At 69.7% G+C, this 459,375-nt stretch carries 399 protein-coding genes, 1 tRNA gene, 17 pseudogenes, 1 CRISPR repeat array and 1 riboswitch (2 of these 419 cut by a window edge); of the genes and pseudogenes, 237 read left to right on the forward strand and 180 right to left on the reverse strand.

Annotated elements, in window-relative coordinates; translation table 11 throughout:
- A protein-coding gene (locus OHA73_RS35565) for an aromatic-ring-hydroxylating dioxygenase subunit beta (RefSeq protein ID WP_327657165.1) crosses the window boundary here: on the reverse strand, window positions 1–37 show its beginning. Its footprint begins 488 nt before the window's first position; only the first 37 of its 525 coding nucleotides appear in the window; its start codon is at window positions 35–37; the stop codon falls past the left edge of the window.
- A 4-nt stretch (window positions 38–41) separates the two neighbouring features.
- Complete coding sequence (locus OHA73_RS35570) at window positions 42–1,364, reverse strand: aromatic ring-hydroxylating oxygenase subunit alpha (RefSeq protein ID WP_327657166.1); 1,323 nt, start codon at window positions 1,362–1,364, stop codon at window positions 42–44.
- Window positions 1,365–1,623: 259 nt separating this feature from the next.
- Here OHA73_RS35570 and OHA73_RS35575 point away from each other — a divergent pair, with 259 nt between their 5' ends.
- The gene (locus OHA73_RS35575) at window positions 1,624–1,905 is read left to right on the forward strand and encodes a hypothetical protein (protein WP_327657167.1); all 282 of its coding nucleotides are present in this window, start codon (window positions 1,624–1,626) and stop codon (window positions 1,903–1,905) included.
- A complete protein-coding gene (locus tag OHA73_RS35580; protein WP_327657168.1) occupies window positions 1,902–2,966 on the forward strand; it encodes an extradiol ring-cleavage dioxygenase in 1,065 nt (354 codons plus the stop codon). The genes OHA73_RS35575 and OHA73_RS35580 overlap by 4 nt, the downstream gene beginning before the upstream one ends.
- Before the next feature lie 47 nt (window positions 2,967–3,013).
- Here OHA73_RS35580 and OHA73_RS35585 read toward each other — a convergent pair whose 3' ends face one another.
- Window positions 3,014–3,823, reverse strand: coding sequence for an IclR family transcriptional regulator (locus OHA73_RS35585; RefSeq protein ID WP_327657169.1), 810 nt, complete (start codon window positions 3,821–3,823; stop codon window positions 3,014–3,016).
- 223 nt (window positions 3,824–4,046) lie between these two features.
- Between OHA73_RS35585 and OHA73_RS35590 the strand changes: the two genes are divergently transcribed.
- Both OHA73_RS35590 and OHA73_RS35595 read left to right on the forward strand, forming a co-directional pair.
- Window positions 4,047–5,057: an amidohydrolase family protein gene (locus tag OHA73_RS35590; protein WP_327657170.1), complete on the forward strand. Its 1,011-nt coding sequence runs from the start codon at window positions 4,047–4,049 to the stop codon at window positions 5,055–5,057.
- A 41-nt stretch (window positions 5,058–5,098) separates the two neighbouring features.
- A complete protein-coding gene (locus tag OHA73_RS35595; protein WP_327657171.1) occupies window positions 5,099–6,070 on the forward strand; it encodes an alpha/beta fold hydrolase in 972 nt (323 codons plus the stop codon).
- On the opposite strand, the gene OHA73_RS35600 is transcribed toward OHA73_RS35595, so the two are convergent.
- From OHA73_RS35600 to OHA73_RS35695, 20 genes are all read right to left on the reverse strand, one after another.
- Window positions 6,057–6,575 (reverse strand): type II toxin-antitoxin system RelE family toxin, encoded by a 519-nt coding sequence (locus tag OHA73_RS35600; protein WP_327657172.1) that lies wholly within the window; start codon window positions 6,573–6,575, stop codon window positions 6,057–6,059. The genes OHA73_RS35595 and OHA73_RS35600 overlap by 14 nt on opposite strands.
- A complete protein-coding gene (locus OHA73_RS35605; protein ID WP_327657173.1) occupies window positions 6,572–7,384 on the reverse strand; it encodes a hypothetical protein in 813 nt (270 codons plus the stop codon). The genes OHA73_RS35600 and OHA73_RS35605 overlap by 4 nt, the downstream gene beginning before the upstream one ends.
- 1 nt (window position 7,385) lies before the next feature.
- Window positions 7,386–7,994, reverse strand: a complete 609-nt coding sequence (locus OHA73_RS35610) for a DUF4913 domain-containing protein (protein WP_327657174.1) — start codon at window positions 7,992–7,994, stop codon at window positions 7,386–7,388.
- A 94-nt stretch (window positions 7,995–8,088) separates the two neighbouring features.
- A complete protein-coding gene (locus tag OHA73_RS45835) occupies window positions 8,089–8,973 on the reverse strand; it encodes a DNA cytosine methyltransferase (RefSeq protein ID WP_443063164.1) in 885 nt (294 codons plus the stop codon).
- 16 nt (window positions 8,974–8,989) lie between these two features.
- Window positions 8,990–9,277 (reverse strand): DNA cytosine methyltransferase, encoded by a 288-nt coding sequence (locus tag OHA73_RS35620; protein ID WP_327657176.1) that lies wholly within the window; start codon window positions 9,275–9,277, stop codon window positions 8,990–8,992.
- Entirely contained in the window at window positions 9,274–10,452 is a 1,179-nt protein-coding gene (locus OHA73_RS35625; RefSeq protein ID WP_327657177.1) for a DnaB-like helicase N-terminal domain-containing protein, read from the reverse strand. The genes OHA73_RS35620 and OHA73_RS35625 overlap by 4 nt, the downstream gene beginning before the upstream one ends.
- 318 nt (window positions 10,453–10,770) lie before the next feature.
- Window positions 10,771–12,567 (reverse strand): type IV secretory system conjugative DNA transfer family protein, encoded by a 1,797-nt coding sequence (locus OHA73_RS35630; RefSeq protein ID WP_327657178.1) that lies wholly within the window; start codon window positions 12,565–12,567, stop codon window positions 10,771–10,773.
- A gap of 113 nt (window positions 12,568–12,680) precedes the next feature.
- On the reverse strand, window positions 12,681–13,385 hold the full coding sequence (locus OHA73_RS35635; RefSeq protein WP_327657179.1) for a hypothetical protein: 705 nt from the start codon (window positions 13,383–13,385) through the stop codon (window positions 12,681–12,683).
- A gap of 23 nt (window positions 13,386–13,408) precedes the next feature.
- On the reverse strand, window positions 13,409–13,906 hold the full coding sequence (locus OHA73_RS35640; protein WP_327657180.1) for a hypothetical protein: 498 nt from the start codon (window positions 13,904–13,906) through the stop codon (window positions 13,409–13,411).
- A gap of 35 nt (window positions 13,907–13,941) precedes the next feature.
- Window positions 13,942–14,706, reverse strand: a complete 765-nt coding sequence (locus OHA73_RS35645; protein WP_327657181.1) for a hypothetical protein — start codon at window positions 14,704–14,706, stop codon at window positions 13,942–13,944.
- A 27-nt stretch (window positions 14,707–14,733) separates the two neighbouring features.
- Entirely contained in the window at window positions 14,734–15,204 is a 471-nt protein-coding gene (locus OHA73_RS35650; protein WP_327657182.1) for a hypothetical protein, read from the reverse strand.
- A gap of 82 nt (window positions 15,205–15,286) precedes the next feature.
- Window positions 15,287–15,865, reverse strand: a complete 579-nt coding sequence (locus tag OHA73_RS35655; protein ID WP_327657183.1) for a hypothetical protein — start codon at window positions 15,863–15,865, stop codon at window positions 15,287–15,289.
- A gap of 460 nt (window positions 15,866–16,325) precedes the next feature.
- Window positions 16,326–18,260 carry a pentapeptide repeat-containing protein gene (locus OHA73_RS35660; protein ID WP_327657184.1) on the reverse strand — a complete coding sequence of 645 codons (1,935 nt, stop codon included), beginning with the start codon at window positions 18,258–18,260 and terminating at the stop codon, window positions 16,326–16,328.
- A 357-nt stretch (window positions 18,261–18,617) separates the two neighbouring features.
- Complete coding sequence (locus OHA73_RS35665) at window positions 18,618–20,123, reverse strand: ATP-binding protein (RefSeq protein WP_327657185.1); 1,506 nt, start codon at window positions 20,121–20,123, stop codon at window positions 18,618–18,620.
- 19 nt (window positions 20,124–20,142) lie between these two features.
- A complete protein-coding gene (locus OHA73_RS35670) occupies window positions 20,143–20,598 on the reverse strand; it encodes a DUF6238 family protein (protein ID WP_327657186.1) in 456 nt (151 codons plus the stop codon).
- A gap of 48 nt (window positions 20,599–20,646) precedes the next feature.
- Window positions 20,647–22,116: an SCO6880 family protein gene (locus tag OHA73_RS35675; RefSeq protein WP_327657187.1), complete on the reverse strand. Its 1,470-nt coding sequence runs from the start codon at window positions 22,114–22,116 to the stop codon at window positions 20,647–20,649.
- 136 nt (window positions 22,117–22,252) lie between these two features.
- Window positions 22,253–23,578, reverse strand: coding sequence for an SCO6881 family protein (locus tag OHA73_RS35680; protein ID WP_443063165.1), 1,326 nt, complete (start codon window positions 23,576–23,578; stop codon window positions 22,253–22,255).
- 34 nt (window positions 23,579–23,612) lie between these two features.
- Entirely contained in the window at window positions 23,613–24,302 is a 690-nt protein-coding gene (locus tag OHA73_RS35685) for a hypothetical protein (RefSeq protein WP_327657189.1), read from the reverse strand.
- Window positions 24,302–24,601 carry a DUF6112 family protein gene (locus OHA73_RS35690; protein ID WP_267072966.1) on the reverse strand — a complete coding sequence of 100 codons (300 nt, stop codon included), beginning with the start codon at window positions 24,599–24,601 and terminating at the stop codon, window positions 24,302–24,304. Before OHA73_RS35690 ends, OHA73_RS35685 begins: the two co-directional genes overlap by 1 nt.
- Before the next feature lie 82 nt (window positions 24,602–24,683).
- Window positions 24,684–25,832 carry a C40 family peptidase gene (locus OHA73_RS35695; protein ID WP_327657190.1) on the reverse strand — a complete coding sequence of 383 codons (1,149 nt, stop codon included), beginning with the start codon at window positions 25,830–25,832 and terminating at the stop codon, window positions 24,684–24,686.
- Between the two features lie 626 nt (window positions 25,833–26,458).
- Here OHA73_RS35695 and OHA73_RS35700 point away from each other — a divergent pair.
- Window positions 26,459–27,208 (forward strand): annotated as a pseudogene (locus OHA73_RS35700) (DNA-methyltransferase).
- An 89-nt stretch (window positions 27,209–27,297) separates the two neighbouring features.
- On the opposite strand, the gene OHA73_RS35705 reads toward OHA73_RS35700, so the two are convergent.
- The 3 genes from OHA73_RS35705 to OHA73_RS35715 form a co-directional block, all read right to left on the reverse strand.
- The gene (locus OHA73_RS35705) at window positions 27,298–28,215 is read right to left on the reverse strand and encodes a DUF5655 domain-containing protein (RefSeq protein ID WP_327657191.1); all 918 of its coding nucleotides are present in this window, start codon (window positions 28,213–28,215) and stop codon (window positions 27,298–27,300) included.
- 756 nt (window positions 28,216–28,971) lie between these two features.
- Window positions 28,972–29,175, reverse strand: a complete 204-nt coding sequence (locus tag OHA73_RS35710; protein ID WP_327658591.1) for a type I-E CRISPR-associated endoribonuclease Cas2 — start codon at window positions 29,173–29,175, stop codon at window positions 28,972–28,974.
- 158 nt (window positions 29,176–29,333) lie between these two features.
- A complete protein-coding gene (locus OHA73_RS35715; protein WP_327657192.1) occupies window positions 29,334–30,149 on the reverse strand; it encodes a hypothetical protein in 816 nt (271 codons plus the stop codon).
- 888 nt (window positions 30,150–31,037) lie between these two features.
- On the opposite strand from OHA73_RS35715, the gene OHA73_RS35720 reads away from it, so the two are divergent.
- Genes OHA73_RS35720 through OHA73_RS35750 form a run of 7 tightly spaced genes read left to right on the forward strand, consistent with a single transcriptional unit; the run spans window position 31,038 to window position 38,460 of the window.
- A complete protein-coding gene (locus tag OHA73_RS35720) occupies window positions 31,038–32,702 on the forward strand; it encodes a type I-E CRISPR-associated protein Cse1/CasA (protein WP_327657193.1) in 1,665 nt (554 codons plus the stop codon).
- Window positions 32,699–33,265, forward strand: coding sequence for a type I-E CRISPR-associated protein Cse2/CasB (casB, locus tag OHA73_RS35725; protein ID WP_327657194.1), 567 nt, complete (start codon window positions 32,699–32,701; stop codon window positions 33,263–33,265). The genes OHA73_RS35720 and casB overlap by 4 nt, the downstream gene beginning before the upstream one ends.
- A complete protein-coding gene (locus OHA73_RS35730) occupies window positions 33,262–34,581 on the forward strand; it encodes a type I-E CRISPR-associated protein Cas7/Cse4/CasC (RefSeq protein ID WP_327657195.1) in 1,320 nt (439 codons plus the stop codon). Before casB ends, OHA73_RS35730 begins: the two co-directional genes overlap by 4 nt.
- Window positions 34,578–35,450 carry a type I-E CRISPR-associated protein Cas5/CasD gene (gene cas5e / locus OHA73_RS35735; protein WP_327657196.1) on the forward strand — a complete coding sequence of 291 codons (873 nt, stop codon included), beginning with the start codon at window positions 34,578–34,580 and terminating at the stop codon, window positions 35,448–35,450. The genes OHA73_RS35730 and cas5e overlap by 4 nt, the downstream gene beginning before the upstream one ends.
- Complete coding sequence (locus OHA73_RS35740; RefSeq protein WP_327657197.1) at window positions 35,447–36,184, forward strand: type I-E CRISPR-associated protein Cas6/Cse3/CasE; 738 nt, start codon at window positions 35,447–35,449, stop codon at window positions 36,182–36,184. Before cas5e ends, OHA73_RS35740 begins: the two co-directional genes overlap by 4 nt.
- 15 nt (window positions 36,185–36,199) lie before the next feature.
- Window positions 36,200–38,044 carry a caspase family protein gene (locus tag OHA73_RS35745; RefSeq protein ID WP_327657198.1) on the forward strand — a complete coding sequence of 615 codons (1,845 nt, stop codon included), beginning with the start codon at window positions 36,200–36,202 and terminating at the stop codon, window positions 38,042–38,044.
- Window positions 38,041–38,460 carry an effector-associated constant component EACC1 gene (locus OHA73_RS35750; RefSeq protein WP_327657199.1) on the forward strand — a complete coding sequence of 140 codons (420 nt, stop codon included), beginning with the start codon at window positions 38,041–38,043 and terminating at the stop codon, window positions 38,458–38,460. Before OHA73_RS35745 ends, OHA73_RS35750 begins: the two co-directional genes overlap by 4 nt.
- A 221-nt stretch (window positions 38,461–38,681) precedes the next feature.
- Here OHA73_RS35750 and OHA73_RS35755 read toward each other — a convergent pair whose 3' ends face one another.
- Both OHA73_RS35755 and OHA73_RS35760 read right to left on the reverse strand, forming a co-directional pair.
- Window positions 38,682–40,148: a CRISPR-associated endonuclease Cas3'' gene (locus OHA73_RS35755; protein ID WP_443063166.1), complete on the reverse strand. Its 1,467-nt coding sequence runs from the start codon at window positions 40,146–40,148 to the stop codon at window positions 38,682–38,684.
- A gap of 271 nt (window positions 40,149–40,419) precedes the next feature.
- A CRISPR array of direct repeats spans window positions 40,420–40,753; the repeat unit is 28 nt; unit sequence CTGCTCCCCGCGCACGCGGGGATGACCC.
- 714 nt (window positions 40,754–41,467) lie between these two features.
- Window positions 41,468–41,608: a hypothetical protein gene (locus OHA73_RS35760; protein ID WP_327657200.1), complete on the reverse strand. Its 141-nt coding sequence runs from the start codon at window positions 41,606–41,608 to the stop codon at window positions 41,468–41,470.
- Window positions 41,609–41,784: 176 nt separating this feature from the next.
- Between OHA73_RS35760 and OHA73_RS35765 the strand changes: the two genes are divergently transcribed.
- On the forward strand, window positions 41,785–42,111 hold the full coding sequence (locus tag OHA73_RS35765; RefSeq protein ID WP_327657201.1) for a hypothetical protein: 327 nt from the start codon (window positions 41,785–41,787) through the stop codon (window positions 42,109–42,111).
- A gap of 202 nt (window positions 42,112–42,313) precedes the next feature.
- On the opposite strand, the gene OHA73_RS35770 is transcribed toward OHA73_RS35765, so the two are convergent.
- From OHA73_RS35770 to OHA73_RS35780, 3 genes are all read right to left on the reverse strand, one after another.
- Window positions 42,314–43,006 (reverse strand): rhomboid family intramembrane serine protease, encoded by a 693-nt coding sequence (locus tag OHA73_RS35770; protein ID WP_327657202.1) that lies wholly within the window; start codon window positions 43,004–43,006, stop codon window positions 42,314–42,316.
- A 215-nt stretch (window positions 43,007–43,221) separates the two neighbouring features.
- On the reverse strand, window positions 43,222–43,794 hold the full coding sequence (locus tag OHA73_RS35775; RefSeq protein WP_327657203.1) for a DUF1648 domain-containing protein: 573 nt from the start codon (window positions 43,792–43,794) through the stop codon (window positions 43,222–43,224).
- 118 nt (window positions 43,795–43,912) lie between these two features.
- Entirely contained in the window at window positions 43,913–44,752 is an 840-nt protein-coding gene (locus OHA73_RS35780; RefSeq protein WP_327657204.1) for a hypothetical protein, read from the reverse strand.
- A gap of 308 nt (window positions 44,753–45,060) precedes the next feature.
- Between OHA73_RS35780 and tgmA the strand changes: the two genes are divergently transcribed.
- The 4 genes from tgmA (at window position 45,061) to OHA73_RS35800 (ending at window position 48,715) form a co-directional block, all read left to right on the forward strand.
- Window positions 45,061–45,252: a putative ATP-grasp-modified RiPP gene (gene tgmA / locus OHA73_RS35785; protein ID WP_266715696.1), complete on the forward strand. Its 192-nt coding sequence runs from the start codon at window positions 45,061–45,063 to the stop codon at window positions 45,250–45,252.
- A gap of 14 nt (window positions 45,253–45,266) precedes the next feature.
- Window positions 45,267–46,289, forward strand: coding sequence for an ATP-grasp ribosomal peptide maturase (gene tgmB / locus OHA73_RS35790; protein WP_266715698.1), 1,023 nt, complete (start codon window positions 45,267–45,269; stop codon window positions 46,287–46,289).
- Window positions 46,290–46,385: 96 nt separating this feature from the next.
- Entirely contained in the window at window positions 46,386–47,834 is a 1,449-nt protein-coding gene (locus OHA73_RS35795) for a carboxylesterase/lipase family protein (RefSeq protein ID WP_327657205.1), read from the forward strand.
- A 41-nt stretch (window positions 47,835–47,875) separates the two neighbouring features.
- Window positions 47,876–48,715: a phospholipid scramblase-related protein gene (locus OHA73_RS35800; protein ID WP_327657206.1), complete on the forward strand. Its 840-nt coding sequence runs from the start codon at window positions 47,876–47,878 to the stop codon at window positions 48,713–48,715.
- 96 nt (window positions 48,716–48,811) lie between these two features.
- Here the strand turns inward: OHA73_RS35800 and OHA73_RS35805 are convergent, their stop codons facing one another.
- Window positions 48,812–49,693: a hypothetical protein gene (locus OHA73_RS35805; RefSeq protein WP_267068471.1), complete on the reverse strand. Its 882-nt coding sequence runs from the start codon at window positions 49,691–49,693 to the stop codon at window positions 48,812–48,814.
- A 314-nt stretch (window positions 49,694–50,007) separates the two neighbouring features.
- Window positions 50,008–50,721: pseudogene (locus OHA73_RS35810) on the reverse strand (phosphatase PAP2 family protein); the annotation flags it as partial.
- 105 nt (window positions 50,722–50,826) lie between these two features.
- Here OHA73_RS35810 and OHA73_RS35815 point away from each other — a divergent pair.
- On the forward strand, window positions 50,827–51,480 hold the full coding sequence (locus OHA73_RS35815; protein WP_327657207.1) for a TetR/AcrR family transcriptional regulator: 654 nt from the start codon (window positions 50,827–50,829) through the stop codon (window positions 51,478–51,480).
- A gap of 185 nt (window positions 51,481–51,665) precedes the next feature.
- Here OHA73_RS35815 and OHA73_RS35820 read toward each other — a convergent pair whose 3' ends face one another.
- Window positions 51,666–52,724: a DUF2510 domain-containing protein gene (locus tag OHA73_RS35820; protein WP_327657208.1), complete on the reverse strand. Its 1,059-nt coding sequence runs from the start codon at window positions 52,722–52,724 to the stop codon at window positions 51,666–51,668.
- Between the two features lie 311 nt (window positions 52,725–53,035).
- Here OHA73_RS35820 and OHA73_RS35825 point away from each other — a divergent pair, with 311 nt between their 5' ends.
- Window positions 53,036–55,744, forward strand: a complete 2,709-nt coding sequence (locus tag OHA73_RS35825) for an ATP-binding protein (RefSeq protein ID WP_327657209.1) — start codon at window positions 53,036–53,038, stop codon at window positions 55,742–55,744.
- Between the two features lie 44 nt (window positions 55,745–55,788).
- Here OHA73_RS35825 and OHA73_RS35830 read toward each other — a convergent pair whose 3' ends face one another.
- The 8 genes from OHA73_RS35830 to OHA73_RS35865 form a co-directional block, all read right to left on the reverse strand.
- The gene (locus OHA73_RS35830) at window positions 55,789–56,601 is read right to left on the reverse strand and encodes an SDR family NAD(P)-dependent oxidoreductase (RefSeq protein ID WP_327657210.1); all 813 of its coding nucleotides are present in this window, start codon (window positions 56,599–56,601) and stop codon (window positions 55,789–55,791) included.
- A gap of 76 nt (window positions 56,602–56,677) precedes the next feature.
- A complete protein-coding gene (pcaDC, locus tag OHA73_RS35835; protein WP_327657211.1) occupies window positions 56,678–57,799 on the reverse strand; it encodes a bifunctional 3-oxoadipate enol-lactonase/4-carboxymuconolactone decarboxylase PcaDC in 1,122 nt (373 codons plus the stop codon).
- 260 nt (window positions 57,800–58,059) lie between these two features.
- Window positions 58,060–59,385: a 3-carboxy-cis,cis-muconate cycloisomerase gene (gene pcaB / locus OHA73_RS35840; RefSeq protein WP_327657212.1), complete on the reverse strand. Its 1,326-nt coding sequence runs from the start codon at window positions 59,383–59,385 to the stop codon at window positions 58,060–58,062.
- The gene (pcaG, locus tag OHA73_RS35845; protein ID WP_266715716.1) at window positions 59,382–59,984 is read right to left on the reverse strand and encodes a protocatechuate 3,4-dioxygenase subunit alpha; all 603 of its coding nucleotides are present in this window, start codon (window positions 59,982–59,984) and stop codon (window positions 59,382–59,384) included. The genes pcaB and pcaG overlap by 4 nt, the downstream gene beginning before the upstream one ends.
- Window positions 59,985–59,990: 6 nt before the next feature.
- The gene (gene pcaH, locus OHA73_RS35850; protein WP_266715718.1) at window positions 59,991–60,764 is read right to left on the reverse strand and encodes a protocatechuate 3,4-dioxygenase subunit beta; all 774 of its coding nucleotides are present in this window, start codon (window positions 60,762–60,764) and stop codon (window positions 59,991–59,993) included.
- A 20-nt stretch (window positions 60,765–60,784) separates the two neighbouring features.
- Window positions 60,785–61,999 carry a thiolase family protein gene (locus tag OHA73_RS35855; protein ID WP_327657213.1) on the reverse strand — a complete coding sequence of 405 codons (1,215 nt, stop codon included), beginning with the start codon at window positions 61,997–61,999 and terminating at the stop codon, window positions 60,785–60,787.
- Complete coding sequence (locus tag OHA73_RS35860) at window positions 61,996–62,646, reverse strand: CoA transferase subunit B (RefSeq protein WP_327657214.1); 651 nt, start codon at window positions 62,644–62,646, stop codon at window positions 61,996–61,998. Before OHA73_RS35860 ends, OHA73_RS35855 begins: the two co-directional genes overlap by 4 nt.
- Window positions 62,646–63,401, reverse strand: coding sequence for a CoA transferase subunit A (locus OHA73_RS35865; protein ID WP_327657215.1), 756 nt, complete (start codon window positions 63,399–63,401; stop codon window positions 62,646–62,648). Before OHA73_RS35865 ends, OHA73_RS35860 begins: the two co-directional genes overlap by 1 nt.
- A 202-nt stretch (window positions 63,402–63,603) precedes the next feature.
- On the opposite strand from OHA73_RS35865, the gene OHA73_RS35870 reads away from it, so the two are divergent.
- Entirely contained in the window at window positions 63,604–64,071 is a 468-nt protein-coding gene (locus tag OHA73_RS35870; RefSeq protein WP_327657216.1) for a MarR family winged helix-turn-helix transcriptional regulator, read from the forward strand.
- A gap of 11 nt (window positions 64,072–64,082) precedes the next feature.
- Here the strand turns inward: OHA73_RS35870 and OHA73_RS35875 are convergent, their stop codons facing one another.
- Entirely contained in the window at window positions 64,083–65,000 is a 918-nt protein-coding gene (locus tag OHA73_RS35875; RefSeq protein WP_327658592.1) for a DUF3048 domain-containing protein, read from the reverse strand.
- A gap of 120 nt (window positions 65,001–65,120) precedes the next feature.
- Window positions 65,121–66,182: an ATP-dependent DNA ligase gene (locus tag OHA73_RS35880; protein ID WP_266715728.1), complete on the reverse strand. Its 1,062-nt coding sequence runs from the start codon at window positions 66,180–66,182 to the stop codon at window positions 65,121–65,123.
- Between the two features lie 73 nt (window positions 66,183–66,255).
- Here OHA73_RS35880 and ligD point away from each other — a divergent pair, with 73 nt between their 5' ends.
- Window positions 66,256–67,305, forward strand: coding sequence for a non-homologous end-joining DNA ligase (gene ligD, locus OHA73_RS35885; protein ID WP_327657217.1), 1,050 nt, complete (start codon window positions 66,256–66,258; stop codon window positions 67,303–67,305).
- Between the two features lie 13 nt (window positions 67,306–67,318).
- Here ligD and OHA73_RS35890 read toward each other — a convergent pair whose 3' ends face one another.
- Both OHA73_RS35890 and OHA73_RS35895 read right to left on the reverse strand, forming a co-directional pair.
- Entirely contained in the window at window positions 67,319–69,541 is a 2,223-nt protein-coding gene (locus OHA73_RS35890) for an OmpL47-type beta-barrel domain-containing protein (RefSeq protein ID WP_267068460.1), read from the reverse strand.
- Window positions 69,542–69,545: 4 nt separating this feature from the next.
- Window positions 69,546–72,059 (reverse strand): ThuA domain-containing protein, encoded by a 2,514-nt coding sequence (locus tag OHA73_RS35895; RefSeq protein ID WP_327657218.1) that lies wholly within the window; start codon window positions 72,057–72,059, stop codon window positions 69,546–69,548.
- A gap of 257 nt (window positions 72,060–72,316) precedes the next feature.
- On the opposite strand from OHA73_RS35895, the gene OHA73_RS35900 reads away from it, so the two are divergent.
- Entirely contained in the window at window positions 72,317–73,261 is a 945-nt protein-coding gene (locus tag OHA73_RS35900) for a multicopper oxidase domain-containing protein (protein WP_327658593.1), read from the forward strand.
- 271 nt (window positions 73,262–73,532) lie between these two features.
- The gene (locus OHA73_RS35905; RefSeq protein ID WP_327657219.1) at window positions 73,533–75,146 is read left to right on the forward strand and encodes a GMC family oxidoreductase; all 1,614 of its coding nucleotides are present in this window, start codon (window positions 73,533–73,535) and stop codon (window positions 75,144–75,146) included.
- Window positions 75,147–75,186: 40 nt separating this feature from the next.
- Here OHA73_RS35905 and OHA73_RS35910 read toward each other — a convergent pair whose 3' ends face one another.
- On the reverse strand, window positions 75,187–76,407 hold the full coding sequence (locus OHA73_RS35910) for a glycoside hydrolase family 64 protein (RefSeq protein WP_267072723.1): 1,221 nt from the start codon (window positions 76,405–76,407) through the stop codon (window positions 75,187–75,189).
- A gap of 246 nt (window positions 76,408–76,653) precedes the next feature.
- On the opposite strand from OHA73_RS35910, the gene OHA73_RS35915 reads away from it, so the two are divergent.
- Window positions 76,654–77,445, forward strand: coding sequence for a VOC family protein (locus OHA73_RS35915; protein WP_266715738.1), 792 nt, complete (start codon window positions 76,654–76,656; stop codon window positions 77,443–77,445).
- A 94-nt stretch (window positions 77,446–77,539) separates the two neighbouring features.
- A complete protein-coding gene (locus tag OHA73_RS35920) occupies window positions 77,540–77,782 on the forward strand; it encodes a WhiB family transcriptional regulator (RefSeq protein ID WP_266715740.1) in 243 nt (80 codons plus the stop codon).
- A gap of 54 nt (window positions 77,783–77,836) precedes the next feature.
- Here OHA73_RS35920 and OHA73_RS35925 read toward each other — a convergent pair whose 3' ends face one another.
- From OHA73_RS35925 to OHA73_RS35945, 5 genes are all read right to left on the reverse strand, one after another.
- Window positions 77,837–78,814, reverse strand: coding sequence for an acyl-ACP desaturase (locus tag OHA73_RS35925; RefSeq protein WP_266715742.1), 978 nt, complete (start codon window positions 78,812–78,814; stop codon window positions 77,837–77,839).
- A gap of 94 nt (window positions 78,815–78,908) precedes the next feature.
- Window positions 78,909–79,685, reverse strand: a complete 777-nt coding sequence (ddaH, locus tag OHA73_RS35930) for a dimethylargininase (RefSeq protein WP_266715744.1) — start codon at window positions 79,683–79,685, stop codon at window positions 78,909–78,911.
- Window positions 79,686–79,762: 77 nt separating this feature from the next.
- Window positions 79,763–82,063, reverse strand: coding sequence for an excinuclease ABC subunit UvrA (locus tag OHA73_RS35935; protein WP_267068456.1), 2,301 nt, complete (start codon window positions 82,061–82,063; stop codon window positions 79,763–79,765).
- 59 nt (window positions 82,064–82,122) lie between these two features.
- Window positions 82,123–83,772, reverse strand: coding sequence for an ABC-F family ATP-binding cassette domain-containing protein (locus tag OHA73_RS35940; RefSeq protein ID WP_327657220.1), 1,650 nt, complete (start codon window positions 83,770–83,772; stop codon window positions 82,123–82,125).
- Window positions 83,773–84,035: 263 nt separating this feature from the next.
- Window positions 84,036–84,395: an SsgA family sporulation/cell division regulator gene (locus tag OHA73_RS35945; protein WP_266719036.1), complete on the reverse strand. Its 360-nt coding sequence runs from the start codon at window positions 84,393–84,395 to the stop codon at window positions 84,036–84,038.
- A gap of 296 nt (window positions 84,396–84,691) precedes the next feature.
- Between OHA73_RS35945 and OHA73_RS35950 the strand changes: the two genes are divergently transcribed.
- From OHA73_RS35950 to mgtA, 7 genes are all read left to right on the forward strand, one after another.
- On the forward strand, window positions 84,692–85,756 hold the full coding sequence (locus tag OHA73_RS35950) for an ABC transporter ATP-binding protein (RefSeq protein WP_267068454.1): 1,065 nt from the start codon (window positions 84,692–84,694) through the stop codon (window positions 85,754–85,756).
- Window positions 85,757–85,784: 28 nt separating this feature from the next.
- Entirely contained in the window at window positions 85,785–86,996 is a 1,212-nt protein-coding gene (locus OHA73_RS35955) for an ABC transporter substrate-binding protein (protein ID WP_327657221.1), read from the forward strand.
- A gap of 1 nt (window position 86,997) precedes the next feature.
- Window positions 86,998–87,864, forward strand: a complete 867-nt coding sequence (locus tag OHA73_RS35960) for an ABC transporter permease (protein WP_443063167.1) — start codon at window positions 86,998–87,000, stop codon at window positions 87,862–87,864.
- Between the two features lie 12 nt (window positions 87,865–87,876).
- Window positions 87,877–88,692: an ABC transporter permease gene (locus OHA73_RS35965; RefSeq protein WP_327657222.1), complete on the forward strand. Its 816-nt coding sequence runs from the start codon at window positions 87,877–87,879 to the stop codon at window positions 88,690–88,692.
- Window positions 88,693–88,782: 90 nt separating this feature from the next.
- On the forward strand, window positions 88,783–89,322 hold the full coding sequence (locus tag OHA73_RS35970; RefSeq protein WP_327657223.1) for an MSMEG_1061 family FMN-dependent PPOX-type flavoprotein: 540 nt from the start codon (window positions 88,783–88,785) through the stop codon (window positions 89,320–89,322).
- A gap of 87 nt (window positions 89,323–89,409) precedes the next feature.
- Window positions 89,410–89,772, forward strand: a complete 363-nt coding sequence (locus tag OHA73_RS35975; RefSeq protein WP_266715755.1) for an ArsR/SmtB family transcription factor — start codon at window positions 89,410–89,412, stop codon at window positions 89,770–89,772.
- A 10-nt stretch (window positions 89,773–89,782) separates the two neighbouring features.
- Window positions 89,783–92,359 (forward strand): magnesium-translocating P-type ATPase, encoded by a 2,577-nt coding sequence (gene mgtA, locus OHA73_RS35980; RefSeq protein WP_327657224.1) that lies wholly within the window; start codon window positions 89,783–89,785, stop codon window positions 92,357–92,359.
- 52 nt (window positions 92,360–92,411) lie between these two features.
- Here the strand turns inward: mgtA and OHA73_RS35985 are convergent, their stop codons facing one another.
- Complete coding sequence (locus tag OHA73_RS35985) at window positions 92,412–93,905, reverse strand: LCP family protein (RefSeq protein WP_443063168.1); 1,494 nt, start codon at window positions 93,903–93,905, stop codon at window positions 92,412–92,414.
- A 114-nt stretch (window positions 93,906–94,019) separates the two neighbouring features.
- Between OHA73_RS35985 and tatA the strand changes: the two are divergent.
- From tatA to OHA73_RS36005, 4 genes and pseudogenes are all read left to right on the forward strand, one after another.
- Window positions 94,020–94,181, forward strand: a pseudogene (tatA, locus tag OHA73_RS35990) (Sec-independent protein translocase subunit TatA); the annotation flags it as partial.
- Window positions 94,182–94,250: 69 nt separating this feature from the next.
- Complete coding sequence (locus OHA73_RS35995) at window positions 94,251–94,826, forward strand: TerD family protein (protein WP_267068449.1); 576 nt, start codon at window positions 94,251–94,253, stop codon at window positions 94,824–94,826.
- 91 nt (window positions 94,827–94,917) lie between these two features.
- Entirely contained in the window at window positions 94,918–95,499 is a 582-nt protein-coding gene (locus OHA73_RS36000; RefSeq protein WP_327657226.1) for a TerD family protein, read from the forward strand.
- Window positions 95,496–96,560, forward strand: a complete 1,065-nt coding sequence (locus OHA73_RS36005) for an acyltransferase family protein (RefSeq protein ID WP_327657227.1) — start codon at window positions 95,496–95,498, stop codon at window positions 96,558–96,560. The genes OHA73_RS36000 and OHA73_RS36005 overlap by 4 nt, the downstream gene beginning before the upstream one ends.
- A gap of 43 nt (window positions 96,561–96,603) precedes the next feature.
- Here OHA73_RS36005 and OHA73_RS36010 read toward each other — a convergent pair whose 3' ends face one another.
- Entirely contained in the window at window positions 96,604–97,629 is a 1,026-nt protein-coding gene (locus OHA73_RS36010) for an AraC family transcriptional regulator (RefSeq protein ID WP_266715768.1), read from the reverse strand.
- 107 nt (window positions 97,630–97,736) lie between these two features.
- Between OHA73_RS36010 and OHA73_RS36015 the strand changes: the two genes are divergently transcribed.
- The 4 genes from OHA73_RS36015 to OHA73_RS36030 are packed head-to-tail and all read left to right on the forward strand — an operon-like array spanning window position 97,737 to window position 101,576.
- A complete protein-coding gene (locus tag OHA73_RS36015) occupies window positions 97,737–98,453 on the forward strand; it encodes an SDR family NAD(P)-dependent oxidoreductase (RefSeq protein WP_266715770.1) in 717 nt (238 codons plus the stop codon).
- Window positions 98,454–98,505: 52 nt separating this feature from the next.
- Window positions 98,506–99,594, forward strand: coding sequence for a zinc-binding dehydrogenase (locus tag OHA73_RS36020; protein WP_267068445.1), 1,089 nt, complete (start codon window positions 98,506–98,508; stop codon window positions 99,592–99,594).
- Between the two features lie 60 nt (window positions 99,595–99,654).
- The gene (locus tag OHA73_RS36025) at window positions 99,655–100,191 is read left to right on the forward strand and encodes a 2,4'-dihydroxyacetophenone dioxygenase family protein (RefSeq protein WP_266715774.1); all 537 of its coding nucleotides are present in this window, start codon (window positions 99,655–99,657) and stop codon (window positions 100,189–100,191) included.
- 5 nt (window positions 100,192–100,196) lie between these two features.
- Window positions 100,197–101,576: a DUF1254 domain-containing protein gene (locus OHA73_RS36030; protein WP_327657228.1), complete on the forward strand. Its 1,380-nt coding sequence runs from the start codon at window positions 100,197–100,199 to the stop codon at window positions 101,574–101,576.
- A 57-nt stretch (window positions 101,577–101,633) separates the two neighbouring features.
- Here the strand turns inward: OHA73_RS36030 and OHA73_RS36035 are convergent, their stop codons facing one another.
- Together OHA73_RS36035 and OHA73_RS36040 are read right to left on the reverse strand one after the other, a co-directional pair.
- Window positions 101,634–103,967, reverse strand: coding sequence for an arylsulfatase (locus OHA73_RS36035; protein ID WP_327657229.1), 2,334 nt, complete (start codon window positions 103,965–103,967; stop codon window positions 101,634–101,636).
- A 57-nt stretch (window positions 103,968–104,024) separates the two neighbouring features.
- A complete protein-coding gene (locus tag OHA73_RS36040; RefSeq protein WP_327657230.1) occupies window positions 104,025–105,365 on the reverse strand; it encodes an MFS transporter in 1,341 nt (446 codons plus the stop codon).
- 243 nt (window positions 105,366–105,608) lie between these two features.
- Between OHA73_RS36040 and OHA73_RS36045 the strand changes: the two genes are divergently transcribed.
- Both OHA73_RS36045 and OHA73_RS36050 read left to right on the forward strand, forming a co-directional pair.
- Window positions 105,609–107,099 carry a long-chain-fatty-acid--CoA ligase gene (locus tag OHA73_RS36045; RefSeq protein WP_327657231.1) on the forward strand — a complete coding sequence of 497 codons (1,491 nt, stop codon included), beginning with the start codon at window positions 105,609–105,611 and terminating at the stop codon, window positions 107,097–107,099.
- Between the two features lie 51 nt (window positions 107,100–107,150).
- Window positions 107,151–107,861, forward strand: a complete 711-nt coding sequence (locus OHA73_RS36050) for an endonuclease V (protein WP_327657232.1) — start codon at window positions 107,151–107,153, stop codon at window positions 107,859–107,861.
- Here OHA73_RS36050 and OHA73_RS36055 read toward each other — a convergent pair.
- Together OHA73_RS36055 and OHA73_RS36060 are read right to left on the reverse strand one after the other, a co-directional pair.
- Window positions 107,833–109,023 (reverse strand): saccharopine dehydrogenase family protein, encoded by a 1,191-nt coding sequence (locus OHA73_RS36055; RefSeq protein WP_327657233.1) that lies wholly within the window; start codon window positions 109,021–109,023, stop codon window positions 107,833–107,835. The two genes, OHA73_RS36050 and OHA73_RS36055, sit on opposite strands and share 29 nt — an antisense overlap.
- Window positions 109,024–109,119: 96 nt before the next feature.
- Window positions 109,120–109,869, reverse strand: coding sequence for a hypothetical protein (locus OHA73_RS36060; RefSeq protein WP_266715786.1), 750 nt, complete (start codon window positions 109,867–109,869; stop codon window positions 109,120–109,122).
- Between the two features lie 246 nt (window positions 109,870–110,115).
- On the opposite strand from OHA73_RS36060, the gene OHA73_RS36065 reads away from it, so the two are divergent.
- The 4 genes from OHA73_RS36065 to OHA73_RS36080 all read left to right on the forward strand — a co-directional run bounded on the left by OHA73_RS36065 (window position 110,116) and on the right by OHA73_RS36080 (window position 115,977).
- Window positions 110,116–111,273 carry a CaiB/BaiF CoA transferase family protein gene (locus tag OHA73_RS36065; RefSeq protein WP_327657234.1) on the forward strand — a complete coding sequence of 386 codons (1,158 nt, stop codon included), beginning with the start codon at window positions 110,116–110,118 and terminating at the stop codon, window positions 111,271–111,273.
- An 8-nt stretch (window positions 111,274–111,281) separates the two neighbouring features.
- Window positions 111,282–112,424, forward strand: coding sequence for an acyl-CoA dehydrogenase family protein (locus OHA73_RS36070; protein WP_327658595.1), 1,143 nt, complete (start codon window positions 111,282–111,284; stop codon window positions 112,422–112,424).
- A gap of 82 nt (window positions 112,425–112,506) precedes the next feature.
- Window positions 112,507–113,727: an acetyl-CoA C-acetyltransferase gene (locus OHA73_RS36075; protein WP_267068436.1), complete on the forward strand. Its 1,221-nt coding sequence runs from the start codon at window positions 112,507–112,509 to the stop codon at window positions 113,725–113,727.
- 66 nt (window positions 113,728–113,793) lie between these two features.
- Window positions 113,794–115,977: a 3-hydroxyacyl-CoA dehydrogenase NAD-binding domain-containing protein gene (locus OHA73_RS36080; protein ID WP_327657235.1), complete on the forward strand. Its 2,184-nt coding sequence runs from the start codon at window positions 113,794–113,796 to the stop codon at window positions 115,975–115,977.
- Between the two features lie 16 nt (window positions 115,978–115,993).
- On the opposite strand, the gene OHA73_RS36085 is transcribed toward OHA73_RS36080, so the two are convergent.
- Window positions 115,994–116,704 carry a MerR family transcriptional regulator gene (locus OHA73_RS36085; RefSeq protein WP_327657236.1) on the reverse strand — a complete coding sequence of 237 codons (711 nt, stop codon included), beginning with the start codon at window positions 116,702–116,704 and terminating at the stop codon, window positions 115,994–115,996.
- Window positions 116,705–117,001: 297 nt separating this feature from the next.
- Between OHA73_RS36085 and OHA73_RS36090 the strand changes: the two genes are divergently transcribed.
- The 3 genes from OHA73_RS36090 to OHA73_RS36100 all read left to right on the forward strand — a co-directional run bounded on the left by OHA73_RS36090 (window position 117,002) and on the right by OHA73_RS36100 (window position 119,754).
- The gene (locus tag OHA73_RS36090) at window positions 117,002–118,474 is read left to right on the forward strand and encodes an amino acid permease (RefSeq protein WP_327657237.1); all 1,473 of its coding nucleotides are present in this window, start codon (window positions 117,002–117,004) and stop codon (window positions 118,472–118,474) included.
- Between the two features lie 77 nt (window positions 118,475–118,551).
- A complete protein-coding gene (locus OHA73_RS36095) occupies window positions 118,552–118,857 on the forward strand; it encodes a hypothetical protein (RefSeq protein ID WP_266715800.1) in 306 nt (101 codons plus the stop codon).
- A gap of 51 nt (window positions 118,858–118,908) precedes the next feature.
- Window positions 118,909–119,754, forward strand: coding sequence for an oxygenase MpaB family protein (locus OHA73_RS36100; RefSeq protein WP_327657238.1), 846 nt, complete (start codon window positions 118,909–118,911; stop codon window positions 119,752–119,754).
- Between the two features lie 134 nt (window positions 119,755–119,888).
- On the opposite strand, the gene OHA73_RS36105 is transcribed toward OHA73_RS36100, so the two are convergent.
- Window positions 119,889–121,364 carry a M1 family metallopeptidase gene (locus OHA73_RS36105; RefSeq protein ID WP_266715804.1) on the reverse strand — a complete coding sequence of 492 codons (1,476 nt, stop codon included), beginning with the start codon at window positions 121,362–121,364 and terminating at the stop codon, window positions 119,889–119,891.
- 227 nt (window positions 121,365–121,591) lie between these two features.
- Here OHA73_RS36105 and OHA73_RS36110 point away from each other — a divergent pair, with 227 nt between their 5' ends.
- From OHA73_RS36110 to OHA73_RS36120, 3 genes are all read left to right on the forward strand, one after another.
- Window positions 121,592–123,577 carry a Xaa-Pro dipeptidyl-peptidase gene (locus tag OHA73_RS36110; protein ID WP_327657239.1) on the forward strand — a complete coding sequence of 662 codons (1,986 nt, stop codon included), beginning with the start codon at window positions 121,592–121,594 and terminating at the stop codon, window positions 123,575–123,577.
- Window positions 123,574–124,863, forward strand: a complete 1,290-nt coding sequence (locus OHA73_RS36115; protein ID WP_327657240.1) for a M14 family metallopeptidase — start codon at window positions 123,574–123,576, stop codon at window positions 124,861–124,863. Before OHA73_RS36110 ends, OHA73_RS36115 begins: the two co-directional genes overlap by 4 nt.
- Window positions 124,864–124,989: 126 nt before the next feature.
- Window positions 124,990–126,618 carry a BCCT family transporter gene (locus tag OHA73_RS36120; protein ID WP_266719042.1) on the forward strand — a complete coding sequence of 543 codons (1,629 nt, stop codon included), beginning with the start codon at window positions 124,990–124,992 and terminating at the stop codon, window positions 126,616–126,618.
- Between the two features lie 91 nt (window positions 126,619–126,709).
- Here OHA73_RS36120 and OHA73_RS36125 read toward each other — a convergent pair whose 3' ends face one another.
- Complete coding sequence (locus tag OHA73_RS36125) at window positions 126,710–127,654, reverse strand: NAD(P)/FAD-dependent oxidoreductase (RefSeq protein ID WP_327657241.1); 945 nt, start codon at window positions 127,652–127,654, stop codon at window positions 126,710–126,712.
- An 86-nt stretch (window positions 127,655–127,740) separates the two neighbouring features.
- On the opposite strand from OHA73_RS36125, the gene OHA73_RS36130 reads away from it, so the two are divergent.
- Together OHA73_RS36130 and OHA73_RS36135 are read left to right on the forward strand one after the other, a co-directional pair.
- Entirely contained in the window at window positions 127,741–128,784 is a 1,044-nt protein-coding gene (locus tag OHA73_RS36130) for an oxidoreductase (RefSeq protein ID WP_327657242.1), read from the forward strand.
- Window positions 128,785–129,111: 327 nt separating this feature from the next.
- Complete coding sequence (locus tag OHA73_RS36135; RefSeq protein ID WP_327657243.1) at window positions 129,112–130,749, forward strand: ABC-F family ATP-binding cassette domain-containing protein; 1,638 nt, start codon at window positions 129,112–129,114, stop codon at window positions 130,747–130,749.
- A gap of 276 nt (window positions 130,750–131,025) precedes the next feature.
- Here OHA73_RS36135 and OHA73_RS36140 read toward each other — a convergent pair whose 3' ends face one another.
- The 3 genes from OHA73_RS36140 to OHA73_RS36150 all read right to left on the reverse strand — a co-directional run bounded on the left by OHA73_RS36140 (window position 131,026) and on the right by OHA73_RS36150 (window position 134,647).
- On the reverse strand, window positions 131,026–133,485 hold the full coding sequence (locus OHA73_RS36140; protein WP_327657244.1) for a Tex family protein: 2,460 nt from the start codon (window positions 133,483–133,485) through the stop codon (window positions 131,026–131,028).
- 77 nt (window positions 133,486–133,562) lie between these two features.
- Window positions 133,563–133,694 carry an LPFR motif small protein gene (locus tag OHA73_RS36145; RefSeq protein ID WP_267068424.1) on the reverse strand — a complete coding sequence of 44 codons (132 nt, stop codon included), beginning with the start codon at window positions 133,692–133,694 and terminating at the stop codon, window positions 133,563–133,565.
- Window positions 133,695–133,771: 77 nt separating this feature from the next.
- Window positions 133,772–134,647 carry an SCO6745 family protein gene (locus OHA73_RS36150; protein ID WP_327657245.1) on the reverse strand — a complete coding sequence of 292 codons (876 nt, stop codon included), beginning with the start codon at window positions 134,645–134,647 and terminating at the stop codon, window positions 133,772–133,774.
- Window positions 134,648–134,762: 115 nt separating this feature from the next.
- Here OHA73_RS36150 and OHA73_RS36155 point away from each other — a divergent pair, with 115 nt between their 5' ends.
- Entirely contained in the window at window positions 134,763–135,710 is a 948-nt protein-coding gene (locus tag OHA73_RS36155; RefSeq protein WP_327657246.1) for a GlxA family transcriptional regulator, read from the forward strand.
- Between the two features lie 39 nt (window positions 135,711–135,749).
- A complete protein-coding gene (locus tag OHA73_RS36160) occupies window positions 135,750–136,370 on the forward strand; it encodes a DJ-1/PfpI family protein (protein WP_327657247.1) in 621 nt (206 codons plus the stop codon).
- Window positions 136,371–136,433: 63 nt separating this feature from the next.
- On the opposite strand, the gene OHA73_RS36165 is transcribed toward OHA73_RS36160, so the two are convergent.
- Complete coding sequence (locus OHA73_RS36165) at window positions 136,434–137,189, reverse strand: enoyl-CoA hydratase/isomerase family protein (RefSeq protein ID WP_327657248.1); 756 nt, start codon at window positions 137,187–137,189, stop codon at window positions 136,434–136,436.
- A 242-nt stretch (window positions 137,190–137,431) separates the two neighbouring features.
- Here OHA73_RS36165 and OHA73_RS36170 point away from each other — a divergent pair, with 242 nt between their 5' ends.
- A complete protein-coding gene (locus tag OHA73_RS36170; RefSeq protein WP_266719046.1) occupies window positions 137,432–137,968 on the forward strand; it encodes an ATP-binding protein in 537 nt (178 codons plus the stop codon).
- Here the strand turns inward: OHA73_RS36170 and idi are convergent.
- From idi to galE, 4 genes are all read right to left on the reverse strand, one after another.
- A complete protein-coding gene (gene idi / locus OHA73_RS36175; protein ID WP_266715826.1) occupies window positions 137,934–138,527 on the reverse strand; it encodes an isopentenyl-diphosphate Delta-isomerase in 594 nt (197 codons plus the stop codon). The two genes, OHA73_RS36170 and idi, sit on opposite strands and share 35 nt — an antisense overlap.
- A 122-nt stretch (window positions 138,528–138,649) precedes the next feature.
- Window positions 138,650–139,183: a GNAT family N-acetyltransferase gene (locus OHA73_RS36180; protein ID WP_267068420.1), complete on the reverse strand. Its 534-nt coding sequence runs from the start codon at window positions 139,181–139,183 to the stop codon at window positions 138,650–138,652.
- Window positions 139,184–139,213: 30 nt separating this feature from the next.
- Entirely contained in the window at window positions 139,214–140,155 is a 942-nt protein-coding gene (locus tag OHA73_RS36185) for a cation diffusion facilitator family transporter (RefSeq protein ID WP_266715830.1), read from the reverse strand.
- A 168-nt stretch (window positions 140,156–140,323) separates the two neighbouring features.
- Window positions 140,324–141,307, reverse strand: coding sequence for a UDP-glucose 4-epimerase GalE (galE, locus tag OHA73_RS36190; RefSeq protein WP_327657249.1), 984 nt, complete (start codon window positions 141,305–141,307; stop codon window positions 140,324–140,326).
- Window positions 141,308–141,610: 303 nt separating this feature from the next.
- Here galE and OHA73_RS36195 point away from each other — a divergent pair, with 303 nt between their 5' ends.
- The 21 genes from OHA73_RS36195 to OHA73_RS36295 all read left to right on the forward strand — a co-directional run bounded on the left by OHA73_RS36195 (window position 141,611) and on the right by OHA73_RS36295 (window position 166,514).
- Window positions 141,611–143,392, forward strand: coding sequence for a DUF5941 domain-containing protein (locus OHA73_RS36195; RefSeq protein ID WP_266719048.1), 1,782 nt, complete (start codon window positions 141,611–141,613; stop codon window positions 143,390–143,392).
- Complete coding sequence (locus tag OHA73_RS36200) at window positions 143,389–144,141, forward strand: phosphocholine cytidylyltransferase family protein (RefSeq protein WP_266715834.1); 753 nt, start codon at window positions 143,389–143,391, stop codon at window positions 144,139–144,141. Before OHA73_RS36195 ends, OHA73_RS36200 begins: the two co-directional genes overlap by 4 nt.
- Window positions 144,129–145,196: an iron-containing alcohol dehydrogenase family protein gene (locus OHA73_RS36205; RefSeq protein WP_266715835.1), complete on the forward strand. Its 1,068-nt coding sequence runs from the start codon at window positions 144,129–144,131 to the stop codon at window positions 145,194–145,196. Before OHA73_RS36200 ends, OHA73_RS36205 begins: the two co-directional genes overlap by 13 nt.
- Window positions 145,174–145,953 (forward strand): CDP-alcohol phosphatidyltransferase family protein, encoded by a 780-nt coding sequence (locus tag OHA73_RS36210; RefSeq protein WP_266715836.1) that lies wholly within the window; start codon window positions 145,174–145,176, stop codon window positions 145,951–145,953. The genes OHA73_RS36205 and OHA73_RS36210 overlap by 23 nt, the downstream gene beginning before the upstream one ends.
- A 17-nt stretch (window positions 145,954–145,970) precedes the next feature.
- The gene (locus OHA73_RS36215) at window positions 145,971–146,843 is read left to right on the forward strand and encodes a glycosyltransferase family 2 protein (protein WP_327658596.1); all 873 of its coding nucleotides are present in this window, start codon (window positions 145,971–145,973) and stop codon (window positions 146,841–146,843) included.
- 51 nt (window positions 146,844–146,894) lie between these two features.
- The gene (locus OHA73_RS36220; RefSeq protein WP_266715837.1) at window positions 146,895–147,830 is read left to right on the forward strand and encodes an ABC transporter permease; all 936 of its coding nucleotides are present in this window, start codon (window positions 146,895–146,897) and stop codon (window positions 147,828–147,830) included.
- On the forward strand, window positions 147,823–148,608 hold the full coding sequence (locus OHA73_RS36225) for an ABC transporter ATP-binding protein (RefSeq protein WP_266715838.1): 786 nt from the start codon (window positions 147,823–147,825) through the stop codon (window positions 148,606–148,608). Before OHA73_RS36220 ends, OHA73_RS36225 begins: the two co-directional genes overlap by 8 nt.
- Window positions 148,609–149,042: 434 nt before the next feature.
- A complete protein-coding gene (gene hpnC, locus OHA73_RS36230) occupies window positions 149,043–149,954 on the forward strand; it encodes a squalene synthase HpnC (RefSeq protein WP_443063235.1) in 912 nt (303 codons plus the stop codon).
- On the forward strand, window positions 149,951–150,913 hold the full coding sequence (gene hpnD, locus OHA73_RS36235) for a presqualene diphosphate synthase HpnD (RefSeq protein WP_266715841.1): 963 nt from the start codon (window positions 149,951–149,953) through the stop codon (window positions 150,911–150,913). Before hpnC ends, hpnD begins: the two co-directional genes overlap by 4 nt.
- 169 nt (window positions 150,914–151,082) lie before the next feature.
- Window positions 151,083–152,528 (forward strand): hydroxysqualene dehydroxylase HpnE, encoded by a 1,446-nt coding sequence (gene hpnE, locus OHA73_RS36240; RefSeq protein WP_327657251.1) that lies wholly within the window; start codon window positions 151,083–151,085, stop codon window positions 152,526–152,528.
- A gap of 125 nt (window positions 152,529–152,653) precedes the next feature.
- On the forward strand, window positions 152,654–153,712 hold the full coding sequence (locus OHA73_RS36245) for a polyprenyl synthetase family protein (protein WP_266719051.1): 1,059 nt from the start codon (window positions 152,654–152,656) through the stop codon (window positions 153,710–153,712).
- 103 nt (window positions 153,713–153,815) lie between these two features.
- Entirely contained in the window at window positions 153,816–155,822 is a 2,007-nt protein-coding gene (shc, locus tag OHA73_RS36250) for a squalene--hopene cyclase (protein WP_327657252.1), read from the forward strand.
- The gene (locus OHA73_RS36255) at window positions 155,822–156,478 is read left to right on the forward strand and encodes a phosphorylase family protein (RefSeq protein ID WP_266715847.1); all 657 of its coding nucleotides are present in this window, start codon (window positions 155,822–155,824) and stop codon (window positions 156,476–156,478) included. Before shc ends, OHA73_RS36255 begins: the two co-directional genes overlap by 1 nt.
- 6 nt (window positions 156,479–156,484) lie before the next feature.
- Window positions 156,485–157,507, forward strand: coding sequence for an adenosyl-hopene transferase HpnH (hpnH, locus tag OHA73_RS36260; RefSeq protein WP_266715849.1), 1,023 nt, complete (start codon window positions 156,485–156,487; stop codon window positions 157,505–157,507).
- A gap of 7 nt (window positions 157,508–157,514) precedes the next feature.
- Window positions 157,515–158,681 (forward strand): flavodoxin-dependent (E)-4-hydroxy-3-methylbut-2-enyl-diphosphate synthase, encoded by a 1,167-nt coding sequence (gene ispG / locus OHA73_RS36265; protein ID WP_266715851.1) that lies wholly within the window; start codon window positions 157,515–157,517, stop codon window positions 158,679–158,681.
- Window positions 158,682–158,729: 48 nt separating this feature from the next.
- Complete coding sequence (gene dxs, locus OHA73_RS36270) at window positions 158,730–160,679, forward strand: 1-deoxy-D-xylulose-5-phosphate synthase (RefSeq protein WP_327657253.1); 1,950 nt, start codon at window positions 158,730–158,732, stop codon at window positions 160,677–160,679.
- Window positions 160,676–162,061: an aspartate aminotransferase family protein gene (locus tag OHA73_RS36275; protein ID WP_327657254.1), complete on the forward strand. Its 1,386-nt coding sequence runs from the start codon at window positions 160,676–160,678 to the stop codon at window positions 162,059–162,061. The genes dxs and OHA73_RS36275 overlap by 4 nt, the downstream gene beginning before the upstream one ends.
- Window positions 162,062–162,169: 108 nt before the next feature.
- The gene (locus OHA73_RS36280; RefSeq protein WP_327657255.1) at window positions 162,170–162,841 is read left to right on the forward strand and encodes a helix-turn-helix domain-containing protein; all 672 of its coding nucleotides are present in this window, start codon (window positions 162,170–162,172) and stop codon (window positions 162,839–162,841) included.
- Window positions 162,834–163,019, forward strand: coding sequence for a DUF6126 family protein (locus OHA73_RS36285; protein WP_327657256.1), 186 nt, complete (start codon window positions 162,834–162,836; stop codon window positions 163,017–163,019). The genes OHA73_RS36280 and OHA73_RS36285 overlap by 8 nt, the downstream gene beginning before the upstream one ends.
- A 142-nt stretch (window positions 163,020–163,161) precedes the next feature.
- Window positions 163,162–163,992, forward strand: a complete 831-nt coding sequence (locus OHA73_RS36290; RefSeq protein WP_327657257.1) for an ABC transporter ATP-binding protein — start codon at window positions 163,162–163,164, stop codon at window positions 163,990–163,992.
- A complete protein-coding gene (locus OHA73_RS36295; protein WP_327657258.1) occupies window positions 163,989–166,514 on the forward strand; it encodes an ABC transporter permease in 2,526 nt (841 codons plus the stop codon). Before OHA73_RS36290 ends, OHA73_RS36295 begins: the two co-directional genes overlap by 4 nt.
- Before the next feature lie 100 nt (window positions 166,515–166,614).
- Here OHA73_RS36295 and OHA73_RS36300 read toward each other — a convergent pair whose 3' ends face one another.
- Window positions 166,615–167,412, reverse strand: a complete 798-nt coding sequence (locus OHA73_RS36300; protein WP_327657259.1) for a tyrosine-protein phosphatase — start codon at window positions 167,410–167,412, stop codon at window positions 166,615–166,617.
- Window positions 167,413–167,795: 383 nt separating this feature from the next.
- Window positions 167,796–167,966, forward strand: a riboswitch (cyclic di-AMP (ydaO/yuaA leader).
- Between the two features lie 3 nt (window positions 167,967–167,969).
- On the opposite strand from OHA73_RS36300, the gene OHA73_RS36305 reads away from it, so the two are divergent.
- Window positions 167,970–168,752, forward strand: coding sequence for a LysM peptidoglycan-binding domain-containing M23 family metallopeptidase (locus OHA73_RS36305; RefSeq protein ID WP_327657260.1), 783 nt, complete (start codon window positions 167,970–167,972; stop codon window positions 168,750–168,752).
- 173 nt (window positions 168,753–168,925) lie between these two features.
- The gene (locus OHA73_RS36310) at window positions 168,926–169,753 is read left to right on the forward strand and encodes an SGNH/GDSL hydrolase family protein (RefSeq protein ID WP_266715869.1); all 828 of its coding nucleotides are present in this window, start codon (window positions 168,926–168,928) and stop codon (window positions 169,751–169,753) included.
- 42 nt (window positions 169,754–169,795) lie between these two features.
- On the opposite strand, the gene OHA73_RS36315 is transcribed toward OHA73_RS36310, so the two are convergent.
- Window positions 169,796–170,434 (reverse strand): TetR/AcrR family transcriptional regulator, encoded by a 639-nt coding sequence (locus OHA73_RS36315; protein ID WP_323179628.1) that lies wholly within the window; start codon window positions 170,432–170,434, stop codon window positions 169,796–169,798.
- A gap of 214 nt (window positions 170,435–170,648) precedes the next feature.
- Between OHA73_RS36315 and OHA73_RS36320 the strand changes: the two genes are divergently transcribed.
- Window positions 170,649–172,223 (forward strand): APC family permease, encoded by a 1,575-nt coding sequence (locus tag OHA73_RS36320; RefSeq protein WP_266715871.1) that lies wholly within the window; start codon window positions 170,649–170,651, stop codon window positions 172,221–172,223.
- Between the two features lie 39 nt (window positions 172,224–172,262).
- Here the strand turns inward: OHA73_RS36320 and OHA73_RS36325 are convergent, their stop codons facing one another.
- From OHA73_RS36325 to OHA73_RS36340, 4 genes are read right to left on the reverse strand one after another with little or no spacing between them, the layout of a single operon-like run.
- On the reverse strand, window positions 172,263–174,395 hold the full coding sequence (locus OHA73_RS36325; RefSeq protein WP_266715873.1) for an acetate--CoA ligase family protein: 2,133 nt from the start codon (window positions 174,393–174,395) through the stop codon (window positions 172,263–172,265).
- Window positions 174,392–175,633, reverse strand: a complete 1,242-nt coding sequence (locus tag OHA73_RS36330; protein WP_266715875.1) for a Glu/Leu/Phe/Val dehydrogenase dimerization domain-containing protein — start codon at window positions 175,631–175,633, stop codon at window positions 174,392–174,394. Before OHA73_RS36330 ends, OHA73_RS36325 begins: the two co-directional genes overlap by 4 nt.
- Window positions 175,630–177,309: a 5-guanidino-2-oxopentanoate decarboxylase gene (locus OHA73_RS36335; protein ID WP_327657261.1), complete on the reverse strand. Its 1,680-nt coding sequence runs from the start codon at window positions 177,307–177,309 to the stop codon at window positions 175,630–175,632. Before OHA73_RS36335 ends, OHA73_RS36330 begins: the two co-directional genes overlap by 4 nt.
- Window positions 177,306–178,463, reverse strand: a complete 1,158-nt coding sequence (locus tag OHA73_RS36340; protein ID WP_266715879.1) for an acyl-CoA dehydrogenase family protein — start codon at window positions 178,461–178,463, stop codon at window positions 177,306–177,308. Before OHA73_RS36340 ends, OHA73_RS36335 begins: the two co-directional genes overlap by 4 nt.
- A gap of 275 nt (window positions 178,464–178,738) precedes the next feature.
- On the opposite strand from OHA73_RS36340, the gene OHA73_RS36345 reads away from it, so the two are divergent.
- Entirely contained in the window at window positions 178,739–179,926 is a 1,188-nt protein-coding gene (locus OHA73_RS36345) for an MBL fold metallo-hydrolase (protein ID WP_266715881.1), read from the forward strand.
- Window positions 179,927–180,013: 87 nt separating this feature from the next.
- Here OHA73_RS36345 and OHA73_RS36350 read toward each other — a convergent pair whose 3' ends face one another.
- Window positions 180,014–180,763, reverse strand: a complete 750-nt coding sequence (locus OHA73_RS36350) for a class I SAM-dependent methyltransferase (RefSeq protein ID WP_327657262.1) — start codon at window positions 180,761–180,763, stop codon at window positions 180,014–180,016.
- A gap of 119 nt (window positions 180,764–180,882) precedes the next feature.
- Here OHA73_RS36350 and OHA73_RS36355 point away from each other — a divergent pair.
- Window positions 180,883–181,242: pseudogene (locus OHA73_RS36355) on the forward strand (helix-turn-helix domain-containing protein); the annotation flags it as partial.
- Here OHA73_RS36355 and OHA73_RS36360 read toward each other — a convergent pair.
- Window positions 181,242–182,188 (reverse strand): IS5 family transposase gene (locus OHA73_RS36360; RefSeq protein WP_443063169.1). Its coding sequence is split into 2 segments (ribosomal slippage): window positions 181,242–181,789 and window positions 181,789–182,188, totalling 948 coding nucleotides; the frame shifts between segments, so codons are not numbered across the junction. The pseudogene OHA73_RS36355 and the gene OHA73_RS36360 sit on opposite strands and share 1 nt — an antisense overlap.
- Window positions 182,189–182,441: 253 nt before the next feature.
- On the opposite strand from OHA73_RS36360, the pseudogene OHA73_RS36365 reads away from it, so the two are divergent.
- From OHA73_RS36365 to OHA73_RS36390, 6 genes and pseudogenes are all read left to right on the forward strand, one after another.
- A pseudogene (locus OHA73_RS36365) lies at window positions 182,442–182,672 on the forward strand (cupin domain-containing protein); the annotation flags it as partial.
- A gap of 257 nt (window positions 182,673–182,929) precedes the next feature.
- Window positions 182,930–185,104, forward strand: a complete 2,175-nt coding sequence (locus OHA73_RS36370; protein WP_327657263.1) for an ATP-binding protein — start codon at window positions 182,930–182,932, stop codon at window positions 185,102–185,104.
- A gap of 165 nt (window positions 185,105–185,269) precedes the next feature.
- Window positions 185,270–185,704, forward strand: coding sequence for a roadblock/LC7 domain-containing protein (locus OHA73_RS36375; RefSeq protein ID WP_266722430.1), 435 nt, complete (start codon window positions 185,270–185,272; stop codon window positions 185,702–185,704).
- A gap of 2 nt (window positions 185,705–185,706) precedes the next feature.
- Window positions 185,707–186,078 carry a DUF742 domain-containing protein gene (locus OHA73_RS36380; RefSeq protein WP_266722432.1) on the forward strand — a complete coding sequence of 124 codons (372 nt, stop codon included), beginning with the start codon at window positions 185,707–185,709 and terminating at the stop codon, window positions 186,076–186,078.
- Window positions 186,056–186,655: a GTP-binding protein gene (locus OHA73_RS36385; protein ID WP_266722434.1), complete on the forward strand. Its 600-nt coding sequence runs from the start codon at window positions 186,056–186,058 to the stop codon at window positions 186,653–186,655. Before OHA73_RS36380 ends, OHA73_RS36385 begins: the two co-directional genes overlap by 23 nt.
- Entirely contained in the window at window positions 186,652–187,248 is a 597-nt protein-coding gene (locus OHA73_RS36390) for a GAF domain-containing protein (protein WP_266722435.1), read from the forward strand. The genes OHA73_RS36385 and OHA73_RS36390 overlap by 4 nt, the downstream gene beginning before the upstream one ends.
- Before the next feature lie 20 nt (window positions 187,249–187,268).
- Here the strand turns inward: OHA73_RS36390 and OHA73_RS36395 are convergent, their stop codons facing one another.
- On the reverse strand, window positions 187,269–188,705 hold the full coding sequence (locus tag OHA73_RS36395) for an amino acid permease (RefSeq protein WP_327657264.1): 1,437 nt from the start codon (window positions 188,703–188,705) through the stop codon (window positions 187,269–187,271).
- Window positions 188,706–188,889: 184 nt separating this feature from the next.
- Window positions 188,890–189,510: a hypothetical protein gene (locus tag OHA73_RS36400; RefSeq protein ID WP_327657265.1), complete on the reverse strand. Its 621-nt coding sequence runs from the start codon at window positions 189,508–189,510 to the stop codon at window positions 188,890–188,892.
- Between the two features lie 312 nt (window positions 189,511–189,822).
- Between OHA73_RS36400 and tdh the strand changes: the two genes are divergently transcribed.
- The 8 genes from tdh (at window position 189,823) to OHA73_RS36440 (ending at window position 197,394) form a co-directional block, all read left to right on the forward strand.
- A complete protein-coding gene (tdh, locus tag OHA73_RS36405; RefSeq protein ID WP_327657266.1) occupies window positions 189,823–190,851 on the forward strand; it encodes an L-threonine 3-dehydrogenase in 1,029 nt (342 codons plus the stop codon).
- A gap of 182 nt (window positions 190,852–191,033) precedes the next feature.
- Window positions 191,034–192,224, forward strand: a complete 1,191-nt coding sequence (locus OHA73_RS36410) for a glycine C-acetyltransferase (protein ID WP_267072716.1) — start codon at window positions 191,034–191,036, stop codon at window positions 192,222–192,224.
- Window positions 192,225–192,270: 46 nt separating this feature from the next.
- A complete protein-coding gene (locus OHA73_RS36415; protein WP_327657267.1) occupies window positions 192,271–193,173 on the forward strand; it encodes a LysR family transcriptional regulator in 903 nt (300 codons plus the stop codon).
- A gap of 81 nt (window positions 193,174–193,254) precedes the next feature.
- Entirely contained in the window at window positions 193,255–193,860 is a 606-nt protein-coding gene (locus tag OHA73_RS36420) for a helix-turn-helix domain-containing protein (RefSeq protein WP_327657268.1), read from the forward strand.
- Window positions 193,857–194,435 (forward strand): GNAT family N-acetyltransferase, encoded by a 579-nt coding sequence (locus OHA73_RS36425; RefSeq protein ID WP_327657269.1) that lies wholly within the window; start codon window positions 193,857–193,859, stop codon window positions 194,433–194,435. The genes OHA73_RS36420 and OHA73_RS36425 overlap by 4 nt, the downstream gene beginning before the upstream one ends.
- Before the next feature lie 114 nt (window positions 194,436–194,549).
- The gene (locus tag OHA73_RS36430; protein ID WP_267068396.1) at window positions 194,550–195,506 is read left to right on the forward strand and encodes an alpha/beta fold hydrolase; all 957 of its coding nucleotides are present in this window, start codon (window positions 194,550–194,552) and stop codon (window positions 195,504–195,506) included.
- 66 nt (window positions 195,507–195,572) lie between these two features.
- Window positions 195,573–195,932, forward strand: a complete 360-nt coding sequence (locus tag OHA73_RS36435; RefSeq protein WP_327657270.1) for an MmcQ/YjbR family DNA-binding protein — start codon at window positions 195,573–195,575, stop codon at window positions 195,930–195,932.
- Between the two features lie 100 nt (window positions 195,933–196,032).
- Complete coding sequence (locus OHA73_RS36440) at window positions 196,033–197,394, forward strand: MFS transporter (RefSeq protein WP_266722450.1); 1,362 nt, start codon at window positions 196,033–196,035, stop codon at window positions 197,392–197,394.
- On the opposite strand, the gene OHA73_RS36445 is transcribed toward OHA73_RS36440, so the two are convergent.
- Both OHA73_RS36445 and OHA73_RS36450 read right to left on the reverse strand, forming a co-directional pair.
- Complete coding sequence (locus OHA73_RS36445) at window positions 197,339–198,388, reverse strand: transketolase family protein (RefSeq protein WP_266722452.1); 1,050 nt, start codon at window positions 198,386–198,388, stop codon at window positions 197,339–197,341. The genes OHA73_RS36440 and OHA73_RS36445 overlap by 56 nt on opposite strands.
- Window positions 198,389–198,455: 67 nt before the next feature.
- On the reverse strand, window positions 198,456–199,106 hold the full coding sequence (locus OHA73_RS36450; RefSeq protein ID WP_266725638.1) for a transketolase: 651 nt from the start codon (window positions 199,104–199,106) through the stop codon (window positions 198,456–198,458).
- 275 nt (window positions 199,107–199,381) lie between these two features.
- Here OHA73_RS36450 and OHA73_RS36455 point away from each other — a divergent pair.
- Window positions 199,382–199,455 (forward strand) — tRNA-Pro (locus OHA73_RS36455).
- A 1,075-nt stretch (window positions 199,456–200,530) separates the two neighbouring features.
- Here the strand turns inward: OHA73_RS36455 and OHA73_RS36460 are convergent.
- From OHA73_RS36460 to OHA73_RS36470, 3 genes and pseudogenes are all read right to left on the reverse strand, one after another.
- Window positions 200,531–203,977 carry an nSTAND1 domain-containing NTPase gene (locus OHA73_RS36460; protein WP_266722454.1) on the reverse strand — a complete coding sequence of 1,149 codons (3,447 nt, stop codon included), beginning with the start codon at window positions 203,975–203,977 and terminating at the stop codon, window positions 200,531–200,533.
- A 71-nt stretch (window positions 203,978–204,048) separates the two neighbouring features.
- Window positions 204,049–204,497, reverse strand: a pseudogene (locus OHA73_RS36465) (integrase); the annotation flags it as partial.
- A gap of 174 nt (window positions 204,498–204,671) precedes the next feature.
- Window positions 204,672–204,957: pseudogene (locus OHA73_RS36470) on the reverse strand (transposase); the annotation flags it as partial.
- 97 nt (window positions 204,958–205,054) lie between these two features.
- Between OHA73_RS36470 and OHA73_RS36475 the strand changes: the two are divergent.
- Entirely contained in the window at window positions 205,055–208,066 is a 3,012-nt protein-coding gene (locus OHA73_RS36475; RefSeq protein ID WP_267068394.1) for an AfsR/SARP family transcriptional regulator, read from the forward strand.
- A gap of 191 nt (window positions 208,067–208,257) precedes the next feature.
- Window positions 208,258–208,863: a hypothetical protein gene (locus OHA73_RS36480; RefSeq protein WP_267072715.1), complete on the forward strand. Its 606-nt coding sequence runs from the start codon at window positions 208,258–208,260 to the stop codon at window positions 208,861–208,863.
- A 254-nt stretch (window positions 208,864–209,117) separates the two neighbouring features.
- Here the strand turns inward: OHA73_RS36480 and OHA73_RS36485 are convergent, their stop codons facing one another.
- The 3 genes from OHA73_RS36485 to OHA73_RS36495 form a co-directional block, all read right to left on the reverse strand.
- Window positions 209,118–210,263 (reverse strand): PP2C family protein-serine/threonine phosphatase, encoded by a 1,146-nt coding sequence (locus OHA73_RS36485; RefSeq protein ID WP_266722458.1) that lies wholly within the window; start codon window positions 210,261–210,263, stop codon window positions 209,118–209,120.
- A 195-nt stretch (window positions 210,264–210,458) separates the two neighbouring features.
- Entirely contained in the window at window positions 210,459–210,818 is a 360-nt protein-coding gene (locus OHA73_RS36490) for a hypothetical protein (protein WP_266722460.1), read from the reverse strand.
- Entirely contained in the window at window positions 210,815–211,324 is a 510-nt protein-coding gene (locus OHA73_RS36495) for a nitroreductase family deazaflavin-dependent oxidoreductase (protein WP_267068393.1), read from the reverse strand. Before OHA73_RS36495 ends, OHA73_RS36490 begins: the two co-directional genes overlap by 4 nt.
- Window positions 211,325–211,479: 155 nt before the next feature.
- On the opposite strand from OHA73_RS36495, the gene OHA73_RS36500 reads away from it, so the two are divergent.
- The 9 genes from OHA73_RS36500 to OHA73_RS36540 all read left to right on the forward strand — a co-directional run bounded on the left by OHA73_RS36500 (window position 211,480) and on the right by OHA73_RS36540 (window position 224,346).
- Entirely contained in the window at window positions 211,480–212,547 is a 1,068-nt protein-coding gene (locus tag OHA73_RS36500) for a PP2C family protein-serine/threonine phosphatase (RefSeq protein ID WP_327657272.1), read from the forward strand.
- 58 nt (window positions 212,548–212,605) lie between these two features.
- A complete protein-coding gene (locus OHA73_RS36505; RefSeq protein ID WP_371591080.1) occupies window positions 212,606–213,136 on the forward strand; it encodes a MarR family winged helix-turn-helix transcriptional regulator in 531 nt (176 codons plus the stop codon).
- A gap of 357 nt (window positions 213,137–213,493) precedes the next feature.
- Window positions 213,494–214,156, forward strand: coding sequence for a hypothetical protein (locus OHA73_RS36510; protein ID WP_266722465.1), 663 nt, complete (start codon window positions 213,494–213,496; stop codon window positions 214,154–214,156).
- Window positions 214,157–214,491: 335 nt separating this feature from the next.
- Window positions 214,492–214,641 carry a hypothetical protein gene (locus tag OHA73_RS36515; protein WP_266722467.1) on the forward strand — a complete coding sequence of 50 codons (150 nt, stop codon included), beginning with the start codon at window positions 214,492–214,494 and terminating at the stop codon, window positions 214,639–214,641.
- A 200-nt stretch (window positions 214,642–214,841) separates the two neighbouring features.
- Window positions 214,842–215,255, forward strand: coding sequence for a hypothetical protein (locus OHA73_RS36520; protein ID WP_266722469.1), 414 nt, complete (start codon window positions 214,842–214,844; stop codon window positions 215,253–215,255).
- An 86-nt stretch (window positions 215,256–215,341) separates the two neighbouring features.
- Window positions 215,342–217,390: a flotillin family protein gene (locus tag OHA73_RS36525; protein ID WP_266722470.1), complete on the forward strand. Its 2,049-nt coding sequence runs from the start codon at window positions 215,342–215,344 to the stop codon at window positions 217,388–217,390.
- A 95-nt stretch (window positions 217,391–217,485) separates the two neighbouring features.
- A complete protein-coding gene (locus OHA73_RS36530; RefSeq protein WP_266722471.1) occupies window positions 217,486–222,342 on the forward strand; it encodes a DNA repair ATPase in 4,857 nt (1,618 codons plus the stop codon).
- 110 nt (window positions 222,343–222,452) lie between these two features.
- A complete protein-coding gene (locus tag OHA73_RS36535; protein ID WP_266722473.1) occupies window positions 222,453–223,517 on the forward strand; it encodes a PucR family transcriptional regulator in 1,065 nt (354 codons plus the stop codon).
- A gap of 271 nt (window positions 223,518–223,788) precedes the next feature.
- A complete protein-coding gene (locus OHA73_RS36540) occupies window positions 223,789–224,346 on the forward strand; it encodes a GrpB family protein (protein ID WP_267068391.1) in 558 nt (185 codons plus the stop codon).
- Window positions 224,347–224,816: 470 nt separating this feature from the next.
- Here the strand turns inward: OHA73_RS36540 and OHA73_RS36545 are convergent, their stop codons facing one another.
- Both OHA73_RS36545 and OHA73_RS36550 read right to left on the reverse strand, forming a co-directional pair.
- The gene (locus tag OHA73_RS36545) at window positions 224,817–225,155 is read right to left on the reverse strand and encodes an ArsR/SmtB family transcription factor (protein WP_266722475.1); all 339 of its coding nucleotides are present in this window, start codon (window positions 225,153–225,155) and stop codon (window positions 224,817–224,819) included.
- Between the two features lie 613 nt (window positions 225,156–225,768).
- Window positions 225,769–227,220, reverse strand: coding sequence for an MFS transporter (locus OHA73_RS36550; RefSeq protein ID WP_266722477.1), 1,452 nt, complete (start codon window positions 227,218–227,220; stop codon window positions 225,769–225,771).
- 145 nt (window positions 227,221–227,365) lie between these two features.
- Between OHA73_RS36550 and OHA73_RS36555 the strand changes: the two genes are divergently transcribed.
- Window positions 227,366–228,337: a LysR family transcriptional regulator gene (locus tag OHA73_RS36555; RefSeq protein WP_327658597.1), complete on the forward strand. Its 972-nt coding sequence runs from the start codon at window positions 227,366–227,368 to the stop codon at window positions 228,335–228,337.
- A gap of 36 nt (window positions 228,338–228,373) precedes the next feature.
- On the opposite strand, the pseudogene OHA73_RS36560 reads toward OHA73_RS36555, so the two are convergent.
- The 3 genes and pseudogenes from OHA73_RS36560 to OHA73_RS36570 form a co-directional block, all read right to left on the reverse strand.
- Window positions 228,374–229,166 (reverse strand): annotated as a pseudogene (locus OHA73_RS36560) (ISL3 family transposase); the annotation flags it as partial.
- A gap of 87 nt (window positions 229,167–229,253) precedes the next feature.
- Window positions 229,254–230,249: a transporter gene (locus OHA73_RS36565; RefSeq protein ID WP_266722479.1), complete on the reverse strand. Its 996-nt coding sequence runs from the start codon at window positions 230,247–230,249 to the stop codon at window positions 229,254–229,256.
- Window positions 230,246–231,184 carry an ABC transporter ATP-binding protein gene (locus OHA73_RS36570; RefSeq protein WP_266722481.1) on the reverse strand — a complete coding sequence of 313 codons (939 nt, stop codon included), beginning with the start codon at window positions 231,182–231,184 and terminating at the stop codon, window positions 230,246–230,248. Before OHA73_RS36570 ends, OHA73_RS36565 begins: the two co-directional genes overlap by 4 nt.
- Before the next feature lie 222 nt (window positions 231,185–231,406).
- Here OHA73_RS36570 and OHA73_RS36575 point away from each other — a divergent pair, with 222 nt between their 5' ends.
- Window positions 231,407–232,696, forward strand: a complete 1,290-nt coding sequence (locus tag OHA73_RS36575) for a sensor histidine kinase (protein WP_266722483.1) — start codon at window positions 231,407–231,409, stop codon at window positions 232,694–232,696.
- Entirely contained in the window at window positions 232,693–233,403 is a 711-nt protein-coding gene (locus OHA73_RS36580; protein ID WP_266722485.1) for a response regulator, read from the forward strand. Before OHA73_RS36575 ends, OHA73_RS36580 begins: the two co-directional genes overlap by 4 nt.
- 13 nt (window positions 233,404–233,416) lie before the next feature.
- On the opposite strand, the gene OHA73_RS36585 is transcribed toward OHA73_RS36580, so the two are convergent.
- Both OHA73_RS36585 and OHA73_RS36590 read right to left on the reverse strand, forming a co-directional pair.
- Window positions 233,417–233,647, reverse strand: a complete 231-nt coding sequence (locus OHA73_RS36585) for a twin-arginine translocase TatA/TatE family subunit (protein WP_266722487.1) — start codon at window positions 233,645–233,647, stop codon at window positions 233,417–233,419.
- Between the two features lie 2 nt (window positions 233,648–233,649).
- Complete coding sequence (locus OHA73_RS36590; protein WP_266722489.1) at window positions 233,650–234,666, reverse strand: sporulation protein; 1,017 nt, start codon at window positions 234,664–234,666, stop codon at window positions 233,650–233,652.
- A gap of 389 nt (window positions 234,667–235,055) precedes the next feature.
- Between OHA73_RS36590 and OHA73_RS36595 the strand changes: the two genes are divergently transcribed.
- The 3 genes from OHA73_RS36595 to OHA73_RS36605 all read left to right on the forward strand — a co-directional run bounded on the left by OHA73_RS36595 (window position 235,056) and on the right by OHA73_RS36605 (window position 237,973).
- Complete coding sequence (locus OHA73_RS36595; protein WP_266722491.1) at window positions 235,056–236,396, forward strand: hemolysin family protein; 1,341 nt, start codon at window positions 235,056–235,058, stop codon at window positions 236,394–236,396.
- On the forward strand, window positions 236,393–237,421 hold the full coding sequence (locus tag OHA73_RS36600; RefSeq protein ID WP_266722493.1) for a hemolysin family protein: 1,029 nt from the start codon (window positions 236,393–236,395) through the stop codon (window positions 237,419–237,421). Before OHA73_RS36595 ends, OHA73_RS36600 begins: the two co-directional genes overlap by 4 nt.
- A 96-nt stretch (window positions 237,422–237,517) precedes the next feature.
- Entirely contained in the window at window positions 237,518–237,973 is a 456-nt protein-coding gene (locus OHA73_RS36605; RefSeq protein WP_266722495.1) for a tellurite resistance TerB family protein, read from the forward strand.
- A 52-nt stretch (window positions 237,974–238,025) separates the two neighbouring features.
- On the opposite strand, the gene OHA73_RS36610 is transcribed toward OHA73_RS36605, so the two are convergent.
- The 3 genes from OHA73_RS36610 to OHA73_RS36620 form a co-directional block, all read right to left on the reverse strand.
- Complete coding sequence (locus OHA73_RS36610; RefSeq protein WP_266722497.1) at window positions 238,026–238,964, reverse strand: M56 family metallopeptidase; 939 nt, start codon at window positions 238,962–238,964, stop codon at window positions 238,026–238,028.
- 4 nt (window positions 238,965–238,968) lie between these two features.
- Window positions 238,969–239,385: a BlaI/MecI/CopY family transcriptional regulator gene (locus OHA73_RS36615; RefSeq protein WP_266722499.1), complete on the reverse strand. Its 417-nt coding sequence runs from the start codon at window positions 239,383–239,385 to the stop codon at window positions 238,969–238,971.
- A 634-nt stretch (window positions 239,386–240,019) separates the two neighbouring features.
- Entirely contained in the window at window positions 240,020–240,286 is a 267-nt protein-coding gene (locus OHA73_RS36620; RefSeq protein WP_266725644.1) for a GlsB/YeaQ/YmgE family stress response membrane protein, read from the reverse strand.
- 119 nt (window positions 240,287–240,405) lie between these two features.
- Here OHA73_RS36620 and OHA73_RS36625 point away from each other — a divergent pair.
- From OHA73_RS36625 to OHA73_RS36660, 8 genes and pseudogenes are all read left to right on the forward strand, one after another.
- Window positions 240,406–240,603, forward strand: a pseudogene (locus OHA73_RS36625) (TerD family protein); the annotation flags it as partial.
- Between the two features lie 198 nt (window positions 240,604–240,801).
- On the forward strand, window positions 240,802–241,911 hold the full coding sequence (locus OHA73_RS36630; RefSeq protein WP_266722500.1) for an acyltransferase family protein: 1,110 nt from the start codon (window positions 240,802–240,804) through the stop codon (window positions 241,909–241,911).
- Between the two features lie 615 nt (window positions 241,912–242,526).
- Window positions 242,527–243,867 carry a hemolysin family protein gene (locus OHA73_RS36635; protein WP_266725646.1) on the forward strand — a complete coding sequence of 447 codons (1,341 nt, stop codon included), beginning with the start codon at window positions 242,527–242,529 and terminating at the stop codon, window positions 243,865–243,867.
- On the forward strand, window positions 243,864–244,883 hold the full coding sequence (locus OHA73_RS36640; protein ID WP_267068386.1) for a hemolysin family protein: 1,020 nt from the start codon (window positions 243,864–243,866) through the stop codon (window positions 244,881–244,883). The genes OHA73_RS36635 and OHA73_RS36640 overlap by 4 nt, the downstream gene beginning before the upstream one ends.
- A gap of 95 nt (window positions 244,884–244,978) precedes the next feature.
- On the forward strand, window positions 244,979–245,902 hold the full coding sequence (locus OHA73_RS36645; protein WP_266722502.1) for an ion transporter: 924 nt from the start codon (window positions 244,979–244,981) through the stop codon (window positions 245,900–245,902).
- 46 nt (window positions 245,903–245,948) lie between these two features.
- Window positions 245,949–246,212 carry a GlsB/YeaQ/YmgE family stress response membrane protein gene (locus OHA73_RS36650; protein ID WP_266722503.1) on the forward strand — a complete coding sequence of 88 codons (264 nt, stop codon included), beginning with the start codon at window positions 245,949–245,951 and terminating at the stop codon, window positions 246,210–246,212.
- Window positions 246,213–246,234: 22 nt separating this feature from the next.
- Window positions 246,235–246,408, forward strand: coding sequence for a TetR family transcriptional regulator (locus tag OHA73_RS36655; RefSeq protein ID WP_266722505.1), 174 nt, complete (start codon window positions 246,235–246,237; stop codon window positions 246,406–246,408).
- A gap of 124 nt (window positions 246,409–246,532) precedes the next feature.
- On the forward strand, window positions 246,533–247,138 hold the full coding sequence (locus OHA73_RS36660) for a response regulator transcription factor (RefSeq protein WP_266722506.1): 606 nt from the start codon (window positions 246,533–246,535) through the stop codon (window positions 247,136–247,138).
- Window positions 247,139–247,301: 163 nt separating this feature from the next.
- Here OHA73_RS36660 and OHA73_RS36665 read toward each other — a convergent pair whose 3' ends face one another.
- From OHA73_RS36665 to OHA73_RS36675, 3 genes are all read right to left on the reverse strand, one after another.
- Complete coding sequence (locus tag OHA73_RS36665; protein WP_266722507.1) at window positions 247,302–248,411, reverse strand: 3-dehydroquinate synthase II; 1,110 nt, start codon at window positions 248,409–248,411, stop codon at window positions 247,302–247,304.
- Window positions 248,383–249,192, reverse strand: coding sequence for a 2-amino-3,7-dideoxy-D-threo-hept-6-ulosonate synthase (locus tag OHA73_RS36670; RefSeq protein ID WP_403723057.1), 810 nt, complete (start codon window positions 249,190–249,192; stop codon window positions 248,383–248,385). The genes OHA73_RS36665 and OHA73_RS36670 overlap by 29 nt, the downstream gene beginning before the upstream one ends.
- A gap of 68 nt (window positions 249,193–249,260) precedes the next feature.
- Window positions 249,261–250,820, reverse strand: coding sequence for a class I adenylate-forming enzyme family protein (locus OHA73_RS36675; RefSeq protein ID WP_266722509.1), 1,560 nt, complete (start codon window positions 250,818–250,820; stop codon window positions 249,261–249,263).
- Between the two features lie 277 nt (window positions 250,821–251,097).
- On the opposite strand from OHA73_RS36675, the gene OHA73_RS36680 reads away from it, so the two are divergent.
- Both OHA73_RS36680 and OHA73_RS36685 read left to right on the forward strand, forming a co-directional pair.
- Entirely contained in the window at window positions 251,098–252,630 is a 1,533-nt protein-coding gene (locus OHA73_RS36680; RefSeq protein ID WP_266722510.1) for a SagB/ThcOx family dehydrogenase, read from the forward strand.
- 238 nt (window positions 252,631–252,868) lie between these two features.
- Window positions 252,869–253,042 (forward strand): thiazolylpeptide-type bacteriocin, encoded by a 174-nt coding sequence (locus OHA73_RS36685; RefSeq protein ID WP_266722512.1) that lies wholly within the window; start codon window positions 252,869–252,871, stop codon window positions 253,040–253,042.
- Between the two features lie 97 nt (window positions 253,043–253,139).
- Here the strand turns inward: OHA73_RS36685 and OHA73_RS36690 are convergent, their stop codons facing one another.
- Window positions 253,140–253,703 (reverse strand): hypothetical protein, encoded by a 564-nt coding sequence (locus OHA73_RS36690; RefSeq protein ID WP_266722513.1) that lies wholly within the window; start codon window positions 253,701–253,703, stop codon window positions 253,140–253,142.
- A gap of 163 nt (window positions 253,704–253,866) precedes the next feature.
- Between OHA73_RS36690 and OHA73_RS36695 the strand changes: the two genes are divergently transcribed.
- The 8 genes from OHA73_RS36695 to OHA73_RS36730 are packed head-to-tail and all read left to right on the forward strand — an operon-like array spanning window position 253,867 to window position 266,049.
- Window positions 253,867–254,988 (forward strand): hypothetical protein, encoded by a 1,122-nt coding sequence (locus OHA73_RS36695; RefSeq protein ID WP_266722515.1) that lies wholly within the window; start codon window positions 253,867–253,869, stop codon window positions 254,986–254,988.
- Entirely contained in the window at window positions 254,985–257,588 is a 2,604-nt protein-coding gene (locus OHA73_RS36700; protein WP_266722516.1) for a lantibiotic dehydratase, read from the forward strand. The genes OHA73_RS36695 and OHA73_RS36700 overlap by 4 nt, the downstream gene beginning before the upstream one ends.
- A gap of 2 nt (window positions 257,589–257,590) precedes the next feature.
- Complete coding sequence (locus OHA73_RS36705) at window positions 257,591–259,252, forward strand: hypothetical protein (protein ID WP_266722518.1); 1,662 nt, start codon at window positions 257,591–257,593, stop codon at window positions 259,250–259,252.
- The gene (locus OHA73_RS36710; RefSeq protein WP_266722519.1) at window positions 259,242–261,191 is read left to right on the forward strand and encodes a TOMM precursor leader peptide-binding protein; all 1,950 of its coding nucleotides are present in this window, start codon (window positions 259,242–259,244) and stop codon (window positions 261,189–261,191) included. The genes OHA73_RS36705 and OHA73_RS36710 overlap by 11 nt, the downstream gene beginning before the upstream one ends.
- Window positions 261,169–262,701 (forward strand): hypothetical protein, encoded by a 1,533-nt coding sequence (locus OHA73_RS36715; RefSeq protein WP_266722520.1) that lies wholly within the window; start codon window positions 261,169–261,171, stop codon window positions 262,699–262,701. Before OHA73_RS36710 ends, OHA73_RS36715 begins: the two co-directional genes overlap by 23 nt.
- Window positions 262,702–262,715: 14 nt before the next feature.
- Window positions 262,716–263,642: a thiopeptide-type bacteriocin biosynthesis protein gene (locus tag OHA73_RS36720; protein ID WP_266722522.1), complete on the forward strand. Its 927-nt coding sequence runs from the start codon at window positions 262,716–262,718 to the stop codon at window positions 263,640–263,642.
- Window positions 263,639–264,862: an FAD-dependent monooxygenase gene (locus OHA73_RS36725; protein WP_266722524.1), complete on the forward strand. Its 1,224-nt coding sequence runs from the start codon at window positions 263,639–263,641 to the stop codon at window positions 264,860–264,862. Before OHA73_RS36720 ends, OHA73_RS36725 begins: the two co-directional genes overlap by 4 nt.
- Window positions 264,859–266,049: an FAD-dependent monooxygenase gene (locus OHA73_RS36730; protein WP_266722525.1), complete on the forward strand. Its 1,191-nt coding sequence runs from the start codon at window positions 264,859–264,861 to the stop codon at window positions 266,047–266,049. Before OHA73_RS36725 ends, OHA73_RS36730 begins: the two co-directional genes overlap by 4 nt.
- Before the next feature lie 74 nt (window positions 266,050–266,123).
- Here the strand turns inward: OHA73_RS36730 and OHA73_RS36735 are convergent, their stop codons facing one another.
- Both OHA73_RS36735 and OHA73_RS36740 read right to left on the reverse strand, forming a co-directional pair.
- On the reverse strand, window positions 266,124–266,942 hold the full coding sequence (locus tag OHA73_RS36735; protein WP_443063170.1) for an ABC transporter permease: 819 nt from the start codon (window positions 266,940–266,942) through the stop codon (window positions 266,124–266,126).
- Window positions 266,939–267,928, reverse strand: a complete 990-nt coding sequence (locus OHA73_RS36740) for an ABC transporter ATP-binding protein (RefSeq protein WP_266722527.1) — start codon at window positions 267,926–267,928, stop codon at window positions 266,939–266,941. The genes OHA73_RS36735 and OHA73_RS36740 overlap by 4 nt, the downstream gene beginning before the upstream one ends.
- A 284-nt stretch (window positions 267,929–268,212) precedes the next feature.
- On the opposite strand from OHA73_RS36740, the pseudogene OHA73_RS36745 reads away from it, so the two are divergent.
- Window positions 268,213–268,409: pseudogene (locus tag OHA73_RS36745) on the forward strand (transposase family protein); the annotation flags it as partial.
- 29 nt (window positions 268,410–268,438) lie between these two features.
- Here OHA73_RS36745 and OHA73_RS36750 read toward each other — a convergent pair.
- From OHA73_RS36750 to OHA73_RS36780, 7 genes are all read right to left on the reverse strand, one after another.
- A complete protein-coding gene (locus OHA73_RS36750) occupies window positions 268,439–268,867 on the reverse strand; it encodes an NUDIX hydrolase (RefSeq protein WP_266722528.1) in 429 nt (142 codons plus the stop codon).
- An 18-nt stretch (window positions 268,868–268,885) separates the two neighbouring features.
- Window positions 268,886–269,683 carry an STM4013/SEN3800 family hydrolase gene (locus tag OHA73_RS36755; RefSeq protein ID WP_327657273.1) on the reverse strand — a complete coding sequence of 266 codons (798 nt, stop codon included), beginning with the start codon at window positions 269,681–269,683 and terminating at the stop codon, window positions 268,886–268,888.
- A gap of 5 nt (window positions 269,684–269,688) precedes the next feature.
- Window positions 269,689–270,168, reverse strand: a complete 480-nt coding sequence (locus OHA73_RS36760; RefSeq protein WP_267068383.1) for a hypothetical protein — start codon at window positions 270,166–270,168, stop codon at window positions 269,689–269,691.
- Complete coding sequence (locus OHA73_RS36765) at window positions 270,161–270,796, reverse strand: dTMP kinase (protein ID WP_267068382.1); 636 nt, start codon at window positions 270,794–270,796, stop codon at window positions 270,161–270,163. Before OHA73_RS36765 ends, OHA73_RS36760 begins: the two co-directional genes overlap by 8 nt.
- A complete protein-coding gene (locus OHA73_RS36770) occupies window positions 270,793–271,830 on the reverse strand; it encodes a radical SAM protein (RefSeq protein ID WP_267068381.1) in 1,038 nt (345 codons plus the stop codon). Before OHA73_RS36770 ends, OHA73_RS36765 begins: the two co-directional genes overlap by 4 nt.
- A 155-nt stretch (window positions 271,831–271,985) precedes the next feature.
- Window positions 271,986–272,468 carry an ATP-binding protein gene (locus OHA73_RS36775; RefSeq protein WP_267068380.1) on the reverse strand — a complete coding sequence of 161 codons (483 nt, stop codon included), beginning with the start codon at window positions 272,466–272,468 and terminating at the stop codon, window positions 271,986–271,988.
- A 64-nt stretch (window positions 272,469–272,532) separates the two neighbouring features.
- Window positions 272,533–272,961: an ATP-binding protein gene (locus OHA73_RS36780; RefSeq protein WP_266722539.1), complete on the reverse strand. Its 429-nt coding sequence runs from the start codon at window positions 272,959–272,961 to the stop codon at window positions 272,533–272,535.
- Between the two features lie 219 nt (window positions 272,962–273,180).
- Between OHA73_RS36780 and OHA73_RS36785 the strand changes: the two genes are divergently transcribed.
- Window positions 273,181–274,476, forward strand: coding sequence for a helix-turn-helix domain-containing protein (locus OHA73_RS36785; RefSeq protein WP_267068379.1), 1,296 nt, complete (start codon window positions 273,181–273,183; stop codon window positions 274,474–274,476).
- Here OHA73_RS36785 and cutA read toward each other — a convergent pair.
- Complete coding sequence (cutA, locus tag OHA73_RS36790) at window positions 274,473–274,790, reverse strand: divalent-cation tolerance protein CutA (RefSeq protein WP_267068378.1); 318 nt, start codon at window positions 274,788–274,790, stop codon at window positions 274,473–274,475. The two genes, OHA73_RS36785 and cutA, sit on opposite strands and share 4 nt — an antisense overlap.
- A gap of 332 nt (window positions 274,791–275,122) precedes the next feature.
- On the opposite strand from cutA, the gene OHA73_RS45840 reads away from it, so the two are divergent.
- From OHA73_RS45840 to OHA73_RS36800, 3 genes are all read left to right on the forward strand, one after another.
- Window positions 275,123–275,389, forward strand: a complete 267-nt coding sequence (locus OHA73_RS45840; RefSeq protein ID WP_403723415.1) for a transposase family protein — start codon at window positions 275,123–275,125, stop codon at window positions 275,387–275,389.
- Window positions 275,350–276,726 carry an ISL3 family transposase gene (locus OHA73_RS36795; protein WP_267072714.1) on the forward strand — a complete coding sequence of 459 codons (1,377 nt, stop codon included), beginning with the start codon at window positions 275,350–275,352 and terminating at the stop codon, window positions 276,724–276,726. Before OHA73_RS45840 ends, OHA73_RS36795 begins: the two co-directional genes overlap by 40 nt.
- Before the next feature lie 162 nt (window positions 276,727–276,888).
- Window positions 276,889–278,073 (forward strand): NucA/NucB deoxyribonuclease domain-containing protein, encoded by a 1,185-nt coding sequence (locus tag OHA73_RS36800; RefSeq protein ID WP_267068377.1) that lies wholly within the window; start codon window positions 276,889–276,891, stop codon window positions 278,071–278,073.
- Window positions 278,074–278,123: 50 nt separating this feature from the next.
- On the opposite strand, the gene OHA73_RS36805 is transcribed toward OHA73_RS36800, so the two are convergent.
- Window positions 278,124–278,537 carry a hypothetical protein gene (locus OHA73_RS36805; protein ID WP_266711651.1) on the reverse strand — a complete coding sequence of 138 codons (414 nt, stop codon included), beginning with the start codon at window positions 278,535–278,537 and terminating at the stop codon, window positions 278,124–278,126.
- 377 nt (window positions 278,538–278,914) lie between these two features.
- On the opposite strand from OHA73_RS36805, the gene OHA73_RS36810 reads away from it, so the two are divergent.
- From OHA73_RS36810 to OHA73_RS36875, 14 genes are all read left to right on the forward strand, one after another.
- Window positions 278,915–279,292, forward strand: coding sequence for a DUF6907 domain-containing protein (locus OHA73_RS36810; protein ID WP_327657274.1), 378 nt, complete (start codon window positions 278,915–278,917; stop codon window positions 279,290–279,292).
- Window positions 279,293–280,074: 782 nt separating this feature from the next.
- On the forward strand, window positions 280,075–280,584 hold the full coding sequence (locus tag OHA73_RS36815; RefSeq protein ID WP_266722547.1) for an ATP-binding protein: 510 nt from the start codon (window positions 280,075–280,077) through the stop codon (window positions 280,582–280,584).
- A gap of 1,345 nt (window positions 280,585–281,929) precedes the next feature.
- Entirely contained in the window at window positions 281,930–282,499 is a 570-nt protein-coding gene (locus OHA73_RS36820) for a hypothetical protein (RefSeq protein WP_266722549.1), read from the forward strand.
- Window positions 282,500–282,763: 264 nt separating this feature from the next.
- On the forward strand, window positions 282,764–283,351 hold the full coding sequence (locus OHA73_RS36825; RefSeq protein WP_266722551.1) for an SAF domain-containing protein: 588 nt from the start codon (window positions 282,764–282,766) through the stop codon (window positions 283,349–283,351).
- Window positions 283,351–284,166 carry a MinD/ParA family ATP-binding protein gene (locus OHA73_RS36830; RefSeq protein ID WP_266722553.1) on the forward strand — a complete coding sequence of 272 codons (816 nt, stop codon included), beginning with the start codon at window positions 283,351–283,353 and terminating at the stop codon, window positions 284,164–284,166. The genes OHA73_RS36825 and OHA73_RS36830 overlap by 1 nt, the downstream gene beginning before the upstream one ends.
- A gap of 50 nt (window positions 284,167–284,216) precedes the next feature.
- Entirely contained in the window at window positions 284,217–285,506 is a 1,290-nt protein-coding gene (locus OHA73_RS36835; protein WP_266725650.1) for a CpaF family protein, read from the forward strand.
- On the forward strand, window positions 285,503–286,381 hold the full coding sequence (locus OHA73_RS36840) for a type II secretion system F family protein (protein WP_267068372.1): 879 nt from the start codon (window positions 285,503–285,505) through the stop codon (window positions 286,379–286,381). The genes OHA73_RS36835 and OHA73_RS36840 overlap by 4 nt, the downstream gene beginning before the upstream one ends.
- The gene (locus tag OHA73_RS36845) at window positions 286,378–287,280 is read left to right on the forward strand and encodes a type II secretion system F family protein (protein WP_266722557.1); all 903 of its coding nucleotides are present in this window, start codon (window positions 286,378–286,380) and stop codon (window positions 287,278–287,280) included. Before OHA73_RS36840 ends, OHA73_RS36845 begins: the two co-directional genes overlap by 4 nt.
- A 66-nt stretch (window positions 287,281–287,346) precedes the next feature.
- A complete protein-coding gene (locus tag OHA73_RS36850) occupies window positions 287,347–287,544 on the forward strand; it encodes a hypothetical protein (RefSeq protein ID WP_266722559.1) in 198 nt (65 codons plus the stop codon).
- Window positions 287,545–287,644: 100 nt separating this feature from the next.
- The gene (locus OHA73_RS36855) at window positions 287,645–288,004 is read left to right on the forward strand and encodes a TadE/TadG family type IV pilus assembly protein (RefSeq protein ID WP_266722561.1); all 360 of its coding nucleotides are present in this window, start codon (window positions 287,645–287,647) and stop codon (window positions 288,002–288,004) included.
- 4 nt (window positions 288,005–288,008) lie between these two features.
- On the forward strand, window positions 288,009–288,443 hold the full coding sequence (locus OHA73_RS36860; RefSeq protein ID WP_266722563.1) for a TadE/TadG family type IV pilus assembly protein: 435 nt from the start codon (window positions 288,009–288,011) through the stop codon (window positions 288,441–288,443).
- Window positions 288,440–288,913: a TadE/TadG family type IV pilus assembly protein gene (locus tag OHA73_RS36865; protein ID WP_266722565.1), complete on the forward strand. Its 474-nt coding sequence runs from the start codon at window positions 288,440–288,442 to the stop codon at window positions 288,911–288,913. The genes OHA73_RS36860 and OHA73_RS36865 overlap by 4 nt, the downstream gene beginning before the upstream one ends.
- Window positions 288,910–291,651, forward strand: a complete 2,742-nt coding sequence (locus OHA73_RS36870) for a BTAD domain-containing putative transcriptional regulator (RefSeq protein ID WP_266722567.1) — start codon at window positions 288,910–288,912, stop codon at window positions 291,649–291,651. The genes OHA73_RS36865 and OHA73_RS36870 overlap by 4 nt, the downstream gene beginning before the upstream one ends.
- Window positions 291,652–292,087: 436 nt before the next feature.
- Window positions 292,088–293,077 carry an ArsR/SmtB family transcription factor gene (locus OHA73_RS36875; protein WP_266722569.1) on the forward strand — a complete coding sequence of 330 codons (990 nt, stop codon included), beginning with the start codon at window positions 292,088–292,090 and terminating at the stop codon, window positions 293,075–293,077.
- 35 nt (window positions 293,078–293,112) lie between these two features.
- On the opposite strand, the gene OHA73_RS36880 is transcribed toward OHA73_RS36875, so the two are convergent.
- Entirely contained in the window at window positions 293,113–293,565 is a 453-nt protein-coding gene (locus OHA73_RS36880; RefSeq protein WP_266722571.1) for a VOC family protein, read from the reverse strand.
- Between the two features lie 350 nt (window positions 293,566–293,915).
- On the opposite strand from OHA73_RS36880, the pseudogene OHA73_RS36885 reads away from it, so the two are divergent.
- The 4 genes and pseudogenes from OHA73_RS36885 to OHA73_RS36900 all read left to right on the forward strand — a co-directional run.
- A pseudogene (locus tag OHA73_RS36885) lies at window positions 293,916–294,185 on the forward strand (transposase); the annotation flags it as partial.
- Window positions 294,186–294,408: 223 nt separating this feature from the next.
- Window positions 294,409–294,585 (forward strand): hypothetical protein, encoded by a 177-nt coding sequence (locus OHA73_RS36890; protein WP_327657275.1) that lies wholly within the window; start codon window positions 294,409–294,411, stop codon window positions 294,583–294,585.
- Window positions 294,578–294,769, forward strand: coding sequence for a hypothetical protein (locus OHA73_RS36895; RefSeq protein ID WP_266722575.1), 192 nt, complete (start codon window positions 294,578–294,580; stop codon window positions 294,767–294,769). The genes OHA73_RS36890 and OHA73_RS36895 overlap by 8 nt, the downstream gene beginning before the upstream one ends.
- Window positions 294,766–295,116: a hypothetical protein gene (locus OHA73_RS36900; RefSeq protein ID WP_266722577.1), complete on the forward strand. Its 351-nt coding sequence runs from the start codon at window positions 294,766–294,768 to the stop codon at window positions 295,114–295,116. Before OHA73_RS36895 ends, OHA73_RS36900 begins: the two co-directional genes overlap by 4 nt.
- A gap of 100 nt (window positions 295,117–295,216) precedes the next feature.
- Here the strand turns inward: OHA73_RS36900 and OHA73_RS36905 are convergent, their stop codons facing one another.
- On the reverse strand, window positions 295,217–295,942 hold the full coding sequence (locus OHA73_RS36905; RefSeq protein ID WP_267068371.1) for a transporter substrate-binding domain-containing protein: 726 nt from the start codon (window positions 295,940–295,942) through the stop codon (window positions 295,217–295,219).
- Window positions 295,943–297,079: 1,137 nt separating this feature from the next.
- On the opposite strand from OHA73_RS36905, the gene OHA73_RS36910 reads away from it, so the two are divergent.
- From OHA73_RS36910 to OHA73_RS36935, 6 genes are all read left to right on the forward strand, one after another.
- The gene (locus OHA73_RS36910; RefSeq protein ID WP_327657276.1) at window positions 297,080–297,373 is read left to right on the forward strand and encodes a hypothetical protein; all 294 of its coding nucleotides are present in this window, start codon (window positions 297,080–297,082) and stop codon (window positions 297,371–297,373) included.
- 331 nt (window positions 297,374–297,704) lie between these two features.
- Entirely contained in the window at window positions 297,705–298,772 is a 1,068-nt protein-coding gene (locus OHA73_RS36915; protein WP_403723221.1) for an AAA family ATPase, read from the forward strand.
- An 86-nt stretch (window positions 298,773–298,858) separates the two neighbouring features.
- Complete coding sequence (locus OHA73_RS36920) at window positions 298,859–300,691, forward strand: hypothetical protein (RefSeq protein WP_327657277.1); 1,833 nt, start codon at window positions 298,859–298,861, stop codon at window positions 300,689–300,691.
- Window positions 300,692–301,008: 317 nt separating this feature from the next.
- Window positions 301,009–302,208 carry an IS110 family transposase gene (locus OHA73_RS36925; protein WP_443063055.1) on the forward strand — a complete coding sequence of 400 codons (1,200 nt, stop codon included), beginning with the start codon at window positions 301,009–301,011 and terminating at the stop codon, window positions 302,206–302,208.
- 62 nt (window positions 302,209–302,270) lie between these two features.
- Window positions 302,271–302,744, forward strand: a complete 474-nt coding sequence (locus tag OHA73_RS36930) for a hypothetical protein (RefSeq protein WP_327657278.1) — start codon at window positions 302,271–302,273, stop codon at window positions 302,742–302,744.
- Between the two features lie 121 nt (window positions 302,745–302,865).
- Complete coding sequence (locus tag OHA73_RS36935) at window positions 302,866–303,282, forward strand: hypothetical protein (RefSeq protein ID WP_266722587.1); 417 nt, start codon at window positions 302,866–302,868, stop codon at window positions 303,280–303,282.
- 542 nt (window positions 303,283–303,824) lie between these two features.
- Here OHA73_RS36935 and OHA73_RS36940 read toward each other — a convergent pair.
- A complete protein-coding gene (locus OHA73_RS36940) occupies window positions 303,825–303,974 on the reverse strand; it encodes a hypothetical protein (RefSeq protein WP_266722589.1) in 150 nt (49 codons plus the stop codon).
- On the opposite strand from OHA73_RS36940, the gene OHA73_RS36945 reads away from it, so the two are divergent.
- Entirely contained in the window at window positions 303,969–304,310 is a 342-nt protein-coding gene (locus tag OHA73_RS36945) for a hypothetical protein (RefSeq protein WP_266722591.1), read from the forward strand. The two genes, OHA73_RS36940 and OHA73_RS36945, sit on opposite strands and share 6 nt — an antisense overlap.
- A 57-nt stretch (window positions 304,311–304,367) precedes the next feature.
- Complete coding sequence (locus tag OHA73_RS36950; RefSeq protein ID WP_266722593.1) at window positions 304,368–305,018, forward strand: prepilin peptidase; 651 nt, start codon at window positions 304,368–304,370, stop codon at window positions 305,016–305,018.
- 60 nt (window positions 305,019–305,078) lie between these two features.
- On the opposite strand, the gene OHA73_RS36955 is transcribed toward OHA73_RS36950, so the two are convergent.
- Window positions 305,079–305,708 (reverse strand): SMI1/KNR4 family protein, encoded by a 630-nt coding sequence (locus tag OHA73_RS36955; RefSeq protein WP_327657279.1) that lies wholly within the window; start codon window positions 305,706–305,708, stop codon window positions 305,079–305,081.
- Between the two features lie 528 nt (window positions 305,709–306,236).
- Between OHA73_RS36955 and OHA73_RS36960 the strand changes: the two genes are divergently transcribed.
- From OHA73_RS36960 to OHA73_RS36985, 6 genes and pseudogenes are all read left to right on the forward strand, one after another.
- Window positions 306,237–307,004 carry a hypothetical protein gene (locus tag OHA73_RS36960; RefSeq protein WP_266722597.1) on the forward strand — a complete coding sequence of 256 codons (768 nt, stop codon included), beginning with the start codon at window positions 306,237–306,239 and terminating at the stop codon, window positions 307,002–307,004.
- 243 nt (window positions 307,005–307,247) lie between these two features.
- Window positions 307,248–307,745, forward strand: coding sequence for a MarR family winged helix-turn-helix transcriptional regulator (locus tag OHA73_RS36965; RefSeq protein ID WP_266722599.1), 498 nt, complete (start codon window positions 307,248–307,250; stop codon window positions 307,743–307,745).
- The gene (locus OHA73_RS36970) at window positions 307,742–308,200 is read left to right on the forward strand and encodes a MarR family transcriptional regulator (RefSeq protein ID WP_266722601.1); all 459 of its coding nucleotides are present in this window, start codon (window positions 307,742–307,744) and stop codon (window positions 308,198–308,200) included. Before OHA73_RS36965 ends, OHA73_RS36970 begins: the two co-directional genes overlap by 4 nt.
- Before the next feature lie 346 nt (window positions 308,201–308,546).
- Entirely contained in the window at window positions 308,547–308,987 is a 441-nt protein-coding gene (locus OHA73_RS36975; protein WP_267068364.1) for a hypothetical protein, read from the forward strand.
- A gap of 123 nt (window positions 308,988–309,110) precedes the next feature.
- Window positions 309,111–309,880, forward strand: a pseudogene (locus OHA73_RS36980) (transposase family protein).
- Window positions 309,881–310,106: 226 nt separating this feature from the next.
- Window positions 310,107–310,475, forward strand: coding sequence for a hypothetical protein (locus tag OHA73_RS36985; protein WP_266722605.1), 369 nt, complete (start codon window positions 310,107–310,109; stop codon window positions 310,473–310,475).
- Between the two features lie 175 nt (window positions 310,476–310,650).
- Here the strand turns inward: OHA73_RS36985 and OHA73_RS36990 are convergent, their stop codons facing one another.
- A complete protein-coding gene (locus OHA73_RS36990; RefSeq protein WP_266722607.1) occupies window positions 310,651–311,460 on the reverse strand; it encodes a hypothetical protein in 810 nt (269 codons plus the stop codon).
- Window positions 311,461–311,880: 420 nt separating this feature from the next.
- On the opposite strand from OHA73_RS36990, the gene OHA73_RS36995 reads away from it, so the two are divergent.
- Both OHA73_RS36995 and OHA73_RS37000 read left to right on the forward strand, forming a co-directional pair.
- Window positions 311,881–313,086 (forward strand): IS110 family transposase, encoded by a 1,206-nt coding sequence (locus tag OHA73_RS36995; RefSeq protein WP_266722609.1) that lies wholly within the window; start codon window positions 311,881–311,883, stop codon window positions 313,084–313,086.
- Window positions 313,087–313,327: 241 nt separating this feature from the next.
- Entirely contained in the window at window positions 313,328–313,795 is a 468-nt protein-coding gene (locus OHA73_RS37000) for a Pycsar system effector family protein (protein ID WP_266722611.1), read from the forward strand.
- A 211-nt stretch (window positions 313,796–314,006) separates the two neighbouring features.
- On the opposite strand, the gene OHA73_RS37005 is transcribed toward OHA73_RS37000, so the two are convergent.
- From OHA73_RS37005 to OHA73_RS37045, 9 genes are all read right to left on the reverse strand, one after another.
- Window positions 314,007–314,822 (reverse strand): extensin, encoded by an 816-nt coding sequence (locus tag OHA73_RS37005; protein WP_266722613.1) that lies wholly within the window; start codon window positions 314,820–314,822, stop codon window positions 314,007–314,009.
- Window positions 314,819–315,766: a C40 family peptidase gene (locus OHA73_RS37010; protein ID WP_266722615.1), complete on the reverse strand. Its 948-nt coding sequence runs from the start codon at window positions 315,764–315,766 to the stop codon at window positions 314,819–314,821. Before OHA73_RS37010 ends, OHA73_RS37005 begins: the two co-directional genes overlap by 4 nt.
- Window positions 315,763–316,761: a replication-relaxation family protein gene (locus OHA73_RS37015; protein ID WP_327657280.1), complete on the reverse strand. Its 999-nt coding sequence runs from the start codon at window positions 316,759–316,761 to the stop codon at window positions 315,763–315,765. The genes OHA73_RS37010 and OHA73_RS37015 overlap by 4 nt, the downstream gene beginning before the upstream one ends.
- 30 nt (window positions 316,762–316,791) lie before the next feature.
- Entirely contained in the window at window positions 316,792–319,194 is a 2,403-nt protein-coding gene (locus OHA73_RS37020; protein ID WP_327657281.1) for a type IV secretory system conjugative DNA transfer family protein, read from the reverse strand.
- A complete protein-coding gene (locus OHA73_RS37025) occupies window positions 319,191–321,056 on the reverse strand; it encodes a VirB4 family type IV secretion system protein (protein ID WP_327657282.1) in 1,866 nt (621 codons plus the stop codon). Before OHA73_RS37025 ends, OHA73_RS37020 begins: the two co-directional genes overlap by 4 nt.
- 1 nt (window position 321,057) lies before the next feature.
- Entirely contained in the window at window positions 321,058–321,960 is a 903-nt protein-coding gene (locus OHA73_RS37030; protein WP_327657283.1) for a PrgI family protein, read from the reverse strand.
- A 5-nt stretch (window positions 321,961–321,965) separates the two neighbouring features.
- Window positions 321,966–323,585 carry a hypothetical protein gene (locus OHA73_RS37035; protein ID WP_266725652.1) on the reverse strand — a complete coding sequence of 540 codons (1,620 nt, stop codon included), beginning with the start codon at window positions 323,583–323,585 and terminating at the stop codon, window positions 321,966–321,968.
- Window positions 323,586–323,983: 398 nt separating this feature from the next.
- A complete protein-coding gene (locus OHA73_RS37040; RefSeq protein ID WP_266725654.1) occupies window positions 323,984–324,289 on the reverse strand; it encodes a pilin in 306 nt (101 codons plus the stop codon).
- Between the two features lie 397 nt (window positions 324,290–324,686).
- Complete coding sequence (locus OHA73_RS37045) at window positions 324,687–325,424, reverse strand: hypothetical protein (protein ID WP_266722625.1); 738 nt, start codon at window positions 325,422–325,424, stop codon at window positions 324,687–324,689.
- Between the two features lie 761 nt (window positions 325,425–326,185).
- On the opposite strand from OHA73_RS37045, the gene OHA73_RS37050 reads away from it, so the two are divergent.
- Complete coding sequence (locus tag OHA73_RS37050; RefSeq protein ID WP_327657284.1) at window positions 326,186–326,911, forward strand: alpha/beta fold hydrolase; 726 nt, start codon at window positions 326,186–326,188, stop codon at window positions 326,909–326,911.
- A gap of 130 nt (window positions 326,912–327,041) precedes the next feature.
- Window positions 327,042–327,167, forward strand: a complete 126-nt coding sequence (locus OHA73_RS37055) for a hypothetical protein (RefSeq protein WP_266722629.1) — start codon at window positions 327,042–327,044, stop codon at window positions 327,165–327,167.
- A 315-nt stretch (window positions 327,168–327,482) separates the two neighbouring features.
- Here the strand turns inward: OHA73_RS37055 and OHA73_RS37060 are convergent, their stop codons facing one another.
- The gene (locus OHA73_RS37060) at window positions 327,483–328,142 is read right to left on the reverse strand and encodes a pentapeptide repeat-containing protein (RefSeq protein WP_327657285.1); all 660 of its coding nucleotides are present in this window, start codon (window positions 328,140–328,142) and stop codon (window positions 327,483–327,485) included.
- A gap of 589 nt (window positions 328,143–328,731) precedes the next feature.
- On the opposite strand from OHA73_RS37060, the gene OHA73_RS37065 reads away from it, so the two are divergent.
- The 7 genes from OHA73_RS37065 (at window position 328,732) to OHA73_RS37095 (ending at window position 335,961) form a co-directional block, all read left to right on the forward strand.
- A complete protein-coding gene (locus tag OHA73_RS37065) occupies window positions 328,732–329,850 on the forward strand; it encodes an IS630 family transposase (protein ID WP_266722635.1) in 1,119 nt (372 codons plus the stop codon).
- 46 nt (window positions 329,851–329,896) lie between these two features.
- Window positions 329,897–330,355: a GNAT family N-acetyltransferase gene (locus tag OHA73_RS37070; protein ID WP_266722637.1), complete on the forward strand. Its 459-nt coding sequence runs from the start codon at window positions 329,897–329,899 to the stop codon at window positions 330,353–330,355.
- A 167-nt stretch (window positions 330,356–330,522) separates the two neighbouring features.
- A protein-coding gene (locus OHA73_RS37075; RefSeq protein WP_327657286.1) for an IS5 family transposase occupies window positions 330,523–331,468 on the forward strand; the annotation gives its coding sequence in 2 pieces (ribosomal slippage) (window positions 330,523–330,896 and window positions 330,895–331,468; 948 coding nt in all).
- A 417-nt stretch (window positions 331,469–331,885) separates the two neighbouring features.
- Window positions 331,886–332,545 (forward strand): hypothetical protein, encoded by a 660-nt coding sequence (locus OHA73_RS37080; protein ID WP_327657287.1) that lies wholly within the window; start codon window positions 331,886–331,888, stop codon window positions 332,543–332,545.
- A complete protein-coding gene (locus OHA73_RS37085) occupies window positions 332,542–333,531 on the forward strand; it encodes a TRM11 family SAM-dependent methyltransferase (protein ID WP_266722641.1) in 990 nt (329 codons plus the stop codon). Before OHA73_RS37080 ends, OHA73_RS37085 begins: the two co-directional genes overlap by 4 nt.
- Before the next feature lie 97 nt (window positions 333,532–333,628).
- Window positions 333,629–334,096: a helix-turn-helix domain-containing protein gene (locus tag OHA73_RS37090; protein ID WP_266722643.1), complete on the forward strand. Its 468-nt coding sequence runs from the start codon at window positions 333,629–333,631 to the stop codon at window positions 334,094–334,096.
- Between the two features lie 191 nt (window positions 334,097–334,287).
- Window positions 334,288–335,961 (forward strand): tyrosine-type recombinase/integrase, encoded by a 1,674-nt coding sequence (locus OHA73_RS37095; protein WP_266722645.1) that lies wholly within the window; start codon window positions 334,288–334,290, stop codon window positions 335,959–335,961.
- A 167-nt stretch (window positions 335,962–336,128) separates the two neighbouring features.
- Here OHA73_RS37095 and OHA73_RS37100 read toward each other — a convergent pair whose 3' ends face one another.
- The 6 genes from OHA73_RS37100 to OHA73_RS37125 all read right to left on the reverse strand — a co-directional run bounded on the left by OHA73_RS37100 (window position 336,129) and on the right by OHA73_RS37125 (window position 343,735).
- Window positions 336,129–337,448 (reverse strand): metallophosphoesterase, encoded by a 1,320-nt coding sequence (locus OHA73_RS37100; RefSeq protein ID WP_266722647.1) that lies wholly within the window; start codon window positions 337,446–337,448, stop codon window positions 336,129–336,131.
- A gap of 94 nt (window positions 337,449–337,542) precedes the next feature.
- Window positions 337,543–338,691, reverse strand: a complete 1,149-nt coding sequence (locus OHA73_RS37105; RefSeq protein ID WP_266722649.1) for an XdhC family protein — start codon at window positions 338,689–338,691, stop codon at window positions 337,543–337,545.
- A gap of 82 nt (window positions 338,692–338,773) precedes the next feature.
- Window positions 338,774–340,969: a xanthine dehydrogenase family protein molybdopterin-binding subunit gene (locus OHA73_RS37110; protein ID WP_266722651.1), complete on the reverse strand. Its 2,196-nt coding sequence runs from the start codon at window positions 340,967–340,969 to the stop codon at window positions 338,774–338,776.
- Window positions 340,966–341,946 (reverse strand): FAD binding domain-containing protein, encoded by a 981-nt coding sequence (locus tag OHA73_RS37115; protein WP_266722653.1) that lies wholly within the window; start codon window positions 341,944–341,946, stop codon window positions 340,966–340,968. Before OHA73_RS37115 ends, OHA73_RS37110 begins: the two co-directional genes overlap by 4 nt.
- 12 nt (window positions 341,947–341,958) lie before the next feature.
- Entirely contained in the window at window positions 341,959–342,597 is a 639-nt protein-coding gene (locus tag OHA73_RS37120; protein WP_266722655.1) for a (2Fe-2S)-binding protein, read from the reverse strand.
- Between the two features lie 256 nt (window positions 342,598–342,853).
- Entirely contained in the window at window positions 342,854–343,735 is an 882-nt protein-coding gene (locus OHA73_RS37125; protein ID WP_266722657.1) for a helix-turn-helix domain-containing protein, read from the reverse strand.
- Between the two features lie 215 nt (window positions 343,736–343,950).
- Here OHA73_RS37125 and OHA73_RS37130 point away from each other — a divergent pair, with 215 nt between their 5' ends.
- Together OHA73_RS37130 and OHA73_RS37135 are read left to right on the forward strand one after the other, a co-directional pair.
- Window positions 343,951–345,231: a multidrug effflux MFS transporter gene (locus OHA73_RS37130; RefSeq protein WP_266722659.1), complete on the forward strand. Its 1,281-nt coding sequence runs from the start codon at window positions 343,951–343,953 to the stop codon at window positions 345,229–345,231.
- Window positions 345,232–345,264: 33 nt separating this feature from the next.
- Window positions 345,265–345,957 (forward strand): N-acetylmuramoyl-L-alanine amidase, encoded by a 693-nt coding sequence (locus OHA73_RS37135; RefSeq protein WP_327657288.1) that lies wholly within the window; start codon window positions 345,265–345,267, stop codon window positions 345,955–345,957.
- A 37-nt stretch (window positions 345,958–345,994) separates the two neighbouring features.
- On the opposite strand, the gene OHA73_RS37140 is transcribed toward OHA73_RS37135, so the two are convergent.
- From OHA73_RS37140 to OHA73_RS37155, 4 genes and pseudogenes are all read right to left on the reverse strand, one after another.
- Window positions 345,995–346,945, reverse strand: coding sequence for an aldo/keto reductase (locus OHA73_RS37140; RefSeq protein WP_266722661.1), 951 nt, complete (start codon window positions 346,943–346,945; stop codon window positions 345,995–345,997).
- Window positions 346,946–346,991: 46 nt separating this feature from the next.
- A pseudogene (locus OHA73_RS37145) lies at window positions 346,992–347,605 on the reverse strand (SDR family NAD(P)-dependent oxidoreductase).
- 2 nt (window positions 347,606–347,607) lie between these two features.
- Window positions 347,608–348,375, reverse strand: coding sequence for a glucose 1-dehydrogenase (locus OHA73_RS37150; protein WP_266722663.1), 768 nt, complete (start codon window positions 348,373–348,375; stop codon window positions 347,608–347,610).
- A gap of 73 nt (window positions 348,376–348,448) precedes the next feature.
- Window positions 348,449–349,465, reverse strand: coding sequence for a zinc-dependent alcohol dehydrogenase family protein (locus OHA73_RS37155; protein ID WP_266722665.1), 1,017 nt, complete (start codon window positions 349,463–349,465; stop codon window positions 348,449–348,451).
- A 287-nt stretch (window positions 349,466–349,752) separates the two neighbouring features.
- Here OHA73_RS37155 and OHA73_RS37160 point away from each other — a divergent pair, with 287 nt between their 5' ends.
- Window positions 349,753–350,637 carry a helix-turn-helix transcriptional regulator gene (locus OHA73_RS37160; protein WP_266722667.1) on the forward strand — a complete coding sequence of 295 codons (885 nt, stop codon included), beginning with the start codon at window positions 349,753–349,755 and terminating at the stop codon, window positions 350,635–350,637.
- A gap of 68 nt (window positions 350,638–350,705) precedes the next feature.
- Here the strand turns inward: OHA73_RS37160 and OHA73_RS37165 are convergent, their stop codons facing one another.
- Entirely contained in the window at window positions 350,706–351,911 is a 1,206-nt protein-coding gene (locus OHA73_RS37165; protein ID WP_266722669.1) for an MFS transporter, read from the reverse strand.
- Between the two features lie 239 nt (window positions 351,912–352,150).
- Between OHA73_RS37165 and OHA73_RS37170 the strand changes: the two genes are divergently transcribed.
- Window positions 352,151–352,816: an SDR family NAD(P)-dependent oxidoreductase gene (locus OHA73_RS37170; protein WP_266722671.1), complete on the forward strand. Its 666-nt coding sequence runs from the start codon at window positions 352,151–352,153 to the stop codon at window positions 352,814–352,816.
- Window positions 352,817–352,880: 64 nt separating this feature from the next.
- Complete coding sequence (locus tag OHA73_RS37175; protein WP_266722673.1) at window positions 352,881–353,348, forward strand: cyclophilin-like fold protein; 468 nt, start codon at window positions 352,881–352,883, stop codon at window positions 353,346–353,348.
- A gap of 57 nt (window positions 353,349–353,405) precedes the next feature.
- Here OHA73_RS37175 and OHA73_RS37180 read toward each other — a convergent pair whose 3' ends face one another.
- From OHA73_RS37180 to OHA73_RS37205, 6 genes are all read right to left on the reverse strand, one after another.
- A complete protein-coding gene (locus OHA73_RS37180; protein ID WP_266722675.1) occupies window positions 353,406–354,182 on the reverse strand; it encodes an IclR family transcriptional regulator in 777 nt (258 codons plus the stop codon).
- A 108-nt stretch (window positions 354,183–354,290) separates the two neighbouring features.
- Window positions 354,291–355,781, reverse strand: a complete 1,491-nt coding sequence (locus OHA73_RS37185) for an NAD-dependent succinate-semialdehyde dehydrogenase (RefSeq protein WP_266722677.1) — start codon at window positions 355,779–355,781, stop codon at window positions 354,291–354,293.
- A 160-nt stretch (window positions 355,782–355,941) separates the two neighbouring features.
- Window positions 355,942–356,625 carry an aspartate/glutamate racemase family protein gene (locus OHA73_RS37190; RefSeq protein ID WP_266722679.1) on the reverse strand — a complete coding sequence of 228 codons (684 nt, stop codon included), beginning with the start codon at window positions 356,623–356,625 and terminating at the stop codon, window positions 355,942–355,944.
- 95 nt (window positions 356,626–356,720) lie between these two features.
- Window positions 356,721–357,569 (reverse strand): class II fructose-bisphosphate aldolase, encoded by an 849-nt coding sequence (locus OHA73_RS37195; RefSeq protein WP_266722681.1) that lies wholly within the window; start codon window positions 357,567–357,569, stop codon window positions 356,721–356,723.
- Complete coding sequence (locus OHA73_RS37200) at window positions 357,569–359,017, reverse strand: four-carbon acid sugar kinase family protein (protein WP_266722683.1); 1,449 nt, start codon at window positions 359,015–359,017, stop codon at window positions 357,569–357,571. The genes OHA73_RS37195 and OHA73_RS37200 overlap by 1 nt, the downstream gene beginning before the upstream one ends.
- A gap of 156 nt (window positions 359,018–359,173) precedes the next feature.
- Window positions 359,174–360,013 (reverse strand): hypothetical protein, encoded by an 840-nt coding sequence (locus OHA73_RS37205; RefSeq protein WP_266722685.1) that lies wholly within the window; start codon window positions 360,011–360,013, stop codon window positions 359,174–359,176.
- A gap of 298 nt (window positions 360,014–360,311) precedes the next feature.
- Here OHA73_RS37205 and OHA73_RS37210 point away from each other — a divergent pair, with 298 nt between their 5' ends.
- The 10 genes from OHA73_RS37210 to OHA73_RS37255 all read left to right on the forward strand — a co-directional run bounded on the left by OHA73_RS37210 (window position 360,312) and on the right by OHA73_RS37255 (window position 371,798).
- On the forward strand, window positions 360,312–361,136 hold the full coding sequence (locus OHA73_RS37210) for an SDR family NAD(P)-dependent oxidoreductase (RefSeq protein ID WP_327657289.1): 825 nt from the start codon (window positions 360,312–360,314) through the stop codon (window positions 361,134–361,136).
- A 78-nt stretch (window positions 361,137–361,214) separates the two neighbouring features.
- Complete coding sequence (locus OHA73_RS37215; protein ID WP_266722689.1) at window positions 361,215–362,666, forward strand: aldehyde dehydrogenase family protein; 1,452 nt, start codon at window positions 361,215–361,217, stop codon at window positions 362,664–362,666.
- A 71-nt stretch (window positions 362,667–362,737) separates the two neighbouring features.
- The gene (locus tag OHA73_RS37220; protein ID WP_266722691.1) at window positions 362,738–363,529 is read left to right on the forward strand and encodes an HpcH/HpaI aldolase family protein; all 792 of its coding nucleotides are present in this window, start codon (window positions 362,738–362,740) and stop codon (window positions 363,527–363,529) included.
- A gap of 39 nt (window positions 363,530–363,568) precedes the next feature.
- Window positions 363,569–364,555, forward strand: coding sequence for a ketopantoate reductase family protein (locus OHA73_RS37225; protein ID WP_266722692.1), 987 nt, complete (start codon window positions 363,569–363,571; stop codon window positions 364,553–364,555).
- A 401-nt stretch (window positions 364,556–364,956) separates the two neighbouring features.
- A complete protein-coding gene (locus tag OHA73_RS37230; RefSeq protein WP_327657290.1) occupies window positions 364,957–366,381 on the forward strand; it encodes an MFS transporter in 1,425 nt (474 codons plus the stop codon).
- Between the two features lie 18 nt (window positions 366,382–366,399).
- Window positions 366,400–367,428: a zinc-dependent alcohol dehydrogenase family protein gene (locus tag OHA73_RS37235; RefSeq protein ID WP_266722696.1), complete on the forward strand. Its 1,029-nt coding sequence runs from the start codon at window positions 366,400–366,402 to the stop codon at window positions 367,426–367,428.
- A gap of 62 nt (window positions 367,429–367,490) precedes the next feature.
- Window positions 367,491–368,990 carry an aldehyde dehydrogenase family protein gene (locus OHA73_RS37240; RefSeq protein WP_266722698.1) on the forward strand — a complete coding sequence of 500 codons (1,500 nt, stop codon included), beginning with the start codon at window positions 367,491–367,493 and terminating at the stop codon, window positions 368,988–368,990.
- A 25-nt stretch (window positions 368,991–369,015) separates the two neighbouring features.
- Window positions 369,016–369,888, forward strand: coding sequence for a LysR family transcriptional regulator (locus tag OHA73_RS37245; protein WP_266722699.1), 873 nt, complete (start codon window positions 369,016–369,018; stop codon window positions 369,886–369,888).
- 61 nt (window positions 369,889–369,949) lie between these two features.
- A complete protein-coding gene (locus tag OHA73_RS37250) occupies window positions 369,950–370,744 on the forward strand; it encodes an MBL fold metallo-hydrolase (RefSeq protein WP_266722701.1) in 795 nt (264 codons plus the stop codon).
- A 175-nt stretch (window positions 370,745–370,919) separates the two neighbouring features.
- Window positions 370,920–371,798 (forward strand): hypothetical protein, encoded by an 879-nt coding sequence (locus tag OHA73_RS37255; RefSeq protein ID WP_266722703.1) that lies wholly within the window; start codon window positions 370,920–370,922, stop codon window positions 371,796–371,798.
- A 15-nt stretch (window positions 371,799–371,813) separates the two neighbouring features.
- On the opposite strand, the gene OHA73_RS37260 is transcribed toward OHA73_RS37255, so the two are convergent.
- The 4 genes from OHA73_RS37260 to OHA73_RS37275 all read right to left on the reverse strand — a co-directional run bounded on the left by OHA73_RS37260 (window position 371,814) and on the right by OHA73_RS37275 (window position 375,185).
- A complete protein-coding gene (locus OHA73_RS37260; RefSeq protein ID WP_266722705.1) occupies window positions 371,814–372,296 on the reverse strand; it encodes a hypothetical protein in 483 nt (160 codons plus the stop codon).
- Window positions 372,297–372,322: 26 nt separating this feature from the next.
- A complete protein-coding gene (locus OHA73_RS37265) occupies window positions 372,323–372,850 on the reverse strand; it encodes a cupin domain-containing protein (protein WP_266722707.1) in 528 nt (175 codons plus the stop codon).
- Between the two features lie 72 nt (window positions 372,851–372,922).
- The gene (locus OHA73_RS37270; protein WP_266722709.1) at window positions 372,923–373,690 is read right to left on the reverse strand and encodes a glucose 1-dehydrogenase; all 768 of its coding nucleotides are present in this window, start codon (window positions 373,688–373,690) and stop codon (window positions 372,923–372,925) included.
- Between the two features lie 49 nt (window positions 373,691–373,739).
- Window positions 373,740–375,185: a sugar porter family MFS transporter gene (locus OHA73_RS37275; protein ID WP_266722711.1), complete on the reverse strand. Its 1,446-nt coding sequence runs from the start codon at window positions 375,183–375,185 to the stop codon at window positions 373,740–373,742.
- A gap of 308 nt (window positions 375,186–375,493) precedes the next feature.
- Between OHA73_RS37275 and OHA73_RS37280 the strand changes: the two genes are divergently transcribed.
- The 8 genes from OHA73_RS37280 (at window position 375,494) to OHA73_RS37315 (ending at window position 384,883) form a co-directional block, all read left to right on the forward strand.
- On the forward strand, window positions 375,494–375,889 hold the full coding sequence (locus OHA73_RS37280; protein ID WP_266722712.1) for a nuclear transport factor 2 family protein: 396 nt from the start codon (window positions 375,494–375,496) through the stop codon (window positions 375,887–375,889).
- 169 nt (window positions 375,890–376,058) lie between these two features.
- Entirely contained in the window at window positions 376,059–377,141 is a 1,083-nt protein-coding gene (locus OHA73_RS37285; protein WP_266722713.1) for a tartrate dehydrogenase, read from the forward strand.
- Window positions 377,142–377,185: 44 nt separating this feature from the next.
- Window positions 377,186–378,592, forward strand: coding sequence for an MFS transporter (locus tag OHA73_RS37290; RefSeq protein WP_327657291.1), 1,407 nt, complete (start codon window positions 377,186–377,188; stop codon window positions 378,590–378,592).
- Between the two features lie 25 nt (window positions 378,593–378,617).
- Complete coding sequence (locus OHA73_RS37295) at window positions 378,618–380,099, forward strand: aldehyde dehydrogenase (protein ID WP_266722716.1); 1,482 nt, start codon at window positions 378,618–378,620, stop codon at window positions 380,097–380,099.
- 72 nt (window positions 380,100–380,171) lie between these two features.
- On the forward strand, window positions 380,172–380,924 hold the full coding sequence (locus OHA73_RS37300) for an SDR family NAD(P)-dependent oxidoreductase (protein WP_266722718.1): 753 nt from the start codon (window positions 380,172–380,174) through the stop codon (window positions 380,922–380,924).
- Window positions 380,925–381,179: 255 nt separating this feature from the next.
- Window positions 381,180–381,959 carry an SDR family NAD(P)-dependent oxidoreductase gene (locus tag OHA73_RS37305; protein WP_266722720.1) on the forward strand — a complete coding sequence of 260 codons (780 nt, stop codon included), beginning with the start codon at window positions 381,180–381,182 and terminating at the stop codon, window positions 381,957–381,959.
- An 85-nt stretch (window positions 381,960–382,044) separates the two neighbouring features.
- On the forward strand, window positions 382,045–383,466 hold the full coding sequence (locus tag OHA73_RS37310) for an MmgE/PrpD family protein (protein ID WP_327657292.1): 1,422 nt from the start codon (window positions 382,045–382,047) through the stop codon (window positions 383,464–383,466).
- A 127-nt stretch (window positions 383,467–383,593) separates the two neighbouring features.
- Window positions 383,594–384,883 (forward strand): MFS transporter, encoded by a 1,290-nt coding sequence (locus tag OHA73_RS37315; protein WP_266722723.1) that lies wholly within the window; start codon window positions 383,594–383,596, stop codon window positions 384,881–384,883.
- A gap of 17 nt (window positions 384,884–384,900) precedes the next feature.
- On the opposite strand, the gene OHA73_RS37320 is transcribed toward OHA73_RS37315, so the two are convergent.
- Window positions 384,901–385,718, reverse strand: a protein-coding gene (locus OHA73_RS37320) for an IS5 family transposase (RefSeq protein WP_443063197.1) whose coding sequence is annotated in 2 segments (ribosomal slippage) — window positions 384,901–385,386 and window positions 385,389–385,718 — 816 coding nt in all. Because the reading frame shifts where the segments join, the coding sequence is not laid out codon by codon here.
- 188 nt (window positions 385,719–385,906) lie between these two features.
- Here OHA73_RS37320 and OHA73_RS37325 point away from each other — a divergent pair.
- The 4 genes from OHA73_RS37325 (at window position 385,907) to OHA73_RS37340 (ending at window position 389,808) form a co-directional block, all read left to right on the forward strand.
- Window positions 385,907–386,206 (forward strand): YciI family protein, encoded by a 300-nt coding sequence (locus OHA73_RS37325; protein ID WP_266722725.1) that lies wholly within the window; start codon window positions 385,907–385,909, stop codon window positions 386,204–386,206.
- A 64-nt stretch (window positions 386,207–386,270) separates the two neighbouring features.
- A complete protein-coding gene (locus tag OHA73_RS37330) occupies window positions 386,271–387,311 on the forward strand; it encodes a zinc-dependent alcohol dehydrogenase family protein (RefSeq protein ID WP_266722726.1) in 1,041 nt (346 codons plus the stop codon).
- A 39-nt stretch (window positions 387,312–387,350) separates the two neighbouring features.
- A complete protein-coding gene (locus tag OHA73_RS37335) occupies window positions 387,351–388,685 on the forward strand; it encodes an MFS transporter (protein ID WP_266722728.1) in 1,335 nt (444 codons plus the stop codon).
- 61 nt (window positions 388,686–388,746) lie between these two features.
- Window positions 388,747–389,808: an aldehyde dehydrogenase family protein gene (locus OHA73_RS37340; RefSeq protein WP_327657293.1), complete on the forward strand. Its 1,062-nt coding sequence runs from the start codon at window positions 388,747–388,749 to the stop codon at window positions 389,806–389,808.
- On the opposite strand, the gene OHA73_RS37345 is transcribed toward OHA73_RS37340, so the two are convergent.
- Window positions 389,805–390,622, reverse strand: a protein-coding gene (locus tag OHA73_RS37345) for an IS5 family transposase (RefSeq protein ID WP_443063197.1) whose coding sequence is annotated in 2 segments (ribosomal slippage) — window positions 389,805–390,290 and window positions 390,293–390,622 — 816 coding nt in all. Because the reading frame shifts where the segments join, the coding sequence is not laid out codon by codon here. The genes OHA73_RS37340 and OHA73_RS37345 overlap by 4 nt on opposite strands.
- A gap of 68 nt (window positions 390,623–390,690) precedes the next feature.
- On the opposite strand from OHA73_RS37345, the gene OHA73_RS37350 reads away from it, so the two are divergent.
- Together OHA73_RS37350 and OHA73_RS37355 are read left to right on the forward strand one after the other, a co-directional pair.
- Complete coding sequence (locus OHA73_RS37350) at window positions 390,691–391,101, forward strand: aldehyde dehydrogenase family protein (protein ID WP_266722732.1); 411 nt, start codon at window positions 390,691–390,693, stop codon at window positions 391,099–391,101.
- A 64-nt stretch (window positions 391,102–391,165) separates the two neighbouring features.
- The gene (locus tag OHA73_RS37355) at window positions 391,166–392,557 is read left to right on the forward strand and encodes an MmgE/PrpD family protein (protein WP_266722734.1); all 1,392 of its coding nucleotides are present in this window, start codon (window positions 391,166–391,168) and stop codon (window positions 392,555–392,557) included.
- Between the two features lie 370 nt (window positions 392,558–392,927).
- On the opposite strand, the gene OHA73_RS37360 is transcribed toward OHA73_RS37355, so the two are convergent.
- The 3 genes from OHA73_RS37360 to OHA73_RS37370 all read right to left on the reverse strand — a co-directional run bounded on the left by OHA73_RS37360 (window position 392,928) and on the right by OHA73_RS37370 (window position 395,616).
- On the reverse strand, window positions 392,928–394,091 hold the full coding sequence (locus tag OHA73_RS37360) for a hypothetical protein (RefSeq protein ID WP_266722736.1): 1,164 nt from the start codon (window positions 394,089–394,091) through the stop codon (window positions 392,928–392,930).
- Between the two features lie 318 nt (window positions 394,092–394,409).
- A complete protein-coding gene (locus tag OHA73_RS37365; protein WP_266722738.1) occupies window positions 394,410–395,108 on the reverse strand; it encodes a hypothetical protein in 699 nt (232 codons plus the stop codon).
- A gap of 298 nt (window positions 395,109–395,406) precedes the next feature.
- A complete protein-coding gene (locus OHA73_RS37370; RefSeq protein WP_266722740.1) occupies window positions 395,407–395,616 on the reverse strand; it encodes a hypothetical protein in 210 nt (69 codons plus the stop codon).
- 166 nt (window positions 395,617–395,782) lie between these two features.
- Between OHA73_RS37370 and OHA73_RS37375 the strand changes: the two genes are divergently transcribed.
- The 3 genes from OHA73_RS37375 to OHA73_RS37385 all read left to right on the forward strand — a co-directional run bounded on the left by OHA73_RS37375 (window position 395,783) and on the right by OHA73_RS37385 (window position 401,589).
- Window positions 395,783–395,998 carry a KTSC domain-containing protein gene (locus tag OHA73_RS37375; RefSeq protein ID WP_266722741.1) on the forward strand — a complete coding sequence of 72 codons (216 nt, stop codon included), beginning with the start codon at window positions 395,783–395,785 and terminating at the stop codon, window positions 395,996–395,998.
- Window positions 395,999–396,051: 53 nt separating this feature from the next.
- Window positions 396,052–397,905, forward strand: a complete 1,854-nt coding sequence (locus OHA73_RS37380) for an AAA family ATPase (protein WP_266722742.1) — start codon at window positions 396,052–396,054, stop codon at window positions 397,903–397,905.
- 528 nt (window positions 397,906–398,433) lie between these two features.
- Entirely contained in the window at window positions 398,434–401,589 is a 3,156-nt protein-coding gene (locus OHA73_RS37385) for a HEAT repeat domain-containing protein (protein ID WP_266722744.1), read from the forward strand.
- 476 nt (window positions 401,590–402,065) lie between these two features.
- Here OHA73_RS37385 and OHA73_RS37390 read toward each other — a convergent pair whose 3' ends face one another.
- On the reverse strand, window positions 402,066–403,457 hold the full coding sequence (locus OHA73_RS37390; RefSeq protein WP_323187331.1) for an ISL3 family transposase: 1,392 nt from the start codon (window positions 403,455–403,457) through the stop codon (window positions 402,066–402,068).
- On the reverse strand, window positions 403,403–403,699 hold the full coding sequence (locus OHA73_RS45845; RefSeq protein ID WP_353962546.1) for a transposase family protein: 297 nt from the start codon (window positions 403,697–403,699) through the stop codon (window positions 403,403–403,405). The genes OHA73_RS37390 and OHA73_RS45845 overlap by 55 nt, the downstream gene beginning before the upstream one ends.
- A 241-nt stretch (window positions 403,700–403,940) precedes the next feature.
- On the opposite strand from OHA73_RS45845, the gene OHA73_RS37395 reads away from it, so the two are divergent.
- On the forward strand, window positions 403,941–404,402 hold the full coding sequence (locus OHA73_RS37395) for a hypothetical protein (RefSeq protein WP_266722746.1): 462 nt from the start codon (window positions 403,941–403,943) through the stop codon (window positions 404,400–404,402).
- Window positions 404,403–404,607: 205 nt separating this feature from the next.
- On the opposite strand, the gene OHA73_RS37400 is transcribed toward OHA73_RS37395, so the two are convergent.
- Together OHA73_RS37400 and OHA73_RS37405 are read right to left on the reverse strand one after the other, a co-directional pair.
- Window positions 404,608–405,708: an integrase core domain-containing protein gene (locus OHA73_RS37400; RefSeq protein ID WP_327657294.1), complete on the reverse strand. Its 1,101-nt coding sequence runs from the start codon at window positions 405,706–405,708 to the stop codon at window positions 404,608–404,610.
- 239 nt (window positions 405,709–405,947) lie between these two features.
- Window positions 405,948–408,101, reverse strand: a complete 2,154-nt coding sequence (locus tag OHA73_RS37405; RefSeq protein WP_327657295.1) for an ATP-binding protein — start codon at window positions 408,099–408,101, stop codon at window positions 405,948–405,950.
- Between the two features lie 209 nt (window positions 408,102–408,310).
- Between OHA73_RS37405 and OHA73_RS37410 the strand changes: the two genes are divergently transcribed.
- Together OHA73_RS37410 and OHA73_RS37415 are read left to right on the forward strand one after the other, a co-directional pair.
- On the forward strand, window positions 408,311–408,439 hold the full coding sequence (locus tag OHA73_RS37410) for a hypothetical protein (RefSeq protein ID WP_327657296.1): 129 nt from the start codon (window positions 408,311–408,313) through the stop codon (window positions 408,437–408,439).
- 170 nt (window positions 408,440–408,609) lie between these two features.
- A pseudogene (locus tag OHA73_RS37415) lies at window positions 408,610–408,699 on the forward strand (IS5/IS1182 family transposase); the annotation flags it as partial.
- Window positions 408,700–408,890: 191 nt separating this feature from the next.
- Here the strand turns inward: OHA73_RS37415 and OHA73_RS37420 are convergent.
- Window positions 408,891–409,337 (reverse strand): annotated as a pseudogene (locus OHA73_RS37420) (integrase); the annotation flags it as partial.
- A gap of 11 nt (window positions 409,338–409,348) precedes the next feature.
- On the opposite strand from OHA73_RS37420, the gene OHA73_RS37425 reads away from it, so the two are divergent.
- Together OHA73_RS37425 and OHA73_RS37430 are read left to right on the forward strand one after the other, a co-directional pair.
- Window positions 409,349–409,585: a hypothetical protein gene (locus OHA73_RS37425; protein ID WP_327657297.1), complete on the forward strand. Its 237-nt coding sequence runs from the start codon at window positions 409,349–409,351 to the stop codon at window positions 409,583–409,585.
- Between the two features lie 283 nt (window positions 409,586–409,868).
- Window positions 409,869–410,591 (forward strand): VWA domain-containing protein, encoded by a 723-nt coding sequence (locus OHA73_RS37430; RefSeq protein ID WP_327657298.1) that lies wholly within the window; start codon window positions 409,869–409,871, stop codon window positions 410,589–410,591.
- A 295-nt stretch (window positions 410,592–410,886) separates the two neighbouring features.
- On the opposite strand, the gene OHA73_RS37440 is transcribed toward OHA73_RS37430, so the two are convergent.
- From OHA73_RS37440 to OHA73_RS37470, 7 genes are all read right to left on the reverse strand, one after another.
- Window positions 410,887–411,738: a hypothetical protein gene (locus OHA73_RS37440; protein WP_327657299.1), complete on the reverse strand. Its 852-nt coding sequence runs from the start codon at window positions 411,736–411,738 to the stop codon at window positions 410,887–410,889.
- 95 nt (window positions 411,739–411,833) lie between these two features.
- Complete coding sequence (locus OHA73_RS37445) at window positions 411,834–413,447, reverse strand: extracellular solute-binding protein (RefSeq protein ID WP_327657300.1); 1,614 nt, start codon at window positions 413,445–413,447, stop codon at window positions 411,834–411,836.
- Window positions 413,444–414,391 carry a carbohydrate ABC transporter permease gene (locus OHA73_RS37450; protein ID WP_327657301.1) on the reverse strand — a complete coding sequence of 316 codons (948 nt, stop codon included), beginning with the start codon at window positions 414,389–414,391 and terminating at the stop codon, window positions 413,444–413,446. Before OHA73_RS37450 ends, OHA73_RS37445 begins: the two co-directional genes overlap by 4 nt.
- Window positions 414,388–415,305: an ABC transporter permease gene (locus OHA73_RS37455; protein WP_327658598.1), complete on the reverse strand. Its 918-nt coding sequence runs from the start codon at window positions 415,303–415,305 to the stop codon at window positions 414,388–414,390. Before OHA73_RS37455 ends, OHA73_RS37450 begins: the two co-directional genes overlap by 4 nt.
- A gap of 80 nt (window positions 415,306–415,385) precedes the next feature.
- On the reverse strand, window positions 415,386–416,330 hold the full coding sequence (locus OHA73_RS37460; protein WP_327657302.1) for a PmoA family protein: 945 nt from the start codon (window positions 416,328–416,330) through the stop codon (window positions 415,386–415,388).
- Window positions 416,327–417,469 carry a Gfo/Idh/MocA family protein gene (locus OHA73_RS37465; protein ID WP_327657303.1) on the reverse strand — a complete coding sequence of 381 codons (1,143 nt, stop codon included), beginning with the start codon at window positions 417,467–417,469 and terminating at the stop codon, window positions 416,327–416,329. Before OHA73_RS37465 ends, OHA73_RS37460 begins: the two co-directional genes overlap by 4 nt.
- Window positions 417,470–417,749: 280 nt before the next feature.
- A complete protein-coding gene (locus tag OHA73_RS37470; protein ID WP_327657304.1) occupies window positions 417,750–418,808 on the reverse strand; it encodes a LacI family DNA-binding transcriptional regulator in 1,059 nt (352 codons plus the stop codon).
- 627 nt (window positions 418,809–419,435) lie between these two features.
- Between OHA73_RS37470 and OHA73_RS37475 the strand changes: the two genes are divergently transcribed.
- The 3 genes from OHA73_RS37475 (at window position 419,436) to OHA73_RS37485 (ending at window position 423,301) form a co-directional block, all read left to right on the forward strand.
- Window positions 419,436–420,800, forward strand: a complete 1,365-nt coding sequence (locus OHA73_RS37475; RefSeq protein ID WP_327657305.1) for an MFS transporter — start codon at window positions 419,436–419,438, stop codon at window positions 420,798–420,800.
- Window positions 420,801–420,913: 113 nt separating this feature from the next.
- Window positions 420,914–422,287: an MFS transporter gene (locus OHA73_RS37480; protein WP_327657306.1), complete on the forward strand. Its 1,374-nt coding sequence runs from the start codon at window positions 420,914–420,916 to the stop codon at window positions 422,285–422,287.
- Between the two features lie 12 nt (window positions 422,288–422,299).
- Window positions 422,300–423,301, forward strand: a complete 1,002-nt coding sequence (locus tag OHA73_RS37485; RefSeq protein ID WP_327657307.1) for an ester cyclase — start codon at window positions 422,300–422,302, stop codon at window positions 423,299–423,301.
- Between the two features lie 395 nt (window positions 423,302–423,696).
- Here the strand turns inward: OHA73_RS37485 and OHA73_RS37490 are convergent, their stop codons facing one another.
- Window positions 423,697–424,722, reverse strand: coding sequence for a LacI family DNA-binding transcriptional regulator (locus OHA73_RS37490; RefSeq protein WP_327657308.1), 1,026 nt, complete (start codon window positions 424,720–424,722; stop codon window positions 423,697–423,699).
- Window positions 424,723–424,899: 177 nt separating this feature from the next.
- Here OHA73_RS37490 and OHA73_RS37495 point away from each other — a divergent pair, with 177 nt between their 5' ends.
- Genes OHA73_RS37495 through OHA73_RS37505 form a run of 3 tightly spaced genes read left to right on the forward strand, consistent with a single transcriptional unit; the run spans window position 424,900 to window position 429,935 of the window.
- Window positions 424,900–427,935, forward strand: a complete 3,036-nt coding sequence (locus OHA73_RS37495; RefSeq protein ID WP_327657309.1) for a glycoside hydrolase family 2 TIM barrel-domain containing protein — start codon at window positions 424,900–424,902, stop codon at window positions 427,933–427,935.
- Complete coding sequence (locus OHA73_RS37500; RefSeq protein ID WP_327657310.1) at window positions 427,932–428,381, forward strand: hypothetical protein; 450 nt, start codon at window positions 427,932–427,934, stop codon at window positions 428,379–428,381. The genes OHA73_RS37495 and OHA73_RS37500 overlap by 4 nt, the downstream gene beginning before the upstream one ends.
- A gap of 39 nt (window positions 428,382–428,420) precedes the next feature.
- Window positions 428,421–429,935, forward strand: coding sequence for an amino acid permease (locus OHA73_RS37505; protein WP_327657311.1), 1,515 nt, complete (start codon window positions 428,421–428,423; stop codon window positions 429,933–429,935).
- A 479-nt stretch (window positions 429,936–430,414) separates the two neighbouring features.
- Here the strand turns inward: OHA73_RS37505 and OHA73_RS37510 are convergent, their stop codons facing one another.
- Entirely contained in the window at window positions 430,415–430,573 is a 159-nt protein-coding gene (locus tag OHA73_RS37510) for a hypothetical protein (RefSeq protein WP_267068268.1), read from the reverse strand.
- Window positions 430,574–430,813: 240 nt separating this feature from the next.
- Between OHA73_RS37510 and OHA73_RS37515 the strand changes: the two genes are divergently transcribed.
- Window positions 430,814–431,629, forward strand: a complete 816-nt coding sequence (locus OHA73_RS37515; RefSeq protein WP_327657312.1) for an Ig-like domain-containing protein — start codon at window positions 430,814–430,816, stop codon at window positions 431,627–431,629.
- A 36-nt stretch (window positions 431,630–431,665) separates the two neighbouring features.
- On the opposite strand, the gene OHA73_RS37520 is transcribed toward OHA73_RS37515, so the two are convergent.
- The 5 genes from OHA73_RS37520 to OHA73_RS37540 form a co-directional block, all read right to left on the reverse strand.
- Entirely contained in the window at window positions 431,666–433,474 is a 1,809-nt protein-coding gene (locus OHA73_RS37520) for a TerD family protein (RefSeq protein ID WP_267068265.1), read from the reverse strand.
- 205 nt (window positions 433,475–433,679) lie between these two features.
- Window positions 433,680–435,032, reverse strand: coding sequence for an MFS transporter (locus OHA73_RS37525; RefSeq protein WP_327657313.1), 1,353 nt, complete (start codon window positions 435,030–435,032; stop codon window positions 433,680–433,682).
- A gap of 43 nt (window positions 435,033–435,075) precedes the next feature.
- The gene (locus OHA73_RS37530; RefSeq protein WP_327657314.1) at window positions 435,076–436,356 is read right to left on the reverse strand and encodes a M20 family metallo-hydrolase; all 1,281 of its coding nucleotides are present in this window, start codon (window positions 436,354–436,356) and stop codon (window positions 435,076–435,078) included.
- A gap of 164 nt (window positions 436,357–436,520) precedes the next feature.
- Entirely contained in the window at window positions 436,521–437,342 is an 822-nt protein-coding gene (locus tag OHA73_RS37535) for an IclR family transcriptional regulator (protein WP_327657315.1), read from the reverse strand.
- Between the two features lie 5 nt (window positions 437,343–437,347).
- A complete protein-coding gene (locus OHA73_RS37540) occupies window positions 437,348–438,748 on the reverse strand; it encodes a dihydroorotase (RefSeq protein ID WP_327657316.1) in 1,401 nt (466 codons plus the stop codon).
- Between the two features lie 452 nt (window positions 438,749–439,200).
- Here OHA73_RS37540 and OHA73_RS37545 point away from each other — a divergent pair.
- Window positions 439,201–439,644, forward strand: a pseudogene (locus OHA73_RS37545) (amidase family protein); the annotation flags it as partial.
- On the opposite strand, the gene OHA73_RS37550 reads toward OHA73_RS37545, so the two are convergent.
- The 4 genes from OHA73_RS37550 to OHA73_RS37565 form a co-directional block, all read right to left on the reverse strand.
- Complete coding sequence (locus OHA73_RS37550) at window positions 439,589–440,554, reverse strand: 3-keto-5-aminohexanoate cleavage protein (protein ID WP_327657317.1); 966 nt, start codon at window positions 440,552–440,554, stop codon at window positions 439,589–439,591. The pseudogene OHA73_RS37545 and the gene OHA73_RS37550 sit on opposite strands and share 56 nt — an antisense overlap.
- Before the next feature lie 148 nt (window positions 440,555–440,702).
- Window positions 440,703–443,648: an FAD-binding and (Fe-S)-binding domain-containing protein gene (locus OHA73_RS37555; protein WP_327657318.1), complete on the reverse strand. Its 2,946-nt coding sequence runs from the start codon at window positions 443,646–443,648 to the stop codon at window positions 440,703–440,705.
- Between the two features lie 116 nt (window positions 443,649–443,764).
- On the reverse strand, window positions 443,765–444,973 hold the full coding sequence (locus OHA73_RS37560) for an MBL fold metallo-hydrolase (RefSeq protein WP_327657319.1): 1,209 nt from the start codon (window positions 444,971–444,973) through the stop codon (window positions 443,765–443,767).
- Between the two features lie 93 nt (window positions 444,974–445,066).
- Window positions 445,067–445,969 carry an alpha/beta hydrolase family protein gene (locus OHA73_RS37565; protein ID WP_327657320.1) on the reverse strand — a complete coding sequence of 301 codons (903 nt, stop codon included), beginning with the start codon at window positions 445,967–445,969 and terminating at the stop codon, window positions 445,067–445,069.
- Window positions 445,970–446,323: 354 nt separating this feature from the next.
- Between OHA73_RS37565 and OHA73_RS37570 the strand changes: the two genes are divergently transcribed.
- The 9 genes and pseudogenes from OHA73_RS37570 to OHA73_RS37610 all read left to right on the forward strand — a co-directional run.
- On the forward strand, window positions 446,324–446,803 hold the full coding sequence (locus OHA73_RS37570; RefSeq protein WP_267068256.1) for a MarR family winged helix-turn-helix transcriptional regulator: 480 nt from the start codon (window positions 446,324–446,326) through the stop codon (window positions 446,801–446,803).
- A gap of 128 nt (window positions 446,804–446,931) precedes the next feature.
- Window positions 446,932–447,747, forward strand: a complete 816-nt coding sequence (locus OHA73_RS37575) for an IclR family transcriptional regulator (protein ID WP_327657321.1) — start codon at window positions 446,932–446,934, stop codon at window positions 447,745–447,747.
- 180 nt (window positions 447,748–447,927) lie between these two features.
- Window positions 447,928–449,430, forward strand: coding sequence for a 2-hydroxymuconic semialdehyde dehydrogenase (locus OHA73_RS37580; RefSeq protein ID WP_327657322.1), 1,503 nt, complete (start codon window positions 447,928–447,930; stop codon window positions 449,428–449,430).
- Window positions 449,431–449,479: 49 nt separating this feature from the next.
- Window positions 449,480–450,250, forward strand: a complete 771-nt coding sequence (locus OHA73_RS37585; protein ID WP_267068253.1) for a 2-keto-4-pentenoate hydratase — start codon at window positions 449,480–449,482, stop codon at window positions 450,248–450,250.
- Window positions 450,247–450,672 carry a RidA family protein gene (locus OHA73_RS37590; protein ID WP_267068252.1) on the forward strand — a complete coding sequence of 142 codons (426 nt, stop codon included), beginning with the start codon at window positions 450,247–450,249 and terminating at the stop codon, window positions 450,670–450,672. The genes OHA73_RS37585 and OHA73_RS37590 overlap by 4 nt, the downstream gene beginning before the upstream one ends.
- 36 nt (window positions 450,673–450,708) lie before the next feature.
- On the forward strand, window positions 450,709–451,626 hold the full coding sequence (locus OHA73_RS37595) for a hypothetical protein (protein WP_327657323.1): 918 nt from the start codon (window positions 450,709–450,711) through the stop codon (window positions 451,624–451,626).
- Window positions 451,623–452,441 (forward strand): hypothetical protein, encoded by an 819-nt coding sequence (locus OHA73_RS37600; protein ID WP_327657324.1) that lies wholly within the window; start codon window positions 451,623–451,625, stop codon window positions 452,439–452,441. Before OHA73_RS37595 ends, OHA73_RS37600 begins: the two co-directional genes overlap by 4 nt.
- A gap of 123 nt (window positions 452,442–452,564) precedes the next feature.
- On the forward strand, window positions 452,565–453,881 hold the full coding sequence (locus OHA73_RS37605; protein ID WP_327657325.1) for an MFS transporter: 1,317 nt from the start codon (window positions 452,565–452,567) through the stop codon (window positions 453,879–453,881).
- Between the two features lie 18 nt (window positions 453,882–453,899).
- Window positions 453,900–454,001 (forward strand): annotated as a pseudogene (locus OHA73_RS37610) (hypothetical protein); the annotation flags it as partial.
- A gap of 133 nt (window positions 454,002–454,134) precedes the next feature.
- Here the strand turns inward: OHA73_RS37610 and OHA73_RS37615 are convergent.
- The 3 genes from OHA73_RS37615 to OHA73_RS37625 all read right to left on the reverse strand — a co-directional run bounded on the left by OHA73_RS37615 (window position 454,135) and on the right by OHA73_RS37625 (window position 456,301).
- Entirely contained in the window at window positions 454,135–454,995 is an 861-nt protein-coding gene (locus tag OHA73_RS37615) for a hypothetical protein (protein ID WP_267068248.1), read from the reverse strand.
- Between the two features lie 239 nt (window positions 454,996–455,234).
- Window positions 455,235–455,714, reverse strand: a complete 480-nt coding sequence (locus OHA73_RS37620) for a hypothetical protein (protein ID WP_327657326.1) — start codon at window positions 455,712–455,714, stop codon at window positions 455,235–455,237.
- A complete protein-coding gene (locus OHA73_RS37625; protein WP_327657327.1) occupies window positions 455,708–456,301 on the reverse strand; it encodes a TIGR03086 family metal-binding protein in 594 nt (197 codons plus the stop codon). The genes OHA73_RS37620 and OHA73_RS37625 overlap by 7 nt, the downstream gene beginning before the upstream one ends.
- Window positions 456,302–456,417: 116 nt before the next feature.
- Between OHA73_RS37625 and pdxR the strand changes: the two genes are divergently transcribed.
- On the forward strand, window positions 456,418–457,869 hold the full coding sequence (gene pdxR, locus OHA73_RS37630) for a MocR-like pyridoxine biosynthesis transcription factor PdxR (protein WP_266722979.1): 1,452 nt from the start codon (window positions 456,418–456,420) through the stop codon (window positions 457,867–457,869).
- Window positions 457,870–457,969: 100 nt separating this feature from the next.
- Here pdxR and OHA73_RS37635 read toward each other — a convergent pair whose 3' ends face one another.
- Window positions 457,970–458,584, reverse strand: coding sequence for a TetR/AcrR family transcriptional regulator (locus OHA73_RS37635; RefSeq protein ID WP_327657328.1), 615 nt, complete (start codon window positions 458,582–458,584; stop codon window positions 457,970–457,972).
- Between the two features lie 166 nt (window positions 458,585–458,750).
- Between OHA73_RS37635 and OHA73_RS37640 the strand changes: the two genes are divergently transcribed.
- A protein-coding gene (locus tag OHA73_RS37640; RefSeq protein ID WP_327657329.1) for an SDR family NAD(P)-dependent oxidoreductase crosses the window boundary here: on the forward strand, window positions 458,751–459,375 show its 5' portion. The gene runs 149 nt beyond the window's last position; only the first 625 of its 774 coding nucleotides appear in the window; it begins with the start codon at window positions 458,751–458,753; its stop codon lies beyond the right edge, outside the window.

The raw sequence follows: 459,375 nt of genomic DNA on the forward strand, positions 1-459,375 counted from the left end.
GGGCGGCCGCCGGCGCCTGCGATTCTGTGGTACTCATCGGATCAGGCCTCCTGAGGCTTGCGGCTCGGTTCGCGGGTCGTGAACGGGGTGAACGCCTCGACCTCGGCCGGGAGTTGCTCGCCGGTCATGACGTAGTTCCACTGGCGCCACCAGGCGCGCATCTGCAGCTCGTCGTTGGCAGCGGGCCGTGGCTTGCCGATGCCCTTCGAGATGTCGGACAGCGGTACTTCACGGCGGGCACTGAAGCCGCGCTGGGCCTGCTCGAGCGCCTCGACGTCGTCGGGTGTGGCGAGGCCCGCCGGGCCCCAGAAGGTCAGCGCGTTGTCGATCCGGTACTGCAACGACTCCTGGGAGAGGCCGCGAGGTGCGACGTGCCAGCTGGTCGCCTGGGTGCGGTCCGGGCCGAGCGGCATGATCGTACGGATGATCATCCCGAAGTTCAGGTCGATGAGGAAGAAGTTCGGGAAGAAGACCGAGTTGCGGGCGAGGTTGAACACGGCGGAGGCGTACTCCTCACCGTGCCGTTCGACCGCCTTCCCCCGGAGCTCGGCCAGATTGTGCGCCACTTGCTCGGTGGCCAGCGGCAAGCCGTTCCCTGGATAGATCAGCGTCACGTTCCCGTTGCCGAACTCGGTGCCGAGCCCGACCGGCGGGACACCGTTGACGGTGCCTTCCCCGAGCATCGGCGGGGTCTGCCCGAGCTCCATCATCATCTCGAAGTAGGTGTGGTGCACCGACTTCGCGTGGTAGCCGTCGATGCTGTTCTCGACGAGCAGCTTCCAGTTCGCGTTGAGGGTGTAGTTGTGTGTGCCCTCCAGGACTTCGACGCCGTCCTCGGACTGGTCGGTCGCGAGGTCGAACAGGTACGCCGAGGGGCCCAGCCAGGTGCGCAGGTCGGGCGCGCTGTCGGAGAAGTTACAGAAGTAGAAGCCGCGGTAGTTCTCCACGCGCGGCGAGCGGAGCCCTCCGTAGACGTCGGCGGGAGCGTTCGCGTAGTCCTCACCGGCGGGCACGTTGACGAGCTCGCCGGAGTTCCGGTAGGCCCAGCCGTGGTAGAAGCATGTGAAGATCTTCTGATTGCCCTTGGGGTGTCTGCAGACGGAAGCGCCGCGGTGCAGACAGGTGTTGAGCAGCACGCGCACGTCGCCGTGGCGGTCCCGGTTGAAGATGATGGACCGGCCGCCGACGTCCCGGGTCCGGAAGTCGTTCTTCTTCGGCAGTTCCGACTCGTGGCCCACGTAGAGCCAGGCGTCGGCGAAGATCAGCTCGCGTTCCTTCTCGAAGATCTCCTGTGAGGTGAACACCTCGCGGTCGACCTGGAACAGGGATTCCTCGCGTTTGTCGATCACGTATGGCTGGGGCACGGATGGCTCCGTTCTCTGCGGTGGTGCCGGGAGTGCGTCGAACCTAGGCACGGCGGCGGCCACCGTGGGCCGCGGTTCCAGCCGCTGGAACCGCGGCAACTCGCAGGCACACAAGGGGTTCCAGGCACTGGAACCCGGCCGTCCCGCACCGCGCGGGAGCGTTAGCGTCGAGCCTCGTTTTCCTTACGACACCCAATTCCCCAGCATGCGAATCGGGTCGGTTCGGCCGGTCTCGACAACCCAACGCCCTGGAGTGCTGATGCGCATCGTCGACCATCTGACGCCCGACGGTCCGGACAAGATCCTGCATGTCCGCTCGGTCGGCTGCGACGTCAACATCATCGTCGGGACCCACGACCCCAACGGCGTCCCATTCACGACCGTCGAGGTCCTGCCGCACGTACCTGACGACGAGGGCACGCGCTGGATGCACCTCGGGACATCGAACGTGGTGGTCATGCCGGTCTCGCACGACGAGTTCCCGACCGCGCCGCCGGCCGACCCCGTATCCACACCCCTTCAAGGAGAGGCACAACGGTGAGCCGGTTCCTCGGTATCGGAATGACCCACTACCCGCTGCTCGCGGGCACGGACGAGCACATGGCCGGCCTGCTGCGCTGGACCCTGACCGACCCGGACATCCCGGAAAAGGAGAAGGACCCGGCGCATTGGCCGACAGCCATGCGTGAGGAGTGGGGGGACGACCAGGGGCGCACCTCAGCGGCCGGGCATCGCACCCGACTGGTCGACGGACTGCGACGCTGCCGCGCGGCGCTCGACGCGTTCGCACCCGACGTCGTCGTGGTGTGGGGGGACGACCAGTACGAGAACTTCCGCGAAGAGGTCGTCCCGCCCTTCTGCGTGCTGGCCTACGACGACCTGGAGGTCCCGGCCTTCGAGGTGATGAATGAGCGGGGGAGCCCCAACGCATGGGGCCTGCCCAACGACTTCGAGATCACGCTGCGCGGTGACGCCGCGCAGGCCCGCGCCCTCACAGACGGATTGATCAACGATGGCGTCGACATGGCCTACTCCTACCGCAAGCGGGCCGGGGCTCACTTCCCGCACGCCATCCTGAACACTCAGCTGTTCCTGGACTACGAGCACGCGGGCGCGGAGTTTCCGTACAGGCTGCTCCCGATCACGGTGAACTGCTATGGGCAGCACGCGATCGCCCGCAAGGGCGGCCTGGCCCGCTTCGCCGACATCGAGAAGGAGACCCTGGACCCGTCGGGCCCGAGCCCCGCCCGCTGCGTCGATGTCGGGCGGGCGATCGCCCGGTACTTCCGGGACACGGACCTCAAGGTCGCGTTCGTGGCGTCGTCGAGCTGGTCCCACGCGTTCCTGGCCGACTCGCTGTGGCACATCCGGCCCGACACCGACGCGGACAGGCGGCTCTACGAACTACTCGTGGACGAACGCTACGAGGAGCTGGCCGGCACGACGAGCCGTGCAGTGGTCGAGGCCGGTCAGCACGAGATCCTCAACTGGTTCTGCCTGGTCGGAGCGATCCAGGAGCTTGGGTTGACCCGGGAGTGGTCGACGCTGGTCACCACGGACGTGTTCAACTCCAACAAACCCTTCGCGATCTACAACGGCTGAGGAAATCCACCGGTCGGCGTCGCGACGCGGCGCCGACCGCTCGTGGGTCAGTCAATGCCCGGGAACCAGCTGTCGTTGCCCTCGGCAAGCACACGTTCGTTGTCCCGCGCGATGCGGTGGGCGGCCGTGCACACCGCTTCGACGAGCGCGCGGTCGATGGCGGTGTCCCTGGCCGTTGTGGACACGGAGATCGCGCTCACGGCGCGTCCTCTGACGATGATCGGGGCCGCCACGCACGTGACGTCGGGATGCGACTCGCCGCGGGCGAACGCCACCCGCCGCTGCCGTACCTGGCGCAGCTCGGCGAGGAGGTCCTCCGGATCGGTCACGGTGTTGGGCGCGAGCGCCTCCATCGGCTCGGCGAGCACGTCCGCCAGTTCCTCGGGGGTGAGGAACGCCAGCATCGCCTTGCCCAGCGCCGTGGCGTATGCGGCGATGTCCGTCCCGGGGCTCGCGGAAGGCAGCTCGCGCCCGGGGAGCAGAAATCTCTCGACGAACACCACGCGGCTCCCGCGCAGCCCACCGAGATGCACATGGCGCCCGGACCAGCGGTGCAGTTGCCCGAGGTGCGGGAGCGCCGACTGGCGCAGGCTCTCGATCGGCATGGCCGAGGACAGTCGGCGCATCGGCAGGCCGACCTTGAATCCGCTGCCGTGCGGCTCGATGACACCGAGCGGGATGAGCCGGTGGAGGAGTCGATGCACCGTGGACTTCGGCAGGCCGCTCGCGCGCGCGATCTCGGTCAAGGTGAGTACGCGCTGATCGGGGCCGAACGCCCCGAGGACATCGAACGCCTTCGACAGGATCGAGGCAGGCTGCCCTTCTGCCTCCGGGGAGCGCTTCTCCACAGTGGCCACCAGCACCTCCATTGCTGCTCGGTGGTGAACAGAGGCCCGCACGGGGCCACTTGAGTCACGATAACGCGTTCCGCAGGGCGGGACGAGGAGCCGGGCGGCCCGGTTCCGGCCACTAGAACGACACCCACGACAGTCCTTGTCGATCGCTAGCGTCCCTCAAGAACGGCGTACAGCCCACGCCCTTCGACACCTGCTTGGTTCGACACACCTAGAAGGAACACTCATGCCCGCAGCCACGGCCGTCGACGTCCACGCGCATTACCTGGGGACCGACCTCTCTGTGTCCGCCGGGCACGAAGTCGATTCCCCGCGCCTCGTGGTCGAAGGGGAGCGCAGGGGGCGGATCCTGTGTGGCCAGTCTACGTTCCGGGAGGTCACCGCGCCCCTGTGGGACGTGCCCCTTCGGCTGCGGGAGATGGACGAGTCCGGGGTGTCCCACCAGGTGATCTCCCCTGTTCCCGTGACGATGGAGTACGCATGGCGACCGGACGCCGACCCTGCGTACGCAGGGTCGATGAACGACTCCGTCGCGGAGGCCTGCACACGGTCCGGGGGACGACTGATCGGGCTCGGGTGTCTCCCGCTCGCGGACGTCGGCGCCTCGGTCCGCGAGCTCGGCAGGTGCATGGAGCTGGGGCTGCGGGGCATCGAGGTCGGGACCCGTATCGGTTCCCTGGACCTGGACGACCCGGTCCTCGATCCGCTCTGGGCGGCGTGCGAGCGGGCAGGCGCCGCGGTATTCGTGCACCCGGTCCTCGGCGGCCAGGGCGTGGTCCGACGAGCGGGGCAGCCGTTCGACCTCGGGCTCGGCATGCTCACGGACACCGCCATCGCGGCGTCCTCGCTGATCTTCGGCGGCGTCCTGGCGAAGTACCCGAACCTGCGGGTCGCCCTCGCGCACGGGTGCGGCGCCTTCCCTTGGGCGTACCCACGGCTCAAGGTGGCTGCCGGGCTCCGGAGCGGGCCTGAGCCGGAACTCTGGGACGCGCTGACCCGCAGGCTCTACGCCGACACGCTGGTGTTCGACGACGAGCACCTGCGCCTGCTGGTGCACCGGTTCGGCGTCGAGCGGCTGCTGCTCGGCACCGACACACCGTTCTTCCCGGACCAGCTGCGGCTGTCGATGCAGTCCATCGACGACGCGCACACCTCAGGGGTCCTGCCTGCCGAGGCAGGGCCCGAACTCCTCGCCCGCAATGCGCTCGAATTTCTCGGCCTCACAGGCGAACTCTGAACGACCGAACCACTGAACAACGCGACCGAAGGATGACACTCATGCCTCTCACGGACGAGAACCTGGTCGAGGTCCCCGGAATGGCGAGCCGCTGGGTGCGGCTGGCCGACGGGGCCAGGGCCCACTACATGACCGCCGGTGACAGCGGCCCGGCCGTTGTCCTGCTGCACGGTGGGCTGCCCGGTTCCTCGGGGCTTGCCGGATGGCGTTTCATGGCCCCCTACCTCGCGGAGCAGGGCTTCCGTGTCTACTGCCCGGACATGCCGGCCTTCGGCCTCTCGGACCCCCGCGAGGAGTACTGGCCGAAGGGCATGGAGAGCTTCGTCGACTTCATCGGGCAGTTCGCCGATGCACTGTGCCTGGACCGGTTCCACCTCGCGGGCAACTCCATGGGCTGCATGAACACGGTGAACTACCTGGTGTCCCGGCCGGACCGAGTGATCAGCTTCGCGCTCATCGCCGGTGACATCGGGGACGTGGTGCCCGAGGACGTGGCGCCGCCGAAGGGCCAGTTCCACATGACCGCCTACGACGGCACCCGCGAGGGCATGCGCACGATGATGACGGCCATCATCCACCGCAAGGAGGCCGTCAGCGACGACCTCGTGGAGATGCGCTACTTGTCCGCGAGCGAACGGCTCGACGCCCATGCTCAGTTCTGGCCGACCCTGCTGCAGTACCGGCACATCGTGCCGTGGACCGACCAGAACCGCGCCGCCCGCCTCGCCACCAAGGGGCGTCTGGGCCGGCTCGACGTTCCCGGCATCTACCTGTACGGGCGCCAGGACATCCTGACCCCGGTCGAGTGGGGACACGTACAGGAGGACCACCTCCCCAACGTCCAGTTCTTCTACCCGGACGACTGCGGCCACCAGGGCCAGACCGACCGCCCGGACCTGTTCAACCCGGTCTTCGCCGAATTCTTCGCCACCGGCACCGTCTCCGGTGAACTCGCTGACAAGGCGGGGGTGTCGGACCGGCGCCCCGAGCTGCCATTGGTCAAGCGGGGCTGAGCGGTTCCGGATGACGGAGAGTCCTGCCGGTCGGTGGGACTGGGACACCTGATAAACGGTCTGCGTCGGCCGAAGGCTGTGTGGGAGCGAAGGCCGTGATGGGTGGTGGCTTTACCGCTGTGCTGTGCGGAGATTGAGAGCGGGCTGCTTGCGCGCGACGCAGGTGTGTTGGAGCCGCTGAGTGTTCGCGCTCCAGACGGTGGGTGGCCAGGCGGTACGCGGCGTGGTCCTGGCGTTCACCGACGGCTACGAGGTAGATCTCGCGGCGGTGTTGGGAGGTGGCGGGGGCGTCTCGGAACTGGATGACCATCCGCCAGCGGGTTTCCGGGTAGACGTAGACCTTGTGGCAGCCCGCCAGTTCGCGGGTGAGGGGTGCGCCGCGCTCGTTGCCGTGGACGAGGTGCTGCAGTTCCAGCAGGGCCAGGTCGCGGATGTGGTCCGGGATGTTGCGCAGGTCGGCGAGCGCTTCGGGGTGCGCGGCGAATGCGTATCGAGCTGTCCTCACCGCATGCCTCCGCGCGGGTGCCGTGTGGGGGACGGCGGAGTTCGGGGCACTGTTCCGGCGGCTGGTGGCCCGGCCAGGTGATTGGCGCTCGTGCCGGCGGATCGAGCCCGAGCGGTCTGAGCTCGCGGTGTGGTGCTGCTGCTCGGCGCAGGAGCGAGGGGTAGCGGGGTGTCGCGAGTCATGACCCACTCGTCGGCAGCCTCTGCGGAGGGAAAGGCGCCTTCGCGGACTGTGTACGTCTGGAAGTTCTTGTCGGTCTCTTCCAGGAACAGCCGGTACGGGGCGGATGCCGAGTGGGGATGATGGTCGTAGACCAGTGTGTGCACTTCGGTGCCGAAGTCGAAGGTTCCCGGGTTGTCGGTGAAGTGGGCGAGGACCTCGTAGCGGTTCTCCGGGTTGGTTCGCAGCAGGTCTTCGAGTCGGGTGGTGAGTGGGTCGGCGGGCTGGGGGCCGTGGTTGCGCGTCGGCAGGGTGGCTTCGGTCGGGCAGCCGCGCTGGATGAGCCAGCTCTGGGCAAGTGGCACTACTGGAGCGCGCTGGATTGCGAAGTCGAACGTGGATTGCTCGGGGTCCCGGGTGATGTGTAGGGCGACGAACTCGGCCTGCCCGGGAACGTCCCAGATGGCCGCCCGGTCGTAGAACAGCAGGTAGCTGTTGCGGCCGTCGGCGCTGTGGTGGTCGGCTGCCGTCACGAACATGTCGTCCGAGAGCGTGGCCTGGATGAAGTCGTCCTCGACGCTCTTGGCGCGGGCCTGGAAGCCGGCCACCCGGTAGTCGTGCTCCAGGCCCGCGTAGAAGTCGTCGTCCATGTCAGGCCACCACGTCTACGTCGGGCGCGGCCAGCAGTCGGTGGTTGGGGCGGGCGGTGCTGGTGGTGCATGCGCCGAACGGGCCGTCCGGGGCGCGGAGTTGCATGAGTGTGGGGTCGAGGTGGTCGCGGTGCCACGTCTGCGGGCCGGTCAGGCTGGACTCGATGTCGGTGAGCTGCTGCCAGGCCAGCCACAGCGCGTGGAGGCGGGCGACGGCCTCGGGGTGCTCCTGCCACTGTCGACACCACGGGCGCGAGGTACTGATCTCTCGTCCGTACACGGGTATCAGCAGGTGATGCACCCAGCGGGTGAGGGCGGCGAGTTCTTCGTCGTAGGCCTTGCCTTCGAGGGCCAGGATGAAGATTGACGTCGGGCCTTCGTGCAGGGTGTCCGGTCCGGCAGACATGTTCGCGTCTGCCGGCCCGGACACACCACGTGAGTCGGCGTTCTCAGTTGCGCCGTGCTCGGAGGCGGCCTCGTTGGAGAGCCGGGCGAGTGTGTCACTCTGCTTGCGGCTCTCCGCGGCCAGCCGCGTCACCGTGGCGACCAGATCGTCCAGGTCGTGGTCGGGTACGCGTACCGGCTCGTGTTCCTGAGCTGGACCAGCCATCACTACCCCTCAGCAAGATCGAGTGTTCGGGGTCGTGATGGTCCGTGGAAAGCGGGGTTTGGTCCGGCCGGAATGATGGTGTACGAGCCGGACTTCACGAGGGCCGCTGGTGCCGACATGCGGTGGGTGCAGGTACCAAGTTGCGTAGGGCGTATGCGGCTTGCTGTGGCACCACTCCGTTACCGAGGGCGGCGAGTTGGGCCGGTCGTCCCAACCCTGGGGTGCCAGTCACCCAGCCAGCCTCAAGTCCTTGCATCCACTCCACGAACAGCGGGCTGAGCCGACCGGCTGTGTCGGTGGGGCGAGGCGCCGGCCGCGTGATGCGCTCCCAGCGGGCGATGGCTGGTGCGTACGAGCCCCAGCTCTGGGGCCCTCCGGCCCGAACAAGGTGGGTGTCCCTGCTGACGACCCGGAACTGCCCGTCGGGCGGCGCTTCGGCGCACGTGCGGAGAGGGTGGGAGGCGTGGTGGCTCGCAAGGAGGCTGCCGCCGACGGCAAGGTCAAGTCCCCATTTCCGTGCCGCTGGTTCGGCGAGCCCTTCGATCCGTCGGATGCCTTCGGCGTGGGCAGCAGCCACTCCACCTCGTCCGCCAGATTCGGTCCGTGGCCACCCTGCTTGCGTACCGTCGGGTGTTGGCTGCCGCCGATCGTCGACAGGTTGCTCGTCGGTGTCTTCAGCAGCGGAGTCTCGTTCGGCGGGCCAGGCGGTGAGGAAGACCCGTTCGCGGCGGTGCGGGGCGCCGACGTCGGAGGCGCGAAGCACGCACCAGCGCGCATCGAACCCGATGTCGGCCAGGGAGCCGAGTACGGCACCGAGTGCGCGCACAGCAGGCTGACTTGTGGTGTCTCCCAGACACCACGGGCAGGGTTCCACGTCGCCAGGGGAACCGGCGGGGGAGGTGAGGAGTCCCCGGACATTCTCGATGACCACCAGACAGGGTTTGAGGGCTTCGATGGCGCGGACAACGTGCAGCCACAAACCGGACCGGGTGCCGTCAACCAGTCCGGCGCGACGGCCGGCGACCGAGACATCTTTGACACGGGAAGCCGGCCGTCAAGACACACACCTCCGGGACTTCCGCCCAGTTCACTGCCGTGATGTCACCGAGGTTCGGGACAGTGGGCCAGTGTCGCGACAGGATTCGGGCCGGCCCCGGTTCGATCTCGGCATGCCAGGCGAGCGCACCGCCGAGGACGGCCTGGACGCCGAGGTCCAGGCCGCCATAGCCGGAGCACAGGCTGCCGATCAGCGGGCCCGAACGGCCAACGGGGCACCCGATCATGAGGGACTCCGATGGCTGGGGCGGGCGACGTGCTGCGATCCGGCGGGTGTGGGGGAGGCAGACTCTTTGGGGCCGGGATGGTGAGAGCGGCTGCGGGCGCGGGCGGCTTTGCTCCGAGCCGGTGGTGGAGGGATCTGCGGACTGGAGCGGGGCGGGCCCGGATCGATGCCGTTCGCGATGCGCTGACGGCGGCGTACGTCATCGAGAGGGCTGAGGGCGTACAGCGCGTAGTTGATCAACTGGCCGGGTGCCAGGGCATCTTGGTCGGCGAGTGCACGTACCTGTTGGGCCGCGGTCGTGGCGGTGCGGGCGAGCGAGGCCGTGAGTACCTGTTCACCGTAGTGCTCGGCGGCGCCGCCACCGGCGAGAGGCCCGCAGATGCGTCGAATCCGTTCGGTGGTGAGCGTGCCGTTGGTCAGCGATCCACGACGTTGGGTCTCCCATAGGACGGTCAGTTGGTCGATGGGCTCGCCACGATGGTGCAGCGCGCCGAGCGCGCGGTAGATCTGCTGATGTCCTTGATCGGCGAAGTCGTCGGGGTGAAGCCAGTGCACGAGGCCGAGGAGCTGTTCGGGACGGGTGGCGAGACACCCCAGGAGGTGCTCCTCTTCCACAAGGATCTGATTGGCCACCGGTGGCGGGGGACAGCCTCGGGGCACCTGGGCGGTGGGCGGTTGGAGTGGACGGGGCTCGGTCCCCCAGGCGTGGGCCAGGTCGGCGAGGACGTCGGAGAGGATCTCGGCGTGGTGCACGGTCTCGTCGGCGGTGCCGGTGCGCAGGTCGGCGAGCGCGGCCTGATGCAGTTGGTCCGCGTGCCGGGTGACGCTGCGGTGGATGGCGCCCTCCAGCACCATTCGGCCGTACATCGGGGCGTGTTCGGAGCGCGGGCATGCAGATACCAGCAGGTGCGGATAGACCGCGGTCAGTCCTCGGGTGTGGTGGCTCGCCTCCTGAAGGGTGTCCGTGATCCAGGACAGTGGCACGGGCCCGGTGGCGTCCTCGGTGGTCGCGGGGTGCCTAGCTGTGTGGAGCTTGAGCATCGCGGCGTACAGCGCGGTGTGTGCAGGGCGGTCGAAATGCTCAGGGCGGAGCCAGCCACGGAGCCGGTCAAGTTGTCCGGGGGCCAAGAACAGCGCACCCAGGACGGCCTGTTCGGCGTGCTCGAGCGGGGTCACGGCCGTGCCTTACGCGCGGTCTTCCGCTCGGTGGCAAGCGCTGCGACAGCCTGGTCCGCTGCTGCCAAGTCAGCGGCGAGGCAGTCGAGTTCGCCGGTGAAGTTCGGATCCGAGGCGTGGATGGCGCCGGACGATCCGACCAGCCACCAGTGGGTGCCGTGCCGAACGGCAGGCGTTCCGGCGAGACCTGCGGAGCGACGGTGTGACTCGCCGGACGGTGTGGGGTGAGACATGCGGTACCTACAAACGAAGTGGGGCCGGAGGGGGCGGGCGACGGAACACTGGGTCTGGCTCGCCCAGATCGAAGGACCAGCGCCGTCATGCGGCCGGGCCGAAGGCGTCGCGGTGCAGCGACTTGGCCAGTGCGCGCTCGGTGATGGCCGCGGTCTCCATGGCGGATGCGGCGCCGAGCCGGTCGGCCTCCGGTTCGCGGTACCAGGGCTTGAGGTCAAGGAGCGCAGGGCGGATGCCGGTGGCCATCAGGAGAGCGGAGCCCTTTGGCAGGGCGCGGATCGCATCGGCCGGCAGCACGCGCTCCTGGCGCATGGACACCGATGTCGACTTGCCCGACTCATTGGTGGACACCGACACAGTGCGTACGTCGTGGTCGCCGACCAGGCGGGAGAGCTTGTCGGCGAAGTCGGCGTCGTCGATGCCGGACCCGACGAGCTTGATGGTGGCGGCGGACCAGAGGGCGTCCATGCCGGCCTCGCCCCACACCCGTACGCCCTGGCGGTAGGACTGAAGGATCGTGATGGGGATGACCCCGCGGCTGCCGAGGTGCGAGTACAGGTCCGGGAGGTCGGAGATCTTGCAGACGTTGGCGGCCTCGTCGAGGATCGCCAGCATCGGGGCATCGAGCCGTCCGCCGTCGCGCTCGGCCTGGATGACCGCGGTGCGCATCACCGCGTCGGCGGCAGCGGCGATGATCGCCGAGGCAGATCCGCCGCCGTCCTTGGACAGCAGGAACAGCGTGTCCTTGCTGGTGGCGAAGGCATCCGGCTTGAACTCCCGAACCTTCGCCAGGTTGTTGGGTGGGGTGACCCACGCGGCGATAGATGGGTTGAGGAGGCAACTGGCGAACTGGCGGGCGGTTTCGAAGATGCCGTCGCGGGTCTCGACCGCGCCGGCGACGGTGCCATGGAGCTGTGCGGCGACCGCGTCGAGACCGGCGTCCTGCAACAGGTCGATCGGAGTGCGGTCGGCGGGGGAGGCGAGCCAGGCCAGGACGTCGGTGATGGGGCGATGGCCGCGGGCGGCGGCGAGGAAGAGTGCGGTAAGGGTGTTCGCGGCGGCGGCTGACCAGAAGTCGCCGGCGCTGGATTCGTTCACGGATGCGGTGACGAAGTGCCCGGCCAGGCGCCGGGCTCCGGTCAGATCGTGGGCGGCGGCGAGGATGTCCCACCACACTTCTTGCGGTGCGTGGGCGATCTGTTGTGGGTCGAACGTCCACACCATGCCGACCTCGGCGCGGGCGGTGGCCGTCGCGGTGAACGCGTCGCGGGCGGCTTTGTTGCTGGTCAGCAGGACCGGGCCGGGCGCACGCAGGATGGCGGGGATGGCCAGACCCGAGGTCTTCCCGGACCGGGGTGCCATGATCGCGACGATCACGTCCTCCCAGGAGGAGCGGACCTCCTGTGCGCCTGCGGGGAGAGTCCCGAGCAGGACACCACGGTCGTCCGGCGCGACGTTCTTCGGCTTGGTGCCGTTCAGGCTCGGGCGGAGGCCTATCGCCTTGTCGGCGATCTTCTTGGGCAGCAGATCGGCGAGAGCTCGCTGGTCGGCCAGGCCGTTCGGGCGGCCGTGCAGTCGCAGCCACGCCTTCGCGCCGAGCAGGGCGGCAGCCAGGAGCATCAGTGTGGGCAGGACGTAGCAGCCGACGATCATGGCGGGGTGGGGGAGGTGCGGCCAGACCTGATCGGGGTGAAGCAGCGATTCGGCGGGGGCGTAGGAGGCCCAAGGATCGGTGCCGATCGCGACGTTGGTGGCGTTGCCGAAGAACCAGGCCAGGCTTCCTCCGCCGAAGCCGAGCGCCGCGACAGCGATCAGCAGGTACAGAAGAGCGTCGGTGCCGGTGGTGGTCGAGGGCGTGCTGGGGGTGCGTGAAGGAGGCAATGCGCGGTCCCATGACGTGGTGCGAAGCGGAGCGGGAGTTGGGGCCGGCGGAGACTTCTAGCGGTCACGAGAGCTACCTCCTGGGGTCGTGGCGGGTGATCAGAGCTGGGTCGTCACCGTGTCCGACCCGGCTTGGGCGCGGAGGGCGGAGCGGCTACGGGCGCTTCACTCGGCGACGCCACGTTGGGATGGTGCGTGGCAGGGGCGGAGGCGTAGTAGTCCACGACTCGGGCCTGCCAACTGGGTCGAGGCGGAAGGTCGAGAGCCCTGAACCGGTCGGTCGCGACGTGCAGGTCCTCGCCGAGCGAGGTGAGCGTGGCTGCCGCCTCGGTGAAGTCGTCCGTAAGGTCCCAGCCCTCTTCGTTCCCGGTCTCCTTTGCCTTCTCGGCGGCGGCCTCGAAGAATTCGCCGAGGCGCACGAGGACTCCGTCGTGCGGATCCAGGACGTGCTCCGTGATTCCGGCTGCCGCTGCGGAGGAGTTGGCGCCGTTGAGTTGGTCGGTCAGAGCGAGGATCTGGTGGCCGTATACGCGATTGCCTTGTGGGTCGGGCGGCGTAGTCACCGCGCCGATGACAAGGTCGGGGCTGATCTCGACGTCGTAGCCGACGGCGGTGAGCATCCGGGCGGCGTGGCTGGCCCTCTGGTTCTCGCTCTGCTTGCCCGTATCCCAGTGCAGGCGGTACCAGAAGGTGCGGATGGACTTCTCGTAGATGAAGCCGGCGCGGGTGAGCAGGGTGTTGGCGAGGGTGTCTCCACCCTTGGCGATGACATTGCCGTCGTCTTCGCGGGTGATCGTGACGGTCGAGCTGGTTGGCATGGGAGGCCTCCGGGGGACGGGCGTCAGAAGTGCGGGTTCTCGGTCGGCCGGTCGGCGCCGGAGGCTGCCTCCAGCAGTTCGGGCAGGTCGGCGGGGTCGGCGTCACGCTGGTCGAGCCACCAACCGGCGTTTGACACTTGCCGTATGAGGTCCTCGACCGCCTCCCACTCCGCTTCGCTGGCCGTGCCCTCGACGACGAGCGCGGTGTAAGCGGCGGTCACGAGTTGGTGGCGACAGCGGACGGCCCACTCGGCGGCCCGCTCGGTGCCCTCCAGCGGTGCCATCCGGTACTGCTCGGACCACTCCTCGGAGGCGAGCTGCTCCTCCGCCCGCTTCTGCGCGAGCCAGCCGGCCCGGGGGACACCGTCTCGGTTGCGGGATCCGCGCCAGCAATCGGTGCAGTCACGTCCGGCGAGCCAGCGGGCGTAGCCGGCCCTGCGGTCCGCGGGACGGTCCGAGAGGTCGGCCTCGCTGGTGTGGCCACAGGTGTGATCGATGGTCCACAGCTTCTTGACGGTCATGAGCAGGACTCCTTGCAGGCAGAGAGACGGGTGGTTCAGCGGGTGCGGCGCGGCGTGGTGGGGTGGATGGCGGAGGGTGTCGCTGAGGTATCGGTGGCCGGGACGTCCTGGGCGCGGTGTGGTGAGGGCACGATGGCGGCTTGCGCGCGCGTGGACGGCGAGGGTGCCGGGCCTTCGCGGCGTTCCCACACGGGGTCTTCCTTCAAGGTGGGGACGCCTTCAGGGAAGCCGTCCGGCATCGCCGCCAAATCGGCTTGGATGTCGGCGAGTTGCTGGCCGATGAAGGCCACGTTGTTCCGCATGGAGCGAAGATGCACGCTCAGTTCGTGGCCGCTCGAATTGCCGAGCCGCTCGCACCAGACGCTCGCGGCCTGGAACAACTCATCCAGCCGAACGAAGGTGCCACGCCGGCCGTCGAGGACCTCGCCCAGGACGTCGGCGACGTCCATCGCCTGCCGTGCATCGTGAAGTTGGCTGGTCAGGACATGAACGGAAGGCTCAGGAACCCTCGACCGGAGCGCTTCTGTGGCTGTCGGGGAAAGCGACAGCAGGATTTTGGGGTCAGCGGCGACGGAGAACCCGTTGTCCTGGAACTCCTGGGTCGCGCTGGCCACCGTGCGTACGGCGGTGGTGTGCGGTGTGTCGCCCGGCAACAGATAGACGTCGTCGGGCGGTGAATAGCGGAAGTGGTGTTTGCGCAGCGCCTCGTCGAGGGCCGGGCGATCGTCCGCGACGGCAGCAGCTACGCCGAGCTCCGGGATCAGACCGAAAGCGACATCGGGCTCCGGATGCGGGTTCATGACGAGACTCCTCGATGAAGTGGGGGATCAGCGCGCATGAATTCGCTGCGCGGAAGCTGAGATAGGGCGGTGCTCGACAGGGCGTGCAGGTCGATGGGGCGTGGCGGAACCTCGAGCCGGAGATACGGCAGTGGCCACTTGTGCCCGCCGCCGCTGGGTAACCCAGCTCGGGTCGAGGTGACCGTGGTCGGCGACTTGGGAGAAGGCTTCGAAGGACTCGTTCGAAGCCGACGGCAGGCGGGTCACGGGCTGAAGGTCGTAGGCCACATCAGAGGCGACGCTGTAGTGCGCCGCCCGCAGCGACTGCACCGCTTGTCCGCCTCGCCGGACCGGATCCCGGCGGGGGTCGGCCAGGGCGTACATGCCGCTGCCAGGCAGGCGCTCGAAGTCGACGCGCCCCAGCATGTGCTCGACAACGTGGTTGTCGTGGGAGGTTGCGGCGACGACGCCATACCGGACGTGATGGCCGATGGTGATGTGTGGGTGGGTGTCCGCCACGAAGGTGCACCTCGCGAAGGTCGGCGTGTGGGGAGAAGAGGGTGCGACTTCCGGGCGGATTTGGTGGTACCGGTGATCTGCGCTATCGGCGGCTCGGGTTCGGAGCGGGCTGCGGAGGCTCTGGGCTCTGCCGCCACGCAGGTTTGGGGAAGGGCCGGTTGCGGTGGACGTTGAGAGGGTCTTCGAGTTCCTTGGCCGCGTCACGGAGGGACTCCGACGCCCTTCGCAGAAAGGCGCGAGCAGAGGAATGGTCCACGAGCATGCGGGTCTCCAGGTAGCGGCGAACGGCGGGGTTCGAGGGACGGGGCAGGCTGAGGGCGTGCTCGGCGGACTCCGCGAAGTGCGCTGCGGCCAGGCTCGACATGCTGGTCGCCGTCGCGAGGTGGGTAAGGACGGTGGGTCCGGCGTGGGTAGTGCTGTGCGGGCTTCCGGTGAAGTCGGCGGTCAGCTGGATGACGCCGTGTGCGAGGTGCTGTGCGTCCGCGGCATGTTGGAGCAGGTCGGAGTAGGCGGGCGCACCTCCCTGCAGCTGGGCACTCCTGTCGAGCAGTTGACACGTCTGGGCGGTATCGAGCAGTTGGGATTTCAGCGCAGTGAGCGCGTTGACCAGGCTGTGGGATTCGTCGCGGGGTATCGGTTCGCGCTGGATGTCGGGGGTCATGGGCCTCGCTGATCCGATGTATGCGGGAGCTGGTGTCGAAGGGCTCTCGCGCGTGCGGGTGTTGCACACGCGGGACCGTCAGAGTGTGGCCCCATGGCCGTTTTGGTGTTGCCGGCGTTCTGCGATATCCCGCGCGAGCGGGGTGGTGGTTGGCGAGGGGCTGCTGAATGGCGGAGGGGATTGGCCTCTCGCTCGACCCTCGATTCAAGGGCGATGGCATCCATCACGTCGTGCTCAACCTCGCCCGTATACGCAAGTTCCCCCTCGCGGCATACGCGCCATCTCGCCGACCAGCAGACTGCGGCCCTCGACTCGAAGAGCAGTCGTTACTGAACTCGTTTTAGTTCAGGAGGAGTTGCCGCATGTTGTTTCGACTGCGTTCGCCATCTGGCAACCCCGTCAGCGGAATATGACTTAGGTGCGTTGGCCGCTGATCAACACCTAGCATCCAAAGGGGAGTTCAACGCCTCACGCGGTTACGGACCGCGAGAATCGCGAGACCGAGAAGGATCGTGCCCAGGGCTCGCGAGGTGAAGGCGATGACTTTCCCCAGGCCGGTCAGCTCCGTCTCATCGGCGTTGAACAGCGAGACAGCCGAGACGACTTCCAGGGACTTTCCTGCTCGTTCGCCCGTGAATCGATCAGGCAGTGGGCCGGTCGGAACAGTGGGATCGACTGGCTCAGTCGCCGTCACCACGAACCGGCAGACCGGTTCGCCCCTGCCTCGCCTGCCAGCCTCGTCGCCCCTACAAGAATCTGGTAGCTCCATATCGGCCTTCCGTGGAGCTGGTGCTTCGACACTGACGTAGCCGACGGTGGAAGTCCCGGGCTCCTTCCCGGGGATGCCGAACATGATAAGTAGGGCGAATGCGGCGACCATGACGAGTGCCAAGGCGCTCATCGCGCGCGAGGCACGCAGGCCGTATCCGGATATCGCCCAGTAAAGCGTGAGCAGCACCCTTTCAGCCCACGGCCGAGTGGCGTCATGGCGGCGCATTTCCATTTCGCCGTAGTAGAAGTCTGCCGCGCCCGGCTCGTCTTTGGTGTCCTCAAGTGACTTGCGTAGATACCGGTATACAGGGCTCAGAGACTCAGGACGGGTTATGGGCCCGTGCCCCGGACCAAGGGCTCCGGACCGAGAGCGACGCCAGATGTCTTCGGCTTCAATGATGCTGCGTGGTGTATGGCGCAGGAACCGAGACCGTCGCCCCCAATCCGGGCACGGAGTACGTAGGTAACGGCACCGGCCTTCCAGCCGGATCAAGTCGAGATTCATGGCATCGACGAAACGGGTTCGCGACACGTCAACGTTCGTGAGCACCATGCGGGTTGTGTCCGTTCCTGAAAGCTCCTCCACCGCGACAGCTCGCCCCTCGGATCCAGCCTCTGGCGAACCGAAGAACTCATCGGGCGCCAACACGAGAAACGGGTAGTCAACGTTGCGAACCATGTTCCCGAGCTTGAGCCGAGTCGCACCACGGCGACCAGCCACGAGCTCCGCCAAGTTGACTACGTACTCGCCGTTCAGGCGCAGTGTGACGCTGTGTTCCCAGCGCGCGCCTGAGCAGTCGACACGGCCCGCTTCGACATGTACATCCACCGGACCATCGAACCGGGCACCCTTCAGCGACAGGAGACGGTGACAGCTGAACTTCGACGTGTGCCACCTTTCCTGGAAGTTGGCCCTGTCGAACGAGGCCACCCCCGAGAACGTCGCTCCCTCGAACTCGGCATCCCCCAAGAACCTCGCACCGCCGAACCAGGCCCCTTTCGGGAACGTCGCTCCCTCGAACCAGGCACCCCCTGAGAACGTGGCCTTGCTGAACCAGGGAGTCTCCGGGAACGTCGCCCCTTCGAACCAGGCATCCGCCGAGAACATCGCCTTGCTGAACCAGGGAGTCCCCGAGAACGTCGCCTCCTTGAACCAGGCATCCCCCGAGAACGTCGCCCCGCCGAACCCTGCCTCCCCTGAGAACGTCGCCCCCTCGAACCAGGCATCCCCCGAGAACGTCGCCCCGTTGAACCCCGCATCCCCTGAGAACGTCGCCTCCTCGAACCCGACTGACCCGTAGCGGCCTTCAAGGCATTCCGATATAGCTTCCAGAACTTCTGTACCAAGAATGGTGCGACGCAGGTCAAGCGGTACACCCGGGGCGAGGCTACCTAGGTACGACGCCCGCTCCTCGGGCCCAGCATGCTGAAGGCACGCCGTGACATCGGCTCCACCAACTCGAACGGATTGCCAGGTTCTTGAGGCAGCATCCCAGACCACCAACGAGCGACCCGAACATCCCTCAACAACGCCGCACGCTAGCTCGTCGCGCCAAGGGATGACGTCGACCACGCCGAGATACGGGTCGTGTCCTCCCGCGGGAGGCGGAACAGGCTGTGTCATGCCTCCCATCCAAGAACAGCCGCCGAGGGAAGATCCAGAGAACCTCAGAACTTCACGGCACACCCGTGACACCGGTACGAGCTGCTCCCTCCTCCAGGCAGATTTCAGCGATGGAACTCTCTACTCCCGGTGAATGCGCGGTGACATGACTCCCCGGCAGCTCCTTCGCCCGCAAAACCTGCAGCTCAGAGCAGCCATGACCTCACAGTCCCCCAAGATCTTCTAGGCGCTTGGCCGCAGGTTCGAGTCCTGCCTGGAGCGTTGACGATGACCTTCCCGGTTTCCGCCCCGCAGGGCAGCGGTGCCGCTTTCGCTACGCCGCAATAGTTCCGTGATGATTGCAAGGCGTGAGCGTGGTCAGTGAGCCATGTGGTAGTCGGTGTCGAAGAGTTCCCGCTCGCGGAGATGAAGTAGGTGCTGAGTGATGAACGATCGGCCCGCCACCTTCCATAGCCCGCGCCCTTTGGTGAGTGCGGAAACGGCCTGGGTCTCGATACCGGTCAGCCCCAGGAGAGCCGCTGAGGCGGCCAGTTGGTCAGCTTCTTGGCGGTAGATGATGCGGGTGGAGCAGTCGGTTAGCAGGCCCTCAGCGAGTGCACGGCCGCGGGACCCGGCGTCGCCTGCGGTCAGGAGGTCGGACAGCCGGTGGATGATCATCATGTTGGCGATGCCCAGGCCGCGGGAGAGTTTCCACTGGCTCTGCATGCGTTCCAGTAGCGCGACGTGTCGCATGACTCGCCATGCCTCGTCGTAGATGACCCAGCGGCGCCCTGCGGTGGGGTCGGCGAGTGCGGATTCCATCCAGGCGGAGGCGCAGGTCATTGCGAGGACGAGGGCGGTGTCGTCGCCTGCGCCGCCGAGCCGGGACAGGTCGATGGAGAGCATCGCTGCGCTTGGGTCGAAGACCACGGAGGACGGGGCGTCGAACATGCCGGCCAAGTCGCCGTGGACGAGGCGGCGCAGTGCGTGGGCGAGGTCTTCGGCGGCTTGGCCGAGGCGGCCGGAGAGTTCGCCGAGCGCGCCGTCGAGGCGTTCGGGAGAGCCGAGGACGTGGGCGATTTGGCCGAGCAGGGGAGTGGTGCCGGTGGCTTGGGCGCGGGTGACGACCTGGTCGAGGGCGACGTCGAGGGCGGTGTGTTCCATCGGGTGCAGGTCGCGGCGCAGGACAGTTTTCGCGAGCGAGCCGAGCAAAAGGAGGCGGCGCTTGCGAACCTCGCTTGCCCAGTCCTCTTCGTTGACGCCGGAGGGCTTGGCCGGTGCGTCGAGCGGGTTGAGGCGGCCGGGAAGGCCGGGGCCGAGTGCGATGGTCTGACCGCTCAACTCGCGAGCCACGGCCGTCCATTCGCCCTTGGGATCGCAGGGCACGTAGATGCGGTAGCCGAAGGCGACGGCGCGCAGGGCAAGGGACTTGGCGAGGGCGGACTTGCCCATGCCGATGACGCCGGCGAGCAGGATGTTGGGATTGGTGAAGCCGTCGAGCTTGCCGTAGAGGGCGAATGGGTCGTAGGTGAATGCGGCCTCGGCGTGTACGTCGCGGCCGACGTAGATGCCCTGGGCGCCCAAGCCGCCTTCGGCGAGAAAGGGATAGGCGCCGGCGGCGACTGCGGTGGTCATCCGGTGGGCGGGCAATTTGAGTTTGCCGCCGCGTGTGGAGGCGGGGCCGGGGCGACCGGCGGGTGGGTAGGTGGCGCGCAGGTCGGGGTCGAGGCCGGGCGCGGTGGCGAGGGAGGTGGGCCGGGTGGCGTGGCGGGCCTTGTCGCGGGCGGCGGCGAACTGCTCCCGGGCGGCTCGGGCGGTACGCCGGTCGGGCTTGCGGGGGACGAACAGCGGGCTGGCGCTGGCGCGACTGGTGCGAGAAGGCATGGCGGCAGAGCTCCGGTAATCAGTGGCGGGTGAGGCCGGTGAAGGGGTCGCGCAGGTCTGCCGGAGTGTGGTCCCGGCGGACGCGGGCGGAAGTTGCCAGGTGGCGCTGGCAGACGGTCAGTTCGGGTGCGCCTTCGGGAAGCCGGGCCCGGCAGGCCTCCCGGGAGGGGAGGGCGCCGGTGCCGGGGCGCGGCGCCGCGTGGAAGGCGGCGTGCAGGTGGTCGGCTGCCTGCCACAGCCGGATCCGGCAGGCCCGCAAGTGGTCGCCCTCGGCGCCGGCGACCGGCGCGGTGCGTACTGCGTGTGCGTCGAGCAGGTCGTACAGGGCGATCAGGTGGGCATGCAGCGCGTCCAGTTCGGTACGTGTGGCGGCGACTTGGGTGACGGGCATGTTGATGGCCCGGTGGAAGTCGAGTGCGGCGGTGGCGAACGGCACGAAGTCCGGAGCCAGTTCGGGCAGGGGCTCGGTCGGCATGACGGGGGTGCCCTTCGGTAGAGCGCGGGAAACGATGGTGCGGGTGAGCTACGGGCGGGCGAGCGGCAGAGCGGCGCTGGTGAAGGCTTCGGCCTGCTGCCAGGTCAGCGGGCGCAGGTCGATCAACGCGGTTACGGCAGCGGTCTCGATGGCTGCGCAGGCGGCGTTGAGCTGCTCGTCGCTGTCCGCGCTGACGGTGAGCAGGCCGGTCAGGGCGACATCGGCGTGCCCGGCGATCAGCTGGCGTTCGCGCTGCTTGATGTCGGCGTACTCGACCGAGTCCTCCTCGGAGTCGACCTGGCCCTTGCGGGCCCGCTCGGCCGCGTCCGCGATGACGGTGGCCTTCTTGCGCTGCACGTCCTTGAGCGCGGCATCCAGGCCCTGGGGCGCGTAGGTGAGGGAGAGGCTGCGCCGGACGCCGGTGGTGAACAGGAGCTGGTGCAGGAAGCCCGGGTTGGTCTCGATGCGCGGCCAGTTCTCGATCCAGAAGGTGGCGTGGTGGGCCGAGTCGGTCTGGATTCGGTCGGCCTTCTCGACCAGGACGACCGGGCCCGTAGCGGCAGGGTCAGCCTGCGGGCGGCCCGAGGAGGACCAGCGGTCGAGGGCGGCCGAAGCCTTCGGGTCGTACGCGGTGCGGATCACGGCGGCGATTTCGGTCGCGGGAAGCCAACCCGATAGTGCGAGGCCGGAGTTGCGGGTGGCCTGGTCGAAGGTGGCGGTGAGCTGGGCGAGGACGGCGAAGGCGCCGGTCAGTCCGCCACCGGCCTGATTGATCAGGCGGCGAGCCGCCTTGAGGTCCAGAGCGAGGGCGACGTACGCCTCGTGCGGGGCGGCGGCGGGTCCCGCGGCGGCCAGCAGCTCGGAGTAGATCGGCCCGGCCAGCGGGGTCGCCGCGTCGCCGTGCTCACTCCAGTACCGGTTGAGCGCGTCGCCGGAGTCGGGGACGGTGCGCTCCAGGACCTGGACGCGGGCGATGTGGCCGGTGCGGGCGAGCGCGGCCAGGGTGCGGCCCCAGCCGGAGACGTTGCTCGACTGGGTGGCCGGGTCGAGGAGGGCGTACGCACGGGAGGAGACCTTGACCACGGCGGTCAGCGTGCCCTCGTGCGGGTCGTGCACGGCGCCGAGGCGTCCGCCCGGGGCGGTCACCACGCGCAACGAGGCGGCGGTGCCTGGCAGATGCAGCAGGCCCTCGCGCTGGGGCCGGGTGGAGGGACGGGCGAGCCAGACGAGCTGGCCCCGCAGGCGGCGGCGTACGTAACGGATCACGATCGGCGCCCAGTCGGCGAGCGCGCGTCCGCGGTGCCGGACGAAGACCCCGGCCAGTGCCAGTGCCCACAGCGGGAGCAGCTTGAGTGCGCCGGTCACGCTGGCGGAGAGCAGCACTGTGAGCAGGAGCAGGCCGGTGGCCGCGACCACGGTCAACTGGGGAGCGGTGAGGCCGAGGAGTACGCCACGGCGGGAGCGGTGTGGGAACTTCACGGTGGTCGGACCGTCGGGGTGGGAAGCGTCAGAGAGCATGGCGAAGCCGTTCTTGGAACATGAACAGGAGAAGGGGAAAGGGGGAGACGGGGCGGCCGGGCCGGGTTGGCCGCCCCGCCCTAGGCAGGCTCCGAGCCCGATCCGCCCACAGGGGGCGGGGGAGACGGGCTCAGCGCTACGGGGTGTCACCACCCTGCGGCGGAGGCCCGCTGCGCCGCGGCGCCGGCGGATCCTCGTGCAGGACCTGCGGCGGCGCGACGGACGCGCCCTGCGGGGTCGGGCCGGTGGCCACAGGGGCCGCGTCCTCTCCGCCCTGGCCGGGACGCCGGATGAGCGGGACGCCGCGGTCGCCGTCAGTGGGAGGTCGACGGATCAGGGCCCGGCCCTTGTCCCCGCTGCTGTTCGGGTCCTCGCCGAAGCGGAAGTGGGTCTGCTTCGGCGCGCTGTCGCCACCCGAGCCGCCGGTCGGGTCGATCCCGGAGGCCACCCCGCCCGAGCCCTGGCCCGGCACCTTGGACGGTCCCTGGGGCGCAGGCGTGCCGGTGCCGGCCTGCATGGCGAGTTGGCCCGCGGTCTTCGCCGCACCCGCCGCGACTCCGATGCCCGCGACGCCGGTGCGGTGCAGGTCGTCGTGGCCGCCACCGTCGGCCGCCCAGTGCACGAACTTGTACGTCGCGTACGGGCACAGCAGCACGAGCACCATGACGACCATGCCGGCGAGCGCATCGGACAGCGCACCGAGCCCGCCGTTGGCATCCGTCTTTCCCATGGCGGACACACCGAGCAGGAAAACGATGGTCATCAGCAGCTTCGACACGATCAGGGTGCCGGTTGCCTCGATCCAGCCGCGCCGCCAGCGCCGCGCGACCTCCCAACCGCCGCCCGCCCCGGCGAACACCGCGAGCGAGACGAGGATCAAGATGCCGACCTTGCGGGCGACCATCACCGCCCAGTACAAGAACGCCCCGATAGCGCAGCCGAGCGCGATGAGCGCGGGGGTTCCCCAGCCCAGCCCGTACATCGCCCCCAGCTCGTTGACCTTGATAATGCGGCGCACCGCATCGTCCGCCGAAGTGTTGGCCGCCTGGAACAGGCCCGCGCTGAGCGCGTCGACCACAGTGATCGCCACCGTGGAGCAGGCGATGGCAGCGAACGCGAACAGGACGCCGGCCACCGTGCCGCAGACGGCCTGGGCGAGCGCACGCTCGTCGCGGCGCCATGCGGCCCGGGTGAGCTGCAGGCAGAACGTGCCCACGGTCAGCACGAGCCCGATGGGCAACAGCAACTCGTAGTTGTGCCGAAACCAGTCGGCATTCAGATCAATGGCCGTGGTCTTGTCGACGGCCTTGGTCGCCAGGTCCGCCGCGGCCTGGGCCATTTCGCCCATCGACTTGGCGATCCAGGCGCCGATGCCGTCGGTGACAGCTTCACCAGTCGTGCTGGCGACACCGCCGACGGCGTCGCACACGGTGTTCATCAGAGGAAGGTCACACGCCCCCATGAGGGCACCTCCTTACGGGAGTTGAGGGCCGTGCTCACGGCGAGACGTTCGGCAGCACACCGACCAGCGCACAGTTGTGGTGCGGGCGGCACTGGACGGCGAGGGTCGTGGAGCGGGACTCGGCTCCGGCGCCGGAGCCCTTCCAGGCGATGGACTGCTTGCCGGAGACCGTGACGGCGTAGACGTACGTCTCGGTGATCGCGCCGGGGTCCTTGGACAGGGCGCTCTTGAACGCCTGCGGGAAATGGCCCTCGCCGACCGTGGCGCTGGCGTGCTGATGGTTGTCGTGCATCCGCGACCACAGCACCGGACTGGGTACCTGCTCGGTGACCGACTTCCAGTCGGCGACCTTCGACTCGTCGGTCATCCACCGCTTCAGCCCGGCGAGTTGCTCGGGCTGCGAGGAGAAGCGGGTGTCGTAGCTCCACAGGGCCTTGGTGGCGGCCTTGGCGAAGGTGACCGGATCGCGCGTCTTCGGTGGCACGGCCACCGCCGAACCGGCCTTCGGCGCGGGGGACGGGGAGGTGTCCGGTGCGGGTGAGGACGACGGCCGCGGCGTCGGCCTCGACGTGGATGGTGATTCCGTGCGCGTCAGGTAGGCGGTCAGGCCGGCGACGGCCAGCAGCACCGCGAGCACGAGACCACCGATGGCCGCGCGGCGAGCCACCGACGACGAGCCTCGATGAAGGCGCTCACCGGAGGACGGACGAAGCTTCTTCGTCATCAGTGAACCTGCGTCCCCATCGCCGAGAAGAACGCCACGATGCCGTTCGCGGCCCCCAGCAGCAGGGCGCACCCGGCAGCCACGACCGTGCCCTTCTTGCCGGTGGCCTCGGCCTGATGGCCGCCACTGTGGTGTCCCCAGGCCCACACGATCGCGGAGATTGCGAGCGCGCCGACTACGGCGATGATGCCGAACAGATTGATGCTGCCGATGACCTTCTTCAGGACATCGAGACCGGGAAGACCGCCCTCGCTCGGCGTGACGCCGGGGTTGTACGCCAGGATCTGGGCGTGCTGCATGAGCTTCACTGGGACTCCAGGTTGGATCGTGGGCGCGCAACGGCCCGGAAAGTAGAGAGAAGAGGAAGAGTCGGGGGACCGGTCAGACGATCCGGCGAGCGGCCAGCACGTTCGGCCGCCAGTCGGCGAGGGGCGAAATCTTGACCACGTCGCCGGTGTGCGGGGCCTGCAGGATCAGACCGTTGCCGATGAACATCCCGACGTGCTCTGGGACTTCGGCCGTGCCCTCGGTGAAGAGGAGGTCACCCGGCTCCAGGGCATCGACACTGACCGCCTTGCCCTCCTTGACCTGCGTGTACGTGGTCCGGGAGAGGGAGAGGCCACCCGTCTTGTACGACGCCTGCATCAAGGACGAGCAGTCGCAGCGGCCCATCGGATCCTGGCCGCGCGGATCGCTGCACTCGCCGCCCCACTGATACGGGGTACCGAGCTGGCCAAGCCCCCAACGGATCGCGGTACGTACCGGCTTCGGGGAGCCGGCCGGGATCTTGTAGCCCTTGGGGAGGGCACCGGCTGGGATGGTGCCGAAGCCGGTGCCGTCCTCCTCGTTGCCACATTCGGGGAACGTAGTGTCCGTGGCATCGCTCGCAGCATCCGGGTCGGAGTTCCCTCCGGAACCGGAGTCCGACTGCGCCGGCAGAGACGAGGCGATGCCCTTTTGCAAGGCCGCTGCGAGCGGCTCCCACTTGGCGTACGCATCAGGGAAGCCACTCTTCTGCACCGTCTGCGCAGCCTGTGCGACGGTCATGGACTGCCACCCGGGAACCCTGAGCAGCGCCTCGTAGAACTTCGTCGATGCGTGCACCGGATCACGGACTTGCGCCGTCGTCCCCCAGCCCTTGCTGGGCCGCTGCTGGAACAGCCCGAGCGAATCCCGGTCGCCGTAGTCGAGATTGCGAAGCCCCGACTCCTGGAGGGAAGTAGCCAGGGCGACCACCTGGCCACGAGCCGGAACCTTCATCACACGCCCCGCGGCCACGATGTCCCTGGCGTTCGGGATCTGCTCGGCAGGGGCTTCGAGCCCCGAGACCGAGACTGAGCTTTCGCCGTGTCCGTTGAGGGCTGAAGCCACCTGCTTGGCCACAGCCGCAGAGTCCACCGCCTGTGTGCCACCGGGTGCACAAGAACCTGCCTGGGCTGAGTCCGCGCCGGAAAGCGCGATCCCCAGCGGGGCGATCAGGAGGAATGGTGCGAGTGCCACGGTACCGATGACGGCCAAGGCCACCTTCATGCCCAGTGCCCCGCCGTCGGGCAGCGGGCCGAAACAGAGAACGTGGGAGGCGCCTGCGCCAGGGCATGCCGCATGAGCAGCTCCTTACAAGTAGGCGGCGCAGCGCGGGCGTTCTCGTCGAAAAGGCCACCCGGACCGGGCCGGTTCAAAATACGCAATCGAGAGATTCGGGAGGGTGAATGAGGGCGGCCGGGGTCGGATACATCCCGGCCGGCCCCACTGCTATTCATGAAGAGCGGCAGCCAGCCGCCCTCGTAATCTCAGACGCCACACGGAAGTCAACTCCCGACCGATTCACAGACACATCCCGAGGTGCTGCAGCGGTGCCCACTCAGCGGGCAGCACACATCAGCACAGTTCAACCGGGGAGCAACGGAGCACCTTCCGTCGAACATGGCGAGACTGTATGAACGCAATCCGGCCACACCAAACGAGCCTCAGCTGCATTAGCCGGGTTCCGTAGCTGCTGTCAGGAGGAAGTTAGGGTCGGCCGGAACGGACGGTTAACCTTCCGCTCATTCCCCACCGGGCACCCGCATTCGTACTTCCTGATGCGAGATGAATCAGCCCGCGCAGCACTCGACGAATAGTCGGCTGCGCACGGCCCAGCGAAAGAGAACCGCGCAATGCCATACACCCTCCACCGAGGCGACGCCCTCACCGCCCTGGCAGACATCCCCGACAACAGCGTCGACGCTGTCATCACCGACCCGCCCTACAACAGCGGTGGACGTACCAGCGGGGAACGCACCGGCCGAAGCGCCCGCGCAAAGTACACCTCCGGCGATGCCGAACACGACCTCGCCAACTTCCCCGGCGAGAACCGCGACCAGCGCTCGTACGGCTTCTGGCTGACCCTCCTGCTCACCGAGTCCTACCGGGCCACCGCCGAATCCGGCTCCGCCCTCGTCTTCACCGACTGGCGGCAACTGCCCACCACCACCGACGCGTTGTAGGCCGCAGGCTGGACCTGGCGCGGCATCGCCGCGTGGCACAAGCCCGTGTCCCGCCCGCAGAAGGGACGCCTCAAGCAGTCCTGCGAATACATCATCTGGGGCACCAAGGGCCCGGTCGACGCCAACCGCAACCCCGTCTACCTGCCGGGCCTCTACACCGCGAGCCAGCCCCGCAAGGACCGCGTCCACATCACCCAGAAGCCAGTCGAGGTCATGCAGGAACTGGTGAAGATCTGCCCGCCCGGAGGCACCGTCCTCGACCCGTTTGCCGGCTCCGGAACCACTGGCGTCGCCGCCTTGCTCGAGGGCCGACAGTTCATCGGCGTCGAACTGTCCGACCACTACGCCGACATCGCCGAGCAGCGACTGCGCGGCGCGCTCACTCAGGAGGACTTTGATCTGGTCGGGCCCGAGAAGTGAGAGTGAGAGCAGGGCCGCAGGTCCGAAACGTAAAGAGGGGCTGTTGCTCCACCATCAGGGTGGAGCAATAGCCCTTTTTTGTAACCCAGTTACCCGGCCTCGACGCTGCGCCGGATCAGGTCGGCCGCACGGTCGAGATCCTCGCGGGAGGCGATGCGCACCTCGACAACGTCGCCCTGCAGGCCCAGACTGCCAAGTCCCCGCATGTCCCGGGTGAACCCGTCGCACATGTTCACGGCGTCAGGGTCGAGGCGCAGATTCACAACGAGCAGCTTGTTCCTGGGCTGGACGCGCACCGTGGCGACATTCTTGATTCGCCGGTACGCGAAGTAGTGCACCTGCGGCTCCCGCTGCACATCACTGTGCGACAGCAGAAGCTCGTCGAGATCGGCGTACAGCTCGCGCAGCTCCTTGGGCGACGCGTCGAGATACTGCTGGACCGACTTCGGCGCCGCGGTACCCGAGCGGGCCGGCGACAAGGTCTTGCCGCGCGCAGTGGTCCGGGTACCGCCTGTTGCGCTGACGAGCTGCAACGTGACGGAGTCGTCGAAGACGCGGTATGCCATGAGGTCGATCCGGTGCGGGATCATCTCCACTGCCACCGTCTCGTGATACGTGAAGGCGCCGGCGATGCACACGATCCGTGGGGCACTCCAGTCGACCGATCCGGCCGCTGCCTCGCCGAGTTTGTCCCGGGCCAGGTTCTCGAACTCATGGTGATGGTCCTGGAGCCAGCACATGTACGAGAGCCCCTGGACGACGACTGCCTCGTCCCGGGTCCGCTTGTACTCGACGATGACCGGCGTGCCGTCCTCATCGAGGCCCAGCGAATCGATCCTGCCCCCGTGCCGCCCAGTGCGGTACTCCGTCGCCAGGAACCGGATGCCCAACATCGTCTCCATGTTGGCCTCGATCAACCTCTGCAGGTTGACCTCGACACTGACGGCCTGGCCGGGGACCTCCGCGACGTCCCTGCCTCTGACCTTGAAGACCTTCAGGTTGCTCATGGAGCCTCCCCCGCACTGCGATTGTTGCGAAGGAACAATCTCGACGTGGAGCTGCTTATTCCGCAGCACGTGATTAGGCCGTGCCGTGGGTAGCAAGGACTGTGCCGACCGAAGGTCTTCCGTGGCCGTGGCCATCCCAGGGAACCTCGGCGAGCAGGGCGCATTGCGGCTCGTTTGTCTGTTACGGGTGGGAGCATCCCCGCGTGCACGGGGAGCAGAACTTCGGCACCAACTTCATGGGATGCATCCTGGGACCATCCCCGCGTATACGGGGAGCAGCAGGAGATCGAGACGCCCGACATGGCGTCCACGGGGCCATCCCCGCGTACACGGGGAGCAGAGCACGAACTTCTGGAAGCGGACGTGACGCCCGGGACCATCCCCGCGTGCACGGGGAGCAGTTGAAGTGAACGCAGACCTTGTCCCCGCCGTAAGGGCCATCCCCGCGTGCACGGGGAGCAGAGCGTCGGCCTCACCACGGAGGACAGCCTCAAGGGAGCATCCCCGCGTGCACGAGGAGTAGAGAGCGGTGAAGCCGTAGGCGACGATGACGTCGGGGCCATCCCCGCGTACACGGGGAGCAGTTGAGGACATCGAGGTTGACGAGTCCTGCGTGGGGACCATCCCCGCGGGCGCGGGGAGCAGCTCACCTACGGATTCAACGAGGACTCCAAGGAGGGGTCGCCCCCGCCTGCACGGGGAGCAGAGTTCTTGAACTGGGCTTTTTGCGGTGGGCGCGCTTGTTTTCTGACACCATCAGCGGAACCGATATGAGTGACCAAGGGCCCAAACGGCTCTTCGTTGTTGGTGGTGTGGGCGCGGAAGTGCGCCCTGGTCTGCGCACTGCCGGACTTTGTCCCAGAGGGAGTGGCGGGTGCGGCTGCTGGGATTGCTGATGAAGACACCTGGTGAAATCTCGAGGAGGCACCGGGGGAGAAAACCCGGAGGACTGGTGGGCAGTTGGTGAGCATAGGAAGGTCACCAGGTGGCTCCGTAGGGGGCGTGGTTGTGGTCGGAGGGGAAGTGGACGCCGCCGTCGGACTGGACGGTGACCGCGTCGTAAGGCGGATGGTGGTGGGGTTGCCAGGCGGAGGTGCTTGGTTTCGGTGGCGCGCCCGTCATGCCAGCCTGGCCTGGTGGGTAATCGCCGTCCGAGCGATGTTGCGCGCGCGATGGGACATCTTCTCCAGAGGGTCGTCGGGTAGTGCATAGCCGTACGCTGGACCGTCGATTGGGAAGCGGGCGATTCTGCTGGAAAAGCACCGAAGTCCTACAAGGGGCCCTCCCTCTTCACTAGGCTGGATCAGGTCCGGCACCCGCTCCGGCTTCAGTCCAACGTGACGGGCGACCTCGCCCACCAGAGATCTCCTGATGGCTGGCCACGGTCCGCGCCCGCCGGCCCGCGCGGCCACCGCGACCGTATCGGTGGGCAGGTCATTCCCGTCCTCCAGGAATATCGAGTACACCATGAGAAAGAGCCCGTCATGTGCTGGCTTCGTGCACCGCTCGCCATCCTCTAATTCCGGGCAATCGCAGCCGAGCAGACGGGGCAGCACCGCAGCCCCGATCCTTTCCACCGGCTCAGGAGGGAAACGCGACCGCAGCACGGAGGCGGTGAGGCCTACCTGCTCCGCACCCCGTTGCCAGGACGGCCGGGTGATCTCCAGGGCGGGGGAATGGACGGTGGTGCCGAGCCCGTTCATCCATGCAGGGCTCGCCTCACCCACACGCCTCGCCCCGGCAAGCAGCGCGAGAACCTGCCGCGCGACATCCTCCCTGCCGCAGCCCAACTCGCTGGCCAGCTCGGAACGCTGGGCGGGCGACAGCACCCTGTCCCACACCTCCTGCGCCACCGAGGCATGGCACAGCATGTCAGCGACGAGCGGATTCCAGGCCGGCCCGCCCTGCCTGAGTAGAACTCCGTCGAAATCCACAGAACCCCAGCACCATCGGTGAGTCATGTGCCCGGAGCGGTCCATCGGTTCCCCCACGCGTCCTTTACCTCTTCCTGTGCCGTGATGTCCCGTGATCCTGTCACCTGTCAATCAGGGAATGGGTAGGCGATTATGTAACGCGAGTCGAAAATGCCGGTTTCTGGCAAAGTGGAGAGAAGCGGCAGCCCGGTGTGGCAACATCCCTGCTCAGCAAGCCTGCTTCCCGTGCGCATAGGGATGGACCCATCGCGTCGTCGTACTTCTGCCGTTCGGGCAGCTGCTTCCCGCGCACGTGGGGATGGACCCCCCAGCTCAGGCGCCTAGGGCATTCCCCAAGCCTGCTTCCCGCACACGTGGGGATGGATCCTTCACGAACGCGTCGACGTCACCCATGACGAACTGCTGCCCGTGCATGCGGGGATGGACCCACCAACTCCCTTCGCTGACATGCGGGGGACTGCTGCTTCCCGCGCGCGGGGATGGCCCCGGGGACCTGATGGCCTGGTACCCGGACTACTACTGCGTCCCGCGCACGCGGGGATGGGCCCCACAACGAGTACAAGGTCGAGGTGCACGAGGCCTGCTTCCCGCGCACGCGGGGATGGACCCGCCATGGCGACCTGTGCCGTCTGGCGCTGCATCTGCTGCCCGTGCACGCGGGGCTGGGCTCTACGCCGCGGAACTTCCGGGCGAGCTGCTCCCCGCAGGTACGAGGGCGGCCTCCCGGTCGCATGGCACCCAGATGATGCCCGTCTCAACGTTCCGCCTGCGCACCGTAGTTGCCGCATTCCTCCCTGAACCGTCCCCGCCCCGTGCTAGGTTCCTGCTCCGGTGCGGGGCCGACTGCTCGTGGTATCGGGTGTCAGTGTGGAGTATGGGGGAAGCGCCGTGGAATCGGGTGCCGGAAAGAGTGAGGGGCCGTTACGCACCCTCCCTGCCTCTCGGATCAGTTGGGACCCGCGGAAGCGCGAGTGCATACCCATCGTCCGGATAGACGGTTCGTACGGGAAGGTCACGCTCGTTGCGGCGTTCCGCGAGGCGGACGATCTGATCGAGGTCGCTGGCAGTACGCCCGGTGAGACAGTTGCTCTGCTGGAGTACCTTCTGGCGATCTGTTATGCCTTCAAGGCTCAGCCGGAGAGTTCCAGTCGGTGGGCTGAGGAAATGGATTCGGGACGTTCCTTCGCTGAGCTCGCGGACGGGCTGGAGCAGTGCTGCGAGACGGAGGGCGGTGGCGACTGCGAGCACTGGGACCTCTTCCACCCCACCGCCCCCCTCGGTCAGAACGCTCTCCTGGCCCCTTACCTCGACGAATACGGTGCCGGCCCGGCGCAGCTCGTGATCGAGCAAGTCGGTGACTACCACCAGTTCTTCGATCACCACCATCTGGAACATAGCACTCCGCTGCCCGCTGATGCCGCGTTCCGCGCGATGCTCACCCAGCACGCCTATGGGCCCGGCGGGCGGGCCCGTATCGCCGGCGAGGCCACCCTCGGCCCCACGCTGAACAACCTCGCCCGCGGCCGACTCGCCGGACGTATCCGCGTCATCGCTCTCGGCCAAACGCTCAGCGACACGCTGCGACTCAATCTGATCCCGTACGCCAAGGATGGACTCGACGGCGACCACTTCAATCGGACCTGGACCGTGGCTCCGCAGCCTCGCCGGACCTTCAAGGCCAAGCCGCCCGGCCGTGCCCCCGCGGGGCCTGCCGACCTGCACTCCGTGCTGGGCCGGTCCGTCCTGCTGCGCCCCGCGGTGACCGAGGGTGGGGACATCGTGGTGGACAGGGTGCTACTTGCCGCGGGAGAGCTGCTCGAAGAGCTGGACCCGCATCAGATTCCCGATGCGGTGTACACCTCGGCCGGCAAGAGCGGAGCGGCCCGCCCATTGCAGCCCGCGGAGTCCAAGGCGTTCTGGCGGGAGGCGCATGCCCTGTACGCGGCCGTCGCGGACCGCCAGGTGAGGCCCGGTGGCGGGTCGGGCGGTGTGGCGGGTCTCTACGACCGGATCGCACGGCTGCCCCGGCGTCGTCTGGAGCTGATGGCGGTGGGGCTGATCGCCCGCCAGACCACCGTGGTCAGCTGGGTCTGCGACACCTTCCCCTTCGTACCCGGCCGTGAGCAGGATCTGCGCTATGCCGCCGAGCGAGGCTCCGCGCTCGCCGAATATGTGGCCGACGCGTTGTCCAAGGCCGCGTCCACCGCCTGGACGATGGCCTACCCCAACCCGAAGCCGGCCGACAAGAAGGACCAGATCGCCCGGTTCGACGCAGGCCCGGAACACTGGGCCCACACCGCTGAGCACTTCCACACGCTCCTTGAAGAGACGATCGCCGCCGCAGACGACGAGGCGCGACTTGACGCGGCACTCATCACGTACGCCGCGGAACTGGCCACCGCAGCACGCCGCTTCCTGCTCCACCGCCTCGACTCCTTGCCCTCAAACACCCAGGGCCACCGCGCCAGAGCTCGCGCACTGCACCGGCTCAAGCAACTCCTCTACGAGGACAAGAAGACCCCGACGGAACTGACGAAAGGGGAGGGATCATGACCGCTTCACCGGACACGACGCTCGCCACGACCACTCCGGGCGAGCAGCTCACCGCCTGGCTTGCCTCCCTGGTCCGTTCACGCGAATACGGGAAGCTGGCCGATCTGCGCCGCCCGGGCGCGGAGACCGAGGCAAGGATCATGGCCGGCTGGATGGATCCCGAGCACCGGGAGGTGCTGGAGCTCGTCGCGTTCCTTTTTGCCGTCTACCACCGCGGCAGCTCCCGGCCCTCGTACGGCAGCGGCAGCTTCGGCACCGCGCTGCGCAGGATCGGCAGCGGGGGTCACAGGGGGCCCACCGACCCCGGGGCCGCCCGGCTGATGGAGCGCATCACCGCCAGCCGTCGGCCTCCGGCCCGTCATCTCCAGCACGCCGTGGCCCGGCTGCGCTCCGGTGAGCAGCACCCGCCGGCCTGGGCGCAGCTCACCGACGACCTGATCCGCTGGAACGACCGCCGCAGCAGGGTCCGTTACGGCTGGGCTGTCGACTTCTACGAGCCGCCCCGTCGGCCTTCCCGCCGCGGCTCCACCGCACCGACCCAACCGGAGGACGACGCGCAGTGACCAGCCCCCTCACCCTGCCCGGGCCGCAGTACCTCTCCCTGCATCTGCTGGAGACGCTCGCCGCCGTCCTGCCGGTCCGCGACGAGAACGGGATGCCGAAGACGATCGTCTACGGCGGCGTCGAACGCCACATGATCACCAGTCAGGCCCGGCGCCGCGCTGAACGCGTCCACTCCCGCAACCGTGCCAACCGGGGCGAGGGCGCCCTGGCCGGCCGCACCATGGGCGTACGCACCCGGGAATGGGCCTTGTTCACCGCCAGGGCCTTGCAGGCCACGCACGGTTGGGAGTACGACGAGGCAGTGGTCATGGCTCGGGCCGTCCTGGAAGGAGTCGGGCTGAAGTTCGGTGACCGGGCCAAGAAGACCGTCGCCCACCTGACCAAGGTCCTGGTCTTCGCCCCGCGTGATGCGGGCGACCGGATCGCCGCGCACGTCCATTCCGTACGCGGTGAACTCGAGGTCTGGCTGGGTAAGTTCCTGGCCGCGCAGGAAGCCGCAGCGCAGAAGGCCAAGTCCAAGCGCTCGAAAGCCGCAGTCGACGACACGGCAGAGGAGGGCGGGAGCAAGTTGCTGGCCCTGCCGCGTACCAGTCGCGCCACCGTCCTGGCCGCGCTCGCGCCCCGCGACGCCATCGACATCGCGCTGTACGGCCGTTTCCTCGCCGAGATCCCCGACTCGCCCAACGTCGACGGGGCGATCCAGTCCGCCCACGCCTTTACGGTCCACGAGGCGGAGCAGACCGACGACTTCTACGCGGCGGCCGACGACGCCAAGCTCGACCGCAAGGCGAACGCCCTGGACTTTCTGGACGCCGCCGAGACTGCCGAGCACGGCGGCGCCGGCATGACCGGTTACCAGTCGCTGATCTCCGGCACGTTCTACCGCCATGCCGTCCTCGACCGGCTGCGGCTGCGCACCAACCTCGTGGCCGGAGGATTCGCCGAGGACGAGGTGGAGGTTGTCGCTGCCGCAGCCGAGGGCGAGTTCGTCACCGCCTTCGTCGACGCGTTTCCCGAGGCGAAGAGGAACTCCACCGCGTCCACCGGCTCGCTGCCGGTCCTCGTCCTCGCCTTCGACGGCGATCGCGCCTTCAACTATGCCTCCGCTTTCCAGAAGCCCATCGATGAAGCGGCCGAGAAGGCACCGGCAGGCGAGGTCGCGGCCCGCCGCCTGCTCGCCCACCACGACTTCGTCCGGGCCCGCCGCACGGACCTTTCCGCCGTACGTGCGCTCACCTACGATCTGGCCGTCCACGGCGTGCTCCAGGAACTGGGCATCAAGGACGTAACCTCCGTTGAAGGACTCACTGCGTGAGCACCTCGCATGTGCTGCTCATACGGCTCGCAGGCCCCCTGCAGTCCTGGGGGACGAGTTCCCACTTCGGGCCCCGCCGGGACACCCACAGCCGCCCGACCAAGTCCGGTGTGATCGGGCTGTGTGCCGCAGCCCTTGGCCGCGACCGCAGCGAAGAACTCGGCGAACTGGCCCGCATCTGCTTCGGCGTACGAGCCGACCACCCCGGTACACCCGTCCGCGACTACCACACCGTCGGCCACGGTACCTACCCGCTGCGCCCCCGCGACCTCATCACCGACCACCGCCGGGCCAAGGCACTCGCCGCCTCCCTCGAAACGGCCATCGGACCGGCCTTCGGCCATCACGACCTGCCCGATTGGTACGGCGCACCCAAGTACATCGAGAGCGACCCCGCCTCCGGTGCCCTGGTCTCCAAACAACTCGCCCGCAAGGCCATGGTCACCGAACGCTGGTACTTGGCCGACGCCGCCTTCGTCGCCGCCCTCCAACACCCCGACCCGGACTGGCTCACCGAGATCGCCACCGCGCTCGAGGCCCCGCGACAACTCCTCTGGCTCGGACGCAAGTCCTGCCCACCCACCGGCACCCTGGCTGGCCCCCTGCTGGAGGGCACCATCGAAGAAGCCTTCGCCCGCACTGCGCTGCTGCCTACCGAGGGAATGGACACGCAGGAGCCCGCCCCTGATGGCGTCCCGCGCCCCTGGGCCTGGATCGAGGCACCGCCTGGTACACCGGGTGCCACGCGCGTGAACGACCAACCCGTCAGCTTCGACAGCGAAGCCCGCACCCACGCGCCACGCTACGAGAAGCGCACCCGCATCAACCTCGCCGAGGCCGACACCCCATGGGAAGGAGTCCTTCCGTGAGCTCCGCACCCGCCGCCGTGACCAGCGCCCGCTTCGTCGCCACCCATAGCATCCTCACCCTGAACGCGGCTCACCCCTATGTCGCCAAATCCCTCGCCGACGCCCACGAGATGCACCGCACCGTGATGAGCGGCTTCCGCGGCTGGGTCCCCGACGGCGAGCGCGACGCCCGATCCCAGGCGGGTGTCCTGTCCACCTGGACCGTCGACCTCAAGAACGCCCGTCTCGTCCTGGTCGTCCAATCCCGCGTCCCCGCAGACTGGTCCCATATACCGAGTGCCGCACTCGCGGACAAACCCCACACCCTCACCGTCGACCGCACCCTGCGAACCGGCGATACCGTCGGCTTCAGAACCGTGATCAACCCCGTCTACACCCGGCCCCGGCGCGACCCCGAAACGGGTCGGACACTCGAACGGGGACGCCGCATCGCCCACACCCGCCCCGAGCACGTCAAAGGGTGGTTCACCCGCCGCCTCCAAGCTCCGGGCGACCCCCGCAATGCACCCGACGGCCTGCCCCGCATCGGTGCCACCGCCGACCCCACCACCCTCGGCATTCGCATGCTGCCCACCGTGACAAGCGCCACGGCCCGCAAGGGACTTCGCGTGGTGCGGGCGGAGATCCGCGGCAGCCTGACGGTCACGGATCCGTCGGCGCTGGTCGAGGTACTGACCCAGGGGCTGGGGCATGCGCGTGCGTACAGCTGCGGGCTGCTGCTGACACGGGAGTAAGAAGGAGTGGCAGGGATGCTGGAACGGCGGGCGCTGAATCAACTCGCGCAGAAGGCAACTGTCGCGGTAACCGCAGGAACGGGCCGGGACCGCAGATTCCTGGGCACGGGCTTCTACGTGGCTCCGCGTACGGTACTGACGGCCGCTCAAGTGGTACGCGGGCAGCCGCGCGACGTTGCCGTGAGCAGCGCAGCGCGCGAGGAGACCGGCCCCTGGATGGCGCGGGTGCGCAACATGCGCCACACCGAACAACAGCCGGGCGGAAACACGTCCGTGGAACAGGATCTAGCTCTGCTCGAACTCCTCGACGACCCCGGCGACCACGAATGCGTCTGGCTGACCGACCGGGCTGCCTGGAATGGTCGCCAACTGGCCGGATACGCGCACCGGCACGACTCCGCCACCGGGCAACCCATGGCGTGGAGCGCAGTGCTGGAGATGCACGCCCGCACCGGCCCGTACGGCCTGCGCCTGGCTCCCTCCGTCGAGATCCCCGCGGGCAGTAGCGGCGGACTCCTCGTGGAGTCCAGGACCGGCGACGCCGTCGGCATTCTCACCGCCGGCCGCCATGACGGCGGAGGGCTAGGAGTACTCCTGTCCGCCCTCCGCGGCCTCGGCCTCGAGTACCAGCGCGTGATCACCGAGCACGACCGCTGGCACGGCTCCCGCCCGCTGCAGGTCCGCACGACAACCTGGACCCGCGAACAGCAGCTCATGCTCCCCAGCGCCGACGGCCGATTCAGCGCCGACCGGTGGACCCCGCAGGACCGGCGGACCGCACTGCACCTGCTGGCCTCGCTCCCGCACCCCGAAAGCCCTGCCACCGTCGGCGAATTGGCCCTCAGAGCCCTGGAGGGACATCCACTCCTCCCCGGCCCCGCGGGCAACGCCCCTGCGCTGCTGACATGGCGCGACGGCCACGGACTGCTTCGCGAGAGCACCGTGCCCCGACCTGCCGCGCTCCACCTGCGCTACCTCTGGCTCGTCGCCCAGCACCTGAGCCCCCACAACGGTGCCGAAGCCCTGCTCGACTGGGTCGACCAGCGTGCCCAGTCCCTCGACGACCTCGGACTCCTGCGCCGCCTGCAGAACCGCACCGCCCGGCCCCGCCTCGCTCCCGCCCCGCAACCGTGCTGGACCTCCGGCGCCGCGCTGCTCGTCGGCGTCTCCTCGTACACCCACCTCCCCGGAGTCCCCTCCATCGGCAACAACCTCGACGATCTCCATGCGCTTCTCACCTCCCCCGAGTTCGGCATCCCCGAGGACCGGGTGGAGGTGATCCGCAACCCCGACAACGAGAAGAAGATCCACAAGGTCATCGACGACCTCATCGAGAAGGTCGACCCGTCTCAGGGCGCCTTCATGCTCTACTACGCCGGCCACGGCCGCTCTGATCCCGAGGACGGCAAGCTCCAGCTCTCCCTGGTCGACTCCCGCCAGGACAGGTCCCACTCCTACTGGGACTTCGACGCGATCCGCAGACACATCGCCGAGTGCGGACTGCCCATCCGCCTGGTCCTGCTCGACAGTTGCTACAGCGGCGCCGCCCTCGACACACTCACCGGCAACAGCTCCCCCTCTGTCGCTATCCGTGGCACCTACGTGATGACCTCTTCCAGCGCTACCGAGGAATCGCTCGTGACCGCCGGCCGGAACACCGCCTTCACCGCAGGCCTCCTCGCCGTCCTGCGTGAGGGAGTCCCCGCAATGGGGCCGGTCCTGGACGCCGCGACCGTGTACGAAGCGGTCCGCAAGTACTGCGCGGACCGGGAACTACCCGAACCTGACCACCAAGGCACCCACCACGGATCCAGCATTCCCCTCATGCCCAACACAGCCCACTTCCAGGAGTCACGGTGACCAATCGCCCGGCCCTCACCCTCACCACCGCCGACGGCGCCCCAGCCCCCGACGGGCTGCGCCGCTTCCTCACCCGCGACCCGGGCCTCCAACGCGTCGCCCGTGCCGCCTGGCAGCCCGCCGCTCCACCTGATCCCGGACACCTCGGCACTGGCCTCGACATACTCACCCTTGTGATCACCGGCGCCTTGGCGCTGCCCTCCGCCATCGACACCGTCCGCCGCTGGTGCGCGGCGACGGGGGGTGACGGCAATGCGATCTCCGTCAGCGGAGGGGGCGTCTCGGTCACTGTCAGCGGGGCCACAACGCCGGAACAAGCTGCTGCCCTGGCCGCAACGTTGACCGCGGCTCTGCAGCCGGTGCCGGATGCGGCCGAGGTAGCAGCGCCGGAACCCGGCGGTTCCTCAGGAGCGTGACGTGCCGCTGTTCGCCCGTCGGAAGATGGAGACGCCGTGTCTGGCCGCATCGGAAGGCGCACTGTTCCAAGCGCCCGACGCAAATGGGACCAGCTATGGCCCAACTCCGGGGTAGGCAGCCGCTGATGCTTCGACACGGGAACGTTTCCTACTGGGTGTGATGTCATCCAGGTCTCGGTCAATGAAACTGTCGCGGAACTGCGTTGGGCAGTTAGGAATGTTCAGATCGTGAGTGCTCCCCGCACCCGCAGGGATGGCCCCGGGCCCGACTGCATCGCCTTCACGCCCCGCTCGTGCTCCCCGGACCCGCGGGGATGGTCCCTCCGCTCGGGGTGGGTGGCCATCCACAGCCAGTGCTCCCCGCATCCGCGGGGACGGTCCCGGTTGCCCTGCTTCCGGCCGCTGAGCCACTGATGAGCGACGAGCTCGGCGAGTGCGAACGGATCCTGACCACCGCGCGGCGCGACCGTTCCCTCGCCGTCCAGGTCCACCGCAGAGACCGGCTTCGAGACGGCCATCAGCCCGGCGAAGTGCTCGTTCAGCGCGGCTTTGGAGTGGGCCAGCCGCACCGACCACGACGTACCGTCCTCGCCCGGAGGCAACCGCCGCAGCCAGTCCAGCAGGCGCGGGAACATCGCGTTGCTCGTCGCCATCGTCGGAAGAGCGAAGAAGTATCCTCCTGCCCCGCTGCGGGCAGCGAAGATTTCGGCAACCGCCAGCGCGGCCTCAGTCTTTCCCTCGCCCATCGGCGCCTCAATCAACATCAGCCCAGGGCAAGGCAGTTCGCGGGCGAGCCGCACCGCCGCCTCTTGCACCGGTCGGGGCTTCGCCCCCAACGGGAGATCGAAGCGCGCGGCGAACAACTCGACCGCTGTCCCCTTGGGTTCCTTCGGCCGCCATGGCTCGGGCAGATCGAGCCTCTGCCATGCCGACGTAACCCGCTCCTCGCCACTACGCGGAGCGTCCTCGGGAAAGTACGGAAACAGATCCGCATTGCTGGCGATCCAGTCAGCAACAATCACCAGCGCGGACAGTGCAGCCTGCACGGTCTGTGGCATCTTCACCCGCTGCCACGCACCCAACCGTTCCGCTACTCCGAACTCCGCCGCGCAGGCATCCAGTAACTCTCGCTGCACCCGCTGCCACAGCACCTCGGAAGCCCCCGGCGTACGCAGCAGTTCAGGATGATCGTCCAGATCCTTCACCTGGACCGCCTCCGGCGGCGACCCATGATGACCGCCGATCACCACCGCGAACTGCCTACAGCTACGCGGCGACCACCCGTACCGCTCCTCCAGCCACTCGGTGAGCAACACCTGTCCTGCCAACCCATGCGGAGCCATCCGCCGATCGGCCATATACCGCTGCCCCGCCATCGCCAGCCCGGCACTGCGCATCCCGTCCGCCAGCGAGTCCACCTGGCAGGCAAAAGCCGGCGTTGCCTTCCCGATGTGGTGCACCCCTGCCAACCACACCGCCAGTAACCGCGCATCTGATTCCCCGCCAGGCAGCGCCTGCGCCACCAATTCCCGCACGGCCCGAGGTATCCACTGGTCCCACAAGAGCCCTGCCGCCGCCCCGCTATCGGCAAGATGCCGCCACAACGGCAGCCACCCGCCCCCGGCGAAGTCGTACTTCGCCCATACCGTCCGCGCCGCTGGCGACAGCCCTCCACCAAGACCACCCATGGCCGTCCACTCCTCCAGCCCGCCGCATACATGCTTGGCTAGCAAACACACGGTTGCCAGCTTCTCCGCACCCACGGAGACCCGGAATGAAAGCAGACACCACTGACAACTGACTCGGGGTCACAACTTCACCGCTGGCCTCGTGAGTCAAACACAGAGTGCTTGTTTAACGGCTTAGTCGCCCTTGATATTGGATAAGTCCGTAATGGGGGATTCTGGTGAAGTTGGTAAAACGCCCTCCGTTCTCTGAAGAACCACCAGGTCGGAGAGCCTGCTCCCCGCGCACGCGGGGATGACCCCCGGTCAACGGTCGGCAGCAACCCGCACCTGATCTGCTCCCCGCGCACGCGGGGATGACCCCTGCGTCGACCTCGAGCCCAGCGACGACTTGATCTGCTCCCCGCGCACGCGGGGATGACCCAGAGACTGCCACGCAACACCTACTCGACACAGACTGCTCCCCGCGCACGCGGGGATGACCCCGACGCTCAGACGGCCACACAGCCAACCGCCGGCTGCTCCCCGCGCATGCGGGGATGACCCCCAGCTGACGCCAGGGATCACGGCCAGCACGGTCTGCTCCCCGCGCATGCGGGGATGACCCCACGTCAGCGACGACAGCGAAGAGGCTCCAGTTCTGCTCCCCCGCGCATGCGGGGATGCTCCCCCCACGCTTTTCGGGGTTGCACCCCGTGGGCCCTGCTCCCCGTGCACGCGGGGATGACCCCACGTCGAGCGGCGAGACAACCCCTGTCCCCAACTGCTCCCCGTGCACGCAGGGATGACCCCACCGTGACGGCGGCCTGCCGCCTGTGCAGCTACTGCTCCCCGCGCATGCGGGGATGACCCCCAGGGGTACAGCGGAGTGTAGATGGAGTGGCCTGCTCCCCGTGTGCGCGGGGATGATCCCGAGCAGTACAAGCTGACCGGGCGCGGCGGGTTCTGCTCCCCGCGCAGGCATGATGGTCCAGAAGCTGCCTCGCCTCTCGGGTGGCTTCTGGCGGGTGCTCTGCTTACTACTCCTGTTCTCGGGAACGCCTCGCCGGCTGGGGCCACTTGGCTTCCTCGCTGAGCGCACGCTGAACCCACTCCACCGTGACTCTCCTGGGGCTTTTCAGGGACCTTCACGGTCTGTCCAAGGGACTTCCGAGGGACTTTTCTTCGCGTAAGAAGAGAAGGCCACGCCCAACGCATGGGCTGACGCCCCGTCATAAAGGTCAGCAATTACTCAGCATCGAGACTGCCAGAGCTGATCAAACCCTGCGACACCTGCAACTGAGAAGCGGCACGAGAATGTGTCCTCACCTGCAAAGTTGCTGCTACAGGGCGCCGTCGTATGGTGTCCGTGCGCCCGTATAAGAGAACCAGTCGTACCACTCGACGGCGTTGCCGACGGAGGCGGCGAGCAGTTGCCTGACCGGGTGGGTCGGCGGGGCGGCGGTCTTGATCGTCTCTGTCATGATCCCGACGCTAACCGCGAGAAGTGCCTGTTCACGATCGGTTTGACGGAGTCGACACATCGCCGTCACCCGGGACGTTCCGCCGCCGGACCGATGACAACCGACCATGCGGTGCCCATCATTGGCCGAGCGCATCGAGAAGTGTCGAGAAATGAGGGGACATCATGAGCACAACCGTGACCGACGAACAGATTCAGGCTCTGGCCGCGACCGCGAAGCCCTACAGCCTGGCGATCCTTCAGTGGGGCCCGGAGCGGACCATGGACGGCGCGGGCGCGATCGAGCTCGAACACCAGCGGCGCATGGTGTCGCTGCGTGCTGAAGGGGTGATCGCGATCCTGTGTCCGGTCGGCTCGGACACCGTGGCCGGCGTCGCGATCATGACCGTGTCGGCCGAGGAGGCCGAGAAGATCATGGCCGGGGACCCCTGCGTGCAGGCCGGGATGATGCGCTGCGAGGTTCACCCGTGCCACGGCTTTCCCGGAGACGTGCTCCCCGGGTGAACGGTCGAGGCCAGGGGTGTCGGTATCCCGACGAGGAACCACCACGGGACCTCGGACGTGGTGGTGGTGCGCCACATCACGCCGGGCCGCAGCAGTCCCGCAGGCTCCCCGCTGCCTGCCGGGCCGTGATCGACGAACGCGATCAGCGGTTGGTGTCCACGATGACCTGCCCGCCGTTGTTCGAGGCTGAACGCCCCGTGGGTCAGGAGACGGCGGTTTCGGGGCGGGCGGGCAGGCGGATGCGGCGTCCGGCGGGGTCGAGGGCCGTCATGGCGGCGCCCAGGGCGGCTCCGACGAGCAGGCCCACGCCGTGGTTGTTGGCCATCACGCAGAGCACGAGTCCCGCGGCCGGCACGAGCAGCGCAAGGCGGCGGAGTCCGGGATTCGGGCCGCGCAGGGCGCAGACGGTGGCGAGCGCGCCGACCAGGCCGCAGATGGCGACCGAGTTGCCACCGCCGTGCGGGTTCCAGGCCTCCATGCTCACCGCCTGCGCCGCCACGCCGGGGAGCAGGTAGAGCGTGAGGGTGCTGACGGAGCCGAAGACGCGCTGGGCGACGGGGGCGACCGCGATCAGCGCCGCCAGATTGAACAGGAGTTGCAGCCGGCCGCTGGACTGGATCAGCAGCGCCGTACCGGCGCGCCACCACGCACCGTCGGGCCGTCTTTCCAGGTGGCCGGTCAAGCTTGGCCAGATGGTCTGCGCGACGTTGAAGGCCGCCATCACCCCGACCATGGCGGCCGCGGTCACGGGTATCGGCGGGCGCCAGGCGCGCAGGACGGACGGCACCCGGCTCCGCGGCCCGGCCGGTGCGGCGAGGGAGGAGTCGAGCACCTTGAGGCCCGGGCCGACCACGGCGGCGGCGCAGGCGTACAGGGTCAGGTCGTGCACGTTCATCCCGGCTCTGCTCTCTCGTGGGACCGCGGCCGCGGGAGGTCGTGGTCGGCGGGTCGTGCGGTGTCGTGAGAGCCACCGTAGCCACAAGCGGGGTCCCTGGGGCCGTTCTGCTGTCAGGGCCGCTTCAGCCGTGTACGTGCGGATGCCATGGCTTCCCCGGAGACGCCCTCCCCGCGTGAACGGCTCCGGCCCGGGGTGGCCGTTGTTGGACGGCCTTAGCGGTTGCCGCGCTCGGAACCGGCGGCGGCGTGGAGTTTGTTGCCCTGTCGGCGGTCCTGTAGGCCCACGGCGAGTGTGAGGGCCGCGCCGATCGCGATCGGTGTCAGGATCCCGACGAGGAACCACCACGGGACCTCGGGCGTGGTGGTGGTGCGCCACATCACGATGTTGGCGATGACAAAGGACAGCCCGATTCCGATGTTGGTGACGAGCAGTGCCACGGCCATCCGGCGGGCTCCGGTGCGTGTCGCGGGGCGTTGGCTGCCGCCGATCGCGAACCGGGGTTCGCCGTCGGGCAGTTCGGCGGCCGGCGTGGCCCGGAGCAGGAGCGCGGCGGTGACGGGCAGCAGCACGGTCACACCCGCGTAGACGAGGACGAGGGTGAACGCGGCGCCCACGCTCTTGTCCGTCCAGGCGTCCACGCCACCGCCGCCGATGTGCTGCGGGATGCGGTCGGGAAGGTGCGGATACACGGCGACGCCCCAGGCGACCATCCCGGCCAGCAGCAACACGCCGGCCGCCAGCCAGGCCCAGGGGAAGCGCGGCGGGGTGTACGTGGCTTCCGGCATGTTCCCATTGTGTGGGATCTCGGGCCGCATGAACCTTTCCCGGGACCGGCAGTGATCCACGGCCGCCGGTTGCCGGGAACAGTCCGTCCGGCCCCGTCCCCTGCGCCCGGCAGCGCGGCTACCCCCGCTTGTAGGCGATCACGGCCGTCGTCACCAGGCACGGAGCCGGTGGCACCATCTCGACGCGCAGGGTGCCCCGCGTCGCGTCGTAGTCGATGCCCTCGGACTCGAACGTTCCCTTGCAGACGCTGCGTTGGGGGATCGCGAAGGCGGACGTCACGTGGCCGGTGACCGGTTGGCCGTCGAGGGGGCGGTCCAGGGTGATGTCGAGGACCTCCTTGGTCGCGGCGTCGGACGAGCAGAGGAGATGGGTGGCGTCGGTGAAGTCGCAGCCCTGGATGTTCGTGACCGGCTTGTCGAGGGATATCTGGCCGGCCTGCGGGAGGTTGGTGCCCGGCTGGGGCGCGGAGGGGTTGAGGACGGGGGCCGGGAAGACCTGGAGGCGGTCGCGCGTGCCCCACTCGCCGGACACCAGCCACTGGTCATCGGGTGACACGGATGCGAACGAGTTGTTGAGCATCTCGCCCGGGTCCAGGGCGTGTTCGTACGTGGTGCGCTTCCCGTCCGCCGTGGTCACCGCGAACATCTTCTTCGTCGCGCTGTCGCCTCCCTGATACGCGTCGAAGGTGAGGCCGCGCGCCACGTCCGGGTCGCCCACGTGGCTCCAGCCCGCGACGCGCAGGGGCAGCGGCACCGAGCCGAGGCCGCGGTACACGAGCGTCCCGTCCGCGCGGGAGGCCAGGCCCTGGCTGCCCGTCAGCGAATTCACGTGCGAGGTGCCGGTCTCGGTCCAGGTGGGCGCGGCGGACGCCGTGGTCGCGCCGAGCGTCAGGGCGCCCAGGGCGGTGGCCAGGGTCAGCGCGGAGCGTCTTTTGTGCCACTTCTTGTGCCGGGTCATGAAAGTCACCCTGCCCCATGATCGGTGCGCGCAGGGGACGTTCGGGCAGGGTGGCGGATTGCCGCCGTACGCCTGCGCCCAGAGATGTAAAGGGTTGTAAAGGCGCCGTATAGGGGGAGTGACCGCAAAGCCCCCAGCTATGGCCTGGCATTGCCTGGCTGACGTTGTGTCATCACGCAGCGTGGCGGAATGAACTCCTCCCGGGTGTGACGCGTCTTACTCAAAACGAGACCGAGAAATCCGCTCGAGGTGTGACGCCGGAGAGTCACCATGCGCTTGACTTGGCGAACCCCCAACTAGGAGAGCTCATGCGACCGTTCGCACTGAACTATGCCCGCCCCACGCGAGAGGCAGAGGTCAGGGCGCCGTATATGTACGACGCAACACTGCAGTTGAACGTGCTCGCCGACGGCGCAGTGGCGGCGCGCGACTACGCAGTGTTGCGGGAGTTCGCGGCCACCACCTCCACCGCGGGTTCGAAAACCCATTTCGACGACTGAACGGCCCTGCGCAAATGACCGTGCTGATCCTGACGAGTGAACAGGATGTGACGGCAGACATGGCTGTCGTCGAAATGAATGCCAATGGAATCCCTGTCCTACGGCTCGACCCCGCCGAACTGCCGGGCGGCGTAGGCCTCTCGGGCGAGTTCGCGCACGGGACGTTCCACGGCCACCTGTCGGTCGGTGGCCGGGTCGTCAGCATGAGCGGCCTGCGCTCCATCTGGGTGCGCCGCCCCGGCGTGCCCGCCGCCCACGCGGAAGCCGCTTCGCCCTGGCTCACCGAGGAGGCCTCGCAGTCCCTGTACGGGATGCTGCGGTGCACCGAGGCGCGCTGGATGAACCACCCCGACTCCGCCCGCCAGGCCCGCCACAAGCCCTGGCAGTTATGGCTGGCACGCGCCTGCGGACTGCCCGTGCCCCCCACGCTGATCACCACATTCCCGCGCGCCGCCCGTGAGTTCGCCGCGCGCTACCCCGACCTGATCGTGAAGCCGGTCTCCGGCAAGCACCCGGACGACGTCGGGCTCGCCGTGCCGACCACACGCGTGCGCCCGGGCGAGGACTACCAGGACGTCGCGAACGGACCGACGTTGCTGCAGCGACGGGTGCGCAGGGCCGCGGACATCCGTCTGACCTGTGTGGGCGACCAACTGTTCGCGGCGCGCGCGGCGGGTTCGCCGGACGCCGAGGACGCGCGGCAGAGCGACGAGGCAACCGTGGACGACGTGCGGTTCGACGCTGCCGCGGGCCCTTGGCGCCCGATACCCGTGCCCCGCCGCGTCGCCGACGCGGCGCGCGCCTATCTGACCCGCGCCCAACTGGCGTACGGGGCGTTCGACTTCGCCGAGGACGCCGACGGCATCTGGTGGTTCCTGGAGTGCAACCAGTCCGGCCAGTTCGGCTTCATCGAGATCGAGACGGGGCAGCCCATCGGCCGCGCCGTCGCCCAGTGGCTGGCGGGCGAGCCATTCGGGCCCGTATCGGCCGCGGGCGAGGGCGGCGAGCGCGCCCTCGGCGGCGCGGGGTGTGGCTGACACGACTCGCCGGTGATCTTTACGGACGGTGGACGGCGGGGTACGAGAGGAGTGGCCGACCGGCCGCCCGCCCCGTCGCTGAGGGAGCACCACCGTATGACCGACGCCACCGCAGTCACCAGGCAGGGAACCCTGCGCGGCCGCACCGAGGACGGGATCGCCGCCTTCCTCGGAGTGCCGTACGCCGCCGCCCCGTTCGGCCCCCGCCGCTTCGCCGCGCCCGGGCCCGCCGAGCCGTGGACCGGGGAGCGCGACGCCACGGAGTACGGGCAGAGCGCGCCCAAGGCCCCGTACGCCCCGCCGTTCGACGCGCTGATCCCGGAGACCAGTCAGGACGGGCCCGACTGCCTCAACCTGAACGTCTGGACGCCGGAGCCGGGCCCCGGCGCCCGCCTTCCCGTCATGGTGTGGCTGCACGGCGGGTCCTTCTCCAACGGCTCCGCGAACTCCTCCGGTTACCGCGGCGACACCTTCGCCCGCGACGGCGTCGTCTTCGTCGGCGTCAACTACCGCCTGGGCGTGGACGGATTCCTGCACCTGCCGGGGGCGCCCGACAACCGGGGCCTGCTCGACATGATCGCCGCGCTTGAGTGGGTGCGCGACAACATCGAGGCGTTCGGCGGGGACCCGGACCGGGTGACCGTGTTCGGTGAGTCGGCGGGCGGGGTGGCGATCGGCCGGCTGCTCGTCGAGCCGCGCGCCCGCGGCCTGTTCCGGCGTGCCGTCCTGCAGAGCGGGGCCTGCCACCACTTCGTGCGGCCCGACACCGCGCGCCGCATCGGGGAGCGGATGGCCGAGCGGCTCGGCGTGCCGCACACCGCGGAGGCGTTCGCGGAGGTGCCGCTGCCGGAACTGATCGCGGCACAGGGCGCGTTGACGGACGAGTTCAAGCGGCGGCCCGACCCGGCGGTGTGGGGCGACGCGGCGCTGAACGGGATGGTCTTCGAGCCGGTCGCCGACGAGCGCACGCTGCCGGGGCCGGACGCGGGCGTGGACATCCTCGTCGGCAGCAACCGCGAGGAGAACCGGCTCTACATGGTGCCGACCGGGCGCTTCGCCACCATCAGCGAGGGGCGGGTGAAGCGCGGCGCCGAGGCCTTCGGCGCCGACCTGGACGGGTACCGGGCGAGCCGGCCGGACGCGAGTCCCGGCGAACTCCTCGACGCCATCGTCACCGACTGGTTCTGGCGGATCCCCGCGCTGCGCCTCGCCGAGTCCGTGCCGGGCTCGTACGTCTACGAGTTCGCCTGGCGGTCCCCGCAGTTCGGCGGGGAGCTCGGCGCCTGCCACGCCCTGGAGCTCGGCTTCGTCTTCGACCGCGTCGACGACCCGGACTACGCGGCGCTCGCCGGCAAGGACGCCCCGGCGGACCTCGCCCGCGCGATGCACGGCGCGTGGGTCGCGTTCGCCACGTCCGGGGACCCCGGCTGGGCGGCGTACGACCCGGCGGGGGAGCGGTCGACCATGGTGTTCGACGCGGGCGCCTGCCGGGTCGAGGCGGACCCGCGGGCGGCCGAGAGGGAGCTGTGGGAGGGCGCCCGCTGAGGGCTGGATCCATGTCCGGTATGGCGCGATAGTGTGCCCCGGTGACGACGCATTCGAACACTCCTGCAGGTTGGTATCCGGACCCCCAGGGGGCGCCCCAGGCGCTGCGGTGGTGGGACGGCGCCCAGTGGACCGGGCACACGCACGCCGGTCAGGCGCAGGCCGTGGCCCCCGCCCAGGCTGCGGGCCAGGTGCCGCAGCAGCAGGCGCAGGCGCAGGCCGCCGGGGTGCAGCGTCAGGTGCAGCAGCAGGCGGGCGTCGCGGGGGCCGGGCAGGGCGGCGGCACGCTGTTCACCGAGCCGGTCCTCGTGGTGAACCAGAAGGCCAAGCTGATCGAGCTGACGAACGAGTACAGCGTCATGGATCAGCACGGCAACCAGCTGGGCTCCGTCGTCCAGGTCGGCCAGAGCGCCATGAAGAAGGCGCTGCGCTTCGTCGCCAGCGTCGACCAGTTCATGACGCACAGGCTGGAGATCCGGGACGCGTACGGGCAGCCGCACTTGGTGCTCACGCGGCCCGCGAAGTTCATCAAGTCGCGGGTCGTCGTCGAGCGCCCGGACGGGGCGCCGGTCGGCGAGATCGTTCAGCAGAACGCCATTGGGAAGATCAACTTCGCGATGATGGCGAACGGTCAGCAGATCGGCGCGATCAAGGCGGAGAACTGGCGGGCCTGGAACTTCGCGATCGTCGACCATGCGGACAACGAGGTCGCGCGGATCACGAAGACGTGGGAGGGGCTCGCCAAGACGATGTTCACGACTGCGGACAACTATGTGTTGCAGGTGCGCTATCAGTTGCCGGAGCCGTTGTTGAGCCTGGTCGTTGCGACTGCGCTCACGGTGGATACGGCGTTGAAGCAGGACTCCCGCGGGTTCGGGTGACCTTGGCATGTTGCGCTTCTACGGGGTTGCGGTCACGGGGCTCTGCCCCGGACCCCGCTGCTCAATCGCCGCAGGGGCTCAAATGGCCGGAGCCGTTCAACTGGCCAGAGCTGCTTGGTCGGCCACAGTGGCTTGCTCGGGGAGCGTGGCTTGGTCGGTCTGGGCGTGATGCGTGTGTGTCAGTAGGACCACGCCGCCAGTCGCGAGGATCGCTCCCGCTGCTGCGAGGGCCAGGCCCCCAGCTCCGCCCTGGAGGTGCTCGCCCAGGAGGGCCAGGCCGATGATCGATGCGGCCAGCGGGTTGGCGAGGGTCACCATCGCGAGCGGAGCGCCGAGGCCGCCGCGGTAGGCGGTCTGGGAGAGCAGGAGGCCGCCTGCCGCGAAGGCTGCCACCAGTAGCGCGACCGCGATCACTCGTACGTCGAGCAGCGGGCCCGTGCGGTCGGTGACCGCCACCGTCACGGTCTGCGTGAGGGCGGAGGCCACGCCGGACGCGACGCCGGACGCGGTGGCGTGGCGCAGGCCCGGCTTCGCGCCGCGGCGGGAGAGTGCGCCGATGAGCGCCGCCGTCACCGCGGCCACGCCGAGCGCCTCGGGCAGTGAGAGCGTGTCGTCGGGGGCGGGTCCTGACGCCGTCACGAGCAGCGCGCCGAGGCCCACGAGCGTGAGCGCCGTGCCCCGCCACTCGCCGGGCGTGACGTGCCGCCCCGCGACCCGCGCCCCCAGCGGCACCGCCGCGACGAGGGTGAGCGCGCCGAGCGGCTGGACGAGGGTGAGCGGCCCGTACTTGAGCGCGGCGACGTGCAGCAGCGCGGCCAGGGCGTTGAGCCCGACCGACCACCACCAGGCACCCGTCCCGAGCAGCCGCAGCACGCCCGCCCCGGACTTGGCGGCGAGCCGCTCCTGGGCCACGGCCGCGGCGGCGTAGGCGACGGCGGAGACGAGGGAGAGGGCGACGGCGAGCAGTGTGGCGGTCATCGTGCCGCTCCGGTCGCGAGGCTCGCGGTCGGCTGGGACGCGTTAGAGGCAGAGGCAGAGGCAGAGGCAGAGGCAGAGGCAGAGGCGGAGGCAGAGGCGGAGCCCGGCGCGGTGATCACCTGGACCGGTATGTGCGTCGGAGTCGCCGCGGCGAGCACATCGGCGGCCGTGAGCGCGTCGGGCGGCGTACGGAACGCGGCCGGAGCCGGCGTCCACGGCGTCGGCGTGTGTCGGACCTCCATGATGTGCGGCGTGGCCGCGGTCGTGGGGGCCGGCACCGGGAACAGGTGGCGCCAGAAGCCGGTCGCTTCGACCGCGCGCGGCAGCCGGATCACCGCGAGCGCGGCGCCGAGCAGCAGCGTCGCCACGATCGTGTCGAGCCAGTAGTGGTTGGCGGTACCCACGATCACGAGCAGCGTGAACAGCGGGTGCAGCAGCCACAGCCAGCGCCACCGCGAGCGGGTCGCGGCGACCAGGCCGATCGCGACCATCAGGGCCCAGCCGAAGTGCAGTGAGGGCATCGCGGCGAACTGGTTGGCCATGGTGTCCGTGGCGGGCTTCGCGGCGTACACCGAGGGGCCGTAGACCTGCGCCGTGTCGACGAGGTGCGCGGCGCCCAGCATCCGCGGCGGGGCCAGCGGGAACGTCAGGTGCAGCACGAGCGCCGCCGCGGTCAGTACCGCGAGCACGCGCCGCGTCCACAGGTAGTGGCGCGGGCGGCGCAGGTAGAGGAAGACGAGCAGCGCGATCGTGGCCGGGAAGTGCACGGACGCGTAATAGATGTTCGCGGCGTGCACGAGGGTGTCGCTGCTCAGCAGCGCGTCCTGCACCGCGCCCTCGCCGGGCAGGTGCACGGCACGCTCGAAGCTCCACACGTGGTCGGCGTTGTGGAACGCCTCGGCGGTGTGGCCGTTGGCCAGCTGCCGCCCGAGCTTGTAGACGAGGAAAAGTCCCACGACCAGCAAGAGCTCACGTATCAGGGGTGGCCGGACGGCGTGCTGCTCCGGTTCCCTCATGTTCCCGTTCATCGATACGCCAGTGTACCGATACGGTGGCGTACCGGTACACTGGCGTATCGATAGTCCGGTGTGATCTCATCGACACTGCCGCCGACCGAGGAGTGAGTGAGGGCCATGACGACGCGAGACCAGGCCACCGAAGCCGCGCCCGCCGCCTCGCGCCGCTCCAAGATCACCCCTGAGCGGGCGCAGGAGTTCTACGACGTCGTCCTCGACCAGCTGCGGGAGTCCGGGTACGGGTCGCTCACCATGGAGGGCGTCGCCGCGCAGGCCTGTTGCAGCAAGTCCACGCTGTACCGGCAGTGGAAGACGAAGCCGCAGCTCGTGGCCGCCGCGCTGCGGGCCGGACGCTGTGGCAAGTTCTTCACAGCCGACACGGGTACGCTCGCGGGGGACCTCTGCGCAGCCGCGCGCAACGCGGCGTCGCAGGCCAAGCCGGACACCGTACTGTTGCAGGCCCTCGGCCACGCCGCCCTCCAGGACGACGAGCTGAAGGGCGCGCTGCGCGAGGCGCTGATCGAGCCGGAACTCGCGTCGATCGACTCGATGGTGAAGCGGGCGGTGGCGCGCGGCGAGATCGCCGCGGACCATCCCGCGCTGCCTTACGTGGCCGCGCAGCTCTTCGGAGTCATGCGCAGCCGACCGATCCTGGAAGGGCGCGACGCCGACGGGGACTATCTGGTCCGCTTCGTCGAGAGCGCGCTGGTTCCGGGGCTGGGGCTTGCGAGCAAGCCCTCGGGTCCGACCCTGGAGGGTCGGGCCACCTGAACGGGAGGCCGCCGGTCGCAGGGATGACCGACCGGCGGTCTGCCCGCGCCGCACCGTGGGGACGGGGGCGGCGCGCACCCCCGGCCGGGCGGGTTCCTCCTTGAGCGGAGGGGGACCCGCCCGGCCGAATTCGTGCGGGGGTCGGAGCGGTGCCGGCGGCGCTCATACCGTTTTCGCCGCGGTACTCAGACGTTTTCGCCGGCGTCGCCGTTGCCGGTGACCGTGGCCTTCTTGATGCCCTTGAGGATCTTGTCGATCGACTCGGCCTTCGGCCCTGTCGACTTGTCGGCGGCGGTGTGCGGCATGTCCACGCCGACGCGCAGCACGACGAGCTTGTCGGGGTTGGCGGGCGAGGGGAAGGCGGCCGACTCCACCCACGCGTCGACGCCCGACTTCGTCTCGACGCTCCAGCGGACCCGGTAGCCCTTCTGCCCGGCGACCGTGACCGCCTTCGCGAACACCTGCTTGTGGCCCGTGATCCCCTGGTAGGTCTTGCCGCCGTAGGACGACTTCGCGTTCTTGGCGATGTCCTCCTTCGCGGCCGCCTTCGCCGACTTCGCGTCGAGCTTGAGGCGCTTCGCCGACGAGGTGGACGCGCCGCCCTTCACGCAGACGTCGTCCTTCGTGTTGGGGCAGGGGTACGGGCCGACCGTGATGCCGGCGACGCCCGCGCCGTCGGTGCCGGTCCAGTTCTTGATGACCGGGATCGCCACCCCGTTGCTGACGTCGGTGGCGAAGCCCTTGTCGAGCGGTGCCTGCGGCGAGGCCCCCGGAGCGTCGGGCGTCGGGCTCTCGCCGCCTCCGCCGCCCCCGCTGTCGCCGGGGGCGCCGGGCCCCTCGGGGTTCGCCTCCTTCGGGCTCTGCGACCGGGAGTCCGCCTTGTCGCTCTTGTTGTCGCCGTCATCGCCCGACGTGAGGGCGTAGACGCCGGTGCCGATCCCCGCGAGCACTACGACCGCGATCCCCGCGGCGATGGCTATTCGCCCCTTGCCGCGCGACTTCTGCGGCAACTGGCCCGGATATGCCGGGTAGTTGGGGTATGCCGGATTCGCTCCGGGTGGGGTCGGCTGCTGCGTGAACGGCGCCGGGGCCTGCTGCTGTGCCGGGGCCTGCTGCTGCGGCGGGGTGGTGGCGGGCCGGGTCTGGTCGGTCCAGCGGGCGCCGTCCCACCAGCGTTCGGTGCGCGGGCCGCCTGGAACCTGCCCCGGATCGGAGTACCAGCCTGCGGGAGTCTGCGACGTCATGGACGGAACAGTATGAGGCCCGCCTGAAAAGGGGATGAGAGGGTTCGCCGATGCGGTCGGGATCGTTATCGGGGGCGGCCGGGCCCCCGGGCTGGGCCTCCGGCCCGACTCCGGCTCGGCTCCCGGCCCGACCCCGGCCCGAGTTGGCGGACCGGGGTCCCATCTCGGGCCAAATGTCACCGGCTGCCGAGACGCCCCACGAAGTCAGGGCCTCGCGGACTAGTCTCGTGACCAGTACGTCGATCGCTCCATGTGATCGGCTGCGACCGGACACCGGGACGACACCGGGAACGACAACGGGAGGCTGCGGGATGACCCAGGGACGGCATGCCGACGCCGCGCCCTCCGGCTCTCCTTCGCGGGACGGCGCGCGTCTGTGGGAGCGGGAGTCCGAACTCGACGTCGCGGCGCGTGCCCTGGACGAGCTGTACGGCGACTCCGCGGCCTCGGGCAGCCTCGTCGTCTACAAGGGAGAGGCGGGCATCGGTAAGACCGCCCTGCTCTCCGGCGTGCGCGAGATGGCGGCGGGCCGGGCCACCGTGTGGTCGGCGCGGGGCGGCGAGACGGTCACCTCCGTCCCCTTCAACGTCGTACGCCAACTCCTGCAGCCCGCCCTCGCGGTGCTCTCCGAGGAAGAGGCCCGCGAATACTTCGGTGACTGGTACGACATCGCGGGCCCCGCCCTCGGAATCGCGGAGCCCACCGGGCGCCAGGCCGACCCGCAGGGCGTGCGCGACGGACTCGTCGCCGCCGCGTCCCGACTGGCCCGCCTGCACTGGCCGTTGGTGCTGCTCATCGACGACGCGCACTGGGCCGACGTGGAGACCCTGGAGTGGCTCGCCGCGTTCGCCGAGCGCCTCGACGACCTACCGGTGTTCGTCGTCGTGGCGCAGCGCGAGGCCGAGGACGGGCGCGCCGCCGCCTGCCTGGACGCGGTGGCCGCCGCCGCCCGCCCCGGCGTCTCCCGGCTGAGCGCCCTCACCCCGGACGCCACCGCGGGCCTGACCCGCGCCACGCTCGGCGCCCACGCCGACGACCCGTTCTGCCGCGAGGTGTGGGCCGTCACGGGCGGAAACCCGTACGAGACCGTCGAGTTGCTCGCCAAGGTCCAGGACAGTGAGCTCGAGCCCGACGAGCGGGCCGCCGTCGAACTGCGGGCGCTCAACCGGTCCGCCCGCGGCCGCGGCCTGGTCACCCGCCTCGAAGGGCTCGGCACCGACGCGACCCGGTTCGCCTGGGCCGCCGCCATCCTCGGCACCCACATCGAGCCGGGCCTCGCCGCGCTGCTCGCCGGCATGAACCCCGAGCAGGCCGGACGCTGCGCCGAGCAGCTGCGCACCGCCCGCATCCTGACCGACACCGGGTCCCCCGGATCGGGGTACGGCGCCACCGACACCCTGGAGTTCGTCCACCCGTTGATCGCGTCCGCCGTGTACGACGCGATCCCGCCGGCCACCCGTACCGCCATGCACGGCCAGGCCGCGTGGGCGGTCACCGCGTCCGGGCACGGCCCCGCCGCGGCCTCCCGGCACCTCCTCGAGGTGCATCCGGACGACGACCCCGAGCTCGTCGAGCAACTGCGTGCCGCCTCCCGCGAGCACCTCGCCGTCGGTGCGCCCACCGCGGCCCGGCGCTGCCTGGAGCGCGCCCTCCAGGAACCGCCGCTGCCCGAGGTCCGGCCGCACGTGCTGTACGAGCTGGGCTGCGCCACGCTGCTCACCTCGCCGTCCACCACCGTCGCGCACCTGCGCGCCGCCCTCGACTCCGCCCCCGGGCTCTTCGGCGAGGACCGCGTCGACGCGGTGTGCCGGCTCGCTCAGGCCCTCGTCCACACCAACCAGTTGGACGACGCGCTCACCGCCCTCGACGCCGAGACCGCTCAGCAGAAGGAGGGGAACCAGCGGCTGCGCCTGCGGGCCACCCGCCTCTTCTGGGAGTGCATCTACGCCGGCGAGCACGATCCGCAGGACCGCTCCCGCAGCCTTGCCGAACTCGCCGGGCGCGTCACCGGGCGCGACAACCCCGAGCGCGTCCTGCTGATCCTGCGCGCCTTCGACATGATGAACCGCGGGGAGAACGCCGAGGAGGTCGCGGAGTACTGCGACCGCTCCCTGGTCAACGGACGCCTCGCGCCGGGCCTCGGCTGGACCGACCCCGAGTGGGGCTTCGAGATCCTCATCGCGCTCGGCCTCTCCTACCTCTTCTCCGACCGACTCGACCGCGCCGAGAGCCTGTTCACGGAGAGCATGCGGGCCTACGAGACCGCCGGCTGGAGCGGCGGCCACCTCTCCCTCGCGCACGCCTTCGTCGGGTACGTCCACCGCAGGCGCGGCCGGCTCAACGATGCGGAAGCGTTCCTGCGTGAGGGGCTGCGCCTGGCCGACCGGGTGGGCCGCGGGCTGCCCATGCACTGGTCCGCGGCGGCCATGCTCATCGACACGCTGCTCGCCCGCGGCAAGCCCGACGAGGCGCTCCGGATCGCCGACCGGTACGGATTCGCCGCGCCCTACCCGTCGATGATCCTGCTGCCCGACGCCCACTCGGTGCGCGGCCGGCTGTTGCTCGCCGTCGGCCGCACCGAAGAGGGCATCAGCGAACTGGAGACCGGCGGCAAGGTCGCCCTGGCCCGCGGCGGCCACAACACCGTCGTCGCGTCGTGGGCCGGCGACCTGGCCCTCGCCCTCGCCGACACCGACCCGCGGCGCGCCGCCGAACTCGCCGCCCAGTCCCGCGTCCAGGCCGAGCGGTTCGGCACGGACACCGCGATCGGCGAGGCGTTGCGGGTCGCTGCCGCGCTGGCCACGGGACGGGAACAGCTCACCCTGTACGCGAAGGCGGTCACGTACCTCGAAGCGTCCCCCTGCGCGTACGAACACGCTCGGGCACGGGTCGAGTACGGGATCGCCGCGCGGTCACTGTCCGAGCTCAACCGCGGTCTGCAGCTGGCCCGTTCGTGCGGGGCGGACGCGTTGACGGCGCGGGCGCGGGAGGTTTTGGAGACGGGACGGGGGCTGCGCTAGCCGCGCCCCGTCTCCGGGCGACGACGGGAGTTTGACGACAGGACCTAGGGCTTGAACGGCCCCAGGATGCGGTCGAGTTCGATGTCGAGGCGGTCCTGGACCTCGCGGTCGTACGTCTCCGCCTGCGCGAGCGTCGGCTGCTCGCCGTCGAAGAAGCCCGCGGTGGCCTCGCCGCCCAACTCGCCGACGGCCAGGGCCAGTACGCCGGCCGCGCCGTCCTCGACAGTGTTCAGTGGGCCGACGCCGGCCTCGCGGACCATCGCCGTGTCCATGTACGTCGCCGGGTGGATGACGTTGACGTGAATGCCCGTGCCGGACAGTTCGCGGGCGAGGGCGAAGGTGTGCGCGGCGAGGGCGAACTTGGAGCGGCAGTACGCCTCGGTGCCGCTGTAGTTGTTGTCGAATTCCAGGTCGTCGAAGTCGAGCGGCGACTGCCCGAGCGAGCCGCAATTCACCACGCGGGAAGGCGAGTTGGCCTGGAGGGTGGGCAGCAGGGTGCGGGTGAGGGCGACCGGGGCGAGCACGTTGACGGCGAACCGCAGCTCGTGCCCGTCGGCGCTCGGCTCGCGGCCGGAGCCGGGGGCCCCGGTGCCGACGCCGGCGTTGTTGACGAGGACGTCGAGTTCCGGGTGGGCGGCGGCGACGCGGGCGCCGAGGTCGCGGACCTGCTCCAGGGAGGCGAGGTCCGCGACGAAGCCCTCGGCGCGCCCGCCGGTGGCGCGTAGCTCCTCGACGAGCGCGTCCGTACGTTTCTCGTCCCGGCCGTGGGCGAGCACGACATGCCCGCCGCGAACGAGCTCGAAGGCGAGGTACCGGCCGAGGCCGGAGGTGGCACCGGTGATCAGGAGTGTGGCCATGCGTCCAGGCTAGGGGGGAGGCCCCGGGTCGGGCATGACCCCCCTGTACGTACGCCTGTCGGGGTTATGCCACGCGTTACGCCAGGCCCTCCTCGGCGAGCACCCGCTGGGCGACGCCGAACGCGGAGTTGGCGGCGGGCACGCCCACGTACACGGCGCACTGCTGCACCACGGCGCCGATCTCGTCCGGGGTGAGGCCGTTGCGCAGGGCGGCGCGGACGTGCATGCCGAACTCGTCGAGGTGGCCGTGGGCGACGAGCGCGGTCATCGTGATCATGCTGCGCTCGCGGCGGCTGAGCGTCGGGTCGGTCCAGATCTCGCCCCACGCGTAGCGCGAGATGAAGTCCTGGAACCGGGCCGTGAACGGCGTCTGCCGCGACTGCGCCCGGTCGACGTGCGCGTCTCCGAGCACCTCGCGGCGCACCTCCATGCCGCGCTTCGCGGCCTGCCCGAGGTGGGTGCGCAGCAGCCCGACGACCGCCTCCGGCCGTTCGGCGGGGGCGAGGTGCGAGGCGCCCGCCAGCTCGACGAGTTCGCTGTCCGGTACGGCGTCGGCGATCTCGCGCAGGTGCGCCGGCGGTGTGGCGGGGTCCTCGCGGCCGGCGATGAGGAGGGTGGGAACGGTGATGTCGGGGAGCCGGTCCCGCAGGTCGAACGCGGCGAGGGCGTCGCAGCAGGCCGCGTAGCCCGCGGGGTCGGCGTCGCGGTTGTCCTGCACGAGGCGTTCCACGCGGAAGCCGGGGGTGAACCAGCGGGAGGGCGCGGTCTCGGCCACGCCTCCCGTGCCCTCCTTGCGGACGAGGGCGGCCCGCTCCTCCCAGTTCTTGGCGCCGCCGAAGTGGGAGGAGGAGCAGATGACGGCGAGGCTGGTGAGGCGTTCCGGGTGGTGCACGGCGAGGTGCAGGCCGACGGCGCCGCCGAGGGATACGCCGGCGTAGGCGAAGCGGTCGATGCCGAGGTCGTCGGCGAGGGCGAGGACGAGGTCGGCGAGGTCTCCGACGGTGGCGCCCGCCGTGACCAGGTCGGCGGGCGACCCGCCGTGGCCGGGGAGGTCCCACCGTACGACGCGGTGGGCGCTGGACAGTTCGGGTGCGACCCCGTCCCACAGGGCGAGGCTCGTCCCGAGGGAGGGGCCGAGGATCAGCGGCGGGGCGGTGGGCGAGCCCTCGATGTGGTGGTTCAGACGGGTTACGTTCATGGGTGGGCTCCCGGTGGGTCGGATTACGACTTGGGCGGTCGAAGTCTTCGGTCGTCGTCGGCTACGGGTCGTACGTGGCTGGGCTGCGCCCCGTGGCGGAGCCACTGACGGATACGGTCCCGCGCCCCTCTAAGGGGCGCGGGGAACTGCGCACGCCAACCCCGTCCCACCGGAAACCGGCGACGACCTGCGCCCGGCGCGGTCCGCACGCCCCGCACGCGCCCGCAGGGATTTCGGGAAGGGGCGGGGTGGGGGACATGTCACCGGCGCGCCAGCGCCCGATCCACCAACGCCCCCGCCGCCCCCGTGTACCGCGCCGGATCGGTCAGTTCGGCCACGTCCACGCCGGAGTCCTTGAGCGCGGGCTCGACAGAGAGTACGTCGGCGAGGGCGCGCCCCGACTCCCGAGCCCGCCGCGAGGCGGACGCCAGAAGTTCCTTCGCCGCACCACGCCCGAGCACCCCCGCCAACTCCGCAGAGAGCCGCTCCGACACGATCGCCCCGCCCGTCAGCGACAGGTGCGCGTGCATCACATCCACCCGCACCACCAACCCGCCGACCAACTCCGAGGCATCCCGTGCCGCGCCACCGACCACCCGCAACAACTCCCGCAACGTGGCCCATTCCGCGTGCCACGCACCCGCGGGCCGTTCATCCTCCGCGGCCACGGAGGCATAAAGCGTTGCAGCGAGCGCAGGAGCGCGGCGCGCCGTCGCCGCGATGAGCGTGGAACGCACCGGGTTCGCCTTGTGCGGCATCGCGGAGGACCCGCCCCCCGCCCCCTCGGCCAACTCGCCGATCTCCGTACGGGACAGGACCAGCACATCCGCCGCGATCTTGCCGAGCGCCCCCGCCGTGAAGGCCAGCGCCCCCGCCAGATCCGCCACCGGCGTCCGCAGCACATGCCACGGCAACTCCGGCTCGGAAAGCCCGAGTTCACGCGCGTACGCCGCCACGAGAGCGAGCGGGTCCTCAGCCCCGTACGCCCCGAACGCCGCCAACGTCCCCGCCGCACCGCCCAGTTGAACCGGCAACGCCCCCCGCACACTCCGCAGACGGTCGCGCGCGTCGAGCACCAGCGAGCGCCAGCCGGCCGCCTTGAGGCCGAACGTCGTCGGCACGGCGTGCTGCGTGAGCGTACGACCGGGCATCACGGTGTCCCGGTGCTCGCGCGCGAGGCCCGCCAACGCACCCTCCGTGTCGGAGAGCTCGTCGAGCAGCACGTCCAGCGTGCGCGCCGCGACCAGCATCAGCGCCGAGTCCAGGATGTCCTGGCTCGTCGCACCCCGATGCACGTACGCGGCGTGCTCCGCGGACACGTCCGACACCGCCGCCGTAAGGTCCGCGACCAGCGGGATCACCGGGTTGCCGCCACCGCGCGAACGGCGCGCGAGGTCCCGGGCGTCGAACCGCTCGGCGACGGCCGCCGCCGTGACGGCGTCACCCGCGGCGGCGGGCGCGAGATCGAGCGAGGACTGCGCCCGCGTGAGGCCCGCCTCCGCGTCCAACAGAGCCTGAAGGAAGGCCTCTTCGGACGTGGTGCGCTCGGTGGGCGCACCCTCGCTGCCGGGGTCGAACAACGTCACGTGAACTCCAGGAAGACCGTCTCGCCCTCTCCCTGAAGGCGGATGTCGAAACGGTACGTGCCATCCGCCTGCCGCTGCGCGATCAGCGTGTCGCGCCGCTCGGCGTCGACCTGCCGGAGCACGGGGTCCGTGGCGAGCGCCTCGTCACCGGCGAAGTAGATCCGCGTGTACAGGTGGTGGAGCAGACCGCGGGAGAAGATCACCACGGCGAGGTACGGCGCCGACTCGCCACGCGCCCCCGGGCGGAGGGTGCGGACGGCCCAGTGCCCGTTCGCGTCCGTCTCGATGCGGCCCCAGCCGGTGAACTCCACGCCGTTGCGGCCCAGGTACCCGCCCGTGAAGGGCTGGCGGCGCATGGAGCCGTCGATGGTGGAGGCGTTGCCCTCGGGGTCCGCGCCCCAGACCTCGACGAACGCGTCGGGGACGGGGGCACCGTTGCCGTCGTAGACGTAGCCGTGCACGGCGATCGTCTCCGGGTGGCCGACCGGGGCGATGTCACCACCGCCCTCGAAGGGCAGCGCGTAGCCGTACCAGGGCCCGACCGTGTGCGACGGGGTGGGCAGCACGGACTCGGGGTTGTTGATGTCGATCGTCGTCATGGCTGGTCAGCGCCCTTCTTCCATCCAGGTGGCGTTCGGGCCGTCGAGGACGATGTCCCACTGATAGCCCATCGAGAACTCCGGAACCGACTTCTCGTGCACGTACGTCGCGACGAGGCGCTGGCGCGCCGCGTCGTCGGTCACCGAATGGAGGATCGGGTCGTACGCGAACAGCGGGTCGCTCGGGAAGTACATCTGCGTCACCAGGCGCTGGGTGAACGCCGAGCCGAAGACGGAGAAGTGGATGTGCGCCGGGCGCCAGGCGTTGGTGTGCTGGGCCCACGGGTAAGGGCCCGGCTGGATGGTCGTGAACTTGTACCAGCCGTCGTCGTCGGTCAGCGCCCGGCCGACGCCCGTGAAGTTCGGGTCGAGCGGCGCGTCGTGCACCTCGATCTTGTGCGCGTAACGGCCTGCCGAGTTGGCCTGCCACAGCTCGATCAGCTGACCGCGCAGCGGCCGCCCGTCGCGGTCGACGAGGCGGCCCTCGACGGTGATGCGCTCACCGATCGGCTTGCCCGCGTGCTGGATCGTCAGATCGTTGTCGATCTTCGTGATGTCGCGCTCGCCGAAGGCGGGAGCGGTGAGCTCGATCAGCTCCGGGTCCTTGGAGACGTCGATGTTGATCGGCGGCTGCTTGGGGTGCCGGAAGGTGGAGGAGCGGTACGGGGCGTAGTCGCGCCGCGGGTGGTTCTCGACGGGTGCGCCGTCGGCGAGGCCCTTGTAGTAGGCGTCGCGCTTGGCGGTGATCTCACGGTCGATGTCGGCCTGGGTGAGTGACATGGGGGTGGGGACCTTCCTACCTAGCGTTCCAGGACGAGGGCGAGACCCTGGCCCACGCCGATACAGAGCGTGGCGACGCCGACGCCGGAGCCCTTGCGGGCGAGCTGGTGGGCGACCGTGCCGGCGAGCCGGGCGCCGGACGCGCCGAGCGGGTGGCCGAGCGCGATGGCGCCGCCCTGCGGATTCAGGATCGCGGGATCGAACTCGGGCCATTCGGCGACACAGCCGAGCACCTGCGCGGCGAACGCCTCGTTCAGCTCCAGTGTCGACAGATCGGCAAATCCCTTGCCTGCCTTGGCGAGCGCCCGGTTCGTCGCCTCGACGGGCGCGAGCCCGAAGTAGTGCGGGTCGATCGCGGAGACACCGGTGGTGGAGATCCGGGCGAGCGGCTCGCGCCCGGTGGCCTTCAGCCCTTCCTCGTCGACGAGGAGCAGCGCGGCGGCGCCGTCGTTGAGCGGCGAGGCGTTGCCCGCCGTGACCGTGCCGCCGTCCTTGCGGAAGGACGGCTTGAGCTTCGCCATCGCCTCCAGGGAGCTGTTCGCGCGCACGGACTCGTCGGCGGAGACGACGGTCGGGTCGCCCTTGCGCTGCGGGATGGTGACCGACGCGAGCTCGGCGTCGAACAGGCCGTTCTTCTGCGCGGCGGCGGCCTTCTGGTGGCTGGCGAGCGCGAACTCGTCCTGCTGCTCGCGCGTGATGTGGTGCTTGTCGGCGATGAGTTCGGCCGACTCGCCCAGCGGCACCGTCCACTGCGGCTCCATCTTCGGGTTGACCATGCGCCAGCCCAGCGTGGTGGAGAACAGTTCGGTGCTCGCGGCCGGGAACGGCTTGTCGTTCTTCGGCAGCACGTAGGGCGCGCGGGTCATCGACTCGACGCCACCGGCCACGGCGATGGACGCGTCGCCGACCGCGATGGCGCGGGCCGCCTGGATCACGGCCTCCAGGCCGGAGGCGCACAGCCGGTTCACGGTGACACCCGGCACGGAGGTGGGCAGCCCGGCGAGCAGCCCCGCCATGCGGGCCACGTTGCGGTTCTCCTCGCCCGCGCCGTTGGCGTTGCCGAAGTACACGTCCTCGATCCGGGACGGGTCCAACTCCGGCGTACGGGCGACCAGTTCACGGATCGCGTGCGCGGCGAGGTCGTCCGGGCGGACGGCCGCGAGGGCGCCGTTGTAGCGCCCGATGGGGCTGCGTACGGCATCGACGATGTAGACGTCCTTGACGTTCCTGCTCACTTGGCTGCCTCCTGCTGCGGGACGCGTACCTTCGCGGCGGTCTTCTCGACGACCTCCTCGGCGGTGACGCCGGGCGCCAACTCCACCAGTTCCAGGCCGTCTTCGGTCACATCGAGCACGGCGAGGTCGGTGATGATCCGGTCGACGCAGCCCTTGCCGGTCAGCGGCAGCGAGCACTCCTCGACGATCTTCGGGGAGCCGTCCTTCGCGGTGTGCGTCATGGTGACCAGGACGGTGCGGGCGCCGTGCACCAGGTCCATGGCGCCGCCGATGCCGGTGATCATCTTGCCGGGGACGGCCCAGTTGGCGAGGTCGCCGGTGGCCGACACCTGCATGGCGCCGAGCACGGCGACGTCGATGTGGCCGCCGCGGATCATCCCGAAGGAGAGCGCCGAGTCGAAGAACGAGGCGCCGGGCAGGACGGTGACCGTCTCCTTGCCCGCGTTGATCAGGTCCGGGTCGACCGCGTCGTCGGTGGGGTACGGGCCGGTGCCCAGGATCCCGTTCTCGGACTCCAGGATCACCTCCACGTCGCCGCCGAGGTAGTTGGGGATCAGCGTCGGCAGACCGATGCCGAGGTTCACGTACTGACCGTCGCGCAGCTCGTGTGCGGCGCGTGCGGCCATGTCCTCACGGGTCCAGGGCATCAGTTGCTCACCGTCCGCTTCTCGATTCCCTTGTCGGCGGCCTGCTCGGGGGTCAGGGCGATCACCCGCTGCACGAAGATGCCGGGCAGGTGCACGGCGTCGGGCTCGATCTCGCCCGGTTCCACCAGCTCCTCCACCTCGGCGATGGTGATCTTTCCGGCCTGCGCGGCGAGGGGGTTGAAGTTCTGCGTGGACTTGTTGAAGACCAGGTTGCCGTGCCGGTCGCCCTTGGCGGCCCGGACGAGCGCGAAGTCGGTGCGGATGCCGCGCTCCATCACGTACTCGACGCCGTCGAACTCCCGCACCTCCTTGGGCGGCGAGGCCTTCGCGACCCCGCCGTTGCCGTCGTAGCGCCAGGGGAGTCCGCCGTCCGCGACCTGGGTGCCGACGCCGGCCGGGGTGTAGAAGGCGGGGATGCCGGCGCCGCCCGAGCGGAGCCGCTCGGCGAGCGTGCCCTGCGGGATCATCTCGACCTCGATCTCACCGGCCAGGTACTGCCGGGCGAACTCCTTGTTCCCGCCGATGTACGAGCCCGTGACGCGGTCGATCCGACCGGCGCTCAGCAGGACGGCGAGGCCGGAGTCCATGGCGCCGCAGTTGTTCGACACCACCGACAGGTTCCCCGTGCCCTGCTCGTACAGCGCCTTGATCAACACGTTCGGTACGCCGCTCAAGCCGAACCCGCCGACCGCGAGGGACGAACCGTCCCCCACATCGGCGACGGCCTGAGCGGCCGTGGCGACAACCTTGTCCATCCCTGCCAGCCCTCATCTCCGCGAAGTGCTCAGCGCACTGAGTAGTTTATGGGTGCGGCTCACGTTGCCACTGGGTGTGTGAACCGTCAAGAGTTCCAAGGAAAAGGCATGGATGGACTCGACAAGCAGGCGTCGATTACCGGATCCTTGCTCAGTGCACGGCCGTGTTCAGCGGCGCAACGACTGCAGACGGAGGACCGCCATGGCCGCGGTGGATCTGACCACCCATCCCGGGCACCTCGCCCGGCGGCTCCAGCAGGCGCACTATCTGCTGTGGAACACGATGGTCTCCGAGGAGATCACGTCGCCGCAGTTCGCGGTCCTCAACGCGCTGGTGGCCGAGCCGGGTCTGGATCAGCGCACGGTGGGGGAGCGGGTCGGTCTTGACCGCTCCACGATCGCCGAGGTGATCACCCGGCTCACGCGGCGCGAGCTGGTCGACAAGGTCCGTGACCCGCAGGACGGCCGCCGCTGGTTGCTCCGCCTCACGCCCGGGGGGTTGCGCACGCACAAGAAGCTGGCGGTGCGCACGGCCCGGATGAACCAGATCTTCCTGGCGCCGCTCGACGCCGATGAGCGCGGGGCGTTCTTCGACCTGATCCAACGGGTGTGCGATGCGGCGGAGGGCCTTCGGTATCCGGGTGAGGTGGAGGCGGTGGCGAGTTCCTGACCCGGTGGGTGTCAGCGTTTCGTCAGGACCACCCACACCGCTCCCGGCGCAAACGGTAGGGCCGCGGCGCCGTCCGCCGCCGAGTACGTCGTGCCGCTCGTCGGAGACGGTCGCCGCCACTGCGCGTCGTAGGCCCGCCCGTCCCGCAGTACCACCGCGTCACCGCCGCCGACCGTGTGCGACAGCGGCGACGTGTTGCCGGAACGGTCGTGGAAGCGGGAGGGCGCCATGTCGACGTACTGGACGACCACCGTCGGCGCGCCGAGCCGCTTGCCGGTCGCCGTCGTCGCGGCGCGCCCGTCCATGCCCACCAGCCAACGCCCTTCCTCCGCCGACCAGTTGAAGGTGAACCGGGCGGCAGGGAAACGCACCGTGTGCTCCGTCTCGGCCCGCCCACCCTTCGGCGCCCGCTCGGCGAACTCGAACCCGGCCGCCTCCCCGGCGTGCACCCCCGCCGCGGGGTCGCCCAGCTTCGCGGGCCGCAGATACAAGTTGTGCGGCGCGGGCTTGTCGTTGCCACGGAAGTACGCGCTCCCGGCCTCACCCGGCGGCGCCGCCCGCAGCGGCGCCGACTCGATGGAGGGCCGCAGCGCGCTCTGCGCCCCCGAGTACGCGAGCGTCGGCCGGTCGAACTGGCGGAGCAGCTCAAGATCGGTCTCGCGGGCGCTGCGCACCGGCCCGACCACCTTGGGCAGCCGCGAGCCGAACACCGCCATCAGCCGGCTGAGCCCCGCCTCGACCTGCTCCACGTACACGAGGTCCGCCTCGTCGAGCCCGGTCTGCGGCCGCGCGGGCCCCACGTTGTCGATCTTCACGGCGAGCAGCGGCGCACGCGCCGACGCCGAACTCCCGCCCCCGGGGAGTCGACTCGCCGTACACGCCGAGGCGAACACCCCGAGAGCCCCGACCATGACCGCACGCCTGCGCATATCGTCCACGCCTCTTGGATACCCACGGGCACACCCCGCTCACTCCGGGGGAACGTGACCGGCGGACCGGCGGACCGGCGGACCGGAGCGAGCGGCGAGCTCGGCGTTCCCGTCACACGCTCAGCGCAGCACATCCGCCAGGTCGAACTTCACCGGCTCCTCCAGCTGCGCGTACGTACAGCTCTCGGGTGCCCGGTCCGGGCGCCAGCGGCGGAAGCGGGCCGTGTGCCGGAAGCGGGCGCCGTTCTCCATGTGCTCGTAGGCGACCTCGGCCACGAGTTCCGGGCGCAGCGGGATCCAGGAGAGGTCCTTCTTGCCGGTCCAGCGGCTGGTCGCGCCCGGCATCCGCCGGCCCTCGTGCGCCGCCTCGTCGGTCCACGCCGCCCACGGGTGGCCCTCGGCGTCCTCCATGCGCAGGGGCTCCAGCTCGGCGACCAGTTCGGTGCGGCGCTTCATCGTGAAGGCCGCGCACACCCCGACGTGCTGGAGGGCGCCCTCGTCGTCGTACAGGCCGAGGAGCAGGGAGCCGACGACCGGGCCGCTCTTGTGGAAGCGGTAGCCGGCGACCACGCAGTCCGCGGTCCGCTCGTGCTTGATCTTGAGCATGACGCGTTCGTCCTGCCGGTAGCGCAGGGTGAGCGGCTTGGCGACGACGCCGTCCAGGCCCGCGCCCTCGTACTGCTCGAACCAGGTCTGCGCGAGCTCCGCGTCGGTGGTGGCCGGTGCCAGGTGCAGCGGTGCGGAGGCGTCCGCGAGGGCCTGTTCCAGGAGCGGTCTGCGGTCGGAGAGAGGCAGCTCGACCGTGGACTCGGAGCCGAGCGCCAGGACGTCGAAGGCCACGAAGGAGGCGGGCGTGCGCTCGGCCAGGGTCTTCACCCGCGAGGCCGCCGGGTGGATCCGCTCGGTGAGCGCGTCGAAGTCGAGCCGCCCGTCCCGCGCGATCACGATCTCCCCGTCGAGCACACAGCGCTCCGGGAGCCGCTCGGCGAGCGCCGCGACGAGCTCGGGAAAGTACCTGGTCAACGACTTGGTCGTACGGCTCGTGAGCTCGATCTCCGGACCGTCACGGAACACGATCGCCCGGAAGCCGTCCCACTTCGCCTCGTAGTGCATCCCCTCGGGGATCCTGGCGGCGGACTTGGCGAGCATCGGCTTGACCGGCGGCATCACGGGGAGGTCCATGCCCCGATTCTGTCCTCTACGGTGCCGTATCGCCCGGTATGCGCATTACGTCCTTTCGGCCTAGCGTGAGCGCATGGGCGGCAAGGGTGCGGCAGTGGAACTGGAAGCGGGCGGTCGGACGGTGCGTCTGTCCAGCCCCGACAAGGTGTTCTTCCCCGACGGCGGGAAGGTGACCTACACCAAGCTCGACCTCGCGCACTACTTCCTCGCGGTCGGCGACGGCATCCTGCGCGCCCTGCGCGACCGGCCCACCACCCTGGAGCGCTACCCCGAGGGAGTGACCGGCGAGTCCTTCTACCAGAAGCGCGCGCCGAAGAACCTGCCCGACTGGATCCCCACCGCCACGATCACCTTCCCCTCGGGGCGGACGGCCGACGAGATGTGCCCGACGGAGGTCGCCGCGGTGATCTGGGCCGCCCAGTACGGCACCCTCACCTTCCACCCCTGGCCGGTGCGCAGGGACGACCCCGACCACCCGGACGAGCTGCGCATCGACCTCGACCCGCAGCCAGGCACCGACTACGCCGACGCCGTGCACGCGGCGAACGAACTCCGCTACGTGCTCCACGAGTTCGGCGGCCTGCGCGGCTGGCCCAAGACCTCCGGCGGCCGCGGACTGCACGTCTTCGTCCCCATCGAACCGCGCTGGACGTTCACCGAGGTGCGCCGCGCCGCGATCGCCTGCGGCCGCGAACTGGAGCGCCGCATGCCGGAGTTCGTCACCACGGCGTGGTGGAAGGAGGAGCGGGGCGAGCGCATCTTCGTCGACTACAACCAGACGGCCCGCGACCGCACCATCGCCTCCGCGTACTCGGTGCGCGCCCGCCCGCACGCCCCCGTCTCCGCCCCGCTCACCTGGGACGAGCTGGGCGACGCGCTGCCCCGCGACTTCGACATCGTCACCATGCCGAAGCGGTACGCCGAACTCGGCGACGTACACGCCGACATGGACAAGGAGAGGTTCTCCCTCGACGCCCTCCTGGAGCTGGCCGATCGCGACGAGAAGGACCGCGGCCTCGGCGACCTGCCGTACCCGCCCGAGTACCCGAAGATGCCGGGGGAGCCCAAGCGGGTGCAGCCGAGCCGGGCCCGGCACGAGGACGGACCCGGCTCGACTCACTGACGTGCAGGCAGGCTCAGAGCTCCTTCACGCGGATGTCCCGGTACGAGATGACGTCCGTGGTGCTGTGCACCTGGAGCCCGACGTACCCCTCGGAGTAACGTCGGCCGTCCGTGCCCGGGTCGTCGTCCCGCGGGGGTTCGAAGACCTGGCCACCGGTGTTGTCGAACTCGTTGATCAGCACACCGTTGCGGTAGATCGAGAAGCGCTGGTCCACCACCTTGATCTCGTAGTCGTTCCACGTGCCCTTCTGGGTGACGCCCGCGCCCGCGAGGCCGACCCGGTCGAAGCCGTAGATCGAACCGGTCTTGTACATGTCCCCATCGGGCTTGTCGAGCACCTGGATCTCGTGCCCGTACTTGATGGCGACCCACTCCGGGTTCGGCTCCTCCGGGTTGTCGTGCACCCACGGGAAGCGCACGAACACACCGCCGTTGGCGTTGCCCGTGCCCGGCGCGTCGTCACGCCACTGGAGCTTCAGCGAGAAGTTGCCGTACTTGCGCTGCGGGAACCACAACATGCCCATGCCGTCGACGGATGTGCTGCTGGTGATCGACCCGTCGGCGTTCAGCGCGAACTTGCCGCCGCCGACCTGCTCCCACTTCGCGAACTGCTCCTGCGTGCCGTCCAGGATCTTCTTGTAGCCGTCGGTCTGACCGGGCGTGCCGATCGGGGACTGCCGCGCCGCCTTGTTGATCTTGTTGTACTCGCGCTGATCGACGACGCCTTCCTTGAGAAGCTTGTCGGTGACCGTCTTCACGTGCTTGACGAACAGCGCGTGCGACGTCCACTCCTTCTCGTCCTCGATCAACTCGCCGATGCGGCACCGGTTGTTGGTGACCCGGTTCGGGATGCCGGTGTCCGTCGTGCCGACGAAGACGGTGGAACGCTCGTCCAGCTCCGGGCAGTTGGGTGCTGGAACGCCGCCGCCCGAGGCCACCGCGAACACGAACGCCTGTGCCGCGGCGGTGTTGCCCGCCTTGTCGCTCGCCCGGTACGCCACCGAGTGGGCGCCGACCCGGTCCACCACCACGGGGGCGGTGTACGCGAGATAGGGCCCGCCGTCGAGCGAGTACTCGACCTTGTCGACGCCCGACATGTCATCGGTCGCCGTCACCGTCAGCTTCGCGTTGTTGATGTACGCGCCGTCGGAGTTCTTGTCCCCGCCGACCGCCAGCGACACCGTCGGAGGCGTCGTGTCCTGGACGGGCGGCGCCACGACCGTGAAGTCGACGGACTTCTCGGCGGCGGCGTTGCCCGCCTTGTCCGAGGCTCGGTAGCGCACCTTGTACGTGCCCGGGTCGTGGAACATGACCGGCGCGGTGTACGGCTGCCAGGCGCCGTCGGCGCCGACCGCGTACTCGATGGTGTTGACCCCGGAGCCGGCGTCCGACGCGGAGACCGTCACCGTGGCCATGCCGACGTAACCACCGGCGTCGTCCTTGTCGCCGGTCACCGTCGCCGAGGTCTCCGGCGCCGTCGTGTCGTCCGTCGGCGGCGCGACCACGGTGAAGTCGAGCGACTTCTCCGCGGCGGCGTTGCCCGCCTTGTCGGTCGCCTTGTACTTCACGGTGTGCGCGCCGACCTGGTCGACGACCACCGGCGCCGTGTACGGCGTGTACGCGCCGCCGTCGAGGGCGTACTCGATCTTGTCGACGCCCGAACCCGCGTCGGTCGCGGTGACCGAGACGGACGCGGACCCGACGAACGCGCCGTCGGCGTTGGTCTGCCCCTCGGCCTTCGCCGAGGTCTCCGGAGCGGTCGTGTCGTCACCGCCGCCCCCGTCCGTCACCGTCAGGACCCCCGTCATGCTGGTGTGCCCGGGGATCGTGCAGTGATAGCGGTACTTGCCGGGGGAGAGGGTGACCTCGGCCGTGTGCTTGCCGCCCATGTCGTCGTTCGGGTTGGCAAGGATGTTCAGCGGTACGTCGTTGTTGTACTCGGGGTCCGACACGTCGAACGTCAACGTGTGCGGCATTCCCGTGGTGTTGCCGGTCGCCGTGCTGTTCTCGAAGACGATCGTCGCCTTGCCGGCGATGGCCGTCGTGGGCGCCGACGCGTACTTCGTGATGTCGTCGCCGGCCGTCCAGGTCAGCACCTGGTCGGCCGCCGCCTCGGGCGCGGGCGCCGCGGTCGCGGCCGGCAGCGAGCCGAGACCGAGACACATCAGCATCGCGGCGAGCAGAGCGGTCAGGAGTCTGTGTCTGCGCACGGGGCGCATCAGTCGCGTGGATCGCATGTGATCAGCCCTTCCTGGCCAGCTGATCGGCGGCCGGGGTCGCCTCGCCACCGGTGTAAGTGACCTTCCACAGCGCCGACTTGGAGTCGGAGGTGAAGAAGCCGCGCCCGTAGTCGAGGACGTACAGCGCACCGTCGGGACCGAACTTCCAGTCCATGAGGTTCTTGATGCCGTCGTTGCCGATCGGAATGATCTTCTTCAACGACTCCGAGTGGACCGGGATCGATCCGTCGCCGTGCGTCTTCGGGTCGGTGAGGACCGCGTTGCGCGGCTGGTCGGCATCGTAGAAGTCACCGACGAACCACTTGCCGTCCCAGTAGCTCGGCCACTTGCCCGCGTTCGGGATCGACGCGTCGTAACGGTAGACGGGCCCGTCCATCGCGGCCTGGCCGCCGCCCTTGAGCCACGGCAGCAGGTACTTGGCCTCCTCCTTCTTGTACGAAGGAACGCCGTTCGCGTCGCGCGGGTAGTCCGGCGCCCCGCCCTGCGGCGAGTACCAGATGTTGTTGCCGGTGACCGGTGGCAGGTTGACGAGGCCGTTGTTGTTCGGCGACTCGTTCTTCGGGTGGTCGCAGTCGTACCAGCCCAGCGGCTTCGTCGGGTCCGGCAGGTTGCGGTCGCGGTAGGGCTGCTTGTTGCCCATGCAGTAGGGCCAACCGCGGTTGCTCGCCTTGGTGATGACGGCGAACTGGTCGTACTTGGCCGGGCCCCACGTCGTGGACGGCTCGCCCGCGTCGGGTCCGACCCAGCCCGCGTACAGCGTGTCGGTCTTCGGGTCGATCGAGATGCGCGCCGGGTTCCTGACACCCATCACATAGATCTCGCCGCGCGTCTTGCCGCCGCCCTCGGCCGTCTCCTTGCCGGTGAAGAGGTTGCCCTCCGGCAGGGTGTACGTCCCGTCGGCCTCCGGGTGGATGCGCAGGATCTTGCCGTTGAGGTTGTTCGTGTTGCCCGCGGTGCGGCGCGCGTCGGCGAACGAGACGCCCTTGTAGTTCGGCTCCGGGTTGTTGCCCGAGTAACCGTCGCTGAACTGCGAGGAGTTGTTGTCACCGGTCGCGATGTACAGGTTCCCCTTGGAGTCCCAGGCCATCCCGCCACCCGCGTGGCAGCAACTGTGCACCTGCACCGGCCACTTGAGCAGCACCTTCTCGCTGCTCGGGTCCAGCTTGTTCGTGCTCAGGTCGAGCGTGAAGCGGGAGACCTGCCGCTCGGCCATCTGCTTGTCGCGGTCGAGCCCCGAGTGCGGCGTGTAGTGCAGGTACACGTACCCGTTCTGCTCGAACTTCGGGTCCAGCGCGATACCGAGCAGACCCTCCTCGACCTTGACCAGCTCGTCCCCGCCGCCCTTGTTGCCGAAGATGGTCAGCGCCCCCGCGAGGGTCACCTTCTTCGTCTTCGGGTCGTAGACGTGGATCTGGCCGATGCCCTTGCCGACGTCGGGGTTGTTCCAGTCGGTGATCACCGGCTGGGACGAGTCCGCGCCGCCGCGCCCGATGTAGAGCACGCGCCCGTCGGGAGCGGTGACGAGCCCGTGCGGCTCGCCGATCTGGTCGTTCTGACCCGCCTGATTGGCCTGGGTCAGGCGCTCCGCCTTGTAGTTGGCGTCGATCGCGGCCTTGCAGTCGGCGCGCGCGATGCGCGTCGTCCACAGCAGCGCCCCGCGCAGATGGTCGCGGAAGTCCACCTCGTCGTACGAGGAGACCGTGCCGCCCATCCCGGTGTAGAAGGACCGGCCGCCGTCGTAGTCACGGCACCAACTCATCGGGTGGTCGGCGCCGTTCGCGCCCTCGCCCGGCTTGTACGTGGTCCCGTTGACCCGCGCGACCGTGTGCACGTCGCCGGACGGGTTCGCCGACCAGTTCAGCCACTTGTCGGCGCGCTTCCACTGCACCGGCAGATCCTTCGTCGCCGGGTTCTGCCGGTCACCGACCTCAACCGTCGCGCGCTGCGCGGCAGTTGGTGACGACGCGGCGGGCCGGGCCCCGATCAGGCCGGTGAACCAGTCCGAGTACGGCTCGGCGCGGGCCGCGTCATGGACGCCGACGAAACCGCCGCCCGCCTCCATGTACGACTCCAGGCCGGCCTCCTGGTCGGGGTCGAGGACGTCGCCCCCGCCGGTCAGGAAGACGACCGAGTTGAAACGTCCCAGCTTCGTGGCGTTCGTGAACACGGAGGCGTCGTCCGTCGCCGTGATCGTGAACTGCTGGGCCTCGGGTCCCGACCGGCCGATCTTCTCGATCGCCTCGATGCCCGCGTTGACCGTGGGCGACTCGTCGCCGCCGGCCGCGGACCCGTAGAACACCAGGACCCGCACATTCGCGCCGCCGGGTGGCGACTTGACGGACATCGTTGTCGGGGACGGTTCCGGTGCCGGGCGCGCGCTGGCGGCCGGCCCGCCCAGCAGCCCGGCGGTCACGGTTCCCGCGGCGACCCCGACCGCCCAGACGCGTGCACGTCTGCTTCGGCTCGCTCTGAACTCTCGTACGGGCAACGGCTTTTGATGCGTCGACCGACGCATGTGTTCACCCACCCCTCGTCGGACACAGCAACGGCGCGGTGGAAGCTAGACCTCTTTTCGTGGTCCGCCAAGGGGTATGACCGATATGACGCAAACTTTGTCCTGGGTGTGGATAAACGAAGATCATGTGGTTACGGTGCCCTGCGCGACGTGAAAGTCCGTACGAGACTGGGGAGTTGGCCGTGACCGAGCACGACAGACCTCGCGACGCGTCGACGCAGGCGAGTGAACAGGACGGACGTGCACTGAGCCGGCGCATGATGATCGGCGGTGCCGTGGCCGCAACGGCCGGGGTGACATCGTTGTCCATCGGGGCGTCGGCCGGACCGGCGGCCGGGGCGGACACCCCGCCGCGCACTGCGCCCGCGGGCGGCGAGGTCAAGCGCCTGACGCTGTACGCGGAGAATCTCGCGGACGGCCGGCTCGGCTACGGCTTCGAGAAGGGGAAGGCGTCGATCCCCGGCCCGCTGATCGAGCTCAACGAGGGCGACGCGGCGCACATCGAGTTCCACAACCTCACGGACGTCGACGCGAGCCTGCACGTGCACGGCATGGACTACGAGATCTCCAGTGACGGTACGCGGATGAATCGCAGCCACGTCGAACCCGGCGGTACCCGCACCTACACCTGGCGCACACACGCCCCGGGGCGCAGGAAGGACGGCACCTGGCGGGCAGGGACCGCGGGCTACTGGCACTACCACGATCACGTCGTCGGCACGGACCACGGCACGGGCGGGATCAGAAAAGGCCTGTACGGCCCGGTGGTCGTGCGCCGCAAGGGTGACGTCCTGCCCGACCCGGGCAGGACTTTCACGATCGTCTTCAACGACATGACGATCAACAACAAGGCGGCCCACGAGGTGCCCGACTTCGAGGTCACGGTGGGCGATCGCGTCGAGATCGTGATGATCACGCACGGTGAGTACTATCACACGTTCCACCTGCACGGTCACCGCTGGGCGGACAACCGCACGGGCATGCTCACGGGGCCCGACGACCCGACTCAGGTCCTCGACAACAAGATCTGCGGCCCGGCGGACTCGTTCGGGTTCCAGATCGTCGCGGGGGAGGGGGTCGGGGCCGGGGCGTGGATGTACCACTGCCATGTCCAGAGTCACTCGGACATGGGGATGGCGGGCCTGTTCCTGGTGAAGAAGGCGGACGGAACGATCCCGCCGTACGAGGCGCCGCACCACTGAGCGAGCCGGGGCGGAGCGGGGCAGTGGTGCGACGCGCGGCCCACCCCCCCGTCGGTGTCGGACGCGTCGATGTCGAAGGTGACGGGGTGTCAGGCATCGATGGTGAAGCCCGCCCCGCCCGCCCCTCGCCGCTCTCCGTCGTCGACTGTTCACGGACTGCGAAGCGCGTGACTGCGGGACGTGACCGCCCCGTGACGCGATCCTCGCTCATCCCGCACAACGGGCTCTGGACAGCGCTTACCGGGGAGTAGAGCATCGGTGCCACCTGTACATGGCACTGATCATCGAGGGAGCCGCGTTGAGCAAGGACCGTACGTACGACTACGTGATCGTGGGGGCCGGGTCCGCCGGTTGTGTGCTGGCCGGGCGGCTCTCCGAGGACCCTTCCGTCAAGGTTGCCCTCGTCGAGTCGGGGCCGCGCGACCGCAAGACGGAGATCAGGATCCCGGCCGCGTTCCCGAAGCTGTTCAAGACGCCGTACGACTGGGACTACTCGACGACCAAGCAAGCGGCCCTGGACGACCGGGAGTTGTACTGGCCGCGCGGGCACACGCTCGGCGGCTCCTCCTCCATCAACGCCATGATGTGGGTGCGCGGCCACCGCGCCGACTACGACGCCTGGGGCGAGGCCGCCGGATCCCCGTGGTCGTACGACGAGTTCGCGCGCTACTTCCAGCGCGCCGAGCGCTGGCAGGGCGCTGCGCAGGAGGGCTCCGTGTACGGCACGGCGGGACCGCTGCACATCTCGCCGCCGCGCCACCCGAACCCGACCACGGCCGCGTTCCTCGACGCCTGCCGCGCCCAAGGACTGCGCGAGCTCGACGAGTTGAACCAGGCCGACCACTCCGGCTTCGCCCTGACCCCGCTCAACCAGCACAAGGGCCGCCGCTGGAGCGCCGCCGACGGCTACCTCAAGCCCGCCGCGCGCCGACCCAACCTCGACATCTACACCGACGCCCGCGTCACCCGCATCGACTTCGACGGCACCCGCGCCGCCGGCGTCGTCGCCTCCGGGGTCTCCGTCGGCACCCTGCGCGCCACCCGCGAGGTCATCCTCTCCGCGGGCGCCATCAACTCGCCGCAGCTGCTGCAACAGGCGGGCATCGGTGACCCGGAGACCCTCGCCGAGGCGGGCATCGACACCTTCGTCGCCTCGCCGGACGTCGGCCGCCACCTCCAGGACCACCTGATGTACGCGCTGAACGTCCGCGCCGCGAAGCCCATCTCGCTCACCGGCGCCGACTCGCCCGCCAACATCGCCCGGTTCCTGCTCGGCGGGCGCGGACCGCTCACCTCGAACGTCGGCGAGGCCGTCGCCTTCCTCGCCACCAGGCCCGAACTCACCGCGCCCGACATCGAGTTGGTCTACGCACCGGTGCCGTTCGTGAACCACGGCCTGGAGGAGCCCACCGAGCACGGCCTCACTCTCGGCGTGATCCTGCTCCAGCCCAAGAGCGAGGGCCGGATCACCCCGACGGGCCGTGACGCGCAGCCCCGCATCGACCCGGACTACCTGGCCCACGACGAGGACGTGCGCACGATCGTCGCCGGTGTGCGCCGAGCCGAGGAGCTGCTCGCCCAGAGCGCCCTGGCCGCGCACCACACCGGGCCGATGGGCGGCTACCCCGGCGTCGTCGACGACGAGGAGCTCACCCGCTCGGTCCGCGCCACCGCCGAGACCCTCTACCACCCGGTCGGCACCTGCCGGATGGGCTCCGACGAGGGCTCGGTCACCGACCCCCGCCTGCGTGTGCGCGGCACCGAGGGCCTGCGCGTCGTGGACGCCTCCGTGATGCCGCGCATCACCCGCGGACACACGCACGCGCCCACGGTCGCCCTCGCGGAACGGGCGGCGGACCTGATCCGCGAGGACGCCACGAAGTAGCGCTGTTCTTCAGGGGAGTTGCGAACTCACGCCAGGGGAGCTACGACCCCACACTCACCGTGAACCGGCGCGGATTGCCGTCGTGCGCCGCGCCGGACACGTCCGGCTGTCCCTCGGCCTGCACGTCGTCGTACGGGAAGGCGTAGCCGATGGGCGAGTTGGCATGCACGATGCGCGACCAGTGGTTGGTCGTGGCGTCCTGGTAGTAGTCCGCGGACGTGAGGCCGTTGGGCTGCTCGGCGTGCGTGAGCATGACGCTGCGGTTGAACCCGGCGGCGAGGCGGGACAGGATGCCCTTCTTGTCGTCGGAGTCGTCCGGGTTGTTGGCGAACGGCCCGTGGTTGCAGGTGAAGATGTCCTTCGAGGCGGGCTTGGTGAAGGTGTGGCCGCCGTTGAAGGTGAGGGTGTCGCCGCTGACCCGGCCCGTGAAGACGCCGCGCCCGCCCTGGAGGTCGATCTTCAGGTCGGTCGAGGCGTACTTCTCCCACACCTTGTCGATGTAGGCGCCCCACACGTCGCGGAACGGCATCTCGTCGGGCTTGTCGAAGTACGGCGCCATGAGGTTCTGCGGCGATATCACGCGCAGCACCTTGCCGTCCTCGCCCTTGATGGCGAGCTTGTCCCAGGGCTGCCCGTCCTTGGCGGCCTGCGCGGCGAGATCCGAGGCGATCTTGTCGATGGCGCCGTCGGGGAACGGGGCGACGGTGTGCGTGGCGTCGCCCTCCAGCTTGATCCCGATGGGCAGGGCCGTGATCAGGTCGACGTAGCTGATGTTGGAGTACAACTGCTCGGAGTTGAAGGTGAACTCGGCGAACGCCCAGGTCTTGCCGTAGTTCGCGTCCTCCTTCGTGGCAAAGGCAGGCTCGACCAGGGAGGGGCCCGGGTTGAGGAAGAACTCGAGCTTGTCGTCGCGGACGAAGTAGACGCGGGCGCCGTACATCTGAGGCAGCGTCACGACCTTCGGGGCGGACCCGGCGGCGCCGAGCGGGATGGCGCAGTCGACGGGCAGCGGGGTCTGCGGGGCGCTCGGCGACTCGGGGTGGTAGACGCTGCCGTCGGCGCGCAGCAGCACCCAGTTGCCGGTGCCGTTCTCGTGGCCGGTGACGTACGCGTGCACCGTTCCGCTCAACGACTTGTTCTCCAGGGCCAGTTCACAAGTGGCGGGTGCGGCGCCCGCGGTCCAGGAGGGAAGGGTGAGTGCTGCGGCCGTCGTGGCGAGACCCGCTCCGGCGCTGGCGAGAAATATTCTGCGCGAGATCACGATGGACACTCCTCGAATGTGGGGGGTGTGTGGGGGAGCCCTACTGTGGCGAGAGGGGACGGAGGCGTCAAGAGTTCGCGCAGGGAGCGCTCCCATGATTTGTTTGTGTTCAACCGTTGAAGGCGGAGCGTTCGGTTCCTCTGGTCTGAACCAGCCCAGGTCAGCGTGGTGCGAGGGCGGTTGTCAGTGCCCGGTGGAAGACTCGGCAGTCCGGAAAAGAAACCCTCGACGAGGAGGGCAAGACCCATGATCACTACCGAGTTCGTGGACGGCGCGCCGAACTGGCTGGACCTCAGTACCCCCGACATGGACGGCGCGATCTCCTTTTACGGCGGCCTCTTCGGCTGGACCTTCCTGTCGGCAGGCCCCGAGGCCGGCGGATACGGAATGTTCCAGCTCGAAGGCAGGACGGTGAGTGGCGCCATGACCGTCACCGCGGAGCAGGGCGAGCCCGGCTGGACCGTGTACTTCCAGAGTTCGGACGCGGACGCCACGGCGAAGGCGGTCGAGCAGGCCGGCGGCAGCGCCCTGCTCCAGCCGATGGACGTCTTCGACCTGGGCCGCATGGCCGTCTTCAACGACCCGGCGGGCGCCCCCTTCGGTATCTGGCAGCCGGGGAAGAACAAGGGTCTCGAGTACACCAGGGACGACGGTGGGCTGAACTGGGTGGAGTTGTACGCCCCCGATGTGGCCGCCGCGAAGCAGTTCTACGGCTCGGTCTTCAACTGGGGCGCGTTCGACGTCGAGTTCCCCGGCGGGAGCTACACGACGATCAACCCGCAGGGCACGGACGAGAACGCGATGTTCGGCGGCCTCGCCAAGCTGGACAGCGACCCCTCGGAGGCCGCGGCGGGCCCGCACTGGGCGACGTACATCCACGTCCCGGACGTGGACGCGACGGCGGACCGGACGCAGGAGCTGGGTGGCACGGTGCGCTCCGAGCCGGTCAGTATCGCCGGCGTCGGGCGGATCGCGAAGCTGACGGATCCGTTCGGCGCGACGTTCGCGGTGCTCAAGGGGGACCCCGAGCAGAAGTGACCGTCCGGGCATCCGAAGCGCCCACGGTGCCCGATTGCCGCCCGTTGAACGAGCGTTGATCAAACGTTTTTCGGCGGGCGGCAGACTGGCCGCCATGTACGCGAACACGACCCTTACGCCTGCCGGCCCCACCTGGCAGGACCAGGCGCTGTGCGCCCAGACCGGTGCCGAATTCTTCTTCCCCGAACCGGGCAGCTCCGTCCGCGAGGCCAAGACGATCTGCGGCCTGTGCCCGATCCGGCAGAGCTGCCTCGAGTACGCCCTCACCCACGACGAGCGGTTCGGGGTGTGGGGCGGACTCTCGGAGAAGGAGCGACAGCGGCTCAGGCGCGGCTGACGCTACCGGGCGCGATGCGGGCGCCCCGGACCGGGGCACCCGGGCGGGGAGCGGTCAGGCGCCGGCCGCCCGCGCCGCCATCCGTGCCTTGCGGGCCGCCAGCTTCTCGTCGAACTTCGAGGCCTCGGTGTCCAGACCGTTCATGAACAGGCCCAGCTCCTCCTGCGCCTTGATGCCCTCGGGGCCGAGACCGTCGATCTCCATGACCTTCAGGAAGCGCAGCACGGGCTGGATCACGTCGTCGTGGTGGATGCGCATGTTGTAGACCTCGCCGATGGCCATCTGCGCCGCCGCGCGCTCGAAGCCGGGGATGCCGTGGCCCGGCATCCGGAAGTTCACGACGACGTCGCGCACGGCCTGCATGGTGAGGTCGGGCGCGATCTCGAACGCGGCCTTGAGCAGGTTCCGGTAGAAGACCATGTGCAGGTTCTCGTCCGTGGCGATGCGGGCGAGCATGCGGTCGCAGACCGGGTCGCCGGACTGGTGGCCGGTGTTGCGGTGCGAGACGCGGGTGGCCAGCTCCTGGAAGGAGACGTACGCGACCGAGTGCAGCATCGAGTGGCTGTTGTCCGACTGGTAGCCCTCGCTCATGTGCGACATCCGGAAGGATTCCAGCTGGTCCGGGTCAACGGCGCGCGAGGCGAGCAGGTAGTCGCGCATCACGATGCCGTGCCGGCCCTCCTCGGCCGTCCAGCGGTGCACCCACGTGCCCCACGCGCCGTCGCGGCCGAACAGCGAGGCGATCTCGTGGTGGTAGCTGGGGAGGTTGTCCTCGGTGAGCAGATTGACGATGAGGGCGACGCGGCCGACCTCGGTGACCTTGGACTGGTCCTTGGACCAGGCCTCGCCGTCCTCGAAGAACTCGGGGAAGTTGCGGGCGTCGGACCACGGCACGTAGTCGTGCGGCATCCAGTCCTTGGCGACCTTGAGGTGCCGGTTGAGCTCCTGCTCGACGACTTCTTCCAGCGCGTGGAGCAGGCGGGCGTCGGTCCATGTGGTCGACGAGCCGAGGCGGGGGGAGATGACGGTCACGGAGGCTCCTGGGGGACGGAGGTAATACGAGCGGAGATACCTACGGTGTCGTAGGTTACGTTGCCGTAGGTTAAGTGGCCCATAAAGACAGTGGTTACGTGTGGAGCTCTCGAAGGCGAACTGAGAGGCAGGTCACACAGCCTTCCAGCTTTTCGAACTCGGAAATGTCCACCAGAACCGGCTCGTATCCGAGGTCGGCGAGCCGCTCCGCCGACTTCGGCGCGCTCTCCGCCATGAGCAGCCGGTCCTCGCCGAGCAGCACCACATGCGCCCCGGACTCCTCGGGCACCGGCAGGAAGCGCGGGAACAGCGAGGCGTGCTCGACCAGCGGCGGATGGCCGATGACGGTGCCGTCGGGCAGCGCGGTCACCGCGGTCTTCAGGTGCAGCACCTTGGAGAGGGGAACGGCGACCACGCGCGCGCCGAGCGGCTCGAAGACGGCGCGCAACTGCTGGACACCCGCTGCGTTGGTGCGCCCGCCGCGCCCTACGTAGATCGTGTCACCGACCTTCAGTACGTCGCCGCCGTCCAGGGTGCCCGGCTCCCACACCCAGTTCACGGAGCAGCCGAGGCGCGCCACGGCCTCCTCGACCCCCGGTGTCTCCGGGCGCCGCGACTCGGCGCCGGAGCGGGTGATCAGTGCCACGTTCCGGAAGACCACCACCGCGTCCTCCACGAACACCGCGTCCGGGCACAGGTCGACCGGCTCCACGAGGAACGTCTCCCAGCCGTGCGCCTCAAGCGCGGCCACGTACCCCTTCCACTGTTCCTGCGCCTTCGCGGCGTCGACAGGGGTCCGCTCGATGTGGGTGACGAGCCCGTCCGCGATGCGCGGTCCCGGGCGGCGGACGAGGGCCTTCTTGCTGGGCACGGCGGACTCCATGGCGACGGGCGAGGGTGACGGTGCCCACATCATGCACAGGGCGACACGTGTCGCGGAATCCCCTGTCACGCGGCCGTCACTTCCCCCTCACCGGGCCTGTCCGCGCCCGCGACGGCCCGCCGCAGGTGCTCCGCCGTGAACGAGCCCTCCGCGTCGAGCAGTTGGGCGGGTGTGCCCTCGAAAAGCAGCTCCCCGCCGTGCCGGCCGCCTTCCGGGCCCAGATCGATGATCCAGTCCGCCCGCCGGATCACATCGAGGTTGTGCTCGACGACGACCACGGTGTTGCCCGTGTCGACGAGCCGGTCGAGCAGCGCCACGAGCCCGTCGACGTCCGCCATGTGCAGCCCGGTGGTCGGCTCGTCCAGGACGTACGTCGCCGCGGTGCGGTGCAGTTGCGTCGCCAGCTTGATGCGCTGGCGCTCGCCGCCGGAGAGGGTGCTCAGCGGCTGGCCGAGCGTGAGATAGGTGAGGCCGACGTCGTGCAGGGCTTGCAGGCGGCGGCGTACGCCCTTCTCGTCGAGGTCGGCGAAGTAGTCGAGGGCCTGCGCGGCCGTCATGTCGAGTACGTCCGCGACACTGCGGCCGCGCACGGTGAGGCCGAGCACCTCGTCCTTGAAGCGCCGCCCGCCGCACGCCTCGCACACGGTGGTCACCGGGTCCATGAACGCCAGATCGCTGTGGATCACGCCGCGCCCCTCGCAGTGCTCGCAGGCGCCGCCGGAGTTGAAGCTGAACAGGCCCGGCTCCGTACCCGTCTCGCGCGCGAACACCTTCCGTACGGTGTCCATGATCCCGAGATACGTCGCCGGGGTGGAGCGCCCGGAGATCCCGATCGACGACTGGTCGACGACCACGGCCTCCGGGTGCGCGGCGCAGAACGCCCCCGACACGAGGGAGCTCTTTCCGGACCCGGCGACCCCGGTGACGGCGGTGAGCACGCCGGTCGGCACCCGCACGGTGACGTCCTTGAGGTTGTGGACCCGGGCGCCCTCGACCCGTACGTGGCCGGTCGCCGCGCGCGGGTCCTCCTTCACCCCGCCCGTGCGGCGCAGACACCGGCCGGTGAGCGTGTCCGCGCGCCGCAGCGCGCCCGGCGTGCCCTCGAACACCACGCGCCCGCCGTCGGCGCCGCCCGCCGGGCCCATGTCGACGACGTGATCGGCGACGGCGATGACATCGGGGTCGTGCTCGACGACGAGCACGGTGTTCCCCTTGTCGCGCAGTCGCAGCAGCAGATCGTTGAGCCGTCCCACGTCGCGCGGGTGCAGGCCCACGCTCGGCTCGTCGAAGATGTACGTCATCCCGGTCAGGCTGGAGCCCAGGTGCCGCACGGTCTTCAGGCGCTGGCCCTCGCCGCCGGACAGCGTCGACGTCTCCCGGTCCAGGCTGAGATAGCCGAGGCCGATCGCCTCGATGCGCTCCAGCGCGGTGACGGCCGCCCCGGCGATCGGCCCGGCCACCGCGCCCTTGATACGGCGCAGCACCGGGATCAGCTCGCCGACCTCCATGCGCGTGCACTCGGCGATGCCGAGGCCCTCGACGCGGGTGGCGAGCGCGGCGGCGTTCAGGCGCGCCCCGTCGCAGACCGGGCAGGTGCCCTCGGTCAGAAACCGGCCGACCAGGTCGCGCGTGCGCCGGCTCAGCGTCGACAGGTCCCGGTTGAGGTACAGCCGCTCGAAGCGGTCGGCGAGCCCCTCGAAGTCGATGTCGCGGCGGCCGCCGGTATTGGCGACGTTCACGGTCCGCCCGTGCCCGCGCATCAGGAACTCCCGCTCGGCGGCGGTGAATTCGCGTACGGGCCTGCTGGTGTCGAGGTCGGTGGTGTTCGTGTACGTCTGCCCCTGCCAGGTGCCGACGGCGAACGGCGGGAACAGCACGGCGCCGCCCGCGAGGGACTTCGACGGGTCGAGGATGCGCTCGTAGTCGGGGCGCACGGTGCGGCCGAGCCCGTCGCACTCCGGGCACATCCCGCTCGGGTCGTTGAACGAGTACGCGGTCGCGCCGCCCGCGCTCGGCGTCCCGTGCCGCGAGAACAGCACGCGGATCACCGAGTACACGTCGGTCATCGTGCCGACCGTGGACCGGGAGTGCCCGCCGATCGCCTTCTGGTCGACGACGATCGCGGGCGTCAGCTCCTCGAGCGCGTCCGCGTGCGGCTTCTCGTACTTGGGCAGCCGGTTGCGGACGAACCAGGTGTACGTCTCGTTCAGCTGCCGCTGCGACTCCACGGCGATGGTGTCGAAGACGACGGACGACTTGCCCGAGCCCGACACCCCGGTGAAGACGGTGAGCCGCTCCTTGGGGATGCGCAGGGTGACGTCCTGGAGGTTGTTCTCGCGGGCGCCGACGATGTGCAGGTAGTTCATGCCGACGACGCTAGGTGGGATACCCGACACCTTTTGTCGGGTATCCCACCGTTTCTGCGTTACGAGGCCCGCACCTCCTCCAGCGTCGTGTCCCGCAGCGTCCCGTCCATCAGCAGCCACCGCGTCACACCGATCGACTCCAGGAACGGCAGATCGTGGCTGGCCACGATGAGCGCTCCCTCGTACGACTCCAGGGCCGACGTCAGCTGGCGCACGGATCCGATGTCCAGGTTGTTCGTCGGCTCGTCCAGCATCAGCAGCTGCGGCGCGGGCTCGGCGAGCATCAGCGCGGCGAGCGCCGCACGGAAGCGTTCGCCGCCCGACAGGGTCGCCGCCGGCTGGTCGGCCTTGGCCCCTTTGAACAGGAAGCGGGCGAGCCGCGCCCGGACCCGGTTGTTGGTGGCGTCCGGCGCGAACCGGGCCACGTTCCCGGCGACGCTCAGCTCCTCGTCGAGCACATCGAGTCGCTGCGGCAGGAACCGCAGCGGCACGTGCGCGAGGGTCTCGCCCGCGACCGGTTCGAGCTCGCCCGCGATGGTGCGCAGGAGTGTCGTCTTGCCCGCGCCGTTGCGCCCGACGAGCGCGATGCGTTCGGGACCGCGCAGCTCCCACTCGCCGTCCACCCGTGCCCCGTAAGGGAGTTGGAGCTCGCGCAGGGTGAGTACGGAGCGGCCCGGTGGTACGGCCGTGTACGGCAGGTCGACGCGGATCTCGTCGTCGTCGCGCACCGCCTCCACGGCCTCGTCGAGCCGCTCCTTCGCCTCGGCGAGCTTCTCCTCGTGCAGGATGCGGTGCTTGCCCGCGGAGACCTGGGCCGACCGTTTGCGCAGCTTCATCACCGCCCTCGGTTCGCGCTTGATGTCGTACATCTTCTGGCCGTACCGCTTGCGCCGTGCCAGCTTGACGTGGGCCTCGGTCAGTTCGTGCTTCTGCTTCTTCAGGTCCGACTCGGCGACCCGCACCATCCGCTCCGCCGCCTCCTGCTCGGCCGCGAGCACCTCCTCGTACGCGGAGAAGTTCCCGCCGTACCAGGCGACCTCGCCGTCGCGCAGATCGGCGATCTGGTCGACGCGGTCGAGGAGTTCACGGTCGTGGCTGACCACGATCATGACCCCGGACCAGGCCTCCACGGTGGCGTAAAGACGCTGCCTGGCGCGCAGGTCGAGGTTGTTGGTGGGCTCGTCGAGCAGCAGCACGTCCGGGCGGCGCAGGAGCAGCGCGGCGAGCCGCAGCAGCACGGACTCGCCGCCGGAGACCTCGCCGATCGTGCGGTCCAGGTCGATGTGGCCGAGACCGAGCTCGCCGAGCATGGCCTGTGCCCGCTCCTCGACGTCCCAGTCGTCGCCGACCGCGGTGAAGTGCTCCTCCCGTACGTCGCCGGCCTCGATGGCGTGCAGGGCGGCGCGGGTGCCGGCGATGCCGAGCGCCTGGTCGACGCGGAGCGCCGTGTCGAGGGCGACGTTCTGCGGCAGGTAACCGACCTCGCCGGACACCCGCACGGTGCCTTCGACCGGGGTCAGCTCACCGGCGATCAGCTTCAACAGGGTTGATTTCCCCGACCCGTTGAGTCCGATGAGTCCGGTGCGGCCGGGGCCGAAGGCGACCTGGAGGTCGTCGAAGACGCCGGTGCCGTCGGGCCAGGCGAAGTCGAGGGCGGTGCAGGCGACGGAGGCGGGAGCGGCGCCCGAAAAGCTGTGGGGATGTGACATGAGGTGGCCTCGCGGTTGCTCGGTGTGAACGGTGGGATGCAACGCGTTCGAGACACCGCGGGGGCGAGGGCCACAAAAAAGGCCTGTTCCGGCGGGGAGGACGGCTCGGGATACCGAGGTCGCACACGCACGACGACATGACGCGACTGCGTCACTTGCGCGGTGTCTCAGGACCTCAGTGGAGCAACGTCCTTCTCCTATCGACGGCAACAGAACCGTCAACCACGATAGGAGCCCCTCCAGGGGACGTCAAAGGATTTGATTCAGCAGGCGTCCCGCAGCAGCTCCTCCAGGTCGGCGTCCACGTCCACGTGCGACGCCTCCTCGCCGACCGGCACCAGCTCCGTCGTCTCCGCCAGGAAGCGGCGCAGCTCTCCGGTGCGGATGTGCACGATCGCCGTCCCCTCCGTCGCGTGGAACTCCAGGACCGTGCGGTCGTACCCGTACGGCTTCACCCGCACGTCGCCCGCGCCCGCCGGGCTGCTCACCCCACTGGCGAGCAGCTCACGGGCGAAGGTCCAGCTCACGGCGACGCCTTCGAGTGTGGCCGGGGCCGGGAAGGACATGCGCACGGCGAACGGGTCGCGCACGTCGTAACGCAGAGTCGCCGGAATGTGCGCCATGCGCGGCGCGGCGGCGACGAGACGGGCCTCGACGGCTTGCTCGATGACGGACAACGCCTGCTCCCTTGTGACGGCTGGACGGTGGGACCACTGCACGGCCTCATATGAATAGACGGCGGAATGAGGGAATCCGTGCGCCTGAAGCCGGACGAAATTCGAGTGACCTCTGTCACCGGGTTCAACCGTGGTGCTGGTGTGACCATCGGCACCCTCTGGGGTGGGGGAGTGCTCGCCGAGCCGGGTGGCATGCGCCCGAACCCTTGTGGCTGTCATTGAAGTGTGCATGATCTACGACTATGGCCACCGCCAAGGAGGGCGCAGCGATCGGGCTGCGGGAGCTGCGCAAGTCGTTCGGCGAGGTGCGGGCCGTCGACGGCATCGAACTCGACGTCGCCGAGGGCGAGTTCTTCTCGCTGCTCGGGCCCTCCGGGTCCGGCAAGACGACCGTGCTGCGGCTCGTGGCCGGTTTCGAGGCCCCCTCCGGCGGCTCGATCCACCTCGCGGGCGAGGATGTGACCCGGCGCGCCCCCTTCGAGCGCGACGTCACCACCGTCTTCCAGGACTACGCCCTGTTCCCGCACATGAACGTCGAGCAGAACGTCGCCTACGGCCTGAAGGTGCGCGGCGTCCCGCGCCGGGAGCAGGCCGAGCGGGTCCGCGCCGCCCTCGCGTCCGTGCGGCTCGAGGACTTCGGCGGGCGCAGACCGGGACAGCTCTCCGGCGGCCAGCGTCAACGCGTCGCCCTGGCACGGGCGTTGGTGGTGCGCCCCCGCGTCCTGCTGCTCGACGAACCCCTCGGCGCGCTCGATCTCAAGCTGCGCGAACAGATGCAGATCGAGCTGAAGGAGCTCCAGCGCGAGGTCGGCATCACCTTCGTCCTCGTCACCCACGACCAGGCCGAGGCCCTCGCCCTCAGCGACCGCGTCGCCGTCATGAACGCGGGACGCGTCGAACAGGTCGGCACACCAAGGGAGTTGTACGAGGGCCCGGCCTCCGCCTTCGTCGCGTCCTTCGTCGGCACCTCCAACACGCTCACCGGATCCGCCGCCGAACTGCTCGTGGGGAAACCCGGGACGTTCGGCGTCAGACCCGAGAAGATCCGGGTCCTCGACGCCGGGGCCGAGCACGATCGCGCCGACCACAGCGAGGTGCGTGGCACCGTGACCGACGCCGTGTACCTGGGGGACAGCACCCGCGTCGTCGTCGACACCGACGCGGGCGTGCGCTTCGTCGTCGTACGCCAGAACACCGGAACCGCAGCCGACGCGGCCGACACGGCGGACGCTCCCGCGACGCCCGGCGCCCGCGTCCTGCTGCGCTGGCACCGGCGGCACAACGTCCCTCTGCACCAGCCAAGTTGAGTCACCCCGACGACCTGGGAGTGTTCACGTGCGCGCAACCCGGACCCTGATGGCCGCCACCGCGCTCGGCGGGCTGTTGCTCGCCACCGCCTGTGGCTCCTCCGACGACGGCGGCGGTGGCAAGAGCGCGCCCGGCGGGCAGGGCTTCACCCCGCCGAAGATGTCCGCCCCGAAGTCCCTCGGCAAGACCGAGGGCAAGGTCAACCTGATCGCCTGGGCCGGCTACGCCGAGGACGGCTCCAACGACCCCGAGGTCGACTGGGTGCACCCCTTCGAGAAGCAGACGGGCTGTCAGGTCTCCACGAAGGTCGCCGGGACCTCCGACGAGATGGTCAACCTGATGAAGACGGGCCAGTACGACGCCGTCTCCGCGTCCGGCGACGCCTCGCTGCGCCTGATCGCGTCCGGTGACGCGGCCCCGGTCAACACCGAGCTCGTGCCCAACTACCGGGATGTGTTCCCGGGGTTGAAGATGCAGCCCTGGAACTCGGTGAAGAAGGTCGCGTACGGCATCCCGCACGGCCGCGGCGCCAACCTCCTCATGTACCGCACGGACAAGGTGAAGCCCGCGCCGGACTCCTGGAAGGCCGTCTTCGACGACGCCGGGCAGCACAAGGGCCGCGTCACCGCGTACGACTCGCCGATCTACATCGCCGACGCCGCCCTGTACCTGATGAAGACCCGGCCGGACCTCGGCATCAAGGACCCGTATGCGCTCGACCAGAAGCAGTTCGACGCGGCGGTGGCCCTGCTGAAGAAGCAGAACGCGAACATCGGCGAGTACTGGAGCGACTACCTCAAGGAGGTCTCCGCGTTCAAGAGCGGCGACTCCGTCGTCGGCACCAGCTGGCAGGTCATCCTGAACACCGCGCAGGGCGAGAAGGCCCCCGTGAAGGCCGTCCTCCCGAAGGAGGGCTCCACCGGCTGGTCCGACACCTGGATGGTGTCCGCCAAGGCCGAACACCCCAACTGCGCCTACAAATGGCTCGACTGGATCGTCTCGCCGAAGGTGAACGCCCAGGTCGCCGAGTACTTCGGCGAGGCCCCCGCCAACGCGAAGGCCTGCGAGGAGACCAGCGACCCGAAGCACTGCGCGACCTATCACGCCGACGACGCCGCGTACTGGAAGAAGGTCCATTTCTGGACCACGCCCATCCCGCAGTGCCTCGACGGCCGCACCGACACCAAGTGCGTGCCGTACGCGAAGTGGGTGCAGGCGTGGACGGAGATCAAGGGGTGACGTGCCACTGACCACGAAGCGGGCCGCCGGGGCGCTGCACCGCAGCCCCCGGCTCCGCCTGTCCCTGCTGCTCGCCGCGCCCCTCACCTGGCTGGTCGTGGCCTACCTCGGCTCGCTCGCGGTCCTGTTCCTCTCCGCCCTGTGGACCACGGACCCGTTCACGTCGGACATCGTGCGGACGTGGACGCTGGACAACTTCAAGGCGCTGTTCACGACCGCCGTGTACCGCCAAGTGGCCCTGCGCAGCGTGGGTGTCGCGCTCGGCGTGACGGCGTTGTGCATCGTGATCGCGTTCCCCATCGCCTTCTACACGGCGCGCGTCGCGAAGCCCCGATGGCGCCCGCTGCTGGTGGTCGCGATCCTCACGCCGCTGTGGGCGAGCTATCTGGTCAAGGCGTACGCGTGGCGCGTCATGCTGGCCCAAGGCGGCCTGCTGGACTGGCTGTTGAAGCCGTTCGGCCTCAATGCCCCCGGCTACGGGCTTGTCGCGACGGTCCTCGTCCTGACCTACCTCTGGCTGCCGTACATGATCCTGCCGATCCACGCAGGACTCGAACGCGTCCCCGACAGCGTGCTCGACGCCTCCGCCGACCTAGGCGCCCGCGCCTGGCGCACCTTCCGTACGGTGCTGTTCCCGCTCGTCCTGCCGTCGGTCGCGGCGGGCTCCGTCTTCACGTTCTCGCTCAGCCTCGGCGACTACATCGCGGTCCAAATCGTGGGCGGGAAGACGCAGTTGATCGGCAACCTCGTCTACGCGAACATCACGCTCGACCTGCCGCTGGCGGCGGCGCTCGGCACCGTGCCGGTCGTGGTCATCGTCCTGTACCTGCTGGCGGTGCGCCGCACGGGCGCGCTCAGCAGCCTCTGAAGGGGGCCAGGCATGCATCTCTCCCGCCCCGCACGCATCGCGCTCCGCGTCGGCGCCGTCCTCGGCTTCGCCGTGATCTACGTCCCGCTGCTCCTGGTCGTCATCAACTCGCTCAACCCCGACCGGAGTTCGGGCTGGCCCCCGCCCGGCCTCACCTTCGACTGGTGGCGCGACGCCTGGCACAGCGCGGGCGCGCGGGACGCGCTGTGGACCTCGCTGAAGGCGGGCATCGGCGCGACCGCGATCGCCCTCGTCCTCGGCACGCTCGTCGCGTTCGCGGTGGCCCGCTACCGCTTCTTCGGCCGCGAGGCGATCTCCTTCGCGGTGGTCCTGCCGATCGCGCTGCCCGGCATCGTCACCGGTGTCGCCCTCAACACGGCCTTCCGCACGGTCCTCGAACCGATCGGCATCGGCCTCGGCCTGTTCACGGTGATCGTCGGCCACGCCACGTTCTGCGTCGTGGTCGTCTTCAACAACGTGGCGGCCCGACTGCGCCGCCTGGCCGGCTCGTACGAGGAGGCGGCGATGGACCTCGGCGCGGGCACCTTCCGTACGTTCCGCGACATCACGTTCCCGCTGATGCGCTCCGCGCTCGCGGCGGGCGGACTGCTCGCGTTCGCGCTGTCCTTCGACGAGATCGTGGTGACGACGTTCACGGCGGGCGCGGGCGTCCAGACCCTCCCCATCTGGATCTTCTCCAACATGTCCAGGCCCCAGCAGGCCCCCGTGGTCAACGTGGTGGCCGTCGTCCTCGTGCTGCTGTCGGTGATCCCCGTGTACGTGGCGCAGCGGCTGTCGTCGGACACGGCGGCGGGGAGCAGGGTGTGACCGGGGGCTGTGACGTGAGGCTTGTTAGGTGACCCTAACTTAACGTCGTATAAGGTGCGGGAATCAACCACCCCGGACCCAGGAGTCGGCTTGTCGCACGTCCCGCATGTCACGGACACCTACGAGGAGTTGCGCTCCCCGGAGCAGCTGCGCGAGATCCTCGGCGAGCCGTGGCCCGTCGTGATCGAGAAGGTGCACGGGAAACTCACCGAGAAGGACCGGGGGTTGCTGGCCCGCTCGCCGTTCTGTCTGGTCTCCACGTCCGACGCGGACGGCAACTGCGACACGTCACCGCGCGGCGACGGCCCCGGCTTCGCGCACGTCGTCGACGACCGCACGATCGCCCTGCCGGACCGCCCCGGCAACCGCAGGGGCGACAGCTTCCACAACATCCTCCAGAACCCGCACGCGGGCCTGCTCTTCCTGATACCCGGCGCCAAGGACGTCCTGCGCATCAACGGCAGGGCCCGCATCCTCACCGACGCCCCCTTCTTCACGGACATGGCGCTGAAGGGCGAGCCCCCGAGCCTGGCCCTCCTCCTGCACATCGACGAGATCTACCTCCACTGCCCGCAGTCCCTGAACCGCGCAGGGCTCTGGCGACCGGAGACGTGGGAGGGCGGGGCCTGAGCAGGGCCACCGCGAACCGGCGACGGTGCACGCACGCCTAGACTTGCCCCGTACGCATACACAGGAGCGCGGGACAGGAGTGGGCCAGTGACGGCAAGGGCAAGTCGGTTCGAGGATCCGTCCGCCGACGTGCTCGCCGAAGCGGCCGAGGCGTTCGCGCTGCTCGCGTCGCCGGTGCGGCTGCACATGGTGTGGGCGCTCGCGCAGGGCGAGAGCGACGTGAGCGGGCTCGCCGAGCGGGTGGGCGGCGCGCTGCCCGCCGTCAGCCAGCACCTGACCAAGCTGAAGCTCGCGGGCCTCGTACGGTCCCGGCGCGAGGGCCGGCGGCAGGTGTACTACGTCGACGATCCCGAGGTCGTGAGCGTGGTCCACCTCATGATCGGCCAGCTCGCCGAGCGCGCCGAGCAGGCGAAGGCGCCGGTGCGCCGCCTGCGTGGCGCGGGGGCCTGAAGGCCGGCCCGTGGCCGTTCCCGAACCGGCCGAGCGGACCGACGCCCTCGGATCGCTCCCGCAGCCGCGTACCGCCCCCGAAGGACCGACCGCGCTCCAGACGCTGCGCGCCCTGGACACCAGCCCGCGCGGGCTGACCACGGACGAGGCCGAACAGCGCCTGGCCCGGTACGGCGGCAACACCCTGCCCACCGCCCGGCAGCCCTCCTGGCCGCTGCGGCTGTGGCGCAGCCTGCGCGACCCCTTCACCACCGTGCTGTTCTGCCTCGGGCTCGTCTCCGCGCTCGTCGCCTCCTGGGGCACAGCCTGCGTCATCCTCGCCCTGGTGATCGTCAGCAGCGTGCTGCGCACCCACGGCGAGTACCGCGCCGACCGGGCCGGCGCCGGACTGCGCGAACTGGTCGCGGGCACCGCGAGCGTGCAGCGCAGGGAGGGCCCCGGCGACGAGCCGCGGGTGCGCGAGACACCGGTCGACGACCTCGTGCCCGGCGACGTGGTGCGCCTCGCGCCCGGCGCCCTGGTGCCCGCCGACGTACGCCTGTTGAAGGCCCGCGGCCTCACCGTGCACCAGGCCGCCCTGACCGGCGAGTCCGCGCCCGTGCCGAAGGAGCCGGCCGACCTGCCGGACGGGGACGGCGAGGGGCACCTGGTCTTCCAGGGCAGCAGCGTCGCCTCCGGCAGCGGCACCGCGGTCGTCGTCGCCACCGGCGCCGACACCCGGTTCGCCGCCGTGCACAATGCGCGGCGCGACCGGCCCGCGAGCGCCTTCGACCGCAGCGTGCACGGCATCTCCTGGGTCCTGATCCGCTTCATGCTGCTGACCCCGCCGCTGGTCCTGATGGCGAACGCGGCGGTACGCGGCCGGGGCCTGGAGACCCTGCCGTTCGCGGTGGCCGTCGCGGTCGGCCTCACCCCCGAGATGCTGCCGGTCATCGTCACCATCTGCCTGGCCCGCGGCGCCTCCCTCCTCGCCCGCTCGCACGGCGTCATCGTGCGCCGCCTCCCGGCCCTGCACGACCTCGGCGCCGTCGACGTGCTGTGCGTCGACAAGACCGGCACCCTCACCCGCGACCAGCCCGCCGTCGACCTCGAGCGCACCGACCCCGAGGCCCTGCACTGGGCGGGCGCCTCCGCCTGGTGGACCCTGCAGACCGCCGAACTCACCGACCCCGACCCGCTCGACGAGGCGCTGCTCGCGGCCACCGGGCCCGAGGACTGGGACGCGTACGACGGGGTCGACGCGCTGCCCTTCGACCCCGTACGTCGCCTGGCGACGGCCGTCGTCAAGGAACCCGGCACCCTTGGCGTGCACGTCCTCGCCGTGAAGGGCGCAGTGGCGGAGGTCCTGGAGCGCTGCGCCGTAGAGGAGGACGAGCGGGCCGTACTGCGGAAGCGGGCCGGGGAACTCGCGGCCGACGGCGTGCGCCTGCTGGCCGTGGCCACCGCACACCGCACCGCCCGCACCCGCGGCTACACCCCGGCCGACGAACGCGGACTGACCTTCCAAGGCTTCGTCGCCTTCCACGACGCCCCGGCCGACACCGCGCACGACGCCGTACGCGCCCTCGGCGAGCGCGGCGTCACCGTCAAGGTGCTCACCGGCGACCACCCGGCCACCGCCACGCGCGTCTGCCGCGACGTGGGCATCGAGCCCGGCGAGGTCGTCGTCGGAGCCGACATCGAGCACCTCGACGACGACCGGCTCGGGGAGCTCGCCGCCCGCACCACCGTGTTCGCCCGCTGCACCCCCGACCACAAGGCCCGCGTCATCGCCGCCCTGCGCGGCCGCGGCCACACCGCCGGATTCCTCGGCGACGGCGTCAACGACCTGCCCGCCCTGCGCGCCGCCGACGTCGGCGTCTGCCCCGCCGGAGGCGTCGACGTGGCCCGCGAGAGCGCGCACGTGGTGCTCGCCGACAAGGACCTCACCGCGCTCGAACACGCCGTCGTGGCGGGCCGGCACTCCAGCGCCAACATCGCCTCGTACCTGCGGATCACGCTCTCCTCCAACCTGGGCAACGTGATCGCGATGCTCGCGGCGGGCCTGCTGCTGCCGTTCCTGCCGATGCTTCCGCCGCAGGTCCTCGTCCAGAACCTGTGCTTCGACGCGGCCCAGCTCGCGCTCGCCTTCGACCGGCCCCGGACGGCCGCGCTGCGCCGCCCCACCGTGCTGCGGCCCCGGCCCTTCCTGCGCTTCATCACCGGATTCGGGGCGCTTGGCGCGCTCGCCGACCTCGCGACCTTCGGCGCGCTCGCCCTGTGCCTGCCCGGCTCCCTCGACCTCGGCGATCAACAGGGCTTCCACGCCGGGTGGTTCACCGAGAACCTGCTGACCCAGGCCCTCGTGATGCTGTTGCTGCGCACCGGCCGCCGCACCGCAGAGGGCCGGGCGCCGGGCCCCGTGCGCTGGGCGGCGACGGGGCTCGCGGCCGTCGGCATCCTGCTGCCGCTGACCCCGCTCGGCCCCTGGCTCGGCGTCTCGGGCCTGCCGCCGCTCTACTATCCGCTGCTCGCTGCGGTCCTCGTGGCGTACGCGCTCGCGCTGGTCCTGCTGCGGCGGCGGGGGAGCTGGGCGGACCTCCCGTAAAGGCGGGCCCCGGGCGGCCGGACCCGTCACCCGTAGGCCACAGCCAGGCCCGTCACCCGTACGACAGGTGGGAGCAGATGTCCTGGTCGGCCGAGCGCGCGGTGTCGGCCACGCCGGACGGCACCGTCGTCGGGGTCGGCGTCGGCGAGGCCGCGCTGCCCGGCCGGTAGTCCGCGCCGAGCACCACACCGATGCCCGGCGCCGTGCCCGCGGTCAGTTCGGCGTCGGGGAAGAGCCGGGCGACGGCGGAGGCGTGGGCCTTCTCGCCGGGGCCGTAGGTGATGGTCGTGGTGGACCGGGCCCGGTCCGCGGCGTTGCCCGTCGCCGGCACGGTGAAGCCGCGGCCGGTGAGCGCCGCGGCGGCGTCGGCGGCGAGGCCGGGGGTGGCGGTGCCGTTGTAGACGCTGACGGAGACGCCCTCGCCGGAGACCTCCCCGGAGGCGCCCTTGCCGGAGACCTCATCGGTGGCGCTCGCGCTGGGGGAGGCGCCGGCCTTGGCGCCGCCCTTCTTCCCGCTCGCGTCCTTGCCGTCGAGCGTGCGGTCCTCCTTGAGCGCCGCCCACAGCGCGTCGGCGTCCGGGTGCACGACGGCGACGCGATCACCCTCGTACTTCCAGGGGACGGTGACGAACTTGGTGTTGTGCAGGTCGACGTTCTTCAGGGACATCGCGAACGCGAGCAGCTTGTCCGCGGATCCGAGCCCGGGGTCGACGGTCATCGACTTCGTGGCGGCGTCGGCGAGCGGCAGCAGCCTGGTCGGGGTGAAGCCGTCGGACTTGATCTTCTTGATGAGGCTGGAGACGAAGGACTGCTGGCGCTGGATGCGGCCGATGTCGGAGCCGTCGCCGATGCCGTGCCGGATGCGGACGTAGTCGAGCGCCCGCTGCCCGGAGACGGTCTGCTCGCCCTTCTTGAAGAGGCGCTTGCCCTGCGTGGGCCGGTTCGGGTTGAGGTCGTTCTGGTAGACGTCGTTCGGCAGGCAGACCCTGACGCCGCCGACCACGTCGGTGAGCTGCGAGAAGCCCTTGAAGTCGACGACGACGGTGTGGTCCACGCGCAGCCCCGTGAGCTGCTCGACGGTGTTCTGGGTGCAGGCCGGATTTCCCTCGGCGGTCTGGCCCGTCGTATAGGCCGCGTTGAACATCACGTCGGTGCGTGTGCTGCTCCACGTACCGTCGGGCAGCTTGCACGGCGGGATCGTGACCAGGGTGTCGCGGGGGACGGAGACGCCGACGGCGTGCCGGTGGTCGGCGTAGACGTGCAGCAGGAACGCGGTGTCCGAGCGGCCGATGTCGTGTCTGTCGCCGCCGCCGAGATCGCTGTTCCCGCCGGTGCGCGCGTCGGTGCCGATCACCAGGACGTTCTCGCCCTTGGACGTGTCGGCGGGGCGGTTCCTGGACAGGCCGTCCGAGCCGAACGTGTCGATGTTGCCGTTCAGCTTCAGGTACAGCCACCCGGCCCCGCCGGTGATCAGGACGAGCATCGCAAGGCCCGTCACGAGTGTGATCCGCAGTCGGCTGCGCTTACGCCGTCGCCCCATACCCATGCCCTTGCTGTCGGTCCACTCATTGGTTGTACAGTTGCGCAATGTAGCAAGCGCGGCTGTGGGGGTGGCACGTCCACCCCGGCCGCGGTCCGACCACGACAAGAGGTGAACGCCATGTTCCGAAACGCACTGGAGCCCTGGCACCTGTTGGTCCTGGGCGTCGTGATCATCGTGCTCTTCGGGTCCAAGAAGCTGCCGGACACCGCACGCTCCCTGGGCAAGTCTTTGCGCATCCTCAAGAGCGAGACGAAGGCCATGAAGGAGAGCGACGAGACCGCGGCACCACTGTAAGCGGGCCACTTTAAGTATTGCGCAAGTGTTGGAAATGATGTGGAGGTAGCAGCTGTGGGAGTTTCCCTGGGCAAGGGCGGCAATGTCTCGCTCAGCAAGGAGGCGCCGGGCCTGACCGCGGTGACGGTCGGCCTGGGCTGGGACGTGCGCACGACGACGGGCACCGATTACGACCTCGACGCGAGCGCCCTGCTGTGCGACGCGTCCGGGAAGGTGCTCTCGGACAAGCACTTCGTCTTCTACAACAACCTCACCAGCCCGGACGGCTCCGTCGAGCACACCGGGGACAACCTCACCGGTGAGGGCGAGGGCGACGACGAGAGCATCAAGGTGAATCTCGCCGGGGTGCCCGCCGAGATCGACAAGGTCGTCTTTCCCGTGTCGATCCATGACGCCGAGCCGCGCGGCCAGAGCTTCGGCCAGGTCCGCAACGCGTTCATCCGCGTCGTGAACCAGGCGGGCGGCGCCGAGATCGCCCGCTACGACCTCTCCGAGGACGCCTCCACCGAGACCGCGATGGTCTTCGGCGAGCTGTACCGGCACGGGGCGGAGTGGAAGTTCCGCGCCGTGGGCCAGGGCTACGCCTCGGGCCTCGCCGGCATCGCGCAGGACTTCGGCGTCAACGTCTGAGGCACGCGCCGCTCCGGCGCCGCCCGCCCCATGAGCGGGGCGGGCGGCGCCTGGTACGACACCATCCGACCGCCCGACCAGAAGGCACCGCATGTCCGTGAACCTGGCCAAGGGCCAGCAGATCAGCCTCAGCAAGGACTCCGGCGACGCCCTGACCGTCGTACGGATGGGACTCGGCTGGCAGGCCGCGCCCCGCAAGGGCTTCCTCGCCAAGCTGACCGGCACCCGTGAGATCGACCTCGACGCCTCGGCCGTGCTCTTCGCCGGGCAGAGCTATGTCGACGTCGTCTTCTTCCGTCACCTCGTCAGCGAGGACGGCTCGGTGCGGCACAGCGGCGACAACCTCGTGGGCGGCACCGGGCAGGCCGACGACGAGTCCATCACCGTCGAACTCCCGCGCGTCCCGCGCGAGGTGGACCAGATCGTCTTCACCGTGAACTCGTTCACCGGCCAGACCTTCGCCGAGGTGGGCAGCGCGCACTGCCGCCTCGTCGACGAGACCACCGGGCAGGAACTCGCCCGCTACACCCTCGCGGGCGGCGGCGGCCACACCGCGCAGATCATGGCCAAGGTCCAGCGCGAGGGCGCCGGCTGGAAGCTGAGAGCGATCGGGGAGCCGGCGGCGGGCCGGACCTTCCAGGACCTGATGCCCGCGATCACCCGCCACCTGTGAGCCTGACGACCGCCCCGGCCCGTACGGAGGTGAGGGCGGCCAAGGGCCGGGACGCGTTCCACGACAACGCCAAGTACCTGGCGATCGTGCTCGTCGCGATGGGGCACGCGTGGGAGCCGCTGCGCGACGACAGCCGCGCGGCGGCCGCGCTCTACACCACGGTCTACGCCTTCCACATGCCGGCGTTCATCGTGATCTCCGGCTACTTCTCGCGCTCCTTCGACGCGAGCCCCGGCCGGCTCAGGCGGCTGATCACGGGCGTGGCCGTGCCGTACGTCGTCTTCGAGGTCGCCTACACCCTCTTCAAGCGGACGGCGGGCGACGACCCGGACTATCCGATCAGCCTGCTCGACCCCTGGTACCTGACCTGGTTCCTGATCGCGCTCTTCGTCTGGCGGCTGACCACTCCGCTGTGGAAGGTGATCCGGTGGCCGCTGCCGGTGGCGCTCTCCATCGCGGCGCTCGCCTCCGTCTCGCCCAGCATCGGCGACGACCTGGACCTGCAACGCGTCCTGCAGTTCCTGCCGTTCTTCGTCCTCGGACTGTGCCTGAAGCCGGAGCACTTCCAGCTGGTGCGCCGCAAGGAGACGCGGATCCTCGCGGTGCCGGTCTTCGCTGCGGCGCTGCTGTTCGCGTACTGGGCGGTGCCGCGGATGAACGCGGCCTGGTTCTACCGCCGCGACAGCGCCCAGGAGTTGGGCGCTCCCGGCTGGACCGGTGTGGCCATGACGCTGGCCATGTTCGGCTGCTCGGCGATCCTGGTCGCGTGCTTCTTCGCGTGGGTGCCGGGGCGCAGGCTCTGGTTCACGGCGCTCGGCGCGGGCACGCTCTACGGCTATCTCCTGCACGGCTTCCTCGCCAAGGGCTCCCGCTTCTGGGACTGGTACGAGGTCGACTGGGTGCACACCCCGTGGGGCGAGATCGTGGTGACACTCATCGCGGCGACCGTGATCACCGCGCTGTGCACACCACCGGTGCAGCGGACGTTCCGGTTCGTGATGGAGCCGAAGATGGAGTGGGCGTTCAAGCGGGACGCGGCCGAGGTGGCGCGCAGCGGCTGACAGCCCGTCAACTCATAGCCGCAGTGACTGACAGCCCGTCAACTCACAGCCCTGTCTGTCCCTTTGCGGCCGCTCGCTGTGCCTGCGGCGAGCAGCCGAACCAGCGGCGGCAGGAGCGGCTGAAGCTGCTCTGCTCGCTGTACCCGAGCACGTCGGCGAGTTGGGCGAGCGGCATCGCCGTCGTGCGCAGATACCGGTCGGCGAGTTCGTGGCGCACGTCGTCGACGATCTCCTGGAACGTCGTCCCGTGCGCCGCCAACTGCCGTTGCAGAGTGCGGGGGTGGAGGGCGAAGCTGTCCGCCACGTCCTCCAGGCTGAACCGCCGGGTGGGCAGCGCGCGCTTGACCGTGCTGCGCACCTCGGCGGGCAGTCCGTTGCCGAGGGCGCCGCCGACCATGCCGCTCAGATACTCCAGGGCGAGCCTGCGCACCGCCGGATCGCTGCCCTCGACCGGGCGGTTCAGCACGCCGGAGGAGAAGCGGAACCCCCAGTGGTCCTGCTCGACCGCCACCGGGCAGCCGAAGTAGTCCTCGTACGTGGCCGTGGGCGCCGCGGGCCGGTGCAGGAGGGACGCGGAGAACGGCGTGAACTCCGGCCCGATCAGGATGCGGAAGATCTGCAGGCTGGTGCCCAGGGACAGTTCGCCGATCTGTGCCACGTCGATCAGCGTGCGCAGCACGCGCGGGCGGATGCGGAAGTGGTACTCGGTCTCCGCCCCCGCCGTCTCCACGGCGATCTCGATCGCCGGACTGTACTGGTAGAGGAACCGGGCGATGCCGTCCAGCGCGTCGCCCACCGACGTGGCGTGCCGCGCGATGACGCCGACCGGGCCGAGGATGTCCAGGCCCTGGTGCGCGGAGAGCCGCAGCCCGAGGTCGGGGCAGTCGTGCCGCCTGGCCGCGAGGTCGAGGACCGTGACCAGCGCGCGGTACGAGATGTAGTCGTCCGGGTCGCTGATCGCCTCGGGCCGGATGCCGGCCTGCCGCAGCAGCGGTTCGGCCTGCCCGCCGAGCGAGCCCACCAGCGCGGGAAAGCCGGTGAGGGAACTGGAACGGATCAGCGAACTCATGTCGCCAAGTGTCAAATTCTTGTCGTCCGACGTCAAGACGTGACGGGCAATGAGTCGCAAGCTGGGGGCCATTCACTTTTCCGGATCCGGAGCAAGGGAGCCCTCGGATGCCCGTCGACTTCGACGTGTCAGGCAAGACTGTTCTCATCACCGGTGGCCGTGGGGGCATCGGCGGCGCGATCGCCGCGGCGTTCGTGGAGGCCGGCGCACAGGTGATCGCCACGGATGTCTCACCGGTTCCGGCCGAGCCCCGCAAGGGCATCGACGACCGCGTCCTCGACGTGCGCGACGCCGACGCCGTCACCGCTCTCGCCGAGGGCCTCGACCGGCTCGACGTGCTGGTGCAGTGCGCGGGCCGCGCCGTGCCCATGGAGGAGTACGAGCTGGCGACCTTCGAGGAGGTCATCGGCATCCACCTCACCGGTTCGTTCTCGATGGCGACCGCGCTGCGCCCGCTGCTCGCGGCCTCCGGCGGCAGCGTCCTCAACGTCGGCTCCATGTACAGCTACTTCGGCTCCCCGCTGGTGCCCGCCTACGGCGCCGCGAAGGCCGCCGTCGTGCAGCTGACGAAGACCCTCGCGCTCGCCTGGGCCGCCGACGGCATCCGCGTCAACGGCATCGCGCCGGGCTGGATCCGCACCGCCATGACGCAGTCGCTCGACGCCCTGCCCGAGGCGGCGCAGGCGATCGTCAGCCGCATCCCGAGCGGGCAGCTCAGCGAACCGGAGGAACTGGCCGGCACCGCCCTGTTCCTGGCCTCGCCCGCCGCCCGCCTGATCAACGGCGTGACCATCCCGGTCGACGGCGGATACAGCGCGAGCTGACCCGCGTCCCGCTGCGGTCCACGTCCTGCCGTCCCGTCGAATGAGGAACCCCATGACGATGCAAGCGGTCATCCTGAAGGACAACGCGCTCGAACTCGCCGAGGTGCCCGTCCCCGAACCCGGCCCCGGCGAAGTCCTGGTCAAGACGCTCGCCAACGGCATCTGCGGTTCGGACCTGCACTGCGTGACGCACAGCCACGCGCTCGCCGCCGGTGTGAAGGCCGTGACCGGCGCCGACCTGCTCGACCCGGCCAAGCCGGTCGTGATGGGCCACGAGTTCTGCGCCGAGGTCGTGCGGAACGGTCCGGGCACGCAGGGCACGCACCAGCCCGGCGCGCGGGTCGTGTCGCCGCCCATGCTCGCCCGCCCCGCCCCGGTCAACCTCGGCTTCGGCGGCGTCGAGGCGCCCGGCGGCTACGCCGAGTACATGGTGCTCACCGAGGCGCTGATGATGCCGGTGCCCGACCACCTGTCCAGCGAAGTGGCCTCGCTCACCGAGCCGTTGGCCGTCGCGCTGCACGCCGTGAACCGTGGCGCGCTCGGCGCGGACGACGTCCCCGTCGTCATCGGCTGCGGCCCGATCGGCCTCGCCGTCATCGCCGTACTGAAGATGCGCGGCGTAGGACCGATCATCGCCGCCGACTTCTCCCCTGCGCGGCGCGTGCTCGCCGCCGAGATGGGCGCCGACATCGTCGTCGACCCGCGCGAGACCTCGCCGTACGACTCGTGGCACGAGGTCGCGGCCGTCGACGACCAGGCCCGCTACGGGCGGCAGACCGCGCTCTTCCCCGAGCTGCCGTTCCGCCCGTCGGTGGTCTTCGAGTGCGTCGGCGTACCGGGCGTCATCCAGCAGGTGCTCGCCGGCGCCCCGGCCTGCTCGCGGGTCGTCGTCGCAGGCCTCTGCATGGCCGAGGACACGTTCCTGCCGACCTTCGGAGTGCTCAAGGAGATCGACCTGGTCTTCTCGCTCTACTACTCGGTCGAGGAGTTCGCGCAGACCCTCGGCCACCTCGCCGCCGGGGAGCTGCGCGCCGAGCCGCTCATCACCGGCCGGGTCGGTCTCGCCGGTGTCCCGGCCGCCTGCGCGGGCCTCGCCGACCCGGAGAAGGACGCCAAGGTCGTCATCGTCCCTGGACTCTGACCGACCCCAACCGACCAACCCCAACACCCGTACACACCACACGAATTGAGGAGACAGCAGATGGCCGACCAGCCTTCCGCCGCCAAGCTTCCCGTCATGTCGCTCCCGCAGGGCGAGCTGCTGACGCTGAACGTCAACGACATCCCCGTCATCAAGGACTCGCTCGGCCCGGGCATCCACTACCAGCCGCTCTTCCTCGACCCCGAGGTCGGCGTCTGGGTCGTGCTCGCCCACTTCGCCCCCGGCGCCGAGCTGCCGATCCACCTGCACACCGGCGCCGTGCACGCCTACACCCTCAAGGGCTCCTGGGCCTACCGCGAGTACCCGGACCAGCCGCAGACCGAGGGCTCGTACCTGTACGAGCCCGGCGCCTCGGTCCACAAGCTGTACGCGTCGGAGGACAACACCGAGGACACCGTCGTCCTGTACGTCGTCTACGGCGCCAACATCAACTTCACGGACGAGGGCCAGTTCCACTCCGTCCTGGACGCCGTGACCATCCAGGGCCTGACCCAGCAGCTCGCCGCCGCGCAGGGCCTCGACGTCAACTACCTGACGGGCGGCGCCGCCCGCTACGCCACCCCCAAGGAGGCCTGAGCCGCATGGGTGCCACCGGAGCCGCCCGCGAGGCGGGAGGGGTGCCGCCGGGCACGGTGATGACACCGGAGTTCGCGCGGCTGCTCGCGCGGGACATCTATGTGTGGGGCTGGCCGATCGTCAACGCCTTCCACCGCCGCGCCTCCTTCGCCGCGGCTCCGGAACCCGGCCTCGTGGACGGCGTCCTGCCGGCCGCCCCCATCGGCCATGTGGCGATGCTGACCGGGTACGTCGACCCGTCGCAGCGCTGGGTGGCCCACCCCAACCAGGACGTCGTCTACGGCTTCGGCTACGGCGCGGTGGACGACGACCCGGTCGTCATCCAGGTGCCGGACTTCGGCGACCGCTACTGGGTCTGCGCCCTCTACGACGCCCGCAGCGAGGAGTTCTCCCGGCTCGGCCTCCAGTACGGCACCGGGCCGGGCAACTACCTGGTCGTCGGCCCGCGTTGGGACGGCGAGGTGCCCGGCGGCATCACCGAAGTGCTGCGCTCTCCCACCGAGCTGGTGGCCATGGGCCCCCGGGTGTTCCTGGACGACACCCCCGAGGACCTGGAAGCCGTCCAGCCGCTCCTCAACCAGATGGTCATCCATCCGCTCAGCGCCCACGCCGGCAGCCCGCGGACCGTGGACTGGCGCAAGGTCCCGCACTTTCCCGGCGGGGACACCTCGGCGGGGGAGCGCCAGTGGGTCGACCCGGAGACGTTCTTCGACGAGCTGCCCGGCGTCCTCGACCGGGTGCCGCCGCTGCCGGGTGAGGAGTCCCGGTACGCGATGATGCGGGCGCTGCTCGCCGCGGCCGACTCCGACCCCGACGTCGCGGCGGCGGCGCGGGAGGCCGCCGTCGAGACGGAGGCCGCGGTCATCGCGCCGCTCTTCCACTTCCGTACCAACGGCACACGCCTGGACGGGGGTTGGAACACGCCGCTCAACGTGGCGCGCTGGGGCTTCGACTACCTGACGCGCACGGCGACGGCGAAATCCAACATGTACGTCAACCAGCCCGAGGAGACCCGCTACTTCTTCCTGGAGTACGACAGCCAGGACCGGCGCCTCGACGGCGACAAGCGCTACACGATCACGTTCCCGCCCGGGCAGGTGCCGCCGGTGGACGGCTTCTGGTCGCTGACGCTCTACAACCCGGAGCACTTCTTCGCCCCGAACGAGCTCGGCCGCTACTCGCTCGGAACGAAGAGCGGGTCCATGACGTACGGGGCCGACGGCTCGCTCACGCTCCACATCCAGCACGAGCCGCCCGCCGAGGGGCAGCGGGCCAACTGGCTGCCGGCTCCCCGCGGCGCGTTCGAGCTGACTCTGCGTGCCTATTGGCCCAAGTCCGTTATTGCCGACGGGAGTTGGACGCCGCCGCCGGTGCGTCAGGTGTGAGGCGGCAGAAGGCCCCGGGTGCGAATTCCGCGCCCGGGGCCTTCTGCCGTTGCCGCTCTACTGGAGCGAGGCCTTGGCCTTCGCCTCGCCCACCGGGTCCCGGTGCGCGTCGTCGCCGCTGTCCAGGACGGCCTTGTGGATGCGGCCGCCGGTGAACACGCCGCGGTCCGTGCCGTAGTCGCCGGTGACCGGGTTGCCGTTGTCCTCGCCGATGTCGAGGCCGTCCGTCATGTGGTAGATGAACGGCACCGTGTGCTCCAGGCGGGTCGAACCGGCCGGCTTGCCGTCGACGAACAGCTCACCGAGGCCGCCCTTGCCGACGCCCCCGCCGTCGTACGTGAAGCGGTAGCGCAGCTCGTGCCGGCCCGGGGCCAGCCGCTCCGGCGCGGCGATCTCGTACCGCTCGACGTCCACCCAGCTGTAGTGGAACACCGGCACGCCCTCGCGCAGATACAGCGCCCAGCCAGCGAACCGGCTGCCCTGCGCCACGATCACGCCGCGCGCCGGTTCCTCGGCCACCTCGATGTCCGCGGTCAGCGTCCAGGAGCGGTTGCGGGTGGAGGGCAGCACCGACTCGTGCAGGGCGCGCATGCCCGGGTAGAGGGAGACCGACGTCGTGCTGCCGACCGTGGGCCGGCCCACCTCCTCGCTGAAGACCCGGGTCGCCTTGCGGTCGTCGAGCGGGAAGACGTTGTACTTGCCGCCCTCGATGAGGAACAGCTCCTTGAGCCGCTCCAGCTTGTCCGGCATCTCGCCGGCGAGGTCGCGCGCCTGGGCGTGGTCGCCGGGCGCATACAGCTCCCAGGTGTCCTCGCTGAACGGCCGCTGCTCGCCAGCGAGTTCCCACGGCACCTCGTGCTTGGTGCAGGCGGACCAGCCGTCGTGGTAGATGCCGCGGTTGCCGAAGATCTCGAAGTACTGGGTGGTGTGCCGCTCGGGAGCGTCCGCGTCGTTCAGCGCGTACGCGAACGAGACGCCCTCCATGGGCTTCTGTGCCACGCCGTTGACCGACGTCGGCTCGGGGATGCCCGCCAGGTCGAGGAGGGTCGGCGCCATGTCGTTGACGTGCGTGAACTGCTCGCGGATACCGCCGGGTCGGGTGATCCCGGCCGGCCAGTGCACGATCGTGCCGACGCGCGTGCCGCCCCAGTGGGAGGCCATCTGCTTCGTCCACTGGTACGGGGTGTTCATGGCGTGCGCCCAGCCCACCGGGTAGTGGTTGTAGAGGCTCGGGCCGCCGAGCTCGTCGACGCGCTCCAGCATCGACTCCACGCTCGCGGGGACGACGTTGTACGTCGCGTACTCGTTGACGCAGCCGTCGGGACCCGCCTCGGCGCTGGCGCCGTTGTCGCCCATCACGTACAGGATCAGGGTGTCGTCGAGCAGGCCCATCTCCTCCAGGGCGTCCACGACCCGGCCGACCTGCGCGTCGGTGTGCGTCGCCATGCCGGCGTACGCCTCCATCATCCGCGTGTAGAGCCGCTTCGCGTCCTCGGACTGGTCGGCCCAGGCCTGGATCTCGTCGGGCCGCGCGCTCAGGTCGCAGTCCTCGGGGACGATGCCGAGGTCCTTCATCTTCGCGAGCGTCCGCTCGCGCTGCTCGTCCCAGCCGTGGTCGAAGGCGCCGCGGTAGGCGTCGATGTACTCCTGCGGCGCCTGGAGCGGTGAGTGGCAGGCGCCGAACGCGAGATAGCCGAAGAACGGCTGGTCGGGGGTGACGGCCTGCTGTTCGCGGATGTCGGCGATGGCCCGGTCGGCGAGGTCCTCGCTGAGGTGGTAGCCGGGCTCGGTGGGGGTGGCGATCGGGGTGGTGCCCTCGTACAGGTTCGGATACCACTGGTCGGTCTCTGCGCCCATGAAGCCGTAGAAGCGCTCGAAGCCCTCGCCGGTCGGCCAGCGGTCGTAAGGGCCCGAGCGGGAGGTCTCCCAGACCGGAGTCTGGTGCCACTTGCCGAACGCGAAGGTGTTGTAGCCGTTGCGGCGCAGGATCTCAGGGATCGGGGCGCAGGAGTCGGGCCGGGAGGACGTGTATCCGTCGTGGCTGGTGGCGAGTTCGGTGATGCCGGCGGCACCGACGGTGTGATGGTTGCGGCCGGTCAGCAGCGAGGCCCGGGTGGGCGAGCAGATCGCCGTGGTGTGGAACCGGTTGAGGCGCAGGCCACCCTCCGCGAGCCGCTCGGCGGTGGGCATGGAGCACGGGCCGCCGTACGAGGACGAGGCGCCGAAGCCCATGTCGTCGACGAGGATCATCAGCACGTTGGGGGCGCCCTTCGGCGGGCGGATCCGATCCAGCGGCGCGGGCTGCGCCGCGTCCCGCACGTCCATCGGTGTGGCGTGCGGACGCTTCGGCTGCTGGATCGGGAGGGTGGCACGGTAGGCCGGGTTCACCACGGGGGTGGTCCTTTCGGGATGTGCGGGTGGTGCGGGTGGTGCGGTGGGACTCGCGGGTCAGGCGTCGGCGGGGCGTACGTCTGGAGCCTTCGCCAGACCCGCGACGGCGCGGCGGTAACGCAGCACCAGCGGAACGGTGGTCAACAGGAGCAGGCCGGGCAGGACGGAGAAGCCGAGCCGCAGGCCTTCGAGGGCGGTCGCCGACTGGGTCACCGGATGGTCGAGGGTGGCGGACGCGTAGCCGGTCAACGAGAGGACGACCGTGTAGCAGAGCGGGCCGAGCGCGTGCCCGGCCGTGTCGACCGCGGTCCACACGCCGGACAGCACGCCCGCGCTGTCCTGTCCCGTGCGCTCGGCCTGGTAGCCCATGCAGTCGGTGAGCAGCGCGTACATCGCGACGAGGCCGGCGGACTGGCCGAGCGCGGGCAGCACGCTCGCCACGACGACGGCCGTCGTGCTCGCGCCCACGGCGACGTACAGGGCGAGGCCGCCGGCGATCCACAGCGTGAGACCGGCGAACAGCACCGGCACATTGCCCCAGCGGCGCGCGAGGGCACCCGCGACGGGCACGCCGAGCGTGGAGCTGAGCGCGAACACCAGGAAGACGGTGGCCTGTTGGTCTTTGCCGCCGAGGAAGTACGTGGCGACGTAGGGCAGGCCCGTCAGCATCATGACGGTGAACACGAAGTACAGGAACAGCACGCCGGCCAGGAGCACGAACGGCTTGTTGTCCCTGGCCGTACGGAAGGCCTCGCGCAGGGACCGTACGTCGACGGAGGGACGCGAGCGCACGTCACGCGTGGTGGCGACCGGCAGGAGCAGCACGATGAGCAGCACCACCCCGATGATCACGGCCATGGTCCGGTACGCGGCCGGGGTGCCGTCCTTCGTGAGCAGCGGTCCGGCGACCCCGCCCACCAGCATGCCGAGCGTGAAGAAGAACGTCCGCCAGGTCATCAGCCGGGTCCGTGCCTCACCGGACTCGGCCATCTCGGCGGGCAGCGCGGTGAACGGCACCTGGAAGCACAGGTAGGCGGCGGACGCGGCGAGGAACGCGGCGAACACCCACAGGGCGGCGGCATCGCCGCGTACCGGGGAGCTGAAGGTGGCGACGAACGCGAACGGCAGGATCACCGCACCCGAGGCCATCAGCCTGCGGCGGCGCCCGGTGCGGGCCGCCTCACGGTCGCTGACCGCGCCGAACCAGGGGCTCGCCACCAGGTCGAACAGCTTCGGCACGGCGACGACGAGCCCGGCGAGCGTCGGCGGAACCCCGAGCGCGTCCGTCATGTAGATGAGCAGCAGCAGGCCGGGCAGCGTGTTGAAGGCGTTCGACGCGAGGGCGCCGACGCCCCAGCCGGCCATCCGGCGGGCGGTCAGGGGCCGCGAGTTGACCATGTCGTGCACCGTTCTTCGCGGGGGCCGTGAGGCCCTGGGAGCAGGCGTGTGCCACACGATCGCTCCGATGACACCCCCGCGCCTTGTCACGTGACGTCAAGCACCTGTCGTCCTGGGACAAGTTGTCGGCGCCAGTGACGCGTCTCACCAGGACTTTGTCGCGCGTCGTCAAGACGCGGCAGGAAGTGCCCGGCAACGTACGCCCTGCCAAGTACGGAACACCCCGCAGGAAAGAGGCCGACGGTGACCAATCTCGCCCGCCACCTGGTGCGCACCGCCGAGGCACATCCCGAGCGTCCCGCGCTCCGCCTCGACGAGCAGGTGCTCGACTACCGCACGCTGGACGAGCGGAGCGCGCGGGTGGCCGCATGGCTCGCCGACCGGGGCGTCGGACCGGGCGACCGCGTCGCGGTCGTGCTGCCCAACGTCCCGCACTTCGCGGTGGCCTACTACGGGGCGCTGCGCGCGGGCGCCGTCGTCGTCCCGATGAACCCGCTGCTGAAGTCGGGGGAGATCGGCTACAGCGCCGGTGACTGCGCGGCCCGGACCATTCTCACCGGCGGCCCGTCGCTGCCCCAGGCGGCCGCCGCGGCGCAGGAGTTGGGCATCACGTGCACCGACGTGACCGGTGAGGACTTCGCGGCCGCCCTCGACGCCATGCACGGGGACTCCGCGGTCGTGGACCGGGCGGACGACGACGCCGCGGTGATCCTCTACACCTCGGGCACCACCGGCCGTCCCAAGGGCGCCGTCCTCACCCACGGCAATCTGCGCAGCAACACCGCGACCGTCGCCCGGCTGCTCGGCATCACCGGCGACGACACCGTCTTCGGCGGTCTGCCGTTCTTCCACGTCTTCGGCCAGACCTGCGGCCTGAACGCCGCCGTCCTGACCGGCGCCTGTGTGACGCTGCTGCCCCGCTTCGACGCAGCGAAGGCGCTGCGGATCCTGACCCGCGACCGGGTCACCGTCATGGAGGGCGTGCCGACCATGTTCGTGGCGCTGCTCGCGGCGGCGGACGCGGCCGGCGGGGCGTCCGTCGACACGGTCCGGGTCTCGGCGACGGGCGGCTCGGCGATGCCGGTCGAGGTGCTGCACCGCTTCGAAGCGGCGTTCGGCTGCCCGGTGGTCGAGGGGTACGGACTCTCCGAGACCTCGCCCGTCGTCACGCTCGGCGCGGTCGACGGCGTCCGCAAGCCCGGCTCGATCGGCGTCCCCGTCGACGGTGTCGAGGTCCGTCTGCTCGACGACGAGGGCAAGGAGGTCACCGAGGGCGAGGTCGGCGAGATCGCGGTCCTCGGCCCCAACGTCATGCGCGGTTACTGGAACCGGCCCGAGGCCGACGCCGCGGCCTTCACCGACGGCTGGTTCCGCACCGGCGACCTCGCCCGCCGCGACGAGGACGGCCACTACTTCATCGTCGACCGCAAGAAGGACCTGATCATCAGGGGCGGCTACAACGTCTACCCGCGCGAGATCGAAGAGGTCCTCTACACGCACCCGGCCGTCGCCGAGGCCGCCGTCATCGGCCTCCCGCACGAGCTGCACGGCGAGGAGATCTGCGCCGTCCTGACCCTCAAGCCGGGGACGGCGGCCACCGCGGAGGAACTGCGGGACTACGCCAAGGAGCGGGTGGCCGCGTACAAGTACCCGCGCACCGTGCGCCTCGTGGAGGCTCTGCCCAAGGGCCCCACCGGCAAGATCCTCAAGCGGGAGCTGCCCGCGGTGCTGTAGGGCGTCGACGGCCGTGAAGGTTCGGCCGGCGCCCTGTTCTAGGCTCGACGCATGGTGACGATCACGGGGGTCCCCGACGGCTGGCCGGCGGACGAGGTCGCGGCGCGCGGCATGCAGGACGCGCTGCGCGACCGCGTCGTACGGGACGAGGCCGGGCCGCCGCCCGGCGCCGGGACGGTCACCGGGATCGACGTCGCCTACGACGACGAGCGGGGCGTCGTCGCCGCGGCCGCCGTCGTCCTGGACGGGGCGACGCTCGCCGTGGTCGAGGAGGCGACGGCCGTCGGGGAGGTCGCCTTCCCTTACGTTCCGGGCCTGTTGGCGTTCCGCGAGATCCCGGCGGTCGTGGGCGCGCTGGAGGCGCTGACCACCGACCCCGGCCTCGTGGTCTGCGACGGCTACGGGCTCGCGCACCCGCGCCGCTTCGGCCTCGCGAGCCACCTCGGCGTGCTCACCGGGCTGCCCACCATGGGGGTCGCGAAGAACCCGTTCGTCTTCTCCCACGGCGAGTTGGGCGAGGAGCGGGGGAGCGCGGCGGCGCTGCTCGACGGCGACGAGGAGGTCGGCCGCGCGCTGCGCACCCAGGGCGGTGTGAAACCGGTGTACGTGTCCGTGGGTCACCGGGTCTCGCTCGACAACGCGTGTGCGCACGCGTTGTCGCTCACGCCGAAGTACCGCGTCCCGGAGACGACACGGCGGGCGGACCGTCTGTGCCGGGACGCGCTCGCCGAGGTCAGCGCTCGGCCGCGACCCGGAACGTGATCCCGGCCTTCGTCAGCCGCTCGATGAGGGCGTCGCCCATCGCCTCCACGGTGGTCACCTGCCCCGCGGTGTCCGGGAGTTCGTCGCGCACGAGGCAGATCGCGGACTCGGCGAGCATCTTCGCGGTCTCCGCGTAACCGGGGTCGCCGCCGGACACCTCCGTGTAGACGCGGCGCCCGCCGCCCTCGCCCACGAACCGCACCGAGAACCAGCTCTTGGCCCGGCGCGCCTCGTCGGGACCGTCACCCGGCTTCAGCCGCCCGCTCAACCACCGCCGCACCGGAGGCACTTGGGCCGCGGCGAACAGCGTGCTCATGCCGACCACGCCACCCACCGCGAACGGCAGCGTCTTCACGGCCGCGTAGTGCCGGTAGCGGAAGTCGGGGCCGTAGCGCGCGACGGCCCGCGCGGAGCGCTGCACCACCTGCGGGTCGATCGTCGGCAGCGGCAGGGCCCACGCGCCGATCTCCTTGGCGTAGTGCGGGGTGCCGGTCGGCGCGTATGCCGTGCGGTCGATCGGGCGGGGCTCGTGGCGGCGCCGCTCCGCTTGCGCGGAGAGCATCTGCCGGGCCCGCGAGAACTGGTTCAGGGCGGACGCGAACGTGCCGCCGGAGAGCGTCGCGTTCGACCGCACGAAGCCGTCGACGCGCAGCGGGACGCCCTCCGGCAGCTGCTTGACCGTGTAGTACGCGCCCAGGTCGTGCGGAATGGAATCGAACCCGCAGGCGTGCACGATGCGGGCGCCGGTGTCGCGTGCGAGGGCGTCGTGCCGGACGTACATGAGGTCCACGAACTCCGGCTCGCCAGTGAGGTCCACGTAGTCGGTGCCCGCGCTCGCGCACGCGGCGACGAGCCCCTCGCCGTACTCCAGGTACGGGCCCACGGTCGTCGCCACCACCCGTGTGTTGACGGCCAGTTCACGCACCGACGCCCGCTCGGCGACGTCCACGCGCATCAGCGGGAGCACCGCGCACTCCGGATTGATCTCGGTCAGCCGCTCGCGCAGCCGCTCCAGCTTCGTGGTGTCACGCCCGGCGATCGCCCACCGCAGTCCCTCGGGTGCGTTGGCCGCGAGGTACTCGGCAGTGAGCACCCCCACGAACCCCGTCGCCCCGAACAGCACCACGTCGTACGTCCTGCTTGACTCGTTCATGCCACCCATCACCTGCGTCGCGTGCCGTTGTCGGTGGCCGAGGCTAGCGTGGACGGTGGAGCGAGGTCGGTGGGGGCCCCATGTTGCCGGGGCGACGGAGCCGGGTCAGGCGCGCTGGGCCGCGCCGGCGAGCTGCTTGAGATCGACGGTCTCGTCGGACGAGGGCTCCTGCGGGCGCACCGCCTTGTCGTAGTCGCTGAAGGTGGCGCTGTTCGGGTTCTTGCCGCCGGTCGACGTGGTGCGCAGGATGTACGGCTTGCCCTCGGCGGCGACGTAGAGCGACAGGGTCTCGCCCCCGGAGGTCTTCTTCGTGAGCCGGACCGCCTTCGTGCCGTCGACGCTCGTGGTCCCGCTCTTCTTCATCCCCTGGCGCTCGGACTTGTCCTCGTCCATCGACGCGACAAGACCCTGCTTGTCGCACAGGCCCTGGGTCATCGCGTCGTCGGCCGGGGTCTTCACCCACTTGTCCTTGAGCTTCGGCACCATCTTCGTGGCCCCGGGCTGCTCCTTCAGCGTCGTCTGCCAGTACTTCTCGTCGCCCCGTAGGTAGAGCGTGCCGTCGAGATGGCGCACGTCGGCCGTCGTCCCGGACATCTTGACGGTGCCTTCGCAGTTCTTGCGCTGGTCCACGGTGAGGTCGACGGTGACCTGCCCGCCGGCCTTCTGCTGCGTGGTGCCCTTGATGTGCATCGATTCGGCCTGCCGTGTGGCCTTCACCGCGTCGGCCGCTATCCGGTCCGCGCTCTTGCCGGCGAAGGGTTCGTCCGACGACTCCTTGTCCCCTCCGCAGCCCAGGAGTCCCAGAGCCGTGATCCCGGTGACCAGTGTCAGTGCCATCATTCGCCTGCTGTGCACTGTTTTGTCTCCCTCCACAGATCGGACAACTTCCGTCAGAAATCACCGAATACCCCTGCCGTCCGGGTGGTCACCGGAAGGGACGTAGCCACTTGTGGCGCCCGGGGCGGAACGGCCGGTACCGGGTGCCCGCGCGTGGCGGAAATTGGCTAAGCGCTTGCTTGTCGGGGGCTTGTGCTGAGCGGAACGGGTTCATAGCATCAATGGTGTTACATCAGTTGTGTCACAAGCTGGGGGCGTTGCGGGATGGCAGTGGCAGGCACGGAAACCGGCGGTCGCAGCGGCGGCCCGCTCGCCGGGGTGCGCGTGGTGGAACTGGCCGGGATCGGTCCCGGACCCTTCGCCGCGATGCTCCTCGCCGACCTCGGGGCCGACGTCGTACGCGTCGACCGGCCCGGCGGGCAGGCGCTCGGGGTCCCCCCGGAGTACGACGTCACGAACCGCAACAAGCGCTCCGTGGTCGTCGACCTGAAGGCCGAGGACGGCGCCGAGCGGGTGTTGCAACTCGCCGCGCGCGCCGACGTGTTGATCGAGGGATACCGGCCGGGCGTCGCCGAGCGGCTCGGCGTCGGGCCCGAGGACTGCCGTGCCCGCAACCCGAAGCTGGTCTACGGCCGGATGACCGGCTGGGGCCAGGAAGGCCCCCTTGCTCAGCGCGCGGGCCACGACATCGGCTACATCGCGCTGACCGGCGCCCTCGGCCTGACCGGCGACCCCGACCGGCCGCCGGTGGCCCCCGCGAACCTGCTCGGCGACTACGCGGGCGGCTCGCTCTACCTGGTCGTCGGCGTCCTCGCCGCCCTGCACCACGCCCGCGACACCGGCACCGGCCAGGTCGTCGATGCCGCCATCGTCGACGGCACCGCGCACCTCAGCACGATGATCCACGGGATGCTCGCGGCCGGCGGCTGGCAGGACCGGCGCGCCGCCAACCTCCTCGACGGCGGCGCCCCGTTCTACGGCACGTACGAGACGGCCGACGGCAAATACATGGCGGTCGGCGCCCTTGAGCAGCAGTTCTACGCCGAGTTCGCCGAACTGCTCGGGCTCGGCGAGGTCGCCGCGGCCCGGGGCGACCTGGGGCGCTGGGACGAGCTGCGCGCGGCCGTCGCCGCCCGCTTCAAGGAACGTACGCGGGACGAATGGGCGGCCGTCTTCGAGGGCTCGGACGCCTGCGTCGCACCCGTGCTCTCCCTCGGCGAGGCCCCGCACCACCCGCACCTCGCCGCCCGCGGCACCTTCGTCGACCACGGCGGCCTCACCCAGCCGGCGCCCGCGCCCCGCTTCTCCGGCACCCCCACAAGCGTCCACTCGGGCCCCGCCCTGCCCGGCGCCGACACCACCGACGTCGCCCGCGACTGGGACGTACCGGCCCTGAACGATCCCACTACGAAAGGCAGTTGATCGCGAGCATGGAACGACGCCTGTTCAGCGCCGAGCACGAGGCGTTCCGCGAGACCGTGCGCACCTTCCTCGCCAAGGAGGTGACGCCGCACTACGAGCAGTGGGAGAAGGACGGCATCGTCTCCCGCGAGGCCTGGCTCGCCGCCGGGCGCCAGGGCCTGCTCGGGCTCGCCGTGCCCGAGGAGTTCGGGGGCGGCGGCAACGCCGACTTCCGCTACCCCGCCGTGCTCGCCGAGGAGTTCACGCGCGCGGGCGCCTCCGGTCTCGCCGTCGGCCTGCACAACGACATCATCGGCCCGTACCTGACCTCGCTCGGCACCGAGGAGCAGAAGCGGCGCTGGCTGCCCGGTTTCTGCGAGGGCTCGATCATCAGCGCCATCGCCATGACCGAACCCGGCGCCGGATCCGACCTCCAGGGCATCCGCACCACCGCCGAGGACAAGGGCGACCACTGGCTGCTCAACGGGTCGAAGACCTTCATCTCCAACGGGATACTCGCCGACCTGGTGATCGTCGTCGCCAAGACGACGCCCGAGGGCGGCGCGCACGGTCTTTCGCTGCTCGTCGTCGAGCGCGGCATGGAGGGCTTCGAGCGCGGCCGCAACCTCGACAAGATCGGCCAGAAGGCCCAGGACACCGCCGAGCTGTTCTTCAACGACGTCCGCGTCCCGAAGGAGAACCTGCTCGGCGAGCTCAACGGCGCTTTCATCCACCTGATGACGAACCTCGCGCAGGAGCGCATGGGCATCGCCGTCGCCGCGATCGCCGCCTCCGAGCACCTCCTGGAGATCACCACCCAGTACGTGAAGGAGCGCGAGGCCTTCGGGCGCCCGCTCGCCGCGAAGCAGCACATCCGCTTCGAGATCGCGGAGATGGCCACCGAGTGCGCCGTCACCCGCACGTTCCTGGACCGCTGCATCGAGGACCACTCGGACGGCACGCTCGATGCCGTGCACGCCTCGATGGCGAAGTGGTGGGCGACCGAGCTGCAGAAGCGGGTCGCCGACCGCTGCCTCCAACTGCACGGCGGGTACGGGTACATGACCGAGTACCGCGTCGCGAAGGCGTTCACCGACGGGCGCATCCAGACCATCTACGGCGGCACGACCGAGATCATGAAGGAGATCATCGGGCGCTCGCTGCTGACCTGACCGACCCCTCTTGCCCTGACGCAACCCCTCTCGTCCTGACGCAACCCTTCTCCGTACGGCCCCTCTTCGAAAGGCACCTCCCGTGACCACAGACGCGTACGTATACGACGCGATCCGCACCCCGCGCGGCCGCGGCAAGGCCAACGGCTCCCTGCACGGCACCAAGCCGATCGACCTCGTCGTCGGCCTGATCCACGAGCTGCGGACCCGCTTCCCCGACCTCGACCCGGCCGCCATCGACGACATCGTGCTCGGCGTCGTAGGACCGATCGGCGACCAGGGGTCCGACATCGCGCGCATCGCCGCCATCGCGGCCGGACTGCCCGACACGGTGGCCGGTGTGCAGGAGAACCGCTTCTGTGCCTCGGGCCTGGAAGCCGTCAACCTGGCGGCGATGAAGGTCCGTTCGGGCTGGGAGGACCTCGTCCTCGCCGGCGGCGTCGAGTCGATGTCGCGCGTGCCGATGGGCTCGGACGGCGGGGCCTGGGCGATGGACCCGATGACCTCCTACGAGACCGGGTTCGTGCCGCAGGGCATCGGCGCCGACCTCATCGCGACCATCGAGGGCTTCTCGCGGCGCGACGTCGACGAGTACGCCGCCATGTCGCAGGAGCGGGCGGCCGCCGCCGTGAAGGACGGCCGGTTCACGCGCTCGATCGTCCCGGTCAAGGACCGCAGCGGGCTCACCGTGCTCGACCACGACGAGCACCTGCGTCCGGGCACGACGGCCGATTCGCTCGGCAAGCTGAAGCCCTCGTTCAAGGACATCGGCGACCTGGGCGGCTTCGACGCGGTGGCGCTGCAGAAGTACCACTGGGTCGAGCAGATCGACCACGTGCACCACGCGGGCAACTCCTCCGGCATCGTCGACGGCGCGTCGCTCGTCGCCATCGGCTCCCGTGAGGTCGGCGAGCGCTACGACCTCACCCCGCGCGCCCGCATCGTCTCCGTCGCGGTCTCAGGCTCCGAGCCGACCATCATGCTCACCGGGCCCGCGCCCGCGTCGCGCAAGGCGCTCGCCAAGGCGGGCCTGACCATCGACGACATCGACCTCGTCGAGATCAACGAGGCGTTCGCGGCGGTCGTGCTGCGCTTCGTGAAGGACATGGGCCTGTCCCTGGACAAGGTCAACGTCAACGGCGGCGCCATCGCGCTCGGCCACCCGCTGGGGGCGACCGGCGCGATGATCCTCGGCACCCTCGTCGACGAACTGGAGCGCCAGGACAAGCGGTACGGCCTGGCCACGCTGTGCGTGGGCGGCGGCATGGGCATCGCCACCATCGTGGAGCGCGTCTCCGCGTAGTCGCCCAGCAGGGCGCCCCACCCAACAGCCAACCGCCGCACCAGACTTCACGGAGACGGAACAGCCATGACGCAGAGCACGACCATCCGCTGGGAACAGGACGACACCGGCGTCGTCACGCTCGTCCTGGACGACCCCAACCAGTCCGCGAACACCATGAACCAGGCGTTCAAGGACTCCATCGCCGCGATCGCCGACCGCGCCGAGGCCGAGCTGGCCGCGAACCCCGAGTCCATCCGCGGGTTCATCTACACCTCCGCCAAGAAGACCTTCTTCGCGGGCGGTGACCTCAAGGACATGATGAAGGCCGGGCCGGACGACGCCCGGTCCGTCTTCGAGACCGGCATCGGCATCAAGAACTCGCTGCGCCGCATCGAGACCCTCGGCAAGCCCGTCGTCGCCGCCATCAACGGCGCGGCCCTGGGCGGCGGTTACGAGATCGCGCTCGCCAGCCACCACCGCGTCGCCCTCGACGCGCCGGGCTCGAAGATCGGCCTCCCCGAGGTCACGCTCGGCCTGCTCCCCGCGGGCGGCGGCGTCACCCGCACCGTCCGCCTCATGGGCATCGCCGACGCGCTCCTCAAGGTGCTGCTCCAGGGCACCCAGTACGCCCCGCAGCGCGCCCTGGAGAACGGCCTGATCCACGAAGTGGCCGCCACCCGCGAGGAGATGATCGAGAAGGCCCGCGCCTTCATCGACGCCAACCCCGAGTCGCAGCAGCCCTGGGACAAGCCCGGCTACCGCATCCCCGGCGGCACCCCGGCCAGCCCCAAGCTCGCCGCGAACCTCCCCGCCTTCCCGGCCAACCTGAAGAAGCAGCTGAACGGCGCCCCGTACCCCGCGCCCCGCAACATCCTGGCGGCGGCCGTCGAGGGCTCTCAGGTCGACTTCGAGAACGCCCTCGCCATCGAGGCCCGCTACTTCACCGAGCTGGTCACCGGGCAGACCGCGAAGAACATGATCCAGGCGTTCTTCTTCGATCTCCAGGCCGTGAACTCGGGCGCCAACCGCCCCAAGGGCATCGAGCCCCGCAAGGTCCGGAAGGTCGCCGTCCTCGGCGCCGGCATGATGGGCGCCGGCATCGCCTACTCCTGCGCCCGCGCGGGCATCGAGGTGGTCCTGAAGGACGTGTCCGCCGAGTCCGCCGCCAAGGGCAAGGCCTACTCCGAGAAGCTGTGCGCCAAGGCCGTCAAGCGCGGCCGCACGACCCAGGAGAAGGCGGACGCGCTGCTCGCACGCATCACCCCGGCCTCCGACCCGCAGGCCGTGGCCGGCTGCGACGCCGTCATCGAGGCCGTCTTCGAGGACCCGTCGCTCAAGCACAAGGTGTTCCAGGAGATCCAGGACATCGTCGCCCCCGACGCCCTGCTCTGCTCCAACACCTCGACGCTGCCCATCACCGCCCTCGCCGAGGGCGTCGAGCGGCAGGCCGACTTCATCGGTCTGCACTTCTTCTCGCCCGTCGACAAGATGCCGCTCGTCGAGATCATCAAGGGCGGCGCCACCGGCGACGAGGCCCTCGCCCGCGCCTTCGACCTCGTACGGCAGATCAACAAGACGCCCATCGTGGTCAACGACTCGCGCGGCTTCTTCACCTCGCGCGTCATCGGGCACTTCATCAACGAGGGCGTGGCCATGGTCGGCGAGGGCGTCGAGCCCGCGTCGGTCGAGCAGGCGGCGGGCCAGGCCGGCTATCCGGCCAAGGTGCTCTCCCTCATGGACGAGCTGACCCTCACCCTGCCCCGCAAGATCCGCGAGGAGACGAAGGCGGCGATCGTCGAGGCCGGTGGCACCTGGGACGAGCACCCGGCCGAGGCGGTCATCGACCGGATGGTCGACGAGTTCGGGCGGCCGGGCCGCAGCGGGGGAGCGGGCTTCTACGAGTACGGCGAGGACGGCAAGCGCGCCGGTCTGTGGCCGGGTCTGCGCGAGCACTTCAGCAAGCCCGGCACCGAGATCCCCTTCGAAGACATGAAGGAGCGGATGCTCTTCTCGGAGTCCCTCGACACGGTCCGCCTGATCGAAGAGGGCGTCCTCACGTCCGTCGCCGACGCCAACATCGGCTCCATCTTCGGCATCGGCTTCCCCGGCTGGACCGGCGGCGTACTCCAGTACATCAACGGCTACGAGGGCGGCCTGCCCGGATTCGTCGCCCGCTCGCGCGAGCTGGCCGAGCGCTACGGCGACCGGTTCCTGCCGCCCGCGCTGCTCGTGGAGAAGGCCGAGAAGGGCGAGACGTTCAAGGACTGACGCCGGGTCCCGGTGGCTACGGGAGGCGCTCCGTCGTACGGAACGCCTCCCGGAGCTCCTCCTTCAGCGAGCGCTGGAACGCCGTCAACAGCGCCTGAACGACCAGCGGTTGCATATGGGCCGACAGCGACTTCACGTCCTGCTCGGCCCTTTGCGACACCTCGGAAGTGAAGAGCCGGGCCAGCTCCTGCGCCGCGCCCCGCGAGTGCTCCACCAGCACCTCGCGCGAGGCCAGGATCGCGTCCAACGACAGCGGTACGTCGAGGAGTTGGACGCCGAGCCGCAGCTGCCCCGTGTCGCAGCGGTAGGTGTCGTCGCCCTCCCGCGTCAGCACGTCCATCGCCGCAAGCCGCGCGAGGTTCTCCTCGGTCAGCTCCCGCCCTGCGCGCCGGTCGAGCTCGTCACGGGTCAGCGTCTCGACCGTGTCGGGAGCCCAACTCGCCACCACCGCACGGTGGATCGCCAGATCCTGTGCACTCAGGTCGGCCGGCAGCTGCTCCAGATAGCGTTCGATCGCGGCCAGCGTCATGCCCTGGTGCTGCAACTCCTCGATCAGTGCGAGCCGCGCGACGTGGTCGGGCCCGTAGTGCCCCACCCGGCGCGGCCCGATCACCGGCGGCGGCAGCAGGCCCCGCGTGCTGTAGAAGCGGATCGTGCGGACCGTGACGCCGGCGTGGGCCGCGAGCTCGTCGACGGTCAGCGTGGGGGCCTCGGTGTCCGTCGTCATCTTCGCCTCTCGCCGCGATCCGGGTACAACAGTATTGCTGACACACCGACGTTGTGAAACCCAAGGGGAGTGGAAAGAGGGGTGGTCGACGCCCCTTACGCCTCCTCCGGTTCCACGTCCAGAGGCGTCCCGGCATGTGAGAAGCGCCGCTATGTGATCTCCGTCACCGCATCGGGGGCGATCTTTGGGGGAAGGTGCCCCTCGGTCCGCACGCCGACAGGGGTGATGCGGACCGAAGCACGTTCCGGACCCCGGCGGCCCCCACGTCGCCGGGCACCACAGAGTGGACACCCCCTCGTGAGCAAGGACGCCCTCAACACGGCCACGGACGCATCCCGCACAGATGCCTCCCAGGCGCCCGCCGACGCGGGCGACGCCGGCTACAGCAAGGCCCTCAAGAGCCGCCACATCAACATGATCGCCATCGGCGGCGCGATCGGCACCGGACTCTTCCTCGGCGCCGGCGGCCGGCTCCACGACGCGGGCCCAGCCCTCGTCTTCGCCTATCTGATCTGCGGGATCTTCGCGTACTTGGTGGTGCGCGCCCTCGGCGAAATGGTCGTCTACCGGCCCTCGTCCGGTTCCTTCGTGTCGTACGCGCGCGAGTTCCTCGGCGAGAAGGGCGCCTACGTCGCCGGCTGGATGTACTTCCTGAACTGGTCGATGACGGGCATCGCCGACATCACCGCCGTCGCGCTGTACACGCAGTACTGGAGCGCCTTCACGAGCATCCCGCAGTGGGTGCTCGCACTGATCGCGCTCGCCGTGGTGCTCTCCGTGAACCTCGTCTCGGTGAAGTACTTCGGCGAGATGGAGTTCTGGTTCTCGATCGTCAAGGTGGCCACCCTGGTGGCGTTCCTGTTCGTGGGCATCTTCCTGGTGGCCACGCAGCACCCGGTCGACGGCCACACACCGGGCCTGCACATGGTCACGGACAACGGCGGCTGGATGCCCAGCGGCACCATGGCCGTGGTCCTCGTGATGCAAGGTGTCGTCTTCGCGTACGCGGCCCTCGAACTGGTCGGCGTCGCGGCGGGCGAGACCGCCGAGCCGCAGAAGGTCGTCCCGCGCGCGGTGAACTCGATCATGTGGCGCGTCGGCCTGTTCTACTGCGGCTCCGTGCTGCTGCTCGCTCTGCTGCTGCCGTCCACGTCGTACACCTCGGGCGAGAGCCCGTTCGTGACGCTGTTCTCCAAGCTGGGCGTCGGCGGCGTCGGCGACATCATGAACCTGGTCGTGCTCACCGCGGCCATGTCCTCGCTGAACTCGGGCCTCTACTCCACGGGCCGCATCCTGCGCTCCATGGCCATGTCGGGCTCCGCCCCGAAGTTCACCGCGAAGATGAACAAGAGCCAGGTCCCCTTCGGCGGCATCCTGCTCACCGCGGGCGTCGGCGTGCTGGGCGTCGGCCTGAACTACCTGCTGCCCGCCGAGGCGTTCGAGATCGTCATCGAGGTCTCCTCGATCGGCATCATCGGCACCTGGGTCATGATCATGGTCGCCCACCTGGCGTTCGTCCGCCGGGCCAAGCAGGGCCTGGTCGAGCGCCCGAAGTTCCGGCTGCCGTTCTCCCCGGTCACGGAGATCGTCACGATCGTCTTCCTGCTCTCCGTGCTCGGCCTCATGTGGAACGACGAGGAGACCGGCCGCAAGACGCTCATGCTGATCCCGATCGTCGCGGTGCTGCTCTTCATCGGCTGGTTCCGGGTGCGGCGCAACGTCGACCGCATCGCGTCGGAGGAGCTGACGAAGGTGGCCGACGGCAACTGAGCCCGCCTGCCTTCCTTCACGGGGCCCCGACGCACTCGATGCGTTGGGGCCCCGTGCCATGGGGGTAGGACACAGGCATGTCGCTGGTTCCGTGGGACGCGCACGTCAAGATCGGGCAGCTGGCCGCATTCTTCGCGGCCCTGGCGACGGCATGGATCACCTCCGCCCGCCGGCGCCGCCCCCGCGCCGCGCCGGACCCACCGGAGCCGCCCCCGCCACCGACCCCGGCCCCGCTCCCGGCCCACGTCGTCCCCTGCCGCCCGGCGCCCGCCACGGAGGCCGTCACGGACCTGTGCACCTGCGTCTCGGAGCTGGCCTCCGACCTGGCGAAGCGCTACGCGGACGACGGCCGCCGGCCACCGGACCCGGACGCGCATACTTGATCAGAGACGAGACCCGCAGGCTCCATACGCACCACAAGGAGCAGCACCCCCATGAAGCAGCACGACCCGGACCCGCCCCCGCCCCCGCCCGGCGGCATCCTCTGGGAGACGGCAGGGGACATCCGCGCCCTGCTCGCGCTGCCCGCCGCGTTCGTGCTCCAGGTCGCGCACCCGGCCGTCGGCGCGGGCGTCGACGACCACTCGGTGTTCCGCACCGACCCCTGGGGCCGCGGCGAACGCTCGCTGACCTCGGTGATGCTCTGGGTCTACGGGGGAGAGGCGGCAGCCGAAGAAGGTCGCAGGCTCCGCCGCCTCCACCGCACCATCCAGGGCACCGACCCCCACGGCCGCCGCTACCACGCCCTCACCCCGGCCTACTACGCCTGGGTGCACGCCACCGGCTTCCCCGTCTCCCGCTACGCGCGCCGCTACTTCGCCACGCCGTTCACGCCCGAGGAGGACGAGCGGTTCTACGCGGAGTGGCTGATGGTCGGCCGCATCCTCGGCATCCACGACCGGGACATGCCGCAGACGGTCGAGGAGTTCTGGCCGTACTACCGCAAGACGCTCGCGCAGGAGATCGAGCGAAACCCGGTGGTGGACGAACTGACGGCCCGCACCCGCCCCCTCCCACCCCCACCGGGCCACCACCCGCTCCTCAGGTTCCTGTGGCCGCTGCTGCGCCCTCTCCTGACCCGAGCAATGAGCTTCCTCGCGACGGGCTTGCTTCCCCCGGAGGCGAGGCAGGCGATCGGCCTGCCTTGGACTCCTAGGCAGGAACGCCGCCTGCGCCACTTCGCGGCGGTGGTGAGGTTGGTGGCACCCCGCCTCCCGGAACGCTTCCGCTACTTGCCGATGGCACGAAGGGCGCGCAATTCAGGCCTCGACGGAGATTGAGCAGCCATTCAAGCCCCTGCGGCGATTGAGCAGCGGGGCCCGGGGCAGAGCCCCGATCTTTTCAGCCCGCTCTTTGGACGAGAGCCCGCGGGGCCCGGGGCAGAGCCCCGCGACCGCAACCCCGCCGCAGCGAATCAACGCTCCGAGTGCACCCCATTCGTCGCAGCAATCCGCTTCCACGACTTGGGCTGCGCCGCCCGGGACCCGTCCGAAACCGCGGACGCGGCCGGCTTCGACGGCTGGTACAGCCACGTGTCGAACAACCCACCCAACCGCTCTCCGGAGACCCGCTCCGCATACCCGATGAAGTCGGAGACACTCGCGTTGCCGTACGCGTGCTGCTTCGGCCACCCCTTCAGAATCGCGAAGAAGTCCTTCTCGCCAACGGCATTCCGCAACGCCTGAATCGCAAGCGCCCCCCGGTCATAGACCGCCGCGTCGAACTGGTTCTCCGCCCCCGGATCCCCCGGCTTCACCGTCCAGAACGCATCGTCCGCCGGATGCTGCGCGTACGTGTAGTCGGCGAGCTCCTGGGCCGTGCCCTCGCCCTCCTTCTCCGACCACAGCCACTGCGCGTACCGGGCGAACCCCTCGTTGATCCAGATGTCCTTCCACCCACGTACGGAGACACTGTCGCCGTACCACTGGTGCGCCAACTCATGAACGACAACGGACACGTTGGACCCATTGGCGAACTGCTTCGGCGAATAGAACGGCCGCGTCTGCGTCTCGAGCGCAAAGCTCGACGGCACGTTGGGCACATACCCGCCCAGCGCCTCGAACGGATACTTCCCGTAGACCGACTCCAGCCACTCGGCGACCTCGGTCGTCCGCTCCACGCTCGCCTTCGCCGCGCCCTCGTTCGCGCCGAGGTCCTTGCTGTACGCGTTGACGACGGGCAGCCCGTCCGCGGTCTTGTCCGTCGTGATGTCGAACTTGCCGACCGCCAGGGTGGACAGATACGTGGCCTGCGGATGGGCCGACCGCCAGTTGAACCGCGTCCACCCGAGCTTCGAACTCTGCGACTGCAACGTCCCGTTGGAGATCGCCTGCGTACCGTCGGGAACCGCGACCGACACGTCGTACGTGGCCTTGTCGAGCGGATGGTCGTTGGAGGGGAACCACCAGGCCGCCGCCTCCGGCTCGTTGGCCGCGACGCCGCCGTCCGGGGTGCGCTGCCACGACGTGAAGCCCCAGAGCTTCACGTCGGACGGCTTGCCCGCGTACTTGACCACGACCGTGAAGGGCGTGCCCTTCGGCAGCCCGGCCGCCGGGGTCACCTCCAGCTCCTGCACGTCGGACTTCGCGAACTTCGCCTTCTTGCCGTTCACCCGGACCTCGCTCGCCGTGAGCCCGAAGTCGAGGTTGAAGCGCGACAGGTCCTGCGTGGAGGAGGCGAGAATCGTCGCCGTTCCCTCCAACTGGTCCGTCTTCGGCTGGTACTTGAGACGCAGGTCGTAGTGGGAGACGTCGTAGCCGCCGTTCCCGTACGTCGGGTAGTAGGGATCACCGATGCCCGACGCCCCCGGTTCGAAGTCCGCGGCCGATGCCGGGATCGCCAGCAGCAGAGAGGCCGCGAGTGCGCCGGGGGCGATGAGTCTGCGGTACACGGAAACTCCAAGTCGTCGGGGACGTCAGGCGGTTGCCGGCCCCGTACGGATCACGTCCGTGGCCGACACAGCGACCCTATTCAGCACCCCGTGCCCCGGTCATGTCCATGGCCGCACCAGCCACACGATCGTCATCTGGCCGACATGTGCCTTTGCACCCCACGGGCCTGTCTTCCACACCTACGGCCCTCTGTCGCAAGGCAGTTGACCCGTGTAACTTCCGCGCCATGCCGATACCTGCCAGACGCAGCCACCGCGGACCGCACCGCTGGAGAATCCTCGTGGTCGCGGTCGTCACCGCACTGCTGTCCGCACTCGTCGGGGCAGGCGCCACCGCGTCGGCCGCCCCCGCCAAGCCGACGGAGTCCAAGCCCGTCTACTCCTACGCCGACGCCGTCCGCGAGTCCGTCTGGGTCGACACCCGGCTCGACGGGGACGACAACGGGAAGACCGACCGGGTCGCCGTCGACATCGTCCGGCCCCGCGAACCCGCCGCCCAGGGCCGCAAGATCCCCGTGATCATGGACGCCAGCCCGTACTACTCCTGCTGCGGGCGCGGCAACGAGAGCCAGAAGAAGACGTACGACGCGGACGGCAACGTCGTACAGATGCCGCTCTTCTACGACAACTACTTCGTGCCCCGCGGCTACGCGTTCGTCGGCGTCGACCTGCTCGGCACCAACCGCTCCGACGGCTGCGCCGACGTCGGCGGGGCCTACGACATCGGCTCCGCGAAGGCCGTCGTCGACTGGCTGAACGGCCGCGCCAAGGGCTACACCACCCGCACCGGCGGCGAACGCGCCAAGGCGGACTGGACCAACGGCCGCACCGGCATGATCGGCAAGAGCTACGACGGCACCGTCGCCAACGGCGTCGCCGCGACCGGCGTCGAGGGCCTGGAGACCATCGTGCCGATCGGCGGGATCTCCTCCTGGTACGACTACTACTTCCAACAGGGCGCCCCGCTCTACGACTCGGGCCCCGAATGGCTGTCCGACTACGTCGAGAGCCCGGACGCGAAGGCGCGCTGCGCCGCCGTACAGAAACGGCTGGTCGACGAAGCGCCCCGGACCGGCGACTGGACCGGCCTCTGGCAGGACCGCGACTACGTCAAGGACGCCGACAACGTGCGCGCCAGCGTCTTCGTCGTGCACGGCATGCAGGACCTGAACGTGCGCGCCAAGCACTTCGGCCAGTGGTGGGACGCCCTCGCCAAGAACGGTGTCGACCGCAAGATCTGGCTCGCGCAGACCGGCCACGTCGACCCCTTCGACTCCCGCCGCGGCGCCTGGGTCGACACCCTGCACCGCTGGTTCGACCACGAACTCCTCGGCTATGCCAACGGAATCGACCGCGAGCCGATGGCCGACATCGAGCGCGCCCCCGACCACTGGAGCACCGACAAGGTGTGGCCGCCGCGCGCCACCGGAACCGCCGCGCTGCGTCCCGCCAAGGGCGACAAGGCCGGCGTCGGGACGCTGGGCCTGAAGGCCGGCTCCGGCACCGAGACCTTCACCGACAACCCGGCGCTCGGCGAACTCGACTGGGCCGAGAAGATCCAGCAACCGACCGCCGAGAAGGCCGGGTTCCTCAGCCGCCCGCTGGCCAAGGACCTGCGCCTGTCCGGCTCCTCGAAGGTGACGGTCACCGCGACCCCGACGACGTCCAGCGCCCACCTGAGCGCCGTCCTCGTCGACGTCGGGCCCGCCACGATCCGCGACTACGCGGGCGCCGGCGAGGGCATCACGACCGGCAGCGACCGCAGCTGCTGGGGGCCGAGCACCCCCGGCGACAGCTCCTGCTACCTGACCACCGCGACCGCGACCACCGACGTCAACTCGACGGTGTTCAGCAGAGGTTGGGCCGACCTCGGCACTTCCACGAACCCGAAGCACGGCACCGCGCTCACACCCGGCAAGCCCTATACCCTCACGATCGACCTCGCCGCGAGCGACCACGTCGTACCGAAGGGGCACCGGCTCGCCCTCGTCGTGGCCGGCACCGACAAGGACCTGATCGACCCTCCGTCCACCAAGCCGACCCTCTCCCTCGACCTCGCCCGCACCGCGGCCCGCGTCCCCGTCGTCGGCGGCGCCTCGGCCTTCGCGGCCGCCACGTCCGGCTCCACCACCGCCACCCCCCAAAAGTCCGCGGCCGACGGCGTGAGCCCGTACCGCCTCGACCGCCCCGTACCGGGAGGCAGCACCCGATGAGAGCACGTCCCCGCACCCTCGCCCTGGCCACCGCCGTCGTCGCGCTCACCGCGCCCCTCGTGGTGGCGGCCCCGGCCGGCGCGAGCGGCACCAACGCCCCGCCCCGCACCGGATTCGAGGAGACCGACGGCGCCCGCTGGACCACCCAGCCCGAGGAGAAGCAGCTCCTCGCCACCGTCGACAAGGCCTCCGACCGGGTCTCCGTCTCCCGGATCGGCGAGACGAAACAGGGCCGCCCGCTGAACCTCGTCCGCATCGGAGCCCACCGGGCGCCCAACACCGTGCTGCTGATCTGCTCCCAGCACGGCGACGAGCCGTCGGGCCGCGAGGCCTGCCTGACGAAGATCCGCGACCTCGCCTACACCAAGGACAGGGCGACCCAGCGCTTCCTGTCCCGTACGACCCTCCTCGTCGTGCCGACCGCCAACCCCGACGGCAACGCCGCCGACACCCGCGGCAATTCCGACGGCATCGACATCAACCGCGACCACATCGCCCTCAAGACGGCAGAGGCGCGGGCGATGGCCGCCGTCATCCGCGACCGGCAGCCCGACGTCATCTACGACCTGCACGAGTACGGGGCCACCCCCAAGTACTACGACAAGGACCTGTTCGACCTCTGGCCGCGCAACCTCAACACCGACCCCGCCGTGCACGATCAGGCCGAGTCGCTGTCCCTCGACCATGTGCGCCCCGCCGCGGGCGACGCCGGGTACTCCACGGGCACGTACGGCATCTGGACCGACCCGGAGACCGGCGAGCCGATCAAGCAGACCGCGGGGGACGGGCAGGAGCGGATCCTGCGCAACGTCTCCGGCGTCAAGCACTCCGTCGGGCTGCTCATCGAGAGCCGCGTAGACCCCGGAACCCCCGCGGAGGAGAACGACCCGGCGCTGGTCAACCAGCGGCGCCGCGACTCCCAACTCGCGGCGCTCGGCGGCCTGTTCACGTACACGTCGGAGAACCGGGGTGCGATCGAGGCCGCTACCACGGCCGCCCGCGCCAAGGGCTTCACCGACCGGGGGCCGATCTATCTCGGTGGTGCGGACAACGACCCCGCCGAAGCCGCGGAGGTCATCAAGGATCCGCCGTGCGGCTACCGGCTGAGCGGGACGCAATACGCCGAATTCAAAGACGAATTGGCGCTGCACGGCATCACCGTCAAGAAGTCGGGCAGCGGCGCCTTCGTCCCCCTGCGTCAGTCCGAACGGGCCCTGGTCGCACTGCTCCTCGATGCGCGCGCGGCCTACCACTTGACGGAAGGGGAGCCCGACACACACTGCTGATCGGGTTACCGGCGTGTCAGGTGTGGTAGGTCGTAGTGGGTGACAAGCCCTCAGAAACCCCCCAGCGATACGCCCGTCCCCGAGGAGGGAGCGACCGCCGCGCAGAGCCCCGCCACGGACCGGATCGTGTTCGGCGTCACCGCCGTGCTCACTCTGGCCTTCGTGGTCTGGGGCGCCGTGGCCACGGACAACCTCGAGAGCGTGTCCACCACGCTGCTCGGCGGCCTGATGCACAACGGCGGCTGGGCGTTCGTCCTTGCCGCGACCGGCTTCGTGGTCTTCGCCCTGTGGCTCGCCATGAGCCGCTACGGCAAGATCCCCCTCGGCAAGGAGGGCGAGGAGCCGGAGTTCCGCACGGTCTCCTGGATCGCGATGATGTTCAGCGCGGGCATGGGCATCGGGCTCATGTTCTACGGAGTGAGCGAACCGCTCGCGCACTTCACGACGCCGCCGCCGGGCACCGACCCGGCCGACGACGCCGAGGCCATGGAGACCGCCATGGCCACCACCCTGTTCCACTGGACGCTGCACCCGTGGGCGATCTACGCGGTCGTCGGACTCGCCATCGCCTACAGCACGTTCAGGCGCCGCAGGCGGCAGACCATCTCGTCCGTCTTCGTGCCCCTCATCGGCGAGAAGCACGCGCACGGCACGTGGGGCCGGGTCATCGACATCCTCGCGATCTTCGCGACGCTGTTCGGCTCGGCCGCCTCCCTCGGACTCGGCGCCCTGCAGATCGGGGCCGGGTTCAAGGCGGCCGACTGGATGGACGACGTCAGCACGGGGCTGCTCGTCTCGATCATCGCGGTGCTGACCGTCGCGTTCGTCTTCTCCGCCATTTCCGGTGTGGAGAAGGGCGTCCAGTGGCTGTCGAACATCAACATGGTGCTCGCCCTGGTCCTGGTGGTCTTCGTGTTCATCGCGGGCCCGACGATCATGAACCTGGACCTGCTGCCGACCTCGCTCGGCGCGTACCTCGACAACTTCCCGCAACTCATCGGGCGCACCGAGGCGTCCAGCGGTAAGGGCGTCGCCGACTGGCTCAGCAGCTGGACGGTCTTCTACTGGGCCTGGTGGATCTCCTGGTCGCCGTTCGTCGGCATGTTCATCGCGCGCATCAGCAAGGGCCGGACGATCCGTCAGTTCGTCGGCGGCGTCATCCTCGTGCCCTCGACCGTCAGCCTGATCTGGTTCGCGGTCTTCGGCGGTTCCGCGATCAACCTCAAGGAGCAGGGCGCCCTCAAGGGTGCCGACACCCCGGAGACCCAGCTCTTCGGCGTGCTTCAGGAGTACCCGATCGCTTCCGCGACGAGCCTGCTCGTGATGATCCTGGTCGGCATCTTCTTCGTGTCCGGCGCGGACGCCGCGTCGATCGTCATGGGCACCCTGTCGCAGAAGGGTGCGCTCGAACCCGGAAAGTTCGTCGTCGTCTTCTGGGGCGTCGTGACCGGTGCGGTCGGCGCGATCATGCTGATGATCGGCAACGGCTCCGGGGACGCGCTCACCGGCCTGCAGAACCTGACGATCCTCGTGGCGGCACCGTTCGTCCTCGTCATGATCGGCATGTGCTGGTCGCTCCTGAAGGACCTGCGCCAGGACCCGCTCATGGTCCGTGGCGAGATGGGCATCGAGGTCGTCGAGCAGGCGGTCGTCGCAGGCCACGAGAAGTACGGCGGCGAGTTCGAGATCCGCATCGGTCCCGGCAGCAGCCTGGAGACCGAGGGCGACCCGATCGGCAAACACCACGACGACTGAGGACGTAGGTACGGGTGGGGGCGTGGTCCGACACGGGCCACGCCCCCACCCGTTTGCCTGTTCGTCCGACCCGGCCATCCGACCTCGTCGGCTATCCGGCCTCGACCAGCTCGGCCGCCTCCTCGGCGCAGCCCCACGCCACGGTCACCCCGGCGCCGCCGTGCCCGTAGTTGTGCACCAGCACCCGCCCGGCGCCCCTGACCTCACGCTCGATGCGCACCGCAGGACGTGCCGGGCGCAGGCCCACGCGGTGGTCGAGGATCCGCGCGCCCGCGATCTCGGGGCGCACCTCGGCGCAGCGCTTCACGATCCCCTCGGCGGTGGCCGGGTCGGGATCGAGCGACCACGCGTCCTCCTCGGCGGTGCCGCCGAGCAGCAGGCGCCCCGGCTGCGGCAGGAAGTACGTCGTCCCGTCGGACGAGGGGTCGACGGTGGTGAACCACGTGTCGACGCCCGGGTTCTCCACGATCACCAGTTGCCCGCGGACCGGGCGCACGGAGTCGTCCGGCACCAGTTCGCGGGCCGTGAGCCCCGTGCAGTTCACGACGGTCGGCGCGGTGTCGAGCGCCTCGTCGAGCGAGGACACGGCGCGCGCCTCGACGATGACGCCGGCCCGGCCCAACTGCTCGCGCAGCCACGCCAGATGGGCCGGCATGTCGATCAGCGGGAGGCGTGCAGCGAGCCCCCGCGGGGTGTCGCGCAGGCCCGCCACCTCCGAGGCCCACGCGCCGAGCCCGTCCAGACGCGAGTCCCCGTGTACGCCGTCGACCAGGCGCACGCCGGTCTCCTCGGGGCGCGCGGCCCACTCCTCGTACCGCCTGAGCGAGCGCAGCGACCACGCGCCCACCTTCGCTATCGGGTCGATCCGGTACGGCCACCACAGCCCGCCCGCGACCGCCGAGGTCGTCCGCTCGGCGACGTCCCGCGACCACACGCGTACCGGGCGCCCGCGGCGCGCGAGTTCCAGGGCGGTGGTCATGCCGATGACCCCGCCGCCGACCACGATCACTTCACTGCCGCTGCTGTCACTGATCATCCATGGACGCTACATGGATGCCAACGGAAGCAGGCGGAATGTGGCATGCCGCGCTCACGGCGGGTGCGGACGGGAATACTCGCACCATGGCTGCTGCCGACGACTACGCGACCTTCGGCCTGGCACCGGCGATGCGCGCCGGGGGAGTCCTCGCGGACGGGGACTACCAAGTGCACCGGGACTTCGTCGACTTCATCGTCGACGGCCGCCCGCTGCTCTTCCAACTATCCGACCTGGACGCCGTTTCCCCGCTCGCCGCCGACATCCCGCCCGCGATCTTCGCGCACCACGTGAAGCGCCTGCTCCTGGAGGCGGAGGCGCCACTGCCCGGCGGACGCTGCGTGATCTACGGGTGCCCGGAGTGCGAGGGGATCGAGTGCGGGGCGGTGACGGCACTGATCGAGCGGAACGGGGAGGGGGTGGGGGCCTACGTGTGGCGGGACTTCGCCTGGCAGACCGACGAGCGGGTCGACCTGGAGCTGAACGGCTACCACGGCATCGGCCCGTTCCGCTTCCGCGCAACCGAGTACCGGACTGTGCTCGGCCAACTGCTTCACGGGGAGGGCCTGTTCATACCGCCGCGCCGCAAGGTGCTGCTGATCGGCGCCCGCGTCTCCGTGCTCGCCCGGCTCGCGGCGGCGCTGCGCACCATCGGCGTCGGCGCGGACATCACGCAGGACGCGTCCGGCGTACCGCCCGAGGAGCTGCGCACGTACGGGGTGGTGGCCTTCGGCCGCGCGGTGGAGGAGCCCCAACGGGCGGCGATACGCAGGGAGTTCGAACGAGCCGGAGTCGACGTCTCCTACGTCGACGGCTACGCGCCGATCATCCCGCTCCTCGTCGCCCAGATCGAGAGCGCCCTGGACCGCGTCCCGCCGGCGCAGCGCCGGCTGACGCGGCTCGTCGCCGCCGACGGCGAGGCGGGCGTGGAGGTCACCTCCACGTGCCGCGTCCACATCACGGCCTACCGCCTCGACCGCCTCTACCGCACCCACACCCACGACGTCTTCGACGCGGTCCTGCCCCCCGGCCGCCACCGCATCTCCCTCGACCCCAAGGCAACCAGGGCCCCATCCTTCCTGGTGGCCCGCACGACGGGGAGCGTGTTGGTGGCGCGTATGGAGCGGTAGGGGGTGCGGGCGCGGTCCCCGCGGCGTCGGACGGGGCGGGGCGGGGCGCGGCGCGGCGCGGCGGGTCGGGGCGGGCGTGGGCCGTGGCGGATCGGCGTGGTGCGGTGCGGCCCGTGGCGTGCCCGGGCCCACCGTCCCCGTGACGACACGTGTCGACCCCGGCCCAGCCGAGCGCCCCCGGTCCAGCCCACCCGTGACGACAGGCGTCGACCCCGGCCCAGCCAGGCACCCCGCCCCCCCGCCCCCGTCACGACACACGCCAACCCCGTCCCCCGCCACACCACCCGCCGCCGCGCAACCTCACCCCCGACTAGGATCACCCCCCTGATGACTGCAACGCTCGTAGCCAAGAACCTCGCCGCGGGGCACGGTGACCGCACCCTCTTCTCCGGTCTCGACCTCGTCGTCGCCCCCGGCGACGTAATCGGACTCGTCGGCGCCAACGGAGCCGGAAAGTCCACGCTCCTGCGCCTCCTCGCCGGCCTCGCCACCCCCGAGGAGGGAGACGCACGGCTCTCCCCGCCGACCGCCACCGTCGGCCACCTCCCGCAGGAGCCGGACCGCCGCCCCGGCGAGACGATCCGCGAGTTCCTGGCCCGCCGCACCGGCGTGAGCGAGGCGCAGCGCACCATGGACGAGGCCACGCAGGGCCTCGTCGACGGCGCGCCCGGCGCCGACGACGCGTACGCCACGAGCCTGGAGCGCTGGCTGAACCTGGGCGGCGCCGACCTGGACGAGCGCGCCGAGGAGGTCGCGGAACAACTCGGCCTGGACGTCGGCCTCGACCAGGCGATGACGTCCCTGTCCGGCGGCCAGGCGGCCCGCGCGGGACTCGCCTCCCTCCTCCTGTCCCGCTACGACGTCTTCCTCCTCGACGAGCCGACCAACGACCTCGACCTGGACGGCCTGGACCGCCTGGAGACGTTCGTGCGCGGCCTGCGCGCCGGCACCGTCGTCGTCAGCCACGACCGCGAGTTCCTCACCCGCACCGTCACCAAGGTCCTCGAACTCGACCTCGCCCAGCAGGAGATCAACCTCTACGGAGGCGGTTACGCCGCCTACTTGGAGGAGCGCGAGGTCGCGCGCCGCCACGCACGCGAGGAGTTCGAGGAGTACGCCGACAAGAAGTCGGCCCTGGAGGGCCGCGCCCAGATGCAGCGCACCTGGATGGACAAGGGCGTCAAGAACGCGCGGCGCAAGGCGACCGACAGCGACAAGCTGGGCCGCAAGTTCCGCAGTGAGGCGAGCGAGAAGCAGGCCGCGAAGGCCCGCCAGACGCAGAAGATGATCGAGCGCCTCGACGTCGTGGACGAGCCCCGCAAGGAGTGGGAGCTGCGCATGGAGATCGCGGCGGCACCCCGCTCGGGCGCGGTCGTGGCGTCACTGCGGGACGCTGAACTACAGCGCGGGGACTTCGACTTCGGGCCGGTGACGCTCCAGATCGACTGGGCGGACCGCGTCGCGATCACCGGCGCGAACGGCTCCGGCAAGTCCACTCTGCTCGCCGCGCTGCTCGGCCGCGTCCCCCTGAACTCCGGTCACGCGACGCTGGGTTCGGGCGTGGTCGTCGGCGAGGTGGACCAGGCCCGCGCCCTGTTCCACGGCCCCGAGAAGCTGCTCGAAGCCTTCGGCGCGGCCGTCCCCGACATGGAGCCGGCCGAAGTCCGTACGCTGCTCGCCAAGTTCGGCCTGAAGGCGGACCATGTGCTGCGCCCCGCGGCCACCCTCTCCCCGGGCGAACGCACCCGCGCGGCCCTCGCCCTCCTCCAGGGCAGAGGCGTCAACCTCCTGGTCCTGGACGAGCCGACGAACCACCTCGACCTCCCGGCGATCGAGCAACTGGAGTCCGCCCTGTCGACCTACGAGGGCACCCTCCTCCTGGTCACCCACGACCGCAGAATGCTGGAGGCGGTCCAGACGACCCGCCGCCTCGAGGTGGCGTCAGGCAAGGTGACCGAGCTTTAAGGGGCGCGGGGCTGTGTTGATTGTGCGGCTCCGCCGCACGGGCGCGCCCAGCTACGGTCGACCCGTTTGGGGGCGCGGGGCTGTGTTGATTGTGCGGCTCCGCCGCGCGGGCGCGCCCAGCTACGGTCGACCCGTTTGGGGGCGCGGGGCTGTGGTGTTTGTGCGGCTCCGCCGCGCGGGCGCGCCCAGCTACGGTCGACCCGTTTGGGGGCGCGGGGAACTGCGCGCCCAGCCACGAAGAGGCGCGCAGTTCCCGCTGACATCAACCCCGGGTGCCTACGCCAGCCCCGCCTTACGCAACGCGTCCGCCATCGCCGAGTTGGCCGGCGGCACCGCGGGACGGCCCTTGCCGCCCCCCTTGCCGCCACTCTTGCCACCGGTCTGGCCGCCGCCGGATCCACCCTGCCGGGTCTGCCGCGGCGGCTTGCGGTCACCACCACGGTTACCGCGATCGCCGCGCTCCCCACGCCCCCCATTCCCGCCGGAGGCCTTCGCCTTCTCGTCGTCAAGACGCAGCGTCAGCGAAATCCGCTTGCGCGGCACGTCGACGTCGAGGACCTTCACCTTGACGATGTCGCCGGGCTTGACCACATCGCGCGGGTCCTTGACGAACGTACGGGACAACGCCGAGACGTGCGCGAGCCCGTCCTGGTGCACACCGATGTCGATGAACGCCCCGAAGGCGGCGACATTCGTCACGACACCCTCGAGCACCATCCCCGACTCCAGGTCGCCGATCTTCTCGACGCCCTCCTTGAAGGTGGCCGTCTTGAAGGCGGGCCGCGGGTCGCGTCCCGGCTTCTCCAGCTCCTTCAGGATGTCCGTGACGGTCGGCAGACCGAACGTGTCGTCCACGTAGTCGGCCGGCTTGAGCGAGCGCAGCGACCCCGCGTCACCGACGAGGGAGGCGACCTCGCCGCCCGTCGACTTCGCCATCCGGCGCACCACCGGGTACGCCTCCGGGTGCACGGACGACGCGTCCAGCGGGTCGTCGCCGCCACGGATCCGCAGGAAGCCCGCGCACTGCTCGTACGCCTTCGGGCCGAGCCGTGCCACGTCCTTGAGGCCCTTGCGGTTGGTGAACGGGCCGTTGGAGTCGCGGTGCGTCACGATGTTCTCCGCGAGCCCCGCGCCGATGCCGGACACGCGCGCGAGGAGCGGCGCGGAGGCGGTGTTCACGTCCACCCCGACACCGTTCACACAGTCCTCGACGACCGCGTCGAGCGAACGGGACAGCTTCACTTCGCTCAGGTCGTGCTGGTACTGGCCGACACCGATCGACTTCGGGTCGATCTTGACGAGTTCGGCGAGCGGGTCCTGAAGGCGACGCGCGATGGAGACGGCCCCGCGCAGCGAGACGTCCATGTCGGGCAGCTCCTGCGAGGCGAACGCCGACGCCGAGTACACCGAGGCGCCCGCCTCGCTCACCATCACCTTGGTGAGGTTCAACTCCGGGTGCTTGGTGATGAGTTCACCGGCGAGCTTGTCGGTCTCGCGGGACGCCGTGCCGTTGCCGATCGCGATCAGGTCGACCGCGTGCTCCTTGGAGAGCTTCGCCAGCTTGGCGATCGCCTCGTCCCAGCGGTTGGCCGGGACGTGCGGGTGGATGACGTCGGTGGCGACGACCTTGCCCGTGTCGTCGACGACCGCGACCTTCACGCCCGTACGGAAACCGGGGTCGAGCCCCAGCGTCGAGCGCGTGCCCGCGGGGGCGGCGAGCAGCAGGTCGCGCAGGTTCGACGCGAACACCTTGACCGCCTCGTCCTCCGCGGCCGTACGCAGCCGGGTGCGCAGGTCGAGGCCGAGGTGCACCAGGATGCGCGTGCGCCAGGCCCAACGGACCGTGTCCTGAAGCCACTTGTCGCCCGGACGGCCCTGGTTCCTGACCCCGAACCGGTCGGCAATGATCGGCTCGTACGAGGACGGGGACGCAGTCGAGGACGTCGAAGCCCCGGCCTCGCCGTCCGCGCCCGGCTCCTCCGGCTCCAGGACGAGCTCCAGCACGTCCTCCTTCTCGCCGCGCAGCATCGCGAGGACGCGGTGCGAGGGCAGCTCGGTGAAGGGCTCCGCGAAGTCGAAGTAGTCGGCGAACTTGGCGCCCGCCTCCTCCTTGCCGGACTTCACCTTCGCCGCGAGTCGGCCGCGCCCCCACATGCGCTCGCGCAGCTCGCCGATCAGGTCGGCGTCCTCGGAGAAGCGCTCGGTGAGGATCGCGCGGGCCCCGTCGAGCGCGGCCTGCGCGTCGGCGACGCCCTTCTCGGCGTCCACGAACGCGGCAGCGGCGGCCTGGGGCTCCACCGACGGGTCGCCGACCAGCCCCTCCGCCAGCGGCTCGAGCCCCGCCTCGCGCGCGATCTGCGCCTTCGTACGGCGCTTGGGCTTGAAGGGCAGGTAGATGTCCTCCAGGCGCGCCTTGGTGTCGGCGGCGCGGATCTGCGCCTCCAACTCCGCGGTCAACTTGTCCTGCTCGCGGACCGAGTCGAGGACGGCGGTGCGCCGCTCCTCCAGCTCGCGCAGATACCGCAGCCGCTCTTCCAGGGTGCGCAGCTGGGCATCGTCGAGGGACTCCGTCGCCTCCTTGCGGTAGCGGGCGATGAAGGGCACGGTCGAGCCGCCGTCGAGCAGCTCGACCGCGGCCTTCACCTGCCGCTCCCGTACGCCTAGTTCCTCGGCAATCCTGCTCTCGATGGATCCGAACCCGGATCCAGCAGTGGTGCCAACTGTGGGTGTCGCCACGATCCCGTACCGCCTATGTCGACTGAGGTTGCGCGGCAATTGTGGCAGGTGGCACCGACACTCGGGGATCAGGGAGGTCAGACGCGGTGCGCACGGCCGGACCGGGAGGCGCCGCCGAACAGGCGCGCGAGCGCCCGGAAGGGCAAGGTCACGACGGTGGCGATGGCGCCCGCGATCTGACGCAGAATGTCGGCGATGGCACGGAACATGCAGGTTCTCCTCTCGTGTGTCCCGGCCACGTAAGCGGCCGGAACACACGAGTACCTCGCCTGCGCGGGATGAGTCCTCAGGCGGCCTTGCCGATCAGATCCGCCGGGAAGGCGCCGTTGCCGAGGGCCGCGCCGATGAAGGTTGTCGCCAGCTCGGTCAGCCGGGCGACGCCCGCCTCGCCGAGGTGCTCGTAGGGGGCGCGGTCGAGCGCGTCGGTACGGTGCTCGATCTCGGCGCGGAGCGTCACGCCCTGCTCGGTGAGCGTCAACTCCTCGTCGGCGGTGAGCAGTCCACGCGCGCGAAGCCGCTCGGCGGCCGCGTCGTACTCGGACCTGTCCCAGCCGCGGGTGGCGAGCAGCCACTTCGGGGCCATGCCCTTGCCGGTCGCGACGTGGCTCACGAGGGCTTCCACGGGGTCGAGTTCGGCGCCGAGCAGCGCCGCGATGTGCCCGTCGCCGCGGTGCTCGCGCAGCAGCGTCGTGGCGTGCCAGTACGCCATGTGCTGCTCCTCCGGCACGTCCAGGTCGGCGTGGGCGGCGTACAGCGGGCGGGCGTGCCGGGTGCACGCCTCAGCGGCGCGCAGGGCGAGCTCGGCGGCCTCGGCCATCTCCTGGGAGGCGAGCGTCTCCGCGCCGAGCAGGCGGCGCAGCGTCGAGTCGACGGCACGCGCGCGTGCGGCGAGCACCGCCTCCGGGGACGCGGTCTCCCACACGGCCGGCACGTGCCGGGCCACCAGGTCGTGCTTGAAGTTGTAGAACGTGGCGGTCACGGTCCCGGCGCCGACGGCCCCCATGGGCGCGGAACGCGCCGCGAGGTAGGCGGCACCGGAGTCGCTCACGCCGATGGCGGCCAGCTCCTTGCCGAGGTCGGGCGAGAAGTAGTGCGTCGAGTGGAACGGGTTGAGCACGTTGTGGCAGTGGCGGGCGGCGCGCAGGCAGGTGTCCGAAGTCATGCGTCTACGTTACCGACCGGTCGGTACGGGTGGCAGTACCGGGCGCCGGGCCATGGCAGGAAAGGTGGGGGATTCGTCATTGCGGCCATGCGGCGGGCGCCGAAGAATGAGCCGCATGCCGCCGCGTACCGTCCTGGTCCTCCTCTTCGACCACGTGCAGAGCCTCGACGTCACGGGCCCCGTGGAGGTCTTCTCCGGCGCGGGCGACGCCTACCGCGTGCGCACCGCCTCGGCCGACGGCGCCCCGGTCCGCACGTCGAGCGGACTGACCCTGACGCCGGACCACACCCTTGCCGACGCGCCGGCCGCGGACACGCTCCTGGTCCCCGGCGGCAACGGCACGCGCGAGCCGGACCCGCGCCTGATCGACTGGCTGCGCGAGCGCGCCCCACTCACCCGCCGCACCGTCTCGGTGTGCACCGGCGCGTTCCTCCTGGCGCGGGCGGGTCTCCTGGACGGCCGCCGGGCCACGACCCACTGGGCGTTCTGCGACACCCTCGCCCGCCGGTACCCCGAGGTGGCCGTGGACCCCGACCCCGTCTACGTACGCGACGGCCCTGTGTCGACGTCGGCGGGGGTGACCGCGGGCATCGACCTCGCGCTCGCCCTGGTCGAGGAGGACCACGGCAGGGACGCGGCGCTGCGGATCGCCCGTGCCCTGGTCGTGTTCCTCCGACGCCCGGGAAACCAGGCCCAGTTCAGCACGCAGCTCGCCGCCCAGACGGCCACCAGGGAACCGCTCGGCGAGGTGCAACGGTGGATCGCCGAGCACCCCGGAGCCGACCTCTGCGTCGAGGCTCTCGCCGCCCGCGCCCGGCTCTCCCCGCGCCACTTCGCCCGTGCCTTCCGTACGGAGACGGGCCTGACGCCCGGCCGATACGTCGAGCGCGTCCGCGTGGAGCACGCCCGCCGCCTCCTGGAGGACACCAAGGGCGGCGTCGAGGAGATCTCCCGGTCGAGCGGCTACGGCACCCCGGAGGCGATGCGCCGCGCCTTCCTCAAGACCCTCGGCACCTCACCGGCCGAGTACCGGCGCCGGTTCCACGCACCTGTGGGCCCCTGACCAGCCCAGCAGCACGGCACCCGACCCGAAAGGCATGCCATGCAGATCGCCATCGCTCTCTACGAGCGGTTCACCGCCCTCGACGCCATCGGCCCGTACCAGACGCTCGGCGGCATTCCGGGCGCCGACGTCGTCTTCGTGGCCGAACGGACCGGTCCCGTGCGGGACGACTCGGGACGGCTCGCGCTCGTCGCCGACAAGACCTTCGACGAGGTGGGCTCCCCGGACGTGGTCGTCGTGCCCGGCGGCCCCCAGCAGAGCGACCAGACGGAGAACGGGCCGCTCCTGGAGTGGCTGCGCTCCGTCGACGCCACCAGCACCTGGACGACGTCCGTGTGCACGGGCTCCCTCGCGCTCGCCGCCGCGGGCCTGCTCAAGGGGCGCGAGGCCACCTCGCACTGGCTCGCCCTCGAGGAGTTGAACCGGCTCGGCTCCCGGACGACCGGGCGGCGGGTGGTCTTCGACGGCAAGTACGTCACCGCGGCCGGCGTCTCGTCCGGCATCGACATGGGCCTCGCCCTCGCGGGCCGGATCGCGGGGGACGAGACCGCCCAGGCCATCCAGCTGATGACCGAGTACGACCCGCAGCCGCCCTACGACGCCGGCTCCCCGGACAAGGCCCCGGCACACATCGTGGCGAGGTTCCGCCCGGCCGGCTGAGCGACGGGGGTTCGACGACAGGCTCCAGAGACTGTCGTCGAACCCCCGTGTGCCCGGCGGCCCTCAGGCCTCCACCGTCCACCCGAACCGCGGCGCGCGCCGCTCCAGGAACGCGGCGACGCCCTCCGCGCTCTCGCCGCCGGCGCGCGCCTGCTCGGCCCAGTGCGCGTCCCGGTCCGTGCGGCCCGTCACGAACTCCTTCGCCGCGGCCTGCGTCAGCTGCGAGCGGGCGGCGAGGGTGCGGGTGAACTCGGCGACCCGCTTGTCCAGTGCGTCCCCGGGCAGCACCTCGTCCACGAGCCCGGTGCGCAGCGCCCGCTCGGCCTCGATCAACTCGCCCGAGAACAGCAGGTACTTGGCGGTCGCCGGGCCCACGAGCGCGGCGAGGCGGCGCGTGGAGGAGGCCGGGTAGACGATCCCGAGCTTGGCCGGGGTCACCCCGAACCGCGCGCCGTCGGCGGCGAAGCGCAGATCGCAGGCCGCCGCCAACTGGCTGCCGCCGCCCACGCAGAACCCGCGCACCACGGCGAGCGTCGGCTTAGGGAACGCGGCGAGCGAGTCCTCCGCCGCGACCGCGAGCCCCTGCGCCGACCCCTCGCCGAGAGTCGATATGTCGGCCCCGGCGCAGAACGTGTCGCCGGCCCCGGTGAGCACGAGAACCCGTACCTCCGGATCGGCCGCGAGCCGTTCGAGGAGCGGCGGCAGGGACGCCCACATGGCGTCGGTCATGGCGTTGCGCTTGGCCGGATGGTCGATCACGACGGTGGCGACACCCTCGGCGACGCTGTGCGTGAGCTGCGGCGGGGACACGGGAGACATGGGGCGGATGCTAACCGGGCGGTCGACACGGTCGGCGTGTCGGGCAGCTCGTAGAACAAGCTGAAGAAGGTGCAAGTCGGGCGTAATAAGGGCGGGATCGATCGCTTTTCTGGCTCGGTCGACCAGCAACGATCAAATGCCGTCGATACACGCTGACTTCTGGTCAGTCCCACGGCCTGGAGCAGGTGATTCCCAACACTCGAAGCGTGGTGACAATCGAGCGCAAGGGCGGCGACCTGACAATGAGCGACCACGGGTGGGGATCCCGCCCACGTCCTCAGGGCACCGGGGGAGCGCCCCCCGACCGCCCCGCGGACGGGCCGCTCCCGTACGAGGGAGTGTGGCGGTTCACGACGCAGGCGGTCGACGCCTCCGTGCCGCAGGCCCGGCGCGCGGTGCGGGAGTTGCTCACCCGGCAGGGCGTGCCCGCCCCTGACGACCTGGTGCACGGGCTGCTCGTGATCGTCTCCGAACTCGTCACGAACGCGGTGAAGCACGCCGCCGTGGTCTCACCCATGCTCGCCGTGGAGGTCGCCGTGGGGCCCGAGTGGGTGCGGGTGTCCGTAGAGGACGACCACCCCTACAAGCCCACGGCGCTCGAGGCCACCAGCGGTCAGACCGGCGGCCGCGGCCTGCTGCTCGTCCGCGAGATCACCGCGGAGGCGGGTGGCGTCTGCGACGTCGCCAACACCGCGAGCGGGGGCAAGGTGATCTGGGCCGCCCTGCCCCTCAAGCCCGAGACGGCTACCAGCCCGCCGACTGGCCTGTCAGCTCTCTGACCGCGGGCCGCGCCGCGTCGAGGACCGTCATGAACCACGCCGAGAACGGGTCCTTGGCGTGCCGCTCGGCCAGCTCGTCCGCCGTCACGAACGCCGTCGCCCCGACCTCTTCCGGGTCGGGGTTCAGCGATGCCTGCACGAGGCCCACGAACAGGTGGTTGAACTCCTGCTCCACCAGGCCCGATTCCGGGTCCGGGTGGTTGTAGCGCACCGTGCCGGCCTCGGCCATCAGGGACGGCGAGACGCCGAGCTCCTCGAAGGTGCGCCGCGCGGCCGCCGCGAACGGGGCCTCGCCGGGGTACGGGTGGCCGCAGCAGGTGTTCGACCAGACGCCGGGGGAGTGGTACTTGCCGAGCGCCCGCTGCTGCAGCAGCAGCCGGCCCTGCTCGTCGAAGAGGAACACGGAGAACGCTCTGTGCAGCTGCCCGGGCGGCTGGTGCGCCGCGAGCTTCTCCGCCGTGCCGATCGTCCTGCCGTCCTCGTCGACGAGTTCCAGCAAGATCGCTTCCGCGGTGCCGTTCGACGAGCTGTTCGTCGTGGGGGCAGGTGTGATCGGCATACCTATCCTTCGTTTCGTTCCTCGAACCAAGTCTGCCGTACGGGACGGACAGCCCCCGCGCAGTCGGCGTCCCGCAAGCCCCGTCCGGCCGGGAGGCCGGGCGGGACCACCGTAGGCGCCGGTCAGACGCCGAACGCGGCCGGGTAGGTGATCGTGCCCCGCGGGAGCTGCCCGGAATCGTCCCGTTCATCCAGAACGAGGGCCATCATCGCCTCGTCCGGCACGTCGAAACCGGGCCGGATGCCGTACCCGGAGGCGGGCGTGAAGCCGAACCTCGGGTAGTACTCCGGATGCCCGAGGACCAGCACAAGTCGCTCGCCACGCGCGCGTGCCGCCTCCAGCACCGCACGTACGACGGCCGAACCGGCCCCCGTGCGCTGGTACTCCGGAAGCACCGCACAGGGCGCGAGCGCCGCGGCGGGCGCGCCGTCCACGGTGCAGCGGGTGATCAGGGCGTGCGCGGCGACGGCGCCGTCCGGGGCCTCGGCCACGTACGACAGCCCCTCGAGCCACGCGTCCTTGTCGGCGCGCAGGGCGTCGACGAGGTCGGCCTCGGCCTCGGTGGGGAACGCGGCGGCGTTGACGGCGTGCACGGCCGCCCGGTCGTCCCCGGTCTCGGGGCGCGGACGCCATGCGGGCTTCGTGTTGTCGGTCAACCTAAGAACCTTTGAGTGAAGGGATGTCGTTCAGTGGCACAGCCGCGCCTCGTGCTCGGCGTGCCCGGTGGGCTCCAGCTGGAACGTGCAGTGCTCCACGTCGAAGTGGTCGCCGAGGCAGCCCTGCAGTTCGTGGAGCATCTTCTCGTGGCCGATCGAGCCGAGCATTTCCGTGCTGACGACCACGTGCGCCGAGAGCACCGGCATCCCCGAGGTGATCGTCCAGGCGTGCAGGTCGTGCACGTCCTCGACGCCGGGCAGCGCCAGTATGTGGGCCCTGACCTCCGCCATGTCGACGCCCTTGGGGGCCGATTCGAGCAGCACGTTCAGCGTCTCGCGCAGCAGCTTCACCGTGCGCGGGACGATCATGAGGCCGATGACGAGCGAGGCGATCGGGTCGGCGAGCTGCCAGCCCGTCGTCAGGATGATCACGGCGGAGATCAGTACCGCGAGGGAACCGAGCGCGTCGGCGGCCACCTCCAGGAAGGCACCGCGCACGTTCAGGCTCTCCTGCTGGCCCTTCACCAGGAGGGACAGCGAAATCATGTTCGCCACCAGGCCGATCAGACCGAAGACGATCGTCTGCCCGCCCGCCGTCTCGGCCGGCTCGATGAACCGCTGGATCGCCTCGTACAGGACGTAGCCGCCGACGCCGAGCAGCAGCAGACAGTTGGCGAGCGCGGCGAGGATCTCGGCGCGCGCATAGCCGAAGGTGCGCTGGTCGCTCGCGGGGCGGTTGGCGAAGTGGATCGCGATCAGGGCCATCGCGAGGCCGAGCGCGTCCGTCGCCATGTGGGCGGCGTCGGCGATCAGGGCGAGCGAGTCGGCGACGATGCCGCCGATGATCTCCACCACCATCACGGTCAGCGTGATCGACAGGGCGACGCGCAGCCGTCCGCGGTGTGCGGCGGCGGCCGTCCCGGTCGTCGGTCCGTGACTGTGCCCGTGGTCGTGATCGTGCCCGAGGCCCATCGAAAACCCCCTACGTATCGATCCGGCGCGTTGCCCTGGTCGGGGGCAACGATCACAGTGAACTACGGGTAGGGGGTATCCGCAAACATGGCGGTGAACACCGTTGTCATGTGCCCTGACCTGCGCAAACGATACGAGGCGTGTACGCAGGTCAGGGCGCCGACGTGATCACTTCCCGGTCGCCTCCGGGCGCCGCAGACACCAGCCGGCCCAGGCCGACTCGACCATCTCGCGCACCCCGCGCTGCGCCTTCCAGCCGAGCTCCTCCTCGGCGAGCGCCGAGGAGCCGACCGCGCGCGGGGCGTCGCCGGGACGGCGCGGCTCGACGATCGCGGGGGTGCCGTTCCCGGACACGTCCGCGATCAGATCGATCAGCTCGCGCACGGAGGCGCCCTGCCCGGTGCCGATGTTGAGCGTCAGGTCACCGCTCGCGTCGGGTCCGGACAGCCGGCGGGCCGCCGCCAGGTGCGCCTCGGCGAGGTCGGCGACGTGAATGTAGTCACGCACGCAGGTGCCGTCCGGGGTCGGGTAGTCGTCGCCGAAGATCCGCGGGGCCTCGCCGCGCGACAGCCGGTCGAAGACCATCGGGATCACGTTGTAGACGCCGATGTCCGCGAGCTCCGGGGCCGCGGCGCCCGCCACGTTGAAGTAGCGCAGACAGGCCGTCGCCATGCCGTGCGCGTGCCCGGCCGCCCGCACCAGCCACTCGCCCGCGAGCTTCGTCTCGCCGTACGGGTTCACGGGCACGGTGGCCGTGGACTCGGTGATGAGGCCCACATCCGGGTTGCCGTAGACGGCCGCCGACGAGGAGAACACGAAGCGGCGCACCCCGGCCGCCGCGACCGTCTCCAGGAGCACGGCGAGCCCGCCCACGTTGTCCCGGTAGTACAGCTCCGGCTTCTCCACGGACTCGCCGACCTGCTTGTGCGCGGCGAGATGGAGGACGCCGGTCACCTCGTGCTCCGCGCACACCCGGGCCACCAACTCGGTGTCCTGCGTCGAGCCGCGCACCAGCGTGATCGCCTCGGGCAGCCGCGAGGGCACCCCCGAGGTCACGTTGTCCAGGACGACGACCCGCTCGCCCGCTTCCGTCATAGCCCGCGCCACATGGGCCCCGATGTATCCGGCTCCGCCGGTGATCAGCCACGTCATGGCGCACCACCCTAAGACCGAACCGCGTCATCCCGGTCGCCCCGCGCGGCTACCGCCGGTTACGGACCCCGGTCACCCCTGGTTTGTGGCTCGAGTACTTGATCGTCAATGATGAGCGCGCGGTCGGCCCTGCGCGGACCGCATGAGACAGGGGCCAATCGGTCGGTAAACGGGCAGCGAACGCCCGGTAGCGCCATCCGATAGCCTCTGCCGACATGCCGCCCGGCCGCGTATCCGCGCCGGGTGCTCCACCATGCATGAGCCCGGCGCACTCTCGCGTCGGCACCCAAGGAGTGAGTTCGTCTGTCGACCGCCATCGTCACCGGTCAGCCGGTTCCCGGATCGTCCCTGGAGGGAGATCTGCGGGCGCTGGGCTTCGACGTGCGGCTCGCCCAGGACCCCGCGGACGCCGAAGAGGCGCTCGCGGCCGTCCCCGGCGAGCAGCGGGTCGCGGTCGTCGACGCGGGCTTCGTGGGCCATGTCCACGCCCTGCGCCTCGGCCTGACCGACCCGCGCTTTCCCGCGTCGGCGATCCCCGGCGCGGTCACCGCGCAGCCCGCCGCCCGCCAGGCGCTGACCCGCGCGGTCGCGCGGACCGGCGTCGACCCGGACGTCGTGGCCAAGAGCCTGGAGGCGGACGGCACCGACGTGCACCACCCCGAGCTCGGTGAGCTCGTCGCCGCGGTGCCCGCCGACCCGCAGGCCCGCAACGAGGCGCGGCAGGCCCTCGCCTCCGTCGACGACGAGGCGATCCGGCTGCGTACGGCGGTCAAGGCGCGCGACGGCTTCTTCACGACCTACTGCATCAGCCCGTACTCCCGCTACATCGCCCGCTGGTGCGCACGCCGGGGCCTGACCCCGAACCAGGTCACCACCGCGTCGCTGCTCGTCGCGGTGATCGCGGCGGGCTGCGCGGCCACCGGAACGCGCGGCGGGTTCGTCGCGGCGGGCGTCCTGCTGCTCGCCTCCTTCGTCCTGGACTGCACCGACGGGCAGCTCGCCCGCTACTCGCTGCAGTACTCGACGATGGGCGCCTGGCTGGACGCGACGTTCGACCGGGCCAAGGAGTACGCCTACTACGCGGGCCTCGCGCTCGGTGCCGCCAACGCGAGCGGCGACGACGTATGGGCGCTGGCGCTGGGCGCGATGGTGCTGCAGACCGGCCGGCACGTGATCGACTTCTCGTTCAACGAGGCGAACCACGACGCCGAGGCGCTGGGTAAATTGGCGGGGGCCAGCCCCACCGCGTCCCTTTCGGGCAAGCTCGACTCCGTCGGCTGGACCGTCTGGGCCCGCCGCATGGTCGTGCTGCCGATCGGTGAACGCTGGGCGCTGATCGCGCTGTTCACCGCGCTGACCACGCCGCGCATCACCTTCTACATGCTGCTCATCGGCTGTGCGCTCGCCGCCTGCTACACGACCGCGGGCCGCGTCCTGCGCTCGCTGACCCGCAGGGCGCGCCGTACGGACCGGGCCGCCGCGGCGCTCGGTGACCTCGCCGACTCCGGACCGATCGCCGAGGTGGTCGCGAAGGCCGTCAAGGCGAAGGCCGCTCCCGTGGTCGCCGCCGTCGGAGCCGTCGCGGTCGTCGCGGTGAGTGCGCTCACGGACTTCGGCAGCGTCTGGCCGATCGTGGCCGCGGCCGTGTACTGCGTCACGTCGGGCCTCGCCGTCTCCCGCCCCCTCAAGGGCTCCCTCGACTGGCTCGTGCCCCCGATATTCCGGGCCGGGGAGTACCTCACGATTCTCGTCCTCGCCGCCCGCGCGGACGTACAGGGCGCCCTGCCCGCGGCTTTCGGGCTCGTGGCGGCGGTCGCCTACCATCATTACGACACGGTGTACCGCATTCGCGGCAACGCCGGGGCACCCCCGCACTGGCTGGTGCGGACGATCGGCGGGCACGAAGGCCGGACCCTGGTGGTCACGGTCCTCGCCGCGCTGCTCACCCCCACAGATTTCGCCACTGCACTCACGGTGTTCGCCGTGGCCGTGGCACTCGTGGTGCTCGCAGAGAGCATCCGCTTCTGGGTCGCCTCCGCTCAGCGCGGAGAGCCCGCCGTACACGATGAAGGAGAACCCGCATGATCGGCCTCGTCCTGGCCGCCGGCGCCGGCAGCCGGCTCCGTCCCTACACCGAGACGCTTCCCAAGGCGCTCGTGCCCGTCGTGGGCGAGGGGACCGAGAACGAGCTCTCCGTACTCGACCTCACGCTGAAGAACTTCGCGGAGATCGGCCTCACCGAGGTCGGCATCATCGTCGGCTACCGCAAGGAGGTCGTCTACGAGCGCAAGGCCGCGCTCGAGGCGAAGTACGGCCTGAAGCTCACGCTGATCGAGAACGACGTGGCCGAGAAGTGGAACAACGCCTACTCCCTGTGGTGCGGCCGTGACGCCATGAAGCACACGGTGATCCTCGCCAACGGCGACACCGTGCACCCGGTCTCCGTCGAGAAGACGCTGCTCGCCGCCCGCGGCGAAGGCAAGAAGATCATCCTCGCGCTCGACACGGTCAAGGACCTGGGCGAAGAGGAGATGAAGGTCGTCGTGGACCCCGACAAGGGCGTCCAGAAGATCACGAAGCTGATGGACCCGTCCGAGGCCACCGGCGAGTACATCGGCGTCACCCTCATCGAGGGCGAGGCCGCCGACGAGCTGGCCGACGCCCTGAAGGCCACGTACGAGCGTGACCCGCAGCTGTACTACGAGGACGGCTACCAGGAGCTCGTGAACCGCGGCTTCAAGATCGATGTCGCGCCCATCGGCGACGTCCCGTGGGTCGAGATCGACAACCACGACGACCTGGCCAAGGGGCGGGAGATCGCGTGCCAGTACTGACGAGACTCATCCCCTCGCCGGTCGTCGTCGACATTCGGTCCGGGGCGCTCGACGACCTGGCCAAGGTCCTCGCCGACGGGAGGATCTCGTCGTCCACGGGGCGCCTGGCCATCGCGATCAGCGGTGGTTCGGGCGCCGCCCTGCGGGCCCGACTCGAGCCCTCGCTGCCCCGCGCCGAGTGGTTCGAGGTCGGCGGCGGCACCATCGACGACGCGATCAAGCTCGCCGACGACGTCAAGAAGGCCGGGCGCTACGACGCCCTGGTCGGGCTCGGCGGCGGCAAGATCATCGACTGTGCCAAGTTCGCGGCCGCGCGCGTCGGCGTGCCGCTGGTCGCCGTCGCGACGAACCTGTCGCACGACGGCCTGTGCTCGCCCGTCGCGACCCTCGACAACGACGCGGGCCGCGGCTCGTACGGTGTGCCGAACCCGATCGGCGTCGTCATCGACCTCGACATCATCCGCGAGGCCCCGGTGCGTTTCGTGCGCTCCGGCATCGGTGACGCCCTCTCCAACATCTCCGCGGTCGCGGACTGGGAGTTGGGCGCCCGTGAGCGCGGCGAGGACATCGACGGCCTGGCCGCCGCCATGGCCCGCCAGGCGGGCGAGGCGGTCCTGCGGCACCCCGGCGGCGTCGGCGACGACGACTTCCTTCAGGTGCTCGCGGAGGGCCTGGTCCTCACCGGTATCGCCATGTCGGTCTCCGGTGACTCGCGGCCCGCCTCCGGCGCCTGCCACGAGATCAACCACGCCTTCGATCTCCTGTACCCCAAGCGCGCCGCCAGCCACGGCGAGCAGTGCGGCCTGGGCGCGGCGTTCGCGATGCACCTGCGCGGTGCCCACGAGCAGTCCAAGTACATGGCCTCGGTGCTGCGCCGGCACGGCCTGCCGGTGCTGCCGGAGGAGATCGGCTTCAGCGTGGACGAGTTCGTGAAGGTCGTGGAGTTCGCTCCGCAGACCCGTCCGGGCCGCTACACGATCCTCGAGCACCTCGACCTCTCCACCGATCAGATCAGGGACGCCTACGCCGACTATGCAAAAGCCATCGGTAGCTGAACTCCGCCCGGTCGTTCACCCCGCCGGGGTGAAGGACCGCAGGAGCGGTGAGCACTGGATGGGCCGGCTCTACATGCGCGAGCTCTCGCTGCGTGTGGACCGCCACCTGGTGAACACCAAGGTCTCGCCCAACCAGCTGACCTACCTGATGACCGTCTGCGGTGTCCTCGCGGCCCCGGCGCTCCTGGTGCCGGGCATCTGGGGCGCGGTCCTCGGCGTCGTCGCGGTGCAGCTGTACCTGCTGCTCGACTGCGTCGACGGCGAGATCGCGCGCTGGCGCAAGCAGTACTCGCTGGCCGGCGTGTGGATGGACCGGGTCGGCGCGTACCTCACCGACGCCGCCGTCCTCGTCGGCTTCGGGCTGCGCGCCGCCGACCTGTTCGGCACGGGACGCATCGACTGGCTGTGGGCCTTCCTCGGCACGCTCGCCGCGCTCGGCGCCATCCTGATCAAGGCCGAGACGGACCTGGTCGGGCTCGCCCGCGCGGCGACCGGCAAGGAGCAGGTCAAGGAGTCCGCGTCCGAGATGCGCTCCTCCGGCATGGCCCTGGCCCGCAGGGCCGCGGCCATGCTGAAGTTCCACCGGCTCATCCTGGGCATCGAGGCGACGCTCCTCATCCTGGTCCTCGCGGTCGTGGACCAGATCCGGGGCGACCTGTTCTTCTCGCGCCTGGGTGTGGCCGTCCTGGCGGGCATCGCGCTCCTCCAGACCCTGCTCCACCTCGTGTCCATCCTCGCTTCGAGCAGGCTCAAGTGAGCGGCGGGACACAGCAGTTGAAGGTCGGCGCGGTTGTCATCACCATGGGCAACCGGCCGGCCGAGCTGCGCGCCCTCCTCGACTCGGTCGCCAAGCAGAACGGCGACCCGGTCGAGGTGGTCGTGGTCGGCAACGGCTCCCCGGTCCCGGACGTCCCCGAGGGCGTACGGACCATCGAGCTGCCCGAGAACCTCGGCATCCCCGGCGGCCGCAACGTCGGCATCGAGGCCTTCGGGCCGTCCGGCTCCGACGTCGACATCCTGATGTTCCTGGACGACGACGGGCTGCTTCCGCTGACGGACACGGCCGAGAAGTGCCGCGAGGCCTTCACCGGCGACCCGAAGCTCGGCATCGTCAGCTTCCGCATCGCGGACCCGGACACCGGCGAGACGCAGCGCCGGCACGTGCCGCGCCTTCGCGCCGCCGACCCGATGCGCTCCTCGCGCGTGACGACGTTCCTGGGCGGCGCCAACGCCGTGCGTACGCGGGTCATCGCCGAGGCAGGACCGCTGCCCGCCGAGTTCTTCTACGCCCACGAGGAGACCGACCTCGCCTGGCGTGCCCTCGACGCGGGCTGGATGATCGACTACCGCGCCGACATGGTGCTGCACCACCCCACCACGGCCCCGTCCCGGCACGCGGTCTACCACCGCATGGTGGCCCGCAACCGGGTCTGGCTGGCCCGCCGCAATCTGCCCGCGCTCCTGGTGCCCGTGTACCTCGGCGTCTGGCTGCTCCTCACCCTGGCCCGCCGGCCCTCGGGCCCGGCACTGAAGGCCTGGCTGGGCGGCTTCAAGGAAGGCTGGACGACCCCCTGCGGGCCCAGGCGTCCCATGAAGTGGCGTACCGTGTGGCGGCTGACCCGACTGGGCCGACCCCCTGTCATCTGACAAGCTCGTGCCTGACGGCAGGCCGTGCATTTGAAGACGAAAGTTCCTCTTGTGAGTGAGACAACGCATGACGCCGGTGTCGCGGTGAGCGCGACGCCGTCGCCGGACGACGGGCTCTCCCGGCGGGAGCTCGCCGCGAAGTACGGCTTGACCGTGAGCGGGGCCCGCCCCGGACTGTTCGAGTACGCACGGCAGCTGTGGGGCCGGCGCCACTTCATCCTCGCCTTCTCGCGGGCGAAGCTGACCGCCCAGTACAGCCAGGCCAAGCTCGGCCAGGTGTGGCAGGTGGCGACACCGCTGCTGAACGCGGCGGTCTACTACTTCATCTTCGGCAAGCTGCTCGGCACCGACCGGGGCATGGGGCAGGACGTCTTCATCCCGTTCCTGGTGACGGGCGTCTTCGTCTTCACGTTCACGCAGTCCTCGGTGATGTCGGGCGTGCGGGCGATCTCCGGGAACCTGGGCCTGGTGCGCGCGCTGCACTTCCCGCGCGCCTCGCTCCCCATCTCCTTCGCGCTGCAGCAGCTCCAGCAGCTGCTGTTCTCGATGATCGTGCTGGTCGTCATCACGTGCGCGTTCGGTAGCTACCCGTCGCTGTCCTGGCTGCTGATCGTGCCGATCCTGGCCCTGCAGTTCCTGTTCAACATGGGACTCGCGCTCATCATGGCCAGGGCGGGCTCGAAGACCCCGGACCTCGCCCAGCTGATGCCGTTCGTCATGCGTACGTGGATGTACGCGTCCGGCGTCATGTTCAGCATCCCCACGATGCTCGCGGACAAGAACGTCGCGCCCTGGGTCACGGACGTCCTGCAATGGAACCCGGCTGCGGTCTACATGGACCTGATGCGCTTCGCGCTCATCGACGGGTACGACCGGGGCAACCTGCCGCACCACGTGTGGTTCATCGCGCTCGGCTGGGCCCTGGTCGTCGCGGTCGGCGGCTTCATCTACTTCTGGAAGGCAGAGGAGCGGTACGGCCGTGGCTGATCTCGACAACCCCACCGACGCGCACGTCCCCACGGTCATCGCCGACGAGCTGCACATCGTGTACCGCGTCAACGGCGCCAAGACCGGCAAGGGCAGCGCCACCTCGGCACTGAGCCGGATCGTCAAGCGCGGCGACGAGCGCGGCGTGCGCAAGGTGCACGCCGTCAAGGGCGTCTCCTTCACCTCCTACCGCGGCGAGGCCATCGGCCTCATCGGGTCGAACGGCTCCGGCAAGTCGACCCTGCTGCGCGCCATCGCGGGCCTGCTGCCCGCCGAGAAGGGCAAGGTCTACACGAACGGCCAGCCCTCGCTGCTCGGCGTGAACGCGGCCCTGATGAACGACCTGACGGGCGAGCGCAACGTCATCCTCGGCGGTCTCGCCATGGGCATGTCCCGCGAGGAGATCAGGTCGCGCTACCAGGACATCGTCGACTTCTCCGGCATCAACGAGAAGGGCGACTTCATCACGCTGCCGATGCGGACGTACTCGTCCGGCATGGCCGCGCGTCTGCGCTTCTCCATCGCGGCCGCCAAGGACCACGACGTGCTGATGATCGACGAGGCGCTGGCCACCGGTGACCGCAAGTTCCAGAAGCGCTCCGAGGCCCGCATCCGTGAACTGCGCAAGGAGGCCGGAACGGTCTTCCTGGTGAGTCACAACAACAAGTCCATCCGCGACACCTGTGAACGCGTCCTTTGGCTGGAGCGCGGGGAACTGCGTATGGATGGTCCGACGGCCGAGGTACTCAAGGAGTACGAGAAGTTCACGGGCAAGTAACCGCCCGCCTCTGGACCACGTCATATGAGGCCCTACCGGCTTCCGTCCGGTGGGGCCTCTGATATGCCTGTAGGTACCAAGCAATTGACGATCACGGTCAAGGGCGGGTCAACTTCCTTGCCCTGAAGGAATCTTGGCGTCAATCGGTGTGTTGTTGTGATGTGCAGAACACCCCGACGCGAGGGCGGGCGTTGTACAACGTAAGCTGTACCGGCCTCAATCGCGGCATGTGGGGCGATAAGGCGCGACATCCCGACCCCTGCGGGGCCGGGTCGCCGCGCGGGCGACCGGGCGGCGTGTCCGAAATGAGATGCATTGGGTCCGCAGTGTAGAACGGGAGTTGTGACGGCAATGGCTATGGAAACTCTCCAGCTCCACGGGGCTTTCGCCGTCCTCGGGGAAGCGGGCCGCACCCGGTGAGCGCGCACCCCCGAGTGCGCCCCGAGAGCCCTGTCGACACAGCGAGCCCGGTGAGCGCCACCCTCGACAAGGCCGCCGAGGAGAACTTCCCGGTGGCCCCCTTCTTCCTGCCCCGCGCCTGGCGCGACGACCTGATGGCCGTATACGGGTTCGCTCGCCTCGTCGACGACATCGGTGACGGCGACCTCGCCCCCGGCGGCGCGGACGCCCGCTTCCTGGGCGTGTCACCCGATCAGGCGCACGACCGCCTCGCGATGCTGGACGCCTTCGAGGCCGACCTGTGCCGGGTCTTCGGCGACTCCGACGGCCCGCCCCGCCACCCGCTCCTGAAGGCGCTGCAGCCCACCGTCCGCCGCCGCTCGCTGACCCCCGAGCCGTTCCTCGGCCTCATCGCCGCGAACCGCCAGGACCAGCTGGTCACGCGCTACGAGACGTACGACGACCTGCTCGCCTACTGCGAGCTGTCCGCCAACCCCGTGGGCCGCCTCGTCCTTGCCATCACCGGCACCGCGACCCCCGAGCGCATCCGCCTCTCGGACGCGGTCTGCACCGGGCTCCAGATCGTCGAGCACCTCCAGGACGTGGCCGAGGACCTGGACCGCGACCGGATCTACCTGCCGGCCGAAGACCTGAAGAAGTTCCACGTCGACGAGACGGATCTCGCCGCCCCGAGCGCGGGCGCATCGGTGCGCGCGCTGGTCGCGTACGAGGCCGAACGCGCCCTGAAGCTGCTGAATGAAGGCACCCCGCTGGTGGGTAGCGTCCACGGCAGGCTGAAGCTGCTGCTGGCAGGGTTCGTCGCAGGAGGGAAAGCGGCGGTCCACGCGATCACCGCCGTTTCGTACGACGTGCTTCCGGGACCACCCAAACCCACCAAGGCGCGGTTGCTGCGCGAGGTGGGAGCGACTCTGCGAGGAGAGGGGTGAGCAACACCGTGGAGTCTGACCAGACCGTGTCGGCGCCGGTGCTCGCCGCATACAGCTACTGCGAGACCGTCACCGGGCAGCAGGCCCGCAACTTCGCCTACGGGATCCGGCTGCTGCCGACCTCGAAGCGGCGCGCCATGTCGGCGCTCTACGCGTTCTCGCGCCGCGTCGACGACATCGGCGACGGCGGCCTGGAGCCCGACATCAAGGCGCACCGGCTCGACGAGACCAGGGCGCTGCTCGGCCGCGTCCAGGACGGCAAGGTCGAGGAGGACGACACCGACCCGGTGGCCGTCGCCCTCGCCGATGCCGCGAGCCGCTTCCCGATCCCGCTGGACGCGCTCGACGAGCTGATCGACGGCGTCCTGATGGACCTGCGCGGCGAGACCTACGAGACCTGGGACGACCTGAAGGTCTACTGCCGGTGCGTCGCGGGCGCCATCGGGCGGGTCTCGCTGGGTGTGTTCGGTACGGAACCGGGGGCGCGCGGCGTCGAGCGCGCGCCGGAGCTCGCCGACACGCTCGGCCTCGCGCTCCAACTCACCAACATCCTCCGCGACGTGCGCGAGGACGCCGCCGACGGGCGCACCTATCTGCCCGCCGACGACCTCGCCAAGTTCGGCTGCTCGGCGGGGTTCCAGAGTTCCGTGCCGCCCGCCGGCTCGGACTTCGCCGGGCTCGTGCACTTCGAAGTGCGGCGCGCCCGCGCCCTGTTCGCCGAGGGCTACCGGCTGCTGCCCATGCTCGACCGGCGCTCCGGCGCCTGCGTCGCCGCCATGGCCGGCATCTACCGCCGGCTGCTCGACCGCATCGAGCGCGACCCCGAGGCCGTGCTGCGCGGCCGGGTCTCCCTGCCCGGGCACGAGAAGGCGTACGTCGCCGTGCGCGGCCTGTCAGGCCTGGACACCCGCACCGTCGTGCGCGGCGCCACCCGCGGCACCACCAGGAGGCGCGCCTGATGGCAAGCGCGGGGCAGAGCGGCGTAGCCGGGCCGAAGCGGCGGGCAACCCTCCGCAGCGGCGAGGCGTCCCTGCATGCAACGGTCGGTCGCGTGTTCGCCACATCCGTCGAACCCGGCCCCACAGGGGCCGTACGCACCACCGAGAGCACCACCCAGGGGGAGGGCGCATGAGCGAGGGGAGCACGTCCGGCGACGTGCGCCAGGCGGACGCCGCGGGGGACCGCGGGCGCCCCACCGCGGTGGTCGTCGGCGGTGGGCTCGCGGGGATCACGTCCGCGCTCGCGCTCGCCGACGGAGGCATGGACGTCACCCTCCTCGAAGGGCGCCCCCGGCTGGGCGGCCTCGCGTTCTCCTTCAAGCGCGGCGACCTCACCGTCGACAACGGCCAGCACGTGTACCTGCGCTGCTGCACCGCCTACCGCTGGTTCCTCGACCGCGTCGACGCCGCCGCGCTCGCGCCCCTGCAGGAACGACTCGACGTGCCCGTACTCGACGCCGAGAGGAACCGGCTCGGCCGGCTGCGGCGCACGGCGCTGCCCGTGCCGCTGCACCTGGCCAAGAGCCTCGCCACGTACCCGCACCTGTCGCTCGCCGAGCGGGCCAACGTCGGCCGCGCCGCGCTCGCCCTCAAGGGCCTCGACCCCACCGATCCGGCGCTCGACAAACGGGACTTCGGCTCCTGGCTGGCCGAACACGGTCAGACGCAGCGGGCCATCGACGCGCTGTGGGACCTCGTCGGCGTCGCGACCCTGAACGCGGTGGCGGGGGACTCCTCGCTGGGCCTGGCCGCCATGGTCTTCAAGACCGGGCTGCTGTCCGAGCCCGGCGCCGCCGACATCGGGTGGGCCAAGGTGCCCCTCGGTGAACTCCACGACACTCTCGCCCGCAAGGCGCTCGACTCCGCGGGCGTACGCACCGAACTCCGTACACGCGTCACCTCCATCTCCCGTACGGACAACGGGCGTTGGGCCGTCGAGGTTCCCGAAGGGCCGGACAGTTCCGGCCAGATCCTCGCCGCCGACACCGTCGTGCTCGCCGTGCCGCAGCGCGAGGCGCACGACCTGCTGCCCGCCGGAGCCCTCGACGACGCCGGCCGGCTGCTCGACATCGGCACCGCGCCGATCCTCAACCTGCACGTCGTCTACGGCCGCAAGGTCCTCAAGCAGCCCTTCTTCACCGCGCTCGGCTCGCCGGTCCAGTGGGTCTTCGACCGCACCGACGCCTCGGGACTCGCCCGTACGCTGCCGGAAGCCCAGTACCTCGCCGTCTCCCAGTCGGCCGCGCAGGACGAGATCGACGCGCCGGTCGCCGAGCTGCGCAAGCGGTACCTGCCGGAGCTGGAGCGGCTGCTGCCCGCCGCGCGCGGCGCCACGATCCACGACTTCTTCGTCACCCGGGAGCGGACGGCGACCTTCGCGCCGACCCCCGGCGTCGGCGCGCTGCGGCCCACGGCCCGCACCAATGCCCCCGGCCTGTACCTGGCCGGCGCGTGGACCGCCACCGGGTGGCCCGCGACCATGGAAAGCGCTGTCCGCAGCGGCACCAGTGCCGCCGACGCGGCGCTCGCCGCGCTCGGCCGCCCCCGCGGCCATCTGTACCGGGAGGCGGCGTGACCAGCGAACTTCCCACGGTGGACGTGACCAGCGACCTACCCCCGGTGGACGTGACCAACGCCCTGCCCCAGGTCGACAAGCCGACAACGCTGTATCCGGTTACACAAGGAGAGACTGTGCCACCTGTGCCCTCGGCCCCAGAGGCTGCCGACGCGGTGGACGTGACCGCGCTTTTGGAGCGCGGCCGAACCCTGGCCACCCCCGTGCTGAAGGCGGCGGTGGACCGCCTGGCGTCACCGATGGACACCGTCGCCGCGTACCACTTCGGCTGGATCGACGCCGAGGGCAACCCGGCCGACGGTGACGGCGGCAAGGCCGTGCGCCCCGCCCTGGCCGTGCTGTCCGCACAGGCCGCGGGCGCCGACCCGGAGGTCGGCGTGCCGGGCGCCGTCGCGGTCGAGCTCGTCCACAACTTCTCGCTGCTGCACGACGACCTGATGGACGGCGACGAGCAGCGCCGCCACCGCGACACGGTGTGGAAGGTGCACGGCCCCGCCCAGGCGATCCTCGTCGGCGACGCCCTCTTCGCGCTGGCCAACGAGGTCATCCTGGAGCTGGAGACCGTCGACGCGGGCCGCGCCACGCGCCGCCTGACCACCGCGACCCGCGCCCTCATCGACGGGCAGGCGCAGGACATCGGGTTCGAGCACCGCGAGCGCGTCAGCGTCGTGGAGTGCCTGGAGATGGAGGGCAACAAGACGGGCGCGCTGCTCGCCTGCGCCTCCTCCATCGGCGCGGTCCTCGGCGGCGCCGACGACGCGACCGCCGACGCCCTGGAGAAGTACGGCTACCACCTGGGCCTCGCCTTCCAGGCCGTCGACGACCTGCTCGGCATCTGGGGCGACCCCGAGTCGACCGGCAAGCAGACCTGGAGCGACCTGCGCCAGCGCAAGAAGTCCCTGCCGGTCGTCGCCGCGCTCGGCGCCGGCGGACCGGCCTCCGAGCAACTCGGCGAGCTCTTGGCCGCCGACGCCAAGGACGTCGACTTCGACACCTTCACCGAGGCGGACTTCGCCGCCCGCGCCGCCCTCATCGAGGAGGCCGGCGGGCGCGAGTGGACCGCCGAAGAAGCGCGGCGCCAGTACGCCGTCGCCCTCGAAGCCCTGGACTCCGTCCAGATGTCAGCCACGGTGCGCGCCCAGTTCGTGGCGCTCGCCGACTTCGTCGTCGTACGAAAGAGATGATCACTATCGGCCGTATATGACTCGCAGTCGCCGGCCGGTGTCCCGCCAGGGCTCCGGCCGACGGTTACCCAGCAGAGAAGAAGCACTGCATGAAGGGATAGCCATGACAGCGACGACCGACGGAAGCTCCGGCGCCACGGCGCCGCAGACGACCTCGGCCACCACTGCCCAACTGACCGACACGACCCCCGGGGCCAGCGGGCCCCAAACCGCCGCCGGCCGAGCCATACAGCGCGCCACGGACTTCCTGCTCGCGCGGCAGGACGACCGGGGCTGGTGGAAGGGCGACCTCGACACGAACGTGACGATGGACGCCGAAGACCTGCTGCTGCGCCAGTTCCTCGGCATCAGGGACAAGGCCACCACCGACGCCGCCGCGCTGTTCATCCGCGGCGAGCAGCGCGAGGACGGCACCTGGGCCACCTTCTACGGCGGCCCCGGCGAACTGTCCACCACCATCGAGGCGTACGTCGCGCTGCGCCTGGCCGGTGACTCCCCGGACGACGCGCACATGGCCAAGGCCTCCGCGTGGATCCGCGAGCGCGGCGGAATCGCCGCCAGCCGCGTGTTCACCCGGATCTGGCTGGCCCTGTTCGGCTGGTGGAAGTGGGACGACCTCCCCGAACTCCCGCCGGAGCTCATCTACTTCCCCAAGTGGATGCCGCTCAACATCTACGACTTCGGATGCTGGGCGCGGCAGACGATCGTGCCGCTCACCGTGGTCTCCGCGAAGCGCCCGGTGCGCCCCGCGCCGTTCCCGCTGGACGAGCTGCACACCGACGCCCGCGATCCGAACCCCGCCAAGCCCCTTGCCCCGGTGGCGAGTTGGGACGGCGCGTTCCAGCGGCTCGACAAGATCATGCACGGCTATCAAAAGGTGGCCCTCAAGCGGCTGCGCAAGTCGGCGATGAACTCCGCGGCCCGCTGGATCGTCGAGCGCCAGGAGAACGACGGCTGCTGGGGCGGCATCCAGCCGCCCGCCGTCTACTCCGTCATCGCGCTCCACCTGCTCGGCTACGACCTCGAACACCCGGTCCTCAAGGCCGGGTTGGCGTCCCTCGACCGGTTCGCCGTGTGGCGCGAGGACGGGGCCCGGATGATCGAGGCCTGCCAGTCGCCGGTGTGGGACACGTGCCTTGCGATCATCGCGCTCGCCGACGCGGGCCTGCCCGCCGACCACCCGGCGCTCGTCAAGGCCGCCGAGTGGATGATCACCGAGCAGATCGACCGGCCGGGCGACTGGTCCGTGCGCAGGCCCGCGCTCGAACCCGGGGGCTGGGCCTTCGAGTTCGACAACGACAACTACCCCGACATCGACGACACCGCCGAGGTCGTGCTCGCGCTGCGCCGCGTCGCCCACCCCGACAAGGCGCGCGTCGAGAGGGCCATCGAGCGCGGCGTGCGCTGGAACCTCGGGATGCAGTCGAAGAACGGCGCGTGGGGCGCCTTCGACGTCGACAACACCAGCCCGTTCCCCAACCGGCTGCCGTTCTGCGACTTCGGCGAGGTCATCGACCCGCCGTCCGCCGACGTCACCGGGCACGTCGTCGAGATGCTCGCCATCGAGGGCCACACGCGCGACCCGCGCACCCGGCGCGGCATCGAGTGGCTGCTCGCCGAACAGGAGGACAGCGGCGCCTGGTTCGGCCGCTGGGGCGTCAACTACGTCTACGGCACAGGGTCCGTGGTGCCCGCCCTGATCGCGGCCGGCCTGCCCGCCTCGCACCCCGCGATCAGACGGGCCGTCAGCTGGCTGGAGTCCGTCCAGAACGAGGACGGCGGCTGGGGTGAGGACCTGCGCTCGTACCGCTACGAGGACTGGAAGGGGCACGGCGCCTCGACCGCCTCGCAGACCGGGTGGGCGCTGCTCGCGCTGCTCGCGGCGGGGGAGCGGGAGACGAAGGCCGTCGAACGAGGTGTCACGTACCTCGCCGACACCCAGACCGAGGACGGCACCTGGGACGAGCCGTACTTCACCGGGACCGGCTTCCCCTGGGACTTCTCGATCAACTACCACCTGTACAGGCAGGTGTTCCCGCTGACCGCACTCGGTCGGTATGTCAACGGCGAGCCCTTCAGTGACAAGGGCGCCGCCCCCAAGGGGAGCTGATGACCGCATCGCCGGTGGCCCGCCCACCGGAGACCGCGCCGCTGCTGGTCGCCTGCGCGCTCGGCATCGAGCACCTCGCGCTGCGCAGCGGCAGCCGGGCCGGGGCCACGAGCCCCGTGACCGTGCTGCGTACGGGCATGGGGCCGAAGGCCGCCGAGCAAGCGGTGACCCGCGCCCTCGGTGACGCCGTGCTGCGCGACGCCGCCGTCGTGGCCACCGGGTTCTGCGCCGGGCTCGCGCCCGGCATGCACCCCGGCGACCTGGTGGTGGCCGAAGAGACCCGTGACACGTACGGCGCCACGCCGTGCGCGGGCACGGAGCTCCTGGTCAAGGAGCTGGTCAAGGCCGTGCCGGGCAGGACCGTGCACACCGGGCCGCTGACCGGCTCGGACCACGTGGTGCGCGGTCACGAGCGTGCCGACCTGCTCGCGACCGGCGCGATCGCCGTCGACATGGAGTCGGCCGCGACCCTGCGGGCGGCCGGTGGCACCGGGAAGCGTCCGGTTGCCGCCGTCCGGGTGGTCGTGGACGCTCCAGAACATGAACTCGTCAGGATCGGCACGGTTCGCGGTGGACTATCGGCTTTCCGTGTCCTTCGTGCCGTCCTTCCCGCTTTTTTTGAATGGCACCGTTCTTTGCTGCTCCCTCGGAGGTGAGCCCAGATGGCCATGCCGCTTCGTCAATCCATCAAGGTCGCGACCTATCTCGTTGAACAGAAGATCCGCCGGCGGGACAAGTTTCCGCTCATCGTCGAATTGGAGCCGCTCTTCGCCTGCAACCTGGCGTGCGAGGGCTGCGGAAAGATCCAGCACCCGGCCGGGGTGCTCAAGCAGCGCATGCCGGTCGCCCAGGCCGTCGGCGCCGTCCTCGAGTCGGGCGCGCCGATGGTGTCCATCGCCGGCGGTGAGCCGCTGATGCACCCTCAGATCCACGAGATCGTGCGGCAGTTGGTGGCCAAGAAGAAGTACGTCTTCCTGTGCACCAATGCGATGCTGCTGCGCAAGAAGATGGAGAAGTTCACGCCCTCGCCGTACTTCGCCTTCACGGTGCACATCGACGGCATGCGCGAGCGGCACGACGAGTCCGTCGCCAAGGAAGGTGTCTTCGACGAGGCGGTCGAGGCGATCAAGGAGGCCAAGAAGCGCGGCTTCCGGGTCACCACGAACTCGACCTTCTTCAACACGGACACCCCGCAGAACATCATCGAGGTGCTCAACTACCTCAACGACGACCTCCAGGTCGACGAGATGATGATCTCGCCCGCGTACGCCTACGAGAAGGCGCCCGACCAGGACCACTTCCTGGGCGTCACGCAGACCCGTGAACTGTTCAAGAAGGCGTTCACGGGTGGCAACAGGCGGCGCTGGCGGCTCAATCACTCGCCCCTGTTCCTCGACTTCCTCGAGGGCAAGGTCGACTTCCCGTGCACCGCGTGGGCCATCCCCAACTACTCGCTCTTCGGCTGGCAGAAGCCCTGCTATCTGATGGCGGACGGGTACGTGCCCACGTACAAGGAGCTCATCGAGAAGACCGACTGGGACGCCTACGGCCGCGGCAAGGACCCGCGCTGCGACAACTGCATGGCGCACTGCGGCTACGAGCCGACGGCCGTGCTCGCCACCATGGGGTCGCTGAAGGAGTCCATCCGCGCCGTGTCCGAGACCGTCGCCGGGAATCGTGGGTGACGACGCCATGAATCCCGGAGAGCCCGTCCCACTGGGCCTCCCCGAGGTACCGGTCCGACCTATCGCTGAACGGCGGGTCAGCCGTCAGATCCAGGTCGGACCGGTGGCCGTGGGAGGCGGGGCACCCGTTTCCGTACAGTCGATGACCACGACGCGCACGTCCGACATCGGGGCGACGCTGCAGCAGATCGCCGAACTGACCGCCTCCGGCTGCCAGATCGTGCGAGTGGCGTGCCCCACGCAGGACGACGCGGACGCGCTCGCGACCATCGCGCGCAAGTCGCAGATCCCCGTGATCGCGGACATTCACTTCCAGCCGAAGTACGTGTTCGCCGCCATCGACGCGGGGTGCGCGGCGGTGCGCGTGAACCCGGGCAACATCAAGCAGTTCGACGACAAGGTGAAGCAGATCGCGCGGGCGGCATCGGACGCCGGCACACCGATCCGCATCGGGGTCAACGCCGGCTCGCTGGACAAGCGCCTGCTCCAGAAGTACGGGAAGGCGACCCCGGAGGCCCTCGTCGAGTCGGCGCTGTGGGAGGCCTCGCTCTTCGAGGAGCACGGCTTCCGGGACATCAAGATCTCGGTGAAGCACAACGACCCCGTGGTGATGGTCAACGCGTACCGGCAGCTCGCCGCCGCGTGCGACTACCCGCTGCACCTCGGGGTCACCGAGGCAGGACCCGCCTTCCAGGGCACCATCAAGTCCGCCGTGGCCTTCGGAGCGCTGCTCTCCGAGGGCATCGGTGACACCATCCGGGTCTCGCTGTCCGCGCCGCCCGCCGAGGAGTGCAAGGTCGGCATCCAGATCCTGGAGTCGCTGGGCCTGCGGCAGCGGCGCCTGGAGATCGTGTCGTGCCCGTCGTGCGGGCGCGCGCAGGTCGACGTCTACAAGCTCGCCGACGAGGTGACCGCCGGGCTCGAAGGCATGGAGGTGCCGCTGCGCGTGGCCGTCATGGGGTGCGTGGTCAACGGTCCGGGGGAGGCCCGCGAGGCGGACCTCGGTGTCGCGTCCGGCAACGGCAAGGGCCAGATCTTCGTCAAGGGCGAGGTCGTCAAGACCGTCCCCGAGTCGAAGATCGTCGAGACGCTCATTGAAGAGGCGATGCGGATCGCCGAACAGATGGAGAAGGACGGCGTCGCGTCGGGAGCTCCCGACGTCACCGTGAGCTGAGTTCTGAAGTGCTGAGTTCTTAAGTACGGATGGGAAGGGGGCTCGAGCGTGACGATTCTGGAGAGCATCCGGGGGCCGCGCGACCTGAAGGCGCTGAGCGAGGAGGAGATCGGTGAACTGGCCCATGAGGTCAGAGAGTTCCTGATTCACGCGGTCGCGAGGACGGGGGGACACCTCGGGCCGAACCTGGGCGTGGTGGAACTGTCCATCGCGCTGCACCGGGTCTTCGAATCGCCGGTCGACCGCCTCGTGTGGGACACCGGCCACCAGAGCTATGTGCACAAGCTTCTGACGGGCAGCCAGGACTTCTCCAAGCTGCGCGGCAAGGGCGGCCTGTCCGGCTACCCCTCGCGCGAGGAGTCCGAGCACGACATCGTGGAGAACTCGCACGCCTCCACGGCCCTCGGCTGGGCCGACGGCCTCGCCAAGGCACGCCAGGTGCAGGGCGAGCGCGGGCACGTCGTCGCCGTCATCGGGGACGGCGCGCTGACCGGGGGCATGGCCTGGGAGGCCCTGAACAACATCGCGGCCGCCAAGGACCGGCCGCTGATCATCGTCGTCAACGACAACGAGCGCTCGTACGCGCCCACGATCGGCGGCCTCGCCAACCATCTGGCGACGCTGCGCACCACGGACTCGTACGAGAAGGTGCTGGCCTGGGGCAAGGACGTGCTGCTGAAGACCCCCGTGGTCGGGCACACGGTCTACGAGTCGCTGCACGGCGCGAAGAAGGGCTTCAAGGACGCGTTCGCGCCGCAGGGCATGTTCGAGGACCTCGGCCTGAAGTACGTCGGTCCCATCGACGGCCATGACGTGGGCGCCGTCGAATCCGCCCTGCGACGTGCAAAACGCTTCCATGGCCCGGTACTTGTGCACTGCCTGACCGAGAAGGGGCGCGGCTACGAGCCCGCGCTCGCCGACGAGGCCGACCGCTTCCACACCGTCGGCGTGATGGACCCGCTCACCTGCGAGCCGCTCGCGCCGTCCAACGGGCCCTCCTGGACCTCGGTGTTCGGCGACGAGATCGCGGCGATCGGGCGCGAGCGCGAGGACGTCGTCGCGATCACCGCGGCGATGCTGCACCCGGTGGGGCTCACCAAGTTCGCGGAGGAGTTCCCCGAGCGGGTGTGGGACGTCGGGATCGCCGAACAGCACGCCGCCGTGTCGGCCGCCGGACTTGCAACGGGCGGACTGCACCCGGTCGTTGCCGTGTACGCGACCTTCCTCAACCGGGCCTTCGACCAGCTCCTCATGGACGTCGCTCTGCACAAATGCGGAGTCACCTTCGTACTCGACCGGGCCGGCGTCACCGGCGCCGACGGGGCATCCCACAACGGCATGTGGGACATGTCCGTGCTCCAGGTCGTGCCCGGCCTGCGGATCGCCGCGCCACGCGACGCCGACCAACTCCGCTCGCAGCTACGGGAAGCGGTCGCCGTCGACGACGCACCGACCATGCTGCGGTTCCCCAAGGAGTCGGTGGGTGAGCCGATCGCGGCCGTCGACCGGGTCGGTGGCGTCGACGTGCTGCACCGGGCCGGGGAGCCGCGGGTGCTGCTCGTCTCGGTCGGCGTGATGGCGCCGGTGTGCCTCCAGACCGCGGATCTGCTGGAGGCGCGCGGCATCAACTGCACTGTGGTGGACCCGCGTTGGGTCAAGCCCGTCGACCCCGACCTCGCGCCGCTCGCCGCCGCGCACGAGCTGGTCGCCGTCGTCGAGGACAACAGCAAGGCGGCGGGTGTCGGCTCGGCCGTCGCGCTCGCCCTCGGCGAGGCCGAAGTCGACGTCCCCGTACGGCGGTTCGGCATCCCGGAGCAGTTTCTGGCGCACGGCAAGCGGGGCGAGGTGCTCGCCGACATCGGTCTGACGCCTGTGGAGATCGCGGGGCGGATCAGCGCCAGCATGAGCCGCACAGCGGATAGTCGATCTGCGGGTAGTCGAACAGCGGGCAGTTCCACAACGGGCAGTCCCACAGCGGGCAAGGAGATCAACGCATGAGCAAGGAGTTCGACCTCGGCACGCTGCTCGCCGAGCGCGGCGCCGAACGGTACGAGCTGCACACCAAGTACCTCAACCACCAGCTGCCGAAAATGCTCCACACCATCGGCTTCGACAAGGTCTACGAGCGGGCCGAGGGCGCGCACTTCTGGGACGCGGACGGCAACGACTACCTGGACATGCTCGCCGGGTTCGGTGTCATGGGCCTCGGCCGGCACCACCCCGTCGTACGCAAGGCGCTGCACGACGTCCTCGACGCCTCTCTCGCCGACCTGACCCGCTTCGACTGCCAGCCGCTGCCGGGCCTGCTCGCCGAGAAACTGGTGGCGCACAGCCCGCACCTGGACCGGGTGTTCTTCGGCAACAGCGGTACGGAGGCGGTGGAGACGGCGCTGAAGTTCGCGCGGTACGCGACCGGCAAGCCGCGGATCCTGTACTGCGCGCACGCCTTCCACGGCCTGACGACCGGTGCGTTGTCGGTGAACGGGGAGGACGGCTTCCGCGACGGCTTCGCCCCGCTGCTGCCCGACACCCCGATCCCGCTCGGCGATCTCGACGCGCTGGCAAGGGAATTGAAGAAGGGCGACGTCGCCGGGCTCATCGTCGAACCGATCCAGGGCAAGGGCGTGTACGAGTCGCCGCCCGGCTATCTGAGGGCCGCGCAGGAGCTGCTGCGGGGGCACAAGGCGCTGCTGATCGCGGACGAGGTGCAGACGGGTCTCGGTCGCACCGGCGACTTCTACGCCTACCAGCACGAGGAGGGCGTAGAACCGGACCTGGTGTGCGTCGCCAAGGCGCTGTCGGGCGGGTATGTGCCGGTCGGCGCGACGCTCGGCAAGGACTGGATCTTCAAGAAGGTCTACTCGTCCATGGACCGGGTCCTCGTCCACTCGGCGAGCTTCGGCTCCAACGCGCAGGCGATGGCGGCGGGCCTCGCGGTCCTGTCCGTCATGGAGGACGAGGAGACGGTCGCGAACGCGCGGGCGATGGGCGAGCTGCTGAAGTCCCGGCTCGCCGAACTCATCGACCGCTACGAGCTGTTGAGTGACGTGCGCGGGCGCGGGCTCATGATCGGCATCGAGTTCGGGCGGCCCAAGTCCCTGAAACTGCGCAGCCGTTGGACGATGCTGCAGGCCGCGCGCAAGGGCCTGTTCGCGCAGATGGTCGTGGTGCCGCTGCTCCAGAAGCACCGGATCCTGACCCAGGTCTCCGGCGACCACCTCGAAGTCATCAAACTGATCCCGCCGCTCGTGGTGAACGAGGCCGACGTCGAGCGCTTCGTCGAGGCGTTCACGGCGGTCATGGACGACGCGCACAGTGGGGGCGGGCTGATGTGGGACTTCAGCAAGACGCTGATCAAACAGGCGGTGGCGAACCGCTGAGGGTGTCCCTCCCGGCTTCGGGCGGTGGCGCTTCGGGCGGTGGCTTCGGCTTTTGCCTCTGAGGCAAGAAAGTTGCCGGAGGGGCACGGCTCTGGCTGAATCGACAGCATGAGCCCTGCCCTCTCGCCGGACCAGCCGGATCAGCCGGACGAGGTCGACGGTGCGGAGGTCCCGGAACCCCCGGAACTTCCCGCCGTCGCACCCCAGCTCCGCGAACTGCGCCGCCGCGCGGCCCTCACCCTGGAGGCCGCCGCCGGAACCGCCGGCCTGTCCCCGGCGCACCTCTCCCGCCTGGAGACCGGACAGCGTCAGCCTTCGCTCCCGATGCTGCTCTCACTCGCCCGTATCTACGGTACGACCGTATCCGAACTGCTCGGCGAGACCCCCGCCGACCGGGACGCGGTCGTGCGCGGCGGCACGATGGAGCCCACCGAGGCCGGGGGCTGGACGTACCGGCAGGCCGGGTCGCCCGGCCGCGGCATGCAGGCGTTGCAGGTCCACGCGCCGTACGGGTCCCAGGGCGATGTCGTACGAGTGCATCCGGGGGAGGAGTGGCTGTACGTCCTGTCGGGGCGCCTGCGGCTGCGGCTCGGGGACACGTCCTACCTGCTCGACCCGGGCGACAGTTCCCACTTCGACTCGCTCACCCCGCACCGCATCGCCGCCGTCGACGAGGGCGGCGTCGACTTCCTCTTCGTCCACACCCTGCTGCAGAGCCCGACGGCCGCGCTGTGCCTCGGCCCGTCGGCGGGACCGGTAAAGGAGACCCGTCATGGCTGACACGTCCGATGCGGCTCACACGGCTGACACGACCGGGTCGACCCCGGGGCCGGCCCGCCGCGACATAGAGGACAAGCTCCCGCGCGGCATTCTCGTTCGGGTCCTCGTGTACGTCTTCGCGGGGCATGCGCTGGCCGGGTTCATCTATTTGCTGTTCACGCTGGGCGGGAATCAGTGAGGCGGTACTCGGCGTGAGGCGGGACCCCCTACTGCAGTAGCACCTCCATATTGGCTCCTGGGTATGACGCCAGGCGCCCGACCGTTCTCGCACACTCCTCTCCGTCAGAGCGAGGAAGAGTACGAGAGGGCGGGACAGGGCCATGAGGCTACGCAGGGGCAAGCAGCGGACGATCGAGGACAACCGGCCGGAGGCGCGGGCCGGCACGCCGGGTCTCGCTGTCGAACTGCGCGGTGTGCGGCGGCAGTACGGGCGCGGTGCCGGTGCGGTGCACGCCCTTGCGGGCGTCGATCTCGCTCTGCCGCGCGGCACGTTCACGGCCGTGATGGGGCCGTCCGGTTCCGGCAAGTCCACCTTCCTGCAGTGCGCCGCCGGGCTCGACCGGCCGTCGGCGGGATCCGTGCATCTTGGTGGCACGGAGATCACCGGCATGAGCGAGAACCGGCTCACCGAGCTGCGCCGCAGCCGCCTCGGCTTCGTTTTCCAGGCGTTCAACCTGCTGCCGTCGCTGACCGTGGAGCAGAACGTGCTGCTGCCCTTGCGTCTCGCCGGGCGCCGCCAGGACCGCCGCCGGGCGGCCGCGATGCTCGCGCAGGTCGGACTCGCGGACAAGGCGCGGCGCCGGCCCGGCGAACTCTCCGGTGGCCAGCAGCAGCGGGTGGCCATCGCCCGCGCCCTGGTCACGAACCCCGACGTGGTGTTCGCCGACGAGCCCACCGGCGCCCTCGACACAGGCACCGCCGCCGAGGTCCTGGGCCTGCTCCGCAACGCCGTCGACCACCTCGGTGCCACCGTCGTCATGGTCACGCACGACCCGGCCGCGGCCGCCTGGGCCGACCGCGTGCTGTTCCTCGCCGACGGCGCCTTCGCCGACAGCCTGGAGCGCGGTTCGGCGGAGCAGATCGCGGCGCGGATGGCGACGCTCGCCGCCCGCACCTCCCGCGCGGGCGCGATGGCGGGGGCGGCGGCATGAGGAGCCTTGGCCCCAACGGCCTCGCGCGGGCGGCCGTACGCTTCAAACCCGCCTCGTTCGCAGGCACATTCGTCGCGCTGCTGATGTCGGCTCTGATCGTCGCGGCCTGCGGCACCCTGCTGGAGACGGGTGTACGTGCTTCGGTTCCGGCGGAGCGGTACGCGAGGGCGCAGGTCGTGGCGGCGGCCGACCAGTCCGCGCGGGTCGTCGCCGACACCGTCGACGGTCCCGAGGAATCCGCGTACCCGCTGCCGGACACCGCGCGCGTGGACGCGGGGCTCGCGGCGAAGGCGGCCCGGGCGCCGGGTGCCGAGGCGGCGGTGGCGGACTTCACCTTCCCGGTGCGGCAGGGCTCCTCCTCGCCCAGCACGCTCACCGGCCACGGCTGGGGCTCGCACGCCTTCACCGGGACCGCGCTGTCGGCGGGCGCCGCGCCGCGCACGGGAGAGGTGGCGCTCGACGCCGCCGCGGCCCGAAGCGCGAAGGTCGGCGTCGGCGACACTGTGACGCTCGAAACGGCGGCGGGACGCGCGGAGTTCAGGGTGTCCGGTCTTGCCGAGGCCGGGGCCGGGGACACCACGGCGGCAGGCACGGCGGCCAGCGGCGGAGCCACGGCCTGGTTCGCCGATGCGGAGGCCCCGGCGCTGTCCGGGCACCCCGGCAAGGCCGACGCCATCGCCGTACTGGCCAAGGACGGCGCGGACACCGGCGCCCTCGCCACCGCCGTCGAGAAGGCCCTGACCGGCTCCGGCGCACAGGTGCTCACCGGTGACGACCGCGGCGAGGTCGAGGACCACGGCCTCGCGTACGCCAAGGAGACGCTCACCGCACTTGGCGGTTCCTTCGGCGGGATCGCCACGCTGGTCGCCGTCTTCACCGCGGCCGGCACGGTCGCCCTCTCCGTCGGCCAGCGCACCCGCGAGTTCGCGCTGCTGCGTGCTGTCGGCGCCACCCCACGGCAGATCCGCCGGGCGGTCGCCTCCGAGGCGCTGCTCGTCGCGCCGCTCGCCGGGGTGCTCGGGTGCCTGCCGGGCATCGGGCTCGCGCACTGGTGGTTCGGGCAGCTGAAGGACCGCGGGGCCGTCCCGCAGGCGGTCGAGCTGCACGTCTCGTGGATCCCGCTGGTCGCGGCCGTCGGGACCGGGCTGCTCACGGCGCTCGGTGCCGGGTGGATCGCCGGGCGCAGGCCCGCGAAGATCAAGCCGGGTCAGGCGCTCGCCGAGGCCTCGGTGGAGCGGCTGCGCCCGGGCGTCATCCGTACGGTGCTCGGGGTCGCGGCCCTCGGCGGCGGATCGGCGCTCGCCGGCGTCGCGGCCTCCACCGCCGGAGCCGACGCGGCGAACGCCTCGCTCGGCGTCGTCATGCTCTTCATGCTCGCCGTCTCGCTGCTCGGCCCGCTGGTGGCCCGGCTGTGCGCGGCGCTCTTCGGCCTACTGCTGCGCGGGGGAGGGGCCTCGGCCTCGCTGGCGGCCGCCAATTCCCGGTCGAATTCCCGGCGGTTGGCCTCCGCGATCACGCCGATCGTGCTGGCGATGGCCTTCGCCTCGACGCTGGTCTTCATGCACACGAGCGAGAGCAAGGTCTCCGCGGACCAGTTGCGCGAGGGCATCACGGCGGACCACGTCGTCACCAACCCGGCGGGCCTGCCCGCGGGCGCCGCCGACCGGGCCGCCCACGCTCCCGGCGTGGACGCGGCCGTGAGCCTGCTCGACACGCAGGTGCTCGTACCGGTCGACTCGGGCGGCGAGACGTCGTTGCAGGCAACGGCGACCCAGGGCATCTCGGGCTCCGGCGCCGAGCTGGCCAAGGTGCAGGACCTGGATGTGCGCGGCGGCAGCCTGGACCGCGTGGGCGCGGGCCGCATCGCCATCGACAAGACCCTTGCCACGGCGGCGAAGGTGAAGGTCGGCGACAAGCTGCCGCTCTACCTCCCCGACGGCACGAAGGCCCGCCCGGAAGTCGCCGCGGTCTACGGCCGGGGCCTCGGCCTGGCGGCGGTGACCATGGACCGCGCGTCCCTGGCCGGCCACGTCACCTCGGGCTTCGACGGCACGCTACTGGTGCGCGGCGGCGATGCCGAGCCGCTCACCGCACTGGGCAGGGTCACCGATGCCTCGGGCTATGCCGTCGCGCAGAGCGTGGACAGCGAACTGGGGGCCTGGTCCAACTACATGATGGCCGCGGTCCTGGGCGGCTTCGCCGCCGTCGCGGCGGTCAACACCCTGGTGATGACGGTCCTGGACCGCCGTCGCGAACTCACCGTGCTCCGCCTTGTCGGCTCCACGCGCCGCCAGGTGCTGCGGATGCTCCACTGGGAGAGCCTGCTGGTGTCGGCGGCGGGGGTGGCGCTCGGCACCACCATCGCGCTGATCACGCTGACCCCGATGATGCGCGGCATGACGGGGGAGTCCCCGTACATACCACCGCTGCTGTACGGCACGTTCGCCGCGAGCGCGGTGTGCCTCGGTCTGCTCGCCGTAACCCTCCCTGCCCGCGCGGCACTTCGCGACAGGGAGGGGTGACGTCGGGTCCGCGGCTCGGGCCCGGGGCCACGGCTCAGGCCCGGGCTTCGGTCGAGAGGGCGGTGGCGGGCCTCAGGTGCCGGGCCTCAGGTGCCGGGCCTCAGTCGAGAAGGCGCTCGCGCAGCCGCTCGCGCGTCGCCGAGGTGAGCTTCAGGCCCTCTTCGAGGTAGCGGTCCGTGCTGCCCCACAGTTCGTCGATCGTTTCGAGGCCCGCGTTGAGGTATTCGATGCGGGCGTCGAAGAGCGGGCTGAGCAGCTCCATGATCTCGGCGGAGTAGGCGTCCTTCGCGGTGGCGCTGCGGCGCACGTCGTAGCGGCGGTGCTTCTCGTTGGACTTGAGGTAGTCCGCCTCGATGGCGTCGCGCTCCACGCCCACCGCGAGCAGCGTCACCGCGATCGACAGGCCCGCGCGGTCCTTGCCCGCCGCGCAGTGCATCAGCGCGGGGAGGCCGTCCTCGGCGAGGGAGTGCAGCACGCGGCTGTGCTCGGCGGTGCGCTCCTTGATCATGGTGCGGTAGGAGTCCACGAGCCGGTTCGCCGCGCGGCCCTCGGAGAGGATCTGGCGGAGCTGGTCGATGTTGCCGTCGCGGACCATGGTCCAGAATTCGGCGCCGTCGGCCGGGTCGTTGAGCGGCAGGTTCAGATTGCGCACGCCGGGCAGTTCGACATCCGCGCCTTCCAGCTTCTGGTCCGCTGCGTTGCGGAAGTCGAAGACCGTGTGCAGACCGAGGGAGGAGAGGAAGGTCGAGTCCTCGGCCGTGGCGTGGGCGAGGTGACCGCTGCGGAACAGTACGCCCTGGCGCACGCGCCGGCCGTCCACGGTGGGCAGGCCGCCCACATCTCGGAAGTTGCGCACTCCGGTCAGCTCGGGCTCGGTGGACGGTGCGTGCTGCGTCACAGGGGCTCCTCCCAATCGGTGCACCGGCGTTGGGTCGCCGGCGGGCGCGCTCATGACGATACGACATCGGTTCCACAGGCAACCATCTGTCCGATTCGCCCCGTTCTGTATCAACTGTGCATGGATCGAAGGGGCTTGTGGGCGTGTGCGTGACCGGCTTCATGTTCGTGACGCTGCGTGCCGGGCGGCCCGGATTGCCTCCCCAGTGATCCCCGAAGGTATGGCGTTGGTAAAGCGAGAAATGTCGACGCAGGGTTACACAGGGAAGCCTCAGAAACCCAAGGAATTGCCGTCGCAGGTGAATTCGGGGTTTGTCGTCGCCATTGCCGTTCGCCTACGGTCACCAATCAATCCGGTCGGAACGCCTAGTCCTGCCGCCGCCCGGATTCCTTTCGACTACCCGTCACGGCAGGAGCGGGGGACCCACACGCACGACGCCGCGTAGGGATTTCCCGAAGCGGCTTGGGGTGAAGCCGTGCCCGTACCCCGGGCGCGGCCGGGCATCTCCAGCCCGAACCCGACAGCTCACCTCGTAGGCGACGGAGAGGAAATTCAGCATGCCCGCAAAGGGAAAGCACCGCCTTTCGACCTCCCAGCGCATCGCCCGTGTCGCCGCCGTCGCCTCCGCCGGTGGAGCCGCGCTCGCCCTGCCGCTGATGGGCGCCACCGGCGCGCAGGCCGCGACGTCCGGCGGTACCGCCGACGCCACGACGTACACCGTCAAGGCCGGTGACACGCTCTCGAAGATCGCCAAGGCGCAGGACGTCGACGGCGGCTGGAAGAAGCTCTACGAGGACAACAAGGACGCCGTCGGCTCCGACGCGGACCACCTCAAGATCGGCGTCAAGCTCGCCGTCGGCGGCGCGGCCGACAGCGACTCCGGCTCCGAGGGTGCGGCCACCGCCACGCAGGCGAGTGCCAAGACCACCGCCTCCGGCGACTACGCGGCGCCGGTCGACGGTGCCAAGGGCACGGGCTACGGCAGCTCCGGCTCCATGTGGTCCAGCGGCAGCCACACCGGCGCCGACTTCTCGGTGCCGACCGGCACCTCCGTGAAGGCGATCGCCGACGGCACCGTCGTCTCGACCGGCTCGGGCGGCGCGTACGGCAACGAGGTCGTCGTCGAGCACGCCGACGGCCACTTCTCCCAGTACGGCCACCTGTCCTCGATCGGCGTCGCCCAGGGCGACACCGTGACGGCCGGCCAGGAGATCGCCAAGTCCGGCGCGACGGGCAACGTCACGGGACCGCACCTGCACTTCGAGGTCCGCACCACCGCGGACTACGGCTCGGACATCGACCCGATCGCGTACCTGAGCGAGCACGGCGTGAACGCCTGAGGCATCTCGTAGCGGTCGCGACCGCTCGCTCACTTCGGCGCCCGGGGCTGTCCCCCGGGCGCCGAAGTGCGTTCCCGCGCTTATTCCCCAGGTGGCGAGTGGGTTATCTCACCACGCGTCAACCCCTGGCTACGGTCGCGTAGGTCACAGTCGAGGGTGAAAGATGTGTGGTCGTGGCAAACGAATCGAGAGCACTCACGGAGACACTCAACGGCACGATCCGGTCCTACGCGGCCGTGGGCGACAGCTTCACCGAAGGAGTCGGTGACCCCGGGCCCGACGGGAAGTTCGCGGGCTGGGCCGACCGGCTCGCCGTCCTCCTGGACGACCGCGTCCCCGAGGACACCTTCAAGTACGCGAACCTGGCCGTGCGCGGCAAGCTCCTCGACCAGGTCGTCGCGGACCAGGTCCCGAAGGCGGTCGAGCTCGCCCCCGACCTGGTGACCCTGGTCGCCGGCGGCAACGACATCATCCGCCCCGGCACCGACCCGGACGACGTGGCCGAACGCTTCGAGAAGGCCGTCGCCCGGCTCTCCGACGCCGTGGGCACCGTCATGGTGGCCACCGGCTTCGACACCCGTGACGTGGCCGTGCTCAAGCACCTGCGCGGCAAGATCGCCACGTACAACATGCATGTGCGGGCGATCGCCGACCGGCACGGCTGTCTGATGCTCGACCTGTGGTCCCTGAAGTCCATCCAGGACCGCAGGGCCTGGGACGACGACCGCCTCCACCTGTCGCCCGAGGGGCACACGCGGGTGGCGCTGCGCGCCGGTCAGGCGCTGGGCATCGACGTGCCGGCCGACCCCGAGCAGGCGTGGCCGCTGCTCCCGCCCCGCGGCACGTTCGAGGTGCGGCGCGACGACATGCACTGGGCGCGCGAGTTCCTGGTGCCGTGGATCGGGCGCCGGCTGCGAGGCGAGTCCTCCGGCGACCGGGTACAGGCGAAGGGCTTCGTGGACCCGCACGCGGTGAAGGCGCACCTGGAGGCGGCGTCCTGACGCGTTGAACCTCGGCGGTGCGGTGGCGCTGACGGCCTCCCGTCAGCGCCCCGCCCCGGTCAACTCCGCGCGCTCGAGCCCCAGTTCGCGGGCGAGCGCCTCATCCACCCACTCCTGCATACGGGCCCGCGAAACCGCGGCCGGCCTGGCGCGCCCGTCGTCGTATGCCGTCAGCTGCACGGCGAGCCCGTCGAGCAGCGCCGTGAGCCGCAGCGCCGCCGCCATCGGGTCGGGGCAGACGAACTCGCCCGCCACCACGCCCTCGGCGACCACCTCGGCGAGCGCCGCCTTCCACTGCCGGTCGAGGTCCCGCGTGACCTCCCGCAGCGCGGGCTCGCGCAGCGCCGCCGCCCAGCCCTCGATCCACAGCCGCCACCCCTTGGCCTGACCCGTCGGCGCGTACCAGCGCACCGCGGCGCGCAGCCGCTTCAGGGCCGTCGTGCGGCGACCGAGCAGCTTGCGCAGATGGGCCAGGTCGCTCTCGGCGGCGTGCGCGAACGCGGCCGCGACGAGCTTCTCCTTCGTCGAGAAGTGGTACAGCACCAGCGCGTTGCTCACGCCGAGCGCCGATGCCACGTCGGCGATGCGCACGGCGGCCACCCCGCGCACCTCGATCTGCTCGATGGCGGCCTTCAACAGCTCTTCGCGCCGCTCGGCCACGCTCAACCGGACTCTGGTCACGCCGCAAGCCTAGTTGTTCTCGGGTGTCGACTCGTTCACGTGCAGGACTCTTGACGCCTCGCAGTCGTACAGGTCACAGTCGCATCACGTTCCACTACTGACTGTCCGTTCAGTCAATAAGTCGGTCGGTCGGGGGTAAGCGCGGCCTGAGCAAAACCCGAAGTGCTGTCAGTGCCGTCCTCGTTCGTTCTCGCTGTTCTCGCCAGGAGCAATCGTGACCCAAGCGCCATCCCTCTCGCCGACCCCGCCCGCCGGGGACGAGCCCGACCTCTCCGAAGGCTGGGGCGAGCAGCGCTCACGGCTGCGCAAGGATCTGCGCCGGCTGGACGTGCTGTTCTTCCTCATCTGCACGCTCGTCGGCCTGGACACCATCGGATCCGTCGCCGCACAGGGCCCGCAGGGCCTGACCTGGATGGTCATCCTGGCGGTCCTCTTCTTCCTCCCCTACGGGCTACTCGTCGCCGAACTCGGCTCGGCCTTCCCCGTGCAGGGCGGCCCGTACGTGTGGACGCGCCTGGCCTTCGGCCGGCTCGTCGCGGGCGTCAACCAGCTCCTCTACTGGATCTCCAACCCGGTCTGGGTGGGCGGCAGCCTGTGCATCATCGCGCTGACCACCTGGGAGGAGTTCTTCACGCCGCTGCCGGGCTTCTGGAAGTACGTCGCCGGGTTCGTGTTCATCTGGGGCGGTGCGCTCGCCGTGGTGCAGTCCGTACGCATCGGCAAGTGGGTGCCCATCGCGGGCGCCGTCGCGCGCGTCGTGCTGCTCGGCTTCTTCCTCGTGTCCGTCGTCGTCTACGCCGCCGAACATGGCGTGCACGCCCTACCCGCGGGCGAATTCACGCCTACGTATGCGGGCTTCGTGGCGCTCGTCCCGGTGCTCATCTTCAACTACGTAGGCTTCGAACTGCCCAGCTCGGCCGCCGAGGAGATGAAGAACCCGCGCCGTGACATCCCCCTGTCGATCCTGCGCTCCGGGCTCGCCGCCGTGCTCCTCTACGGAGGCCCCATCCTCGGCATCCTGTTCGTCCTGCCCAGCCAGGAGATCGGCAGCCTGGGCGGCTTCATCGACGCCTGCAAGGCCGTCTTCACCGTCTACGGCGGCTCCATCGCGGCCGACGGCACGGTGACGCTGACCGGGCTCGGCGCCGTATTCGGCGGCGTCGCCGCGGCGGGCCTCATCATCGGCCTGCTCACCTCCGGTGTCACCTGGGCCATGGGCGCCCACCGCGCGCAGGCCGTGGCGTGCGCGGACGGCGCGGGTCCGGCCTGGCTGGGCCGCATCTCCGAGAAGCACGGCACCCCGGTACGGGTCAACATCCTGTCCGCCGTGCTCGGTTCGATCCTGTTCGTCGTCGCCCTCAACCTCACCGGCGGCGACGGAGAGAAGTACTTCGCGGCGGGCCTCGGCCTGACCATCAGCACGACGTTCATCTCCTACGTCATCACGTTCCCGAGCCTCGCCGTGCTGCGCCGCAAGTACCCCGACCAGGAGCGCCCCTACGCCGTGCCCGGCGGCCGGGTGGGCGCCTGGATCGTGACCGCGCTCGCCACCGGCTTCGTGGCGTTCACCGTGGTCGTGCTCGTCTGGCCCGGTTTCGGGGTCGGTTGGTTCGGCACCTCGGGCAACCCGGCGGACTCGCTGCCCGAGTCGTTCGCGGGCCAGCGGCTGCCGTACACGCTCAGCCAGGTGCTGCCGCTGCTGCTGTTCGTCGTGATCGGGTTGGTGTTCTACGCGGCCGGAACCAGGGCCCGGCGGAAGGCCTCTGGCGGTTCCGGCCACAGTGGTTGAGGTCGCGGGGCGCTGCCCCGGACCCCGCTGGCTCTCGTCCTAGAGTGGGCTTCCAGCGGCCACCACCGCATGTGCGTCCAGGGCGATGGCGCCGCCGGGATGCACAAGCAGCGGGTTGACCTCCAGATCGGTCAGTTCCGGGTGGTCCGCCGCGGCCTGGGCCACCGCGCACACCGCCGCCGCGGCCGCCTCCAGGTGGACGGCCGGTGCGCCGCGCCACCCGGTCAACAGCGGTGCGTGCCGCAGTTCCAGCAGCAGGGCACGCGCGCGTGCCGGGGTGAGCGGGGCCAGAGCCAGCGCCGTGTCGGCGTGCAGCTCGGCGGTGACGCCCCCGGCGCCGACCATGACGACCGGACCGAACGCCGCGTCCTTCCGTACGCCGACGATGAGTTCGCGCGCGTACGGAGGTGTGGCCATCGCCTCGACCGCGTACCGAACCGCACCCGTGGCCTCCCGCATCCGCGCGAACGCGGTCCGCAGGGCGGCCTCGTCCGCGATGTACAGCGCCACACCACCGGCCTCGGTCTTGTGCGCGAGCCCCATCGCCTTGAGCACCAAGGGGTAGCCCGTGCGGTAGGCGGCCTCGACCGCCGCGTCCGCGTCCGTCACGAACTCGGCCGTGGGGAACGCGACTCCGTAGGACGCCAGCAGCTCGCGCACCCGCTCGTAGCCGCCGTCCTCGACCTCGTACGCCGCCGGGGGAGTGGTTCGCTCCTGCGGCAGGTGCGGCGTTGTGGCGGCCAGACGCACGGCGCCCGCGAGTGCCGTCGCCGCCTGCTCGACCCGCTCGTGCACCGGCACACCGCGCTCCCTGAGGACGGCGAGGGCCGGTGTGTCGCGGGCCATCGTGTGCACGATAAGGGCCCGCCCCGCGGCGCCGGCGGCGTCGGCGAGGGCGTGTGCGATCTCGCACTCGCGCCCCGCCTGGGCGGGGTTCGCGGTCGCGTAGTCCCCGAAGTAGCCGGTGAGTACGACCGTTTCCGCGTCGCCGCTGTGCAGCAAGGTGGCCGCCACGCGCGCGTAGGCGGCCAGATCCTGCTCGCCCGCCCCAGCAAGGTCGACCGGATTGGCCCGCCCCGCGCCCGGCGGCAGCTGCGCACCCAGGGCGTCGACGGTGGCCGGGGAGAGCGCGGGCACATCGAAGCCGCACGCGGCGAACGAGTCGGCGGCCAGCGCGCCCTGTCCGCCGCTGTCCCCGATCACGGCGATCCGGTGCGGTGGGGGTGGATCGGCGCCGGGTTGGGCGGGGGTGGGGGTCGGGGTCGTGTCGTGGCGTGAGGGCTGGGGGCGGGAACGTATGAGAGGGAGGGTGGGGGACATCAAGTGGAGGGCGGTGTCGACGAGTTCGCCCGCGGAGTTCAGGAGGAGGGCGCCGGCGTCGCGGCAGACCGCCGCGACCGTGGCGTGCGGGCTGACGAGGGCGCCCGTGTGGGAGGCGGCCGCGCGGCCCGATGCCGAGCTGCGGCCCACCGTGAGGAGCAGGACCGGCTTTCCCCCGGCGTGAGCGGCCGCCAGGACGTCCGCGAGGCGGCGGCCGTCCCGGAAGTCCTCCACGTACGCCGCGATCGCTCTCGTTGGCTCGTGGGCGATCAGGGATTCCAGGGCGTCGGCGGCGTCGATGTCGCGCTGGTTGCCGAGCGAGACGAAGCGCGAGAAGCCCGCGCCCGCGCGTTCCAGGTGGCGGCCGATCTCCAGGGCCAGGTTGCCGCTCTGCGAAACGAGACCGAGGCCGCCGGTCGGGAAGTCGCCCCAGCTGAGCCGGAGTTGGCTCGTCGTGTCGACGATGCCCATGCAGTTGGGGCCGAGCAGGCGGGCGCCGTGCGAGGTGACCAGGTCCGCGAGGGAGTCCTCCTCGGTGGTGCCCGACGTGATCACCGTGAAGCAGCGGGCGCCCGTGTCGAGGCCCTCCTGCACCACCGGGCGCACCTGGTGGGGCGGGACCGCGACCACCACGTGCTCGGGCGGCGCGTCCAGGGTGGACAGGGCGGGGCGGAACGGCTCGCCCTGGAGATGGCCGCCCCTGCGGTTGACCAGGTGGACGGCCCGGCGGGCGCGGCCGGTCAGGGCACCCGCCGCGAGCCAGTAGCCCCACTTCTCCGGGTTGTCGGACGCGCCGACGACCGCGACGGACGCCGGGTCGTACAGCGCGTCCAGGCCTGTTGTCGTCGTCACCTGTACCACCCGAACCTCTCCGCGAGGATCGGCAGGCGGTCGGCGACGATGGCGTGCGCCGCGGCCCTCGGGGTCGTTCCGTCGCCCTCCGCGCGCGCGAGCATCTGGTCGATCAGGGAGCGCATGGAGCGCCGCGTGTAGGCGAAGGCCTCGTCCGCGTCCGCGCCGATGTCGCCGAACAGGGTCCACCACCACCAGGCGTTCGTCCCGGAGTTGACGACCACGTCCGGCAGGACCGTGATGCCGCGCCCGGTCAGCAGCTCCTCGGCGTCCGCGAGGACCGGCATGTTCGCCGCCTCGACGACCCAGCAGGCCGTGATCCGCTCCTGGTTCGCCGCGTCGATCGCGTACGAGACCGCGGCCGGGATCAGTACGTCCGCGTCCGCCGAAAGCCAGGCGTCGCCCGGCAGTTCACGATCCTCCGGCCGCAGCCGCTCGCGGTTCACCGTGCCGTAGGCGTCGCGCGCCGCGAGCAGCGCGTCCACATCGAGGCCCGCGTCGTTGGCGATGGTGCCCTCCAGGTCGGCCACCGCCACGATCGTGAGCCCCGCGCGCGCGAGGAAGCGGGCCGTGGCGCCGCCCATGGTGCCCAGGCCCTGGAGGGAGACACGGGTGCCTTCGTAGGAGCGGCCGGCGCGGTCGAGCGCCACCAGGACCGCCTCGGCGACGCCGCAGCCGCCCACCAGCTCGTCGAGACCGATGCCGTCGACGTCCACCGCGAACGCGTCCGCCAGCCGCTGACGGGCCGTCTCCTCGTCGTCCAGGAGCGGGTACACGGCCTGGATGGACGACACGAGACCCGCCTCGGCCGCCGCCTTGTCGACCAGGTCCTGCGTGAGACCCAGGTCCTCGCCCGTTGTCCAGAAGGACTCGATGTACGGACGCATCGCCTTCAGGTAGCGCACCAGAATGCCGTACGCCTCCGGGTCCTGCGGGTCGCAGTCGATGCCGCCCTTGGCGCCGCCCAGCGGGATGTAGCGGCCCTCCGGGTTGTAGTGCAGCGCCTCCTTCATCGACATGCCGCGCGCGAGCCCCGCGACCTCCTCCAGGGTGCAGCCCTTGCGCATCCGCAGGCCGCCGCTGGAGACGCCGCGCACCAGGCGGTCGATCACCAAGTAGCCGTTGCGGCCGGTGACATGGTCGGTCCAGGTGAGCTCGGTGAGGGGAGCCGTCGGCTGCGTCGGGGGCGTGGCGGTGCCTGCGGGCGCGGGCGCGGCGGGCGTGGGGGCGGTGGTCATGCGGACTCCTCAGGAACGACGATCAGGGTGGGGGCGGGAGTGGTCAGGGCGGTGCTCAGCAGCTTCGCGAGCTCCTCGGGGGAGTGGGCCGTCGCGCCGTGTCCTCCGTAGGCGCGGGCGAGGGCGGGCAGGTCCACGCGCGCGTGGTCGACCGCGAGCGGTGCGTCGCCGCGGGCGTTCATCTCGTCGCGGATCTCGCCGTAGCCGGAGTTGTCGAACACCACGACGGCGAGCGGTTGTTGGAGCGCGGCGGCCGTGGCCAGTTCCTGGATCGAGAACTGCAGGCCCCCGTCGCCGCTGAGCGCCACCACCTGGCGGTCCGGGCAGGCGGCCTTCGCACCGACCGCCGCGGGCAGGGCGTAGCCGAGCGTGCCGAACCCGGTGGGGTGCAGATAGCGGGCGCGCGGCCCCAGGGTGAGGTGCGGCAGGGCCCCGTAATAGCAGCACTGGGCGCTGTCCGAGGTGACGACGGCGTCCGGGGCGAGGACGCCGCGGATCGCCTCCAGGTAGGGCAGCCAGTGGGCGTCGCGGGGGCGGGATTCGCTGTCGCGGGCCGCCTTGAGGGTGGCGGTTTCGGTGTGGGCGGCGGTTTCGGTTGGGGTGCCGGTGGTGCGCGGTGTGGTGGCCGCGGTTCCTGTGACGAGCGCATCCAGCGTGGCGGCCGCGTCGCCGACCAGGGGGACGTCCGCCGGGACACCCGCGTACATCTGCGCCGGGTCGAAATCCACACGGATCAACTGCCCCTGGAAGGGCAGGGGTTCGGCGGTCCAGATGTCGGACTCGGCCAGCTCCGTGCCGACGGCCAGGACCACGTCACGGGTCGTGAGCCACTCCTGGACCGCCGTGCTGTGCAGGGACACGCCGAGGGAGAGCGGATGCTCCTCGTCGACGATCGCCTTGCCGTTCGCCGTGGTGGCCACCGGCGCCGCCAACTGCTCGGCCAGGGCAAGGCATTGGGTCGCCGCGCCGCGGGCTCCGCCCCCGAGGACGAGGGCCGGGCGCTCCGCGTGGGCAAGGAGCGCGGCGGCCTCCTCGACGCGTGCGGCGTCGGGGACGCGCGGCGCGGCCGGGGGAGCGGTGCGGGCCGGGCCCGCGGGCTCCGTCGCCTCCAGGAGGTCGAGCGGGATCTCGATGTGCGCCGGGCGCGGCCGCTCCGAGCGGAACAGCGTGAACGCCCGCGCCACCGCCGCACCGATCTCCGCCACCGACGAGACCCGGTGGCTGAAGGCGGCCACATTCCGCAACGCCTCGCTCTGGCTGCGCATTTCGTGCAGCAGGCCCGTCGACTGGCGCGGGTGGCGCAGCGGCATGCCCGGCGAGATCACCAGCAGCGGCACACTGTCCGAGTAGGCCTGACCGACGGCCGCCGCGATGTTCAGGAGCGCGGGCCCCGTGGTGGTGATCGCCACACCGGGCGTGCCCGTCACGCGCGCGTATGCGTCCGCCGCGTATCCCGCGCCCTGTTCGTGGCGCGGCGCGACGTGTGCGACACCGTAGGCCGTCAAGTGGCGGTAGATCTCCAGGTTGTGGGTGCCCGGGATGCCGAAGGCCTGGGTGACGCCGTGGGTGGCCAGGGCGCGGACGAGCGCTTCGCCGCCGGTGAGGTGGGTGCGGTCTGGGGGCGGCGGCTCGGGACTGTGACGCGTAACTGCGGCGGATTCGTGGACAGACGTCACAGTGACCTCGCAATGATCAGGCGCATGATGTCGGAGGTGCCCTCTTCGATCTCCTCCAACTTGGCGTCGCGCATCCACTGTTCGACCGGGAACTCGCGCGAGTAGCCCCAGCCGCCCAGCGTCTGCACGGCCGCCCAGGTGCAGTACGCGGCCGTCTCCGACGCGGTGAGCTTGGCCATGGCCGCCTCCGTGGTGGCGGACAGGCCCGCGTCCAGGCGGCGGGCCGCGCGCCACGTCATCAGGCGCGATTGCTCGATGCGGGTGCGCATGTCGGCGAGGCGGAACGCGACCGCCTGGTGCTCGATGACGGGCTTGCCGAACTGTTCGCGCGTGCGCGCGTAGTCGCGTGCGTACTCGTAGGCGGCGCGGGCGACACCGGTGGCGGCGGCGCCCAGGACGGCGCGTGAGATGTCGAAGGTGCGCATCAGGCCGATGAAGCCCTGGCCCTCGTCGCCGAGCCGGTTCTCCTCGGGGACGAACGCGTCGGAGAGGAAGATCTCCCTGCAGACGATGGCGCGTTGACCCATCTTGCGCATCGGCTCGCCGAAGGTGACACCTTCGGTGTCCTTGTGCAGCAGGAAGGCGGTCACGCCGCGCGAGCGCTGCATCGGGTCCGTCTTGGCGAACACCACGTAGCGGTCGGCCTCGCCCGCGTTCGAGATCCAGGCCTTCTGGCCGTTGAGCAGGTAGCCGCCCTCGGTGCGGCGGGCTGTTGTGGTGATCGACGCGGCGTCCGAGCCTGCGCCCGGTTCGGTGGTCGCCAGCGACGTCATCGGGGTGTCGGGTCCTGCGAGCGGCGTGAGCCAGGTGCGCTGCTGCTCCTCGGTGCCGAGGGCGAGCACAGGATCGGCGAAGAAGCCGTTGGAGCAGAGCAGGTTGCCGATGCCCAGGTCGCCGACGCACAGCTCCTCCTGTACGAGGACCTGTGTGAACACGTCGGTGAAGCCGCCTCCGCCGAACTCCTCGGGGAGCATGAACCCGGTGATGCCGACCTTGGCCGCCTTGCGCCACAGGTCCCAGGGCGTCTCGACGTCGGCCTCGTCGACGGCACGCGCGCGTGGCCGGATCTCCTCGGCCGCGAACGTCCGGGCGAGCTCGACGACGGCGTGCTGTTCGGGGGTGAGCGGGACCAGTTCGGTGGGGAGTTCCGACACGGTGCCTCCAGACGGTCCATGTGGCTTACTGAGCGGCTTTACTGAACGGCTTCACTGAACAGATTTACTGAATCGTCGGTCAGTATCTGGAGTCTACGAGAGTGCTGTCAATCGAACTGGTACTGAATGAAGGATCAGTTTGTGGGAGGGCAGGTGGGGACGGTGGGCGAGGGGCGTCGGTCACATGTCCCGGGGGCGGGCACACAGGAGGCGCTCAGCGCGTTGTCAGTGGTGCCGCACATAATGGGAAACCTGATCGATCAATGGGAGGCGCCGTGTCACGTTCGCTGACGTCACGTTCTCTGACTTCCGGGCTGCGCTCGCTCCAGCCCGATGCCTTTGGCGCCGAACCCACAGGGGCGCGGCTGGACCGGATCCGCCGGTCCCCGAACTTCGCGGACGGGTCCTTCCAGAACCCGGAGGGCGCGCGCATCCGGCCCGACGGCTCGATGCTCGAGTTCGCGAAGAATTACTTCCGTAAGGAGGAGCGCGCCCGCCGGGCCCCCACGGGCACCGTGCCGGTGCACGCCACCACCGTCGCCGACCTGGCGAAGCCGCCGGTGAGCGGGCTGCGGATCACATGGATGGGCCACTCCAGCGTCCTCGCCGAGATAGATGGGGTGCGGGTGCTGTTCGACCCGGTGTGGGGCGAGCGCTGTTCACCGTTCGCCTTCGCGGGGCCCAAGCGGCTGCACCCGGCGCCGCTGCCGCTCGCCGCGCTGGGGCCGGTCGACGTGGTGGTGATCTCCCACGATCACTACGACCACCTGGACATGTCCACCATCAAGGCGCTCGCCCACACGGACACCGTGTTCGCGGTGCCGCTCGGCGTCGGCGCGCACCTGGAGCACTGGGGCGTGCCCGCGGACCGGCTGCGCGAGCTGGACTGGCACGAGTCGACGAAGGTCGCCGGGGTGACGCTGACCGCCACCCCCGCCCGCCACTTCTGCGGCCGCGGCCTGCGCAACACGCAGCACACCCTGTGGGCGTCCTGGGTGGTCGCCGGGTCCGAGCACAGCGTCTTCCACAGTGGCGACACCGGTTATTTCGCGGGCTTCAAGGACATCGGTGCCGAGCACGGACCGTTCGACGTGACGATGATCCAGATCGGCGCGTACTCGGAGTACTGGCCCGACATCCACATGACCCCGGAGGAGGGCATGCGCGCCCACCTCGACCTGCAGGGCGGGCCCGCGGCCGGGCCGATGCTGCCGATCCACTGGGGGACGTTCAACCTCGCGCCGCACGCCTGGACCGAGCCCGGTGAGGGGACCGTCACCGCGGCTCGCCGGTCCGCCGCCCGTATCGTGCTGCCGCGCCCCGGCGAGCCCTTCGAGCCGGGCGCCGAGGCGCTGCCCACGGAGCAGTGGTGGCGTCCGGTCGCGGCGGTGCCGCAGGGCGGGTGGCCGGTGGCCGGGCCCGTGGCGGGGGCGGACGACACGGAGATCGTGGTCGCCGGGTAGGCGGTAGGTAGTAGGCGGTGGGCGGCTGGGGTCGGTCGGGCGCCGGGTGAGTCGGCTGCGGGTTGCGATTCCGCGCGCCGTTGCGGCTTACGCCGTGCGCCGGGCCCGCAGGACCGTGTCCCGGTGGTGGTGTGTGCCGGGCGGGGCCGGGGCGGTGCGCGGGCGGGTCTCGTTGACCTGGATCTTCCAGGTGCGGTCGCCCTCGGCGTCGAGGAGTACGGCGATGTCGTCGGCCCAGTAGTAGTCGGCGGGGTCGAATTCGGCGGTCGCCTCAGTGTGCTCCGTCAGGTCCGCCAGGGCGTGCGTGGTGAAGAGCAGCGTTCCGCCGGGTGCGACGGCGTCGACGAGCCCGCGCAGCGCCGGCAGCCCCGCGCTGCGCAACAGCGGGAAGTACTGGAGGGTCACCAGGTCGAAGGCGCCCGCGGGCGGCGGCGTGACGGCCAGATCGGCCTGCGCCCAGGAGACCCGGCCCGCCACGTCGGCGCCGGCCGCGGCCGCGCGGCGCAGGGCGACCTCGGAGACGTCGACCGCCGTGACCTGCCAGCCGCGCCGGGCCAGCCAGAGCGCGTCGCCGCCCTCGCCGCAGCCGACGTCGAGCGCCTGGCCGGGCGGCAGATCGGCGGCCTCGTCCACGAGCACACCGTTCGGGTTGCCGCTGAAGAGCTGGCCGCGGCTGCGGTACCGCTCGTCCCACTCCTGAGCGGTGTCCGACTGGAGGGTGTCCGATTGAGCGGTGTCGAACTGGGCGGTGTCCGACTGGGGGATGTCCGGCTGAGGGGTGTCGGCCTGGGCGGTGTTCGACTGAGGTGTGTCGTACTGGGCGATGTCGTTGTCCATGGCGTCCGGTCCTGTCTCTCGTCCGTTCGACGGTGACCCCGTCGACGCCAAGGTCGCGCCACGCGTGCGTACGGGCAAACTTCTTTGCGGAAAACGCAAAACGCGGGCACGGTGGACGGATGAGCGACGACGTCGACGGGGTGCTGGCCGGGGTCGGCCCGAGGCTGCGTGAGCTGCGCAAGCGCCGCGGCGCCACCCTGACAGCCCTGTCGGAGGCCACCGGAATCCCGATCAGCACCCTGTCCCGCCTCGAATCCGGGCACCGCAAGCCGGGGCTCGAACTGCTGCTGCCGCTGGCCAGGGCCCACCAGGTGTCGATCGACGAACTGGTCGGCGCCCCGGCCGACCTCGACCCGCGCGTGCACCCGCAGCCGATCACGCGTAATGGCGTGACGATCGTGCCGCTGACCCGCAAGCCCGGCGGCCTTCAGGCGTTCAAGCAGATCCTGCCCGCGGGCCTCACCGACGGCCGGGAGCCCTAGGGCGTTTCTGATGGCTCTTGGACGGTGTCGCGGAGCCAGATGACGACTGCTGCGACGGCCAGGGTGCCGTTGAAGATGTAGTCGCGCTTGTCGTAACGGCTGGCGACCGCACGGAACTGCTTCCACTTGCTGACGCACCGTTCGGCGGCACTGCGGCGGCGGTACTGGCCTGTGTCGAAGGCCGGAGGCCGGCCGCCGGCCCGGCCCCGCCGCAGACGGTTGCTGCGTTGGTCCTCGGGTTGGGCGATGGTCACCTTGATGTGCCGTCCGCGCAGGTAGGCGCGGGTGTCGCGGCTGGAGTAGGCCTTGTCTCCGCGGAGCCGGTCCGGGCGGGTGCGGGGCCGCCCCGGCCCGCGCCGGGCGATCCGCAGGCACTCCAGTACCGGGACGAGCATGGGGTTGTCGCCCCGCTGGCCGGGCGAGGTCTGCCAGACCAGCGGGCGGGCCCGGTCATCGGCCAGGAAATGGACCTTGCTGGTCAGTCCGCCCCGGGAACGTCCCAGTGCCTCGCGTCCATCGGCCTCCACACGCGCCCCGCCCCCTTTTGCGGGAAGTCACCCGGCGGCCGGTGCCGGGCCCCGGCCGCATGCTGATGAGCCCGGCAGGACGTGGAGTCGATGTTCACCGCCCACTCGGCCTCCTTCGCCGCCGTGCGGGCCAGGGCACCGTCCGGGTCGCTCGCGGCGGCCTCGATCTGCAGCTCTGTCAGGATCCGCTGCCAGGTTCCGTCGGCCGACCAGCGGCGATGGCGCTCATAGACGGTCTGCCACGGCCCGTACCGCTCGGGCAGATCCGGCCACGGCACCCCGGTACGGGCCCGGAACAGTACGCCGTTGATGACTCGGCGGTGATCCGCCCACTGCCCACCCGGGGCACCGTTTCCCGGCAACAGCGACTCGATCTTCTGCCACTGCGCGTCCGTCAGTTCATGGCGTCGCACCATACGACCCGCATGCCCAGCACCCGCACTGATCCACCCACCCAGCAAGAGCCATCAGAAACGACCTAGGGCCCTTCTGACGGATCTTGCTGGAGTCGCGGGGTCTGGCACGCGCATCTGCGGCGTTGTCGTCGGTTGCCAACGCTCCGCGTTGTCGCCCTCCTCCGCCTTGCAGCTGCACGCACCAGACCCCGCTCGCGGAGCCGGATGATATGCGGCCGCCCGCATCCAGCCTGATCCGTCAGAAGGACCCTAGCCGCGTTCGCACGAGGGCTATCACTGGCTGTACGTCCTCAAGGGCCGGCTGCGTCTCCTGCTCGGTGACCAGGACGTCGTCCTCACGGAGGGCGAGGCCGCCGAGTTCGACACCCACCTCCCGCACTGGTTCGGCAACGCCGACGAACGCGCCGTGGAATTCCTCAGCATCCTGGGCCCCCAGGGCGAGCGCATGCACATCAAGGCCCGCTTCCGGCCGGACGAGAGTTAGGTCCGACCGAAACGGCCCATCAAATGGCGCCGGCGAACGGGTGTGCGGGCGCAGCGCGCTCAGGTATTCGGTCGCAGGTACGAACGCTCATACCAGAGCGGGACCTCGGCCGTCGGAGTTTGTCAACTGCCCCGCGCGTATATGCCGTTGGCGACTACCGTGTGTGCTCGCCGTGCGACGCCCGGTCGCACTGCCTGCTGTCTCTCCAGCTGCCGAGCCACCCCCTGAACTCACAGAACCGAGGACGAGGTCGCCGTATGTCCCAGCTCCGCCAGCCGGCCGCCCGCGCAGACCGCCGCGAAGGCGGTCGGCACGGCAGGCCGGCCGGGCGGGCCGCGCCACAGCCGACCGAGACCCACATACGTTCCCAACTCCTGCGCATCGCCATCCTTCCGCCGCTCGCGGTGGCCCTCGGCGCGAGCGCGGCCGTGTTGTTCGTCCTCCAGCACACGGGGGTGCGGCCCAGCGCGACGCTGTGGGCGGTGCTCGGCGGGGCCTGCCTGGTGACGGTCGCGGGCATCGTGATCGCCGCCATCGCCGCGCGGCGCACCGCGGCCGTCGTACGCGACCGGGTGCTCGCACTGCGTCAGGGCACCGCGCACCGGCAGTCCGAACTGCGCGCTCTGGTCGAGCAGTTGCGCAAGGGCGAGGCCCCGCCGCCGCGCCGCGCACCCGCCGTCGGCGCGCCCGGAGGCGACGACTTCGACCGGCTCGGCGTCGACCTCGCGCGCGGCCACGACATCGCGGTGACCGCCGTCGTCCAGGCCACCCAGCTGTCCAGCCAGGCGGGCAGCCGGCAGAAGGTCGAGGTGTTCGTGAACCTCGCCAGGCGCCTGCAGTCGCTCGTGCACCGGGAGATCAGCCTGCTCGACGAGCTGGAGAACCAGGTCGAGGACCCCGACCTGCTCAAGGGCCTCTTCCACGTCGACCACATGGCCACGCGCACCCGTCGGCACGCCGAGAACCTCGCCGTGCTCGGCGGCGCCGTCTCGCGCCGCCAGTGGAGCCACCCCGTGTCCATGACCGAGGTGATGCGCTCCGCGATCGCCGAGGTCGAGCAGTACTCGCGGGTCAAACTCGTGCCGCCGATCGACGGCACGCTGCGCGGGCACGCCGTCGCCGACTGCATCCACCTGCTGGCCGAACTCGTCGAGAACGCCACGGTGTTCTCCGCCCCGCACACCCAGGTCCTGCTCCGCGCCAACCAGGTGACGTCCGGACTCGCCATCGAGGTGGAGGACCGCGGCCTCGGCATGCCGGTCACCGAGCAGAACAAGATGAACACGCTGCTCACCGACCCCGACCAGGTCAACGTGGCCAGCCTCCTCGCGGACGGCCGCATCGGCCTGTTCGTGGTCTCGCAGCTCGCGCGGCGGCACGGCATCACGGTGCGGCTCCAGACCAATATCTACGGGGGAGTCCAGGCGGTCCTCGTGCTGCCCCAGGACCTGCTCGGCGGCGACGGCGACACGGACGGCGCGGGCGTGCGCATCCCGCACGTGCGCAAGGCCGCCGCGGCGGCGACCGCGAACAGCGTCCTCGGCGCCGAGCCGACGCCGTCGGCGAACGGCCACCGGGCGGGGCCGCCGCCGCAGTCCGCCCCGGACACCAACGGCACCCGGCCCGCACCCGCCAACGCGCCCGCCCCGGCGCCCCCTTCACCCGCACCGCTCCACGGAGCCGTCTCCGTGGTCCCGCGACAGCCGCCCACGGGAACGTCCCCTGCAGGCGCGCCGACGGGAACGCCCCTTGCGGGCGCGCCGACGGGAACTCCTCCTGCGGGCGCGCCGACGGGAACGCCCCCTACGGGCACGCCCACAGGAACGCCCCCTGCGGGAACGCCGATTGGCGCGCCTCCCTCCGCCCCGCCCACCGACACCCCCGCCACGGGCACGCCTCCCGCCGGCACCCCAACGGGCCTGCCGACCAGGGGCGCACCCCTCAACGGCACCGGCATCGGCACCGGCACCGGCACGCCCACAGGAACGCCTCCCAACGGCACACCACCCGCAACACCACCCGCCCCCTCCCGCCCCGGAACCCACGCCGCTCCCCTCCCACAGCGCATCGCCGGCGACTCCCGCCCCACCCCCGCCGACGCCGTCCCCGGCATCCGCCCCGAGACCCGCGAGGCCGCGGCCCACGCCGAGCCCCCGGTCGCCCGTCCTGAAGGAGCCGTGCGAGGCGCCATGGGCCGGCCCCAACTGCCGCGCCGCAGGGCCCAGGAGCACATCGCCCCGCAACTGCGCGGCGGCCCCGCACCGCGCCACGAGGACGCGACCCCGTCCGTGCACGACCCCGGCCTCATGGCCGCCTTCCAGCGCGGCATCACGCTCGCCGAGTCGGCCGAACCACGCGCCCCCGGCGACGAGGGGCCGGACGCTCAGCGGTGGGAGCCGGGCCCCGACGACCGAGGCGGCGCCCCTGCATGACGACCGTGACGCCGCACATGCGCCCGCCCCCGCCCTCGTACACGTACGCGCACGCCACCACGCACGCGTGCCCACCCGAAAGCCCGTACCGCACCCGCACCCGCCCCAGCCGATCCCCCACCTTTTTGCACCACACCCAGCAGTCCACCAAGGAGTCGATCCCCCATGGCGAGCGATGTGCCGACGGGTCATGTGTCCGATCTCGACTGGCTGATGAGCGGCCTCGTCCAGCGCGTTCCCCACACCAACAGCGCCGTGCTGCTGTCCTCCGACGGGCTCGTCAAGTCCGTGCACGGGCTCGACGCCGACAGCGCCGACCATATGGCGGCCCTCGCTTCGGGCCTCTACTCGCTCGGCCGCAGCGCGGGCATCCGGTTCGCCGACGGAGGCGACGTACGGCAGGTGGTGGTGGAGCTCGACTCGGCGCTGCTGTTCGTGTCGACCGCGGGCTCCGGCACCTGCCTCGCGGTCCTCGCCGGGCGCGACGCGGACGCGGCCGTGCTCGGCTATGAGATGGCCATGCTCGTCAAGAGCGTGCGCCCCTACCTGGTGACCGCACCCCGGCAGCCCTCCGCCGAGCCCACGGCGATGAGGAATTGACGGTGGCGGCCCCGCAGGACGGGCCATGGCTGGACGGCGCCGCGGGCCGGCTCGTGCGTCCGTACGCGATCAGCAACGGACGTACTCGGCCGAGTACGTCGATGGATCTGCTCACCCATGTGATGGCCACAGGGGCGACCCCCCTCGGCTATCTGGGTCCGGAACACAGCCAGGCGCTCGACCTGTGTGCGCAGCCCACATCGGTCGCGGAGATCGCCGGTCATCTGAAGCTCCCCGCAGGCGTGACCAAGGTGCTCCTCTCCGACCTCGTCGACTGCCAAGCCATCACCACCAAGCCCCCCACGTTCCACGACAACCCCACTGACCGGTCCCTACTGGAGGCAGTGCTCGATGGACTACGACGCCAGCTCTGACCCTTTCCCCACCGCACTGAAGATCTTGGTCGCGGGCGGGTTCGGGGTCGGCAAGACGACCTTCGTAGGGGCCGTCAGCGAGATCGCTCCGCTCAGCACGGAAGAACTGCTCACCACGGTCAGCGCGGATACCGACAACCTCGACGGCATCGAGAACAAGGTCGAGACGACCGTCGCGATGGACTTCGGGCGGATCACCCTGGACCCCGAGCATGTCCTCTATCTGTTCGGCACGCCGGGCCAGGAGCGCTTCTGGTTCATGTGGGACGAGCTGTCCGAGGGCGCCCTCGGAGCGGTCATCCTCGCGGACACACGCCGCCTGGAGGACTGCTTCGCCGCCGTCGACTTCTTCGAGGAGCGCGGCATGGGCTTCATCGTGGCGGTCAACGAGTTCGACGGCGGCTACCGCTACGAGGCCGAGGAGGTCCGCGCCGCCATCGACCTGGACCCGGCGGTGCCCGTCGTGCGCTGCGACGCGCGCATCTCGAGCTCCGGCATCCAGACGCTGCTCACCCTCGTACGACACCTGCTGGCGCACGCACCCGCGACCGCCACGGGGTTCGGAGCCCACACGTGACGTACGACGCGACCAGGAGGCTGCTGCTGACCCCGCAGGATCAGGAGGGCGTCGAGCGGGCCCGCCGGTTGCGAAGGCTCGACCTGGGGCAGCGCGCCGAGCCGGTGTTCGACCGCTTCGCGGACCGGCTCGCCGAGGTGACGGGCGCGCCGTACGCCATGGTCAACTTCATTGACGAGAACCGGCAGTTCTTCGCCGGGCTGCACACCCCCGACGGGGACCACCGCGGCGGCGAACTCGGCGCGGTGGCCGCCGCGGCTGCCAAATCGACGTCTACGGAAGGTGAAGTGGCGCGCTACATGGCGCGCGATCACGGTTACTGCCCACATGTAGTCGTGCGGCGCAAAGCACTCGTCCTTGAAGACGTGTGCGACTATCCGCGCTTCGCGGGCAACCCTGTAGTCGACGAAATCGGCATCCGCTCCTACTTGGGCGCGCCTTTGATCGACGAGCGCACGGGGCTCGCGCTCGGCACCGTGTGCGCGGTCGCGACCGAGCCCCGCCCGTGGGGACAGGCGGGGCTCGCGACCATCAAGTCGATGGCGGGTGAACTGATGCAACTGGTGCGGGGGCGGGGCGACCTGCTCGGTTAGGTTCTGTCGTTCGGATCAGGTCAGGCCCGCACCGCACGGGCGTCCCGGCGCTGCTTGACGTAACCGCCCGCGGCCAGCGCGACCACCAGGATCGCCGAGACGAACAGCTGGTTGCGGCCGTCGGCGGTGCTGGCCATGACCACGAAGACGCCCGCGATCGCCGCCAGGGCGAGCCACGTCAGATACGGGAAGCCCCACATCTTCACGGTGAGCAGCTCGGGCGACTCGCGCTCCAGGCGGCGGCGCATCTTCAGCTGCGCGAGGCAGATGAAGACCCAGCCGACGAGGATGGCGACACCGGTCGTGTTCATCAGCCAGGTGAACACGGTGTCGGGCCACCAGACGCCGGCGAACACCGCGAAGAAGCCGAACAGGCAGGACGCGAGCACCGCGGCCACCGGCACGCGGCGGTGCACCCGGCCCAGGAAGCGCGGGCCGAGGCCGCGCGAGACGAGCGAGTAGGCCATGCGGGACGAGCCGTAGATGTTGGCGTTCATCGCCGACAGCAGGGCGACGAGGATGACGACCTGCATGATGGTGCCGGCGGCCGGGATACCGAACTCGTTGAGGACCGTGACGTACGGGCCGTCGGTGGCGACGTTCGGGTCGTTCCACGGCACCAGGGCGACGACGAGCGCCATGGACCCTACGTAGAAGAGCGCGATGCGCCACACGGCGGTGCGCACGGCGCGTGCCACGTTCTCGCGCGGCTTGTCGGACTCGGCGGCGGCGATGGACACCGTCTCCAGGCCGCCGTACGCGAAGACGGCGGTGAGCAGTCCGGCGATCAGGCCGGAGCTGCCGGTGGGGAAGAAGCCGCCCCGGCCGGTGAGGTTCGAGGCGCCGGGGGCGTCACCGAAGACGCCGAAGATGCCCAGGATGCCGAGGACCAGGAACGCGCAGATCGCGGTGACCTTCAGGGCCGAGAAGAAGAACTCGAACTCGCCGAAGTTGCGCACGGCGGCCAGGTTGCTCAGGCAGAAGAACACCATGAAGACGGCGACCCACCCGTAGGCGGGCAGGAACGGCACCCAGCCGTGCATGATCTGCCCGGCCGCCGTCGCCTCCGCGGCCACACCGCAGGTCAGCATGACCCAGTACATCCAGCCGGAGGTCGCCCCCGCCCAGGCGCCGAGTTCGCGTTCGGCGTGCACGGAGAACGAGCCGGTGGCCGGCCGTGCGGCGGACATCTCGCCGAGCATCCGCATCAGCAGCATGACCACGAACCCGGCGCCTGCGAAGAGCAGTACGACCGCGGGCCCCGCGGCGGCGATCCCGGCACCCGACCCTACGAAGAGGCCCGCGCCGATGACACCGCCGAGGGCGATCATCGAAAGGTGCCGCTGCTTGAGGCCGTGGCCGAGTTCTGTGCCGGTGGAGGCGTCCCCGACGTCGCCCGGCGTGGCGCCGACGTCGGATCCGGCTCCTGGCCGGTCCGTGACGGAGGTCCGTGTCATGGTCGTGCCTGTTCGCTATCTGAGACGGGTTGAAGTGCGGCGACAGTATGCGACCAAGTGGGATGCGATGCGTCGAGCGTCCGTTATTCGGACACTCCGTTCGTTGAGCGGATCAACCGGCCTTCAGTACGTCTTCGGTGTGCCCTCTGAAATGCCCTCAACAGGCCTTTGAACAGGGGGTTCTTCAGCGCGGCCGCTTGAACCACTGGCGCGCCGACGCCTGCGACAGCAGCACGATCAGGGTGATGGTCCCCGCGAGCGGCAGGAGGCCGCTCACGCTTTGACTCCTGCCCATGGCGGCGAGGAACAGCAGGATCTGCATGCTCGCCAGAACGACCACTGTGACGCGCACGCCGTTGCCCGCCGACCGGAAGCTCAGGGCGAAGCCGCCGATCACCAGGACCAGCACGCTGCTGCCCAGCACCTGCCCGGCGGCCTCCGCGCCCAGCAGCGCACCCATGGCGATCGAACCGATGATGCTCAGCCCCACAAGGACGAAGGCGAACACGCGCGCGACGCGCACGCTGGACGGCATCTCCGGTATCGGCGGCATTCCGAGGCCCGGCCCGTAGCCGTATCCGTGCCCGTATCCGGGTGCCTGTGCGTACCCCGGGCCTTGCCCGTAGCCGGGCGCCTGGCCGTAGGCCTGTGGCTGACCGTGAGCCTGCGGCTGTCCTGGCGGGCCGAACTGCCCGTACTGGCCTTGCTGCTGGCCCTGCTGTCCGTACGGGGGCTGCTGGCCCTGTTGTCCGTACGGGCCCTGTTGTCCGTACGGGTCGGGGTTCTGGGGCGGCGGTGCGGTCATCGAAACTCCGTGGATGTCCGTGGATGGTGGATGTGTGGGCGCCGTGAAGCTGCAGAGCATAGCGAAAGCGTGTGCGAGGGCAGGGCGTTGGCCGCCTCCTGCGGGGCGGCAGGCAGGCCTGTAGGAAACCTGGGGCGCCGCTTAAGAAAACCTCGATGGACCGAACGCGCCGCGTACGGAAGAGTCTGCGGTGTCGGCGGACCGCATACGGGACGTATCCGGATGACTGCCGCAGCACACCCCACCACCCACTCTCCCTCGCACGGGGGCCGGTTCGCCCTGCCCGCGTGCGCGACGACAGGAGTCGAACCCTTGAAGGCACTGGTCAAGGAGAAGGCCGAACCGGGTCTGTGGCTGACGGACGTCCCCGAGCCCGGCGTCGGCCCCGGGGACGTACTGATCAAGGTCCTGCGCACCGGAATCTGCGGCACCGATCTGCACATCCGCAGCTGGGACGGCTGGGCGCAGTCGACCATCAGCGCGCCGCTGGTCGTGGGCCACGAGTTCGTCGGCGAGGTCGTCGGGACCGGTCGCGACGTGAGCGACATCGCCGTGGGCGACACGGTCAGCGGCGAGGGCCACCTGGTGTGCGGAAAGTGCCGCAACTGCCTTGCCGGGCGCCGCCACTTGTGCCGGGCGACGGTCGGCCTCGGCGTCGGCCGCGACGGCGCGTTCGCCGAGTACGTGGCGCTGCCCGCGTCGAACGTGTGGGTGCACCGCGTCCCCGTGGACCTCGATGTCGCCGCGATCTTCGACCCGTTCGGCAACGCCGTGCACACCGCGCTGTCCTTCCCGCTCGTCGGCGAGGACGTACTGATCACGGGAGCGGGACCCATCGGCCTGATGGCGGCGGCCGTCGCCAAGCACGCCGGTGCCCGCAACGTCGTCGTGACCGACGTCAGCGAGGAGCGTCTGGCCCTTGCGCGGAAGGTGGGCGTGAGCCTCGCCCTGAACGTGGCGTCCTCGACCATCGCCGAAGGACAGCGCCAACTCGGCCTGCGCGAGGGCTTCGACGTGGGCCTGGAGATGTCCGGCAACCCCGTCGCCATGCGCGACATGCTCGCGAACATGACCCACGGCGGCAGGATCGCCATGCTCGGCCTGCCGTCCGAGGAGTTCGCCGTCGACTGGGCGCGGATCGTCACCTCGATGATCACCATCAAGGGCATCTACGGCCGCGAGATGTTCGAGACCTGGTACGCGATGTCGGTGCTCCTGGAGGGCGGCCTCGACCTGTCCCCGGTGATCACGGGCCGCTACGCGTACACCGACTTCGACGCGGCGTTCGAGGACGCGGCGAGCGGCAAGGGCGGCAAGGTCATCCTGGACTGGGCTGCCTGATTTCCGGGCTCGCTCGCCTCCGGGGCGGCAAAGCCGGTGTCGAGACGCCGGCCGTGCTCGACCCTCCTTCGTCGGGCCTCCGCGCGCCCGGCGTCTCGACACCGGCGCGCCCCTTCGGCTCGCTCGCCGTCGCCGCACCGTGCAACGTCGCCACCGCCACCCGCATCCGTAAGGAAGACCCCATGTTCGACAACGTACGCGCCGACATCCAGGCCACCCTCGACGAGATCGCCGCCGCGGGACTGCACAAGCCCGAGCGGGTCATCGGCACCCCGCAGTCCGCCACCGTCGACGTCACGGCGGGCGGCCGCCCCGGCGAGGTGCTCAACTTCTGCGCGAACAACTACCTGGGCCTCGCCGACCACCCCGACGTGATCGCGGCGGGCCACGAGGCCCTCGACCGCTGGGGCTACGGCATGGCGTCCGTTCGCTTCATCTGCGGCACGCAGGAGGTCCACAAGGAGCTGGAGGCCCGCCTCTCGGCCTTCCTCGGCCAGGAGGACACGATCCTGTACTCCTCCTGCTTCGACGCCAACGGCGGCGTCTTCGAGACCGTGCTCGGCCCGGAGGACGCGGTCATCTCCGACGCCCTCAACCACGCGTCGATCATCGACGGCATCCGCCTGTCCAAGGCGAAGCGCTTCCGCTACGCCAACCGCGACATGGCCGACCTGGAAGCCCAGTTGAAGGCGGCGTCCGGGTCCCGCAGGAAGCTGATCGTCACGGACGGCGTCTTCTCCATGGACGGCTACGTGGCGCCGCTCGCCGACATCTGCGACCTCGCCGAGCGCTACGACGCCATGGTCATGGTCGACGACTCGCACGCGGTCGGCTTCGTCGGCCCCGGCGGCCGCGGCACCCCCGAGCTGCACGGCGTCATGGACCGCGTCGACATCATCACCGGCACTCTCGGCAAGGCCCTGGGCGGGGCGTCCGGCGGCTACGTCGCGGCGCGCGCGGAGATCGTCGCCTTGCTGCGCCAGCGCTCGCGCCCGTACCTGTTCTCCAACAGCCTCGCCCCGGTCATCGCGGCCGCCTCCCTGAAGGTCCTCGACCTCCTCGAATCGGCCGGTGACCTGCGCGAGCGCCTCGCGGCGAACACCAAGCTGTTCCGTACGCGGATGGCCGAGGAGGGCTTCGACATCCTCCCCGGCGACCACGCGATCGCCCCGGTGATGATCGGCGACGCCTCCGTCGCGGGGCGCATGGCCGAGCTCCTCCTGGAGCGCGGCGTCTACGTGATCGGCTTCTCGTACCCGGTGGTGCCGCAGGGCCAGGCGCGCATCCGCGTCCAGCTTTCGGCGGCGCACTCCACGGAGGACGTGAACCGGGCGGTGGACGCGTTCGTGGCGGCGCGCGCCGAGCTGGGCTGACGCCGCCCGTGCGGGGCGTGTCAGTCCTGTTTGGGAGAATCACCGCATGATCGAAGCGCGGCGGCTGCACATCCTCCGTGCGGTGGCCGACCACCGCACCGTCACGGCTGCGGCCGCCGCGCTGTACCTGACGCCCTCGGCGGTCTCGCAGCAGCTCACGGCCCTTGAGCAGGAGACGGGCCACAAGCTGGTCGAGCGCGGCGCGCGCGGGGTCCGGCTGACGTCGGTGGGCGAGATCCTCCTCACCCACGCCAACGCGGTCCTCGCCCAGCTGGAGAAGGCCGAGGCCGAGCTGGCCGCGTACAGCAACGGCGAGGCGGGCACGGTGACGCTCGCCTCCTTCGCGACGGGCATCGGCCTCGTCGTGGGTCCCGCGCTCGCCCTTCTGGCGAAGACCGCGCCCGGCATCCGCGTCCGCGTCCAGGACGCCGAGGGCGACGCCAGCCTGCCGATGCTGCTCGACCGGCAGATCGATGTGGCGGTCGCCGTCGACTACCGGGGCGCGCCGGGCGCCGACGACGACCGGATCACGCGCGTGCCGCTGTACGCGGAGCCGTTCGACGCGGTCCTGCCGGTCACGCACCGCCTCGCGGCCGCGGAGTGGGTGCCGGTCGCCGACCTCGCCAAGGACACGTGGATCGGCCCGTACCCCGGCAACCCCTGCCACGACGTGGTGGTCCTCGCCTGCGAACACGCCGGTTTCTCCCCGCAGTTCGAGCACTCCTCGGACGACTTCCGCGCCGTCGTCGCCCTCGCCTCCGCGGGCGCGGGCGTGGCGCTGGTCCCGCGCTCGGCCCTGCACGGCGTGGACCTGACCCAGGTGGTGGTCCGGCCGATCGACGGTGCGGCGCCGGCCCGAAAGGTCTTCGCGGCGGTACGGCACGGGGCGGAGACGCATCCGCTGATCAGGCCGGTGCTTGAGGCGCTGGGGGAGGCGGCGGAGGGCTGAGGCGGGGAGGTCGAGTTGGGGGAGCTGGGGGAGTCCGCTCGCGTAACACCGCTGTTTCATATCTGGGATACCGTGCCGAATATGAGATGCGATAGTGGCGCGCCCCCGAGCGGCGCCGGCGACCCGACGCCGGACCCCGTGGACGCCCGACTCGGCGCCCGGCTCGCCGAGCTGCGGGCCGAACACGGCTGGTCCCTGGGCGAGTTGGCGGACCGCAGCGGCGTGAGCCGGTCCACCCTGTCGCGGGCCGAGCGTGCCGAGATCAGCCCGACCGCCGCCCTCCTCAACCGCCTCTGCGCGGTCTACGGGCGGACCATGTCGCAGCTCCTGAGTGAGGTCGAGTCGGCCCCCGCCCAGGTCGTGCGCGCCGCGGACCAGCCCGTCTGGCGCGACGGCTCGACCGGCTTCGCGCGCCGCTCCGTCTCCCCGCCACAGGCCGGACTGCGCGGCGAGGTGGTGGAGGGCACCCTCGAGCCGTACGCCGACATCGCCTACGACCGTCCGCCCGTCCCCGGCCTCGAACAGCACATCTGGGTGCTCGACGGCCTCCTCGACCTGACCGTCCAGGGCACGACACACCACCTGGAGGCGGGCGACTGCCTGCGCTTCCGCCTCTGGGGCCCGACCCACTTCCACTGCCCGGGCCCCGAACCCGTGCGCTACGCACTGGTGGTGGTGCTCCCATGACACTCACCTGCACCCGCCTCGCACCTTCGGAATTCCCTTCCTACGTAGATGAGTTGGGGGACCTCCTTGCCGACGTCGTACATGGAGGCAGCTCACTCGGCTTCCTCCACGGACTCACGCCCTACGAAGCGGCGACCTGGTGGCGCGACTACGTAGGGCCGTCCGTGCAGCGCGGGAGTACGGCCGTCTGGGTGGCGACCGACACGGAGGGAGCGGCCCCGGACCGCTGCGTCGGAACGATCTCGCTCGCCTTCACCGAGAAGCCCAACGGCCGCCACCGCGCCGAAGTGGTCAAGCTGATGGTGCACGGCAGCACCCGCGGAACCGGCCTCGGCCGCACCCTGCTGGCGACCGCGGAGCGCGCCGCGGCGGAGGCGGGCGTGACACTCCTGGTCCTCGACACGGAGACCGGCAGCCCGGCCGAGAACTTCTACCGCAAGGCCGGCTGGGACGAGGTCGGCGTCATCCCGGACTACGCGGCCGACCCGGCGGGGGTACTGCGGCCCACCACCCTGTTCTGCAAGCGCCTCGAACCGCTCGTGCCGCTCGTGCCGGTCGGTGATTGCCAGGAATGAGGGCCTACGGTGCGGGGGAGGTGCAGGCCAGCACACACCCCCGTCCGCACTTGCACCCGCATCGCCCCGCCCCGTCCACAGGGCCGTACGGACTGTCCGAGAGGAAGCCGCCAGATGACCGCCACAGACCCGACGTACACGACGAGCGCGCTCAGCACCGGCGACGGCGCCGCCGTGGCCACGTACACCTGGCTGCCCGAGGGCGGCAGGCCCCGCGCCTTCGTGCAGATCGCCCACGGCGCGGCCGAACACGGCCAGCGCTACGACCGCTTCGCCCGCCACCTGACCTCCCACGGCTACGGGGTCATCGCCTCAGACCACCGCGGCCACGGCGCCACCGCCCAGTCCACGGGCGGCTACGGAGTCACCGACGACGCCGATCCCGAGGCCGTTGACGCGTGGGTGTCGATCGTCGAGGACCTCAAGGCGATCGGCGACCAGGCGCGGGCCCTCTACCCGAACGTCCCGTTCGTACTGCTGGGCCACAGCCTCGGCTCGCTGCTCGCGCGCGACTACGCGCAGCGGTACGCGGACGACCTGGTGGCCCTGATCCTCTCCGGCACCTTCCGTTCGCTTCCGGGCGCGGACAACGAGGGCGACATCGCGGCCCTGGAGGCCGAGGTCGCGGCGGGCGGCCGAGCCGCCATCTCGCCCTATGTGGGCAACCTCTTCTCCTCCTTCAACGACCCGTACGAGCACCGCACCGGCTTCGAATGGCTCTCGCGGGACGAGGCGGAGGTCGACAAGTACGTCGCTGACGAACGCTGCGGCTTCGACTTCTCGGCGGGCCTGTCCCTGGACTGGGTCCGCGCGGTGCGCCGCATCAACGACCCCGCGAACCTCGCCCGCATCCCGGCCGACCTGCCGATCCATGTCGCGGTCGGCACGGAGGACCCGTGCAACCAGCGCATGACGCTGGTCCACGAACTCCTGGAGGACTTCCGCTACGTGGGCGTCACCGACCTCACCTGGAAGGGCTACGAGGGCGCCCGCCACGAGATCCTCAACGAGACGAACCGGGACGAGGTGCAGGAGGACCTGGTGGCGTGGCTGGACAAGCGGGTGCCGTAACGGGCTGTCGCGCACGGAACCGGCTGTTTCGGGCGATTGTCAGTGGCGTTGGCTACGGTTCGTTGCATGCTGGACGCCGAGGATGTACGCACCGTAGCCCTGTCCCTGCCGGACACGACCGAGAAGGTCGCCTGGAGCATGCCCACGTTCCGGGTCGCTGGGAAGATGTTCGCCACTGTGCCCGAGGACGAGACATCGATAGCGGTGCGCTGCCCGAAGGAGGAGCGCGACGAGCTCGTCCTGGCCGAGCCGGACAAGTTCTGGATCGCGGACCACGAGGCGTCCTTCGCATGGGTCCGGGTCCGCCTCGCGGTCCTGGAGGACACGGCCGAGCTGCGCGACATCCTCGCCGACTCCTGGCGCCAGGCGGCCCCGCCCCGACTCCTGGACGCACACCCGGAGTTGGGCCTTCCGCGCGCGGGATAAAACCACGTGAGGCGCCGGCCATCCGCATGGCATGATCCGCTCGCGAGGGGCGGGCCGTGCGCGTGCGGTGTGCCACGGGGACGGCGGACGGGGGATGCGGATGGCCGGCCGGGCGGTCGATGACGAGGACGCCGAGGTCGCCGAGGTCGACGGGGGCGCATCCCGGCGCGGCATCTGGACCCGCGACTTCGGCCTCTTCTTCACCGCGAGGGGCGTCGCCAAGCTCGGCGACAGCATGCTTCCGGTGGCGCTCGCGGCGGGCCTCCTGCAGTACGGCTACGGTGCGGGCGCGGTGGGCCTCGCCATGGCCTCCTCGGTGGCCTGCTTCGCCGGCCTGGTCATCTTCGGCGGGGTACTGGCGGACCGTTTCAACACGCGCCTGCTGATGACGGGCGCCGACCTCGCACGCCTGGTCACGCAGTCCCTGGCCGCCGTCATGTTCTTCACCGGCCACGTCGTGCTCTGGCAGATCTGCGCCATCGGCGCGATCAACGGTTTGGCCGCGGCGGTCTTCCAACCCGGCGTCGCCGGCACGGTGCCCCGCCTGGCATCCGACGTGCAGGCGGCGAACGGCGCGATACGCGTGGCGGAGTCCGGCGCACAACTGGCGGGCCCGGCGGTGGCGGGCATGCTGGTCGCGCTGGCCTCACCGGGCCTGGTCTTCGCGGCCCACGCGGGGACGTACGGGGTGAGCGCCCTGTGCCTGCTCCTGCTCCGCCTGCCACCGGTGCCACGGGACAGAGCAAAGACACACACCCGAGGCGCCCTTCGATCCCTCCACTCCTTCCGCTCCGAACTGGTGGAGGGCTGGCGGGAGTTCAGGTCACGAAGATGGCTCTGGGGAGTGATCCTGGTCTGGTGCGTGCTGATGATCGGAGCGTCGGGCCCGGCCGTCCCCCTGGTCGCCGTACAGGTCACCCAGGAGCACGGCTCGACCGCGTACGGCCTGGTGAACTCGGCGCTCGGCGCGGGCACGGTCATCGGCGGCGTACTGGCCCTGCGCGTACGCCCACGCCGGATGCTGCGCGCGGGCGGCCTGGCCCTGTTCGGCTTCGCCCTGTTCCCCGCGACGGTGGGCGCGGGCCTGGGGGTGCCGTGGATGATGGCGGGCTGCGCGGTGGCCGGGGCCGGCAGTTCGTTCTGGGGCGTGATGTGGGCGACGAGCGTCCAGACCCAGGTCCCGCGCGAGATCCTCAACCGCATCCACGCCTACGAGGTGGCCGGCTCCATCGCCATGCAGCCGGTCGGCCAGGCCCTGGCGGGCCCGGCGGCGGCTGCGTTCGGTACGCAACAGGTCCTGTTGGCGGGCGGAGTGGTCACGCTGATGGTGGCGGCGACGCTGATCTCGGTCCCGGCGATCAGCGGCCTGGTGAGAGCGGACGCGCAGCCCTCTCGCCTCTCCTTCCCTACGCCGGAGCAGCGGCAGAGGAGAGAGGGGCAGCGGCAGAGGAGCCAGGAGTAGCGACGGAGGGGCCAGGAACAGTGGCAGAAGAACCAGGAGTAGCGGCAGAAGAGCCAGGTGCAGCGGCAGAGGAGTCACGGGAGAGAAGAAACCCACTGATCCGCTCCCGCAGCGCCCCCGCGTCGAGCCCGTGCCCGGCGACATGCTCCTCTACGCTCCCGTACCGCCGCAGCTCCCGCCGCCCGACACCGAGCCCGAGCACTCGGTGCGGCACATCGGCGAGCGCGTCATTGGCGGCGCGGGTGGAGGTCCCGGCGAGGTAGGGCTCGACGATCACGACATCAGCGCTGCCACTCGCATCCACCGCCCGCCGCAGCCCAGCGTCATCAAAAGGCCGAATGGTGGTCGCGTAGAGAACACTGACATCAAGCCCTTCGGTCGCGGCAAGCACGTTGTCCAACATGGGCCCGACGGCAACGACGACTCCCCGCCGCCCTTCCCGCACGGACAAGAACCGCTCCCCATCCACAGGCAGCGCCTCCCGGTTGCTCTGCACCGACAGCCGCACGTACTCCCGCGAGTCACTCACGACATCGCCACCGGCCCCCACGGCCCGCCGCAGCAGTACCTCGGCCTCATCGGGGTGCCCCGGCACATGCACACGCCACCCGTCGAGGGTGTCGAGCAGCGCCACATCACCGGGAGCCATGTGCGTAAAGCCGCCGGAAGACACGTCGTACGACGCGCCCGCACTCACGAGCACACCCCCGACCCCTTGATGCCCGAAGTCCAACTTCACCTGCTCAAAAGGCCGTTCAACGAGAAAACTCGCGAAGGTGTGCATCACGGGCCGCATCCCGGCGAGCGCAAGCCCCGCCCCGGCCCCGACGAGCAACTGCTCCCGGATCCCGACATTGATCACCCGCTCCGGATGCCGCCGAGCGGCCCCGGCAAAGGGCGCGGCCCCGATCTCGGCGAGCACGACGGCGACGCGGGGGTCTTCGTCGAGGATCTGGGTGAGGACGGGGGCGAAGCGATCACGCATGGTGTCCACGAGAGTCTTCCTTCCAGGAGAGGGAGTAGCGAGGAGAGAGGGGAAGAGGGGGTTTTGGGGAGGGGCCTCACCCAAACTTCGGCTCGACGCGGGCGACGACGAGGTGCGGCCGCCCCGGATGCGGCGCGCTGAAGGCCTGGTGCAGCGCCTCGTGATCCCGCCCATCGACGGTCACGGTCGACCACCCGGCGGCCTCGAACCGGGCGGCGATGCCGCCGGCCCTGCCGTAGGTGGCGGACAGGTTGTCGACGACGACGGTGTGCAGTCGCTCGAGCCCGATGGCTCCGGCGTAGGCGATGGCCTCGTGATTGCTGCCCTCGTCGAGCTCGGCGTCTCCGACGAGGGTCCAGACGGCCGGCTCGCTCAGCCCCTGGGCCCGCAGCCCGAGCGCGGTCCCGACGGCGATCGGCAGCCCGTGCCCCAAGGACCCGCTCCCGATCTCCACGCCCGGCACGAGCACCCGATCGGGATGATGCCCGAGCCGCGACTCGTACGCCCCGAACCCACTCAGCCACGCCTCGGGCACGAACCCTTTGGCGACGAGCACGGCGTAGTACGCCATGGGCCCGTGCCCCTTGGACAGCAGAAACCGATCACGCCCGGCCTCCTCGATGCTCTCCGGCCCGACCCGCAGAACACGGTCGTACAGCACCCACAACACGTCGAGGGTGGAGGTGGCGGCGGGCCCGTGCTTCTCGTCCCCGGTCATGCGACTCATGAGCCGGGACAGATCCTCGTAGCGATAGCCGTGGCGCCCGACGGCTTCGGGGGCTCCGAGAGCTCCGACGGCTCCGGTGCCACTGCTGGCGATGTCATCCGCTGTGGTCGTCATGCAGGCAGCCTGCAACCTCAACTTTGCTTGAGGTCAACACCTCGGTTTGGCGGCGTGCCGGATCCCGCCCGCCCACCGGAAGGGATGCGCGACCACGGCTCCGAGTGCGGTATGGTTTCTCTGCGCGTTCGGCCAGGGGGAAACCCCAGGTCAACGAGCATCGGGACGTGGCGCAGCTTGGTAGCGCACTTGACTGGGGGTCAAGGGGTCGCAGGTTCAAATCCTGTCGTCCCGACAAGTTCGAACGATCGAACGTCGCAGGTGAAGGGCCGTTTTCGAACGGCCCTTTTTCTGTTGCTCCCACGCTCCCGGTGGGAGCGTGGCGAGTGGGAGCGGGCTCCCACTGTCCCCTTACCCGGTTACTCCCACTCTGGCCGATGCGCACATATTCGATTCCTTGCGCGCGTGTTCACATCCGAGCCCGGTTTGTGACCGGCGGCTCCCCGTCCTATGGGTGGCTTTCTGGGTATGTGCTTGCGCTCTTCGTGCTGGTGGGGGTCGCTCCCAGTGGGAGTGGGGTCGGGAGCGGCGACACCATGGCTGGAATCCGGGTTATGGGGCCATGCGAACTTTTGACCCCAGTTCCGATTTTGGGCGGGCGGTATGCGGCTTTTCGGTGGTGGCTGGTGGGGGCTGCATCGAGAGGTTGAACGCGGGTGGGAGCGGGTCGGTGAGGTTCGCGCATGTTGTGGGCTCTTGGGAGTGTGTTGTCGCTGCCGCGTCCGCTCCCATTGCGGGGTCTTCTCGCACCTGGATCTGATGGTCGACTTCATCGCCGTGGCCCACATGACGAAAACGCCTCCCGGGGCAGGGGGGCGCGCTCGTCCGCGTTTGCGAGCCGTGACACGGCGGCCGCCATCAACGCCGGCTCCGCCGTGCCCACCGGCACGCTGGTCGTTGTCGTGTCCGGCTCCCGTATCGGTGCTGGCCGCATCATCGGTCAGTGAAAGCCCCTCGTTCCCTCCGCCGGGTGTGAGTTCAAACTTGCCGACGGGCAGCGTGGACGTTATCGACATTGCTCCGCAGTTCGCCGCGGCTGGATTGTTCGGCGACGCCACTGGCGACAACGCCGCCGTCTGCGAGTACCTCGGGTTTTTCCGGTGGTTGCCGTAGAGGCCGGGCCCGTGCGCTTGCTGCCGATTCCCGCATCCATGGCAGGGGCTTCATGAAGCAGTACTCGGACCTGAAGAACCTCTTCTACGAACGTGTCTGGAACGAGTCCACCCACGGTCGCCCCGGGAAGGGCGTCGTTGTCACCGCGACCGGGATGACGGCTTCCGCCTGCAAGCCGCCTGGCAGCGGTCCCAGGTTCACTGCTTGTCCGGTAGCAGGAATGCGCGGCGCTCCTCGGGACTGAGCTCCCGGAAGGCCTTTTTGCGGGCGCGGCGGAGCAGGCTGTCGATGTCGTGCTCGGCCAAGGTCCAGATGCGTACGGTTCGGTCGCGGGAGGCGGTCGCGAGGCGTGTGCCGTCAGGGTGCCAGGCGAGGCCATTGGCCCAGTCGGCGTGGATGCCGAGTACGGCGAGCTGGGTGGCGCTGTCGGGGTCCCAGAGCCGGATGGTGCGGTCCCGGGACACGGACGCGATGGAGGTGCCGTCAGGGGACCAGGCGAGGTCCTGTACCGGTCCCTCGTGGCCGGCCATGACGGCGAGTTCGGCGCCTTGGTACGGGTCCCACAGGCGGATCGTGCGGTCGCGGGAGCCGGTGGCCAAGCGGCGGCCGTCGGGTGACCAGTGGATCTTCCAGACGTAGTCCAGGTGGCCGGGCAGGGTGGTGACGGCGGAGCCGTCGGTGGTGTCCCAGACGATGGCGGTGCGGTCCGTGCTGGACGTGGCGAGGTAGCGGCTGTCCGGTGACCAGGCCGTACCGCCGATCCAGTCCTGGTGGCCGCGCAGGATGTGGACGGTCGCTCCGGTGACGGCGTCCCAGATGCGGGCCGTGCCGTCGCGGCCGGCGGTGGTTATGCGTGTGCCATCGGGTGACCAGGTGACGTTGGACAGTTCCTCGGTGTGCCCGTTCAGGGTGATGTCATCGTCGCGGGCGTCTGCCGTCCGCACAATGGCGGCACCATCGCGCAGGGCAGTGACCAGACGGGTGCTGTCGGGGGACCAGGCCACATCGGACACTTCGCCGTCGTGTTGGTCGCGGGTCTGTCGGCCGGTGACGATGTCGTGGATGGTGAGGGAGCCGTCCTGGCAGGCAGAGGCGATGCGCGTTCCATCGGGCGACCAGGCGACGCGGAGGACCCCGTCGGCGTGGCCGCCGAGAATGCTGGTGGGTTCGGTGACGTCCCAAACAGCGGCGGTCCGGTCGCGGGAAGCGGTCGCCAACCGTTTCCCGTCGGGGGACCAGGAGATGCCGTAGATGGTGTCGGCGTGGTCGGTGAGCCGGACTTCGCCGTCGGCACCGTCGAGGCTCCATACATAGGCCGTACGGCTTGCGTCACCACCGGCGAGGCGGGTGCCGTCCGGAGACCAGGCAAGGGAGTTGATGACCTCCGGGCATTCCAGTGTTCGCTGCGTCTCCCAGGTGGTGCTGTCCCAGATCCGTACGGTCCGGTCGCCTGAGGCCGAAGCGAGCCGTCGGCCGTCCGGAGACCACCGGACCGACTCGATGTTGTTCTGGTGGTCGGTGAGCACGGTGACGATGCCTGGCGTAGTTGCGGCCCAGACCCGTACCGTGCCGTCCTCTCCGCCGCTGGCGAGGTGTCTTCCGTCGGGTGACCAGGTCACGCTCCAGATCATGTGCTGGTGTCCGCGCAGCACCGCGGATTCGCTGTACGTGTCGGCGTCCCAGATCCGCACCGCGCAGTCGCTGCCGACCGACGCGAGGCGGTTTCCGACGGGCGACCAGACGACGCCACCGACCCCCTCCTCCCGCTCACCGACCGCCCCCGTGTGGCGGAGGACGGCCTGCTCGGCCCAGGTGCTCGTGGACCAGATGAGGACGGTGGAGTCCCTGCAGCCGACAGCGAGCCTGAGCCCGTCGGGGGACCAGGCCACCGCTTGCGTCCCGGCGCCGGTGCCCTCAGGCACGATCGGTTGGTCATCACTCTCCGGGCGCCACACTCGGACGGTACCGTCGTCGCTCGCCACGGCCAGCCGTTGCGCGTCCGGTGACCAGGCCACTCCGGATGCGCCGCGTTCGAAACCGCGCAGTACCGCGAGCAGCCGTGAGGCGCCCAGAGTTGTGTGCAGTGCTTGGACCGCAGCCGGTGTGGCCGCGCATTCCTCCACTGCCGCAAGCGCGGCGAGCACAGCGAGCTCCGGGGCTGTGTCAGCGCTTTCGAGCGCCCGGACGGCTACCGCGTCCGCCGCGCGTTCCATCGTTTCTCGGTGAGCGCGCAGCGACCGCTCTACGAGTTCCTCGACCAGCGGCGTCGCGCCGAGTGTCCGCGCAGATTCGGCCATCCAGTACCGGGCGGAAGACAGCCGCTCCCCGGTGAGGAGGTAGTCGTCCTTGCACTGGGTTCGGTCCCAATCCTGCGCCCAGCGCTCCAACTCGGTGCGGCGGCGCAGGTCCTCACTGCGGGCATCGACTGCCCGGCGCAGTGGCGCCCACTGGCGGAACAGCGCCTCGTGCGCCACGTCCAGTACGCCGCCGTCGCTGGTGAGTAGGCGCCCTGCGACGAAGGCATCGGTGACTTCCTGCTCCCGAGGGGCGAGATCGTCGCGGCGGTTCCGCCGACGGGTGGCCTCATTGCCATCGACGGTGACGAATTGCAGCAGGGTGGGGATCACGGGCGCATCCGCCAGCTCGGCGGCTATCGCGTCGGCCCTCTCCGACAGGGCTCCGGCAACACCGCCGAGAGCTCGATAGGTCTCTTCGGTCACCGTCCCACCGGACCCTCCGGCGCGCAGATACAGCTCTTGGAGGGTGTAAGCGAGCAGCGGCAGAGCGTCGCCGCCTCCGCAGTCGTCGACCATGCGCGCCACGACGCCAGGAGCGAAGGTCAACCCGGCCTGCTCGGCCGGCTTCTCGATGACCTCGTGCAGCGCGTCCCGGGCGAGCGTGCCGACGATCATCGACTCACGCGCCAACTCGGGGAAGCCGGCCTCCAGGAACCCGGTGAGGAAGTCCGATCGCAAGGTGGCCACCACCCACAACCGTGGGTCGCGGCGCAGCGCGTCTCGCACGGCGGTCAGGAACGCGTCACGCGCCTCGGGCCCGGACAGGGTGAGCAACTCTTCCAGTTGATCGATTACCAGCAACGCGGGGCGCTCAGCCGGCAGTTGAGTCAATCGCTGTCGTAAGGTGCCGACCGGGTCCGCCCCGGGCGAGAACGGTGCTGCGACCACCCAGCGTCCCCGCCGCCGGGCCAGCGCCGGCAGCAGCCCAGCCCGCACCAGGGACGACTTGCCACTGCCAGAGGGTCCAACCACGGCAACGAACCGCTGTGCCCGTCTCGGCGTCACTGGGTGCAGGCGCCCGACCAGTTCGGCGATCTCCCGGTCCCGTCCGAAGAAGACCGCCGCGTCATCCTCCATGAAGGCTTCCAGTCCCGGGTACGGCGGCTGATCCCTGTCCCAGGTGCGGCGCACCGGCGACGGCCGCTCGAGGAAGTGCAGCGTGATCTGACCCCCGATGAGTACCAGCAGCGCAACGCCGATCAACGGCACCGACCAGTCCCGCAACAGCCTTAAAACCAGCGGCACATGACCCGTCTCGCCTGTCGCATAGTTCGTGGCCATACCCAGCAAGGCCCCGACCAGCATGAGCAGGACATCGAGCATGAGCTTGAGGGGACGTCGATCCATGGATCGACAAACTATCTGGCCCAGAAGGCCAGATGGCCACGTCCTCACAGCACGTGCAGGGAGCCCGCGACCCAGACGGTGGAGGCGGCGGTCTTGATGCCGAGGGTGGTGAGTTCGCCGTGGATTCGGCGGTAGCCCCAGGGCGGGTTTTCGCTGGCCAGGCGCAGGGTCAGTAGGCGGATGGAGCGCACGTGCGGGGTCGGCCTGGGCGGTGAGGTCGAGAGGCGTTCGCGTGGCGCTGTTTGAGCAGGTTGCGGTGCCATCGCAGGACGGTGTCGGGACGTACGAGCAGCCGCAGGCGGCATAGTGCCTCACGGGAGAGAGGGTGGAGGAGCGCGGCGAGGAATGCTCGGTCTGCAGGTGCGAACTCGGTTCGTTCCGGATCGAGTTGCGGTTGCAGGACGGTGATCTGGTGGCGCAGGGCGAGGATCTCGATGTTCTTGTCGCGGTCACTTGCCGGGAGCAGTCGCAGCGTGGCGAAGGCGTTGGTTACGGTCGGATAGGTCGATCGAAGCAGCACGGTCGTTCATCATGCCGGGCTGCCACGGTGCGATGACGGCTTGAGCGGCCTGCGCGGATGGGGTTCTCGGCACGCACAAGGCCAGGCGTAGGAGCATGGGCATTGATCCTTACCGACCGCTGTCGTCGGCGCGATAGCAGGGCTGAACTGCACCGACGTAATATTCGGCACTCACAGGGTCTCGTAGTCACGTGCGAGGCGGCGGTGGAGCATCAGCGAGCCGTAGGTCCGCTCGACGGTCCAGCGTTTCGGGATCGGTGTGAACCCCTGGGTCCCGGGCTTGCGTTGGACGATTTCGAGGTCGATGCCGGGGGGGGGTGTGCTCGATGAAGTGTTTGCGGTAGCCGCCGTCGACCCAGACCTTGCGGAGGCCGGGGTGGTCGGCGGCGGCTTGCGCCAGCAAGGTGCGGCCGGCGGTCGAGTCCTGCACGCTCGCCGCGGTGACCAGGACCGCCAGCAGCGTACTCACCTGCGTCTTCCTCCGGTACGTTCACTCTGAGTGCACCCGGGCCGACGCGGCGTTGGTCGGGGTTGGATCGGAACACGGGGGAGCCGCTGTGGACTTCGGGGTACTGGGCCCGCTGAGCGTGCGCTGTGCAGGGGCGCCGCTGGAACTCGGGACGCCGAAGGCGAGGGTGCTGCTGGCGGTTCTGCTGGGCAGGCCGGGCCGGCCGGTCGCGAGTGACACGCTCGCGGAGGCGCTCTGGGGCGAGACGCCACCGAAGAGTGCCGCCAAGAACGTGCAGACCTATGTGTCCCGGCTGCGGCGGTGCCTGGGGGAGCCGGAGCGCATCACCAGACAAGGGTCGGGGTATTTGCTGCGGACCGGCCGCGACGAGTTGGACGCGGCGCGCTTCGAGGATCTGGTCGGGGCGGCCCGCGCGGCGGCGGACGGTGATCCTGACCGTGCGCACCAGCTCTTCGACGAGGCGCTGGGGCTGTGGCGGGGGCCCGCGTTCGCCGGGTTCGCCGACGTCCTGGGGCTGGCCCCGGAGGCCGCCCGCCTCGATGAGCTGCGGCTGGGCGTGCTGGAGGAGCGGATCGACGTCGGGATGCGGCTCGGCCGACACCGTGAACTGCTGGGCGAGTTGACCGCCCTGACCATGAGGCATCCCCTGCGCGAGCGCCTGTGGGGGCAGCTCATGCTGGCGCTGCACCGCTGCGGGCGGCGGGCGGACGCGCTCGAGACCTATCTTCAGGTCCGCTCCGTGCTGTCCGAGGAGGCCGGTCTTGAGCCGGGTCGGTCGCTGCAGGACCTGCATCGGACCATCCTCGGCAACGAGCAGATGCCGACGTCGGAGTCGGGCCCCGCCCCGGTATCACCGGAGGCACAGCTCCTGGCCGCCGTGCGGGAACGCCGCACCACGGACAGCGCCAGGATGCTGCCGCCGGCGCTCGCGGATTTCAGCGGCCAACACGCAGAGCTGGAACAGATCGAAAGGGTGCTCCGCGACGACCGGGCCGCCCACGCGTCAGCCGCCGTGGTGGCCGTGTCGGGGCCGGGTGGTATCGGCAAGACGGCCCTCGCGGTGCAGGCCGCGCACCGCCTCAGATCCGCCTACCCAGATGGGCAGTTGTTCGCGGTACTGGACGGTGTGCGCAGCCAGCCGGCCGACCCGGCGGCAATCCTCGGCCGTTTCCTGCGCGCACTGGGGGTTCCCGCCACCGCGGTGCCGGACGACGCGGACGAGCGTACGAGCCTGTACCGGGGCATTCTCGCGGAACGCCGGGTCCTGGTGGTCGTGGACGACGCCCTCGACGAGGCACAGCTTGCCCCTCTGATGCCGGCCGGCGGCACCTGCGGGGTGATCGTTACCGGCCGGGTGCGACTGGGCGGGCTCGGTGGCGCCCACCGCATCGAACTCCGAGTGATGTCCGAAGGCGACAGTCTGGCCATGCTGCGCGCCGGCACCGCGGACCGGCTGGACTCGGCGAGCCGGGAGGAACTGTCCGATCTGGTCCGGCTGTGCGCGCGGTTGCCGCTCGCCCTTCGGATCGTCGGCGCGCTGCTGTTGTCCCGGCCGCACTGGGGCCCGGCGGATCTGGTGTCACGGCTGGCCGACGCACAGCGTCGGCTCGACATGCTCCGCTACCGCGATCTCGAGGTGCGGACCAGTTTCGGGCTGAGCTACGAAGGGCTCCGGCCGGAGGCGCGGAGACTGTTCCGGCTCCTCGGCCTCCTGGAGGCGCCCGATTTTCCGCTTTGGGCGGCGGCCGCGGCGGTCGACGGCGAACTGCTTCCCACTCAAGACCTCCTGGACGAGCTGATCGACGTCCACCTGCTCGAGGTCACCGGAACACCGAACGGCCAGGCACGGTACGGATTCCACGACCTGATCCGCGTCTACGCGAGGGAATGTGCCGAGGCCGAGGAGGAGGCGACGGCACGCGACGAGTCCGTCGTCCGTGTCCTCGGCGCCCTGCTGGCCTTCACGGACTTCACGGACCGTGAACACATGGGACAGAACATGTTCCGGCGGGAGGCGCCTCGCTGGCGGCCGGAGCGGGTCGAGGCCGCCCTGCCCCGCGCGGTGGTGCCGATGCGGCTGTTGGACCTCGAGCGCGTCTCTCTGGTGACAGGTGTCCGGCAGGCCGCGGCCCTGGGCAGGGACGAGCTCTGCTGGGAGTTGGCCGTGGGCGGACACGCATTGTTCGAGGTGGAGCGCTATTTCGACGAGTGGCAGGAATGCTACGACACGGCCATGCGGCAGGCGGACATCGCCGGAAACGTGCGGGGCCGAGCACGCCTGCTCGTCTCCATGGCCGGGCTGCTCTACACCCGACGCTGGTACGGCCCGGCGGAGAAGTCCAACTCCGAGGCCATGGCCCTGTTCGAGCAGATCGGGGACCATCAGGGGTATCTGGAGGCGCTGAGCAACGCGCCGTTCTTCCTCGTGCCCAACGGGCGTCTGGCCGAGGCCATCGCGACGGGCAGAGAGGCCTACGAGCGACTCACGGCCGGCGGCCAGGCCGCAGCGGCGCTGCACGCGTACTCGCAGGTCGGCCTCGCACACCTCCAGGCGGGCCGACCCCAGGCCGCGGCGGAGGTGCTCGCAGAGATCATCGACGAGGCGCGCAAGCACCGCATCCTGACCTTGGTCGCACGGGACACCTATTGGCTCTGCCAGACCCAGCTCGCGCTCGGCCGACTGGCGGAAGCGGCAGCCGCGGTCAGCGAACTGAGCAGACACATGCGGGACTTCGGCGCATCCGGCCCCTTCTACCTGGCTCACGCCCGGGGCTGCGTCCAGCTGGCCTGTGGTGAGTACGCCGACGCGCGCCGCCACCTCGCCGAGGCCGTCGAGGTGGCGCGCGCGCTCGATGACCCGATGTTCGAGACCCGGAGCCTCATCGACCTGCTCGACCCGCGCCTGTATGACGGCCATGAGGCGCGGGCCGCGATCGGCCAGGGAGAGCACGCGGTGGAGGTGGCCCGCCGTATCGACTACCCATATCTGCTCGCCGGCGCGCTGGAACAGCTCGCCGGGCTGCACGCCTTGGCGGGCGACGGCACTGGTGCGGCGAACCTGGCCGCGGAGGCAGCCACCGTACGGGCGGACATCCGCTGAGCGAACGTGTGAGCTGTCGGTCGCGTCGTATTCCTCGCGTGTGCCGGGCGTATTCCGCGGTGCGCGAGGATCCGGCACGCACTTGAGAAGTCATCGCACGTTCGGGCTGCCGTAGACGGGCAGCTCTCGTCACCAGTGAGGTATTTGCCGTGCAAAAGCGACGTACCGTGCTCGCGGCCACTCTGATCACCATGGGGCTCGCGGTCTCGGCCTGCAACAGTGACGACGACTCGTCAGCTGCGCAGGAATCTCCGGCGGCTTCGGCGTCCGAGTCGGCTCCGGCTCCGGCCTCGTCCGAGCCTTCCAGCGCCGCCCCGGCGGCCGAGAGCGCCGACGCCGTCGCGGGTGACGCGACCGCCCCGGGCACGAAGTTGAAGGTCGGCGACAAGGCCGTTCTCCCGTTCAGGTACACGGCCGAGAAGAAGGGCACCGTCGCTGTCACCGTCACCGCGATCGATAAGGGCACCGAGGCCGACATGTCCGCCTTCGGCGCGAAGGCGAAGGGCATGACCCCGTACTTCATCAAGATGAAGGTGGAGAACGTGGGTGGCACCGATCTGTCGTACGCGTCCTTGAAGCTCGACGGAGTGCTGGAAGGCGGCGGGCCCACGGGCGTTCTGCTGATCGGTGAGGTGCCGGGCAAGTGCGACCGCGAGACGGCACCCGCCGAGTTCACCACCAAGGGTGCTTCCTACGAGACCTGCTCGCTCAGTGCCACCAAGACCGGTCCCGTCACCGGAGCCTCGTTCGACGAGGGCGACGCGTACCGCACGAGCCCGGTCGTCTGGGCCCGCTGACGAGGCGCAGCGGGCGCCGAGGCGGTAGGTCTTGTGCCCCCCCCTCGGCGTTGACGCCGCTCTCTGCCTTGCAGCTGCACCGAACCGGCCATTCCCGGGTGTGAACCGCCGGCGGCGACCGGCCGCCTGGAACGAAAGACCGCCTCGCGATCCTGGCCCGGGGCGTGCAGGCGTCGGAAGCCGTCGCGCGGCTCCCCACCGGTCCCTCGCGCGCTCGCCGTCCGTGCTGCCTGCGCAGCAGGCCCGTCCTCGGTTCACGCGCCGACCCGATCGTCGTCCGATCGGGCCGGGGTGCCCGGTCGAGGGGTGTGCAGGGTTGTGGTGAGGTGCTGGAATTCGCGCTTCTCGGCCTGCAACAGGAGCAGCAGAGCCTCGTCCCGGATGCCGTCCACGCTGGCGTGGGCGTGCTGTTCGAGGTCGGCCGCGAGGGCGTCGAGCAGAGCGGTCGCTCCGTGGCCCGCGTATGAGCGAGCTCGCTCGAGCAGCGGGAACGGGGCGCCGGCTACGTCCCGTACGCCTTCGACACCATCGGTGTGGATGAGGAGCCGTTGCGTGGACCCCACCGCGAAGGAGGTGGTGTAGACGGGGCAGCCCTGCGGCACAAGGTCGAACAGGCCCAGGGGAGGCAAGGGCGCGAGGACATCGAGGGGCCGTGCGCCCTCGTGGTCGGAGAGCAGGAGAGGCAGCGGATGTCCGCAGCACACCAACTCCCCTCGACCGCCCTTGAAGGTGAGGAGGAGTGTCTTGGCGAACCGGTCGGTGCGGTCGGCCAGCGCGTTGTCGAGGTGGCGGGCGATTTCTGCGAGGCTCGGTTCGGAGGCCGACAAGTGCCGCCACCGATCCAGCAGTTCGACGCCTGCGGCAACCGTGGCGTCGTCCTTGCCCATCAGGTCCGCGACCAGGACGCGCGTGCCGTACGGCGTCTCGCGGATGTCGCACAGGTCGGCTGCCATTGTCGTGCGGTCCGGCTGCGGCAGGCTGCGCAGCGCCACTTGCAATTCGCCCAGGCGATGTGCCTGCGTCGTCGGTGCGTCGGCCTTTTGCCGGGCAGGCGGGGGAGCGGGGAGAGCGGGGGAAGCCGGTTCGTGGGCCTGCCACCTGCGCTGCAGATAGTGGCTGATCGCCGTGAGGAGGACGATGTTGGCCAGGGTGACCATGACGACGACGGGGCGACTGTGCCAGTCGACTGCGCCCCCCACCGCGGTCCCGGCCAGTGCGAGAGCGCCGGAGATGAGTGGCTGGCGCGGTGATTGAGCCCCCGGCATGATCAACGACAAGGCGGGAATCGCGGTCAACGCCACGATGATTCCCTGTCGTTGCTGGTGGTACGTCAGGTCCAGTGCGCCCACCAGTACAACAAGCAGCACGGGGAGCAGGCGGAGCCACGTCACTTGTCGCATGGCGAGACAGTTTCGCATTGTCTGCTCCCTCCTGCGTGTGTTTGGGGCACATCGTAGAGGTGCTCTGTACAGAAAGGAGCGGGAGTCGATTAGTGCTCGAACCTGATCGCCCTGAATCCGCGACGTTCGCGCCGGCGGCACGCCGGGGAGCGCCCGTACGTGCCACGTGTCACGGACTCGCCACGGCGCTGGGAGTCAAGGCCGGGTGGCGCCCGACTCCTCCAGCATGACGCCCGCAGGGCGTTCTCCCGGGAGAGGAGGCTCCTCCTGGTCGCGCCCCACCACGACCAGGAACACGACGAGCGCGACCAGGGAGCCGAGCAATCGTGCGCCACGACGGGAACGTTCCCCCGTGCTCAACTCGCGCCAGGGGCGCACCGGATCATGGCCCTTCTGCGTCCACACCTCGCCGACCGCCTGGTCCTGGCCCGGCGTCGCGCCCGCCCGTTCCCGGGCGGAGGGTTCCCGCGGGGCGGTGTGGCGGATGGCGCGCTCGTTGTCGGCGAGGAACTTGCGCCACTCCTCGTCGGGTATGGGCGGCTCGTGCCCCGTCACGCCGGCCGCCCCTCGACCGAGCCCTCCAGGCGCACGAACGGGATCTGATGGCCCGCCCGTACGTAGGAGTCCTCGCCGCCGTCGACATCGAGCCCCATGAAAGAGCACAGCCGACGGGCGGTGCGCGGGTGGTCGAGGGCGTAGCGGGACATGATCTCGCCACCCTTGTCCGTGCTGAGGAAGCGCGCGGTGACGGCGTGGTGGCGGTTTCCCACCTGGATCGTGGTCCTGGGGGCGGCACGCAGGTTCTGGTACCAGGTGGCCCTCGGCCCGAAGCCGGAGGCCAGGATCCAGGAGTTGTGCAATGGGTCGTGGGCGACGACCTCCAGGACTACGCGAAGGTCGAGGCCGCTCGACCTTCCGGTGTGGTGCAGCAGCAGGAGCCGCTTGCCCAAGAGGGGGCCCAGGCCCACCCGGTACAGGCCGATCGGCAGGCGCGCGAGCCGTCGCCGCCAGCCCCGCGGAAGTGGTGGGCGGCGCGGTGCGGGGTGCTGATGTGCCGTCATCGCAGAGCCCTTTCTGAGGCCGATGTCCGACTCGATTGGGTAACGAGACGCACGGAAGCTTCACTTAGGCGATGCAATCTTTGCATAGTCTAAAGACGGGGGGTGGTCGCCCTGTGAAGGTGACCAGGACCAGTGACGAGACATGTGGGAGCACCATGGCCGCTACGGCACGCCAGGGCAGAAAGAACTGGGTGTTGTCCTGGCTGCCCGCCGTGGTGATGGCGGTGGTCACCGTCGTGGACCTCACCGCCGGTCCTGGGGTGGGGTTCCTCCCGCTGGTGTCGCTCGGGCCCGCCTTCGCCGGGCTGATCGGCACGTGGCGGCGCACCGCGCTGATCGGCCTCGTGGCGTTGCTGCTGTGCGGGGGACTCGGGTCCTACGACGGGCTGTTCGAGACGCGGCGCGGCTACACGGCGATGGCGTCGGTCGCGGGCGTGACCCTGGCGGGGGTGATAGCGGCGAGCATGCGCGGGCGGCGCGAGGCGGAACTGGCCAGTGTGCGCTCGATCGCCGAGGTGGCACAGCGGGTGCTGCTGCGCCCTGTCCCGCGCAGCGCGGGACCGTTGCAGGTCGCCGTCTCCTACACGTCCGCGGTCGCGGAAGCGCGGATCGGCAGCGACCTGTACGAGGTCGTGGCCTCGCCGCACGGCGTGCGGGTGATCGTCGGTGACGTGCAGGGCAAGGGTCTTGCCGCCGTCGAGACGGCCGCCCTGGTCCTGGGGACCTTCCGCGAGACGGCACACGACGAGCCGGACCTCGCCGCGCTCGCCGCCCGGCTGGAACGCAGTGTGGCCAGGGAAGTGAACGGAGAGAAGTTCGTGACCGCGGTCCTCGTCGAGGTACGGGCCGAGGAACGGGCCGCCCTGGTACTGAACTGCGGGCACCCGGCCCCGATGCGCGTACGCGCCGACGGCTCCGTCGACTTCCCGCGCCCGCCCGTCTACTCGCTCCCCCTCGGCCTCGGCATACACGGGGGCGAGCCCCCTCGCGCCTACCGGATCGACTTCGCCCCCGGCGACCAACTCCTGCTCTACACCGACGGCGTCACCGAGGCCCGCGACGGGGCCGGCGCCTTTTTCCCGCTGGAGGACCGGGCCGACCTGCTCAAGGCCCCGGAGGCCGAGGATGCCCTGGAGGCGCTGCGCGAGGACGTGGTGCGGCACGCCAACGGCCCGTTGCACGACGACGCCGCCATGTTGTTGCTGCGCTACTGGGAACGGTGAGGCATGAGCACCGAGAGGCGGAAGGCCCGCCGCGATGCGAGCGGGGTAGAAATGTGGCATGACCGGGAACGCGGCTCCGAGGGAGCGCATGGACGATGTGGACGCGGTGACCCGTGCGGTGCTGACCGCGTCCCGGGTGTTGGTGGCGGTGTCCGCGCGCTCCCTCGCCGAGGTCGAGGACCGCGTGACGCTGCCACAGTTCCGCATGCTGGTGGTGCTCTCTTCGCGCGGCGCGACCAAACTCGTCGTCCTGGCGGAGCAGTTGGGGGTGGCTCCTTCCACGGCGATGCGCATGGTGGACCGGCTGATCGCAGCCGGTCTCGCGGACCGGCAGACCAACCCCGACGACCGACGCGAGAACCTGCTGAGGCTCACCGACGAAGGCCGGCGCACGGTGGAGAACGTCACCGCCCGGCGCCGTGGGGAGATCGCCTCGATCGTCGAACGGCTCGCTCCGCAGCAGCGGACGGCGCTCGTCGACGCGCTGACCGATTTCAATCACGTGGGTGGCGAACCACTGGCTCCGTCCCTCCCCGAGGATTCGGATCTGCATCCGCTCGGCTGGGGCGGAGCACCGGCGGCAGGCTGACCGGCAGTGTCCCGGGGCGCCTGTCGGCATCATCGACGGATGGGAGGTCTCTGGTCGCATGAACGGATGGTCCCTACGACACCACCAGTACACACGTTCACGGGCGTCCACCGGCCCGGTATGGTCGTTGCCCCCTGCCGATGACAGGACCGGGCCGCGTCCTGTCGTGGTGCATGCCGTGCGCGGCAGCGCCGGCCGACGGGTCACGCTCCGTGGCAAGCAGGCTGGTGTCGCCCACTGCGTAGCCGACGTGGTCGAACTGGTGCTCCTGGCCGGCGTAGCCCTGAACGTTGAGGAAGCGGCGGCCTCGTCCCTGATCGAATGGCGTGGGGGCGGCCCCGGCACATGGCGGTCGCCTTGAGATCCCGCACGTCCGCGCCCGGCTTCGCCGAGCACCTGCGGGGCCGTCTGTGGGGTCCCGCCGAGTTCATCGGGATTCCCGGGCGGCTCTTCGTCACGGGAGTGGTCGCCGGGAGCGCCGCGGCGGCGCTCGTCGTCGGGACGGCTCTTGCCGGAATGTGGGGCGGGCCCCGGGAGCTGATCACCGGCGAAGCCGGTCTGGCGGCGGTCGCGGCCCTGGCTGCGTACCTGGTGGTGCTGCGGGCCGGACGCGTACTGATCGGACTGGTCGCCGTGCTGGGGACATGCCTGGCCTTCATGGCGCCCGGCGTCGCGGCCGGTGTCGCCCTGCAGCAGCGCGGTCTTGTCGCGACGGCAGCCGTGTCCTCGGTGCAGACGGCGGCACGACACGGGCGCACCATCTGCTCGGTCACCGACACGGACGCCGCTCCCACCGGTGCCGATGTCTGGCGTGGTTGCGCGGCATCCACCGCGCCTGGGGACACCCTGCCCGTCGTGTACGACCCGCGGGGCCGGGCGCCCACCCGGGGCGTCTCCACGCCCGGGGAACTGCGCCGGTCGAGCCTTCGCCTCACCGGGCTCTCGGCCGCTTTCGTAGCAGCGTGCACGGTCGCGGTGGTCCGCTCGTTCCGGATGACGGCGGCGCCGCGCGGGACGTGAGTGGACGGGCGGCGCGTGCGGCGGACGGCGGTTCCTTGACATGGCGGACCGTCCGTACCCGTGTACCGAGGGAGACGTTCGTGGACGCCGTGCTACATGCGCTCTCGCGTGCCGACGTCATGGCCGGGAGGATCCTCTGGGTCCTGGTGCTCGGCCATGCACGGTCGCCCGTCGTGCAGGCCCAGGTGCGCCGTCCGTCGCACGGCGCTCGGCGACGACCGGCCGCGTAGCCGCGCGGTCGCGACCCTGAATCGGGGCGTCGTCGTCCTGCTCGTACGCGGCGGTACCCCTGGCGTGCGGTCGCTGTTCGGAAGGGCGCGGGCTCAACCGCGGTGATGGTCCTCGAGGTCGCCTCGATGAACCTGGTCGCCGAACTCGCGTCGAGAGTCGCCCTATTGACGGGCTGCCGGCTCAGCGCAGCCGAGTCGCTCGCCATCTGTGCGGACATCGGCGACCCGCCCTTGCGGCCCGTGGCGCCACGGTGACCTCAACCTCGGCCCCTGGAGGCCTCGTTGAGTGCCCGCCCTCCGTTCCCGCCGTCGTGCAGGTGCGTGTCGACCGGCATCAACGCGTCGTAAAGACTGCCGGGTTCCGGCAATGCGCCAGGTGTCAAGGAAGCGTCAGGATGGCGAAGGGAAGGAACGGGGGCCACACCCGGTGGCGCGGCGAGTGAGGAGGACGGGGGATGGGGGAACTCCTCGCTGTCGCCGCCGGGTTCCCGGCCGTGGTGTTCAGTGCGGCACTCGGTGTGGCGGCGGGATTCTGGCTGCTGGTCCTGCTGGGACGGGCCGAGCCGTCCGCGTTCGACGGGGACATGGACCTGCGGGCCGTGGGTCTTGGGGGAGTGTCCGTAGCCGTCGCGGTGTCGCTGGTGACCGTCGTCGCGTGGGTTGCCAGCATGGTCGGCTCAGTGGCCCTGGGGCGGCTCGGTCTTGCCGTAACCGCGCAGATCCCGCTTGAAGCCGTGCTGCCGGTGGGCTCGCTGGGTGCCGGTTGGTGGGTGGCGCGTCGCGTCATCCGCGCGGCGGACGGTCGTGCGCCGGACGAACCCGGGAACGGGCCGTGCCCGACCGACGGTCCCGGCGCGGCCGACCGCTAGCACCGCCCCCTGGACCCCTGTCGGCCCGCTGCGCGTACTCAACAAGCTGAGGCCTCAACAGGCTCTCGATCCAAAGGACTTCTTCTATGGATGCCACCACCGTGGGCATCGGCGTGTCCGTCGTCGCTGTCCTGCTGCTCGCCGCCGTACTGCTGCTGGTCTTCACCCGGTTGTTCCGGAAGGTGGAGCAGGGCAAGGCGCTGATCGTCTCCAAGATGCGCAAGGTGGACGTGACGTTCACCGGGCAGGTCGTGCTGCCGGTGCTGCACAAGGCCGAGGTGATGGACATCTCGGTGAAGGCCATCGAGATCACACGGACCGGCCGGGACGGGCTGATCTGCCGGGACAACATCCGCGCCGACATCCGGATCTCGTTCTTCGTGAAGGTCAACAAGACCGTCGAGGACGTCATCCGCGTTGCCCAGGCCGTCGGCACCGTGCGGGCCAGCGACCGGGACACCCTGCAGGAACTGTTCCACGCGAAGTTCTCCGAGGCCCTCAAGACGGTCGGCAAGCAGCTGGACTTCACCGACCTGTACACCAAGCGCGAGGAACTGCGGTTCCGGATCATCGAGGTCATCGGAGTCGACCTGAGCGGCTACCACCTCGAGGACGCGGCGATCGACTACCTGGAGCAGACGCCGCTGAACCAGCTCGACCCGCACAACGTCCTCGACGCGCAGGGCATCCGGAAGATCACCGAGTTGACCGCGATCGAGCACGTGCGCACCAACGAGTTCCAGCGCACGGAGGAGAAGGAGATCACCCGGCAGGACGTCGACGCCCGCGAGACCATCCTGGAGCTCGAACGCCGACGGGCCGACGCCGAGATCAAGCAGAAGCGCGAGATCGACACGGTTCGGGCCCGCGAGGAGGCGGAGACCGCGCGGGTGGTGGAGGAGGAGCGGCTGCGTTCCCAGGGCGCGTTCCTGGCCACCGAGGAGAAGCTCGGGGTGCAGCGCGAGAACCAGACCCGTGAGGTGGCCGTCGCGCAGAAGAACCGTGAGCGCGTCATCGCCGTCGAGAGCGAGCGGATCGAGAAGGACCGACTCCTGGAGGTCATCGCGCGGGAGCGGGAGACGCAGCTGTCGAAGATCGCCGCCGACAAGGAGGTCGAGGCGGAGAAGCGGGAGATCGCCGAGGTGGTGCGCGAGCGTGTGGCCGTGGACCGGACGGTCGCCGAGCAGGAGGAGTCCATCAAGAAGCTGCGGGCCGTCGAGGAGGCCGAGCGCGGCCGGCAGGCCGTCATCATCGCGGCGGAGGCCGAGGCGCAGGAGCGGCTGGTCAAGGACATCAAGGCCGCGGAGGCCGCCGAGCAGGCGGCCACGCACCGCGCGGCGGAGCAACTGACTTTGGCCCAAGCTGAGTTGAAGTCTGCTGACCTGCAGGCGCAGGCCAAGCGGAAGCTGGCCGACGGCTTCCAGGCGGAGGCCGCGGCCCCGGGCCTCGCCGATGTGCAGGTGCGCGACAAGGAGGCCGAGGTCATCGAGAAGGCAGGTCGTGCGGAGGCGGAGGCCACCGAGGCGCGGATGCGTGCGGAGGCGGAGGGTGCCCGCGCCAAGGCGCTGGCCGAGGCGACCGCGATCGGCGAGAAGCTCAAGGCGGAGGCCGAGGGTATCAACCAGAAGGCCGTCGCGATGGCCGCCCTGGACGAGGCCTCGCGCGGGCACGAGGAGTACCGGCTGCGGCTGCAGGCCGAGAAGGAGATCCGGCTCGCCGGTATCGACGTGCAGCGGCAGGTCGCCGAGGCGCAGGCCACGGTGCTTGCGACCGGCCTGGAGAACGCCGACATCAACATCGTCGGCGGGGAGTCCGTCTTCTTCGACCGGCTCGTGAACTCCATCGCGCTCGGTAAGGGTATCGACGGGTTCGTTCAACATTCGGACGTGGCGCAGCAGTTGGCGAAGCCGTGGCTGGACGGCACGGCGAGCTTCACCGAGGACCTGACGGCCGTCCTCGGCTCGGTCTCCTCGGCCGACGTGCAGCACCTCACCGTCTCCGCGCTGCTGATGAAGCTCATGAAGGGCGGAGGCGGCGAGCAGGCCGGTCCGCTGCGTGAACTCCTCGACAAGGCGGGACAGTTGGGCATTGCGGATCTTCCGTTGACACAGTTGAACGGCAGCGCGCACACCTGACCGCCGCCCCGAGATCGGCCGGGGCCCCGCACGGGGGTCGGAGGCCCCGGCCGCTTCACTGACCACAGTCCACCGGTACGAGAGGGATTCCGCCCATGGAAACGGGTCTGGACGCAGGCACGTACGACGTCCTGCGCGACCGGCTCGCCGGACAGGCCCGGCAGCTGTCCGAGCGTGCCGCCGAGCTGAACGAGCGGCGCACGGCGGCCTTCGGCGCCACCGGCTTCGCCCTCACCGGCACGGAGCACCTGCGCACCGAGCGGCCCGCCGTGGCCGGCGACATCGTCGCGGTCGGCGACGTCCTGCTGTTCGGCCGTACGACACCGCTCGGCGACGGCGAGCCGAGCGCCGTGGCCGACGTGTTCACACTGCACGACCGGCGCAGCCTGGCGGCGCTGCCGGAGCCGGCGGTGCCCGGCCTGCTCGACGACCCCGGCTTCGTACGAGAATTCGCGGCCCTGCACCGCTACTACCGCGCCGCCACCCTGCTGCAACTGCGCTTCCTGGACGGCAAGTTGCTGGCCGTCTTCCAGACCGGCGAGAAGGCCGACGACATCCGGGTGCTGCGCTGGACGCTCGACGTCGACGGCCGAGCCACGTTCCTCGACGCGCGCGGCGACCGCGACCACGTCCTGCCGCCCGCGTACGACATCGCGTGGACCGCGGCCACCCGCGACGACCACGTTCCCGGCCGTCACCCGCACATCGCCGTGCCCGGCGGCGAGATCTACGTCGACACGCTCGGCGGCACCCTCACCGTCAAGACCGAGAACGACACCGAGACCGGCGAGGGTGTCTACAGCGAACCGGTCGACGAGCCGCTGCAGTCGCTGGCCGAAGCCGACCTCGCGCACGCCCGCGTCGGCCCCCTGATCCTGCTGCGCGTGCGCCCCTACAAGGAGAGCGACGACCGCTACCTCGTCTTCAACACCCTCACTGGACGCACCGTCCGCCTCGACGGCATCGGCCAGGCCTGCCGCACCCTGCCCGAGGACCAGGGCATCGTCTTCCCCGGCGGATACTGCCTGGCCACAGGCGAGGCCAGGACCTTCGACGCGCTCGACGTGGGCGGACTGGCCTACGAGCGCACCGTCCGCTCACCCAACGGCGAGGACGTCCTCCACGTCTTCCACGCGCCAGGCGCCCGCCGCGGCCTGCTGCTCGCGTACAACGTCATCCGCAAGGAGTTCGCCACGCCGATTCCCTGCCAGGGGTTCGCGTTGTTCGACGACGGCGCCCTCTTCGTGCTGCGCTCCGCCGCCGGGGCGGGCGCCGCCGTGGAACCGGCCCGCGTGCACCCGCTGCAACGCTGGGACTCCCCGTACGTCTCCGATTCCCACGCCGCCGCGCGCCCGGCCGGCGAGGGGCCGCTGGCGCGCGTGGGCAACGCCGACCTGGTGCGGGGCATCTCCGACTGCCTGGCCGTGGCCCGCACCGTCGCCGCCACCGTCGAAGAGCCGACGGCTGCCGCCTACCGGGAGCTCGCCGCGGGGTGCGCCCGTGCCGCCGACCGCCACCACTGGCTTGGCGACACCGAACTCGGCGCTCTGGGAAGCCCGTTGGCCGCCGTGCGCGCGACGGCCGAGCAGATGCTCACCGAGTTCGAGGCCGTACGCGACCTCACCCGGCAGGCGAACGACACGCTCGCCGAGTCCGCCGAACACATCGCCGGGCTCGTCCGGCGCATCCGCGGCGAAGTGCCGCGCTCCGCACCCGAGTGGGTCGAGCGCATCACCGAACTGCGGCACTCCCAGGGCCGGTTGGTGTCACTGAAGGAATCGCGGTACATCGACGCCGCACGCCTCGACACGCTCGTCGAGGGCCTGGCCGGTGACATCGCCGCCGCGGGCCGGCGCGCCGTCACCTTCCTCGCCCGCCCGGACGCCTTCGCTACCCACCACCACACCATCGAGGAACTGGCCGGACAGGCCGAAACCCTGGCCACCGTCGCCGAGTTCACCGCACCACAGGAGCGCCTGTACGCGCTGGACGAGCAGCTGCGGACGGTCACCGAGGTCGTCGCCGGCCTCGACGTTGCCGACGCCACCGTCCGCGCCGCCGTCCTGGAGCACATCGCCGAGGCGCTGGCCGGCGTCAACAGGGCCCGAGCCGTCCTCGACACGCGCCGCCGTGCACTGGCCGAACGCGAGGGCCGCGCCGAGTTCGCCGCAGAGTTCGCGCTGCTCGGCCAGTCCGTCACCGGAGCCCTCGCCGCGGCCACCACCCCTGGAGCCTGCGACGACCAGCTGGCCCGCCTGCTGCTCCAACTGGAGGACCTCCAGGGCCGGTTCGCCGAGTCCGACGCCTTCCTCGACGACCTCGACACCCGGCGCACCGAGATCCACGAAGCGTTCACCGCCCGCAAACAGAGCCTCACCGACGAACGCGCCCACCGCACCGACCGCCTCGCCGAGTCGGCCGGACGTGTCCTCGACTCCGTCACCCGCCGCGCCGCGACGCTCACGACGGCCGAGGACATCCACACCTACTTCGCCGCCGACCCGCTGGTCGCCAAGGTCGACCGCGTCATCGCCGAACTGCGCGAGCTCGGCGACCAGGTGCGGGCCGACGAACTCACCGGCCGGCTCACCGGCGCACGCCAGGAGGCCGCCCGCACCCTGCGCGACCGTACCGAGCTGTACGCGGACGGCGGTGACACGCTGCGCCTCGGCCGGCACCGCTTCGCCGTCAACACCCAGCCCCTCGACCTGACCCTCGTCCCTCACGGCGACGGCATGGCCTTCGCGGTCACCGGCACCGACTTCCGCGCCCCGGTCACCGACCCGGACTTCGCCGCCACCCGCCCCTACTGGGACCAGCACCTCGCCTCCGAGAACCGTGCCGTCTACCGGGCCGAGCACCTCGCCGCCCGCCTGCTCGCCGACCGCGGCGCCGAAGCCCTGCTCGCCGCGGACGACCTGCCCGCACTCGTGCGCACCGCGGCCGAGGACGCGTACGACGAGGGGTACGAGCGCGGCGTCCACGACCACGACGCCACACTCCTCCTCACCGCGCTGCTCCGGCTGCACACGACCGCCGGACTGCTGCGACACACCCCGGCGGCCCGCGCCACGGCCCAGCTCTTCTGGTGTCACCACGTGCCGGATGAGGAGCGGGAGCTGCTGACCCGCCGCGCCACCTCGCTGGCCCGTGCCCGCGACACCTTCGGACTCGCCCCCGCCATCGACGACTTCCGAGCCGAGCTCGCCGCCCGCATGGACGGCGACCCGGCCGCCGCCGCGTACCTCTTCGACGAACTCAGCAGCGCACCCGCCGGGTTCGTCCTCTCCTCGCGCACCTGGGTCTTCCTCGAAAAGTTCCGCCACACCGTGGACAGTTCGGCCTACGAGGACGATCTGGCCGCCATCACGGACGTCCCGGCCCGCCGCCAGCTCGTCGAGGCGTGGCTGACCGCGTACGCCGCCTCGGCGGGAGAGGGTGCCGACGACCTGCCCGAGGCCGTGGCCGCGGAGCTCTGCCCGGGGCTCGAACGGCACGAGAACCCGGCCGGCCTCACCGCCACCGTCGAGGGCCTGCTCGGTACCCACCCGCGCATCGACGCGGGCCGCCTCACCTTCCGGCTCGACGAACTCCTCGCCCGCACCGCCGAGTTCCGCACGCACACCGTGCCCGGCTTCCGCGCCCACCAGCGGCTGCGGACCGAGCTGGCAGCCACCGAACGCGAGCGGCTGCGCCTGGACGAGCACTGCCCGCGCGTCCTGCCCACGTTCGTCCGCAGCCGCCTCGTCGACGAGGTGTACCTGCCGCTCATCGGCGACAACCTCAGCAAACAACTCGGCACGGCGGGCGGCCTGTTGCTGCTCGTCTCGCCGCCCGGCTACGGCAAGACGACCCTGATGGAGTACGTCGCCGACCGGCTCGGCATGATCCTCGTCAAGGCCGACGGACCGGCCCTCGGCCACACCGTCACCTCCCTCGACCCCGCCGACGCCCCGAACGCCACCGCGCGCCAGGAGATCGACAAGGTCAACTTCGCCCTCGAAGCGGGCAACAACGTGCTGCTGTACCTCGACGACATCCAGCACACCTCGCCCGAACTCCTGCAGAAGTTCATCGCCCTGTGCGACGCGCAACGCCGCATGGACGGCGTGTGGAACGGCACCCCGCGCACATACGACCTGCGCGGCAAGCGCTTCGCCGTGTGCATGGCCGGCAACCCGTACACCGAGTCCGGCGCCCGCTTCCGCATCCCCGACATGCTCGCCAACCGCGCCGACGTATGGAACCTCGGCGACGTCCTCACCGGCAAGGAGGACGCCTTCGCCGCCTCCTTCGTCGAAAACGCGCTCACCGCCAACCCCCACCTCGCACCGCTCGCCGCCCGCGAACGCACCGACCTCGACCTGTTGCTCCGCCTCGCCCAGCACGACCCCACGGCACGCCCCGAACAGCTCACCCACCCCTACGCACCCGCCGAATGCGACCGCGTCGTTACCGTCCTGCGCCACCTGCTGGCGGCCCGCGCCACCGTCCTCGCGGTCAACGTCGCCTACATCGCCTCCGCCGCCCAGGACCCGGCCACCCGCACCGAACCGCCCTTCCGGCTCCAGGGCTCCTACCGCGACATGAACAAGATCGCCGCCCGGATCGACCCCGCCATGAACTACACCGAACTCGCCGCCCTCGTCGACGACCACTACCTCAACGAAGCCCAGACCCTCACCACCGGAGCCGAGGCCAACCTCCTCAAACTCGCCGCACTGCGCGGCACCATCACCCCCGGCCAGGCCGCCCGCTGGGACGAGATCAAGGCGGCACATGTGCGCACCCGCACCCTCGGCGGCCCCGAGGGCGACCCGGCGGCCCGCGCCGTGGCCGCCCTCGGCCTGCTCGCCGACCGGGTGGCGGCCGTGGAATCCGCCATCACCCGCGCCACCGACCCACGACACGCCTCCGTCCACCCGGCCGCCCGCCACGCCCAGCGACCGTGACCAGCCGCCCACTGCCGGAACCCGGCAACCGGGAACAGTCCCAGTGGGATGCGCGGGCCACCCGTGCGCTAAGAATGCGTCAAGCGCACATCACCATCACGGGGGCGAGCATGACGACGACAGCCCGGGACATACCCGAGGAGTACCTGACCGGGCACGCCGCCATCGTCGCCGAGGCCTCCGCGACCGGCCGGCGGCTGACCCGCGACGAGCTCGAGTCACGTCGCCTCCTCGGCGAGCGCGCCGCGGACGCCGGCCTCGGACTGCGCGCGCTCATCGGAGCCCAGCTGACGACGCTGTGCACGGGCGAACTGGACCGCGGCGCCGGGGCCCAGGCCGTCCTCGCTGCGAGCGCCCAGGCCGTGGACGCGTTCATCGAGGGCTACGAGCGCGCCCAGCGCGACACCCTGCGCCAGGAGGAGGCGGCCCGCCGCGAGTTCATCGACGACCTGCTCTACGGGCGCAGCGACCTCGGTCAACTCGCCGAGCGCGCCGAACGGTTCGGGTTGCGGCTCTCCCTCGCGCACGCGGTCGCCGTGGCCGTCGGCCGGGAAGCGTACGAGGAGGGGGACCCGGTGCCGCGCGCCGTGGAACGCGCCATGATCGGCCGGTTCGGCGATCGCGACGTCCTGCTCACGACGAAGGACGGCCGCCTGATCTGCGTGGCGCCCGGCGACCTGGGCGAGGTCCTCACCTACTTCGCCAAGCAGGCGCACGCGGCCACCGACGGCGGGCAGGTGGCCATCGGCCGCGCCCAGGCGGGTCCGGGCGGTGTCGCCCACTCCTACGAAGAGGCGCTGAACGTCCTCGACCTGGCCGAGCGCCTCGAACTCGACGAACCGGTGCTGCGCGCCGCTGACCTGCTCGTCTTCCCGGTTCTCACTCGTGACCGGCAGGCGATGGCCGACCTCGTCGTCAGCGCGCTCGGCCCGCTGCGCCGGGCCCGCGGCGGGGCCCGGCCCCTCCTGGACACCCTCACCGCCTACTTCGACTCCGGCTGCGTCGCCGCCGAGGCCGCCCGCCGGCTGTCACTGAGCGTGCGCGCGTTCACATACCGGCTCCAACGCATCCACGACCTCACCGGCGCGGACCCCGCCGACCCCGTGCACCGCTACACGCTCCAGACCGCCGTCATCGGCGCCCGTCTCCTGGACTGGCCGAACCAGGAACTGTGACGCATCCGGGGCTGCGGTACACGGGCGGCATGCGGAGATCCGGCTGTGTGCCATCGTGCTGAGCCGCGCCGCGTCGACCGGGCGCCGCGCCAGGAGTTCGATTGGGTTCGACATGATGCCGGCCCTGCCCCTGCGTCGGACCCGGCAGGCCCTGACGACCACGGGCAGGTGCCTGGATGATTGAGCCCAAGGGCTCGTAGCTGAAGGCCGCCTGCGAGTTCGTATGGACCGCGGGGGACAGACCGTCATTCCGCTGAGCTGTAATGGAGTCATGGGCGATCAGACTGAGTTGATAGGCGGCCAGGAGAAGCGCGAGATCCGGGTTGTCGCCTACGACCCGGCATGGCCGGCCGCGTTCGAGCGGGAACGGCGACGCATCGTAGACGCGGTGGGCCCGGTGGCCCGGCGGGTCGACCACGTCGGTTCGACGGCCGTGCCCGGACTGGTCGCCAAGCCCATCATCGACATCGACCTGAGCGTGCCGGACGCCGATGGCGAGGACGCCTATCTTCCGGCCTTGGAGAGGGTCGGATACGTCCTGCGCGTGCGCCAGCCCGGGCACCGCATGGTGCGCACCCCTGACCTGGGCGTCCAGGTGCACATCTGCACGGCCGGAAGCGAGTGGGAGCGCCGTCACCTGCTGTTCCGCGACTGGCTGCGGAGGGACGCGGCCGACCGTGCGGCCTACGCCCGGCACAAGCAGCACCTGGCCGAGCAGGACTGGCCCGACATGAACGCCTATGCGGCGGCCAAGGGCTCGCTGATCGCCGAGATCAGCGAGCGGGCCGAAGCCTGGGCGAGAGCCACAGGCTGGACGCCAGGCGCTTGAGCCCGGGAACCGAACTTGCCTTGCTGAAGCCCCCTCGGTGGCGTCGCATGCCGCTGCCATCGCCCGCCCGGCACATGCAAGACGTGCCCGTTTCATCTTGGAGGCCAGCGGGGAGCACGCGACGCATGCTTCAGCGACTCGGTAGACGTCTCGGGCGGGGCCCGGTTGGGGAATGGCCTTGAGTCTCCAGCGACTGGATACAGCAGAGTGGGTGATACGGACGTTACGCGTGCTGCGGGTGCTGAGCTCGTCCCCGGGCTATCTGCCTTGGTGCCATCGTGTCGAAGACCTCGGCCACGCCTTCGTCGGCCAGGCCTCCCGAACCACTGCAGAAACTCATCGGGATCACATGGGGTCGAGGTGGCCTCGTGCTTGCCGTGCTGTTCGGTGACTGCGGCCGCCGGTCACAGATTTGAGCTGCCCAGGTGCTCGGCCAAGTCGCGGAGCGTCCACTCGCCGCCAGGTTCTCTTCACGGCCGGGGATGAAGGGGCGAGTCGCTGGCGTCCGCAGCAATGACGGCTTCGATGAGGCCGGGAAATCTGCGGTCCAGGTCTTCCCTGCGCAGGCGCATGTACAGGCCGTTTCCTGCACTGCGCTGGTACACCAGGCCCGCTTCGCGCAGCACCCGCCAGTGCCGGGTGCGGCTGGACTTGCCCACGGGCAGGTCGAAGGATGCGCACAGCCGCTCCTGCTCCGGCTGCTTCGCAAGTTCAGCGATGACCCGGCGCCGGTTGTCGTCGGCGAGCGCCAGCAGAATCGGCCCCACCTCCAGGCCCTCGGTGCGCGGGTGCGCCAACTCGTCTGCCATAGCTCCACCCCTCGACAAGGTACGCCTCTGTGCGTACCTTCACGGAGGTACGCCACTCTGCGTACCTTACCCCTGGGGGAGTTGTGCCCGCATCAACGTCACCACCCCGCCGGTCTCTGTCACGCCTGCGCGAATGCATTCGCAGACTCCTGCTCGTCGAGCACTCGCCCTTCATGACCCTCTGACCTGAGTGACGCCTGACATCGTGGCCGAGCACACGCGAACGGCCACTGCCGGGCTGAGGACACACGTACCGTGGGCCTGACGTTTCCTCTCCAGAACCGTGTCCGGCCTTGAGCCTGTCGCCACGGTGCGTACCCGCCGTGAGAGCCGCAAGAGGGTGTTCCTCGCCGTTCCCCCTGAGGCGCTGCTCCCCACGGGGCGGCAGGGCGACGATGCACGGCTCACAGAGCGGGAGCGAAAGGTGCTCGACCTGACCGCCTGCGCAGCATCTTCGGTAAACTCGGCGCCGTCTCGCGGAGCGATGCGGTCAACAAGGGCCGCGCCGCGTCACTGCTCTCCGGGAGACGACCCGAGCACTTCTTCCAGTCCGCTTCCTTCTGGTTCGCTTCCGGCCGGCCCGGCTGTCTCTCTTGGTCGGGCCGGCCGTCAGTCAGGCGGACTTTTGAGCGGGGCGGCCGATGTAGGCGGCCACCACACCGGCTCCGGCAAGCAGTACGACGCCGGCCACCACGAGTGCGATCCGGGTACCGGAACTGACCGACGTCCCGCCACCGATCACCGCGCCGAGCACGGCGACACCCAGCACGGCGCCGGTCTGACGCGCCGAGTTCAGCGCGCCGGAGGCGATACCGGACTGCTCCTTGGCGACCGAGCCCACGATCGCGGTCATCAGTGGCGGGATCGCGAAGGAGACGCCGAAGCCCAGAACCAGCAGGCCGATGCACATCGTGATGAGCCCGAGAGTGGAGTCCGCGGTGGAGGCGGACTGGATCAGTACGCCGACACCCATGAGCAGGAAGCCGGCGATGGCGGGCTTGCGGGCGCCGATCCGGCCCACGAGCCGGCCCGTGAAGATCGGGTTGAACGCGGTCGGCAGGGTGAGCGGCAGGAAGGCGAGGCCGGTGGTGAAGGCCGAGTAGCCGTGCGCCTCTTGGAAGAAGAGGGAGAGGACGAAGAGCACGCCCGAGAGCCCGAAGTTCACCAGGAGTCCGGCAAAGAGCCCCGCGGACAGGGTCCGGTTGCGGAACATGGCCAGCGGCAGCATCGGGGCGCTGGTCTCGGTCTCCTTGCGCCGCTCGGCGAGCAGGAAGAGCGCACCGGCGACCACGAACACCGCGAATCCGCCGAGCACCTGGGGCGAGCCCCAGCCCTCGGGTTCGCTCTCGATGAGGCCGTACGTCAGACCGGCGAGCGCCAGGACGGCGCTGACCTGGCCGGGCAGGTCGATGCCCTTGGACGCCTTGGGGACGCTGACCGGGGCGTACTTCATCGTGAGGACGATGCTGATGAGCGCGACCGGGACGTTGAGCAGGAAGATGGCCTGCCAGCCGAGCGTGTCGGTGAAGACTCCGCCGACCAGCGGCCCGGCCGCCAGCGCGGTGCCGCTGATCGCGGCCCAGGCGCCCATGGCCCGAGCGCGGGCCGCCGGGTCGGTGTAGGCGTGCGCGATGATCGCGAGCGACGTCGGCAGGAGCAGGGCCCCGGCCACACCGAGCAGGGCGCGCAGGGCGATCAGGGCTTCCATGGAGCCGACCGCGGCCGATGCTCCGGAGAGGATCGCGAACAGCCACAGGCCGGTGAGGAAAACCTTGCGGCCGCCGTAGCGGTCGGACAGCGCGCCGGCGGTGAGCAGCAGGGCTGCGAAGGTGAGCGTGTATCCGTTGGAGACCCACTGCAGTCCGCTGAGCGAACCGGACAGGTCTTCACCGATGGCCGGCAGTGCCACCGTGACCACGGTGGTGTCCAGCATGACCATGAAGTAGCCGAGCGAGAGTCCAAGAAGCAGGAGCCCCTTCGACTTCGATGCGGCGGAGGCTGTGCCGGGCGGGGCCCCGGGAGACGGCCGGGAGGTGTCGATCGGGCGGGTTGACTGGCTTGACATGGCTGTCCTCCCAGGAAGGTACGGGGAGATACCGGGATGAATGCCGCTGCAGGCGGCACGACATATCGCCGGGACCGGTTGTGAGCAGGGGGCGATAGTTGGAATCCTGGCAGTGCGCGGTCAGTTGCAGAAGCGGGCGCTTCCGATGGCGAGCATCGGCGGAGCCGATCGACCCTCGACGGAGCGGATCGGAAAGGCAGGGCCTGTGGAACTGCGTCACCTGCGGACGTTCCGGACTGTGGCGCGCACGCTCAACTTCACCCGCGCAGCGGCAGAGCTGAACTACGCGCAGTCGAGTGTTACCGAGCAGATCCAGGCCCTGGAGTCCGAGCTCTCGGTCAAGCTCTTCGACCGCACGAGCCGCAAGCTGACGCTGACCCCGGCCGGCGAACGGCTCGTCGACTACGCGGACCAGATGCTGCTCCTCGTGCAGGAGGCGCGCACCGCTGTCGAGGACGAGGGTCAGGAACCCGGTGGCCAGCTGATGGTCGGCGGCCTGGAGACACTCTGCGCGCACCGGCTGCCGGCGATCCTCGCCCGCTACCGCCAGAACCACCCGCGCGTTCAAGTGACGCTGCGCGAGGGTGGCCGCGGTGAGCTCTACGAATGGGTCCGGCGCGGCGAGATCGATGTCGCGCTCACCTTCGGCCAGGCACCCGACGACAAGCCCTTCGTGAGCGAGAGCCTTGCCACGGACCGGCTGATGGTGGTCATGCCCATTGGCCACCGACTCGCCTCGTACGCCCAGGTCGGTGGCGGTGACCTGCGCGGAGAGTCATTCCTCGCCACTCCACAGGGCTGTGGATTCCGGGAGATGCTCGACAGCTTGATCCACACACTCGGCGTGGATGCACCGGTCATCGACACCCAAGTCGCGAGCATGGCCGCGCTCGGCCAGTGCGCAGCTGCGGGCATGGGCAGCGCCCTGCTGCCCGAGATCGCCGCGGCCGGACCCGCCGCTCGGGGCGAGGTGGCCGCGATCCCGCTGACGGGAAGCGCCTCGCAGACCGCAGTCACGATGACCTGGCTTCGCCGAGCTGAACTACGACCCAGCGTCGCGGCGTTCCTCGATACCGCGTGCTCGGCCTTCAGGGAAATGGCCTCCGAGCGAGCCTGACCGGGGAGTGTCAAGTTAACGGCCCTGTCCCGCGGCGGGCTTCAAGAGTGGGGCGAAGTCCCTGACACAAGTGGCCAGTTCGGTCATCTCGATGCAGAAGGCGATGAGTTTGGCCAAGAGGTCGTGTTGCCCGGCCTTGAGGTTGGCGGGCCCGGTGAGCAGCATCCGGGCGAGCCGGCGGGCGGAGATGTGGCTGCGGTCGGCGTCCGCGCGGCCTTGGTGGATGTACTTGTGCAGGAGATTGAGGCAGCCCGTGAAGCCGAGTGCCTTGATCTCTTCGAAGAGATGCAGGACGGGGATGGCGGGGGCCTCGGCCCGGCGTTTGCACAGGTGCTCACGGTAGGGATCGGCCAAGCTGGGCACGGTACTTGGGGACGCGGAGTATCCGCTCGGGCCGATCGGCGCGCGTAGCGTCTGACGGTGTTCAGGGCCAGTTGCAGACGGCGGGCACATTCGAGCAGGCCCACGCCCTGGTCGAGCAGGGTGTCGGCCGTGCGGTCGGGCAGCACGTCGATCCGCTCGTGGGTCTCGGCGTCGATCACGACGGTGGCATAACGGTGCCGCCGGCGCAGCGCGAAGTCGTCGACGCCGATCACACGGGGTATTCGTCCGGTGGGCAGGGGATGCGCAACAGGGTGCGCAGAGCGAGCGGTGCGGCGCTGGAATCGCTCCAGTACCCCGGGCGCCTGCGGTCGGCGCGCTGTAGTCCGCGTTCGGGTGCGACGGCTGCTGTGTCCCACCCGCGGCTGCCGCCACACCTTCCGCGAAGGATCCGCTCGCCCTACTCGATCACATCCTCGATGGTCAGCGGCGATAGTCCCGAAAACATCACATCCACAAGCTCGTTGACATCCAGCACGTGACTGTCCACGACCCTGCCAACTCTGCGTCACCGCCGAAGGTGAGACAGGGCCGTTCATTGGACACTCACCTTCAGCAGCCGCTTTCGCGTCCACCAGACGCCCAGCACACCGAGTCCGACGGCGAGGCCGAGGAAGACGCCGATCTCTGCCCACTGCAGGGGCCAGAAGTTGTCGGCGGCCTGGTAGGTGACGCGTTGGTGGTAGCCGGCCTTGGCCAGGGCGTCGATGCATGACTTGATCGATTCGCAGTGGGTGTATGCGGGTGGCATGGCGTGGGCCGGGTGGCCGGTGGCGTCGAGGGTCTGCTCGGCGGTGACCCAGACGTCGGGCTTGCCGGTGTCGATGTGGGAGACGGAGTCGAGGAGGTAGTTCGCCATGCGGTCGTGGGTGAAGGGGACGGTGATGGTGGTGGCGGGGGCCAGGTGCTCGCGGATCCACATCGGCATGGACAACAGGGCCGCGGTGTATGTCGCCAGCGTGGCGGCCATGGCGGGGAGTGTGCGGCGGATGACGATGCCGAAGAGGACGCCGAGGGCGAAGGCGAAGGCGGCGTAGCCGAGCGGGACGATGCCGCGGGCGCTGAAGATCGCCGGGTCGATGCGGGGGACGAAGTTGTCCGTGTTGTCGGATCCGCCCGCGGCGACCGCCTGGTCGACGGGGCTGCTCCACCAGGTGACCGCGAGGCTGATCAGCGCGGTGGCGGCGACCGCGGTCAGACCGGTGAGGGTGAGTTTGGTGACCAGCCAGCGGGTGCGGGTGACGCCCTGGTTCCAGGCGAGGCGGTGGGTGCCCGTCTCCAGTTCGCGGGAGACGAGCGGGGCGCCCCAGAACATGCCGATGAGGGCGGGCACGAGGAGGACGGTCACGCCGCCGACGAAGTAGAGGGTGGTGTCGGTGGGGGAGAGCTGCTGGACGAGGCCGCGGCCGGCGGTGGTGTGCAGGCCGGCCAGGTGGGGGCCGGTCGCGGCGAGGAGGGCGGCGAGGGCGGCCAGCGCGGCGATGACCGCCGTTGCCTGCGTGCGCAGTTGGCGCCAGGTCAGCCAGATCATCGGTGGGTCTCCAGGTCGGCGGCGGGGCGGGAGCCCGGTTCGGTGGTGGGGGGCGTCCGACTGCCGATGTAGGCCAGGACGATGTCTTCGAGGGGGAGCGGGCCGGCTGTCCAGGAGTCATCGCCGGCGGGCGGCGTCGTGGCGCGTACGACGAGGGTGGTCCGTGCGTCGGTGCGGGATGTCGAGACGACGTGGTGTCCGGCCGGTAGGTCGGCCGCGGTGTCGGCCGGGCCGGTGAGCCGGTGGTGACCGGCCAGCAAGTCGTCGATGTCGGCGCTGACTTGGACCCGTGAGTCCACGAGCACGATCACGTGGTCGCAGACCCGCTCCACGTCGGAGACGAGGTGGGAGGAGAGTAGGACGGTCATCTCCTGTCCGGCGATCGCGTCCGTGAGGTCGTCGAGGAACTCGCGGCGGGCCAGCGGGTCCAGGGCGGCGACGGGCTCGTCGAGGACGAGGAGTTCGGGGCGTTTGGCGAGGCCGAGAGTGAGGGCGAGCTGGGCGCGCTGCCCGCCGGACAGGCGTCCGGCCCGCCGGCCGGGGTCGAGGCCGATGCGGCGGATCCGGTCGCGGGCCAGGGTGGCGTCCCAGCTGGGGTTGAGGCGGGCGCCGACCTCGAGGTGGTCGGCGACGGTCAGGCCCGCGTACGTGGGGGTGTCCTGGGCGACGAAACCGACCTTGGCGAGTTGCGCCGGGCCGGTGGCCGGGCGGCCGCCGCAGACCTCGATGGTGCCTGTGGTCGGGGCGAGCATGCCGGAGGCGAGGTTCAACAGGGTTGATTTTCCAGCCCCGTTGGGGCCTACCAGGCCGACGATGCGGCCCGCGGGGACATCCAGGCTGCAGTCCGACAGTGCCCATTGCTGTCGGTATTTCTTGCCCAGGCCCCGGGCTCTCAGCGCGACAGGTGCGGCAGGCGGGTCGGTCGTGGGGGTCATGCGGCAGCCTCCTCGGCGGGCCGATCCGTGTGACCGGCACCGCTGGACGCTATGAGCGGACGGCGGATGAGCGCGTCCGGCGCTCGGACCCTTTCCGCTCCTGCGCGCGGAGGACCCCGGCCGGCGTCCTCCGTCAGATGTAGACGAGCGAAGTACGCGAGCGCGCGACCACGGTCTGAAGGGAGGACGCCGCCGGCCTGTGCTGCCTGTGACAATCGGTGGGTGACGAACGCATCGGCGGCGGACCGCCTGCGGGACGGGTTCGCGGCGCTGCGGCGGCCGACGGGTCCCTTGCCCCGGCCCACCAGACGTGACCTGATCCTCGACGGGGCCTTCGCCCTGTTCGCCGTGATCGCCGCGGTCAACTCCGGCCTGAGCGTCGGCATGGACCGCACGTACAAGATCGTCGATGGCACGGTGCGCCTGGTCGAGGGGTCCGGGAACTACGTCGGCGCGCTGGCGCCGATGCTTCTGTGCTCCCTGCCGCTGGCCCTGCGCCGCCGTTACCCGCTGGCCGTGCTCTGGGTGGTGATCGCCGCGGTGCTGATGGCGCCGGGCAGCGAAGCGCGGATGATCCTCTACGCCACGCTGGTCGCGACGTACTCCGCCGTCATGCACAGCCCGTACCGGATCCTGACCCTGGCGAGCGTCGCCGTGGCGCTGCTCGTCCTGAACGGCGCCAGGACGCCGGACGTGCCCACCATCCAGAATGAGTACGTGCCGCTGCTCATCCTGCTGCCGCTCACCATCGTCGCGGACGGCATGCGGCAGTGGCGGCTGCGTGCCGACGCGCGCCAGGAACGCATGGCGGCGCTGGAGCGCGAGCGGGCCGAGGAGTTGCGCCGCGCCGCCGAGCGCGAGCGGGCCCGGATCGCCCGCGAACTGCACGACGTGGTCACCCACAACGTCTCCATGATGGTCATCCAGGCCGGCGCCGCGCGGAAGGTCATGGACGCCGAGCCCGAGATGGCCCGCGAGGCACTCCTGGCCGTGGAAGCGGGCGGCCGCTCGGCCATGGCCGAGCTGCGGCACACCATGGGACTGCTCACCATGAACGCCGCCGACGATCCCTCCGATCCCGCTGTTCCTGCGGGCCGCACGGCGCCCGCCGAGGGGCTTGCCCCGCAACCCGGCCTGGACCAACTCGACGCGCTCGTCGGGCGGGTGCGCGAGGCGGGCCTGAGCGTCGAGATGACGGCGACCGGCACCCGCCGCCCGGTCTCCTCCGGCATCGGCCTCGCCGTCTACCGCGTGGTCCAGGAGGCGCTGACCAACACCACGAAGCACGCACGGGGCGCGACGGCGACCGTGACGCTCGCCTACGAGCCCGACGCCCTGCGCATAGACGTCACCGACACCGGCGGCACACCGGGTGCGGACGCTGCCGGCGGGGGTCATGGGCTGATGGGACTGCGGGAGAGAATCTCGGTCTACGGCGGAACACTCGACGCCGGACCGAGACCTGACGGCGGCTTCCGGATCGCCGCCACGATCCCCCTGGAGGCATTGTGACGCACCACCCGCTGCGTGTCGTGGTCGCCGACGACCAGGCGCTCGTCCGCACCGGCTTCCGCATGATCCTCAAGGCCGACGGCATCGACGTGGTCGCCGAGGCGGCTCACGGCGCCGAGGCGGTGGACGCCGTGCTCCGCACTCGCCCTGACGTGGTCCTCATGGACATCCGGATGCCCGAACTCGACGGTCTGGAGGCCACCCGCCGCATCCTGCGCGAGTTCCCTGACGCGGCCACGGCACCCCGTGTGATCATGCTGACCACCTTCGACCTCGACGACCTCGTCTACGAGGCGCTGTCGGCCGGCGCCAGCGGTTTCCTCCTCAAGGACGTCACCCCGGAACACCTCGTCGCCGCCGTCCGCCTCGTCCGCACCGGCGACGCACTCCTCGCCCCGGCCATCACCCGCCGCCTCGTCGAACGCCATGCCCGCCAGGCACCCGAGGCGGAGCCCACCGCGCCGCATCCCGGCCTGTCCGCCCTGACCCCGCGCGAACTCGACGTCCTGCGCCTGCTCGCCCAGGGCCTGAGCAACTCCGAACTCGCCGCCCGCCTCCACCTGTCCGAGACCACCGTCAAGACGCACGTCTCCCGCATCCTCGCCAAGCTCCAGCTCCGCGACCGTGTGCAGGCGGTGGTGACGGCCTACGAGACGGGACTGGTCTCGGCCGGACCGAGTCCTACGGGCGAGGCGCGCCAGGGCTGACAGGAGGGCGGTGTCACTGACGCGGTGTCCCCTGATCGTCCCGTGGCGGGATCGTCTCCCCCGGGACGACGCGGGGTGCCGGAGCATCGGTGCTCTGTCCGTCCTGCTCCTTCAAGGCCCTGGCCTCCGCCTTGAGGATGCGGGCCGACTTGCCCGCGCTGCGGGTGAGTTCGGGCAGTTTCTTCACGCCGACCACGATGGCGATCACGATCAGGATGACGGCTATCTCGCTGAGTCCGAACATGGTCAGTCCTCGCCGCCCTCGTCCTCGTCGTCCCCTTCGAAGAAGTCCCCGACCTCGTCGACGACCTCGGCGGCCACCATGCCCCCGACGACGCCGACCGCGAGTCCTGCCGCGCCCGCCGCGACGGTCGTGCCCATGCCGGGGCCGGAGCGGTGGCCGCTGTCGTGGTGGTGGTGATCGTCGTGGTGGCCGTAGCCGTGCCCGTGGCCGTAGTCCTGTCCGTATCCGGCGTGCGTGCCGTACGCCGAGCGGTGCTCGACGAGTTGGCGGACCCAGCCGTCGACGAGCGCGTTCCAGTCCTGGTGGTGGATGGCGTCGTGGCCGACGGTGAAGCGGGTGACCGCGTCGTGTCCGTCGGAGAAGAGGCCGCCGCGCTTGTCGGCCTCCAGGACCACCTCCATGCCGGCGGGGGTGGCGAGGAAGGTCAGTTCGATCTCATTGACCGCGTGGGCATACTGCGGGGCAGGTGCCAGCTCGATCTCTTGGTAGAAGGGGAGCTGCTGGCCGGTGCCGCCGATGTGGCCGTATTCGAGGTCGGCGGACTTGAAGCCGAAGCCGAGCTGCCCAAAGGCTTCGAGGATCGCCTCCTGTGCCGGCAGCGGGCCGACGGCCAGCTGGTCCAGGTCGCCCTTGTCCTTGGCGCCGGCCACCGACAGCTCGGTGCGCACGCCCAGGACGATGCCGAGCCCCTGCCCGTACAGCTCGGTGATCGGTGTCTCCCACGGCAGCGTCACCGTGAACGGCACGCTGTGCTCGGCGCCCGCCACCAGACGGAAGCCGCCGCCGACCACGAACCGGTCGAAGGTGACGGCGCCGTGGCTCTCGCCGTCCTCGTGCTCGGCCTCGACGCGTGCGACGAGTTCCAGCGTGATGTGCTCGATGTCGAAGTCGCCGGTTCCGCCCTTGAGGTGGACCTGGCCGGAGAGGGATCCGCCGGGCGCGCAGGCCCCGGGGGTGAGGACAGTGTCGACGGTCGGGCCGCCCACGCCGAGTGAGCCGAGCAGTCGCTTGAACACCATCGAGGCGTTCACTCCCTTTGTACGTACGAGGGTCATGAGGGTTACGCGGGTGGTGCCGGTGCCGGGAACATCCGTGCCGGCTTCCACGTTCTACAGTCGCGTAGAAGCATAAGGGTGGCGAGGTCGCCGCGGGTGCCGTCGCCGGTCCGGCGACGGGAACGTCCGAAAAGGATCGCTCCCGAGGTCTCGACACTCGCTTGACGAGCTTGTTTTGCTGTGCTTTTACCGTGGTGGTACGGGGTCCGTCCCCGCCGATAAACATCAGGATCACTCGATCCTCCGAACGAGAAGGAGCCACAGCCCGCGATGGGTGAGCCTCCCAGTAGCCGGCCTCGTGCCGCTGCACCCAGACCGCTCGACGTGACCGATCAGAGGGCGGAGGTGGAGTGGTGACCGAGGTCCTGCTGCTCGTTCTCGCGCTGCTTCTCACGCTCGCCTGTGCCCTGTTCGTGGCGGCCGAGTTCTCGCTGACCACCGTGGAACGTGCCGACCTGGAGCGTGCGGCGCAGGCGGGGGAGCGGGGTGCGGACGGCGCCCTGAAGGCGGTCCGCACTCTGACGTTCCAGCTGTCCGGGGCCCAGTTGGGCATCACCGTCACCTCTCTGGTGATCGGCATGCTTGCCGAGCCGTCGCTGGCCGCGCTGCTGCGCGGACCGCTGGAGGCGATCGGTCTCGGCGGCGCCGCCTCGTCGGTGGCGAGTGTGCTCGGTGTCGTCCTGTCCACGGTGATCCTCATGGTGGTCGGCGAGCTGGTGCCGAAGAACTGGGCGATCTCCCGCCCGGTGGCCGTGGCCAAGGTGGTGGCCGGTCCGCAGCGCGGGTTCACTGCCGCGTTCGGGCCGTTCATCCGGCACCTGAACAACACGGCGAACCGCTTCGTGCGCCGCTTCGGCCTGGAGCCCGCCGAGGAGCTGGCGTCCGCGCGCAGCCCGGAGGAGCTCGTTGCGCTCGCCCGGCACTCCGCCGCCGAAGGGGCGCTGGAGGCCGACTCGGCCGAATTGTTCGTGCGCACCCTGCACTTGAGCGAGCTGACCGCGGAGAACGTCATGACGCCCCGCGTCGATGTCCAGGCCCTGGAGGCGCACGCGACGGCCGTCGATGCCGCCAACCTCACCTATGTCACCGGGCTTTCGCGCTTCCCTGTTTACCGGGACAGCCTCGATGAGGTCGTCGGCACCGTCCACATTCGCGACGTCCTCGCGCTGCCCCCGGAGAGGCGACAGCTCACCCAGGTCACCGAGCTGGCCACCGCGCCCCTGCTGGTCCCCGACAGCCTTCCCGCCGACCGGCTCTTGGAGCGGCTGCGCGAGACCCGCACCATGGCCGTCGTCATCGACGAGTACGGCGGGACAGCGGGCGTGGCGACCGTCGAGGACATCGTGGAGGAGGTCGTCGGCGAGGTGCGTGACGAGCACGACCCGGTCGAGACGCCCGACCTGCAGCCCGCCCCGGCGGGCCCGGACGGGCGCGCCGCGTGGGAGGCCGACGGCGGTGTCCGCATCGACCAGCTCACCGCGATAGGGCTGACGGCGCCCGAAGGCCCGTACGAGACCGTGGCGGGACTCATCGCCACGTACCTGACACGCATCCCGATCCAGGGTGACAGCGTCGATCTGGATGGCTGGGAGCTGACCGTCCTGGACATCGAGCACCACCGCGCCGACCGCGTCCGCATCACCGAACCGGCGCCCGCCGCCGAGCCGGCCGAGTTGATGGAGGAGGCCCGATGACCGCCCTGCAACTCGCCATCGGCGTACTGACGCTGCTCACCAACGCCTTCTTCGTCGGCGCGGAGTTCTCCCTGATCTCTGTGCGCCGCAGCCAGATCGAACCGCGTGCCCAGGAGGGCAGCAAGCGGGCCCGCTCCACGCTGTGGGCCCTGGAACACATCAGCGCCATGCTGGCCACCGCCCAACTGGGCATCACGGTCTCGTCGTTGGTGCTCGGCGCCGTCGCCGAACCCGCCATCGCCCATCTGCTGGAGCCTGGCTTCGAGGCGGCACACGTGCCGCACGCCCTGGTCCACCCGATCTCCTTCGTGATCGCCCTGACCGCGGCGACGTACGCCCACATGCTGCTCGGCGAGATGGTGCCCAAGAACATCGCGCTCGCCGCGCCCGTGCGCACCGCCCTGCTGCTCGGCCCGCTCTTGGTCGCCCTCACCCGCGCCCTCAAGCCGGTGATCTTCGGCATCAACGCCTTCGCCAACACACTGCTGAGGTCGCTGCGCGTCGAGCCGAAGGACGAGGTCGAGTCCGTCTTCACTGATGACCAACTCGCCCGCATGGTGCTCGACTCCAGCGAGGCGGGCCTCCTCTCGCCCGCCGACGGTGAACGGCTGCGAGACGCCCTGGAGCTGGGCACCCGCCCGGTCGGCGAGATCGTGGTGCCCGCGCAGAAGATGCGTACGGTCACGGACGCCACCACCCCCGCCGAACTGGAACGGGCCGCCGCCGACGCCGGGTTCTCCCGCTTCCCGGTCACCGGCGCGGACGGGGAGCTGCTCGGCTATCTCCACATCAAGGACACCCTCGGCATCGCCGACCGTGACCTGCCCTTCCCCCGCACGGGCCTGCACCCGCTCACCCGGGTCCGCCTCGACACCCCGCTCGACGACACCCTCACCGCGCTACGCGCGCAGGGCAGTCACCTCGCCGCGGTCACCGGCGACAAGGGGACGGTGATCGGATTCGTGACGATGGAGGACGTGTTGACCGAACTCGTGGGGCCCGCCGCACCGGCCACGATCGGGTGAGCGGTAAGTGGGGCGGAACTCTGGGCGTCTGCCGTAAATTTCTACATTGCTGTAGAAGTTGAAGCTCGGTAGGACACCTCAACCGTAGGAGTACGCGTGGCCCTGTGGGACCGCATCAAGGAATCCGCGTCGACGATGCAGACGCAGCTCGTGGCGAAGAAGAACGACCTCAAGTCCGGTGCGTTCCGCGATGCTTCGATGGCGATGTGCGCGCTGGTCGCCGCGGCCGACGGCACGATCGATCCGTCCGAGCGGCGTCGCGTGGCGGAGCTCATCACGAGCAACGAGGTACTGCAGAACTTCGACGCCGCCGACCTCCAGCGGCGCTTCGACGACAACCTGAACAAGCTCACCGCCGACTTCGACTTCGGCAAGGTCAGCGTGTTGCAGGAGGTCGCCAAGGCGAAGAAGAAGGAGGCCGAGGCGCGCGCCGTGATCCAGATCGGCATCGTCATCGGTGGCGCGGACGGCGACTTCGACAAGACGGAGCAGGGCGTCGTGCGCGAGGCGTGCCAGATGCTGGGGCTGCCGCCGCAGGAGTTCGACCTGTAGTCCTCCGGGCCGGCCGGGCCCAGGGCGGCGGGCGCTGCCGCCTTGGGCCTGGTCACATCGGCGTCGCCGCGTGGAGGACGGTCGCCAGGGTCAGCGCGGAGTTCGCCGAGGCCATGGCGGAGGCCGCCGTTCCGGCTCCGGCCGTCCACGTGGCGAGTCCCACGGTGGTGAACACCCTCGGTCGTACGGATGCACGTGGCGGCCCCGCGAGCAGCGCCGCCACCCGGCGGGGTACGGGGCCCGGCGCGGCGAGGGAGGCGAAGACCGGCTCGCGCACCGCGCCACCGGACAGCGCCACCGTGCCGATGGCCCGTGCGACCGTCCTGCGGTCTCCCACCCGCGTAGCGGCCTCCTCGTCGGCCCACCGCTCCGCCGTATAGGCCACGGCCGAACTCAGCGGACGCAGAAACGGGTTGGCGCGAGCGGCGAGACGCACCGCGAGCAGATGGCGGTGGTGTCGGGCCGTCAGGTGACTGCGCTCGTGCGCGAACACCGCCCGCCGCTCGGCGGAGCGTAGCCGGTCGAGCAGCGCGGTGCTGACGACGACCCGTCCGCGTGTCGACCGGCTACCGGGCAGGGCATACGCGTACGGCTGGGCGTCGGGCAGCACCACGACCTCGGTGTCCGGCAGGCCGGCGAGTGCCTCGTGAGCGCGGCGGCGCAGTGCGAAGTGCCGCCACAGCGTGCGCCCGCACGCGGCGACGACGGCGGCCAGCGCCGGGATGGCCGCCTTGCCGGCGATCTGGTCCTGCGGCACGGCGGCCCGCACCTCGGGGTCCGACCAGCCGTCCGGCAGGGGATTGCCCGGCAGTTGAGCCGTGCCGACCACCATCAGGAGTGTCAGGCACAGCGTGCTGCAGACCGCCATCACGGCGGCCACGCAGGTCAGGAGCCGGGTCGCGGTGCGAGGAGGGAGCCGGTGGGTGGCGAGCCGGGCCACCGGCCACGCCGTTAACGGCAGGACGAGCGGCAGGAAGACGAAGACGCCCACGGGCTCAGACCGCGCCTTCCCCGTCGGCCTTGTCGGCGTGGTCCTCTTCGTCGACGCGACGCAGCAGGTCGCGCAGCACCTGCTCGTCGCCCTCGGGCAGGGACGTGAGGAAGCTGGCCAGCACCGCTTCCCGGTCCGGCTCGGCGTCCAGCACCTTGCGCATCTTCAGGGCGGCGAGCCCGGCCTCGTCGGACGTGGGTGTCCACAAGAACGACCGGCCCTCCCGTCGGCGGGCGACCGCATCCTTGGCGTGCAGCCGGGCCAGGATCGTCATCACCGTGGTGTACGCGAGATCGCCGCCGACCCGGTCGCGCACCCACCCCGCGGTCGCCGGGGCATCGGCCGCGTGCAACGCGGCCAGGACTTGTGTCTCCAGCTCGCCTTGGGCGCGTCGCTGGGGCCGACGGTCTGAGTCCGGCACGCTGCTCCTCCTGGTCGCCGCGGTGGCTGGGTGTGCTCATCATCGTGGCTCATGAGCCTGGATTTCCCCAGCGCCGCCAATCTTCTACATCAATGTAGATTCAAGGGTGGGGAGCCGACAGGCCTACGCACGTCGACTGCGGTTGCCCCTCTTCTCTGTTTCGACTTGCGGCTGGGGGCGGGAGTGCGGGGACGTCAAGGTGGATTCATGCGGGCGGAGCGGGTGTCGGTCTTCGGCGAGTTGCTGGAACAGGCGCTGGCCGCGCCGGAGTTCGCAGCCGTGTCGGGGGAGCGCCGGGAGCGTCTGCACGAAGACGCCCTGAGGGAGCGCGAGTTGATTGCCTCGCGGGCCGCAGCCGAGTACGCCGAATACATCCGTGCCCGTGGTCCGGTCCGTGGTCCGGTCCGTGGTCCGGCCGGTGGGTCGGCCTCCTCTCGTGCGCGGGACGCATCGTGTGCGTCGTCGCCGAGGCGGCCCGGCATCGCGCGGCCCCGGGTGCGGCAGATGTTCCGGCCCGGGGCGGTGCCCGGGGTTCGAGAGGCGATGTGGCGCGGGCCCGCGAGGTGTGGCGTGCGGCGCTGATGGACCGTGGGGTCCTGCCCTTTCTGCGGGCCCGTCTGTGGGAACGCGGTTGTCAGTCCCGCGAGTTGCCGAACAGGAGTCGGTAGCCGATGAGCAGGACGAGCGAGCCGCCGATCGCCGCGCCCCACGTGGGGAGGTCGAAGAAGTCCTTCTTGATGGGTCGGTCGAGAAAGCGGGCCGACAGCCAGCCGCCCACGAACGCGCCCGCGACGCCTATCAAGGTGGTGCCGATCAGTCCACCCGGATCACGGCCGGGCAGCAGGACCTTGGCGATGACTCCGGCGATGAGGCCCAGGATGATCCAGCTGACGATTCCCATGTCGTACGTCTCTCCGCTCGTGCTCATGTGTTGCTTGGTTGCGCAACTCTATAGTTGTGAGGGGCGACGGCTTTGAGGCGCGGGCGTCGGTTGCATGAAGAGCCCGGCGCAGGCTGTGTGCCTACTGCCGACTTGTCGACGAGACCACCGGGCAGGGGCTCGCCCGCTGCACGCTCACGGGCGGCGGCAGCCAAACGGGCCAGTTCATGGCGAAGGTTCAACGTGCCGACGAAGGCCGGGAGTTGGCGGCGGTCGGTGAGCCCGCCGTCGGGCGCACGGTCCAGGACCTGGTGCCCGACGGCGGCCGCCACCTGTGAGTGGCCCTTACACCTGTGACCCGCGTCATGCTAGGACGTGTTCGGTTTACGGGCTGTCCATGAGGTGGATACGGTGCGGAGAATGTTCGGCAGCTACTCCACTCCCGTAAACACTGTGAGACGAGAATTTCGACTTGCGGGTTCCATCGCGTTGAAGCGAACGGAGGGGTGGGTGTGAGCGAGTCATCGTCGGCATCGATGGCACATCAGACGGCTGCCCCGTCCGTCCAGCGCCCTGCGGCAGCCGAACGGCAGGCGCCTTCGGGCAAGCCCGGCAAGGCGCGGGACGCGTTCTTCGACAACGCCAAGTATCTGGCGATCGTCCTGGTCGCGATGGGCCACTCTTGGGAGCCGCTGCGCGGCGACAGTCGAGCGGCCTCCGCCCTCTACGTCACGGTGTACGCCTTCCACATGCCGGCGTTCATCGTGATCTCCGGCTACTTCTCGCGCTCGTTCGACGCGAGCCCCGGCCGACTGAAGCGGCTGATCACGGGTGTGGCGGTGCCGTATGTGGTGTTCGAGGTCGTCTACACGCTCTTCAAGCGTTACGCCGGTGACGATCCGGGCTACGACTTCAGCCTCCTCGATCCCTGGTACCTGACCTGGTTCCTGATCGCCCTCTTCATCTGGCGGCTTACCACACCGCTGTGGAAGGTGATTCGCTGGCCACTGCCGTTGGCGCTCGCCATCGCGGCACTGGCCGCGGTCTCTCCGGACATCGGCGACGACCTGGACCTGCAGCGCGTTCTGCAGTTCCTGCCGTTCTTCGTGCTGGGCCTGTGCCTGAAGCCGGAACACTTCCACCTGGTGCGCCGTAAGAATGCGCGGATCCTGGCGGTGCCGGTGTTCGCGAGCGCGCTGCTGTTCGCGTACTGGGCGGCACCGCGGATGAACGCCGCCTGGTTCTACCGGCGCGACAGCGCCCAGGAGCTGGGTGCGCCCGGCTGGAGCGGCGCCGTGATGACGCTCGCCATGTTCGGCTGCTCGGTGATCCTCGTCGCGTGCTTCTTCGCGTGGGTGCCGGGCCGCAAGCTGTGGTTCACGGCGCTCGGCGCCGGCACGCTGTACGGCTACCTCTTGCACGGCTTCCTCGCCAAGGGTTCCCGCTTCTGGGACTGGTACGAGGTGGACTGGGTGCACACACCGTGGGGTGAGGTCGCGGTGACACTGATCGCGATGTCCGTCATCACCGTGCTCTGTACGCCACCAGTGCAGCGCGCCTTCCGGTTCGTGATGGAACCGAAAATGGAGTGGGCGTTCAAGCCCTCTCCGAGGGGCGACGTCGGAAAGCAGCGTAGAGCGGGATGAAGTCCCGGACCGGACGTCCTGTCGTCCTCGAGTGCACTCCCGCCGACGCCGGCGCGGACCGTCGACTCATCCAAGCCCTGGACGCCGACGGGCACAGTGTGGGGCGACTGGACTTTCAGGTCTGCCGTCCCTGCGGCCGCGGGCACATAACGAACATCGCCGTCGAGCGGCAGGGCGAGGGGATAGGGCGGGAGGTCGTGCACCTGGCGCTTGCCTCGTATCCGGATGCATATGAATACGGTTGGTCGACCTCGCGCCAGTCACGCCAGGGACGCGCCTTCTTCCTGGCCATGGCGGAGGAGACTGGAGTCGCCTTCCTGCCGAGAGCGGGCCGCTGTACGCACATGGGGCGCACTCGATCGCGCGTGGGCCTGCTGCGTCTGGTGTCTCCCGGAGCCGAGTGGCGCGTGGTATGCCCGCAACGGACTGATCAGGAACACCGGGGCGAGAGTGGCCGTTGTTCCGGTTAAGGTAAAGGGAAAGTAAAGCGCGAAGGAGCTGCCAGGTGTCCGCCAGATCGACGGACTCTGCGGGGCACAGGCCCCGGCCATCCCGCCGAGCACAGCGCTTCGTGAGCGTGAGCACGGCAGCGAGTGAGCGGGGTGGTGCGGCGTGCTGAGTGCCGTGCTCGGCTTGCTCGCGGTCCTCGTGCTGACCGCCGGCACCGGATATTTCGTCGCCCAGGAGTTCGCCTACGTTGCCGCCGACCGGCTCGCCCTCGCACGCGAGGCGGAGGCGGGCGACAAGAAGGCCGCCAAGGCGCTGACGGTCCTGGAGCGACTCTCCTTCATGCTGTCGGGTGCCCAGCTCGGCATCACGGTGACCGGCCTGGTCGTCGGCTTCCTCGCCGAACCCTCCGTTTCCGCCCTCCTCAAGCCCGCCCTGTCCGGCCTCGGTATCCCGGACGCCGCGGTCACCGGCATCTCGGTGGTCCTGGCCTTCGTGGTCGCCACGGTCGTACAGATGGTCCTGGGCGAGCTGGCACCGAAGAACCTCGCGCTCGCCGTCCCGGAGCGCCTCGCGAAGTCGCTGGCCGGCTCCACCGTCGTGTATCTGAAGATCGTCGGCCCCGTCGTCCACCTCTTCGACAGCGCCGCGAACAAGCTGCTGCGCAAGGTCGGCATCGAGCCGGTCGAGGAGCTGCACCACGGCGCCACCCTGGAGGAACTCAGCCACCTCATCGGCGAATCCCATGAGCAGGGCGAACTGCCCCGCGAGGCCGCCGAACTCCTTGACCACGCACTCGCCTTCAACGAGCGCACGCTCGGCGAGGTCATGGTCCCGCGCGCGGACGCCGTCTTCGTCCGCAAGGACGCGACCGCCACCGAGGCCGTCGACCTGATCGCCAAGCACGGTCACTCCACCTACCCGGTCATGGGCGACCACCCCGACGACGTCGCCGGCGTCCTCGGCGTACGCGAACTGACCCGATTGCCGCAGGCCGCGTACGAGACGACCACCGCCGCCACGCTCGCCCGCCGGCCTCTCCTCCTGCCCGACACCCTCCAGCTCCCCGCCGCGGTCGACCGGATGCGCGCGGCCGACGACGAGTTCGCCGTCGTCCTCGACGAGCACGGTGGGCTCGCGGGCATCGTCACGTACGAGGACATCGCCGAAGAGCTCGTCGGCGACATCGCCGACGAGACCGACCAGGAACTCCGGCTCGCCGCCCCGGACGCGGACGGCGCGGGCTGGCTCGTGGACGCCGGTCGCCGCCTGGACGAGATCGCCGAGGCCACCGGCATCGACCTGCCTGGGGAAGCCGACTACGACACCGCGGCCGGCCTCATCGTGGACCGCCTCGGCCGCTTCCCCGCGATCGGCGACCACCTCACGGTCTACCTGGCCGACGGCGACCGCGCCGTCATCGAGGTGCGCACCCTCGACCGCCACGTCCCCGAACTGATCCACCTGGCCCGCAGACCCGCCGCCACCGACCGGGAGCCGCAGTCATGAGCCTCCCCATGGCCCTGTTCATCACGGTCCTGCTCCTCATCGGCAGCGGCTTCTTCGTCGCCGCCGAGTTCGCCCTCGTAGCCGCCAAACGGCATCGGATGGAAAAGGCCGTCGAGGCCGGACAGCGCGGCGCCAAGGCGGCCCTCGCCGGCATGCGGGAACTCTCGCTCATGCTCGCCGGCGCCCAACTCGGCATCACCCTGTGCACCTTGGGGCTCGGCGCCATCTCCAAGCCCGCCATCTCGCACGAACTGGACCCGCTGCTGCACGGCTGGGGGCTGCCCTCCGGCCTCAGCTACGGCATCTCGTTCGCCTTCGCGATGATCGTGGTGGTGTTCCTGCACATGGTCGTCGGCGAGATGGCCCCCAAGTCGTGGGCGATCGCGCACCCGGAGCGCTCGGCGATGCTCCTGGCGCCGCCGTTCCGCGCGGTGGTCAAGGCGGTGCGCCCGCTGATCTGGCTGCTGAACAAAGTCAGCAACGCGCTGGTGCGCATGTGCAAGGTCACCCCGCGCGACGAACTCACCGAGGTCCACAACCGCGAGCAACTCACCCACCTGGTAACCGAATCCGAGCGCCTCGGCCTGATCAGCAAGGACGACTCCGAGCTGATCACCAGCTCCCTCGTGGAGCCATTGATGCCCGTCGGCGAGCTACAGATCCCAGTGCACCGGATCATCTCGGTGTCGGCCGACGCGGACACGGACACGATCCTGGCCGCGGCCGCCGCCCGCGACCGCAACCGCCTCCTGGTGCGCGACGACGCCCTGGTCGTCGGCTCGGTCCACGCCCGCGACGCGCTGATCTCCCGGGCCCGAGGCCGAACGGCAACCGCCCGGGAACTCGCCCGTCCTGTACCGGAGTTGAGCGAAACAGACACGGTCGGCCACACCATCGAGGAACTGCGCCGGCGCCGCGCCTCGCTGGCCGTCGTCTGCGACGACACCGGCCGCCTGACGGGCCTCGTCGTCCTGGACGACCTGCTGGCCCGACTGACCCACCCGCGGACAGCGTAGGCGGGGGAGTCTCGGACGGCTGCGAGGCTCCTGACCGGCCCGTTCGCTCGCTACGTGCCCCGGCCACCCGTCGGGGCACGTAAGATCCAATTCCCGTGAGCAGCAACACGATTCACTTACCCGGGCCGCCCCGACGCGAGGCACTGGCCGCCCGCTGTCGTGCCGTCACCGACGCCCGCTGGTTCGCCGTCACCGTCTTCGCCCTGATCCTCGCCAACGCCGCCGTGCTCGGTGTCGAGACGTACAACGGCGTCCTCGACCGCTTCGACGACGAACTGAAACTGGTCGAGCACGCCTTCCTGGCGATCTTCACCGGGGAGATTCTGCTGCGCATGGGCGCGCACGCGGACCGCCCACGCGACTTCTGGCGCGACCCGTGGAACCTGTTCGACCTGGCCGTCGTGGCCTGCGCCTTCCTGCCCGTCGTACGCGAGAACGCCACGGTGTTGCGACTGCTGCGGCTCGCCCGAGTCCTGCGCGCGGCCCGCTTCCTGCCCCAACTGCGCATCGTGCTCGTCGCCGTGGGACGCAGCCTGCCCGGCACCGTCAGCTTCCTGCTCGTGGGCGGACTGCTGCTGTACGTGTACGCGATGGTGGGCTGGGTCTTCTTCGCCGAGGCCGACCCCGAGCACTTCGGCTCCATCGGCCGCGCGGTCCTCACCCTGTTCCTGCTGATGACCCTCGACGGGCTCGGCGACGCGCTCCGGGCGGGCCTGGAGATCTCCCGCTGGAGCATCGTCTACTACGCCTCCTACGTTCTCATCGCCTCCTTCGTCCTGGTGAACGTCCTCATCGGCGTGGTCATCACGTCCCTCGACGAGGCGCGCGCCATGGAGGAGCCCGAGGAGTCGAACGCCCCGGAAACAGAACCGCTGTCCTCGTCCGAGGCAGACGTACGCACCCGCATCGCCACTGCGCGCAGGGCTCTGGACGACCTGGAAGCGAGCCTGACGAGCCTCCCGTCGCCTCGTTCAACCGAAACGACCAGGACTGCGTCCGCCCCGCCGGGAAACCCGTAATCCGACATGTGCGTCGAGGAACCAATCCAACGGGAGACATAACGACATGGAGATCTCCGGCATCTTCACCGCGATCGTGATCGGCATCGCCATCGGCATTCTGGGCCGCCTGGCCATCCCCGGCCGCCAGCGGATCGGCGTCCTGTGGACGATCCTGGTCGGTATCGCCGCCGCTCTCGTCGGCACGGCAATCGCCGGTGCCTTCGACGTCGCCGACACCAAGGGCATCGACTGGATCGAACTGGTCATCCAGATCGGTCTGGCCGTTGTGGGGGTCGTGGGCATGGAGCGGCTCAAGGGGCGTCGCTGAGCAGGCGGCGTGGGCCCGTGCCGTGGCGGCAGCGGCCGGCCTGTCCCCGGCTCTGGTGACCCGACACTTCGGCTCCAAGCAGGGGCTGCGGGAAGCCCGTCCTGCATGGGCTTCCTCGTACCGCGCCGCGCGAGCGCATGTCCGCACCCAGCAACACCGCCACCGAGGCCCCGAGCAAATGGCAAGCAAAATGTGACGGCTCCGACCTCAAATCTCCCTCAAAAATCCATGTGCATCACACAAGTGTTTTTAGAGTGGCCTGTGAGGCGCCTGTACGGGATTGACCGTTCGGTAGGTGCGCGGCATAAACGGGGAGCAGCATGACGAGTCGTATCGCTATTGCCGGAAAGTGTCTTCTCGCGGTGGAGCTGATGGCTGAATCACTTAGCTGCGAAGAGGGACTTGAGGTAGTGACCGTCGCCAGTAACTACCAACAGCTGATGCAAGAGGTCGAGCGTAAGAACGCTGACGTCGTCTTGATCGACCCGGACAGGGACTATGGGGACTGCGTCGCTGCGGTGGGGAGAATACGTAAGACGCGTCCCGCCTGCGGAGTGGCCCTCGTGGTGGACGCTCCGACGCGGACATTCGTCAACCAGGCACTGAGGGCCGGGGCGTTGAGCGTCGTTCCCAAGGGCGCCGGGCTGCGAAGACTTGTCGAGTCGGTGAGAGGCGTCGCCTCGGGGCAGCTCGTCATGGACCCGCAACTGCTGCTCGCCATGGGCCGGCCGGGCGGCCCGTTGAGTGACCGAGAGGCTGATGTGCTGCGCATGACAGCAGCGGGGGCGTCCGTGAAGGAGATGGCTGGTGAGCTCTATCTTTCCGCAGGAACGATTCGTAATCTCGCCTCCGCCGCCATCAAGAAGCTGGAAGCCAGAAATCGCTACGACGCCGTACGCATAGCGAACGAACGATGCTTGATCTGACCGCCTGGCAGATCACCTGGACTTGCGCCGAGTTCCCGGGGCGGACAACATCGCCTCCGGAAACTCGGCTTCTCACTGAGTATTTTCAGCGTGTCCACTGATCGGGTAGAGGCGCTGGAGGGCGCAGGCCGTCCTCACGCTCGAGCGGCAACCCTGCAAGAGCTCACTGTTCGCGGCAGAACTCGTCTATCGGATAGCCGACATGCCGGTCGGCCGTCGGCAGATGCCCCAGGATCGTGTCCCCGGGCCGCAGTTCAGTGCTGTTGAGTACCGCGCCACCGGGGCCGAGGACTCTGACATGCCAGTCGTCCTGGAGGATGAGGTTCACCATCTGCCCGTTGGGAGCGACAGCGTCCACGGAGATCAGGGGTCGGGTCTCGATCTTTACGCGGCCCACGCTCACCACGCGGGTGCGCCCCTCTGTGTCCACCGCCAACACCTTGCTGCCCGCGACGAGTTCACTCAGGTAGTGCGTTCGGCCGTGGTCCGACACCGTGTAGGAGTGGATCGCCCCCGCGTTGACCCGGAAGGGGCGTGTCGGCATGTACGGGAGCGGGTGGGTCTCACTGACGCAGAGGACCATGCCCTTCGAGTGCGAGCCGACGAGGATGCCCTCGTCCTTCCCGAGGTAGCTGCAGGTGTCGACGCAGGCTCGCTCACCCATGCCGATGTGGGCGGTCGCCGTGACCTCCAGTTCGACGAGCGAGATCTCACCGGACGTCGTACCGGCGGCCCGCCGCAGAGCGGTCGCGTCACCTACGGCGCGCGCGGGCATCAGCACGCCGTCCGAACCCAGTTCGAGTACGCCGTAGATGATCTCGGCCTCCGTCACGTCGGCGGCCATGGTCACGATGGTGCCGTCGCAGCCGGCCGCCGCCGCGATCACGATCTCCAGCGGAATCTTCGTGGGATCGCGGAAGTCGAGCAGGCTCCACTGCTCGGTCCTGGCCGACTGGCAGGCCAGCTCCAGGCTGTCCGCGTCGACGATCTCCACGTACCGGCCGAACTCGATCGCGGGGTACGCCTGCGCCAGCTTCGCCCGGTCGTCGGTGCCGCCGGCCACGAGGACCAGGTCGGCGCCCTCGAAGCCGTCGGTCGGCTCGCCCGCGTCGTGGACGAGGACGCGGCGGACCGTGGGCGGCAGATCCGCCAGTGCCGTCATGTCGGAGGAGACGACGGCGTCGATGCGTTGGTGGACGGCCTCTTCGAGAACGGCCGGCGTGAGATCGCCCGCCTTGCGTACGTCAAGCCAGCACAGTTTGCTGTCCGTCACGCTGGTGCCCCCTCGTCATGTGGTCGAAATGTTCGGTGGATACGGCGGGTTCGCCGGCCGGCATGCCCGCCAGGACGGGGCGCCCGTGCACGAGCCGCGCCACCCGGCCGGCCATCCTCTGCGGGTCCGCGGACTGGAAGACGCTGCGCCCCATGGCGACGCCCAGTGCACCGCCCGCGACGACCTCCCCGACGAAGTCGAGGACTCCCTCCTCCGTGGCCCGCGGCGGACCGCCGGCGATGAGGACCGGGACGGGGCAGGCGGCAGTCAGTGCCATCAGGTCGGGCAGTGAACCCGGGAAGGTCGTCTTGATCAGGTCGGCGCCCAGGTCCGCGGCGATCGTGACCGCGTGGGCCACGAGCTCCGGGTCGTGCGGATCCGGGATCCGGGGACCGCGGGGATACACCATGGCCATGAGTGGCAGATTCCAGCGGTCGCAGGCATCGGAGACCCGGCCGAGATCCGCGATCTGGCGGCGCTCATCGTCGGAGCCCAGGTTGACGTGCACGCTCACCGCGTCCGCCCCCAGGCGCAGCGCCTCTTCCACCTCCGTGACCAGGTACTTGGCGTCCGGGTCCGGAGCCTGCCCGGTGCTCGCGTTCAGATGGATGATCAGCGACATCTCGGCGAAGCGCTCCGGACGGATGTGCCGCAGGCTGCCCTTGTGCAGGACGATCGCGTCGACTCCGCCCGCGGCGAGCTGCTGCGCGAGCAGATCGAGGGAGCTGTTCCTCGGCACCACCGGGCCGTCGCTGATGGAGTGGTCCAGAGGCGTGATCATCAATCCGGTCGTGGTGTGGTGATGCAGCCGTCGCAAGCGCAACGACCGCGCGAAGTGCCCTTGAGGGATCATTGCGCTTCCTTTTGGCCTCTGAGGTGTGCGTAGTCAGGTTTCCCGGAGGGGGTGAGCGGTATTTCCGCCCACCGGTGAAATGCGTCCGGGACGTGCGCCGCCGTGAGTTCGGCGGCAATGTGGGAGCGCAGTTCGTCGTCAGAGAATCGGGCGCTCCCGCGCAATTCAACTGCTGCTTCAAGGCGTTCGATGAACTCCGCGCCGCGCGTTCCGTACACGACGGCGTTCGCCACGTCCGGGTGATTCAGCAGAACCTCCTGAACCGCCGCCGGATGGACCTTTATGCCGTGGACCTTGACGACGTCGCCGATCCGGCCCACCAGGTGCAGATACCCGTACTTGTCCCAGTGGCCGAGGTCTCCGGTACGCAGCCAGTCGCCCGCCGCGGTGAGGGCGGCACGGTCTCCTTCGCCGAGATATCCGTCCATGAGTGTGGGCGAGCGGACGCAGATCTCTCCGGTCGCGCCTCGTTCGACCGGCTCCTGGGAGTCGGGGCGCCAGATCTCCATCTCCACCCAGGGGAACGGACGGCCGACACTCGGCAGCAACTCAGGCTCATAGTGGTCGAGCGGGATGAGCGTGCACATCCCGCCGGCCTCGGTGCTGCCGTACAGCTGGACGAGTGTGTCGCCAAAGACCTGTGAGGCCTTGGCCGTTCGAGAGGGCGCGGCGGCTGTGCCGCTGTAGAGGACCTGGCGAAGGAACGGGAAGGAAGCCCGGTCGATCCCCGGGCTGTCGATGAGCTGGTACAGGTGTGGCACCGCGAGGTACGTGTCCGTCACCCGGTGCTCGGCGAGTGCGTGCAGCACGTCGTGCACATCGAAGCCGTTGTGCAGAACGATCGAGCCACCTGCGGCCAGCGCCGCGTCGGCCATCGTCGCTGTGGCGTGGCTGATCGGCGTCACCAGCAGCAGCGTGGGCCGGTGCTCGGGCGGCAGCGATCCGAACGACAGGTTGACGAGGCGCCCCCGCACGCCGAACGACCGGCGTACGAGCTTGGGGCTTCCGGTGGTGCCACTGGTGAGGTCGACGACGGCCGGGTTCTCCGGGACGAAGGGCGCGGCCGTCGGCAGATCCGTGCCGCCGCTCGTCGTGGCCGCGTGGTCGAGGATGAGCAGGACGGTGCCTGCCCGGCCGTTGCACAACACCTGGCCACGCGGGGAGTTGGGCTCGTCGGCCAGTACCACGCGCGCGCCGGTCGTTTGCAGCAGCCGGGCCTGCTCGGCTGCGGGCAGCTCGTCCTCGTCGCTGCGCGCATTCATCGACCGGATGTGGATGACGGCGGCGCCCAGCAGATGGGCGGCGTACCGTGCGGCAAGCATGGCGGGGGAGTTGGGTTCGGTGAGAACGGCCACCGTGTCGGTGGGGCCGACCCCGGCACCGGCGAGGGATACCGCGGCATCGGTGATGAGCCGGTGGAATTCCGCGGCGGTGAGATCGCCGTCCCAGGAGTACACGGCGGTCTTCGCCGGATCGGCTTCGAGGTGCCCCAGGATCCGCAGAACATAGTTCGGCGTCTGTTGGCTGCTTTCGCTCAGCACCTGTCCCACAGACATCCCCGCCCCATCCTTCTTGTTTCTTCCTGGATTCCCTCCAGTGGGGTGATCAGAGATAATGCTGGGAGCTTCGTGGGTGGTCCGCAAGCGTCGGACGGTCGAGGATGACAAACATCATCGCCCCCGAAACAAAGGTAATTCGCGGGGCGCGTGGAGAAGTCCCGGAAGTCTGATGACCAATGTCATCGAGTCTCTGATCTGCATCATCAACTCCTTGCGGGCGGACCGCGGAAGGGCAGGACCATGGCGGATCGGTCACTGTGATGCGGAGGTTGGTATGCGGCCTGGTACCCCATGGCCCGAAGTCGAGTGCGTCGAGTACTCCGTGGGCTTCCGGGACGACGTCCGGGTTGAATTCGATGCCGCGTCGGTCAGCCTCGCCACGCCGGCGAGCACCTTCGCCGTGCGTCTCCCCGCGGGGGGCACGCGTGACGCGCTCGCCGCGCTTGCCGGAGGGCTGGTCCCGCTGGGGGAGACCCTCGACGGGTTCGAGCCCGCCGAACGCGAGCGCTTCCAGCGCCTGTTGGCCCGTCTCGGCCGGCTGGTCGAGTTCGGTGTGGCCGTCGGCGGCCGCGAACTGATCCGGTTCCAGCAGACCGGGCAGGACACTGATCCGGCCACCACGGTGGTGGGGCCGGACGACGTCGTGCGGCTGTCCCGGTTCGCCCTGTGCCGCAGCAGGTCCGGAACGTTGGTGCTGGAGTCGCCGCTGGCGTCGGCGCGGGCGTTGCTGGTCCACCGGACGGCCCGGACCCTTGTCTCCTCGCTGGCCGCCGGCCGACGCGTTGGTGATCTTGCTGAGCAGGATGGCGGCGATCTCGCACTGCCAGAAGTGTGCGCGCTGTTGGGCGTGCTGGTCGGCGCCGGACTCGTCGAATGCCGTTCCGCAGGAGAGGAGTTTGAGACCGAGGAGAACTCGACCTTGCGGCAGTGGGACTTCCACGACCTGCTCTTCCACTCGCGCATCCGCAGCGGCCGCCACGACGCCCCGTTGGGCGGCACGTTCCCGCACCGGGGGGAGATCGCTCCCCGGCCCGCGGTCAAAGCCGTGCCCGACGGCCCCTCCATCGAGCTGTACCGTCCAGCCCTGGAAGAGATCACGGGGCGAGACCCCGGGCTGACGGCGGCGCTCGAAGGGCGCAGGTCGTTCCGCAGCTACGGAGAACAGCCGCTCACCGCCGAGCAGATCGGCGAGTTCCTCTACCGGGTCGGCAGGGTCAGGACGCGGTTCGTCCCCGCGCCCGACGATGAACCAGGTGGTGAGATCGTCTCGCGGCCCTACCCCACCGGAGGGTCGTCCTTCGAGCTGGAGCTGTACCTGACCGTTCAGCGCTGTGACGGCATCGACCCGGGCATCTACTACTACGACCCCGTCGCGCACCGGCTCGTGCTGGTGAACGACGCCCACCAGGACCGCCGGGCCATGCTGGAAGTGGCGTCCGTCTCGACGGCCAGAGAGGCCGACCCCGACCTCCTGATCACGATGACGTCCCGCTTCCAGCGCCTGTCCTGGAAGTACAGCGGCATGGCGTACGCGACGACCCTGCGGCACACCGGCGTGCTGTACCAGACCATGTATCTCGTGGCGACTGCCATGGGCCTGGCGCCCTGCGGGCTGGGCATCGGGAACTCGGACATGTCGGCGCGCGTCCTGGGCCTGGACTATCTCCAGGAATCGTCCGTGGGCGATTTCATCCTGGGTAGCCGGCCGCCGGGCGACCCCGGGATCTGGGACCGGGAGCAGGGCTGGGAGTGGGTCAACGACCCGGAGTGGGCTGCCTGGGCGGGTTCGAAGCTGAGGCGTGCCTGACGGCTTGCCGCTTGCGTGAATGATGCCTCCACCGAATCGGTGGAGGCATTTTTCTGTCGAGTGCGCAAAATTGACACCGATGGAATCTGTCATTCCCTTTCGGTTGCGTGATATCGGTAATTGTGGATGTGACAAGTGTCAATTGAAGCGCTTTTAGGGTGGCCTTGGCGCTGGAAAATCGAAATAGTTTCCCTATGTGGTCAACCGGCCGCATCCGAAAGATACTGAGGAGTTCTCTATGAACACCGTCGTCAACTCTGCCGACATCGAGCAGGTCTTCGACTCCTTCGACGTGACCGAGCTGGAGGTCCTCGAGGTGTCGCAGGGCGTCGCCCTTCCCGAGATGGGCGCCTCCGGCGGCACCAGCGGCACCTCGTCCTCCTCGTCGACCTGCTCCTCGTCGACCTGCTGACGAAGGTCGGCCGGCTGATCCAGTAGGACGGACGGCGGTGCCCGCTCCCGCGAAGGGGGCGGTCACCGCCGTCGTCGGGGCAACGATTGCCCGCGGTTCAGCCCTTGCGGGCGACGTGCAACGCGGTCGTCCACAGGACAAGGGCGGCGCCGAAACCCAGCAGGACGCGGCCGCGCTCGGCGTCACCACCGCCGAGCGCCACCGCACCGACCAGCGCGAGTGCCATCAGCAGCCCGCCGGTCCACCAGTACTGCGGCTGGGCGAAGGTCCGCGCGAGCGGCAGGAAATGTGCCCCGACGACGAGGCACACGGCCGCGGGAATGTACACCCACTGGCCGAAGTGGCCCAGGATGAACACGGCGGCGACGATCGCCACGGTCTGCCCGATGTTGACCCTGCCGAACACCCGGAAGCTGTTGGCGGCCACCCGGCGGCTGCGTCGTGGTCCTGGCGACATCCCGAACCGGATCGTGAGCACCACCGCTGCGACAGCCAGAACTACGGCCACGGCTGCTATGCCGACCAATGCCGACCCCGGCACCCGCGGTGCGATACCGGAGACTCCCAGGATTTCCCATATCGACGCGAAAACGGACATGATAACCGCGCCCTGCAAAGGTCGGTTCTCGCTCAATTTTCGCCTGTCGGGTTCGTTGATCACCTGGGCATTCTATCCACCGCTCGCTCGCGAAACGCGGCACAGGTGTCACGAAGTGCGTGACGGATGTCAGTAGTTGAGTGGCCGTCTCTTTCTGGCCGCATTCGATTCTTGAAAGATGAGTGCCATGAGAGCCCATGCGCCAACAGACCGTAGCGACGCCCCCGTGACAGGCCGGCCCACCGGGGTCCGGCTGTTCACCCGGGCACCCGTGACACTGGCGTGGCTCTCCGCGTCGGTGGTGCCCGTCGCCCGTTCCGTACAGGAGAGCGGCGGCGCCGTCGTACGGCTGCGGCGAGGTTGGCTGCACGGCCCGCACGTGGATGTCATCGGGCGCGGGGCGCTCGGGCAGGAGCTCCCCTGGTCGTCCGTGGCGCAGCGGATGGACGCCGGCCCGCTGCCCGCGGACCGGGCGCTGAACGAGGCGAAGTACCTGGAGCAGGCTCGGGAGTTCGGCCGGCTGGAAGCGGTCGCGCCGCCGTACCTCCCGATGCGCGAGCACGGTGACGTCGAATTCCTCGGCCCCGACGAAGGGGTCGTGCGCGATCCCCTGCTGCGGGACCTGCGCGAGGCGGAGATCGTGCACGGCGTGCTGTGCCCGCCGCTTATGAACACCATCGACGAGGTGGCGAAGGACCGCTCCCTGGCCACCCCGCGGCTTGCGGAGGCATTCCTCGCGCTCGGCGACTCCTACTTCCTGGGCCTCGCCCACGGTGCCTTCTCGTTCCGCTCGCATGCCGAGGCCTTCTTTGCCTGGGCAGCCCCCAGCAAGGACATGCGCCCCGTGTTCGCCGCACGGCTGGCCAAGGAGGCTCCCGTGCTGCGCGCGCTGGTGGAGCAGCGCCTCGCCGGGCGCGTCGGCCCCGCGGCCGCCGAGTGGCGTACCGCGTTCGCCTACTCCACGGGCACGCTGGACAGCGCGGTGATGGACGGCCGGCTGACTCCGGCGATGCTGGACGCGGTCAACTCGGCCGTCGACAACACCGGCACGGGACCGCCCACCGCGCCGGAGGTCGTACCGCAGGGAACCCACCCCGATACCGCGTTCCACCGCGCCGCGGTGGAATCCGGGGTGATCGACGATCCGACGCCGTGGTTCGCCGCGTACCGCCTGCTGATCAACCTCTTCTACCAGCAACTGCCGCTGCTCGCCGTCTCCCCGATCCAGCGCTATTACATGTGCTACGCGCTCGCCGAGACCATCGACGAGGTGCTCGGCGAGACCTGGCAGGAGCGCCTGGACAAGGGCCGGGTGCGGTGGGAACAGACCCAGGGGGCGGCCCGATGACCACGCTGGAGACACCACCCCTCAGGGCACCGGAGCCGACGAACAGCAGCCCGCAGAAGGAACCCCTGTGGCTTCTGCGCATCAACCCACTCAGCCGCGTCCGCCTCGCCGACCACGAACTCCGCGGCCTGTTGGCCCGGCTCGAACAGGCGGAGCGGGACGTACGGTTCGCTGCCGACCGGTGCTCCGAGGAGCTGTACGCCCTCATCGGGGAGACCACCGAAGACACCGTGCGCGGACAGCTCATCGCCGCGCGCCGGGCGATCCACAACGACCGCCCCCTCAGGAACACCCTGCCGGGCATCCCTTCCGTGGCCGAGTGGTGCCGCGCGACGGAGGATCGGCGGCAAGTCCGCGAGGAGGCGGCCCGCCAGTACGAGCCGGCGGCCGACCGGGAGCGTCAGCGGATCGCCGACGTGTTGGGCGACGAACACCTGCGCAGCTCGCTGGCCCTCGTCTCTCCCGAGGTGTACCAGGAGTCCGAGCGCTACCGCGCAGCCGTCGCCGGCCCCGGGCGGCTCTCCGCCCGCAGCCGCAAGTCGGAGCGCGGCCTGCTCCAGTACGTCACGCGGGCCATGGTGCGCACCAGCCCCCTGGCCCGCTTCACCGCAGTAGGTATCGCCGTACCGGGGCCCGGCGGTGTCGACCCTGGGTCGGTGGAGTTCGGGGCGGCGGAGGCCTTCCCCAGCCTGGACCGAGTCATGGTCAACTACGTGCTCGGCGGGCTGCCCGCAGCCACCGGGTCCGAACTCCTGGGCGCCTGGGTGTCGCTGGCGCCGACCTCGGCACTCGATGAGGGCCGGGAAACGCTGTACTTCCTGCGCCCCGCCGAGTCCGGCTTCCAACGCCTGTCAGCCCCGGTCAAGGGCATCGTCAGCGCCCTCGTGGACGCCACGGTCATGGGACCCCGACCCGTGCGCTCCGTGGTGGCACACCTCGTTGAACAGACCGGGTGCACGGCGCAGGCCGCGGCCAAGGCCGTGCTCCAGGGCGTTCACCAAGGCATCCTGTGCACGTACAACGAACCGGAGGACGGCGCCGCGGACCTGGAACGGCTGCTGTCCCGGCCCGGGGCGCCGGGAGCCGAGCTGCTCGACGACGTACGGTCGCGGCTGCCCCGTCTGAGCAGTGGACCCGTCGAGGAGCGACGGCGCGAACTCGACGCGATCGAGGCCGACTTCGCGCAGCTCGGCCAGCTGGCGCGCCGCCCGGCCCGGGTCACGATCGAGGAGGATTTCGTCCTTCCGCCCACGACCGTCGACTCCAGCCGTTGGCGCCGCCCGCTCGCCGACCTCGGGCCGACGGTGGAACTGCTGTCCGTCTTCGACTGGCTGCACGACGTGCGCATCCTGACGACGGCCGCCTTCGTGCAGCGTTTCGGCCCCGGGGCTAGCGTCCCCCTCGCCGAGCACGCCGCATCCATGGTCCAGGAGATCTCCCGGCGCGCGGCCTTGATGGCGCAGTCGTACGCGAGCGGTGACAACGGCGTGCTCGACGGCCTCGGCACCGCCGACGGCAGCCTCCAGCAGCTGTTCGCTCTGCGCCGCAGGATCATCGAGGAGACTCAGTCCCGCATCACGCAGGCGGTCGACTCGGGCGCGTCCGACGTCTGCCTGACCGCGCTGGAGGCGGCCGAACTCACCGCAGGCCTGCCCGAGCGGATCCGCCGGGACCCCATGAGCTACGGGGTGCTGGTGCAGGCCGCGGGCGACCGGCTTGTCTTCAACGACGGCCTGCCCGGGCACGGAATGCTGTACTCCCGGTTCCTCGACGCCGACCGCAGCCTGTCCGGCGAGGCGATCCCGTACCTGGCCGACCGGCTGACCGAGCGGTACGCGTGGGACGGTGCGCGGGTGGTGGAGGAGCGCGGGCTGCACCGTCTCAACGTGAACGCGCACCCGCACATCCTGCCGGAGGGCATGGAACCCGACGACTGGTTCGCGCTCCGTCTGGTGCACGACACCGCGTCGGACACGCTCCGCATCGAGGATGCGGAGGGCCGCAGGACCCGTGTCCTGCCCCTCGGCACGGGCCACCCCGGACTGTTCCCGCCGCCGCTGTCACTGGCGACGTCGTTGACCACCGGGGGACGCCTCAACAACGACCTCCTCAACGGCTGGTTCGAGGCCCGGTCCCATGACCGGCAGCACACGCTGGTGTGCCCGCGGCTCTCCGTCGGCGACGTGCTGTTGTCCCGGCGCCGCTGGTACGGCGGCGCGGACCTGACCGCGGCCCTGGGAACCGGACCCGCCGAACACGACCGGCTGCTGGCCCTGACTGCGTGGCGTGCTCGGCACGGCGTCCCCGAAGAGGTCGTGCTCAAGACGACGTTCGGAGTCGACTCGCCCCGAACCCTCGACCCGGCCGACGTCCTGCCGCGCAGGCTCCAGCACAAGCCGCAGTACGTGGACCTCGCGAGCGCCCTGAGCACCAGGGTCCTGCCGAAGATGCTGGACCGACGTGCGACGACGGACGAGTCGGTCGACTACCTCGAGGAGGCGCTCCCCTCGGTCGTCGAAGGCACCCACGCGCACGAGTGGGTCGTGGAGATCGGACGCCGGCCGGGCGGCCCGTTCCACTACGAGGGAGAGAACCGATGAGGATGAGGGCAAGACCGTATCTGCACTGCGCGCCGGTGCCGGGCGGGGTCTACTTCAGCGGGGCACGGACCCAGTTCGTCCTCAAGGGCTGGGACCACCTGTTCAAGCTGGCGGACATTTGCGTGCCCCTCCTTGAACGAGGCACGACCGAGGACGACCTGGTGGCCGCCCTCGGAACTGAGCGGGCCAGGCCCGTCGTGCGCCATCTGACCGGGGGGCTGCGCGACCACGGAATGCTGCTCGACGAGGACGTCCTGCGCGGCGACCGTACGAGCACGGCCGACCGGGACCGGTATGCGGGCACGCTCGCCTACGTGGAGTCCGTGTGCGCGGACCCGTACACCGCGTTCGCCGCGATCCGCGCGGCCCATGTGGTCCTCATCGGCCCCGCCACCGCGGTACGTCCCGCGGCCCGTGGACTGGACCGCGCCGGCGTCGGCCAGGTGCTCGCCCCGGACGGTACCGGCCTCGCGGCGTGCGAGGGCGCGGACGTCGTAATGTGGTGCGGCTCCGGTGAATCCGCTCCCGGGTGGGTATCCGAGGGCGTACCCATCGTGCCGGTTCTCCTCGACGACCACGTGCTGCAGGTAGGCCCCGTCATCCGGCATGCCGCCCAGGCCCCGCTGCTCGGCGCCTTTCATCGCAGGGTGCTCGACTGGGCACAGGGGGAGGAACTCGGCCCCGCCGCGCGGCCGGTGGCCGACGCGATGGCCGGGGCGATCGCGGGACAGCTGGTGCTCGACGTCCTCGCGGGGCTCGACGAGGGCGGTGCCGCCCACGTGGTGCACGGCACCGAACTCGTCGCGGAGCGCGTCCTGCTGCACAGCGCCGACCCGGTGGACGGGCTCCGGACCCTGGACGCCGTACATGCCGACCCACTTCCCGACCCCGATGAGGCCATCGAGTGGGTCAACACGCTCACTGCCCGCTGGAAAGGCCTGTTCGCCGCGACTCCGGCAGAACAGACACTCCCTCAAATGCCTCTTGCCGTAAGGGACATGGCACTGCGCACCGGTAGCGTCGGCCGGACCACTGTCTGGGCCTTCGACCAGCGCTCCGCGACGGTGGGCGCCGCCCTGGAAGTCCTGCGGAACATGCCCACCGTGACGCAGGGAGCGACAGGCGCCGCCGGTGCGACCGAGGAGCGCTGGCTCCTCGACGGAGTCCTCCGGCTGCTCGCCGGTGAAGCGGAGTCCGTGCACACGGACATCGAGGAGAGCGAGGAGACGGCCCGGATCCGCCGCATCCTCAAGGAGTGGCAACCGGCTCCGCTGACCACCAGCCTGCTCCACGTGCCCGGCCTCGACTGGCGCCTCGCCCGCGTCGAAATCACCGACAGCGGCGAGCCGTTGGGAGCATCCTGGGCCCCTGACGCGGACACCGCCACCCGCGAGGCCCTGAGTACGGCACTTGCCCGTGCGCAGGTGGAGGCCGCCCGCGGAAGCGGAGCCGATGTGCCCCAGCTGGTCACGGATTCGGTCAGCGCCGCGGACGAGGAGCAGATCGGCTCGCTCCGCGAGCAAGCCCTCAGGCTCGGCGCCGAGCGGGGCGTCTCCTACGAGGGCCGGCGGGCGCGGACCGACCCGGTCCTCGGCGAGATCCCCTTCTGGTCCGGCCCCGTCCGTGCCCGACAGCTCACGCAGGAGCCCCGCCATGCAGGATGAACAGCAGTACGGACCCGGGTTCCAAGGGGCTGCCCGACCCTGGGGAGAGGCCCTGCGACGGCTCGGCAGCTCGGCAGACGCGAAGGTGGTCGCCAACCGCGGCTGGGATCTGGCCTGGGAGCGACTCCACTGGGAGAAGGCCGCCGCCAACGGCGAGGAACTCGTGTCGGTACGGGTGTACGACGACGAGGTCATCATTGGGCCCCGATGGGTGCCGGGCACCGACTCCGGCTGCGCGAGCTGCGCCGAGGTACGCGAACGCAACACCGCTGAGCACCCCCTGGCGACCACGCTGGACGCACCCCGCGCGGTCCCCCGCGCGGTCCAGCCCATGCTGCCCCTCCTGCTCGACGCGGCCGTGGACAATCTCGCCGAACACCCTTTGTCGCCGGGCGAGTTGTACGCCGTGGGCGCTCGGTACGTGCGCCGGCACCGCATCCCGCGCAGCTTCTTCTGCCCGGCCTGCGCCGACCACGGGTCAGTCCTGGAGGACAGTCGGCGCCCTGAGCCCCTGAAGCTGCCGGCCGAACCCCTCTCGTCCACGGACCCCACTCGCGGGGCCGGCGGCGCGCACCTCATCGAGCCCGGCACCCTCCGCGGACGCCTCCTGGACGCCAGGTTCGGGCCCGTCCAGGCCATCATGCGCGAGTCGAACGTGCCCTTCGCCATGAGCATGTGCCTGGCACCGGACGCCGCCGCCCCGGGCCACGGCCGGGCCGGGACGTTCGCCGAGGCCGACCCCGTCGGCATCATCGAGACCTACGAACGGCTCGGCAGCTTCCCCTTCGACACCCCGCTGCTCCTCGAGCGCTCCCACCGCGAGGTGGCCGACCGCGCCCTCGACCCGACCACGCTCGGGCAGCACACCGAGAAGCAACTGGCCCACCCCAGCTGCCAGGTGCTCCCGTACACGCCGGACACCCCCATGGACTGGGTGTGGGGACACGACCTCGCCTCCGGCGATCCGCTGCTCGTGCCCGCCGAGGCGGGCTTCTACCAGTACGAACAGCGCTTCAAACTGTCCCGGCACGCGGCCCGCGCGGCCCGCGTCGAGGCAAGGAGGGCTCGCGCCGCGGGACACCCGCCCCAACCCGGCACGCTGCGCAAGTACTTCCACGACTCGTCGAGCGGTTGCGCGGCCGGGTCGAGCCTCGCGGAGGCCGCGCTGCACTCCCTGCTCGAACTCGCCGAACGGGACGCCTTCCTGCTCTCCTGGCACCGCCGGCAGCCGCTGCCCCGGATCGCGAACGACTCGATCTCGGACCCGGAGAACCGGAGTCTGATCGACCTGATCCAGACGCGCGGCTTCGACGTCCACATCCTGGTGGCCCGGCAGGACATCGACCTGCCGATCGTGTGGGTGCTCGTGGTGAACCGGAAGAACCCCTTTCCGGCCTCGTACTCCTCCGGCGGCTCGGGCGCCAACCCGGACACCGCGATCCGTGGGGCCCTGCGCGAGGTCGCCCAGCTCGTCACCAACAAGGTTCAGTGGAACCGGGGCGAGGCCGAGGAGACGCTCGACGACCCCTGGAAACTGGTGGAGCTCGAACAGCATCCGCAGCTGTACACACTGCCGGAGAAGCTGTCCCGCGTCACCGAAGTGCTCGGCGGACCGCGGACCACGACGCAGGACGCGTTCCCCGGCTGGCCCGACACGCTGCGCCGGGCCTCCGGCGGCACCGTGCGCGGAGCCCTCGACCACGTCCGCGCGCTGTACGCCGCCGCGGGCCTGGACCGGATCGTCCTCGTGAACCAGACCACGCGCGAACACACCGACACCGGCGTGTCCGTCGCCAAGGCCGTCGTGCCGGGCATCCTGCCGATGTGCTTCGGGCACGCGCAGCAGCGTCTGATGAATCTTCCCCGCCTGGCGGCAGCGCTCGCCGGCACATCGCAGGAGAACCGGGAAATCCCTTATGACCCGCACCCGTTCCCATGAGCCGACGCAGGTCAGGCGGGCGCCCGTCGACCTGCCGGCCCCGTTCGGCGACAACAACATCGAACGCGAGCCGCTCTGGTACGCATTCGGCGCGGGCGATGACGAACCGGCCGTGCCGCCCTGGACCTGGGTGGACCAGCCGCCGATGACCGCGCACACGCACCCGCCGGACCCGTCGTGCGTTCGCGGCGGGGCGCGCGCCGAACTGCCCGGGGAAACCCATGAGTTCCTCGACCGTGCGGCCTTCCCACACGGTCGGGTGGCCGTCGCGGACCCCGACGAAGCGCTGATGCGGGCGCTCGTCGCGACCTTCGGCGTGCAATGGGCCGACCCCGACAACGTCTACAACCCGCACCGCGGTTACGCCTCCCCCCGCTGCCTCTACCCCGTCCAGGTCTTCGTGGACGACGGGGAACGCTGGAGCCTGCTCGAACCCGAGCGGCACACCCTGACCGCGCTCACCTCGGGCAGCCACCGCGGACGGCAGCGCCGGATCGCACTGACCGGCCGATACACCCGCATCCCTCGCGGCTACAAGTGGTTCCGTGGCTCCCTGGTGAATCTGGAACTTGGGATCGTGCTGCGTTCACTGGCGTTGTCCCTCGAACTGTTCGGGCTTTCCGCCAGGATGGTGCTGCCGCACGAGGGCTCCGCCGCGCTTCTGGAAGAACTCGGTCTGACGCCGAGCTGGGAATGGTCCCTGCCGGCGGTCATCGAGATCGGTCCCCGATCCACGGCCCCTGCCCCGTCATGCCACGTCTCGAAGCCGGAGGAGCAGCCCGAGGAGCCCGCGCTCCGTGACCTGGTGCGCGTCAACCGCACCCAAGCCTTCGGCGACGCCCCAAGTCCTGTGCCCTCCGCGATTCCGACACATGCGCTGCCCCCTCCTGGCACGCCGTCATGGGCCGAGCTGATGTGGCGGCGCAACTCGGGCCGGATGCCTCGCGGGCTGCTCGGAATGAGCGGACGGCGCACCCGCACGACCGCGGGATCCGTCGAGGACGCCATCGGGTGGCTCGGCGTCCCGCCGCCGGGGCGGGCCCTCGCGGCCGTGTCGGATCTGATCGCTCTCACGGTCGTCACCCAGGATGTGTCCGGCTACGAGGACGGCATCCACCGGGTGCGCTCGGGCAAGGCCGTCACGCTGTCCGCCGACCGGACTGCGGCGGCCCGCCTGGAGGCGGAGTACGGATACGGGCTGAGCACGGACGCGGGCTGCGACATCCGCAATGCCTCGGCGATCTGGTTCATGTCCGTGAAGCCGCGCGAGCTCTTCGCGCGCCTCGGTGCCAACGGCTGGAGCGCGGCCCAGTACTGGTGCGGCTGGGCCCTGCACGGACTGTGCCTGTCCACCACGGCGTACGGCATGTTCGCGCGTCCGGTCCGGGCGTTCAACGAGATACCCGCGCAGCGGATCCTCCAGCTGGATCCCGACGAGATGATCGCGCTCGCCGCGGTGGTCGGCGCGCCCCGGTACGCGACCCATGCGCTGCTGGACATCAGAGTCTGACAGAGGAGAACGCCTTGCCACAGCAGACAGCGGCCGAGCAGGTGACCACGGGGACCGGTACGGCCTGGTCCGCCTGGCACCTGCACCTGGCCTCGAACGCACAGTCATTGCTCGACCGTGTGGTGCAGCATGTGATCGCCCCGGTGGTGCAGACCCTCGACGGCGCGCCCTGGTTCTTCATCCGGTACTGGGAGGCGGGCCCCCACCTCCGGCTCCGCATCGGCGACCTGAGCCCCGCGGAGCACGACCGGGTGGAGGCGCTGCTGCGTGAACTGCTCGCCACCGCGGGCCGGCCGGCGGAGGGCGAGGTAGTCCTCAAAGAGGAGGCGTACCGAGCCGAGGCCGGACTGCTCGCTCGCGGGGAGTACGGCAGCGACCACGCCGTTGTCGCGCTCCGGCCGCCGGGCGTGCACCGTGCCGTCTACGAGCCGGAGACCGAACGGTACGGCGGCCCCACCCTGATGCCCGCAGCCGAGCGGTTGTTCCAGCGGTCGAGCGAGCTGGTGGTCGCGCTGCTGCCCCACGTGTCGACGCCACAGACCCGCTCCGCGCTCGCACTGCGTGCCACCGTCTCCGCGGCCGCCGCCCTCGGCGACGGAGCCGAACAGGCCCTGTTCTACGCCCACAGCCTGACGGCCTGGCGGGCCTGGGCGGCCGGCCTCGGCAGCACTCCCGCCGAACTCGACCGGCTGTGCCACATCCCCGAGGGAACCGCCAAGCCCGTCGACCCGGACCAGCACGGGCCCTTCGTCAACTGGCATGCGGCCCTGACCGACTTGGTCCGGGAAATCCGCGTCACAACAGAACACGTGCCCGGGCAGATCGTCGTCTCGCACGTGCACATGCTCCACAACCGTCTCGGCCGCACACTCTTCGACGAGCTGCGCACCTACGCGTGGCTGGAGCGCGCCTTCCCCGTCCACCAGGAAGTGCGGACATGACCGGCCGCCCGCGTATCGCCGTGGTGGGATCCGGCATCGGCGGCCTGACGCTGGCAGCGGCCCTCGCCGAGTCCGGTACACCCTGCGAGGTATTCGAGCAGACCCGCGCGATGGCCGAGATCGGCGCCGGGGTGCAGCTGGCTCCCAACGCCGCCTGTCACCTCCAGCGTCTCGGCATCGGAGCGGCACTCACCCAACACGCCGTCCCCATCGAAGAGATGCACATGTACGGCCGCCGGGGCGACCTGATCACGAGCACACCGTTCGGCGCCGCGTGCGAAAGGCTGTACGGGGCGCCCTACTACGCCGTGCACCGCGCCGACCTTCAAGGGGCGCTGCTCCGGCTGGTCGGCCCCGAACCGCTGCGACTCGGGCACCGGTTGACGAGTGTCGCCGCCGACGGCGACGAGCAGGTCCTCACCTTCGAGAACGGCTCCACGCACCGCGCCGACCTCGTGGTGGGTGCGGACGGCATCCACTCCGTGATCCGAGAAGAACTCGTCCGGGACGCACCCGTCTTCTCCGGCCTCGGCGTCTTCCGCGGACTGATTCCGGTCGACCGGCTGCCCGACGCGGCACGGGAACCGCTGATCAGGATGTGGCTCGGTCCCGGCCGGCACCTCGTCTGCTACCCGGTGTCCGGTGGCCGCCTGTTGAGCTTCGCGGCGATCGCCCCGCTCGCCGCGGCGACGGCGGAGTCCTGGTCCGCGCAGGGCGACCCCGCCGCGCTCATCGACGCCTTCGACGGGTGGAGCGGCCTCGTGCCCGACATCACCCGCGCTGCGGACACCGTCCGCCGGTGGGCGCTGTACGACAGGCCGGTCCTGCACACCTGGTCGGCGGGCCGCCTCACCGTGCTCGGCGACGCCGCCCACCCCATGCTCCCGTTCATGGCGCAGGGCGCGAACCAGGCCGTCGAGGATGCGGTGGAACTGGCCTCGCTGCTCGCAGGCGCCGGCACCGACGAGATTCCGCAGCGGCTGCGCACCTACGAGCAGGCCCGGGCCCCGCGCGCGGCGGCGATCCAACAGGGATCACGCGGCCACTCGGAGACGATGCACCTGCCCGACGGACCGCGGCAGCGTGAACGGGACCAGGCGCTGCGGCACGCCGCGGGCATTACCGGCCTGCGCGAGCGAGCCTGGCTATACGGCCACGAGGCCGGCGCTCGGCCCTCGCAGCGCGCGGCAACAGCAGAGGAAAGGGAATCAGCGTCATGACGGACACCAGCCTGCGGGTCGCCGTGGTCGGGGCGGGAGTGTCGGGACTCGCGCTCGCCATCCTGCTCCGCCGCCGCGGCGTGCGCTGCGACGTCTACGAGAAGTCAGCAGCGCTCGGCGCGGCGGGCGCGGGGATCCAACTGTCCCCGAACGGGGCCCGCATACTCCACGAGCTCGGTGCCGAAGCGGCGCTGCGCCGCAAGGGCATCACGGCGCAGGCCATCGAGACGCGCCGCTGGAGCGACGGCACGCTGCTGTCGCGTGCCCCGTACGGAGACGCCTGTGTCGAACGGTTCGGGGCGCCGTACCACCTCGTGCACCGAGCCGACCTGCAGGCCTGCCTCATGGAGCTGCTGCCACATGGCGGCTTGTCCCTGGGGCGGGCGGTGGACAGCGTCGTGGACCACGAGAGCCACGCCGAACTGCGTTTCACGGACGGCGGATCAGTGACGGCCGACGTGGTGGTCGGCGCCGATGGAGTGCACTCCGCGGTACGCTCCGCCGTGCTGGACGACCGGCCGGTCCACGCGGGTTACTCGGTGTACAGGGGACTCGTATCAGCCTCCTCCGTACCCTCTTTCACGACCGACCCGCGGGTCATGTTCTGGTTCGGGCCGGGTCGCCACGTCACCTACTACCCTGTCTCGTCCGGACGGACGGTTCACTTCAGCGCGGTGTGCGCCGACCCGCACTCAGGCACAGGCCCAGGCAGGGCTCCCGCCGACACCGAAGGGCTCATGGCCGAGTTCGAGGGGTGGCACGAGGATGTCCGGCGGGTGCTGAGCACCGCGGACTCGGTGACGCGTTGGGACCTCTTCGACCGGGACCTGTCCCACCGGTACGTCACCGGACGGGTCGCCCTGTCCGGCGACGCGGCGCACCCCATGCTGCCCTTTCTCTCCCAGGGCGCGAGTCAGGCCCTGGAGGACGCCGTCGTCCTGGCGGACGTCCTCACCCGGCACGGTGACGACGTGCCGGGCGCCCTGCGCGCGTACGAAGCCGTTCGGATGCCCCGTACCGCCGAGGTGCACCGGCAGTCACGCCTGCGGGCCGATTCCTTCCACCTCCCGGACGGTCCTCAACAGGCGGCCCGCGACGCCGAGTTGACACACCACCAGGACCTCTCTCACCTCGACTGGCTCTACCGGGCCGACCTTCGTCCGGCACCGGCCCTCGCCGGGCGCTGACAGGTCCGCTGATCAGGCACGAACGACAGGGCGGGGCCACCCGGAGGCGGCCCCGCCGTCCGTGCGTCCGCGGCTCACTCTGGCCGCGGATCCCAGCGGAACCGCCGTACGGCCACGACCGCGCCCAGCACGCCCCACGCCGCCAGCACCGCAAGCTGCTTCCAGCCGTAACCGCCGGACGCCCCGGTCATCGCTGCCAGCAGGGCCTCGTTGAAGGGCCTGACCGGTAGCAGCCCGGCGACGGTGTTCAGCGTGCCGGCGTGGATGGGGAAGTAGCTTCCCGAGATGAACACCAGTGGGAACTGGATGAACTGCACCAGGGCGGGCGCCGATTCGGCACTCCTTACCAGTGAGGCGACGCCGGCCCCGAGGGCGCAGAAGCTCGCGGCGCCCAGCACCAGGATGAGGGCGAGCTCCGCCCAGTGGGCGGGCAGCGGGACACCGTAGAGCCTGCCCACCCCGATGACCAGCACGATATCGATGACGCTGACCAGCACACAGTGAGCCAGCAGTCCGACGAAGTAGATCCAGGCCGGAAGCGGGGTCGTGCGCAGCCGCTTGAGCATCCCGGTCTGCCGCCGGGTCGACAGCACGATGGCCAACTGGCCGTAGCAGGCTCCTAGTACGGAGACCGCTGCGATCGTCGGTGTGTAGTACTCCATCCCGGACAGGCCGAAGTAGAAGTCGGACTTCTCGGTGCCGCCGAACACCGCGCCGAAGATGGTGACGACGAGCACCGGCAGCAAGAACGTGAAGACCGTGGCCTGCGGATTGCGCCAGAAGGAAAGCTGCTCGTAACGGATCTGATGCATCACGAGGCGTGCGCGCCCGCGGCCCGCTGGGCCCGCAGGAAGGGAGGTGGCGGCCGCGGGAGCCGACGTCGAGACGGTCATGTGCGGCTCCGGTTCCGTCGGCGCCGACGCGCGCCGGACTGCTGAGGCTCTCCGACTCCACCGACCTTGTCGGCTTCGCTGTTCTCGAAGGAGCGGGTGATGTCGAGGTAGACGTCCTCCAGCGAAGGCCGCTCGACGGACAGTCGCTCGAGCGTCGTGCCTTGGCTCAGTGCCCATCCGGTCAAGGAGTGCAACAGGGCGGTAGGTTCTGGCACTTCGATGTGCACCAGGCCGTCCTTCACCGTCAGGCCCCTCGACACCGGCAGGTCCGCAAGTTCCGTGGCTTCCGGCAGTTCGAAACGAATCCTGGCGAGCGCACGGTCCCTCCCGCCGAGTTTGGCCGGCGTGCCCGACTCGACGATCCGGCCGTCCGCGATCACGGCCACGGAGTCGGCGAGCGCCTGCACCTCGTCCATGTAGTGCGTCGTCAGCACGATGGTGGTGCCGGAGTCCCGCAGTTCCCGTACCAGCTCCCAGGCGCTGCGCCGCGCACTCGGGTCGAAGCCCGTGGTGGGCTCGTCGAGAAACAGCAGCCGCGGGTCTCCGACCACGCCGAGTGCCAGGTCCAGACGCCGCTTCTGCCCGCCGGACAGGTCTTTGACCCTGGCACCCCGCCTCTCCTGCAGACCGACCAGTTCGATGACCTGGTCGACGTCCCGGGGCGCCCGGTAATACCCGGCATCTCGCGCGATTGTCTCGCGCACGGAGAGATACGGTTCGACGGGGTTGTCCTGCAGGACCACCCCGACCCGCTCCCGCAACTCACCACTGGCCTCGGGGGCCTGGGGGTCCACGCCGAGCACCTCCACCCGGCCCGTGTCCCGGCCGCGGAAACCCTCCAGAATCTCCAGGGTGGTCGTCTTGCCCGCGCCGTTGGGACCCAACAGTGCGAAGATCTCGCCCTCAGCCACGGCGAAGTCGATGCCGCGCAGTACATCGCTACTTCCGTAGGCCTTCCGCAGGCCTTCCACCACGACCGCCGTCACCGTGGCTGCTCTCGTTCGTCCATGTCGTTGCTCCTCCGTACCTGCTCCGAACGCCTCCGCGTGGGCCGCGGGCGGCTTCCGACGCTAGGGCGACGACGCGGCCGGAAAGGGGCCGTCTGGAACGGTCGGTGACGTGCGTCATGAAAAGGAGGACAGTTGTCAATCGCGAAGTCGGGTTGGGGGAGAGGCGCTGAGAGGACTCAGGTCCGATCCTCCTCGGTTCGTGATGACTCGATCGTGGTTCTGATCGTTGAGCGGGACACCCGCTACGCCTCAAGCGCTGTGCCGATAAGGCGTATCAAGGCGCGGCCTGCAACGTCCGAATCCCGTTCAAGCGACGGCAACGTCGCCACAACACCACCCACGCCAAGATCCGATGCGTCGGCGAGCAGCCATGGCCACGCTCAAGTGCTGGCGCCTCCTGCGCAAACTGCGCTGCAGCACCAAGCGCATCACCGTGAGCGTCAAGGCCGTCATCTCGCAGCCGCGGCAGGATGAAAACTCCTCACCTCAGCTGGTGCGCCTCACCGTGAGGAGGAGTGTGAGGGGGCCGGCTGGTAGCAGGAAGCGTCCGTGTTCGGCTGCGTCGAGGGCGGAGTTGAGCGGCCACCAGTCGAGTTTGAAGTCCTGCTCGGTGTCGGTGAGTTGCTGTGGTCCGAGGTGCAGGTTCTGGGCGAGGAAGAGGTGGATGCGGGCGGTTGAGGCCAGTGTCATGGCGTAGTTGCCCAGGGCGGTCCAGGACGATGCGGTGACGCCGGCCTCTTCTTTGAGTTCACGCTTTGCGCAGGTGAGTGCGTCTTCGCCGTCTTCGCGTCGTCCTCCGGGGAGGAACAGGAAGTCGCCGCCGTGGCCGGGGAAGGGGGCGCTGAGGATGGCGACTTTGCCGGTGTTGTCGAGGGCTGCGACGACGGATGCGTCGCGGGCGGGTGCATCGCTCATGGGCGGTGAGCGTAGCGGTCACGCTGTGAGCCAGGCGGCGAACGGCACGGTGGTGACGGTGGGGTGGGCGATGCCGCGGCCGTGGAAGCCGTCCTCGCCGTATGCGTCCCCGTGGTCGGCGCACAGGATGATCAGCCAGGGGCGGGTGGCGGTGAGGCGGTCGATGAGGCGTCCGAGGTGTGCGTCGGCGTAGGCCAGGGCGGCCTGTTGCGAGGCCGCTGTGTCGGCCTGTTCGTCGAGGTAGTGGCCGTGTGGGACGTGGGTTGCCGAGATGTTCACGAACAAGTAGAGCGGGTGCTCGGCGTATTGGGCGGCGAGGTCGAGGGCCGTGTCGACTTGGTGGCGGGTGGAGTCGGGCTCGGGCGAGCCGAACTCGGGGCGCCAGTGGTCTTCGTCGAACAGGTCGGGCAGCACGTTGCCGAGCGGGGTCTCGCGTGAGAAGTAGGTGACGCCGCCGACGCATACGGTGCGGTATCCGTGGGCGTTGAGGCCGCACAGGAGGTTGGGGGCGTCGAAGACGAAGGTTTGCTTGTCGACTTCTTTGAAGGCGGGCGGTCGGCATTCCCACAGCCGGGGTGGCTGCTGTGGGGAGGGCAGCTTGGGCAGGAATCCGGAGAAGAAGGCGATGTGCGCGGGGAGGGTGAAGGTGCCGGGTGTCCAGCGCCGTTCCCAGGTCCCGTTCGGCAGGAGGCGGGCCAGGTGCGGCGTCCGGCCCTGCGTGAGTGCCGTGGTAGCGACGTCGTAGCGCAGTGAGTCGAGGGTGACGAAGAGGATCGGCGTGCCGGTGCCGATGATTTCGGCGGCGTTGATGTGCACGCAGATCAGGCCTTTCCCCGATACTCGATCGTTCCGCGGGCGGCGTCGTTGACGGGGATCGGGACGCGGTCCTGTGCGATGAGGTCTCGGATGGCGGCGAGTCCGGATTCCTCGGTGAGTGGCTTGCCGTCGGCGTCGAACAGCGCGACGGTGACCTCGGCGGAGGGGGTCGTGCTGATGTGTGCGCTCGGAACGGAACCCAAGTCAGCTGTCACCAGGCCGAGTTCGTCGGGCTCGGTTGGTTCCTGCAGGGCGGTGACGAGGCACTTGTAGTGCAGTGCGTTGATGGCGCCGCGGGCGAAGCGCGTCGCGTACTGGGTACTGATCGCCTCTCCGTCGTGGGCGACGACGACGTGGGAGGCCTTCTGGGTGACTACGAGGCAGGCGCCGAGCCACCAGGCGACGCCGGCATGGATCTGGCTGGGGTGGTGGCCCGTGGCACCGCCGTCGCGGATGACGGCTTCGGCGTCGATCGGGTTAAGCACGGGTGCGCTCCAGGGTGTGCATGATCTCGTGGGTGACTTGGTCGGGCGTCTTGCCGTCGGTGTCGATCCAGATGGCGCTCGGGTCCTGGGAGGCGACAGCTTCGAAGTTGAAGAGGACCTGGTCGAGGCGGCCGGGCACGTTGAGCAGGTCGGTGTCGTCTTGTTTGAGGTCGCTTTTGGTGCGCATGCGGGCCTGCAGGGTCTCTGTGCGGCAGCGCAGGTAGAAGGTGTGGGTGGGCTGAACGATGTAGGGCAGGAACGGGGCGGCGAGTTGGCGGACCTGCTCGACGGCGATGCCGTGGACGGCTGCATGGCAGGCGAGGACCGAGGACTGGTAGCGGTCGGCAATGACCGGGGTGGCGCTGCGGGAGGTGCGCACGCAGTCGGAGGAGTGCAGCAGGCCGGAGAGGTAGAAGCACAGCTGGGGCAGCGGTGCGAGGTGGCTGTTGGCGGCCTTTGACCAGTCGTTGTGGGGCCGGGGGAGAGTGTGCAGGCTCATGGCCTGGAGCCGGTGGGTGAGGAGCTTTTCCAGCGTGGACTTCCCCATGCCTGAGGGGCCTTCCAGCGCGATGAACGGATGCTCGGTGTCGCCGTAGGTGCGTGGCGTATACGCGAGAGGCAGGCTCACAGCGTTCCTTCCGTGAAGGCGGTGACGTGTTGGGCGACGGCGGTTGCCAGAGCATGCGGATCGTCGAGGTGCTCGCGTAGATCCATGCGCAGGTCGTCGCGGAGCAGGCAGGGCTGGAGGCCGCCACCGTGGTCGACGCGCAGAGCCCAGAACCCCTCGATGCACTGCGAGCGCACAGGGCAGGTGCCGCACTGGCCGACGTGATGCCGGCCGAGATCGCGGTGGATGACGTCGATCTCGATCCCGTCGACGCGGAAGACACGCCGTCCTTGCCCGACGCCGGCGATTTCCGTGTGCTCGTCGCTGGTGAGGGTGCGCAGGTAGCGGATCGCGTCGTCCGCGGAGACGGCGGCGTCGGCGTGCTGGCTGTTGAAGCCGGTATCGACGAGTTCAATGAGCTGCACCGGCATCCGCCGTTCCAGCGCATAGTCGAGGATCGCTGCGATTTCGTGCTGGTTCTGGCGTTGCAGCAGGGTGTTCAGCTCGACGCGGGGCATGACCTCGCGGGCCGCCTCGATGCCGTCGAGGATTGCGCCGATGCCGTGCGGAACCCGCGCGATCTCCATCAGCGACTCGTCGGAGAAGTAGTGCAGCGACACCTTCACCTTGTCGAGTGGTGCGCCTGCCAGCCATGCCTGGTTGCGGCGTACCAGCAGACCGTTGGTGATCAGCGTGTATGAGGAGTCCGGTGCGGACCGGGGGAGCTGTTCCAGGACGGGGCGTGCCCAGCGGGAGAGGAGGGGCTCGCCACCGGTGAAGTAGACGCGCTTGAGGCCGGCGTCCATGAGACCGGTGATGGTCTTCACGTACGAGGACGCGTCGAACTTCCGCTCGCGCGGCTTGTTGCTGCGATCGCGGTGAGCCTCGGGGGGCGGGACATCCCCTTCGTTGTGGCAGAACCAGCACAGGGCATTGCAGTGCGGCGTGAAGGAGACCCGCAGTTGACCTCGGAGCGCGGCGAAGTTGCGCAGCGCGGTGAAGTCGGCCTCACCGACGGGATGCCCGGGCGAGGAGAGACGCAAGGGAATGGACATGGACGAGACCTCCGGGGGAATGGTGAATCGGGCTTGGTCGTCAACGAGTTGGATGCGGGCAGGGCTGGGCCACGCCCTCGTATATGGGGCGGGCGCAGGTGAGCAGGCTGATTCTCGATAGACGCGACAACAGGGGAGGAACCGACGGGGAGCGATCACATGTGCTGACTCGTCCCGAAGGCAGGGATGTCCTCGACGGAGACGAGACACCAGGCCACGGAACCGTCCGGACTGAATCCCCACGTGCCGTCCAACTCACCGATCAACGCGTCGACGAGAAACAAGCCCCGGCCCGACTCGGCGTATTCGCGGGCGGCTTGGGGAGACGGGACGGTCGCCGGCGTGGCGTCGTCCACCTCGATGCGGACGACCCCGGGCTCAGGGCTGCAGCTGCGGTACGTGACCGGTCTGTCGGCCCTGCTGTGCAGGAGCGCATTGGTCATCAGCTCCGACACGATCACCGCAAGAAGCTCGACGCGGTGCCTCGGCATGCGGCACGAGCCCGTAAGCCACTGCGTGCTCTCGAGACGTATGGCGCGCACCTCTTCAGGGGCAGGGCTGACGGTCCGCTCGACCGAGGTCGGCCACGGCAGTTCTGCCGATGCGGCCTTGGGTGCCGTGCTGGTCTGTGCAGGCATGCTGGTGCCTCCCCAAACATGGGTCGAACGGGAACACCCGCGCGAGCACCGCGCGCCGAGATCCCTATACGGGCACATGGACGCGGACCGTTTTGCCGCCCCCATCGCGCAGGAACCAGGACAGCGCGCCGCCCAGGGCGTGGATGACGTCGAGCCCTCTTCCGCATTCGCTCTCGTCGTCGGCGCCCCCGCGTTCGCGGAAGCGGGAGAGGCCCGGGACGGGATCCGACACTTCGATGAGGAGCGCGCAGTCCTCCAGGACAGCGAGACGGACGTTCATCATGTGGCCGGCCATGCGGCCGTGGCTGATGGCGTTGGTGGCGAGTTCAGATGCTATGAGCGTTGCGTCCTGCTGATCCCCGGACCACCGCCACATCACCAGCTGGCGCCGGGCGTGGAGCCGCACCAGCGGCACCACCTGGTCCACCATCGTGTAGTCCATGGACCACTCGGCCACCACGGGGGCCGTGGCGACTGGTTCACCAGTAGACACGATCACGGTGTCTCCCTCATCGGGTGTGGCCCGGCCACTGTCGACGAGGAAGTCCCCAGCGTCCACAGCGAATCCACTAGATCGTCTGGCCGGTTCACAACACCATGCCGACAGGAGCGGCTTCTGGCTTCCCGCTGGGAGGTACCCCCATCATGGGTAGGCTTCTCGATCACTTCCTCGAAAGACTGAGACTCACCAGCAGGCGCGACGGGGCACCTCATGAGCGAGTACCAACCAGCAACGGCCTTACCCGAAGAGACCTTGCAGCTCCCGGAGCTGCGGGCAGCGATCAAGGCACACAACTTCGGCGAGGTGTTCCGCCTGGCCAAGGCCCACGCCGGGATCAGCTACTCCAAGTTGGCGGCCGAGTGCGACATCAAGCCGGAACGCGTGGGGTCCCTCGCAAGGGGAATCGGCAGCGTCACCACCTTCGACAAGATTGCCGCCATCGCGGATGCTCTGCGCATTCCAGGGCATCTGCTGGGACTCGCCGACCGGTCGTGGGAGGCGAAGAACACAGCCCGAGATGGAGCAACGGCATTGCGACGCAGGGAGTTTGTAAAAAAGGCATCCGGGTCGATAGCGGCAGCGAGCCTCATCGCCCTGACTCCGCTGGAAACCGGGGGACGGCTCGGGGCGAGCGATGTCGAGCAACTACGGCGTCGGACGGCCCGGCTGCGCCGACTCGACGACGTGCTCGGTGGAGGCGACACCTTCAAGCTCTACCTAGGCGAGTTCCACGCGACCCGGGGGCTCCTGCGCGATTCCAGCTACAGCGAAGCCACCGGGCGGGCTCTACGCTCCGTACTCGCCGAACAGGCACAGCAGGCTGGCTGGGCTGCCTTCGACGCCGGACGCCACCCGGAGGCGCAGGGACTCTACGAGGCCAGCCATAGCGCGGCACAGGCCGCCGGCGACGTCGCACTCGAAGGTAACGCGCTCGCCTTCCTCGCCTACCAGCACTCGTCGACCGACCGGGCCAAGGCAGTCGCCACAGCGATCGAGTCGTGCCGGACAGCGGGGCCGGGCTCACCGGCCGGAGTCCGCGCCCTGCTCCACGAGCGCCTGGCGTGGGCACACGCAGTCGCAGGGAACCCACGCGAGACAGAGGCGGCCCTGCACACCGCCGAAGCCGCCCTGCGGGAACCGGACGGGAGCCCAGTCCCCGACTGGGCTGCCTGGGTCGACACTGATGAGGTAGAGATCATGAAGGGCCGATGCTGGACGGAACTCCGCCGCCCGCTGCGTTCGGTCCCTGTCCTCGAAGCCGTCTTGGCGCGCTTCAACGACACCCACGCCCGAGACAAAGCCCTCTACACGTCGTGGCTTGCCGAGTCCTACCTGTCCGCGAGCGAGGTCGAGGCCGCCGCCGTGACCGCAAGCCGCGTGCTCGACTTGTCCGCCGGTGTCGCATCGGTACGCCCCCGGCAGCGGCTCGCACCCACGCTGTCGGCGTTGGCGCAGCACCGAGGCTCACCGGAAGTCGATGACCTACTGGAGCGGGTACGGGCCTAACCGAGGTTCTTGTCGACCCAGCCCCGAAAGTCCTCCGACGATTCGGCGAAGACAACCGCGTTCAACTCGGGCCGCTCCCACGGGTGATGCGCAAGCACGAACTCCTCCAGTTCGGAGTACCGATCAGCGCGCGTCTTGAAGAGGACTCGGTACTCCTCGCCGGTGCCGAACTCCCCGTTGTGCCAGAACGCGGAGACGACCGGGCCGATAACCTGCGCGCCCGCGGCAAGCCGACTGCTGACGACGGCCTTGACGAGGACAACTGCCTCATCCTGGGTAGCCGTTGCGGTGGCGACCTGAAGATAGTTCATCATGCGCCAAGCCTAGGCACGACACGGGCCAGCGGGTAGAGCGCACCCGGTCACTCGGGGCGCGCGGACAGCTCTCGCACGACGATGAAGTGCCTCGGTGGCACGTTCGGCCTGTGGGGCCCGTCCAAGGCCTGGCAGTACGTCGCCCCTTCCCGATCGTGTAGCACACCGGCCTTCCAGCCCAGACCGATGCCGCAGGCCGTGCAGGCACCTCCAAATCCGATGGGTGCGGCTCCTGGCTCATACAAGATTTTCGTGAGCGTTGATCGACTTGTTGGGCCGTGACACGTCGCTGATGCGGCGGGATGCTGCCTGTGTGCGATGACGTGTTGAAGATGTTGCCGCAGCTGGCTGCTGTGGATATTGGTTCGGTCCTGGAGTGCGGGGACACAGTGGTGATCTGCGCACGGTCCCGGGCGGAACCGGCCGCGTGCACGGGCTGCGGCCAGTCCTCCGGCTGGGAACACAGCCGGTACGTGCGGCACGTCGAGGATGAGGCCGTCGGTGGCCGCCCGGTGCGGATCGATCTTTCGGTCCGGCGTCTGTACTGCGAGAACGCGGCCTGCCGAAGACCACCTTCGCGGAGCAGATCGAAGGGCTGACCCTGCGCTATCAACGCCGTACTCCGGGACTTCAGTTGATCGTCGCGGCCGTGGCGACAGCGCTGGCGGGCAAGGCCGGCTCGCGGCTGCTGCTCCACCTGCACCACGCCCTGAGCTGGGCGTCCCTGCTCGCCCGTCTGATGAAGTGCCCTGACCCGCCGACTTCGACGTTGCGGGTGGTCGCCGTGGACGACTTCGCGCTACGGCGCGGTCGCCGCTACGCCACCCTCGTGATCGACGCGGAATCCCGTCTACCCGTCGACGCCTTCAACACCAGCGATGCCGAACCCACCGCCGACTGGCTGCGCGCCCAGCCAGGCATCGAGGTGGCCTGCCGCGACGGCTCGGCCTCCTACCGCACCGCGATGACGGCCGGTGCACCGCAGGCTGTCCAGGCCAGCGACCGATTCCACCTGTGGCAGAACCTCGGGCGCAAGATCTACGAGGTGGTCACCATCCACCGTGACTGCCTGCCCGAACCCGACGACGAGACCACCGCACCGCGGACCCCCGGCGGCCTCATGGCCAAGCGCACCCGCCGAAATCACACCACCGTCCACGCCCTGCTCACCGAAGGGATGGCGCTACGCGCGATCGCTCGGCACATGGACTTGGACCGCAACGTCGTACGACGCCATGCCCGCGCCGCCACCTGGCAGGAGGTCGTCCCTGTCTGGCCTCGCCGTGTCGGCATTATCGGCCCCTACCAGGGGCACCTGCACCGCAGGTGGGCCGAGGGAGAACACAACATCGCGGCTCTCGCCCGCGAGATCACCGCACGTGGCTTCCACGGCAGCGAAGGAACCGTCCGCCTCTACCTCACGTCCCACCGCGAGGCCTTGGACGCAGGCCTGCCTCCACCCGCCCCCGCCCGCAGCGCGTTCGAGGTGACCCGGCTGCTGACCACACGCCCCGAGCGCCTGGGCGAGGACCAGCAGGTCTTCGTCAAGCACCTGCTGGAACGCTGCCCCGAACTGCGCGTCCTCCACGGCCTCATCGGTGCCTTCCGTGAGGTCTTCGACAAGAAGCGCGCCGCGCTCATGGACCGCTGGATTACCAGCGCCCGCCAGAGCGGCCTCGCCCCGCTCGTCCGCTTCACCGTCAGTCTGCAGGACGACTTCGACGCGGTGCACGCCGCCGTGACTCTTCCCTACAACTCGGGCGTCGCGGAGGGCAGAATCACGGACCTGAAAATGATCAAGCGTCAGATGGCAGGACGCGCGGGCATCCCGTTGCTCCGCAAGCGCGTGATCCTCGTCGCCCACTCACGACGCACCCCGCACCGCACCACTCCGGACGACCCCTGGGCGATCAACGGCTACGAAAATCTTGTATGAGCCGAGAGCCACACCCATCCCCTTTTCCATATAGCGGATGTCCTCCTGTCTTCCCTAAAGCACGGGCGTGGTGCGTGTAGAGGCCAATAGGATCACCTGGACTCGCACGCCGGTTCGAGTCGCGGGGGTCCGGGGCGCCGGCGTGTAGAAGGGGGAGGACTCTTGAGACGCATAGCAACCGTCTTACTGGCATTGCTGGTTCCTGTCGCCGGGCTCTCTGCCGCGCCAGTGGCTGCGGCCGCGCCTGACCCGGTGAAGTACGAGATGACGGCAGTTCCCTACGCCTCGGTGCCGGAGCCCGAGACCGGGGAGTCCCGGAGGTCTGTCGCCGCGCCGAACGCCGCGAATCTGGAGGGGCCGACCGCGGCCGACTTCGCCGAGTGCCGCGCAGACGCTCACTTGGCCAATGGTGTGGGTCTGGACCGGTTCCGGGGGTGCATCGGCTACGCCTTCCAGATCTCGAAGTACAAGATCATCGATGGGGTGCCCGTTCCGGTTGGGAACGTCAAGTTTCGACAGGTCCTGCTCGTCGTAGGCGACGCGAAGGCACGGTCGGCCATGGTGTACAGCGACTTGGCCGACTTCGTGGTCACCGGCGACATCGAACCAGAGCTTCCCGTCACCTCGGGTGTGAACTCTCCCGGAGGCGCACCCGGATGCAGCGTGACCACGCCGGCCACGACCAGGACCCTGGCGCAGTGGGAGCTGTCCACGACGCCTGCAGCCCAGTGGGCAGTGACATCTGCGACCGGTAGCGGGCAGACGCGAGACGACATCACCTACTGTGGATACACCGCCAACTGGAGCTCCCCGGGCGATTCCGCAAGTGGCGGCGCCACGCTGAACGTCCGCTATGACTCCGCCGACTACTTCCAAGGCGCCCCGGGCGGAGCCACGTTCCCGATCTATACCGTCCCCTGCCTGGAATACAGCTCTGCGACCGGGAGCCCCGTCAAGGGCGTGGCCGACCACATCAACCTCGCCTTCGCCTCCCCGGGGTCGACACTCCCGGCCAAGACAGGCAAGACGATCCCCGGTAAGTGCGGATCTACCAGCTACCTTCACCGGCTGTACTCGAAGTGGGACGCCACGGCGGACGGCCAGTACAAGAACAACCGCAACACCACGGCCCGTGAATGCAAGAAGCTGCCACCGCCCAACGCGGACGAACAGTGCGACGAATTCCCCTTCGCCGCAACCTGGGAAGGAAGCGGTGCGGGAAACGGCAACTACTCCTTGAAGTACGTGCCGGGTACTGACAACTCCAAGGCCGGAGCAGCCCTGGCAGCGTTCTACAAGGCGCAGAGAGTCCTGCACACCGACGCGTTCCAGGTTCGCATCACCTGAGAGCGCACGGTGGGTGGCGCGATCGCAGATCGCGCCACCCACCCGCCGGCTCACCACAGTTGGATGAGGAATGCGTCGTTCTGCTCTTCCATCTGGACTTGGCGCCGCAACAGCCGAACCGAGTACGTGCGCTCCTGGAGCTCGAGTCCGGTCGACTCGAAGCCCTGTGTGAGAGAACAGACAGCCAGATCAGTACCGGTGCTGTGGTAGACGGCCCTACCGGCCGTCGCCCACCCTGCCTGCTCACGAGCGTCGGGCGCGCCGCTCAGTACCTGAACCGTGACGTCAGCGTCGTGATCAATCGAGGGGCTGACGATGAGCAAAGCGCCGCGACCGGCAACCAGAGGGCCTGAGTCCAGGTCAAGTTCCGTCCAGGGCTCCTCGCCGACGGTGGCGTCCTCCTGCGCCCCGAACAGAGAATTCTCTACGCACACGGTGCCCGACCACGTCCCCACGATTTCCATCCCGTCAGTCTGCCTGCTCAAGGCCACGGATGGCTCTCTCCCTGCGCTGCTCCCGCCGACAGCTGCGGCAGCAGGTCCGTCACATTGACATCACACGTCATCAGCGTGCCGTGCCGATCCAGCCGGCCGAGCGGAAACCGGGCAGTCGATCAACGCCTACGAAAATCTTGGAAGAGCCAGGAGCCACACCCAAATCCGATGGGGACCTTGAGTTCGTCATCAGATGTCTTCTATGGCGCGGACCGTGGATCTCCCGGCCCGTTACGGTCTCGCGCTGCTTTGGGGCGGGCCACCGGATTACGCCGACGGTGGGAGGCGGACGGCACCCCGCAGGCAGCATCAGCGGCAGCAGCGAATCAGAGTCAGATACTGCACTCATGATGCACAGTGCCCATGAAGAAAAGGTCCCTTTCAGCTGTCCCAACTGGTGCGCGTCCCACAATGACGAGGAGAGGCGTACCGGCGAGGAGATCGACGACATCCTCCACATGGCGAAGACCGCCGATGTGCTGCCCGACCCGGACGATGCCCGCGGCACTCCGTCGTGGGACGGCTTCACGGTCACCCTCTGCGCCGAGACCAACGAGGACGGTTCTCCGCGCCCAGGCCGGCTTGAGATCGTCATCGACCAGGCTCACTACTACGTCAAAACACCTCACGCTGCCCGTAGGCTCGAAGACGACCTGGAGTCCGTGCTGCATGCCGTGCGGGACTGGCGCGGAATCATGGAAGTCGAGCAGTCACTGGCGCACTGACGAGCCTCTGCTTACGTCGAGCCCTACGTCCGATCTTGGCCCAAACCCGCGACGGCATCGCGGATGCGAGATCGGACACGACGCCGGCCCCTCCACCGTCCCAGCGTTCCTGTCGCCTTGTCGGGGTCGGTGTGGGCGGTCCATCCGCAGTCCAGCCCGTCGAAGACCTCGACCCAGCCGACTTCGGCCTCACGGCTCCGGTTGAGGGTGCCCGCGTTCTAGACGAACGCGCTGTTGGCGAGCGTGGCCGCCTCCGCCCGCGCCCGTACGCGCGCACCGTTCCAGTAGGCCAACCGGAGTTCGGGGGTGCGCGCGAGTCGGCGCCCCTTGTCCGCTGCTCGGAGGGCGTGGGTGCTCGTCCGGGTTCGGAGGCTGGCTGGCGTGCACTGCCGCAGTCGTACCGTGGCGCAGTCTCATCGGCTGTGACGCGGGTTCGGAGATGGGTCGGCGCCGCCCAGAGTGAGCCACGGGGTGGCTGGTGAACGGCAACGCGGAAGGGACCGGATAGCCGCCGGTCGTGGCCCAACAGCCCATGTACTCAAAGCTCTTGTACGAGGGCGGTTCCGCTCTTGTTCGGCCCGACGGTGTGGTGGTCGCGTTCCATTCGCGATCAGTCAGAGGGGCCTGCTCATGGCGCCACTTGTACTCACCACACTCATGCTCTGCACCGCGTTCGCCAAGGCCGGACCGTATGCCCTGGCCGATGTGCGGCTGTGCTTCACAGCGGGCAACGGACGCCATCGCCGGGGTGGCGCCCGGCACGCCGCGCGGGGAGGCCGTCGATGAACGGCAAGCCACCGCTGCCGCGCCGCGTGGGACGCCGACCGGTGACCGTATGCCAGTGGACCGACCACACTCCCAACGTCACTGCCCTGGCCCGGACTGCCCTTCGACAAGTTCTGTTGCCGCTGAAGTTCGGCGAGGAGCAGGTTGACGATGTCGTGCTCGCCGTCTCCGAACTCGTCGCCAATGCCACCGAACACGCGCCGGGGCCCTACGCCCTCCGGCTGCGCCGTACGAGCGGCGAGTACGTCTGTGAGGTCGAGGACACGGACCTGCACATGCCCCAGTTGCCTGTCTTCCCTGCTGCCGCGCCCTTCGGGCCCGTTCCCGACGCGCGGGGCGGCGGCATCGATGCGCTGCTGGCGGTGCTCGGCGAACGCGGGCGGGGGCTACACATCGTCGATGAACTGACCCGTGGGGCCTGGGGCTTCACCGCGCGGGGAGCGGTGAAGGTGGCGTGGGCGGCCTTTCCCTGTCCAGTGCCGCGCATTTGGTCGCGGTGTCCGTAGGAGACAGTCGCAGTGAGCGGGGATGCTGCATACGGCTGTGTTCGTCCAGCGGGACTCCGAGGGGCGACTGCAGTGGGCTTTCGGCTGCGGGGCGGGTTCCGTTTGTTGCCCCTCCGCAACCTCGCCCCCAGGTATGGAGTTGGCGGAGTGACACGGTCGAGGCCCGATGAAGACGGGGCGCTGAGGAAGTGCAGTGCGCCCTGGCGCTTGCGTCACCCGTTGGGGTGAACGGACTCCACTGATAGGCGTGTTGACCTGGACTTACGCGGCAACCCGGAACCGGCGCCGCCGGATCCGGGTTTGCGGCCGATCGCCGGGGGGATGAAGCGGGTCACGCCAGAGAAAGCGAAGAGTAACCGTCCATAGCAATGGGTGACTTCGTGCTGGTGAGATCGGGGGGCCTCGGCATGGGGAATGCACTGCGGGCTGGGCTACTTGGGGCGAGCGCGGCCGCCATAACGCTGTTGGTGAGCGGGTGCGGGGGCGGTGTCGATCACGCGCCGAAGGGCCCGAAGGGTGGGACGGCGAAGCCTTCGGTATCGGTACCGGCCACCGCCACCGACGGTGGAGCGAACGCCGAGGAACGGGGAGCGCTACGTGCGTACGAAGCGATGTGGAAGGACGCGGCGGCGGCGTCGAGGACTGCGGACGAGCATCACCCACGGCTGAATGATCACGCGCAGGGTGGAGCGCTCGGGTTGCTGCGACTGACACAGCGAGAGACTCGCAAGGCAGGGAAAGTTGCGACTGGTGGGGCCGAGGTCGCTCCCAAGGTTGTCGACAGCCGCGATGGAGTCGTCGAAATCAATGACTGTGTGGACAGCACGTCCTGGGCCACGCAACGCAAGGGCAAGAGTTCCGAGGGTGCAGAGCCGGGAGGGCACCACTTCACCGAGGCCACTGTGAAGATGACCAAGCGCGGCTGGAAAGTCTCGGAACTTACGTGGCGGGGCGTGGGCACGTGTTGATCTGGAACGCGGCATCAAAATCGACGCGAACTCTACGGGTCTGTGTGGTGGGCGTACTCATCGTCGTCGGCTGTGCAGGGGTCTCTTGGGCGGGTGGAGATGGCAGCACAGACTTCCTCGCACCGACGGTAGGGATGGAGTGCGCGTCGCCGCGGTGCGACATGGCCGCGAAGACGGAGGGAAGGCGGGGCGCTCCTCCATCGCGCAACCAACGGGGCAGCAGTCGCGGTAGTGGCGCGGCTCGGCATGCGGGAGACGGCGGCAACGCGGGCACGGGTGGGAATTCGCCTGGTGGCGGTGGAAGTGCGATGGCGCCCGATGGGCCGCCGACGGTCGATTCCACGGGTTGTGAGTACTTGGTGGAAGGAGGGCTGTGCGTGTTGCCGCTGTTCGGGGCCGAGGACGCGGACGCCGAGCTGGCGGGCAAGGGTGGCGGAGAGAAGGGCGGCGGGGAGAAGATTCCCGTGGAGGTGGTTGCGCGGCAGGCGGTCGGCGAGTTGGTGATGCCGGAGCCGGTGATCCGGACGAGTCCGGATGAGAAGCGGGCGCAGCTGGTGCGGGTGCCGACGTGGTTGTGGATCGACAAGGGTGTGTGGGAGCCGGTCTCGAAGACGGTGAAGGTGCCGGGGGTTTCGGTGACGGCGACCGCGACACCTGTCGAGACGATATGGGAGACGGGGGACGGGGCGTCCGTGGTGTGCGAGGGGCCGGGGACGCCGTACGCGAAGAAGTTCGCGGCCGATGCGTCGTCGCCGGACTGTGGTCACACCTATCGAAGGTCGTCGGCGGGCCAGCCGGACGACGCCTACACGCTGACGGCCACGATCGTGTGGGACGTGCACTGGCACGGCGGCGGTCAGCAGGGTGCGGTGCCCGGGCTGCAGACGCAGGCTGAGGTGCCGTTGCGGGTAGCCGAGGCCCAGGCGCTGGTCACGGACGGGGCCTGAGCGGGGCGGGACGCGGCGACAGCCGCCGGTTCGTGCGCCGGGCGTGGCCCGGGCGGCGAGAAGCAGGGCCCGTTCTGAGGGCCTGAGAGCCAGTCAATTCTTGATCATGTGGGGTGCGTTGTGGGTACTTCCTTGTCTTCTTCCGGGTCGGTGAACGGGGCCGGAGATGTGTGGGCTCGGCTTCGGTCGCAGTCGCGCGGTGGGCGGGCGGCGCCGCCGGGTGGGGATCCGGTTCGGGTGCGTTCGCGGGTGAGGCCGGGGCTGGTGGCGGTCGCGGTGGCCGGGATGCTGGCGTGCGGGGCGGTGTTTGCGTGGATTCTCTCCACGTCGGGCGAGCGGGCTGCGGTGTTGTCTGTGGTGCGGCCGGTGGCGGCGGGTGAGGTGATTCGGGCGGACGATCTGGGGGTGGTCCGGCTGGGGTTCGATGACGCCTCGCAGGTGGTTCCGGCAGGACAGCGGGGCGCGGTGGTGGGGCGGCGGGCGGTGCTTCCGCTGGCGGCCGGGACGTTGCTGGGGCCGGGGCAGGCGGGGCGTGCGGCGGCGTTTCCGCCGAGTGGCAAGGCGCAGATCGTGGTGGCGGTGGAGGCGGAGATGCTTCCCGACGGGTTGAGTGCCGGGCAGCGGGTCGCGCTGGTACCGGGAGTGCCGCCTGGTGGCCGCGTCGCGGAAGAGGAGGAGAAGCAGGCGGCGGACCCGCTGGTGGGGGTGGTGAACGCGGTCAGTCGCCCGCAGGCGGCCTCGGACAAGGGGGCGGTCACGGTGCTGGTGGATTCGGCGGCGGTGCGGGACGCGGCGCGGATCACCGATCCGCGGATCGCGGTGCTCGGTCCTGCCGTGACGGAGGTGCCGTGATGCGCAGACTCGTCGCGGTGGGGTCACTGAGCGGGGCGCCGGGGGTGACGGCATTGACACTGTCGCTGGCCGCCGCGTGGCCGACAGCGCAGGGAGGGGCGCAGCCGGTGGTGGTCGAGGCCGACGTGTCGGGTGGTGATCTCGCGACACGGTTCGGACTTCCTGAGAATGAGGGCTTGTTGATGCTCGCGGCCGGGGCGCGGCGGGACTCGGTCGGCAAGGAGTTGGAGGCCTGCGTGCTTCAGGCGCCCGGCGGGCTGCGGGTGGTGGTGGCGCCGTCGGGTGCGGAGCAGGCCGCGTCGTGTGTCGCGGAGATCGCCTCGTGCCTGCATGCGCTGCGGGGCGGTGAGACGGACGAAGGCGTGGTGCTGCTCGATCTGGGGCGGCTGACGGAGGGGCCCTCGCGTCACCTGGCGCGGGCCGCGGACCGGCTGGTGATCGTGTGCCGGGGGCGGGCCGAACCGCTGGTGCATGTCGCGGTGCGCGGGGAGTGGCTGGCCGAAGTCCCTGCGGAGCTGGTCGTGATGGGCCCCTGTTCGTACCCCCAGGTGGAGATCGCCGAGGCGTTGAAGGTGCGTCGTGAGCGGGTGCATCTGCTGGGCTGGGACGCGCGGGTGGCAGCTGCCCTGGACGGACGGGGGCGGGTGGGGCGCAGACGGTGGCGGCGCTCGCCGCTGACCGCCGGGGCGCGCGCACTGGCGGCGCGCCTGGTGGGCGCGGACGAGGGCGTGGCGGGGAAGGTCGGGGGTGAGCTGGCGCAGCTCGCCGGCCGTGCCTGGCCCAGCACTGCGTCGGCTGTGAGGGAGGAGCGGTGAGGCGGCAGGAGGCGTTGAGCGTGGTGGATGAGCAGGTCGCCGTCGAGGCGATGCGGGAGTCGGTGGGTCGCTCCCTGGCCGGGTTCGCGCATACGCGCACGGAGTCCGGGCTGCCCGTGCAGAACACCGCCGAACGGCGCTCGCTGGCCCGGCGGCTCCTGGGCGACGAGCTGACCGCCTACAACCAGACCCGCCTCACCTCGGGGCGCACCGTACTGGATGACGGTGCGCGCGAGCGGATCGAACGCGCGGTGATGGAGGCGCTGTTCGGGCTGGGTCCGCTGGAGGAGCTGCTGGCCGACGAGCAGGTGGAGAACATTCAGATCAACGGCGCGGACCAGGTCTTCGTCCGCTACGCGGATGGCCGTGAGGAGCGGCGGGGCGCGGTGGCCGCCTCCGATGCGGAACTCGTCGACCTGGTGCGCCAGATCGCGGCCCGGGCGGGGCTGGAGGAGCGCCGTTTCGACCGGGGCTCCCCGGCGCTGAACGTGGCGCTGCCGGACGGCTCCCGCATGTTCGCGGTGATGGGTGTCTCGCACCGGGTGGGGCTGACGATCCGCAAGCACCGCTACAAGCAGGTCACCATGAAGGATCTGGTCGCCCGCCTTGAGGTGTGTGACGAGGCGATGGCCGACTTCCTGACGGCCGCCGTGCGGGACCGGAAGAACATCATGATCGGCGGTGGCACGAACGTCGGCAAGACCACCGTCGCCCGGGCGTTGATCTCCGCGATCCCGCCGGGGGAGCGTCTGGTCACCATCGAGGACACCTTCGAGCTCGGCCTGCACGAGAACCTGGAGGCTCACCCGAATGTGATGGCGCTGCAGGCCCGAGAGGCGAACCTGGAAGGTCAAGGCGCCATCGACCAGGCGGACTTGGTGCGCTGTGGGCTGCGCATGTCGCCGGACCGGGTCATCGTCGGCGAGGTCCGTGGCTCCGAGATGGTCCCGATGTGCAACGCGATGTCGCAGGGCAACGACGGATCTCTGTCCACCATCCACGCCTCCACCTCGGCGGGGGTGTTCACCAAGCTCGCCGCGTACGCGGCGCAGTCGCCCGAGCGGCTGTCGCTGGAGGCCACCAACCTGCTGATCGCCTCCGCGCTGCACTTCGTGGTGCACCTGGGCTGGGACCGCGCCGGCCGTCGCACGATCGACTCGGTGCGCGAGGTCGTCGGAGCAGATGGCGGCCAGGTCATCTCCAACGAGATCTACCGGCCGGGCCCCGACGGCCGCGCCGTGGCCGGCGCGCCGCTGCGTACCGAAACCCTGGACGGCCTGGTCAACGCGGGACTCGATGTCGCGCTGCTGCGCAGTGAGAGGTGGAGGAGCGCCGGATGATGACGACACGAATGCTGTGGGGCCTGGCTCTGGGCATCGGATTCGCCTGCTCCATGGGCCTGTTCGCCTACGGACTGCGCGCACCGGCCGCGCGGAGCACCGCATCATGGCGCGGGCGGCTTCCGGCCTCGCTGAGCGGGCGCCGGCTGCTGTTCGCCGGCGCGGGCGCACTCGCCGTCGCCCTGCTCACCGGCTGGCCGGTCGGCGGACTGCTCGCCCTGGTCGGGGCGTTGACGCTGCCGCGGCTGCTGGGCGGGGACAGGCAGGCAGGAGCCCGCACCGAGGTACTGGAGGCCCTGGCCACCTGGGCGGAGATGCTGCGCGACACCCTGTCGGCCGCGGCCGGCCTGGAGCAGGCGATCCTCGCCACCGTGCCCGTCGCCCCACCCGCACTGAAGGAACCGGCCGAGGCGATGGCAGCGCGGATCAACGACGGGCAGTCGCTCGGGGACGCGCTGCGCGCCTTCGCCGACGACATCGATGACCCGGTCGCCGACATGGTCGTCGCGGCCCTGGCCATGGCCGCCGAACGCCAGGCACGCCAACTCGCGCCGCTGCTCGGTACGTTGGCACTCGCGACACGGGAACAGGTGACCATGCGGCTGCGGACCGAAGCCGGCCGGACCCGGGTACGTACCTCGGTACGCGTCATCACCGTCACCACCCTCGGCATGGCGGGCGGCCTGGTCGTCTTCAACCGGCCCTACCTGCAGCCGTACGGAACGACCGTGGGGCAGCTGGTGCTCGCCGTGATCGGGACGCTGTTCGGCCTGGGCCTGTGGTGGCTGGCGAAGACCGCGGCACTGCCGCAGGAACCGCGAGTCCTCAAAGCCGCCACCGCGGCCGGAACGGGCGGGGAGGTGAACGGCCGGTGACCGGCATCCTGCTCGGCATCGGCTTCGGCGCCTTCATGGCCCTGGCCGTCTACGGCCTGCATCCACCGCGGCCGTCCCTGGCACAGCGAGTGGCCGCGCTTCGCCAACCGCTGCCCGTACCCCTGCCGTCCATGGCCAGGGCGGGAGGACGGGGTGGCTGGGCGGCGCGCGCCGGACGCGGTGCCGTCCCCGCACTCACAGCGATCGGCCTGCCCGGCAGCTCCCTTGGACGGGATCTGCGGCTCGCGGAGGTGGAGGCGGAGCACTTCCTGGCGGAGAAGGCCGCGGCCGGACTCGTCGGCGTGATCGCGCCCGGAGCGGCGATGGCGGCCTTGTGGGCACTCACCGGGACGGGTCCCGGCTGGCAGGCTTCCGCCGCGGGATCTCTGGCGGTCGGCGCCGTGCTGTTCTTCACCCCGGACCTGGGCGTACGCGCGACCGCGCGGCGGCGCCGCGACGAACTGCGGCACACGCTGTCGGTCTTCCTCAACCTCACCGTCGTCGCCCTGGCCGGCGGCGCCGGAGTGCACCAGGCCCTGGGGGATGCCGGCGCCTCCGTGCACGGCTGGGCCGCCGCCCAACTGCGGCGCGCACTGACCGCCGCCGAGGTCTCCCGCACCAACGTCTGGCACGAGATCGGCGAACTCGGCCGCCACAGCGACGTACGCGAACTCACCGAACTCGCCGCGACGGTCTCCCTCGCGGGCAGTGAAGGAGCCAAGATCCGGGCCTCGTTGGAGGCGAAGGCGAGCGCGATGCGCACCCGCCGCCTCACCGAGAACGACGGCGCCGCACAGGCCGCGACGGAACGGATGTCACTGCCGGTCGTCGTCCTGTTCACCGCGTTTCTGATCTTCATCGGGTTCCCGGCGATGCACAAAGTCCTCGCCGGCTTCTGACACCCGTACGACCCGCAACACTCCCCGGGCCCTCACGGCCCACGGGGACACATCAGGAGGTTCGTCATGCAGATGCACACCATCCCCGCCACGGCCCGGCGCTGGGGCCACTGGATCAAAGAGAAGAACAAGAAGGGCGGAGACGCCGGGATGACCACCGAAGCCGTCATCGTCATCGCCCTGATGGCCATCCTGGCCATGACCGTCGTCGGGATCATCGCGGCGAAGGTCACCGCCAAGGCCAACGGAATCGACCTTGGATAGCTGGCCACGAGCCCGAACCCGAAGCTGGGCCCGGGCATCGGCTCGGATTCGGGGCCGGTTCCGGTCGCTGTCCGGCGGGGCGGCGGCCGACCGGGGCTCGGTGACCACCGAACTGGTGGTGGCCATGCCGCTGTTGGCGACGCTGCTGTTGCTGATCGTGCAGTTCGCGCTGGCCGCGCACGCCCAGCACATCGCTCAGACGGCCGCCTCGCGCGCCCTGGCAGCCGCCCGCGCCGAGGACTCGACCGCCGCCGCGGGCAGCGCGCGGGCCTCGTCCACCCTCGAACTGCTGGGCGGAAGGGTGCTGCAGCATCCGGCCGTGGACGTGCGGCGCGGCGCCGCACAGGTCACCGTGAGCGTGCACGGCGGCGTGGCCGCCGTCGTACCGGGCCTCGATCTGCAGGTGACAGGGCATGCGGCCGGGCCGGTCGAACGCTGGTCGTCACCGGCGGGGGAGTGAGCGAATGCGTCGACGCCGACTGTCCGCCGTAGCGGCGCGGGCACGCGACGAGCGGGGCTCGGTCTCCACCGAACTCGTCCTGCTCACACCGCTGTTGATTCTCATCCTGCTCATCGCCGTCGACTTCGGACGGCTCGCCGGAGCCCGCCTCGATGCAGACGAAGCCGCCCACCAGGCCGCCCGCGCCGCCTCCCTGGCCCGATCCGGACCGCAAGGGAACACCGAGGCGCAGTCGGCCGCAACGGCCAGCCTCAACGGAGCCGGCTCGTCCTGCCGCAACCCGCACATCGCCGCGATCACCGGCGGCTTCCAGCCCGGCAGCGTGGTGACGGTACGCGTCACCTGCCACGTCGACCCGGACACCCCCGGTCTGCCGGACCACACCATCGCCGCACGGGCCACCTCCGTCGTCGATCTCTACCGAGGAGTACGCGGATGAGGCGGCACCACAAGCGGCAGGTACGGATGCCAGCGGCGATGCGGGCTGATGACGGACAGATCACCGCGATGGTGGTGGTCATGGCCGCGGCACTGATCCTGTTCGCCGGGCTCGTCATCGACGGCGGACTTGCCCTCGCGGGCAAGGTGCGGGCCGCCGACACCGCACAGGAAGCGGCCCGCTCCGCCTGCCAGATGGTCGACCTCGACCACCTGCGCGCCACCCAGGAAATGCGTCTGGACACGGGCCCGGCACGCACCGCCGCACTGGCCCGGGCCACGGCGGCCGGGGACAGCGCCCGGGTCCGCGTCACCGGCGACCAGGCCACCGTCTCCGTCACACACCACCAGCCCACCCAAGTCCTCTCCCTGGTCGGCATCGGCACCCTCACCACACACGCCCAGGCCACCGCCCGCATCGAACGCGGCACCACCACACCCTGGGACGAGGCCGACGGAGGGACACCGTGACCCGCACGTCCCGCGAGATCACAACACCCCACGGACGGCGGACACTTCGGGGCGCGGCTGTCGTCATCGTGCGGCTGCTGGTGAGCGCCGCCGCCCTGACGATTGCCGTGGCCGGCATCCCGTACGCGCTGCTCCTGAGCGTCGGCGCACCCTGGCCCGAACAAGTCCACTCGCTGGACGACCTCGCCGGTCACCTGGGCCAGCCCGTCAGCGACACCTTCATCCTGCACCTGCTGGCCTACACCGCCTGGACGTTCTGGGCCTACGCCATGGCCATCCTGGCCCGCGAGACACTTGGTGTGGTGCGCCACTTCCCAGAGCTCGTACGGGAAACGGGTGCGCTGCGCCTTCACGCAGCAGCCCTGCCGGCCCACCGGGCCGCCGCCGCGCTGCTGGTCGGCACTCTGCTGCTGGCGCTCGTCGGACTGTGGCGCCTGCCCACCGCCCACGCGGCCACCACCACTGGCGGCCCGCTCCCACTGCAACGAGTCGTGGCCACGGCGCCACAGCACCCAGCGGCACCATCCGCCCAGGAGGGCGAGCGCCACCGCGGCGAGCCGAAAGTACCCGCGTACGTGCAATACACCGTGGAACCCGGAGACACCCTGTGGGACATCGCGGCCGCGCACCTGGGCGACCCGGTCAAGTGGCCACGGATCTACCAACTCAGCTGCACCATCCGCCAGTCGAACGGGGAACTACTCTCCGACCCCGACCTCATCAGACCAGGCTGGGAGCTACGCATCCCAGCCGCCCACGACCGCACACCACCGCACGAACCGGACGGCCCGAAGCCCGACAGGCCCGCGCCGAAGCCGGAACCGGCTCCAACCCCTTCAACGCCCCCGTCACCGGAGACGGCCACACCGCACCAACAGGCAGCACCACCGACGAAACCTGCACGACACCCTGAGCAGCGGCCGGAATCCGACACACGTGCCAGTGCGCAGCGGCCAGTGACCATCGGCGTCGGCGGCGCCTCCTTCATCGGCATCACCACCGCGGCCGGCATCACCGCAGCCCTCGCCTTCGCACGCCGCCGCGCGGCCCGACACCGCGAACCCACCCTCGGCCACGACGAAGTGACGAGCGAACCGGCCCTCGACACTGCCGTCCAACGCGCCCACCACGGCACCCTGTCCGCGCGATCCGCTCGCCACGACACGGATGACGATCTGCCCCGCATGCCGCAGCCCGCTGAGCCCCTGCCTGCGGGCACGGTCTCCATCGCCGAATGTGCTGGCCGCGAGGTGTTGGTCGACGCCCTGTCCGTCCCCGGCGGAGTGCACCTCACCGGCCCGGGCGCCGAGGACGCCACCCGGGCTCTGACGATCGCCATCGCCACCGCCGCTCAACGCCTACGGCCCGGGCTGGCCGCCGTACGACTCCTCATCCCTGCCGCGACACTTGCCCGGCTCCTGCCTGCCGGCCCGCGAGGCTTCGCCGCGGGGTGGAGCGTCACCGACGACTTCGGCACCGCGGTCGATGCCGCCGAACACGCTCTCCTGGAACACGCGCGCCACGAACAGGGCGTATCGGGAAGTGAGTTGGTCCATGACGAGGCCACCGCCTCGGCTATGTCCGTCTTCCTGGCCGACGTCACAGCCCTCGGCAACGAGCAGGGTCCACGACTGGCAGCGCTCGCGGCGCGCGCCGCCCCGGGGCGCCTGGCGGTCCTCACCCTCGGCAGCGCTTCTCGCACATCCACGGCGGTACATGTCCAGGAAGACGGATCCGCCCACGGAGACATTCCGGCACTGTCCAGCGCGACCCTGTTCACCCTCGCACCCACCCCGGCTGCCGAACTGCTCACCACACTGCTCGCCGCCCACGGACAACAGGTCCAGGCAGCCGACACCGATCCGCCGGCCCCCGCCCAGAACGCGCCGCCCGCTACGACGAAGGCGCCCAGGCCATCGGCCGCACCCACAGTGCAGGACAACACCCTCCAAGGCCGACAAGAGCCAGACACTACGAGCCGCCCCGTTCACCTGCGCCTCTTCGGAGGATTCGCCCTCACGATCCGCGGTGAAGAATGCGTCCTGGCCGACGCGCGAAAAGAAGGAACCCGCGAATACCTCTCCCTGCTCGCCGCCCACCCGGGCGGACTGCACGCCGAGGAAATCGCCGACAAGATGAACCTCAGCGGCAGCCCGGAGGAGAGAAACCCGCGGATCGCCAACCTGCGCCGCGCCGCCCGCCGCCTCCTGCGGGACGCCACCGGCACCAAAAGCCCGGCCTTTGTTGTCCTGAGCGGGGATCGTCAGCGTCTTGACCCGCAGTTGGTCGCCACGGACACCTCGGCCTTCATCGACGCGCTGCGGCAAGCGGCAGCCGAGACGACGACGTACGCACGCGCCGACGCCCTGCGCCGCGCGGCCGAGACCTACCGCGGTCCGCTGTGCGACGGCGCCGATTACCTGTGGGTCGAGGGCCCACGCCTGGCTTTGCACCGGCAGGCCGTGGACGCGCTGATGCTCCTCGCCGACCACATGGCGCAGCACTCCGCCGACCCCGAACCGGCGCTCGCCCTCCTCAACCAGGCCGCCGACTTCGACCCCACCAACGAGCGCGTCTACCGGCGCATCATCAAACTTCAGCGCGCCGTCGGCCGCGACGACGCGGCCCACCGCACGCTCGCGCTCCTCACCCACCGCCTCGCAGACATCGACGAGCACCCCGAGCCAGCCACCACCGCACTACTGCACGACGCCCCACAGGCGACGGTCGCCCGATAGGTGTGGCCTCCCTAACGGGTACGCTTCGGGACCCTGACCCACCACGCCACCAGTTGACCCATACCGAGGGCAAGACCGACCTACGTTGGTGTTCCCGGTGCTGGATTTTCGCTGGTTGTGGTGTTCTTCAGGTGGGTCTGTCGGACGCTGATTGGTCTTGAGCCCGTTCGTCGGCGCGTCCGGACCGGACATGCGGGTAGTCGTCGAGGGCCTGATGCCAGGCGGATGTCCGCGGCACTGACGATCTGGATTTTCGGATCTGTAGGGCGGTACGGGCCCTGGCATCGGCGCCCGGCTTGCCTCGTCGGACGCTACGGGTGGACTTGGACGTAGCGGCTGTTCGCCGCGGCAAGTTCAGCGCTTCGAGCCGCGCGTCGCTGCACGGAGCCGGGCCGCGCTCGATCGGCTGAGTCGTGTCGGCGGTAGCCTGCTCGACGTGCCGCAGAAGTATGTCGAGTTCCGCCTTGCTTCGGAGGACATCTCCACCGTCCGATTCGGCATGTCGCCAGGGCATGAGATCGTCCACGCGGTGCGGACCCTCAGCCGACCGCAGGAGCAGCCGCTGCAGTGGGGATGGCTGCGCGCCGTTCGCGACGATGTCCCGCGGGAGTCCCTCGAGTTGCTGCGCCTCGTCGTGGGCGAAACCGGGTACGCACCCGATCTGTTCACGTCGGCCGCGTCGTGGGATCTCACGCCTGCGGACGAGATCGAGCGGCTGCGACAGGCGCCGCTCGAGCCGATCTCGGTCGACCTGCGCAAGCGCGCGGTCCGCAGCGCCGGCGTCGCGCGGGCCGCGCTCGAGAGGATGGCGGCCGATCCCGCGAGGATCCGCGCCATGATCGTGCGCCACGTCGAGGCGCTCTGGGAGGCCGCACTCGCGCCCTACTGGGCGCAGATCGAACGCATCCTTCACGCGGACATCGGCTCTCGGGTGCGACGGATGACCGCGGACGGTCTGGCCGGGATGGCGGCCGATCTCGGCGAAGCCGTCGAGTGGAGCGCCGACACCGGCTTCGACACCGTGCGCGTGCGGATGGAACGACACGAGGAGATCGTCGACTGCCAGGGGCGGGGCCTCGTGCTCGTGCCGTCGTTCTTCGGGCGCCACTGCGCGGTGCTCACGGAGCCGCCCGCGCAGCCGACGCTGTTCTACCCCGCGCTCGGTGTGTCCGAGGTGTGGCATCGTGCCGATTCGACGGACGCGCTGGCGGGCCTGCTCGGGGAGAGCCGCGCCGCGGTGCTCGTCGCGCTCGGCGCGCCGCTGTCCACGACGGAGACAGCAGGAGAGGCCGGCATCGCGGCTTCCACCGCATCCCACCACCTCGATGCCCTGCGCGCCGCCGGGCTCATCGCGTCCCGGCGTGCCGGGCGGCGCGTGCTGCACGCGCGCACGCCGCTCGGCGATGCGCTCGTCCACCGCGTCTGACGCGGCGGACGAGCGCATCCGGGGCCGGCGCCGGGTCACCGACCGGGAACGAGGTCCGGTCCCGCGCCGTGCTCGGCGACGTACGCCTCCGGACCCTGCTCGCTGGCCTGGGGCTCCATGTAGAGGAACTCGATGACGTTGCCGTCCGGGTCCTCGAGGGAGCGCCCGTACATGAACCCGTGGTCCTGCGCGGCGCGCGGCTCACGGCCGCCCGCGGTGACACCGGCGTCGACGGTCCTGTCGACGTGGTCCCGCGAGTCGCGCGAGAACGACAGCAGCACCTGGGCGACCGTGTGCGGGTCGGCGATCTGCTTGTCGGTGAACTGCGAGAAGTGCCCGTGGGTGAGCACCATGAAGCTCGTGTTCTCGTCCCAGACGACACACGCGGCGTTCTCGTCGGTGAACATCGGGTTGATGGCGCACCCGAGCGCCGTGTAGAAGGCCTTGCTGCGCTCGAGGTCGGTTGTGGTGATGTTGACGAAGATCATGAGGTCTCCTCATATCGCATGGACGGGTCCTGCGGTTGCTGAGCTCAGCCTGGCGCCAGGGTCGTGGGCATCCAATCGATTCGACGTGGGTCGAAAGGTCATGGTGCCGGGTGTGTTAATCGCGAGCGTCGACCGGGATTGCTGGCCGCCGCGAAGGCGGGCGGCAGGTCGGCCGGCAGAACCGACCGCCTCAGTGGAGGGCGCCCGCCGCCATCGCATGAAACGGTCGCCCGGCCGAGCCGCGAAGCTGCCGGTGGGCGGCACGCCGGCTGCTGGTTCGATGACCGCCGACCGGGGCGTTTCCACTGCTGTGTGGGCCGCGCCGCCGTTCCGCTTCAACATGTAGCGGGTTGGTTACGGCAAGCCTGAACGTCCACAAAGCCGCCGACCTGCGAAAGTTCGCCCGAGGCCGGGAGTGGCTGACCATCTACGACCTCCCGCCCTACGCACCCGACCTCAACCCCGTTGAAGGGATCTGGTCACTGCTGCGACCAGACTGGCTCTCCAGCGTCGCCTTCAGCACAACCGAACACCTCATCCAGCGCATCCGACGCGGCTTACGGCACATCCAGTACCGCAGCGACCTCATAGACGGCTGCCTTGCCGAGACCGGTCTGACCACCCGATCCAGCGGATTCGGTACCGACACCGCCGTGGTCATGCCGTGGTGGTTGTGGGCCCTCGTGGGGGCTGTCTTCGGCGTGCTGCTTGTGGCCATCGTCAAGAACATCCGTGACGCGGGCCGGCTGGCGAAGGCGAACCGATGAAGCTGCGCCTGAAGTACCGGCTGAAGTTGATGGGGCGCATCCGGACCCGCCGAAGCAGCTCAAGGTCCGAGAGATTGTGGTCTACCTCGCCCTCGCCGTCGTCATCTACGGCGCCATGGGGCTCATCATTGGCGACTGGCAGATGGCGATCGTCCTGGGGATCAGTGTCACCGGGTCTCAGGTCATCTACCAGTGGTGGTGGTGCCGCACCGGCCAGCCCGAGTACGAAGACGTGGACGGTGAAGATGAGTAGGTACCTGCGCCGCCTCGTGCGAATAGTCCTCGCTGTGGTCGGCCTCTTCGCCGTCTGCTGGGTCGGCCGCGCCCTGGGGGACGGGGATACCGGCATCCAAGCGGTGATCACCGCCCTCGCCCTCCAAGCCGTTCACCACTTCCGTGCCTGGCGCGCCGAACGGCCGGAAGGTCGAAGACGATGATCAATACGGTGCTCGTCCGGAGCATGTACGCGCTGTTCTTCGGCGGCATGTTCGCCTACGTCGCTCAGGGCCTCTTCCATGACGGTTGGGTGTCGGCGGCTTTCGGTGCCGTCACCGTCGCCGTCTGCGCTGTCTGGAACCTGCGCCGTGCCACGGTGCAGCGCGACCGGCGCCTCGGCCGCACCGGCACATGTATCAGTCGGTTCCTGCTCACCCGTACCGGCCTGGTGGTCGTCCTCGTCGTACTGGCGCTGTGTGCGGCGCTCGTCATCGCGGTCGGCGACGACGACTGCCCCTCGATGGACTCCGCTGGTAAGTGCCGCATGCCCCGGCACATGAACTGGTAGCCGCACAGGCAAGAGCCGTGGGCGGGGTACATGGGACGGCGTCACTGAGCCCACGGCGCAGACCCCAAGTGGCGCAGGGTGGCGTGGCTTCCAGGCTCCGTCAAACTGCGGTGGGGGCAGCGAGCGTCGGGTCTTGGCCGGAGTGGCGCAGCGCCTTGGAGACGAAACCGGACGCCACCAGCTCGGTCACGAGCTCGTTGAGGAACCGTGTGGTCTTCGGGCTTCGCCCCCTTGTGGTGCCCACGGCCTGCCGGATCGTCATGAACGCGGGCTCCAGCAGACGCAGTTCGGCCGTCTGGGAAACGTGCACGGTCAGTGGTTGGCGGATGCCGGCCGCTACGTCCAGGTCCTCGGCATGGAAGATGTCGACCCCCTCGTCACCGCGTACCACGGTGGCGTGGTGCAGGGTGCGACTCAGGTAGAGGTCGTACGCGGACCCCTTCTTGACGCCGATGCGTACTCCGTCGCGGTCGACGTCGGCGGCAGAGGTGAATGCTGCGTCCACTGGTGCCGCGTACACCCCCTCGATGTGCACGTACGGCGTGCTGAATGCGACGTCCTTCTCGCGGTCTGGATCGACGGCCAGGAAGCACAGGTCGGCGTGACCCTCGGACATCGCGGCGTATGACTTGCGGGCCGCATCGAAGCAGTTGAACTGCACGGGCAGTTCCAGACGTGCGGCAACCTCGCGGGCGAGCTCGACAGTGACTCCGGACGGCTCGTCTGGAGTGCCCTGGGCGAGGACTGGATTGCCGAGGTTGATGGAGGCGCGCAGCACCCCGGTGGGGGCGAGGTCGCGGGCAATCTCTGCATCTGTGGGCGTCATGCTCCGAGCCTAGGCGGCAGTTGCTCGATCGTTCGAGGTCGAAGGTTCAAGGGTCGGTAAGGAAGATCGCGTCTGCGTTCCGCATGAGTGCGCCTTGTTGAAGCCCTTGAGGGCCCGGCTCAGCCCACCGCTCAATCCGGGTTCCCGTCCCTTCCGCCGTCGACCTACACGTATGTGGAGCGGGCGTGGTTCATGGCGTCCAGCCAATAGGCGGGTGGGACGCCGCCGGTGCCCGCCGGGCTCCAGGGTCAGATGTCGTGGCAAACACCGGTGAAGGGCTCGTCTTCGCGCCGGCCCGACGCCGGGGTGCTGGGTGCTCCTGGCTTGATTGAGTTCGGATCAGTGGACCTTGCAGGCCCGTCGAGAGTCGAAGTCCTGCAGTACGTCGAGTCCCTCGTCCTTCCATGGGGCTCGAACCCGGCGTCCTGCTTGCACAGGAGCACCCTGCGGGGCACGTACCGGCTGGTCACGGCCCGGTCTGCCATGGCGGGCCGGGCCAGCCTGCATATCGGTGGATGAACCTGTCCCGATCTACTCCCCACACCCCTCCGCCTCTCGCTTCGTGTCTCACTTTCCGCTCACTTCCCCTGCAGCTTCCGCTCCACCTCCTCTCCCTTCCTCTTCCCCCTTCCCCTTCTCCTCTCTTCCTCCTCCTTCCTCTTCTCCTCCTGTACCGGCCGGCCCCCAGGAGGTCTGGGAGGCCTGGAGGCGGCACGAGGCGGAGCCGCAGGTGCCGCCGTGCCGGGCCGCCGTGCCGGGCCGCCGTGCCGGGCCGCCGTGCCGGGCCGCCGTGCCGGGCCGCCGTGCCGGGCCGCCGTGCCGGGCCGCCGTGCCGGGCCGGTTGGTTCGGACGTGTGCTCGAATTGCGGGTTTGCCGGCGCCCGCAGGCCGCCTGGCAATCGGTCGCCCCGCGTGCCGCGCACGACGCAAAGCGTCGCCGCTTCCCGAATTCCCCGGAATTCCGGTCGTGAATTCACGAGAATTCCAGCATTATCAAGCCGGAATCCCGCTTCAGGTCGGCCCCGAGTCGAGCTATATTTAAATTGTTCCCGAAAAGGCGGGAACGGGAAATGCGAAAGCGGCCCGGCGGGGGAATTTCCGAACGGGTGGCCGAATTCAGAAAAAGGGGTGATTCGGTTGGACGGGCGGAAAGTGAACGCGGTCGAGCTGCGGCAGGCGGACGCGTTGCACTGGATCGAGTTCGAAACGCTGGTGTGCCAGGACGCCTGGGAGGAGCTCGGGTTCGGCAGGTTCGGTGAACCGGTCACGTTCGCCGGGACGTTGATGGAGGTCGAGAACGGCCACACGATGGGGCGGGCCTGGTCCCGGATCCGGGTGAGCGTCACCGCCCCCAACACCCGCCGCAAGACCGACATCGAGTCGGTGCTCGGCGCGCACGTCACGGTCACGCTGACCGACCTCGACGGCTGACATTTAGGCCCGGCACGGGCCCGCCGCACACCCGGCGGGCCCACCCGGCCCCAGCCGTTCGACCGCCGCCCGAGCGCGGCACCCCCCTGAGTCAGACCCTGCACCGAGACCGCATCAGGCCGGTGCCACGGCACCCCCATGCCCGAACCGGCCGCCACCGCGACGGTGCGGCGGGTGGCAGGACCCCCCACCGAATTTCTCCTTTACCCAGTGAGAGGAAGGCTTCGCCATGGCCACACCCACCCCGCCGCCGTCGCCTCAACCCGCCCCGCCCGCCGCCCTGTTGCCCGCCGCTCCGGGTAAGGCCCGCCCCGGTGAACTACGGGCCCGGGTGGCCGCGATCCTGGCCGTGAGCCCGCAGGGCCGTTACACGGTCACCGAGCTGGCCAAGCAGTTGGGGCATTCCGGGGGAGCGGTCGGCAACGCCTGCGAGACGCTGGTCACCCGGGGCGAGGCCGAACGGGTCGGCCACAAACCCCGTACCTACCAGGCCACTTCGACCACCGGGGCCGCCGCCCAGCCGACCTCCAGCACCACCCCACCCTCGGCGGCGGTGCCCCGCCCGCGCCCCGCACCCGCCACCGCACCTGCGTCGGGCGGGCGCCCGGCCCCGATCACCCGCCCGAACGGGCAGACGTATCACCCCCGGGCGCTGGAGAACCTGCCCGATGTCGAGGCCCTGCAGCGTCTGCGCGAGGCGAGCGTCCCGGTGTTGTTGTACGGGCCGCCGGGCACGGGCAAGACCTCCCTGATCGAGGCGGCCTTCCCCGACCTGATCACGGTGGCGGGCGATGGGGACACCACGGTCGGTGACCTGGTCGGCGAGTACACCCAAACCGAGGCGGGCGGCTACGAGTTCATCTACGGCCCCCTGGTGACCGCGATGACCGAGGGCCGCGCCCTCCTCCTGGACGACGCCACCCTCATCTCCCCGAAGGTCCTGGCCGCCCTCTACCCGGCCCTGGACGGGCGCCGCCAGATCCAGGTCAAGGCGCACAAGGGCGAGACGATCGAGGCGGCCGACGGCTTCTACGTGATCGCCGGACACAACCCCGGCGTGCACGGCGCGGTCCTCACCGAGGCGCTCGCCTCACGGTTCAGCATGCAGATCCAGGTGGCCTCCGACTACGACCTCGCCAAAGCCCTGAAGATCAACCCGGTGGCGGTGCGGATCGCCCGCAACATCGCCACCCGGCAGGCGGGCGGCGAACTCGGCTGGGCCCCGCAACTACGCGAACTGATCGCCTTCCAGAAGATCGCCGACGTACTCGGCGCGGATGTCGCCTTCGCCAACCTGGTCGGCATCGCACCCCCGGAGGACCGGGACACGGTCGCCGAGATCGTCACCAAGGCCATCGGCCGCCCCATCACCGCCCTCGCCCTAGGCCGCCAACTCTGATCGCCCCCGGCCGGGCCGGGCACCCCTCACACCGCCCGGCCCCTGCGCACCCCGAACTCGCCTCCCCTGGAAGGGAATGACACACCATGACTGGATCGACGACGCTTCTGAACAGTCACCTCCAGCACACCCCGCCCGCCGTGACCGCCGACGAACTGGCTAGCGCCTGCTGGGAGGACGACGGCGGCCCCGCCGCCCTGCCCCGGCGCGGCCCGCAGGCCGGGCACTGGCTGCGGATCTCGGCCGCGCTGACCGAGCGGCTGCCCGAACTCGCCGACCGCGACGACGTGATCGTCACCTGCGAACCGGGCACCCGCTCCGGCGCCCCGGCCGCCTTCATGCCCACCCTGGCCGCCCTGGAGATCGACGCCGCCCTCTTCGCCCCGCACCCCGCACACACCATCGACCCCCTCGAACCCGGCGACGAGGAGAACTACCCGGCCGCCTGGGGTGCCTTCGTCCACGAGGCCGCCCACGCCGCCCACTCCCACTGGTCCACCCCACCCGAACTGCGCGGCACCGCCCTGGACGCTGCCTCCGCCCTGCTGGAGGAATCCCGCGCCGAGGCCGCCCACCTCAGGCGCCGCCCGCATGACCGACGCTGGCTGCGCGCCGCCGTCCACGCCCTGATCCTGGATGAGTTCACCACCCAGGCCCCGGCCGCAGGTGATGTGTGGCAGGCCGCGCACGCCGCTGGTCTCCTCCTCGCCCGCCGCGACGCAGGCATCCTCGATGAGGCGGAGACCGACCCGGTCGCCCACCTCCTCACCGCCCGCCTCGGCCGCGACCTCCTGGCCACCCTCGCCGACATCTGGAGTGCCGCACACACTACGGCCGACGACGACGAACAGGCGATGCTCGCCCACGGCCGCGCCTGGTGTGATGCCCTCACCGCCGACCCCGACCGGCCCGCCCCCACCCCACCATTGCAAGCTGCCCCGGACACCGAACTCGCCGAAGCGATCAGCCAGTCCGTCGACGCCGTACACGCCACCGAACACGCCGCCACCCAGGCCCGTGAGCAGGCGAGCGCCGCCCAGCGCGCCCGCACCCAAGCCCGCACGTCCCAGGCCGAACACGCCCGCACCTCGGCCGCGTTGGCCAAGAAGATCTTCGCCCCCGGCGCCCGCCCCTTCGACCCGCACGACCCCGACGGGCCCGCCTGGTCCCCGCTGCGCGGCACCCGCACCCCCACCACCCAAGAGAAGGCGGCAGCAGGGCGTCTGGCCCGGGGCCTGCGGGCCGCTTCCTACCGTGAACGCACCCAGACGACGGTGGCCTCGCAGGCCCCGCCGGGACGGCTGAACATGCGTCAGGCCCTGGCCCGCGATGCCCAGCGGGCGGCCGGGGCCACCCCGACCGCGACCCCGTTCACCCGCACCGTGCACCACCACACCCCCACCCCGCCGCTGCGGGTCGGCATCGCGGTCGACGTCTCCGGCTCCATGGGCGAGGCCGAAGGACCGATCGCCTCGGCCGCCTGGATCGTGGCCCGCGCCACCTCCCTGAGCGACCCCGACTCACGCGCCGCGACCATCGCCTACGACTGCTGCCTGACCGCGATCACCGCACCCGGCCGCAACCCCGCCCAGGTGCCCCGCTTCCACGCGAACGGCTTCGGCCACAACCTCGCCGAAGCCCTCGACGCCCTGGACGCCGCCCTCGGCCTCAGCCGCCCCGGCGCCGGACGCCTGGTGGTCATCGCCTCCGACGGCGCCTACGCCGAAGACGAACACACCGCCGCCACCACCCGCATCCAGGCCCTGCGCGCCAGCGGCTGCGCGGCCCTGTGGCTCGCCTTCGAACCCGACCCCACCCCCTGCCCCGGCACCACCCTCCTCCAACTCACCGACCCCGCCCAAGCCGCCGCCCAGATCAGTGCTGCCGCCCAGGCCGCCCTCGCCACCACCCACACCTGATCCACCCCGCCGCCCGGCGGGACACACCCCGCGCCCCGCCGGGCCCGATCCCCCGTTATGTTTTCCGCGGTCCTGCAAGAGGGCCGCTGGCCTCCGGGCCCGGCATGGCTGTTCCCCCCTGTCGAAGTCGATGACCTGGGGGGTGGTGCCACCGGGCCCGAGAGGCGCCGTTGGAGACGCTGATGAGAGGCCCGACCACCGCCCCGCCGAGCGCAACGCCCGGCCATACACGGGTGGCAGGTCTGCATAACGTGGATGCGCGCACGACGCCAACGCCCAGGCCAGCACACACGAGATCCGTTCGGGAGGACGGCTTGATGGACCACGACGAGATAGGTGTCTTCCTGGGCCTGGACGTCGGCAAGAGCCACCACCACGGCCACGGACTTACCCCGGCCGGCAAGAAGGTCTTCGACAAGCAACTGCCCAACACCGAACCGAAATTGCGGGACGTCTTTGACAAGCTGAAGACCAAGTTCGGCACCGTCCTGGTCATCGTGGACCAGCCCGCCTCGATCGGCGCCCTGCCCCTGACGGTGGCCCGGGACACCGGCTGCAAGGTCGCCTACCTGCCCGGCCTGTCGATGCGGCGGATCGCCGACCTCTACCCCGGTGAGGCCAAGACCGACGCCCGCGACGCCGCGGTCATCGCGGACGCTGCCCGCACCATGCCGCACACCCTGCGCTCGCTAGAGCTGACCGACGAGATCACCGCCGAACTGACGGTGCTGGTCGGCTTCGACCAGGACCTCGCCGCCGAGGCCACCCGCACCAGCAACCGGATCCGCGGCCTGCTCACCCAGTTCCACCCGTCCTTGGAACGAGTCCTCGGCCCTCGCCTCGACCACCAGGCGGTCACCTGGCTGCTGGAACGCTACGGATCGCCTGCCGCGCTGCGGAAAGCCGGACGCCGCAAGCTCGTTGAGGTGATCCGGCCCAAGGCCCCGCGCATGGCGACGCGGCTGATCGACGACGTCTTCGACGCCCTCGATGAACAGACCGTCGTCGTTCCGGGCACCGGCACCCTGGACATCGTGATCCCGTCGCTGGCCCGCTCGCTCGGCGCCGTTCACGAACAACGCCGGGCCACGGAAGCCCAGATCAGCGCCCTGCTGGAGGCCCACCCTCTTTCGAAGGTCCTGACGTCGCTGCCCGGCGTCGGCGTCAGGACCGCCGCCACCTTGCTGGTCACCGTCGGCGACGGCACCGGCTTTCCCACCTCCGCCCACCTCGCCTCCTACGCCGGCCTCGCGCCGACCACGAAGGCATCGGGCACCTCGATCCACGGCGAACACGCGCCCAGGGGCGGCAACCGCGTCCTCAAACGCGCGATGTTCCTCTCCGCGTTCGCCGCCCTGCACGACCCCGCCTCCCGCGCCTACTACGACAAATGCCGGGCCCGAGGAAAGACCCACACCCAAGCCCTCCTCCGCCTCGCCAGACAACGCATCAACGTGCTCTTCGCAATGCTCCGCGACGGCACCTTCTACGAACCCCGAACGCCTCGCCTCGCTTGACGAAGGACATAGAGGCACCCCCCCCACTTCACAACCGCACCGCACCGAACGGAGAGCCCGACATGACCAGCATCGCCGAACGCGCCCAGGCCGCCGCCGTCTACATCCGCCACCACACCGCCCTCAGCCCGCACGGCCAGTACCAGGGCCGCGAGCATGCCCGCACCGCCGTCCGCCTCGCCGCCGCCCTCGGCCTGCCCCTCGACCAGATCACCACCACCCCCGACCACCTGCGCCGCCGCACAACGATCGGCGAGCCGGTCCTCGCGACCGCCGCCTGCCCCGAGTCCGGCGACACGTACACCTTCCTGGCCCGCTTCCCCCTGTACGACGAGGACGCCTTCGAACTCCTCGGCCCCTGCCCCGAATGCGCCGCCCCGGTACCCCTCGCCGAGATCCGCCACCTCGCCGACCTCGGCACCCACCTCACCCGCACCCTCACCCGCGAAGACTGCGACCGCCAGAACGCCCTGCCACCCACTTTCGACGACGACCCCGCACACACCGACACCTGCCGCTTCGGCGCCTGCACCTGACACACCCCCACGGCGGGCGCGGCACCCACACACCGCGCCCGCCACCGGGACCCGCGAACACACCACACCAACTTCGACCACCCACACATCGCCCCGCCAGAAAACAAGGAGAGACACCACCATGCGCATCACCGACCGCGACATCCTCACCATGATCCTCAACACCACGGCCACCGACTCCGCAACGGACTGGCACCTCATCGGCGACACCCTCTACGCCCCGGGTTCCCCGACGAATCCCCAACTCGTCATCAGCGCCGCGATCCTGCGGACCGACCGCACCAACACCGCCTTCGCCCTCACGCTCCACGTCCTGCACCACGAACACGGCGAACTGGACCGCACCCGCCTCGACTTCGACCAGGACGGCGACCCCTTCGAGATCGTCATCCTCAACCACACCAACGGCACCGCCCGACCAGGGTCGAGGCTGGCCACCTGGTGGCAGCAGGCTGAGGCATACGTACACCTGTGGCAGCACACCCCAGGAACGCCGCCCAGCCCGGCTAGCGGCCCCGCGAGTGAGTTCGCGCGCTGAACGTTCCGTGCAGGGCTGGTCGTGCCCACCCAGCCCTGGGCCACCGCACCAATGACCGCCAGCCCGCCCTCACCCCACGCACACGCCCGCACGCGCAACTCGTCACGGCCGAAGGGAGGGGCCCGGCAGTCGCCTACCTCAACGCTCCGTCCCCAGGGCCTGCCCGCCGAGGGGCCCTGCGGGCTGCGCGGCGAAGGCCGACGCCACGTCGCGGTTCGCCTCGTGATGTCGCGGCCATAAGACCGTCAACCGCGAGGCCTTCGGCTGAAGTCGGGAGCCTCCCGCTGGAGCCGTTGGGATCACCCGATGTGGTGGTCGTGCTGACGGCTGCGGTCGGCGGCCGGGTGACGTGGACACAATCGCAGTGAGTCCTCCCTCCGCGGTGTTCTCGTCCCGCCGGGGCCGCACATGAAGGACAGGAAGGAGCAGACAACTGAACCTGCGTACCACCCCGCCAGCGCATCCAGGAAGCGAACCTGCGTCGGCGTCCGCGCCTTCGCCGACGCCGAGCGTGCCGACTCCCTGGCCATGCCACGCCGACATCACTGCTGCGCACGGAGGCCGGGATGACGCGCTCCGCCGTTCACCGACCGTACCGACGCGACGTTCATCGACTGCTCCTCGCGGCCCGCGACCGTCTCCGGGCAGGGGAAGACGATGACCGCGTAAGCCTCGCCGCTGTCCTGGTGCAAGCTGCTGACAGTTTCGATGACGCCGACCCACTGCAGGCGCCGGCGTCGTGGATCGTCCGTGAGGCGGCGGCCCTCCTGTTGCGGCATGCGGATCCCGACGGGCCGACGCGGCTGACGGACCCGGACCTGCTGTGCCATCTCTCAGTCTTGGACGGCCTCGCTGTAAAGGCGCTCGTGCCGCTGCTCGACGACGTGACCACCACGCTTTCAGTGCGCCCGGTCATCGAACTGGCCCTGCCGGAACCATCTCAGAGAGACGCGACGGAACAGGGCTACGTGGAGCGCGGCGAGTCCGACCCTGACCGGTCGGGGGTGCAGCGTGGACGAGCAGGGTGAAGCGTCGGTAATCGGCCTGCGGTGCACCTCGCCGGTGACTGGGAAGCGGAGGTCGGCATGCTCGTGATCCTGGCAGGCGTGTACAGCCTCATCGCCGGGCTAGCGGTGCCCAGGGCGGTGGACTTCGCCACCGGCGGATCCAGCTCTGCGCAGTCGCCTGCACGGCGGGGGCCGGGCTATGGCCTGGGGAGCGGCGCGGTGTTGTGCGGGGTGTGTGCCAGTACGGCGTACACGGTCGGCTGGCGCCCGGAGTTGGTGCTCTGGCTGGTGGTCGCTTGGCTACTCGTCGTGCTGGCGTGCGTCGATCTGGCGGTGCGCAGGCTGCCCGACGTGATCACGTTGCCGTTGGCGGCCCTGGTCGTTGCCGGCCTCGCGCTGGCCTCCCAACTCCCGCGGACTGGTGGCTCGTTCGGTGCCGCCATACTGGGCGGTGCCCTGTTGGTGGGCAGCTACTTCCTGCTGTTTCTGGCCGTGCCGGACGGGATCGGGTTCGGTGATGTGAAGACCGCGCTGACGACCGGCGCCATCGCGGGCTGGTATGGCTGGCACCCCTTCGTGGTCGGGGCGTTGACGGCGCCACTGCTGGGTGTGGGGTACGTGCTGGTGGTGCGGATGCGCCGTGCCGCCCAGGGCGCGGTGGCGTTCGCGTATGGCCCGTTCCTGGCCCTCGGGGCGTGGGTCGCGGTGCTGGTCGGGGCGGTCAGATAGTCGGTGATTGTCACGCGCACTACGCGGTAGCGCCGGTTCGTGGGCTTTGCCCCGCATGTCTCACCTGGCAAGCGGCCGCCACAATGCCCGCTCATCAGGATCAGTGGGTGTACCCCACGTCAGCGCTCCGTCGATCAACCCTGGCTTCGCGCCGGTGGCCAAGGACGGCACTTCGAAGATGTCGGCCATCTCCTCCAAGTAGCACGACAGTGACTCGAACTCCACAGCCCGCTCGGCGTACTTGCTCCACGACCACAGCTTCCCGGTTTCCGCATCCAGACAGAGGCCGAAGAGGCGATCTGTGTCTGAGCAGAACGGGACCCACGAAGCGCGCCACAGCAGAAACTCCTCACCTGGCTCACTGCGACGGTTATTCAACTCGTCCTCATGCTGCTGCATCTCCAGCATGCTCCGGTACTTTCGGATCACCGAATCGAACTTCATCGGCGCCCAGTTACCCAACAAGAACCGCACCCACGGGCCGGGCAGCACTCCCGGACAGTGGCGCCACAAGGCCCTGAGCCCCGCCGGGATACGCACGCCCAGTTCCTGCTGCAGGGCATCGATCTCTGCATCGGACGCTCCGGGAAGGAGCTTGTCCGTGGTCGCCGGAGCGTGCTGATGCAGCCACGACTGACTGGATACGGCGCCAGGCGTCAGCGACCTGGCGTTCCTCCATGGCTTGCGCATGCTGTATGTCATCACTCACGACCGACACGCTACCCAGCCATTAGCAGCGACACCGATCAATCAGGACGTGTGCACCCAGGAGTTCGTTGGTCGGGTGCGTGGAGTTCCCGGCCGGTGCGGGTTCGAGATCGATGCTCTCGTTGTGGGGCGCGGGGCCCTCAACTGTCGATTCGTGGGTCGTGACCCGGGCAGTGTCCTTGTCGGCCGCCACGAGTTGGGTGATCACCAGCACCCGGATCCGTCGACTGTGACCAGTAGCAACATCGTGGCTTGAAGAGGTGCGGGCATTCTTGCGTCTCAGGGCAGGGGCAGAAACGGCCGACTCCGGGGCCACTTGGAGTGGCCTCGCTGTGTGCTGTTGCTGCGGCGCCGGCTCACTTGGCTGCCTCGATCCGCTTGGTGACGTGCGCCTGTCGGTCGATTCCTGGGAGGTGCGGAAGGGGCCGGCGGTACGCTCGATGCCCGCGTTCCCGACCTGGTCGGCGGCGCGGACGGGGGACGGCCGGCGAGCACTCAGGGAGCGGTGCGGTGGATGTACTGACGTTGGTGTCCGCGTTCGTGGCGCTGGTCGGCGCTGCCACGACGGCGGTGCTCGGCTACTGGACGCAGCGACGCCTGCGTCTTGTCGAACAGCGGAACCTGATGGACTCCTATGGGGCCTCGCTGGCCTGGGCCGCATACGATCTGCAGTCCAGGTTGTACAACATCCTGCGCGGCCATGAGACCGATCGCTCGCAGGGCCCGCATCACGGATTCGTGAGCTCCTTTCATGTGCAAGGCACGCCGAAGCAGCGGGAGTTTGTGCGCCGGAGCACTGTGTTCGTGCTCGCCGAGTACCTGGGGTGGGTGGAGATTCTCCGGCAGGACATCCAGTTCCTCGACCTCGGACAGTCACGGGCCAATCGGAACGCCGTAGAGATCATCTCGTCCATCAGCACAGCTCTGAACCGAACTGTTTCTGCGGGCGACGACATACTGCGTCTCTGGCGCGCCGAGCAACGGGCCATCGGAGAACTGATGGTGCATTCGCATGGAGAGCCAGGCCGTCGCAAGTGCCTGGGCTACGCCGAGTTCTGCGAGAAGCTCGAGGGTGATGACGTGTTCCGCCGGTGGTTCACTCCGCTCCTCGAGGACATCGACCGGCTCGCTGAGGACACCGCGCAGGCTGCACCCCGTCTCGCGGAGCTCCAGCAGAAACTCATCAACCTCATCGACGTGCTGGATCCGAAGGCAGAGCGATTCCCGCAGTTTCGTCAGCGGACCAGCGCGGACCTGAGTGCCGGAAGGGGCGCCTGAAATGCTTGCTCCAGGAGCCCGGTGCGGCCCCGGCCTGCCGGAGCTTCTGTTTGTCCTAGTCGGTCACTTTGTGTGAGCGGGCTCGGTCGCAACGCATCCGAGGTGTCACTGCACTCCTGAGTACATGACGAGGGCGAGGCAGACCCGTTGGAGGTGTTCCGCCGGTGCGTTGCTGCGCTGAGCGCGGCGTCCCGTCCCGGAAAATAGTAGCCATAGACATAGTAGCTGTGTACTCTATTTTGTATGAGCAAGGGTTCATCGCCGGGCCCCACGCCCGGCTACCTGGTATGGCGGCTCGCCAACAAGTGGCGTGTCGCGGTCGATCGCGCGGTGGCTCCGCTGGGTCTCACCCACGCGCAGTACGTACTGGTTGCGTCACTGCACGGCATGCAGCGCACCGGCGGGCGGCCCAGTCAGCGCCAACTCGCCGACCACACCGGCCTGGAGGCGTTGTACGTCTCGAAGCTGGCGCGCGCCCTGGAGTCGGCCGACCTGATCGAGCGCACCCGCGATCCGCGCGACCCACGCGCCGTGCAGCTCGCGCTCACCGGGCAAGGGCAGGCTGTCACGCGGCAGGCCATCACGGTGGTCCAGGAACTGCTTCAGCAGCTACTGGAGCCGCTCGGCGGCCTCGACGCCCCGCGCACGCGCGCGTTCACCGACGAGCTGACGACCCTGCTCGACGCACCTCTCGCTCCAGCCGTACCGAACGACCAGAGCACTCAGAGGAGAACACCATGACCACCACCACATCCATCGCCACCGCGCCCGCTGTCGACGCCCGCGGCCTCGCCCTGGCGCACTATGCCGCCCGCGGCGTACTGGAGCATGTCCTGGCCCGGCACGGCGCCACGTTCCAGCAGCAGGTCACCCTGCGCACCGCCATCACCGCCGCGACCCCGCAGACGCCGGACGACCTCATCACCCAGGTCCAGGGCTCCCTCAAGGCCGATCCGGCCGACATCCGCGCCACCCTCGACGAACTGCTGGCCAAGCAACTGCTCGTCGCCGACGGAGCGCACCTGCGCCCCACGGACGCGGGGCGCGAGCTGCTCGCCGCCACCGGCGCGGAGACCGCCCCCATCTCCGCCCGCATCTGGGGCGGGATCCCCACCGAGGACCTGGCCGCCGCCGGCCGCGTTCTCGCCCGGGTCACAGAGCGCGCCAACGCGGAGCTTGCGGCGCTGACCGCCTGACCTCCCGATCAGCCCTGTAACTGGGCCTGATTACAGGGTGGTTCGATTACGGTCCTTGATCCGGATCATGTAGGCGTGGAGATTCCGGCACGGCATGCGAAGCCGTCGCATCCGCCATGAGCGCGCAGCAATCCGAGGTCAACGCTCGCCAGTCCGCTCGTAAGGAAGGCTGAGACGCCGCAGCGGCGGAGCCGGCCGCCGGCGAAGCGTGCCGGATCGCGTATCAGGCATCCCGCGAGCAGCAGATCAAGGCGGCACAACCGCCACGCAAGCATCCCTGAAGAAAGAACAGCACAACATCAACCCCGCGAATACCCGGTGGTCAAAACGCTAGATTTGCTGTTGGGTGCCCTCATCGATCGGGCATTCAGCAGTGTTGATCGGTGAGGAAATTCTGGTGGCCTTTCGTGACATCCCTTCGGTCGTACTGTTCCTCGTGGCGGCCGCTTCTGCGGCTGTCTATCTGATCCTCATGGTCAGGTGGATGCCGACCCGATCCTTCAAAATCAAAGCAGCCACCACTCCCGCGGTCATGGCGGTGATGTCTGTCCTCACCTACCTGGGCGGGGGATACAGGGTTAATGATGTGCTGATCCTCTGCACGCTCGTCCTGTTGACGATCCCGCTCGGATTTCTGGGGCACCAACAGGAAGTTGCCGCATGGGCACTCCGCGAGGAGAACGGAGAGGGTGAAACCAACGACTTCCCTCAGAGCGCGTTGGTGCAAACGGCAATCGCGGGCTTCGCGGCCATCGTCGTGTTTGTCTGGATCAGGCAGTCGGTTTAGAACGGCCTCACACTGAGGGTCTTCCAACCTGGCTGTCGGGTTGGGTTGTTGAGCTGACACACCGGCGAAGCCCCTGGTAGACGGGTTCACGACCTAGATTTCCCGACCCACCAGAGACTTCCTGTGCTTGTCTACCCGTGCGGGCTGGATGTCTCCAGCTGTTCCCTGCGGTTCCTCGCCGCCAAGTTGCGCGAGCACCGTCGCCAGATCGGGAGCCGCCGGCGTCGACTGAGTGCCAACAGGCAGGCCCTGCTCGCGCTGGCGCATCTGCGGAACGGGACGACCTACGCCCAACTCGCGGCAGGTTTCCAGGTCGGGTCGAGCGCGGTCTACCGATACGTGACCGAAGCAGTCAACCTGCTCGCGACGCTCGCGCCGACCCTGACCGAGGCCGTCCGAGCGGCATCTGCCAAGGCGTACGTCCTGTTGGATGGGACGCTCCTACCCATCGACCGGGTGGCTGCCGGCCGGCCGTTCTACTCCGGCAAGCACCGCCGGCACGGGATGAACGTGAAGGTCCTCGCGGACCCGTTCGGCCGACTGCTGTGGGCATCGCCCGCATTGCCCGGCTCGGTCCACGAGGTTCGGGCGGCTCGGCAGCACGGCATCATCGACGCCCTCAACCAAGCGCAGATCGCCTGCTGGGCGGACAAGGGCTATCGCGGCGCCGACGGCACGGTCCGTGTCCCACACTGGGGCCGATAGGAGACGCTCTCCGCAGGCCAACAACCGGTGAACCGGTCCCACGCGAAGATCCGGGCTCCGTCGAGCAGGCCATGGCCACCCTGAAGACCTGGCGGCTTCTGCGCAAGATCCGCAGTCCCACGACCCGCATCAGCAGCCTGGTTCGGGCCGTCCTCGCCCAACACTGCACCGCCTCGATCGCAGGTTGAAGACGCAGCCAATGGAGCTGACCGCCGTGGAAGACTGAGAACTATGCGAAGACGGATGGCACGAGGAGCAGCATCCTGGGTGGGCCCGTTGGTGTTGCTGGCCGTCGGCTGCTCGACGTCCACGTCATCCCAGCCGGATTCTCCATCCTCCTCGGCTAGCCGGCCGGACGCTCCTAGCAGTCCGCATGCAACCTGCACTGACACGGCGCCAGTCTCTTCCGGCTCTGTGCCGACCGCCGTGCATGACTTCGACAAGAAGCGCAGATGGTACGGCGCTGACGACCTGTGGGTGGCCAAACCCGACCTTCTGAATCATGCGGATGAACGCGACGAGAGGTACCGCACGAAATACCCTTCGATAACGCTGGACGCCCAGGGGCACGTGACTGCCCAGAAAGGCGCCCCGCACGTCGATGTCGCACGACTGGACCAACCCGGCTCCGCGCGCGGTAGTACTGGTGGATTTGCCACCACCAACGGTGATCGGCAGTGGTGGCCGACGGTCATCAGCTTCCCCGGGCCCGGCTGTTGGAAGGTGACCGAAACCCTCGGCTCCACCAAAGTCCGCTTCACCATGCACATCGCACCACGCTGAGCGAGTCCAGGCTCAGGCCGGGTCGGCAGGCCACCCGGACGCCACCTCACCTCGGTTGCAGGCGCTGCCGAAGCCCGCATTCGCGTCCCGACCCGCTCAATCTGAGGCACTGTGAACGGAGTTGACGGCGGGGTGAGACCTTGGGGCCCCTCCCCGCCGTGTGCCGTGTGGACTGTTACGCGCCGGAGTCGGTGGCTGATGTGGACGGTCGGGCGAGGCGGTAGGTGCGCGGCCTGTCGCTGATCTGTTCAGCGATGTGCTGCTTGGTCAGTGTGACCAGGGCGTTGGCGATGGCGCCCGAGGACTTCTCGATGATGCGGCTGATCCGGGTGGCGGTGAACGCCTCTTCCGGGTGGGTCCGCAGGTGCTCGATCACCATCTGGCGCAGTCCGCCGGGCGCCAGCCGTCGCTTGCCGTCCGCTGCGGCGGGCGGGGCCGGGGCGTGATCGGGCACCGTCCGCCCCGGCGTTTCCGTGGCAGAGGTCTCCTTGCCGGGTTGTGGTGCGCTGCCTTCGTGGGAGTCGCCGTTCACCGGCCTGTTCTCGTGGGTGTCGAGCTCCGCTTCCGAGCTCGAAAGCGCCACGGCACCCTGGGTGTTGGCCGGGTGAGTGGGGCCCTCGGCCGGTACGGGGTCCAGTCCGGGGCTCTGGTCCTGGGGTGCGGGATCCTCGGCCGCTGATTCGTCGGGCGCTGCGGGGGTGGAGTGCCAGCGGTCGGGTGTGCGGCCGGTGCCGGAGTGGCCGCCCCGCTTGCGGGCCGCCAGTCCGGCTTCTTCCAGGAGGGTCAGGGCTTTGCCGGTGGTGGAGCGGCCGAGTCCGGCGGCGAGGGAGAGTTCGGCGGTGGTGGCTCCGTGGGGGCGGGTGGCGAGTTCGGCGTGGACGGCGGCGGGTGCGCCGGTCAGCGCGGGCAGCGGTTGGGGTGCGGGTGTCGGGGTCGGGTGCAGTACGTGCACCGAGGCGGTGGTTTGGGTTTGGGTGTCGGACATGGTGGGGCCCTCAACTTCCGGCAATTCGATATTGGTTGGGTGAGGTCCCCGGCCGGGGTGCGGTGCGTGTGGCATCGCGGTGTCCGATGGGGCGCGTGCGCTGCGCGGAGATCCCGATCGGAGCCGGTCCGATGCCGGAGGGTTCACCGATCGTGAACCGCTCGGCAGCGGGCCGGTTCGACCATGGACGCTCCATAGGGTGTTGGCTGTCAAGCACAGTCGGGAAAGACTCTGTGCTGGTCAACGAGGCCGGGTGTGGCTCATGGACGCGTGTCGTGCGTGGCTCGTGCAGAGTGGCCGCCCGGCCTCGGTGGGGGTCCTGGTCTGCTGATTGAGATGTGCGTTCCGGTCGCTGTCTATGGAGCTGACGACGGGATTCCCGAACAGCGGCACGAGTCCTGGCGCAAAGAGGAGTCGGGCATGACGCAACGGCACGACGTGATCTGGGTCGGCATCGACATCGGGAAGAAGCACCACTGGATGGCCGCCGTCACCGGCGAGGGCACCCTCGCCTGGTCCCGGCAGGTCCGCAACGACGAGGGCGCCCTGCTGGATGCCATCGACCGGGCCCTCGGCCTCGCGGACGAGGTCCGCTGGGCCGTGGACATGCGGAACACAATGGCGGCACTGCTGCTGGCGTTGCTGGCCGTTCGCGGGCAGCGGGCCAGCTACGTCGCCGGCCGCACCGTCCACCACATGGCCGCGACCTACCGCGGGGAGGCCAAGACCGATGCCCGCGACGCGTTCGTGATCGCGGAGACGGCACGGCTGCGCCGGGACCTGGGCACCATAGCCGTCCCGGAACAACTGGTCAGCTGCCTCTCGCTGCTGACCGCGCATCGCGGCGATCTCATCGCCGACCGGGTGCGCATGCTCAACCGCATGCGCTGCGTGCTGTCCGGATACTTCCCCGTGCTGGAGGCGGCGTTCGACTACGCCAACCGCCGGGGCGCCCTGGTGCTCCTCACCGGCTATCAGACCCCGCAGGCCCTGCGCCGCTGCGGCGCCCGGCGGCTGGCCGCATGGCTGGCCCGGCGGAAGGTACGGGGCGCGCAGGCCGTCGCGGAGCAGGCCCTGGACGCAGCGGGCCGCCAGCACATCATGCTCACAGAGCAGGAGGTCGCCGCTCAGATCGTGGCCGACATCGCCACCCAGATCCTGCAGCTGGACGAGCGGCTGAAACAGCTCAATGCGCAGATCCGGGAGGTCTTCCATCGGCATCCGCAGGCCAAGGTGATCGAATCCATGCCGGGGATGGGCCCGTTGCTGGGGGCCGAGCTGATCGCCGCGACCGGGGATCTCACCGCCTACCCGGACGCGGGCCACCTCGCGTCCGCGGCCGGCCTGGTACCGGTGCCGCGCGACTCGGGTCAGCGCACGGGAAATCTGCACCGGCCGGTGCGTTACAGCCGCCGTCTGCGCAGAGTCTTCTACCTCTCCGCGCAGACCAGCATGGTGCGAGCAGGCCCGAACCAGCAGTACTACCGAAAGAAGCGAGCCGAGGGCCGCAACCACGTCCAGGCCGTCATGGCTCTCGCCAGACGACGCACCGACGTGCTGTGGGCCCTGCTGCGCGACAACCGACTCTTCACCCCGGAGCCGCCGATCCGCCTCCACGGCAGTTGACTTCGCCATTGAGACTCTGCTCGTGCCGGGAGTCGAGCGACGTAGCTGATCGGCCCGGTTGCTGGCTGGATCTGGATCGGTGCCGGCTGCGAGAGCGGTGGTGTGGGGCGCAAGCGCCATGGGTTGCAGTGGCCGAACTGACCCTGCGTGGCCCCTTGTTGTCGGCTCCGGCGTATCCTCCGGCGCATACGGCCCATGAGGCACAGGGGAATCGTCCGAAGTAGCGGGAGACGACGCGCTGATGGCAACCACCGCACCTGCTCCATCACACGACAGGACGCAGGATCGTATAGCGGCGACGCTCACGTCCCTGCAGAGCGATCTGGCCCGCGCCGAGGGCAAGGCGAGCTTGCTGCTGGCCCTGTCCGGAGCTGTCCTTGTTGCGCTGGTCTCGACGGTCAAGGACCTGCATCTGCCGGCGCCGGCCGTCGTGATCGGGGCCGTCGGCGGCGCAGCGCTATTGGCCTCGACGGTGCTGCTCCTGCTTGCGGTGCGGCCGGATCTCGGTGGGCCGGGCTGGCCGAGTTGGTCCCGGCTGACCCGCGAGGAGCTCAACGACTGTCTGGCGATGGGCTATCGCGTGGAGCACCTGCGCTACATGGCCGCACTCGCCCGACGGAAGTTCCTGCTGCTCCGGGTGGCGGTCGACTGCCTGCTGGGTGGGCTGGGCCTGTTGGCGGCAGCGGTCGTGCTCTCCCGGGCATTGTGAGCTCGGCGGAGGGCGGCGCTGCCCGGTAAGTCCGGCAGGCGTGCGTGTGGCGGCAGGGAGTCTCAAGCGGATCGTGCCTGCGGGCCGATGGTGCACAGATTGTCCATATGTGGCATCTGGTCGGTTGCGATGGCGCAGGCCTGGCTCGCGCTGGGGACCGAGCGGCCTCGAGCGGGAGATCCGATCGATGCGTGAACCGGGTTGGTGATGGTCATGCGGGCGGTGGTGGCGTCTCTGGTTGGCGGGTCGCGAGGTGGGCGTGGATCTGTCGGGCCCGGTCTGGGCCGATGTGCAGTTCGGTGCGCAGTCTCCACACGCTTGCCGGCCGTCCGGTTGTGGTGCGGGCGGTGGTGTCCAACGCTGCGGCGCGGGCCCACAGATCGGCGTCTGTCGTGCCGTCCGAGCTGGGGTGGGCCGGCGGTACTGGAGGCGGTGGCACGGGCGTGTCGACGGTGCTGTTGTCCGTAACGGCGGTTGCTCCGGTATTGGTGTGTGGCGAGAGAGCGCGGGGGAGCGCCGCTTCGGCTATCGAGGATGGCGGGGGCGTGTTCGGTTCGGGACGCGGGGCCGCTGTGGTGTCGGTCGGGGTGGGCAGGTTGGCGATGATGCGGCGGTAGGCCGCGATCGTTTCGGTGAGGAGGATCAGGAGCAACGCCGGGGTGAGGTGCAGAAGCACTGCTGCCGGATCTGCCCGACGGGGCCAGCCGATCTGTCCGTCGGGCCAGAGGGATTCCCAGCTGTTCATCAGTGCCGCGGCCGATCCTGCCGACCAGCGCAGGGCTGTTGACCATCCGGGTGGGCGGATGCCCCAGGCGGCGAGGCGGGCGTCGGCGTACAGGACGACGGCGAGTGCGGCGCCGAGCATGGGGTCGAGGAGGATCGCGATCGGGAGCGGGACGCCTCGGGAGCGGGCGAAGAGGGTGACGTTGACGGTGGTGAAGACCAGCGCGAGGGCTCCGACCGCGCACAGCGTTCGGGTCATGGTGCGCAGCAGGCGGATGGCCTCGTGTTGGTCGGGTGGGTTCACCGGCCGCCTCCCGTACCGGTGTTGGTGGCGGAGGGGCGGGTGGCGCCCTGGAAGGTGGGGGAGTTGGTGTTGGCGCTGGTTTCGCGGACGACGGCGCCGGGGTGTGGGGCGTCGATGGCGCGGTTGTTGCCGGTGTAGATGGCGACGTGGGTGATGTTGTTGCGGTGGGGGCCGTAGAAGAGGAGGTCGCCGGGGGCGAGTGGGGGTGGGTTGGGCAGGGGTGGGCCTGCGGTGTGCTGGGCCTGGGCGACGCGGGGGAGTTGGATGCCGGCGGCGCGGTAGGCGGCTTGGGTGAGGCCGGAGCAGTCGAAGCCGCCTTCGGCGGGGCCGTCGCCGCCCCAGACGTAGGGCTGGCCGAGTTGGGCGCGGGCGTAGGTGACGGCCTTGGCGGCAGAGCTGTTGGGGGCGGGGGTGGCGGCTGCGTATTGTGCGGCGGTCTTGAGGACTTTGTCGACGTACCAGTCGGCGTGGTTGTAGTGCCAGATCGCGCGGCGGAGGTTTTTGCCGTTCTTCGCGCCGTTGGCGCACAGGAGGCGGGCGGCGGCGTAGACGGCGTCGACCGGGTCCCACGGTGTTGGTGGCTTCTTCCCGCCGGGTGGGACCGGGTACGCGTAGGCCGGAAACGTGGTCGGCATGAACTGCATTGGGCCCTGGGCTCCTGCGGAGGAGCGCATGGTGGGGTGGCGGCCGTGGTTGGTTTCGACCTTGCCGATGGCCGCGAGGATCGTCCAGGACAGGCCGGGGCATTCCGGTGCCGCGCGCTGGTAGAGGGCGAGGTAGGCGGGTGGGATGTCGGCGAGGGCCTGTTTGCTCGGGGAGGCCGATGCACCGTTGCCGGGCAGCATCGAGGTGAGGGCTGCGGCGGCGGTGAGGGCGGCGAGCAGGGTCAGGGTGAGGAGGGCGCAGCTGATTCCGGCGGCGGCTTTGCCGGTGCCGCTGGTCATGGTGTGTCGGTGGGTGGGCGGGGTGGTGTGGGGCGCCAGGGCAGGGTGGTGTGGCGGCCGGGGGCCGGGAGGGTGGTTTCGGGGGTGCCTGCGGGGCTCAGGTCGGGCCAGTGGGTGGCGAGTTGGGGGAGTGTGAGGCGGTCGGTGGGTGCGGTTGTGGTGGTGAGGGGGAGCCAGGCGGGGGCGGTGGGGGTGAAGAGTCCGGTGTTGGTGGTGGCGAGGGGCAGTTCGAGGCGGTCGGTGGTGTCGGCGAGTCGTTGGCGGAGGGCGGTTTCGCGGCGGGTGGTGGAGGTGTGGATGAGGAGGGGTGTGCGGGTGCCGGTGGTGGCGGCGAGGGCGGCGTAGCCGGGGAGTTTGGCTTCGACGCGGGCGAGGTTGTAGCTGCCGGTGTCGTATTCGAGGAAGAACGGCAACAGCCACCCGGGGCCGGTGGCTCCGGTGTTGTTGGTGTGGTGGGCGTAGGCGTCGGGGTGGATCCAGTCGCCCCACAGGCGGGTGGCGGAACGTTCGGACAGCCAGAGCTGCAAGAAGCCTTCTGTGGTGGCCAGTTGGGTGAGGAGGGTGTTGACGCCGAGGGTGTGTTCGAGGGTGGGGGAGAAGGCGATGCGGGCGGTGTGGTCTTTGCGCCAGCCGGTGGCGGGGAGGTCGACGCCGGCGCGGGCGGCGAGGAGTTCGGCTCCGGCTTTGCCGAGGGTGTAGTGCTCGGGGGCGGAGCCGTGGGTGCGCAGGGGGCGGAAGGAGTCGACGACGTTCAGGTGGTAGAGCTCGCGCAGGCGGCGGTTGGTGGTGCGGGAGCTGGTGAAGGCGAGGGCGTGGATGTGGTGGGTGGTGAGGACCTTGTGTTCGTGGAGCATTTCGATGAGCCACAGGTCGCGGGCGGTGAGGCGGGTGGCGAGGTGGGCGAGGTCGGTGCGGGCGCGTGCGGGTGGGGTGGGTCGTCTGCGGCGTATGACGGCGCGGGGGACGTAGCCGGGGTTGGGGGTGGATGCGGGCATGGCGGTGAACTCCTCGGCCGGGGTGGGTGGTTAGAGGGGGAGGTGGGTGGAGTGGGAGGGGGTGGCGCCGACGCGGGCGGAGGCGGCGGCGCGCAGGGTGTCGGAGCGGCCGTCGGCCGGGGCGGGGAGGGGGCGGGTGGTGAGGGTGAAGGCGGCTGTTTCGGCGCCGTGGGACAGGAGGTGGGCGGCGGCTTGGTAGGGGCCGAGGTGGGCGAGGTCGTGGGCCGCCAACGTGGGGAGGGTGTGGCGTTCGAGGAGGCCGGCGTCTTCGGGGGAGGCGTTGAAGAAGACTTTGTTGCGGGCGTTGGCGGAGATGCCTTCGCGCAGATCGCGGGGGAGCTGGGCGAGGTTTTGGTGGGCGAGGGTCATGGCGAGGCGGTAGCCGCGGGCCTCGGCGAGCATGTCTTCGAGGGGGTAGGGGAGGTTGAGGAAGTTGTGGGCCTCGTCGACGTACAGTCCGGCGTCGATGCGGGTGTGCTCGGCTTGGCGGGCGCGGGCGGAGGCGGCCTGCCAGGTCTTGGCGACGATGAAGGAGCCGAGCAGGCGGGAGGTTTCCTCGCCGAGGGCTCCTTTGGGGAGGCGGGCGAGGAGGATGCCGCCGTCGAGGATGTCGGGGAGGTGGAAGGTGGATTCTCCGGAGGCGATGGCGGCGCGGGCGAAGGGGCGCAGCAGGAAGGCGCGGAGTTTGTTCATGACGGGGCCGATGACGGCGGCGCGGGAGGGTTCGGACAGGGACTCGTACCAGGTCCAGAACCCTTTGAGGACGGGGTCCTTGATGGTGGGGATCATGCGGAGCCGGTAGGCGGGCTCGCCGAGGAGGCGGGGGACGTCGGCGAGGGTGACGAGGCGGTGGGTGAGTTGGGCGTGGCGGAGCAGGGTGAGGCAGGCGGCGCGCATGACGTCGTCGGTGCGGGGTCCCCAGAACGCGGTGAAGATGCGGCGGAAGATGCCGGTGATGTTGTCGACGACGACGTCGATGTCGGCGCCGTCCAGGACGTTGAGGCAGGGCGGGGTGTGGGGGTCGTCGGGGTCGATGACGACCAATTTGTCGGCGCAGGCGGCGGGCAGGCGGTGCAGGAGGTCGGTGACGAGGTCGCCCTTGGGGTCGATGACGATCGCGCCGCGCCCGGCGTGGACGTCGTCGAGGACGAGGTGGGTGATGAGGGTGGACTTGCCGGAGCCGGTGGCGCCCATGAGGTGCAGGTGCTGGCGTGCGTCGGTGACGGCGAGGCCGACGCCGCGGCGGGTGCCGGTATCTGAGGCGCCCAGCGGTTTGATGCCGGGTCCAGGTTGGGGGATGGCCGGGGGTGGGGCGATGGAGCGGGCTCCGGCGCGGGCCAGGCCGGGGGCGTCCGGGTCGGTGGGCAGGTGGGCGAGGGCGGCGAGTTCGGGCACGGACAGCAGGTCCGCGCGGTGGGGGAAGGTGCGGGCGGCCAGGGTGGGGTGGGGGTGGTGCAGGCGGTGGCGGTTGAGCCAGTTGCGGGCGCTGTAGAGGGCGAAGGCGGAGGCGAGCGCGTGCGCGCGGCCGCGTAGTCGCGGCTCGGGGTTGGTGGTTTTCGCCGGGAGGGTGCAGGCGTAGCGCAGGGTGACTTCCCATTGGGGGCCGGTGAGTTTGGAGACGGTGTCGCGGACCTCGACGCCGTGCGCGGGGTCCGGTTTGGCGGCGGTGGTGGGCTGCGGGGCGTGGGTGAACAGTCGGAGCAGGGCGGGCAGTCGTGAGGGGGTGTGTCCGGCCTTGAGGCGGCGGGCCGCGCGGCGGGCGCGGCGTAAGCGGGCGCCGGTGGCGGGGCGGGCCAGGACCTGGACGAGCGCCGTCTCGTTTTCGCTCAGGCCGGTGGCGGCCTGGAGCAGGGCGCGCAGCGGGTCGCTCTTGTGGTCGGTGCGCAGGGGCAGGACCTCGGGGCGGGCCAGCCGCAGCACCCCCGCCGTGCACAAGTCGCCGTCGGGGAGGGGTGGTTGGGTGTCGTCGATGAGGGTGGTGTGGGCGCCGGGCCAGGCGGCTTCCACCGCGCGGCGCACCAGGGTGGTGGGCAGGCTGCCGGGCAGCCACACCCGTACGGTCAGGCCGTCGCTGGTCCAGGCGTATTCGAAGGCGAGGTGCGGCTGGCCGTGCAGCAGGCGCTGGTACCAGGGGCGTAGCAGCCCGGACAGCTGCGCCCACAGCACCTGGCCGCCGCGCTCGGGGACGGTGGGCGGGGCGAGGATCGTCACCAGGTGTGCGATCTGGGCGAGGGCGCGTTGGCGGCGCCGGTGCACGATCCGGCGCAGGCCCAGCACCCCGCCCGCCCCGAAGACGGCTGTCGGGGCGAGCCAGGGCCAGGCGGTGGTGAGGAAGGCGGTCCCCGCGTGGAGGGCTGGGGTCCAGAGGGCGGCGGGGTCGGTGAGGAATGTGCGGAGCAGTCCGCCCGTGCTGTCGGTGGTGGTTGGGTTCACAGCGTGAGTCCGCTCAGGTCGGGCAGCCCGTACGGATCCCCGCTGTCGCTGTCGACGGGTGTGGTGTCCTCGCCGGTCTGGAGTTCTGCCGGGTCGGTGGTGATGAGGGTGTGTTCGTGCTCGGAGGCCAGGGGGCTGAAGGAGACCTTGGTGCGGCCGGCCAGCAGCAGGGCGCAGCCGCGCGGGGCGGCGAGAAGGTGGTGGCGTTCGCCCTGGGAGAGGTGGAAGGCTCCTGCGATCTGGCCGATCGCCTGCGGGGCCTGGCGCATGAGGAGTTGGGTGGCGGCGTTGGAGACGATGGCGCGTCCGAGGTCACAGGCGAGGACGTCGTCGGCGTCCTGGGTGACCAGCGCCAGGCCGGTCCAGTGTTTGCGGGCGGCCTTGGCCATCCGGAACAGGAAGCGGGCCCCTGAACCCTCGCGCATCAGCGTCCACGCCTCGTCGACCACGACGAGGCGGCGGCGCAGGGTGCGGGTGTGGGCGACCTGGCGCCAGATCACGTCCAGGGCGAGCAGCATGCCCGCCGCCTTCAGCTCTTCGGGAATGTCACGCAGGGCGAAGACGACGAGGTGTCCGGTGGGGCGGGTGGTGGTGGCGCCGCAGAACAGCTGGCGGTGCGAGCCGGTCACGTACGGGGCCAGGCGCATCGCGAGGTCGGCGGCGGCCGGCTCGGAAAGGGCGGTCAGTTGGGCGGCGAGGTCGGCGAGCAGCGGGGCGGGCCGGGTCCAGGTGTGCGGATCGCTGGTGATGCCGGCCTGCTGGTAGGTGGCCAGGACGGCCCGGTCCAGGACGGCGCGTTCGCCGGCGGCCAGGTCGCCGCCGAGCAGCACGCTGAGGAAGGTGTGCAGGAACAGCACCCGCCGGGTCAGTAGGTCGTCGCCCTCCGCGGAGGCGGTGGCGGTGGTGGGGAGGTCGAAGGGGTTGAGGCGGACGGTCGGGTCGCCGAGGCGGATGACGGTGCCGCCGACCGATTCGGCGAGGCGCAGGTATTCGTCCTCCGGGTCGACGACCATCGCCTCGACGCCGGTGAACAGCAGCCGCAGCAGCTCCAGTTTGGTCAGGTACGACTTGCCGGCGCCGGAGCGGGCCAGGGTGATGGAGTTGTAGTTGTCCTGCGCGAAGCGGTCCCACATCACCAGCGACCCGGACGTGGTGTTGATCCCGTACAGGACGCCGCCGGGCGCCATCGCCGACTCGCAGGGCAGGTCGGCGGAGGCGAACGGGAAACAGGCCGCCAGCGCTTCGGTGTCGAAGGTGCGCCGCACCTTCAGGGTGTCCAGGCCGAGCGGCAGCGTGGCCAGCCAGCCCGGCAGCGCCCGGTAGGTGGCCGGAGCGGTGGAAACGAGCAACGACTCGGCGATCGCCCGGACTTGCGCGGCCTCGTCGGCCAGCTGGCCCTCGCTGGTGCCGTAGACGGTCATGTACAGGCCGAGGCGGAAGAGTTTCCCCTCGCCGCGGGCGATCCGGTAGGCGAGGTGGGCGGCGTCCTGGGCGGCGTCCTGGGCGGCGGCCTCGGTGTCCGGGTCGTCGAGGCGACCGTGATCCAGGGTGTGGCGGCGGGAGGACTCCAGGCGGGCCCGCTGCTTCTTCAGCTGGACGGCGGCCCGGGCGGAGGGGACCGGCTCGATGTGCAGGGCGACATCCAGGCGGCCGGGGTAGGTGAGCAGCGGGTCGAGCCAGCCGGGCAGCACCTCGGCCGGATAGCCGGTGACCACCAGGGTGGTGGCCAGCAGGTCCCCGACCGCGAGCGTGCGGGCGTGCACCTCGATCGCGTCCGGGCCCAGCTGTGCGAACTCCTGTCGTACGGAGACGAGTTCGCCGGGCGGCGGCGGGGTGGTGGTGCGGCGGAAGGGGAATGGCATTTCAGGCACCTGCCAGGGGATATGTGTCGGGGGCGGCGGCCAGGCGCAGGGTGTGCGCGGCCTGGTCGGCATCGAGCGGGGTGAGGGTGAGGTCGGCGGCCTCCAGGGCGCGGGCCGCCTCGGTCAGCCGGTGGCCGGCCCGGCCCGCCTGGGCGGGCGAGGCCTCCCGGGCGATGATCAGGACCTGCCGGGTGAGCAGGTCCCGGTCGGCCGCGAGCTGGTCGAGGAAGGCGGCGTGGGCGCGGGCCGCCTGCTCCAGAGCCGGGTGCGGCAGCTGCGGGGCGCAGGTGGTCAACTCGTCGACGAGCGGGCCCACATCGAGGCGGTGGGCGCGCACCAGCAGCTGGGTGGGGCCGGTCAGCGAGTTCAGCCAGCGGGCGAACGCCTCGGTCAGCGCCTGCTGCTCGCCGCCGGTGCGCAGATGGAAGTTGACCGTGGAACAGGCGGCCACGGCCGCGCGGCCGTCCGCGCCGAGATCCAGCACACCGGACTCACCGATGGCCCGGCAGGGGAGGTTCAGCGGTACGGGGGCCGGTGTGTGCTGGGCGCGCCAGGCGGCCGGTGCGGCGGCGGGCAGGGAGGGGATGCCTTCGGGGGCGGGGACGCGGCGTTTGGGTGCGCGGTGGAAGCGGAGGGCGGCCAGCAGCATCCGGTCCATGCCGATGCCGTCCCTGCGGCCGACGGCGACCACCGTGACCGTGAGGGCGATCGGCGTGATCAGGGCGAGGTAGGCGAGCGGGGCCATCACGGGGCGGGCGGCCCAGTAGCCGCCGTACAGGACGAGCGCGGTGACGGCCAGGATCAGGGTCTGGCGGGCCGTCAGGGGGCCGAGAATCTGATCGCTCTTGGCGACGTCGGCGGGAATCTTGGCGGGGGAGACGTACTCCTCGTCGGGCGAGGCCATCGAGGTCACCTCCGAGGTGAGGGGGCGGCGGGCGGTTCCAGGGGGAGCCGCAACTGCATCGGCTGGATGGGGCGTTGGCGTACGCGGGCGGCCGGGACCGGCAGGGCCAGTTGCCGGGCACGGACCGGGGCGGACCCGGCACGCGATCGGCCCGGCGACGGTGCGGGCGTGGCTGTGGCCGTGGGTGCGTGTGCGGGCGTCGCGGTCGGTGGTGCTGGGCGGGGGACGCGGTCGGCGCGGACGGGAAGCCAGGTCTGGGTCGCCCTGCCGGGATGGGCCGGAACCCGGGAGGCAGGGACGGGCAGGACCAGTTGGCGGGAGCGGGTGGCCTGGGCGGGGTGGGGCACGTGGGGCACGGGGTGGGGCGAGCGTGGGGCTGCGGCGAGGGTGCGGGAAGGTGGCGCGGCGGGGGCCGATGTGGCGGCGCCGCTACTGCTGCCCGGCGTACCCACAGGAGTCGCCGGGGGCGTGGGGCTCGGGCCCGGTGCGTGGGGCGCACCGCCCGGGCCAGCGCCTCCTCCAGGCCCGCGCGGTGGCCCGCCAACTCCCGGCCCAGGGCTGGGGTTTCCTGGTGCGGCAGGCCGGTTGCCGCCTCGCCGGGGGCCGCGCCCTCCCGGCCCACCGCGCGGCGGCCTGCCACCCGGGCCACCGGCACCGCCCGGTCGGCCACGGGGCCCGGGCGGGCGCCTGCCGCCCCGACCGCCGGCCCCGGGGCGGCCCTGACCGCCGCCGCGCATGAGTGCACTCCCGGCGCCGGGGGCCACGGAGTTGAGCAGCTGCAATAGGGCGACGTTCTTGAAGAGCCGCAGCACGCCCCCGCCCTGCGGCGCGGTGATCGGCGTACCGCGCAGAATGACCTGCGTGCACCAGCCGGGAATCTTGAACAGCACCCAGAACAGGGCCAGTCCGGCCAGCCGGGTGCCCAGCTCGCTCGGCTTCGTGATGCCCAGCACCAACGTGTCGGGGGCGAACAACAGCTTCAGGGACAGGATGAACGCGATGGACTGCGCGACCTGGATGATCAGACACCCGGACAGTCCCCGCCACCACAGCCGGGCGATGCCGTCGGTGAGCGGGTGCGCGTGGCAGGACAGCGCGAGGGGAGCGGCCACGGCGAGGATCGCGATGACCGCGACCCGCACGATGTAGCCGAACAGCACGGCGAGGGCCATCACCAGCAACAGCAGGGCGAACAGCACGAGATAGAGCTGGCCGCGGGCGATGAACAACGGGTAGATCATCTTCGCCAGGCCCTTGCCGACGTCACTGGTGTCGGAGCCCATCACCGCGCGGGCCAGCGCATTGGCCAGCGCGATCGCCTTGCTCATCACCAGCAGCGAGGACGACGCCGCGACCATGCCCAGCAGCAGCCGCGGGGCGATCTGTTTGAGCGCGTAGCGGCTCTGCACGGTCTCGTAGCCCATCACCGTGACACCGCCGGCCAGGAAGAACAGCACGTACATGGTGATCGCGGCGGCCAGCGAGCCCTGCCACAGCCGCTTCACCGACGCCTGTTTGGTGACGTCCGGGGTGGACAGCAGGGTGTTGCCCAGCAGTTCACGGACGGGCTTCATCATCGCCTCGACCACGGAGCCCAGCAGCGCGGTGACGGCATCGATGACCATGCCGGGCACGTCGAAGAAGCTGGAGAAGCCGGTGCCCTTGTCGCAGTCGCTCGCATCGCCGTCCGCCTCACAGGCAGACGGAGCGGGACCCGGGGCCGGCTCGCGTGGCGACGGTTCGTGCGGCCTGGGGGAGTGATGCCCCGGGGCTGGAGCAGGCCCCGGCGACGGACTGGGACGCGGCGGGCTCGAATCGGCACCTGGGGGCGCCGGGGGAGCGGGCCCTGGAGCGGGCGCGGGGCCCGGTTCGGGTGGCGCCATCGGCGCGGCGGCCGCACCTGCGACGACTGCGGCCGCTGCGACGGGTGAACCGGCTGTCAGGGTGAGAGCGACGATGATGAGCGTGGCCACGAGGAGTCGGCCGGTACGGCGGCGTGTGTGACGGCGGGTGAGGGACATGGTCAGGCCCCCACGATCTCTTTGAGGACCGTGACCAGGACGGGCGCGAGGATGGCCAGCCCGTAGCCGATCGCGGCGGCCTTCAACGCCCGCTTGGACGACTCGACTTCCCCCGGATCCCCGCCGGCCATCAGGTAGCGCAGCCCGCCGAAAGTGAGGAAGAGGGTGGCGAGCCCGGCGAGGATACCGATGATCCAATTCCGCAGATTGTTGATGACCGTCGGCACATCCGCGACGGCCCACGTGGCCGGGGGACTCGACAGCAGCGCCAACACGGTGACGGCGGCCACGAACAGGACCCGGGCCATGCCCCGGACGACCCGCCGGGAGACCGGCCGACGTACCCAGACCCGCAGCGTCTGCGGCACAGATGCGAGCACGGACACACACCTCCAACAAGGCGACGACGGCCAAGACCGCAGTGAGAGACGAACCAAGGAGCCAGGCGATGAAGCAGCCCGGGGTGGTGCACAACAGCGGCTCGTCGCCGGGGCCGGGCAGGCCCGCATCAGCGCTTCACCTCCTTCACGAGGAAAGGTGAGCCGCGAAACGCGGGGAGGGGCGGGATCGGGTGTCAGCACGAGACGCCGTGCCCGAACCCCGGCAACGAGCGGGGTGGCGAGTGCATCCGCGGCGCCGACGGTGCGACGGATGCGCTCACCTATCAAGGAGAAAACCGCGACCGGACCGTGCCACCGGCGCGCTTCAGTCCCCCTGGGTTCGCAGTGCCGCGGCGAGCCGCTCCTCGGCCGCCGCGCGGTGTCGGAACGCCGAGCGCACACTTACGCCCACCGCACTCGCCGCCTTCGCCATCGGCCGCTTCTCCAGGCGTGTCTGCGTGACGAGTTCGCCCTCCAGCTCGCTCAACACCCCGGCGGCGACGGCCCGTTCCACGACCGCGATCACCTCGGCCATGCCGCCGGTACCGTAGAGCGGGGCGCCCACGGTGTTCTCCTCCAGCGACACCACCGGTGCGCGGCGGGAGCGCTGCGCGGCGTACAGGAGGCGGTGGGCGGCCCGGTCCCCGGCCCGCACCAACCGCAACCCCACCTGCGCCTCCCGCCCCGACAGGCCCACGAGCTCGAGGGCCACCGCGGCCAGCGCCTCCTGCTCGACCTCGCAGACCTCCAGCTCCGCCAGGCGCGGCAGCCGGCCCACCGCGCGCCGCAGCCCCGGCAGCGCGAAGGCCACCGCGACGGTGTCCCACGGCGCCCCCTGCCGCGCCCGGCGCCGCAACACCTCCGCCCACACCCGAGCGCGGACCGACTCGGTGCAACTGGGGTGCACCAGCCGGGAACGGACCGCGGCCAACGGCCACATCCCACCCGCCGACGCACCGGCGAACAGCGCGGCCGGCAGCACCAGCGGCAGCGGCTCACAGGACAGCCGCTGGAAGACGGCCTCCACCTCCTCCAGCGGCGACAGGCGACGGACCGCTCGCACGGACGGAACGACAGAACGAGTACGGGTGCGGGTGGAGTGCACGGCGGGCTCCTAGCCTCGATGCGCGGCGAAACCGGACACCGCTCATCGCGCCAGCCACCCCCGCCACGCCCGCACCAACAGAGCGCCACACCCCCGCAGTTGTCCTGCCGCAGGCCTGCCAGGGTCCCGTCCACGCCGTGGCAGATCAGCCGTTGACCAGTACCTTTACTCGCGTATCGACGTCACAGGAAACCGCCGAAAATACTTCTGACACCGCGACGCCCGGCTGCGCTCCGCCTCGCGGCGTGGTGTCAGCCCGGACGCGGTATCCGCATGGCAGATCACACGCTGACCTGCGTTTTCCTCGACCGGCCCGCGGTCCCGCGTCCGAGAGACAGGGGCGGGGTCTACTCATGTCACAGGGACTCGTTGTGCCAGGACAGGAGTTGATCCAACTCGGCCACAGCCAAGACGCTTTCCCAGTCTGTTGCACAGATCAGGGAGATGTCCGGGCCCGTTCACGTGCGTTGGCGTTCGCCTGGTCTTCGGTTGGGGTTCGGGACACGGCTTCCTCTGAACGGGGCCGGACGCGGGATGAGACGGAAGCTGAGACGGCGGCCAGTGGCTGTCTGAGGTCGTCCCGCTGGTCAGGCAGGTGCGACAGAAACGTACGGTGGCGTGTGTTTGCCCATGATCTCGAGTCGAGGAGCGCTGTGCCGAACCCCGCTGCCGCAGAGCCTGTTGTTCTCCACCACCTTGCGCAGGGCCAGGGGGAGGGGGTGGTGCTGGTCCACGGTGTGGGCGGCTCCCTCGCCACGAGTTGGGGCAGTCTGCCGGAACACCTCGCTGAGCATCATCACGTCGTTACCGTCGACAATCCCGGCTCAGGTCTCAGCCCTCTGCCCAACAGTCCACTCAACCTGGACTACCTCGCTGACAACATCGCCATGACGGCCGAGCATGCTGGTCTTGAACGCTACGGCGTCGTGGGCTACTCGATGGGCAGCTCGATCGCGGTGCGGCACGCCATCCGTCACCCCGAGCGCACCGCCACGCTGGCGCTGGTCGCCGGGTTCGCCAGGCCGGACGACCGACTGCGTCTGGCACTGCGCAATTGGCGCGCTCTGATGAACGGGGATCCGCAGGTACTCGGGCGCTATCTCATGCAGCTTTCCTGTGGACCATCCAGCCTGTCCGGGCTGAACGATGACGACATCGACCGGATCGCCAGGGAAACCGGCAGCGGACTCCAGCCGGGTACCCGCCGACACATCGACCTTGCTCTGGGAATCGACGTCCGCGCCGACCTTCCGAACCTTGACCTGCCCACTCTGGTCGTCGCCGCATCCCAGGACATACTCGTCGCGCCCAGCCACTCGGACGAACTCGCCGATGGAATCCAGGGAAGCCGCCTGGTCCATGTACAGGCCGGTCATGACGCTCCGTCTGAACAGCCGGCAGCCATCGCCGCCCACATCCGTGCCCTTGTCAGTGGGAACTCTTGAGTCAGGGCGCAGTTGGACCCGCTGCCTGACCTCTACATCGAGGAGGTGGCACCGGGGGCGGTGTAGTTGACGGGACCGTCGAACTGGGCCGAGGGGCCCCTGACGGTGGCCGGCCGGCGACAATCGCCCCATGCGTGCACTCCTGACCGCCGGCACACCACTCGCGTGGACCGTGACCGAGATCGCGTGGCCCGCCGTCGCCCCGGACCAGGTGCTGGTGGAGGTCGCCACCGCAGGGCTGAGAACCTGCTCCTGAAGGTGGTATGGCTGCTCGCCGAGCGTCCAAGCGGACGGTCAACCTGGGGGCGGGCTTGCCACTCGGGGGATACCCCTGGGTGGGCCGATCAGAGGCTCGGCTGCTGTCACAAACCATTCCGGGAGCCGGACCGCCTCACCTTCTGAATGACAGCGGATTGTGACAACGAATCGGCGATCCGGGCAGCTCCCGGTGGCCGTTTCCGATCTTGCTCCGGGGGAGGAACGTTTATGAGAAGCCTTTTGGTCCTGCGGGAGCGGTATGCCGCCCAGGCCGTGTTGTTCCGCGATCTCGTCGAGCCCCCGGTGCACGCATCTACTTGTCTTTCACGGTGAGGCCGAGGACCTGTGCCAGTGCTGGTGCCATGTCCAGGAGTTGATAGGTGCTGATCGTTGCGCCCTTCAAGGCTTCGAGCCCGGAAGCGATACTCAGCCCGGCTGCCTCTCGCAGGTCGACCTTCGTCATCTTGGCGTTGTCGAAGTGCGCTCGGTCCAGGGTTGAGCCGGGGAAGGTGACGTTGGTGAGCACGGCTCCGCCGAAGTCGACGTCGCGCAGGAGGCAGTCCACGAACGCGACGTTCTTCAGCTTGGCCAGGCGGGCGTTCACCGAGTCGAACTTGCAGTTGTAGAAAGTGACGCGGTTCATGTGGGAGCCGGGGAGTTCCGTGCCGGCTAGGACCACCTCGTTACACTCGCTGTCCATCCAGGTGGTCTCTGCGAGGTCGGTCCCCACCATGCGCACGGTATGGAGCCAGATGTCATCGAACTGGGAGCGCCGGTAGCGGCCACGCGTCAAAGTCACCGCGGAGAACGCGGACTCGGTGAATCCAGAGCCGCCGCCATCCACGTCCTCGAAACCGCAGTCCTCGAAATGGAGCCACTCGTAGGTGCCCTCTCTTTCCATTACCCCGGTGAACGGCGTAAGGCGGTGCGCGTACGGAAGCTTGGCGAGTTCGCGGGGAGATCTGGCTCGCATCAGGTTCTCCAGGAGGTACGGGCCGATCAACGGCCCGGGGCAGGGGGGACTCGCCCAGGCGTCATCAGCATGGTTGAGGGCAAGAAGGGAGCTCCCTGTCTATCGCGGCTCGCGGGACTTTACCCAATCGCCGAGATCCGAAAATCTGCTGCCTGAATAGCTGGCGTCACGCGGAAGATGGGCAGGCGTAAGGGAAATATGCCGCATAGCGCATCCGGACTGGGCGCCGGGACCTGAGAGCAGGGAGCACCGTGTGTGTCCGCGGAACCCTAACGGTAGCCAACTACCCTTGCTCAGGTGGATGTTGGGGCCATCCCTGAGGGAGTGGTGGGCGTCACTCGTCCCGCGCGGCGAGTTCCGTGACATTCATTTTGCGCTCGGCATACTCATCGCCCGTTCTCGCGGATTGGCTGACGTCCGTTCTGGACGAACCTCGCGCTGGGCTCGCCCCCCAAGAGTGATTACACAGGGCTACACGTTCGTCCGCCGTAGCTAGTGCTGTGACCGCGTAGGTTCACCGGTTCTGGTCCGCGTCCAGGCCGGGGCCGATTGGATGGGGCGGACATCACATACCGTGTGTGGAGACGTGATGGCGGAGCCGGTCAAAGTTCGCCGACTGACGGATCAAGAGGGGCAGCGCCTGCAGCAGATCGTGCGGCGAGGCAGTACCAGTTCCGTGCGCTACCGGCGCGCGATGATGCTGCTGGCTTCGGCCGGCGGGAATCGGGTCCCGGTCATCGCACAGCTGGTCGCGGCCGATGAGGACACAGTCCGGGACGTCATTCACCGCTTCAACGAGATCGGCCTGGCATGCCTGGACCCTCGGTGGGCGGGAGGTCGTCCCCGCCTGCTGAACACTGACGACGAGGACTTCGTCGTCGCGACGGCCACCACACGCCCGGCCAAGCTCGGCCAGCCGTTCACCCGCTGGTCGAGCCGCAAACTCTGCACCTACCTGCGAAGGGTTCACGGCCGGGTGATCCGTATAGGCCGCGAGGCCCTGCGCTGCCTACTGGTCCGACGCGGCATCACCTTCCAGCGCACCAAGACGTGGAAGGAGTCCACCGACCCCGAGCGCGACACCAAACTGGACCGCATCGAGTACGTCCTGGATCACCTAACCGATCGTGTTTTCGCGTTCGACGAGTTCGGGCCGCTCGGTATCCGCCCCACCGCAGGCTCCTGCTGGGCACGACAGAGTCGGCCCGACCGGATTCCGGCGACCTATCACCGCACTCATGGAGTGACCTACTTTCACGGCTGCTACTCGGTCGGCGACGACACGCTGTGGGGCGTGAACCGTCGCCACAAGGGCGCCGCTCAGTCCCTGGCCGCGCTGAAGTCGATCCGTGCCGCCCGGCCCGACGGCGCCCCCATCTACGTGATCATGGACAACCTGTCCGCGCACAAGGGCACCAAGATCCGCGCTTGGGCGAAGAAGCACCGGGTGGAGCTGTGCTTCACCCCTACCAATGCCTCGTGGGCCAACCCGATCGAGGCGCACTTCGGACCCTTGCGGCAGTTCATCCTGGCGAACTCCAACCATCCCAACCACGCTGTGCAGACCTGGGCCCTGCACCGCTACCTGCGCTGGCGCAACACCGACGCCCGCCACCCGGACATCCTGGCGGCCCAGCGCAGGGAACGCGCCCGCATCCGCAGTGAGAAGGGCATCCGGTGGGGCCGCCCCGCCGCGCGAGCGGCGTGATCAATCCAGGTGCAACCCGTGAGCCCTGCCTCATAGCCTCGGCCCCATGACTGACCATGCTTTCGTCCCCGACGACTTCGTCGTCCCCACGGACCTCATCACCCCACAGTTCCGTCTGGAGCCTCTGGGACCCCAGCACAACGCCGCCGACCACGCCGCCTGGACCAGCAGCATCGAGCACATCCGTGCGACCCCTGGCTTCCAGGACCGAGGATGGCCTCCTGCCGACGGGATGGCCCTGGACGCGAACCTCGCCGACCTGCAGAGTCACGCGGACGACTTCGCTCAGCGCCGCGGATTCACCTACACCGTCATCGAGACCGCCAGCGGCGAGGTGATCGGTTGCGTCTACATCTATCCCTCCCGCAGCGACGACCACGACACCGACGTCCGCTCCTGGGTCCGTGCCGACAGAGCCGAGTTGGACGCGCCCTTGCATGCGGCCATCACGACCTGGCTGTCCACGAACTGGCCCCTCGGAACTCTCAACTATCAGCCCCGCTGACCAACATGTGGTCCCGCAGCGACCACCCATACCGACCGCTGCGGGACACCTGGCCTTCGAATGGCCCGACTGCGGGATGGAATGCCTTCCCGGTCACAGCACTAGGTCGTTTCTGATGGCTCTTGCTGGGTGGGTGGATCAGTGCGGGTGCTGGGCATGCGGGTCGTATGGTGCGACGCCATGAACTGACGGACGCGCAGTGGCAGAAGATCGAGTCGCTGTTGCCGGGAAACGGTGCCCCGGGTGGGCAGTGGGCGGATCACCGCCGAGTCATCAACGGCGTACTGTTCCGGGCCCGTACCGGGGTGCCGTGGCCGGATCTGCCCGAGCGGTACGGGCCGTGGCAGACCGTCTATGAGCGCCATCGCCGCTGGTCGGCCGACGGAACCTGGCAGCGGATCCTGACAGAGCTGCAGATCGAGGCCGCCGCGAGCGACCCGGACGGTGCCCTGGCCCGCACGGCGGCGAAGGAGGCCGAGTGGGCGGTGAACATCGACTCCACGTCCTGCCGGGCTCATCAGCATGCGGCCGGGGCCCGGCACCGGCCGCCGGGTGACTTCCCGCAAAGGGGGCGGGGCGCGTGTGGAGGCCGATGGACGCGAGGCACTGGGACGTTCCCGGGGCGGACTGACCAGCAAGGTCCATTTCCTGGCCGATGACCGGGCCCGCCCGCTGGTCTGGCAGACCTCGCCCGGCCAGCGGGGCGACAACCCCATGCTCGTCCCGGTACTGGAGTGCCTGCGGATCGCCCGGCGCGGGCCGGGGCGGCCCCGCACCCGCCCGGACCGGCTCCGCGGAGACAAGGCCTACTCCAGCCGCGACACCCGCGCCTACCTGCGCGGACGGCACATCAAGGTGACCATCGCCCAACCCGAGGACCAACGCAGCAACCGTCTGCGGCGGGGCCGGGCCGGCGGCCGGCCTCCGGCCTTCGACACAGGCCAGTACCGCCGCCGCAGTGCCGCCGAACGGTGCGTCAGCAAGTGGAAGCAGTTCCGTGCGGTCGCCAGCCGTTACGACAAGCGCGACTACATCTTCAACGGCACCCTGGCCGTCGCAGCAGTCGTCATCTGGCTCCGCGACACCGTCCAAGAGCCATCAGAAACGCCCTAGACGAGAGCAGGGCCGAGTATGGGCTCCGCGTGGCGGACGCGTCGGGGCGGACTGGCTTCCGGGCCAGTCGGCGGTGGCAGGGGCGCGGCCGGTGTGCCGATCACGACCGAACAGCACGTCGACGACGTCCTGGCTCTGCCCGTCAATTCTGTTTCACTTGCCGTGTCTTGTCGGTGCCCCGCCGGGAGTGGTTGAACACCAGCCGACTGTTACAGACGGCAGGCGGCGTGCAGGCGTGCGCTTGCTATCTACCGCTGCCTATGGACAAAGTCATGCCCGGAAAGGGAGTTGTGGGTGTGGCCGGAGGCGTAGTGGGCGGATGCCACTTGGTGACATGGGTTGGCACGATCACCCCTGCTTTTTCTCCTTGATGGGTGTCAGCACGTTTCGGCGCCCGGCCCGTTCAGCGCGCCTGTCATGACCGACTCCCGCCCACGTACGTCCCCCAAGACGTCGCTGCCCATCACCCTCTGGCTCCCCACCCCCGACGACCTGGCCGCCCTGCCCATTCCGACGGCCGTTCTGCCGACCTGGGCGATCGAGAAGATCCACGCCGAGTTCACCCGCCGCCCTGGCCGCCCGTCCACCGGACTCCTGCGCCTGGCCATCAACGACAGCGCCCCCGGCATGGACGCCCGCATCCCCTGCACCACCCACGCTGGCGCATGCGACGGTGATACCGCGCCTGGCGAACCTGACCTCGCTCCGGTGATCCTCGCTGAACTCCACCCGGACTCCCTGCCCGCCCCCGACGCCCCGCTCACCGGCAGCGCCATGCCCGGGTCGCTGGACGACGGCTGGCCCGGCTTCTTCCACCGCGCCCACCGCCTGCTGAACGGCGATGGCCTCCTCCTGGTCGCCGCCCGCCAGCACCGCGACCACGACCAACTCCACGACCCGCTTGGTCTGTTGATCGCCACGGCCCGCACCGCCGGATTCCGCTACCTGCAGCACATCGTCGTCATCCACGCCCACGCCGACGGCGACCACCTCACCCCCATCCCGCCCGACCCCGACATCCCCGATGTCGTCCACTCCGACCTCCTGGTCCTCGACACCGCCCGGAGCCGACCGTGACCCACACCCCCACGCCCCGCTCCTCGGTGTGGGCCACCGCCCCCACCTCCGCGCCCGCCCAGCGCAAGGGCCGCTACGTCCCCGGCTCCGCCGCCCACCCCGCCAAGATGCTGCCCGCCCTCGCCGCCCACGCCATCGCCACCTACACCAAGCCCGGCGACCTGGTGCTGGATCCGATGTGCGGGATCGGCACCACCCTCGTCGAGGCCGTCCACCTCGGCCGCCACGCCCTCGGCGTCGAGTACGAACCCCGCTGGGCTCACCTCGCGGCCGAAAATCTCCGCCACGCCGACACCCACGGCGCGACCGGCAGTGGTGAGGTCTACTGCGCGGACGCCCGCCAGCTCACCACTCACATCCCCGCCTGCTTCCAGGGATTGGTCGACCTGGTGGTCACCTCACCCCCGTACGGGGCGAGCGTGCACGGCCAGGTCCGCTCCACCCGCGAGTCCGGCGAGCGTGGTGTCACCAAGACGGACTGGCACTACAGCCACGACCCCGACAACCTTGCCCACGTCGGCCTCGAAACCCTCCTGACCGCGTTCACCGACATCCTCATCCAGTGCCGCCACATGCTCCGTCCCGGCGGCCACGCGGTCATCACCACCAGGCCCTGGCGCGAACGCGGCGAACTCATCGACCTGCCCTCGGCCGTCCTCGCCGCCGCCGAACACGCCGGCCTGACACCGGTCGAACGCAACGTCGCCCTCCTCGCCGGCATCCGCGACGGCCACCTCATCGCCCGCCCCTCCTTCTTCCAGATGAAGAACATCGGCGACGCCCGCCGCACCGGCCTGCCCCTCGCCCTCATTGCCCACGAGGACGCCCTCGTCGTCCGCCGCCCCGCAGCACCCGCCCCCGCCACGGGACGTGACACCCCGCCCGCACCGCCGCCCGACGGTCCCTGTCCGCGGCGCAAGCCGGCCACCCCCGCGAACGTCCGTACCCGCACCTGTGTCCCGACGGCCCGCCGTGCCCACCCCTGACCCGGCCCTGCCCGCGCCTTCGATCGGTGCCCTGTGTGCGGGTGTGCGGCCCGCGCTGCCGGACCGGCCATCGCATCGAGCACGCCAGAAGGCGATCATGACCGACCAGGACACTCCCACACCGGCCGACACGTCCACCGGCCACAGCCAACCGCCCCCACCTGCCCCGGAGCTGGAGCAACTCCTCTCCCTCACCCCCGACGCAGTCACACCCACCATCCCGCCCCCGACCCGCGCACGTCCATCCCCGCCCTCCGGCCCGCACCACGCCACCCGCGCGGCCGGCACCCCACCCACCGAACCGGCCACCACCCACACCCCGGACCACACCTCCACCCGCGAACATCGCGACGAACGAAGCGTGCCCGCCCGGGACGTGCGGCTGTTCACCGCGGACCAGGCAGCCGACCTGCTGCAGATCCCGGCGTCCTGGCTGCGCAAGAAGGCCGCCGCCGGACAGATCGCACACACCCGCATCGGCCGCCATCTGCGTTTCTGCCGGGCCGACTTGGAACAGCTGATCAACAACGGGCGGCGCAGCGCGGGCCGCCGCCCGTTGCGGTGACCGTTCGCACACACGACCCGCCCCCGACCCGCTACCGCTCTGCCGGGCGGCCGAGCCTGGATGGTCGCCCGGCCGGTGGTCGCCCATACCGCGGTGCCCACCGCCGGGAGCCCTCCCCGCCCGCGCGGGTGCCGTGGCGCACGCACCGCATGCACCATGGCACCCGCCACACCCGCATAGGAGCCCCGCTCATGGCCTGGGTCGAACGACGCGGCAGCCGCTACCGCGTCCGCTACTGGACTCCCGAGGGACACGCCGCCACCGCTGGTGTCTTCGCCACCCGCGACGCTGCCAAGGACCACGCCGCCACCCTCACCACCCCACCCGTGCCCCCAACTCCCCACCCGGCAACCCACGAACCGACCACGCCACACCTCCTCGGCACACCGACACCCCCACACGAGCATCAGGTCCCGCCGCTCCACGCGGTCCCGCCGGGCACACCGGCGCCCTCACCCCTGCCAGGACAGCAACCTCCCACCGGATCAGAGCCCGGCACACCGCCCTGGCACACCGGCCTGGCACCGCACCCCACACCTGCACCGCTGCTGCTCCCGACACAGCCACCGCCGCTGGCGACACCCCCATCACCGGCCGCACGCCGCGATCCCGCCCCGCAGCCGCCCGCACATCCGGCGCAGCCTCCGCGTGGCCTGTCCACCCCCATGACCAACCGCCACCCCACTCCAACAGGAACTTCATCCGCCCACCTTGAGCCGACCGTCCTGACTCCCACGCGCGTCATCACCACCCCCCACCCGGACGCCTACGCGTCACCCGAACCCGAGAGCGGGGTCGGTACCCCCGGACCGCTCACCACCGTGCCCACACCCCACAACCACCCCACCCACCACGGCCCCGTCCACGAGGTCCTGCTCACCGACTGGGTCCAACTCTGGTGGCTCACCCTCGAGATCGGACCCAACACCACCAGCCACTACCGCAGCCTGCTGAAGAACCACATCCTGCCCCGCTGGGGCGCCATGCCCATGCACCTCATCGCCCCCAGCGACGTCACTCTCTGGCTCAAAGCCCTCAACGAGCGCTACGCCCGCGCCACCGTCACCTCCATCGGCAAACTCCTCGCCCTCGTCCTCGCGGCCGCCGTCACCGAACGCCACCTCGCCGCCAACCCGGTCCACCTTCCACGCCGCCGCGGCCGCGAACGCGACCACCAGCAGGAGGACCAGATGTGGGCCACCGAACACGAAGTCATCACCCTCGCCCGCCGCATCACCCACCTCGCCGGCCCCACCCAAGGCCTCCTCATCATCACCGCCGCCTACACCGGAATGCGCTGGGGCGAACTCGCCGCCCTCACTCGCGCCGCCCACAACCACAGCGCAGCCACCCTCACCGTCCACCGCGACACAGGCAATCTCCTCGAAGTCGACGGCCGACACTCCTACGGCCCGCCCAAAACTGCCGCCTCCGTCCGAACCGTCACCCTTCCCCCCTTCCTGAACGCCCTGCTCCAGCAAGACCAGGCCCGCCACACCCACCAGATCCTCTTCACCAGCCTGCGCGGCAACAACCTGCGCCGCTCCACCTTCTCCCGCCGCCTATGGGCCCCCGCCACCCGCGGCACCACCCTCCCCGACGGCACCGTCTGGCCCCCGCTCAAACCCGGCCTGACCTTCCACAACCTCCGCCACACCCACAAGACCTGGCTCATCGAGGACCACATCCCTGACGTCGCCCAGGCCCGACGCCTTGGCCACACCCTCAAAGGCATCGATGACGTCTACGCCCACGTCGCCGACAGCGTCGATGCCCGCCTCCTCACCGCCCTTGAAACCCGCTGGCACCGCTCCCTCACCCAACACGCCCTCCCCGACAGCCCTCTCGGCCAGAGCACCTCATGACCCACCCCACTGCCGACCCAATCCCGCTGGGCCGCAATGCCTTGAAGGTGCCGTGCCGCATCGTCAATCCGCCTGGGGCACTGCCGACGATGCCCACCAATGCGCGAAGTCGAGCACACGGCGGCCTGGTCGATGAGGTCATTCGGAACACCATGATGAGACCGCGCTCACGCCTTGGAAGCCAGTTCGACGACCGTGATGTCGGACGGTGCGCCCACGCGGACCGGTGGGCCCCAGGCGCCCGCGCCCCGGCTGACGTAGAGCTGGGTGTCGCCGTAGCGTTCGAGGCCCGCGACGGTCGGGTTGGCCAGTTCCGCGACGTAGTTGACGGGCCACAGCTGGCCGCCGTGGGTGTGGCCGGAGAGCTGGAGGTCCACGCCGTGGCGGACGGCGTCGTCGATGACGATGGGCTGGTGGGCGAGGAGGACGGAGGCGCGGGAGCGGTCGCGGTCGCCGAGTGCCCTGGCGAAGTCGGGGCCGTCGCCGCGGTCGGTGCCGGCCACGTCGTTGACGCCGGCGAGGTCGAAGGCGGGCAGTTCCGTGCGGGCGTTCTCCAAGGGGCGCAGGCCCAGGTCCCGGACCTTGTCGACCCACTGATCGGCGCCGACGAAGTACTCATGGTTGCCGGTGACGAAGAACGAGCCGTGGCGTGCGCGCAGTTGGGCGAGCGGTTCCACGGCGGTGCCGAGGTCGGCGACGCTGCCGTCGACCAGGTCGCCGACGACGGCGATGAGGTCGGGCTGCGTACGGTTGATCGTGTCGACGACGTGCTGGGCGAAGTCGCGGCCCAGGATCGGGCCGAGGTGCATGTCGCTGACGACGGCGATCCGGTAACCATGCGCGGCGCGCGGCAGATTGGCCAGCGGGACCGTCAACCGCTTGACCTTGGGGCCCGTGAGCGCGCTGTGAGTGCCGTAGCCGACGGTGCCGAGGGCTGCGGCCGCTGCGGTGCCGCCGATGACCCGGGAGACGAAGAGGCGGCGGGAGGGGCTGGCCGGTTCGGGAGGTGCGGGCGCTTCGGGCTCCGGCACGTTCGACGCGCGGGGGGCTGCGAGGGCTGTCGAGCCTGCGGGCTCGGGCCCGGGCGGAACGGGGGCAGCCCCTCCGGACGCCCTGGCCGACACCGCTTGCGGTTCGTCGACGTGGACCTCCTCGGCGCCGACCTTCACGGCCGCGTCGGCCTCCGTCGCGGCCGAGGGCTTCCGGCGTAGCAGCAGACGGACGATCTCGCCCAGGAGAAGTGCCAAGAGCAGGTACAGAAACAGGACCAGCCACAGGTAGCCGGGCCAGGCCATGATCTGGCGCACACGAAATGGCGCGATCGCGCCCACGGTTTGGGCGCCCGCAGTCAGCAGTGGACCGGCGATCAGAAGGCAGGTGCCCACACGACGCAGGACAGACCCAGGACGTGTCGTGTCCCGTACGAGACGCAGCCACACGTAGACGTGGAGTGCGCTGAACACTATGAGGAAGATGACGGCGAACACGGCTCTGCGTGGTCCTTTCTCCGGGGGTGTCCAATGGTTGGCGGACACGACCCAGCGGTGGCTTGGCCGGTGTGGGCCGGGAGCCGTGGTCTTTCTATGTCGCCGGCGGCAACCGGGCCGGTGCTGGGTCAACGGGCCGATGGATGGGACCAGTTCCCTGTGAAAGTGGAAGCCCCGTGGAGCCGTTGGTGTGGGCGATGATCTCGGCTGTGATGGAGATCGCCGTTTCCTCCGGCGTGCGTGCGCCGAGATCGAGGCCGATCGGCGAGTGCAGGGCGGCGAGTTGTGCGTCCGTGACGCCCGCCTCGCGCAGGAGTTCCAGGCGTTGGGTGTGGGTGCGTCGAGAGCCCATCGCGCCCACGTAAGCGAGGGGGAGTTCGAGGGCGCGCGTCAGCAGCGGGATGTCGAACTTCGCGTCGTGGGTGAGGACACAGACTGCCGTGCGGGAGTCGACGACGGTCCGTTCCAGGTAACGGTGGGGCCAGTCGACGACTACCTCGGTCGCGTCGGGGAAGCGGGCGTTCGTGGCAAAGACGGCTCGCGCGTCGCAGACCGTGACGTCATAGCCGAGGAAGACGCCGGCCCGACTGAGAGCCGCGGCGAAGTCGACGGCGCCGAAGATCAGCATGCGCGGGCGGGGAGCCCGTACATGGACGAGGACGGACAGCCCCTCGGGGCAGGTGTCCGCGTCGCCGCCGACCGAGGCCGCCGCGGTTCGCCCCGACCGCAGGAGAGCCTCGGCATGCGCGCTCACGGCCCGGTCCACCGGGCCGCCCCCGTCAAGGGCTTCGCGGAGCGTCCGGTCGCCGTCGACAACAGACAGCGTGCACCCGAGCAGCGCCTCGGGCCCGTCGATGACCTGCGCTGTCGCCACCGGTCGACCGCGCACGGCCTCCTCCAGGGCATGGGCGAGATGGGGTTCGGCAGCGGGGTCGACACGTCGGATCACTACGTCCAGTTCGCCGCCGCAGGTCAGCCCGACCGCGAAGGCGTCGTCGTCGGAGTAGCCAAAGCGGACCCGTCGCGCACGGCCCTGATCCTCGAGGACCTGCAGGCACATCTCGTGAACCGCGCCCTCGACACAGCCGCCGGAGATGCTGCCGACCGCCTTGCCGTCCGCGTCCACCGCGACCGAGGTGCCGACGGGTAGAGGCGCGCTTCCCGTGACGCCGACGACGGTGGCGAGGGCGAAGGGGCGATTCTCGCGGCACCAATGGTGCAGTGTGTCCGCGATGTTCATCATGTGCGGTGGATCTTCCGTGTGCGAGAAGGCGAAGGGGGTCGGCCTGGGTGCCCCGGACAAGCGGCCCGAGGTACCCGTGGTGTCACAGCAATGCTTCTGCCGTGATGGGGAGTTGGCGAACCCGGCGACCAGTGGCGTTGAACACCGCGTTGGCGATGGCGGGGGCCACGCCCACCATGACGACCTCGCCGAGCCCCTTGACACCGAGCGGATCCGCCTCGCGGTCCTCGCCGTCCAGATAGATGGCCTTGAGGTCGGGGACGTCGGCGTGCACCGGCACCAGATAGTCCGCCAGGTTGGCGTTCGCGATGCGGCCGTCGCGGTGGTCGGTGGCAGTGTGCTCCAGCAGGGCCTGCCCGATGCCGCCCACCATGCCGCCGAAGGCCTGGCTCTCGGCGAGCTTGGGGCTGATGATGCGTCCCGCGTCGTACACGCCGAGCACTCGGCGCACCCGCACCAGGCCCAGGGTGGCGTCGACGGCCACCTCGGCGAACGTCGCGTTGTAGGCATGCATGGAGTGCCGTTCCGTGCCCGGCGCCCCGGCGTACGAGCCGTCGGCTTCGAGATGCCCGAGGTCGTTGCGCGAGAGCAGCTGCCGGTACGTCTCGCCGCGGGCCGGGTCACCCTTCACGTGCAGGCGCCCACTGCGCACCACGACGTCCTCGGCGTTCACGCCGTGGAGAGGCGAGTCCTCGTCCTCGATCGCGAGCTCGACGGCCCGTCGGCGGACCTTGTCGCAGCCGTCGAGGACGGCGGAGCCGACGCTGGCCATGGTTTGCGAGCCACCGTGCGGTGGGGTCGGCGGGAAGAGGGAGTCGCCGATACGGACGGTCACGTTGCGGACGGTCAGACCGAGTGCATCGGCGGCGACCTGTGTCTGGGATGTATAGGTCCCCGGGCCCATGTCACTGGCCGCGGTCTCGACGATCGCCGTGCCGTCGGCGGCCAGGCGGACATGGGCCTCGGCGGCGCCGCGCGCGGTGTGATAGACGCCCGCGGCCATGCCCATGCCGATCAGCCAGTCGCCCTCGCGCCGTGCGCGCGGCTTGGCCGAGCGTCGCTCCCAGCCGAACTCGCGGGCGCCCACCGTGTAGCACTCGCGCAGTCGGCGCGTCGACCAGGGCAGCCCGGACGACTCGTCCTCGTCGGGCTCGTTGCGCTGACGCAGTTCGATTGGATCGATGCCGAGCCGGTCGGCGAGTTCGTCGACCGCCGACTCGATCACGTACGACGCCGTCGCGGGACCTGGGCCACGCATCCAGATCGGCGTGTTCACATCCAACGGAACGGTCCGGTAGGCCTGACTCACGTTGCTCGTGCTGTACAGCATCCGGCCGGGGTCCAGGACCCCCTCGGTGAACGTCTCGTACGACGACGTCTCGTGTTCCAACTCGTGGGCCATCGCGGTGAGCCGACCTCGGCGGTCGGCGCCGAGACGCAGGCGGTACTCGTACTCGGGCCGGAAGCCCGTACCGAAGAACTGCTGCTTGCGGGTCAGGACCAGCTTGACGGGACGCTTCACGACCCGTGCCGCGAGCGCGGCGGCCACCGTGTGCGGCCAGCAGCGCAGGCCACTGCCGAACCCGCCGCCGACGAACGGGGAGATGACCCGCACCGACTTGAACGGCACGTCGAACACCGTGGACAGCTCGGTCTGGGTACCGACCACCCATTGGGTCTTGTCCCAGACGGTGAGCTTGTCGCCCTTCCAGCGGGCGATGGTGGCGTGCAGCTCCATCGCGTTGTGGTGGTTGCGAGCCAGGCGGTACGTCAGGTCGAGACGCACATCCGCCTTGCGGAGACCCGAGTCCACATCACCGCGCGAGTACTCCGTGGGCTTGTCCGGCTCGCCCTTGCTCAGCTCGGTCGTGGGATGTTCGGCGTCGTAGCGGACCTTGACGAGGCTCGCGGCGTGCTGGGCCACCTCCAGGGAGGTGGCCACGACGACGGCCACGGGCTGCCCGTGGAAGCGGACCTTGTCGTCCTGGAAGACCCGCAAGCGGGCGCCCGGCGGGTTGTTGGAGGCCTTGTTGTCCTTGTACGGGAGCTTGGGCGCGTTCCCGTGGTGGATCACGGCGAGGACGCCACGCTGGGCCTCGGCATCACTTGTGTCGATCGACGTGATCCGGCCCCGACCGATCGAGGCATCCACCATGACGGCGTGCACGACTCCGGCCACCTCGTGCTCGGCGGAATACTTCGCCCGGCCGGTGACCTTCAACCGGCCGTCCACACGCGAGAGCGGTGCTCCGACGGCTGCCTGCGGCTGGGGGCTCATGCCATGTCTCCTACGGTGCGCAGCTGGCGTTCGACGGTCCGCCGGAGCAGGTCGACCTTGAAGCGGTTGTGCTTCAACGGCCGGGCGCCCTCGGCGGAGCCGGCGGCGGCCTCGGACCACAGCCGGTCCGAAGGGCGCTCACCGGTCAGGGCGCGCTCGACGGCGCGTAGCCGCCAAGGAACGGTGCCGACGCCGCCGGCCGCGACCCTGGCCTCGCGGATGACTCCGTCGCTGACGTGCAGGGCGACGGCCGCCGAGGTGAGGGCGAACTCGTACGACTGCCGGTCGCGGACCTTGAGGTATCCGGACTTGAGCGGGCGGGGGAGCGCGGGAAGCTCGACCGCGGTGATCAGCTCGCCGTGCCTGAGCGCATGCTCACGGTTCGGCGTGTTGCCCGGACGGAGCAGGAAGTCGAGGAACGGGACGGTGCGTTCGCCGTCGGGACCGAGCAGATGGACCTGAGCGTCCAGGGCCGCGAAGGCGACGGCCACGTCCGAGGGATGGGTGGCGACGCAGCTCTCGGACGTGCCGAGAATCGCGTGCGCGCGGTTCACGCCCCCGCGCGCCGCACACCCCGAGCCCGGCTCCCGCTTGTTGCAGTCGGCGGTGACATCGCGGAAGTACGTGCAGCGGGTGCGCTGCATGATGTTGCCGCCGATGGTGGCCATGTTGCGCAGCTGGGCCGACGCGCTCAGCTCCAGCGCCTCGGACACGACCGGGAAGAGGCTGCGCACCTTCGAGTGCGCGGCGGCCTCGCTCATCGTCACCAGGGCACCGATGCGGAGGCCTCCGCGCTTGGTGACGTTGAACTCGCGCAGCGGCAGCCTGCTGATGTCGACGAGTGTGTCGGGCCGTTCGACGGTCTCGCGCATGAGGTCGACGAGTGTGGTGCCACCGGCGATGTAGCGGCCGCCACGACGCCCGGCGCCGACAGCCTCACGGGCGTCGTTCGCCTGTGTGTAGGTGAAGGGATGCATAGGGGTCGTGTCTCACTTCCGGCCGGCGGTCTGCTCGACCGCGCGCACGATCTTCGGGTAACAGCCGCAGCGGCAGATGTTGCCGCTCATCCACTCGCGGATCTCGTCAGGGGAGCCCGTGTGGCCCTCCTCGATGCAGCCGACGCCGGACATGATCTGGCCGGGTGTGCAGTAGCCGCACTGGAAGGCGTCCTCGTCGATGAAGGCCTGCTGCAGCGGGTGGAGCTTGTCCTCGGTGCTGATGCCTTCGATGGTGGTGACCTCGGCGCCGTCGAGGCGAACGGCCAGCGTGAGACAGGAGTTGACGCGCCGTCCGTCGACGAGGACCGTGCAGGCCCCGCAAGCGCCCGCGTTGCAGCCCTTCTTCGAACCGGTGAGCTCCAAGTGCTCGCGCAGCAGGTCGAGCAGCGACGTGCGGTTGTCGACGGTGAACGTGTGTCGGCGGCCGTTGACGCTCAGGGCGACTCGGCTCGTGGGGGCGGCCGTCGCGGCCGCCGCTTCGGGTTCGGAGAGGATGCTCCCTCCGATGACGCCCCCCGCGATCGCGACACCGCCCACGGCCGTGGTCGTGGCGATGAACGTACGTCGCGTCGGCGCCGGGCTTGCTTCGTTCGGCGGGGGTGGGGCGGAGTCGGAAAGCTCGGTAGACATAGGAAGTCTTTCGCTCGCGATGGGAGACGGGGAAGCTGCCGGTGATTCCGCGACGCTTTCCGAACCGACCGTTACCGACGAAGGATCTCGTGGATTCCTGCTACTTGATGTTCATCGGCCGGGGGAGGCGAATTGCGGGCCTCCTCGACGTCTTCGCGTTTCAGGTCGCACCGCACTCGCGGAGATCACTTGCGGATATCCACGCTGCGATCGTACGACGGTCGGCGGAGGATTCGAGGATTTCAAGGGTGCCCTGTCAGTACACCTCTCGGCGGAACTCCGGGAGCTCGGAGGCGGCCCAAGAGGCGAGCAGCCGCAGGTTTTCCCTTGTTGGAGAGCCGGGCTCGGCGCTGTAGACGGTGAGGTTGAGACCGGGGTCGGCGGCCAGGTCAAGTCCTTCGTACGCCAAGGCCAGTTCGCCGACGACAGGGTGGCGGAAGTGCTTCACGCCCGTGCCGTGGTGGCGCACATCGTGCGCGCCCCATCGCCTGCGGAACTCGTCGCTGCACGTGGACAGTTCACCCACCAGATCGTGCAGCTCCTTGTCGTACGGGTTGCGTCCCGCCTCGGTCCGCAGAATGGCGACGGTGATGTCGGCCATCAGCTCCCAGTCCACGTAGAAATTGTGGGCCCTTTCGTCGAGGAACCCGAAACGGGCGAAGTTCGACGGGCATCGCGAGTTGTCGTACATGTCGCAGAGAAAGGCCCGCGCGAGATGATTCGAGGCGAGTAGATCCATTCGGCCGTTGCGGATGAATGCGGGGCCCTCGGTGATCGAGTCGAGCATCCATTGCAGTCCAGGGCGTGGCGTCCAGCGCTTGGTGGCGCGTCGTCTGGGCCGTGTCAGAGCGGTCATGCCCCCGGCCGCCTGCGCCAAATTGAACAGGTGGGCTCGCTCCGCGTCGTCCAGCTGCAACGCGCGGGCGACGCCTGCGAGCACAGCGGCGGACGCCCCGGCCAGGTTCCCCCGCTCCAGCCGTGAGTAGTACTCCGTGCTCACATCGGCCAGTGCGGCGACCTCGCTGCGGCGCAGTCCCGGCACCCGGCGGTTGGGCCCTGCGGGCAGTCCGGCTTGTTCAGGAGTGATCTTGGCTCGCCGCGAGACGAGGAACTCGCGGACTTCCGTTCGATTGTCCACGTGACGACCGTAAGTGCGTGATGCTCGCCGTGGGGTGCCCTGTGAGTACCCCTCCCAGCAGGGTCCCCCAGCTGTCCCACTGGGGAGACAGGGGCCCTGGAGTACACCCCTCAGGAGGGACTCCCGCACGCGCGCCTACCGAGGTTTGCTGGTCGTGCAAGAAGTCGTCTGGACCTCACGGATCAACCGTGACGTCACCCCCCGGAAGGAAGCGCGTGAGCGCCACCCCTGACCGGCCCGCCACACGCACACGTGCCGTGGGCCGGCCCCTGGCAATCGTTCTGTGTCTGCTGACGGTCTTCGGACCGATCTCCATGGATCTGTACCTGCCTGTCCTGCCTGCTCTCACCGACGAGTTGGGGGCGGCCACCTCCACGGCGCAACTCACCGTCACCGCTTGCCTGTTCGGCCTCGCGCTCGGTCAGACCATCGCCGGCCCGTTGTCGGACCGGTTCGGTCGTCGGCGGCCGCTGCTCATCGGCGTGGTGGCGTACGTGCTCACATCCGTGCTGTGCGCGGTCAGCCCGACCGTCGAGACACTGGTCGCCGCGCGGTTCGTTCAGGGGCTTGCCGGAGCGGTGGGCATCGTCATCGCTCAGGCGGCCGGGCGGGACCTCTACGCGGGCAAGCAACTCGTGCGGTACTACGGCCGGCTGACCGTGATCGCGGGTCTCGCGGCCATCATCGGCCCGGTGTTCGGTGGGCAGCTGGCCGCCGTCACCGACTGGCGCGGCATTTTCCTGTTCCTGTCGGCGGTCGGCGCTGCGATCCTGGTCGCGGTTCTGGTCGTCCTCCGTGAAACCCTGCCGCGGCACAACCGCGTCGCGGGCGGGTTCGCGCAGACCGGTCGCGCCTACCGGAAGCTGCTCGCCGACCGGGCGTTCCTCGGCGCGGTGCTCGTCATCGGCTTTCTGAACGCTGCCATCTTCGCGTACCTCAGTGGCGCGACGTATGTGCTCCAGGGCTTTTACGGACTCTCCCCGCAGGGCTACTCCCTCGCGTTCGGTCTGAACTCGCTCGGGTTCATGGTGTGCGGCTTCGTCGCCGGACGGACGGCGGAACGGTGGTCGGAACGAGGCACGCTGGTCACTGGTCTGACGGTGTGCCTGCTCGGTGCGGGAGGACTACTCCTCACCGCCCTCCTGCACCTTCCTCTTCCCGCCGTGGTGGTCTCGCTGTTGCTGATGGTGAGCGGCGTGGCCACCGCGACTCCGCCCGCGACGGCCCTCGCCCTGGCCGGTTACCCGGACGTCGCGGGCACGGCCTCGTCGCTCTTGGGACTCGCCCAGTTCGCCCTCGGAGGCCTCGTGGCACCGCTCGCAGGGGCCGGGGGGCCGGACACCGCCGTACCGCTCGGGTGTGTCACCGTCACCTCCACCGCACTCGCCGCGACGGCCTACGCCACGATGATCCGCCGCTCCACTGCGGCGTCCTCGGCCGGCCCGGACACACCAACGAATGACGCCAGGAAGCAGCCGGCGCAGACGGCTTCCTGACACCTTCATGCGCACACCCGACGAGGCGGCACCGTGAATCGACATCCAGAACCCGACTCCGTATCCCGGGCGGAGAGTGCGTCCCGACGGCCGCGGCCACTGCTCCTGGCGGTGGCCGCACTGGCCGCCGCCGTCGGCATCACCACGGCCGCGGTCACCGCCGGCGATCCTCCGGGCAGCGCCCCCAGCGGTGTGGAGAGGGACAACCGGCCCGGTGCGGTGGACGCGGCATCGGCTCAGTGGCTCGCCGCCTCACCGGCCAACTATCGGGTCGCCGACCGCCCGGACGACTACCGCGTCGACCGCATCGTCGTCCATGTGACGCAGTCCCGCTTCGCGGACGCCGTTCACGCCTTCCGTGACCCCGCACATCAGGCCGCCGCCCACTATGTGGTGCGAGCATCCGACGGCCACATCGCCCAGACCGTCCGCGAGGCGGATGTGGCTTACCACGCGGGCAACAGGGAGTGGAACGAGCGCAGCGTCGGCGTCGAACACGAAGGGTATGTCGACGACCCGCAGCGCTGGTTCACCGACGCCGCCTACGAAGCCTCCGCGGAGCTCGTCGCCGGGATCGCCGAGCGGCACGGCATCCCGGTCGACCGCGAGCACATCGTCGGCCACAGCGAGGTCCCCGGCGCGACCCACACGGATCCGGGCCGCTACTGGGACTGGGACCGGTATTTGCGACTGGTCCGGGATGCGCAGGAACGGCTCACCGCCTGAACCCCTCGTCGGTGTGCCGCTACCAAGCCTGGCCTGGTCAGGGCACCCGGTGCCCGGCTGCGCTGATCAGGCCGTACCACTCGGCACGGGTGAGTGGGATGTCAGAGCCCGCTGCGGCCTCGGCGACACGTTCCGGGGTGGTCGTGCCGAGGACGACCTGCATGGCTGCCGGGTGCCGGGTGATCCACGCCGTGGCGATCGCGATCGGGGTCGCGCCGTACTTCGCGGTGAGTCGGTCCAACAGCTCATTGAGCTCCGGGTAGTCCTCGGAGCCGAAGAAGACGCCGTCCTGGAAGCCCTTCTGGAACGGAGACCAAGCCTGCAGCGTGATTCCGCTGATGCGGCAGTAGTCGACGATGCCGCCGCCGTCGCGGGTGAGGGAGTCGGGCTCGCCGACCATGTTCGAGGCCAGCCCCTGAGCCACGATCGTGGAGTGTGTCACCGAGAGCTGGACCTGGTTGGCCACCAACGGCTGCCGCACGGCGGTCTTGAGCAGGTCGATCTGGCGCGGGGTGTGGTTGGAGACACCGAACGCCCGGACCTTGCCGGAGGATTCGAGGTCGTCGAAGGCCCGTGCCACCTCTTCGGGTTCGACGAGGGCGTCGGGCCGGTGCAGGAGCAGCACGTCGATGTAGTCCGTGTTGAGCGCGCGCAGCGAGTCCTCGACGGAGGAGACGATGTGTGTGTAGGACGAGTCGTAGTGCCACTCCGCGTCCACGATCCCGGTCTTCGTCTGCAGCGTGATCTGCTCACGCTCCGCCGCGGAGAGCCCGAGCGCCTCGCCGAAGCGGCGCTCGCACCAGTGCGTGCCGCCGCCGGGGTGCTTGAACCCGTACAGATCGGCGTGGTCGAAGAAGTCGATCCCCGCCTCGCGCGCGGTGGTGTAGAGGTCGCGGATCTGGTCGTCGGTCTTGTCGGAGATCCGCATCATCCCGCTGATGACGTTCGGGGCGCGGCCGTCGTTCGTGCCGAAGGGCACGGTCCTCATGGTGTTCTCTCTCTGTTGCTTGTTTCGATACGGGGTGGGGTGTCGCCTACTGCGCGGTGAAGCCGCCGTCGACGGGCAGCGCCACTCCGGTGACGTAGCCAGCGCCATCGCTGCACAGTCACAGCACTGCGCCGGCGATCTCCTCGGGCCCGCCGACGCGGGCCATCGGGGTCACGGCGAGCGTGGCGTCCACGTCGAGTTCGCCCGCGGTGCTCATGCGCTCGACCATCGGGGTAGCGATCGTGCCGGGGCACACGGCGTTGACGCGGATGCCGAGCGGCGCGTACTCGAGGCCCAGACACCGCGCAGGTTGACCGCGACGACCGAGTCGAAGGACGTGGCGGGTTCGTCGGCCGCTCCGGAGGGAGGGAGCATGATGCCGGCGTTGTTGAAGGCCATGTCGAGGCGGCCGAACGCCTCGACGGTCGCGGCGACGGCATCGGCGACCTGCTGCTCATCGGACACATCGCATTCCAGGGCGAGCATGCGGTAGCCGTCGCGGGTTAACTCCTCGCCGAGGCGCTCCACGGCGTCACGGTTGATGTCCGCCAGCGCGACCGCGGCACCTGCCTCGGCGAAGGCACGAGCCGTGGCCGCACCCATGCCGGCGCTGGCGCCGGTGACGAACGCGACCTGCCCACTGAAGTCGTATTGCACCATCGTCACAGGCCGACGGTCTGACCGCCGTCGACGACCATCGCGTGGCCCGTGGCGAAGGCCCCCAGGTCGGAGCAGAGCCACAGCACGGCGGAGGCGATCTCCTCGGGGCGCCCCATGCGTCCGACCGGCTCCTGGGCGATCACACGGGCCCGGCCCTCCGGAGTGCCGCCCGAGAACCGGTCCATCATCGGGGTCTCGATGATGCCCGGACAGACCGCGTTGACCCGGATCCCGTCGGCGGCGTAGTCCAGCGCCGTCGACTTCGTCAGTCCGATGACGGCGTGCTTCACCGCGGCGTAGGCGGCCTGCCCGCGGATACCGATCACGCCCGCGCCCGAGGAGGTGTTCACGATCGACCCGCCGCCGGTCTGCAGCATCAGCGGAATCTGCGCCTTCATGCACAGGAACACACCCCGCAGGTCGACGTCGAGAAGGCGGTCGAACTCTGCTTCCGTGATGTCCGCGAGCGGCGCGGGCGGCTGCTCGATGCCGGCGTTGTTGAAGGCGATGTCGAGGCGGCCGAACTCCTCCATTGTCTGCTGCAGCGCCGCGGCGATGTCCGCGGAGTTCGTGGCGTCGCACTTGACGGACAGGACGCGTCCGCCATGCGTGGCGACCTGGCGTGCCGTCTCGGCGTTGCCCTCCTCGTCGATGCCGGTGACGACCACGTGGGCGCCTTCCTCGGCGAACGCGACTGCCGTGGCGCGGCCGATGCCACTGCCGGCGCCGGAGATGAAGGCGACCTTGTCCTTGAAGCGCTGTGCGGTCACGATCTGTCACTTGCCTTTCTCGGCGGAGAGAGGAGGGCCATGCCGGGCGGCATGACCCTGGTGCGGTGGCCGCTCAGGGGGTGAGGAGGGTCTTGACGGCGCGCCGCTCATCCATGGCCCGGTAGCCCTCGGCGACCTCCTCCAGCGGCAGGGTGAGGTCGAAGACCTTGCCTGGGTCGATCCGTCCGGTCAGGACGCGGTCGATGAGGTCGGGCAGGTAGCGGCGTACGGGGGCGGGACCGCCGCGCAGGCCGACGTGGGAGAAGAACAGTTCCTGGCCGTCGACGGCGACCTCGTGCGGCACGCCGACGAAGCCGACGTTGCCGCCGGGCCGGGCCGCGCGCAGAGCCTGCTGCATGGACTGTTCGGTGCCCACGCACTCGAGCACGGAGTCGGCGCCGATGCCGTCGGTGAGGTCCTTGATGCGGGCGACGCCCTCGTCGCCGCGTTCGGTGACGATGTCGGTGGCGCCGAATTCCAAAGCCAGCTTCTGCCTGCTCTCGTGTCGGCTCATGGCGATGATCCGCTCGGCGCCCATTTCCTTGGCGGCGATGACACCACACAGGCCGACAGCCCCGTCGCCGACGACGACGGCCGTGGAGCCGGACTCGACCTCGGCGGCGTCGGCGGCCCACCAGCCGGTGCCCATGACGTCGGAGACGGCGAGCAGGCCGGCCCAGTGCTTCTCGTCCGGCACCTCGTCGGTGGCGACGAGGGTGCCGTGGGCGTTGGGGATGCGTACGTAGTCGGCCTGGCAGGTGGACATGAACTCGCGGTGCAGGCAGCTCGACTGGAAGCCGTTGCGGCAGTTCGCGCAGGTGTTGTCGGAGGTGGCGAAGGAGCCGACCACGAACTGTCCGGGCCGTACGTGGGTGACCTCGCTGCCGACCTCTTCCACGAAGCCGACGTACTCGTGCCCCATCGGGTGCGGGTCGCCGATGGGCTCCGCGCCGCGGTAGGGCCACAGGTCCGACCCGCATACGCACGTCACGGCGGTACGGATGATGGCGTCGGTGGGGTGGAGGAGCTTCGGGTCGTCGAGCGTCTCGAAGCGGACGTCGCCGGGGGCGTGGATCACTGCTCCGCGCATGAGGTGGGTCCTTACGTGCTGAGAGCGGGCCGCGCGTATCGGCTCCGCCGCTGTGTTCGTCGTCCTGAGGTGACACATCAATTTCCGCGGGGCCCTTGTACCGGCCCCTTGAGATGTCACGTCTTCCAGGTAACCGCGATTTCGGGCGGGCTGCGAGTCACTGTTGAGGGGGGTACTGGCAGGGCACCCTTCAGAGTGGCGCTGGGGGATTCGGAGAGGCGTCGCTGCGAATGGGGGTACTCCGAGGGCCTCCTTCGACGACGTTTGCTCGGGCTACCGTGGAAAGCGTGGATAACCGTGCAGAGGTCCGTGAATTCCTCACTTCCAGACGTGCCCAGGTCACCCCCAAAGACGTCGGCCTGCCGGCCGGAACGAACCGGCGGGTGAGCGGACTGCGGCGCAGCGAGGTGGCCACGCTCGCCGGGGTGAGCGTGGAGTACTACACCCGCCTGGAACGCGGAGGGATCAGCGGAGCATCACCGGAGGTGCTCGACGCGATCGCCAGGGCCCTGCGTCTGGATGACGCCGAGCGGGCCCACTTGTTCGACCTCGCGCACGCCGCCAGCCCGGTCGCCAGGCCGCCGCGGCGGCGCAGCGCAAAGGGCTGGACGCCGCACGAGAGCCTCCAATGGGCATTGGACGCCGTGATCGCCGGGCCGGCGTTCGTCCGTAACGGGCGCATGGACCTCCTCGCGGCAAACCAGCTCGCGCGGGCGTTCTACATGGAGGTCTACGACATGCCCGTCCAGCCGCCCAACATCGCGCGGCACGTCTTCCTGGACGAGCGGGCCAGTGAGTTCTACCCGGACTGGGACGCCTTCGCGGAAGTCACCATCTCCATCCTGCGCACCGAGGCGGGCCGAGACCCTCACAACAAGGAGCTCCACGATCTGATCGGCGAACTCTGCACTCGCAGCGAGGAGTTCCGCCGTCGATGGGGTGCTCACAACGTCCGCCACCACGGTGCCGGCTTCAAGACCTTCCGGCATCCTGTCGTCGGCGAGGTGACGCTGGCGTTCGAGGGCCTGGAAATGGCCGCCGAGCCGGGTCTGACCCTGACCATCTACACCGCGGAGCCGGGCTCCGCCTCCGAGGAGCGGCTGCGTCTGCTCTCCTCCTGGTCTGCGGACGAGTGCCGGACGGAGACGCAGGAGGAACAGCATCGCTCCTGACGCTGATGATGTGGTGGAGGGCGGGACCGCAGTCGCGGTCCCGCCCTCCACCACATCATCAGGGGCGCTCAGCGACGGTCGCGGGCGGCGAGGATCGTGAGCGGGAGGAAGTAGAGAGCGGAGATGGCCGTGCCGACCACGACGGGGCCCGTCGCACCGAGCGCCGACTCAAGGGCGAACCCCGCGACCCACGAGCCCACCGCAGTACCGAAGTTGAACGCGGAGGTGCTCAGCGCGGACGCGAGTGTTGGCGCCTGACCCGCATAACCGACGGCCTTGCCGATCAGGACGGGGTTCGTGGACATGCCGAACAGTCCGAGCAGCGCCACCAGCACCACGGTCACGACCAGGTGGTGTGAGAAGAGCGCGAGCGCGCCGAGCACGAGGAACGTCATGCCCGCGGAGGTGAACAGCAGCTGGTAGGGGCGGTGCGAGCCGACGCGCCCACCCAGATAGGAGCCGATCAGCGCGCCGACCCCGTAGGCGACGAGCACGAGCGGCACCGCGGTCGTCGCCAGCCCCGTGTTGGTGACAAGGAGCGGCGAGATGAAGCTGTACGCGGCCAGGGAGGAGCCACACACGATGGCGCAGCAAGCCAGCGTGAGCCAGACACGACCTTCCCGCAGACTGCTCAGCTCAGCGCGCACGGAGGGCAGCGGGCCGGACGTCGGGTCTGGTGCCACTTGCCGGTAGACCACGAGCGCGCCGAGCGCGGCGAGGAGGGCGAGCGCCCAGAAGGGGCCGCGCCAGCCGACGGTCTGTCCCGCGAAGGCGCCCAGCGGAACCCCCAGCACGTTGGCGAGCATTCCGCCGCCCAGGACGATGCCCAGGGCGCGTGAACTGGCCGCAGGCCCGGCCGCCTTGGCCGCGACGACGGCCGCGACAGCCCAGAAGGCGCCGGTGGCGAGGGCCGTGAGGAACCGCGCGCCGAGCACCACAGCGTAGTTCGAGGTCAACGCGACGATGACGTGCCCGACGGCGAAGACGAGCAGCGCAAGGCTCAGTGTCAGGCGCCGGGGAAGCTTGAGCGTGAGGACGGCCATCAACGGGGTGCCGACGATCATGCCGATCGCGAACACGGTGATCATCAAGCCCGCGCCGGCGACGGTGATGTCCAGATCGCGGGCGATCTCGGGAAGAAGGCCCGCGACGACGAACTCTGTCGTCCCCATGAGAAAGGTGCCTGCGGCCAGCAGGTAGATCACCAGCGGCAGGCGTGTTCGGGAAGGTGTGGGCGCGGGAGCGGGCGTGGGCGGACTCGTGACGGTCGTCATGGTGGTGGAGCAGAACTTTCTGATCAGTGCGGTGGAAGAAGCGGCGGACACGGCGGCCGCGACGGCAGTCGGGTGTGTCCTTGTACAGGACACCAGTCCTGCCGCAACTGAGGGAGTCCCGGTCGGAGGGGGTACTGAGAGGGACTCCCCAGGCGCAAGATCGCTGCTTAGCGTGGAAGACCTGAGTGGACGGTGGCCACGCCCCGGCCGCGCACCAGGAACACACCAGGAGAGATGTCATGACGACCATCGCCATCATCGGCGCCGGCCCCGGGCTCGGTGCTGCCGTGGCCCGCCGCTTCGGCCGCGAGGGATTCTCCGTCGCGCTGATCTCACGTACGAAGGAGAACGTCGAGGCCCTTGCCTCCGGCCTGTCCGCCGAGGGCATCGAGGCCCGTGGATACACCGCCGACGTGCAGGACCGCTCCGCTCTTGCCGGCGCGCTCGCGGCGGCCGCCGAAGACCTCGGCCCGATCGACGTGCTCCAGTACAGCCCGGTCCCGCGCCGGGACTTCCTGCGTCCCGTTCTGGAGACGACGGCCGACGACCTCGGCGCCGCCGCCGAGTTCTCGATCCTCGGCCCGGCCGTCGCGGTGGGGCAGGTGCTGCCTGCCATGACGGAGCAGGGGCGAGGCACGATCCTGCTGGTGAACGGAGGGAGCGCGGCCCGCCCCAACGGCAACGTGGCCGGAACCTCGGTCGCCTTCGCCGGTGAATCCGCGTACGGCCAGCTGCTCCATGAAGCCCTCGCGGAGCGGAACATCCACGTCGGACAGCTGATCATCCCCGGAGCCATCGGCGGCGGCGACCCCCTGTACGCCCCCGAGGCGCTGGCGGACCGGCTGTGGACGATCCACGTCGAGCGCGGCCCGTTCCGTACGACCGTCGGCACCGGTTCGGTCTGACACCGTGCGCATACCTGAGAAGCGGCCATCAGTGGGTGGTCGATGGCGGGGCGTGTCCCTGGCGATGTCAGCGGCCCTGTGCTTCACCCTCGCGTCGTGCACGAACGACACGAACGGGCAAGCAGCAGAACCGAGTTCACGGACAACCACGTCCTCCACGAGCGCCGTGCAGGGGCACGCCACGCCCATCCACATCAAGATCGGCGATCGAACGGTGTCGGCGACGGTCCGGGACACCCCGACTGGAGCGGCCCTCCTCAAGCAACTGCCACGCACGCTGAAGTTCGAGGACCTCAACGGCGCGGAGAAGGTCGCAAAGCTCCCGAAGGAGCTGCCGATGAAGGGCATGCCGGAAGGTGACAACCCGAAAGTCGGCGACCTCGGCTACTACGCGCCGTGGGGAAACCTCGTCCTCTACTACGGGGACGTGGACTACTGGGACGGCATCGCCCGCATCGGACGCATCGATTCCTCGGATCTGGCCGCGATCTCCGGCCAGTCGGGCGACTTCACCGCAACAGTCGCGCGTTGACGTCCGGCGGCGGAGTGCTGCGCGAGCGGGCGTTGGCCCTCCCGCGCGCCGGATGCATCAGCTGTCCTGACTCTCCATCAGGCGCTCCGAGATGGTCGTCGCCGCCTGCTTGATGGCCTTGACGGCGTGCTCGACGTCCACGTCCCGCCGTTCCTTCTCGTCCCAGGCCGTGCCCACACTGCCCAGCGCCGTCTTCTGGTCGGTGAGGATCGGTGCCGCGACGCCGTAGACGCCGGGGTTGAACTCCCCGACGGTCAAGGAGTATCCGTCCTTCTTGATCTTGCCAAGGTTGGCCCGGAAGGTGCTCCAGTCGCTCCCCAGGCCGGCGTTCTCGATCTCGTCGCGCTGGCGTGGGTAGATGGCCTTCAGGCGGTGATGGGGGAGATGCGCCAGGATGACCTTCGAGATGGCGCCTTGGAACAGTGGGCGCCGCTGTCCGCGGCTGAACCGGTTCTCCGGGCTGTCCGGGGCGCGGCACTCGCCGACGCAGAGCACCGAATCCCGGTACACGGTGCAGAGGAGGGCCGAGTGTCCGATCGTGTCCACCAGGTCCTCGAGGACGCCGTGACTGGCGAGTAGCAGCGGGTCCGTCTGGCGCATCTGCAGATCCATCTCGATGATCCGCGGGCCGAGGGTGTACAGGCCGCTGGTGACGGCGTTGAGCAGCCCTGCCTCGTGCAGGGTCTTGATGTAGCGATACCCCGTCGACCTCGAGGTCTCAAGAGCCTCGAGGATCTCGGCTGTCGACCACACCGGCTGTTTCTCGCTGAACAGCTCCAGGATGTGGAGCATCTTGGCCAGGCTCGCGCTGCCCTGAGTCGCTGTCTCTGTCACCACTGGACAATATCCCGCGATGTGGGATAGCGTCAAAGTTTCGGTCCGGGCCCGCACCGTACAGGGTGCCGGTTCAGGCCCGGGGCGTTCTCGTCATGGACCGCCACGTCACACCCGCGGGACCGCCAGGTACTTGTATTCGAGGAACTCCTCGATGCCTACACGGCCGCCCTCGCGGCCGAGCCCCGAGGCCTTGATGCCGCCGAAGGGTGCAGCGGGGTTGGACACGATGCCGGTGTTCAGGCCGACCATGCCGACCTCCAGGGCCTCGCTCACCCTGAAGCCGCGGTCCACGTCCTGCGTGAACAGGTAGCCGGCCAGGCCCCACGGGGTGTCATTGGCCATGCGGATGACCTCCTCTTCCGTGTCGAACGGAATGACGGGAGCCACCGGGCCGAAGATCTCCGTGGTCAGGAGGTCCGACTGCACCGAAACGTCCGAAAGGACGGTGGGGGAGTAGAAGTAGCCCGCACGGTCCGGCCGGTTGCCGCCGCAGACGACCTTCGCGCCCTTGTCGACGGCGTCGTCGACGAGTTCCTGCACCTTCCGCAGGGCCTTCTCCTCCACGAGGGGCCCGACTTCGGTGCCCGGCTCCAGGCCGTCGCTCACTGCCAGCGAGTCCAGTCGGGCTGCGAGGCGGCGGGCGAACTCCTCGGCGACGGGCCGCTGGGCGAAGATCCGGTTTGCGGCGGTGCAGGCCTCGCCCATGTTGCGCATCTTGGCTGCGAACGCCCCTTCGACGGCGCGGTCGAGGTCTGCGTCCTCGAAGACGATGAGGGGTGCGTTGCCGCCGAGTTCCATCGACGAGCGCATGACGTGCTGGGACGCCTGCTCGAGGAGGCGTACTCCAACCTCGGTGGATCCGGTGAAGCTGATCTTGCGGGCGATGCCGCTCGACATCCACGGGGAGACCACCGAGGACGCCTTGGTCGTACACACGATGTTGAGGACACCTGCGGGCAGTCCGGCCTCGATCAGGATGTCCGCGAGCGCCAGGGACGACAGCGGGGTGAGTGCGGCGGGCTTGAACACGATCGTGCAGCCCGCCGCGATGGCCGGCCCGATCTTGCGGGTGCCCATGGCGAGCGGAAAGTTCCACGGCGTCACGAGCACACAGGGGCCGACGGGTTCGCGCGAGACGAGGATGCGGTTCTTTCCGTCGCCAGTCGTCGTTGCGTCGCCGCCGATGCGGACGGCTTCCTCGGAGAACCAGCGGAAGAACTCGGCGGCGTACGCGACTTCGCCCTTGGCCTCGGCGAGCGGCTTGCCCATCTCCGTCGTCATGATGAGGGCGAGCTGGTCCTGTCGCGCCATCAGGAGGTCGTATGCGCGGCGCAGGATCTCACCGCGCTCACGGGGGGCCGTCCTGGCCCAGTCGTTCTGTACCCGGCCCGCGGTTTCGATCGCACGCAGGGCGTCATCGGGACCGCCATCGGCCACGGTCGCGATGACTTCCTCGGTGGCCGGGTTGACGACGTCGAAGCGGGCGCCGGACGCGGCGTCGCCCCACTGGCCGTCGATGAAGACGCCGGTGTTGACCTTGGCGATTGCCTCACGTGCCTGCTCGGAGCTGCCGGGGGCGCTGACGTTGCTGGGCATGACAGTCCTTCAGTTCCCTTGGTGTGTCGGTCTCTGGACGGTGGAAGCCGGGGCGCTGGCCGTGGTCGTGCTCGGGCGGCCGTTGTCCCGGACGGACAAGCGGGAGCCGATACGCCGCAGCACAGGGCCATGTGAGCCCTGTGCTGCGGTACGGACAGGTTCAGGCCGTCTGCTTCTCCAGCACACGCACCGCGTCCTCTGCCCCACTGCGCGGGCTGCAGAGCACCGGCTTGCCGACTGCCTCGGCGATCACGGGGGCCAGCCGCGCCATGGACGCCTGGGCCAGCACGATCGCGTCGACCTCCGCGGCGAGCTTTCGGGCCCCGTCGAGCACCATCGCGTCGTGGCGGTCGCGGTCACCGGACATGAGTACGGAGAAGGCTCCCTCGGAAAGAGCCTCCTTCACGGTGATGTCGCGACCGGCCGCCTGGGCCTTCTCCTTGACGAGGGCGCAGGTCGGCGGCAGCGTCGTGGGGACCGTCGCCAGGACGCCGATGGTGTCCGCGGTCTCGACCGCCGACGCGGTCATCGCGTCGTCGATCTTGACGATCGGGACGGAGACCAGGCGTCGGGCCACGTCGATGGCCGGGCCGAGGGAGGAGCAGGCGGAGAAGATGACATCGGCTCCCGCGTTCTCCGCGGCCTGCGCCAGGTGCACCATGCGCTGGGTGCTGGCGGGCGAGACCTCACCGTCGTGCATGACGGTCGCGAGCACGTCGCTGTCGACGAAGTGCATGACCTTGGCATTCGGTGCGAGTTCGGCGAGGTAGTCGTTGATGACCGGCTCGACGTTGACGAACACGAGGCTCGTGTGCAGGACGGCGATCTTGGGGGTGGTGGACATGGTGGCTCCTTATGACGGGGTGTGGTGCATCGGCCCGGGTACCGAGAGCGGCACGAGGGCGCGGTACAGGTGGGTGCTGAGGTCGGGGGTTTCCCTCAACGGCGCGGGCTCAGACGGCCGATGACCTCCAGGGCGGCGTCCCGGACCGCATCGCGGCCCGCCGCCCACACGGACACGACGTCGGAACCGGGCAGCGCCGACGGGAGGGTCGTGTGGACGGCCTCCAGGTAGGCGCGGCGCAGTTCGGCGTTGACGTTGACCTTGGCGACGCCGCGGGCGAGGGCGCCCTGTAGCTCCTCGACGGGCAGACCGCTGGCGCCGTGCAGGACGAGCGGGACCGGTACGGCCTCGTGGAGGGCGGCGAGCCGCTCCAGGTCCAGGTGGACGCGGTCCTTGGTGAAGCCGTGGACGTTGCCGACGGCGACGGCGAGTGCGTCCACGCCCGTCGCGGCCACGAATTCGGCCGCCTGTCGCGGATCGGTCATCGTCGCGGACTGCGCGACGGCGTCGGTGGAGACGTCCTCGTCGCCCGGCAGGGCTCCGAGTTCGGCCTCCACCCAGGCTCCGTGGTCGCGAGCCCGCCGGGCCGCTTCCTTCGTCAATGCGATGTTCTCAGTGAACGGCAGGTGGGAACCGTCGACCATGACCGAGGTGTAGCCCGCCTCCAGGCAGGCGGTGATCTCGTCCAGGTCCCGGCTGTGATCGAGGTGCACACCGAGGTGGGCGTCGGAGCGGCCGGCCGCGTCCAGCGCCAGCCGCATCAGGGCGTCGCGCCCCGCATGCTTGAAGGGGCTGGAACCCGCCTGGATCAGGACCGGCCGGTCCGCGGTCTCGGCGGCGGCCGTGATGCCCTGGACCGTCTCCAGGTTGTAGGCGACGAACCCGGGCAGGGCGTGACCGGCGGCCGCGGCCTCCTTCAGGGCATCGGTTCCGTGCAGCAGCATCAGGTGCTCCTCAGCAGGTCGAGGGCGTCGGCGAGGGCGTCGGTGCCCCCGACGTTGCCGGCGAAGACGATGTAGGGGATGCCGGCGGCGGGGCCGTCCACCGGTTCCCAGAGCGAGACGATGCCGGGCAGCAGGGTGCCCCGGGCCCAGGCGCGGCGGATCTCCAGGCCCTGGGTGGCGGTGTCGCTGGAGGTGATCCCGCCCTTCGCGATGACGAAGGCGGGCCGCCGGGCGGCGTTGACCTGGCGCACGGCCTCCACGAGTGCGGCGGAGACCCGGCGGGAGATCGACAGACTGTCCTCCGCGTCGGCACCGGTCACCAGCGTGCGGGAGGTGCTGATCACGGCGTCGGCCGAATCCAGCGCGCCGGCGGCCGCGGCCGCGACCTCGGCGATGTGGGAGTCCCGGCGTTCCTCGTCGAGCAGGAGGGCCACGTCCAGCTCGTACTCGGCGATTCCGCCGCGCTCGCGCAGCCGGTCCAGCTGCTGTGTGGTGAGCGTGACATGGGACCCGACGACGATGAGACCGTGCGGCGCGTCCCCGTGCAGCGGGTGCAGCTGCGCCGGGGTGAGCGGTGCCCGAGCCGCCTGTCCCGAGCGGGCCCTGACGAAGGATGGGCCGACCCGGTACACCAGTCTTGTGCCGCTCTCCTCCGCCTGGACGAGGGCCAGGGCGAGCACCCGAAGGTCGTCGTCGCACACCGCGTCGACCACGGCCGGGCGTCCGTCGCGCAGCGAGGACAGCAGCCGCGCCGTGTGCTCCGGTCCTCCACGGCGCAGGTCGTCGAGGGTGACGCGCAGGACCTGGTCCGCGGGCACGCGTCCGCCGGTCTTCTCCTCGACCCACTCCGGCAGCTTCGAGCTGCGGTAGCCGAAGGTGGCGTCGCGGGCGAACTCGCTCTCGCCTACGGGGAGCAGCCCGTCGGCCGTCCGCATCCAGTGGCCGGAGTCGACCGTCAGTCGTCCCGCCTCGATGTAGGCGGGAACCAGTACCACTCCATCCGGAGTACCGGCGCCCAGATGTGTCAGCGTCTCGGCGAGGACATCGGTCTCCAGCGGGAAGTGGCCGCGCAGTGTCGAGTCACTGCGGCTGGCCAGGACATACGTCGTGCCCTCGGCCGCCGCCGCCACGTGCAGGGCGCGGACCACCTCGCGGTTGCGGGCGGCGGCGTCCTCGGGGGAGAGGCTGCGGGTGTTGGTGAGGACGAAGAAGGCGGCGCTGTCCTGGCGCAACGCCCAGCGCAGGTCGTCCACCGTCCAGGACGTCAGGACGGGTACATCGGCGACCGTCTGGGTGCCGGTCGGATCGTCGTCGAGGACGATGAGTCGCGAGCCGCCGGAGATGCGGGCGGCCACTTCCGCGGCGCTCACCTCGCGGACCGGCGGGAGCGCGTCAAGCACGTCGGCCTCGGGAACGGGCCGCGTCTGGGCATGGAGGGGTGGGGGCATGGTGAATCCCTGACCTGCTGCGAGTGGTTGAGGTGATGTCAGTGGGCGTCACGAATTGACGGAACCCCGGCGTGGCAGGCGTCGCGGGGTCCGGCCCAGTGGGTGACTCCCGCGGGGCAACGCGGAGCCGTGGCTGCGTGTTGCCCCGCGATGGGTTCAGAACGTGTGCAGCACCATGCGCAGGAACTCGGCCGGCTCCGTGGCCTCGACCGCCACCGGGCCTTCGTTGGCCAGGAATTCGTACCCGGTCTCCGGCCCGTACTCGCTGCCCCCGGCGGTCACCCTGCCCTTGGTCTGGAACAGGATCTCGATGGAGTCGAACCGGCCCGCCCGGTAGACCGCGCCGGCGTCGAGGCGTACGAACCCGATGCGCAGGTCGCGTTCCGTGAAGCGGCCCAGCCACTTCTCCTCGACGCCCGCGTCGTCGCTCTTCTGCCAGTCGTAGGCCTCCGGGTCCATCGCGATGACATCGGTGTAGCGCGGAGCCGCGAACCGGAGCGCGCCGCCCGTGGCGTGCTCGAAGATCGCTTCGGAGCCGTCCTTGCTCTGGGCCACGCCGTTGTCGTCGGTGTAGTGGTACAGGCCCTTCTTGAACTCGCCGAGCTTGTTCAGTTCGGCGTTCACCGCTTCGCGCCGCGCGACGCTCAGGTAGCCCTGGCCGCTCGCGCCGCCGCACTGCAGCACCATGGTGCGCAGGCCTTCGGCGCGCTCCTGAGGGCCGTAGTGGATGCTCTCAGGGAAGTATCCGACCCAGCCTTCCTTGAGCACCTCGGTCTCGGTGTAGGGCAGGTCGCCCTGGATGACGTAGCGGATCTGGTCGAAGTTGTGCCGGTGGCGCGGGGTCCGCCAGCCGCCGCCGCCCGTGAGGCCCATGTTGAGGTCGAAGTTGTTCGGCGAGTCGTCCTCGCCGAACAGCAGGTGCTTCTGGTCGAGCTTCCCCTCACGCATGGTTCCGACCTGCTCGGTGTCGGTGTCGGATGCCTTGCCTACACGCATCTGAAGCTCCTTCGAAGAATCCATCACTGAGTCAATGTCGCCCGGCGGCGAGAGCCGATGAGTCGGGGCGCTGGGCCGGCCCGGTGTCGTCCTGCGGTGGAGCAGGGAGGGTCGCCGTTTCCATTGACGATATCCCACATGGCGGGATACTGTCCATGGGTCATCAGGGGTTACTACCCCGGTGCTCACGGGTGAGGCTCACGCGAATACGCGGCGCCACCCGCTTATCAGCCCTGCATTCGCAGCCACTTTCCCCGCCGCATTCCGATCGCGAAGCGCGACGCCAGGAGGACTGACCATGACGACAACACCCTTGACCCACGCCCCACATGACTCCGGAGTGCCGGCGTCGGCGCGGGACTTCAGCGTGGCGGAGCGGGTGGTGATCGTGACCGGCGCCGCCCAGGGCATCGGCCGGGAGCTGGCGCGCCAGTTCGCCGCGGCCGGAGCCTTCGCCGTGGTGGCCGACCTCGACCTCGGCAAGGCGGAGACCGTCGTCAAGGAGATTCACGAGGCCGGCGGGACCGGCCTGGCCGTCCAGGTCGACGTGGCTGACGAGTCATCGGTGACAGCCATGGTCGACACCGTCATGGACCGGTGGGGCCGGATCGACGTACTGATCAACAACGCGTCGGTCTTCGCGACCATCGAGAAGGGCCCGTTCGACGAGATCCCCCTCGCGCAGTGGGAGCAGGTGCTGAAGGTCAACGTCACCGGGACCTACTTGTGCGTGCGGGCGGTGGCTGCACACATGCGTACGGCCGGCTTCGGCCGCATCGTCAACGTCTCGTCCGACGCGGTGACCCGAGGCACCGTCAACTACCTGCACTACGTCACGTCCAAGTCGGCGATCATCGGCATGACCAACTCGCTGGCGCGTGAACTGGGCAGCCACGGGGTCACCGTCAACTGCGTGCGCCCGGGCTCCGTCGCCACGGAAGTCGAGCGCACCGTGAACCCCACCGTCGAGGTCCGCCAACGCGCGGCGTCACTGCAGTGCATCCCGCGCGGGATGGTGCCCACCGACCTCGTCGGCGTCATGTTCTTCCTGGCCACACCGGCGTCCGCGTTCATCACCGGACAGACGATCGCCTGCGACGGCGGCTACACCCACAGCAGCTGAGCCGAATGGTCGGCCCGTAACCGGGCCCCGGCCACACACCAACAGACAAGCAACACACAGGTCGAGGAGGCCCCTCTCATGAGGCAGTACCCGCACCTCTACATCGACGGTCAGTGGACCGAACCGATCGAGCCCCGCGAAGTCGAGCTCATCGATCCGACCCGCGAGGAGGCCTTCGCCCGAGTGGCTCTGGGCAGCGCCGCGGACGCGGAGCGGGCCGTCGCCGCGGCGCGCCGCGCGTTCGACAGCTTCTCCGCCACGTCGGTGGACGAGCGGATCGCACTGATCGACCGCGTCGTCGACGCCTACGAGTCGCGCATCGACGAGTTCTCCGAGCTGATCGCCCGCGAAGTCGGCATTCCCGTGGCCAATCGAGCTCAGGTCACCGGCCCGGCCCAGCACATGCGCGTGGCCCGCGACCTCCTGCGCGAGTACCCCTTCGAGTCGCGGATCGGCGGTGCCGTCGTCCGCCGCGAACCGATCGGCGTGTGCGCGCTGATCTCACCGTGGAACTGGCCGGTCCAGACCGGCGTCATCAAGCTGATCTACGCGCTGGCCGCCGGATGCACGGTCGTGGCCAAGCCCAGCATCAACTCCGCAGCCAGCGGCGCGCTTTTGGCCCAGGTCCTGCACGAGGCGGGCGTACCCGCGGGCGTCGTCAACCTGGTCAACGGCAGGGGCCGCGACGTGGGCGACACCTTCTCCCGTCACCCGGACGTCGACATGGTCTCCTTCACCGGATCCACCGGGGCCGGCCGACAGGTCGGGGCCGCCGCCGCGGACACGGTGAAGCGCCTCTGCCTCGAACTCGGCGGCAAGTCCGCCAACATCGTGCTGCCCGACGCAGACCTGGAGCAGGCCGCGCGCTGGAACATCCAGCGCTGCTTCTTCAACGCCGGCCAGTCCTGCCACGCCCCCAGCCGCATGCTGGTGCACGAGAGTCAGATCGAGCAGGTGGTGCCCTTCCTGGTCGACGAGGCCCGCCGCTTCCGCCTGGGCGATCCGCTGGAGAGTTCGACGACCATGGGTCCGGTCGTCAGCGCCGGTCAGTTCAAGTCGATCAGGGACCACATCCAGAGTGGCCTCGACGAGGGCGCCCGGCTCGTCACCGGCGGCCTGGAGCGCCCCGACGGCCTCGACCGCGGGTACTTCGTGCAGCCCACGGTGTTCACCGGAGTCACCCCGGACATGACGATCGCCCGGGAAGAGGTCTTCGGACCCGTCCTGGCCGTCCTGCCCTACGGCACCGAGGCCGAGGCCCTGAGCATCGCCAACGACTCGGTCTACGGGCTCGGCGGCTTCGTCTTCGGCGGCGACCGCACGCGCGCCCGCCGCGTGGCGAACGGACTGCGCGCCGGACGCGTCAGCTACAACGGCGCGGCAACGGACTCGTACACGCCTATGGGCGGCTACAAGCAGTCCGGCATCGGCCGCTCCATGGGCCGCTTCGGGCTCGAGGAGTATCTCGAGGTCAAGTCCGTGTACGGGTTCGAGGACGAGGCGCAGGAACTGCCGCCGCTCTTCGGCTGAGACATCCACTGCCACCGCCCGGGCCTCCGCGCCGGCCGAGGCACCCCCAGTCAGTCAGGAACCTTCCGAACATGAGCAACGAAGCCAGCCCTCTTCTGCGCAATCCCGCCAAGGAAAAGCTGTTGCGTGGCGAGACGGTGTACTCGATGACCGCACGCCTCGTGCGCACCGTCGACATCGCCGCGATCGCCCACTCCGCGGGGTTCGACTCCATCTACATCGACATGGAGCACAGTCCTTTCCCCCTGGATGCCGCGAGCCAGATCTGCATGGCCTGCAACCACTTGGGTGTCACCCCGCTCGTCCGCGTCCCGGGCCTGGACCCGTCCTTCATCGGCCGGGTCATGGACTCCGGGGCCATGGGCATCATCGTGCCCGGGGTGAACTCAGCCGACGAGGTGCGTGCCGCAGTCCGGGCCGTCAAGCACGCACCTCTGGGCGAGCGCTCCCTCGCGGGTTCCCCGCCCCAACTGCACTTCCGCTCGTACCCCGCCGACCAGACCATCCGCGCGCTCGACGAGACCTCCATGGTGGTGGCCCAGATCGAGACACGCGCAGGCCTGGACGCGGTGGAGGCGATTGCCGCCGTCGAGGGCGTGGACGTCCTCCTCGTCGGCGCGAACGACCTCAGTCTCGAGCTGGGCATCCCGGGGCAGATGGACCACCCCGAGCTGCACAAGGCGTACCTGCGCATCATCGAAGCCTGCCGCGTGTACGGAAAGACCGCTGGCGTCGGCGGCCTCGGCGGACGCCCGGACCTGATCCGCCAGTACCTGGACCTCGGTGCCGGCTATGTCTCCACCGGCAACGACATCTCCTTCCTCAGCGCTGCCGCGGCCCAAAAGCGCCGGCAGTTCGACTGACCGGCCCACCCATCACGTAAGCAGAGAGCGAGAGCACACATGAAGATCTGCGTATACGGCGCGGGAGCCGTGGGCGGACACATCGCCGGACGACTCGGCGCGGCCGGGGCCGATGTCTCGGTCATCGCCCGTGGCCGACACCTGGCGGCGATCCAACAGGACGGGCTGCGGGTGGAGACCCGCGACGGCGAACTTGTCTCGCACCCGGTGGCCACCGACCGGCCCGGCGATCTGGAGCCGCAGGACATCGTCATCGTCACCGTCAAGGCGCCCGCCCTTCCGGCCATCGCCGAGCACGTCGGTGCGCTGCTGAAGAAGGACGGCCTCGCGCTGTTCGTCATGAACGGCGTGCCCTGGTGGTACTTCCACGCACACGGCGGGCCCCTGGACGGCACCCGCCTTCAGCGCCTCGACCCCGAGCGGGCGCTGTGGGACCACGTCGGCCCCGAGCGGGCCGTGGGCGCTGTGGCCTACACGGCGTGCAGCGTGCCCGCACCGGGAGTGATCCGGGCCGAGAACGCACGCAACCGCCTGCTCGTCGGACGCCCCGACGGCGGATCCGACTCCAGGCTCGACGCGCTCGCGTCGCTGCTGACCCCCACCGGCCTGGAAACCTCCGTCACGCCGAAGATCCGCGACGCGATCTGGGCCAAGCTGACCATGAACCTGATCGGAGGCTCGCTGGCCGTCCTCAGCGCCTCACCCATGAAGGACGTGCTCGACAAGCCCGCCGTCGCGGGCACCGCCAAGGCCATGGCGGCCGAGGCCGCCGCCGTCGCCCGCGCCCTGGGGTGCGAGCCGGGAGACCCGGAGGAGGGGCTGGCCAAGCTGGCGAAGTCCGGCCACCTCCAGAGCATCGCGCAGGACCTGCTGGCCGGACGGCCCATGGAGATCGACGCCATGTTCCGGGTCCCCCTCGACCTGGCGGAACGGGCGCAGGTACCGACACCCAACCTCGACCTGGTGATCGACCTGGCCACCCAGCGTGCCCGCGCCGCAGGCCTGTATCACGACACCAACAGCTGACAGATCCGACCTCGTACGAGCATCGCCCCGAGCGCCCCGTAACCGGATGGCAACCCTCTCGAACCATTGACGAAGTCCCACAATGCTGGATACCGTCAATTTGTCGCCGCGGGGAGTCGTGCGCCGTCGCCGCTGAGTCGCTGACACGTCGCGTCGATGTGTCACAGCAAAACTGGCAGGTCATCCGGGTAGAGACGGTCCACTCGTACGAAGAGGCGTCGTCCCACAAACACACCGTCGTGTTCGCGTTGTTGTGCACCGAGCACCGAGCCAAAGGCAAGACGCATGATCGGACAATGTCGATCGAACCCATGCGGGCATAGCGATACCCTCCTGTTCGCCCTTCCTGCCGGTTCCTGTGATGTCACCACCCGCCCGGTACGGCCGGGAGGTGTCGGCTGATGGATACGCGCATCAATGCGGGCCGCCGACTCGACAGTCTTCCGATAGGGAAGTTCCACAGGCGCCTGGCGCTGCTGGTCGGCCTGGGCCTGTTCTGCGACTCCTTCGACAACACACTCTCGGCCGGTGTGCTGGCATCGATGCTGGACTCCGGCTTCTCGACGCTCGGCCTCAACTCGCTCTTCCTGTCGGTCACGTTCGCCGGCCTCGCGATCGGAGCGGCCTTCGCGGGCTGGCTCGGAGACCGGATCGGACGTGCCTTCGCCTTCCAGTTCAGCCTGGCGCTCTTCGGAATCCTCGCGCTGTGCGCGGCGCTGTCGCCCTCCATGGAGGTGCTCATCGTTCTGCGGGGCCTGATGAGCATCGGCCTCGGTGCCGAGTACGTCATCTGCTACGGAATGATCACCGAGTTCATTCCGCCGGGCCGCCGCGGGCGCTACCTGGGCCTGCTCGGCATTTTCGGCGGAGTCGGTGTCTCCATGTCGTCGATCCTCGGCTGGGTGGTCATTCCCGCGCTGATCTGGCGCGGCATGTTCGTCATCGGTGGCCTGTTCGCACTGGGCGCCTGGTGGCTGCGCCGAGGGCTGCCGGAGTCCCCGCAATGGCTGGAGTCGCGCGGCCGGCACGAGGAAGCCGAGGCCGTGATCCGGCGGATCGAAAGGGAGTCCGGCATCCCGAGCCGGGAGACCGCCCCGACTCCGGTCACGCACGGCGCGGTTGGCTCGGTGGAGGAGAAGGCCGAGTGGGTGCCGATCACGGTGCTGTTCTCGCGGCCTGTCATCCGGCGCACCCTGATGGCTCTGATCCTCACCGTCACCTGCCTGTTCGGCTCCTACGTCGTCACCGGCTGGATGCCCACGTTCTTCGTGGAGCAGGGGATGACCGTGTCGAAGTCCCTGGGATTCAACGCGGCCATCATGTCCGGCTACGTGGCGGGCCCGCTGGTGTGCATGTTCATCGTGGACCGCCTCGGTCGGCGCACCAGCATCATGCTGTTCGGAGTGCTCTCGGCGGTCTTCGCCGGCCTCTACCCGTTCATGACGGCTCCTGCGCTGGTCATCGCCGTCGGCTTCGTCCTGGTTGCCACGGTGGCGTCGTTCCTGACACTGGGCCTCGGCACGACCCCCGAGTTCTTCCCGACCGCCTTCCGTTTCCGCGGCGGCGGCTTCTCCCAGACCGTCGGCCGCATCGGCCTGATCTTCTCCCCCTTCGTCGTCCTGTGGCTGTTCAACAGCTCCGGGGTCCTCGGGGTGATCCTGGCCGTCTGCGGCATGTACGTCGTCGTGACCGTGCTCAACGGCGTGGCCGGTGTGGACACGTCCCGTGACGCGCTGGAGCAGATCGCCCCCGGCGGTGATGACACCGATGATGTGTCGCCGGCCGTCATTCCCGCGGCGCCCCAGACCACGCCGCCCACCTCCTGACCATCAAGGAACGTAGACATGCAAGCAGTTGTATTCCTGGGCGAGGGCAAGCTCGACCTCCGTGAGGTTCCCGACCCGGTGCCGGGACCGGACGAAGTCGTCCTTCGTATCAAGGCGTCCGGCATGTGCGGCAGCGACCTCCACCACCTCCACGGCCCGCACCGCACCGGAGTGGAGCTGGTGATCGAGGGCCACGAGCCGTGCGGAGTCGTCGAGTCGGTCGGCGACGCCGTACGCCCCAGCGAGGCCAAGGTGGGCGACCGGGTCATGGTCCACCACTACGACGGGTGCCGCACCTGTCGCTACTGCCGCTCCGGCTGGACGCAGTACTGTCCGAACGCCCGCACGGTGTACGGCGGTCTCGACGGTGACGGCGGCCACGCGGACTTCATGAAGGTGCCGGCGCACACGCTCATCCGGCTGCCCGACGAGCTGTCGTTCAAGACCGGCGCGGCCATCTCGTGCGGCACCGGGACGGCCTTCGGAGCCATCAAGCGGGTCGGCCTGTCAGCAGACGAGACCGTCGCCGTCTTCGGACAGGGGCCGGTGGGTCTGAGCGTCACCATGCTGGCCAAGGCCTTCGGTGCCCGGGTCATCGCCGTCGACGTCGAGCCCTCGCGCCTGGAGATGGCGAAGAAGTTCGGCGCCGACCATGTCATCGACGCGACGCAGCAGGACTCCGTGGCCGCTGTCCGCGCCCTGACCCGGGACGGCGCGGGCGCGGACAAGTCCATCGAGTGCAGCGCCAATTCCGCCGTGCGGCGTCAGTCGGTCCAGGCGCTGCGTCAGTGGGGCACCGCCTGCATGGTGGGTGTCTTCGGCACCATCGAGCTGGACAGCCAGGAACTCATCCAGCTGCAGAAGACGGTCGTGGGCTCGCTGACCTTCAGCAAGAATCTCCAGGAGGAGTGCGCCCAGTTCGTGGCCGAGCGAGGCCTGGACGTGGAGTCGCTGTTCACCGACGAGTTCCGCCTCGACGAGGCAGAGCGGGCTTACGAGTTGTTCGACCGACGCGAGATCGGCAAGGGCGTCTTCGTCTTCGACTGACGTCGGACGTCGGACGTCGAAGTCCAACGACGCAGCATCGAAGGCCATGTGAGAGGTAAGCAGTGACCACATTCCAGCAGAGCGCCGCCCCGGGCGAGCAGGCCCAGGCCTTCGTGGCCCGCGCCGCGCACCAGCACTTCATCGACGGCGAAAGCGTCCCGGCCGAGTCCGGACAGACACTGACCACCATCAACCCCTCGACGGGTGAGGACCTGGCGCGGCTCGCCGCCGGCGGCCAGGCGGACGTCGATCGCGCGGTCCTCGCAGCACGCCGTGCGTTCAACGGCCAGTGGAGTACCTGGACTCCCTACGGGCGCCAGGCGCTCCTGACCCGGATCGGCCAGATCCTCGACGAGCGGTTCGAGGAACTGATCCAGATCGAGGCCCTGGACATGGGCGCCCCGGTCTCCAGGCTGCGGGGCAGCAAGCCGGCCTTGCTGAAGATGGTGTCGTTCTTCGCCGCCCAGGCGGCCAACATCAGCGGTGAGACGCTGATGAACGGCATCCCCGGCAACGTCACCACGATGACGTTGAAGGCCCCGGTCGGGGTCGTCGGCGGCATCATCCCCTGGAACGGCCCCCTCAACGGCCAGTTCTGGATCATCGGTGCCGTCCTGGCCAGCGGATGCACCGCAGTGCTGAAGCCCTCCGAGGAAGCCTCTCTGTCGGTGCTGCGGGTGGCGGAGATCCTGCACGAAGCCGGTGTCCCGGCAGGAGTCATCAACGTCGTCACCGGCCTGGGCAAGGAAGCCGGCCACGCCCTCGCGGCCCACCCGGACGTCGACCGCATCGCCTTCACGGGGTCGACCCAGACCGGCCGCAGCATCATCGAGGCGTCCACCGCGAACATCAAGAAGTTGCAACTCGAACTCGGCGGCAAGTCGGCGGACATCGTGTGTGCGGACGCCGACCTGGACAAGGCGGTACCGGGCGCCGCCATGGGTGTGTTCGCCAACTCCGGCCAGATCTGCTTCGCCGGCACGCGAGTACTCGTCCAGCGCTCCATCGTCGACGAGTTCACCGAACGACTGCTGGCGTTCACCGACACGCTGCGCATCGGGTCCAGTCTGGACGACACCGCCACCCTGGGCCCGCTGGTCTCCCAGGCGCAGCTGGACAAGGTGCTGTCCTACATCGATGTCGGCCGAACGGATGGAGCCCAACTGCTCCGCGGGGGAGAGCGGTTGGCAGGCGAGCTGAAGAACGGCTACTTCGTGCAGCCGACCATCTTTGGTGATGTCACCAACGACATGCGCATCGCCCGTGAAGAGATCTTCGGCCCCGTCCTGTCGATCCTGCCGTTCGACGACGTGGACGAGGCCATCGCCATCGCCAACGACAGCGAGTACGGCCTCGGGGGAGCGGTGTGGTCGCAGAGCCTGTCTACCGCCCTCAGCGTGGTCCGCGGCGTACACACCGGAACGATGTGGGTGAACTGCTACGGCCACATCGACCCACTGGTCGGATTCGGCGGCACCAAGATGAGCGGCTACGGCTCCAAGGGGAGCGCCGCACACATGGACAACTACCTCTACACCAAGAGTGTCTACATCGAGCTGTAACGGCTGCCTCGGACAGGAACGGCTCATGGACGCACGGCAACTCGAATACTTCCTGGCCGTGGTCGACCACGGCAGCTTCAATCGCGCGGCGGCCTCCCTGCATCTGGCGCAGCCGTCGCTCTCCCAGGCGATCCGCAACCTGGAACGTGAACTGGACACCCTGCTGTTCCATCGCATTGGCCGACGCATCGAACTGACAGAGTCCGGACGGGCGATGATCGCGCCCGCCCGGCAGGTTCTGCGGGACATGGAGACCGCACGGGCTACGGTGGAATCGGTGAAAGGGCTGCGCACCGGACGGCTGGAGATCGCGAGCATGCCCTCGCCCGCGGTCCAGCCGCTGTCCGCGATGATCGGCGCCTATCAGCGTCACCATCCCGCCATGCAGGTCGACGTCCGCGCCGTACCCACCGCCGATGCGGTGGTCGAGCACGTACGCACGGGAGCGGTGGAGATCGGCCTTGCGGGCACGGCCACGGAGTTGCACTCGCCGGACGTGGAGGTACATGCCGTCGCCCGACAGCGGTTCGTCGTGCTGGCCCCGCCCGACGGGCCATTGCCACCGGGCCGGGCGGTGGCCCTGGAGGATCTGGCCGGCCTGACGGCGATCGTCGCCCCGCGGGGCACCAGGGCCCGGCAACTCTTTGACGAACTGCAAGAACGTGGTGTGCCCGTGCGCTACGGGGTGGAGGCCGGGCACCGTGAGGCCATCCTGTCGCTGGTGCTCCAGGGCACCGGGATCGCCGTATTGACCGAGGCTTGGGCGGACCTGGCACGCAAGGCAGGCGCGCTCGTCCTGGACCTGGAGCCGCCGGAGTACCTGCATGTCTCTCTGGTGTGCAGGAGCGCACCGCTCACCCCGGGGGCCCAGTCGTTCCTGGACTGCGTACTGAAGTAGAACTCCCGACGAAACGGGCCATCACCACCCTCCGGGCACATCGACAAGCGGGAGCAGTGAGATGAAGGTCGGAAACCTCGAGATCGTGCCGATCGTCGACGGCACTTCCCACGAGCCCATCGAGAACGCGGTGTCGCACCCGGACGGCAAGATCTGGGACTGCGTGGACCACCCCACCGATGAGAACGGGCGCATCCGTCTGGACATCGGCTCCTTCCTCGTCCGGATCAAGAACCGGACCGTCCTGATCGACGCGGGTGGCGGTGTGTTCGCGGACGAGGGAACACGGACCGGTGCGCTGCTCGACAACCTCCGTCGTGCCGGAGTTGATCCGACGGATGTCACGGACGTCTGCTTCACTCACATGCACTGGGACCACGTCGGCTGGTCGACGACCGATGGTGACATCACTTTCCCGAACGCGACGTACCGGATGCACGAGAGCGACTGGGCCTACTTCATGACCGGCCCGACCGCTGTGCCGAAGATCCGCGACCTGCTCATGCCGATCGAGTCACGAGTCGAGCCCATCGATGCCGAGGCCGAGCTGCTTCCCGGCCTCATCGCGCGCCCCGCACCCGGTCACACACCCGGCACGACCATCTACGTGATCCACGACCAGGGCGAGCGAGCCCTTCTGCTCGGCGACACTCTCCACACCGTGGGTGAGCTGACCGAGCCCGAGTGGATGGGCATGTGGGACGTCGACCCTGTCGCGGCCGGCATCATGCGTCAGCGCATCGCCGATGAGCTGGCTGACTCCGGCGATCCCTTTGCGCCGGCCCACTTCCCGGAGCTGGCCTTCGGCCGGCTGGTCACCCTCGATGGGCTCCGCAAATTCTCCTGGGCGTCGTAGTCTTCGTTGCCCGTCTGAACAGCAACTCGCCTCTGGGCAAGGGCCGGTAGGGTAGTGCTCTTCGGGCTGCTCGGCTCCGGAGTCCCAGAGGCGACTGCCCATGAATCTCCGCCCCTTGACGGCTGGTTCCGATGACGCGATACACGCTGTGTGGCGGCTTCCCGCCGCTGATGCGATGCGCGGCCACCGAGCCCTTTGGTGGACCATCGGCCCCGCCGGTGAGCTTGCTGTCCTACTGGTCCACCGGCGATATCTGAACCGCTCCCGCTATATCAAGGGGTGGGTCGGGTGGAGGCCGCAGCTCCCGTTCACGGGGGAGCTGGTCACCATCATCGGACAGGAGCAGCGGCGCATCCTGGTGAAGGACATTCGGATGTGGCCCAGCCACTTGGCCCTGCTCTCGGATCGCCGATTACTGCTGGTGAAGGGGCGTACGTCCCGCAGCGAGCCCGAGGGAGCCTGGGCCTCCAACGCGGTGGTGTTCTCGCCGTCCGGAACGCCTGAGGCCGAGTTCTGTGTCGGTGACGACATTCCAGCCCTGGTCACCGACGCCCACGGAGGTATCTGGACGGCTTACGGGGACGAGGGCATCTACGGCGGCCACCCCGAGTCGGGAGCGGGCCTCGCAGGATGGGACACCCAGGGCCGGGCCTCCTGGGCTCCTCAGCGCAGACTGCCCGACCACCCACTGGAAGGCTGCACCGCGGCGACCGAGAACGAACACGTATGGCTCGTCTGGTACTCCGGCAACGGCAAAGTCGGCACCTACCTGACGCGGATCACTCCGTCCACCGGTGATGTCGCCAGCTACCGCAGCCCCGTTTCCGACCCCGACGGGCTCGCGATCCGCGGCAACAGGGCAGTTCTTACCAGCCGTCACCACAACAAGCGGTCCGTCGACCTCATACGTGCCGAACTCGACGGCGCCACCTGGACCGTCACCAGCCGCCGTCGGCTACGTGTGCCCGGCCGGGTCGTCATGAAGTGCGGGCAAGGCCGTGACGGTTCCCTTTGGCTCCGCACGGGTGACACCTGGCTGCGCATCGAAGTGTGAAGAACGTCAGCGCTCCTACCCGCTCTTGGTGAGGGGAAAGGAGGTGTACACGAACGTTGCCGGCCGGGGGCGCAGGTTTCGCAGGTCGTGCATGCTGTCCCGCAGGACGACCGAGTCTCCGACGCCGAGTGTCACTTCGCCGTCCTCCAGCAGCACGACCAGCTCACCGCTGAGCATCGTGATCACATGCAGAGAGGGGTCCGTGTGCAGGTCCGGTGCCGCGGGCCCGTCGCCGTTTGCGGCCGGCACCGTGAGGATTCGGACCACGGCTCCTTCTGCTGGGGCGTCTGGGCCCAACGTCCACTCGGGCTCCGGGTGATCGTCCGGCCCGGCGGGAATGTCCCGCTGCTGCCACACCTCCTGGAGCAGGATCCCGTTGGGGAGCCGGGTGCGGGGCACGGCTTGCTCGTCGGCGACGACCGTGGAGGCGCCGGTGGCGTTGAGACCCACGATCACGCGACGCGCAGAGGTGGGCAGGTCGGGGTCCTCGCGCTGCATGGTGTCTTCCCTTTCTGGTCGCGCGGTCAGCGGATCACGCTGATGTGAACTGCCGAGACCACGACGGGCTCGTCGGTCCGATTCCGCCAGGCGTGCTTGGTGCCGCGCTGAACGATGGTGTCTCCCTGCCGCATGGTCGTCTCGCCCGCGTCGAGCAGCACGCACGCCTCCCCGGAGATGACCGTGACGATGTCGATGGTGTCCGTGGTGTGCATGCCGGGTGCGTCCGTCGGATCCACCGCGTCGGCGGCGCCCGACTCTGCCAGGATGCGCGCGTAGCCCCCTTCGTAGTCCCATTCACTGTCAGGGGCGAAGGCTGTGATGACGTAGTTGTAGCCGGCGGGCGGCGGCGGGATGACCGCGGCGTCGCCGGGGCCGTTCGTAGCCATCACCGGAGTGGGCACCTGGGTGGCCTGCCACAGGTGGTTCCGGGTGTAGCCATCCGCGACAAGGCGGTCGGTCGTCGGACCGTCGCTGACGAAGGTCGATCTGCCGTCGTCATCAAGTCCGGTGACGATCAGACGCGACTGAAATTCACGGTGCTCTCCAGCCATGCTGGTGTTCCTTCCAAGTGGTGATGTGCTCGGCCGTGGGATGTGTGCGTTGGTGAGATGTGCGTTGGGGTGTCAGATGCCGACTGTCTGACCACCATCGATGACCATCGCGTGGCCGGTCGCGAACCCGCCGAGGTCGGACGAGAGCCAGAGCACGGCGGAAGCGATCTCCTCGGGGCTGCCCATCCTGCCGACGGGCTCCTGGCCGATCACTCGGGCGCGGCCCTCGGGGGTGCCGCCGGAAAACCTGTTCATCATGGGCGTTTCGATGATGCCCGGGCAGATCGCGTTGACCCTGACGCCCTGTGCGGCGTAGTCCAGCGCCGCCGACTTCGTCAGGCCGATCAGCCCGTGCTTGGCGGCGACGTACGCGGCCTGCCCTCGGATCCCGACCACGCCGGCGCCGGACGACGTGTTGACGATGGAGCCGCCGCCGTTGTCGAGCATGGCGGGGATCTCGTACTTCATGCACAAGAACGCGCTGCGCAGGTCGATGTCGAGCAGCTGCGACCACTCTTCCTCCGCGATGTCGACGAGAGGCGCCGGGGGCTGCTCGATCCCGGCGTTGTTGAACGCGATGTCGAGGCGGCCGAATTCGCGGACCGTCTGCTCGACAGCAGCCCGGATCTCGCTGGAAGACGTGACGTCGCACTTGACGGTGAGCACCCGGCCGCCGTGCTCGGCGGCGAGTCGGGCGGTCTCTTCGTTGCCGGCCGAGTCGATGTCGGCCACGACCACATCAGCACCCTCGGCGGCGAAGGCCCTCGCCGTGGCACGGCCGATGCCGCTACCGGCGCCGGTCACGAAGGCGACCTTGCCGGCGAACCTCTGTGCAGTCATTCTCTCTCTCGCTTTCTGTCATGAACCAGGGGTGTGGAAGGTGTCGAGGTCAGAGCAGGGGGCGTTCGGTGACCGTGCCGCTGTAGCGGTCGCGCAGTTCACCCTCGAGCTCCTCCAAGGTGCGTCCCTTGGTCTCCGGGACACAGCGATACGCGAAGAGCGTCGCCAGCATGTTGAGCACCATGAACCCGGAGAACACCGCCACCGAGCCGTACCGCTCGGCGAGGATCGGGAACAGGAAGGAGATGAGCGAGTTGGCGACCCACAGTCCGCCGAGCGAAGCGCCCATGGCGAACCCGCGGATCGGCAGCGGGAACAGCTCAGAGAGCACCAGGAAGCCCGTGGTGGCCAGGAAGGTCAGCATGAACGCCGTGACCAGCAGCATGAAAAGCAGGATCAGGTACGAGCGCAGGCTCGAGTCCGGCAGCAGATAGGTGATGAGGAGCCCCAGATGGGAGGCGGCCACACCGCCGAATCCGAGCAGCATCATCCTGCGGCGCCCCATCACACCGAGAACCCACATGCCCACAACCGTGAAGACGATCATCGAGATTCCGACGGTGACGGAGGCGAGCAGCGATGCGGACCGGGTGAGGCCGGAACTCTGCAGCACGGTCGGCGCGTAGTACATGACCACGTTGATGCCAGTAGTCTGTTGGGCCATCGCCAAGACGATGCCGACCAGGATCAACCGCTTCATCCACGGTTCACGGCGAAGGGCGGCGAGGACGGAGGCCTTGCCCTTGGCCGCGTCCGCTGTGACGACCGCCGTGATCTGCTCGTACTCGGCCTCGACCCGGTCGGCGAGGTGTGCCCGCTGCAGCGTGTGGCGCGCCTTCGACCACATCTGCTTGCTCGCGTACCAGCGAGGTGTGTCCGGCAGCGGCGACATGCCGAGGAGAAGTGCGACGGCCGGAATGAGAGCGACGCCCACCATGTAGCGCCACACGACAGGGTCGTTGATCAGATTGGCGAGTACCGCGTTGGCGACGAATGCCAGGAACAGGCCGATCGTCAGCATGAGTTGGTTCATCGTGACGATGCGGCCCCGCTGTGAAGCCGGCGCCATCTCGGCGAGATACAGCGGTACGACGACGGAGGCGACACCGACGGCGTAGCCGAGCGCGATGCGGGCCCCGATCAGGATGGCGACGCTGGGAGCCAACGCGCATGCGATCGTGCTGACGACGAAGATCACGCTGGCGATCACCAGTGACTTCTTGCGTCCCACCCGGTCGGCGACGGGTCCGCCCAGAAGCGCGCCTGCCGTCGCGCCGGGGAAGAGCAGCGAAGTGACCACCAGCCCCTCGGTGACCGCGGTCAGCTGAAAGTCCTCGCGGAGATACACGAGTGCGCCCGAGATCACCCCGGTGTCGAACCCGAAGAGAAGGCCGCCCAGGCTGGCGATCGCCGTCAGCCGGAACAAGAAGGTCCTCGGGTCCTCACGACCGCTTGGGCGGGGCAGGACGCGCGTGGACGGTGGATTGTCAGACATGCAGTCTCCCTGGAGGTCGTCCCGTAACCGCAGGTGATGGCTGGTGTGTGTGCCGACGGGCGGGCGCCGCAGCGCGTGGTGCCGCAGTCGGCGATACGAGGGGGCGTCGAGCACGTGGTGCCCGAGCGTCGCTGAAATCCGCACCATCTGGTGTTTCACGCCGGCGGCTCTAGTGTGACGGCGCACACACTTCTCGGATGCGTCCTGGACAATATCCTGCAATGTGAGATTCAGTCAATGAAACCCGGGTGGCCTTGTTGAATCACCGGCAGCCCGGCCACGTTCCCGAGGCAAGGGTCTGAATCACCATGCACGCAAGCACTGAGACACTCAGGCTGCTCACCGAGTACTACGCCGCGATGGAGGCGAACCGCCCCCATGAGTTCGGCTCGTACTACGCGGAGGACATGACGCTCACGTTCGGGAACAGCCCCGAGGTCAAGGGGCGAGAAAACGTCGTCTCGGCCTTCCGTGACGCCCTTGACGATGTCGCATCGCTCGGACACGACCTCGTGAACGTGTGGGAGGAAGAGGGCGGGGTGGTCTTCTTCGAGTCCATCGGCCGTTGGACACTCCACAGCGGGGTCGTGATCGAGATCAAGGCGGCCTCCAAGATCACCATCGTTGACGGCAAGTTCGTCGACCAGCGCATTTACGTGGACAACGCTCCCGTATCCGAGGCGCTTGAGCGAGAGCGCGCTTAGCTGTCCCACCTGCTGCGCCCCAAGGGCCATCGCATCCATCGATAGGCGCTGCCTCCAAGCCGGGAAGCGAACCGGTCTTGGACACACTCGCGACGTCAGCCGTTCAATCACCTGTAACACGACCTGGCTGAAACGCCGGGCTACTGGTTCGACTGGACGGAGCCATCTCGTGACCACTCTCCGCACCTTCCGCATCGCGGCGATTCCCGCGGACGGCATCGGCAAGGAGGTCGTGGCCGCCGGACGCCAGGTGCTCGATGCGCTCGCCGCGGACAGCGCCGGAGCGTTTGCCTTCGACTGGCAGGAGTTCGACTGGGGCTGCGAGTACTACGCCCGTACGGGCAAGATGATGGCCGACGACGGCCTCGACCAGCTCAAGGACTTCGACGCCATCTACTTCGGCGCGGTCGGCTGGCCTAGCGTCCCCGACGACATCAGCCTGTGGGGCCTGCGCCTGAAGATCTGCCAGAACTTCGACCAGTGGGCCAACGTCCGCCCGGTGCACTTCCTGCCCGGTGTGGTCAGCCCGCTGCGCAAGGCCGACGACACCGAACTCGACTGGGTCGTCGTCCGCGAGAACAGCGAGGGCGAGTACGCGGGTCTCGGCGGCCGCAACCTCTCCGGGCGCGGTCCCGGCGGTGAAGTGGCCGTCCAGTCCTCGCTGTTCACCGAGGTGGGCTGCGAGCGCATCATCCGCTTCGCCTTCGACCTGGCCCGCACTCGCAGCCGCCGCAAGGTCTCCTCGGTGACCAAGTCCAATGCCCAGCAGTACGGGATGGTGCTGTGGGACGACGTGTTCAAGCGGGTGGCCGCCGAGTACCCGGACGTGGAGACGGAGAGTGTGCTGGTCGATGCCATGTCGGCGAAGTTCGTGCTCAAGCCCGAGGACCTGTCGGTCGTCGTCGCCTCGAACCTCAACGCCGACATCCTCTCCGACCTCGGCAGCGCCCTTGCCGGCAGTCTCGGCCTCGCGGCCAGTGCCAACCTCAATCCCGAGCGGCGTTTCCCGAGCATGTTCGAGCCGGTGCACGGCTCGGCCCCCGACATCGCGGGGCAGGGCCTGGCCAACCCGATCGGCGCGGTGGGCAGTGCGGCGTTGATGCTGGAGCACTTCGGCCTGCCCGACCAGGCGGCCCGCCTGAACAAGGCGATCGAGACCGTCACGGGCGCTGGAACCCTCACCCGCGACGTCGGCGGCACCGCCACCACCGACGAAGTCACCAAAAACCTGATCGACGCCCTCAGCCCCTAAACCACCCCCAACTCCCGGCACGGGACCCCGACTAGGAGCAGCCGATGACGTCCGCCTCCGCACCACCAGAGCCGCACAGCACCACCGTCGGCAAGAAGCCCCTGAAGTCGATGGAAGTCCGCACGGTCGCCAGCGGCACCCTCGGTTCCGCCCTGGAGTACTTCGACTTCGCTACCTACGGGATCCTGTCCGCGACGGTCTTCCCGCAGCTGTTCTTCCACCAGCTGGGGTCGACCGGCGGCCTGCTCGCCTCGTTCGCCACCTTCGGAGTGGGGGTCGCGACACGACCGCTCGGAGCGGTTCTCTTCGGGCACCTCGGTGACCGGATCGGCCGCAAGCCGATCCTCTTCGTCACCCTCGCGCTGATGGGCGCCTCGTCCATCCTGATCGGCTTCCTGCCGACAGGCAGGGGAGTCGGCATCGCCGTCCTTCTCGTCGCGCTCCGCTTCGTGCAGGGGGTGTCGCTCGGGGGCGAGGCGACCGGCGGCCAGATCCTGTCGGTGGAGAGCTGCGACAGAAGCCGCCGCGGCCTCATGGGCAGTTTCGTGGTGATCGGGTCTCCGCTGAGCCAGGTGCTGGGCAACGTCGTCATCGCTGTGCTGAGCGCGTCATTGACCGAGGAACAGTTCCTGGCCTGGGGGTGGCGGGTCCCGTTCATCGGGAGCATCGTGATCGTCGCGACCGCGGTGTTCATCCGTCTCAAGCTGGAAGAGACGCCGGCTTTCGCGGACAATAAGGACGCTGAGATCGCGACGCCCGCCGAGGGCAGCTCCCGCGGCGCCGGCATCCGCGTGCTCAAGACGCATCCACGCCAGGTGATCGGACTGATGCTCGCCTGGGCAGGTACGACGCTGAGCTTCTATCTGATCGCGGTTTACGGGCTCAGCTATCTGCCCTCCGCGACCGGCATGTCTGCCCAGACGGCGACGGTCATCATGGTGGTCGCGAACGGCCTCTCCGCCGGCTTCGCGATCGCCGGAGGGTACGTATGTGACCGCATCGGGCGGCGCCGCGTCTGGCACATCGGCCTCGGCGGATGCTTCGTCGGCATCGTTCTTTTCTTCACCGCCGCGACCCCCAACCCGGTCGTCACCGGAGCCATCGTCGCCCTCGTGATGTGCTCCATCCAGTTCCTCAGCGGCGCCCAACCCGCCCTGTTCGCCGAGCAGTTCCCCACGCAGGTCCGATTCACCGGCATGGCGCTCGCCTACACCGGAGCCAACGTGTTGTTCGCGGCCCCGGCACCGTTCGTCGCCGCCGGCCTGACGGCCCTCGGCGGCAGCAAGCTCGTCATGACCGTGAACCTTCTCGTGCTGGTGGTGTCCGCCGTCGCCGTCTCGACGTGCCGCGAGGGCGGACACCGCGACCTGGGTTCGGACACGGAAGCTGTGCGACCGTCCGGCCGGCGCGAGACCTCACCCGCAATGACCGCCAGCAACACCCCGCAGTAGTGAACCGCCAGTAAGGACACGCAACATGAAGCAGTACCTGCACTACATCGACGGCGCCTGGGTGCAGCCGGACAGCGGCGCCTGGATCGACTCGACGGACCCCTACCGCGGCGAGACCTGGGCCCGCATCGCCCGCGGCAACGCAACCGACGCGGAGCGCGCGGTCACCGCGGCCCACCGCGCCATGACGCAGGGGCCGTGGTCCACCGTGACCGCCTCCGAACGAGGCAGGGTGCTGCGCCGTATCGGAGACGCCATCACCGAGCACGCCCAGACCCTGATCGAGACCGAGGTGCGCGACAACGGCAAGTTGCTCGCGGAGGTCACCGGCCAGATGAAGGCCGTGGCCGACTGCTGGTACTACTACGCGGGTCTCGCCGACAAGATCGAAGGCTCTTCGATCCCGCTGGAGAAGGCCGACTCGGTCGCCTTCACACGCCGTGAACCGGTCGGTGTCGTCGCCGCGCTCACCGCGTGGAACTCCCCGCTGTGGTTCGCCACCGTGAAGGCCGCGCCGGCCATGGCCGCCGGCTGTGCCGTCGTCGTCAAGCCTTCGGAGTACGCCTCCGCCAGCACACTGGAACTCGCCGGCCTGTTCGCCGAAGCGGGCGTGCCCGACGGGGTGTTCAACGTCGTCACCGGCCTGGGCCCGGACGTGGGCGCGCCCCTCGTGGAGCACCCCGATGTAGCCAAGATCGCCTTCACGGGCTCCGACACCACCGGCGCGAAGCTCTACGAGACGGCCGCGCGCAACGTCAAGCGGGTCTCGCTGGAACTGGGCGGCAAGTCCCCGAACATCGTCTTCGAGGACGCCGACCTCGACCTGGCCGCGGTCGGCGTCGTCTCGGGGATCTTCGGCGCGGGCGGACAGATGTGTGCCGCGGGCTCCCGTCTCCTCGTCCACTCCTCCATCAAGGAGAAGTTCCTCGCCAAGATCGTCGAACTGGCCAAGGGAATCCGGCTCGGCGACCCCATGGACCCGGCCACGAACGTGGGCCCGATCTCCACCCCCGCCCAGTACGAGAAGGTCCTCCACTACATCGACGTGGCCAAGCAGGACGGCGCCCGCCGCATCCTCGGCGGCAGTCCCGCCACCGGACCCGGCCTGACCGGGGGCCAGTTCGTCGAGCCCACGATCTTCACGGATGTCACCAACGACATGCGGATCGCCCAGGAAGAGGTCTTCGGGCCGATCCTGGCCGTCCTCGACTTCGACGACGAGGGAGAAGCGGTCCGCATCGCCAACGACATCCCGTACGGCCTGGTCGCCGGGGTATGGACGCGCGGCATCGGCCGGGCCATGCGCATGTCCAAGGCGCTCAAGGCGGGCAGCGTGTGGGTCAACACCTACCGGACGTACAGCTACATGGTGCCCTTCGGCGGCATGAAGCGTTCCGGACTCGGGCGTGAACACGGCATCGAGGCCGTGGACGCGTACCTGGAGACCAAGAGCATCGTCCTGTCCACGAACGACGACGCCCCGGCCAACGCGTTCGTCATGCGCTGACCTCACCGCCGTGCCCCTGCCCACGACCGGCAGGCCGCCCCCTCTCACACATCTACTGGATGGAGCAGAAGCATGAGCAGCGCACCGATACCGGACGATGCCGCGCGCGGCCGACTGCGCGGACGCCGCATCGCGGTGACCGGCGCGGCATCCGGCATCGGCCGGGCCACCGCCCTCCTCTTCGCGCAAGAAGGCGCCTCCCTCGCCCTCCTGGACCGGGACCCGGGCGGCCTGAAGGAGACCGCCCAGGAGACCGGTGGGTCCGCCTTCGAGGTGGACATCACCGCGGAGGACGAGGTGGCGGCCGCCGCCGAGCGCGCGGCCGTGGAGCTGGGAGGTATCGACGGCGTGGTGAACGCCGCCGGCATCATGTTCCGCGGCCTGGCCGCCGACGTACCGGCGGCCGACTGGCGCCGCGTCCTGGAAGTGAACCTGACCGGCACGTACGTCGTGACCCGCAGCTTCCTGCCCTGGCTGACCCGGGAGGCCGCCGCCAGCGTCGTGAACATCGCCTCGGGGCAGGGCCTGCTGCCCAACTCCCCGGGCTACACGGCGTACGCCGCGTCCAAGGGCGGGATCGTGGCCCTGACCAAGGCGCTGGCGGCCGAACTGGCCCCGCGGATCCGGGTGAACTGCATCGCCCCGGGCATGGTGGACACGGCCATGGCCGACGGCCACCGGGACGCCGCCGCGTCCACCTACGCGCTGCAGCGCATCGCCGACCCGACCGAGATCGCGGCCTCTCTCCTCTTCCTCACGAGCACCGATGCCTCCTACGTCACCGGCTCGGTGTTGGGCGTCGACGGAGGCCGCGCGTTCCACTGAGAACCTGGCCTGCCGCCGCTCGGCGGCGGCAGGCTCCCGCCGCCGTACACACCCGGCGGCAAGGCGACAACCAGATGCCGCGTCACCGACACATCTACGTGTGACGTCATTGGGGCCCCGAAGTCGGCGTACGACTCCGCCCCGCCGCAGCACACCCTCACCCCACCCAGGACCGCGGCACCCAGATGGGCCGGCCTGTTGTCCTGCCGTGTGGCCCAAGTTCGCTTTCCCACACCTAAGTTGAGGAGTACACCCATGTCTGGACGGCTCGACGGCAAGGTCGCGATCATCACCGGAGCGGCGCGCGGCCAGGGCCTCGCCGCGACCCGCATCTTCCAGGCGGAGGGCGCCAAGGTCGCCATGCTGGACCTCGACGGCGAGAAGGCCGCCGCGGCGGCAGGGGAGCTCGGCGTGCCCGGGCTGCTTCCGCTGGCCTGCGACGTCGCCGACGCGGCGAGTGTCCGCACGGCGGTGGCGCGCGTCATGGAGGAGTTCGGCCGGATCGACGTCCTCTACAACAACGCCGGCGCGAACTTCCGCAAGCCCGGACCGCGCGACGACTCCCAGGACGGTCCCACGATCGACCTCACCGAGGAGCTGTTCGACAAGTCCATCGCAGTCAACCTCAAGAGCGTCTTCCTGATGGGGAAGTACGCGCTGCCGCACATGATCCAGGGTGGCGGCGGATCGGTCATCAACATTGCTTCCCTGGCCGGGCACTGGATCGGCGCTCCCAACCACGCCTACACCGCCGCCAAGGCGGGCGTGATCGGCATGACCCGGGCCGTGGCCCAGACCTACGGCGTCAACGGAATTCGCGCCAACGTCATCACGCCCGGCCTGGTCCAGACCGAACTCGTGGCGAACATCCTCGCCGATGAGGCCTGGCGGGAGAGCTACGAGCAGGGCACCCCGCTGCGCAAGCTGGGCGAGCCCGAGGACATCGCGCGCGTCGCCCTCTTCCTCGCCTCGGAGGACTCGGCGTTCATGACCGGCTCGGTGCTGACCGCCGACGCGGGCTACATGGTCCGGTAGTCCGCCAATCGGCCCCCTCACGGTGTGTCGGCCCGGGTGCGGCCGGGTCGGCACACCCCCGTACACATCGAACCGGAGGAGACACATGACGCACTCCACGAGCGTCTCGGACCACCCCGCCGAACTGTCCGGCGTTCTGGCCGAGTTCGCAGCAGAAGCCGCGTACGAGAAGCTGCCGCAGCCCGCCGTCGACGGTGCCAAGAAGTCGCTCCTCGACACGCTCGGCGTGATCCTTGCCGCCAGTGGGACCGAGCCCGCGGCGCGCGCCGCCGTCGGCGTCGTCAGGGATGCCGGTGGGCAGCCGCAGGCGACCGTCCTCGGCCACGGCTTCCGGACGTCGGCGGTCATGGCGGCCTTCGCCAACGGCGCTATGGCGCACTGCCTCAACTTCGACGACCAGACACCGTGGGGCCAGCACTCCGCCACCTCCATCATCCCCGCCGCCCTCGCCGTCGTTGAACGGCAGGGCGGGATCTCCGGCAAGGACCTGATCGCGGCCGTCGCGGTCGGCCAGGACCTCTTCACCCGGCTTCGGCGACACGTCGGCTGGCGTCAGGACTGGAACCTGTCGTCCGTCATCGGTGTCCTCGCCGCCACCGCCACGGCCGGACGGCTACTGAACCTCCCACCCGACCGGCTCGCCCACGCCTTCAGCTTCGGTGCCATCCAGTCAGGCGGCTTCATGGACATGGTGAGCGGCCCCGGCAGCGAACTCGGCGGCATGTACGCCGGGTTCTCCGCCAAGGGCGGTGTACTCGCCGCCCTCCTCGCGCAGCGGGGAGCCAAGGGCACCGACACCCTCTTCGAGGGGAAGAACGGCTTCTTCGCCACCTACTTCGGCGGCAGCTACGACCGGGAGAAGATCCTCGACAACCTCGGTGGCGAGTACTACGGAGCCGCCACGCTCTACAAGCCATGGGCGGCCGTCGGCACCGCGCACAGCCACATCCACGCGACGCTGGAGGCCATGGCCCGCCACGGTCTGAACAGCGACGACATCCAGGAACTTCGCGTCTACGCCGGCGACTGCCATGAGGGACTGTGCGCACCGTTGGACGCGCGGCGGGCGCCTGCGACGCTCATGGACGCCCGGTTCAGCCTGCCGTTCCTGGTGGCCATGGCAGCCGTGCACGGCGACCTCAAGGCCGGCGATCTCACGCAAGCGGCGCTGAAGGACGACCGAGTCCTCAAGCTCGCACGCAAGGTCGTGACTGTGTCCGATCCGGCCCTCGACTGGAAGGACGAACTCCCCAGCGGACGCGTCGAGATCGTCACCAGGGACGGCCGCCGCGTCGAGCAGAGCGGTGAGGACACACCTGGCTCCGCCACCAGGCCCTTGGCCTGGACCGACATCAACGCGAAGTTCGCGGACTGCGCCGCCTTGGCCGCCGTACCGCCGTCGCCTGAGCAGATCGTCGCGACCCAGCGGGCAGCGGCAGACCTCGAATCGGCCGACGACGCGGCACACCTGATCCGGTCTCTCACCGATACCCCGAACGGGCACTGAGCCTTCCCGGTAGCCCTTCGCCCCTCGTGAATGTCCTCGACAACAACGAAGTTGGACGGATCTCATGACCACAGGCGACACAACACCCACCCCTCCAGGTGTCGATGGCCCAGGCGTCATCCGCAGGGTGAAGCGATCCGTTCTGCCGATCGCGTTCCTGCTCTACATGTTCAGCTACATGGACCGCTCCACCATCAGCTACGCGGAGCTGACGATGTCGAAGGACCTCGGCATCGGGCTTGCCACCTACGCGGCGGCAGCTTCCGTGTTCTTCATCGTGTACGTGCTCCTGGAAGTACCGAGCAACATCATCATGGCGAAGGTCGGAGCCCGCGCCTGGCTCTCGCGCATCGCCGTCACCTGGGGACTCGTCACCCTGCTCACCGGCTTCATCGCCAACACGACCCACCTGTACATCGCCCGGGTCGCCCTGGGCATCGCGGAGGCGGGACTCTTCCCGGGCCTCGTCCTCTATCTCACCTACTGGTTCCTCAGCCAGGACCGCAGCCGCGCACTGGCCGGCATGGTGTTCGCCATGCCCGTCGGACTCATCGTCGGCAGTGTGAGCGCCGGCCTGATCCTGGACCACGTCGACTGGTTCGGGCTCGCCTCGTGGCGGTGGCTGTTCGTCCTGCAGGGCCTGCCGCCGATCCTCCTGGGGCTGTGGACCTTCTTCCGCATGGCCGACCGCCCGGCCAAGGCCCGCTGGCTGAGCAGCGCCGAATCCACCTGGCTCGACAACGAGATCAACGCCGACTACCAGGCCAGGGACGGCGCCAACGCGGAAGGAGCCGGCCATCCCGAACTGCGCGCCATCAAGAACCCTCGGGTCCTCCACCTGGCCGTCGTGTCCTTCCTCGGTGGTGTCGGCACCTACGGCATGACCTTCTTCCTCCCGCAGATCGTCGCGCAGCTGGATTCCGGATACTCACCCACCAACATCGGCTTCATCGGGGCCCTGCCCTACGTGTGCGCGGCGCTGGCCATGCTGTTCGTCGCACGCTTCTCCGACCGCACCGGCCAACGCAAGGCCGCGGTCATCGGCTGCCTGCTCACCGCCGTCGCGGGACTCGTCCTGACCATGGTCTTCCGCAACGTTCCCGTGCCGGGACTCATCGGCCTGTGCCTGTTCGCCATCGGCATCGTCTCGTACATCCCGCCCTTCTTCGCCCTGGCCACTGAAGTGCTCAGCCGCGCTCAGAGCGCTGTCGGGTTCGCAGTCATCAACTCGGTGGCCTCCCTCGGCGGGTTCGTCGGGCCGCTGCTCATCGGAAAGGTGGCCAAGGAGGGCAACACCGCGTTCGGCCTCATCGTGCCGGCAGTGAGCCTGGCCGTCGCCATCGTGCTGATGGTGTGTCTGCGGCGGGGCGGCGCCTCTGTGCATGAGGCTCCCCAGATCTCGACGGTGACCGGCTGAGAGGGCGTTAAGAGGTGCTAACAAAGGCGTTGGACGTGCCGATGAGTGATCAGGCAGGCGGCCAGCCCGAGGAAGGCTTCATGGATGTCGTCACGCCGCTCCCAGCGGATGCGGAGACGACGGAAGCCGTGCAGCCACGCGATGGTGCGCTCGACCACGTACCGGAAGGTGCCCAGTCCGGTGCCGTGCGGCTGACCGCGTTCGGCAATGACCGGGCGGATGCCGCGCTGTCGTACCTGGCGCCGGTAGATGTCGTGGTCGTAGCCGCGGTCAGCGAACAACAGGTCCGGCCGCTTGCGTGGCCGTCCGACCGTGCCTGCCACGGCGGGGACCTTGTCGAGCAGGGGCAGGAGTTGAGTGACGTCGTTGCGGTTGCCGCCGGTCAGCGATACGGCGAGCGGGATGCCCTGGCCGTCGGTGAGCACGTGGTGCTTGCTGCCCGGCCGCGCGCGGTCGACCGGGCTCGGCCCGCTTTTGGGCCCCGCCGAGCGGCCCGCACGTGCGAGGAATCGATCACCGCCCGGGACCAGTCCAGCTTGCCCGCCGACCGTAGCTTCTTCAGCAGCACCAGGTGCAGTCCGTCCCACACCCCCGCCTCGTTCCAGGCGGCCAGCCGGCGCCAGCAGGTCATGCCCGAGCCGAAGCCCAACTCCTGCGGCAGGTACTCCCATTGGATGCCGGTGTGCAGCACAAAGAGGATCCCGCACAGTGCCTGCCGGTCCGGGACCCGTGGTCTGCCCTCGACCTTCTTCGGGCCCGGCTTCGGCAGCAACGGCTCGATCATCGACCACAGTTCGTCCGACACGATCCATGGCCGCGACTGACGCTCTCCCATGACCAGACCTACGGACAGACAGACCGAAACACTCATGATCAGCAGCTTTTGTTAGAGCCTTTAAGCCCGCTTTTGATAGCGGCCTCGTCCGGATTGGGTGAGGAACCCCGCGGGGGGAGGCTTCCGCGTCCGGCCGGGGATCTTCGGATCCACCCAGAAAATTGTTGCCACGATGAAGGAGAGCATTCGTGCCGTTCGCAATCAGATTCACCGACCGTGACGGGGTTCGCGAAATGAAGAAAGCGCTCCGTGCGGAACATCTCGAATACGTCGAATCGAACAGGTCGCGCATTATCGTGAGTGGAGGCACGTTCCCTGACGGTGATGACTTTCCTGTCGGCGGGATCATCATCCTCGACGTCGACACCAGGGCGGAAGCCGTCGAATACATCGAGAACGATCCGTTCTTCGTGCACGGCATTTTCTCCGAGTATCTCGTCGAGCGTTTCGTCAAGTTCATATTCGACGGCAAGAGGGCTGCTGGCTAAGCACGGTTCCACCGGCTTCGCCGACTGGCGATTCCGTCCATCCCAACAACCCTACGGAGTAACAATGAAGGGCGCAGTTTTCCTGGGCGACCGCATCGTTGAGCTCAGGGACTTCCCCGACCCGCAGCCCGGCCCCGGTGAGGTCGTCGTCGCCATCAAGGCGTCCGGCATGTGTGGCAGCGACCTGCACGTGTACCGAGAACAGGCAGGTCGGGCCACCACGTCCGGGGAACACATCAACGGACACGAGCCGGCCGGAGTTGTCCACGCCGTGGGCCCTGGTGTGCCACCGGACGCCGCCCGCGTCGGTGACCGTGTCATGGTCCACCACTACATCGGCTGTACGCGGTGCGACCACTGCCGCTCCGGCTGGCCTCAGATGTGCACCGGGCAGCCGTTCCGTGCCTTCGGCACCCAAGAACACGGCGGACACGCGCCGTTCATGCGGGTGCCCGCCGCGACCCTGGTCCCGCTCGATGACACGCTGAGCTTCGAGGCGGGAGCCGCCATCGGCTGCGGCACCGGCACCGCCTGGGGAGGCCTGGAGCGCCTCGGCCACATCGGGGGCAGGAACCTCGCGGTGTTCGGCCAGGGCCCGGTCGGACTCTCCGCGACCATGCTCGCCACGGCACGCGGCGCCCGGGTCGTCGCGATCGACCCGGAGCCGGCGCGGCGCGCCCACGCCCAACGCTTCGGAGCGGTTGCCGCGATAGACCCGACGGCCGACCAAGCCCCGAAGGCGCTACGGGAGTTGACCGGGGGAGACGGCGTACCGCTTGTCCTGGAGACCTCGGGCGCCTCATCGGCGATCAGGGACGGAATCGCGGCCCTCGCCCCGTGGGGGAAGGTCTGCCTGGTCGGACTCGGCGGTGAGGCGCGCTTCGGCACGGTCGACGTGCACCGCAGCCAGATGACTCTCATGACCTCCTGGACGATGTCCATCGTGCAGCAGCGCCAGTGCGCCGCTTTCATCGCCCGCAACAAGCTCCCGGTCGACGACCTCTTCACCCACCGCTGGCGCCTCGATCAAGTCGTCGAGGCCTACCAGGAGTTCGACCGGCAGGCAGCCGGAAAGGCAGCCATCGTCTTCGACGACGCCGCGTAGCAGACACCCGTCTATAGGGCCTCAACGAGGAGAGTCCGCATGACAGACGCAAGCGCCCGACGAAGGATCATCGGTGGGTCCTTCGGCAACTTCGTGGAGCTGTACGACTTCTTCGTCTACGGCTTCTCGGTGCCCATCCTGGCCTCGCACTTCTTCCCGGCAGGTGACTCCACGGCAGGACTGCTCAGTACGTTCGCGGTCTACGCCGCCGCTTTCCTGATGCGCCCCGTCGGCGGCATCCTCTTCGGCCGGCTCGGCGACCGCCTCGGCCGGGTCAGGATGATGGTGGTCACCGTGGTGACCATGGGTGCCTGCACCATGGTCATCGGTCTGGTGCCGACCTACGAACACATCGGCATCGCAGCCACCGTGCTCCTGGTCGCCGCGCGCCTCGGCCAAGGCCTGTCCATGGGCGGAGAGACCAGCGGCGCCTACAGCTTCCTGCTCGAATCAGCGCCAGAGGGCCGACGTGCCAGGTGGCTCGGATACGGCGCCGCCATGGCCTTCGCGCCCGCCGCGATCGTCGGCCTGTTCATCGTGGGCCTGCGCAGTGCCATGGGCGACGACGTGTTCCAAGACTGGGGCTGGCGCATCCCCTTCATCCTCGGCGGTCTGCTCGGACTGATCGGAGTCCTGCTCCGCGCCCGCCTCAGCGACCCCGAGGAGTTCGTCGAGGCGCGGAAGACGGAACACGTCAAGGACCCGCTGCGGGCCGTCTTCAGGACCCAGCGGCGCACCATGCTCAACGCCGGACTGCTCTCCTCGGTCAACGGCCTTGTCACCTACGCACTCAACGGCTACCTGTACACGTATCTGCTCACCGTCGTCGGCCTGGACGAGATCCCCGCGCTGCTCGTCACCTCAGCGGGGATCGCGGGCGGCGCGATCCTGTATCCCGTGACCGGCGCCATGGCCGACCGCTACGGTCGCAAACCGCTGCTCATCGCTGGCACCCTCTGGACAGTGGCAGGCATCTACCCCGCCTTCGCGCTCGCTTCCAGCGGCTCCGTCGCGGCCGCCTGCGGCGCCGCCGCCATCCTGATGATCGGCACGGCGCTCACCACCACACCACAATTCGCCGTCCAGACAGAGCTGTTCCCGACGTCGATGCGCTACTCCGGGCATGCGATTGCCACCAACCTCGGCAACGCACTCTTCGGTGGCACCGTCGCACTCATCTCGGGAGTACTGGTGAGTGCGACCGGATCCTCCGTGGCGCCCGCCTTCTACATCATGGGCGTGAGCGTGTTCGCCTTCGTCGTCGTGCTGTTCACACCAGAGACGAAGGACTTCGACCTCCGGCACTCGCGCGTCAGGGCCCCCGGTGCGTGCCACGAGGACCGCTCGGCAAAGGAGCCGACTCAAGCTGGCTGACACCACACTCGGCCCCAACTGGTCAGGAACCAAACCCCACACCGCACCATGGAGGAACTCGATGCACCGGCACACCCGCTACGACCGTCTCTTCATCGGAGGTGAGTGGGTCGAGCCCGCGACCGCAGAGCGGATCGATGTGATCTCCCCGGTCACGGAGGAGCCGGTCGCTTCCATTCCGTCAGGCTCGCCGGCCGACATGGATCGCGCGGTGGCGGCAGCCCGCGCCGCGTTCGACGGCGGCTGGGCGACCAGCCCGATCGAGGAACGTATCGGCGTCCTGCAGCGGTTGCGCAACGGGATCGAGGCGAACAGTGAGGAATTGGCGCAGCTGATCACCCAGGAGATGGGCTGCCCGATCACGCAGTCACGCACCATCCAGGTGGTCGCGCCGCTCGGCGTCCTCGACACCTACTTGAGCCTCGCGCGCGACTTCCGCTTCGACGAGGTGCGGCGATCCCTCAACGGTGCGGCCGCGCTGGTCACTCGGGAACCGGTGGGCGTGGTCGCCGCCGTCATTCCGTGGAACATGCCGTTGTCCATCGCTGTCCAGAAGATCGCGCCCGCGCTCCTGGCCGGTTGCACGGTGGTGCTGAAGCCCTCGCCCGAGGCGCCGCTCAGCTCCTACCGTCTCGTCGAGCTGCTCACCGAGGCCGGCCTACCGCCCGGTGTGGTGAACATGGTGCCCGCCGACCGCGAGGCCAGTGAGTACCTCGTCACCCACCTCGACGTGGACAAGGTGTCGTTCACCGGATCCTCTGTGGCCGGCCGCCGCATCGCCGCCCTGTGCGGCCAGGACCTGCGGCGCGTCAGCCTCGAACTGGGCGGCAAGTCAGCCGCGTTGATCCTCGACGACGCCGACTTGGACCAGGCCGTCGAAGCGCTGCGCCTCGGCTCCTTCCGCAACAGCGGGCAGATCTGCACCCTGAAGACACGCATCCTCGTCTCGCCGCGCCGCCACCAGGAACTGCTGGACCGACTGGTGGCCCTCGTCGAGTCCATGCCGCTCGGCGATCCTGGACGCCCCGAGACCCATATCGGCCCGCTGGTCAGCGCGCGCCAACGAGGGGTGGTCGAGAAGTACCTGGCCATCGCCCGCGACGAGGGCACTAAGAGGTGCTAACAAAGGCGTTGGACGTGCCGATGAGTGATCAGGCAGGCGGCCAGCCCGAGGAAGGCTTCATGGATGTCGTCACGCCGCTCCCAGCGGATGCGGAGACGACGGAAGCCGTGCAGCCACGCGATGGTGCGCTCGACCACGTACCGGAAGGTGCCCAGTCCGGTGCCGTGCGGCTGACCGCGTTCGGCAATGACCGGGCGGATGCCGCGCTGTCGTACCTGGCGCCGGTAGATGTCGTGGTCGTAGCCGCGGTCAGCGAACAACAGGTCCGGCCGCTTGCGTGGCCGTCCGACCGTGCCTGCCACGGCGGGGACCTTGTCGAGCAGGGGCAGGAGTTGAGTGACGTCGTTGCGGTTGCCGCCGGTCAGCGATACGGCGAGCGGGATGCCCTGGCCGTCGGTGAGCACGTGGTGCTTGCTGCCCGGCCGCGCGCGGTCGACCGGGCTCGGCCCGCTTTTGGGCCCCGCCGAGCGGCCCGCACGTGCGAGGAATCGATCACCGCCCGGGACCAGTCCAGCTTGCCCGCCGACCGTAGCTTCTTCAGCAGCACCAGGTGCAGTCCGTCCCACACCCCCGCCTCGTTCCAGGCGGCCAGCCGGCGCCAGCAGGTCATGCCCGAGCCGAAGCCCAACTCCTGCGGCAGGTACTCCCATTGGATGCCGGTGTGCAGCACAAAGAGGATCCCGCACAGTGCCTGCCGGTCCGGGACCCGTGGTCTGCCCTCGACCTTCTTCGGGCCCGGCTTCGGCAGCAACGGCTCGATCATCGACCACAGTTCGTCCGACACGATCCATGGCCGCGACTGACGCTCTCCCATGACCAGACCTACGGACAGACAGACCGAAACACTCATGATCAGCAGCTTTTGTTAGAGCCTTTAAGGCGGTGGTCGGTGGCGGCCGTCCCCAGGACCTTTCGCGGGGCTGGTACGTCGAACCGACGGTGCTCACCGGGGTCGAGCCGGGCATGCGCATTGCGCAGGAAGAGATCTTTGGCCCGGTCGCCTCGGTCCTCACCTACGCCGACGAGGACGACGCTGTCGCGATCGCCAACCACTCCACGTACGGCCTGAGCGGCGCCGTCTTCACCTCCGACGTCGATCACGGCCTGGACATCGCGCGTCGGATCAGGACCGGCATGGTCGAGCTCAACGGCAACCCGTCCGGACCCGGAGCCCCGATGGGCGGCTTCAAGGGGAGCGGCCTCGGCCGGGAGAACGGACCCGAAGGCCTGGCAACGTACACCGAGTTGAAGTCGATCGGCCTGCCACAGGAAGTGGCGGACCGACTCGCGTAAGCCAGCGACGGTCGCCCGCATCAACAGCCCCTGAGCAACGAACCACCCCCACCGAGGTACCTACATGGCCTTCCCGACCAACGACATCGTCCACCACCTGGCGGCGTGCGCCGCCGAGACCCGGTACGAGGACCTTCCGCCCGAGGCCGCCGAAGCGGCCAAGAAGAGCATCCTGGACACACTCGGAGTGATCCTCGCGGCCAGCGGCACTGAGCCGGCCGTGCGCGGTGTCATCGACCTGGTCCGGGAGGGCGGCGGCCGCCCGGAGGCATCCGTCCTCGCCTTCGGCGGGAAGGTCCCGGCCATGGCGGCGGCGTTCGCCAACGGCGCCATGGCGCACTGCCTCGACTACGACGACCAGACCCCGTGGGGCCAGCACTGCTCCAGCTCGATCGTCCCGGCCGCGTTCGCGGTCGCGGAACGGCAGGGCGGTGTCCGTGGCGCCGACCTCATTGCCGCGGTCGCGGCCGGGCAGGACCTGTTCGCCCGTTTGCGCCGCAACGTCGGCTGGCGCAAGGACTGGAACCTGTCGACCGTGCTGGGAGTATTCGCCGCGACTGCGGCGGCAGGCCGCGTACTCGGCCTGTCCGGTGAGCGTCTGGCGGACGCCCTGGGCACCGCGAGCATGCAGTCCAGCGGCGTCATGGAGGTGGTCGCGGGAACAGGCAGCGACCTACGAGCCATGTACGCGGGTTTCTCCGCCAGGGGAGCGGTCACCGCAGCCCTCCTCGCCCAGAAGGGCATCACAGGTGTCCCGGATCTCTTCGAAGGCGAACACGGCGTTTTCCGCACGTACTTCGGGGGCGTCTACGACCGCGAAGCGATCCTCGCCGACCTGGGAACGGACTACCAGGGCGGCGGAACGCTCTACAAGCCCTGGCCGGCGGTCGGCACCGCCCACAGCCACATCCACGCCACCATCGGCCTCATGACCGACCACGGCCTGGCCACGGACGACATCGACGAGATCCGCGTCCACGTCGGTGACTACCACGACCTGATGTGCCGTCCCCTCGACGCCCGTAGAGCCCCGTCCACGCTCGTCGACGCAAAGTTCAGCCTCCCGTTCCTGGTGGCCGTTGCCGCCGTCCGCGGCACCGTCCGGGTGTCGGACTTCCTGCCTGAGGCGCTGCGGGACACCGAGGTACTGGACGTGGCTCGCAGGGTCGTCCCCGTACCCGACAAGAGCCTTGACTGGACGATGGAACTCCCGCCGGGGCGTGTGGAGTTGGTGCTGAGTGACGGCCGGCGTGTCAGCCGCACCGGCACCGGTGTTCCGGGTAGTACCGAGGCGCCGATGATGTGGGGCGACATCACCCGCAAGTTCGAGGACTGCGCGTCGGCGGCTGTGACTGCTCCGGGCTCGGACAAGGTCCGCAGCGCGGTGCGGCTGGTCCGTGACCTCGACGCGGTGGACGACGTCACGGAGGTGGTCCGGGCTCTCGCCGCGAACTGAGGCGAGGGCACGTCTCGACGCTGAACTCGTCCTGTGTATACGTTCGCCACGCTTCATGGCCCTGTGGGGGGCGAAACTTGTTGCTGCCGGTCAGGCTGTGTATCTGTACTCGCTGATGTCGCCGCCGAGGACTCGACTGTGCAGGAGTCGGCATTCTCCGCGAGGAACTCGGATTTGATGGCATTGCTGCAGCCGGATGCGTCCGGAGCGGTTTGTAGGAGCGCTTTCGGGGATCGCAGGTGGCTGGTACTGAGCTTGCAGCGCGGGTTGCCAGAGTTCTTGGAGGCGAGCGCCCACCGGCTGCCGTCGGGATAACGGCTCCCCTTGACATACGGATGCCAGCACCGACTGACATGACTCGATTGGGAGATCAACTCCGCTCGTGTTCCCCGCTGTCCGGTTCGCTTTCTCCGGTCAGGGTGTCCATCGCGTAGGGGTGGACGTAGCGGCCGTCGTTGAAGGGCTTGAACCAGTCGGCGAGCCCCATGGGTGCGATCCGCAGCATCTCGCCGACGGGGCTGTCCTCGATGCCGTCGGCGGCGTCGTCGTACAGCCATTCATGGTCCATGTCCTCGTACACGAGGTCGGCGAAGCAGTCGAGAGCCTGCTCGACACCGTCGTCGAGCAGGCCGAAGGTCTCCAGGCAGACCTTCGCCTCGTTCAGCAGGAGCCGCAGTGCCAGTTCCTCTGTGACACAGCTCAGCTGGGTGAAGGTGCCCTGCGTGAACCGGGTGGTCATGGCGATCATGGTGACCAGGAAGCGGCGGGCGAACTGTTCGTCGTAGCGCAGGGCGTAGCGGCGGGGCAGGTCCTCCAGGTGCCACAGCACGTCCTCGCACTCGGCGACGTTGGTGTCCGCTTCGGTGAGGGTGTGGACGTCCATGAACAGCTGGTCGATCATCACGTCTGTGGCCCAGATCAGGGCGCCGGCGGCCAGTTGAGCGTCTTCATCCGCGGTGCCCTCGTAGTCGCCGAATTCCTCATCTTCTTTGTCCTCTTCGGTGATCACGCCGAACATCTGCGGTCCGAAGGCTTTGAGCTGGGGTGCGAGGGCCAGCATCTGGCGGCGGGTCTTCTCGGAATCCGCCGCGATCTCCGCCTCACTCGGTGCGGATGTGTGGGTGGTCTGGGCCAGGTGGGCGCGTCGCGACGCTGGGTCAGGGGCGGGGGTTTCCGGGCCCGTTGCGGCGTCCAGGCTTTCCTGGGCAAGCTCCGGGTGGAGCTGAACTTCGCACTTCTCGACGGTCCACTCGGCAAGCAACTCCGTGCGTTCCAGGAGCTCTTGGACGAGGGCGCGGACTGCTTCCTCGGCGATCTCCAGCGTGGGGGCGTGCGCGAAGACCTTCAGTAGTGCGCCGCCGGGGTGGACGGCGACGAGGCTGTCGACGACCTCCACCTCCATGCCGTCCCGGCCCTCGATGCCTTCGACGGCGTCGAATCCTTGCTCCAGCAGCGCGATGGCCCCGACGCGCTGCAACTCGTCCATCTCCGGGGCGCCTTCGGAGGTCTGGGTGTCTACGGTCACGACATACATCACTCCGTCAGCTTTGCAGCACCGGGCAAGGCGGAGGGGCAGTTGTTCGGAACAGCGTGACTGATTCTCGGCGAGAGCCCGGTCCGGAACGAGCACCTGGGCGGGCCTCTTCTCCACCCGCCTCCGGATCCCGCCGCTCTGGAGGTTGGAACTGGTTTCTACCCCAGCCGAGGGCCGGGCTGTGGATCATCAACTCCAGGCCCTGGTTGAGCTTCTCGCGGTCAATGCCGGGCGACAGTTGGCGAACGGCCGCAGCCAGCCCTGCATCGTCTCGAGTTCCGGCCGCCCGTAGGTGTTCTTTCTGGTGCTCTCTCAACTTCAGAGGCCACGATGCCTTGAGTCATCTGGGATGTCGTACCCCTCAACGTCGCGGAGCCAGTAACGGGTCACGGCAGCCCTCCGCCCGATCTCCTGGGATTCAGCTACGTCCATCACTTCCCCGGAGTGCATCGCAAGCGTATGAGCGTCCTCCATGGGCTGCAGAACGGCGCGGGCCACGGCCTGTGCCGTGTCGACATCCAAAAGGCTCTCGGCCTGCCATCGTCGCAGCCGGACCTTGGCCTGCCGTGCAGCACTGCTTAGGGCTTGAGCCTCCAGCGTGCCGACTGCGTTCATTGCCTGCTCGTCCGCCGCGTTGACCTCCTGCGTGAGGTGCTTGGTGATGACTTCCTGGGCGAGGCGGGCACGCTCCTCTTCCGCATGCTGATAGTCAACCGCCACCTGTAGGGCCCGCAGGAGTTGGGCAACGCTGGGCGCCCCAGCTGGGCCGTTGGCAGAACGGTAGGTCCGGCAGGCGAGAGAGGGCACGGCACCGCTTTCGGCTAACGGATCACGGCCGTCGATCAGGACCGTTGGGGAGCCTTTGAACCAAGCTCTACGGGCCTCGGCCAGGTCGGTGATCACTCTCGTGGTGAAGTCCGTGGTGTTCAGCCCGCAGTCGTCAAGCGCCTGTCGCAGTCGCTCCTCGGTGAGCTGGCGGTGAGGACAAGCTGGCGCTACGAGGACCTCAATCTTCATGTTTCCAGGATCGCGCACCTCGGTGCCGTACGAGCCGACGGAAGTGAGGGTTTCCTGGACGTGGAGGCGGCGACCTTGGTGTCGAGGGTGGCGAGTTCGCCGTGCACCCTGCGGTAGCACCGCTACTGGTTCTCCCGCATCAGATGCAGGACCAGCGCGTGGGGCGAGCGGAGTTTGTGTGATCGGCCCGGTCCCGTCGGTCTGCAGGTGCGGGCATGGCGCCGTTTGATCAAGTCGAGACGCCGCCGCAACACGGTGTCGGGCCGGACGGACCAGTATCTGGAGCCGGTGCAGGACTTCACGGGGACACGGGCACCAGTAGAGCGGCAATGAAGGCCCAATCTTCCGGGGCGAACTTGAGCCGGCTCGCCCCGGGCTGTCCCTGAAGGACGGTGAACTGGTGGGGCAGGGCGAGGATCTCCGCGTCCTCGTCGCGGTCGCTCATCGGCAGCAACCGCAGCGCGGCGAACATGGTGGGGACGGCTAGGCAGGCGAGACAGAGTGGCACGAGTGCTCATCCTGCCGCAGCGTCGAAGCCCCTTCTGAGCCGTGCGGATGACATTTCCGGCAGCCGCACGGTCAGCAGGAGGCGGGTACTTTCTGCCAACTCCGCCCGGGCGACGCTACTATCGGTGAATCATGCAACGCCTGACACATTGGCCGCAGGAGGAGTCTTGTTGCACGAGCAGGTTCGCTCCTCGAATGTCCGGTCGGTGGGCTACAGCCCGCAGGATCAGGCGCTCGAAGTCGCCTTTCACAGCGGGGCGGTCTATCGCTACGACGGCGTGCCGACAGGCGTGCACGCGGCCTTGATGGCGGCTGCCAGCAAGGGCGGATTCCTGGCCCAGTTCGTCAAGGGCCGCTACGCCTACCGCCGCGTCTCGGGCTGACGCATACATCATTCCATCCAGGACCCGTCCACTGTCGTCGAGTTGAGGCACGCGTGCAGATCTGTTCCGTCTCCGTTGAGGGCTTTCGTTGCCTTGCGGACGTCGCCGAAGTTCCGGTTCTTTCCCAGACGGTTCTGACCGGTCAAAACGAGGGCGGGAAGACTGCTCTTCTTGACGCGCTGAACTTCTTGCTGCACGGCACAGTACTGAGCGAGAACGATCTCACCTACGTGGGCGACGGCGAGCTTCAGGAGTCAGCGGAGGATGCAGCTGCCCCGCACGCGCGCGTTCCTCAGACGGTCGTGACAGGCAGCTTCAGCCTCAGCGCCGATGAGCAGATCCGTCTCAAACTGCCCGAGCAGGTACGAGTCCGGCGACGTTACCGGCCAGAAGCGGGCATGTTCTTGGAGATCCATCGCCGTGTCTGCCAAGACCCCCAACTGCGTGACTTGGCGGAGGTGAAGCTTCCGCGGTTGAAGGAACTTGCGGCCGCACACGGGATCGATCCAGTCGGGCAGGCGAACGCCAGGGCCAGCTGGGAGCAGCCGCTTGGAGCGCTGGCCCAGCAGATGAAGCAGGTGGACGCGTGGGTGCTGGCACACTCCGAAGTGGCCGCGGCTCTGCCGACGATGGTGTACTTCAAGGGTGACTCCGTCCAGGCGCCCGAGGCCGTGATCCAGAGTCTGCTCAACTCCCGGCTGCGGGAGTACACGCGGGCCGATGAGGTATCCAAGCGAGTATCGGATCTTGAGGACTATCTCGCCGAGTCGCTGAAAGAAGACATCGACAGCATCCGCCGTCACATCGCGCAGCGCTGCACCCTGCCCTCGGTAGAGCTGGCTCCCCAAGTGCAGGTGCGCCCGGCGCTTGTAGGCGTCGAGTTGAACGTCATGGACTCCCATGGCCGCCGTTTTCCTTTGTCGTCCGCCGGCACCGGCCGCTCGCGCCGGATCTCGCTGGCCTTGTGGGAGAGCAGCAACGAACTCCTGGGGCAGCACGACGTCACGCAGGCACCCGAGTCGGATGTCCTGTTCGTCTACGACGAGCCCGACACCCATCTCGACTACGCCCATCAGCGGCGCATCATGGCGCTGCTTCAGCTACAGGCTTCGCGGCCCAACGCGCGCGTCATCGTGGCGACGCACTCGCTCAACCTGATCGACGGAGTCGACATCTCCTCCGTGGTGCACCTGCGTACCCAGGAAGGCCGGGTTCGGGCGGAGGTCCTGAACGATGACAGCGCGGACGAGGACGTGCGCCGACACCTGTCGACGATCGCGACAACGCTGGGCTTCCGCAACAGCGTCCTCCTGCACGAGCGGTTCTTCGTCGCTGTGGAGGGAGTATCGGAGACATCCGCGTTCCCCATCCTCTTTCGCAAGCACGCCAGCTTCCCGATCCAGTCTGCCGGGATCTGCCTGTGGGCCGGCGGCAGCAACGAAGGAGCGCTGCGATTCGCCCGTTTCCTCAAAGATCACGGCCGCGACGTCGCCTTTGTCGTCGACAAAGACAGCCGCACCAACCAGAGGCGCGCCTTCCGCGACGACAAGCTCAAGGAACACGGCTTCGACCTCGAGAAGGAGTGCTTCTACCTCGGCGCCCCCAATGAGCTTGAGGACCTGTTCACCGACGACGATTGGGCCGAGACGGCGAACGCACTGTGGAAGCCGAATCCCGAACGTGGCCCCTGGCAGCCCCAAGAGATCGTAGAGCTTCGGGCCGGCAAGTTCAGCTCGCAGCTGCTCGCCCTGCTCAAGGGCGGCTCTCCCGAAGGACCGCAGAACAAGGAAGACCTCATGGTCGGCATCGCAGCACACCTCGCTGCGGACCGCATCCCCGCCGCCCTGTCGACGATCTTCGACTCTCTCGTCAGTCGCGCGCAGAACGCGGGGCCGCATCTCTGGTAGCTGCGGTGGCCTGGCGCGCCGCGCGCCGTGCCTTCATGCGCATCAGTCGCTGCTGCGGCGTGGGTGCCTCCCACGTGTGTAGTCCGACCGACGCCACCCATTGGGAACCGTGGTGCCCCGGTTGGTCACCACACCAGCGGCAGCCGTCAGGGGACGGCAGCGCAGCGCTGTGCACGCGTATCACCCGACCACCCATGGAACACCGCCCGTGTACGTCGGAATACCCTCGATAAGAACACTTTCCCCGGAAAGTCATGCTCAAAGAGTGCCACCTGCCACTGACAATCGGACCAAGCCATTCCGTTTCTTGTGTCGACTGAGACTGTCGCCCGCATGACGGTTCGCTCCAGGCGCGCACGCCCCTCCCCATCTTCCAGTCATATCCATTTTTCGGTTGAAATGACCACTTAGGGTGACAGTGGATCCTCAATGCGGCATCGTAGGTCTGCAGTCCCCTCCCGATAGCATCCCCCGTGCCCGCCTGAGACAAGTGAGCGCCGCCGGTCGGTGGCGAGCAAGGAGTGCAGGATGGCTTCGGACTGGCCCGCGGAGGAAATCCGTCTCGGCGCGCTTGTCAGTCGGCGCAGTGAACGTCCCCTCACCCCGCCCCTCTCTGCCCCTGATGCACTGCCCTTCGGCGAGCTTTCCCCGCCCGTGTTCGAGCGCTTGGTTAGCGAGGTCATGTGGCTTGTCGATGGGATGAACGACATCCGCGGCTACGGGCGATCCGGACAAGATCAGGGCGGACTCGACCTCATTGGCAGGAAAAAGGGCAAGACGCACGTCTATCAAGTGCGCAGGATCGTCTCCTTGTCCGCGCCCGCGCTCCGTGCAGCCGTTACAGACTTCGCCGGCCCACCCCGCACGACTACCCCCGAAGAGAAGTGGTCCGAGCGACGGTTCGACTCGGTGCGCTTTGTCCTGGCAGCCGGTTGTATCGTCGACGACACGCCGGTGGAGGACGAACTCGTCTCTCTAAAGGAGCGCTACCAGGGCGACATCGACATCGACCTGTACGATGCACGCGCCCTATCTGGGGCCTTGAGAGATCGTCCGTCCCTTGTCGCTGGCGTGTTCGGCCCGGAGTGGGCCAAGGCGTTCTGCGGGATAGAAGCGACACCAGTTTCGTCCCTACCGCATGGCTACGCGCTGTTGAATGACCCGCTCGAGCATTTGGACCTGGCCGACGCCCTGCACCGCGCTCAGCAGCTCGCGGAGACGGAAGAGCCTGGGCCGGCCGCCGAGCTCTTCGGAGAGCTGGCGGATGCACTTGAACAGGCCTCGTTTACCGGGCATGCCGCCCAGTTGCGCACTCGCCAGCGTGATCTGCTGGCGGCCGCTGGGCAGGCCGACACGGCATTCACCGTCGCGGTTCAGTTGCTGCTGGATCGGTATGACTCCGGCGACCGTATGTTTGTCGATGAGCGCTTGGAGCGGCTGGCTTCCAAAGCCGGTGGCACGGCTGCCGACATCTACAGCGTCTTGAAGGCTCTGGCCGACTGGTTCGAGCACGGCTATGCCCTACCGCCGGTGACCGCCGCACTTGAGGCTGTGGTGCGGGCCAGCGATCCACTAGCAGCCCGCTTGGTGCTGGCAGTCATCGAGCAGATCGTTGTCGACGAACATCCCGACGATCATCCGGCGAAGCTGTCGGACCTGGTTTCCCAGGTCGCCCCCGCACAGAAGGGGCTCTTGCGGTTGCGGCTGGAGTGTTGTCTGGCAGACCTGGCCGTCCGCGCCGGACAGGGCCCGGAAGACTCTTACGCCGACCTCAATCGGCGCGCTCTGGGCGGCCGCTTACAGGAACGGTTCGCAGTCTTGGTGCATATGCGCCGCGGACGAGCCCTGGCCCTGGCAGACCTCGGAGAAGAGGCCATCGAGGCCTACCGGCGCGCAGTACTGGTCGCTACCCGAGAGGGCCTGGGAGGCGATGCCCGGCACGCCCTTCGCGCCATTTCCTTTCTGTCCGACCAGTACAACCTTGGACTCAGGGAATCGTCCCAAGCCATGCTCTCGGCCCGTACGGTCGGCGCCAAAGGCGCGCGGCTCCTCGAACTCTCCTTCAGTCCAGCCGTCAGCGCGTTGGAAGGGCTGGTCGACAACAATCTTCCGGACGCCTCGCGAGCCGCGCATCAATGGTTGTGGCAAGACCGGCTCTCCGGTGCCCTGACCGACGAGAACCTCGCACACCAGCGATACGGGGAAGTCTTCAAACGCGCAGGAGAAGTGAAGCACGCCGTGCGTCAGTTCGTCCTTGCGGGCCGCAGGAAGGACGCTTGCTCCGCCGCCGAACCAGCATCCGAGTTCCTCGATGTAAGCACCCTCCTGCAGATGAGGGCTCGGTGGGTACGCAGCGCTGCCGCAGCGGTGACCGGCCAGCAAGCGGATCTCATTCCTGATGACGCTGTCGCAGGTATCGCCGCCCGCCTGACGGACATCGTCATCACGGGCTCGCAGTCGGCAGAAGGAGACATACGCACGGTCATACAGGCACTCGGAGCGCTTGCAGCGCTCGATGAGCGACTGCCGGAGGCATCAGGGCAACAGGTCCTTCCGCTGTTGGTCGGATGGATACCCAGAGAGCCGACCACTTCCCGGTTCGTAGACAAGCAGATGCTGGCTTTCCTCGGCGCCTGCATCAAGGCCGACCTGCCCTTGGCGGGCCAAGCCGCACAAGCCCTGCTGGATGCATGGAAGCTCGATATGAACGGAGCCGACGTGCTGTTGGCCGACCTTCATTCCCACCTGTCGTCAGTTGTACCAGTGGTCCGAGAGCGGGCGCAGCAGGGACACCGAGGGGCCGCAGCTCTCCTCGCACACTGGCGGGTAGACGACCCGTCGGTCGCCGAGACCGCACGGGAACTGGCCGACAGCGTGCTGGCCGAACCAGTGGGAACGGATCGCCCCTTGTATTCCGTGGGCACCACCGCGCGACAGTGCGCGGCGTTCCTCACGGTGTACTCCAACGATGAGGTCTCCGTGGGCACAGGCGAGGCGGCCGGCATCCTGCGTGAACGCGTCACAGCACACCTCCTGTTGTGGGCCGAAGACCGCACGGACACAGCTGACCGACGATCCGACGCTGTTCATGCACTGTCCATCCTCGCCGAAACCCTGCCTGCGGCCATGCGAGACACCATGTTCGAACGGATCATGTGCCTCTACGACGATCCTGGAGAGCACCCGTCCGACGCATTTGACCGACGCACCCAGCACCCCCTGAGCCGCCACAAGATCAATGAGGGAAGGGAGGGACGCCTTCCCTTAGAGGTCTTGCAGGCATCCGCCGCTCTCGCTACCACAGGCGCTCAGGCCGCCCGCGTCGAACAGCGCCTGCTGCCCCTACTGACCCGCCCCGCACAAGTGCGAGGCAATAGCCAGCTGCAGGCACAGGCCATGCTCGCACTCGACCGTTTGACGCCCGCCCCGGTGTCCCTGATGGCCACTCATGCCTCAGAGTCCATTCGGCACTCTGCCGTGGTTTGTTGGGGCCGCGCCGATCACCGAGACCCGTCCCTGGCGCGCGTGTTCGCCCAGGACGCCAACCCTGGAGTACGCCGCGCCCTGGCTCACTCCCTTGCCGACTTCTCCCCGGATGAACAGCGCAAGTACGAGGCCATTACCGAACAGCTCCGCATCGACACCAGTGCACGTGTCCGCCAAGCCGCAGCCCGTATCCCATGAGCATGGCCCTGGTAAGCGCTTGGGCTGATGCAGGGGCGAGTGGGAGAGGCGGAACGAAGCTTGCGTTGAGGGCCGGACGGGGCTGAAGAGCCTCCCACTGCTGGCAGCGTCAGGCGACAGAGCCGGGCGATACGTCCGGTGGCGTGGTGAGAGCGCGTGGTGACCACTTCCCTGCGCGTGGTGTGACGCCTGTGTCTTCAGGATGTTCCTGTCGCGCCTGAAGTTCCAGGCGAACGGCCACGCCACGACCACATCACGCTTTCGATGCCCAGTGAACTGCAGCGATCCCTTGACGAGGCGCACGGTGCGGCTGTGCGCGTTGGCTCAGTCTGGGGCGCAGCTGGTGCTCGCTGGGATGCCGTGCAGGATGCTCTTCGACCGTACGCCGGCCTGGATTACAGAGGTCCTCTGAGGGTCGGTTCGCCTGTTGCACGCAGCGGCGAGAGCCGTGAATAGCTTTGGGTGTAGCTCTTGGCTCATACAAGATTTTCGTAGCCGTTGATCGCCCAGGGGTCGTCCGGAGTGGTGCGGTGCGGGGTGCGTCGTGAGTGGGCGACGAGGATCACGCGCTTGCGGAGCAACGGGATGCCCGCGCGTCCTGCCATCTGACGCTTGATCATTTTCAGGTCCGTGATTCTGCCCTCCGCGACGCCCGAGTTGTAGGGAAGAGTCACGGCGGCGTGCACCGCGTCGAAGTCGTCCTGCAGACTGACGGTGAAGCGGACGAGCGGGGCGAGGCCGCTCTGGCGGGCGCTGGTAATCCAGCGGTCCATGAGCGCGGCGCGCTTCTTGTCGAAGACCTCACGGAAGGCACCGATGAGGCCGTGGAGGACGCGCAGTTCGGGGCAGCGTTCCAGCAGGTGCTTGACGAAGACCTGCTGGTCCTCGCCCAGGCGCTCGGGGCGTGTGGTCAGCAGCCGGGTCACCTCGAACGCGCTGCGGGCGGGGGCGGGTGGAGGCAGGCCTGCGTCCAAGGCCTCGCGGTGGGACGTGAGGTAGAGGCGGACGGTTCCTTCGCTGCCGTGGAAGCCACGTGCGGTGATCTCGCGGGCGAGAGCCGCGATGTTGTGTTCTCCCTCGGCCCACCTGCGGTGCAGGTGCCCCTGGTAGGGGCCGATAATGCCGACACGGCGAGGCCAGACAGGGACGACCTCCTGCCAGGTGGCGGCGCGGGCATGGCGTCGTACGACGTTGCGGTCCAAGTCCATGTGCCGAGCGATCGCGCGTAGCGCCATCCCTTCGGTGAGCAGGGCGTGGACGGTGGTGTGATTTCGGCGGGTGCGCTTGGCCATGAGGCCGCCGGGGGTCCGCGGTGCGGTGGTCTCGTCGTCGGGTTCGGGCAGGCAGTCACGGTGGATGGTGACCACCTCGTAGATCTTGCGCCCGAGGTTCTGCCACAGGTGGAATCGGTCGCTGGCCTGGACAGCCTGCGGTGCACCGGCCGTCATCGCGGTGCGGTAGGAGGCCGAGCCGTCGCGGCAGGCCACCTCGATGCCTGGCTGGGCGCGCAGCCAGTCGGCGGTGGGTTCGGCATCGCTGGTGTTGAAGGCGTCGACGGGTAGACGGGATTCCGCGTCGATCACGAGGGTGGCGTAGCGGCGACCGCGCCGTAGCGCGAAGTCGTCCACGGCGACCACCCGCAACGTCGAAGTCGGCGGGTCAGGGCACTTCATCAGACGGGCGAGCAGGGACGCCCAGCTCAGGGCGTGGTGCAGGTGGAGCAGCAGCCGCGAGCCGGCCTTGCCCGCCAGCGCTGTCGCCACGGCCGCGACGATCAACTGAAGTCCCGGAGTACGGCGTTGATAGCGCAGGGTCAGCCCTTCGATCTGCTCCGCGAAGGTGGTCTTCGGCAGGCCGCGTTCTCGCAGTACAGACGCCGGACCGAAAGATCGATCCGCACCGGGCGGCCACCGACGGCCTCATCCTCGACGTGCCGCACGTACCGGCTGTGTTCCCAGCCGGAGGACTGGCCGCAGCCCGTGCACGCGGCCGGTTCCGCCCGGGACCGTGCGCAGATCACCACTGTGTCCCCGCACTCCAGGACCGAACCAATATCCACAGCAGCCAGCTGCGGCAACATCTTCAACACGTCATCGCACACAGGCAGCATCCCGCCGCATCAGCGACGTGTCACGGCCCAACAAGTCGATCAACGCTCACGAAAATCTTGTATGAGCCTAGCTCTTCCGCGGTGAGATCGTTCATGCCGTGAGGTCGTAGATCCGCGAGAGTATTCGCTCCCCCGGAAACCGGCCCTTTCCTCCAACGGCTTGACCTCAACCTCACTTGTGGTTTTAGCGTTCAAGGTGTTCAGCAAGCAGCACCTTCGACGCGAACTGTGAGACCCCGCGATGGAATTCACCGATGCCGAACTCCTCACCCAGCCCATGGGCTACTGGGCCGGAGCCGCCCAGCAGGCCATCGTCGGGCACATGAACGACTCCCTCGGACAGCTCGGCATCCGGCAGCCGCACGCCTGGTCCCTATTCCGGGTGGGCGAGAGCGAGGGTGAGTTCACCCGGGACGAGGTAGCCACGAAGATCGCCGAGACGCGGCCATACGTCGACGTGTCCGTCATCGAAGCAGCGATCGGGGACCTCGTCGAATGGGACTGGCTCACGGAGGACCAGCAGGGCCTGCTCATACGAACCGAAGCGGGGACCACGGCCTGGGAGCAGGTCACCGGCGAGGTCATCCCGGGCGCGCAAACGCGGCTGCGCGCGGGGGTCGGCGACGAGGAGTACGTCGCCGCGATCAAGGTGCTGCGGCGGATGATCACCAACGTTGGTGGCGATGCAGGGTTCGTCGCCTAGTCCCAGGCCGACCGGGGCCGGGATCGGGTCTGTACGGTGAGCGGTGTAACTCCCGTGTAGAGAGCGACAGTTGATGACTGACGTGACGAGTGGCGTCGAGGCCGACAAGGCGGCCACGGTTGTTTCGGAGGCCGTGGACGATGCCCTGCTGAACGAGCTGATGGATCGGCCCCGGTGTGCGTGCCGATAATTGCGTCCATGCAGGTCAGGAAGCATGTTGGTACTCGTGGAGTACGCCGCCGAGACGATCGTGTCGGCGAACGCGAAGCGGCTTGAGCTGTGGTGGATTGAGCGGTTCCGGCACGACTCGGAGGGGTGCGGCAGCCTGCAGTGTGCGGTGGGTGCGGTGATGGTTGTAATGCTGTTCGTACTCGCGGAGCGCTCGCCGCAGGTGGGCTTCGTTCCAGAGCAGGGTGCGGTCGAGGACTTCACGGCGCAGGCTGCGAACCCAGCGTTCCATGATTGAGTTCATGCGTGGCGTGCGGACGGCGGTGAGCACGGTGCGGATCCCTGCCTGAGAAAGGATCTCGTCGATGACGACGGGGTATTTTGCGTCGCGGTCGCGGATCATGAACTTGATGGCGGTGAGCTGTCCGGCGTCTTCGAGGTCCATGACCAGGTTCTTGATCGCCTGGGTGACCCAGGCGTGGGTGGGATGCGCGGTGGTGCCGAGCACACGGACGTTTCGGTGGGCGTGGTGGATGGCGGCGAGGATGTACTGACGTTGTCCGGTGAGGGTGACGGTCTCGATGAAGTCCATCGCGAGGATTGCCTCGGCCTGGGAGTGCAGGAATGTGGCCCAGGTGACGTTCGAGCGATGGGTTGAAGGATCGATGCCTTCGGCCTTGAGGATTTCCCAGACGGTGGAGGGTGCCAGTTTGATGCCGAGGAGTGTGAGTTCGCCGTGGATACGCCGGTAGCCCCAGGTGGGGTTTTCCTCGGCGAGGCGGAGTATGAGGCGGCGGACGGAAGTGACTGTGCGGGGGCGGCCGGGACGCGGGTTGCGGCTGAGATGGACGTGACGGCTATTCATGAAGTCGCGGTGCCGGCGCAGGACAGTGTCCGGGGAGACGATGAGCCGTAGCCGGCGCAGGGCGGTTCGTGGCAGCGGGGCGAGGAGAGCGGCCAGGAACGCGCGGTCGGCCTCCTGAAAGCCGGGGCGTTGGCTGCCGAGCCGGCGTTGCAGGACGGCGAGCTGGTGCCGCAGCGCGAGGATCTCGACGTCCTTGTCGTGGTCGCTCATAGGGATCAGCCGCAGGGCGGTGAAGGCGTGGGGGACGGCGATGCAGGCCAGGCGTACGAGCATGGACAGTGATCATTGCCGACCGCTGTCGTCGGCGCGACAACAGGGCTGAACTGTACCGCCGTAATATTCGGCACCCACAGGGCCGGCGTCGTAGGGGTCGAAGCCGGTGTCGTCCACGAGCTGCATGGCCACGCGCCGCGCCTCCTCGGAGTCGCCGGCGACGGGGATGGCGATGCGGCCCGGAGTGCCTGCCGGGACACGCTTGCGAAAGTCGAGGGGGCCGAATCGAGCCCGGCAACTCAGCCGGACTCAGGCCCGTTTGACTGATTCGAGACGCTGCGCAGGACCTCCATCACCCCCGCGTGGACCGAGGAGACGTCCGCTCCGCTCGCGTACTGCTCGGTGTATTCGTCCGGGCCGAGGGCGGCGCGGACCGCGTTCTCGCAGGTGCGCCGGTGCTCGGTCATCTCGGGGGAACCCAGGTGCGGGGTGCCGAGGATGTCCCAGGCCCGGTCGACGAGGCCGAAGAGGCGGGCCGCCAGATCGGGGTGCTGGTCGCCGGTGGCCGCGACGGCCAGGGAGTCGAGAGTGATCGCCATCCCGTAGAGGTCGTCCAGGCGCCACTTGGCCTCCAGCGACGACAGGAGCGAGGCGATCGCCTCGGCCGGACTGCCCTGGGCGATGCAGTGGTTGCCCCAGACGTAGTCCGCGTACGAGCGGATCCAGATCTCGCCGAGGGGATCGGTCAGTTCCCGCAGTCGGTCCACCCGGGCCCGGACCCCGTCGGCTTCGCCGAGCATCATGTGTGCGTAGCCCCAGGTGGGCAGGGCGGACAGCTCGATCATGGGAGGGCCGGTGCGGGAGGCCAGTTCGTGTGCGGCCGCGTACAGCGGCAGGGACTCGGCGGGCGAGCCACGCAGGGTCATCGCGGCGGCCTGGACCCACATCGCCCCGGCCAGGGCGGGCTTGTCGTCGTACTTCTCGGCGAGGATCCGGGCCTCCGCCGCCCGGCGGGCCGTGGTGTCCAAGTCGCCCTGGCCCAGCGCGACATAACCGCACGACCACAGGGTCCGCGCCGCGGCGCGCGGACGGTCGGGCGCGAGGGCGAGTGCCGCCTCGCTGTAGTACCGTCCCTCGCGCAGATGGCCGCAGCCGAACCAGAAGTAGAGCAGGTCGCTCGCCATCTCCAGGGCCGCGTCCCGGTCCGTGCGCAGACAGGTGTCGAGGGCGGCGCGCAGATTGGGCAGTTCGGTGCGGGTGTCGGCGTGCCACCGCGCCTGGTCGGGCCCGATCCACGCCTGGTCGCCGCGTTGAGCGAAGTCGCGGTAGTAGTCGCGGTGGCGCAGCCGCACCGGGTCCGAATCGCCGACCCGTTCGAGCCATTCGGCGCCGTACTCGCGCACGGTGTCGAGCAGCCGGTAGCGGGGCTCCGCCTCGCTGTCCTCGGCCAGGACGACGGACTTGGCGAGCAGCCCGTCCAGGACCTCGGTGAGATCGCAGTCGGCGAGGGGTTCCGAGCTGCACACGAAGTCGACGGCCTTGCGGTCGAAGCTGCTGGGGAAGACGGAGAGCCGGGCCCACAGCAGCCGCTCCCGCGGGGTGCACCACTCGTGGCTCCAGCCGACGGTGGTGCGCAGCGCGCTGTGCCGTGCGGGCCGCCGCAGCGGTGTGGCGCCCGGCAGTCCGTCTTCGGCGTCCAACTCGGCTGCCGGGTCCGGCGGTTCGGACCCCGCGTTCGCCGACAGGACGGCCATCCGCCGGCCAAGGCGGTGCACGAGATAGTTGACGGACGTGGCGCGCAGCAGTCCCGAGGCGAGCTCGATGGCGAGTGGCACCCCGTCCAACAGGGTGCACAGCCGGGCGAGTTCCTCCGGGGTCACCTGACCGGGCGGCTCCTCGTCGGGCCAGGCACGGGCGCGCAGTAGATCGAGAGCCTCGCCCTCGGGCCCGGTGTCCATGGGGCCGACGTCGACACGACGCTCGTACGGGATGTCGAGGGCCTGCCTGCTGGTGGCCAGGATGCACAGTCCCGGCGCCTCGGCGAGCAGGGTTCTGGCGAGCCGGGCGCACGCCTCGACCAGGTGCTCGCAGGTGTCCAGAACGAGCAGCAGCTCGCGGTCGCGCAGATACTCCGTGAGGACGTCGATCAGTGGCTGATTCGTCTGGTCGGCGACGCCCAGGACGCCCGCGAGCGTGTGCTCGAGGAGGTCGGGGGAGAGGACGGGGGACAGTTCGACGAGCCAGACGCCGTGGCCGAAACGGGGAGCGGTCCTGGCGGCGGCCCGCAGGGCGATGCGGGTCTTGCCGATGCCTCCGGGCCCGGTCAGGGTGACGAGCCGTGAGCTGCCGAGCGCGTCGAGCACTTCACCCAACTGCCTTGCCCTGCCGATGAACTGGGTGGTCTCGATCGGCAGATTGCCGTACTTCGGCCTGTCGCTGTGCGTGGCCATCATGCGAACCCACCCCTCCCAGCGGGACATCAAAGGAACCACTGGTGCACCGTTTTCCAGACACGGAGCGTTGCACACCCGGCCACCCCCTGCCACCCGAACGGAGGACAGAGGGTAATGGCCCAGGTCCGGCGCGGCCGTGTTCCCGCCCCCGCGGCGCGAGCCGGATCCGTATGGCGCGCAGGCGCGTTGACGCCGGACGGGCTCGGCGTGTGCCGTCCGGTACGGCATCCGCAGAGTCCCAGGCGCTGCGCATCGCGCTGACCATGCCCGCCGACGCCCCGGCCTGGTACTACGAAGGCATCGTCACGCCGACCCCGGCCGCCGACGCCCAGGGGTAGCGGCTGCGGGTGCCGGTCGGGCTGCGGGTCGAGGGGGGCCGGCGTTCCACCGCCCTGCGGTCGCACTCTCGACGGCGGAATCAACGGCTTCGCGATCTCCCACAGACCATCAGGAACGTTCCAACTCCACGTATCCTCGCTCGTGTTGAGGTACTACTCCGCCTCACCACATACAGCGGGTGGTGCCGCCGGCGCCGGTTCGCCCGCAGGGTGGAGGCCACCGTCGACGAGGTGACCGAGAGGTGCTGGCCGCGATCCTGCCCAGAATGCGGACCATTCTGTCGGCGTGCTGGATGGCGGCGAGGACGTACTGGCGTTGGCCGGTGAGGGTGACGGTCTCGATGAAGTCCATCGCGAGGATGGCCTGGGCTTGGGAGCTTAGGAAGCTGGCCCAAGTGACGGTGGTTCGCTGCGGTGTTGGGGCGATGCCCGCGGTCTTGAGGATTTCCCAGACGGTGGACGGTGCGACCTGGACGCCGAGGAGGGCGAGTTCGCCGTGGATGCGGCGATATCCCCAGGTGGGGTTCTCGGCGGCGAAGCGGAGTACCAGGCGGCGGATCGAGGCATGGGTGCGGGGGCGGCCGGGGCGTCGTTTGGCACTCGCACGGGCGTGGTGGTTCTTGAGCAGGTCGCGGTGCCAGCGCAGGATGGTGTCCGGGCTGACCAGTAGCCGGAGTCGGCGCAGTGCCGCGCGTGGGAGCGGAGCGAGCAGGGCGGCAAGGAACGCGCGGTCCGCGGCGTGGAGGCGGATGCGCTTGCCTTCGAGTTGTCGCTGCAGGAGGCCGAGTTGGTGGCAGAGGGCCAAGATCTCGGCGTCCTTCTCGCGGTCGGTCATAGGCAACAAACGGAGGGCTGCAAACGTCTGGGTCATGGCGAGATAGGCCAGGCGAAGAAGCATGAGTAGTGATCATGTCGGATCGCAGACGCTCCCGTCCTCGCTACGATGGCCTGCGCGGAAGTATTTTCCGGCACGCACAGGTCGCCACCACGACCATCCGCGACCTGTACACCTACGTACGCTCCACGCTGGCCGATGTCGAAGGCGTGCTGCACATCGAAACCAGCCTGACGGGCCCGTATCTCAAGCACGCCCGCACCATCAGGACCTCCGAAGGCGTCAACAAGGTCCTGCCCCGCAACAACTAGCCGGTTTGCGTGAGGGTCCCGGCTGCCGTCTTGGGCGTCCGGCCTGACGACGAGCAGGACGCCGTGCTCCGCGACGCCCTCCACCTCGCCGGCATTGAACTCGGCGCCTGCGGCGTACGCGTTGCCGTCTGGCTCGCCGACTGGCCATGGTCGACCGCCGCCTTCGCCCGCCGTCAACGCGTCGTGGATCAACCGTGCCCGGCAGGCGTGGAGCTGGCTTCACCGCAACCATCCGGCCCTTCCAGCCGTCAACCACCTACGACCACGCAAGGAGCACACCCGTATGCCGATCGACTACGTGAAGATGCCCACCGGACTCGTCAGCCTCACGAAGGCTGCCGCCGTCTCCCTGCGGAAGCAGGGCCTCACTGGGCAACGAGCCGCCGTCTACCTCGTCCTCGACCGGTCCGGAAGCATGCGCCGTTACTACAAGGACGGCAGCATGCAGCACCTCGCCGAACAGGCCCTCGCCCTGTCCGCGAACCTGGACGACGACGGAGTCGTGCCCCTCGTCTTCTTCGACACCGAGGCCCACGACGCCGTCGACATCAGCCTCGACAACTACGTCGGCCGGATCGCGAAACTCCACGAAGCGCTCGGCCACATGGGGACCACCAACTACGCCGCTGCCATGGACGCCGTCATCAACCACTACCTCGACAGTGATGCCAAGGCGCCCGCGTTCGTCATCTTCCAGACCGACGGCTCCCCCGACTCCCGCCGCGCTGCCGAACAGACCCTGTGCAAAGCAGCCAAGCTGCCGATCTTCTGGCAGTTCATCGGCTACGGCGACGATGAGTTCAGGTTCTTGCGCAAGCTCGACGAGCTGGCCGTGCCGAAGAAGCGGATCGTCGACAACGCCGGCTTTTTCCCGGCAGGCAAAGACCCCAAGCTCATCCCCGACGGGGTCCTCTACGACCAGCTCATGGGCGAGTATCCGGACTGGCTGCGGGCCGCCTCCACCGCCGGAATCACGGCACACGCCGACTGCACATTGCGGGAGTGACCGCCCATGCCACCGAACCTTGGACGGCGCAACAGGCAAGCTTTGCCGTTGAGTTGGGATTGCGGGCGCACTCGCTGGGTTCCCTGCTCCGAGACCGGGATGTGCGGTACACCGAATGCTTCGATGCGGGCTTGTGGACGCGCAGTGCCTGGCGCACCAGTTCGCCGACGGTCAAATGGGCGCCGTCTCCTCCTCGTGTCATCCGCGGGAGTCGTGTCCCGGGTCGCCGACATGGTGTTTGGTCGCCCGGTGGTGTGTCGTGGCCGAATGTGTTCGGCGACGACACACCACGGGTTCATTCCCAGGTCAGGGCGGGGCCAGTGGGTGTGAGAGTGAAGGGTGTGGCGGCGATGTACCACGTACGGCCGTGGTCGTTATTGCCCTGGAAGAGCAGATGGCGCCGACCGTCGTGATGGAGCACGCCCGGGTGGCCGCTCTCGGAGGAATTCCAGGTGCCGGGGGCGCCGACGGGGAGTACGGGTTCGGTGCTGCCGCGTTCCCACCGGACACCGTCCGGACTCGTGGCCCAACCGATCTGCTGGGGCGCGTTGTTGTAGGCACCGGCGTAGAACATGCCGAAGCGTACGCCGTCCCAGGTCAGGGCGGGTGCCTCGATGCAGTCCTGTTCCCAGTCGAGTTCGGGCCGCAGGGCCGGGGCGTGCGGGGTCAGATGGGTCCAGGCGTCGGCTCCGAAATCGCTGTCGGCGGCGGCGGTCGCGGTGCCGATCATCTGGACCTTCATGTCCGGGTCGCGGGTCGCGTAGGCCAGCAGGACGCGGTCGCCGTAGAGCACCGCATCGGCGTCGATGGCCCGGCCGCACGACCAGGCGAGCGGCGCGCGTAGCACGGGGTTGTCCCCATGTCCGCTGAACGATAGGCCGTCGGTGCTGCTCGCGTGGCAGATCGCGTCGTTGCGGCCGGTGCCGTAGGACTGGAAGAACAGGTGGACGCGGTCGCCGATGACGACCGCTCCCGGTGCCGCCGCGCCGCGGGCGTCGTACTCGCCGAACGGGGCGAGTACGCGGCTGAGCGTCCAGTTCGCCAGGTCGTCGCTTTCGGCCACGCCGATGCTCCAGCGGTCGCCTTCGCCCGCCGGGCGGCCCGGCGGCAGGGTGAGGTACATCAGGTAGCGGCCTTGGAACCACACCGCTGAGGGGTCCTTGGCGAAGGAACGACCGTCTGGGCCTGGTGCGCCCCAGGGCCTGCCGAGGATATGGATCTGCTGTCGTGTCTTCACGGTGGTCAGCTCTTCCTCGTGGCGAGTGCTTGTTCGTACTCCGCGCGCATGGCGTCGCCGCCGCGACGGCGCCACTGTCGTATGGTCTCGGGCCAGCTGGAGACCTTGGCGCGGCCGAGCAGGATGTTGTTGACCGAGTCGTCGAGGAGCTTCGTGAGGAGCTGGCCCTTGGTGGTGGACGTGGGCGAGTACAGGCCGTATGTGGGGCTGAGCTTCATGTGCGGCGCGGCGGTCCGCAGATTGCGGTACGCGGACTCGGTGGCCTCGGGGAAGCCGGGGAAGAACAGCGCCTTGGGCGAGTCGGCCAGGTACTGGATCGGGAAGTCGCCGAGCCCGGTCTCGCTGTTGCCGCGGTCGGTCAGGACGGGGTCGCCCTTCTCGAAGTTGAAGTCGTAGCCCTCGATCCCGTACTTGCGGAAGGTGTATTCCTGTGTGCCGATCGGCGCCGCACACCAGTTGAGGTACTCCAGGATCGCCTCGATCCGCCCGGGTTCGGCGCGGCTGAGGGCGGTGATGGAGTTGTTCGGACTGGTCAGCCACATCCTGCCCGGCTTTCCGTCGGGTCCCGGGATGACCGGCAGGGCGACCTCGAAGCCGCCTCGGCCCTGCTGGTAGAGGCCGGGGAGGGCGGAGTAGGTGTCCTGGAGCATGGCCACCGTCCCCTGGCGGAACCAGACCTTGCCGTTGAAGGCGGTGACTCCGTCGGGGTGGACCATCTTCTGTGTGGTCATGCGCCGGGCGATGTCCAGCGCCTCGTGGTACTCCTCCGTCTCCCGGAAGAACGTGAACCTTCCGCCGCGCTCGCTCCACTCGCCGGACAGGCCGAGCATCGTCGCCAGGGTCTGGATGGGGGCGGAGGCGAAGGCCCAGTGGTTGCGGCGGTCATCCGTCATCTCCTTGCCCATGGAAAGGAGTTCGCTGACGTCGTGGAATTCGGGGTCCACGTCCCGTTTACGGAACAGGTCTGCCCTCGACAGGAGCGTGACCACCGCGAACGCGCCGCGGGTGATGGGGACAGCGAAGATGCGGCCCGAGAACACACAGCCCTGCCAGTTCTGAGTCGGCAGGTTCGCGAGGAACGGGTACTTGTGGATCGCGCTGCCCGACAGGTGCGGGGTGAGGTCGTGTGCCTTGGCCTCCAGGAGCTGCGGCAGATAGGCCGGGTTGTTCACGATGTTCCACACGTCACCGAGCGCGTCACCGGCGACCGACGTCTGGAACTTGTTGTCGTAGTCCCCTCCGGGCGTGATGGCCAGATTGAGGCGGACGCCGGTGCGCTTGTTGAGCTCCAGCCAGTACCGGTTGCGCTCGAGCGAGGGCGGGACCGGCGAGTTGGTGGGCACATGGCCCTGGACGGAGAGGCCGCGCCCGGGAGGTCGGTCGAAGGCGCGCATGGCGTTCGACGGGTAGTGCAGGTACGTCTCGGGCATCAGCGGATGGGTCGTGGGCAGGTCCGGCTTCACACCCTGCCAGCGCCGGTGTTCGGGCAGTTCGACGGGCTTGTTGATGGCGGTGACGTCCGTGGACCGGGTGACGGTGGAGCAGCCGGTCAGGGCGCCCGCCCCGGCCAGTGCCGCGCCCATGAAGGTGCGGCGGCGCAACGCGTTGGGCACGGTCATCCCTTCACCGCCCCGGTCAGCATGCCCTTGTTGAAGTGCCGCTGCAGGAACGGATAGGCGATAAGGATCGGTACGGTCGAGATGACGAGGATCGCCATTTGGATGGACTCCTGCGGGGGCAGTGCCTCGCCGGTCCCGCCGAGTTGGGAGCTGCCGAGCTGGGTGTCGTTGATCACGAAGGTGCGCAGGACCAGCTGTAGCGGCCACTTGGCGCTGTCATTGAGGTAGATCATCGCGTTGAAGAAGGCGTTCCAGTACGCCACTGCGTAGAAGAGGCCGATCACCGCGAGCACGGCGCGCGACAGTGGAAGTACGACGCGCCAGAAGATGCCGAACTCGCCTGCGCCGTCGATGCGGGCGCTGTCCGTCAGCTCGCCCGGGATGTTCATGAAGAAGGCGCGCAGGACGATGACGTTGAAGCCGTTGACGGCCGTGGGGAGGATCAGCGCCCACAGCGAGTCGAGCAGCCCGAACTCCTTGACCGTCAGATAGCTCGGTATGAGCCCCGGCGTGAAGAGAAGAGTGAGGAGCACCAGCATGAGGATCAGCTTGTGGCCGACCATGGCGGAGCGGCTGAGCGCGTAGGCGAGCATCGTCGAGAGGGTGAGGCTGACGAGCGTGCCCCCGACGGTGACGACGCCGCTGATGAACAGTGACTGGGTGACCACGCCGCCCGCGAACAGCGCGCGGTAGGTGGACAGGTCGACGGATGTGGGCCACAGGACGAAACCGCCTGCCTGCGACACCTCTTGGGGGCCCGCGATGCTCGTCGAGACGATGCCGACGAACGGCACGATGACAAGAGTGCACAGGACCACGAGTACCAGGCCCTTGAGGGCGCGTACCGGCAACGAGGGTGCGTCCAGGGGGCGTTCGCCCCGTGAGGCGGACCGCAGGGACGTGAGCGGCGTGCGGTTGCGCACGCGGGGTTCGATGGTCGTCATCGCTTTTCGTACACCCCAGACTCGCCGAAGACATGGGCCGTCCGGTTCGCGCCGTACACCAGCGCGACGCCCACGATGCCCTTCACCAGACCGACCGCCGCGGCCATGCCCCACTGCCCGCCGACGATGCCGTTGTTGTAGACGTACGTGTCGAGCACCTCGCTCGCCTGTCGGCCGAAGGCCCCCTGCTGCAGCAGGATCTGCTCGAACCCGACCGTCAGTGAGTCACCGAGCCGCAGGATCAGGAGCATGATGATGATCCCGCGCATGCCCGGCAGCGTGACGTGCCACAGCTGCCGTGTCTTCGACGCGCCGTCCACGCTGGCCGCCTCGTACAGGGACGGGCTTATCTGGGCCAGGACCGCGAGGAAGAGGATGGTGGCCCACCCGGTGTCCTTCCACATCACCTGACTGGTGACCACGGCGATGAACGCGTCCGGGTTGCCGAGGATGTTCACCGTACCGTGGCCGGCCGCCCGCAGCGCGTTGTTGAGCAGGCCGCCGCCGCCCAGCATCTGCTGGAAGACGGCCACGACGATCACCCACGACAGGAAGTGCGGCAGGTAGAGGATCGACTGCACGATCCGCTTGAGGCGCTCCGGCAGCAGGGAGTTGAGCAGCAGAGCGAGCAGGATGGGCGCCGGGAAGACGAACACCACCTGGATGACGGTGATTGTCAGGGTGTTGCCCAGGGCGTTCAGGAACTCCTTGTCGCCGTTGAACAGGATCGCGAAGTTGTCGAGTCCGACCCAGGCACTGCGCCCCAGCTGCACGAACGGCAGGTACTCCTGGAAGGCGATGAAATTGCCGAGCAGTGGCAGGTAGGCGAAGGCGAGGAGCAGGCCGAGTCCGGGGAGTGCCATCAGGAGCAGGACCCTGTCGCGGCGGACGCGCTGCCACAGGCTCTGCTTCATGCCGCTCGGCGCACCCGGTCCGGCCTGTTCGGCGGCGGCCATCGATGTGGCGTCCGGGGCCGGTGGCGCGGTACGGAGGCTCACCACTGGAGCCCCTTCAGGTACGCGGCGGCCCGCTCGTGGTCCCATGCTCCGTCGGCGACGACCACGCGGTAGCGGTAGGCGAAGGACTCGCCGTGCGGCAGCTCGAACTCCTCGAAGAACGCCCAGGAGAAGGCCGCCGTGGGGATAGGCCTGGAGCGTACGAACCAGTGCGAGGCGTGTACGGCGTCCGGGCCGAGGTTCTCCGGGGCGTGGGCGAACAGGAGGGTGGAGCGGGCGTCGGTGTCGTCGTGCTCGGCGGTGAAGCCTATCCACTCGGCGTCCGCGGCCGAGGTGCCCATGGTGTCCTCGTCGCCGGCCGGACCACTGGGCGTGAGCACCTGCCCTCCGGTGAAGTCGCGCGGGCCGCGCCACTGCAGTCCGGTGTAGCCGGCCATGTCGCGCCCGGCGGTGGTCGGCGATCCGAAGCGCAACGGCTCGCCGTCGGCGCGGACATTGCTCAGGTGGATCGACCAGTCCATCGCGTACGCGCCGGCCTCCGTATCGACGGAGTGCACCGCGACACCGCGCCGCTCGCTCGCCCACTCGGCGCCACTGTGCGCGATCCAGGTCAGGTTCGACGAGAGCCCGACGCGCTCGTCGTCGGCGGTCACGGCGCTGAAGCCGTCGTGCCGCATGGAGCCGACCCGCTCGGGGACGTGCTGGTATTCCTCCTCTGGCCCGAGGTAGGAGACGCCTCCCCAGAAGTTCTGCCCTGACAGATGGCTCGCGGTCATCTGCAGGCCCTTGTGCCAGCGGTGGTCGTGGGGGCGGTAGCCGGAGACCGGGTTGCCGGTCAGGGTGCGCAGCGGGTGGATGTACGGCTTGGGGGCCTCGAAGGGTTCGGGGTCCGGACGGTAGACGTAGGAGAGCAGCTCGGTGCCGTCGGCGCTGACGGTGACGCGGTCGCCGAGGGCGTGGACGGTGGACAGGCGCGCGGTCACTGCTGCTCCTTCGCTGCGGACGTGGGGGCCCAGTCGGGGTGGTCGCCGTGCATGGACGTGTAGTACGGGTCGCCCGCCGCGATCTCGCCGGCCTGCACAGGGCGGCCGGTGAACGCGGACTTGTACAGGGCGGCGGCGAACTCCACGGTGCGGCGGGCGTCATCGCCGCTGCCGGGCGGCCTGGCGCCGGCTTCGTACGCGTCGAGGACCGCACCGAGCTGTGCGGCGTGCGAGCTGGGTACGTCCGCGGCAGGGGTGCGCCATCGTGCGACACGGGCATCGGCGTCGAGGCCGCGGCGCGGGGTGTAGGTCCAGCTGTCGTTTTGGTGGCCGTAGAGGTGGATGAGCTCGACGGTGGCGTCGGCACAGTCGATCCGGATGCGGCTCTCCTCGTCGGGCGACAGCACGCTGTTGACGACGGTGGCCATCGCCCCGCCCCGGAAGCGGACCAGCGCGGTGGAGAGGTCCTCGCTCTCCACGTCGTGGACGAGGCGTCCCGCCATGGCGCGGATCTCGCTCCAGTCGCCGAGCAGGTGCAGCAGCAGGTCGTACTGGTGGATGCCGTGGCCCATCGTCGGCCCGCCGCCCTCGGTCTCCCAACGGCCGCGCCAGGGAACGGAGTAGTAGGCCGTGTCGCGGTGCCAGGTGGTCTGGCAATGCGCGACCAGCGGGTCGCCGACCGCGCCGCTGCCGATCAGCTCGCGGGCGTGGACGGCGCCCGAGCCGTAACGGTGCTGGAAGAACACGGAGGCGAAGCCGGGGGCGGCGTCCTCCGCGGCGGCTATCTCGTCGTACTCGGCCAGCGAGAGACACAGTGGCTTTTCGCACAGAACCCAGGCGCCCGCCTTGAGGGCGGCGATGGTCTGCTCGCGGTGCAGCCAGGGCGGGGTGCCGATGAGGACGAGGTCGGGGCGGACTTCGCCCAGCATTGCGGCCAGGTCGGTGTAGCCCGAAACGCCTTCTCCGGCCGCCTCCTGGAAGGCGGCGAGGCGTCCGGGGTCGACGTCCACCGCGGCCACGAGCTCGACACGGTCGGAGTGGGCGCGCAGGGCGGAGAGATGGGCACCGGTGGCGATGCCACCGGTGCCGACGACGGCAACGCGCAGGCGGCTGGCGGTGGGTGGGGACGACGGCGTCATGCGGCGGCTCCTTGGGGTCGCGCGGCGGGCAGAGAGCGCTTTCCCTGCGTTCGGCCGCGTGGCCAAGTGATCGTTCACTCAAGAGAATTGCGAGTACGCCGAAGAACTCGGCTACCCGGCCCACCCATGCACGGACGGGCCGATTGTCGGTGACCCTAGGATTCAAGTGAACGATCACACAAGAGTCGTGAAGCGATTGATTCCAACGTTGGAAGCGGGAGTCTCCGGCGCACTGTCGAAGGTCTGGGCCGCTGCGGCCCGCCGACGTTCGGGCTTTCGATCAGCCGATGCGCGTCGGAGCCGGCCCGGTGGACTCCCGGAGGATGATCCGGTTGACCTCCGCCACCGGCACAGGCCCGACCGGAGGCGCACCGTTCAGCCGCGCGAGAAGTCTGCGCACGGCCTGCCGTCCCTGCCGCTCACGGTCGACACTGACGGTGGTCAGCGTGGGCCGGAAGTAGCTGCCGATCTCCCAGTCGTCCCAGCCACAGACGCTCATGTCCCGCGGCACATCGACGCCCATGCTCTGCAGGCCGGTGATCACACCGAGCGCGAGCTGGTCCGAGGCGGCGAACACGGCCGTGGCACCGCAGCCCGCCATGACATCCTTCGCGGCGTCCCAGCCGGCCCGCATGCTCCACTCCGCCTCCACAACGGCGCACGACTCGAGCCCGAGCTCGGCTACCGTCGCCTCGTACACAGCCCGTCGTCCCTGCGCCGACGGCCACGCAATGGGACCCGCGACATGTGCGAAGCGGCGGTGACCCAGATCCGCCAGGTGCCGTATCAGGCCGGCCGCGAGCGAGGCGTCGGCGAAGGTGCCGCGCGAGCGCATCTCGTCGTCGTAGACCCCGTCGATCACGAGGGGAACACCGGGGCGTCGCCCCTCGCCCAGGCCCGGGCCTTCGGCCTCATAGAGGGAGGTGAACGACAGCACCCCGTCCGTGCCCTCGGCCTCGAGCAGCGACTCCAACCGGGCGGCCCGCGCCTCGGCGCCCCCCTCCAGACTCACTACATCCAGCAGGTAATCGGCCTCGTGAGCCTCCGCCGCGGCGCCACGCAGCAGCTCGTGGGAGATGCGCTCGGTGGCACCCGGCAGGAGGACAGTGAGCCGGTTCGAACGGCGCGTGCGCATGGTCCGCGCCGCCTGATTGGGCCGGTACCCCAGCTCCTCGATTGCGGCCGCGACCTTACGCGCCACCTCCGTCCGCACCGTCGGATCCTTGCGCAGAAAGCGCGAGACCGTCTGGTGCGAAACACCGGCCAACTGCGCGACTTCAAGGATCGTCGGCCGCTTCTTCTCCCGACCCGCACGCGACGCCGGCACCCCCTCCGCCATGCCTGCCACCTTTTCACGCCGGCGGGCAGGCCGGAACCCCGTACGTACACGTCCCGGGGCCGGAGCCGAGACAGGCGCCGTCGGCACGCAAGCAGGCACACTGCAATTGGTGACCGCAGCCCTCGATATGTCCGACGCTTGTCGAGACATCCTTCGAGGCGTGGCTCACACCCTGACGTTCACAGACCCTGTTTCTACGCGTGCTCAGGCGCCTATTGTCGGCGGGACTGCTGAGAGGCCACTCGAAACCTCTCCGCCTGGTCACGGAGTTGTCGAACTCGCCTCACGCGCCCCAGTCCACGTCGCACCCACAGGGCTCTCCCCTCCGTGGCACGGCAGCGGGCCAACGACACCGCACCCCCGTGCTGCACCGCCGCGGCCGCGATCACTGGCTCGGTCATCCGGAACCTCAACCCTCCTTCTGGGGCGGGCCGTTCGGGACCCCTGCGAGGCGAAGTCGGCGGTGGTGTGGTGGCCGAGCACAGCGCGAGCCTCTACACGTGGCGAAAGGCTGTGCGGCGACCGACCCTTGTTCGTGGATACGTATGCACGCTACGCTGCCTCGCGCCCGATGGATACGCATCCATCCCTCCGCGACGAGCATGTGCTCGGGGAACGGATCCACTGATGACCACCACTCCAAGCCGGTCGGCAGAGGCGGGAGCCGCGGCGCGACGCCCCGCCGGCAAGAACGTCCGCTGGGGAATCGCCGTCCTGATCGGGATCGGAGTCCTGATCAACTATTTCGACCGGAGCAACCTTTCCGTCGCTCAGGGCACACTCTCGGACGACGTCGGGCTCTCCGCGAGCCAGGTGGGCATCCTGCTGTCGTCGTTCGGCTGGTCCTACCTGCTGTTTCAGATTCCGATGGGACTCCTGGTCGACCGGATCGGCGTCAAGTGGATGCAGCGCCTCGCCGCCGGCGTCTGGTTCGTCGCCACCGGGCTGACCGCGCTCGCGAGCGGGATGGGCCTGATCCTGGTCGCCCGGCTGATGCTCGGGGCGGCCGAGGCACCCTCGTTGGTCGCCGCGTCGAAGGCGGTCGGGTACTGGTTCCCGGTCCGTGAGCGAGGCACCGCTTCCGCGACCTACGAGGTGGCGGCCAAGCTCTCGAACGTCATCGCCATCCCTCTCGTCGCCGTCGTCGTCGCGCACTGGGGCTGGCGGGCGGCCTTCATCGTCACTGCCGTGCTGAGTCTCCTTTTCGCGATCGTGTTCTGGATCTGGTACCGGGACCCGCAGGAGAAGGCTTCGCTGTCGACGGCGGAGTACGACTACATCAGGGCCGGCGGCGCCCAACAGCCCAGTGGGGAACAGCCATTGGGCGTCCCGGAGCTGCGACAGTTCCTCACGGAGCGGAAGATATGGGGGCTGTCGATCGGATTCGCCGCCTACAACTACTCCTTCTATCTGTTCCTGACCTGGATCCCCGGCTACCTGGAGAAGGAGATGGGCATGGGGGTCCTCGAAAGCGGTGCCTACGCGGTCGTCCCGTGGATCGTCGCCACCATCACCGATCTGCTCATCGCGGGCTGGCTCGTCGACCACCTGATCAAGAAGGGCCGCGACGCGACCAAGGTGCGCAAGACCGTCCTGGTGGTCAGCATGGTGTTCGGCCTGGCCGTCGTCGGGGCCGCCTTCTCGCACACACCGGGTGTCGCCGTCCTGTGGATCACGATCGCGCTCGGCGGCCTCGCGGCGGTCTCCCCCGTGTGCTGGAGCATCCCCTCCCTGATCGCCCCGACCGGGGCCGTGGGAACGGTGAGCTCGATCATGAACTGCATCGGACAGGTGGGAGCGATCGTCGCGCCGATGGTCACTGGCTTCACCGTCGACGCGACCGGCTCCTTCGCCCCCGCGTTCATCGCGGCAGGGGTCGTCCTCGTGGTCGGCATCATCAGCTTCGCCTACGTCCTGGGCTCCCTCGACCAGATCAAGCTGCCATCGCAGCCGACCCCGGCGACGGAACCGGTCCCCGACGGCCGGGGCTAGCAGTGTGCGCGGTAAAAGCCTGCGCATACGTATGAACAACCGGTAGCCAAGGAAGCTGTTTCAGCCCTGTCCGCCCTGCGCATCCATCGACTTCTTTGAAGGGCTCTTCTCTGATGTCATTCATACGCCGTCACGCGCCCCGCCTGCCGGATGGGCAGAGTTCCGGGCGCGCGGTTGTCGCCGGCTGTGTCGGTAACCTCATCGAGCACATCGACCTCGGGCTCTACGGGTATCTTGCGCCCTTCATGGCGAGCACTTTCTTTCCTGGTCAAGGCCGGACCGAGGCCCTGATCGCCACCTATGGTGCCTTCGCGCTCGGCTTCCTCGCCCAGCCCCTCGGGGGTGTCGTCTTCGGTCGCATGGGGGACCGCCTCGGACGCCGTGTCGTGCTCATCGTGACGATCGTCCTCGTCGGCGTTCTCACCACGTGCATCGGCATCCTCCCCGGGTACGCGCAGATCGGCGTCGCCGCCCCCGTGCTGCTCTTCCTCATCCGGCTGCTGCAAGGAGTGGCCCACGGTGGGGAGTACGGCGGTGCGCTGACCTTCCTCATTGAGCACGCCGGGCCCCGGAACCGGGGGCTCTACAGCAGCTTCGCCTCCATGGGCGTCTTCGGTGGACTCCTGGCCGGGGCGGGCATGGCCTCACTGGTCTCCGCCCTGCTCACCGATCAGCAGATGACGGCCTGGGGCTGGCGGCTGCCGTTCCTCGCCGCGCTCCCGCTCACGGTGGCAGGCCTGCTGCTACGGATGGGCGTCGCGGACACACCCGCGTTCATCGCCTCACGCGACGCAGGGGAGAAGCCCTCCGCGTCCCCCGTCAGGGAAACGCTGCGCACCCAGTGGCGCGCGCTGCTGGTGTTCTCGGCGGGTGCGATGACCAACGCGGTGCTCTCCTTCGTCTGGGTCACCTACCTTCAGCAGTGGCTGGAGAGCGACGGGGGCCTCAGCGGCGCCGCCGCCTTCGGCTCACACGCCATCGCACTCACGGTCCTCCTGCCGCTGCTCGCCGTCGCCGGCCGACTCAGTGACCGGATCGGCCGTCGGCCCATGCTGCTCGCCGGATTCGTCTGCGCGATCGTGCTGGTGCCCTTGAGCTTCTGGGTTGCCCACGGCCGCACCTTCGGTTCCGCAGTTGTCGCCCAACTCATCTACCTGATACCCGAGTTGTGCATCGCCGTGCCGCTTGCGGCATGGCTGCCCGAGATGGTGCCCACACGGCTGCGTGTCACGGCGACGGCACTCGGCTTCAATGTGCCCTTCTCCCTCTTCTCCGGCACCGCTCCCATAGTCGCCACCGCCCTGGTCGGCTGGACCGGGTCGCTGTACTCCGTCTCCGTCTACCTCGGTGCTCTCGCCGCGATTTCCTTCGTCGTGGTCCTGCGTGGCCTGCGCGAGACCGCACAGGCCGGAACTCTCATGTCCGCGTCACCGGCGCCGGCGGCCGGGGAGGCCGTCGCCCCCGTCTCTTCACAGCAGCCCCTCTAGGAAGGACGACCCATGTCGATTCCCGCGATCCCCGACCCCGCGGCCCACGCCCCTTACGCGACGGTCGAGGAATACGTCAACAGGTGGACGGACCGCATCTGGCAGGAACGGGGGGTGGGACTGATCCGGGAGTGCTACGCCCCCGATGTCATCGTCCACGGGGCGTCGGGCACCGTCACCGGCGTCGAACCGGTCGTCCACGGAACGCTTCAGCGCATCACCTCCTTTCCCGACCGCATCGGCGGGGCCGAGGACATCATCTGGGAATCACGCGGCAGCGGTTCCTTCATCAGCTCCCACCGCTCTCTGCACACGGGCAGCCACCAGGGTCACAGCGTCTACGGCGCTCCCACCGGCCATTCCTTCGCCTTCCGCGGCATCGCCCACTGCCTGGTGCGTGAGGGCTGGTTCGTCGAGGAGTGGCTGGTACGTGACGAATACGAGCTGGTGCGCTCTCTCGGTCTCGACCCGAGGGAAGTCGCCGCCGAACTCGCCGCCCGTGGCGGTGCGGAGCGCCCCACGGACGCGGACCCCGGCGACGACCTGCTGGCCACGGGTGTCTCCGGCAGGCGCCCGGGCGACCACAAGGCGGAGTGCGAGCTGATCCTCAAGCAGTTCCACGAGCTGTGGAACCAGTGCCTGCTCGACCGCGCCGAGCGTTTCGTCGCGCCGGACGTCCGCTGCCACACCACCCGCTCCCGGACACTCCAAGGGCGCGATCAGTACCGCGACGACGTCGTCTCGCTGCTCGGTTGCGTTCCCGACGCGCAGGTCACCGTTCTCGATCTGGCCGCCCACACCGCACCGGACCGAGGTACCAGGGTCGCAGCCGTATGGCGGCTGGATGGGCACTACACCGGCGTTCCCGCCTACGGTCCGGCCACGGGCGAGCCCGTGAGCATCCTCGGCGTCAGCCACTACACCGTGCGCGAGGGGAAGATCGCGGAGGAATGGCGCATCTTCGATGAACTGGCGCTCCTCACGCAGATCGAACGGCACCGCCGGGCGGGCTGAACGCTGTGGGGCCCGAAAGTCATCGCCGCAGGTCAAGCCACACGTTTCGAGATGTTCCGCGTCGGCACACAAGACTGTAGTGATGTCTGCTGCCGACGGCGGTCAGGGACCAGCGGACGGAAGACTCGGCCGGCGGGCCGGAAGCGGACGCGCTGCTCGCCGAGTTGGCGGTGCAGAAAGGTGAGTTGGTGTCGCAATGCGAGGATCTCGATGTGCTTGTTCCGTCGCTCATCGCCAGCTTGCGTAGGGCGGTGAAGACGTGAGTGACGACGATGCAGGCCAGGCGTACGAGTGTGAGCAGTGATCATTGCCGACGGCTGTCGTTGCGCCCCGCCGCGATCCCCGCCGCGTCCGAGCCTCGGACGGTATGACCGCTCAGGAGACGGTACGACCGCTCAGCCGGACACCCGAGACACCAGGCTCATCTCGAGCACCTCGGTGCGCGCGGCCGCGCCGCCGATCATGTCGAGGGCGAGACGGGCCGCGACGTGCCCCTCCTCCACGAGGGGCTGCGCGACCGTGGTCAGCGGCGGCGCCGAGGTTTCGGCGATGGCGTGGCCGTCGAAACCGACCACGGCGACGTCCCCGGGGATCTGCCGCCCGGCGGCGTGCAGGGCGGCGAGCGAGCCGACGGCGATGCGGTCGGAGCCCGCGAGGATCGCGTCGATGTCGGGGTGTGTCTCCAGGAGGCGGGCCGTTGCGGCGAGGCCAGCCGCGGTGTCCCAGCCGGTGTGCACGACGCGCGCCTCGTCGAGGCGGGACCCGAGCACCTCCGCGTAGCCGCGCCGGCGGTCGACGGTCGCCGGGTTGTCCGCAGGGCCGAGGACGACGGCCACCCGCTCGCGCCCGTCGGCGAGCACCCGCTCCGCGGCAAGGCGGGCCCCGCGCACGTCGTCGGAGTAGACCGTCGAGAAGATCCCGTCGTACGGCGAGTGGTCGAGCTGCCCGCACAGGACCACGGGCAGCCCGGTGCCCGCGAGGGATTCCAGCAGGTCACTGCCCCGGTACGGGGTGAGGTGGACGACCGCGTCGACCGAGCGGCGGCCGAAGCTGCGCAGCGCGAGCGCGCGCTCCGACTCGCTGGACGCCTGGATGATCACCGGCAGGAAGCCGCTGCCCGTCAGGCCCTCCGCGACGCCGCGCAGCACCCTGCCGTACGTCGGGTCGTCGAAGAGCTCGTCCAGCGGCTCGGTGACCAGGACACCCACGGTCTCCGCGCGGCCGGTGGCCAGGGCGCGGCCGCGCGCGTTCATCACGAAGCCGGTGCGCTCCACCGCCTCGTGCACGGCGCGCTTCGTCTCGGGCGTGACGAGGTCCGAGTCGTTGAGCGCGCGGGAGGCGGTCGCGCGGGAGACACCTGCCTCGCGGGCGACATCGCCGATCGTCACGGAGCGCGGGGCGCCGGGCCTGCCTCGGGGCATCGGTGACCTTTCCGCACGGGCCAGGAGCCCGTGACCAGGACGAACGGAGAAGTGCGGTGTTCAGTATCGCCCAGATGACTCGCTGTCAGGACGCCGCGAGCGGACGCTCGAGGTGAGATCCAGGTCACATTCGACGGCTGTTGTGGCACGCCAATGTAACCGGTTACATTCCGGATCATGACTCTCCACCTCACGGACCCGGCCGACCGGGACCGAGCCGACCGGGACCCGGCGGACTGGGAGAACCCCGCCCTCACCGGCCGAGGCCGGCTGCCCGCGCGGGCGTACTTCTTCGGCTACGAATCGGCCGAGCTCGCCCGCACCATGGACCGCCGCCGTTCGCGCGGATTCGTCGACCTCACCGGCGACTGGCGGTTCCGGCTCTTCGACCACCCGGCGCGCGTCCCGGCCACCGCGCTCGCCGAGGAGTCCGAGGACTGGGACACCGTGCGCGTGCCGCACCTGTGGCAGGTCGACGGGTACGGGCAACTTCAGTACACCGACGAGGGCTACCCGTTCCCGGTCGACCCGCCGCGGGTGCCCGCCGACGACCCGACCGGCGTGTACCAGCGCACCATCGTTCTGCCCGAGGCACCGGTCGGTGAGCGCACCGTGCTCCGGTTCGACGGAGTCGAGAGCTACGCCGAGATCTACTGGGACGGCGCCTACGTCGGCATGACCAAGGGCTCGCGCCTCAGCGCCGAGTTCGACGTCACCGACGTGACACACCCCGGCACCAACCACCTCGTCGTCAAGGTGCTCCAGTACTCGGACGGCACGTACCTCGAAGACCAGGACATGTGGTGGGCGTCCGGGATCTTCCGCGACTGCTACCTGCTGAGCAGGCCCGCCGCCCACCTCGCCGACTTCTTCGTGCGCACCCACCGCCTCGCGGACGACCGCGCCGAGGTCACCCTGACCGCCGGCGTCGTCGGGCGGCCGGATGTCACCTGGGAGGTGTACGACGGCGAGCGCCTCGTCGCCTCGCGCGCCGTCACGCCGGGCACCGACGCCACGCTGGTCGTCGAGGGCGCGCGGTTCTGGAATCCCGAGGACCCGCACCTGTACGACATGCGCCTGACCGTGCGCGGCGCCGACGGGACCGTCCAGTACGTGCCGCACCGCCTCGGCCTGGCGGAGGTGACCATCGTCGAAGGACGCCTCCTGCTCAACGGCACGCCGTTCAAGATGCACGGCGTCAACCGGCACGACCACGACGACCGGCACGGGCGCGCCGTGGGCATGGCCCGCGTCGAGCGGGACCTGCACCTGATGAAGCAGCACAACATCAACGCCGTGCGCACCGCGCACTACCCGAACGACCCCCGCTTCTACGAACTGTGCGACCGCATCGGCCTGTTCGTCCTCGCGGAGACGGACCTGGAGACGCACGGCTTCGCGAACGTCGGCGACCTGCCCCGGATCACGGACGACGAGGCGTGGCAGACCGCGTACGTCGACCGGATCGAGCGGCACGTGCTCGCGCAGCGCAACCACGCCTCGATCGTCATGTGGTCCCTGGGCAACGAGTCCGGGTACGGCTGCAACATCCCTGCCATGTACCGGCGTTGCAAGGAACTCGACCCCACCCGCCCGGTGCACTACGAGGAGGACCGGGACGCCGAGGTCGTCGATGTCATCTCCACGATGTACTCGCGTGTCTCACAGATGAACGACATGGGGGAGCACCCGCACCCCAAGCCGCGCATCATCTGCGAGTACGGGCACGCCATGGGCAACGGACCCGGCGGGCTCGCTGAGTACCAGCGGGTGTTCGAGGCCTGGGACAGCATCCAGGGGCACTTCCTGTGGGAGTGGTGCGACCACGGACTCGTCGCCACCACGGATGAAGGACGCGAGTACCACGCCTACGGCGGCGACCACGGGGACTTCCCGCACAACGGCAGCTTCTGCATCGACGGCCTGGTCTTCCCGTGGCAGGAGCCGAGCCCCGGCCTCGTCGAGTACAAGCACGTCATCTGCCCCGTGCGCGTCGACTACGCGGACGGTTTGTGCACCGTGACGAACGGGCGCTGGTTCACCGACCTGTCCGACGTGCTGGTCGTCCTCGAAACGCTGCACGACGGCCGCGTCGTCGGCTCCCGCACGCTCACCCCGGGCCCCGTACCGCCCGGCAAGGCATGGAGCGAGGCCGTGCACCCGGACGTCGCGGCGCACGGCGAGACACATGTCACCGCCCGCGTCCTGTCCACCGCCGCGCACGAATGGGCGGAGCCCCTGCGCGAGTTGGGCCGGTACCAGACGCTCGTCGCCGACCGTCCGCGCCGGACCGAGGGGGCCGCGACCCGCGCGGCCGTCGCCGCCGAGGCCGACGGCACCTCGCTCGTCGTCACCACCCGGGCCGCCGACCGGTACATGGTCGACCTGCTCACCGGCGACCTGTCGTGGCGCAGCCGCGGGCGCGAACTCCTCCAGGAACCGCCCCGCGTCGGATTCTGGAAGCCCCTCGTCGACAACCACCAGCAGGAGAACGACGAGCTGTGGGCGCCCCGGTTCCTCTCGCTCATGCAGACCTCGACGCGTGATGTCTCGTGGCGGGAGCAGGACGGCGCGGTCGTCGTGGAGGTGTCCTCGCGCATCGCGCCGCCCACCCTCGACATCGCCATGCGGGTCACGCTGACATGGACCCTCGCCGACGACGGTGTACACCTCGCCGTCGAGGGCGAACCCGTCGGCGACTACCACGACATCGTGCCCCGTATCGGCCTGTCCTTCGCGGTCCCGCGCGAGCTGCGTTCCGTCGACTGGTACGGACTCGGGCCCGGCGAGAACTACCCGGACTCCCGCGCGGCCGCCACTCTCGGCCGCTGGCACAGCACCGTCGACGACATGTTCACCCCGTACGTCGTGCCCCAGGACTGCGCCAACCGCGGCGACGTGCGCTGGGCGGCCCTCACCGACCCGCACGGCGACGGCCTCGCCGTGCGTGCGGCGGAGTCGGGCCCCTTCGCGTTCTCGGCGTGGCCGCACTCCACAGCGGCGATCGACGCGGCGCGGCACCGCACCGACCTCGTGCCGGAGGACCGCGTGACCGTCAACGTCAACCACCGGGTGCTCGGCCTCGGGTCCAACTCGTGGGGCAGCGAGGTCCTTGACACCTACCGGGTCCGCTTCGAGCCGTTCCGCTTCGCGCTCGACCTGCGCTCCGTGTCCGCGGCCGCGCCCCACCACGACGAAGGGATCGCCTCGTGAGGATCTTCCGCGACCACGCCCACCTCGAAGAGGTCCTCGGCGGCGTCACCAAGTGGGAGCGGACGCTCCAGGCGCTGCGCGCCGAGGGACGGCCCCTCGGCATCATGTACTCGGTCGGTGACTCGCTCACGACGATGCGCGAGCACACCAGCGCGCTCGCCACAGACACCTTCGTCGCTCGACGCCGGTACCTGTACGTGCTGTCCCCCGTGGACGGGGACGCCGAGATCGAGTCGGCGCCCGTGGCCACGCTCGAAGTGGCCGCACAGTACAGCAATCTGACTGACCGTCAGTACCTGTACGGGGAGGGGAAGCGGTACACCGTCCCGCGCGGTGCCGTCCTCGTGGCCGGACCCGACGAGGCGGTCCGTGTCCTGCCCGCACCCGGGACGACAGCGGTCGTCGCCCACGTGACCGTGGAGGGCGCCACCTTCCACAACAAGTAGCCGCACCTGCCCCACCCCTCGACATCAACGGAGCATTCAATGACGAATCGCCGGTCGATCGGTGCGGTGATCCTGTTCAGCATGGTCATCGCGGCGGTCTTCAACTTCCGCAACGTGGTCAACAATTACGTCGCCATCGGGACGCTCGCCGCCCCGATCTTCCTGATCGCCACGATCCTCTACTTCGTGCCCTTCACCCTCGTCATCGCCGAGATGGTGAGTCTCAACCGCAGCTCGGAGTCCGGCGTCTACCAGTGGGTGAAGTCCTCGCTCGGCGGTCGCTGGGCGTTCTTCACGGCGTTCTGCTACTGGTTCGTGAACCTCTTCTACTTCATCTCGCTGCTGCCGATCGTGCTCGTGTACGCGGGCTACATGATCCTGGGCCACGAGTGGGCCATCCAGCCGTGGCTCATCGCCGTACTGTCCGTGGTGATCTTCTTCATCGCCACCTACGTGTCGACGAAGGGCGCCCGCTGGATCGGCAGCGTCACCTCGTTCGGGTCCACCCTGATGATGGTCATGGCGCTGCTGTTCGTCGTCGCGGGGGTGGGCGCGCTGCTCGGCGGCATCACTCCGGCCAATGACATGTCGCCCGGCGGGATGCGCCTCGACCCGGGCTCCGGGATCACCGCGTGGGCGTTCCTCGGCACCCTGGCGTGGATCATCCAGGGCGTCGGCGGCGCCGAGTCGATCGGCGTGTACCTGAACGACCTCAAGGGCGGCGTGCGCGCCTTCGTGCGCACCATCGTCGTGTCCGGCATCGCGATCGGCCTGCTCTACTCGGCCGGTACGTGGTTGATGGGCGTCTTCGTGAAGAAGAGCAGCGTCTCGTACAGCAACGGCATCTTCGTGACCATGCAGTCGGCGGCCGGACACTTCGGCCTGTCGGGCGACCTGGTGGTGCGCGGCGTCGGCCTCATCATGCTCGTCGCCACCCTGGGCGGCCTGCTGATCTGGACCTCCGCGCCGGTGAAGATCTTCTTCTCCGAGATCCCCGACAAGATCTTCGGCAAGCGTGTCGTGGCGCTCAACGACCAGGGAGTGCCCGTCGTCGGTGCCTGGATCCAGTTCGCGGTCGTCGTGCCGCTGCTGTTCATCCCGACGCTGGGCGCGGGCAGTTCGATCGACGACCTGCTGAAGATCGTCACCAATATGACGGCCGCCACGGCGCTGCTTCCGCCGGCCCTCATCCTGGTCGCCTACCTGGTGCTGCGGGCCCGCTTCGAGGGCGCGGTGCGAGAGTTCCGGTTCGGCTCCAGGGCCGTGGGCCTCGGTATGTCGGTCTTCCTCCTCGTGGTGTTCGCGGTCGCCTTCGTGGCCTCCACGTTCCCCGAGGGCCAGGCGCTGTGGCTGACGCTGGCCTACAACGTCGGCGGCGTCGTCGTCTTCCTCGGCGCCTCGCTCCTCTGGTACGAGCGCTACGTGCGCCGGTTGCGCGCGATGTCCCCGGAGGAGGCCGCGGCCGAACTCGCGCCGTCGGCCCCGGTCCGTTCCGAGGAGAACGCGCAGGCGCTGCGCGAGGGGGAACCGGAGGGCTTGGCGACCTCGGCGTAGGGCGCCGCTACGGACCGGTGCGCGCCGCCGGGAGGCCGGATGTCAGCTTCCCAACGGCGTACCTCGTCGAGGAGCGGCAGCGCTTCGTCGTGCAGCGCTTCGTCGTGCAGCGGCTTCGGCAGCGGCAGCGTGTTACCGATGGGGGATGGTGTCTGCGTCAGGACCATCAACTCCCCGTCCCGATTGCGGGAGTTGTAGTGGATGACTGTCATCTCGGGGTACGGGAACGTGGCGAGGCGTCCGCCGCCCCTCTGGACAATGGCGCAACGGTCGTCGAAGGCGGCCATGAGCCCCGGCCTGAGTTGAGGACGAACCACGGTGCTTCGCTGGGGGAGCAGTGCTGCGCCAGGGTGGTGTGCTCCTTCTGGCTGGGCGGGTTGCCCACGAGCCGGGCCTTGCTCCATGTGTCGGAGGCATCCTGCCGTCGCACGGTTTCGTCGGGGCCGATCGCGCAGTGTGATGGTGATGTCCCTGGCTCCCTACGCGGTGGAGCTCTTGACGTCGGCTGCGTCGGCCAGATCGACCTGGACTCGGATGCCCTTGGACGTGACATTGGCGGAGGCGAAGCCGATCACCCGGAAGTTGGTCACGGCCATGACGTTGATCATCGGCCGCAGTCGGGCTGTCCTGCTGAGCATCAGGACGTGCTCGCCCGGCTCAAGGCAAGAGGTGAGGAGTGAGAGCCACCTCTCGGCGTCCTTCTCCAAACGGCCTGATCGCGTGAACCGTTGGTCCCGTCTCTTGGTACTGCGGGACCAAGGTCACGCGGTGACGGGACTTCTGCCTCCGGCCGGGCCGCACCCGTGTCCCGCACCCTTGCGGAGGCCGCCGCCCGACCTGTGCCGGCCCTTGCCCCTCACTTCGCTCAGGAGACAGCCGTGCCCCGCGACCCCGAGCACCGCCAGTGGCAGACCTGGGGATCGACCCAGTCACCGGAAACGGCGGGCAGCCCCTACAGCCACCGCCCGCAACGACGTCTGAGCAGGAAGACCAAGGCCGTCGCGGGCCTCGGCGCAGGGATCGTGGCGCTGGGCGTCATCGGATCGTTGGGTGACTCGTCGAAGGGCGACGATGCCGACCCTGCCGCGGCCCCCGTTGCAGCCGAGTCGTCCACACCGGCCCCCACCCGCACGGCCGACAAGCCGACCCCTGCCGCCACCCACAGGTCCAAGGTGACGCCGAAGCCCAGCTGGGCGCCGGTACCGAGCGACGACTGGGCCGGAACAGACTACCAGACCGCGACATCGATCGACGTCCTCGAAAACGACGATGTCGCGGCAGCCCACCACGATGCGGATGGGCCCGCTCCCGACGCCGTTCTGAAGTCGGTCGCACAGCCGCGAAACGGAACGACGACGATCAAGGACGGCCGGGTCCGCTACACACCCGACCACGGCTTCAGCGGCGCCGACACCTTCACGTACCGGGTGAAGGTCGACGGCCGTACGGCGAGCGGCACCGTGCATGTCTCGGTCCACGCCAAACCCACGCCGACGCCGACCGCCACCCCCACACCGAAGGCCCCGCCGAAGCGGACGCCCACCCCGACTCCGGCTGCCCCCACGCACAGTTCGGACTCCGCCGACGCACCGCAGGCCGGTATCAATCCCGGCGGCTTCTGCGGGAACACCGGAGCCATCGGCACGTACAAGGGCAAGATCTACACCTGCGCCGGAGGGCACTGGCGCAAGTAGGTGGGGCCAAGCCGGGGGAGCTTGGGCTTGGAGTGGCTATTCGACGTCGACCCCGTGGGCACGGGCGAGACCGTCGAGGCCATTCGCCCAGCCCTGGCCCACGGCTCGTAGTTTCCAGGTGGTGCGACCATCGACGGGGTGCTGGTACAGCTCGGCGACGACCATGGCGCGGATGCCGGGGTCGGCGGGTGGCTGGAACGACCAGGCCATCCCGGTGATGTCCTCGATGCGCAGGGTCGTGTGCGTGAGGGAGCCGCAGGTCAGTCCGGTGTCGACGTCCATATTGATGGCCACGGCGACGCGCCGTACCCGGGGCGGCAGCGCGGCCAGGTGCAGGGTGGCCCGTTCCACGGTCCGGGGTCCGTCCTGCTGCTTGCCTAGCAGTCGCGCGGCGCCATCGGCCCCGGCGGGTTGGTGGTAGAAGACGAAGTCGTCGTCCGTGGCAACCCGTCCCTCGGCGCCGGTCAGGAACAGGGTCAGATCTGCGTCCGCGCCGGCGAAACCGAACGTGATGTTCAGCCCCTGCCAGGCATCTTCGGGCAGCGGCACGGTCTGGCCGGGGACGAGTACGGTCGCGGCCGGCTCGGGTGCCGGTTCCGGCAGTGGTGCGGACGACGCCGCGCGTTTCCACTCGGTGAACGACCTGATGCGGAACGGGTCGGTGGCCGGAACCTGATCGCTGGTCGGGTCGACGGAACCAAGGGTGATGTCGAGGTCTGCGAGAGGGCTTTCGCCGGTGTCGGATTCTTCCTGGGCGTGGTCCAGCAGTTCCTGGAGTCCGGCGACGCGGGTCGTGTCCAGGGGCTTGATGGTGCTGGAGAGATTGCCCGACGCGGTTGTGGCCACGGCGCAAGAGACGTCCTGACCGATATCGAGGAAACGCAGCGCGTCCTCCGGTTCACGCCAGGGCGTGGACTCGACCGCCTGCCGGGTCCAGCGACCGTAGGCGACAAAACCGAGTCGCTGGGTGTCGGGCAGGCGGGTCAGCACGGCGAGGTCGATGGCCGTGATGCCCGGCGCTGTGGCGAAGCCCTCCTTGAGGGTGGCGACGATGTTGGAGCCCATGGCGGTCAGCCACCACAGGACACGGTCCCGTTTGGTGAGCTTCTTCAAGGTGGGGCGCCCGGCGGGAGTCATCGCCGGAGTCTGGGTCGGCATCGCATCGAGATCTTGCTGCCGCATGACGACCGACATGACCGTGCTGTCCACGCCGACGGCGCAGCCAGCGGCCGGGTTGTCCGAGAAAGCAGTGTTCACCGCCTCGCAGACGGTGTCCTCCTCGTTGGCGACAAGAGCCCGCCACCACTGCACCGCTTCGGCTTCCAACTGCCGCTGAATCCCGTGCAGTCGAGCGATCTCTGCGGACAGGTAGACGGGCGCGTCCTGCTCCGCCTGTTGCCGGGCGGCAGCCCGCTGCGTGCGGGCCAGCCGGCCGACACCTTGGAGGTGGAAGGTGCGGGCCTCTGCCATCGCCCACGGAAGACCCAGCTGAGGCGGTTCCGGGAGGACGGGCGGATGGGCCTCGGGGAACGACTGCAGATGCACGCTGGTCGTCTGCTGCCGCAGCTCGCGCAACTGCGCGATCGCCGCGTCGCGTTCCGCTTCCTGCTGGGCTCGCTCCGCCTGCCGACGCGCCCGGTCCAGCGCGGTCGCCGATGGCGCGGTGGTCCGCGAACGCGGGGAGCGGCGCGTGCTGGACCGCCGTCGGCCGTTGCTGAGTGAGCTCGACGCGTATAGAGGGCCGAGCCCGGACGAGATCCGGGAACCACCGCTTCCGACGCTGACCCGCGCGATCCGCGGCCCGACCGAGGTCCTCACACCGCGCGTCGAAACCCGCACGCTCATCCCAGGCACACCGACACGAAACCCGAACCCCATGATTTACCTCATTTCTCCTCAGCCAGTGTGCATTACGGGCACGGGTGGAAGCTCAGGTTCAGGTTCCTGCGTGAGGGCACTGGGGTGTGTGGCGGGCGCCCGGCGGCATGGCCGCGCCCGCCCAGAACCCAACCTGAGCAGTTCAGGAGGCATGTCGGCGCTGCTCCCGGCCTTACCCCTCCTGTTCCGCCACCCTCCGCACCTGACGGTAGAGCGAGGGGAGGACGGCCAGGCAGCAGGCGGAGCCGATGATGACCCAGATCGTGGGGGCGTAGACCGTCAGGTCGGCGGTGGCCCAGGTCATCAGGAGCGGGGTGGTGCCGGCGAAGCAGACCGCGGCGATGTTGTAGCTGAGGGACAGGCCGGTGGAGCGCACCCGTACCGGGAACGCCCGGGGCAGTACGGACGAGACCACGCCGGCGAACCCCGCCACGGTGGCGCAGAGCACCATGTGGACGGCCAACAGCACCGGCAGGTACGGCTGCGCGTGCAGCCACATCAGGCACGGTGTGGGCAGGATGATCATCGAGACCGCACTGCCCACCAGCAGCGGTCGGGTTCCCACCCGGTCGGCCAAGCGGCCGGCCGCCAGGCAGCCGACGAGGACGACGACGTTGCCGACGAGTGAGGCGAGGAACGTCTGTTGGTCGGTGAAGCCGAGACCGGCCTCCGGCAGCTTGTAGTACGTCGGGAGGTAGATGAGGAAGGCGTAGACGCTGATGGTCCACAGCATGGAGACGAGGAGAGCGGTGCCCAGCGCGTCCCTGTGCTCGGTCAGGAGAATGCGCAGCGGCCCGGGTTGATCGCCATCGTCACCGGCCGCCGAGTCCTGCTCGGTGAACGCCTCGGTCTCCGGCAGCTGCCGGCGGATGTACACACCGACCGGAATGATCAGCAGGCCGAGCACGAAGGGGATCCGCCAGGCCCAGTCCTGCAGCGCCGACTCCGGGAAGACCGAGGTGATGATGAAACCCACCAGAGCGGAGAGCAGGTTGGAGATGCCCATCGACGCCTGCAGCCACGACGCGTACAGCGAACGGCGGTCCGCGGGCGCGCTCTCGATCAGGAACGACGCGGCTCCACCGATCTCGCTGCCGGTGGAGAAGCCCTGGAAGAGCCGTCCGATCAGCAGCAGGATCGGGGCCCCTACGCCGATCGTCGCGACCGGCGGCGCCACCGCGATGACGAGCGTGCCGATGCCCATCGCCCCGATGGACATCATCAGGGCGGCCTTCCGGCCGATCCGGTCCGCGTAGACACCGCCGACCAGCGCCCCGAGGGGCCGGGCCACGAACCCGGCGCCGAAGACCACGAAGGTGCTCATCAGCGCGGAGGTCGCGTTGCCGCTGCGGAAGAAGTTGTGGGCGATGTAGCCGGCGAAGAAGGCGTAGACGGAGAAGTCGTACCACTCCATCGCGTTGCCGAAGGCGGCCGCGGCCACCGATCTCCGGGCGATCGTGTGCGGGACGCCCTCGTGCTGCACCGGGGGCGCATCGGCCCCGGTCGTTCGACCCGTTGTCACCATCGTGGGCCTCCTTCTTCGAGCGTGGTGGTGTGGGGGATGGCGGCTACTGGATCGAGACCGGCTTGTCGCGGTGGTCGAGGTCGACGAGGGTGGCCGCGAGGACATGCGCGCCGCGTGCGATGTCCGCCACCTCGGTCAGCTCCTCGGGGCAGTGGCTTCGGCCGCCGACGGAGGGGATGAACACCATGCCCATCGGGCCCAGTCGAGCCAGGTGGGCAGCGTCGTGGCCGGCACCGGAGGGCACCGCCTTCCAGTCGAGGCCGAGCCCGTCGGCCGCGCCGGCGATCATGTCCTGCACCAATGCGTCGGTGGGTACCGGGTCCTGGTCGGTCAGCCACTCGAAGTCCACGCCCACACCGCGCTGCCCGGCCTCCGCCGCGATCTCGTCGACGATCTGCTTCTGCGCGCCGCGCAGCCAGTTCCCGTCCACACTGCGGATCTCCGCCCACAGCCTGGCCTCGTCGGTGATCACCCCCATCGAGCGGGGTGCGGAGTCGATGCTGCCGAGAGTGGCGACGCCGTGCACCGGCGCGCCACAGCCGACCCGCTCGACGGTGAGGACCGCGGCCGCCGCCGACACCAGGGCGTCGTGCCTGTCTGGCATCGGCGTGGTGCCCGCGTGCCCGGTCTGCCCGGCGAAGTGCACAAGGAGGCGGTCGATCCCGGCGATCGCGGTGACCACGCCGATGCCGTGCCCACTGCGCTCCAGCAACGGCCCCTGCTCCACATGGAGTTCGACGTATCCGTGGACGTCCCGGGCCCGCCAGCCGGAGCCGAGTGCGGCACCCGGGGAGAGTCCGAAGCCCTCCATGGCGTCGCCGAGCCGGAGGCCGGTTCCGTCGGTGCGCTCCAGGTGTTCCGGGGCGAGGATGCCGGCGATGGAGCGGGAGCCGAGGCAGGAGATGCCGAACTCGTTGGCCTCCTCTCCGAGGAAGTCGACGACGAGCAGGTCCCGTTCGAGACGGGTGCCGGTCTCTCGCAGGCGCTGGGCGACCTCGATCCCGCCGATGACTCCGACGATGCCGTCGAAGCGGCCGCCCTGCCGCACGGTGTCCGTGTGTGAACCGGTCACCAGCGCCGGGGCGGAGGTGTCCTTGCCCGGGAGCCGGCCGATGATGTTCCCCGCCGGGTCGACCGTCGTTTCGAGGCCGGCCTCGATCATCTGGGCGCGCACCCACTCCCGGGAGGCGCGATAGGGGTCGGAGAAGACCTCCCGGCTCCAGCCTGCGTGGTCGGGGTCGTGAAAGGCAGCGAGCTCGTCGAGTCGCCTGCTCAGGCGCTCCGGCTCCGGCGCGAGACGGTCCAGGTCGATGCGGACGGTCATGGTGGTCCTCGGTTCTCCGGTACGGGGGTGGGCCATGGGTGTGCGGGATGAGGGACGAAAAGGGGGCGTGGCGTGCGGGGTTCGGGCGGAGACGGAGACCTGCCCGGTGTTTCCCGCAGGTCGGCGCTCCGCACGGGCGACGGTGGCGCGGGCGATGTGCGTGGCTACTCGGCGTGCGGTGCTCGGCGAGCGTCGCCTTCGGGCACGGGGCCGGGCGGGATCCAGGCGGCGGGGAGATCACGCGGCACCCGGGCCGCCAGTTCTACCGCAGCGCTGCGCAGCGCCTTCAACGCGACCGCGGGATCGGCGAGGCGGTTCTCCGCGGCGACCACCGACAGGGCGCACAGGCACCGACCGCCGACCACCACCGGTACCCCGACCGCCGACATGCCGGGAGTGAGCCAGCCGCGGGTGACGTGGTATCCCTGACGCCGGATCAGCCCCAGTTCGTGCCGCAGCCCGGAGACGTCGGGGGTCGTCGCGGTGTACCGGTGCAGCCGGCCTTCGAGTACCTGCCGGCGCACGGCCGCCGGGGCCAGCGCAAGCAGCGGAGTGGCGCTCGCTCCCGAATACAGCGTGTGCACCTCGCCGGGGTGGAAGGCCACGCTGCCGGGGCCGCTGCGCCGAGAGTCCAGGCACAGCGCCGCCGAGTGCACCCGTACCGACAGCGCGCTGGTCAGTCCGGTCGCCTCGCGGAGCCGGAGGAGAAAGGGCCGGGCGACGTCCACCAGGTGATCGGGGTGGTCCGAGGCCCGGTCGGTGAGCCGTTCGCCCGGCAGCAGCCGGTCGCCGACCTGGACCAGGAACCCGGAGTGCTTGAGGCGTTGGACGTACCGGTAGACGGTCGACAGCGGCATATCGAGTCCCGCGGAGATCTCCGCGGCGTCGACCTGACCCCGGTCCTGTACGAAGGTCAGCATCCGCAGCCCCCGGTCGAGCGAGCTGAGCCCGCCCGGCATCCGCCCGGCACCCCGGTCTGTGGCCAACGCACTCAGTCCCGGCGTACCTGGGCGCCTCGACCGGCCGCGCCGACCAGTCCCTTGCCCGCGTCCCAGACGACGTCGCCGCGGCTGAGTGTCAGGGTGACCCGGGCCCCCGGTACATGCCCGTCGTACGGGCTCCACCCCGCGTTGGAGTGCAGCGACGGCGTCTCGATGCGCCAGTCGGGAGACGGAGTGAGGACCATGACGTCCGCATCGTAACCAGGTGCGAGGCGCCCCTTGCGGCCGCCCATCCCATAGCGGTCCGCCGGGTTCTCGGTGAGCGCCGCCACGGTGCGGGAGAACTCCTTGCCCGCCCCGTAGCGGCGCAGGCAGGCCCCGAGGGTGGTGGAGACCAGCGTCTCGGTGCCCGGCGTTCCGGAGCTGTTGTCGAGGATCCGCTCGTGGTCCTTGAGGGCGGCCGGCCAGGGAGCGTGGTCGGAGGAGATGACCGAGGCCGTGCCGGCGATCACCGACTGCCACATGGCCTCGCGGTCGTCGGAGCCGCGCAGCGGCGGGTTGATCTTCAGTCGGCCGCGCTGGCGCACCATGTCCTCCTCCGTGAGGAGCAGGTAGTGCGGGCAGGTCTCGAAGGTGACGTCGACTCCCTGGCCCTGGTACCAGGCCACCAGGTCGGAGGAGCGCCCGGTGGAGAGGTGGCACAGGTGCAGCGCGTTGCCGCGGTCGGCGGCGATCTCCATCGCGGTGAGCACCCCGAGCGACTCCGAGACCGGCGGGCGGGTACGCCCGTGCACCCGCGGATCGGTGGAGGCCCGATTCGACTCGTCGGCCAGCAGCGCCTTGATGATCTCGTTGTTCTCGGCGTGCGTGCACAGCGTCGACCCGGCCTCGCCCACCGCCGACGCCACATCGAGCAGCTCGGCGTCGTCGATCCGGGGAAAACGGAACGGGTCGGTGTCGAAGAGCGACACCTTGAAGCCCACCACGCCGCCCTCGACCAGCTCGCCCGCCCGCCGCCAACCGCCACCGGGCTCCAGCGTCCCGAGCAGGGCCACGTCGATGACGGCCTCGTCGGCGAGCTTCTCCTGCTTCGCCTCGAGCCGCTCCCGGCGGTTCACCGGACCCGTACCGTCGAACGGCATCTCGACGATCGTGGTCACACCCCCGGCCGCCGCCGCGGAGGTGGCGGCCAGCAACCCTTCCCCGGAGTGGGAGTAGGAGTGCACATGGGCGTCGACCGCGCCGGGCAGGACGAAGGACTCACCGACATCGATCACGGACGCACGGTCCGGGACGACCGCACCGCCCGGCGTCGCATCGTCGGGAACGACGGCGCCGATCCGGCCGTCCTTGATGAAGACCCGTCCTCGCTCGAAGGAGCCCGCCGCCGTCTGTACGAGGCCGACGACCACCGTGTCGGCAGTCCGGCATGCCTGTTCGGAATCGCTCATGCGGCGCACGCTACGAAACGGATTTCGGGGCGGGGGAGCGGATTCCCGCGGAATGGGAATGCCGGCCGGGGCGGCCGGCCACCTTGTGCGCCGTCTTCCGTTACTCGTACAAAACAGGACGTCCCTGCGTTCCTTGCTGGCTGTTCCTGCTGGAAGGAGTCCGGTGTCTGTGACGAGTGAACGCGTTCCCTGTCAGGGGGACGCGATACGGCGCAACAAGTCGGCGGACCTTCGTCAGTGGACGGAAGTGATGGAGCGCGAACACGCCGGAATGTCCTTCCGCGCGATGGGCGGTGACTTCGCAGGGGAGCTGCGGGCGGTGGGGGAGAGGCACCTCCATATGCTCAGCATCGACGGGAAGTTGCTTGCCTGCCACCGCAGTTCGAAAGATGTGGTGCGGGATGCCACGGAGCGCATCGACATTTTCTTCATGATCGACGGCGCTCGGCGCCCAGGTCGTCGAGATCGAACTGCCCCACTACGCCGAGATGACCACGGCCGACGAAGTCATCATGTTCTCCGAGGCCTTCAGCTACCACCTGCCGGACCTGCGTACCCGATGGCTCGGCTACGGAGCCGCCACACGGCAGACCGTCGGCGCCGCCCTCTACTACAGCTCCGCCGACTACCTCCAGGCCCAACGGGCCCGCCGCGTCGGCCAGAAGGCGATCCAGCGGACCTTCGAGAACGTCGACCTCATCCTCACCCCCACCGTCGGCGGCGGCGCCGCCTCCCTGGAACGCGTCAAGGACGGATTCTTCCAGCCCGGCGGCATCGGACCCGTGTACACGGGCTACTGGGACACCACCGGAAACCCGGTGATGAGCGTCCCCTTCGGCTTCACGGACGACGGCATGCCCCTGGGGCTGCAGATCGCGGGACGCTGGTTCGACGAACAACTCGTGCTGCGCGCCGGTGACGCGTTCCAGGGACGCACCGACTGGCACCTTCACGCCCCCGATCCCCTGAACTCCCCAGTCCCGCAGCCGAACATGACGGTCGACCGCGCTGTGAGGACGTGAAGATGCCGCCCGCCGTCTGGCGTGCCGCCTCCGGAATGCGGGGGCATGGCGGACGAGGACAAGGACGGAGTGGAGGCCGCGGTCGCGGAGTGGTGGCTGCACCGGCGCCGGGAGTAGAAAGAGGGGGTGTCCGAACGGCACATGAGTGTCGGCAGATTGCCGCAACCATCCGTGAACGGCGGGGTACGGAGCTCGGTGTCCCAGAGAAGGCATACGCCTGGCGGGTGACTTGTAAGAGGATCCGCGCAGCGGCTGGTTCGAGTTCGCCCAGCAGGCCGGCAGCGGCGTGGGCCGCACGCTGCGGGGTGGTCTCGGTGATCTCGGCCAGGATGCGCAGGACGCGGTGGGATTGGGGCCAGTCCAGGAACGGCTGTGCCGTGCCAGTACCGGAGTAGATGCCGGCCTCGATACCGACCCCCCGCTCCAGCAGGGCCGCGGCCACATCAGTGGCACCGTCCTCATGCCAGTTGACGGACGCGTGGTCGGGCAGCACGGTCCAGGCCCGGACCTGCGCGGCGCGGGCCCGAGGATCCGCCGTGGCCCACGCGCCGGTGGTGACCCCGACGGGGACGCCCGGGACCGCGGCCCGGACCGAGTCGACCGTGGCGGCGACGGCGGCGGCGTCCAGCGTGTCCCGGCCGTCACGGTCCTTGGGGTGCAGATGGATGTCCTCGGCGCCGGCGGCGACAGCCTCGCGGGCCGCTGTCGCCAATTCGTCCGGGGTCACCGGGAGATGGGAACACTCGGCGCGGCTTCGAGCGCCGTTGAGACATGCTTGCAGCATGGTGACATCTTCGCAGCTCGCGACCGGGAGGCTGGTGGGCGGACGGCAGCGCGATGAGACCGGGATCGACTCCCACGGATTGATCGCGACTCGATACGCGCCGTCGGTCGGGACTCATGGGCAACGTGCCCTGCGGGCCGGTTCGCCGTCATGGTTGTGCCGGTCGTGAGCGGTGGGTGCCCTGGGCGCGCTGATCGAGGAGCTGGGCCAGGTGCAGGCCGGGCCGCGAGGGATCGAGCTGGTTCACTTGCCGGGCGCAGGAGAAACCGTCGGTGAGTACGGCGGCGTGGCGGTCGGTGGCGCGCAGCGCGGGGGCGAGCGCGTTCTCCGCGACCTGCATGCTCACGTCGTAGTGCTGCGCCTCGAAGCCGAAGTTGCCCGCCACGCCGCAGCAGCCATCGGCGTCGACGACGTCGCGTACGCCGGCCGCTGCGAGCACCGTGCGTTGGGCGGCGGCGCCGAAGACCGAGTACTCGTGGCAGTGTGCTTGGAGCACGACCTGATCCGGCAACGGCCTTGCCGGGGACGGCTTCCACCCTGCTTCCACACGGTTGGCGAGGTACGCGGCGAAGCTGCGCACGCGGGCCGCCACGCGCTTGGCCTGCTCCGTGTGGACCAGTTCGGGCAGGTCCTTGCGCAGCGCGGCCGCACAGCTCGGCTCGATGACGACGATCGGCCGGTCGGTGCCGTCGTCGAGTGCTTCCGCGGTCTTGGAGAGCAGCCGCTTCGCGGTACCGAGCTGGCCCGTCGAGATCCACGTCAGACCGCAGCAGGCATCCGCGGAACACTCGACGGCGTTGCCGGAATCCGTGAGTACGCGAGCCGACGCACCGGCGACCTCGGGTCGGAAGCCGCGGGTGAAGGTGTCCACGAACAGGACCACTGAGTCCTGGTCGGCGGCCCCGTCAGGAGGATGGATACCGGCGTCGGAGATCTCGCGCCGCCACTCGTCCGCGCCGGCGAACCGCGGAAGCGCGCGCCGCGTGGTGAGCCCGCCCGCCGCCGCGGCGACCTTGGCCAACGGGGTGGCGAGAACCGCGTTGACGAGCCTGGAGAGGCGCCCCGTCAGCTTGAGCCATCGAGGGAGCCAGCCGAGCGAGAAGTGTGCGAGGGGCCGCCGACGGCCACGGTAGTAGTGGTCGAAGAACTCCGCCTTGTACGTGGCCATGTCCACACCGGCCGGGCAGTCGGTCGAGCAGGCCTTGCACGCGAGGCACAGGTCCAGTGCCTCGCGGACCTCTTCGGACCGCCAGCCCTCCTCGACCGTGCGGGCGCCACGGACCATGTCCTGAAGGACGCGGGCGCGGCCTCGCGTCGAGTCCTTCTCGTCGCGTGTGGCGCGGTAGCTCGGGCACATCACGCCGCCGCTGTCCGCGCGGCACCGGCCCACGCCGATGCAGCCCTGAGTGGCGTGCACCCAAGGGTCCGTCCCGGCGGATGCCGCCGGGCTCAGGTCGAAGCTCGTGCGCCATTCGCGCTCCGGCACTCCCGCGAGGGCGAGGTGGGCGTCCATCGGGTCGGGATCCGTCATGGAGCCGGGGTTCAGGATGCCGTCGGGGTCCCACAGTCGTCGGCACTCGGCGAACGCGGCCATCACCGCCGGCGAGTACATGAGGGGCAGCAGCTCGGATCGGGCCCGGCCGTCGCCGTGCTCGCCGGACAGCGATCCGCCGTGCCGGACCACGAGTTCCGCCGCTTGCCGAGTGAACCGGCGGAAGACGCCGCGGCCCTCCTCGCTGCGCAGGTCGTAGGTGATGCGGATGTGCATGCAGCCCGCGCCGAAGTGTCCGTACATGACCCCGGTGAGTTGGTGTGCGGCGAGGAGTTCGCGGAGGTCGGCGAGGTAGTCGGCGAGCCGCTCGGGTGCGACGGCCGAGTCCTCCCAGCCGGGCCACGACTCACCCCCGGACGCCAGACGTGAGGACAGTCCTGCCCCGTCCTCCCGGACACGCCAGAGGGAAGCCCGTTCCGCCGGGTCCGCGGCCGCTCGGCCCTGGACGAGCCGCCCGTTCCGCGCGAGCCGTGCGAGAAGCCGGTCCGCCTGGGCGGCGACGGACGCCGGGTCGTCGCCGTCGAGGTCCACAAAGAGCCATGCGCGGCCCTCGGGCAGCCCCAGGACGGCATCCGCCCCTCGACGATGCCGCATCGTGGCCACGATGGCCTCGTCGGTGCCCTCGACGGCGGCCGGCGAGAACCCGAGGATCGTGGGGATGTCGCGGGCGGCGTCGACGACGTCCTCGTATCCGAGGCACACGAGCAGTGCGCTCGCCGGCTTCGGTACGAGTTTCATGCGGGCGCCGACGACGATGGCCCACGTGCCCTCGGAACCGACCACCGCGCGGGCGATGTTGAACTTCTTCTCCGGCAGGAGGTTCTCGAGGTGATAGCCGGACACCTGCCGGGGGATGCGGCCGAGTTCGAGGCGGAAGACGCTCAGATTCTCCTGCGCGAGCCGGGCCAGTGACTCCGTGAGGGACTTCGCCCGGGCGGCGGAGAAGGCGTCGGTGGGACGGGTGGCCGACAGCCCGGTCTCGGTTGCCGTGAGCCGTGCGCCGTCGGCGGTGACGAGGTCGATCTCCGTCACGTGGTCGGAGGTGCGGCCGTAGCGGACGGAGTGGTTGCCGCACGCGTCGTTGCCGATCGCTCCACCGACGGTGGCGCGATTCTTGGACGAGGGGTCGGGCGCGAACGTACGGCGACCACCGGTGACGCGTTCCACCTCGCGGGACAGCGTCGCGAGGACGACACCGGGCTCGACGTCGACCGTCCCGGCCTCCTCGTCGATGCCGAGGACGCGGTCCATGTGCCGGGAGAGGTCCAGGACAAGTCCGGGGCCAACCGCGTTGCCTGCCATGGACGTTCCGCCGCCTCGGGCGATGACGGCGGTGCCGATCGCCCGGCACGCCGCGACAGCGGCCACGACGTCCTCGACGGTGCGCGGGAAGGCGACGGCGAGCGGTTCGACGCGGTAGTTGGAGGCGTCGTACGCGTACTCGGCACGCCGCCGCGACGACGCGTCCGCCGGGACCCCTGCCTCCGCGAGGCGCCGGAGCAGCTCGGTCGCCGGGGCGCTGACGGAATCGGTCGTGGGCATGAGCTCTCTTTCGGAATGACGGGTGGCAGCGGCGACCGCGGCGCCGGGCAGGCGCTCGTGGCCGGTGTCGGATCGTGCTTCTCGCCGCCGACGGTTCCTTCACGGGCGATCCGGAACTACGTCGACGGATGGCGCGGACCGACCCCGATCACATCGAGGTCATGGCCGATGACCAGGCGCCCGTCGAACCCGTCGGCGGCGCGCTGGAACTGCGCGTCCTTGCCGTTGCCGGGGACGATGTGGGAGAGCACCAAGGTTTTCGCGTTGGCCTCCTGGGCGACCTTGCCGACGTCCTCCACCAGGGTGTGCGCCTTGAGGAGGTGGTTGTACATGGATTCCTCGTCGGGGTCCCGTGGTGCGGGGTAGAGCGAGGCGACCCATGTCTTGTCGATGACTTCATGGACGAGCACGTCGGCGTCGCGTGCGAGCGCGACCAGGTTGGGGTTCTTCCCGGTGTCTCCGGAGAACACCACCGAGCCGTCGTCGGTGTCGAACCGGTAGGCGAGCGCGGGGAACACCGGCGCGTGGTTCACCAGCGTCGCGGACACCCGCACGCGATCGTCCTCGTAGAAGGTGAAGGGTTCCATCGCGGGACAGGGGGCGCCGTTGGGGTCGGCCGTGTACTGCGGCGGGACCGGGACGTCCCTGGCCTCCCACAGCTGTCGCGGATGCGGTTTCGCGTTGTCGAACATGCGGTCGTTGATGTCGGTCGCGTAGGCGCGTACGAGGAGGTCTACCATCTGCCGGGTGCCCGGGGTGGGGGTTTCTCCGCCCACGGGTTCCGGTGCTTCGCGATGGCCGAACACCGGGGGCAGCTGCCCCCGGTTGCCGGGGCCCCAGATCGGGAAGCGGTCGGCGTGCTGGAGGCCGTTGTAGAGGCCTTCGGTCAGGATGTTCGGCAGATCCACGGTGTGGTCGGAGTGCAGGTGTGTCAGGAAGACCCCGGCCAGGACGTCGAGCGGACCGTCGAAGACGGTGTCGAAGTTGGGGCCGAGGCGGGCCTTTCGCAGCTGCCGAACGACTCCGTGGCCCGCGTCGATCAGGTAGTACCGGTCACCCACCACGAGCGCCGAGGCGATGCCCTCCCTGGTGCCGCCCGGCCAGTACGGCGGTCCGCCGGAGGTTCCCAGCAGGACCAGCCGGGTGCGTCGGCCGTCGTGGGGCACGGGGCCGAATTCCCTTGCTGTGTACGGGATTTGCGCCGCGCCGGCCTCGGTCGGGTACATCACCCCCGCCGCGGTCATTGCGGCGCCGCCGGCCAGGCCGGTGAGGACGTTGCGCCGCGGGACGCTTCCGGGCCGGGTTCGGGCGAGAAACTCACACATCGATGTCTCCTTGAGCTGGAGAGGCTGGGGAGTGGTGCGGTTCTGCTGGCGTCCGGGACCGTACGAGGGGCGGACGCGAGTCTGGCCGGGGCCCTACGAGGGGCGGACGCCGCCGTGTTCGGGGTCCAGCGTTCCCGGCGTGGCCTCGTGCCGGAGCAGTTCGAAGGCGGCTGCGGCCGCAACCGGCCAGGCGGGCCCGCCTGGGTCGACGACATCGAAGTGGTTCGCCCCTTCGAGAGGGGAGAGGTCGACCGTGTCACCGAGCCCTGTCGCACGCTCGGTGAAGCGACGGGCGTCCGAGATCAGATGGCGCCTGCTGTCCGCGTTGCCGACGATGACCTTGAGCGGGACGCCGAGCGGGAGCATCTGCGTCGGGGAAGCCGCCCCGAGGCGTGTCTCGGCCTCCTCGACGCCGTCGGTGTCCGCACCCAACAGCGTGCGGATCGTGGGTTCTTCGAGCCGGTAGGAGAGGTCGAGGGCACCGGCGAGCGAGACCGCTCCGCACACCGGCAGCGGATCGGGTACGTACAGGGGGCTGTCCTCGGGGACCCGGTGCCGGCCGGCGGCCCACACGCCCAGATGCCCGCCGGAGGAGTGGCCGACCACCACGACGCGATCGAGGTCCAGTTGGTGAGGGCCGGCCAGCGCACGGAGGTGGTCGAGGCCCGCGCCGACGTCGAGGAACGTTCCCGGCCAGCCGCCGCCCTCGTGGCCCACGCGCCGGAACTCCAGGTTCCAGGTCGCCACTCCGGCCTCGGTGAGCGTGGCCGCCAGCGGATCGCCGTAGCTCATGTTCCAGTTGGCGGACCAGCCTCCTCCGTGGACGAAGACGACCACCGGGTGGCCGCCCGGGGCGGTCCGGTCGGGCAGCCGCAGGTCGCCGAACTGCAGCGGGTCGTCGCCGTAACGGATGCGGCGATCCGCTGGTGTGGGAGGCAGCCACTCCACGATGTCCTGCTCGGTGGGGTTGGCGTACTCGACCGCGCTGCGGTGCATGGACTTCTCCTCGTGCAGGTCGACTCGTGCAGGTCGACGTGGGGTGGATGGATCACGCGATTCAGGTCCCCGAGTTGCGGCCATGGGCCGGGAGCGGGGCGGCCGAAGAGAAGGACAGAGCTGCGCAGCAGGCCCACGCCGAGGAACGGTAGGCAGCATACGTCTCATGTTGCCTCTGTCAACGTCCTCGTATCACGCCGTTCAGCTGTGGTTTTGCTTCACATCGGGGTCTTGACGCTTGGAATGTACGACGTATGCTGCCTATATGTTTCGGTCCTCAGCCGGGGCGGAACCTGGGTGCCCCCGTCCCGGATCCGCCACCATGCATCCGGCGCACACGGCAAGCTGGGAACGATGAACTCCAACGACACTTCCGGATCGGACGAACAGGCCGGCGATCGGCTCCTCGACGAGTTCGATCTCACGCAGAACATCTCCCACCTGCTGCGCCGGGCGCACTTCCGCGCGGAGGCGATCTTCAAGCAGGAGATGGCCGGCCATGAGCTCACCCCCCGACAGAAGGCGCTGCTCCTCGCCGCTCGCCAGCGGCCCGGGGCGACCGTCAACGAGCTGGCCAAACAGATCGCGCTCGATCGCAACTCGACGGCCGAGATGCTGGGCCGCCTTGTTCAGCAGGGCTTACTGGAGAAGACACCGGCCCCGACGGACAAGCGGGCATCGGCCGTCCACATCACTGAGGACGGTTCCGATCTCCTGCGTACGGTCATGAGGGACGACCAGCACGTCGAGGACCGGATCGTCGAGCCGCTTCCCGAGGAGTACCGGCCGCTGTTCCGTAAGTGCCTGCGCATCATGAACGGCCTCGAAGAATGACGTTGAACGGCCTCGGATAATGACGGCCGGTCCGTCGCCGGAGTACCGGTCGAGGTAGAGGTTCTCAATCGCGCACCCCGAATCCGTGGCACTGATGAGTGAGCACTATCGCGGTGAGGCGATACACCATGCACAACGACACCTACGACCGCACCAAAGTCCTGGACAAAGCAGTCCTGGTCCTCTTCAGCTTCACCGCCGAGGACCAGGCGGTCTCCTTCAGCGAACTGATGGAGCGCACCGGATTTCCCCGGGCGACGCTGCACAGAACTCTCGCCGATCTCGTCGCGGTGAATCTGGTCGAACGGACGCCGGAACGCGGATATCGGCTCGGCCGTGATCTATTCCAGCTCGGCATGAGGGCTTTCAACGAGCGGAATCTACTCGAAGTGGCCACGCCGTTCATGGAGGACGTGTACGAACGCACCCACCAGACCGTGCACCTCGGCATCATCGACCGCACGGAAGTGGTGTACATCGCCAAGATCGGCGGTCATCGCCAGGCCGTCACGCCCTCCCGCGTGGGCGGCCGCATGCCCCTGCACTGCACCGCGGTCGGAAAGGCGCTGCTGGCCCACGCGCCCGACGAACTCCTGGGCCGTGTCCTGCGACAAGGCCTGAAGCCGAGGACCGGCCGCACCATCGTCTCGGCCCACGTGCTGCGGCAGCAGCTGGCGACGGTTGCCGCCGCCGGTGTCGCCTACGAGTACGAGGAATCGGCCCAGGGCATCGCCTGCGTAGCCGCTCCCGTGCTCGATCACAGCAATACTCCGATTGCCGCAGTCAGTGTCACCGGGCCCCTTCCAGGATTCCGTCCCGAGCGGCACAGCAGAGCAATCTGTGTCGCCGCCACCGGAATTGCGAAGGTGCTGCGGAGTTCGGAAAGCCGTCAGCGGGAAATCAAGGCCTCCAGTTCCAGTGGCCGGAACTCCGGGCTGGATTGACGCGGAAATCTCCGCACATACTGGCCTTCACCCCGTGGTGAAGGTGCTGTTCAAAGAAGACCTTCGCCGTTTCATCTGGTTGCCGCGCGGCTCCGAAACCTCCCGGCAGCGACAGGGTGAGCAATACATGGGCGGTCCCGCGGGACGCCGTCCCATTCTCGGAAACGAAAGGGATTCACCTTGCCTGCGCATGAACCGGCCTTCAATGGGCCAGGCGACACCTCGGCCGCCTGGATCAGTAACTTCGTCGACGGGGAATTCGTCGAGCCCGACCCCGGACGCTTCTTTGACGCCGTCGACCCCGCGACCGGGAAGGTGTTCGCGCAGGTTCACGAGGCCGACGGCCCCCTGGTGGACCGTGCCGTCAACGCGGCGCGGCGCGCCCTCGACCAGGGATGGGCCGACACCGCGGTCCAGGAGCGGGTGGCCCTTCTGCGCCGGGTCGCGGACGGCATCGAGTGCCGCTTCGAGGACTTCGTCACGGCCGAGGTACGCGACACCGGTAAGCCCGTCACCCAGGCACGCACCCTCGACGTCGCCCGCGCCGTGCAGAACTTCCGGGCCTTCGCGGACATCGTGGCCGCAGCAGGCGAAGAGTCGTACCTCAGTGAACTGACCGGTGGCCGACGGGCGTTGAACTACACCGTGCGCAAGCCGCTCGGCGTGGTGGCGGTCATCGTGCCCTGGAACCTCCCGCTGCTGCTCCTCACATGGAAGGTCGCGCCCGCGCTCGCCTGCGGGAACGCGGTCGTCGTCAAGCCCAGCGAGGAGACGCCCGGCACCGCGACCCTGCTCGCCGAGGTGATGCGGGAGGCCGGAGCCCCGCGCGGTGTCTACAACGTCGTGCACGGCTTCGGTGGTGGTTCGGCGGGGCAGTTCCTGACCGAGCACGAGGGCATCGACGGTGTCACCTTCACCGGCTCGTCCGCGACCGGGGCCTCCGTCATGCGGGCCGTGGCGCCGCGGGTCCGCCCGGTGTCCTTCGAACTCGGAGGCAAGAACGCGGCGATCGTCTTCGACGACGTCGATGTCGACGAGGCCGTCGACGGGCTGGCCCGATCGGTGTTCACCAACACGGGCCAGGTCTGCCTGTGCACGGAACGGGTGTACGTCCAGCGGCGGGTCTTCGACGAGATCGCCGACGGCCTGGTCCGCCGCGCCCAGGGACTGCGGATGGCCGACCCCTGGTCCGAGACCACCACCACCGGACCGCTGATCTCGCAGAACCACCGCTCCAAGGTCTTCGACTACATGGCGTCCGCGGAGCAGGCCGGCGCGACGGTGCTGACCGGCGGAGGCGTCCCGGCGATGGGTGAGCTGTCCGGCGGCTCGTGGATCGAACCGACCCTGTGGACCGGCCTGACGAACAAGGACCGGGCCGTCCGCGAGGAGATCTTCGGCCCCGTGGCGGCGCTCATCCCCTTCGACACCACCGAAGAGGCCGTCACGCTCGCCAACGACACCGACTACGGACTCGCCGCCGCCGTGTGGACCAACGACCTGCGGCGCGGTCACGACGTCGCGCAGCGCATGCGGACCGGCATCTCCTGGGTCAACACCTGGTTCACCCGCGAACTGCGCTCGCCCTTCGGCGGGGCCGGCCTCTCCGGCATCGGCCGGGAGGGCGGCGAGCACTCCCTGCACTTCTACACCGAGCCCACGAACGTGTGCGTGCAGCTGTGACCGCGACCCCGTCCCCGTACGCCGCCACCCCTGCCAGTAAGGAGCTCCGATGAGCCTGCCGGAGACCACCCTCGACGCCCTCGCGCAGCGCCTCGACGAGGCGGCCGTGAAGCGCGCCGACACCCCCAGCCTCGCCGACGACGTCGAGTTGTCCGTGGCGGACGCCTACGCGGTCCAACAGCGGCTGCTGGCCCGCCGGTTGGAGCGCGGAGAGTCGTTCGTCGGCGTGAAGCTCGGCTTCACCAGCCGCGCCAAGATGATCCAGATGGGGGTGTCCGACGTGATCGTCGGACGCCTCACGGACGTGATGGGGTATACCGACGGTGACTCGGTGGGCCTGTCCACCTTCATCCACCCGAAGGTCGAGCCGGAAGTCGCCTTCCGTCTCGCCGCCGACGTCGACCTCGACGGTCCCAGCGCCGCCATCGAGTCCGCGGTCGACGCCGTCGCGCCCGCCATGGAGATCATCGACTCCCGCTACCGCGACTTCCGGTTCACCTACGAGGACGTCATCGCCGACAACACCTCCGCGGCGGCCTACGTCATCGGCGCCTGGCAGCCCCTCCAGGACGTCGACGACCTGGAGGTGCGCCTCGAAACCCCGGAGACCACCGCGACCGGTTCCACCGCGGCGATCCTCGGCGCCCCTACCCAGGCCCTGCACGCGCTCGTCGACATGTGCCGTCGCCACCGCATCCCCCTGCGTGCCGGGGACGTCGTCCTGGCGGGCGCGGCGACCGCGGCCGTCCCCTTCACCGAGGGGGTCACGCAGTGCGACGTGGCCGGACTCGGACGAGTAACTGTGCGAGGTACCAAGTGAGTTCAGCACGTGTGGTGGAGACGCTCGCCGTCCCGCGCGGCCGCTTCCCCCATGTCAAGAAGGCCGGAGACTTCGTCTACATCTCGGGCACCAGCTCACGCCGCCCGGACAACACCATCGAGGGCGCCGACGCCGACGGGTTCGGCACGACATCGCTCGACATCCGCGTCCAGACGCGCGCCGTCATCGAGACGATCCGGAAGATCCTCGCCGAGTTCGGCGGCGACCTGCACGACCTGGTGCAGGTGACGACCTATCTCGTCTCGATGAACGACTTCGGTGGCTACAACGAGGTCTACGCGGAGCTCTTCGACGAGTCGGGCCCCACGCGCACCACGGTCGCGGTGCACCAACTCCCGCACCCCCACCTGCTCCTGGAAATGCAGGCGGTCGCCCACCTGCCGGGCGCCGCCAACCGATGAGCGCCCTGCGGCGCAGCGAAGCGGAAAGGCAACACCATGTCATCAGGAAAGATCGTCGCGGGGTACCTCGCCCCGCATCCGCCCCACCAGGTCTACGGTGAGAACCCGCCGCAGAACGAGCCGCGCTCCACGGGCGGCTGGGAGCAGCTGCGCTGGGCCTACGACCGGGCGCGCGCCACGCTGGAGGCGCACCGTCCCGACGTACTCCTCGTGCACTCGCCGCACTGGGAGACCCAGGTCGGTCACCATGTCCTCGGTGTGCCCAACCTCAAGGGCAAGTCCGTGGACCCCATCTTCCCGCACCTGTTCCGCTACAACTTCGACCTGAACGTCGACGTGGAGCTGGCCGAGGCCTGTTACGAGGAGGCGCGGTCGATCGGCCTCACCTCGAAGCTGATGACCAATCCGGACTTCCGGGTGGACTACGGGACCATCACCACGCTGCACATGATGCGTCCGCAGTGGGACATCCCGATCGTCGGGTTCAGCGCCAACAACTCGCCGTACTACCTCAAGACCGAGGAAGGTCTGGAGGAGATGGACCTCCTGGGCCGGGCGACGGCCAAGGCGATCGAGCGCACCGGACGGCGTGCCGTGGTCCTCGCGTCCAACACGCTCTCGCACTTCCACTTCAGCACCGAGCCCGAGCTGCCGGAGGACATGAGCCGCGAGTATCCCAAGACCGCCGAGGGATACCGCTGGGACATGCGGATGATCGACCTCCTGCGGCGCGGCGAGACCAAGGAAGCCGTGGCCCTGCTGCCGCGGTTCATCGAGGAGGCGGCCGCCGAGGTCAAGTCCGGGGGCTTCACCTGGATGCTCGCGGCCCTCGGATACCCGCAGATCCCCGCCGAGTTCCACGGCTACGGGACCGTCATCGGCACCGGCAACGCGATCATGGAATGGGACGTGGAGAACGCCTCCACCGCACTGGCAGGAGCGGCACGGTCATGAGCGTCGAAATCAAGTCCGCCTACCTCATCCCCGGCAGCCCGCTTCCGCTGCTCCAGCCGGACGCCGCGGGCCTGCGGCCGATCGTCGAGGGCCTGCAGAAGGCCCGCCGTTCGCTGGAGCAGCACGCACCGGACACCCTCATCGTCTACTCGGCCGGCTGGATGGCCGTCGTGGACCAGATGTGGCTGACCCGTCCCCACATGACGGGACGCTTTGTCGATCACACCTGGCACGAGTTTGGACACATCGACTGGAACCTCGACGTCGACGTACCTGTGGCCGAGACCGCGCTCGCCGCCACCGGTGAGTTCGGCGTCCGCTCCCGGGGCTGCGACTACGACGAGTTCCCCATCGACGCCGGCACCATCGTGCTCTCCCAGACCCTCAACGCCGAGGCCTCTGTGCCGACGGTGGTTACCACGAACAACCTGTACCACGACTGGGAGACCACCAAGCGGCTCGGTGCCGCGGCCGTCGCGGCGGCGGGCCGGCACGGACGCTCCGTGTCGGTGGTCGGCATCGGAGGCCTGTCGGGCTCGATCCACCGCCACGGCGTCGACCTCGACGAGGATCACATCGCCTCGCCCGAGGAGGACCAGGCGAACCGCCGCCTGCTCGACCTCATCACGAAGGCCGACACGGGCGCGCTGGAGCAGTACGTGCCCGAGTACGCGACCACCGCCCGCGCCGACATGGGCATGAAGCACCTCGCCTTCGTCCTCGGCGCCCTGGAAGACACGTACAGCAGCGCCGAAGTGCACGGCTACGGCCCGCTGTGCGGGGCCGGCGGCGCGGTCGTGGAGTTCACCCGGTAACTCCGGGCCCGGTAGTCCAGACCACAGAGAAGGGTTCGTCGCTCCGGTGACGAACCCTTCCGTGTCATGCCTCAGTCCCGCCCCGCCTCGTCCCGCCCTGCCTCGTCCGAACGAAGGAACAAGATGACCGCCATCGACACGGCCGGCAGCCTGCCCGCGACCGTCACCGCGAAAGAAGTGCGCCGGGTGGTCCTGTCGAGCTATCTCGGCAGCGTCCTGGAGTACTACGACTTCCTCCTGTACGGCATGGCCGCCGCGCTCGTCTTCGGCCCGGTGTTCTTCTCCGATCTCTCCCCTTCCGCGGCGACGATCGCCTCCCTCGGCACCTTCGCGGCCGGATACGTGGCCCGCCCGCTCGGCGGCGTGGTGTTCGGACACTTCGGCGACCGCATCGGGCGCAAGTCCATGCTCGTGCTCTCGATGACGGTGATGGGTGTCGCCTCCTTCCTCATCGGGCTGATACCGCCCGCGTCGGCGATCGGTTCGTGGGGCGCGGTCATCCTCGTCACGCTCCGGGTCCTGCAAGGCATCGCGGTGGGCGGTGAGTGGGGCGGCGCCACGCTGATGGCGCTCGAGCACGCCGAGCCCAAGAAGCGGGGCCTCATGGCGGCGTTCACCAACGCCGGCGCACCCAGCGGCGGTGTCCTGGGCACCCTGATACTCATGGCGTTCTCGACCCTGCCCGAGGACCAATTCCTGGCGTGGGGCTGGCGGGTGCCGTTCCTGCTGTCGGCCGTGATGCTGGCCATCGGCCTGTTCGTGCGATCCCGGGTCTCGGAGAGCCCGCTGTTCCAGGCCGCTCTCGACCAGGACGAGAAGCGCGACACCGCCCCGCCGCTCCTGGCAGTCCTGAAGAAGCCCAAGGTCGTCCTGCTGACCGCATTCGCCTGTCTGACGAGCTTCGCCCTGCAGTCGGCCATCACCGCCTTCGGCGTGACCTACGCGGTCGACCAGGGCACGCCCCGGTCCCAGGTGCTGCTCGGCTTCGCCGTCGGAAACTTCTGCGCCATCTTCGGTGTCCTCGCCTACGCACGGCTGTCCGACCGCGTCGGCCGACGCCCCGTCATGCTCTTCGGCTACCTCGCCGCGATCGCGCTCGTCTACCCCATGTTCCAACTCCTCGCCTGGGGTGGCTTCGTAGGCGCGATGCTGGCCTTCCTCCTCTTCAACCTCTTCCAGAACGCCGTCTTCGGCCCGATGGCGGCGTTCATCTCGGAGCAGTTCGGCACCGGCAGCCGCTACACGGGGGCGTCGCTGGGCTTCCAGCTGGCCACCCTGCTCGGCGGCGGCTTCACCCCGATGATCCTCGCCTCGCTGTCCGCTTCATCCGCCGGGTCGATCACCTCGGCGTGCGTGTTCCTCGCGGCCCTCGCGGCGATCAGCATCTGCTGCCTGCTTGCCGTCGGAGAGACGAAGGACAACGATCTCGCCGCGGGCTGAGGTCGGCTCTGCCGGTCACCGGCTCTGGAACTCGGCCCGGACAACGTGTGGGTCAACTGCGTGTGCCCCGGCCCGGTCGACACGGCCCTGCGGGCGCCGCGGCTGGGGATGGGCAGCTGAGGCACGGGCATGCCGAGCGGCTTCTACGTCGGGGGTGCGCACTGTCGGCCCCGACGACACGTCACGCGTGTCCCAGGTTGGTTCCCGGGCACAGAACTGACCCCCGGTTCCGGTGCCTGCTGCCAGGCGGCCGTCAGGCGGACTGAAGTTCGCCGATGAGCTGCGCGGCTTGCTTCCGCGCCGACTCCAAACGCGGGTCGGCCTCGTGGGCATACGGCCCCACGACCTTCGCGCAGAGGAACAGAGCCATCAGGCGCCCGGACCTGCTCTCCAGATCCGGCCGCCGCTCAAGCCAGACGCGCTCCGCGAGGGCCGGGACCGCGAGCGCGTTGCTCCACAGCGTGGCCGCGTCCAGCCCGCGCGGCGCCATCCCCCAGTCCTCCCAGTCGATGATGCAGAAGTCCGGCCCGGTGACGTTGGACCACGTCAAGTCGGCGTGTGCTGGGGCCCATTCGGGGATGGTGAGGTCGACCGCCTCCGTAAAGACCTGCCGGATAGTCGCCTCCACGAGGCCCTGAGCGATCGACTGGGTGTCCGGCGTCGCGATACGAGGGGTGAACTGCGCGGCAAGCGCATCCAACGACGTGTTCAGCCCGGCCCACCACGCGTCAGGCAACCCGGGGTCCTCGATCACCAGCGCCGCCTGCCCGACCGGTGGCGCGGTGACCAGTTCCGTCTCATCGGCCCGCCACATGACCGGCTCATCCTCGTCCAGCCAGGTCAATCCCGTGTGCCACCGCGGCATCGATACCCCGCACAAGGCAGCTGCCATCTCTGGTCCGTTGCCTCCCTGGGCCGCGATCCTGTGGAGAGACCGTCGCTCCACCCGCACCCAGGTGCCGCGGTCCGTGCGGCCACCGACCGACCGCCGCTTACGGATCACCGAGTCGCGTTCGAAACGGACCCGCAGGGACCGCTCCACCCGGTCGAGCACGTCATCGACCGGTTGAACGCGCAGATCAACCGGACGCGCAGGAGGCACCGACAGCGTCATGTCGGGACCGTAGCAAGCAGCAGGCCGGCGAGCTGGTCGATTCGGCGTCGGCCGCGCCCTGCCTGGCCACGGGCTATCCAACACTCGAACAGCGCCTCCGCCCGATCCTGTTCGTGAGCTGAGCTTGATCTTTAACCTCGGGTGACACCCGAGGTTAAAGATCAAGCTCAGGTCTGTCTCACTCGTGGGTCGGTCTGATTCTGTCTCGTGATCTTGGCCCATGAGCTGAGAACCCGTTGTCAGCCGCTCTGCCGTGGCGCCTCTCGAGCGGCACGGCAGCGATCGTCCGGCATCAGCCACGCCTCCGCATCCCGCCGGATCCGCGCCGCCTCGAAGCTCTCGTACTCCCGGATCACCGACCTGATCGTGCCTCGCTCGCGGTACTCGTCCATGATCGCGACATGCTCCGGCAAGCGTACGAACTCCGCCAGAGCCTGCCGCCCGGTCCACACCGAGACCGATCCGCAGCGCCGGGCCAAGGGCACGACCCACAACCACATGCCGATCGCTCCGTCGAGATGCGGCCAGCAGCGCCGCAGCGCGAAGCCGCGACGCGCGATGCCGGGCAAGTCTCGGTATGCGTCGCTGGTGAAGTCGGTGACGCTGACGATGAGCGGGCCGCTCCGGCGACCGGGGATGCCACGGTCGACGCCCTTCGCCTCGGCGCGGTCACCGAAGGAGTCTCCGGCCGGCCCCTGGCACCAGCGGCTCCTCAGCATGGCCCGGGCGTCCAGGACGGATCGCGGCCAAGCAGGGCCAGCAACCGGTCGCCCGGCGGGGCGTCGTCGGGGACGGCGATCCGTCGGCGGAATGCGGCACCGGCCCCGCGGCCCTCGTCCGGGACCAGGGCGGCGACGCGCATTGCGGCGGTAGTGAGTTCGGCGGAAGGTTCCCACGGGGCGTCGATCGTCACCGCGACGTCCCAGGCGTGCGCCACGTAGTCGAGCAGGTGGAAGCCGATCGCCATCCGTCCGGGGACAGCAAAGCCCTCGCCCACCTCCGGCAGCGCGAACCGCCGCTCCAGCACGTCGTCTTCCGCGAACGCCGCGGTGACCTCGCCCACCGACGCCTCATACGCTCCGGCCGGGTCTTCACCGAGGTCGCCGTCGTGCCATACGGCCCACGGCTCACCCGCGCCGCGGGCGGAGGCGGCGAACCCCTCGTTCTGGCTGACCAGATGGCGAACCAGCCCGTACAGGGTCCAGTCCGCGCACGGCGTCGCCAACCTCAAGTGGTCGGTCTTCACCCGGGAGACCACCTCCCCGGTCAGCAACAGCGCCTGGCGGTCCAGTCGTCGTATGTCCATGACCGGAGCGTAAGATCCCTCAGCGATTCAGTTCCAGAGCCAATATCCTGCCAAACGGTTGAGCCAATCCCCGGGCCGAAAGCCAACAACAGCTGAGCCGAAAGCGAAAAGCCGAGATGGACGTACACGTCAGGCTCGACGGGAAACGAGACCTGTCCGGCCAGATCTATCGCCAGTTGCGCACCGCGATCCACGACGGACTGCTACGGCCCGGCGATCCGCTTCCCCCGACCCGGGAGTTGAGCCGCCGCCTCGCGGTGGCCCGCAACACCGTCGGCGTCGCCTACGAACGGCTCGTCGCCGAGGGCTATGCGGACAGCAGGGTCGGCTCCGGGACCTATGTGCGTACGACGGGCCTGCCCACGCGCGAGGCCGCGACCGCCACCGACACCACAGGCTCGGGACTGCGTCCCCGCGCCCTGTGGGCGGGCCTGTCCCCATGGGCAGCCCCAGAGATCACAGGACCGACCACGGCGACCCACGACTTCCGGGTCGGCCTGCCGGACGCCCGGCTCTTCCCGTACGACGCCTGGCGTCCCCTGATCTCCCGGGAACTGCGCCTCTCGGCAACCGGGGCGGTCGGATACGGCGATCCATCCGGCCACGCCGGGCTGCGGACCGCACTCGCCCGGCACATCGGACTCTCCCGCGGCGTGCGGACCGGCCCGGACGACGTACTGGTGACCACCAGCACGCAGCAGGCCCTGGACCTCATCGGGCGGGTACTGCTCGAACCGGGCGACCGCGTAGCCGTAGAAGAGCCCGGCTACCCACCGGCCCGACTGCCGTTCCTGGCGCAGGGCGCCGAGGTCACGGGCATACCGGTGGACGCCGAGGGCCTGCTCGTGGACGCCCTCCCACCTGACACCCGCGCCGTGTACGTCACCCCCTCCCACCAGTTCCCGCTCGGCATGCCGATGTCCCTGCGGCGCAGAACGGCACTGCTGCGATGGGCGCGGCAGCACGGCGCCGCAGTGATCGAGGACGACTACGACAGCGAATTCCGGTTCGGCGGCCGGCCGGTCGAGACGCTGCACAGTCTGGACCGGGACGGACACGTCATCTACGTGGGGTCGTTCTCCAAGGTGATGCTGCCCTCCGTGCGCGTCGGCTTCCTGGTGGCGCCCGCCCCGTTGCGCACAGCACTGCGCACCGCCAAGTACACCGCCGACTGGCACACAGCGGTCCCCACACAGGCGGCGCTCGCCCGCTTCGTCGACGACGGGTTGCTCGCCCGGCACATCCGCCGGATGCAGCACACGTACGCGACCCGGCACCAAGCCATCACCCGCGCGCTCACCGATCACTTCGCGGACTTGGCCGAGCTGGTGCCGTCCGCCGCGGGCCTGCACGTGACGACGTTCACCCAAGGCCACCTCGCCGACCCTGACGCCCTCGCGGACCGAGCCGCCCGGGCCCGGGCATCCGGCGTAGCGGTCTACACCTTGGCGGAGGTCGCCGCGAACCGCTCCGCGCGCCCGGGCTTCGTCTTCGGCTACGGCTCGATCAGCGCGTCGGACATCAAGCCGGGCCTTCACTCCGTACTCGGCCCGCCCAAGGACTACTGAACGCGGAAGGAAACGCCTGCACACGGTTCAGCAGTGACGTAAGAACTCATCGGTGTCGATCACGCGAACCCTGCCTGTGTGACTCCCGAATTCGGATCCTTCATCTCTCGGGCACGGGGGAGACCTCTGGCCAGCAGTGCATCGCCTGGTCGATGACGGTGTTCAGCGCGGTGAGCGAGGCTCCGTCGCGGGCCTGGAAGGAGAGCCCGTTGAGGACGGTGGCGTAGAAGGCGGCCAGTCGTGCCGCGTCGGTGCCGACGGGGAGGTCGCCGTCTGCGATGCCGCGCTCGATGCGGCCCTGGATGGCTTCGCGGGTCTGCGTGCGCAGGCGGGCGAGCGTGTCGGCGACGTCCGCGCTGTCGGGAGTGGCGAGGGGGGCGGCCAGGATGACGAGGCAGCCGCGCGGGGTGGCCGGGTCGGTGTACGCGGCGGCGTTGTCGCGGAGCGCGGCCTCGACGGACGCGCGCGCCGTGGGCTGTTCGTCCAGGGCGCACCGGGTGTAGGAGCCCTCGGTGGCCGCGTACAGGGCGAGGGCCTCGCGGAAGAGTTCCTCCTTGGAACCGTACGCGGCGTACAGGCTGGGGGACTTGATGCCCATGGCGGAGGTCAGCGCGGCCATCGAGGCGCCCTGGTAGCCGTGTTCCCAGAAGACACGCAGCGCCTGCTCCAGGGCCCGGTCGCGGTCGAAGCCGCGGGGGCGTCCTCTGCTCGCCATCGCTTCACTCCCTGCCGCCGTCGGGGCGCCGGAGGGGGCCGGCGCCAATTTCTGTAACGCTCGGCAAATATAACCCTTGACCGGCCGGATCCTGGTGCGCACTATTACTGTGTCGATCGACACAGAATGTGGATCGGTGCCTGCCGACAACTTCAAGGGGTCCCGCATGTCCACTTCCAGCAGCCCGCGCTTCGACGGCAAGGTCGTCCTGGTCACCGGGGCGGGCTCCGGCATCGGCCGGGCCAGTGCACTCGCCTTCGCCGCACGCGGTGCCACCGTCGTGACCGCCGGCCGCGACACCGGCGCGCTCGCCGAGACCGTCCGGCTCATCGAGAAGGACGGAGGGACGGCGGACGCGATCCGCGCGGACGTGACCGACTCCGCCTCGGTCCAGGACCTGGTGTCGACCGTCGTCGCCCGGCACGGAGGCCTGCACATCGCCCACAACAACGCCGGCGTCCTCACCGCGCTCGGCCCGGTCGCCGAGGTCGACGAGGCTGAGTGGGACACGCAGTTGGCCGTGAACCTCACCGGCGTACTGCTGAGCATGAAGCACGAGATCCGGCACATGCGCGCGCACGGCGGCGGCGCCATCGTCAACACGTCCGCGAACATCGGTGCCCACCTGCGCTATCCGGGAATGGGTGCGTACGCGGCCTCCAAGGCCGCCGTCTCCGCGCTGACCCGGGCCGCCGCCCTGGACCACATCAAGGACGGCGTCCGCATCAACGCCGTCAGCCCGGGCGCCTCCCGGACACACATGTCGATGCGGCCCGGCGAGACCGAGACAG

The organism is Streptomyces sp. NBC_00483 (assembly GCF_036013745.1).
Lineage (GTDB): Bacteria > Actinomycetota > Actinomycetes > Streptomycetales > Streptomycetaceae > Streptomyces.

Bases quoted from the DNA above. Each gene is read 5' to 3' on its own strand.
- OHA73_RS35575 (WP_327657167.1), top strand. From the start codon at position 1,624: ATGCGCATCGTCGACCATCTGACGCCCGACGGTCCGGACAAGATCCTG.
- OHA73_RS35590 (WP_327657170.1), top strand. From the start codon at position 4,047: ATGCCCGCAGCCACGGCCGTCGACGTCCACGCGCATTACCTGGGGACC.
- OHA73_RS35595 (WP_327657171.1), top strand. From the start codon at position 5,099: ATGCCTCTCACGGACGAGAACCTGGTCGAGGTCCCCGGAATGGCGAGC.
- OHA73_RS35605 (WP_327657173.1), bottom strand. From the start codon at position 7,384: ATGGACGACGACTTCTACGCGGGCCTGGAGCACGACTACCGGGTGGCC.
- OHA73_RS35610 (WP_327657174.1), bottom strand. From the start codon at position 7,994: ATGGCTGGTCCAGCTCAGGAACACGAGCCGGTACGCGTACCCGACCAC.
- OHA73_RS35620 (WP_327657176.1), bottom strand. From the start codon at position 9,277: ATGATCGGGTGCCCCGTTGGCCGTTCGGGCCCGCTGATCGGCAGCCTG.
- OHA73_RS35635 (WP_327657179.1), bottom strand. From the start codon at position 13,385: ATGCCAACCAGCTCGACCGTCACGATCACCCGCGAAGACGACGGCAAT.
- OHA73_RS35640 (WP_327657180.1), bottom strand. From the start codon at position 13,906: ATGACCGTCAAGAAGCTGTGGACCATCGATCACACCTGTGGCCACACC.
- OHA73_RS35645 (WP_327657181.1), bottom strand. From the start codon at position 14,706: ATGAACCCGCATCCGGAGCCCGATGTCGCTTTCGGTCTGATCCCGGAG.
- OHA73_RS35655 (WP_327657183.1), bottom strand. From the start codon at position 15,865: ATGACCCCCGACATCCAGCGCGAACCGATACCCCGCGACGAATCCCAC.
- OHA73_RS35660 (WP_327657184.1), bottom strand. From the start codon at position 18,260: ATGACACAGCCTGTTCCGCCTCCCGCGGGAGGACACGACCCGTATCTC.
- OHA73_RS35665 (WP_327657185.1), bottom strand. From the start codon at position 20,123: ATGCCTTCTCGCACCAGTCGCGCCAGCGCCAGCCCGCTGTTCGTCCCC.
- OHA73_RS35670 (WP_327657186.1), bottom strand. From the start codon at position 20,598: ATGCCGACCGAGCCCCTGCCCGAACTGGCTCCGGACTTCGTGCCGTTC.
- OHA73_RS35675 (WP_327657187.1), bottom strand. From the start codon at position 22,116: ATGCTCTCTGACGCTTCCCACCCCGACGGTCCGACCACCGTGAAGTTC.
- OHA73_RS35680 (WP_443063165.1), bottom strand. From the start codon at position 23,578: ATGGGGGCGTGTGACCTTCCTCTGATGAACACCGTGTGCGACGCCGTC.
- OHA73_RS35685 (WP_327657189.1), bottom strand. From the start codon at position 24,302: ATGACGAAGAAGCTTCGTCCGTCCTCCGGTGAGCGCCTTCATCGAGGC.
- OHA73_RS35690 (WP_267072966.1), bottom strand. From the start codon at position 24,601: ATGCAGCACGCCCAGATCCTGGCGTACAACCCCGGCGTCACGCCGAGC.
- OHA73_RS35695 (WP_327657190.1), bottom strand. From the start codon at position 25,832: ATGAAGGTGGCCTTGGCCGTCATCGGTACCGTGGCACTCGCACCATTC.
- OHA73_RS35705 (WP_327657191.1), bottom strand. From the start codon at position 28,215: ATGAGCAACCTGAAGGTCTTCAAGGTCAGAGGCAGGGACGTCGCGGAG.
- casB (WP_327657194.1), top strand. From the start codon at position 32,699: ATGACCGCTTCACCGGACACGACGCTCGCCACGACCACTCCGGGCGAG.
- OHA73_RS35745 (WP_327657198.1), top strand. From the start codon at position 36,200: ATGCTGGAACGGCGGGCGCTGAATCAACTCGCGCAGAAGGCAACTGTC.
- OHA73_RS35755 (WP_443063166.1), bottom strand. From the start codon at position 40,148: ATGGGTGGTCTTGGTGGAGGGCTGTCGCCAGCGGCGCGGACGGTATGG.
- OHA73_RS35760 (WP_327657200.1), bottom strand. From the start codon at position 41,608: ATGACAGAGACGATCAAGACCGCCGCCCCGCCGACCCACCCGGTCAGG.
- OHA73_RS35770 (WP_327657202.1), bottom strand. From the start codon at position 43,006: ATGAACGTGCACGACCTGACCCTGTACGCCTGCGCCGCCGCCGTGGTC.
- OHA73_RS35775 (WP_327657203.1), bottom strand. From the start codon at position 43,794: ATGCCGGAAGCCACGTACACCCCGCCGCGCTTCCCCTGGGCCTGGCTG.
- OHA73_RS35780 (WP_327657204.1), bottom strand. From the start codon at position 44,752: ATGACCCGGCACAAGAAGTGGCACAAAAGACGCTCCGCGCTGACCCTG.
- tgmA (WP_266715696.1), top strand. From the start codon at position 45,061: ATGCGACCGTTCGCACTGAACTATGCCCGCCCCACGCGAGAGGCAGAG.
- tgmB (WP_266715698.1), top strand. From the start codon at position 45,267: ATGACCGTGCTGATCCTGACGAGTGAACAGGATGTGACGGCAGACATG.
- OHA73_RS35795 (WP_327657205.1), top strand. From the start codon at position 46,386: ATGACCGACGCCACCGCAGTCACCAGGCAGGGAACCCTGCGCGGCCGC.
- OHA73_RS35805 (WP_267068471.1), bottom strand. From the start codon at position 49,693: ATGACCGCCACACTGCTCGCCGTCGCCCTCTCCCTCGTCTCCGCCGTC.
- OHA73_RS35815 (WP_327657207.1), top strand. From the start codon at position 50,827: ATGACGACGCGAGACCAGGCCACCGAAGCCGCGCCCGCCGCCTCGCGC.
- OHA73_RS35820 (WP_327657208.1), bottom strand. From the start codon at position 52,724: ATGACGTCGCAGACTCCCGCAGGCTGGTACTCCGATCCGGGGCAGGTT.
- OHA73_RS35825 (WP_327657209.1), top strand. From the start codon at position 53,036: ATGACCCAGGGACGGCATGCCGACGCCGCGCCCTCCGGCTCTCCTTCG.
- OHA73_RS35830 (WP_327657210.1), bottom strand. From the start codon at position 56,601: ATGGCCACACTCCTGATCACCGGTGCCACCTCCGGCCTCGGCCGGTAC.
- pcaDC (WP_327657211.1), bottom strand. From the start codon at position 57,799: ATGAACGTAACCCGTCTGAACCACCACATCGAGGGCTCGCCCACCGCC.
- pcaG (WP_266715716.1), bottom strand. From the start codon at position 59,984: ATGACGACGATCGACATCAACAACCCCGAGTCCGTGCTGCCCACCCCG.
- pcaH (WP_266715718.1), bottom strand. From the start codon at position 60,764: ATGTCACTCACCCAGGCCGACATCGACCGTGAGATCACCGCCAAGCGC.
- OHA73_RS35860 (WP_327657214.1), bottom strand. From the start codon at position 62,646: ATGCCCTGGACCCGTGAGGACATGGCCGCACGCGCCGCACACGAGCTG.
- OHA73_RS35865 (WP_327657215.1), bottom strand. From the start codon at position 63,401: ATGGACAAGGTTGTCGCCACGGCCGCTCAGGCCGTCGCCGATGTGGGG.
- OHA73_RS35870 (WP_327657216.1), top strand. From the start codon at position 63,604: ATGGCCGCGGTGGATCTGACCACCCATCCCGGGCACCTCGCCCGGCGG.
- OHA73_RS35875 (WP_327658592.1), bottom strand. From the start codon at position 65,000: ATGCGCAGGCGTGCGGTCATGGTCGGGGCTCTCGGGGTGTTCGCCTCG.
- OHA73_RS35880 (WP_266715728.1), bottom strand. From the start codon at position 66,182: ATGGACCTCCCCGTGATGCCGCCGGTCAAGCCGATGCTCGCCAAGTCC.
- ligD (WP_327657217.1), top strand. From the start codon at position 66,256: ATGGGCGGCAAGGGTGCGGCAGTGGAACTGGAAGCGGGCGGTCGGACG.
- OHA73_RS35890 (WP_267068460.1), bottom strand. From the start codon at position 69,541: ATGCGATCCACGCGACTGATGCGCCCCGTGCGCAGACACAGACTCCTG.
- OHA73_RS35895 (WP_327657218.1), bottom strand. From the start codon at position 72,059: ATGCGTCGGTCGACGCATCAAAAGCCGTTGCCCGTACGAGAGTTCAGA.
- OHA73_RS35900 (WP_327658593.1), top strand. From the start codon at position 72,317: ATGATGATCGGCGGTGCCGTGGCCGCAACGGCCGGGGTGACATCGTTG.
- OHA73_RS35905 (WP_327657219.1), top strand. From the start codon at position 73,533: ATGGCACTGATCATCGAGGGAGCCGCGTTGAGCAAGGACCGTACGTAC.
- OHA73_RS35915 (WP_266715738.1), top strand. From the start codon at position 76,654: ATGATCACTACCGAGTTCGTGGACGGCGCGCCGAACTGGCTGGACCTC.
- OHA73_RS35920 (WP_266715740.1), top strand. From the start codon at position 77,540: ATGTACGCGAACACGACCCTTACGCCTGCCGGCCCCACCTGGCAGGAC.
- OHA73_RS35935 (WP_267068456.1), bottom strand. From the start codon at position 82,063: ATGAACTACCTGCACATCGTCGGCGCCCGCGAGAACAACCTCCAGGAC.
- OHA73_RS35940 (WP_327657220.1), bottom strand. From the start codon at position 83,772: ATGTCACATCCCCACAGCTTTTCGGGCGCCGCTCCCGCCTCCGTCGCC.
- OHA73_RS35945 (WP_266719036.1), bottom strand. From the start codon at position 84,395: ATGGCGCACATTCCGGCGACTCTGCGTTACGACGTGCGCGACCCGTTC.
- OHA73_RS35950 (WP_267068454.1), top strand. From the start codon at position 84,692: ATGGCCACCGCCAAGGAGGGCGCAGCGATCGGGCTGCGGGAGCTGCGC.
- OHA73_RS35965 (WP_327657222.1), top strand. From the start codon at position 87,877: ATGCATCTCTCCCGCCCCGCACGCATCGCGCTCCGCGTCGGCGCCGTC.
- OHA73_RS35985 (WP_443063168.1), bottom strand. From the start codon at position 93,905: ATGGGTATGGGGCGACGGCGTAAGCGCAGCCGACTGCGGATCACACTC.
- OHA73_RS36000 (WP_327657226.1), top strand. From the start codon at position 94,918: ATGTCCGTGAACCTGGCCAAGGGCCAGCAGATCAGCCTCAGCAAGGAC.
- OHA73_RS36010 (WP_266715768.1), bottom strand. From the start codon at position 97,629: ATGAGTTCGCTGATCCGTTCCAGTTCCCTCACCGGCTTTCCCGCGCTG.
- OHA73_RS36015 (WP_266715770.1), top strand. From the start codon at position 97,737: ATGCCCGTCGACTTCGACGTGTCAGGCAAGACTGTTCTCATCACCGGT.
- OHA73_RS36020 (WP_267068445.1), top strand. From the start codon at position 98,506: ATGACGATGCAAGCGGTCATCCTGAAGGACAACGCGCTCGAACTCGCC.
- OHA73_RS36025 (WP_266715774.1), top strand. From the start codon at position 99,655: ATGGCCGACCAGCCTTCCGCCGCCAAGCTTCCCGTCATGTCGCTCCCG.
- OHA73_RS36030 (WP_327657228.1), top strand. From the start codon at position 100,197: ATGGGTGCCACCGGAGCCGCCCGCGAGGCGGGAGGGGTGCCGCCGGGC.
- OHA73_RS36040 (WP_327657230.1), bottom strand. From the start codon at position 105,365: ATGGTCAACTCGCGGCCCCTGACCGCCCGCCGGATGGCCGGCTGGGGC.
- OHA73_RS36050 (WP_327657232.1), top strand. From the start codon at position 107,151: ATGGTGACGATCACGGGGGTCCCCGACGGCTGGCCGGCGGACGAGGTC.
- OHA73_RS36055 (WP_327657233.1), bottom strand. From the start codon at position 109,023: ATGGGTGGCATGAACGAGTCAAGCAGGACGTACGACGTGGTGCTGTTC.
- OHA73_RS36065 (WP_327657234.1), top strand. From the start codon at position 110,116: ATGGCAGTGGCAGGCACGGAAACCGGCGGTCGCAGCGGCGGCCCGCTC.
- OHA73_RS36070 (WP_327658595.1), top strand. From the start codon at position 111,282: ATGGAACGACGCCTGTTCAGCGCCGAGCACGAGGCGTTCCGCGAGACC.
- OHA73_RS36080 (WP_327657235.1), top strand. From the start codon at position 113,794: ATGACGCAGAGCACGACCATCCGCTGGGAACAGGACGACACCGGCGTC.
- OHA73_RS36085 (WP_327657236.1), bottom strand. From the start codon at position 116,704: ATGACGACGGACACCGAGGCCCCCACGCTGACCGTCGACGAGCTCGCG.
- OHA73_RS36095 (WP_266715800.1), top strand. From the start codon at position 118,552: ATGTCGCTGGTTCCGTGGGACGCGCACGTCAAGATCGGGCAGCTGGCC.
- OHA73_RS36100 (WP_327657238.1), top strand. From the start codon at position 118,909: ATGAAGCAGCACGACCCGGACCCGCCCCCGCCCCCGCCCGGCGGCATC.
- OHA73_RS36110 (WP_327657239.1), top strand. From the start codon at position 121,592: ATGCCGATACCTGCCAGACGCAGCCACCGCGGACCGCACCGCTGGAGA.
- OHA73_RS36115 (WP_327657240.1), top strand. From the start codon at position 123,574: ATGAGAGCACGTCCCCGCACCCTCGCCCTGGCCACCGCCGTCGTCGCG.
- OHA73_RS36125 (WP_327657241.1), bottom strand. From the start codon at position 127,654: ATGATCAGTGACAGCAGCGGCAGTGAAGTGATCGTGGTCGGCGGCGGG.
- OHA73_RS36130 (WP_327657242.1), top strand. From the start codon at position 127,741: ATGGCTGCTGCCGACGACTACGCGACCTTCGGCCTGGCACCGGCGATG.
- OHA73_RS36135 (WP_327657243.1), top strand. From the start codon at position 129,112: ATGACTGCAACGCTCGTAGCCAAGAACCTCGCCGCGGGGCACGGTGAC.
- OHA73_RS36145 (WP_267068424.1), bottom strand. From the start codon at position 133,694: ATGTTCCGTGCCATCGCCGACATTCTGCGTCAGATCGCGGGCGCCATC.
- OHA73_RS36150 (WP_327657245.1), bottom strand. From the start codon at position 134,647: ATGACTTCGGACACCTGCCTGCGCGCCGCCCGCCACTGCCACAACGTG.
- OHA73_RS36155 (WP_327657246.1), top strand. From the start codon at position 134,763: ATGCCGCCGCGTACCGTCCTGGTCCTCCTCTTCGACCACGTGCAGAGC.
- OHA73_RS36160 (WP_327657247.1), top strand. From the start codon at position 135,750: ATGCAGATCGCCATCGCTCTCTACGAGCGGTTCACCGCCCTCGACGCC.
- OHA73_RS36165 (WP_327657248.1), bottom strand. From the start codon at position 137,189: ATGTCTCCCGTGTCCCCGCCGCAGCTCACGCACAGCGTCGCCGAGGGT.
- OHA73_RS36170 (WP_266719046.1), top strand. From the start codon at position 137,432: ATGAGCGACCACGGGTGGGGATCCCGCCCACGTCCTCAGGGCACCGGG.
- idi (WP_266715826.1), bottom strand. From the start codon at position 138,527: ATGCCGATCACACCTGCCCCCACGACGAACAGCTCGTCGAACGGCACC.
- OHA73_RS36185 (WP_266715830.1), bottom strand. From the start codon at position 140,155: ATGGGCCTCGGGCACGATCACGACCACGGGCACAGTCACGGACCGACG.
- galE (WP_327657249.1), bottom strand. From the start codon at position 141,307: ATGACGTGGCTGATCACCGGCGGAGCCGGATACATCGGGGCCCATGTG.
- OHA73_RS36200 (WP_266715834.1), top strand. From the start codon at position 143,389: ATGATCGGCCTCGTCCTGGCCGCCGGCGCCGGCAGCCGGCTCCGTCCC.
- OHA73_RS36210 (WP_266715836.1), top strand. From the start codon at position 145,174: ATGCAAAAGCCATCGGTAGCTGAACTCCGCCCGGTCGTTCACCCCGCC.
- hpnE (WP_327657251.1), top strand. From the start codon at position 151,083: ATGAGCGAGGGGAGCACGTCCGGCGACGTGCGCCAGGCGGACGCCGCG.
- shc (WP_327657252.1), top strand. From the start codon at position 153,816: ATGACAGCGACGACCGACGGAAGCTCCGGCGCCACGGCGCCGCAGACG.
- OHA73_RS36255 (WP_266715847.1), top strand. From the start codon at position 155,822: ATGACCGCATCGCCGGTGGCCCGCCCACCGGAGACCGCGCCGCTGCTG.
- hpnH (WP_266715849.1), top strand. From the start codon at position 156,485: ATGGCCATGCCGCTTCGTCAATCCATCAAGGTCGCGACCTATCTCGTT.
- ispG (WP_266715851.1), top strand. From the start codon at position 157,515: ATGAATCCCGGAGAGCCCGTCCCACTGGGCCTCCCCGAGGTACCGGTC.
- OHA73_RS36275 (WP_327657254.1), top strand. From the start codon at position 160,676: ATGAGCAAGGAGTTCGACCTCGGCACGCTGCTCGCCGAGCGCGGCGCC.
- OHA73_RS36280 (WP_327657255.1), top strand. From the start codon at position 162,170: ATGAGCCCTGCCCTCTCGCCGGACCAGCCGGATCAGCCGGACGAGGTC.
- OHA73_RS36285 (WP_327657256.1), top strand. From the start codon at position 162,834: ATGGCTGACACGTCCGATGCGGCTCACACGGCTGACACGACCGGGTCG.
- OHA73_RS36290 (WP_327657257.1), top strand. From the start codon at position 163,162: ATGAGGCTACGCAGGGGCAAGCAGCGGACGATCGAGGACAACCGGCCG.
- OHA73_RS36295 (WP_327657258.1), top strand. From the start codon at position 163,989: ATGAGGAGCCTTGGCCCCAACGGCCTCGCGCGGGCGGCCGTACGCTTC.
- OHA73_RS36305 (WP_327657260.1), top strand. From the start codon at position 167,970: ATGCCCGCAAAGGGAAAGCACCGCCTTTCGACCTCCCAGCGCATCGCC.
- OHA73_RS36330 (WP_266715875.1), bottom strand. From the start codon at position 175,633: ATGACCACCGCCCCCACGCCCGCCGCGCCCGCGCCCGCAGGCACCGCC.
- OHA73_RS36350 (WP_327657262.1), bottom strand. From the start codon at position 180,763: ATGGACAACGACATCGCCCAGTACGACACACCTCAGTCGAACACCGCC.
- OHA73_RS36370 (WP_327657263.1), top strand. From the start codon at position 182,930: ATGTCCCAGCTCCGCCAGCCGGCCGCCCGCGCAGACCGCCGCGAAGGC.
- OHA73_RS36375 (WP_266722430.1), top strand. From the start codon at position 185,270: ATGGCGAGCGATGTGCCGACGGGTCATGTGTCCGATCTCGACTGGCTG.
- OHA73_RS36385 (WP_266722434.1), top strand. From the start codon at position 186,056: ATGGACTACGACGCCAGCTCTGACCCTTTCCCCACCGCACTGAAGATC.
- OHA73_RS36395 (WP_327657264.1), bottom strand. From the start codon at position 188,705: ATGACACGGACCTCCGTCACGGACCGGCCAGGAGCCGGATCCGACGTC.
- OHA73_RS36400 (WP_327657265.1), bottom strand. From the start codon at position 189,510: ATGACCGCACCGCCGCCCCAGAACCCCGACCCGTACGGACAACAGGGC.
- OHA73_RS36410 (WP_267072716.1), top strand. From the start codon at position 191,034: ATGTTCGACAACGTACGCGCCGACATCCAGGCCACCCTCGACGAGATC.
- OHA73_RS36415 (WP_327657267.1), top strand. From the start codon at position 192,271: ATGATCGAAGCGCGGCGGCTGCACATCCTCCGTGCGGTGGCCGACCAC.
- OHA73_RS36420 (WP_327657268.1), top strand. From the start codon at position 193,255: ATGAGATGCGATAGTGGCGCGCCCCCGAGCGGCGCCGGCGACCCGACG.
- OHA73_RS36425 (WP_327657269.1), top strand. From the start codon at position 193,857: ATGACACTCACCTGCACCCGCCTCGCACCTTCGGAATTCCCTTCCTAC.
- OHA73_RS36430 (WP_267068396.1), top strand. From the start codon at position 194,550: ATGACCGCCACAGACCCGACGTACACGACGAGCGCGCTCAGCACCGGC.
- OHA73_RS36435 (WP_327657270.1), top strand. From the start codon at position 195,573: ATGCTGGACGCCGAGGATGTACGCACCGTAGCCCTGTCCCTGCCGGAC.
- OHA73_RS36440 (WP_266722450.1), top strand. From the start codon at position 196,033: ATGGCCGGCCGGGCGGTCGATGACGAGGACGCCGAGGTCGCCGAGGTC.
- OHA73_RS36450 (WP_266725638.1), bottom strand. From the start codon at position 199,106: ATGAGTCGCATGACCGGGGACGAGAAGCACGGGCCCGCCGCCACCTCC.
- OHA73_RS36460 (WP_266722454.1), bottom strand. From the start codon at position 203,977: ATGGATCGACGTCCCCTCAAGCTCATGCTCGATGTCCTGCTCATGCTG.
- OHA73_RS36480 (WP_267072715.1), top strand. From the start codon at position 208,258: ATGGGGCTCGCGGTCTCGGCCTGCAACAGTGACGACGACTCGTCAGCT.
- OHA73_RS36485 (WP_266722458.1), bottom strand. From the start codon at position 210,263: ATGCGACAAGTGACGTGGCTCCGCCTGCTCCCCGTGCTGCTTGTTGTA.
- OHA73_RS36495 (WP_267068393.1), bottom strand. From the start codon at position 211,324: ATGACGGCACATCAGCACCCCGCACCGCGCCGCCCACCACTTCCGCGG.
- OHA73_RS36500 (WP_327657272.1), top strand. From the start codon at position 211,480: ATGGCCGCTACGGCACGCCAGGGCAGAAAGAACTGGGTGTTGTCCTGG.
- OHA73_RS36505 (WP_371591080.1), top strand. From the start codon at position 212,606: ATGACCGGGAACGCGGCTCCGAGGGAGCGCATGGACGATGTGGACGCG.
- OHA73_RS36515 (WP_266722467.1), top strand. From the start codon at position 214,492: ATGGTCCTCGAGGTCGCCTCGATGAACCTGGTCGCCGAACTCGCGTCG.
- OHA73_RS36520 (WP_266722469.1), top strand. From the start codon at position 214,842: ATGGGGGAACTCCTCGCTGTCGCCGCCGGGTTCCCGGCCGTGGTGTTC.
- OHA73_RS36525 (WP_266722470.1), top strand. From the start codon at position 215,342: ATGGATGCCACCACCGTGGGCATCGGCGTGTCCGTCGTCGCTGTCCTG.
- OHA73_RS36530 (WP_266722471.1), top strand. From the start codon at position 217,486: ATGGAAACGGGTCTGGACGCAGGCACGTACGACGTCCTGCGCGACCGG.
- OHA73_RS36535 (WP_266722473.1), top strand. From the start codon at position 222,453: ATGACGACGACAGCCCGGGACATACCCGAGGAGTACCTGACCGGGCAC.
- OHA73_RS36540 (WP_267068391.1), top strand. From the start codon at position 223,789: ATGGGCGATCAGACTGAGTTGATAGGCGGCCAGGAGAAGCGCGAGATC.
- OHA73_RS36545 (WP_266722475.1), bottom strand. From the start codon at position 225,155: ATGGCAGACGAGTTGGCGCACCCGCGCACCGAGGGCCTGGAGGTGGGG.
- OHA73_RS36550 (WP_266722477.1), bottom strand. From the start codon at position 227,220: ATGTCAAGCCAGTCAACCCGCCCGATCGACACCTCCCGGCCGTCTCCC.
- OHA73_RS36555 (WP_327658597.1), top strand. From the start codon at position 227,366: ATGGCGAGCATCGGCGGAGCCGATCGACCCTCGACGGAGCGGATCGGA.
- OHA73_RS36565 (WP_266722479.1), bottom strand. From the start codon at position 230,249: ATGATCTGGCTGACCTGGCGCCAACTGCGCACGCAGGCAACGGCGGTC.
- OHA73_RS36570 (WP_266722481.1), bottom strand. From the start codon at position 231,184: ATGACCCCCACGACCGACCCGCCTGCCGCACCTGTCGCGCTGAGAGCC.
- OHA73_RS36585 (WP_266722487.1), bottom strand. From the start codon at position 233,647: ATGTTCGGACTCAGCGAGATAGCCGTCATCCTGATCGTGATCGCCATC.
- OHA73_RS36590 (WP_266722489.1), bottom strand. From the start codon at position 234,666: ATGGTGTTCAAGCGACTGCTCGGCTCACTCGGCGTGGGCGGCCCGACC.
- OHA73_RS36600 (WP_266722493.1), top strand. From the start codon at position 236,393: ATGACCGCCCTGCAACTCGCCATCGGCGTACTGACGCTGCTCACCAAC.
- OHA73_RS36620 (WP_266725644.1), bottom strand. From the start codon at position 240,286: ATGGGAATCGTCAGCTGGATCATCCTGGGCCTCATCGCCGGAGTCATC.
- OHA73_RS36630 (WP_266722500.1), top strand. From the start codon at position 240,802: ATGGCACATCAGACGGCTGCCCCGTCCGTCCAGCGCCCTGCGGCAGCC.
- OHA73_RS36640 (WP_267068386.1), top strand. From the start codon at position 243,864: ATGAGCCTCCCCATGGCCCTGTTCATCACGGTCCTGCTCCTCATCGGC.
- OHA73_RS36650 (WP_266722503.1), top strand. From the start codon at position 245,949: ATGGAGATCTCCGGCATCTTCACCGCGATCGTGATCGGCATCGCCATC.
- OHA73_RS36660 (WP_266722506.1), top strand. From the start codon at position 246,533: ATGACGAGTCGTATCGCTATTGCCGGAAAGTGTCTTCTCGCGGTGGAG.
- OHA73_RS36670 (WP_403723057.1), bottom strand. From the start codon at position 249,192: ATGATCACGCCTCTGGACCACTCCATCAGCGACGGCCCGGTGGTGCCG.
- OHA73_RS36675 (WP_266722509.1), bottom strand. From the start codon at position 250,820: ATGTCTGTGGGACAGGTGCTGAGCGAAAGCAGCCAACAGACGCCGAAC.
- OHA73_RS36680 (WP_266722510.1), top strand. From the start codon at position 251,098: ATGCGGCCTGGTACCCCATGGCCCGAAGTCGAGTGCGTCGAGTACTCC.
- OHA73_RS36685 (WP_266722512.1), top strand. From the start codon at position 252,869: ATGAACACCGTCGTCAACTCTGCCGACATCGAGCAGGTCTTCGACTCC.
- OHA73_RS36700 (WP_266722516.1), top strand. From the start codon at position 254,985: ATGACCACGCTGGAGACACCACCCCTCAGGGCACCGGAGCCGACGAAC.
- OHA73_RS36705 (WP_266722518.1), top strand. From the start codon at position 257,591: ATGAGGGCAAGACCGTATCTGCACTGCGCGCCGGTGCCGGGCGGGGTC.
- OHA73_RS36710 (WP_266722519.1), top strand. From the start codon at position 259,242: ATGCAGGATGAACAGCAGTACGGACCCGGGTTCCAAGGGGCTGCCCGA.
- OHA73_RS36715 (WP_266722520.1), top strand. From the start codon at position 261,169: ATGACCCGCACCCGTTCCCATGAGCCGACGCAGGTCAGGCGGGCGCCC.
- OHA73_RS36725 (WP_266722524.1), top strand. From the start codon at position 263,639: ATGACCGGCCGCCCGCGTATCGCCGTGGTGGGATCCGGCATCGGCGGC.
- OHA73_RS36730 (WP_266722525.1), top strand. From the start codon at position 264,859: ATGACGGACACCAGCCTGCGGGTCGCCGTGGTCGGGGCGGGAGTGTCG.
- OHA73_RS36735 (WP_443063170.1), bottom strand. From the start codon at position 266,942: ATGACCGTCTCGACGTCGGCTCCCGCGGCCGCCACCTCCCTTCCTGCG.
- OHA73_RS36750 (WP_266722528.1), bottom strand. From the start codon at position 268,867: ATGAGCGATGCACCCGCCCGCGACGCATCCGTCGTCGCAGCCCTCGAC.
- OHA73_RS36770 (WP_267068381.1), bottom strand. From the start codon at position 271,830: ATGTCCATTCCCTTGCGTCTCTCCTCGCCCGGGCATCCCGTCGGTGAG.
- OHA73_RS36775 (WP_267068380.1), bottom strand. From the start codon at position 272,468: ATGCCTGCACAGACCAGCACGGCACCCAAGGCCGCATCGGCAGAACTG.
- OHA73_RS36785 (WP_267068379.1), top strand. From the start codon at position 273,181: ATGAGCGAGTACCAACCAGCAACGGCCTTACCCGAAGAGACCTTGCAG.
- cutA (WP_267068378.1), bottom strand. From the start codon at position 274,790: ATGATGAACTATCTTCAGGTCGCCACCGCAACGGCTACCCAGGATGAG.
- OHA73_RS45840 (WP_403723415.1), top strand. From the start codon at position 275,123: ATGTTGCCGCAGCTGGCTGCTGTGGATATTGGTTCGGTCCTGGAGTGC.
- OHA73_RS36805 (WP_266711651.1), bottom strand. From the start codon at position 278,537: ATGGAAATCGTGGGGACGTGGTCGGGCACCGTGTGCGTAGAGAATTCT.
- OHA73_RS36810 (WP_327657274.1), top strand. From the start codon at position 278,915: ATGATGCACAGTGCCCATGAAGAAAAGGTCCCTTTCAGCTGTCCCAAC.
- OHA73_RS36815 (WP_266722547.1), top strand. From the start codon at position 280,075: ATGAACGGCAAGCCACCGCTGCCGCGCCGCGTGGGACGCCGACCGGTG.
- OHA73_RS36830 (WP_266722553.1), top strand. From the start codon at position 283,351: ATGCGCAGACTCGTCGCGGTGGGGTCACTGAGCGGGGCGCCGGGGGTG.
- OHA73_RS36835 (WP_266725650.1), top strand. From the start codon at position 284,217: ATGCGGGAGTCGGTGGGTCGCTCCCTGGCCGGGTTCGCGCATACGCGC.
- OHA73_RS36840 (WP_267068372.1), top strand. From the start codon at position 285,503: ATGATGACGACACGAATGCTGTGGGGCCTGGCTCTGGGCATCGGATTC.
- OHA73_RS36850 (WP_266722559.1), top strand. From the start codon at position 287,347: ATGCAGATGCACACCATCCCCGCCACGGCCCGGCGCTGGGGCCACTGG.
- OHA73_RS36860 (WP_266722563.1), top strand. From the start codon at position 288,009: ATGCGTCGACGCCGACTGTCCGCCGTAGCGGCGCGGGCACGCGACGAG.
- OHA73_RS36865 (WP_266722565.1), top strand. From the start codon at position 288,440: ATGAGGCGGCACCACAAGCGGCAGGTACGGATGCCAGCGGCGATGCGG.
- OHA73_RS36880 (WP_266722571.1), bottom strand. From the start codon at position 293,565: ATGATCTTCGTCAACATCACCACAACCGACCTCGAGCGCAGCAAGGCC.
- OHA73_RS36895 (WP_266722575.1), top strand. From the start codon at position 294,578: ATGAGTAGGTACCTGCGCCGCCTCGTGCGAATAGTCCTCGCTGTGGTC.
- OHA73_RS36900 (WP_266722577.1), top strand. From the start codon at position 294,766: ATGATCAATACGGTGCTCGTCCGGAGCATGTACGCGCTGTTCTTCGGC.
- OHA73_RS36905 (WP_267068371.1), bottom strand. From the start codon at position 295,942: ATGACGCCCACAGATGCAGAGATTGCCCGCGACCTCGCCCCCACCGGG.
- OHA73_RS36920 (WP_327657277.1), top strand. From the start codon at position 298,859: ATGACTGGATCGACGACGCTTCTGAACAGTCACCTCCAGCACACCCCG.
- OHA73_RS36925 (WP_443063055.1), top strand. From the start codon at position 301,009: ATGGACCACGACGAGATAGGTGTCTTCCTGGGCCTGGACGTCGGCAAG.
- OHA73_RS36930 (WP_327657278.1), top strand. From the start codon at position 302,271: ATGACCAGCATCGCCGAACGCGCCCAGGCCGCCGCCGTCTACATCCGC.
- OHA73_RS36935 (WP_266722587.1), top strand. From the start codon at position 302,866: ATGCGCATCACCGACCGCGACATCCTCACCATGATCCTCAACACCACG.
- OHA73_RS36950 (WP_266722593.1), top strand. From the start codon at position 304,368: ATGCTCGTGATCCTGGCAGGCGTGTACAGCCTCATCGCCGGGCTAGCG.
- OHA73_RS36955 (WP_327657279.1), bottom strand. From the start codon at position 305,708: ATGCGCAAGCCATGGAGGAACGCCAGGTCGCTGACGCCTGGCGCCGTA.
- OHA73_RS36965 (WP_266722599.1), top strand. From the start codon at position 307,248: ATGAGCAAGGGTTCATCGCCGGGCCCCACGCCCGGCTACCTGGTATGG.
- OHA73_RS36970 (WP_266722601.1), top strand. From the start codon at position 307,742: ATGACCACCACCACATCCATCGCCACCGCGCCCGCTGTCGACGCCCGC.
- OHA73_RS36990 (WP_266722607.1), bottom strand. From the start codon at position 311,460: ATGTCCGACACCCAAACCCAAACCACCGCCTCGGTGCACGTACTGCAC.
- OHA73_RS36995 (WP_266722609.1), top strand. From the start codon at position 311,881: ATGACGCAACGGCACGACGTGATCTGGGTCGGCATCGACATCGGGAAG.
- OHA73_RS37000 (WP_266722611.1), top strand. From the start codon at position 313,328: ATGGCAACCACCGCACCTGCTCCATCACACGACAGGACGCAGGATCGT.
- OHA73_RS37010 (WP_266722615.1), bottom strand. From the start codon at position 315,766: ATGACCAGCGGCACCGGCAAAGCCGCCGCCGGAATCAGCTGCGCCCTC.
- OHA73_RS37015 (WP_327657280.1), bottom strand. From the start codon at position 316,761: ATGCCCGCATCCACCCCCAACCCCGGCTACGTCCCCCGCGCCGTCATA.
- OHA73_RS37025 (WP_327657282.1), bottom strand. From the start codon at position 321,056: ATGCCATTCCCCTTCCGCCGCACCACCACCCCGCCGCCGCCCGGCGAA.
- OHA73_RS37030 (WP_327657283.1), bottom strand. From the start codon at position 321,960: ATGGCCTCGCCCGACGAGGAGTACGTCTCCCCCGCCAAGATTCCCGCC.
- OHA73_RS37035 (WP_266725652.1), bottom strand. From the start codon at position 323,585: ATGGTCATCGATGCCGTCACCGCGCTGCTGGGCTCCGTGGTCGAGGCG.
- OHA73_RS37040 (WP_266725654.1), bottom strand. From the start codon at position 324,289: ATGGCCCGGGTCCTGTTCGTGGCCGCCGTCACCGTGTTGGCGCTGCTG.
- OHA73_RS37055 (WP_266722629.1), top strand. From the start codon at position 327,042: ATGCGTGCACTCCTGACCGCCGGCACACCACTCGCGTGGACCGTGACC.
- OHA73_RS37060 (WP_327657285.1), bottom strand. From the start codon at position 328,142: ATGCGAGCCAGATCTCCCCGCGAACTCGCCAAGCTTCCGTACGCGCAC.
- OHA73_RS37065 (WP_266722635.1), top strand. From the start codon at position 328,732: ATGGCGGAGCCGGTCAAAGTTCGCCGACTGACGGATCAAGAGGGGCAG.
- OHA73_RS37070 (WP_266722637.1), top strand. From the start codon at position 329,897: ATGACTGACCATGCTTTCGTCCCCGACGACTTCGTCGTCCCCACGGAC.
- OHA73_RS37080 (WP_327657287.1), top strand. From the start codon at position 331,886: ATGACCGACTCCCGCCCACGTACGTCCCCCAAGACGTCGCTGCCCATC.
- OHA73_RS37090 (WP_266722643.1), top strand. From the start codon at position 333,629: ATGACCGACCAGGACACTCCCACACCGGCCGACACGTCCACCGGCCAC.
- OHA73_RS37095 (WP_266722645.1), top strand. From the start codon at position 334,288: ATGGCCTGGGTCGAACGACGCGGCAGCCGCTACCGCGTCCGCTACTGG.
- OHA73_RS37105 (WP_266722649.1), bottom strand. From the start codon at position 338,691: ATGATGAACATCGCGGACACACTGCACCATTGGTGCCGCGAGAATCGC.
- OHA73_RS37110 (WP_266722651.1), bottom strand. From the start codon at position 340,969: ATGAGCCCCCAGCCGCAGGCAGCCGTCGGAGCACCGCTCTCGCGTGTG.
- OHA73_RS37115 (WP_266722653.1), bottom strand. From the start codon at position 341,946: ATGCATCCCTTCACCTACACACAGGCGAACGACGCCCGTGAGGCTGTC.
- OHA73_RS37120 (WP_266722655.1), bottom strand. From the start codon at position 342,597: ATGTCTACCGAGCTTTCCGACTCCGCCCCACCCCCGCCGAACGAAGCA.
- OHA73_RS37140 (WP_266722661.1), bottom strand. From the start codon at position 346,945: ATGAGGACCGTGCCCTTCGGCACGAACGACGGCCGCGCCCCGAACGTC.
- OHA73_RS37155 (WP_266722665.1), bottom strand. From the start codon at position 349,465: ATGCGCGGAGCAGTGATCCACGCCCCCGGCGACGTCCGCTTCGAGACG.
- OHA73_RS37165 (WP_266722669.1), bottom strand. From the start codon at position 351,911: ATGACGACCGTCACGAGTCCGCCCACGCCCGCTCCCGCGCCCACACCT.
- OHA73_RS37170 (WP_266722671.1), top strand. From the start codon at position 352,151: ATGACGACCATCGCCATCATCGGCGCCGGCCCCGGGCTCGGTGCTGCC.
- OHA73_RS37175 (WP_266722673.1), top strand. From the start codon at position 352,881: ATGTCAGCGGCCCTGTGCTTCACCCTCGCGTCGTGCACGAACGACACG.
- OHA73_RS37185 (WP_266722677.1), bottom strand. From the start codon at position 355,781: ATGCCCAGCAACGTCAGCGCCCCCGGCAGCTCCGAGCAGGCACGTGAG.
- OHA73_RS37190 (WP_266722679.1), bottom strand. From the start codon at position 356,625: ATGTCCACCACCCCCAAGATCGCCGTCCTGCACACGAGCCTCGTGTTC.
- OHA73_RS37195 (WP_266722681.1), bottom strand. From the start codon at position 357,569: ATGCTGCTGCACGGAACCGATGCCCTGAAGGAGGCCGCGGCCGCCGGT.
- OHA73_RS37200 (WP_266722683.1), bottom strand. From the start codon at position 359,017: ATGCCCCCACCCCTCCATGCCCAGACGCGGCCCGTTCCCGAGGCCGAC.
- OHA73_RS37205 (WP_266722685.1), bottom strand. From the start codon at position 360,013: ATGCGTGTAGGCAAGGCATCCGACACCGACACCGAGCAGGTCGGAACC.
- OHA73_RS37210 (WP_327657289.1), top strand. From the start codon at position 360,312: ATGACGACAACACCCTTGACCCACGCCCCACATGACTCCGGAGTGCCG.
- OHA73_RS37215 (WP_266722689.1), top strand. From the start codon at position 361,215: ATGAGGCAGTACCCGCACCTCTACATCGACGGTCAGTGGACCGAACCG.
- OHA73_RS37220 (WP_266722691.1), top strand. From the start codon at position 362,738: ATGAGCAACGAAGCCAGCCCTCTTCTGCGCAATCCCGCCAAGGAAAAG.
- OHA73_RS37225 (WP_266722692.1), top strand. From the start codon at position 363,569: ATGAAGATCTGCGTATACGGCGCGGGAGCCGTGGGCGGACACATCGCC.
- OHA73_RS37230 (WP_327657290.1), top strand. From the start codon at position 364,957: ATGGATACGCGCATCAATGCGGGCCGCCGACTCGACAGTCTTCCGATA.
- OHA73_RS37235 (WP_266722696.1), top strand. From the start codon at position 366,400: ATGCAAGCAGTTGTATTCCTGGGCGAGGGCAAGCTCGACCTCCGTGAG.
- OHA73_RS37245 (WP_266722699.1), top strand. From the start codon at position 369,016: ATGGACGCACGGCAACTCGAATACTTCCTGGCCGTGGTCGACCACGGC.
- OHA73_RS37250 (WP_266722701.1), top strand. From the start codon at position 369,950: ATGAAGGTCGGAAACCTCGAGATCGTGCCGATCGTCGACGGCACTTCC.
- OHA73_RS37255 (WP_266722703.1), top strand. From the start codon at position 370,920: ATGCGCGGCCACCGAGCCCTTTGGTGGACCATCGGCCCCGCCGGTGAG.
- OHA73_RS37260 (WP_266722705.1), bottom strand. From the start codon at position 372,296: ATGCAGCGCGAGGACCCCGACCTGCCCACCTCTGCGCGTCGCGTGATC.
- OHA73_RS37265 (WP_266722707.1), bottom strand. From the start codon at position 372,850: ATGGCTGGAGAGCACCGTGAATTTCAGTCGCGTCTGATCGTCACCGGA.
- OHA73_RS37270 (WP_266722709.1), bottom strand. From the start codon at position 373,690: ATGACTGCACAGAGGTTCGCCGGCAAGGTCGCCTTCGTGACCGGCGCC.
- OHA73_RS37275 (WP_266722711.1), bottom strand. From the start codon at position 375,185: ATGTCTGACAATCCACCGTCCACGCGCGTCCTGCCCCGCCCAAGCGGT.
- OHA73_RS37280 (WP_266722712.1), top strand. From the start codon at position 375,494: ATGCACGCAAGCACTGAGACACTCAGGCTGCTCACCGAGTACTACGCC.
- OHA73_RS37290 (WP_327657291.1), top strand. From the start codon at position 377,186: ATGACGTCCGCCTCCGCACCACCAGAGCCGCACAGCACCACCGTCGGC.
- OHA73_RS37295 (WP_266722716.1), top strand. From the start codon at position 378,618: ATGAAGCAGTACCTGCACTACATCGACGGCGCCTGGGTGCAGCCGGAC.
- OHA73_RS37300 (WP_266722718.1), top strand. From the start codon at position 380,172: ATGAGCAGCGCACCGATACCGGACGATGCCGCGCGCGGCCGACTGCGC.
- OHA73_RS37305 (WP_266722720.1), top strand. From the start codon at position 381,180: ATGTCTGGACGGCTCGACGGCAAGGTCGCGATCATCACCGGAGCGGCG.
- OHA73_RS37310 (WP_327657292.1), top strand. From the start codon at position 382,045: ATGACGCACTCCACGAGCGTCTCGGACCACCCCGCCGAACTGTCCGGC.
- OHA73_RS37330 (WP_266722726.1), top strand. From the start codon at position 386,271: ATGAAGGGCGCAGTTTTCCTGGGCGACCGCATCGTTGAGCTCAGGGAC.
- OHA73_RS37335 (WP_266722728.1), top strand. From the start codon at position 387,351: ATGACAGACGCAAGCGCCCGACGAAGGATCATCGGTGGGTCCTTCGGC.
- OHA73_RS37340 (WP_327657293.1), top strand. From the start codon at position 388,747: ATGCACCGGCACACCCGCTACGACCGTCTCTTCATCGGAGGTGAGTGG.
- OHA73_RS37355 (WP_266722734.1), top strand. From the start codon at position 391,166: ATGGCCTTCCCGACCAACGACATCGTCCACCACCTGGCGGCGTGCGCC.
- OHA73_RS37360 (WP_266722736.1), bottom strand. From the start codon at position 394,091: ATGTATGTCGTGACCGTAGACACCCAGACCTCCGAAGGCGCCCCGGAG.
- OHA73_RS37365 (WP_266722738.1), bottom strand. From the start codon at position 395,108: ATGAAGATTGAGGTCCTCGTAGCGCCAGCTTGTCCTCACCGCCAGCTC.
- OHA73_RS37385 (WP_266722744.1), top strand. From the start codon at position 398,434: ATGGCTTCGGACTGGCCCGCGGAGGAAATCCGTCTCGGCGCGCTTGTC.
- OHA73_RS45845 (WP_353962546.1), bottom strand. From the start codon at position 403,699: ATGCTGCCTGTGTGCGATGACGTGTTGAAGATGTTGCCGCAGCTGGCT.
- OHA73_RS37395 (WP_266722746.1), top strand. From the start codon at position 403,941: ATGGAATTCACCGATGCCGAACTCCTCACCCAGCCCATGGGCTACTGG.
- OHA73_RS37400 (WP_327657294.1), bottom strand. From the start codon at position 405,708: ATGCTCGTACGCCTGGCCTGCATCGCCGTCCCCCACGCCTTCACCGCC.
- OHA73_RS37405 (WP_327657295.1), bottom strand. From the start codon at position 408,101: ATGATGGCCACGCACAGCGACAGGCCGAAGTACGGCAATCTGCCGATC.
- OHA73_RS37425 (WP_327657297.1), top strand. From the start codon at position 409,349: ATGTCGGATCGCAGACGCTCCCGTCCTCGCTACGATGGCCTGCGCGGA.
- OHA73_RS37430 (WP_327657298.1), top strand. From the start codon at position 409,869: ATGCCGATCGACTACGTGAAGATGCCCACCGGACTCGTCAGCCTCACG.
- OHA73_RS37445 (WP_327657300.1), bottom strand. From the start codon at position 413,447: ATGACCGTGCCCAACGCGTTGCGCCGCCGCACCTTCATGGGCGCGGCA.
- OHA73_RS37450 (WP_327657301.1), bottom strand. From the start codon at position 414,391: ATGACGACCATCGAACCCCGCGTGCGCAACCGCACGCCGCTCACGTCC.
- OHA73_RS37455 (WP_327658598.1), bottom strand. From the start codon at position 415,305: ATGAAGCAGAGCCTGTGGCAGCGCGTCCGCCGCGACAGGGTCCTGCTC.
- OHA73_RS37465 (WP_327657303.1), bottom strand. From the start codon at position 417,469: ATGACGCCGTCGTCCCCACCCACCGCCAGCCGCCTGCGCGTTGCCGTC.
- OHA73_RS37470 (WP_327657304.1), bottom strand. From the start codon at position 418,808: ATGGCGGAGGGGGTGCCGGCGTCGCGTGCGGGTCGGGAGAAGAAGCGG.
- OHA73_RS37475 (WP_327657305.1), top strand. From the start codon at position 419,436: ATGACCACCACTCCAAGCCGGTCGGCAGAGGCGGGAGCCGCGGCGCGA.
- OHA73_RS37480 (WP_327657306.1), top strand. From the start codon at position 420,914: ATGTCATTCATACGCCGTCACGCGCCCCGCCTGCCGGATGGGCAGAGT.
- OHA73_RS37485 (WP_327657307.1), top strand. From the start codon at position 422,300: ATGTCGATTCCCGCGATCCCCGACCCCGCGGCCCACGCCCCTTACGCG.
- OHA73_RS37490 (WP_327657308.1), bottom strand. From the start codon at position 424,722: ATGCCCCGAGGCAGGCCCGGCGCCCCGCGCTCCGTGACGATCGGCGAT.
- OHA73_RS37495 (WP_327657309.1), top strand. From the start codon at position 424,900: ATGACTCTCCACCTCACGGACCCGGCCGACCGGGACCGAGCCGACCGG.
- OHA73_RS37505 (WP_327657311.1), top strand. From the start codon at position 428,421: ATGACGAATCGCCGGTCGATCGGTGCGGTGATCCTGTTCAGCATGGTC.
- OHA73_RS37510 (WP_267068268.1), bottom strand. From the start codon at position 430,573: ATGCTCAGCAGGACAGCCCGACTGCGGCCGATGATCAACGTCATGGCC.
- OHA73_RS37520 (WP_267068265.1), bottom strand. From the start codon at position 433,474: ATGAGCGTGCGGGTTTCGACGCGCGGTGTGAGGACCTCGGTCGGGCCG.
- OHA73_RS37525 (WP_327657313.1), bottom strand. From the start codon at position 435,032: ATGGTGACAACGGGTCGAACGACCGGGGCCGATGCGCCCCCGGTGCAG.
- OHA73_RS37530 (WP_327657314.1), bottom strand. From the start codon at position 436,356: ATGACCGTCCGCATCGACCTGGACCGTCTCGCGCCGGAGCCGGAGCGC.
- OHA73_RS37540 (WP_327657316.1), bottom strand. From the start codon at position 438,748: ATGAGCGATTCCGAACAGGCATGCCGGACTGCCGACACGGTGGTCGTC.
- OHA73_RS37550 (WP_327657317.1), bottom strand. From the start codon at position 440,554: ATGCTGCAAGCATGTCTCAACGGCGCTCGAAGCCGCGCCGAGTGTTCC.
- OHA73_RS37555 (WP_327657318.1), bottom strand. From the start codon at position 443,648: ATGCCCACGACCGATTCCGTCAGCGCCCCGGCGACCGAGCTGCTCCGG.
- OHA73_RS37560 (WP_327657319.1), bottom strand. From the start codon at position 444,973: ATGTGTGAGTTTCTCGCCCGAACCCGGCCCGGAAGCGTCCCGCGGCGC.
- OHA73_RS37565 (WP_327657320.1), bottom strand. From the start codon at position 445,969: ATGCACCGCAGCGCGGTCGAGTACGCCAACCCCACCGAGCAGGACATC.
- OHA73_RS37570 (WP_267068256.1), top strand. From the start codon at position 446,324: ATGAACTCCAACGACACTTCCGGATCGGACGAACAGGCCGGCGATCGG.
- OHA73_RS37575 (WP_327657321.1), top strand. From the start codon at position 446,932: ATGCACAACGACACCTACGACCGCACCAAAGTCCTGGACAAAGCAGTC.
- OHA73_RS37585 (WP_267068253.1), top strand. From the start codon at position 449,480: ATGAGCCTGCCGGAGACCACCCTCGACGCCCTCGCGCAGCGCCTCGAC.
- OHA73_RS37595 (WP_327657323.1), top strand. From the start codon at position 450,709: ATGTCATCAGGAAAGATCGTCGCGGGGTACCTCGCCCCGCATCCGCCC.
- OHA73_RS37600 (WP_327657324.1), top strand. From the start codon at position 451,623: ATGAGCGTCGAAATCAAGTCCGCCTACCTCATCCCCGGCAGCCCGCTT.
- OHA73_RS37605 (WP_327657325.1), top strand. From the start codon at position 452,565: ATGACCGCCATCGACACGGCCGGCAGCCTGCCCGCGACCGTCACCGCG.
- OHA73_RS37615 (WP_267068248.1), bottom strand. From the start codon at position 454,995: ATGACGCTGTCGGTGCCTCCTGCGCGTCCGGTTGATCTGCGCGTTCAA.
- OHA73_RS37620 (WP_327657326.1), bottom strand. From the start codon at position 455,714: ATGCTGAGGAGCCGCTGGTGCCAGGGGCCGGCCGGAGACTCCTTCGGT.
- OHA73_RS37625 (WP_327657327.1), bottom strand. From the start codon at position 456,301: ATGGACATACGACGACTGGACCGCCAGGCGCTGTTGCTGACCGGGGAG.
- pdxR (WP_266722979.1), top strand. From the start codon at position 456,418: ATGGACGTACACGTCAGGCTCGACGGGAAACGAGACCTGTCCGGCCAG.
- OHA73_RS37635 (WP_327657328.1), bottom strand. From the start codon at position 458,584: ATGGCGAGCAGAGGACGCCCCCGCGGCTTCGACCGCGACCGGGCCCTG.